Source organism: Aeromonas mytilicola subsp. aquatica (assembly GCF_044336385.1).
In the GTDB taxonomy this organism is placed as follows: Bacteria; Pseudomonadota; Gammaproteobacteria; order Enterobacterales; family Aeromonadaceae; genus Aeromonas; species Aeromonas rivipollensis.
Window position 1 is genome coordinate 378,318 of sequence record NZ_CP172298.1, and the last position, 411,683, is coordinate 790,000.

The window sequence follows — 411,683 nt, forward strand, 5'->3', positions numbered from 1 at the left end:
ACGGATTGCTGAAGGGGGAGAGGTGAATGGTCATCACGGCCAGGATGGCCAGGACTCGCCCGCACTCGATGCTGGAGATGCGCATTATGGTTTCCGACGGCTGAAACCCGGCACCCTAGCAGCCGGGCACATGCCTCTTCCAGCCAGGGGGTCGTCAACTGTGACCCCCATCGGTGGCCGGTTACCCTTTGTTACCCTGGGGGAGGGCAGGGTTACCCCGGGTGGGAGGCGGATCCCGTTTTAGTGTCGGTAAAAGCCCTAGAGCAGGGCGACCAGCGCCGTCGCGATGGCGCCCGTCAGCAGCAGGGCTATGCCACGGCCGGCCGGGCCGTGCAGCTTGTTCCACATCAGCAAACTGGTGAGGGCCAGCAGCAACATGGAGAGCGCCGCCAGATCGCCAAACAGCTGCCAGGCCAGGCCGGTACCCATGCCGCGATGCAGCCGGTTGAGGCTGGCGGCGACGTTGGCCCGTTGCAGCTCGGTCTGCACCAGCAGGGTGCCTTCCACATAGCTGGCGGCCAGGCTCTGGCTGAGGGTGACGCCGCGCAGCTCCCAGCGAGCCGGCAGGGTGAGGGGGCCTGTGGGGGTGGGCAGGGTCCGGGCCGGGGTGATGCTGAGCCGCCCCTCCTCCAAGCCCTCAGGGTAGTGCTGTTGCAGCAGGGCTTTCAGGGCGTCCGGGCTCGCCAGCGGCGCGGCCAGCGTTATCTCCTCGCTCGACTTCTCGGTGTGGGGGCCGGGCAGGGGCAACACGGCCCTGTGCTGGAGCCAGAGGCCGGTCAGGCCGTAGAGCAGCATCAGGGTGAGGGTGGCAAAGCCCGCCCAGGCGTGGATGCGGCGCACCCACTTGTTGTTGTGAAGGGGGAGTCTCTTGGGTTTCTTCATGGTGGCGCGTCATAAAAAAACTGGCCAGCAGAGGCTGGCCAGTGGGGCTGTGGGCAAGGGGGATCAGAAGCGGTAGGCGGCGGTGAGATTCAGCTGACGGGGGCTGCCCGGCATGATCTGGGCCGCGCTGGTGGCGCTGACGAAGTAGTCGTGGTCGGTCAGATTCTCCACGCTGAGCTGGGCATCCCACCGGGACCAGCGGTAGCCGGCGCGGGCGTCATAGCGGGCGTAGCCGGGCAGCGTGGTGGTGTTGGCGTTGTCGGCGAAGCGATCCCCCACCGCCGTCACCCCGGTTTCCCCATACCAGCCCTGCTGGCCGTTCTGGTAGCCGGCGAACAGCTGGCCGTTCTCGCGGGAGACGTTGCTCGGGCGCTTGCCCTGCAGATCCGCGTCCGCCTTGACCTGCTCCGCATCCTGGATGGCGATGCCGCCGTGCAGGTAGAAGGCGTCGGTCAGCTGAGCGCGGGCGCTCAGCTCTATGCCGTCGGTGCGTTGCAGGCCGGTGAGGATCACGCGGGTAGGATCCAGCGGATCCTTGCTGCGCTTGTTGTACATCTCCAGCCTGTAGAGGGAGAGGGTGGTGGCCAGGCGACCGTTCAGCCAGTCGCTCTTCACGCCCCCCTCGTAGAGCCGGGTGTGCTGGGGATCCAGGTTGTTGTTCTTGTCTCCCGGGGTGATGCCGATCAGCTCCCCGCCCACAGGGGTGAAGGTCTTGCTGTAGGAGGTATAGAAGGCATGTTCCTCTATGGGGTTCCACACCAGGCCCAGGCGCGGGCTCAGGCTGGTGACCGAGAGGGTCTCCTCCTTGTCGAGATCGTTGCGGCGGCTGGTGACGGTGAACGCGTCCCGGCGCAGGCCGCCGAGCAGGTGCCAGTCACCCAGGCTGAGCTGATCCTGCACATAGAGACCGACCCCGCGCACCCTGTGCCTGGCGTCGCTGGAGAGCTTCATGGTGCCGTTGTAGCTCGGCAGTGAGCCGGGATCGTACAGATCCCCCGGGGGAATAGGGGTGGCGTTCTGGTAGAGCTTGGGGGTGCGCTCCTGCCAGCCCTGCTCCAAGCCCACCAGCAGGCGATGGGCGACGGGGCCTGTCTGCAGCTGGCCCTCGGCTTCCGTGTTGCTGGTGAGGTTGTTGGCCTTGAGATCCTGCTGCCAGCGGGCACGGGTCACCTTGTCACCCTTGACGGCGGTGACATAGGTGTTGTCGAACTGGCTGTCGAGGCTGGTGTAACCGAGCTGCTGGCGCAACTGCCACTGATCGTTGATGTCCCAGCTGAAGCGGGATCGGGTGGACTGGGCCAGATCGTCGATGAAGTCCCGACTGGTGTCGCTGTAGACGCTCTCTATGGGGACGTCGGCGGGACGGCCATCGACCCCGGGGATGCCGCGATCCGGGGTGCGGTCGTGCTCGTTGCGCTCGTACTGCACCAGCCAGTTCAGGCTGTCGCTTATCTCCCAGTTCACGGCGGGGGCCAGCAGGGTGCGCTTGCTGGTCACGTCGTCACGAAAACTCTCCTTGTCCTCCTGGGCCAGGTTGAGGCGCAGTTGCACCCGCTCCCCCGCCTCGGCGTTGAGGTCGGCGGCGAAGCGTCGGCTGTCGAAGCTGCCGACTCTGGCGCTGACGCTGGACGCCTGCCCGCGCTGGGGCGTCTTGCTGACCCTGTTGATGATGCCCCCGGTGCTGCCACGGCCGTAGAGCACGGCGGCCGGCCCCTTGAGCACCTCGACCCGCTCTATGTTGCCAAGGTCGCGGGTGTACTGCATGTCGTCCCGCAGGCCGTCGAGGTAGAAGTCGTTGCTGGCGTTGAAGCCACGGATATTGACGCTGTCGAAGCGGGTATCACCGCTGGCGTTGACCCCGGGGATGCCGGTCAGGGCCTCGCTCAGGCTGGGCTGGCCGTAGGCGGTCAGCTCGCTGGCCTTGACGCTGTCTATGGTCTGGGGCACCAGCTTGGCCGGGGTGGCGGTGCGGGTTGCGGTGGCCACTTCTTCGTGCTGGCTGCGTTTGCCGACCACGGTCAGGGTCTCGTCTTCGGCGCGGGGGCTGGCACAGAAGGCCAGCAAGGCGACGCCCAGCAGGGCGCGCGGGGAGTTGGGGTTATGCATCTGGGTGTGACTCTTATCGGCCTGTTGGCCTGAACTTATTGATTTATTTGTAGTTATTGGTGTCTCTCGTTTCGAGAGGGCGATAATGATATTGATTTTCATTTGCCTTGCAAGGGAAAGATGTAAGAAAACTACATCGATGGAAATGGGCGCAGTCAGACGGCACCAGCCGGGTTCATGCCCCGGTTTGGAGATGGGTGAGCGGCGGGGTTACCATGGCCAGAACGCGCCATGGCGCATCACGGATTGAACAGGAAGGGAGAGGGACATGGCAGAGATCATCAGGGCGGATCTTCATAACCGGCACCATGGCGAGGCGCTGGTGGCGCTGCTCGACGCATACGCCAGGGACGAGATGGGCGGTGGCAGCCCCCTCGCCGACGAGGTGAAGGCCAATCTGGCGCAGGCCCTGGCGGCGAGAAGTGGTGCCCATGTGCTGCTGGCCTGGGTGGATGACCAGCCGGTCGGGGTGGCCACCTGCTTCGAGGGGTTCTCGACCTTCGCCTGCCGGCCCCTGCTCAATATCCACGATCTGGCGGTGCACCCGGCCCATCGTGGCCGCGGCATCGGCAAGGCGTTGCTGGCCGGGGTGGAGCGGCTCGCCCGGGAGCTCGACTGCTGCAAGCTGACCCTGGAGGTGCTGGAGGGCAACAAGGTGGCGCAGGCCGCCTACAAGGCCAGCGGTTTCGAGGGCTATGAGCTGAGCCCGCAAGTGGGCCGGGCCCTGTTCTGGCAGAAGAAGCTCTAGCCTCTGTGGCTCAGCCGCCAAGGCGGGAGGGGAGAATGAAAAACGGCGCGCAGAGGGATCTGCGCGCCGCTTTGTCTGGGGCCTGAGTTAGAAGTCGTAACGGGCCGCCAGCTGGAAGTCATCCTTGGTGTTCAGCTTGCCGCTGTCATTGCTGTCGAGGTTGTTGATGCGGTACTCGCCGATGACCCGCAGGTTCTTGTTGAACTTGTACTGGGCACCCAGGGTGTAGTAGTCGATGGAGTCGTAATCGCTCTTGCCGCTCTGCTCCACCTTCTGCTTGTTCCACAGGGCCATCAGGCCGAAGCCGCTCTCGAAGTTGTAACCCAGGGCCCCTTCCCAGCCGGTGTGATCCTTGCCGGTGGCCAGGAAGTCGCTGCCGTCGGCGTAGCTCAGGGCGGCATAGACGGCCTTGTTGTCGTACTTGGCGGAGATCAGCCACAGCTTGGCATCCTCTTCACCGCTCTTGTCGCGGATACCCACGTTGTAGGCGGTACCCAGGGCCAGGTTGAACGGGAAGGTGTAGGCCAGGGCGGCGCCGTAGGCGGCATCGCTGTCCTTGCTGGTGGTCTCTTCGGTGTCACCGCCGTCGAACTTGTAGCTGGTATCGACCTGGAAGCCGTTGAACAGGCCTGAGTATTTCAGCACAGAGCCGGCACGGTTGGTGGCGAAGGTATCTGTCTTGGCGCCGAGGGCGTCGTTGCCGTAGCCGTCGGAGAGGGAGACGTCGGTCCAGTCGGCCAACAGGCCGGGGGCGCCCTTCTGGCGACCGAAGGTGACATTGCCCCAGTCGGCGCCCACACCGGCGAATGCCAGGCGGGTGCGCATGTTGTCGGAGTTCTCGCTGACGGTCTTCTCGCTGTCATTGACGTAGATCTGCAATTCATACTGGGCCAGGGCCTTGAGACCCGGGTTGATCTCGCTCTCTACCTTGGCGCCCAGGCGGACAAACTGGTTGGCGCCCTGCTTGTCGCTGTATTCGTTCTTGATGTCACCATTGGCATCCAGCTCCTTCTTCTCACCGAAGAACTGGCCGGCGTAGATGCGGCCATAGAGATCGAGCAGAGTGGAGTCATTTTTATAGACTTCGACGGCTTGAGCCTGGAAGGCGGCGGTGAGAGCCAATGCTACTACTGTCAGCTTTTTCATCATGATCCCTTGTGTTGCAAGCTTCTGTTTTAAAAGACGGGGCCATGCTAGGAGGGGCAGATGACAGCGGGGTGACCGTGCGGTGAACAAACCGTGGCGGTTTCATGTCAGCGGGATGAAAACCGCGATTTATGTGGCGAGCCGCCACTTTTGCGCGCAAAGGTTTGCCCTTGTGGTAGAATGCCGCCCGTTTTCGAGCTCCTAAGGTTGGATATGCGATGAGACGTGAACTGGCAATCGAATTTTCCCGAGTGACGGAAGCGGCTGCACTGGCTGGCTACAAGTGGCTCGGACGTGGTGACAAGAATATCGCCGATGGCGCGGCCGTTGCGGCCATGCGTCACATCCTCAATCAGATCCAGATCGATGGCGAGATTGTGATAGGCGAGGGCGAGATCGACGAAGCCCCCATGCTCTACATCGGCGAGAAGGTGGGCACGGGTCAGGGCGACGCCGTGGACATCGCGGTCGACCCCATAGAGGGCACCCGCATGACCGCCATGGGGCAGTCCAATGCCCTGGCCGTGCTGGCCGTGGGCGACAAGGGCTCCTTCCTCAAGGCCCCCGACATGTATATGGAGAAGCTGATCGTGGGTCCGGGTGCCAAGGGTGCCATCGATCTCGATCAGGCCCTGGAGCTGAACCTCAAGGCCGTGGCCAAGGCGCTTGGCAAGCCGCTCTCCCGCCTGACCGTCATCACCCTGGCCAAGCCGCGTCATGACAAGGCGATCAAGGAGATGCAGGGGCTGGGCGTGCGGGTGTTCGCCATCCCCGACGGGGACGTGGCGGCCTCCATCCTCACCTGCCTGCCGGACAGCGAAGTGGACATGCTCTATGGCATCGGCGGCGCCCCGGAAGGGGTCATCTCGGCGGCGGTGATCCGTGCCCTGGACGGCGACATGCAGGCGCGCCTGGTGCCCCGTCATCAGGTCAAGGGTGACAGCCCCGAGGTGCGTGCCCTGGGCGAGCAGGAGATTGCCCGCTGCCAGGAGCTCGGCATCGACGTGACCAAGGTGCTCAAGCTGGAAGATCTGGCCAAGAATGACAATGTCATCTTCTCGGCCACCGGCATCACCAAGGGTGATCTGCTGGAAGGCATCACCAGCAATGGCGTCATGGCGACCACGGAGACCCTGCTGATCCGCGGCAAGTCCAGAACCATTCGCCGCATCAAGTCGATCCACTTCCTGGATCGCAAGGACAGCGTGGTACGCGACATCATCCTGTGATGAGGGTGTGCTGAGTGGCGGCAAGTCCCGTCCTCTCATGCCGCCGCATCAAGTCGATCCACTTCCTGGATCGCAAGGACAGCGTGGTACGCGACATCATTCTCTGATGCGCGAAAGCCCTGTCACTGAAAAGCCCGACCGCTGCTGCCGTCGGGCTTTTTGTTGCCCGCGCGCCGGGGCCTGGACTATTTCGAGGGACAGGGCGGATAAGGCTAAGGGGAATCGGGGCCCTTTGATAGACTGCTTCGCCATGCACAGGAATGCATCATATGGAATGTCGTCAAGGTTGCGGTGCCTGCTGCACAGCCCCCAGTATCAGCAGTGCCATCCCCGGCATGCCGGAGGGCAAGCTGGCCGGCGTTCCCTGTGTTCAGCTCGACCAGTGGCTGGGCTGCAAGATCTTCGGCCAGCCCGAGCGTCCTGCGGTGTGCAGCAGCTTCAGGCCCATGCAGGATGTGTGCGGTTCGCACCGCCAGGAGGCCGTCTGGCTTATCGGCGAGATGGAGCGGCTGACGGCCTGAGGCTAGTCAAGACCCCTCATCCCCGCCCCTTCTCCCGCGAGGGGAGAAGGGGGAAAAAGCGTGACCCCTTCATCTCCGCTCCTGCTCCCGCTTATTTGAAAAGAAGGGGAGAAGGGGGCGGAGAGACATCCCGAACCAACGCGGGGCAACCCGGTGTCTAGTCCTGAAATAGGTTTACACATTTTCGTCTAGCTTCACGTGACTCAGAACCCCCGATGCACCGCGTCGGGGGTTCTGTATTTCAACGCATGATGCGGTCGCTCCAGGTTGTAAATATCCACTGCCTCACGCACCATCTCCCGCGCTTGCGCCAGGTCCTGCGGGCTTTGCAACAACAGCTCTCCTTTCAATATCCCGTTCACCCGCTCCGCCAACGCATTCTGGTAACAGTCATACCCATCCGTCATTGAGCATCGTACCCCGTGCCGTTCATGCAATGACTGATACAGGCCCGAGCAATACTGCACGCCGCGGTCCGAGTGATGGATAAGCTCCCCGCTGCCACGCCGTTGCTTCAGCGCTTTCTTAAACGCCATGGCCACCGATTCGGCGTGCATCCCCTCATGCACGTGATGGCCCACTATCTTGCGTGAGTAAGCATCCGTGGTAATTCACCCATATTCAGGGGCATTCAAAAGTAGAGGTCAGGCGGCCCGCGCCAGGTGCTGTTTTGGCGTGTAGCCACCCAACGCCATATTAGGCCGCTCATGGTTATAAACCCATTGCCATTGCGTGGCAAATTCCTGCAATTCATCCAGCGACTCAAACAAGTAATGCCCCAGCCAGTCATATCTCACGGTGCGGTTAAACCGCTCGATATAGGCATTCTGCTGCGGATTACCTGGCTGGATGTAGTTCAGCGTGATGTCATGCTGTTTCGCCCAGCGTTTGAGCTCCTCGCTGATGTATTCCGGACCGTTATCACAGCGGATGGCCGCTGGTTTGCCACGCCACGCTATCACCTGCTCCTACACCCGTTTGACCCGCAAGGCGGGGAGCGAAAAATCTACCTCGATACATAACGCTTCCCGGTTGAAATCATCTATCACATTGAACAACCGCACCGAGCGGCCATCGCTGAGCTGGTCGTGCATAAAGTCCATCGACCAGCAGGTATTGGGTTTTTCAGGCACTGCCAACGCTGCCGGTTTTGCACGCTCCAGCCGTTTCCTGGGCTTTATCCGCAAGTAGAGTTCAAGTTCCCGATAAATCCGGTACACCCGCTTGTGGTTCCAGCCAAACCCTTTGACGTTGCGCAGATAGAGAAAGCAGAGCCCGAAGCCCCAGTTGCGCTGGCTGGTCGTGATACGCAACAGCCAGTCGGCGATGAGCTGGTTCTCTTCGGCCAGCACCGATTGGTAGCGATAGCAGCCTTCGCTGACCCCGAACACCCGGCAGGCGAGCCGGATGGAGATGGCGCAGTGAGCGACCGCCTGGGTGGCCATCTCGCGTCGGGCAGATGGCGTCACCACTTTTTTGCCATGGCCTCCTGGAGGATGTCGGACTTGAGGCGCTCCTCGGCATACATCTTCTTGAGGCCGCGATTTTCCTCTTCCAAGTCCTTGAGACGGGCCATAAGGGAGGCGTCCATGCCGCCGAACTTGGCGCGCCATTTGTAGAAGGTGGCGCTGCTGATGCTATGCTCGCGGTGTAGTGGTCTAATCATCCCGGACACCATTTTAGGTGGTACAGTCGCCACCATGACTTGAGGTGTTCAATGACCAGATTACGTCGCTCATTTACTGCTGAATTCAAACTCGAAGCCGCATCCCTGGTACTCGACCAGGGATACTCTGTCCCCGAAGCCAGCCGTTCACTGGATGTCGGTGAAACCATACTTCGCCGATGGGTTCAGCAGCTCCAATCCGAACGAACCGGCACCACCCCAATCGGCAAAGCGCTGACCCCGGAGCAGCAGAAAATCCAGGAGCTGGAAGCCCGCATCAACCAGCTCGAGCGCGAAAAGGACATTCTAAAAAAGGCTACTGCTCTCTTGATGGCGGACGAGTTCAAACGTACGCGCTGATAGACCGATTAAGGGAGCAAGCCCCCATCACTCTGGTCTGCTGCGCTTTCGATGTGCCAACATCCTGTTTTTACGACTATCTGGCCCGCAAGCGGACGATTAACCGTGAGCGGATGCAGCAACGCAGCGAGTTGCGCCGTTTGTTCAAAGAGAGCCGGAACTCAGCGGGCAGCCGCGCCTTGATGTCGATGATGCGAGCGCTGGGGCATCAGATTGGCCGATTCAAAGTGCGCAGTCTGATGAAGGAGGTCGGTCTGGTATCCAAGCAACCGGGCGCTCATCGCTATCAGGTCGCCCGGTCTGAACGACCGGATATTCCCAATCTGCTGGCCCGTGAATTTGATGTCCAACAACCCAATCAGGTGTGGTGTGGCGATATCACCTACGTCTGGGCAGGTGGTCGTTGGAATTACCTGGCGGTGGTGCTCGACCTTTATGCCCGCCGAGTCGTGGGCTGGGCGATGTCTGACAAGCCTGATGCAGAGCTGGCAATAAAAGCGCTCGAGATGGCCTATCAGCAGCGGGGTTGCCCATCAGGTGTGCTGTTTCACTCAGACCAAGGCAGCCAATATGGCAGCCGGGCATTTCGGCAGCGGCTGTGGCGCCATCGCATGACCCAGAGCATGAGTCGGCGTGGCAACTGTTGGGATAATGCACCGATGGAGCGGTTGTTCAGGAGTCTGAAGACAGAGTGGCTCCCGACAACGGGATATATGAACCTGCGGGAGGCGAAGCGGGATATCAGCTATTACCTGATGGATTACTACAACTGGCGGCGTCCACATCAACACAATGACGGGAGCGCGCCAGCAAAAGCCGAGGATCGGCCTAACCAAGTGTCCGGATTTAGTTGACCACTATACGGCATAGCTCGGGGACGGGTGAACCGGCTTCGGCCTGGTTGAGGATGGCGATGATTTGGGCATCGCTAAAGCGTGATGTTTTCATGTAGAGCCTCCTGCGTGCAAGATACGAGAAAATTCTACTTATGAGCACTTCGGATTTTCGGGGGGATTACCCTGCTCCGACCCAGCCTTGAGCAAGTTGGGATGACGGTAGAAGCGGTGAAAACTGTGGGTGGTCTTGTGATACGCCCGCCTGTGCTGCACCAGCAGGCGGTGCTCGGCCAATATCTGAAACAGCCTGTCCCGTCCGACCTTGAGCCCGCCATCATCCTGACCCTGAAGCAGATAATGCAGCTTGCGGGTGCCCACCCGTGGCTGGTGTAACCGGACCTGACGCACGAAGCGCACTACCTGTAACCCCTGTGCATGGTGCAGGTCGGCAACTCGATTGCGCTTGTAGTAAGCCTGACGGCTTATCCCCAGAAACCGGCAAGCCCTGACGATGGTCAGCCTCTCGACTTGCCGCTGCGAGAGGACTTGCCGGGTCGCTTTTTTACGATGGAGACGCCGTAGTCGTTCTTCAGGACATCGACGACGGCCTCAAAGAACTGGGCCTTCTGGCTCATCAGCGCCAGCTGCTGCTCGAGTTCCTTGATGCGCTGTTCGGGCGTCTGGTTGTCGGGGTCAGGCATGGTGATACTCCTGCCGGCGCGCACAGAAGCCCCCTGGCTCCAATCTTGCCGACCATGTTTACGCAACCATACCAGAACGGTGGAGCGGCCCTGAATGCCATAACGGGCCTGAGCCTGTTTGTAGGTGAGCTCGCCTTTTTCAATCTGCTCGACCAGGGCCAGCTTAAAAGTCAGCGAGTAATCGCGCTGTGTCCGTTTCACACCTTGTCCCATCGGGGTCTCCATTTATTGGGGGGAAGGTGTAAACCATATTCAGGACGGGACACGGAAATGAAAAAGGCCCCCTCGCCTGGCGAGGGGGCCTTGTTAGTGCTCATCGGCAAGGGGTGATGATCACTCCTTGATGCGCTCTATGCAGCCGCCCAGGCCTTGCAGCTTGTGCTCTATGTCTTCATAGCCACGGTCGATGTGATAGATGCGCTCGACCATGGTGGTGCCCTCGGCCACGAAGCCGGCGAGGACCAGGCTGGCGGAGGCGCGCAGATCGGTTGCCATCACCTGGGCACCCTTGAGTTGTTCGGTGTCGCGGCAGATTGCCACGTTACCCTGCAGTTCGATGTCAGCACCCATACGTACCAGCTCGGGCACGTGCATGAAGCGGTTCTCGAAGATGGTCTCGGTGACCATGCCGGTGCCCTTGGCCACGGCGTTCAGCACGGTGAACTGCGCCTGCATGTCGGTCGGGAAGGCCGGGTAGGGGGCCGTCTTGATGGTGACCGGCTTGAGGGTACGGCCCGTCATGTCGAGGGAGATCCAGTCTTCCCCCTTCTCGATGAGCGCACCGGCCTCTTCCAGCTTGACGAGGACGGCTTCCAGCAGGGAAGGGTCTGTCTTGCGGCAGGTGATCTTGCCCCCGGTGACGGCGGCGCCCACCAGGAAGGTACCGGTCTCGATGCGATCCGGCTGGACGCTGTAGCTGCCGCCGTGCAGACGCTCGACCCCGTCGATGGTCAGGGTGTCGGTACCCGCACCCTGGATCTTGGCGCCCAGGGCGTTGAGGAAGTTGGCGAGATCGACCACTTCCGGTTCGCGGGCGGCGTTTTCGATCACGGTGCGACCGTCGGCCAGGGTGGCGGCCATCATCAGGTTCTCGGTGCCGGTGACGGAGATCATGTCCATCAGGATGTGGGCACCCTTGAGGCGACCGTCGACACGGGCCTTGATGTAGCCATCTTCGATGGCGATCTTGGCGCCCATCAGCTCCAGGCCGTGAACGTGAAGGTTGACCGGGCGGGCACCGATGGCGCAGCCGCCGGGCAGGGAGACGTCAGCCGCGCCGAAACGGGCGGCCAGCGGGCCCAGTGCCAGTATGGAGGCGCGCATGGTCTTCACCAGCTCGTAGGGGGCGACGTGGTTGTTCACGGCGCCGGTCAGCACTGTCACGTTGCCGTTGACCTTGGTGCTGGCACCCAGCATCTCCAGCAGCTTGAGGGTAGTGCCTACGTCTTTGAGGCGCGGCACGTTCGAGAGCTGGATCTCCTCGTCGCACAACAGGGTGGCGAACAGGATCGGCAGGGCGGCGTTTTTGGCGCCGGAGATGGTCACTTCACCGGAGAGGGTGCAGGGGCCGGTGATCTTGAATTTGTCCATTTACTTAGATACCAAATCAGGAGGGCAGTAGAAATTTACGTTCGCGCTTCCATTCGGCATCGGTAAAGGCCTTGATGGAGAGGGCGTGGATGGCGTTGCTGGCGATCTTGTCCATCAGCGGGGCATAGATGGCCTGCTGCTTCTTGACCCGGCTCATGCCGTCAAACATGTCGCCGACCGCAATCACCTGATAGTGACTGCCGTCGCCTTTGACATGGACTTCGGACAATGGCAAGGCCTCAAGGAGTATCGCTTCAATTTCAGAGACTTGCATTATGCGTCCTCGGTGTTGGGCGGGGTGGGTTGAAACAGACTGGCCACACCGTACAGCTTGGCCAGGGTATAAAAATCAGTGGAGGCGCCCACCAGTTGCGGCGTGGCCCCCCGTGTCAGGGTGGCTTTGGCCCACTTGACCAGCAGGGCCAGGCCGGCGGAATCCAGGGTGGTGACCCCGCTCATATCGAGCGCATCGTCTTGCCACCACTCGGATCGCCGTTGCCACAGGGCGTTGACCTGCGGTGCCTGCAGCTCCCCCTGGAGTGTCATGACTTGAGCACCAGCGGCTTGGCATTGTGCTCGCGCAACTGGGCGATCACCGCATCTATGCCGTTCTGGCGAATGAGGCCACCGAGCTCGCTCTGCTTGGCGGAGAGCAGGCTGATCCCTTCGGCAACCATGTCGAAGGCCTTCCATTCCCCTGTCTTGTTGTTCTTGCGCAGCTTGAACTCGAGGAAGATGTCCGGTTTGCCAGCCTCTTTCACGCTGACGTTGACGGCGGTGATGTTGCTGTCACCGGGCGCCTTGCCAGGCTGGACCTTGACGGTCTGCTTGTCGAAATGGGCCAGGGCATCGGCGTAGGAGCTCACCATGTACTCGGTGAACACCTGGACGAAGGCATCGCGCTGGGCCGGGGTGGTTTCCTTGATCTGGTTGCCAAGTACCTTGTAGGCGGCGAAGCGGTTGTCCACATAGGGCAGCAGCTCTTCGCGGATGATCACCCGCAGGTGATCCGGGTTGCTCTTGACCTGGGACTTGTCCGCCTTCAGGCGGGCGAAGGTCTGCTGGGCAGCCTGATCCACCAGGGCATAGGGATCGGCGGCATTGACCGCCGCCAGGGCGGAGACGGAAAACAGCATGCTGGTCATCAGACCCAGCAGCAGGGCGATCTTCTTGAACATGGTTACTCCTTGGTTGCTGGCGTATCGGTGGCCGGGGAAGACTGGCTGTAGAGGAACTTGCCAATCAGGTCTTCCAGCACTATGGCGGACTTGGTGTCTTCGATCATATCGCCATCCTTGAGCATGCTGGTGCCCATCTCTTCATCGGTGAAGCCCGGTGCCAGGCCGACATACTGCTCGCCCAGCAGACCCGAGGTCAGGATGGAGAGGGTGCTGGTTTCTGAGAACTCGCCGGCACTCTTTTGCATCTGCAGGGAAACGATGGGCACCTGGCTCTTGGCATCCAGCGTGATGTCGCTGACTCGACCGACGACGACGCCGCCGACCTTGACCGGCGAGCGCACTTTCAGGCCGCCGATATTATCGAAATGGGCGCGCAGGGTATAGGTTTCTCCTTCCGGTTTGAAACTCAATCCCGCCACTTGCAGTGCCAACGCCAGAATGGCTGCGATGCCAGCCAGCATGAAGGCACCGACCAGGAATTCTACTTTGCTGAACTTCATCTTTCCCTTATCCAAACATGACTGCGGTGAGTATAAAATCCAGACCGAGCACGGCCAGGGATGAGTGGACCACGGTACGGGTCGTCGCCTGACTGATCCCGGCCGAGGTCGGCTTGGCATCATAGCCATTGAAGAGCGCGATCCAGGTCACCACCAGGGCGAAGATCACACTCTTGATGGCCCCTTGCATGATGTCGTCCTGCCAGTCGACGGAGGCCTGCATGGCAGACCAGAAACTGCCCTCATCCACCCCCAGCCAGTCGACCCCGACCAGTTTGCCGCCGAAGATGCCGATCAGGCTGAACATGAAGGCCAGCAGCGGCATGCTGATGACCCCAGCCCAGAAGCGAGGCGCCACTACCCGGCGCAACGGGTCTACCGCCATCATCTCCAGGCTGGAGAGCTGCTCGGTGGCCTTCATCAGGCCGATCTCGGCGGTGAGGGCCGAACCTGCACGACCGGCAAACAGCAGGGCGGTGACCACAGGGCCCAGCTCCCGCAGCAGGGAGAGGGAGACCAGGGGCCCCAGACTCTGCTCGGCGCCGAAGTCCTTCAGTACGTTGTAACCCTGCAAGGAGAGCACCATGCCGATGAAGAGACCCGATACCAGTATGATGGCGACCGATTGCACCCCCACCACATAGAGCTGCTGTACCAGCAGGGGGAAGTGCTTGCGGGGCTCGGGTTTGCCCGCCAACGCGTGAAACAGCATGATGGTGGCGCGGCCGACGGCGCTGATGAAGCGCACCCCGCTCCGCCCCAGCTTGCTTATCTGACTTATGAACATCACAGATCCTGTAGCAGGTCGCCTGCCGGAAAATGAAACGGAACAGGACCGTCGGGCAATCCCTTGAGGAACTGCTCGACCTCGGGATTGTGCTCCTCGCGAAGTTGCTCCGGCGTGCCCTGTGCCACCACCCTGCGGTTGGCGATGATGTAGGCGTAGTCGGCGATGCTGAGCACCTCCTTCACATCGTGGGTGACGATGACGGAGGTGATGCCGAGGGCATCGTTGAGCTCCTTGATGAGCTTGACCAGCACCGCCATGGTGATGGGATCCTGGCCGACGAAGGGCTCGTCATACATGATGAGATCCGGATCCAGCGCTATGGATCTGGCCAGGGCTGCGCGACGGGCCATGCCGCCGGAGAGCTCGGAGGGCATCAGGCGGGCGGCACCACGCAGACCCACAGCCTGCAACTTCATCATGACGATGGTGTGGATCAGCTCTTCCGGCAGACCCGAGTGTTCCCGCAGCGGGAAGGCCACGTTGTCGAACACAGTCATGCCGGTGAACAGGGCGCCGCTCTGGAACAGCATGCTCATCCGCTTGCGCACTTCATACAGACGGCTGCGGGAGAGGGTGGGGATGTCTTCCCCGTCAAACAGAATATGACCGGACTCAGGCTTCAGCTGGCCACCGATCAGGCGCAGCAAGGTGGTCTTGCCGATGCCGCTGGGGCCCATGACGGCGGTGACCTTGCCACGGGGAATGGTCAGGTTGATCCTGTCGTACAGCAACCTATCTCCGTGACTGAAGGTCAGGTCGGAGATGGTGATCAGGTCATCGTTCAAACAATTGTCCATCCGGTATAAATGAAGAGCGAATTTTATGGGCTAGTCTAGGTCTAAGCAACAGCAAGGAACAACTATTGAGCGGCTTTGCCCCCCAAATACGCGACAGTTTTATGTAACAACTTGCATCAGCGGCAGAGCGTCCCGCATCCGATTCGCTTATCTCGGCAGACTTTTTTATAATCCCGCAGCAAATTTCGGCCCGGAGCTGTGCCTTTATGTCTGTAAAGCCTGAAAAAGTGTCTGAATTGTTCGATTTCCGTCGCAGTGCCCGTGCGGTGCTGGACATAGAAAAACAAGCCATCGATGGGCTCTACCAGTACCTCGACGAGACCTTCGAGCGCGCCTGCGAGATGGTGCTGCGCTGCGCCGGCAAGATAGTGGTCACCGGCATGGGCAAGTCGGGTCATGTCGGCAACAAGATTGCCGCGACCCTGGCCAGCACAGGCACGCCTGCCTTCTTCCTCCACCCTGGCGAAGCCAGCCACGGGGATCTGGGGATGATCTCCGCCGGGGACCTCATCATCGCCATCTCCAACTCAGGCGAGAGTGACGAGATCCTCGCCCTGCTGCCGGTGCTCAAGCGTCGCGGCATTCCGCTCATCTGCATGACCGGCAACCCGGCCTCCACCATGGCCAAGGAGGCCAACGTGCACCTGTGCATCAAGGTGGAGAAGGAGGCCTGCCCGCTGGGTCTGGCCCCGACCTCCAGCACCACGGCGACCCTGGTGATGGGGGACGCCCTGGCCGTGGCCCTGCTGGAGGCTCGCGGTTTCACCGCCGATGACTTCGCGCTCTCCCACCCGGGCGGGTCGCTGGGCAAGCGGCTCTTGCTGCGGGTCGGCGATCTGATGCACAGCGGCGAGCTGTTGCCCCGGGTGGGGATAGATGCCACCATCAGCCGGGCGCTGCTGGAAGTGAGCCGCAAGGGCCTTGGCATGACGGCTGTGGTGGATGAGCAGGGGCTGCTTGCCGGTCTGTTCACCGACGGTGACTTGCGCCGGATCCTGGATCTGCAGGTGGACATTCACCACACCCCGATCAGCCGCGTAATGACGGCCAACTGTGTTACCGTAGGGCCTGAGATGATGGCGGCTGAGGCCGTCAAACTGATGGAAACCAGAAAGATTAACGGATTGCTGGTGGTGGATGAAGAGCGGCGGCCACTTGGCGCCTTCAACATGCACGACCTGCTGAGAGCCGGGGTGATTTGATGCAAGACGTACCGACCCTCTATGGTCCGGTGACGCGCAGCCAGTACGAGAAGGCGGCGCAGATCCGCCTGCTGGTGTGCGATGTGGATGGGGTGCTCTCCAATGGCTTCATCTATATGGGCAATAACGGCGAAGAGCTGAAGACCTTCTGCACCCGCGACGGTGCTGGCATGCGTGCCCTGCTCAACGCCGGCATCGAGATTGCCATCATCACAGGGCGTAACTCCCGCATCGTCAGCGATCGGATGAGGGGCCTGGGGGTGCAGCACCTGGTGCAGGGGGCGGATCAGAAGCTGCCCCACTTCGAGGCACTGCTGGCCAAGCTGGGCCTGACGCCGGAACAGGCCGCCTACATGGGGGACGACACCATAGATCTGCCGGTGATGCAGGCCTGCGGCCTCGGCATCGCAGTGGCGGATGCCCATCCGCTGGTGCTGGCTCGTGCCGATCTGGTGACCCGTCTGGGGGGCGGAGTGGGCGCGGTGCGTGAGGTGTGCGATCTCATCCTGCAAGCGCAGGGCTTGGGCGACTACCAACCCGAGGCCTCGGTATGAACAAGCAGACGTTTCTGTTTGCCCTGCTGTTTCTGGCGGCACTCGCCGCCTGGCAGCTTGGCGAGATCGAGCTGGCGCCCGAACCGGCTGCCAAGGTAGAGAACTATCAACCGGACTTCACTGCCAAGAATCTGGTCACGACCCGCTTCAACGAGCAGGGCAAACGAACCGAGCGGTTGGAGTCCGAATATGCGGAGTATTACCAGATCCTCGAGCAGGCCACCTTCGACAAGCCGGTGGTCTACATGTTCGATGAACAGGGGGAGGCCGAATGGAAAGTCACGGCCGAAACCGGGGTGCTCAACACAGATGACAACGTGATACTGCGTGACAAGGTACATCTGGACGGCCTGCTGCCGGCGTCTTTCATCTCCACGCTGGATACCCCTTATCTGGAGCTGGATCTGGTGACTCAGGACGTGAGAAGCAACCAGCACATCAGCATAGTGGGTCAGGAATTCCAGACCGAGGGCGTTGGCCTGAAGGGCCATCTGGAACGTAAATATTTCGAATTACTGGATAAAGGCCATGCCACTTATTTCAATGAAAAACGTTAATCTGGCCCTCGCGGCCCTGCTGCTGTGCAGTACAGTGAGCGCCAAAGAGTCCGACTTTGCCGAGAAGGTCTATGTGGATGCGGTCAAGCAAGTGGCCGAGATGCAGGATAACCGCATCACCTTCAGCGAAGACGTGATCATCACCCAGGGCACCATCAAGATTAAGGCCGACAAGGTGGTGGTGATCCGCTCCGGCGACAAGGGCGCCGAGGTGATGACCGCCTATGGCAATCCCGCCACCTTCTTCCAGATCCTGGACAACGGCAAGCCGGTCAATGCCCACGGCAACAGCATTCGCTACGAGCTGAAGAACCGCCTGGTCACCATCACGGGCAACGGTCAGCTCAAGCAGGAAGACAGCCAGGTTACCGGCGACCTCATCCGCTACGACATCGTCAAACAGAAGATGATCGCCGAGAGCAAGGGACCCACCCAGCGGGTCAAGACGGTGTTCCTGCCGGATCAGGTAGAAAACTTCGACAAACCCGCCGATCAGAAGAAGTAGGAAACAGAAGCCATGGCAGTGTTAAAAGCAACGGGTTTGCAGAAGAGCTACAAGCGCCGCATGGTGGTCAGCGACGTGAGCCTGGAAGTGGGCACCGGCCAGATAGTGGGGCTGCTCGGCCCGAATGGTGCCGGCAAGACCACCTCCTTCTACATGATCGTGGGCCTGGTACAGCGGGATGCAGGTCTCATCACTATCGACGAGCAGGACATCAGCCTGCAGCCCATGCATATCCGTGCCCGCAATGGCATCGGCTATCTGCCCCAGGAGGCCTCCATCTTCCGCCGTCTGTCGGTGTTCGACAACCTGATGGGGGTCATGCAGACCCGCAAGAGGTTGAGCCGCGAGGAGCGTGAGGATAAGGTCGAGCAGTTGCTGGAAGAGTTCAACATCACCCATATTCGCGACAGCCTGGGTCAGAGCCTGTCTGGCGGGGAGCGACGCCGGGTCGAGATTGCCCGGGCGCTGGCGGCAGAGCCGCGATTCATCCTGCTGGATGAACCCTTTGCAGGTGTTGATCCTATTTCGGTCATAGACATCAAGAAGATCATCCAGCATCTGAAGGAAAGAGGGCTGGGTGTGCTGATCACGGATCACAACGTCAGAGAGACGCTGGATGTGTGCGAGAAGGCCTACATCGTCAGCCACGGCAAGATGATTGCCGAGGGTGCTCCGGCCGATATCCTCGCCGATGAGCAGGTCAAGCGCGTCTATTTGGGCGATCAATTCAGTCTATAGTAAGGGGGCACCCCTCATTTTTGTTAGGTGACTGCCTCGCTGAACATAAGGATATCCCGACGTAGATGAAGCCGACATTACAGTTGCGCCTCGGTCAGTCACTGACCATGACGCCACAATTACAACAAGCGATTCGTCTGCTCCAGCTCTCCACCCTGGAACTCCAGCAGGAAATTCAGCAAGCGCTCGATAATAACCCCTTGCTGGAGCAGGAGGAGAATGAGGCGCAGGAAACCAGCCCGATAGAGCCCCAGGACGCCAGTCAACTCGACTCCAGCGACGCCATGGCGCAGGATAAGATGCCGGATGAACTGCCGGTGGACACCACCTGGGATGAGGTCTACTCCGCCGGTACGGCCCAGAGCGCCGGCCCCATCCATGATGGGGAAGACAGCGTCTATCAGGGGGAAACCACCGAGAACCTGCAGGACTATCTGCTGTGGCAGATGCGCTTGACGCCGTTCAGCGATCTGGATGCCGCCATCGCCCTCGCCATCATCGATGCCATCGATGAGTCCGGTTACCTGACCGTCTCTCTCGAAGATATTCAGGCTGCAGTCAGCAGCGAAGAGGTAGAAGTTGAACTGGATGAAGTGGAAGCCGTGCTCAAGCGGGTGCAGCATTTCGATCCGGTTGGCATAGCCGCGCGCTCGGTGCAGGAGTGTCTGCTGATCCAGCTTGGCCAGTACTCGCCGGATCTGCCCTGGCTCAATGAGGCAAGGGAGGTGATCCGCGAGCACATGGATCTGCTCGGCAACCGCGACTACCGCACCCTGGCACGCAAGACCCGGCTCAAGGAGAGCGACCTCAAGGAGGTGCTGGATCTTATCCAGCAGCTGGAACCCAGACCCGGCAATGGCATCATCCAGAGTGAATCTCAATACGTGATCCCGGACGTCTCCGTGGTCAAGAAGGGGGCTAAGTGGGTGGTTGAGCTCAACCCGGATTCGGCGCCGCGCATCCGTGTCAACGAGGCCTATGCGGCCATGGCACGCAATGCCCGCAGCAGTACGGATACCCAGTTCATCCGCTCCCATCTGCAGGAAGCCAAATGGTTCATCAAGAGCCTGGAGAGTCGCAACGACACCCTGCTCAAGGTGGCCAGCTGCATAGTCGAGCAGCAGCAGGGCTTCTTCGAATACGGTGAAGAGGCCATGAAACCCATGGTACTCAACGACATCGCCGAGGCGGTGGAGATGCACGAGTCGACGATTTCACGGGTGACGACCCAGAAGTACATGCATACGCCCCGTGGCATCTTTGAACTGAAGTTTTTTTTCTCCAGTCATGTCAACACGGAGGGAGGAGGAGAGTGCTCATCGACCGCAATTCGCGCCCTGATCAAGAAGCTGGTGACGGCCGAAAACCCGGCCAAACCGCTTAGTGATAGCAAGATCGCGGATTTGCTGGCCGAACAGGGTATTATGGTGGCGAGACGCACGATCGCAAAGTACCGTGAATCCTTGTTGATCCCGCCATCCAATCAGCGCAAACGCCTGGTTTAGGCAAACAAAAGGAAGACGTTATGCAAATTAACCTGACCGGACACCATGTCGAGATTACCGAAGCTCTGCGTGATTATGTGAATAACAAATTTGCCAAACTCGAGCGTCACTTTGACCATATCAACAACGTACATGTGGTGTTGAGCGTCGAAAAACTGAACCAGATCGCCGAAGCCAAGCTGCATGTCAGCGGTGGTGAGGTGTTCGCCAATTCGCAGCATGCCGACATGTATGCGGCGATTGATACCCTGCTGGATAAACTGGATCGGCAGATCATCAAGCACAAAGATAAGTTAAATCAAAAATAACTATGCAACTTGAACACATACTGAGTCGGGACTGCACCAAGAGTGCGGTCCCTTGTACCAGCAAGAAACGCGCCCTCGAGATCATCAGTGAGCTGGCCGCAGAGCGCCTCGGCGCCTCCCGCCAGGTACTGTTTGAAAGCCTGCTGGCGCGGGAAAAGATGGGCAGTACCGGGATCGGTGCCGGTATCGCCATTCCCCATGGCCGGATCGACGACGCCTTTGCGCCGACGGCCGTGCTGATGACCTTCTCCGAACCCATCCCTTTCGATTCTATCGACAATCAACCGGTTGACCTGCTCTTTGCATTGCTGGTGCCGGAAAGCGAGTGCAAGCAGCATCTCAAGACCCTTTCCCTGATGGCATCCAAGCTGGGTGACAAGGCCGTCTGCCGCCAGTTGCGCCAGGCGACCAGCGACGAAGAACTCTATCAGATCATGACCTCGGCCTGATGCCGGGTCTGACGCAGCCACGTTGGCGTGAGGGGACAAGATGCAGTTAATAGTGGTAAGCGGTCGTTCGGGCTCCGGTAAGACGGTGGCCCTGAGGGTGCTGGAGGATCTGGGTTACTACTGCGTGGATAACCTGCCGGTCAACCTGCTGCCCCAGCTGATCGTCTCGGTGGAGAGTCAGTATGACAAGCTGGCGGTCAGCATAGATGTGCGCAATCTGCCGACCCAGCCAGACAAGCTGGACAACCTGCTGACCCAGGTGCGCAACGAAGGGCGGGTGGAGTTCTCCAGCTTCTTCTTCGATGCAGACAACGGGACCCTGCTCAAGCGCTATGGCGAGAGCCGCCGGCTGCACCCCCTGTCTCGCAAGCAGCTGTCGCTGGATGAGGCGATTCGGGAAGAGACCCACCTGCTGGCGCCCCTCTCCTCGACCGCCGATCTGCGCATCGATACCACCAACCTCAGCATTCACGACCTCAGCGAGCTCATCAAGACCCGGGTGCTCGGCAAGAAAGAGAACGAGCTGGTGCTGGTGTTCGAGTCGTTCGGCTTCAAATACGGCATCCCCAAGGATGCGGACTTCGTGTTCGATGCCCGTTTCCTGCCCAACCCCCACTGGATCCCGGAGCTCAAGCCGTTTACCGGTCAGGATGAGCCCGTGGCCAACTACCTCTCGGCCCAGGCGGACGTGATGCTGTTCATCCAGCAGATAGAGAACATGCTGGTGACCTGGCTGCCCCACCTGGAGCGCAACAATCGCAGCTATGTGACCGTCGGCATAGGTTGTACCGGCGGACAACATCGTTCGGTGTTCATCGCCGAGCGGCTGGCCAGCACCTTCCGACTGCTTGGCAAGAACGTGCAGATCCGTCACCGCACGCTGGACAAGCGCTCCACCCAAGCCTGACAGACCCACAGGATGTTCAGATGACAGTTTCCGCCTCGGTAGAAGTCAAAAACAAGCTGGGAATCCATGCCAGACCGGCCATGATGCTGTTCGAGCTGGTGCAGGGGTTCGATGCCCATGTGCTGCTGCGCAACGAGGACGGCATCGAGGCCGATGCGGACAGCGTGATCGGCCTGCTGATGCTGGACTCTGCCCAGGGCAAGCAGGTGGAGGTGCAGGTCGAGGGCCCCGAAGAGGTGGAGGCCCTGGCCGCCGTGGTGGCGCTGTTCACCTCGGGCTTCAACGAGGAGTGAGCGGCGTCTCCCTTGCCGTCATGATCCGGCGCGCGCCAGCGCCTTGAAGTCGCAAAAATCCCGACAAGCCAGCAGAGCCCTGCTGGCTTTTTCGTTCATCAGCGCCAGAAACAGATCGTAGAGCCCCATGGCCTCCTCGTAGTCCGCCTTGCTGATGGCGAGCACGAAGATGAGGGTGGCGGTCTCGCCATTGCCCCAGTCGATTCCCTGAGGGGCCAGCACTGTATAGACCAGGGTGCGGCGGGCCAGCAGACCGAGGGAGTGGGGCAGGGCTATGCCCTCTCCCAGCAGGGTGGAGACGATGCGCTCCCGCTCTTGCAAGGATCCCCGGAATCCGCTTTCAACCAGATCCTCCGCCTCAAGCTGGCTACAGATGCGATCAAACAGCGCCGCCTGGCTGAGGGGTTCATCAAGCACCATGAAGTGGTCGGCATCGAAATACTTGTCCAGCAGGTAGGGGCGGGTGCGATCGATCAGCACCAGCTTGCCGAGCTGCTCCAGCTGGTACTGGGTCGGGAAGGGGGCGACCTGTACCACGGGGGCGTTCTTCTCGCTCACCTTGAGGGTGCTGATGACAAAGTCCTGCTCGATCTGTGCCAGTCCCTCGTAATCCCGTACCGACTCCAGAGTGGTCAGCTGCAGCTGGGGGTACTCCCGCCTGATGCGCGCCTCCAGTACCCGGAAGGTGGCGTTGCCCGCATCGCACAGGAGCATGGCCTGGGGGCGACGGGTGTAGCCGATATCATAGTGGCGCTCCAGGCCGACCCCGATATGGATCACCAGATAGCCTATCTCGTGATGGGTCAGCCGGTAGGGGGTCTGCCTTATCCACTCCGAGATGGCGGCCAGGGTGATGTCGTAGGCGAGGGGATAGTACTGCTTGATGTGGTCCGCCAGCGGGTTGTGGCTGCCTATCTGGTATTTGACCCGCAGCAGCATGGCACCTATGTGGGTCTGCAGGTCGGCCCGCAACTGCGGGTCGGCACGCAGATCATAGGGGTAGTGCTGGTGGATGTAGGTCAGCAGATGCTCCACCAGTTGCTCGCTCTCGGCGGCCATGGCCGGGCTGAGCTGGGGGGTATCGGCAGTGAGCCGGGCCTGGATCTGGATGGCGAGGCAGGCGATCTCCTCCTCCCCCGGCGGGGTCAGGGTCGGTAGCTCGGCATAGATGTCGCGGGCCACCGCGGCCAGGGTCTGGGTGATGTCGTCGCGGGCAAACTGGCGCAGCTCGTGGCCTGCCGCTTGACGCAACAGGGCGACGGCGCAGTAGATGGCGAGTTGTTGCAGGCTCTCGTCGGCGAGGCGCAACTGATGGCGGCCGAGCTGGGCATGGATGTGATTGCCCACGACCTCCAGGGTCTTGCTGGGACAGAGGGTGGGCAACAGGCTCTGCAACGGGTGGTTGTGCAGCAGCTCCTGGCAGAGCAGCTGGGTCAGACAGGCGCGGATCGCCGTCTCGCTCCCCTGAATGCGCATGCCCAGCCGTGGCTTGCTCTCTATGGTGAGCCCGAAGTGGGCGAGCCGCTCCCTCACCTGTGCCATGTCTCCCTGCAGGGCCGCCCGGCTCAGATACCAGGTATCCGCCAGCTCGTCGAGCTTGATCCCCTGCTCCGCCGTCAGCAGCAGGATCTGCAGATGCAGCACCCGCTCGCGACTGGTGCGCGGCAGGCTGCTCTCCTGTTCCTGTGCCGCCAGCAGCGCATCAAACAGCCCCTGATTGTAAATCTTGAGCTGATAGCCGGTGCCGCGCTGGTGGATCAGGTGGGCGCCCTGGGTGGCGATCAGCTCGTTGAGGGTCGCCACGTCGGTGCGCACCGTGCGGGTGGAGACATTGAGGCGACGGGCCAGCTCCTCCTGCGGCAGTGGTTCGGCATGGAGCTGGGTCAGCAGTTGATGGAGCCTGGGGTGGGGCAGCTTGATCATGGGGTGAGGCAAGACTCCTGTTGCGAAATAAAGGGTCGATGTTAACAAGGGGATCATCAACAAGCCAGACACCGGCCTGTGATCGGACCGGTGCCTGCGGGGGTCGTTATGCCAGCAGCGTTTTCACCGTGGCGAGCAGGGTGCGCACATCCTCGGGGCGGGTCTGGCCGCTCTCGCTGTCGATGATGGAACTGTAGACGTGGGGGATCACCTTCTCGACCCCGGCCTCCAGCGCGATGCGGACTATCTCCTCGAAGTTGTCGAGATCGATGCCGCCGGTGGGTTCCAGCCAGAAGCCGTGACGGGCACAAGCCTCGGCCACCGCCTGATACTCGTCGCGGCAGGCCAGGCCTCCCATGGGGAAGAACTTGACCGAGCTGCCGCCCATGTCCTTGAGCAGGGCGATGGCGGTATCGATGGGCACAATCCCGTCCGGCTGCTGGGCACTGAGGGGGCCGGTGGAGATCTTCACCATGCCGGGGGTGCCGGTGGGGGAGACAAGGCCGTTGACCAGGCTGTGAGGCTGACCCAGCAGCGCCCGGCTGGGGCCTACTCCGGTGAACACCTGGTTGACGTGCTGGGGTTGCAGCTGGCGAGCCAGCTCGGCCACCATGGCGGACTGGCGGGGATCCCCCGCCCCCAGACCGATGGAGAGGGCGTTGTCGATAAGCCTGGCGTACTCCCGCATGTCGGCAACGGCGGAGGGCACATCCGGGTAGTTCTTGGAGAGCACGCCGACCAGTACATGGCCCTCGGCCGCCTCATAGATGTCGACGGCATTCTGTCTGGACCCGGCCAGCACATTGAGACAGACACGATCACGGTAGTAGTTGGGAACAAGGGACATCAGCGGTTCTCCTGAACGAGGTGGGCAATGGCGGAATGGATCTGGTCTAGTTGGGCCGTGCTGACGCTGCGCACGTCAATCTCGATGTGCCCCTCGTTGGCCTTGTAGCCGCGGCAGTAGATGGCCGGATTGCCCTGCTGCAGGCGAGCCACCAGTTGCACCGTCGTCATGCCGATCTGAGCGTGGTCGAAGGCGATGTCGGTGCGGGCTATGTCGCGCCCCGCACTGTCCCACACCACCCGGGCGGTAACGCCGGGCAGCAGGTTCAGGCGCTCGATGAAGGATGCCATCTTGGCGGCCATGGCGGCGCCGCTCTCCTGCTCTTTCTCCAGGTAGCGCTCTATGGCGTGGGTCAGGCCGAGGATCCCCTCCTTGCCCACCTTCATGGCGCGCCCTATGCCGTTGGCCTGCTGCTTGACCCACTCCACATACTGACGCTTGCCGAGCACCAGGCCGCTGGTGGGCCCTTCGATGGCCTTGGCGCCGCTGTAGATGACGAGATCCGCCCCTTGCTGGTAATAGAGGCGCAGATCCTCTTCCGCCGCCGCATCGACGATGAGCGGCAGTCCGTGGGCCCTGGCCACCTCGGCTGCCTCAGAGACTGACAGAATGCTCTTCTGCACGCAGTGGTGGGACTTGATGTAGAGAATGGCGGCGGTACCGGGGTTGATGGCGGCAGCCAGCTGGGCGGGGGAGCATTCGTTGGCATAGCCAGCTTCTACCACCTTGCCGCCCCCCAGGTTGACCATGGTGCCGACCGGCGCGCCGAAGTTCACGTTGTGACCCTTGGGCAGCACTATCTCGCTCGGTACCCCGTGGGCATGGGCATGCAACTGCTCGAGGCGGTAGGGATCGCCGCGTACTATGACGGCGGCCACCGACTGGGCTATGCCGGCACTGGCGCAGGAGACCACCACGGCGTCTTCCACGCCGAGCAGATTGGCCAGGTAGGCACCTGTCTTGTTGACCAGGTCTTTGACCTCGAAGTAGTGGCCCAGGCCGAAGTTGACCGCGTCGACCACCTCCTGCTCCGGGGTGGAGACGCCGAGGATGGTCATGCGCCCGGAGGCGTTGATCACGGGTTTGAGCTGATATTTCTCATACACGGAAGGCATGGTGGGATTGTCCATATTGAGTGAGAACCAGGTCACCGCCGACCAGGGCGGCGAGGGGGCGCAGTTGCCGGTCGCCGTGGCGGGACTCGGCTTCGGTATCGGTAAAGAGCGTCGGGCCGCTCATGACCTCGAACAGGGTCAGATCGGCATCGGCGCCCACCTCGAGTCGTCCCTTGCCGGGCAGACGCAGGGCATCGGCGGCCTGGCTGGTGACGCAGGCGATCACCTGCTCCAGGGTCATGCCGATGGCGAGAAACTTCGACATCACGTGGGCCAGGCTGTAGACGGGGCCCTTGATGCGGTTCTTGCAGTAGATATCCGAGCTGATGGTGTGAGGAAGTATCCCTTGCCGGATGGCGGTCTCTGCCACCTCGAAGCTGAAGCTGGCGCCGCCGTGGCCGATGTCGAGGCGCAGGCCCCGTTGCATAGCCTCGCGTACAGCCTGGCGCAGTTCGCCAGCCGGGGTCAGGATGCGGTTGGGCTTGCCGTTGAAGCAGTGGGTCAGCAGATCCCCCTCTCCCAGCAGGGCGACTATCTCGTCGAGATCCGGCGGCGTATTGCCCACGTGCACCATGAGCGGCAGCTGGCCGTTGTCCCGCTGGATTTGTTTAGCCATGCGCAGGGGCTGCAGGCCGTTCTCGCCCACCACGCTGCCGCTCATCCGCGCCTTGATGCCGACGATGAAGGAGGGGTGACGCCGAATGGCCGCCTTGGCCAGCTCAGGGTCTATGTCGGCGGGGTTGGCCAGTTCGTTCTGGCGCAGCAGGCCGATGCGGGAGATGTTGAGCAGGGCATGGACCCGGGTCTTGCAGCCAGCGGCGAGGCGCTGGAAGTCGTCCACGTCGTCGGCCCCCGTGCTGCCCGCGTCTATGACTGTGGTGACACCGGACTCGACACCCACCTTGTCCGGCTCATCCTGATAGATGGGGGAGGCGGGGTAGCAGTGGGTGTGGCCATCAATCCAGCCGGCGCTCATATGAACCTGCCCGGCTAGTGTGAGGGTTCGCTTCGCCTCGACGGACTCTGGTAGTGCACCCAGCGCCGCTATCTTGCCGTCCTGGATGGCGATGTCGATGAGCTGGCCATTTCCCTGGCGTCCCGCTCTGATGATCATGTCATACATGGTGATGACCTCTGAAATGCCGCCCCGAAGGGCGGCGGGGGCTTAGGCCAGGGCGACGGGGAAGAAGGTACCGAGCAGCATGGCACCCAGGATGGCGCCGCCTGTGATGGGCTTCTCCCAGATGTAGAACAGCAGCGCTCCCGCCAGTGAACCCAGCCCAATGGGGATGGAGGCCCCCATGGCGGAGAGGATGATCAGGGGGCCGAGGAAGCGGCCCGAGCTGTTGCCAGCCCCCATCATCACATCCGCCCCGTAGGTGGAGTTGCTCTGGTTGATGGTGAACTTGCGCGCCAGGATGATCACGTAGCCGATGGCCAGGCCTATGGCCATGCCGGTGACCAGGGAGGCGCCGAAGTTCTCCACCGGGTAGACGATGCCGGCCCCTAGCAGAAGGGCGGGAACCCCCAGGCCGACGCCGGTCTGGATGGCGCCGCCTATGTCCAGGATCCCCACCAGGGAGCCCTCTATGATGCGGGCAAACAGGAAGCTGGCACCGAAGGCTGCGACCGCGCCGTAGGCACCTGTGTCCATCCCGGCTTTCAGCATGGCGACGAAGGCCACCTCGTTGAAGGCGCCGACCCCGTACAGGTAGAACATATGGGTCCCGGCAAAGACCCCGGCCGACAGCAGACCGACGAAGATGGGGAAGGACCAGTCGGCGTACCAGAAGTTGTTTCTCAGTTTCTCATCCATGTGGTGGTCCCTTATTTACTGCCAAGCAGGTGATGGACGTTTTCCAACCACAGGGGAATGCCCAGGTGGAAGGACTCAATCAGTTTCATATCGAAGCCGCGGAAGAAACCGCTCAGCACGAACAGCAGCACTATGGCGCTCATCATCACCTTGGTGACGTGGTTCCAGCCGCTCTCTTCCACTCCCTTGCCGATCAGGATGCCAAGTACCAGGCCCGGCACGGCGTTGCCCATGATGAGCTGCGCCAGACCGCCGAAGATGGTGGCCCAGAAGCCGGACTTCTTGCCCGCCTCTATGGCGGCCAGCCAGAAGATCACCGGCATGACGGTGTTGACCAGCAGGTTGGCGGCCGGCACCAGCACCTTGACCGCAGTGACCTGCAGGGCCTCGGGCACGGCCGCAGCCGTGCTGTTGAGGAAGGCGACGACTATGGCACCTATGATGCCGCCGGCGATGGCCATCTTCTTCGGGTCGTGCAGGGTAGTGGCGAGATCCCGGTTCTTGAACAGCAGCGCGGCCGTGGCCCAGTGCGGGATGATGCGGTGATCCACATCCTGGGTGAAGGCACCGGCCGCGACCGTTGAGGCCCAGGCATTGAAGAAGAAGCCAAGCCCGAACGAGAAGTGGGAGGCGGGATCCCCTTCGCAGGAGTTGAGCTCACCCAGGGTGCGGAAGGCACCCATGCCCTGTACTGTCGGGGCGTGGAACATCCGCGCCGCACCGGCTCCCACGCCGACGCCCACCAGGCCGCCGATGATGAGTGACTTCATCAAAATGATTAGAAACATCCAACATGTCCTTTTGGTTGTGGGGTTACGCCCTGGTGAAATCCACCTTGTCGACATCCAGGCTGCTGACCTTGACCGAGATCTCCAGCTGGACGCGGAACTCGCGGCGCTGGCGCGGCAGGAAGAAGAACAGGAACTTCTCCACCCGCACCGACTCCTCGGCCTTGAGCACCCGTACCTCGAGCGGCTCGATGCGCAGCATCACTCTGGGGTTGTCCTTGAGCAGGCTGGATTGCACCTGACCGAGGGCGGCGGCAAACGCCTGCTGGCGGGTCGCCCCCTTGCCGTTGACCATGACCTGGGTGGTGAAGTCCTCTTTCATCAGGCGCGCCCGTGTTTCTTGGCGAAGGCCTCGACCAGCTTCTGGCCCAGCTCTTCCTTGTCCATGAAGCCGAAGCCCAGCACCACGCAGCCTTCGTTGATGGCGGTCACACCCTCCTCTACGGAGCGCATGCCGTAGCGGCACTTGTAGCCGTACTTGGTCTGGGCCGTGATGGCGCCGGCGCCACCGCTGCCGCAGAAGGAGATGCCGAGATCCGCCTGCTCCTTGTTCATCACATCACCGAGCTTCATGTCGGCGGCCATGCCGGGGATGACGGTCACTGTGGCGCCGGCGGCCTCTGCCCCTGCTCCTACCTTCTGACCTTTGCCGAGACGATCTCCAATCACGAGTTTGATGGCTGACATTTAGATTTCTCCTTTGACTGAGCTGAGTTCATTTTCTTTGGCAACTTCGAAATGGACGGACAAGAGATGGGCCTCTTCATAGGCCAGCCTGTCCAGCCAGCCGACCACCTGTTCGGCGAGGCGCAGAGAGAGGGGGGAGATCTCCTCGAACAGACTGAGGTCGACCTCGGGCAGGGCTTCACCGCTGTGGGAGCGCCACACCATGGCCTTGACGTGGGAGGCGAGCATCTGTTTCTGCACCTCGTTGGGGATGATGCCCTGATCCGCCAGCAGGCTGTGGATGCGCGCCAGAGTGAGATCTGTCTTGCGCAGCAACGCCGGGCTGTTCGGGGTCAGGGCTGTGTCATGAGTGTCGGTAGTCAAGGTCTGCTCTCCAAGGCTGGCAGAAAGGATGGGATTACCTTAAGACGGGGAAGAGAGCAGGAGGAGGCACTGTTTTTCCGATTCGAAATGGAAATTCCGGGCAAAAAGCCCCGAAAGAGGCCGGATTTGTGGCGGCAAGGGGGAAAGGGAGGGGATTGACCCCGGTGTCGTGTGAGCGGGACCACAGTTTCACCCCGCAGCCGCCCGGTCGTGTGCCGGTGGAAACTGTGAGTCATCTCACGCCAGGAAAGGGGGGCCTGAGAAGGAGGCACGAAAAAGGGGCCTTGATGGCCCCTCTGTTGGCTCCCTTGCCGTCAGCTGGCGGGTGATGCGCTGCTGGTGGGCAGATTCTGGTAGCGCACGTCTTCCTCTATGATGACGTCGACGTCCAGAGGCTTGCCATTGCGGATCACCGAGATGGTCAGCTTGGTGCCGGGGCGGCTCTCGACGATCTTGTCCATCACGGGGCGCACGCCGCTGATGGCCTCGCCGTTGATCTTGAGCAGCACATCCCCGCGCCTGAGGCCGGCCTTGGTGGCCGGGCCGTCGGGATCCAGACTCTCCACCACCAGACCCTGCAGATCCCCGAGATTCATCATGCGCGCGACTATGGGGTTGATCTCGACGCTGGAGATGCCGAGGTAGCCGCGAATGACACGGCCATTGGCGATCAGCTCGTCCATGATCCGCTTGGCCAGCTTGTAGGGGATGGCGAAGCTGATGCCGTAGCTCTCCTGATTGCCATTGAGGTGGTAGGCGGCGGTGTTGATGCCCACCAGGTCGCCACGGCCATTCACCAGGGCGCCACCCGAGTTGCCCTCGTTGATGGCGGCATCTGTCTGCAGCAGATCCTGCCGGCCGTTGCTGTCCGGTCCCATGCTGGAGAGACCTATGCGGCCGGTGGCACTGATGATGCCCTGGGTGATGGTCTGGCCGACGTTGTAGGGGTTGCCGATGGCGAGCACCACATCGCCCACGTCCGGCAGCCGCTCCGGATCCTGCGGTATCACCGGCAGGTTGTCCGACTCTATGTAGAGCACGGCGAGATCGGTCAGCTTGTCGGTGCCGACCAGCTCGGCGCTGAATACCCGGCCATCCTGCAGCGCGACTATGATCTGGTCCGCATCGGCGATGACGTGGTAGTTGGTCAGCACATGGCCGCGCTGGTTCATGATGACCCCTGAGCCCAGTCCCTGTGGCCTCAGCTCCGCCTTCTCGCCGCGATTGCCGGCGAAACTGCGGGTGTAGATGTTGACGACGGCAGGGCCGGCGCGGTGGGCGGCATAGGAGAAACTCAGCTCGCGGGCATTGGTGATGAGACCCGGCAGGGGGGCGCCGCCCCGAAAACTGGGGAACAGCAGCAGCAGGAGCGCAGCCACGGTGAGGCCAAAGCCGACAGACTTGCCCAAGTAACTGATCAAAGGTGGGATTTTCATGTCATTCTCGTCCGTACATGCTGCGCGCAGAGAATAACATTATCGGTGGATAAAAATCACCCGCGGCGGTCGCCGCGGGTGTGAGGGACTTAACGGATCACCAAATAGAGCGAGGAGTCGCCGCGCTGTATGTTCAGCGCCAGGACTTCCGGCTTGTTCTTCAAGGCCTTGGTCAGCTCATCCATGGAGTTGATGCGCAGACGGTTGACCCCGATGATGATGTCGCCCTTCTGCAGGCCGGCTGCGGCGGCAGGGGAGCGCGGATCTATGTCGGCCACAGCTACGCCGGTCACCGGATCCGAGGTGGTGCTGAGCTTGGCCCCTTCCAGTGCCGGGTGCAGGGCGCTGGCGAGGATCTCGCTGTCATCTGCCTTCTTCAGGGTGACCTTGACGGTCTGCTCCTTGCCATCACGGATGAGGCCGAGAGCAACCTGCTTGTCGGCGCCCATGGTGGCGATCTTGGCACGCAGTTCACCGAACGAGCGGATGGGCTTGCCATCTATGCTGATGATGATGTCGCCGGCCTTGATGCCCGCCTTGGCGGCGGCGGAGTCAGGCATGACCTGGTTGACGAAGGCACCATCCTTCTTGTTGTAACCGAAGGACTTGGCGATATCCGTGGTCAGCTCTGTGCCGGTGATCCCCAACTGGCCACGGCGCACTTCACCGTATTTCACGATCTGTTCGGACAGATCGCGCACCATGTTGGAGGGGATGGCAAAGCCGATACCTATGTTGCCGCCGTTCGGGCCCAGGATGGCGGTGTTGATGCCGATAAGCTCCCCACGCAGGTTGAGCAGGGCGCCACCCGAGTTGCCCGAGTTGATGGCCGCATCGGTCTGGATGAAGTTCTCCAGGTTCTCGATGTTGAGGCCGCTGCGACCCAGGGCGCTGACGATGCCCGAGGTGACGGTCTGACCCAGGCCGAAGGGGTTGCCGATGGCCAGGGCATAGTCACCGACCCGCAGCTCGTCCGAGTCGGCGAACTTGATCTGCACCAGGTCCTCCGCCTTGATTTGCAGCAGGGCGATATCGGACTGCTTGTCTTCACCTATCTTCTTGGCCGCGTATTCGCGACCGTCTTTCAGGTTGACCTTGATCTCGTCCGCCTCGTGGACCACGTGGGCGTTGGTGATCACGTAGCCCTTCTTGGCATCGATGATGACGCCGGAGCCAAGGGCCTGGAAGGGCTGCTCGCTCACCTGCTCATCGGGCATGTTGGGGCCGAAGAAGAAGCGGAATTGTTCCGGCAGGCGCTGGCGGGTGATCTTCTTGCCAGAGACGGAGATGTTGACCACGGCAGGGGTTACCTGCTCGAGGACGGGGGCCAGGCTCGGCATCTCCTGGCTGTTGCCCATCAGGGGCAGGGCGGCTTGTGCCGGCGCGGCTGACAGGGCGATACCGACACTGAGGGCTAACACACTGAATACAGAAAGAGATTTACGCATATGAGAAACAGCTCCCAGAAAAAGTTGCAATGCAATCGTCAAGGTCTGACCACGATAAGGCGTAATTAGTTCCACCAGAGGCTAACCGGGCTGCTTGAGCAGGCCGGAGGCTCCGGCGTAGTCACGGGGCGGCTGGCCCGGCTCCTCGCTGGCGGAGTCAGCGTTGCCTTCTTCCACCTGAGGTTCGCGGAACAAGGGTTCCTGCGCCTTGGCGAGGAACTTGCTCTGTTCGGCCATGTGGCGATAGAGGGTCTGGTATTGATCGGCCAACTGCTCCATCAGGGCGGCGCTGTCGGCGAAGTGGGTGGTGATCTGGCCCTGGTAGCTTTCCAGCTCCTTGTGAGCCTTTTTCAGCTCCTGTTCCAGGCGCCCGGCATCCCGGCTGCGGACAGTGAAACGGCCGATCAACACGCCGATGATCAGGGCGGCTACCGCCAGCAGGATCCCGTTTAACAGAGTCATAGAAGCTCCTTGTTACAGCTAAATCGATGAGTTTGAGGCGGCCGGATTGACCGCGATGCCTCGTTGGCACTATACCGTGCACCCCGAGAGCGTGATACCATTTTGTCCCTCATTCAGGGACTTGGAGGCGGTTTACAGGATGACCCCGCAGCAAAAATACCAGCAGGATTTGCAGCGTCCCGGCTTTTTGGCCGACCCGGCCCAGGCGATGGCCGTGACCCGCCTGGAGCGACTCTATCAGGATTTGTGCGCCAGCCCGACTCCGACCAGATCCCGTGGCCTGCTCGGCTGGCTGCAAAAGCCGAAAGCCCGCGAGCCCATCCTGGGTCTCTATATGTGGGGCGGAGTGGGCAGAGGCAAGACCTGGCTGATGGATACTTTTTTCGACAGCCTGCCGGGGGAGCGCAAACTGCGCGTCCACTTCCACCGTTTCATGCATCGGGTGCACGATGAACTCAAGGGGCTGACCGGTCAGGCCGATCCGCTCAAGCTCATCGCCAGCAAGCTGGCCGGCGAGACAGACATCATCTGCTTTGACGAGTTTTTCGTCTCCGACATCACGGATGCCATGCTGCTGGGCACCCTGTTCCAGGAGCTATTTGGTCATGGCGTTGTGCTGGTGGCCACCTCCAACATCCCGCCTCGGGATCTTTATCGCAATGGACTGCAGCGGGCCCGCTTTCTGCCTGCCATCGCCCTCATAGAGCACCACTGCGAGGTACTCAATGTGGATGGTGGCGTCGACTACCGGCTGCGCACCCTGGAGCAGGCGGAAATCTATCACTTCCCGCTGGATCAGCAGGCCAAGTCCAATCTGGACCGCTATTTTCGGCAACTGACCGGGCTGGGGCAGATCGCGGCCGCCACGCTTGAGATCAACCATCGTCAGCTGAGCGCGCTGGGCGTGGGGGAAGGAGTGCTTTATATGGAGTTCGAACAGCTCTGCTGTACTCCGCGATCCCAGGGGGACTACATAGAGCTGGCCCGGGAGTTTCACACCGTCCTGCTGGCCAACGTGCAGCCCATGGGCACAGGCACGGACGATGCGGCGCGCCGTTTCATCGCCATGGTGGACGAGTTCTATGAGCGACACGTCAAACTCATTCTGTCGGCGGCGGTGCCTATGGCCGCGCTCTACGGAGATGGCCTGCTGAATTTCGAATTCAAGCGCTGTCTTTCACGGCTTCAGGAAATGCAATCGCACGAATACCTTGCAAGAGTGCACCTTCCTTAGTCACAATACCGCGCCTGCCAGTCGGATGGGCATCTGCGGCAGGTAGGGCCGGGCGACATTTGCTAGCTTCATGGCAGTGAAATTAGCAGGTGATATTTAAGGCAACTTCACTTATAATCGCCCGGCCCACGTTACAGCTGTCGATAAGACAGCAACACTTTAAGCTTTACTTGTATTCGAAGGGGTACAGGTAGGCCATCGTTTGTTGTTTGTGGGAGAGCCCCCATAAGCAATTGGGTCTGTAACAGGTAATTGGGTTTAACTTAATGAAAACTTTCGTTGCCAAGCCAGAAACCGTAAAACGTGACTGGTACATTGTGGACGCAGAAGGTAAAACTCTGGGTCGTATCGCAACCGAGATCGCTGCTCGTCTGCGTGGTAAGCACAAAGCTGAATACACTCCGCACGTTGACACCGGTGATTACATCATCGTTGTAAACGCTGAGAAGGTACACGTAACCGGTAAGAAATTTACCGACAAAATGTACCATTCTCACTCCGGTTTCCCGGGTGGTATCAAGTCCATCAGCTTTGACAAGCTGATTCAGCGCAAGCCGGAAATGGTAATCGAAGCTGCCGTCAAGGGCATGCTGCCGAAGGGTCCGCTGGGCCGTGCCATGTTCCGTAAGCTGAAAGTTTACGCAGGCGCAGAGCACGCTCATGCTGCTCAGCAACCTCAAGTACTGGATATCTAACGGGAACTGGCAACATGGCAGAAAATCAATACTACGGTACCGGCCGTCGCAAAAGCTCCACTGCTCGCGTCTTTATCAAAGCGGGTAGCGGTAAAATCGTAATCAACCAGCGCTCCCTGGAGCAATACTTCGGCCGTCCGACTGCCCGCATGGTAGTTCGTCAGCCGCTGGAACTGGTTGAGATGACCGAGAAACTGGATCTGTACATCACCGTTAACGGTGGTGGCATCTCCGGTCAAGCTGGTGCGATCCGCCACGGTATCACTCGTGCTCTGATGCAGTACGACGAGACCCTGCGTGGCGAACTGCGTAAAGCTGGCTTTGTTACTCGCGATGCCCGTAAGGTTGAGCGTAAGAAAGTCGGTCTGCACAAAGCGCGTAAGCGTCCGCAGTACTCCAAGCGTTAATTCGCTTTTGGTACGCACTCTCACGAGTGTCAAAAAAGCCTGGCCATGTGCCAGGCTTTTTTTATTGGTAATATTACATACGCCAATGCTAACCATACGTCACAAAAGACAAAAATTTGTGTATTTATTGTTTTTGCCCATCGCTTCTCTTTCTTGTCAAATTGTTATCTTTTCTTTAAAATTTCCATGGTCTTTCTGTGTCAATTGCCACTCCGCTTCCGCCGCAGTTGTCAGAGGGAGAGGAGATAGGAAACGGGGACACTATAAGAATGAGCGGAGTCCACATGGGAGAGTTTTTGGATGAGCAATGCGCCAGTTGATACCGGTCGCCGCAGATTTCTTACCTGGTCAACGGTTGCCGTTGGCGGTGTAGGAGCTGCTTTTACCGCAGTGCCGTTTATAAAGTCATGGAATCCGAGTGCCAAAGCCAAAGCGGCCGGGGCACCGGTAGAGGTGGATATCAGCAAGTTGGAACCGGGTCAGCTGATCCGCGTCGAGTGGCGCGGCAAGCCGGTCTGGGTGGTGAAGCGCACCAAGCAGACCCTGGATGCCCTGGCCACGCACGATGACAAACTGCGCGATCCCGCCTCCGATGAGCCACAGCAGCCGGACTATGCCCACAACGGCTACAGATCCATCAAGCCGGAGATCTTCGTGGCGGTCGGTATCTGTACCCATCTGGGTTGCTCCCCCTCCTACCTGCCGGACAGCTTCGGCGAGCAGGTGCAAGGGGTGACCTCCGGCTTCTTCTGCCCATGCCATGGTTCCAAGTTCGACATGGCCGGTCGAGTGTTCCAGGGCGTGCCCGCACCGCTGAACCTGGTCATTCCGCCATACCAATTTCTTAGCGACACCACCATTCTGGTCGGTGCCGATGGCAAGGAGGCCTGACCATGTTTGCCAAACTCATGGGCTGGATTGACGATCGTTTCCCGCTCACGGCCATGTACAACGACCACATGGCCAAGTATCCGGCTCCCAAGAACCTGAACTTCTGGTACTTCTTCGGTTCCCTTGCCATGTTGGTGCTGGTCAACCAGATCATCACCGGCATCTGGCTCACCATGAACTACAACCCGTCGGCGGAGGGGGCTTTTGCCTCCGTGGAATACATAATGCGGGACGTGGACTACGGCTGGCTGCTGCGCTACATGCACTCCACCGGCGCCTCCGCCTTCTTCGTTGTGGTCTATCTGCACATGTTTCGCGGTATGATCTACGGCTCCTATCAGAAGCCGCGCGAGCTGCTGTGGATCTTCGGCATGCTGATCTTCCTGGTGCTGATGGCCGAAGCCTTCATGGGTTACCTGCTGCCCTGGGGACAGATGTCGTTTTGGGGGGCCCAGGTCATCATCTCGCTGTTTGGCGCCATTCCGGTCATAGGTGACGATCTGACCCTGTGGATCCGGGGTGACTACGTCATCTCGGGGGCTACCCTGAACCGCTTCTTCGCGCTGCACGTCATCGCCCTGCCGCTGGTGCTGGTGATGCTGGTTGCCATGCACATACTGGCGTTGCACGAGGTGGGCTCCAACAACCCGGACGGCATCGATATCAAGAAGCACAAGGATGAGAAAGGCTGGCCGCTGGATGCGGTGGCATTCCATCCCTACTTCACTGTGAAGGACATGATAGGGGTGGCGGGCTTCCTGTTCCTGTTCTGCGCCATCATCTTCTTCAAGCCGGATATGTGGGGCTATTTCCTCGAGAAACCGAACTTTGAAGTGGCGAACGGGCTGAAGACGCCGGCGCACATAGCCCCTGTCTGGTACTTCACCCCCTTCTACGCCATCTTGCGCGCTGTGCCGGACAAGCTGCTGGGGGTCATCATGATGGGGCTCTCCATCGTCGTACTCTTCCTGTTGCCCTGGCTGGATCGCTGCAAGGTGCGTTCGGTGCGCTACCGCAGCACTCTGCACAAGCTGAACATCGCCCAGTTCGTGGTCTGCTTCGTCATCCTGGGTGTGCTGGGCGTTCTGCCATCGACGCCTATGCTGACGCTGATTGCGCAGCTCTGCACTCTGGGTTATTTCGGGTTCTTCATCCTGTTGTTCTTCTACAGCAAGAATGAGAACACCAAGCCGCTGCCGGAGAGGGTGACATTCAAATGAAAAGAATAATTTTTGCAGTGCTGGCCCTGCTGCCCGGTCTGGTATTGGCCGCTGGCGGTGGCTTCCCCCTCGACAAGGCAGAGTACGATCTGAGTGACAAGGCATCCCTGCAACGGGGGGCTGCGACCTTCATGAACTACTGTGCCGGTTGTCACTCCACCCAATATCAGCGGTATAACCGGGTTGCCGCCGACATCGGCATTCCGGAAGAGCTGATGAGGGAAAACCTGGTCTTCACCGGTGCCAAGATTGGCGATCTGATGAAGAGCGCCATGTCCGAGAAGGATGCGGCGCGCTGGTTCGGGGCACCGCCACCGGATCTGACCCTGGTGGCCAGGGTGCGGGGCGCCGACTGGATTTACACCTATCTGCGTTCTTTCTATGTGGATGAAACCCGGCCGTTTGGTGTGAACAATGCGGTCTTCCCGTCCGTAGGCATGCCCCACGTATTGGAGCCGTTGCAGGGGACTCCCCGTGCCGAGTTCGAGACGCACACCCTGGATGGAGTGGAGATGCAGCAAGTCGTCAGCATCAAATCTGACGGCAATGGTGAAATGAACAACGAAGAATATGATCAGACGGTACTGGATCTGGTAAACTTCTTGGTCTACTCGGCTGAGCCGGTGCAGCAGGAGCGCGAACGCATGGGCTTCTGGGTGCTCGGTTTCATCGCAATCTTCTTCATCTTCACTGTGCTGTTGAAGAAGGAATTCTGGCGCGACGTTCACTAAGCGACCAGATCGGAGTAATATGACGCACGGCAATGGAGATCAAGATGCTTCATTGCCGTTTCTGCTTTTTAATGACGGGAGGGTTCAATGGCTGTAGCTGCCAATAAGCGTTCGGTAATGACGCTGTTTTCCGGTGCCAACGATATGTTCAGCCATCAGGTGCGTATTGTCCTGGCGGAGAAGGGTGTTAGCGTGGATATCTGCCAGGTTGACCCGAGCAACCTGCCGGACGAGCTGGCCGAGCTGAACCCGTACAACACTGTACCGACTCTGGTGGATCGCGAGCTGGCGTTGTACACCTCGCGCATCATCATGGAGTATCTGGACGAGCGCTTCCCGCACCCGCCCCTGATGCCTGTCTATCCGGTGGCTCGCGGCAACAGCCGTCTGATGATGCATCGCATCGAGCTGGACTGGTACTCGCTGGCCGACAAGATCATGGCGGGCACCGATACCGAAGCCGCCCGTGCCGAGCTGCGTGACAACCTGCTGGCCATAGCGCCGATCTTCGGTGAAATGCCCTACTTCATGAGCGAAGAGTTCGGTCTGGTTGACTGTTACATGGCTCCGCTGCTGTGGCGTCTGCCGAGCCTGGGCATCGACTTCACCGGTCGTGGTGCCAAAGAGCTGAAGGCTTACATGGTCCGCCTGTTCGAACGTGAATCCTTCCAGGCCTCCCTGACCGAGGCTGAACGCGAGATCCGTGCCAGCGTATGAGTAGTATGGAACCGACCATGACACCCAGTCGCCCCTATCTGTTGCGGGCATTTTTTGACTGGTTGCTGGATAACGACTTGACCCCGCATCTGGTGGTCAATGCCAATATCCCCCATGTGATGGTGCCGATGCAGTTCGTGCAGGATGGGCAGATCGTCCTGAACATAGCGCCTCGGGCCGTGGGCCAGTTCCACATGGATAATGATGCCGTCAGCTTCAGCGCTCGCTTCGGTGGCGTGTCACAGCAGGTCTACATTCCCATGGCGGCCATATTGGCCATTCATGCCAGGGAAAACGGCGTGGGAACCCTGTTCCCGCCCGAGCCTGGCTACGATCTCTGGCTGGAGCAGGCCGAGGCGCCGGTAGAACCCGAGCCGGAGCCACCGCGCCCGACGGGTCGTCCGACCCTGAAAGTCATCAAATAAAAAACGCAGCCAACTGGCTGCGTTTTTTTATCCCATCATTGCCCGCTTAGTTCTGGGCAAATTCGAAGGCCTTGATCACCTGCTTGACCCCGCTGACGTGGCGGGCGATCTCCACTGCCTGATCCCCTTCCTGACGGGTCACCAGGCCGATGAGAAACACCTCGCTGTTCTCGGTGACCACCTTGACCTTGGTGCTGTCGAAGTTCTTGGTGCCCAGCATGTCGGCCCGTACCTTGGAGGTGATCCAGGTATCGTTGCTGCGTACTCCTATGCTCACCGGCTTGCCGAGGCGCAGCTCATTGTAGACATGACGAACCCCTTCGATCCGGCCCACAATCTTGCCCGCTTCCTGCTTGTAAGCGTCAGACGGTGTCTGACCGACCAGCAAGACACGGCCGTTGTTGCTGTAGACGCTGATCTTGCTGGAGGCGCTCAGCGACTTGTTGTCGGCCAGCAGATTGGCCGCTTTCAGCTCTATGGTCTGATCGTCCCACTGGGCACCCAGGGTGCGACGATCCCCGGTCGCCTTGGCGGTACCGGCTGCGCCACCCACTACCACGGCGGCACAGCCTTGCAGCAGCAGGGCGCCGGTCAGCAGGGCGAGTGCGAGAATAGGCTTCTTCATGGTTTCAATCTTCCTGTTGCGGGAAAAGTGTCTGGTCGATGAGATCACAGAGGCAGTGCAGGGTCAACAGATTCACTTCCAGAATGCGAGGACGGCGGGCGGATGGCACGCGGATCTCCACGTCATTGGGCCCGAGCAGGCCGGCTATCTCACCACCGTCGCCCCCCCCGAGCACTATGATGGTCATGTCGCGGGAGAGTGCCGCCTCAGCGGCCTTGATCAGGCTGCGGCTGTTGCCCGTGGTGGTGAGCACCACCAGGATGTCGCCGGGTTGACCCAGAGCCCTGATCTGCTTGGCATAGACCTCTTCGAAGCCGTGATCGGTGGCGATGGCGCTGATGGTGGCCATGTCGGGGGTCAGGGCCAGGCCGGGCAGAGAGGGGCGTGGTGTCTCGTAGCAGTTGACCAGCTCGGAGATGAACAGCTGTGCCAGGGCCGAGGAGGGGCCATTGCCGCATGCCATGACCTTGTGGCCATTGAGCAGGCAGATGGTCAGCATCTGGGCCGCGGTGTGGATGGCGTCCGGCAGCGCCTCGGCGGCGGCTATCTTGGTCTGGATGCTTTCGGTGTAATTCTCTTTGATGGGATCAGTCATGGGGTCCTCTTAAAAAGCGTTCTGGATCCAGTCTGGCTGGTCGCCCTCGAACGCGATCACATCGAATCGGCAGGCCTGGCTGGCCTCGTTGATGGCATGTTGCTTGAAATAGTGGCGCGCGGCCAGCACGATCTTGTGCTGCTTGCGCCGGGTGACCGAGCTGGCGGCTCCGCCATGGCTGGCCCGAGCGCGATATCTGACCTCGACAAACACCAGGGTATCCCCCTGGCGCATGACGAGATCTATTTCACCACCACGGCAGCGGTAGTTGCGGGTCACGGGTTGCAGGCCGCGGGCCTGCAACCAGCATTCCGCTACTTGCTCAAAGTGCTGTCCCTTGTTCGTCGCTGCCGACGGCAACAGGTTCAACCACTGCTGGTGCAGTTGTGCCAGTAGCCTCTTCATGGGTAGCGTCCTCCAGCTGGGGCACGGCGCTGTCGCTGACCAGCTTGCCGTTCTGGTAGGTGGCCCAGTCCAGCATGCGCACTATGTTGCCCTGGGGATCCACGCTCAGCTGCCCGCTCATGCCCGGTTGCTGCATGGCATTGAGCTTGCGCATCTGCGGCAGGTTGCCGGCCAGGCTGACCGCATCGTAGCCGAGGGCAAACAGGCGCAGCAGGTCACCTTGGGTCTGTGGCCAGAGCAGGGCTATCTGTTCCCGTTGCTGCTCATAGCCTCCCAGCAGCAGCGGCATGTCGGAGATGTGCATGCCGTTGAGTTCGGAAGCCACCTCGGTCGCCCCGCTGTCATAGCCTCGCGAGCTGCTGTAGATGGGCAGGCTGCCCATGGGATTGACCGAGATGTCCACATAGGGCTTGATCATCCGGGTCTCCAGGCTGTTGGCCACCACATAGACGGCATCTATGCTGCGCGGCGCGGCATCAGAGAGCTGCACTATCTCCCCGGCCCGGGCGGTGGAACGACCGCTCAGGGCATTCTTGACCATGCCCTGCACCTCGTTGCGCGCCCCGAAGGTGGCGACCACGGGTTTCTCCTGGCTGACGCCGGCCCAGGCCTGCTCGAATGCCTTGATGCTGCTGTAGCCAATCCGGCCTTGCGCCGCGATCAGCAGCGGCTTGCGGTAACCCTGACCATAGAGGTACTGGGCGGCCTGGCTCGCATCGGCGGCGGCGGAGAGGGAGAAGTAGAAGGTGTTGTCGTTGATGACTGGCTTGTCCAGCTCGTTGAGCGCCAGCACCGGCACGGCCGGATTGGCCTTGAGCAGCTCCTCGACCTGGTCTTTGAGCAGTGGGCCAATGATCATGTTGGCCCCCTCCTGGATCGCCTGCTTGTAGAGATCCCCCATCGCCTTGCCCTGAGTGTCATAGAAGTTCAGGGTGAATTGCCCCTGATTATCCTTGTAGGACATCAGCATGCCGTTGCGGATGGCGGCGCCCTGCGCCTCCAGGTTGCCGGAGAGCGGCAGGAAGACGGCGACCTGCTGCAGTGCTCCTGTATCCGTGGTGGCGAGATCCCCGAGGCCGGCCGGCATGTCAGTCTGGGCCGGGTGGTTCGGGAAGCTCTGTTTCCAGCCTGCGAGCTGGCGCGCGAGTTGACTTGGCTGGGCGCCAAACTCGTTCACCAGTGCCGCCAGTCGCAGCCAGCCGGTGGTCACGTCGGGGGCCGGCGCCTCTTCCAGCGCCTGCAGGGTGGAGGGGGTCATGCTTTTCAGCAGTGACCAGATCTGCTGGTGGTTGGTGGCCAGCTCATTCTTGGCCAGGTAAGGCTCCAGCAGGATCAGCGACTTGGCCGCACCAAACTTGTTGTTGATGTCCAGTTGCAGCACCACCCGTTGGCGATACCAATCCTTCTGGGTATCGGCATCGAGGGCCACTTCCGGCTTGCCCTCCAGCAGGATCAGCGCCTGGTTGGCATTGCCCTGAGCCAGCAAGAGGTGCGCCTGCAGCAGTTGCAGTTGTGCCTGCTGCACCGGGTTGCCGGCCTGCTTCTGCAACTGTTGATACAGGGCGGCGGCCGGTTTGGCCTGGCCGAGCGCCAGATAACTGCGCGCCGCCATCACCTGCCAGGTGAAGGCCTCGGTCGGTTTGGCGGGATCCACCTGCTCCAGATACCACTGGGCATTCTTGGTCAGATCCGAGAACGCCGACGGCATGCCGGGCTCCGCGGAAGATGGGTTGGGCTCCGACGCACAGGCGGCGAGCAGTACTGCCGCGAGTATGATGCCGAAGAGTCGTGATACACTTAGCTGCTTTGTAACCCGGTTCAAGTTCATTCCCCGACCAGTGTTGAAGTTCTCCATAGTGTAAACGGGCCAATATGGCGACACAATTGTCGGGACACTCGGAGATCCCATGAGTGACACCCCAACCCTGTATATAGTCCCCACTCCCATCGGTAATCTGGCGGATATCACCCAGCGTGCATTGGACATTTTACGCAGCGTCGATCTGGTGGCCGCCGAAGATACCCGGCACTCCGGCATCCTGCTTAGCCACTACCAGATCTCGGTGCCGACCTTCGCCCTGCACGATCACAACGAGCAGCAGAAGGCGGATGTGCTGATCGGCCGGATCAAGGAAGGCAAGAGCGTTGCCCTGGTCTCGGATGCGGGTACGCCGCTCATCAGCGACCCCGGCTATCACCTGGTCACCCGCTGTCGCGAGGCCGGGGTCAAGGTGGTGCCGCTGCCGGGCCCTTGCGCCGCCATCACTGCACTCTCTGCCGCCGGTCTGCCCACAGATCGCTTCGCCTTCGAAGGGTTTCTGCCGGCAAAAGCCAAGGGGCGCGACGACAGGCTGCAGGCCGTCATCGAGGATACCCGCTCCCTGGTGTTCTACGAGTCGCCGCGCCGGGTGCAGGATACGGTGGAAGCCATCGCTCGCATTCTCGGTGAACGCCAGGTGGTGGTGTGCCGCGAACTGACCAAGACTTTCGAATCCATCCACGGCCTGCCTGCCTCCGAGATGCTGACCTGGCTTGGGGAAGACGATAATCGCTGCCGTGGCGAAATCGTGCTGGTGGTCGCCGGTGCCAGCAAGGTGGATGAAGAGCTGCCCGCCGAGGCTATCCGCACCCTGGGGCTGCTGGTGGCGGAGCTGCCGCTGAAAAAAGCGGCGGCTCTCACCGCCGAGATCCACGGTGTGAAAAAGAATGCCCTCTACAAATACGGTCTCGAGCACCACTGAGCCGTGCAAGCAGGTCAAATGAGCACCGCCAAGGCGTAAAAATAGGCAAAATGAGAGCGTACTGACTGGTGCAAGCCAGGGGGCCCGCAAGAGTGGGCCCGGCCGGCGGGGGTTGGCGCACTATTAATTGCTGCAAACGGGAATTGCCGGTTTACCCCACTGTGTCACGAGGCTATAATCCGCGCCTCGGAGTCGGCTGGGCAATCGCTGCTTCGTCGTTGTGTCCCTCGGGACAGACGGGCGGAGGGGAGGAAAGTCCGGGCTTCATAGGGCAGGGTGCCAGGTAACGCCTGGGAGGCGCGAGCCTACGACCAGTGCAACAGAGAGCAAACCGCCGATGGCCCGCAAGGGATCAGGTAAGGGTGAAAGGGTGCGGTAAGAGCGCACCGCGCGACTGGCAACAGTTCGTGGCACGGTAAACTCCACCCGAAGCAAGACCAAATAGGCCCCTATTGGCGCGGCCCGCGTTGGGGGCGGGTAGGTTGCTTGAGCCAGTGGGCGATTGCTGGCCTAGAGGAATGATTGCTACCCGGGGCAACCCGGTACAGAACCCGGCTTACAGGCCGACTCCGACCTATTTCTGGTAAGTGATTACCTTAAAATCCCGGCACCTCTGGTGCCGGGATTTTTATTTTCGGCGGGCCATGCGGTCGCGTGGCGCCTTTTGGGGTTTTGTAATAAAGTTCTCGCCCGTTTCGGTCGCTCTATGTCGGCTGGACTATTGGTATCGATCACGCGGCTGGCCTGATGAGAGTCTCTATATGGCAGTAGGGCGAGATGAAAATGGCAAAGGTGGATTTGTAATGTCATCAAGCGGCGTAATGCTCACACCTTCCCGGTTGCTCTGTGCGCAGCGGGGCAAAACCCTTCCCCATTATGATCTGCTGGGCGTCGAGCGAGCCAATCAGGGGCGGCTCAAGCAGCTCAACGCCCAGTTAGGCTCTTTTTCGCAGCAGGCATCGGGCTGCATGGCCCAGCTGTTCAATGCGGCGGATTGCGAACTGGGCTATCAGGATTTCTCCTCCGCGCTGCCCCAGGATCGCGACGATACCCTGATCTGGGTCGAGGCGCGCACCCCGCTGGATGCCCAGCGTGTCGCCTATTTCTCCATCTCTCCCACCGTCATCTATCAACTTGCCGTGCTGTTCTTTGGTGGCTCCCTGCAACACAAGGGCGCCACGACCGCCCATGGCAGGGGATTGACCGATACCGAGCAGCGATTGCTGCTGCGGTTATGCCAGTACCAGATCGATATCTGGTCTGCCTGCCTCGGTCAGGGAGACCTCGCCTGGCAGCTGACCCTGATCACCCGGGATGCGGTGCCGGCAACCCGGCTCTGGGTGACAGAGGCCAGCATGCTGGCCGGTGGCAGCACCCATGACTGGCAGTTCTGGCTGGCGCCTCCCGAGGAGACCCTCAGCATAGGAGCCGGTCATCCCGTACAGAAGGCGCAGCTTGAGCAGGCCCTGATCCAGGTGCCGGTGCAACTGCGGGTGGTCATGGGGCAGATGTCCATGACACTGGCGGATCTGGAATGCCTCAAGGTGGGGGATGTGCTCTCGCTGGATTTGCCCGAGGTGGTGCCGGCCCTGATCGGCAACCGCCCCTGTTTTAATGGACGCATTGCTGAACATAAAGGCAGCCTGGTGTATCAGGTTGCGACTGTGGTAGAGGAGTAGTCGAATCGTGAACGAGCACAACATGAATGACCCGCTGGATCTGGATGGCCTGGATCAGCTGTTTGGTGATGATATCAGCATGCCGAGTGCGGCCGACTACATGGCGCCCACCAGTAGCAGCAAGCAGCGGGATCTCTCCTTTTTCCATCAGATCCCGGTCAAGGTGACGCTGGAAGTGGCCAGCACCGAAGTCGCGCTGGGTGAACTGATGAAGGTGGAAGAGGGGGCCGTCATCGAGCTGGACAAGCTGGCGGGCGAACCGCTGGATGTGCGGGTCAACGGTCGCCTGCTGGCCAAGGGCGAGGTGGTGGTAGTGAATGGCAAATACGGGCTGCGGCTGGTGGACGTCGTGGACACTAAATTGCTGGGCGGCATGAACGACTGATGCGTTACCTGCCGGTTGCCCTGCTGCTGTTCGCGCTGCCGAGCTGGGGCGCAGACATGACGCTGTTCTCTGTCTCCCCCAGCGATACCGGGGGCGAGGATTACAGTATCAAGCTGCAGATCCTCTTCTTCATGACCCTGCTGGGTCTGTTGCCGACCCTGTTGCTGATGATGACCAGCTTCACCCGGATCATCATAGTGCTGGCCATCCTGCGTCAGGCCATGGGGTTGCAGCAGAGCCCCCCCAACCGGGTGCTGATCGGCATCAGCCTGATCCTGACCCTGGTGATCATGAGACCGGTCTGGACAGAGATGTATCAGCACGCCTTCGTGCCCTATGACCAGAACGAGATTACCCTGTCCGAGGGGCTGGCCCGGGCGGAGAAACCCCTGCGGCAATTCATGCTGGCCCAGACCCGGGAGCCGGATCTGGAGCAGATGTTGCGCATCTCCGGCGAGCCCACCACCCTCGCCAAGAGCGAGGTGCCCTTCGGCGTGCTGTTGCCCGCCTTCGTATTGAGCGAGTTGAACACCGCCTTCCAGATTGGCTTCATGCTGTTCATTCCCTTCCTGGTCATCGATCTGGTGGTCGCCAGCGTGCTGATGGCGATGGGGATGATGATGCTCTCGCCCCTCATCATCTCGTTGCCATTCAAGCTGATGGTCTTCGTGCTGGTGGATGGCTGGTCCATGACGGTCGGTACCCTGGCGGCCAGTTTCGGCGGCGGAGGCTGAGGTGACACCTGAACAGAGCGTTGCCCTGGTCGGGGGCGCCGTGAACCTGGTGGTCATCATGGTCTCGGTGCTGATCGTGCCCGGGCTCATCGTCGGTCTGGTGGTCAGCATCTTCCAGGCCGCGACCCAGATCCAGGAGCAGACCCTCAGCTTCCTGCCCCGTTTCATCGTGACCCTGTTGACGCTGATCTTCACGGGGAACTGGCTGCTGTCGCAGATCACCACCCTGTTTTCCGACCTGTTTCAGAAGATCCCCGGGCTCATCGGATGAACTCCCTGCTGTCGCTCAGTGCGGCCGAGCTGACCGCCTGGCTGGGACAGTGGTGGTGGCCCTTCATTCGTATCGCGGCAGCCTTCTGGGTGATGCCGGTGTTTGGTGATGGCCGCATCCCGGCCCAGGTCCGCATCTTTCTGGCCTTCGTCATCAGCCTGCTGATCGCCCCCATGCTCAAGAGCATGCCGGCACTGGATCCCTTCAGCGTCGGCATGATGGTGCTGACCCTGGAGCAACTGCTGTTCGGTCTGCTGTTCGGGCTCTGCATCCAGATGCTGTTCATGGTGATGACCATGGCGGGTCAGATCCTCTCCATGCAGATGGGTCTGGCGATGGCGGTGATGAATGATCCGTCCAACGGGGACACGGCGCCCATCGTCAGCCAGATCATGCTGATCTTCTGCTCGCTGCTGTTCCTCGGCCTGAACGGTCATCTGGTGACCCTGGAGGTGCTGGTGCAGAGCCTGCGCAGCTGGCCACCGGGGGCCTCCCTCTACGCGCTGGACCTGAAGGGTGTCATAGGCCTGTTCGGCTGGAGCATAGGGGCGGCCCTGATCCTGACCCTGCCGGCCGTGGTGGCCATGCTGATGGTCAACCTCACCTTCGGGGTGCTGAACCGTACCGCCCCCTCGCTGAACATTTTCTCTCTGGGCTTCCCCATGACGCTGTTGCTGGGGCTGCTCACCATGGCCATCTCCATCAGCGGTGTGCCGGCCCGGTATCTGGATCTGGTCGCCAATGTGCTGGCCCAGCTCAGGGCGTTGACCCCGACATGAGTCAGAGCAGCGCCCAGGACAAAACCGAAGAGGCCTCCACCCAGAAACGGCGCAAGGCGCGGGAAGAGGGGCAGATAGCGCGCTCCAAGGAGCTGAGCTCCGCCGGTCTGCTGCTGATAGGTGGGCTGGCCATGCAGTGGATGGTGCCGAGCTTCGGTCTTTTCTTTGCCGAGCTGATGAAGCAGCCCCAACGCTTCAACTGGCAGGGGGCGCGGGATCCGCAGATGATGATCCAGTGGACCGCCGATGCGCTGATCGGCATGTTGTGGGTCCTGCTGCCGCTGTTCGGCCTGCTCGCCCTGTTGCTGATCCTGCTCAGCATAGTGCCGGGGGGCATGGTGCTGGTTTGGAAGAAGCTGATGCCAAGCGGGGAGAAGCTCAATCCGCTCAAGGGCCTCAAGCGGATGTTCTCGACCCACAGCCTGATGGAACTGCTGAAATCCCTTCTCAAGGTGCTGCTGATCGGCGGCACCCTGGCCCTGATGCTCCAGCACCAGTGGCCCCTGCTGATGATGATGAACCGCATGCCGCCCCAGGCAGCCATGGAACAGGCGCTGCGCATCCTCTCTCAGGCATTTATCTTGCTAGGCAGTGTGCAGATGCTGATCGCCGTGCTGGATGTCCCCTATCAGCGCTGGTCTTTGAACAAGCAGTTGAAGATGACCAAGCAGGAGGTCAAGGACGAGCACAAGAACAGCGAGGGGCGCCCCGAGATCAAGGCCAGGATCCGCCAGGTGCAGGGCATGCTGGCGCGGGCGCGCATCGAACAACGGGTGCCGCAGGCAGACGTGATCATAGTGAACCCGACCCATTACGCGGTCGCCATCAAGTATGATCCCGCGCGGGCCAACGCCCCCTATGTAATTGCCAAGGGCATAGACGGCATGGCGGAGCGGATCCGCGAGGTCGCCAGGCAGCACGACAAGATGGTGATGAGCCTGCCGGATCTGACCCGGGCCATCTATTACTCCACCCGGGTGGATCAGGAAGTGCCGGCGGGCCTCTACACAGCGGTCGCCTATGTATTGAACCACGTATTGCAGTTACGGGCCTATGAGGCAGGCAAGGGCAGAAAACCCAATCCCCTTGCACCTCTGCATGTGCCGCCCGAGTTACGTCAACCTGAGAGGTAAGTTGTGAACTGGCGTGTATTGACCCAATCCTATACAGCTATCCCCATGATGCTGCTGGCCATCCTGGCGATGATGATACTGCCTCTGCCCGGTTGGCTGCTGGACGCCCTGTTCACCTTCAACATAGTGCTGGCGGTGCTGGTGCTGCTGGTCTCTGTCTCCGCTCGCCGCCCCCTCGATTTCTCCGTATTCCCGACCGTGCTGCTGGTGGCCACCCTGATGAGGCTGTCGCTCAACGTCGCCTCCACCCGGGTGGTGCTGCTCCATGGTCATGAGGGCAACGATGCCGCCGGCAAGGTCATCCAGGCCTTCGGGGAAGTGGTGATAGGCGGCAACTACGTGGTGGGTATGGTGGTGTTCGTGATCCTGATGATCATCAACTTCGTGGTGATCACCAAGGGGGGGGAGCGGATCTCCGAAGTCTCCGCCCGCTTCACCCTGGATGCCATGCCGGGCAAGCAGATGGCCATAGATGCCGATCTCAACGCCGGCACCCTGGATCAGCACCAGGCCCGCGCCAGGCGGGAAGAGATCGCCAGAGAAGCCGACTTCTACGGCGCCATGGACGGGGCCTCCAAGTTTGTCCGTGGCGATGCCATCGCCGGCTTGCTGGTGCTCATCATCAACCTGGTGGGTGGTCTCGCCATCGGTATCTTCCAGCACTCGCTGCCGGTTTCCGATGCCTTCCGCATCTATGCCCTGCTCACCATAGGTGATGGTCTGGTCGCCCAGATCCCCTCCCTGCTGATGTCCACCGCGGCAGCCATCATAGTCACTCGGGTGAGCGACGAGGGAGAGATGTCGGATCAGGTCGGCCAGCAGATCCTAGCCTCTCCCCGGGTCATCTATACGGCGGCGGCCATCATGCTGATCCTGGGCCTGGTGCCCGGCATGCCCATGCTGGCCTTCCTCAGCTTTGCCGCCGTGCTGGCCTGGACCGGCTGGAGCGTCAGTCAGCGCCGGGCAAAGGATCCGGCTCTGGATGCGGCAGAGGAGCTGACGAGGCAGATGGTGCAGCCGGAGCCGCAAGGGCTGGACTGGCAGGATCTGCCGCCGGTGGATGCGGTCGCCATCGAACTGGGTTATCGGCTGGTGCCGCTGGCCGAGGCGAACAAGGGGGCCGAGCTGCTCGCCCGGGTGCGCGGCATTCGCAAGACACTCTCGGAGCAGTATGGTTTCCTGCTGCCCGAGATCCGGGTGCGTGACAACCTGCAACTGCAACCGGAGCAGTATCGCATCAAGCTGTCTGGCATCGCTCTGGCCACGGGCAATGTGGATTGCCAGCGGCTGATGGCCATCAGCAGCGGCGAGACTTATGGCGCCCTGGACGGCGAGCTGACCCAGGATCCGGCCTATGGCATGAACGCGGTCTGGATCTCGCCGGACAACAAGGCCAAGGCGCTCAACCTGGGTTACTCCGTGGTCGACTCCGCCACCGTTATCGCCACCCATGCCAGCAAGCTGCTCAGGGAGCAGCTCGACGGGCTCTTCGGCCATGACGAGGTGGGCAAGCTGGGGCAGTATCTGGCCACCCAGTCCCCCCGCCTGGCGGAAGAGCTCAATCTGGCCCTGACCCAGATGCAGCAACTGCGGGTCTTCCGTCAATTGCTCAAGGAGCAGATCAGCCTCACCGACATCCGCACCATAGCCACCACCTTGCTGGATGCGAGCGAGCTGACCAAGGATCCTGTGCTGCTGGCCTCGGACGTGCGCTGCGCCCTCAAGCGCCAGATCGTCAGGCAGGCGATCGGATCCCGCGACATACTGGCGGCCTTCACCCTGGACGACCGGCTGGAGCAGACCCTGCTGACGGCCATGAACCAGTCCCAGCAGCAGGGAAAAATCCAGCTGGACAGCTTCCCGGTCGACCCGCAATTGCTGGCGCAGTTGCAGCAGAACATGCCGCTGGTGAAGGAGCAGTTGCAGCAGCAGGGGTATGCGCCCGTGCTGGTGGTCATGCCCCAGCTCAGGCCCCTGATCGCCCGCTATGCCCGATCCTTCTCGAAAGGTCTCAAAGTGCTCTCTTATAACGAGATCCCGGAAGATTTGCGGGTCGAAGTAATTGGCACCCTGGGCTGAAGTGGAATTGCCACGCCCATATGCCGGCAGGAAGAGACTATTCCGCACATCTGCTTGAATTGTCATATAAAGCCGTTATGATGTGACGGCTTTTGACGCGACATAGACTGACAGTGAAAAAATAAAATAGAAACAGTCAGATGTGTCACATGGCTTGAAGGACAACCAAGCCATGCCATCCTAATACGGGTCGTCGCATGATAAAGGCAAACTGAACTGAAAAGTCAGGACGCAAAGCCTCCGGTCTAACGGCATTGATGCTAATGATAGCGGGGTTACCAAGGTCATGATTCCAGCCTTGTTTTCATACCGATATAGGGTAAGTGCTCAATAAGAGGTGCTACCCCGTCCTGGTGCGTTTTTATTTTTTGAGCGTCAGTTCTGTTGATTGATTCATGTGCAATCACAGGTTCGGGTTAATATGTTTTCTGATTTATCTATCAAGGAAAATTCAATACCCGTCGGTATTGAATCTCATGCACATTTATTATTAGTTTCCTCTTCGTTATCAAATGGAGACGATATTGAGGGAATATTGTTGAATGCAGGCTATCGCGTTTCTTGCCTGAATTCTGTCCCGCTGGCCAAGCAATTTCTCTCTAATCATTCCGCTGATCTCGTGCTGCTCGACATGGCGGTCATGACAGAGGCCGGACCCTCAATGGTGCAGGAGCTGGCGGGTACCGACTGCGTCATCCTGGTCAATGAGCACCAGGCCTATCTGGCGGCGGAGGCCATGCGGGCCGGCGCCATCGATTACATCATCAAGCCTTTCAGTCAGCGCCAGATCCTCGATGTGGTGAGGGGAGCCCTGCGCCTGCGTCAGGCCATTCCCAACCTGATCGCGACCTCGCCCCTGAGCCTGCAGGTATTGCAGCTCGCCAGGCGGGCAGCCAAAACCTCGGCCACCATCCTCATCGGCGGCGAGTCGGGGACGGGCAAGGAGCGGCTGGCCCGCTATATCCACGAGATGTCCAGCCGGGCGAACAAGCCCTTCGTAGCCATCAACTGCGCAGCCATCCCCGAGTCCATGCTCGAATCCATCCTGTTCGGACACAGCAAGGGAGCCTTTACCGGCGCGACCGCCAGCCAGCAGGGCAAGTTCGAGCTGGCCCAGGGGGGCACCCTGCTGCTCGACGAGATCTCCGAACTGCCGTTGGCATTGCAGGCCAAGTTGCTGCGGGTACTGCAGGAGAAAGAGGTCGAGCGGCTGGGCAGCCATCAGGTGATTGCGCTGGATGTGCGGATCATCGCCGCCAGCAACAGAGACCTGAGGGAGCTGGTGCTGCAGGGGGAGTTTCGCGAGGACCTTTTCTATCGGCTCGATGTACTGCCCATGAGCTGGCCCGCCCTGCGGGAGCGGCCGGACGACATACTGCCGCTGGCGGAGTATTTCATCGAGCGCTACGCCGCCCAGCAGGGATACCGCCTCAGCGAGAGCGCCTGCAAGCAGCTGCTCTCCTATGACTGGCCGGGCAATGTGCGCGAACTGGACAACGTGATCCAGCGGGCGCTAATTATGGCTCGCGGATTGCATATTCAGGCGGTCGATTTGATGCTGCCCCATTATGCCGTCGAAGCCGACAACCTGTTACCGCATACGCTTGCGGCCCCGGAGGGGCTCAGCGAGACCAAACGGCATGCCGAATTTCAATTCGTCCTGGAGACGTTGCGCCGTTTTCGTGGTCACCGGACTCGTACGGCCGAAGCCCTTGGGATGACGACCCGGGCACTTAGATACAAGCTGGCTGCCATGCGCGAGCAGGGCATCGATGTCGAGCAGCAGATTCAAAACTAAGGGATAACCGAGTGAAGATTGAGATCATGTCATCACAGGTGACGCTACTGCAGCAGATGCAGGAAATGCAGCGCGTCGCCAGTCACACCCCTTCCATCGAGCCTAACGACGCCTCGGCTGTCTCGTTCAGCGACGCCATGCGTGACGTCGTCGGCCGGGTCAACGAACAGCAGAATGTCGCGTCCAGCTTGATGACCGCCGTCGACGCGGGTCAGAGCGACGATCTGGTGGGGGCCATGGTGGCCAGCCAGAAGGCAGGTCTCAGTTTTTCCGCCCTGATGCAGGTGCGCAACAAACTGATGACAGGCTTCGATGACATCATGCGCATGCCGCTCTGAGGGTAGGTCATGACTGAATTGGTATCATCCTCGCCGGGGGCGTCGGGCTCCCTGATCGCCCGGGTACAGGAAGGGATGCGCAACTGGCGCACCCTGTCCCGGGACAACAAATCCATCCTGACCATAGCGCTGCTTGCCGCCATAGTGGCGGGCACCATAGTGGTGATTCTCTGGACCTCCAGCAAGAACTATGTGCCGCTCTACGGCAAGCAGGAGCTCTACGACACCGCCAACATCATGGAGATGCTGGAGAAGGAGCAGGTGCCCTTCCGGCTGGAGAAAAGCTCGGGCCAGATCCTGGTGCCGGAGAGCCAGCTCGCCCACGTGCGCATGGCACTGGCGGCGCGCGGGGTCAGGGCGGCCATGCCGGCCGGCCTCGAGGGGCTGGACACAGTGACAGGTCTTGGCACCAGCGAGTTCATGGAAGGGGCGCGTTATCGCCATGCCCTGGAAGGGGAGCTGGCCAGAACCATCATCTCGCTGGATGCGGTGCGCAGTGCCCGGGTGCATCTGGCCATCCCCAAGCGAACCCTGTTTGTCGGCCGTGACGAAGAGAAACCCAGCGCCTCCGTGATGCTGGATCTACAACCCGGCCAGTCCATGGAGCCGGGTCAGGTCGAGGCCATCGCCAACCTGGTGGCGGGCAGCATCTCGGGCATGAAGCCCGGTGCCGTGACCATAGTGGATCAGGCGGGCCAATTGCTGAGTGCCGAACTTGGCGACAAGGCGGGATTCGGCAAGCAGAGCGTCCAGCAGATGGAGTACGTGCGCAAGCTGGAGCAGTACATCCGCCAGCGTGCCAGCGACATGCTCTACCCCATGCTGGGCACCGGCAACTTCCGGGTCCAGATCGCCGCTGACGTCAACTTCAACGCGGTGGAAGAGACCCAGCAGCAGCTGGATCCCAACGGTGTGGTGACCAAGGAATCCAACAAGTCCGACAAGACCATAGATGCCCTGGCGCTCGGCATTCCGGGGGCCCTGTCCAACCGTCCTCCCGAGACGGCGCCCCAGACCGAACCGGCTGCCGAGGGGAATGCGGCGGCGCCGGAGCCTGCCAAGAATGACACCCGCACCGAACGGCAGGAGGTCAGCAAGCAGTACGAGAACAGCCGCACCATAGTGCATACCCGCTATCAGCAGGGACGACTGGAGCGGATGAACGTCTCCATACTGCTCAATCAGCAGAGCGGCCCCAAGGGGGGCTGGAGTGCGGAGCAGCTGGAGCAGATCCGCCAGATGGTGGAACGCTCCGTCGGCTTTGACGGCGTGCGTGGCGATCAGATCAGCCTGCAGGTGTTCGACTTCACCGGCGCCGTGCCTGTGACGCCACCTGAGTCGAGCTGGCTGGAGACCCCTTACTGGCAAGACTCCCTGCGCTACCTGGTGGGTGGCCTGCTGGGACTGACCCTGGTGTTCTTCGGCATTCGCCCCCTGGTGAAGCACCTGGTGCGTACCCAACAATATCCTGATGCCGAGTCGGAAAAGGAGCAGGATGAAGAGCAGGAACCGACCATAGGCCTCTCCATGCGCCGTGAAGGGGATGACGAGGCTGACGGTACCGCGATTGGCAAGAGCCTGCAGCAGGCGGAATACAAGCTGGAACCCCAGTTCTCCTCACTGGATCTGGAGGCGCTGCCGGAGCCTGGCTCCGAGCTCGAGGTGCAGCTCAAGCACCTGCAACTGCTGGTGGATAAAGACACTGCCCGGGTGGCGGAAGTGGTCAGACAATGGGTGAGTGGCAATGAACAACGGTAATCTGAACCAGAGCGCGGTCGACATCGACATCGACAACCTCGAGAAGGCCGCCATCCTGCTGCTGAGCATGGGCACAGAGGCGGCCGCCAAGGTGATGCAGAAGCTGTCGCGGGACGAGGTGCAACGGCTCATCTCCAAGATGGCGGGCCTCTCCGGCGTCAGTTCGATAGAGGCAAAGTGGACCCTGCAGCAGTTCTTCAACCAGTATCGCGAGCAGAGCGGCATCGGCAGCGCGTCTCGGGAGTACCTGGAGCAGACCCTGGATCTGGCGCTGGGTCAGCGCCTCTCCCGCAGCCTGCTCGACAGCCTCTATGGCGATGCGATGAGCCAGGACATCCAGCGCCTGCAATGGGTGCCCGCGGATGTCCTGGCCCGCTTCTTTCGCAACGAACACCCCCAGATGCAGGCGGTGCTGCTCGCCTTCCTGCCGCCCCAGACCGCCTCGGCCGTGCTCGATGCCCTGCCGGGGTCGCTCCACGACGATCTGCTGGTCCGGGTCGCCAGCCTCAGCTCGGTCAGCGAGCATGTGCTGGCGGAGCTGAGGCTGACCCTGGATCGCTGCCTCGCCTACGTGGCTGACCAGTCCGGGGCCAAGGTGAACGGGGTGCGCCAGGTGGCCGACATCCTCAACCGCTATCAGGGTGACAAGGAGCAGATGCTCTCCCTGCTGCGGGAACACGACGGCGACATGGCCCTCGAGATCGAGAAGAACATGTTCGACTTCATGGCCCTGCGTCGCCAGAGCGACGACACCCTGCAGCGTCTGGTGCAGGAGCTGCCGGCGGATCTGCTGGCGCTGGCGCTGAAGAATACCGACGCCGGTTTTCGCAAGGTGGTGCTGGGTGCCATGCCCAAGCGGATGGCGCAGGCACTGGAAGCCCAGATCCAGGATCAGGGCAGCGTCTCCCTGCGCAAGGTGGAGCAGGCCAGGGAAGAGGTGATGCAACTGGTGCGGGAACTGGTGGAGCAGGGCGAGATCGAGTTCCAGCTGTTCGAAGAAGCCACCGTCAGCTAACAGGAGACAGGCATGAGTCAGCATGTTCGCAAACTGGCGGCCGGTGCCACCCGTCTCTACCGTTTCCCGGCACTGGGACAGAGCGGGGAAGAGGCCAGAAGCCAGCAGGAAGAGTTCGAATACGGCTATCAGCAAGGGCTGGAGCAGGGACAGACAGAGGGGTATCAGGCCGGCTACCAGCAGGGGCTGACCAGCGGCCTGATTGAAGGGGAGGCCAAGGGTCTGCAACAGGGACAGGTGCGTGGCCTGGCCCAGGGGCTGGCCGAGGGCAGGGCCTCGTTCGATCAGGCCATGGTCCCCTTTGCCAAGCTGCAGTTGCAGTGGGAGTCTCTGACCCGGGCCCGGATGCTGGAGCAGAAGGCGTTGATCGCCCAGCTGGTCGCCCAGGTGGCCAAGCGGGTGATCCAGGCCGAATTTACCCTCAACCCGCAGCAGGTGCTCCAGCAGGTCGAACAGGCCATGGCGACCCTGCCGAGCGAGTCGGAAGATCTGGTGATCTACCTCAATGAGGGGGACAGGCAGCGGCTGGCCGAGCAGGGGGTGACCCGCTGCGAGAAGTGGCCGCTGCAGGTGGATGGGGCCCTGGGGGTCGGTGACGCCCGGATCGAGACCCGGGCCGCGGTGATCGAGATCAACACGGGGGAGCGCCTCGGTCGTTGCATCGAGCAGCTCAACCAGACCCTGGAACTGCCTCGGGATGCATGAGGCGTTGCAGCAGGCGCTGACCTCGGCGCTGGACAGCCTGGACGAGATCCCGGGCTTTCGTCGTTATGGCCGCCTGGTGCGCGTCACCGGGCTGACCCTGGAAGTGGTGGGCTGCCAGCTGGTGATGGGGCAGCGCTGCCGGGTGGAAACGGCAACGGGTGACTCCCTGCTGGCCGAGGTGGTCGGCTTCAACCGGGATATTTCCTATCTGATGCCCCTGCAGCCCATGAGCGGCCTCTATGCCGGTGCCCGGGTGCTGCCCATCGACGGGGAGGAGACCATAGTGGTCGGCGAGCACCTGCTCGGCCGGGTGCTCGACGGCCTGCTGCACCCCCTGGACGGGCGTCCGCTGTCAGAGGAAGGGGAGCGGGTTCCCCTGTTCTCTTCCCCCCCCAACCCCCTGCTGCGCACCCCGGTGCGCGAGCCTCTGGATGTGGGCATTCGCGCCATCAACGGCCTGCTGACGGTCGGCAAGGGCCAGCGACTGGGGCTGTTTGCCGGCTCGGGGGTGGGCAAGAGCATGCTGCTCGGCATGATGACGCGCAATACCAGCGCCCAGATAGTGGTGGTGGGGCTCATCGGCGAGCGAGGACGGGAGGTGCGGGAGTTCATCGAGCACAGCCTGGGAACAGAGGGGCTGGCCCGCGCCGTGGTGATCGCGGCCCCCGCAGACCAATCCCCCCTGATGCGCCTGCGGGCCGCCCAGCTGTGCCACCGCATCGCCGAGTATTTCCGTGAGCAGGGTCAGGACGTGCTGCTGCTGATGGACTCCCTGACCCGCTATGCCCAGGCCCAGCGGGAAATCGCCCTGGCGATCGGAGAGCCGCCCGCCACCCGTGGCTATCCGCCCTCGGTGTTCAGCATGCTGACCCAGCTGGTGGAGCGGGCGGGCAACGGCATCCGCACCGACGGCAGCCTGAGCGCCTTCTATACGGTGCTGGCGGAGGGGGATGATCAGCAGGATCCCGTGGTGGATGCCGCCAGGGCCATTCTCGATGGACACATAGTGCTGACGCGGCGGCTGGCGGAGGAGGGGCACTACCCCGCCATCGACATCGGCGCCTCGGTGAGCCGGGTGATGCCGCAGGTGGTGCCTCCAGAATGGCAGGGACTGGCGGTGAACCTGCGCCAGCTGTGGGGTCGCTACCAGCAGGTGCGCGAACTGCTGCCCCTCGGCGGCTATCAGCCCGGCGCCGATCCCCAGATGGACGAAGCCGTGCAGCGCTATCCCGCCATCGCCAGCTTCCTGCAGCAGGGCATCCATGAAGAGACCCCCATCACCCAGGTGGTGAGCGGCCTCAAGCAAGTGCTTGGCAGAGCCTAAGGACGCCCCATGCTGAAATCCTACCTCGGGCTGCAACAGGATGCCCTGGATACCATGGGCAAGGAGCGGCAGCGGCTGCGGGAGGTGGCGCTGCGTGAGGAGCGGCGGGCCCTCAAATTGCAGGAGGTGATAGCGACGCTGCAACCGGGCTCGGCCAGCTTCCATCCCCTGCTGTGGCAGAACAAGCAGCAGATGCAGGGGCAACTGCGCCACCTGCTGGATCACCAGGTGCAGCAGTCAGCGCTGGCCAGCCTGGATCTGGCGCGCCACGAGGGACAACTGCTCAAGCAGTTTGGCCGGGTCAAGGGGCTGGAGCTGTTGCTGGACAAGCGGGCTCTGGCGGCGCGCCAGCGGCAGGAGTCAGGGGAGCAGCGGCAACTGGATGAGCTCGCCAGCCTGCGTCATCGCACCCTGCAGGGGCGCTAAAGATTCAATCGGGGAAGTGTTCCTGCCTGCCATAGGATGACTCCTGGCCCAGCAGGGTGTTGATCGTTTCGATCTGGCCGGCCAGCAGGCGTCCGTTGAGTTCGTTCTGGCGCCGGCACTGCCGCAACAGCCACTCGAGGCGTTGCCATTGCTCGCCGACGCGCTGTTGCAGCGGGTCGGGCAGTCTGGTGATGAGCGTCGCCATGCCCTGCTCGTCGGGCTTGAGCCCGAGCGCCAGCAGGTGCTGACAGCGTTGCTGGGCCTGTTGCTGGATGTCGGCCATCAGCCGGGTCTGCTGCCGGTTGTGCCCGGTCAGCCCGTCGACATCGTGGCTGGCCAGCAGAGAGTGCTGGTTGAGCAGCAACTGCTGCAGGTCGGCGTAGCGGCCGCAGTCCTGCTGGATGCCGATGATCAGCTCCTTGACCCTCAGCTTGGGGGCCATGCTCATCGGCGGTGCATGTCCAGGATGGCCTGGCTCAGGGCATCCATGTCGAGCTCGAGCCGGCCTTCGCTGATGGCCTGGCGGATCTGGTTCACCTTCTCCATGTCCACGTCGGAAGTGGATGCCAGCTGGGACCTTGCCTGATTGATGCTCTGGGCCGTGCTGCTGATCAGGGCATCCCCCTGGCCGGCCCGTGGCTGGGCTGCGGGCGCGGCATCGGCCTTGCGCTGCTGCTGGGGTTGAACATAGATAGGGTCGGTGCGTGTGATTTTCATAACGTCAATTCCTGATGGTCTATCTCTGACAGGCGACCCGAAGGCGGCCGAACTTGAATCAAACTCGCCTTTTGTGGGCTAAAAACGGGTTTCGACCTCCCCCTTGTCGATCACCCAGGCCTGGATCTCCTTGCCCGAACTGAGGTTTCTGACCCTGACCCCCTCGCCAATGGCGGCATTGGTCAGCGCAGTGCCACGGGTGGTAGCGGAAAAGCCCTGCTGGCCCGCCCTGATCAATACCCCTTCCCCCGCCCGGACGGCCCAGGCCAGTTGCAAGTCAAGTTCCCCTACCAGCTGGCCCATCCTGAGATGGCGGGTGCTCTTGCTGCCCACCAGAGACTCATTGCTTGGGACGAAACCCCGCTGCAACCGGCTGACGTCGAGGGACTTCTCGAGCAGATCCCCCGGCCCTATGGTCTGCCCTTTCTGGATCTCCTGCGCCGTCACCCAGACCGGCAGCATCAGGGTGACCTCCACCCGCGCCCTGAGCTGCCAGGCCGGCTCGGTACACTCCACCAGATAGGGTCGCCGCCCCCAGGGCTGGCGATACTGCCCGCCCGCCTGGTAGCGCACCGCCTGCTGGCAGGGGGGAAGATGGACCACTGCGGGGGAGAGCCAGACCTGGTAGTCGGCCTGGGTATCCGGCCAGCCCTGTTGCTGCAGATAGTCGCGCAGGGCCAGCGTCGCATCTTCCTTGAGTCCGTCGCTCAGCCGTTGCGCCAGCGGTTCGGGTTCGGCCCGCAGGGGCAGCGCCAGGATCAGCAGGGCGAGCAGGCCACCCCGCTTCCATGTGGGAAACAACGCTTCCCCTTTTGCCTGCAGTCTCGGCCGCTGTCTATGCCCCGACCAGCGGAAATAACGGGTTTTCACGATTGGCATGAGTCTTGATAAAGGATGCACTGGTCTGACTGGTTCACAAGAAGGATGAAGCATGAGTATCTCATTTGACAGCGCGCTTGGCGTGCACCCCTATGCCCTCGATGTGCGGGCGGACAGAGCCCGTATTCTGGCAGGGAACTTGGCCAATGTGGATACCCCTGGCTATCTGGCGCGAGATGTCGACTACAAGTCGATCCTCGGGCGCGTCGCCCGGCAGGTCGCGGCGGGCGAGCAGGGCAGCGCCATCAGCCAGGGCGAGACCGACATGCAGCATCCCCTCTATCGCATTCCCTACCAGGTCTCCATGGACGGCAACACAGCCGAGCTCAGCGTGGAGCAGAGCAAGTTTGCCAGCAATGCCACCGACTTTCAGACCAGCCTCACCTTCTTGAATATGAAAATCACCGGGATCGCCAAGGCGATCGAGGGCCGTTAATCATGTCGTTCAATCGCATCTATGACATCGCCGGCAGTGCAATGCGGGCGCAAACCGTCCGCCTCGACACCGTCGCCTCCAACCTCGCCAACGTCGACAGCGCCGCCGGCAGCGAAGATGCCGCGTTCCGGGCCATCAAGCCGGTCTTCTCCACCCTCTACCAACGGGTCCAGGATGCCGAGGGGCTCGGCGCCGCCCAGGTGCAGATCGCCGGCATAGTGCAGTCGGACCGCCAGGTGGAGAAGCGCCTCGAGCCGACCAACCCCCTGGCCGATGGCGACGGCTTCGTTTACTACTCCAACGTCAATGCAGTGGAGGAGATGGCGGACATGATGAGCGCCTCCCGGGGATTCGAGACCTCGGTCGAGGTGATCAACCGCATCAACAGCATGCAGCAAGGGCTGCTGCGTCTCGGCCAGGGGGCATAAATGAGCCTGCCACAGGTCAGCGGTCTGGATACCGCCCGCAGTGCCAGCCAGTACTCGGCGACGCCCGATATCGCCAGCAACAACACGACTGCCGGTCAGGGCGTGCAGCTGCGCAACGAATTCCTGCAGATGATGGTGGCCCAGATCCAGAACCAGGATCCGACCAACCCGCTGGACGGGGCCCAGTACGTCACCCAGCTGGCGCAGTTCAGCATGGTGGAGGGGGTGGAAGGGCTCAAGGTGCTGCAACAGAAGTCCATCAACATGATGGATACCCAGCAGGTGCTGCAGAGCACTAACTTGATCGGCCAGGAAGTGATGGTGCCGAGCCAGACCCTGAACCAGCAGAAAGAGGGGGCCATCCGCGGTCAGGTGGAGCTGGCCGGTGCGGCAGATACGGTCGAGCTGAAGGTGTATGACAAACACGGCACCCTGGTCGCGACCAAGGGCTGGGGCGAGAGCAAGGCGGGGGCGCTGGATTATGCGCTGCCGACCCTGCCCGCCGGTGAATACAGCTTCGAGGTGAAGGCCTCCCTCGCCGGGGTTGCCACCACCACCAAGAATTATGTGGCCAGCGAGGTTGAACGGGTCAACCTGCCGGGCACGGGCGAGATCATGTTGCAAGTGGCAGGCGTGGGGGATGTTCCCCTGTTCAGTGCCGTCCAGTTCGGCAAGTCGGCGTAATCAGATAGGAGCGAAACTGTGTCTTTTAGTATCGGACTGAGCGGCCTGCGCGCCGTCAACCAGGAATTGAGTGTCATCAGCAACAACGTGGCCAACGCCAGCACCGCGGGCTTCAAGTCCAGCCGTGCCGAGTTTGCCGCCATCTACGGCGGCGGCCAGGCCGGTGGCGTGGAGATGAACAACGTCTCCCAGAACTTCGATCGCAACGGCGACGTGACCCGGACCGGGCGCGGGCTGGACTTGGCGATCTCCGGCAACGGCTTCTTCGTGCTCAAGGATGGCAACGGCCAGACCTCCTACACCCGGGCTGGCATGTTCCAGCGGGATGCCAGCAATTATCTGACCACCGCCAGCGGCACCCGTCTGCAGGGCTACACCACCAACGAGGCCGGTGAGTTGCAATCTGGCGTGGTAGGGGACATCCAGGTCAAGACCGGCAGCCTGCCCGCCAAACCGTCCGACAGCCTTGAGTTCGTGGCCAACCTCAAGGCGGACGCCAGCGTCATCGATCAGGCCGTGCATCCCTTCGATCCCGCCAAGTCCGACAGCTTCAGCTACTCCCAGTCCAGCAAGGTCTATGACTCCCTCGGGGTCGAGCACACTGTCACCCAGTACTTCGTGAAGACGGGTGACAACAGCTGGCAGGTCAATTACGCCTTCAACGGCACCCAGACCGGCACCCCGGTGGCCATGGAGTTCAATACCAACGGCACCCTGAAGACGCCGACCACGGCCCCGGTGCTGAACCTGGCCCCCGCCGGCGCCGAGCCGATCAGCCTCACGGCGGATCTGGCCAAGGTCAGCCAGTATGCCTCCGACTTCAACGCCACCCGCAACCAGTCCAACGGCTATACCTCCGGGGATCTGACCGGGGTACGGGTGGATGCGGATGGCGGTGTCTACGCTACCTTCACCAACGGCCAGAGCCTGCTCCAGGGCCAGGTGGTGATGGCGAACTTCACCAACCCCAACGGCCTGCTGCAGACCAACAACACCACCTGGCAGCAGTCGTTCAGCTCGGGCCAGCCGGTGCTGGGCGCGCCGGGCACCGGGACTCTGGGCGGTCTGACGGCAGGGGCCTATGAGGCATCTAACGTCGATCTGACGGGTGAACTGGTGAGCCTGATGACCTCCCAGCGCAACTATCAGGCCAACGCCAAGACCATCAGCTCGGCTGACAAGATGACTCAGGTACTCTTCAACTCCTTCTAAGGCGTGATGCGTGGAAAAGCTTATCTATACCGCCATGTCGGGGGCGCAACACACCCTGATGGCCCAGCAAATCCGGGCCAACAACCTGGCCAACGTCAATACCGCCGGTTTTCGGGCCGACTTCGAGCGGGCCTCCGCCTATGCCCTGGCCGGCGACGGCTATCAGAGCCGGGTCATGGCCCGGGAAGAGCAGGCGGGGACCGACTTTCGGGCGGGCGCCCTGATGCAGACCGGCCGCAAGCTGGATGTGGCGGTACGAGGTGAAGGCTTCATCACTGTGCAGACGGCTGATGGCAAGGAGGCCTACACCCGTGCCGGCAATCTGGAGGTGGACGGGGAGGGGCTCTTGACCCTCAATGGTCGCCCCGTGCTCGGGGACGGCGGCGAGATGGTGCTGCCGGCTTACCGTGACCTGAGCTTTGGCAAGGATGGCTCCCTCAGCATCACCCCGCCCGGCGGTGGCGCCCGGCTGGATGTGGGTCGCCTTAAGCTGGTCAATCCGGACCCGGCCGATCTGGTCAAGGGCGCGGATGGCCTGTTCCGTCAGCGTCAGGGCGGGGATGCGGAGATCAGCGAACAGGTGGTGCTGGCCTCGGGCTTCCTCGAGGGAGCGAACGTGAACGCGGTGGATGAGCTTATCAGCAGCATGTCCCTGACCCGCAACTTCGAGTTGCAGGTCAAGCTGATGAAGACGGCGGACGATCAGGCCAGGCAGGGCGCCCGGTTGATCTCGGGCCAGGGCTGACGGCATTGAAGGCGGTGGCCCCGGCCGACCGTGAACAAGAGTTGATGGGGCGCGTGAGCGCTCCCGAATGAATCGGTGGAGAGACGAAAATGCATGCAGCGCTTTGGGTGAGTAAAACGGGTCTGTCGGCACAAGATGCCAAGATGGCCAGCATTTCCAACAACCTGGCCAACGTCAACACGGTCGGTTTCAAGCGCGATCGGGTGGCGTTCGAAGATCTGTTCTATCAGGTGCAGCGTCAGCCCGGGGCCCAGCAGGATCAGCAGAACCTGTCCCCCATCGGCATCCAGATGGGTAACGGTGTGCGGGTGGTCGGTACCCAGAAGGTGTTCACCCCGGGCCAGTTCCAGAACACCAATCAGGAGCTGGACATGGCGGTGGTCGGTGCCGGCTTCTTCGGGGTCGAGCGCCCGGATGGCGAGACGGCCTACACCCGCAATGGTCAGTGGCACCGCAACGCGGAAGGCTTGCTGGTCAACGCCGATGGCCTGCCCATGCTGCCGCAGATCCAGATCCCGGACAACGCCACCAAGATCGCCATCGGCACCGACGGCACAGTGAGCGCCACCCTGCCGGGCCAGCAGGAGAACGTCGAGCTGGGGCGCATCACCCTGACCAACTTCTCCAACCCGGCCGGTCTGGAAGCCCTGGGGGGCAACCTCTATCGGGCGACCGGCGCCTCCGGTGAGGCCATCGAAGGGGTGCCGGGGGAAGAGGCCATGGGGGCCATCAAGCAGTTCACCCTGGAGAGCTCCAACGTCAACGTGGTGGAGGAGATGGTGGACATGATCACCACCCAGCGCGCCTACGAGATGAATGCCAAGGTGGTCTCTTCCGCGGATCAGATGCTCAAGTTCGTGACCCAGGCGCTGTGATGATGAAGCAGGTGTGGTATTGCATCGTGCTCGCCCTGCTGCTGGGGGGCTGCTCCACCTATGAACTGCAGGCTCCCGAGCCCGGTGACGAGAAGTGGGCACCTTCCCGCTCCCAGATGACGAAGTCAGGGGTGGGGGAGGATGGCAGCCTCTACCGTGGTGACTACATGATGACCCTGTTTCAGGATCGTCGCGCCTATCGCATCGGCGACATCCTGACCGTGATGCTGGAAGAGCGGACCCAGTCCAGCAAGAAAGCCAACACCAGCATGAACAAGAACAGCAGCCTCAATGTGCCAGCTCCCTCCATCGGCGGCGTGTCGCGGCCCGACTGGGGCGCCTCTGTCTCGGCGGATCGGGACTTCGATGGCGGTGCCACCTCCAGCCAGCAGAACACACTGGCGGGGGCCATCACTGTCACCGTGGCCGAGGTGATGCCCAACGGCGTGCTGGGGATCCGGGGGGAGAAGTGGATCCGCCTCAATCAGGGGGATGAGTACATACGTCTGGGGGGCATGGTGCGGGTCGAGGACATCGATCAGAGCAACCGCATCTCTTCCCAGCGCATCGCCGATGCCCGCATCACCTATGCGGGACGCGGTGCCCTCGCCGACAGCAACCAGATGGGCTGGCTGTCGCGCTTCTTCAGCTCCGCCTTCGCCCCCTTGTGAGGATTTCGATGAACAGATGGTATATCGCCTTGCTCTACCTCTCCCTGTCTGGGGTGGCCGGGGCGGCCGCGCCCGCCAAGCGGGCGCTGCTGGACATAGCCGACGTGCAGGGGATGAGAACCAACCAGCTGGTGGGCTATGGCCTGGTGGTCGGCCTCTCCGGCACCGGGGATCGCAGCCAGGTCAAGTTCACCGGTCAGTCCATGGCCAACATGCTCAAGCAGTTTGGCGTGCAACTGCCCGATGACATAGATCCCAAGCTCAAGAACGTGGCCGCGGTCTCGGTGCAGGCGACCCTGCCTGCCCTGGCGGGCAAGGGGCAGCTGGTGGACGTGACTGTGACCTCCATCGGCGATGCCAAGAGTCTGCGGGGCGGCTCCTTGCTGCTGACCCCCATGCGCGGCATCGACGGCGAGGTCTATGCGGTTGCCCAGGGCAACCTGGTGGTGGCCGGGGTCAAGGCGGAGGGCCAGTCCGGCTCCTCCGTCACCATCAATGTGCCGACGGCGGGCATCATCCCCAACGGGGCCATCATAGAGCGGGAGGCGGTCAGCAACTTCTCGGACAAGCCCGAGGTCACCCTCAACCTGCATCAGCCGAATTTCAAGACGGCCCGCAACGTAGAGCGGGAGATCAACCGTCAGCTCGGCCCCGTGGCCAAGGCGGTCAGCGCCGGGCGCATCCAGATTGCGGCGCCCCGCGACGAGAGCCAGCGCATCTCCTTCATGGCCCTGCTGCAGGACATCCAGGTGGACATGGGCAAGGAGCGACCCAGGGTGGTCTTCAACAGCCGCACCGGCACTGTGGTGATGGGGCAGGGCGTCAAGGTGCGCAAGGCTGCGGTCAGCCACGGCAGCCTGACGGTGACCATAGGCGAGAGCCAGACGGTCAGTCAGCCCAATGCCTTCTCCAACGGCCGGACCACCACCACGCCCAACTCTCAGGTTCAGGTTGACCGGGAGCGCAACAACATGTTTGTCTGGCCGGATGGCACCTCCCTGGAGGTGATCGTCAAGGCAGTGAATTCCCTGGGGGCGACCCCGGACGATGTCATGGCCATTCTGCAAGCCCTCGACGAGGCGGGAGCCCTCGAAGGCGAGCTGGTGGTCATCTAAGGATCTCTATGACCAGAATTACCTCTGAGCCTGGTTTCTATCAGGATCTCAATGAACTGCAGCAGATAAAGAGCAACCCGGATCAGCGCGCGGCCCTGGAGGCGGCGGCCGGCCAGTTCGAGGTGAGCTTCCTGCAGACGGTGCTCAAGCACATGCGATCGGCCTCCGACGCCATGCAGGATGACGATGACAAGCTCATCAAGGGAGAGGCGCTCTACCGCGACATGTATGACAGCCAGTTGGCGATGAGCATGGTCAAGCGTGGCGGCATGGGGCTCAAGGAGCAGATGGTCAATCAACTGGCCCCCACATTAAAGAATGCCGAGCCAGTGGTCGCTTCAGAACCCCAGACCCTGGCTGCCTTCAGTCAGCCTCTGAATTCGGCAAAAATGAGGAAAGTTGACTGATGTCGCTGCTCAATATCGGTTTTAGCGGACTCAACGCGGCGCAGATCGCGTTAAACGTCACCGCCCAGAATATCGCCAACGTCAACACCGTCGGTTACAGCCGCCAGGAAGCCATGATGGGCAGCCTGTCCGGCTTTGGCCGACTGGATAACGGCATGGGGGTCGAGGTGACCGGGGTCCGCAGGATCACCGATGACTATCTGGTGTCCCAGCACTGGCGCAGCCGCTCCTCTACCGGCTCCTCCTATGCGTTTCATCAGTACATCAACACCACAGAGCAGTTGCTTGGCAGCGAATCGATGAACATCACCAAGGGGCTGGACAGCTTCTTCGCCTCCCTCAGCGCCGCCCTCGACAGCCCGGAGACGCCGGCGCAGCGCAGCCAGATCGTCAGCTCTGCCGGGGCGCTGGCCAACCGCTTCGGCCAGTTGAACGAGAGCCTGCTGACCCAGGAGAAGCAGATCGACGATCAGCTCGGCAGCACCATCACCCAGGTCAACAGCTATCTGAAACAGGTGGCCGAGCTCAACACCCAGATCGGCGAGCAGGCCTCCAAGGGGGTCAACACCTCGGCCCTGGAAGACAGCCGCGAGCAGATAGTGCGTGAGCTGTCGACCTTCATGGAGGTGCGGGTCAACCGCCAGAGCGACGGCTCCTTCTCACTGAGCCTGCCCCAGGGCCAGCCCCTGGTGCTGGCGGGCAGCAGCAGTACCCTCTCCCTCACCGGCGATACCCTGAGTCTGAGCTTCGGGCCGCAATCCTTCGAGGTGCCCAAGCTGCAGGGAGGCACCCTGGCCGGGGTGCTGGAGTATCGCACCACGGTGCTGCGCCCCCTGCGCGACGAACTGAACCAGATAGCGAAGAAGCTGGCTGACGACTTCAACGCCAAGCAGGCGGGGGGCATCGACCTGAACGGTGACCCGGGCAAACCCCTGTTCAGCTACGACCCCCTCAACCCTTCCGGCACCCTCAAGGTGGCCGACGGTTTTACCGGTGACCACCTGGCCTTCGCCAAGGCGGGCGGCGGCACGGGTGACAACCGCAACTTGCAGGAGCTGCTGACCATCAAGGACAGCCAGTATGAGGCCTACAGCGCCCTGCTCGGCAAGATGGCGGTGCAGAGCGGCCAGGCCAAGGCGACCATGGAGGCCGATGCCAACATGGAGAAGCAGCTGGCGACCAAGCTCAGCAGCGTCAGCGGGGTCAACACCGACGAGGAGGGGGTCAAGATCATGGCCTATACCAAGGCCTATCAGGCCAATGCCAAGGTGATCAGCACCTCGGATCAACTCTTCAACTCCATCCTGAACATGTTCTGATGAGGCCGGCATGAGTATCAGCACCAATCAAAACCAGCTCTTCAATTCCATCCTCAACAAGTTCTGACGGAGTCCGCATGCGCATCAGCACCAACCAGATCCAGCTCAGCATGCTCGACAACCTGCAGCAGGGTTTCGGCGAATATGCCCGCCTCGATCGCCAGATCTCCTCCAACAAGCGGATCCTGCAGCCCTCGGACGATCCCGTGGGCAGCGTGCAACTGCTCGGGCTGAAGAAGGAGCAGGCGGCGATGGCGCAGTACCAGAAGAACATCGCCAACGCCAAGAGCCAGCTCTCCCAGGGGGAGATCCAGCTCGAGACCATGACCAACATGCTGAGCCGTCTGCGGGATCTGACCCAGACTGCCGCCACCGGTTCCCTCTCCGAGGACGATCGCCGGGCCGTCTCCAGCGAGCTGGCGATCATCAAGGACGGCTTGCTGGATCTGGCCAATGCCCGCAACGAGAGTGGATCCAGCCTGTTCAGCGGCAGCCAGGTGGACAAGGCTCCCATCGTCAAGGGAGCGGGCGGCGACTATCTCTATCAGGGGGATGCCCTGGTGCGCGAGGTCGGCATCGCCAGAGGGGTCACGGTGGAACTCAATCACACCGCGGACAAGTTGTTCATCCAGAACGGGGACTTCTTCAAGCAGCTCGACGACATGGTGGCAGCCTTCGACAGCGGTGCTGCGGATGCGACCGATCAGGCCAGAGCCATGCTGGATCGCAGTCTGATCCTGCAAGATGACATCAGCCAGATGGTCAGCACCATAGGGGCACGCATCAATCTGCTGGATCAGGTGGACGAGGGGCACGCCGAGAAGAGCACCTATAGCAAGGAAGTGAGCAATCAGATAGAGTCCCTCGATTACGCAGGGGCCGTGACCCAGCAGGCTCATGTGCTGATGGCGCTGCAGGTGCAGCAGCAGGCCTTCGCCAAGGTGAACGGGCTGAGCCTGTTCAACTACATGCCCTAAGTCTGTCTAAGGAGCCAGGATGCAGATTCAACAAACCCGTCCGGGCGGTGTGGCCGAGACGCCGGCCCAGCCCAGACTGCATGGACGTTCGACTGCCCAGGCCACTTCCCAGCAGACTCCCCGCAACGAGCGCCAGCCCAATGTCATCCGGCTGGATCGCTGGGCCCTGATCGGTACGGCGCAGCAGCGCATCGCCCATGCCCAGGGGGGCGAGCAGGCCCTGAGCCAGGTATGGGGCGAGCTGAAGCGCCTCGAACAACAGCTGGGCCAGCATAAGGCGGCGAGCGGGGATCTGGTTTCCCGACTCAAGCTGCTGGAAGAGAAGCTCACCCAGCCGAAGGCCCCCCTGACCTCGGAGCTCAAGCCCCGCCTGCTGGCGTCGGCGACGGATAGCCGGGTGCACTACGGTGCCGAGCGGCTCGATCTGCTGAGCCCCAGGGCGAGCGCCGAGCGGCTGGTCTTCTCCTTCCCGCAGACCAGCAGCGCCGTCGAGGTGCTGCTGCCCGCCGATGCCAGCGAGTCGGAGGCAGCCTCCCGTCTGGACAGGGCGCTGCGCAAGGAGCACATCCAGGCTCGCTTGAACGAGCTGGGCAAGCTGGAGCTGAGCGTGCCGGATCAGCACAGGCGCAAGCTGGATGAACCCGTGCTGCTGAGCGGGGAAGGCATCCGCATTCCTGCAGGCAACCCGGTTCCGGTGCAGTTCAAGCAAAGGGCCGGGCAGCTGACCCAGCTCGGCGAGGGGCTCGACAAGGGGGAGCTCAAGCAGGAGCAGCAGCGCCTGAAGCGGCTGCTCGGCGAGATAGAGCAGTCGGTGCGCGAGTTGAAGCAGTTCCGCCAGAAGATGGTCAAGCAGCTCGATCGGGTGAAGTCACGCAGCCAGAGCATGCCGCAGGAGGAGCTGGCGCAGTTGCAAGGCAAGCTCAGCCTGCAACTCAAGGAGGGGGGCTTCATGGGGACCATGTCCGGCCTCTTGGCCCAGGCCAATGTGTCGCGCCAGAACGTGGTGGCACTGTTGACCTAGGGTCGGCACGCCCGGCCCGAAAAAGAAACCGCCAGGGGATTCCCCTGGCGGTTTCTTGTTTTCAGGGTTTCAGCAGGGCGTAGAGGCTGAGATCCGAGGCAAAGCCTGACTCACTCAGTCCCTGTTCTATGGTCTTGAGAAAACTCGCGTTGTGCTGACGTATGGTGTGATAGCTGTAGAAGAGGTTGATCACGTCCTGCTCTTCCAGCTCCTTGTCCATGGCCAGCAGACACAGATAGTTGCGCAGCAGGAAATAATCTATCACCAGCAACTGATAGGCCTGGAAGCGGCCGCTCTGCAGCAGCGGGAAGTTGTGGTGATAGACGTAGTAGAGCAGGTAGTTGTCCATGATATGGGGGCGCTCGGCCAGGAAGGGGGCGACCCTGTCATGCCAGATCTGCTGCAGCCGCGCCAGCTTGCCCTCATCATATACCCCCTCCAGCACCAGATTGATCTTGTCGAGGCAGTGCTGCATCGTCTGCCGTCCCCGGCGCCCTTGTGAATACGCCAGCAACTGGTGGGTGATGGTCCTCAGTCCCCACCACTGCAACTGCGGCAGGGTGGGTAACTGCTCGAACATGGTATTGAGCTCCCCCCGCTCTGCCAGCGCCGCCACCTGATCGAGGAAGGCCTCGTGGGACAGGGCCAAGGGATCCCGGTGGATCAGCATGCCGATCAGCCACAGCCGTATCTCGACGGGGACATCGGTGGCTGCCAGCACATGGATGCTCAGGCTGTGCAGGGTCGCCATGGCGGTGGAGGGGGGCGTGGCGAAGGGCAGGAGCTGGGCGAGTTCGCTCACCTCTGTCTGCATCGCCAGGGGATCCAGCAGCAACTGACGGCACGCCTCGGGGCAGGAGAGCATCAGGGATTTCTTGAGCTGGTTGCCGATGCGGGTCTGGGTCCTGGGGTAGGTCTTGCAGGTGTGGCTCAGCGCCTCCGGCCCCACCTTGCTGTGGATCTGGCACAGGCGATTCTCATCGAGGAAGGGGCAGGCGCCCTGCTCATCGAGCTTGATCTCCCCCCAGCGTGCATTACTCTCCTTCACCTTGCGAATGTGCAGCTTGCTCAGGGACTTGACCGCGGGATCCGGGTGCCGCTCGTAGTTGCGGAAGGTCTGCTTGTCGATGGAGATGGTCCAGCTATGACAGCAGTTGTCTTCACAGCGATCGCCGATGCATTGGAAATGTTGAACGAAATGAGGAGTGTAGAGCGAGGTTGCCATGTCGCGGTCCGGTAATGAGAGAGGACATTTTAAAAGCAATAAGCATGCCGGATGGGTCAGTGTCAGGACTGTGGTGCCTGACAAAAAATATGCGGGGGCAGGACTACATTTTCCCGGGAAAGGGGTCGCCTATCTCTGATGTCAACCTAACAGGCTGCAACGCAGCGCTTAACTCGAGGAATACATCATGGGCTTGTCCATTCATACCAACTTCGCCTCCCTGACCACCCAGAACCAGCTGAACTCCACCAACAAGATGCTGGGCACCGCCATGCAGCGTCTGGGCACTGGCCTTCGCATCAACTCCGCCGCCGATGACGCCGCCGGTCTGCAGATGGCCACCCGCCTGCAGTCCCAGTCAAGCGGTCAGAAGGTTGGCATGCGCAACGCCCAGGATGCCGTCTCCATGATGCAAACCGCCGAAGGGGCCATGGACGAGATGACCAATATCGTTCAGCGCATGAAGGATCTGGCTACTCAGGGCGCCAACGGCACCAACAATGCTGACGATCTCAGTGCCATGAATAAAGAGTTTGGTGAACTGCAAAAAGAACTGAAGAACATCACTGACAACACCACATTTGGTGGCACTAACCTGCTCAAGACCAAGTTTGCTGCGGCAGTGGACTTCCAGGTTGGTGGTAAGTCAGCAGAGAAAGTGAGTGTAGATGTTAAAGATGACCTGAAAGCTGTGACTGACGTAACGGTGCTGGCTGCACCGGCAACGGCTTTGGATACCCAAGCCAATGCGGTTACTGCAATGGGTAACATGGATACCCTGTTGGATAACATTGGCAAAGTGCGTTCTGCCTTCGGTGCCAACATCAACCGTCTGGAGCATACCGTCAACAACCTCTCCAACATGAAAGAGAACACCGACATGGCGAACGGCCGCATCATGGATGCCGACTTCGCCCAGGAGAGCACCAACATGACCAAGAACCAGATGCTGATGCAGGCTGGCATGTCCGTGCTGTCCAACTCCAACCAGATGACCGGCATGGTGACTTCCCTGCTGCGTTGATATCTGTGGCACCCATCCTCCCGGTGGGTGCCTTTTTCCTATTTCCCCTCTTTGCTCCTCTTGTCATTTTTTTCACCCGTAGCTCAAGTCTTCCATCGCTCCTGTCGCTTCTCTTCTTCGTACGGTTATCCGCTGCGGTAGCAGCCTTCTTCGAGGAATAGATCATGGGTTTGTCCATTCACACCAACTTCGCCTCTCTGACCACTCAGAGCCAGCTCAACAACACCAACAAGATGCTGGGCACCGCCATGCAGCGCCTGGGCACCGGTCTGCGTATCAACTCCGCCGCCGATGACGCCGCCGGTCTGCAGATGGCTACTCGCCTGCAGTCCCAGTCCAGCGGTCAGAAGGTCGGCATGCGCAACGCCCAGGATGCCGTCTCCATGATGCAGACCGCCGAAGGGGCCATGGACGAGATGACCAATATCGTTCAGCGCATGAAAGATCTGGCCACCCAGGGCGCCAACGGCACCAACAATGCTGACGATCTCAGTGCCATGAATAAAGAGTTTGGTGAACTGCAAAAAGAACTGAAGAACATCACTGACAATACCACTTTTGGTGGCACTAACCTGCTCACGACCAAGTTTGCTGCAGCAGTGGACTTCCAGGTCGGTGGTAAGTCGGCAGAAAAGGTGAGTGTAGATGTTAAAGATGACCTGAAACTTGTGACCGACGTAACGAAGGTGGCTACACCTGCAACGGCTTTGGCTGACCAAGCTGATGCGGTTACTGCCATGGGGGAAATGGATACTCTGCTGGATAATATTGGCAAAGTGCGTTCTGCCTTCGGTGCCAACATCAACCGTCTTGAGCACACCGTTAACAACCTCTCCAACATGAAAGAGAACACCGACATGGCGAACGGCCGCATCATGGATGCCGACTTTGCCCAGGAGAGCACCAACATGACCAAGAACCAGATGCTGATGCAGGCTGGCATGTCGGTGCTGTCCAACTCCAACCAGATGACCGGCATGGTAACTTCCCTGCTGCGTTGATGGGTTGCATGGCCGCTCCGAAAGGGGCGGCCCTTGTCTGACAATCGCTTGTCGGTTGGAAAGGGCCGAGCCGGTGTTTTCCAACAGGCATGCCACTGAATAAGGGGATAAAGATGCAAATAGATCCGGCCAGCACGGCGATGCAACTGGTGGCCATAGAGCGCCAGAACATGGACAAGCTGCTGAAGAAGCAGCTGGACAGCGTCAAGGGACAGCAGAGCGCCATCAGCAGCCTCACCACCAAGCTGTCGAGCTTCCAGACCCTGCTCAAGGACCTGAACAAGGCGACCAGCTTGCAGGCGCAGAAGGCCACCATGTCCCAGGAGGGGATCATGACGGTGACGAGCAATGGCAAGGCCAGCTCGGGCCAGTACAACTTCTTCGTGGAGCAGCTTGCCCAGTCCCATCAGGTCGGCCTGCAGCTCGGCAGCGACACTGCGCCGCTGCCCGCCGACGGCGTCTTCTCCCTGACCGTCAAGGGCAAGACCATCGATATCGATCTGGCGACCCTGCCGGCCGGTGCCACCGCCAAGGATCTGGTCTCCCAGATCAACAACGCCAAGGACAACCCGGGCGTGAAGGCGACCCTGGTGCGCACCGACGGCAAGGTCAGCATGGTGCTGACCAGCAAGGATAGCGGGGTGGAGAACGCCATCACCCTGGGCTACAGCGGCGATGCCGCCAATGCCCTCGGGGTGGCCGTCACCGGCAAGACGGACATTACCCAGGCGCAGGACGCCAAGTTGCGGATGGGGGGCGACAACCCGCTCACCATCACCTCCGCCAGCAACAAGATAGAGAATGTGGTGGACGGCCTGACCTTTCAGCTGACCAAGGCGCAGAAGGTAGATGACGCGCCCCTGCTGGTGACGGTGGATCAGGACAAGGAGGCGGTCACCGGCTCCCTCAAGAAATTCGTCGACAGCTACAACGAGCTGGTGGATGAGCTGGCCAAGATGACCTCCAGCGATCCCAAGGCGCCGGGGGCACTCTCCTCCGACAGTGGGGTGCGCAGTCTCAAGAGCATGCTGGCCCGCAGCGTGCGGGACCTGCCCGGTGATCTGACCCTGGGGAGCCTCGGGATCAAGACCGACAAGGCGGGCAAGCTCTCCTTCAACGAGACCGACTTCAACAAGGCGCTGGAGAAGGATCCCGAGCTGCTCGGCAAGGCCTTGATGGGGGATGACGGCCTGCTCAAGCGGATGAGCAACGCACTCGATCCCTACACCAAGCGGGACGGTGCGCTCAAGGGGCGCAAGACGGGTCTGGAGGCGAACGAGAAGCGGGTCAACGAGCGCATGGAGGCACTGGATCGTCGTATGGATTCCGCGTATAAGCGCTACCTCAATCAGTTCACCACCATGAACCAGATGCTGCAAACCATGGGCGCGTTGTGAGTCGGTGATCCCGTATTTCCTGAATAAGTGAGTCTTTCATGTTTGAACCCCAAGAAGGCTACGACGCCTATCAGTTCGCCGCCACCCAGGCCAAGGCGGCGAGCGCCGACCCGCACCAGCTGGTGCTGATGCTGATGGATGGCCTGCTCGACGAGATCGCCAGGGCCGAGGGCCACATCCTGGCCAGGCAGTATGAGCGCAAGGGGCAGTCCATCAACAAGTGTCTGCAGATCCTGGGGGGGCTCGACAGTGCTCTCGACATGGACAAAGGGGGTGAGTTGGCCGCCAACCTGCACCGCCTGTACGACTATTGCGGGCAGCGGTTGTTCGAGATCAGCGTGGGCAACGACGTCGCAGGTTTTGCCGAGGTGCGTCGCATCCTGCAGGAGCTGAAAGAGGGTTGGGAAGCCATGGCTCGCCATCCTCGCTGATGCGGAAGCCCCCCTTCCTCATCCACCAGGTGCCGCGGCTAACGCATTGAAATACCACGACTACATATCTGGCCTGCTCCTTGCTTACTGGCAAGGTCGTCTTATTTTGGGGCCATCATCATGTCCATGACCGGGGCCGTGCCGCCCAGCACGGAACGCGAGACTCGCCAGCGCCAGCTCTTGGGGCTGGGACGTCTGATATTACAGCAGGCCCGTGCCGGGCAGTGGGATGCGGTGCGTCTGGCGGATCATCGCCTGGCCCAGCTCATCGACCATCTGCGCCAGCAACCGGCATTGTGGCAATCCCTGGTACCGGCCCGGGATCAGGTGCGTCACTGGCATCAGGAAGCCTTCGCGCTTTGCCAGCAGGAGACCGCCCAGCGCAAGCAGGAGTGGGACGCCCTCTCCCTCAAGCGGGAAGGGCTGCAAGCCTATGATGAGGCGCAAGCATGGGCATGATCCCCTTCGTCGGCTCAGACCCGGCCCCCAATCTCGATACCACTGGCTTCACGCGCCTCGCTCGTCAACCCGAGGGGCAGGGGGGCCAGTATCAACCTCTGGAGTTCCAGCAGGAAGCCCCTGTCATCTTGCCGCTCGATGAAGCTCCGACCCCGGAATCCGAGGTCGAGGAGACGGACTTGTCCGAGCAGGATGCGACCGAGCAACTGCACGCCTTTACCCATATGCAGCCTGTGTTTGTCCGCCCTGACGAGGGGGGCCGTCTGCCGCCACTGCGTCAGAACCCGGAGATGTCTGCCTCCTTGGCGCAGGATGCCGGAGGCGTTCAGGATGACGCCCCCACCGTCTCGCCCGCCTTGCGTGCCCTGGTGCGCCACGAGCGGCTGGAAACGGATCGAAGCCTGCCGATGGATCTGGTGTCGGGACGCCGGGAGATGAGCGCCTCGCTCACCGGGGAGTTTGCCCGTCAGCTGATGCAACCGGCCGCCCAGGTCGACTCGTCACTGCTGCACGGCAAATCGATGGTGGGCTTGCCCGGTGTGGATGGCTCGTCAGAGCGGGAGTCCCTTGTCCCGGATCTCAGAGGCATGTCGGCTCTGGCGCCCTCGCCGCTGACCAGGACGGCCGACTATCAATGGGCCCCGGCCCGTCTGAGTGACAACCAGACCCAATGGGGGCAGCAGCTGGTGGACGTCTTGAAAGACAAGCTCGAGCTGCAGGTGAATCAGGGCATCAAGCAGGCGCACATTCGCCTCGATCCCCCTGAGCTGGGGCGCCTCGAATTGACGGTCAGGGTCGAGGGGGATCGGCTCAGTGTGCAGCTCAACGTGACCAACCCTGCGGTGCGTGAGGCCATGATCCAGTCGATGGAGCGGCTGCGGATGAGCCTGGCCCCTCACCATGCCGGCGGCGTCGAAGTGAACGTCGGCCAGGGGGGTGAGCAGGAGCGGGGCGATCGCTGGCAGCAGGAGAAGATCCTGGCGGGCCGAAGACAGTGGCAGGAAGAACAGGAGACATCGGGCGGTGCTGGCCAGGATTGGCTCAATACCCTGGTGTGACATTTTTACAATCTGGCAATAGCGAGAGTGATTTCAAATTATGCGGCGTGTCATGAAGTGGATGATGTTGATGGTGATGGCACTGTGCCTGCTGGCGGCGCTGGCCTATGGCGCCTATCTCAAGCGAGATACGGTTGCCGTCTGGCTGGGTCTGGCAGAGGCCAAGCCCGAGCTGAGCAAGACGCCGCTGTTCAAGCCGATGGAGCGCTTCGTCATCAGCCTGGAGGGGGACTCTGAGCCTCATTATCTGGTGCTGGAGCTGGCGCTGGTGACCCACAATCCCCAGCAGCTGGAGACGCTCAACGAGCTGACCCCCCTGATCCGCAATGCCATGGTGCAATATTTCAGCCATCGCTCCCACGATGCGGTGAAGCTGGAGCTGCAAAACATCTCCGCCCTGCAGACCTCTCTGCTCGGCAAGCTGGTAGCGACACTGCAAGGGTATGGCTACAAGCCCTATCTGGATGAAGTGCTGGTCACCAAGGTACTGGTGCAGTAACGGACATGATGGACGCTGGCTGGGATACTCCCTGCGACCTGACCCCCTCGCCCCCCCGTACCGGCGAGCAGGCGATTCTGACCCGTTATCTGCCGCTGGTGAAGCGGGCGGCCACTCACCTGCGTAGTCAGGTCAGCGCCTGTTTCGATCAGGAGGACATGGAGCAGGTGGGCATGATGGGCTTGCTGGAGGCCTGGCGCCGTTATGGCAGCGAGCCGGATGCCCAGTTCGAGAGCTATGCGTTCAAGCGGGTCCGTGGCGCCATGCTGGACGAGTTGCGCCGGCTGGACTGGCGCCCCCGTCAGCTGCGCCAGCAGGTACATGGACACAACCAGGTGCAGCGGGAGCTGTTCAACCGGCTGGGTCGCAACCCGACCGAACAGGAGATGGCGCAGGCGCTGGGCTGCTCAGTGGAAGAGGTGCGCCAGCTGGCCTATGCCGGCCAGGCCGAAGCCTTGCAGAGTCTGGAAGAGTGGCTGGAGAACGGTGGCAGGGCGCCGGCCTCGGAGTCCGACGACGTGGACCTGGCCATGACCCTCAGCAAGGTGCTCGGCTCCCTGGACAAGCGGGAGCAGCTGCTGCTCTCCCTCTATTACCAGCAGGAGCTGAACATGAAGGAGATAGCGCTGGTACTAGGTTTGACCGAATCGCGGGTGTGCCAGCTGCACAAGCAGTGCGTCCTTCAGCTCAAGCAGCGTTTGGTCGACTCCATATATTAATGCCTCTCCCTGTGGGGGGAGTCTTCTTGAATTCTGCGGGAGCATCCATGCAAAAACAGATCGGTCTTGGTGTCATTTTCATTTGTGTGCTTGGCGGCTTCATGATGGCCGGAGGACGGCCCATCGCCCTGTGGCAGCCCGCCGAGCTCATCATCATCATAGGTGCCGCCGCCGGCTCCATGTTCCTTGGCAACTCCAAGGAGGTGATGCATGAGATGTGGCGTCAGGTGAAGCAGTGCTTCAAGTCCAACAAGGATGAGAAAGAGATCTACCGCGAGCTGCTGACCCTGATGCACCAACTGCTGGAAGAGACCCGCAACAAGGGGATGAAAGCGCTGGACGAGCACATCGAGAACCCGCAGCAGAGCTCCGTCTTCCTCATGTATCCCCAGGTGTCGGAAGATCCGCAACTGCTCGGCTTCATCATCGACAACCTGCGCCTGCTGGGCATGGGCAAGATTACCCCCCATGAGCTCGACACCATACTGGAGCAGGAGATCATGGCCATCGAAGAGGACATGCTCAAGCCGTCCCACGCCCTGCACAAGACGGGGGAGGCCTGCCCCGGTTTCGGGATCCTCGCGGCCGTGATGGGGATCATCATCACCATGCAGCAGCTCGACGGCCCCCTCAGCAACATCGGTGTCCATGTGGCCGCTGCCCTGGTGGGCACCTTCATCGGCATCTTCCTCTGCTACTGCCTGCTGGAGCCCATCAGCAATGCCATGGAGGAGATGGTCAAGCGCCGCATCGGCATGCTGATGTGCATCAAGTCGATCCTGATCGCCCAGCTGCGGGGCAAGACGCCGCTGCTCTCGGTCGATTCCGGCCGCAAGATGCTGGAGCCCGATGTGAAACCCAGCTTCCTTGAACTGGAAGACTGGGTGACCAACAGGGCCATGTAATGCGCAATCACGAGCAGATCATCATCAAGCGCCAGCAGCGGCGCAGCAGTGGCCCAAAGGGTGGCGGGGCATGGAAGGTCGCCTTTGCCGATTTCACCTTGGCGATGATGGCTTTCTTCATGGTGCTCTGGATCCTGGCCGTCTCCAGCCAGGAGGAGCGCGAGGCGGTGGCCAGCCGTCTGCGTGACTACAGCATCATGGACAGCGAGGCAAATCCCTTCGATATCCGCAACAGCCCCTATCCGGTGGATCTCGGCGGCAATCCCTCGGTGCTGGAAGAGTTGAGTCCGCAGTTTGTGGAAGAGGGGCAGCGGATGCCCAGACACATGGAGCGCAATCGCAGCATCTTCACCGACGGCGCACAGGGGGGCTACGAGAACCTGCTGGTGGGCAAGATCGAGGGGGAGATGCAGATGAAGCAGCTGGCCGGTTTCATCGGTTCCATGGCGGATCAGATGCAGGCCAGGAACAACCTGGAGCTGCAACTGGTGCCCCAGGGACTTCGCATCCTGATCCGCGATGATGACGAACGGGAGATGTACAGCCGTGGCAGCGCCCGCATCAGCCCCTACTTCCGCCATCTGCTGATGGCGCTTGCCCCTATATTCCAGCGCGTGGAGAACAGGGTCATGATCTCCGGTCACACCGACAGCACGCCCTTTGCCGGTGACAACTACAGCAACTGGGAGCTCTCCTCCGATCGCGCCATGATGGCGAGACGGGTCCTGCTCGCCGGCGGCATGCCCCCCGAGCGGGTGGGGCAGGTGGTTGCCATGTCGGACACCATGCTGGACAACACCGCCGACCCCAGAGGCAGCCAGAACCGTCGCATCGAACTGCTGGTGATGACGACTCAGGCGGAGAAGAGCCTGGAGCAGCTGTTCAGTGCTCAAACCCAAGCCGCCACCCAGCAAGCCAAGGATGCCATTGCCCATGGGAACCCCTGATCTCGAATTGCCGGAAGTGACCCCGTTCAACGATCCCAGGCGCAAGGTACCCCGCTGGTATCTGCACGATGGCAGCACGCCGCTGGAGTCCCAGAGCTGCGGCATCGCGGCCCGGCTCATGGTGTCTGGCCTGCTGTTTGACAAGCGCATAGGTCGGGCGGTGATCAAGGACATAGGGCCGGGTGGTGTCGGCTTTCTGGCCCCGGCCCGCTTCGTGCTACCCGACACCGTCAGCCTGTCATTGTCACCGCAGATAGTGCTGGAGTGCCGGATCACCCACCGCCGGGTGATAGGCCAGTACCTCAGTTTCTACGGTGCGCGCTGGGCCGATCCCGAGTCCGTCGATCTCGCCCCCGTGCTCAGCCACTGGCGCCACTGCTTCATGGCGCCAGCAGAGGGCGTGTCTGCTCCAATCCCAGTGGATCCGGCAACCGCTCAAGACTGATCCCCCCTCGTCCCATGTCCAGTCCCCTTGCCGGCTGCAACAGCAGCGGGTCGTGCAGGCTCTCCAGCGACACGGCGCGCGCCATCAGTGGTCGCTCACTCGGCCGGTTGTCCGTGGGGGCCTTGCCCAGCCCATAGACGATGGGGCAGTCGCTCACCCCCTGGGCCTCGGGCAATCGCCAGGCCGGATTCCACCGGCTGGCCTCGTTCATGGACACTCCGCGAGCCATGGCCCAGCTCAGCAAGGAGCAGTCACCCGGCTGCCGCCACACCCTGATACTCTCTCCCTCCTGCCAGGATGGCAGGAGAAACTGATGGTACGCCGCCCTGTCCAGCAACTGGGAGAGGGCGATGAAACGTGCTACATAGAGGCGCGTCTCGGTCGGTAGCTGAAGCTCCCACAGATTGCGCGTCCCGGCCTTGAGCACCGCCTTGAGCACCCGCCCTTCTCCCGCGTTATAGGCCGCCAGTGCCAACAGCCAGTCCTGCCCGAAGAACTGATACAACCATCCGAGATAGGAGAGCGCGGCCTCCGTTGCCAGGGGCAGGGAATAACGGCCATCGAAGCTGGCCGTTATGGGGACGGAGAAGCGGGCTGCGGTGTCGGGCATCAGTTGCCAGGGGCCGGCGGCACCGGCAGAGGAAACCACATCCAGCCGATAGCTGCTCTCGATCAGGGGAAGGAAGGCCAGCATGGCAGGGAGCTTGCGTGCGCTGACCTGTTGCTCCACCCAGCGGATCATGGGTTGTGACTGGGTGATCCTGGTCTGCAGGTGGCTGCGTTGCTGCAGCAGAAACCGGGTCTGCTGAGTGACCAGTTCGGCACCCGCGCCGCCGATGGGGGTAGGAAAGCCCGCCTGCCAATGATACTTATCGTAGGCATGGCCATTGGCACTGCTCAGCAGAGACAAGCCGGTGAGAAGGCGAAGTGACAATTTGACAAAAAAGGACATTGCCTGGCGGGTAAATGATAAAAACACGATGTATCTCAACAGTTTTTGACAATATCTGTCGACTGTTCATGTGGTATCCAGGACGTGATAAGCATGATAACACGAGTAAAAAAGACCCCAAAGGCGGGCAGGGCGATTCAGAAATTTCTGCTTTATCTGATCCTCGTTAATTTTGGTTTGATGTGGCTCTATGTCATGTATGCCGATGAGCTGACATTTGGTTCCAACCTCCTGCTGACTTTTCTTCTGATCCTCTATAACCTGCTGCTCTGCCAGCTGGTGGTGCTGCGTGCCCGGCGGGCAGGAGATGGCTATATCATCTACCCCGTGGTGGGGGTGAGCATTATTCTGTGTGCCGTCGTGCTGTTTCGTTTCATCATTTCACCCTGAAACCGATTATTTATGGCCCCCAGATGATTGGATAAATTTAATTCGATCATGAATAACTTGTGGAAAATCAACTCAGTTAATCTGTAGCCTCCCCGCGCTGCGTCAATATGTTCCCCATGCCCGAGATCCTTGCTTGAAAAGCCCCCTGCTCGTCCTTAAACTTCATGGTGGAGAAAAGTGGATCAAAGTGGTTTTATTGGGCAATTTGCCTCCATAACTCACCTTCGGGGACTGCAATTTGTTGCGTGGCGCTCACGCCATCAGCCTGGACAGCAAAGGGCGACTGGCGATTCCGACCAAATATCGAGATTGGCTGCGCTCCGAGCGCGACGGCCAGCTGGTCTGCACCATCGACATAGCCCATCCCTGTCTGCTGCTTTACCCCCTGAGTGAATGGGAAGAGATAGAGCGCAAGCTCAAGACCCTTTCCAGTACCAATCCGGCGGAACGCCGCCTGCAGCGCATGCTGCTCGGACATGCAACCGAGTGCGAACTGGACGGCAATGGCCGTCTGCTGCTGAGCCAGCCACTGCGTAGCCACGCCGGGCTGGACAAGAAGATCATGCTGGTGGGCCAGCTCAACAAGTTTGAGTTGTGGGATGAAGCCCGCTGGCAACAACAGATCAATGACGACATCCTGGGCCTGCCCGAGGACGACTGGGCAAGTTCACCACGACTACAGGATTTTTCTTTATAAATGACCCAAGCCGCTGAACACATCACAGTGCTGTTGCACGAAGCCGTCGAAGGGCTGGCCATCAAGCCGGACGGTATCTACGTCGACGGTACCTTTGGCCGGGGTGGTCACTCTCGTCTCATTCTCCAGCATCTCGGTCCGCAGGGGCGACTGATCGCCATAGACCGGGATCCCCAGGCCATTGCCGAGGCGGCCAAGATCCAGGATCCCCGCTTCGAGATAGTGCACGGTCCCTTCTCCGGCATCACCACTTACCTGAGCGATCGCGGTCTGCTCGGCAAAGTCGACGGCTTCCTGCTGGATCTGGGGGTCTCTTCTCCCCAGCTTGACGACGCCGAGCGCGGTTTCAGCTTCATGAAAGACGGCCCCCTCGACATGCGGATGGACCCGACCACGGGCCAGAGCGCGGCGCAATGGCTGGCCAAGGCCGATGTGGATGACATCGCCTGGGTGCTGAAAACCTTCGGCGAGGAGCGTTTCGCCAAGAAGATTGCCCGCGCCATCGTCCATGACCGCGTCACCGAACCCTATGTGCGCACTCGCCAGCTGGCGGAGATGATTGCCCGGGTCAACCCGAGCAAGGAGAAGGGCAAGCATGCGGCGACCCGCAGCTTCCAGGCCATCCGCATCTATATCAACAGCGAATTGGACGAGATCGAAACAGCGCTGAACGGTGCCCTGCAGGCGCTGGCGCCCGAGGGTCGCCTCTCCGTCATCAGCTTCCACTCCCTGGAAGACCGTCTGGTCAAGCACTTCATTCGCAAGCACGAGAAGGGGCCGGAAGTGCCCCATGGCATCCCGTTGACCGAGGCGCAACTGGCCGGTGGCCGCAAGTTGAAGTCGGTCGGCAAGGCGCTCAAACCTTCCGAACATGAAGTCACCGAAAACAGCCGATCCCGCAGCTCAGTGCTGCGAGTCGCCCAGCGTCTGGCGGATTGAGTCATGAGCGAGGTACGCATTCATCTGTCCAGGGAGATCATCGGTGATCTCTGGCGCCACAAGCTGCAGGTCGTGCTGACCCTGGCCGTGCTGATCACCGCCTTTGCGGTGATCCTGGTGACCAACATGACCCGGGGGCTGACGGCCAAGCAGAATGACCTGATGGCGGAAGAGGACAGGCTCAACATCGAGTGGCGGCACCTGCTGCTGGAGCAGGGCACCCTGGCCGAACACTCCCGTGTCGCGAGTCTGGCCATGGATAAATTGCAGATGGCTCGCCCGCTGGTGACCACCGAGAAGGTAATTACACAACCATGACACGCAAGGCCGCCACCAAGGCTCCTGCAAAGGACAAAGCCAAGGCTAAAGCTCCGTCACTCTACCCGTGGCGCTTTCGCACCCTGGTGTTTTTCATCGGGATTGCGTTTGCCGGCCTGATCCTGCGGCTGGCCTGGATCCAGGTGATTGATCCGGACAGGCTGCGCCAGGAGGGGGACATGCGCTCCCTGCGAACCACCTCCACCCAGGCGGTGCGCGGCATGATCACCGACCGCAACGGCGAACAGCTGGCGGTCTCTGTGCCGGTCGAGGCGGTCTGGGCCGATCCCAAGACGGTGCACGAGTCCGGCGCCATCCACAACGAGCGCGCCTGGCTGGCGCTCTCCGCCGTGCTCAAGCTCGACATCAACACCCTCAAGCACCGCATCTCCAACCCCAGCAAGCGCTTCGTCTATCTCCAGCGCCAGGTAACCCCTGCCGTGGCGGAATACATCAAGGGTTTGAAGCTGGGGGGCATCTACCTGCGCCCCGAGGCGCGCCGTTTCTACCCGACCGGCGAGATCAGCGCCCACCTGGTGGGGGTGACCAACATAGACGGCAGCGGCATCGAGGGGATAGAGCGCAGCTACAACGAATGGCTGACCGCGACCCCTGGCGAGATGCGGGTGCGCAAGGACAGGCAGGGCAGGGTCATCGAGCGGCTCGGACTGGTCAAGGAGGGCAAGCACGCCAACGATCTGCAGCTGAGCATAGATCAACGGGTGCAGGCGCTGGCCTATCGCGCCCTCAAGCGCGCCACCGACGAGAACAAGGCGACCTCCGGCTCCATGGTGATGCTGGACGTGAAGACCGGCGAAGTGCTCGCCATGGTCAATACCCCCTCCTACAACCCGAACAACCGTGGCCAGTACCAGAGCTTCCGGGTGCGCAACCGGGTGGTGACGGACACCTACGAGCCGGGTTCGACCGTCAAGCCGCTGATCCTGTTGAGCGCCCTGCAGGCGGGCGTCACCAGCTGGAAGGACACCATACCCGGTGGTCCCCTGTTCATCGGGGCCAAGCAGATCCGCGATGTGAGCATTCACAAGGCGACCAACCTTTACGACATACTGCGCTACTCCTCCAACATCGGCATGTCGCGCATCGCGCTGCGGATGCCGGCCCAGGAGATGATCAATACCCTCAGCATGGTCGGCTTCGGCATGGATACCGGCAGTGGTCTGATGGGGGAGAGCGGCGGCATGCTGCCCCAGCGCCGCCGCTGGTCCGACATCGAGCGGGCGACCCTCTCGTTCGGCTATGGCCTGCGGGTCACCCCGCTGCAGCTGGCTTCCGCCTACGCGACCCTGGCCAACAAGGGCAAGCGGGTGCCGCTCTCCATCATCAAGGTGACCACGCCGCCCAAGGGTGAGCAGGTCATCGACCACAACAACGCCACCGCCATGCTGCAGGCGCTGGAGTACGTGGTGAGCAATGCGATTCCCAAGGCGCAGATCCCGGGTTATCGGGTCGGCGGCAAGAGTGGGACCGCCAAGGTCGCCGTCGCCGGTGGCTACGGCAAGGATTACATGGCCTGGTTTGCCGGTTTCGCCCCGGCCAGCAACCCCCGCTTCGTCATGGTGGTGGTGATTAACGAGCCCAAGGGCGATGCCTATTACGGCGGTGCCGTGGCGACCCCGCCCTTCGCCGAGGCCATGGGGGGCGTGCTGCAGCTCTTCAACATTCGTCCCGACGCCATCCCCCCCGAGGTGCCGGCGAAGCTTGCCCGTACGGAGGCCGCCCATGGCGCACCTCGTACCTGATTGGCATCCGTTTCTCTCTGTCGACCCCGCGACTGTCGGGGTGTTTTCCATGGCGCCCCATTCCCTGAGCGCCTGCATTCCTGCCCATTCGGAGGCTTCCCATGTTGCCGCCCCGCGCACTTGATCAACTCATGAGCCATTTTGGCATCCATGCTCCGGCGCTCGCGCTCACCGACATCCAGCTCGACAGCCGGCGAGTCGGGCCCGGTTCTCTCTTCGTGGCAATCCGGGGCCACCAGATGGATGGCAGGCGTTTCATCGAACAGGCGGTGGCTCAGGGAGCGACCGCCGTCCTGTTTGAGGAGGATGGGGAATTCGTGGTACCCGCAACCTCGATCCCCTGTTTCGGGCTCAAGGATCTGCCCGCTCGCCTCTCCGAACTGGCCGGCCATTTCTATGACTATCCGGCGCAGAAGTTGCAACTGGTGGGCATCACTGGCACCAACGGCAAGAGCACCACTGCCCTGCTGGTCGCCAACTGGCGCACCCTGCTGGGAGGCAAGGCCGGGGTGATGGGCACCATAGGCAACGGCCTGTTCGGTGAACTGGTGGAAGCGGAAAACACCACAGGCAGCGCCGTCCAGGTGCAGGCCAATCTTGCCGCCCTGCAACAGCAGGGGGCCGATCTGGTGGCGATGGAGGTCTCCAGCCACGGCCTGGTGCAGCACAGGGTGGCGGCCCTGCCGTTTTCCGCGGCTGTGTTCACCAACCTGAGCCGGGATCACCTGGATTATCACGGCACCATGGAGGCCTATGGCGCCGCCAAGGAAGAGTTGCTGAAACTGGTGGACGAGCCCTGCGCCGTCATCAATGCCGACGACCGTCTGGGGCGCCAGTGGCTGGCAGCCTACCCCGGCGCGGTGGCCTTCGGCGTGCATGGCCCGATTGAAAACCATACCGGGCGACAGTTGACGGCGCAGGATCCCCATTTCCACCAACAAGGATTTGACACGCGCATTAACTCCAGCTGGGGGAATGGTGTATTATCCGCCCCCTTGCTCGGCCGCTTCAACGTCAGCAATGTGCTGGCCGCCATGGGCGCCATGCTGGTACTGGGTTATGACTTCGATGCACTGCTGGCCAGTGCCCCGAAACTGCAGCCCGTGACCGGTCGCATGGAGTGCTTCGGCGGTGGCAAGGCGCCGCTGGCGGTGGTCGATTATGCCCATACCCCGGATGCGCTGGAGAAGGCATTGCAGGCCCTGCGGGTGCACTGCGAAGGTCGGCTCTGGTGCCTGGTGGGCTGTGGCGGCGACCGGGATCGCGGCAAGCGGCCTATGATGGCCGCCATGGCGGAGCAACATGCGGATCGCGTGATCCTGACCGACGACAATCCCCGTACCGAGGCGCCGGAACAGATCATGGCGGACATGGTGGCGGGCCTTCGCGATCCTGCTGCCGTGCAGATCGAGCACGACAGGGTCAAGGCGATCCGGCTGGCCCTCAGTCAGGCGAGCAAGCAGGACATCATCCTGGTGGCCGGAAAGGGTCACGAGGATTATCAGATCATTGGAACCGACAAGCGGCACTACAGCGACCGGGAAACCGTCGCGGCCGCCTTGCACACATTAATGGAGTCATTCAGATGATGACCCTCAGGCTTGCCGACCTGGCGCAGGTGCTCGATGCCCGTCTGATCGGCGGCGATCACGAGATCACGGCAGTCAGTACCGACACCCGCACCCTGGGCAAGGGGGCGCTGTTCGTCGCCCTGCGTGGCGAGCGTTTCGACGCCCACGATTTCTGCGACCAGGCCCTGGCCGCCGGGGCCTCTGCCCTGCTGGTGGAGCGCGAGCTGCCGCTCGCCATACCGCAACTGGTGGTGGCCGATACCCTCAAGGGACTGGGTCGCCTCGGCAAGCTGGTGCGCGAGCGCATCAACCCGAAAGTGCTGGCCATCACCGGCAGCTGTGGCAAGACCACGGTGAAGGAGATGGCGACCGCCATCCTGCGCGGTGAGGGGGAGGTGCTGGCCACCGCCGGCAACTTCAACAATGAAGTGGGGGTGCCGCTCACCCTGCTGCGCCTCGAGGCGCAGCACCAGTTTGCGGTGATGGAGCTGGGTGCCAACCACCCGGGGGAGATCGCCTGGACCACCTCCCTGGCCCGGCCCGATGCCGCCCTCATCAACAACGTGGCCGCCGCCCATCTGGAAGGCTTCGGCTCCCTGGAAGGGGTGTTCCACGCCAAGAGCGAAATTTTTGAGGGCCTGGGCGAGGGTGGCACCGCCATCGTCAATGCCGACAACGAGTTCTGGCCCAAGTGGCAGGCGAAGGGCATTCGGTGCGCCTTCTCCCTCGAAGATCAGAGCCAGCCCTTCCATGCCCGTGACATAGCGCTCAACGGGCAGGGCTGCGCCGAATTCGTGATGGTGACTCCGCAGGGAGAGTTGACCCTGACCCTGGCCATTCCGGGCCGCCACAACGTGGCCAATGCCCTGGCTGCCGCCGCCGGCTGCCTGGCGCTGGGCGCCTCCCTCGCTTCCGTCAAGGCGGGGCTGGAGCAGATGTCGCCGGTCAAGGGCCGCTTTTGCGTGCAACGCTGGGGTGGTCTCACCCTGGTGGATGACACCTACAACGCCAGCGTGGAGTCCGTGCTGGCGGGCATCGATGCCCTGACCGCCATGGGCGGCTACAAGGTGCTGGTGTTCGGTGACATGAAGGAGTTGGGTGAGGAGTCCGCGGCCCAGCACGCCCGGGTCGGACACCACGCCCGCGAGCAGGGCCTCGACGCCGTGCTGACGGTAGGGGAACAGAGTCGTCACACCGCAGATGCCGCGGCGGGTCGACATTTCGATAACAAGGCGTCGTTGTTTGAAGTGCTTGCGCAAATGATAAATACACATCAAGAAATCTCGATCCTGGTCAAGGGTGCCCGCGGTTCCCGCATGGAAGATATCGTCAAGATGGTCGTTGACCGTCAGGAGTCAGCCACATGCTAGTCTGGCTGGCGGAACTGCTCACCCCGCACTTCACCTTCTTCAACGTCTTCTCCTACCTGACGTTCCGCGCCATCCTGTCGATCATCACGGGTCTGGTGGTGGCGCTCTGGATGGGGCCGCGCCTCATCCGCCGCCTGCAGATCCTGAAATTCGGTCAGGTGATCCGCAACGACGGCCCAGAGTCACACCTCAGCAAGAAGGGCACCCCGACCATGGGGGGCCTGATGATCATTGCGGCCATCTTCATCTCTGTGCTGCTCTGGAGCCGCCTCGACAACCCCTATGTCTGGCTGGTGCTGTTCGTGCTCGGTGCCTACGGCGCCATCGGCTTTGCCGACGACTACCTCAAGGTGGTGCGCAAGAATACCGACGGCCTGATCGCCCGCTGGAAGTACTTCTGGCAGTCGGCAGTCGCCCTGGCCGTGGCGGTATTCCTCTATGCCACCGCGACCCATGACGGCCAGACCCAGCTGGTGGTACCCTTCCTCAAGGATGTGATGCCGCAGCTCGGCCTGATGTTCATAGTGCTGACCTACTTCGTCATCGTCGGTACCTCCAACGCGGTCAACCTGACCGACGGTCTGGATGGCCTTGCCATAATGCCGACCGTGATGGTGGCGGGGGGGTTCGCCTTTGTCGCCTGGGCCACCGGCAACGTGAACTTCGCGAACTACCTGCACATTCCCTACGTGCCCTATACCTCCGAGCTGGTGATCGTCTGTACCGCAATAGTGGGTGCGGGGCTTGGCTTCCTCTGGTTCAACACCTATCCGGCCCAGGTCTTCATGGGGGACGTCGGTTCCCTGGCCCTCGGCGGGGCGCTCGGCACCATAGCCGTGCTGGTGCGTCAGGAGTTCCTGCTGGTGATCATGGGGGGCGTCTTCGTGATGGAGACAGTCTCGGTGATCCTGCAGGTGGGGTCCTACAAGCTGCGCGGCGTGCGCATCTTCCGCATGGCACCCATCCATCACCACTATGAGAAGAAGGGCTGGCCGGAGCCGCGCGTCATAGTGCGCTTCTGGATCATCACCCTCATGCTGGTGCTGCTCGGCCTCGCCACCCTGAAGGTGAGGTAAGCCATGGTCATCATCATAGGACTCGGCAAAACCGGACTCTCCTGCGTCGACTACTTCCTCGGTCGTGGTGTCACGCCCCTGGTGATGGATACCCGCGCCAACCCGCCTGGCAAGGATGAACTGCCCCCCGAGGTGGAACTGATCCACGGGCTGGACGCGGAGCGCCTCAAGCAGGCGCACATGATAGTGGCGAGCCCGGGCATCGCCCTGGCGACCCCCGAGCTGAAGGCCGCTGCCGAGTTCGGGGTACGCATCGTCGGCGACATAGAGCTGTTCGTGCGCGAGACCCAGACCCCCGTCATTGCCATCACAGGCTCCAACGGCAAGAGCACAGTCACCACCCTGGTCGGCGAGATGATCGCCGAGGCGGGGCTCAAGGTGGGGGTGGGTGGCAACATCGGCACCCCGGCGCTGGAGCTGCTCAAGCAGCCCATGGATCTCTGCGTGCTGGAGCTCTCCAGCTTCCAGCTGGAGACCACTTACAGCCTGCGTGCCGCGGCATCCGTGGTGTTAAACCTCAGTGAAGATCATATGGATCGCTATCAGGGCATGGCGGATTACCGCGCCGCCAAGCAGGAGATCCATCAGCACTCCCAGCACATCCTGGTCAACCGGGACGATCCCCAGACCCTGCCCGATGTGGGTCAGGTGTGGCAGAGCTTCGGGCTGGATTGCAACGGCTACGGCCGCTGCGAGCTGGCGGGTCGCCACTGGCTGACCCTGCACGGGGAGCCGCTGCTGGCGGTGGACGAGATGAAGATAGTCGGCGCCCACAATCAGGCCAACGCCCTGGCGGCCATGGCCCTGTGCGATGCGGTCGGCATTCCCCGCGAGCCGCAACTCGCCGTGCTGCGCCGCTTCGAAGGCCTACCCCACCGTGCCCGCTTCGTGCGGGAGGTGAACGGGGTGCGCTGGATCAACGACTCCAAGGCCACCAACGTGGGGGCCACTCTGGCCGCCGTGGCCGGGGTGCGTGAATCGGTTAAGGGGCGCCTGCTGCTGCTGGCCGGTGGTCAGGGCAAGGGACAGGATTTCGGCCCTGTGCAGGCACTGCTCGGCAGCCAGATCGATCACATGTACTGCTTCGGTCAGGACGCGGACATACTGCTCGCGCTGGGTGAGCAGACCGAGAAGGTCGCCTCCCTCGACGACGCCGTCGCCAAGGCCGCCGCCGATGCCAGACCCGGTGACTGGGTGCTGCTGGCACCGGCCTGCGCCAGCCTGGATCAATTCAAGTCCTTCGAGGCTCGCGGCGATCGCTTCACCGAACTGGTACTGATGCTATGAACGCGCCCCTTGCCAGCCTGGACGGGCTTAACCTCTTCACATCCTTCGACGTTCGCGGTGATCGCCTTACCGCTGAACTGGTGATGGCCCTATGAACGCCCTTCGCGCCGTTGCAGGCTTCTTGCAGCGCTGGTTGTTGCCGGCGCGTCCCGCCGGTCTCTACGACAGGCAACTGGTGGTGCTGGCGCTGGCGCTGATGTCGGTGGGCCTGGTGATAGTGGCCTCTGCCTCCATTCCCGAAGGGATTGCCCTGGGCGATGACCCCTTCATGTTCGTGAAGCGGCACGGTCTCTTCCTGGTGATGGCGCTCGGTATCTCCTGGTTCGTGCTGCAGGTGCCCATGGCGCGCTGGCAGCAGTACAACGGCCCCATGCTGCTGCTCGCCATAGTGATGCTGGTGCTGGTGCTGCTGGTGGGGCGCAGCGTCAACGGCTCGGTGCGCTGGTTGCCGCTCGGCCCCTTCAACCTGCAGCCGGCGGAATTCGGCAAGCTGGCGCTGTTCGTCTATCTGGCGGGCTACCTGGTACGCCGCCAGAGCGAGGTGCGCGAGCGCTTTATCGGCTTCATGAAACCCATGGCGGTGCTGTTCGTGGTGGCCACCTTGCTGCTGGCCCAGCCCGACCTGGGATCCGTGGTGGTGATGTTCGTCACCTCCCTCGGGATGCTGTTCCTGGCGGGGGCCCGCATGGTGCAGTTCATCGGTCTCATCCTGGTGGGGGTGAGCGCCGTGGTGACCCTGATCATCGCAGAGCCCTACCGGATGCGGCGGGTCACCTCCTTCCTGGATCCCTGGGCCGATCCCTTCGGCAGCGGCTATCAGCTGACCCAGTCCCTGATGGCGTTCGGCCGTGGCAGCTGGTTTGGCGAGGGGCTAGGCAACTCCATCCAGAAGATGGAGTACCTGCCGGAGGCCCACACCGACTTCGTGTTCGCCATCCTGGGCGAGGAGCTGGGCTACGTGGGGGTGCTGGGTGCGCTCTTCCTCATCTTTGCGCTGGCGGTGAAGGCGCTCAAGCTCGGTCATCAGGCGCTGGTGTCCGAACGGCTGTATGAAGGCTATCTGGCCATCGGCATCGGCATCTGGTTCAGTTTCCAGACCTTCGTCAACGTTGGTGCCGCCAGCGGCATGATGCCGACCAAGGGCCTGACCCTGCCGCTGGTCAGCTACGGCGGCTCCAGTCTCATCATCATGATGGTGGCGGTGAGCATGTTGATTCGTATCGATTTCGAGTTGCGCCAGGCCAGTGCCCAGGCGCGTGTGCGGGAGGTTTCGTGAGCAAGACGTTACTGGTGATGGCGGGTGGTACCGGGGGCCATGTGTTCCCCGGGCTGGCCGTGGCCGATCGCCTCAAGGCCCAGGGCTGGACCATTCACTGGCTCGGTACTGCCGACCGGATGGAGGCCGAGCTGGTGCCCGCCCACGGTTATCCCATCTCCTTCATCGACATTCAGGGGGTGCGTGGCAACGGCATCAAGCGACTGCTGGTCGCCCCCTATCGCATCGTCAAATCCGTGTTGCAGGCGCGCCGCGTGCTGAAAAGCATTCGCCCTGATGTAGTGCTCGGTATGGGGGGCTTCGCCTCAGGCCCGGGCGGGGTGGCGGCCTGGCTGTCCGGTATTCCCTTGCTGCTGCACGAGCAGAACGCGGCGGCCGGCCTCACCAACAAGCTGCTGGCCCGCCTCGCCAAGCGGGTGCTGATGGCCTTCCCCGGCGCCTTTGCGCCGAGTGCCCGCACCGCAGTGGTCGGCAATCCGGTGCGCCCCGAAGTGGTGGCCTTGCCGGATCCCCAGCTGCGCAGCAGCAGCGAGCCGCTGCGCCTGCTGATCGTCGGTGGCAGCCTGGGGGCCCGGGTGCTCAACGAACAGGTGCCGCCTGCGGTGGCGGCGGCTGGCGTGCCCATCGAGGTGCGTCACCAGTGTGGCAAGGGCAACCGGGAGACTGTCGCGCAGGCCTATGCAGAGCAGGGCGTCGAGGCCGAGGTGAGCGAGTTTATCAAGGACATGGCCGATGCCTATGCCTGGGCCGATCTGGTGGTGTGCCGCGCCGGGGCCCTGACGGTCTCCGAGGTGGCTGCCGCCGGTGTGGCCGCCATCTTCGTGCCGCTGCCCCATGCGGTGGATGATCACCAGACCCGCAACGCCCTGACCCTGGTCGACGGCGGGGCGGCCGAGTTCCTGCCCCAGTCCGAGCTGACCCCGGCCTCATTGGCCGCGCGTCTCTCCTGGCTCGCCGGGCGCAGGGAGACACTGTTGAACATGGCCCAGGCCGCCCGTCGCGTGGCCATCATAGATGCCGCCGAGCGGGTTGCCGATGAGTGCAAGCGGCTCGCCAGCGGGCAGAGCGAGAAAGCATGTTGAGCAAGATTGCACAGGCCAGGCCGTGCAGTCTTGTCCCCGTATTTATTGATGCCGCCGAGCGCAAACCGCTGACGGCAGACTTGAAGAGAGAGCTATGACCAAGGTTGAACTGGCAAAACTGCGTACCGTGATCCCCGAAATGCGCCGCGTGCGTCGCATCCACTTCATCGGCATAGGTGGTGCCGGTATGGGCGGGATCGCCGAGGTGCTTGCCAACGAGGGCTACCAGATTTCCGGCTCCGATCTGTCCCGCAATGCGGTGACAGAGCGGCTCGCGTCCCTGGGGGCCCATATTTTCGTGGGGCACAGTGCCGAGCACGTGAACGAGGCGAGCGTGGTGGTGGTCTCCACCGCCATCAAGCAGGACAACCCCGAGTTGCTGGCTGCCCGTGAGCTGCGCATTCCCGTGGTGCGCCGTGCCGAGATGCTGGCCGAGCTGATGCGCTTCCGCCACGGGGTTGCCGTCGCCGGCACCCACGGCAAGACCACCACCACCAGCCTGGTGGCGAGCATCTATGCCGAAGCCGACCGTGACCCGACCTTCGTCATCGGCGGTCTGCTCAACAGCGCCGGCACCAACGCCCGCCTGGGCAGCAGCCGCTACCTGATCGCCGAGGCGGACGAGAGCGACGCCTCCTTCCTGCATCTGCAACCCATGGTCTCCATTGTGACCAACATCGAAGCGGATCACATGGACACCTATGGCGGCGACTTCTCCAAGCTCAAGGCCACCTTCATCGACTTCCTGCACAACCTGCCGTTCTACGGTCTGGCCGTGGTGTGCGTGGATGATCCCGTGATCCGTGGCATGCTGCCGGAAATCGCCCGTCCGACCCTGACCTACGGCCTTGCCGAGGATGCCGATGTGCAGGTGCTGGACTTCGTGCAGACCAGCAACCGCAGCCGCTTCCGGGTGCGCCGCAAGGATGCCGGCGAGCTGACCGTCACCCTGAATCTGCCTGGCATCCACAACGCCCTCAACGCTGCCGCCGCCATCGCGGTGGCGACCGAAGACGGCATTGGCGACGAGGCCATCATCCAGGCGCTCGCCAAGTTTGAAGGTGTGGGTCGCCGCTTCCAGCAATATGGCGAGTTCGAGACGGGCCGTGGCAAGGCCATGCTGGTGGACGACTACGGCCACCACCCGAGCGAAGTCAAGGTGACCATCAATGCCGCCCGCGCCGGCTGGCCCGAGAAGCGACTGGTCATGGTGTTCCAGCCGCACCGTTACAGCCGGACCCGGGATCTCTATGAAGATTTCTCCGACGTGCTCTCCAAGGTGGATGTGCTGGTGATGCTGGAGGTGTATGCCGCCGGTGAAGAGCCGATCCCGGGGGCCGATGGCCGTGCCCTGTGCCGCTCCATCCGCTCTCGCGGCACCCTGGAACCCATCTTTGTCGCAACCCCTGACGATGTGCCGGCCGTGCTGGCCGACCTGATCGGCGAGGGGGATCTGGTGCTGACTCAGGGCGCCGGTAACGTTGGGGCACTGGCCCGCCGTCTCGGTGAGATGAAATTGAGCGTGGATAGCATGAAATCCGGTGCCTGAGGGCCCAATGAGTATTTTGACCGCCAAGCCGAGGCCTATATAATGGCGAACCGGTCTGCAAGTGGCCGGCATGGCGCGTTATACGGGGATAGATCGGGTGGAGGCAAGGGCACAAGGGCGCACCAAGGGGGGCTTCATCGCCGGGGTGGCATTTTTCATCCTGGTCATGTGGGGGCTCTACCAGACTGCGCTGGATGTTAAAGACTGGCTGACAGATGCCAGTCGGTTGCCCATGAGCGAGCTGTTGCTGCAGGGGCAACACGAATATTTGAAAGCCGATGAGTTGCGCGCCGCCGTGCTGGATGGCGCCGAGTTGCGCAATTTCTTCGAGTTGGACGTGAACGAATTGCAGGGGCGGTTGAACGCCCTGCCCTGGGTGGCCCAGGTCTCTGTACGCAAGAAGTGGCCGAACAAGATCAAGGTCTACCTCACCGAACAGGCGGTGGCGGCACGCTGGAACGGCAACCGCTTCGTCAACACCAAGGGTGAGGTGTTCAGTGCACCGGACAGGGTGAAGAAACCCCTGATGCAGTTGTCCGGGCCCGATGATCAGGCCGCCAAGGTGCTGGAAGCCAGCCATCAGTACGAGACGCTGCTGGCGGCCAAGGGATACAAGTTGTTGGGGGTGAATCTGACTCCCCGCCATGCCTGGGAACTGACCCTGGATGGCAACATTCAGCTGTTCGTGGGGCGCTCGGATATCGCGCTTCGCCTGCAGCGGTTTATCGATGCCTTTCCGGTCATCGAACCCCGTGAGCGGGTTGCTTACGTGGATCTTCGATACGACACCGGAATGGCAGTTGGCTGGAAGAAAAGCGAAGAGAAAGTGAATGACCAACACCGCAGATAGAAATTTGATTGTCGGACTGGATATCGGCACGACCAAGGTGGCGGTACTGGTTGGCGAAGTATTGCCCGATGGCGAACTCAATGTCATCGGCATGGGCAGCCACGCTTCTCGCGGGATGGAGAAGGGCGGGGTCAATGACCTCGACTCCGTGGTCAAGTCCCTGCGCCGCGCGGTGGAAGAGGCCGAGATGATGGCCGACTGCCAGATAAGTTCCGTCTATCTGGGGCTGTCCGGCAAGCACATCGATTGCCGCAACGAAACCGGCATGGTGCCCATCTCCGATGAAGAGGTGACCCAGGAGGACGTGGACAACGTCATCCATACCGCCAAGTCGGTGCGACTGTCGGACGAACTGCGGGTGCTGCACGTGCTGCCCCAGGAGTTCGCCATCGACTATCAGGAAGGCATCAAGAATCCGGTCGGTCTCTCCGGTGTGCGGATGGCGGCCAAGGTGCACCTGATCACCTGCCACAACGACATGGCTCGCAACATCGAGAAGTGTGTGGAGAAGGTGGGTCTGCGAGTGGATCAGCTGATCTTTTCGGCCCTGGCTTCCAGCTATGCCGTGCTGACCGAAGACGAGAAGGAGCTGGGTGTCTGCGTGGTGGACATAGGTGGCGGTACCATGGACATGTCGCTGTTTACCGGCGGTGCCCTGCGTCACACCAAGGTGATACCGTACGCCGGCAGCACTGTGACCAGCGACATCGCCTACGCCTTCGGCACACCGCCGCTGGACGCCGAAGCGATCAAGGTGCGCTACGGTTGCGCCCTCGGCCGCCTGGTCAGCAAAGAAGACAATATTGAAGTCCCCAGTGTCGGCGGTCGCCCGGCGCGTAGCCTGCAACGGCAGACACTGGCTGAAGTGATTGAACCCCGTTACACGGAATTGCTCTCCATGGTGAATGACGAGCTGGTACGGGTGCAGAGCGAATTGAAGGCACAGGGGGTCAAGCATCAGCTGGCGGCCGGTGTGGTATTGACCGGTGGCGCGGCCCAGATCGAAGGCATTGTGGAGTGCGCAGAGCAGATCTTCCAGAGCCAGGTCCGGGTGGGCGAACCCATGAACATTCGGGGATTGAGCGATTACGTGCAGGCACCTGTGTACTCGACCGCGGTCGGGCTGCTGCAGTACGGCCGTACCAATCAATCCACCGGCAGTAGCAAGGAATATGCCGCCAAGGCAAGCGTAGGTGGGCTGGTCAAACGGGTCAGCAACTGGTTGCGTGGCGAGTTCTAAAGATTTTGCGTCAGTCAGCAAATAAAGCGGAGAGACAACATGTTTGAATTTATGGATAGCCACACTGACGAAGCCGTCATCAAGGTGATAGGTGTGGGTGGCGGCGGCGGCAACGCAGTCGAACACATGGTTCGTCAAAACATCGAGGGTGTTGAGTTCATTACCGTCAACACCGACGCCCAGGCACTGCGCAACTCCAGTGCCAACACGACTCTGCAGATCGGCGGTGGTATCACCAAGGGTCTGGGAGCCGGAGCCAATCCGGAAGTGGGCCGTGATGCTGCCATGGAAGACAGGGAAGCGCTGCGTGAGCTGCTGACCGGTTCAGACATGGTCTTCATCGCCGCCGGCATGGGTGGTGGTACAGGTACGGGTGCCGCACCTATCGTGGCCGAAGTGGCCCGCGAGATGGGTATCCTGACCGTTGCCGTCGTGACCAAGCCGTTCTCCTTCGAAGGGAAGAAGCGGATGGGCTTCGCCGCTCACGGCATCGAAGAGCTGTCCAAGAACGTCGACTCCCTGATCACCATCCCCAACGACAAGTTGCTGAAGGTGCTGGGTCGTGGCATCTCCCTGCTGGACGCCTTCAAGGCGGCCAACGATGTACTGCTGGGTGCGGTACAGGGCATTGCCGAGCTGATCACCCGTCCGGGCTTGATCAACGTCGACTTCGCGGACGTGCGTACCGTGATGCGCGAGATGGGGACCGCCATGATGGGTACCGGCTCCGCCTCCGGTGATGACCGTGCCGAAGAAGCCGCCGAGAAGGCCATCTCCAGCCCGCTGCTGGAAGACGTGGATCTGGCCGGTGCCCGTGGCATCCTGGTCAACATCACCGCCGGCATGGACATGACCATCGAAGAGTTCGAAACCGTGGGTAACGCGGTCAAGGCCTTCGCCTCCGAGAACGCCACCGTGGTGGTGGGTACCGTAATCGACCCGGAAATGCACGACGAACTGCGGGTGACCGTGGTGGCCACCGGTATCGGTGCCGAGCGCAAGCCCGACATCACCCTGGTCAAGAACAACATGGTACAAGAGCGTCCGGCCCGTCAGCCCCTGATCAGCGAAGCCCTGCAGTCTCGCGTGATGGAAGAGGCCCCGGCCAAGGTGGTGAACGCCGAGCCGCAAGCTCGTCGCGAACCGGATTATCTCGATATTCCTGCGTTCCTGCGCAAGCAAGCTGACTAAGTCTCGCATGGACCTGGTTTGTTTGTTGCTTAAGGATTGTGCTAAGATGGCCCGGCAACGACCATCTGGTCAGGAATTTGAGCTGTTAAGCGGATACGCCCATGATTAGACAAAGAACCTTGAAAACGAGTGTCCAGGCCACCGGTGTGGGCCTGCATTCGGGCCGGAAAGTCACAATGACGTTCCGTCCGGCGCCTGTTAACACAGGGATCGTTTACTTGCGTACCGATCTGAATCCTGTGGTCGCGCTGCCAGCCAACGCCGATCAGGTGCGTGATACCGTGCTTTGTACCGCTCTGGTCAACGAAGCCGGTGTCCGCGTGTCAACCATCGAACACCTCTCTGCCGCCCTGGCCGGGATGGGGATCGACAACCTCTATGTCGAGGTTGATGCCCCCGAGATCCCGGTGATGGATGGCAGTGCGCACCCGTTCATCTACCTGCTGCAAGAAGTGGGTATACGTGAGCAGAATGCGCCCAAGCAGTTCGTGCGGATCAAGCAGAGCGTGCGGGTTGAAGACGGCGACAAGTGGGCGGAATTCCACCCCTATCGCAACGGCTTCAAGATGGATCTCGAGATCGATTTCCAGCATCCGGTATTTGAAGGCCGCAACCAGCGTTGCGTGCTGGATTTCTCCGGTGCCTCTTTCGTGAAAGAGATCAGCCGTGCCCGTACCTTCGGCTTCATGCGTGACATCGAGTACCTGCGTTCCCAGAACCTGGCCCTGGGCGGAAGCCTGGAAAACGCCGTGGTACTGGATGACTACCGGGTGCTGAACGAAGATGGTCTGCGTTACGAGGACGAGTTCGTCAAGCACAAGATGCTGGATGCCATCGGTGACCTCTATATGTGCAACCGCAGCATCATCGGCGAATTCCGTGCCTACAAGACGGGCCATGCCCTGAACAACAAACTGCTGCGTGCCTTGCTGGCCAAGCAGGAGGCCTGGGAACTGGTGACCTTCGAAGGTGAGGGCGACAAAGCGCCTATCGCTTACTACGATAACGGTCTGGTTCTGGCCTGATAGCTGTGCAACAGGACGTCGGTCATCTCTCCGCACCGACGTCCTGTCATTTGTTTATTCCATCCTTTAATACCGATTATCTCCCGGTTTTATTGCCCGTGCAGGCTCCTGGCCTCACCTGACCGAGAAGACAGATTTCTATGAGCATTACCCTGATCCTCAACGGTAAGCAGCGCCGCAAGTTGCACTTACCCAAACAACGTCTGGCCTGGGTCGGCGGTATCCTCTTCACTGTATTGGCACTGAGTGGTGGTTGGCTCTGGCAGAGCTGGCACCAGAAAATGGAGGCGCTGGAAGTCGCGCTGGCCATGGCCGAACAGCAAAAATCCACGCAAGGGGCCGATGAAGCCCGTGAACAGCTTGCCATGCTGGCCGCCCAGGTGGGCACCATGCAGGGGCAGCTAGGTCGCCTCAACGCGCTCGGCGAACGTCTGACCGAGAAGGCAGACCTCGATCCCGACGAGTTCAATTTCAAGGAGCTGCCCCCCATGGGTGGCCCTTCCTATGACGAAGAGCTGGAAGTGAACCTGGGCGAGCTGCAAGCCTCCATGAAACACCTCAGCCAGCAGCTCAGCAGCCGTGAAGAACAGCTGTCGGTACTTGAATCTTTCATCATGAATCACCATATCACCGATGCCGGTTTCATCTCGGGTTCACCGGTGAAGCAGGAGCGAGTCTGGATCTCCTCCGGGTTCGGTGGACGGGTTGACCCGTTCAACGGTCGCGCCAAGATGCACAAGGGGGTGGATTTTCGTGGCAAGCCCGGCACTCCCATCCTGGCGACCGGCAAGGGGATCATCAGCTGGGCAGGCCGCCACCCGCAATTTGGCAACATGGTGGAGATAGACCATGGCAATGGTCTGGTGACCCGTTATGCCCACAACTCCAAGTTGTTGGTGGATGTGGGCACCCTGGTCGATGAGGGCCAGAAGATTGCCCTGATGGGGCGTACCGGTCGTGCGACCGGGGTCCATCTGCATTACGAAGTGTTGAAAGATGGTCGTCAGGTCAACCCCGCACGCTTTCTGAATGCCAGACGGGGTTAGGTTTTTTCTTCAGGTTCCAGTGACGGAACGCTTATATAACCAAAACAGTTGGTACACATGATTAGCACACTGCTCACCAAGATTATCGGCAGCCGGAACGACAGAACGCTCAAGGCTTTGCGCAAAATTGTAAAACAGATCAATGCGATGGAGCCTCAGTTCGAGGCCTTGTCCGATGGCGAGCTGCAGGCGAAGACCGCCGAGTACCGTCAGCGCCTGGAGCAGGGTGAGACCCTGGAGCAGCTGTTGCCGGAAGCGTTCGCCACAGTGCGCGAGGCGTCCCGCCGGGTGTTCGGCATGCGTCACTTCGACGTGCAGCTGATCGGCGGCATGGTGCTGAACTCCAACCGCATCGCCGAGATGAAGACGGGTGAAGGCAAGACCCTCACCGCGACGCTGCCTGCCTATCTGAACGCGTTGACCGGTCGCGGTGTGCACGTGGTGACGGTGAACGACTATCTGGCCAAGCGTGATGCGGAGGCGAACCGCCCGCTGTTCACCTTCCTCGGCATGACGGTCGACTGCAACGTGCCCGGCATGGATGCGTCCCAGAAGCGCGACGCCTACGCCGCCGACATCACTTACGGTACCAACAACGAATTCGGTTTCGACTACCTGCGCGACAACATGGCGTTCTCGCCGGAGCAGCGCGTGCAGCGTCCGCTCAACTACGCGCTGGTGGATGAGGTGGATTCGGTGCTCATCGATGAAGCCCGTACCCCGCTGATCATCTCGGGTCCGGCGGAAGACAGCTCCGCCATGTATACCCAGATCAACAAGCTGATCCCGCTGTTGGTCAAGCAGGACAAGGAAGACTCGGAAGAGTATACCGGCGACGGCCACTACACTGTGGACGAGAAGAACCGCCAGGCTCTGCTGACCGAAAACGGCCAGATCTTCGTGGAAGAGCTGCTCAAGAAAGAGGGGCTGCTGGCGGAAGAGGACTCCCTGTTCTCCGCCACCAACATCAGCCTGCTGCACCACGTCAACGCCGGCCTGCGTGCCCATACCCTGTTTGAACGCAACGTCGACTACATAGTCCAGAAGGACGAGATCGTCATCGTCGATGAGCACACCGGCCGTACCATGCCGGGTCGTCGCTGGTCCGACGGCCTGCACCAGGCGGTCGAGGCGAAGGAAGGGGTCAAGATCCAGAACGAGAACCAGACCCTGGCCTCCATCACCTTCCAGAACTATTTCCGTCTCTATGACAAGCTGGCGGGGATGACAGGGACTGCGGATACCGAAGCCTTTGAATTCCAGCAGATTTATGGTCTGGATACCGTGGTCATTCCGACCAACAAGCCGATGGTGCGCAAGGACATGGGCGATCTGGTCTACCTGACCGCCCAAGAAAAATACGCCGCCATCGTCGAAGACATCCGTGGTTGTGTCGAGCGTGGTCAGCCGGTGCTGGTCGGTACCGTCTCCATCGAGAACTCCGAACTGCTGTCCAGCATCCTGACCAAGGAAAACATCCCGCACAAGGTGCTGAACGCCAAGTTCCACGCCATGGAAGCGGAAATCGTCGCCCAGGCCGGTCAGACCGGCGCCGTCACCATAGCCACCAACATGGCCGGTCGTGGTACCGACATAGTGCTGGGGGGCAACTGGCAGGCCGAGATCGCCGCGCTGGAGAACCCGACCAGCGAGCAGATTGCCGAGCTGAAAGCGGCCTGGCAGGTGCGTCACGACGCCGTGCTGGCCTCTGGCGGCCTGCACATTATCGGTACCGAGCGTCACGAATCCCGCCGTATCGACAACCAGCTGCGCGGCCGTTCCGGCCGTCAGGGTGACCCGGGCTCCTCCCGCTTCTATCTCTCCATGGAAGATACCCTGATGCGGATCTTCGCCTCAGATCGCGTGACCGGCATGATGAAGAAGCTGGGCATGGAAGAGGGCGAGGCCATAGAACATCCCTGGGTAACCAAGGCCATCGAGAATGCTCAGCGCAAGGTGGAGGGTCGCAACTTCGACATCCGTAAAAACCTGCTCGAATTCGATGACGTGGCAAACGACCAGCGCAAGGTGGTCTACGAGCAGCGCAACGAGCTGCTGGACACCAACGACATCTCCGATACCATCCACGTCATCCGCGATGACGTCTATGGCAGCGTGATCGACGAGTACATTCCGCCCCAGTCCCTGGAAGAGATGTGGGACGTGCCGGGTCTGGAAGCGCGCCTGAAGTCTGATTTCGCGCTGGATCTGCCGCTGCAGCAGTGGCTGGCGGAAGACGACAAGCTCTATGAAGAGAAGCTGCGCGAGCGGATCCTGGAAGAGGCCACCAAGCTCTATGCCCACAAGCAGGAGCTGGTCGGCGTCGATGTGCTGCGCAACTTCGAGAAGGCGGTGATGCTGCAGACCCTGGATGGCCTCTGGAAGGAGCATCTGGCGGCCATGGATCACCTGCGCCAGGGCATTCATCTGCGCGGCTACGCCCAGAAGAACCCCAAGCAGGAGTACAAGCGCGAGTCCTTCGATCTGTTCACCCAGATGCTGGAAACCCTCAAGCGCGACGTGGTCAGCATCCTGAGCCGGGTTCAGGTGCAAGAGCGCGACGTAGAGGCGATGGAAGAGCAGCAGCGCCAGCAGGCGGAAGCGGCTCCCCGCACCTATACCCATGCCGCCGCCGAGAATCAGCTGGCCGACGAAGAGACCCAGGCCGATGCGGCACCGGTGACCTTCGTGCGCGACGAGCAGAAGGTCGGTCGCAACGATCCCTGCCCTTGCGGATCCGGCAAGAAGTACAAGCATTGTCACGGTCAGTTGACCTGATTGACGTGATGCCATGACAAGGCGGGCCCGGTGCCCGCCTTGTTTTTGTCAGATGGCGACGCGAAATCGGCTGTTAGGCATCATCGGCAGCTCACCCAGCCGGGTGTTGGGGTCATAGAGCAGCCCGATCAGGCAGAGAGTGCAAAGGTAACAAGATGGAACAGAAAAAGCGGATCTGGGTGGCGGTCGGCGTCATCGAGAATGAACGGGGCGATATCTTCATCGCCAAGCGCTCCTCCGATCGTCATCAGGGTGATCGCTGGGAGTTTCCCGGGGGCAAGGTGGAGTCGGGGGAAGACCTGCTCACCGCGCTGGATCGGGAGCTGTGGGAGGAGATAGGCATCCGGGTGCAGGATTGCGCTCCCTTCATGGAGCTGCACCACGACTACCCGGACAAGCAGGTGCTGCTGGATATCTGGAGGGTGACCCGCTTCCTGGGCGAGCCCTTTGGCAAGGAAGGGCAGGAGTGCCGCTGGGTGCCGCTGGCAGAGCTGCAAAACTACCAGTTCCCCGATGCCAATGGCCCCATAGTGGCGCGGCTGCAGGCCGCGCTGGCGTGAACCGGTAGCAAGAGACAATGAAAAAGGGCCAATCGGCCCTTTTTCATTTTGCAGAGGCGAAACCGCCAGGGCTTATAGCCACTGGTCGCCCTCTTCCGGATCCGGCAGCAGATCCGGATTGATCTCCCCCGGGATCCGCTTCTCTTCATCGGCCCACTCGCCGAGATCGATCAGCTGGCAGCGCTTGCTGCAGAAGGGACGAAACGGGCTCTGGGGACCCCACTCCAGCTCAGTCTGGCAGGTCGGACATTTTACCTTGGTTACCATGGGCGCTCCTTAGCAGCAGGCGAGCTGGAAAGGCACATCGCCGATCGGCTGTTCTGCGGTGGGCAGAAAACGCAGGGCGAAGCGGTTCTTGTGGCCGCTCAGGGTCGGGTAGCAGGACTGGGAGCCGATCAGACGGATGCGGATCAACTCGGCCCCCTCGGCGGTATCCTGGAAGAAGCCGTTGGTAGCAACCTGATCGCTGAAGTGGCCCGATTCACGCCACAGCCGCAGCAGCAGGGAGATGGCGTTCATCAGCAGGTTGATGTCGCTGAGCCATTGCTGCATCTGTTGATGGCGAGCCACGGCCGGCGTCACCAGCCAGTGGTGCAGTTGTGGCACGTCGAAGGCGCAGAGGCCACCGGGAATGGAGAAGCGCTGGCGGATGGAGCCGAGCAGACGATCCTCTTTCAGGCGGGCGCCGGGGCGAGGGGAGTTGAGCAGGCTGCGGGAAAGCTGGGTGCTCTCCTGTTGCATCCGCTGGATCTGCTCGAGGTCAACGTCCGGCAGGCTGGCCCAATGGCTCAGACGCTGGCCGAGACGCTCCAGATCCTTGATCAGATCGGCGCGCAGATCACCGCGCTCCAGCAACTCCTGCAAATCGAACAACCCCTTGAAGAAGGCGATGTGTGCCCAGGACTGGTCACTCTCCAGATTGTCGCGGATCTGGGAAAACAGGGACTCCAGACGAAGATAGGTCCGGCTTTTTTCGTTGAGGGGAAAATCGTAAATCATGCCTAATCCTGGCCAGCCATAAACCGGCCTAGTGTACTCACACTTGGGGGGCTTGTTGAGAGGCAAATGCCAGATATGTCTCGTGCAGCACTAAAATTCGCTCCCGTATGGTCTCAGTCGTGCCACTCTGGTTGTCCAGCACGTCATCGGCCATCGCCAGACGCTCGCTGCGGCTCGCCTGGGATGCCAGTATGGCCTGGGCCTGCTCTAGACTGACCCCGTCCCGGCGACAGGTTCGCTCGATCTGGGTCGTCTCATCCACGTCGATGACCAACACTCTATCGGCCAGCTCGGTGAGCCGGTTCTCTACCAGCAAGGGCACCACCAGCAGGCAGTAGGGGGAGTTGGCTGCCGCGCATTGGCGCAGCATTTCACTGCGGATGATCGGGTGGAGCAGGGCATTGAGCCAGGACTTGGCCGCCGGATCGCTGAAGATCCGCTCGCGCAGGGCCCGCCTGTCCAGTCGCCCCTGTTCATCCAGGATGCCGGGACCAAAATGGCTGGCAATGGCGGCCAGGGCCGGAGTGCCGGGCTCCACCACTTCGCGGGCAATCAGGTCGGCATCGACCACCTCTATCCCCAGGGCCGCAAACTGGTTGGCGACGCTCGTCTTGCCGCTGCCGATACCGCCAGTGATGGCTACCACATACATAGATTTGTGATCCCCTTGCTAGAGAACGATGTCCAGATACCAGCGGGTGATGTTATCCCCCCACAGCAGCGCTATCCAGCCCGCGATGGCGAGATAGGGGCCAAAGGGGATGGGTTTGCCCTGATGATGGTTGCGCAGCAGTATGAGCCCTATGCCGATGATGGCGCCGACCAGTGACGAGAGCAGCAGCACTATGGGCAGCGCCTGCCAGCCCAGCCAGGCTCCGAGCGCCGCCAGCAGCTTGAAGTCTCCATAGCCCATCCCCTCCTTGCCGGTCAGCAGCTTGAACGCCCAGTAGAGGCCCCAGAGCACCAGATAGCCGGCCATGGCACCGATCACCGCATCGGCCAGCGGCACTAAGCCCCCCGCCAGATTGAACAGCAGACCGCCCCACAGCAGCGGCAGGGTGAGTTGGTCCGGCAGCAACATCTTGTCCAGATCGATGAAGGTGAGGGCCACCAGTACCCAGGTCAGCAAGAGTGCGGCCAGGGTACCCCATCCCGGAGCCAGGGTCGCGGCGACGGCGACCGACAACAGGGCGGTCAGCAGCTCGACCAGGGGATAGCGGGCCGAGATAGGCGCCTTGCATTGCCGGCAGCGCCCCTTGAGCCAGAGCCAGCTCAACAGGGGGATGTTCTCCAGCGCGCCTATGGGGTGATCGCAGTGCGGGCAGCGGGAGCGCGGCACCATCAGGTTGTAGGGCTCGGCGGGGGAGGTGGCCACTTCGCTGCCGAAGTAGTCACTGTATTCGGCCTGCCACTCCCGCTCCAGCATGATGGGCAGGCGATGGATCACCACGTTGAGGAAGCTGCCAACCATCAGGGAGAAGAGAAAAACCAGGGAGAGATAGAGCCAGGGCAGGCCCTGGGCCAGTTCGATCAGAGGCACCATAAATCAACCGCTTGCGTTGAGAATCAGGATGGCAGAGGACCAGAACGAGCCATGCCCGCTGGTCGCTCTGCCGAAGGGGCTCAGTGTATCACAGAGCCCAGCTTGAAGATGGGGAGGTACATGGCGACGACCATGCCGCCGACCAGCACCCCCAGCACCACCATTATGATGGGCTCGAGCAGGCTGGTGAGACCATCGACCATGTCGTCCACCTCCTGCTCGAAGATGGCGGCGACCTTGGAGAGCATGTCGTCGATGGCGCCGGACTCTTCACCTATCATCACCATCTGGATCACCATGTCGGGGAAAAGATCCACGGTGCGCATGGCGACGTTGATCTGCATGCCAGCCACGACTTCGTTGCGAATGGCCAGGGTAGCCGTGCGATAGACATAGTTGCCCGAGGCCCCGGCAGCGGAGACCAGGGCATCCACCAGGGGAATACCGGCGGAGAAGGTGGTGGAGAGGGTGCGGGCGAAACGGGCCATGGCCGCCTTGTGCAGTATGTTGCCAACGACTGGAATGGAGAGGATGAACTTGTCGGTGTTGTCACGTACCTTCTGGGAGCTGCGCCAGGCGCGCACATAGAGGAATACTGTCAGGGCTATGCCGCCGAAGATGGCGTACCACCAATCCTGCATGAAGCGGGAGATGGCAATGATGAATCGGGTGAAGGCGGGCAGCTCGGCCCCGAAGCTCTTGAAGATCTCTTCGAACTGGGGGATGACGAACAGCAACAGTATGGAGGTCACTATGATGGCGACCAGGATGACCATGGCGGGATAGAACATGGCCTTCTTGATCTTGGATTTGAGCGCCTCGCTCTTCTCGCGATAGATGGCAATCCGGTCGTAGATGGTTTCCAGCGCGCCTGACTGCTCCCCCGCCTCCACCAGGTCACAGTAGAGGGCATCGAAGTGGCGGGGGTGGCGGCGCAGCGCATCTGACAGGGGGGTGCCTGTCTCCACATCGGCGGCGATCTGGCCGATCAGCTCGCGCACCGCCGCCTTTTCATGGCCACGGGCAATGATCTGCAGGCTCTGCACCAGCGGCACGCCGGCAGAGAGCATGGTGGTGATCTGGCGGGAGATGACGGCGATGTCCATCGGCTTGATCCTGGCGCCGCCCTTGGAAAACATTCCCTGGCCCTGCTTGCTGACCCTGGTGACATTGACGCCCTGCTTGCGCAGCTCCGCCTTGACTGTCGTGATGCTGTCGGCTTGCAACTCACCGGAAACCTTTTGTCCCTTGCGATTGACGCCGTGCCAGCGGAAGGAGAAGACCTTTTTTGGTGCGTTTTGTTTTTGAGCTAATGTAGCCATCACTGCATCCTGCAATTGGGCGACGTTGGCCGGATCAGGATGTTGCCTGTCCGGCTCATCTTGGCTTGAAGAACATCATCAGGGTGACTGCATGGGCCTCACCCGGCTTGATGACTCTAACACTGCGTATTCAGTTGGTCGTGATCCTGTTGATCTCGGCCAGGCTGGTGACTCCCAAACGGGCTTTCTCCAGGCCGGAGATGCGTAGCGTGCGCATGCCCTCCTTCTGGGCGATGGCCGCGATTTGCAGCGAGTTCGCTCCCTGCATGATCAGCTTGGCGATGTTGTCCGACATCAGCATGATTTCATAGATGCCGACCCGCCCTCTGTATCCTCCCGAGCACTCCTTGCAGCCGACCGGCTTGAACAGCCGCAGTCCGGCAGCCAGCTGCTGTTGGGTAAAGCCCAGCTCTTGCAGTTCGGCGTCGGGCACCACCTCGGGGGCCTTGCAGTGATCGCACAGCTTGCGGGCGAGACGTTGGGCCATGATCAGGGTCACCGAGGAGGCGATGTTGAAGGCCGGCACCCCCATGTTCATCATCCGGGTCAGGGTCTCGGCTGCCGAGTTGGTGTGCAGGGTTGATAGTACCAAGTGACCTGTCTGGGCGGCCTTGATGGCAATCTCGGCGGTTTCCAGATCCCGTATTTCCCCCACCATGACGATGTCGGGATCCTGGCGTAGGAAGGAGCGCAGGGCGCTGGCGAAGGTGAGCCCCGCCTTGGGATTGATCTGCACCTGGTTGACGCCGGGCAGATTGATCTCCACCGGGTCCTCGGCGGTGGAGATGTTGACCTCGCTGGTATTGAGAATGTTGAGACCTGTATAGAGCGACACCGTCTTGCCCGAGCCAGTGGGGCCCGTGACCAGTATCATGCCCTGTGGCTTGGAGAGCGCATGCAGGTATTGCGCCTTCTGGCGGTCGTCGAAGCCGAGCTGATCGAGGTTGAGGCGGGCAGCTGACGAGTCCAGCAAGCGGATGACTATCTTCTCACCCCACATGGTGGGCAGGGTGTTGACCCGCATGTCCATGGATCTGCTGCGTGAGATCTTCAGCTTGATCCGTCCATCCTGGGGCAGGCGTCGCTCGGCTATATCGAGTCTCGCCATCACCTTGAGACGGGCCGCGAAACGGTTCGCCAGATTGACCGGCGGGGTGGCGATTTCGTGCAGTATGCCGTCGATCCGGAAGCGGATCCTGTACTTGGTCTCATAGGGTTCGAAATGCAGGTCGGATGCGCCACGCTTGATGGCATCCATCATGATTTTATGGATGTATTTGACTATGGGGGCATCGTCGTCGGCGGTATTGACGCTCTCGTCGAGGCGCGAACCCTCATCGGAAACCTCGAGCTCCGAGATCTCGGCCTCGTCGATGTGATCCATGCCCAGGGTGTCCTGCTCGGTGTCCATCAGCTTGCCGAGGGCGGCGGTGAGCTTGCTCTCCTCAACCAGCAAGGCTTCCGTGTGCAGGCCGAAGCTGAAGCCGAAATCCTCCAGGGCCGACACATTGGTCGGGTCCGACATGGCGATATAGAGGGTGTGGCCCTGGGTATAGATGGGCAACACATGATGCTTCTCGATAAGCTTCTGATTGAGGTACTTCTGCGGGATCTCGGAGAGATCGAAGGCGGCAAGATCCAGCAGAGGTACCCCATATTCCAGCTCGCAGAAATCCGCGAGGGCCTTGCTGTCGAGGATGTCATTCTCGATCAGGAAGGTGACAAAGGGCTTGCGCTGCGCCCTGGCCTGGCTCAGATAGCGCTGTGAGTCCGGCTCACTGAGGAGGGAAGAAGCGGCCAGGCTGGTCGCCAGGCCGCTATTGAGGCTAGAGGTCATGCGTTAGCATTTGCCGTCGGTGACGCAAGAGCCAGAAATTGTCCACAAAACTTGCCGTCCGGCTTGGACTGCTCCAGAAGTGACGAGTGCATAAGTCGAGCCATCCAAGGCTGCGGCGGCAGTACCTGTAATTGTGATAACTCCGGCAGCATTAGTAACTGCAGCGCTGGCAAAATTCTGTGTGACAGCACTAGCGCCTGAAAGAGCATTCTGGCCAGCGGTTGCACAGTTGCTACCAACTGCGGTAGAGACACCAGCCCACCCCTGCACACAAACCTCGACGGCGGTTTTGGCCGGCCCAACGGCGGCAATAACCTCCGAAAACTTGGCGCGTTTGGTGTAGCTCTGATACGCCGGCAAGGCGATGGCGGCCAGAATGGCGACGATCGCAACGACTATCATCAATTCGATTAGCGTAAACCCTGACTGTCTTTTCATGTCAAATATCCTTTTGTCCATGGTTCCTGAAAAGTGCTGGTGGAAATCTATCCACACTCCAGCATCTTATCCGAGCGCTTCGGGTTGGCAACAGAGGCAGGGCCCTTGTTAACCACTTTTCTGTCATTTAGTGAAAATGATAGCAAAATCAAGGATTAAATGGTCTCTAATGACGCTTCTCAAGATTGGGGAGGGCCCATCTTCACACTCCTTATGTCGTGGGATCCTGCATATAGAAAAGGCGCCGATGGCGCCTTTTGCAAGTTTCGAGCCCTGTAATATTTTTGGGCCAGGTGGACTCGTTTTACTCGCTCAGCTTTCGATGAAGCGCATCGAGAGGTCCAGCGCCCGCATGTGCTTGGTCAGTGCTCCCACCGAGATAAAGTCGACGCCGGTGGCGGCATAGTCGGCCAGCGTCTCCAGAGTGACGTTGCCGGAGACCTCCAGCTTGGCGCGGCCCTGGTTCAGACGGACGGCCTCTTTCATCATGGGCACGTCAAAGTTGTCCAGCATCACGATGTCAGCCTGGGCGGTCAGCGCCTGCTCCAATTCGGCCAGGGACTCCACCTCCACTTCCACCGGTTTGCCCGGGTTGAGGCGGCGTGCCTCGGCAATGGTTTCCCGGATGCCACCGCAGGCGAGGATGTGGTTCTCCTTGATGAGGTAGGCATCAAACAGGCCGATACGGTGGTTTTTGCCGCCGCCGCAGGTGACGGCATATTTCTGGGCGCTACGCAGGCCGGGCAGGGTCTTGCGGGTGTCAAGCAGGCGACACTCGGTCCCTTCCAGTTCGGCCACGTAGCGGGCGGTCAGGGTGGCGACCCCGGACAGGGTCTGCACGAAGTTCAGGGCATTGCGCTCGCCGGTCAGCAGCACCCGGGCCGGGCCGTGGAGGCGGAACAGCTCCTGATTGGGGGAGAGGCGCTCACCATCCTGAACCTTCCATTCCACCTTGACCTCGCCGCCAAGCTGGGCAAACACCTCGTCGACCCAGGGCTGACCGCAGAATACGCCGGCCTCGCGGGTGATGACGCGCGCCGTCGAGATGCGATCGGCCGGGATCAACTGGGCCGTGATGTCGGCGCTGGCATCGGGTTGATCCAGTGCGGTGAGGGCATCGCCCAAGTCTTCGAGTAGTGCGGCGCGCACGGCGCGGCTGATGTCCTGTTGTAACATGCCTTATTCCTGCAAGGGTCTGAGAAGCAACTGCCTGTCTTTCTGACGTAATTCCAGCCGGCCCAGGGCATTCATGCCCACCAGGATCTCCTCCCCGTCGGCAGCCGGATTGATAAAGACGGACAAATCGTACAGGGTCAGTGGGCCCATCGCCAGGCTTTCGATCCGGCCTGTCTCGACCTGGATCTGGCCCGCCGCCGTATTGACCAGGCTGCGACCAGTGGCGACGAGGCCGAGGCGCGACGCCACCTGGCTCGGTATGGTCACCCGGGTGGCCCCCGTGTCCAGCAGCAGTTGCACCGGCTGGTCGTTGATGGCACCCTCCAGACGATAGTGACCACTGGCGTCGGCCTTGAGCAGCAGCTCCCCGCTGGCGGTCACGCTAGGTTTGGCGCTGGAGTAGAAGTAAAGGGTCAGCAGACCCAGCAGTGAGAGCCAGGCCAGCAGCCAGAGACGGCGTGCCATCGGGTGCATATGGGGTCCAGTGCCTTGCAAGTGATGGCTCAGCCTAACACAGCTTTACCCATGGATTCAGAGGCTTGTTTCCGGTTTCTTGCGGCGGCGGGCACAGTCCATGGCGTCCCTCTCCCCATTGTGAGTCGAGTAGACGATGACTGAACCCACAACCATTTTTTCCATCGATCCAGCTGGGTGGTGTGAACAGGCCCGCAGGGTGCCTTCGCCCCATCACAATGAACGGATCGGCCCCAACGATATCTCCCTGTTGGTGATACACGGCATCAGCCTGCCACCGGGAGAATTTGGCGGCCCCTGGATCGACGAGCTGTTTCTCGGTCGCCTCGATCCCGATGCTCACCCTTACTTTGCCGGCATTCATCAGCTAAGGGTCTCGGCCCACTGCCTGATCCGTCGCGATGGCGAATTGGTGCAGTATGTGCCGTTCACTGCGCGAGCCTGGCATGCGGGAGTATCGAGCTGGGAGGGGCGGGAGGCGTGCAACGACTTCTCCATCGGCATCGAGCTGGAAGGTACCGACGAGCTGCCGTACAGCGATGCACAGTATGAGGTGCTGGCAGGCCTCAGTCGGGCCATCTCTGTTCAGTATCCCGAGGTGACGGCATCACGCATCGTCGGCCATTGTGACATAGCGCCGGGTCGCAAGACGGATCCTGGCACCAGTTTCGAATGGCAGCGCTATCGTGGGATGCTCAACTTTGAGTAAAAAATCCAAACATTAGTTTGTGTTTTTAAAATCAATGGCTTGCCTTTTGGGTGAGCCATTTTTCATGCTGTTGGCCAAATGTTATCTGTGAGCAAGCTCATAAATATTGGTCAGACCATTTTCTATGAGCTATATCATGATTTCGCTTTTTTACCCCTAAAGTGGCAAGCATCGTTCTTGATGCAGATCATATTTTGGGTGGACTTTTTCCAAGCCCTCTGCTAATTTTCGCCCCAATCATAGAATTGGTAATACCAATTTAACAAAGTAGCCTCATGCCCTATATCAAGATAACTCAGCCCAAGCTGGCCGACGCCATAGTCGCCGAGCTGGAAAGCATGATTCTGGAAGGCAGCTTGCAGCCGGGGCAGAAGCTGCCCCCCGAGCGGGAACTCGCCATCCAGTTTCAGGTGTCGCGGCCTTCCCTGCGCGAAGCCATCCAGCGTCTGGAAGCGAGGGGACTCTTGTATCGCCGTCAGGGCGGTGGCACCTATGTACAGAATGCCTTGAGCAAGGGGATCGCCGATCCCCTGTTCGAACTGCTCAGTACCCACCCGGAAGCCCAGTATGACCTGCTGGAGTTTCGTCACGCGCTGGAAGGCATCTGTGCCTACTATGCCGCGCTGCGGGGGACTGAGGCCGACTTCGAGCGGATCCGTCTGGCGCAGTCCGCCATCGAAGAGGCGGGTCAGCAGGGGTCGCTGGTGGTCGAGTCGACCGCCGTCACCCAGTTCTATCTGGCGGTGGCGGAGGCGTCCCACAACGTGGTGCTGCTGCACCTGCTGCGGGCCATGGGCCCCATGCTCGAACAGAACATTTTACGAAATAACGAGATTTTGAATCGCCGTCCGGGAGTGGTAGCCAAGATCCGTCGCCATCGTGCGAGCCTGATCGAGGCTATCCTGTCGGGGGCTCCGGAGCGGGCCAGGGCTGCTTGTCATGAGCATCTGGCCTTTATCGAGGACACCTTGTTGGATATGCAGAGGGAAGACAGCCGGATCCAGCGATCCATGCGTCGGATCCGTCAGCAGGATAACTAATCCCACAAGGCTCTATTGTCGAATGCTTGCGCCCTTCGCCGTGCAATGCCGTGCAATCACAACAAAATAGGAACCAGCCATGTCTGATATCCTGAAGAACGATGTGGACCCGATAGAAACGCTGGAGTGGCTTGCCTCTCTGGAATCCCTGCTGCGTGAAGAGGGTCCGCAACGCGCTCAGTTCATCCTTGAACAACTGGCCGAGAAAGCCCGCATCAGCGGTGTTGACGTGGCTGAGAAGGCGAATCGCGACTACATCAACACCATTCCTGCCAGCGACGAACCGGCTTACCCGGGCGACCTGGAGATGGAACGTCGCATCCGCGCCATCATCCGCTGGAATGCCATGATGATAGTGCTGCGCGCCTCCAAGAAAGACCTGGACCTCGGTGGTCACATGTCTTCCTTCGCCTCTTCCGCGACCATCTACGAAGTCTGCTACAACCACTTCTTCCGCGCTCGCAGCGAGAAGGACGGTGGCGATCTGGTCTACTTCCAGGGTCACATCTCCCCGGGCATCTACGCCCGTGCATTCGCCGAAGGTCGTCTGACCGAAGAGCAGCTGGACAACTTCCGTCAGGAAGTGGACGGCAAGGGCATTCCTTCCTACCCGCACCCGAAACTGATGCCGGACTTCTGGCAGTTCCCGACCGTTTCCATGGGTCTGGGCCCCATCGCCGCCATCTATCAGGCTCGCTTCCTGAAGTACCTGACCGACCGTGGTATCAAGGATTGCTCCGAGCAGACCGTGTACGCCTTCCTGGGTGACGGCGAGATGGACGAGCCGGAAGCCAAGGGCGCCCTGACCGTTGCCGTGCGTGAAAAGCTCGACAACCTGGTCTTCGTGGTCAACTGCAACCTGCAGCGTCTGGACGGTCCTGTTGTCGGCAACGGCAAGGTCATCAACGAGCTGGAAGGTCTGTTCGCAGGCGCCGGCTGGGATGTCACCAAGGTCATCTGGGGTCGCAAGTGGGATGAGCTGCTGAAGAAAGACACTTCCGGCAAGCTGATCCAGCTGATGAACGAAACCGTGGATGGCGACTATCAGACCATGAAGTCCCGCGACGGCGCTTACGTCCGTGAGCAGTTCTTCAACCGTTATCCGGAAACTGCCGCCCTGGTCAAAGACATGACCGACGAGGAGATCTTCGCCCTGAACCGCGGTGGTCACGACCCCCGTAAATTGTTCGCCGCCTTCTCCAAGGCCGCAGCGACCAAGGGCAAGCCGACCGTCATCCTGGCCAAGACCATCAAGGGTTATGGCATGGGCGAAGCGGCCGAAGGCAAGAACATCGCTCACCAGGTCAAGAAGATGGATCTGGGCTCAGTTCGTCACCTGCGCGATCGTTTCAGCCTGCCGGTCACCGACGAGCAGCTGGAAGAGTTGCCGTACCTGAAGATCGAAGAAGGTACCGAAGAGCACAAGTACCTGCACGCTCGCCGTGCCGCGCTGAAGGGCTATGTACCGACCCGTCTGCGCGAGAGCACCACCAAGCTGGAAATCCCGGCTCTGGATGCCTTCGGCCCGCTGCTGGGTGAGCAGGCGCGCGAGATCTCCACCACAATGGCGTTCGTGCGTTCCCTGAACGTGCTGCTGAAAGACAAGTCTATCGGCAAGCGCATAGTTCCGATCCTGGCCGACGAAGCCCGTACCTTCGGTATGGAAGGTCTGTTCCGTCAGATCGGCATCTACAGCCCGCACGGTCAGCAATACACCCCGCAAGACCGCGACATCGTCTCCTACTACAAGGAAGACAAGCAGGGTCAGGTTCTGCAAGACGGTATCAACGAGCTGGGCGCCATGTCCTCCTGGCTGGCTGCTGCGACCTCTTACAGCACCAACGACTGCCCGATGATCCCGTTCTACATCTACTACTCCATGTTCGGCTTCCAGCGGATCGGCGACATGGCGTGGGCAGCCGGTGACCAGCAAGCCCGTGGCTTCCTGCTGGGCGCGACCTCCGGTCGTACCACCCTCAACGGCGAAGGCCTGCAGCACGAAGATGGTCACAGCCACATCCTGGCCGGCACCATCCCGAACTGCATCTCCTATGACCCGTCCTACGCCTATGAAGTGGCGGTGATCGTGCAGGACGGCCTGCGCCGCATGTACGGTGATAAGCCGGAGAACGTCTTCTACTACATCACCACTCTGAACGAGAACTATGCCATGCCGGCCATGCCGGAAGGCGCCGAGGAAGGTATCCGCAAAGGTATCTACAAGCTGGAGTCCGTGGCCGGCAACAAGGCCAAGGTACAGCTGCTGGGTTGTGGCTCCATCCTGGGTCACGTCCGTACCGCCGCCCAGATCCTGGCGAGCGAGTACGGCGTGGGTTCCGACGTGTTCAGCGTGACCTCCTTCAACGAGCTGGCTCGTGATGGTCAGGACGCCGATCGCTGGAACATGCTGCACCCGACCGCGGCCGCCCGTGTGCCCTACATCACCTCGGTACTGGGTTCCGAAGCCACCATAGCCGCGACCGACTACATGAAGTCCTTCGCCGAGCAGGTGCGTGCCTTCGTGCCGACCGAGAACTACCGTGTACTGGGTACCGATGGTTATGGCCGTTCCGACAGCCGTGCCAACCTGCGTCGTCACTTCGAAGTGAACGAGTTCTACGTCGTCGTCGCTGCCCTGACCGAACTGGCCAAGCGCGGCGAGATTGACAAGCAGGTTGTGGCCGACGCCATCGCCAAGTACGGCATCGATGCCGACAAGGTTAACCCGCTGTACGCGTAAGAGGATTGAGCGCCCTGTCCGGACCTGCGTGCCGGACAGGGCCTTGCCCAGGTTAATGCGACATAAGGGTAAGAGGACATACAGGGTCCGGACGGCAACAACGAGTCGGAACCTGCTCTTGCCAAGGTTAACGCGATAAACGTACGCGTAAGAGGATAAAGCACAATGTCCAAACAGATTATGGTGCCGGATATCGGTGCCGATGAAGTTGAAGTGACCGAGATCATGGTCGCCGTGGGTGACAAGGTCGAGCTCGACCAGTCCCTGATTGCCGTGGAAGGTGACAAGGCCTCCATGGAAGTCCCGGCTCCGGCCGCGGGTATCGTCAAAGAGATCCTGATCAAGGTGGGCGACAAGGTTGCCACCGGTTCCCAGATCATGATCTTCGAAGCGGAAGGCGCTGCCGCCGCCGCTCCGGCTCAGGTTGCCGCTCCGGTTGCCGCCGCACCGGCTGCCCCTGTTGCTGCCGCTGCCAAAGACGTGCACGTACCTGACATAGGTGACGACGAAGTCGAAGTGACCGAGATCATGGTTGCCGTGGGCGATATGGTTGAAGCCGACCAGTCCATCATCGCCGTGGAAGGTGACAAGGCCTCCATGGAAGTGCCGGCGCCGTTCGCGGGCCGCGTGGTCGAGATCAAGGTCGCCGCCGGCGCCAAGGTCTCTACCGGTTCTCTGGTGATGGTATTCGAAGTGGCTGGCGCCGCTCCTGCCGCCGTTGCCGCGCCGGTTCAAGCCGCCGCTCCCGTGACTGCTGCCCCGGTTGCTGCCGCTGCCAAAGAGGTCAACGTACCTGACATCGGCGGTGACGAAGTGGAAGTCACCGAGATCATGGTGGCCGTGGGTGACAAGGTCGAAGCCGACCAGTCCCTGATCGCCGTGGAAGGTGACAAGGCCTCCATGGAAGTCCCTGCACCGTTCGCCGGTGTGGTCAAGGAGATCAAGGTGAAGGCGGGTGACAAGGTCTCCACCGGTTCCCTGATCATGGTGTTTGAAGTCGCTGGTGCTGCCCCTGCCGCCGCCCCGGTTGCCCAGGCTGCTGCCCCCGTTGCCGCACCTGTTGCTGCCGCTGCGCCGGTTGCTCAGGCTGCTGCCCCGGCTGCCGCTGCCTCCGACTTCGTCGCCAACGATGCCTATGTTCACGCCTCCCCGGCGGTTCGCCGTCTGGCTCGCGAGTTCGGCGTCAACCTGGCCAAGGTGAAGGCCTCCGGTCGCAAGGGTCGCATCGTCAAAGAAGACGTGCAGGCTTATGTGAAGGATGCGGTCAAGCGCGCCGAGTCCGCCCCAGCTGCAGGTCAAGGCAATGGCAACGGCATGAACGTGCTGCCATGGCCGAAGGTAGACTTCAGCAAGTTCGGTCCGGTCGAAGAGCTGGAACTGACCCGGATCCAGAAGATCTCCGGTCCTGCTCTGCACCGCAACTGGGCCATGATTCCTCATGTCACCCAGTTCGACGAAGCCGATACCACGGATCTGGAAGCCTTCCGCAAAGAGCAGAACATGCTGGCCGAGAAGCAGAAGCTGGATGTGAAGATCACCCCGCTGGTGTTCATCCTGAAAGCCGCCGCCAAGGCCCTGGAAGCGCACCCGCGCTTCTGCAGCGCCCTGTCCGAAGACGGCAGCAAGCTGATCATGAAGAAGTACATCCACATCGGTGTGGCGGTTGACACTCCGGGGGGCCTGGTCGTACCGGTCGTTCGCGACGTCAACAAGAAGGGCATCTATGAGCTGTCCCGCGATCTGGCCGAGATCTCCAAGAAGGCCCGTGCCGGCAAGCTGACCGCTGCCGACATGCAGGGCGGTTGCTTCACCATCTCCAGCCTGGGTGGCATCGGCGGTACCAGCTTTACCCCGATCGTCAACGCGCCGGAAGTGGCCATCCTGGGCGTTTCCAAGTCCGAGATGAAGCCGAAGTGGAACGGCAAGGAGTTCGTGCCGCGTCTGATGCTGCCGCTGGCACTGAGCTATGACCACCGCGTCATCGACGGCGCCGACGGTGCTCGCTTCGTCACCACCCTGAGTGGTGTGCTGTCCGACATTCGTCGACTGGTTCTGTAAATGTAAATGAGAGGGCGAGCACAGAGCTCGCCCTTTTCACTTCTCATTTCATTAACAAAATTATAAACTTGCCCCGTTTTTTTCACGGCTGCAGCCGCCTTCTTTGGCATAAGACTGTGCTGTCCGGGGATATAGAACGACAAAGAGGTCATGATGAGTAAAGAAATCAAAACTCAGGTCGTAGTACTGGGTGCTGGCCCTGCCGGTTATTCCGCTGCTTTCCGTGCCGCCGATCTGGGTCTGGATACCGTTATCGTCGAGCGCTACTCCACCCTGGGTGGCGTCTGCCTGAACGTGGGCTGCATCCCCTCCAAGGCGCTGCTGCACGTTGCCAAAGTGATCGAAGAAGCCAAGGCGCTGGCCGAGCACGGCATCGTCTTCGGTGCCCCGCAGACCGACATCGACAAGGTGCGTCTGTGGAAAGAGAAGGTCATCAACCAGCTGACTGGCGGTCTGGCCGGCATGGCCAAGATGCGTAAAGTCCAGGTTGTGAACGGCTTCGGCAAGTTCACCGGCCCGAACACCCTCGAAGTGGAAGGCGCCGACGGCAAGACCACAGTGACCTTCGACAACGCCATCATCGCGGCCGGTTCCCGTCCGGTGAAGCTGCCCTTCATCCCCCACGATGACCCCCGCGTCTGGGATTCAACCGATGCGCTGGAACTGACCACAGTACCGGGCAAGCTGCTGGTTATCGGCGGCGGCATCATCGGCCTGGAGATGGGTACCGTTTACTCCTCCCTGGGTTCCGAGATCGACGTAGTGGAATTTGCCGATCAGCTGGTACCGGCTGCGGACAAAGACATCGTCAAGATCTACACCAAGCGCGTTGCCAAGAAATTCAACATCATGCTGGAGACCAAGGTCACCGCAGTTGAAGCCCGTGAAGACGGCCTGTACGTCTCCTACGAAGGCAAGCACGCCCCGGCCGAGCCGGTTCGCTACGACAACGTGCTGGTCGCTGTCGGTCGTGTGCCGAACGGCAAGCTGATGGACGCCGAGAAAGCCGGTGTTGCCGTCAACGAGCGCGGTTTCATCGAAGTGGACAAGCAGCTGCGTACCAACGTGGCTCACATCCACGCCATCGGTGACATCGTCGGTCAGCCGATGCTGGCTCACAAGGGTGTGCACGAAGGCCACGTGGCGGCCGAAGTCATCGCCGGCAAGAAGCACTACTTCGACCCGAAAGTGATCCCGTCCATCGCCTACACAGAGCCAGAGATGGCCTGGGTCGGTCTGACCGAGAAGGAAGCCAAGCAACAGGGCCTGAACTTCGAAGTCGCCACCTTCCCCTGGGCTGCTTCCGGCCGCGCCATCGCCTCCGATTGCGCCGACGGCATGACCAAGCTGATCTTCGACAAGGACAGCAACCGCGTCATCGGTGGTGCCATTGTGGGTACCAACGGTGGTGAGCTGCTGGGCGAGATCGGTCTGGCCATCGAGATGGGGGCCGACGCCGAAGATCTGGCGCTGACCATCCACGCTCACCCGACTCTGCACGAGTCCGTGGGCCTGGCAGCCGAAGTATTCGAAGGCTCCATCACCGACCTGCCGAACGCCAAGGCCAAGAAGAAGAAGTAAGTCTCTTCTCTCCGCCAAGATGAAAAAGCCGCTCGAATGAGCGGCTTTTTGTTTTTCCAGGATCAGGTGGCCGGTCAGCAGCGCCCCTTCTTGGCCTGTCCCGGTGGACAGAAGGTGCCGTAGCCCCCGCGATCCCCTTCGCTGACCCGGATCCGGGTATCGTCCACGCTCACATCGGCGCCGTGCACCCGCACCGGCCCGCTGCTGCAGGCAGCAAGCAGCCCACCCAGCATGATCATCACCACAAGCTTGCCCATAACACCTCCTCTCGTTTTCCTGATTATGAGGTGTGTGGCAGGGCGGTTGGATACGGCGCAAAGACCGTGCGTCACGGCTTGCCGTGGTTATGACGAAGGGCGCCGCAGCGCCCTTGTATGGGTCAGAAAGAGGCGCTGGAAGATTACAGGCGGAAGTTGCCGACCAGCTTGTCGAGCTCGCCGGAGAGCTGCTGCAGACTGCGGCTGGACGCGGTCAGTTGGTGGGCTATGTCGGCTGTCTCTGTGGTGAGCTGGTTGATGTCCTCCACGTTGCGGTTGATCTCACCCACCACGCTGGATTGCTCCTCGGTGGCGGTGGCGACCTGGATGTTCATGTCGCTGATCTGGGTGATGTGGGCGGTGATCTGGCCGAGCGCCCCGTTGGCGGCGTCCGCCTGGGTGACCACCTCCAGACTCTGGTTGCGGCCCTGGGTCATGGCGCTGACGGCGCGGGCGCTCTGCTCCTGGAGGCGGTTGATCATGCCCTGGATCTCGGCGGTGGAGGCGGCGGAGCGGCTGGCGAGGTTGCGCACCTCGTCGGCCACCACCGCGAAGCCGCGACCCTGCTCACCGGCGCGGGCTGCCTCGATGGCGGCGTTCAGCGCCAGCAGGTTGGTCTGCTCCGAGATGCTGCGAATGGTGTCGAGTATGCTGCCGATGGAGTCGGTCTGGCTCGCCAGGGATTCGATGACTCCGGCCACCTGCTCGATTTCACCGGAGAGGCCGACGATGCCGTGGCGGGCCTGCGCCACCACGACCGCTCCCGCATCGGCCTGATCGTTGGCCTGCTTGGCCACATCGGCGGCCAGGGACGCATTGCCGGCGATCTCGCTGACTGTGGCGCCCATCTCGTGGATGGCGGTGGCGACCTGGACGGTGCGATCCCGCTGGGCGGTACAGTTGTGCTGGGTCAGCTGGGCCTTGGCAGCCACCTCGTTGGCGGTGGCGGCGAGTTGGCGGGAGTTGCTCGCCACTTGCTCTATGGCACCGTGGATGCGGGCCACGAACTGGTTGAAGCTGCTGGCTATCTCGGCCAGCTCGTCCTTGCCGGTGAGGCTGGCACTGCTGTCGAGGGCGAGATGGCGGGCGGCATCCCCGATGTGCAGTTGCAGGAAGGAGACCCGGCGGCGTAACCCGATCAGGATGAGGGTCGAGACCAGCAGCGAGATGGCAATGGCGATGACTATGATGGCGATCATCTGGTTGCGGCCGCTGTCATAGCTGCTCTGGCTCAGCTCGTTGCGGTGCTGGGCCTGGCCGATGAGGCCGTCGAGCAGGGCGTTGGCCCCCTTTCGCATCTCCCCATAGGTCTGGCTGTAGCTGTCCCGATAAATGGTACGGGCCACCTCCATCTCATCCTTCTCCAGTGCCTGCAGCATGGGGATCAGCTCCTCACGCTCCATCTTCTCGAACTGGCCGAGCAGCCGTTCGGCCTCGGCCCGGGCGGCGGGATCGACCTGGGCCGTCACCGCCTGCTGCATGGCCTGACGCATCTCGGGAATATCTTCCTCGCGGGTCTCCTTGACCCGGGTCAGCACCCCCTTCTCGTCGCGCAGGGAGGTGTCTTGCAGCAGCATCATGTCGATGCCGACGCGCATGCGCGGGATGCGGGAGGCCACTTCCGCCATGGCCCGCATGGGGGTGGCGGTATTCTGGAACAACTCATCGGCCTGCTGCTTGATGTTGCCCATGCTGCGCAGGCTGGCGGCGCCGACCAGCAACAGGGCGAGACAGGGCACGGTAACGGCCAGGATGAGTTGGGTTTTGATCGTGATCTTGCCTGCCAGCATGATGGCTCCTTGGTGTGTTGCTATGTCGCTAATGTAGCGGCTTGTCATGACGGTTTGCCGTCATGCCCGGGCCGACACTCCCTGCCGACCCGGACGAAAAAGAGCGCCGAAGCGCTCTTTCATCTCATAGCCGGAAGTTGCCGACCAGCTTGTCGAGCTCGCCGGAGAGCTGCTGCAGACTGCGGCTGGACTCCGTCAGCTGGTGGGCGATGTCGGCTGTCTCCATGGTGAGCTGGTTGATGTCCTCCACGTTGCGGTTGATCTCCCCCACCACGCTGGACTGCTCCTCGGTGGCGGTGGCGACCTGGATGTTCATGTCGCTGATCTGGGTGATGTGGGCGGTGATCTGGCCGAGCGCCCCGTTGGCGGCATCTGCCTGGGTGACCACCTCCAGACTCTGGTTGCGGCCTTGGGCCATGGCGCTGACGGCGCGGGCGCTCTGTTCCTGGAGGCGGTTGATCATGCCCTGGATCTCGGCGGTGGAGGCGGCGGAGCGGCTAGCGAGGTTGCGCACCTCGTCGGCCACCACGGCGAAGCCGCGGCCCTGTTCACCGGCGCGGGCGGCCTCGATGGCGGCGTTCAGCGCCAGCAGGTTGGTCTGCTCCGAGATGCTGCGGATGGTGTCGAGTATGCTGCCGATGGAGTCGGTCTGGCTCGCCAGGGATTCGATGACTCCGGCCACCTGCTCGATTTCCCCCGAGAGGCCGACTATGCCGTGGCGGGCCTGCGCCACCACGACCGCTCCCGCATCGGCCTGATCGTTGGCCTGCCTGGCCACGTCGGCGGCGAGCGACGCATTGCCGGCGATCTCGCTGACGGTGGCGCCCATCTCGTGGATGGCGGTGGCGACCTGGACGGTGCGATCCCGCTGGGCGGTACAGTTGTGCTGGGTCAGCTGGGCCTTGGCGGCCACCTCGTTGGCGGTGGCGGCGAGCTGGCGGGAGTTGCTCGCCACCTGCTCGATGGAGCCGTGGATCTTGGCGACGAAGTTGTTGAAGCCGGTGGCGACCTGGCTCAGTTCGTCCCGTCCTTCCACCTTGAGGCGCTGGGTCAGATCCCCGTCACCACTGCCCAGTTCCCGGAACAGGCGAGCCAGTTCGTTGAGGGGGCGACTGACGGAGCCGGCCAGCAGGACGCCAAGCAGCCCCATGCCGACGGCGATGAGCAGGCTCACCAGCACTATGTGCAGCCGCGCCTTGTCCAGCTCGGCATAGATCTCGGCTTCCGGCACCTGGGCTACCAGATACCAGTCGAGCAGGGGGATATAGCTGGTGGCGAGCACCACGGGCTGGCCATCTATTTCGGCGTGGGTGGCGGCAAAGGGCTGCCTGGTCATCAGCGCGCCGGCGCCCGGGCCTGCCAGCTGACTCAGGCTGTCTCTGTCGATGCGGGCGGCGTCCGGGTGCAGCTTCACCTTGCCGCTGCCATCTGTCATGAAGACGAAGCCGCTGTCGCCGATGCGGAAGTTGGCGAGCATGCTGACCATGCTGTCGAGAGACTTGGCAAGCCCGGCCAGGCCGCGCCCGTCGAGCTGCTGGAAGTTGACGAACAGCTTCACCTCGCCATTGCTCTCGCGAAAGATGCTGAGCATCAGGTCCTGGCCGCTCTTGGTGTAGTCGTAGAACCAGTTGTCCTGCTCATGGTTCAGGATGCGCAGGAAGCCCTCTTGGTTGTAGTAGGCGGCGCTCTGGCGATCGGCGAAGGAGGCGGTGACCAGGCCATACTGGCTCGTCATGTCCTTGAGCTGGTCGATGAGGATGGACTCCTGCTCCTTGGGCATGCCGCGGGCCACCCAGTCAAGCACGAAGCGGTCATTGGCCAGCTGTCTGGCGGCGCTCGCGACCGAGGTGAGATCCTTCTCGATCTCCTTGCCGATGCGCTGGGTCAGGTTGGGAAGCTCCTGCTCGAACATGCGGGTCTCGATCAGCTGCTGGGCCGAGCGCTGGCTGAAGTAGCCCACCAGCAGGCAGGAGAGAGCCACGGCGAGGATGACGGTGGCCAGAATTTTCTGTTTGAGTGTCAGGCTTGCGAACATAAGGGTGACTCGGGGTGTGGGCCTAAGGTTGAGTACATATTAACGGCTGATTTGGCGCGCTCTTGAGGTGGTGGCGGCGATTATTGCCGATTAACGTTTGCGCTCACATCAGGCCGGGACTGGATTGGCGCCGGTTATCCCTGGCTCTGGGGCCCCGGGGGGTGATGACATCTCGCCAGCAGGGTCGCTTGCAGTTAAAGTTCTGGAACTTATAGTTGGCAGCACTCATGTCGGCGGGCTGCTCGCTCGACTCGCACGGATCAATGGACACTCATATGCGCATCTTTCATCGGGGATGGACCCATCTGCTAATGCTTCTGCTGGCAACTCTGCCATTGGCGGGGATAGCCCAGGCCAGTGACACCGGGCCCAAGGCCAGGGTGCACGGCGGCGAAGGCAAGGCGGAGAGACCCAGGATAGCCTTGGTGCTGAGCGGCGGCGGCGCCAAGGGGGCGGCCCACATAGGGGTGCTCAAGGTGCTGGAAGAGAAGCGGATCCCGGTCGACATCGTCGTCGGCACCAGCATGGGATCCTATGTGGCGGGCATGTACGCCATGGGGCTCAGTGCCGAGGAGGTGGAGCGCATGACCCTCGCCATCGACTGGAACAAGGGTTATCAGGACAAGGTCGGTCGTGACGAGCTCTCCCTGCGCAAGAAGCAGCAGAGCGAGAAGTACCAGCTGCGCACCGACATCGGAGTCAACGGGGACTCCACCCAGTTGCCTGACGGCTTCTTCCAGGGCCAATCCATGGCCAGTTTGCTGCGCCATGCCACCTCCAACCTGCCGGCGCAGAAGAGCTTCGACGATCTGCCCATTCCCTACCGCGCCGTGGCCACCGACATGGAGACGGTGACCCCCTTCGTGCTGGACAGTGGCAGCCTGGCCAAGGCGATGCAGGCCTCCATGTCCATCCCCGGTGCCCTCAAGCCGGTGGAGTGGGAAGGGCACATCCTGGCCGACGGTGGCACAGTCAACAACATGCCGGTGGACGTGGCCAAGGCCATGGGGGCCGACGTGGTGATAGCGGTGGACATAGGCGCCAAGCTGCGCACCCGGGAGTCGCTCAAATCCGGGCTGGCCATGATAGACCAGCTCACCACCTACATGACCCAGGTCGGCAGCGAGAAGCAGAAGGCGCTGCTGGGGCCAAAGGACGTGCTGCTCAGCCCGGAATTCGGTGACATGGGGATCGCCGACTTTGCCCGCATGCCGGAGGGGATCAAGCAGGGGGAGGCGGTGGCTGACCGCGCCTCCGCTCAGCTCGATGCCCTGTCGCTCTCCCCCGACGCTTACGCGGATTACCGCAACAAGAAGCTGAGCCGCCGCGCCGAGCGCAGCGGGCAGCCGGCCTACTACATCGACAAGGTGGAGATCCTCAACAAGTCGCGCCTCTCCGACGAGACGGTGCGGGCCATGCTCAAGGTGCGCCCGGACAAGGTGCAGACCTATGAGAGCCTGGAGGCCGGGATCCGCCGCCTCTACGCCCTGGAGTCGTTCGACCGCATCACCTACGAGGTGGAGGAGCGGGATGGCGAGAACGTGCTGGTGGTGGATGCCAGCGAGAAGAACTGGGGCCCGGGCTATCTCAACTTCCAGCTCGGCTTCTCCGATGACTTCGAGAGCAGCTCCAACTACAACGTCGGCATGTCCTATACCCTGACCAACGTCAACGACTGGGGCGCCGAGTGGCTGACCGAGGCGTCGCTCGGCACGGCCAAGCACCTCAAGACCGACTTCTACACGCCGCTCGAGCCTTCCCAGACCTTCTATGGCGAGGCGAGCCTGGCCTATGACAAGACCCAGCGCCGGGTCTTCTTCCCGGAGGAGGATGTCAAATCGTCCGGGGTCCGTTATCTGGACTCTGAGTACAGCTTCACCAGCATGGATCTCGCCGTCGGCTGGAACCGCCAGCCCTGGAGCAGATTGTCCCTGGGGCTGGAAGGCCAGGTGGGCGGCGTCGATGTCCAGAACCTGTCCGACGCGAATGCGGATGCCACCGCCTGGGGGCCCTACATTCGCTTCGAACACGACACCCTCGACAGTCGCTACTTCCCCTACGCGGGGGTCTACTGGGACATCAAGGGGGGTTACTCCCACATCAAGATAGAGCCGACCGGCGAGCCGACAGAGAACACCGAGGGGCTCAACTACCACATGGCGATGATCAAGCCCTGGTCATGGGGGCGGCACAGCCTCAACCTGATGCTGGAAGGGGGCGGTTCCTCCTCGGAGGAAGAGGTGCCGCTGTTCGTGCAGGATCTCGGCGGCCTGTTCCGGCTCTCCGGCTTCCAGCACTACCAGTTGAGCGGCCGCTACAGCCTGTTCAGCGGTCTGCGATACATCTATCGGGTGGCGGACAACGACTTCGGGGCCATCAAGGCACCCCTGTTCCTCGGGGGCTCCCTCGAGCAGGGCGGGGTCTGGAACAAGGGGGCCGACATCAGCCTGGAATCTTCCTATACCTCGGGCTCCGTCTATGTGGGGGTGGAGAGCTTCCTTGGCCCCATCTTCCTCGGCTATGGCATGGCGGAGGGGGGACACGACATGTTCTATCTGCAATTGGGCACTACGTTCCAATAAGGGTGAAATGCTGACTTTTTGTTAACTTGTTTGTGCTGTGTCTCTTGTCAGTTTAAAAAAACCTAAGCGGCTTATATGGTTATGCTGGTTTGGCGAATAACTGCACAGGGTTTGGATTTTAATTACTCGTTAAAACTTATATAGTGGGGGGCACCCTACGGGTGTCCCGCAAGGACGATCGCCGCGAGCTTGGGCGAACCCCAAAAAAAAGACCAAAGAGGAATTAGTCGTGCTTGAAACATACCGTAAACACGTCGCAGAACGTGCCGCCGAGGGCGTGGTTGCCAAACCTCTGGATGCAGAGCAGGTCGCCGCCCTGGTTGAACTGCTCAAGAACCCGCCCGCCGGTGAACATGATTTTCTGAAAGAACTGTTGTCCTCCCGCGTTCCCCCGGGTGTTGATGAAGCGGCCTATGTCAAAGCCGGCTTCCTCACCGCCGTCGCCAAGGGCGAGGCCCACTCCCCGATACTGACCGCCGCCGAAGCGGTCGAGCTGCTCGGCACCATGCAGGGTGGCTACAACATCCAGCCGCTGATCGATCTGCTGGACGACGCCTCCCTGGCTCCTCTTGCCGCCAAGGGGCTGTCCCACACCCTGCTGATGTTCGACTCCTTCCACGACGTGGAAGAGAAGGCGAAGGCGGGCAATGCCCACGCCCAGCGGGTGCTGCAATCCTGGGCCGATGCCGAGTGGTTCCTGAACCGCCCCGCCCTGGCCGAGAAGATCACCGTCACCGTGTTCAAGGTGACCGGCGAAACCAACACCGACGACCTGTCCCCGGCACCGGATGCCTGGTCCCGTCCCGACATCCCGCTCCATGCCCTGGCCATGCTGAAGAACGCCCGCCCCGGCATCACCCCGGACAAGGACGGCGTCATAGGCCCGGTCAAGGCCATCGAAGAGCTCAAGCAGACCGGCTTCCCGCTGGCCTACGTCGGTGACGTGGTCGGTACCGGCTCCTCCCGCAAGTCCGCCACCAACTCGGTGCTCTGGTTCATGGGCGACGACATTCCGTTCGTGCCGAACAAGCGCGCCGGTGGCGTTTGCCTCGGCGGCAAGATTGCCCCGATCTTCTTCAACACCATGGAAGATGCCGGTGCCCTGCCCATCGAAGTGGATGTCTCCAAGCTGGAAATGGGCGACGTGATCGACATCTTCCCCTATGAGGGCAAGATCACCCGTCACGGCACCGATGAGGTGCTGGCCCGCTTTGAACTGAAAACCGAGGTGCTGATCGACGAAGTGCGCGCCGGTGGCCGCATTCCGCTGATCATAGGCCGCGGCCTGACCGACAAGGCCCGCGAGGCCTTAGGGTTGCCGTTCTCCACCGTGTTCCGTCGCCCGCAGCCTGTGGCCGACACCGGCAAGGGTTACACCCTGGCCCAGAAGATGGTGGGCAAGGCGTGCGGCGTGCAGGGCATACGCCCGGGCACCTACTGCGAGCCGCGCATGACCACGGTCGGCTCCCAGGACACCACTGGCCCCATGACCCGTGACGAGCTGAAAGATCTGGCCTGCCTCGGCTTCTCCGCCGATCTGACCATGCAGTCCTTCTGCCACACAGCGGCCTATCCCAAGCCCATAGACGTGCAGACCCACCACACCCTGCCGGACTTCATCATGAACCGTGGCGGTGTCTCCCTGCGTCCCGGTGACGGCGTCATCCACTCCTGGCTGAACCGCATGCTGCTGCCGGACACCGTGGGTACCGGCGGTGACTCCCACACCCGTTTCCCCATCGGCATCTCCTTCCCGGCGGGCTCCGGCCTGGTGGCCTTCGCCGCCGCCACCGGCGTCATGCCGCTGGACATGCCGGAATCCGTGCTGGTGCGCTTCAAGGGCGAGCTGCAACCTGGCATCACCTTGCGTGATCTGGTCCATGCCATCCCCTACGCCGCCATCCAGAAGGGGCTGCTGACCGTCGAGAAAGCGGGCAAGAAGAACATCTTCTCCGGCCGTATCCTCGAGATCGAAGGTCTGCCGACTCTGAAAGTGGAGCAGGCGTTCGAGCTGGCGGACGCCAGTGCCGAGCGCTCCGCCGCCGGTTGCACCATCAAGCTGGATCAGGCCCCGATCATCGAGTACCTGAAGTCCAACATCGTGATGCTGAAATGGATGCTGTCCGAAGGCTACGGCGACGTGCGCACCATCACCCGCCGCATCAAGGGGATGGAAGAGTGGCTGGCCAATCCGGTGCTGATGGAAGCGGACAAGGACGCCGAGTACGCCGAAATCATCGAGATCGATCTGGCCACCATCAAGGAGCCCATCCTCTGTGCGCCGAACGATCCGGACGACGCCCGTCTGCTGAGCGACGTGGCTGGCAGCCAGATCGACGAGGTGTTCATCGGTTCCTGCATGACCAACATCGGCCACTTCCGCGCCGCCGGCAAACTGCTCGAGAAGTACCAGGGCGAGCTGCCGACCCGCATGTGGATTGCCCCGCCCACCAAGATGGACAAGGATCAGCTGACCGAAGAGGGCTACTACGGCATCTTTGGTCGCGTCGGTGCCCGCATCGAAATCCCGGGCTGTTCCCTGTGCATGGGCAACCAGGCGCGCGTGGCGGAAGGGGCCTCGGTGGTCTCCACCTCTACCCGCAACTTCCCGAACCGTCTGGGCAAGGGGGCCAACGTCTACCTGGCCTCTGCCGAACTGGCCGCGGTTGCCGCCATCATCGGCAAGATCCCGACAGTGGCGGAGTACCTGCAATACGCCAAGACCCTGGATGCCACGGCGGCCGACACTTACCGCTACCTCAACTTCAACGAAATCGCCTCCTACACCAAGAAGGCCGATGCGGTGATTTTGCAACAGGCGGTCTAAGCCTGGTCGGTCTGACCACTGGAAATAACAATGCCGCGTCCTGACGCGGCATTTTCCATTTGTGGGGGTTGCGCGATAATGGGCCGCCAATCTGCCGCCACTGCGTCGTCGATTTCTTTTACCAGCGCGCTGCGTTAGGTTGTCTGGCCTGAATGGTCCCATTGTCTTCTGTGCGAGATGGGCGTTATTTCACTGCGGTGCTTGCCAGGGCAAGCCTGCGAATTGCGGCGTGGTTGCTATGTTCCTGTTCCGGATTGATCTTGCCCGTACGAGATGGCGCCTTGGCTGTGCCCTGCTGGTCTTGACCTTGCCACTGCTGGCGGGGGGCTGGATGGTGCACCGCAGCTATGAGCAGGAGTTGAGGAGCGACGCCAGCGCCTCCGCCTACAAGGCGAGAACCTTGCTTGAGCGCATGCTGGATCAGGCCGAGCAGGCTAACCTGGAGGCATTGCCGCTGGTGAACCGGCCCTGTACCGGCAACCTGCTGCAACTGCGCAAGAGAGTAGCCCTCGAGCCTTTCCTGCGCTCGGTCAATCTGGTGAGAGACGGGGTGATCAACTGCACCTCGCTGTTTGGACCTGTCCATGAGCTGGATGACAGGTCGGTCTACACGCAGGACAAGTTGCTGCTGATGCGCGGCAACAAGGTGCGTCAGAATCATCCGCTGCTGGTGGTGCGCCATGATCGCGGGCGCGATGCGGTGCTGAGCGCCATCGACAGCACCCAGCTCGGCTTCATGCTCGCCATGAGCAGCGACGCCAGCGAGCTCTATCTGCAGGTCGGGTCGGCCTGGATCGACGAGTCCGGCCATCATCAGAGCCAGCCCCCCAGGCTGCACAGCAAGACTCGTCTTGAACTCTCCTCCCACCGCTACCCCTTCGCCATCCATGCGGGCTATGCCATGCCGCTCTACTGGCACTCACTCTGGGAGGCCCGCCATCTGGCCCTGCTGTGGCTGGCCGGCACCTCTGTGCTGCTCGCGCTGCTGGTGTGGTGGGTGCTCGGTCGCCCGGGCTCCCCGACAGACGAGCTGAGGCGCGGGTTGCTGGCGGGGGAATTCGTTCCCTACCTGCAACCCCTGATGGCCAGCAAGGACGACCGCATGGTGGGGGCCGAGGTGCTGATGCGCTGGCAGCACCCGAGCTCAGGCCTGATCCGCCCGGATCTCTTCATCCCCCAGGCGGAAGAGTCCGGGCTGATAGTGCCCATGACCACCCATCTCATGAAGGTGGTGGCCCATCGCCTTAAGCAGGTGCAGAGCCAGCTGCCCGAGGGGTTTCACATCAGCTTCAACATCAGCGCCGCCCACTGCCGGGATCTCTCCCTGCTGGCGGAGTGCCGCGCCTTCCTCGCCCACTTCCAGCCGGGGCGGGTGGCGCTGGTGCTGGAGCTGACCGAGCGGGAGCTGCTGGTGGCCAACCCCCATACCCTCTCCCTGTTCGCACAGCTGGACGAGATGGGGGTCAAGCTCGCCATCGATGACTTTGGCACCGGCCACTCCAGCCTGATCTACCTGCAGCAGTTCCATGTGGACTATCTCAAGATCGACCGCTCCTTCATCGGGCGGATCGGCACCGAGTCCCTCTCCGAACACATAGTCGACAACGTGATCGATCTCGGTCGCAGGCTGGGCCTGGCCCTGGTCGCCGAAGGGGTCGAGACCGAGCATCAGGCCGCCTACCTCAGGGGCAAGGGGGTGCATTATCTGCAGGGATTCCTGTTCGCGCGCCCCCAGCCGCTGCGTCAGTTCTGTCAGGGGTTGACGGCAGGGGAGGCGGATAGCCAGCCAGTTGCCGGTCGCGCCTCCTCCGCCTGAGTCCCGCAGTGTGGCTGCTCGTTATTTGACCGGTTAGGCCTGGGTTCAGCTTGGGTTGCTAAGATGGCGACCCTTTACGAACGGGATCCGCCATGCGTTATTGCTCCGCGGCCGACACGGCCAGACCCAGGCCAAGACTGCTGATCACCTTGCTGATGTTCGCGCTGCCCATGCTGCTCGGCAACTGGGCCATGCTCGTTCGCTATCGGGTCGATCTGCAGTGGGAGTCCCATCAGGCGGCGAGCCATACCCTGGCGCTGATGGAGACCATGCTGTCTCATGCCCAGGCGGCCAATCGCCAGGCCTTGCCATTTCTGGGCAAGCCCTGCGCCACTGCGCTGCCGACCCTCAGATCCCTGGTCGCCATGGTGCCCTTCGTGCGTTCGGTCAACCTGAGCCAGGGGGACAGCGTCTACTGTACCTCCCAGTTTGGCCGGCGCCGGATCCCCTATACCGCCGAGCAGTACAGCCAGGGCCAGCTGCGCCTGATGGAGGGGAACGAGGTGCGGCGGCATCATCCCGTCCTCTCGGTGCGCACCGGCACTGTGCAAGGGGCCGTGATGACCCTGATCGATGGGGATTACCTCAACTTCATGCTGAGCCTCAACCAGGGAGCCATGCCCCTGATGCTCAGGGTGGGCGATGGCTGGCTCGACGAGGAGGGCCACTTCTTCGCCGCCACGCCTTCCCTGGCGAGTCAGGAGCATGTCGAGCTCCAGGCTGCTGGCTATCCGCTCTCCATCTATGCGGGCTACTCCTCTGCTCCCACCCTGATGGGGCTGTGGCGGCATCATGGCTTCGGGATCTGGCTGCTGTTTGCCTTCAGTGCCGGTGTTGCCGTGCTCATGTGGTGGCTGCTGGGTCGCCCCCGCTCCCCGACCAGCGAGCTGGCCCGGGCCCTGCGGGCCAAAGAGTTCGTCCCCTACCTGCAACCCCTGGTGGAGAGCGGCAGCGAGAGCATCATGGGGGTCGAGGTGCTGATGCGCTGGCAGCATCCTGACGTGGGGCTGATCCGTCCGGATCTCTTCATTCCCCAGGCGGAGGCCTGTGGCCTGATAGTGCCCATGACCAGCCTCATCATGGGGAGGGTGGGGCAGCAGCTGGTCGCAAGCCAGGCGCAGTTGCCCGATGGCTTCCACATCAGCTTCAACATCAGCGCGGCCCATTGCCGGGACGACAGCCTGCTGGAGGAGTGCCGCAGCTTCCTCGCCCGCTTCGCACTTGGCAAGGTGACGCTGGTGCTGGAGCTGACCGAGCGGGAGCTGCTGGTGGCGGATCCCCATACCCTCTCGCTGTTCCAGGCGTTGAACGAGATGGGGGTCAAGCTGGCCATGGATGATTTTGGCACCGGCCACTCCAGCCTGGTCTATCTGCAGCAGTTCCATGTGGACTACCTCAAGATCGATCAGTCCTTCATTCGTCGTATCGGTACCGAGTCCCTCTCCGAGCACATAGTCGACAACGTGATCGATCTGGGCCACCGCCTCGGCCTGGCGCTGGTGGCCGAAGGGGTCGAGACCCGCGAGCAGGCGGAGTATCTCAAGGGCAAGGTGACCTATCTGCAGGGCTACCTGTTCGGCCGTCCCGTGCCCGTCCGGCAATTCTGTGACGAGCAGCTGGCGCAGGCGGCCTCGCCAGCGATTGAGGCCAAAGAGGAACAGCCTGAACCAGCCTGAAGCGGAGCTGCCACGCAAACCGCATCACGAGTGTGCGGCAGTGATGCCCCCTGATGACCAAGCCCCGGCGAGTGCCGGGGCTTTTGTATCTGAGGTCAGAGGGAAAGTCAGGCGGAGAAGCCGCCATCTATGGTCAGGCTGGCGCCTGTGACATAGCCTGCTTCAGATCCCGCCAGGTAGGCGACGAAGCTGGCGATTTCGTCATCCTTGCCGTAGCGGGCCAGCGCCATCATCCCCTTGAGCTGCTCCGCCGATTCCCCGTCAGCCGGGTTCATGTCGGTATCGACCGGGCCTGGCTGCACGTTGTTGACCGTGATGCCCCGGGGGCCCAGATCCCGTGCCATGCCTTTGGTCAGGCCGACCAGGGCCGATTTGCTCATGGCGTAGACGGATCCGCCCGCCATGGGGATGCGATCGGCATTGGTGCTGCCGATGTTGATGATGCGCCCCCCCTTGCCCATGTGATGAGCCGCCTCCTGACAGGCCACGAAGACGCTGCGGATGTTGACCGCCAGGGTGCGATCCAGGTCATCCAGAGTCAGCTCCTCAAGGTGGCCCCATACCAGTACCCCGGCATTGTTGACGAGAATGTCCAGCCGTCCGAAGCGGGTGACGCTCTGGCGTATGGCGTGCTGTACGGCCACGGCATCCGCGCTGTCGGCACGGATGGCCAGGGCCTTGCCGCCCGCCGCCGTGATGGTCGCGACAAGCTCTTCTGCCTTGCTGGCGGAAGAGACATAGGTAAAGGCCACGGCGGCACCGTCGCGAGCGAGGCGCTTCACAATGGCGGCACCTATGCCGCGGGAACCACCTTGTACGAAGGCAACTTGTCCACTGAGGGGTTTGACGGTCAACATCTGATCTCTCCTGTCTGGTGATGAAGCAAGGTCTGAGCGAGTTGGGAACTCAAGGCTATCCAGGCCACCCCAAGCAAGGAGTGGTGTTGAATGAACCTGTTTACAGTGTGATTGATTCCTTGAGGTTGATTAAGTAGCTATCATTCCAATCTCTAATTCCTTCAAGGACCGAGTAGATGACAGTACAGGACCCCTTTCTGAGCGTCAGACACTTTGTCGCCGTGGCTCGGACAGGCAGTTTTACCGCAGCGGCGCTGGGGCTGGGGCTGACCGGCTCGGCGCTGAGCAAGAGCATAGTGCGCCTGGAGGCGCGACTGGGGGTCAAGCTGCTGCACAGAACAACCCGTCGGGTGAGCCTGACCCCGGAGGGAGAGGCGTATCTGGCCAGCTGTCTTCAGGCTATCCGGGTGCTGGAGGAGGCGGAACAGAGCCTTGCATCGGGAAAGCAGAGCCCGTCGGGTCGCGTGCGCATCGATCTTCCCGCTGCGTTTGGCCGCAGGCACGTGCTGCCTATCCTGCTGGAACTGGCTGGCCAGCATCCACAGCTGGATCTGTCGGTGACCTTCAACGAGCGCAAGGTCGATCTCATCGAGGCCAACATCGATCTGGTGGTACGCATAGGGGCGTTGGAAGACCAGGCGGATCTCGTTGCGCGCCGTCTGGGGGAGCAGAGGCTCGTCATCTGCGGGGCGCCCTCCTATCTGGCCAGGCGCGGGGTGCCCTTGACCCCGGATGAGCTGTCACGGCACGACTGCATCATCGACTGGCGAGCCGGCCATCGTCATGGCTGGCTGCTCAGCAATGGGGCGGGCAACACGGAAGCCTATGACATCCCGGTACGCTACGAGATGGGGGATGGGGAAGCCGTGCGGGCAGCGGCACTGGCTGGCCTTGGGCTGGTGCAGGTGCCGACCTGGCTGGTAAACGAGCAGTTGGGTTCGGGCTCCCTCGTCTCGGTGCTCGATGATCACTCCGGCGGCGAGATGCCGATCAATCTCCTCTGGGCCAGGAGCCAGCACATGCCGCTCAAGGTGCGCGTCCTGGTGGATGCCTTGCTGCTGGCGGCGCAACAGAGTGGCAGTGCCTTTCGGGCCAACTGAGCCAGGTCACGGCTGGCTGCCGTGAGTCCCCGAGGTCAACACTGCCGTGCGGGGAGGAACAGTGAGCGCTCAGCTCAGGCTGTGCAACCAGTTCGCCAGTTTCTCGTGGGCGCTGCCGGGCTCGGGTCTGGCGGGGGCGAGCAGGTGGTAGCCGGTGCCATCCGGAACGAAGCCGAGCGGAGCAGCCAAGAGCCCAGCCTCCAGATCGTCACACACCAGCCGGCAGGGGCCTATGGCGACGCCAAGGCCCGCCACGGCGGCCTGCAGGCTGAAGTAGAAGTGTTCGAAGGTCTGGGTCGGTGCCTCGTCATTCTGGGGTTGCCCTGCATTCTCCTGCCAGCGTGACCAGGCATCCGGGCGCGTCTTGGTGTGCAGGCGGGGGGCCGAGGGACGCAGGGCGGATTCTTCCCCTCGCGGCTCGAAAAACTGCGCTACCTTGCCCGGCTGGCAGACAGGCCCGGTCAGCTCCTCGAACAGCAGCTGGCTGTGCAGATCCTTGGGCCAGTCGAAGTCATTGCGCCGGATGGCGAGATCGATGCCGCTGCCAAAGCTGAGGGCGCCGCCCCCTGCCATCAGGTGGACGTCCAGCTCGGGGTGCAGGGCCTGGAAGGCGGGCCAGCGCGGGATCAGCCAGCGCATCAGCAGGGTGGGCTCGCAGGAGAGCACCAGCGACTGGGGGCGGCTCTGCTGGCGCAGCGCCTGGGCCGTCTCCCGGATCTGGCCCAGCCCCTCCCTGACCGCCTGATAGAGCCGGTCGCCCGCCTCGGTCAGGAAGACCCGACGCTGGCGCCGCTCGAACAGCCTGACGCCCAGGTCTTCCTCCAGCAGGCGCACCGCCCGGCTGATGGCGCCATGGGTGAGGTGCAGCTCGTCGGCGGCGCGACCGAAGTGCTCGGTGCGGGCCGCCACCTCGAAGCAGCGCAGGGCTGTCAGGGAGGGCAGCGACAGGCTTTTCTGTGAATTTTTCTCACCGTTCATGTCAGAAGTTATCGTTCGTCATTGGGTTTATTGCCAAATAAAATAGCCGATATCCCATGTGATCAGGACTATTTTCATGACCGAACTGTTAGCCGTAGTCGCCATTACCTTCTTTGCCGTCATCAGCCCGGGCCCCGATTTCGCCATGGTGTCGCGCAACAGCCTGCTGCTCTCCCGTCGCACCGGCGTGCTGACGGCGCTCGGCATAGCGGCCGGGGTCTGTGTCCACGTGAGCTACACCCTGCTGGGGGTGGGCCTGCTGATCCAGCAGTCCCTCTGGCTGTTCAACCTCATCAAGCTGGCGGGGGCGGCCTACCTCATCTTCCTCGGCATCAAGATGCTGCGGGCCCAACCCGCGACCGGTGAAGAGATGGCCAGTCAACCAGCCCTCTCCAGCCTGGGGGCGCTGCGCACCGGGTTTCTGACCAATGTGCTCAACCCCAAGACCACCATCTTCATCGTCAGCCTCTTCATGCAGGTGGTGCAGCCGCAGACGCCGCTGGCGGTCCAGCTCGGCTATGGCGCCTTCATAGTGCTGGCCCATGCCCTCTGGTTTAGCGCGGTGGCGCTCTTCTTCTCCAGCGCGTCGGTGCGGGCTCGTCTGCTGGCGGTGCGCCACTGGATCGACCGGGTGTTTGGCGGTCTGCTGGTGGGATTCGGCATGCTGCTGGCATTGACCCAGCAATCACGCTGAGGAGAAGGGGGCTGGCCCCCCCTTATCCACCCTCGACTGTAGGGGCTTGTTTTTCATGCCTTGGCGCTCGCTTTTCGGTAGAATTGCCGCTCATTTTGAAGTCAGATGAGGCGCGGTATGACGGTCAGGTTCCAGGCATTTCACAGCATCAAGGCGATTGGCAATCGGGAGGTGCTGTTCAACTGGTCCAGGACCAACCCCCTCGGCGCCCTGGATCAGGTGTGGCGCCCGAAGAATCGCGACGAGCTGCAGGCGCTGCTGCGTGAATACCCGACGCGCAAGCTGCGGCTGATCGGCTCCGGCCTCTCCTTCGAACCCATTCACAGCGTCTATGCCGAGGGCAGTCAGGCGCTGCTGGTGGATTTGCACCATCTGCGTGGCCAGCTGGCGAAAACCGCCGATACCGTCACCTACCAGGCGGGCACGCCCCTCGATACCGTCTATGGGGATCTCATCGCCATGGATAGGATGCTGCCTGCATCCCCCGGTGTCATCGGCATCCAGACCCTGGGGGGCGCGCTCAGCACAGGCACCCACGGCCAGGGGCTGCACCAGTCCTCCCTGTGCGATGCGGTGGAGGCCCTGACCGTTATGCTGGCCAATGGGGATATTATCCAGGTGGATCGCACCGATCCGCGCTTCGGCGCCTTCGTGATGGGCATGGGCATGCTAGGTGTGCTGCTCGACGTGCGCCTTCGCACTGTGCCGAACCGCATCATGCGCTGCACCAAGTTCACCACCGACTACCCCTTCCTGCTGGAACACAATGAGCGGCTCAACCGTGAACACGGTTTCGTGAAGAGCTGGTGGTTCGCCTGGACCGGCGAGAGCCACATCTGGCTGGTGGATCCCGCCTCCGAGGAGGAGGTGGTCCGCTACCGCGCCGGGGGCAGCAAGCCACTGCTGCTGGAGGAGGGCGTTGACGGCGCCATGAACACCGCACTCAATGACACCATAGATGCCACCCTGCAGAAGATGGCGCGGGACACCAAGGACGAGGCGCGGGCCGGGGAGCATTTCGAGACGGTGCGCCGCTTCAAGGACGCTTCCGATTTGGTGGGCAACGTCTACCAGATCCTCTGCAAGGGGATACCGGCGCCCCAGATCAACTGCGAGGTGGCGGTACCCCTCGAGCGCATGCAGGAGGCGCTCGAAATTCTGCAGCACTGGCAGGAGCGCAACCCGGGGGCGCTGCATTACCCCTTCATATTGCGCTGCACCGGCCCCTCCGAGGCCTGGCTCAGTGCCGCCTATGGCAAGTCGGTGTGCTGGATAGGGTTCCTGGTCTATCTGGCGGCAGACGGCACCTTCGTGGGCGGCTCCATGGAGCAGATGCGCGAGCTGCAGCAACTGCTGGTGCCGCTCGGCGGTACGCCGCATTTTGGCAAGCACCTGGCGATGGATCTCTACGACTTCCCGGCCCTGCTGCCGCGCTGGCACGACTTCCTGGCCCTGAAGCGCGAGCTCGACCCCAACGGCCGCTTCGAGAACCGCTGGCTCGGCGAACTGTTCGCCAACCGGTGAGGATGGCCTCTTGGAAAAGGGCGATATTTTTTGCTCCCTTCTCCCCTGGTGGGAGAAGGGTTGGGGAGGAGGGGAAGAGATAGCCTCTTCAAGCCCCATGACAACAGGCGCTAAGGATGTGACATGACAGACCCACAAGACACCCGTATCCCCGTGACCCTGCTGACCGGCTTCCTCGGCAGCGGCAAGACCACCTTGCTCAACCATTGGGTCAAGCAGCCGGAGCTCGGCGAGTGCGCCGTGCTCATCAACGAGTTCGGCTCTGTGGGGCTGGATCATCATCTGGTGCAGCAGGTGGACGAGCAGGTGGTGCTGCTCGATTCCGGCTGCATCTGCTGCTCGGTGCAGGGCTCTCTGGTGGAAGCGCTGCAGGGACTCTTTATGAAGGCCATTCAACGGAAAATTAAGCCGTTCAAGCGACTGATTATCGAGACCACTGGCCTGGCGGATCCCGCGCCCGTGCTCTTTACCCTGAAGGAAGAGGGCTTCATCGCCCAGCGCTACCGCTTCGATGGCACAGTGACAGTGGTGGATGCCGGTCATATAGAGCAGCAGCTCGGCCAGCAATACGAGGCGGTCAAGCAGGTGGCGCTGGCGGATCTGCTGGTGGTGAGCAAGGGGGATCTGGTGGAGGAAGAGACCCTGATGCGGGTCGAAAGCCAGTTGGCATCCCTCAACCCGGCGGCCCCCATCCAGCGGGTCAGCAACGGCGTGCTCTCACCCGTTGTGCTGGAGAAGCTTGGCGCCTACAACGAGGCGGCGGGGCGCGACCTGCGCCAACTGCTGGCCTGGCTGCGCACCGAGTCACCCCGACAGGGGCTGGCATCTCCCATGCAACCCAAGATGCAGCCCTTTGCCGCCAAGGTGGGCACGGCCGCACCGACTCATTTCGAGCATGGCAACATAGAGAGCTTCTCCCTGCGCATCGGCGAGCCGCTCAAGCCGTCCCGCCTGCTGGCCGCCATCGATGCGGTGCAGGCCCAGTATGGCGACGCCCTGCTGCGCCTCAAAGGGATCTTGCAGCTGGAGGGCGAGAGCCAGCCCGTGGTGATCCACGGAGTGCACGGCCAGCTCTATCCGTTGCAGGCCCTGGGGGAGTGGCCCGAGGGCAAGGCCCAGTCCCGGCTGGTGTTCATCGTGAAGAGCCAGGACAAGGCGGGGATAGAGCGGTTGTTCCTTGATACGCTCAAGGCCCCGGAGCCCAGTCTGGAAGAGCAGCTCAGAGCCATGCTCGGCCAGCCGGATGCCTGATATGCTGATATGACCCGCGCCCGTGCGGGTCTTTTCTTATCTGTTGAGGAGACAAAGACTCATGCCTGACAGCACTCACCTGGTGACCCCCGCCCAACGCAAGTGGCTACCCTGGCTGACCGCGGTCGGCTTCTTCATGCAGACGCTGGATGGCACCATACTCAACACCGCCCTGCCCAGCATGGCCGAGGCCCTGGGGGAGAGCCCGCTGCAGATGCAGTCGGTGATCATCGCCTACATGCTGACGGTGGCCCTGCTCATTCCCGCCTCCGGCTGGCTGGCGGACAGGTTCGGCACCCGCCGCGTCTACCTGGCCGCCATACTGCTGTTTACCCTGGGCTCCCTGGCCTGTGCGGCCGCCAATACCCTGCCCATGCTGGTCGCCGCCCGGGTGCTGCAAGGGGTGGGCGGCGCCCTGCTGATGCCCATAGGGCGCCTTGCGGTGCTGCGGGTCTACAGCAAGCATGAGCTGCTGCGGGTGATGTCCTTCGTCACCATCCCCGGCCTGCTGGGGCCCCTCATGGGCCCGGCACTCGGGGGCTGGCTGGTGGAAGTGGCGAGCTGGCACTGGGTCTTCCTCATCAACCTGCCGGTGGGCGTGCTCGGGTTCATCGCTAGCTGGTACTTCATGCCCGATCTGCGCCAGCACACCGCCAGGTTTGACTGGCAGGGATTCGTGCTGTTCAGCGTCGGCATGGTGCTGGTGTCGGTGGGCCTGCAGGGGCTGGGGGAGCACAGCATCTCCACCGGCTGGGCGCTGTTTGCGTTGCTGTTCGGTCTGGCCGCCATGGCGAGCTACTGGCTCTATGCCGCCACAGTGGCGCAGCCGCTGTTCAGCCTGGCGCTGTTCAAGACCACCACCTTCGCCATCGGCATCTGGGGCAACCTGTTCGCCCGCCTCGGCAGCGGCGCCATGCCCTTCCTCACGCCGCTCTTCCTGCAACTGGGGCTGGGCTTCTCGCCGAGCAAGGCGGGCATGACCATGATCCCCACTGTGATCGGCGCCATGCTGACCAAGACGCTGGTGAACAAGCTGATCCCGCGCATCGGCTATCGCCGCATCCTGATCGGCAATACCCTGGCGCTGGGGGTGATGATCGCCAGCTTCTACTTCATCGACAACCAGGTGCCGCACTGGGTACTGCTGGTCTGGCTGGCGGTCTTCGGTGCCATCAACTCCCTGCAGTTCTCCGCCATGAATACCCTGACCCTGCAAGACCTGAGTGCCGAGCATGCCAGCAGCGGCAACGGCCTGCTGTCGGTGGTGATGCAGCTCTCCATGAGCCTGGGGGTGGCCATCGCCGCCAGCCTGCTCGGGCTCTTCTCCGCCGGGCAGCCGGCACAGGTGAGCGAACGCTGGCTCGGCGGCTTCCACCTCACCTATCTGTGCATAGGTTTGATGTCCATGCTGGCGGCGCTGATCTTCGCCCAGCTTGCCAGAGATAATGTGAAGGAGGGACGTCGCCAAGGTCCTGTCTGATGTCCATGCTGGCGGCGCTGATCTTCGCCCAGCTTGCCAGAGATGATGTGAAGGAGGGACGGCGCCAAGGTCCGGTCTGATGGCCGCGCGGGTGGAGCAGGCCTTCGCCCAGCTTGCCAGAGATAATGTGAAGGAGGGTCGTCGCCAAGATCCGGTCTGATGGCCACGCGGGTGGCACGGCAAAAAAAGAGGGCGGCCCTGGCCGCCCTCTCTCATTGGGGGATCAGACCCTGAACTGATCGACCGCCCGGTGGAGCAGGCTCGCCTGCTCGGCCACGTTCTGGCTGGCGCGGCTGTTCTGTTCGGCCTGGGTCAGTGCGTCGTTGGCGATGTCGCGGATCACCACGGCATTGCGATTGATCTCGCTTGCCACCGAGCTCTGCTCTTCGACTGCCGTGGCTATCTGGGTGCTCATGTCCATCATCTGGTCCATCTGACGGGTGATGTTGGCGAGCTGGGTGCTTGCCTCTCCGGCGGCTTCGACGCTGCGCTCCCCCTGGGTGCGACACTCGCCGATCAGGGTGACCACGCTCTGGGTACGGGCCTGCAAGCCGGAGACTATGGCGGCAATCTCGCTGGTGCTCTGCTGGGTGCGCATGGCCAGGTTGCGCACCTCGTCGGCGACCACGGCGAAACCTCGCCCCTGCTCGCCGGCTCTGGCGGCCTCGATGGCCGCGTTGAGGGCCAGCAGGTTGGTCTGCTCGGCGATGGCCTGGATCACCTCCAGCACATTGCCCACCTGACGGCTCTCCTCGGCCAGGGCGATCACCTCCTTGCCCGAGGCCTCCAGCTTGGCGGAGAGGGAATGGATCACCGCCATCGTGGTCTCCACGCTCTCCCGGCCCTGCTGGGCGCTCAGGTTGGTGGTACGGGCGCTCTCGGCGGCGCTCTCCGTGTTGCTGGCGATCTCCTGCACAGTGCTCTCCATCTCTGTGGCGGCGGTGGCAACCAGATCGCTCTCCTGCAACTGCTGCTGGGTACCCTCCTGAGCGGCGTTGGCGTTGCGCTGCAATTGGGCTGTGAGGCGTTCCAGATCCGTGACCGAGGAGACGACCTGGCCTATGACCTGGTTGAAGTGCTCCAGCATGGTGTCGAAGTCGCGGCCCATGGCGCCAAATTCGTCCCTGGAGCCGATGCGGGTGCGCAGGGTCAGATCGCTGCTGGCTGTGACCCGACGCATGGTGTCCGCCAGCCGTTGCAGGCCGGTCATGACGTCGCGCCCGATCAGCAGGTTGAGGCCGAGGGCGGCCAGTATGCCGAGGAGGCAGAGCAGTACCATGACCCTGAGGGTGCGTTCATGGGTGGCGTCGGCTTCCTGGGTCAGGGCCTGGGTCAGGGTCATGCCCGCCTGGCGCATCTGCTCGGCGCTGCGATTGAGCTCGCCCCTCAGCCCCTCGCCGGCACTCAGACCCAGGCGTTGATCCTCAGTGACCAGGGCGAGGAAGTTCTGGCGGTAGCGTTCCAGCAGGGCGGCGAGGGCCGGTTCACCGACGAGCGCCTCGGCCAGGGGGGCCAGGTTCTGTTCGAACTTGGCACGATAGCTGATGTCGCGGCGCAGCATGAAGTCCTTCTCGTCCCGGCGCAGTTGCAGCATCAGCAGGCTCTCCTGCTGCTGGCCCCGGGCCTTGAGCTCCTGCTCCAGTGCGTGGATGGCCTGACGCAGGGCGCCGTAATGGCCGCTGGTGGGGGTGAGCCCTATCTTCTCCTGTTGGGCGCGCAGGGTCTCGAACTGGCGGCTGTACTCCTTGAGCTGGGTGGCAAAGCCCAGTATGTCGGCCTGCTGCGAGCCCCCATGGTCTCTTGCCATCTCGGCGAGCAGGCGGCTGGCCTGGTCACTCTGGGTGGTGAAGGCGGTGGCGGCGGCGGGGTCCCGGCTCAACAGAAACTCTCTCTCCTGCAGGGTGAGGGCGACGAGGTCGGCCTCCACCTGCTTGGCCTGCAGCATTTCGGCGTTGCTGCGCGACTCCTGCCCGGAGAAGTAAAACATGACCCCCATGACGACGGCCTGGATCCCGGCCACCAGGATGGCGGATAACACAAGTTTCTGTTTGACGTTCACGACGACCTCAAGGGGCAAAGGAGTTGGCTAGCGTATCGGCGCTGAAGATATATTCTGAAGGCGGCTTTAGCATTTTATTCCGCCGGTTTCGCGTTTGGGATTCGATGGGTTCTGTCATCCCACTGTCATGTAGCGAAATAGTCTGGCGTCGCCCCTGACCTGAGGCGGAGCTAGTGAGGGAGGGCGAGGGCGCCCGGGCGGAGGAAACCGCCCGGGCGCCCATGCTGGCGTGGATCAGGCCTGGATATCGGCCAGGATGCCGCTCGGCGTCCAGTGGAAGGGGATTGGGTCGAGGCGCTGGGAGGCCTTGTCATAGCCTTGCCACAGCTCGCCCAGGGTGCGGCCATCGGTGGGATGGCGCAGGCCGGGGGCCAGCTCCGCCAGCGGCCAGAGCACAAAGGCGTTGGTGAGGATCTCGCCACGGGGCAGTACCAGAGGCTCGTCGCAGACCAGGTCGCCATAGAGCAGCAGATCGAGATCCAGGGTGCGGGGGGCAAACTTCTTGGCATCCGGCTCGCGGCCGTGGGCGAACTCCATGGCCCGCAGCCGCTGGCACAGGGTTGCGAGGGGCAAGTCGGTGTCGGCGCCGACTACCAGGTTATAGAAGGGGCGGCCGTTGAAGCCTACCGCCTCGCTCTCGAATACCCGGGAAACCTGCAACTCGCCAAACTCGGCATGCAGGGCATCTAGGCCGGCACGGATGTGGTGCTCCCGCTCGATATTGGAACCCAGGCTGATATAGATGCGGGTCATCAGCAGGCGCTCGCGGCCGGGGTCCGGTGGCGCAGGATCTCGACCCCGACGCCGGCGGCATTGGGCACGGCACCCGGCTTGGTCAGGGTGACCTTGACCCACTGCACCCGCTCGTCGGCCAGCACCAGGGCGGCCACCTGCTCGGCCATGGTTTCGACCAGCTCGACGACCTTGCTCTGGGCGTGATCACAGATCTTGCGGGAGAGGGTGGCGTAGTCCAGTGCCAGATTGATATCGTCAGTTGCGGCGGCGGGTCGGTTGTCGAATCCCATCTCGAGATCGAAACAGAGCTTCTGGCGAATGCCTTTCTCCCACTCATATACCCCTATGGTGGTCAAAACCTCGAGTCCGCGAATAAACACCTTGTCCATGACAGTACTTCTTCTTTACTCTTGATGGGCTGTGAAAACAGCGCAGGGATGCAGGCCTGGCAAGCCGATTGCCGCTGGCGGCCGGTTTGGGCGACAGGCTTTCGGGCAAGCCCAGACCAGAGAATGTGGCCCGCATCATACCCCATTCATATCGTGGTAAAAACGACCAAGATGACGGCCCTGACGATTTTGATGATTATTCTGGCCTATCTGGGCGGCTCGCTGTCCAGCGCCGTGCTGGTTTCCCGCCTCACGGGTCTGCCGGATCCCCGCGACCATGGTTCCCACAACCCGGGGGCGACCAATGTGCTGCGCCTCGGTGGCCGGATGGCCGCGCTCATCGTCCTGTTGCTCGACGTGCTCAAGGGCATGGCTCCCGTCTACCTCGCCTGGTATCTGCAGATTAAGCCCGTCTACCTGGGGTTCATCGGCGTCGCCGCCTGTCTGGGCCACATGTACCCCATCTTCTTCCACTTCCGGGGGGGCAAGGGAGTCGCCACTGCGCTCGGCACCATGCTGCCCATCGGCTTTGCCATGGGGGGGGCGGCGATCGCCACCTGGCTGCTGGTGCTGCTGGTGAGCGGCTACTCGTCGCTGGCTTCCATCATTACAGTGCTGCTGACCCCGCTCTTTACCTACCTACTCAAACCGGAATATACCCTGCCGGTCTCCCTGCTCTCCTGTCTCATCCTGGTGCGCCATCACGAGAACATCACCCGCCTGCTCAGGGGTGAGGAATCTCGACTCTGGGGCCGCCGAGGCGCGGCTTCTCCCACAGAAGTGATTAAAACGAGTGATGCTGCGCAAAAAAGAGACGAACGAGACGAAAAGTGAAATTTCCCGTTGACCACCCGCCTTAAAATCCGTTTAATAGCGCCCACGCCCAGATAGCTCAGTCGGTAGAGCAGGGGATTGAAAATCCCCGTGTCGGCGGTTCGATTCCGTCTCTGGGCACCAATTTTGGTGCCATGAAAGAAAAATTTGTTCATGCACAATAGTTTAAGTGTGCCGGCTTAGCTCAGTAGGTAGAGCAACTGACTTGTAATCAGTAGGTCACCAGTTCGATTCCGGTAGCCGGCACCATTTGCCCAGATAGCTCAGTCGGTAGAGCAGGGGATTGAAAATCCCCGTGTCGGCGGTTCGATTCCGTCTCTGGGCACCACTTACAATTCCTCCTTAGTTCAGTCGGTAGAACGGCGGACTGTTAATCCGTATGTCACTGGTTCAAGTCCAGTAGGAGGAGCCATTTCAAAAAGACCCTTGTCGCAAGACAAGGGTCTTTTTTTATGTGCTCGATAATCCCATGGCTCCTCAGGCTCCCGTATTTCAGGGCATGGAAAACCCGCTATCGAGTGAAAACGTTTTTCTGCTGAAAGCCGAGAAGTGCATGAAAAACAAGCAGTAAAATGGGCGGTAAATAGCCTGCGCTTAAGGTCCTGTACATGATTTCACCTATAAAATGGAGACCACATATAACAAGGGCCCAACGCCCGCCATTTAGTATTGATGAGGCTATAAATGAACTTAAGACTGACCCCTGTCTGGATTGCACTGGCATTGGCAACCACAGCAGCTCACGCTACCGACGACATCTACTTTGGTGCCGGTGTCGGTGCCGCTCACTTCAACGGCCTGAACAACGCTGCCGTCGAAACCGGCACTGAAGATGCCGCCGCGACCAACCTCTTCATGGGTTACAACTTCAACGAGACCTTCGGTGCCGAACTGGGTTACCAGTACGCTGGCCGTGGTAGTGCCGATGGTGAGCGTTACGAGAACCAGGGCGCGACCCTGTCCGGTATCGCCCGTCTGCCCCTTGGCGAAGATTTCTCCCTGTTCGGTGAAGCGGGTGCCTACTGGGCCCATACCGACGGCCTGGACAACAGCGACACCCGCGTCTCTCCGCTGGCCGGCGTCGGTCTGACCTACAAGCTGAACGATGCTCTGGATCTGCAGGCGCGCTACCGCTACATGTGGGACGTGGCCGATCTGACCACCTCCACCGGTGAGCAGTACAAATCCAACCAGAGCGTAGCGACGCTGGAAGCCGTATATCACCCGTTCCGTACCTCCTACGTTGAGCCTGTAGCTGCTCCTGTAGTGGCAGAAGCGGCCCCTGTGGTTGTCGAGAAGAACTTTTCCCTGAACTCCGACGTGCTGTTTGCCTTTGGCAAGGCAGATCTGAAGCCGGAAGGTGTGGAAGCCCTGAGCGGTCTGTACCAGCAGATCGTTGAATTCCAGCCGAAGGATGGCAGCGCCATCGTCGTTGGTTACACCGACCGCATAGGTTCCGATGCCCAGAACCAGCAGCTCTCCGAAGCCCGTGCCCGTACCGTGGCCGACTTCCTGGTGAGCCAGGGCCTGGCCACCAGCAAGATCGCCATCGAGGGCCGCGGTGAAGCCGACCCTGTCACCGGCACCCAGTGTGACGGCGTCAAGGGCAAGAACGAGCTGATCTCCTGCCTGGCACCGGATCGCCGCGTCGAAGTCCGCGTCTCCGGCGTGCAGGAAGTACAGCAATAAGCTGACGCAGTTCAGCTGATGTGAAGAGGGGATGCCATGGCATCCCCTTTTGCTTGTCCGGGCTCCCGCTTCCCGGACGGGCGAAACCGCCTGGCATGGCGATCCTGCTGCCGGCTCCCTCTTCAGTCCCGCGACAATTTGTCGCTCCCCGCTCCTTATACCTTCCCTGTCAGTGAGTTACAGCCATCCTCTCGGCTAGTATGATGGCGTGACCGGCCTGTGCCCCCCGTTTTCCTGCGAACTGGCATCTCTCTTTGGGCGTGCAGGCTCCTGATCCGCTCCCTCGGCACTCTGGGAGGGACAAATCCATGATCGAGGTAATCTATGAATGCGACTGAGCTGTGGCAGCTTTCTCCCGAACAATTCAACGAGTGGCGACGGGAGAATGACTATCCATTGATCTGGGAGTTGCTGGTGGCCTCGCTGCCCCATTTCGACGACTGGATGACAGAGCAGAAAATAGAGAAAAGCGTCATCTTCCAGATCGGCATAGCCCGCTTCATCAGCTCGCGATCCGTGCTCAGCCTCTGCGTCTACATGAGCGACGACAAGATAAGGCTCTATGAGACCGCCTCGAGCGCGCTGGAGTCCCTGCGCAAGAGCGGCCTTATCCGCTCCGAGACGCGCTTCGAGCCCTATGCCATGTGGCTGGCCGCCAGGCACGGCAAAGCAGAGGTGAAGCGGGTGCAGAGCCTGCTCTCCGTCTCCGAGAACAACAAGGGGGAGGCCCAGGTGCTGGGCAAGCATCGGCTGCTCAACATTGGCGGCGTCGAGCTCAAGAGCCCCATCATCTCAGGCCGTCTGCTGGACTTCACCTGCCTCGACGAGCTCTCGCTGGATGGCGCCGTCAACAACTCCAAGGTCTATCTGTGGCACTGCTCGGCCAAGGGGGTGAGGGTCAATGGCGGGGTGATCGGCCTCGATCTGTTCGACTCCCTGCTGTGGGATCACAGGGCCTGGGCCAAGAAGCGGGAGCTGGCGCTGGAGGACGGGGTGTTTCAGGACTTCACCATAGAGTGCGAGGAGATCCGTTTTCACTCCTCCCGGGCCGTGCTGAAAAACTTCAACGTCAGTGCCAAGAACTTCGATGCCACCATGGAGCACACCAATCTGGACAAGGTGCAGGTGGTCTACAACGAGAATGGCCGGATCGATCACAACGAGGCCAGCAAGCTGTACCGCAATGCCAAGCGCATCTTCTCCAGCGTGGGGGACACCGTCGATGCCGGTGAATGCTATTACAAGGAGAAGCTGCACGAGATGAAATCCCTGGCAAGCCCGAGGGAGCTGTTCAGGGAGCGCTGGCTACGCAGCGGCCTGATGACGAAGGGGTGGCTCTCCCTGTTGTGCTACCTCAAGTGCGCCAGCAAGTTTGTCAGCTTCATCACCTGGGGATTTGGCGAGCGGCCGATAAGAAGTCTGCTGATGTCGATGGGGGTCATATTGCTGGCGACCCTGACCTACTTCCTGGCGCCTGAGTCCGTGACCCATGGCCACCTGGGGCGTTCCCTCTACTTCAGCATAGTGACCTTCGTGACCCTGGGTTACGGCGATATATCCCAGACTTCCTCTCCCCTCCAGTTGTTGTCGGCCATAGAGGCGTTCTGCGGCATGTTTCTGACCGGCCTCTTCCTCGCCGGCTTTGCTTCAAAGACCAAGCAGTATTGACGATAGCGCTGGCGGCGGTGCACCACTTGCTCCGCCGCCAGGGACTGGCCAACCGCCAGAACCCGCCAGCACGGCGGGGATGGCGCTCTTCCTTGACGCACCGGCAGTGGAGCGACTTTATTTAGAGTCATGGGTCGCGCTTGCGATGGATGGCGCACCGAATGTTGCACGAGAAAAAACAAGGGAGCGAGAGCGGTATCGACCAGTCCACAATCGAAGCAGAGAAGGAATAACGCTATGATATTGAATCACTTATGGGGATTGTATGCGCATCCTCACACCGAATGGCATACCATAGACGAGAGACATGACAGTTTCCGAAACAGTCTGACTCATATCCTGATCGTGGCCCTTATCCCGCCCATCTGTGCCTATTATTCCGCCGTGCACATAGGTTGGAGCATTGGCGTCGGTGAGCCCATCACCCTGACCGCGAACAGCGCCCTCATGCTGTCGATCGCCATGTACGTGACGCTCATCATCGGCGTTCTCGCGCTCTCCTATCTGGTGCACTGGATGGGCCATACCTTCGGTTCGGATCCCAGCTACACGACGTCGCTAGAGCTCGCGGCCTACACCTCCACGCCGCTGTTCATGGTCGGTTTCTCCGCCTTCTTCCCGCACCTCTGGTTCATGATGATCATCGGTCTCATCGGGCTCAGCTACTCGGTGTACCTGCTCTATGTGGGGGTGCCTATTCTGATGCACATCCCCAAGGAGCAGGGGTTCATCTACGCCAGCTCTGTGGTCACCGTCGGTCTGGTGCTACTGGTCTGCGTGCTGGCAGCCACGGCCATTCTGTGGGGATCCGGCTTTGGCCCCGTGTTTACCCATTAGCCGCTGACGAGTCGGCAGAAACGACAAGGGTGCCTCTATGGCGCCTTTGTCATGGGGCTCACTCACGCTTTCTGGCCGGGTTGTGGCAACCGGACGGAGTGAAAGCGTTGGTCGCGAGGCCGGGATCAGCGCGGGTTGCCGCTGCCGATGCCAAAGGGGATGCGGTAGTCGCTGCTCTGGTCCCCCAGGCTCACTGTCAGGTTGCCCTGGGTGCGGCTCGGGATCTGCACCTGCTGGGTGCCCATCAGGTTGGCGTGGACTGAGGCCACCAGATCACCAGACTCGTCGCGTACCTCCAGCATGGGGTTGGCCTTGCCAGCCATGGTCGCGCTGGCGTGCCAGTTCACGAACAATACGCCAGGGGCGGCATTGAAATCGGCAGGAACGGAAGCCTGAGCAACACCGGCAGTCATCAGGCCTGCGACGGCCAGCATCTTGATTAGGTTTTTCATGTTCATTCACTCTCTTGATCTTTATGTCATTGGCAAGGCCGGAGAGGCCCGCATCAATGCATCCTTGCAAGAGGTTATTCAAATACTATGTAGTTCTTTTACTGACATCAGACACCCTGTTTTGGGTATCCCAGCCTGGAACAACCTGTTATTTGGCCACTTGGCGATCCTGCCTAAGCGATGAATGAATGGTAAACAGGTCATCGCTTGGTTGTTATCGAGATAAACTGGTCTAGATGTTCAAAAAACATGAACAAGATATGAGGGGGCCGCCGTCTCAGTTGAGGGGATCACGCTGGGTCGGCGCGCCGTCGTCCCCCATGCCAGGTGGTGCCCATCGAAGCGGTTATGATGGCGGCTATTCCCAGCCACTGGGACGGGGGCAGTTGCTCTCCCAGCAACAGCAACCCCATCAGGGCGCCCATGGCGGGTTCGCCGCTGGTCAGTATGCCGTAGCTCTTGAGCGGCAACCGGCGCAGGGCAAACATCTCGAGGGAGTAGGGGATGGCACTCGAGAGCAGCCCCACCCCCGCTATGGTCAGCACCAGGGGGAGGGTGAAGCTGGCCTCGCTCGCCCCGCCGAGACCGAAGGGAAGCACCAGCAGGGTTCCCACCCACATGCCAAGGGCCGGGGCCTGGGCCCCCAGCAAGGCACCGGCCCGCTTGCCGGTCAGCATATAGAGCCCCCAGAACACGCCGGCGCCGAGGGCCAATGCGGCCCCCAGGGGATCTATGGCCTGCTCGGCGGCCCGCAGCAGCAGCAGCAACAGCAGACCGACGATGGCCAGCGCCAGCCAGATGAAGTCTTCCCGGTGGCGGGAACTGAGCAGCGCCACCGTCAGCGGGCCTATGAACTCGATGGCCAGCGCCACGCCGAGGGGAATACGCTCTATGGCCAGATAGAAGAGCAGGTTCATGGCTCCCAGCGAGAGTCCATAAGGGATGGCCCCCAGCAGGGTGCGTCTATCGAGTGGCGCTCGCCAGACTCTGAATACCAGGGAGAGGAGCAGGGCGGCACACCCCAGCCGGAACAAGGTGGTGCCGGCGGCCCCGATCAAGGGAAACAGCGACTTGGCCAGGGAGGCGCCCAGGGTGATCGACAGCATGGCGAGCATGACCGCCAGCAGGGAGGAGAGGGCTGTGGTGGTCGGCGGCATCTTGTTCAAACCTGAGCAGGGAAGGGGAAGTAAAATATATCTGGCGATAGCCGTAATTTCGGTCTAAAACTGGCCCCACTCGATAATTTTTATCTCTTTATCCCCCATGACCGACAAGTTCGATCTGCTCATCCTGGCCGAGCTGCAGCAGGATGCCCGTCTACCCATTCCAGAGCTGGCCCACAGGGTCGGCCTCTCCACTCCCGCCTGTTACCGCCGTGTCCGGGCGCTGCGGGAGGCGGGACTTATAGAGCGGGAGGTGGCGCTGGTGGCACCGGCGACCATGGGCTGGCCCATCACCATGCTGGTGCTCGTCACCCTGGAGCGGGATCATGGCCGTATCGTCGATGAGATGATTGTCTGCCTGAAGGGGGAGCCTGAGGTCATGGACCTCTGGTATGTGACGGGTGAGCAGGACTTCGTGCTGCAGGTGGCTGCGCGGGACATGCAGAGCTACGAGCAGTTCACCCGGCGGGTGCTGCATGCCAGGGAGCAGGTGCGCAGCTTCAAGACCCTGGTGGTCATGGGGCAGCACAAGCGCTGCGGGGCCTTGCTGCCAGCCTGACGCGGAGAATTCGCTGCGGGGTCGTGCCTGCACGCCATTGGCAGGCTGTCGTGAACAAGAGTGGTTTGCAGGTCTTGGCCACAGGGCCGAGTACAAGCCGGGGCAGTATTAGCTGCCCCGGTCGTGTCAGATCTCCGCCAGCTCCTGCGCCGTCATGGGGCGCAACACCCGACAAGGGTTGCCGACCGCGACCACCCCCGCCGGAATATCCCTGGTGACCACGGATCCCGCCCCTATGACGCTGTTGTCCCCTATGGTGACACCCGGGCAGATGACGGTGCTGCCCCCTATCCAGACGTTGTTGCCGATGCGCACCGGCTTGCCGAACTCGACCCCCGCCACCCGAGGCGCCACCGCCACCGGATGGGCGGCGGTGTAGATCTGCACCCCGGGGGCCAGCAGCACGTTGTCACCAATGTGCACCTCGCACACGTCGAGGATGGTGCAGTTGACGTTGGCGTAGAAGTTCTCCCCCACGAAGATGTTGGCGCCATAGTCGCAGAAGAAGGGCGGGTTGATGGCGCACAGATCGCCTCGGCCGCCGAGCAGATCATGGAGCAGGGCATCCCGCTCCGGTTTCTCCTGCCAGTTGGTGTTGAAGCTGTGATAGAGGCTGCGGCAGCGCTCGCGGGCCGCCTTCAGCTCGGGGTGGCCCGCATCATAGGGCTCTCCCGCCACCATCTTCTGCCATTCGGGGCAGCGCTCGGCTGCCCGTGGCGCTGTGATTGTCTCAGTCATCATTGTTCCATCAGCCAGATCAGGGATTCATAAGGACGCAGCTCGCAGGATTGCGGCCGGGCCGGGCTGTCGGGGTAGTTGCCAAGCAGCAGGCGACCCTCGCCACCGGCCAGCTCGGCGGGCAGGGCAAACTCCACCGGCTCACCGTAGAAGTTGCTCACCACCAGCAGGGTCTGGCCGTTGGCGCGGCGGGCATAGGCCCAGATCCGGGCATGCCCCGCCAGCAGCTCCTGATAATCCCCCTGCGTGAAGATGGGATGGCTCTTGCGCAGCCGGATCAGATCCCGGTAGTGCCAAAACACGGAGTCGCGGTCGGCCAGCGCCGCCTCGGCGTTGATCTCGGGGTAGTTGGCGGCGGGCTTGAGCCAGGGTGTGCCATTCGTGAAGCCGGCGTTGGGGGCGGCGCTCCACTGCATGGGGGTGCGGGAGTTGTCCCTGGACTTGGCGCCGAGAATGGCGAGGATCTCGGCATCCTCCATCCCTTCGGCTTGCTTGATGGCGAAGATGTTGCGGCTCTCCACATCCTGATAGTCATCGATGCTCTGATAACCCGGGTTGGTCATGCCGATCTCCTCCCCCTGATAGATGTAGGGCGTCCCCTGCAGGCCGTGCAGGGTGCTGGCCAGCATCTTGGCGGCGACAACCCTATGTTCGCCCTCGTCGCCGAAGCGGGAGACGATGCGCGGCTGGTCGTGGTTGCACCAGAACAGCGCCGACCACCCCTTGCCGTGCATGCCGCTCTGCCAGTGGTTGAAGATGCGCTTGAGTTCGAGGAAATCGAACGGCGCCTTGGTCCACTTGTCGCCATTGGGGTAATCCACCTTGAGGTGGTGGAAGTTGAACACCATGGAGAGTTCCGACCCGTCCAGTGCGCCATAGCGCTGGCAATGTTCCAGGCTGGTGGAGGACATCTCCCCCACCGTCATGGCGCCCACGGGAGCGAAGACGTCGCGGCTCACATCCTGCAGGAATTCGTGGATGCGCGGCCCGTCGGTGTAGAAACGGCGGCCATCGCCTATCTCGTCGTTCGGGAACGCCTGATCCTTGGAGATAAGGTTGATGACGTCGAGACGGAAACCGTCTACCCCCTTCTTCGCCCAGAAGTGGATGATCTTTTTGACCTCGGCGCGAACCGCCGGGTTTTCCCAGTTGAGATCCGCCTGCTCGCGGGCGAACAGGTGCAGATAGTACTGGCCGGTGGCCGGGTCCAGCTCCCAGGCGCTGCCGCCAAATTTGGACTGCCAGTTGTTGGGCACGCCGCCTTCCACCGGATCCTTCCAGATGTAGTAGTCGCGGTAGGGGCTGTTCTTGTTCCCCAGCGCCGACTTGAACCAGGCGTGCTCGGTGGAGGTGTGGTTGACCACTATGTCCATCACTATGCGGATGTCGCGCCCGTGGGCGGCCGCCAGCAGCGCCTCGAAATCGCTCATGGTGCCGTAGGCCGGGTCTATGGCCAGGTAGTCGGCGATGTCGTAGCCGTTGTCCACCTGGGGAGAGACGTAGACCGGGGTCAGCCAGAGGGCATCGACACCTAGGGTCTTGAGATAGTCGAGGCGGGCCATGATCCCCTTGAGATCGCCGGTGCCGCGAGCGGCGGAATCCTGAAAGCTCTTGGGGTAGATCTGGTAAATCACGGCGCTTTGCCACCAGGGTGTCTGTGTCATGGTTGGATCGCTCATTGGTTGAAACTGGGTTGAACAGGCCAATAAAAAGGGCGGAGCCTGGGCTCCGCCGATGTCTTGGGGATCAGGCGGTGGCCAGATCCAGCTTGCCGGCCGCCTGCTGGCGCTTGTAGACCAGCAGGGTCAGCACCACGGGCACCACTATGGCCACCAGCATGGCGACGGCGTAGATGGCCCAGTACTGGGGCTGGATGGAGAGGATGCCCGGCAGGCCGCCCACCCCGATGCCGTTGGCCATCACGCCGCTGAAACCGCAGATGAGGGCCGCGAGGCTGGATCCCACCATGGCGCACAGCATGGGGAACTTGTACTTGAGGTTGATGCCGTACATGGCCGGCTCGGTCACGCCCAGGTAGGCGGAGATGGCGGCCGGGACCGAGATCTCCCGTTCGTTCTCCTTGCGGCTGATGAGGATGATCCCCACCACGGCAGACGCCTGGGCGATATTGGAGAGCGCGATCAGCGGCCAGATGGGGGTGCCACCCATGCTCTGCATCAGCTGCAGATCTACAGCGTTGGTGGTGTGGTGGATGCCGGTGATGACCAGGGGCGCATAGAGGAAGCCGAACAGGGCGGCGCCTATGGGGGCGAAGGACCCTGTCATGGCGGCCTTGGCGGCAAATCCGACCCCCTCACCAATCCAGCGACCGAAGGGGCCGATGAAGGCGTGGGCCACTATCACCGCCAGCAGCAGGGAGATGAAGGGCACTATCACCAGATAGAGGTAGGCCGGAATGATGCGCTTGAGACTGGTTTCCACCCAGGCCAGGAAGACACCCGCCAGCAGGGCCGGAATGACCTGGGCCTGATAGCCCACCTTCTGGATGACGAAGAGGCCGAAGTCCCACACTTCCGGGGTCTGCTGACCTATGCCGTAGGCGTTCATCAGCTGCGGCGAGACGAGGGTGATACCCAGCACTATGCCGAGGATCTCGGATCCCCCCATCTTCTTCACCGCAGACCAGCAGACGCCCACCGGCAGGAAGTGGAAGATGGCCTCACCCAGCAGCCAGAGGAAGGCGTGGACCTGGGCCCAGAACTGGCTGATCTCCACCAGGGTATGGGTCCCGTCGTCGAACATCTTGATGTCGCCGATGACGTTGCGAAAACCCAGGATCAGGCCGCCGGTGATGATGGCGGGCAGCAGGGGCACGAAGATCTCCGCCAGGTGGGAGATGCCGCGCTCCAGCGGATTCATGTTGTGGCGGGCCGCCTGCTTGGCGGCATCCTTGCTGGCGCCGCTCACCCCGATCTCCTCGGTGAGCGCCTTGTACCACTGATCCACCTCGTTGCCGATCACCACCTGGAACTGGCCGCCCTGGGTGAAGCTGCCCTTCACCGCCGGTATGGTCTCGATGGCCTTGGGGTCGGCCTTGGCCGGATCGGCCAGCACGAACCTGAGTCGGGTCAGGCAGTGGCTGACTGTGGTGATGTTGTCCTTGCCGCCGATCCGTTCGATCAGCTGTGCCAGATGCTGTGTGTTGACTTTTGACATGAGCCTTCCCTCTGTGACTCGATGAATAATGGTCGTTTCTTTGCCGGCTGGCCAATGACCGCCCGCTTATTGGTATCGTTCCCAATCAGCATGAAGCCAGTGGCCGACATCAGCAATGGGAACGTTCCCAATTCGTGGCGGTGGTCACAAAAAGTGCAAAACGCCGGTAATGAGAGGAAAAGATAGACTACAGGGGCTGACAGGGGGCTATGGTGGCTCTGGGGGCCTGGCCCTCTTCAATCTGGTCGAGCAGCTGTCTGGCGGCCAGAATGCCGGCATCCTTGTAGCCGAAATCCAGGTTGAGGGCGTTGGCAAACAGGAAGGTAAGCATGGGGTTGCTGCCGAGGCCGCTCACCAGGATGTCGGTACGCCCCTGCTCCTGCAGGTATTTGGCGGCGCCTATGGCCAGGGTGTCGCTGGCGCAGACCAGCGCCTGGGTGCTGGGGGTGACCAGCTCGGCAGCCAGCCGGTAGCCGCTGTGCAGGCTGAGATCCCCGAGGGCGCTGTGGGGCGTGCGACCCAGCGCCTCGCAGTAGTCGAGATAAGCCTGGTGACGGCGCAGGCCAGTGGTGAGATCGCTGCGCTCGACCCCCAGATAGGCCACCCGGTCTATACCCAGCCCCCTGAGGTGCTCGAGCACCGCCCGCACCGCCCCCTCGTCATCGTAACAAACGGAGGAGAATCCGGGGTGCTCGCGCACCATCAGCACCAGCTTCTCCTTGAGCGGCGCCATGGCGGCGTAGTCCAGATCGTTGAAGGCAAACAGTATTATGCCGTCCACCCCGCGCCGCTCCAGCACGGCCAGGTGTTCGCTCACCTTGGCGGGGGAGAACTTGCTCTCCATCAGCACGGCGTCGTAGCCGCGGGCATAGAGGGTCTCCAGCATGCCGCGCACCGCCTGGTTCTCCGAGCTGGAGTCGAGGCGTGACACCACTATGCCGATCACCTGCTGGCTCTGGCTGCGCATGGCCCGGGCCGACTTGCTCGGCACGAAGTCGTGCTGGGCGATCACCGCCTCGACCCTGGCTCGGGTCTGGGCGTTGACCTTGGGATCCTGATTGAGCACCCGGGAGACGGTCGACTTGCCGACCCCGCTCAGGCGGGCGATATCGAGGATGGTCAGTTTCTTTTCCATGGGGGATCCGTGACAGGGGAGGGCGACAACCGGGATGCAGACATTGTTGTGATTAAGTCCTGTGAATACAAGCCCATGGCGTTAGAATGCCAATTTGCCCAGGCGACTCCCCCGCCATTGCACAGGACGCGCATCATGGATCTGTTGGCAAGTCTGCACTTCTCCCTCTCCATCACTGGCCCCATCTGCCTGGTACTGGTGCTCGGGATCTGGCTCAAGCGGCTCGGTCTCTTGCCCGACAGTTTCGTCGAGTCCGCCTCCCGACTGGTGTTTCAGGTCACCTTGCCGGCCTTGCTGTTCCTCAGCATGGTGCGCACCGACTTTTCCACCATGCCGAGCCCCTGGCTCATCCTCTACGGCCTGCTCGGCACTTTGGCCGGTTTCCTGGTGCTCGAGCTGCTGGCGGCTCGCTTCATCCCCGAGCGGCGTCTGCGCGGCATCTTCGTGCAGGGCAGCTTTCGCGGCAACATGGGGATCATGGGGCTGGCCTATGTGCAGAACGCCTACGGCCCAGAGGGCATAGGGGCCGCCGCCCTGCTGGTGGGCTCCATCACAGTGCTCTACAACATCCTCGCGGTGATCACCCTGACCCGCAGCCTGGGGGGCGGAAAAGGGATCAAACCCATCCTCAAGGGGATCGTCAGAAACCCCCTCATCATCGCCATACTGGCGGCCCTGCCGTTCGGCCTGCTCGGCATAGAGCTGCCCCAGCTGGTGATCACCACGGGCAACTACTTTGCCAGCATGACACTGCCGCTGGCGCTGCTCTGTACCGGCGCCAGCCTCAACCTCAAGGCCCTGCGCGGCGGCGCCATGCTGACCGGCTGGGCCACCGCCAACCGCCTGTTCTGCATTCCCGTGCTGCTGGTGCTGGGGGCCTGGGCGCTCGGTTTCAGTCCCCAGGCCCTCGGCATCCTCTTCCTCATCAGCTCCACCCCCACCGCCGCCGCCAGCTATGTGATGACCCGCGCCATGGGGGGCGACAGCGCCCTGGCGGCGAACATCATAGCCACCACCACGCTGGGTTCGCTTGTGACTACCAGCCTGGGGGCGGCCCTGATGAACTACCTGGGGTTGATGGGGTAAGGCACTGTCGCCATGTGACTGCCCCGGCCATGGGGCGCGCATTGGCGGCGAACATCATGGCCGCCATCCCCCTGAGTTCGCTCGCTACCACTGGCCAGGGGGTTGAACAGCCTATCGTTCGAGCCCAGGGTCTCAGCTGCGTTCACGCTCCTGCTCCAGCACCATTTTTTCATGGGCCAGGAAGAAGGGGCGGTAGAGCACATAGCTGTTGAGGATGCAGACCAGGCTCATCAGGCCATTGCTCCAACTGCCGTTGGCCGCCCAGGCGGCACCGAGAGGAGAGGGCATTGACCAGGGCAGCAGGGCGATGAACTTGTCGAGAAACCCCCACTGGGTCAGCTGCCAGGCGAGCACTGCGTTGATCAGGGGGACGCCGATGAAGGGCAGGAAGAACAGCGGATTCATGATGATGGGAAAACCGAACAACAGCGGCTCATTGATGTTGAACATCGAGGGGATGAAACCCAGCTTGCCCACCGACTGAATCGAGTGAGAGCGACTGCGCATGGCCATAAACACCAGTGGCAAGGTAGTCCCAATCCCCCCGATCAGCAGGTAGTAGTCCCAGAACCCTTGCAGGAAAATATGGGGCAGGGGCTCTCCCGCCATCAGCGCGGCCTGGTTGGCGCTCACCCCGGCCATCCAGAAGGGTGACAGCAATCCGGTCACTATCAGGGCGCCGTGGATCCCCATGAACCAGAGCAGATGGGCGATCAGCAGGGTGATCAGCAGGGCGGGCAGGGTGTCGGCCCCCACGATCAGGGGCCGGAACAGGGCGGCCATGAAGTCCGGCAGACTGATCCCGAACTGCTGCTTCAACCAGAGCCGCAACAGGCTCAGCGACAGCATGATGAACAGCAGCGGCACTATCAGCTGAAAGCCCCGCCTCGTCATCACCGGCACCTCGTCCGGCATCTGGATGTACCAGCCCCGGCGATAGAAGAACCGGGTCACCTCCACCGAGTAGAACGCCATCAGCAGGGCGGTGAAAATCCCGGCTCCCCCCAGATAGCCAAATACCCCGGGTTGCAGCGAGCGAAAGTCGATCAGCATCAGGAAGGCCATGCAGCCCCCCAGGCCGCACAGGCGCTCCGGCATTTCGTATGCCTTGGCGAGGCTGGACGCCGCACCGAAGGCGATGATCAGCGCCACCAACCCCAGGGTGTGGGAGTAGACGGGAAACAGGAAAGGATGCAGCGCCCGCGCCAGCCAGTGCAGCCACTGTCCGAAGGCGTGCGGCGTGTCGGGGGCGATGGGAGGATAGAGGATGGGGACCAGCAGGCTGCCGACGATGACGAAGGGCATGGCCAGCTGAAAACCATCGCGCAACGAGAGCACATGGCGACTGCGGGTCAGCCAGTTGGCAAACGGTACCATGCGCTGCTCTATCATGCCGACCAGCATTGCCATCCATTGCAGATTCATCACGTTATTCGGTTCCTTGTCATCCTGATACCCCTTGTCATCACGAGGCTTGGACGCCATTTTGACGGCTTTGTGGTTTTGTTTCCGTAATATCCTCGACCATTTTGCCATTTCATTACCTCGCTCACACTTCCCGACCTCTTGAACCGGAAAAAGTCGATCCTTCTCACACATCAATGGATTTACTTTGGAAACCGGTTTCCAAAGTAAATCCATTCGGTCCAGAATGCGCCATCCGTTATGAACGTCTGGAGAATCGGGAAATGAAAAAAATCATGTTGTGCTGCTCTTCCGGCATGTCCACCAGCCTGCTGGTCAAGAAGATGAAAGAGGAGGCGGACAAGCGGGGATTGGACGCCGAGATACAGGCCTTCGGTGCGGCAGAGTTCGATCTGCAGATGCCCCACTACCAGGTGGTGCTGCTGGGGCCCCAGGTCAAATACATGCAGGCCGAACTGCAGCAGCGAGCGGCGGCTCATGGCGTGCCTGTCGACACCATCAACATGATGGATTACGGCATGCAACGGGGTGACAAGGTCCTCGACCACGCCCTCACCCTGATCGGCTGATGCGCAGACCCCAACCAGTGAATGTCACAAGGAAACCTTCATGAACACCCTTTACGAGCGCTTTGTCAGTACCATAGAGAACCGGGTCAGCCCGCTGGCCGGCCGGATCGGCCAGCAGAAATACGTGCAGGCGATCCGTGACGGCTTCATCGCCGCCTTGCCCTTCATGATCGTCGGCAGCTTCATGCTGGTGTTCATCTTTCCCCCCTTCTCACCCCAGACCCAATGGGGATTTGCCCGTGCCTGGCTCGACTTCTCGTCGACCTATCAGTCCCAGTTGCTGCTCCCGTTCCAGTTGAGCATGGGGCTGATGACCCTGTTCATCTCGGTGGGAATAGGCGCCAGCCTGGCGCGGCAGAACGGTCTTGACCCCGTCACCACAGGCCTGCTCTGCCTGATGTCCTTCATGCTGGTGGCCGCCCCCGTCAAGGATGGTGCCATCTCCATGCAGTATTTCTCCGGTCAGGGGATCTTCACGGCCCTGATCACCGCCATCTATGCGGCCGAGGTCTATGCCTTCCTCAAGCGCAACAACATCACCATCAAGTTGCCGCCCCAGGTCCCGACGGGGGTCGCCCGCTCCTTCGAGGTGCTGGTCCCGGTGCTGGTGATCATCCTGACCCTGCACCCGCTCAACCTGATCCTGGAGAGCACCACCGGCATGATTTTGCCGGAGGCCATCATGTCTCTGGTCAAGCCGCTGGTGGCGGCCTCCGATTCCCTGCCTGCCATGCTGCTGGCGGTGCTGGTGTGCCAGGTGCTCTGGTTCGCGGGGATCCACGGTGCCCTGATTGTCACCGGCATCATGAACCCGTTCTGGATGGCCAATCTGGCCAACAACCAGGCCGCCATGGCGGCCGGTGAGGCGCTGCCCCACATCTTCCTGCAGGGCTTCTGGGATCACTACCTGTTGATCGGTGGCGTCGGCTCCACCCTGCCGCTGGCCTTCCTGCTGCTGCGCAGCAAGGCCGCCCACCTGAGATCCATCGGCAAGATGGGCGTGGTGCCTGGCCTGTTCAACATCAACGAACCCATCCTGTTCGGTGCGCCCATAGTGATGAACCCGGTTTTCTTCCTGCCTTTCATCCTGGTGCCCATGATCAACGCCACTCTGGCCTGGTTTGCCCTGGATATAGGTCTGGTGGAGCGGGTTGTCTCTCTCACTCCCTGGACCACCCCTGGCCCCATCGGCGCCTCCTGGGCTGCCAACTGGGCCATCAGCCCCATGGTGCTGAGCCTGCTCTGCATGTGCTCCGCCGCTGCCATGTATTACCCCTTCCTGAAAGCCTATGAGCGCACCCTGCTCAAACAGGAAGAGCAGGAAGAGAGTCCGAAAACGCCGGAGCTGGCCGCCGCCACCCGTTGATTGCCTGCCGGGGCCGCCTGGCGGCCTCTTTTTTCAAGCTTGGAGTAACACGAGATGCAATACCGTTTTCCTGAACAGTTCTGGTGGGGCAGCGCTTCCTCCGCCGCCCAGGCCGAAGGCGCCAGCCTCCAGGGCGGCAAGGCGCCCACCATCTGGGATCACTGGTTCGAGCAGTCCCCCAACCGTTTCCATCAGCAGATAGGGCCGGCGCAGACCTCCGGTTTTTATGAGCATTTTCGCGATGACATCCGTCTGCTGAAGCAGCTTGGTCACAACAGCTTCCGCACCTCCATCGCCTGGTCCAGGCTGATCCCGGCTGGCCGGGGAGAGCCCAACCCACAGGCCGTCGCCTTCTACGACGCCATGCTCGACGAGCTCAAGGCCGAGGGGATAGAGCCCTTCATCTGCCTGTTCCACTTCGACATGCCCATGAGCATGCAGGCGCTGGGGGGCTGGGAAAGCCGGGAAGTGATCGAGGCTTACGCCGAGTTTGCCGAGACCTGTTTCAGGTTGTTCGGCCACAAGGTCAGACACTGGTTCACCTTCAACGAGCCGATCGTGCCGGTGGAGGGGGGTTACCTCTACGACTTCCACTATCCGAACGTGGTGGACTTTCGCCGCGCCGCCACCGTGGCCTATCACATCATGCTGGCCCACGCCATGGCGGTGCAGCGTTACCGGGAGCTCGGTCAGGATGGTCAGATCGGCATCATCCTGAATCTGACCCCCTCCTATCCGCGCTCGCAACACCCGGCGGATCTGAAGGCGGCCAACATTGCGGATCTGATGTTCAACCGCAGCTTCCTGGATCCGGCGGTCAAGGGGGAATACCCCGCCGAGCTGGTCGAGCTGCTGCGGGAATACGATCAGCTGCCGGCCTGCGATCCGGGCGATGCCGCCCTGCTGGCGGCCGGCAAGATAGACCTGCTGGGGGTCAACTACTACCAGCCGCGCCGGGTCAAGGCGCGCAGCCACGCGGTCAATCCTGCCAGCCCCTTCATGCCGGAGTGGTTCTTCGACTACTACGAGATGCCGGGCCGCAAGATGAACCCGCACCGGGGCTGGGAGATCTACGAGCAGGGGATCTACGACATCCTGGTCAACCTGCGCGACCACTACGGCAACATCCCGAGCTACATCTCCGAGAACGGCATGGGGGTGGAGGGGGAGGCCAGGTTCAAGGGAGAGGGCGGCCAGATCCAGGATGACTACCGCATCGGCTTCATCCGGGATCACCTCATCTGGCTGCACAAGGGGCTGTCGGAGGGCTGTCAGTGCCGGGGCTATCACCTCTGGACCTTCATCGACAACTGGTCCTGGAGCAATGCCTACAAGAACCGTTACGGCTTCATCGAGCTGGAGCTGGAGAGCCAGACCCGGCGCATCAAGAAGAGCGGCCAGTGGTTTGCCACCGCCGCCCGTGAGAATGGCTTTGACTGATTATTCTGTCACTTGCCCCCTATAAAGAGCGCCAGCCCCAGGGCCGGCGCCCATCACCAAGGAGTGTGTATGTTCGATCTGGAAGAGACCGTCATGGGTCTTATCATCAATGCCGGCATGAGTCGCAGCCTCTGCTTCGAGGCGCTGCGTCAGGCCAGGGCCGGTCAGTTTGCGGAGGCCGATGACCTGCTGCGCCAGGCCGCCGAGGCAGCCAATGCCGCCCATGCAGTACAGACCAGGCTGATCGAGGCGGATGAAGGGGAGGGCAAGATCCCGGTCACGCTGATCCTGGTCCATGCCCAGGACCACCTGATGACCGCCATGCTGGCCCGAGAGCTGGTCACCGAGCTCATCGAGCTGCACCGCAAGCTGGCTGCCTGAGGAAGACGATCATGTTGCGACTCGGACTCGACATCGGCGGCACCAAGATCGAGGCTCAACTGCTCGATGGCCAGGGCGTCAGCCTGCTGCGCAAGCGGATCGCGACCCCGACCACGGGGTACGGCGATTTCCTGGCGGCCATCACCGATCTGGTGAGGGAGATACGGCAGGCGATGGACAGCGCCTTCACCATCGGCATCGGGCTGCCCGGGGCGATCGACCCGCAGACGGGTCGCATCAAGAATGCCAACTGTCTGTTTCTCAACGGACAAGACCTTAAAGGAGACTTGACCCAGGCGCTGGGCCAGCCGGTGTGGCTCGCCAATGACGCCGACTGTTTCGCCCTCTCGGAGGCCGTCGACGGGGCGGGAGAGACGGGCAGGGTGGTGTTTGGCATCATCCTCGGCACCGGCTGTGGTGGCGGCTTGGTGGTCAATCGCCAGCTCATCGTCGGCCCCAACGCCATCACCGGGGAGTGGGGACACAATCCGCTGCCCGGTTATGACCCGGCGCTTGATGGCCCAACCCAGCCCTGTTACTGCGGGCGCAGCAACTGCATCGAGCGGTTCGTCTCCGGGACAGGGTTTGCCGGTCGTTTCGTGGAGCGTCATGGCCGCGGGTTGTCGCCTCTCGGGATCATCACGGCCGCCGCCGAGGGGGATCTGGAGGCCGAGGTCCACTATGACCACTTCATCCAGGCCCTGGCCCGCAGCGTCGCCAGCCTGATCAATGTGCTGGACCCGGATGTCATCGTACTGGGGGGCGGCCTCTCCAACATCGCCTCCCTCTATCGTGATCTGCCCGCGGCAGTGATTCCCTACCTGTTCTCGGCGCAGTGCCTCACCCCCATAGTGCCTGCCCGCTACGGGGACAGCAGCGGGGTACGCGGCGCCGCCTGGCTGCCGAGCTGCGTCGAAGGAGCCACCACATGGGCCATCTGAGCCTTGGCCGAGGAGAGCGCGCCGACTCGCCTGCCCCGGTGGGCTATGCCTGTCAGAGGCTGAGACACTGCCTCGGGCCCTAGTCCCCACCCGATTTGATCCATGCCCTTTGCCCCACATTGCGTCGCGATGGGGGAAAGGCATGCCCGAATTTGTCCTCCCTTCGGGGAGACAGATAAATAAGTGCTTGTATATCAAAAACATAAAACTCAAGGAATGATAATAATGAAACTGACAAACCTGTCCGCCCAGCTCCTTGCGATCCTGGCCCTGAGCACCCCTTTCATGGCCCGCGCCGTGGTGGAAACCAACACTGACTTCGGGCGCCTGAGCCTGGGGGGCGATGCGGAGATCAACCTGAACGCGTCCAATACCACCCGTGGCAACGTGCTGGGTCAAACCAGCGAGACCCGCACCGATCGCTGGGACGAGGATGGTCGCCTGCTGCTGAACTTCCTCGGGGTACGGGAGCTGGAAGATGGTCGCTATGGCCAGATCCAGATCCAGCCCACCATAGGCACCAATGGTGGTGCCGGTGCCGACGATGCGTATCTGGGGTTCGGCCAGCGCAGCAACTGGGGGATGAAGGTCGGTCGTTTCGAGGCCTACGACATGTTCCCGCTGGGTCAGGACATCTTTGTCGAGCATTCCGGTGACAGCGCCAACGACCTCTACTCCGATGGCAATGGCTATGTCTACATGCTCAAGGAGGGTCGTGGCCGGGCAGGCAAGGGGGGTCAGCTGCTGCTCAACAAGGAGGCGGGCAACTGGTATCTGGAGCTCTCCACCCTGATCGGAGATCGCACCAATCTGTTTGCAGGCCAGCAATACCACGGCTATGCGCTGACCAAGGCCAAAGACTCCATCATCGTGCGTCCCGTCATCGCCTGGAAAGGTGAAAACCTGAAAGTCGCCCTGGGGGCCGAGGGCAATGTGATCAGCGACGCCATCGTCACCAGCGACGACGTCTCGGTGTCCGATCGCATGGGTTATGGCCTCACCACCAGCTGGACCCAGGATGCCCTGGTCATCAATGCCAACCTGGCCCGCATGGATGCCGAGGCTGAAACCGATACCACCCTGGGCGCCAACCTGCTCTGGCACAATGCCGGTCTGGGTTATGTCTACGCCATCAACGACATCAGCAGTGCCAATCTGAACAACACCAGCGCCGACTTCAGCAAGATGATCGGCAAGCACAGCATCAACACCGTCTACGCCTCCTACAAGATCCCGAGCGTGCTGGATCTCAGCAACTTCGATATCTATCTGGGAGCCTACTGGTCCCAGCTGAATGTCGACAGCGGCGAGGTGGACAACATGGATCGCTACGGTGGCCGGGTGCGTTTCAAATATTTCTTCTGATGGAAGCCAGGTTGGCAGAGGGGGGGCAAGGGCCCCCCTTTTCCATTGGTCAGGCTGCCGGCCCTTACCGGAGGTCGCTGGCCTGTGCTAGGATGGAGGCCTGTTAACCGGTTACCGTTGATGAAGCCATGGCCAATATTACCGATGTGTCGCGCCTCGCGAATGTGTCTAAAGCCACCGTTTCCCGCGTCCTGAGCGGCTCGCGCGGCGTGCGTGAAGAGAGTCGGTTGGCCGTGCTGCAAGCCGCCGAACAGCTGAATTTCCGACCCAATGCCACGGCCCGCTCCCTGGCGACCCAGGCGACGGATTGTGTGGGCATCATCCTCTCCCCCCAGCTTGGCAATCGTCTGGCCAGCATGCTGCCGCTGCTGGAAGGAGCGCTGGCCAAGACGGGCAAGAGCATGCTGGTGCGCTTTGCCGACGAGGCACAGCAACAGCAGCTGGCGGTCGATGAACTGCTTGGTGGGCGTTGTGATGGCGTCCTGGTCCTCGGTACCAAACAGCCTCTGAATCCGGACCCGCGCCTCATTCAGCTCGATGGGGTGAGCGACACCGGCAACCTCAATCTCAGCTATGACCTGACCTTTGCCACCGAGAGCGCCTGTCGCTTCCTGCTCGGCAAGGGTCATCGCCAGCTGGTGCTGATGCTGGATGACAAACTGTCCCCAGCCGGAAAGAGCGCCATCCAGGGTTATCAGCAGGCACTTCAGCAGCAATCCCTGCCCTATAACAGCCAGCTGGTGATCGACGGTACCGACAACCAGCAGGCGCTGCTCGGCTTGCTCAATCGCTACCTGCCCTTCACCGCGCTGGTGGTGCAGCAAGATGCCCAGGCTGCCGATGCCATGAGGCTGTTGCGCGAGTTCAACCTCCATATCCCTCAGGATGTCTCCGTCATCAGCCTGGAAGGCTCCTCCCTGGCGAGCCAGCTGACCCCGCCGTTGACCTGCATCGAATACCCGAGTGAGCGGCTGGCCCAGGAGAGCGTGCGGGTGTTGCAAGCACAGCTGGCGCAGAGTCTGCGACCGGCCGATGAGCAGCAGAAATTCCAGGGGCGCCTGGTGGTGCGTGAATCCGTGGTGGCCCGCTAGGGCTTGACCTTGCCGCGGGCGTCAGCTTTAGGCTGGGAACACATCCACAGAGGAGATATCCCATGACCATAGAACTCACCGTCTCCGGCATGTCCTGCGGTGGCTGCGCCGCCAGCCTGCAGAAGGCGCTGCTGGCCCAGAGCGCCGTCAGCCAGGCCCGGGTCGATTTTGGCAGCCGTAAAGCCGTTATCGAGAGCGAGCTGAGCAAGGGCGAGTTGATCGCGCTGATCGAAGTCCAGGGATTCAATGCGGAGTGATTTATCCCTATATGGGTAAAAATCAGACCAATATTCTGTTTACTTGTTTTTATTGTTGAGAGTGATCACTTAAAAACGATTTAAAGTGGATGAAAATGCTGCAGTCAACTAACCCAAAAGGATTGCAGCATGACTCACCCTATCCGCAAGACCCTGCTCGCCGTCGTCCTCGGCATGACACTCTCCCCCCTGGCCATGGCCCTGCCGCAGGTTCATATTCTGGCGACCGGTGGCACCATAGCCGGTGCGGGGCAGTCCGCCACCCAATCCAACTATGAGGCAGGCAAGGTGGCCATCGAGACCCTGATCGCCGCCGTGCCCGAGATGAAGAACGTGGCCGAGGTGCAGGGGGAGCAGGTGGTCAAGATCGGCTCCCAGGACATGAACGACGAGGTGTGGCTCAAGCTGGCCAAGCGGGTCAACGAGCTGCTGGCCAAGGATGACGTGGACGGCATCGTCATCACCCACGGCACCGACACCATGGAAGAGACCGCCTACTTCCTCAACCTCACCGTCAAGAGCGACAAGCCCGTGGTGCTGGTCGGCGCCATGCGTCCCTCCACCGCCATGAGCGCCGATGGCCCGCTGAATCTGTATAACGCAGTGGTCACCGCCTCCGACCCCAGCTCCAAGGGACGCGGCGTCATGGTCGCCATGAACGACACAGTGCTGGACGCCCGGGACGTCACCAAGACCAACACCACAGGGGTGCAGACCTTTGCCGCCCCCAACTTCGGCCCGCTCGGTTACATCCACAACGGCAAGATCGACTACCAGCGCAGCCCGGCCCGCCTGCACACCAGCAAGACGCCGTTCGACGTGAGCAAGCTCGACAAGCTGCCGCAGGTGGGCATCGTCTACAACTATGCCAACGCCACCGATCTGCCGGCCAAGGCCATGGTGGATGCCAAGTTTGACGGCATCGTCAGCGCCGGGGTGGGCAACGGCAACCTCTACCACACCCTGTTCGATACTCTGGCCAAGGCGAGCGAGGACGGCATCCGGGTGGTGCGCTCCGCCCGCGTGCCGACCGGTGCCACCACCCTGGATGCCGAGATCGATGACGCCAAGTACGGCTTCGTGGCCGCCGGCACCCTGAACCCGCAGAAGGCGCGCATCCTCTTGATGCTCTCCCTGACCCAGAGCAAGGATCCGGCCCAGATCCAGCGCTGGTTCCAGCAGTTCTGATCCCGGGGTTCAACCCGCGAACCTAACCCCATGAACAAAGGGCAGGATCCGATCCTGCCCTTTCCTATGGCGCCATCTTCACATAGAGCGCGCCCTCAGCTCACCATCAGCCAGCCGCAGAAGCCCAGGTACACCAGCCCTATGCCGGCCAGCCTGCCCGCCGTCATCCGCTCCCGGCTGAAGCCCCACCACAGCAGTGCCACCGCCAGCAGGGTCACCAGGGAGGAGGCCATCATGGTGCTGTCGAGCAACCAGGGGGTGAACAGCAGACAAAACGCCTTGGGAATGGTGCCCTGGATCATCATGGCGCCTGAGATGTTGGCCAGCGCCAGCCGGTATTTGCCCTGACGCACCCAGATCAGCACGTTCATCAGTTCCGGCATCTCGGTCGCCACCGGGCTCAGCAGCAGGGCCGCCAGCACGGGGGAGAGGCCAAACAGCTCGCCCATGCTCTCCAGCTGATGGACGAACAGCTGGGCCGCCAGCGCCACTACCACCAATGCCACCAGGGTCTGCAGCAGCACCTTGCGTAGCGCCGGGATCTCGGCCTCGGGGTCCAGCTTGAGGGGCTCTGGCAACGGGGTCTCGTGGCTGTCGGTCTGTTTCAGCTCGCGCCGCACATAGACCAGATACACCAGCACGAACAGCGGAGCCAGCCAGGTTTTGCCGGTGAAGGCCACCATGCCGAGGGCCACCGCCACCAGGAAGATAGCGACAAACCAGGCCTGATCCCGACCAGTCTCTCGCTGCACCTCGCCATCTATGACTCTGTGTTCAGGGCCCATGCACAGCAGCAGGGTCAGGCCGACGGCGGCATAGCCTATGGTGGAGAGCACCAGGGGACCGCCGAGGGCGGCCCCTATTCCTATCTGCTGCTGGGCGGGAGCATCCCCCATCAGCAGGGCCGTCAGGGTGACTATGCATTCGGGCAGGGCAGTGCCGAGGGCCGCCAGTAGGGAACCGGTGGCACTCTGGGAGAACTTGAAGTGATGGCCGGCCCATTCGATACCGTTGACGAAATATTCGCAGGCCAGGTAGATGGTGACGGCAGAGAGCAGAAATAACAGCAGGGTGATCAACATAATAGGCAACCGCCAGGCGAGCAGAACAACCGATGGACCCGATACGGCTCGCCCGGCTGGCTTGCGTATCGAGGCCAAAGGTCTTGCAGAGCGATAGATGCTATCGCCGCTCATGCCATGGATCTGATGATCCAAGAATGTTGACATGAGCCCTGCCCGGATCTCGGGCGGGTTGCTACTCCCCAATGACAGTGCGGGCTTTTTATCAAGAGATGGGTCGCCCCACAAGGAAAATGACGGCTCGTCCCCCCGGCAACTTGTAAGGGGATGTAACCTGGCCACAGGCCCATCCCATCAGATCTACCCGCCAGGATCCAGATCCCGCCCACAGGATCCTCGCCTTGGCACAGGGATTGCTATGAGTTGACTACTGTCCACATTGACTTGGGAAGGGTGAACGATGAAACGGTGGATCCAACATTTTTACCAGCTGAATCGCCTCAACTGGCTGATGGTCTGGCTGCTGCTCTGCTGCAGCATCATATTGCTGTTCCCGGCCGGGCTGATGAAAGGCGCCGTCAGCCAGTGGGCCACGGCTCACGCCGCCTGGCTGGGGGTCGGCATGCTGATCGCCATCTCCTACTTCTGCAGCCAGGGTTTCCTGATCGCCTGGGAATGGGCCTGCGACGAGTGGCAATCCCGCCGTCAACAGGATCAGCTGGCCCAGATGATAGGCTTCCTCGACTTCAACGAGAAGGCGGTGCTGCGCGAGTTTGTGCTGCAACGGAAAAGCGTCATAAACCTGCCGATCACCGAACCTGCCGTCAAAAACCTGATGGATGCCGGGGTGCTGACCTATGCCTATGGCAAGCCGGTGCGAGAGAAGGAGGACGAAAACCAGATCCGCGCCCTGATGATTGCACTGCCGGCACGGCCGCTGCTGACCTACAAGGTGCTGGGGCTGTCGCGTGGCAAGATGAGCGACGAGCAGGTGGAGCAGATCATGAACGCCAGACCCAAGTTCGCCCAGAAGAGTTTCCAGCGCTGAGCCGCCACCATCCTTCAGACAAAAGAGCCGGACACTGTCCGGCTTTTTGCTATCTGGTTGGGGTTACTCGGTTCTTGCCTTGAGATAACCGGCGTAGTCGGGCACCTGTACGCTGAATGCCTGCTGCATGTGCGGGCTGTCCATGATGAAGTCCGCCGTCGCTTCGTTGGTGGCGACCGGGATGTTCCAGACCGCCGCGAGGCGCAGCAGCGCCTTTACGTCCGGATCGTGCGCCGCGGCATTGAGGGGATCCCAGAAGAAGATCATCACGTCGATCCTGCCCTCGGCAATCAGGGCGCCGAGCTGCTGATCGCCGCCCATGGGGCCGGAGAAGAGGCAGGTGATGGGCAGCTGTGCCTTCTTGCCGAGCAGGGTACCCGTGGTGCCGGTCGCATAGAGGTGGTGGAGCTTGAGCTCCTCCTTGCGGCGCAGCACCCAGTTCAGCAATGGGGTCTTCATGTTGTCGTGAGCCACCAGGGCCACCCGCTTGTGGGGGGCCATCTCACGTGCAATCAGTTCCATGGAAATCATCCGTAGCAAAGTGATGGGAATAGGGCCGTATCCTAATCGAAAGCGGCGTGCGCTGCTCTGCCCTGCATCGTAACTGTGATCACTGCAATGGTTCAATCCGGCTTGGGCTGTGCCTCGTTCGCCGGATCCGGCGGTGCGCCCAGTATCGTGAAGGGGGTTGGCGGACTTAGGGAAACACCCCGGTTGGCCAGCTATCTGGCAGACATTAACGTCCATATATTTCAAATTCATGCCTGGGCTTCAAGATGGTGGCCCAGAAAAAACCCGCCTTGGCGGGTTGGGGACAGATCTTAATGACATCCGCACTCAGGATGATGCGGTATGAAGCTGGGATTGCTGATAGTTTTCCAGGCCGATGCGAGCGATGAGGTCCAGTTGGGTTTCCAGCCAGTCTACGTGCTCCTCCTCGTCTTCCAGGATCTCCTGGAACAGGTCACGGCTGACATAATCATGGACGGACTCGGCATAGGTGATGGCCACTTTCAGGTCGGGAATGGCATCCATTTCCAGTGACAGATCGCAGCGCAGCATCTCTTCGACTGTCTCACCGATACGCAGCTTGCCCAGATCCTGCAAGTTGGGCAGTCCTTCCAGAAACAGCACCCGCTTGACCAGCTCGTCGGCATGTTTCATCTCATCGATGGACTCATGATATTCCTTGTGCCCAAGCCCCTTGAGGCCCCAGTCATCGTAGATGCGGGCATGCAGGAAATATTGGTTGATGGCAACCAGCTCATTGGCCAGCACCTTGTTGAGGTGGGCAATGATTTTGGGATCTCCTTTCATCGACATTACTCCTCGTGTTCGAGCCTAGGGCACCGATCACTAGAGCGTAGTCGAGAAAAATGACCATAAGAGGATGGCGAATCGCCTACCCCGAAAGGAAGAGCATCCGCTCGATGAGGTGAGGGGAGAGGTATTTCATGCCACTTCGTAATAAAGGGGCGCCTGCTCCGACTCCATCTTGTCGATCTCGGTGGCGATGATCTCCATCGCCATGCGCACGCACTTGCCACATTGTGCACCGACTTCCAGCGATTGTTTCAGCTGTCTGAACTCGGTCTTGCCTGCCTGTACCGCCTTGCGGATCTGGTTATCTGTGATGCCGCGGCACAAACACACGTACATAATAATGGACCTCATGCTGGAATGAGATGAAATCTAAATGAGAATGGTTCGTAGTGCAAAGAACGAATGGTAATAAGATCCCCTGCTTGCCAGTGATTCCCCCCTTGAGGAGAATGCAACCATCAGAGAGGAGACGAACATGCTCAAGAAACTATTCAGTGCCCTGTTCAAGGGGCAACCCGCCCAGACCGCCGACGTCACGCCCACCGAATACACCGGCTATCTCATTTATCCCGAACCCATGGCGGAAGGGGGGCAGTTCCGGCTTGCCGGGCGCATCACCAAGGATGTGGATGGTGTGCTGCAGACTCACCGCTTCATCCGCTCCGATCTGTTCTCCAACCCGGCCGACGCCGAGCGTTTCATGGTGCAAAAAGCCCATACCTTCATCGATCAGATGGGGGAGCGCATGTTTGAGCCACGGGTGAAGCCGGACGACAGTTCAGCCTCATGAGCCCAGCCGAGGTGGATCTCCTGCGCCAGGCCCTCGCTCGCACCGGTGAGCGTCGCCTGATCTGGCTGGAAGGGCTCGAAGCCGATTGCATCACCCGCGCCGAACCCTTGCTGGGGGAGGCGGTCTTCTGGCTGGGGGACGGCCCCGCATGCCATGGCCCGCTGCCCGCCGCCAAGGCGCTGCAACGGCTGGGTCAGGAGTGCGATACCCTGGTGTTCAACGCCTTCAGCGGCTTTCATCCCGATGCTTTCGGCGCCTTGGCGGGCACGTTGCGCGCCGGTGGTCTGCTGCTGCTGCTGACGCCCCCCAGAGAGACGTGGCCAGCCTACCCGGATCCGGACAGGCTGCGACTGGTCGCCCAGCCTGAGGATGCCAAGCTGGCGGGTCATGGTTTTATCGCCCGCTTGGTGCGGTTGCTGGCAGGGGATCCAGCCCTCTCCTTGAACCCTCCCGTCGGCGGCGAACCCTGGTGTCCTCTTGACGCAAGCCGGCCACTCAGCACCGATCAAGCCCGTGCGCTGCCAGCCATTCACAAGGTGTTGCATGGTCATCGTCGTCGTCCGCTGGTGCTGAGTGCGGATCGTGGCCGTGGCAAGAGTGCGCTGCTGGGTCTGGCCAGCGCCGATCTGCTGCGCCAGGATCCCGGCCTGCAGATAGTGGTGACGGCTCCTTCCCAGGCGACTGTGGCCACGCTCTTTGCCCATGCCTCGGCCGCGCTTGCAGACACGCCAGAGCGGCTGGCGGGCCTGACCTATGTGTCGCCAGACCGAGCGGCTCAAGGGGATGTGCAAGCGGATCTGCTGTTGGTGGATGAGGCCGCCGCCATTCCGACCCCGCTGCTGGAAGCCATCCTGGCCCATCACAGCCGCATCGTATTCGCCACCACTGAGCACGGCTATGAGGGGACGGGGCGTGGTTTTCATCTGCGCTTCAAGCGGGTGCTCGATAGGCAGACCCCGGATTGGCAGGAGCTGCATCTGGCGGAACCCATCCGCTGGAGCCGGCATGATCCGCTGGAGCCGCTGATCTTCCGGCTGCTCGGCCTCAATGCCGACATAGTGGCACCGGCTCCCCCGAAAGCATCAAGCTGGCGACGGCTGGAACAGGAGGCGCTGGCCGGTGATGAGGCTCTGCTCAATCGGGTGTTCGGTCTGCTCGTCCTGGCCCATTATCAGACCAGTCCGAGTGACTTGCGGTATTTGCTGGAGAGCCCGGATCTCGACATCCACCTGCTGGAGCAGGATAAAGAGTTGCTCGGTGTTGCCCTGGTGGCCCGGGAAGGAAACATAGCGCCGGCGCTGGCTCACGACATCTGGGCTGGGCGAAGACGCCCCCGTGGTCATCTCTTGCCCCAGTCGCTGCTGGCACACGCGGGCTTCATCACGGCAGGGGAGCGCACCTATGCCAGGGTGATGCGCATCGCCATTCATCCCGCTTTGCATCGGCTGGGACTGGGTTCTCTGTTGCTGGCGCAGCTGGAAACACACTACCGCACGCAGGGATACGACTATCTGGGGTCAGCCTTTTCTGCGAGTCCCGATCTGCTGCCATTCTGGCTCAAGGGGGGCTTGACGGTATTGCGCATCGGTCTGCAGCGGGATGCGGCCAGCGGCAGCCATGCGGCCTTGTTGCTCAAACCGCTGAAAGCGGAGCTCGATTCGGAGCTGGCGCAATGGCGACGGCGCTTCGTGAGCCAGCTGCCGACCCTGCTGGCAGGAGAGCTCAAGGGGCTGGATCCCGAACTGGTCTGGCTATGCCTGAGAGGAAACGCGGCCGCAGAAGCGCCCGATCTGGATGAGTTCCAGTATCAGGAGCTGATGTGCTTTGCCCATCATCACAAACCGTTCGAGCTGTGCCAAGCCTGCCTGCAACGCTGGCTGGCCAGTCGGTTGACTGTGCTGGATGAACTGCTTCCCGACGAGCGTCGGCTGCTGATCGCCTCCATCTGGCAGTATGTGCCCTGGGCCGAGTTGGCAAAGACGTTGGGTGTTGCTGGCAAGCCTGCGCTGATCAAGCAGCTGCGCAGCCTGCTGGCCCGGCTGTTTGACAAACCGGCGCCCATGGCCTGACGACGAACGACATGGCCGCGGCGGCGCGAGAAGGCACCGCTGGTCACCACAGATGAACAAGGGGCCCGGGTGGCCCCTTCTCTTTTGTCGAACGCTTTGGCTGCTCGCTACCGGAGGGATCCTGTGATTGAGCCGTTCTGGGTTATGCCATGGGGCAATGGCTGCCGCCAGCACACCCCTCGTTTACCCCGGATAGGATGCCAACTGCTCTGACGAGTCCCTCGTCGGCTGGCATCACTTTGGTTTTTTCAGAATATGGACTAATACTTGAGTGTGACTGAACGTTTAATAAATGCATTATTTTCAGATGGTTAGCGTTTGAACTGTCAATGCTTGCCATCTTTTCTAACGTGCACAGGGAGTGCAATGTGGGAAAAAATGCAATCAACCATGGCGCATGGATGGTGTGGCTCGCCAGCAGCAGTGTTTCCGCCAACGACATCACATTCAACATGACGCGCGGGGCGACCGCCATCAGCCAGCAGGTGTATGACCTGCATATGACGATCTTCTATATTTGCTGCGCCATTGGCCTGATCGTCTTCGGGGCCATGCTCTGGTCCATAGTCCACCACAGAAAGTCTCGCGGCGCCAAGGCCGCTCAATTCCACGAGAGCACCCGCATCGAGCTGTTATGGACGGCCATACCTGTGCTGATCCTGGTCGCCATGGCGGCCCCGGCGACCTCGACGCTGCTGAAGATGGAGGACACCTCCAAAGCCGACCTGACCGTGCTCATCACTGGCTCGCAATGGAAATGGCATTACAAATACCTCGAGCATCCTGTGGAGTTTTACTCCTTGCTGGCGACCAGCAAGAAGCAGATCTCGGGGGACGAACCCAAGAGCGGCACCTATTTACTGGAGGTGGATCAGCCTCTGGTGTTGCCCATCGGCAAGAAGATCCGATTCCTGATGACCTCGGATGACGTCATCCACTCCTGGTGGGTTCCAGCCTTCGCGGTGAAGAAAGATGCCAATCCCGGTTACATCAACGAATCCTGGACCCGGATCGACAAGGCTGGCACCTACCGGGGGCAGTGTGCCGAGCTGTGCGGCAAAGACCACGGCTTCATGCCCATAGTGGTGGTGGCCAAGCCGGCCGGGGAGTTTGATGGCTGGATCGCCAAGACAGCGGCAGATCAGGCGGCAGCCAAGGCCCAGCAGCAAGACCTGGCCAGTCAGACCATGACGCTGCCGCAGGCCATGGAGCTGGGGGAGAAGGTCTATCTGGGCTATTGCGCCGCCTGCCATCAACCCGCGGGTACGGGCTTGCCCGGCATCTTCCCGGCCCTCAAGGGCAGCAAGGTGGCGACGCTGCCAGAGCATAGGGCCCAGCACCTGGACATAGTCCTGCATGGCAAGAGCGGAACGGCGATGCAGCCCTTCGGCAAGCAGCTGACGGCCCAGGAACTCGCCGCCGTCGTGACATACGAGCGCAATGCCTGGGACAACAAGACCGGTGATGTCATTCAGGCTGCAGAGGTGCAGTCCCTTCTGAACCCAGTCGATCCAAACAAGGACAAGTGAGGCGCCAGCATGAGTGATGGAATCACGGATACCCTGCACAGCGAGCACGCCCACCAACCTGCATCGGGCATGAGGCGCTGGCTATACACCACGAATCACAAAGATATCGGCACCCTCTATCTGCTGTTCGCCCTGACCATGTTCTTCACCGGTGGCGCCATGGCCATGGTCATTCGGGCCGAGCTGTTCCAGCCCGGGCTGCAACTGGTCGAGCCCCTGTTCTTCAACCAGATGACCACGGTGCATGGTCTCATCATGGTCTTTGGCGCCGTGATGCCCGCCTTCACTGGCCTCGCCAACTGGCTGATCCCCATCATGATAGGTGCCCCGGACATGGCGTTGCCCCGGATGAATAACTGGAGCTTCTGGATCCTGCCGTTTGCGTTTCTGATCCTGCTGTCGAGCCTGTTTATGGAGGGCGGTGGCCCCAGCTCGGGCTGGACCTTCTATGCCCCCCTGTCCACCAAATACAGCGGCAACAGCACGGCGCTGTTCGTCTTTGCCATCCACATCATGGGTATCTCCTCCATCATGGGGGCCATCAACGTCATCGTCACCATCTTCAACCTGCGGGCGCCGGGCATGGGCTGGATGAAGATGCCGTTGTTTGTCTGGACCTGGCTTATCACTGCCTTCCTGCTCATCGCTGTCATGCCGGTCCTGGCGGCGGCGGTGACCATGGTACTGACGGACAAGTATTTCGGGACCAGCTTCTTCGATGCGGCCGGGGGCGGGGATCCTGTGCTGTTCCAGCACATCTTCTGGTTCTTTGGCCATCCGGAGGTGTACATCATGATACTGCCGGCCTTTGGTATCGTCTCCAGCATCATTCCCACCTTCTCTCGCAAGCAGCTATTTGGCTATCGCTCCATGGTCTATGCCACCAGCAGCATCGCCTTGCTGTCATTCATGGTCTGGGCTCACCACATGTTTACCACTGGGCTGCCCGTTGTCGCCGAGCTGTTCTTCATGTACGCCACCATGCTGATAGCTGTGCCGACCGGGGTAAAGGTATTCAACTGGGTCGCCACCATGTGGCGGGGATCACTGACGTTCGAGACCCCCATGTTGTTTGCCATCGCCTTCATCACCCTGTTCACCATAGGCGGCTTCTCGGGGTTGATGCTGGCCATGATCCCGGCCGATTTCCAATATCACGATACCTATTTTGTCGTGGCCCATTTCCATTATGTGCTGGTTACCGGCGCCGTCTTCTCGATCCTGGCCGCCGCTTATTACTGGTTGCCCAAATGGACGGGGCACATGTATGACGAGCGACTCGGGCAGTGGCATTTCTGGTGCTCGCTCATTTCGGTCAATGTGCTCTTCTTCCCCATGCATTTCGTCGGTCTGGCGGGCATGCCCCGTCGCATTCTGGATTACGCGCTGCAGTTTGCCGACTTCAACATGCTGATCAGTCTCGGCGGTTTCGCCTTCGGGCTGTCGCAGTTGCTGTTCGTCTGGGGGGTGATCAAGTGCATCAGGGGAGGGCGGCAGGCGAGCAATCAGGTGTGGGAAGGGGCGGAGGGGCTGGAGTGGACGCTCTCATCCCCCCCTCCCTACCACAGCTTCAAGACTCCGCCAGAGGTGCGGTAAGGAGAGCATATGGCTCAGGTCAATCACGGTCCCCTGCTCAGAAAGCTGGCCCTGGTGGTGCTTGTCATGTTCGGGTTCGCCTTTGCACTGGTGCCGCTGTATGACGTCTTCTGCAGGATCACCGGCCTCAACGGTAAGACTGCAGTACAGCCTGCCACGGCTGAGCGGGCGGTGATCGACAGCAAACGGACCATCCAGATCGAGTTTCTTGCCCATGCGGACACCCAGATGCCGTGGCAGTTCAGCGGCGAAACGGCGCGGTTGTCGGTGCGGCCGGGTGAGATGAAGCTGGTCAATTATCGGGTGTTCAATCCCACCGATCGCACCATGATTGGTCAGGCGGTGCCGTCGGTCTCCCCCGGTCCCGCCGCCGCCTACTTGAAGAAAGTGGAGTGCTTTTGCTTCAACCGTCAGGAGTTGCAGGCGGGGGAGAGCAAGCTGATGCCGCTCAAGTTTTATGTCGACCCCGATTTGCCCGACAACATAAACACCATCACGCTCTCCTATTCACTCTATGACATCACTCAGTCCACCCCAGCCCCGACGTTGGCGCAGAGGAAATAATCATGGCCAAAGTGAACCAGACGTATTATGTCCCGGACCAGAGCCGCTGGCCCATCATAGGGGCGGTGGCCTTGTTTTTCCTGGCCTTCGGGGCGGGGCATCTGGTCAATGAGGTGGCGAGCGAGCAGGCCGGGGTCGGCCGGTATTTGATGATGGCTGGCGTTGCCTTGCTGGTCTTCATGCTGTTTGGCTGGTTTCGCCACATCATCCAGGAGTCCATGACCGGGCTCTACAGCGCCCAGATGGATCGCTCCTTCCGGCAAGGCATGGTCTGGTTCATCTTCTCCGAAGTGATGTTCTTCCTGGCCTTCTTCGGGGTGCTGTTCTATGCCCGCCAGCTTGCCATGCCCTGGCTGGATGGCGCGGGCAACAAGGCGATGACGGCCCAGTTGCTGTGGCCGGATTTCTCCGCGCACTGGCCCATGGTCAAGACCCCGGGAGGCACCACGACCCAGGCCATGCCCTGGCACGGTATCCCCCTCATCAATACCCTGATCCTGCTCGCATCCTCCGTCACCCTGCTGTTTGCACATACCGGCCTGGAGAATGGAAAACGCCGTCGTCTCAAGGGAATGCTGCTTGTGACCGTGGTGCTCGGGTTGGCATTCCTCTGGCTGCAAGGCTATGAATACCTGCATGCGTACCGGGATCTGGGGCTGCGACTGGACTCCGGCATCTACGGCAATACCTTCTTCATCCTGACCGGATTCCATGGCTTGCATGTCACCCTGGGGACTGTATTCCTGCTGATCATCTGGCTGCGGATAGTGCTGAAGGATCACTTCACCGCCGAGCGCCACTTCGCCTTCCAGGCCGCGGCCTGGTACTGGCACTTCGTCGACGTGGTCTGGCTCTGCCTCTTCGTGTTCGTCTACCTGCTCTGAGGTCGGGATCAGTAAGGGCGCGGGTTGGGCTCCAGCCAGCCCATCATCAGGGAGAGCAGCAGGATGACGACCACCAGCAGGGAAAAGAACACCCGGCGCCCCAGCGGGGCCGACATCTTCTGGGGGTGACCCGTGGTCATCATCAACCAGAGGGCATGAAACAGCTGTCCTATGATGAGCAGCAGCATCAGTACCAGCACTATCTTGATCAACATGTTGGAGCCCTCCGTTATATGCGTGACATGGCAACATGGGATAAGCAGCGACCATGGCATCACAGGCGCTGGATCGTACTGATGTTCACTCTGGTTGTGACGGCCGGTTTGTGCAAGCTGTCGCTCTGGCAGTGGCAGCGCGGGATGGAGAAAGAGGCCTGGCTGGGGCGGATGGCGGTGGCACAGCAGGTGGCGCCAATGACGCTTGCCCGGATCGACTGGCGCAATCTTGAGTCACTTGATGGCATGTCACTGGGAGGGGAGGTCGAATGGGTGTCCCCTCATGTCTGGTTGCTGGACAACCAGGCGGTGGCGGGCGAGATCGGCTATGACGTCATCATACCGGTACGGGCCGGTGATGCCCGTCCCCTGCTGCTGGTCAATCTGGGCTGGGTGCCTGCACCCGCCAGCCGGCAGCAGCTGCCAAGGCCCGTCATTCCGGCAACTCTGGAGCTCGACGGTCTGCTGCGCACGGCCCCCGGTGGCGTCTTGCTGGGTCAGAACATCGAGTCCGGCCCCTATCCTAACCGGCTGCAGTCCATCAGGGTGGATGCCCTGAGCGAGATCCTCGGTTCACCCCTCGCCGATGCCGTGTTTTATCAAAGGCAGACTCCCTTCCTTTATCACTACCAGCCGAATGTCATGCCGCCCGAGAAGCACAGGGCATATGCAGTGCAATGGCTTGGGCTGGCGCTGGTGATGCTGGTGGGGGGCCTGGTGCTGACAAGGAGGTTGTCCCCATGAACTCATGGTCAAGATGGAAGGTACCTGTTCTCTTTGCGCTGGTGATACTGCTGCCTGTGGTTCTGGCTGCACTGACCCTGAGGCAGGGCTGGTATGAACCCGGCACCCGCAACAAGGGGGCCTGGTTGGATCAGGAGGTCTATCTGTTGCAACCGCTCCCGCCCCATCAGAGTAAATGGCGGCTGGTCTATCTGGCCGCCCGGCGCTGTGAGACGCAATGTCAGCAGGTGCCCGAGTTGATGTCGCGGATCCAAAGCGCCCTAGGCCGCAACCTGGACAAGCTGGATCTGGTGCAACTGACCGATACGCCGCCGCGCGGGGTGAACGGAGCGGTGCGGGCGGGCGATATGATGCTGGTGGACTCGCAAGGGCTTGCCATCCTGCGCTACGAGGTACCGGCCAGCACGGCGGCGTGGCCACTGCTTGGCAAGGCAGTGCTGTCGGATCTGCAGCAACTGCTCAAGTATCAGCGAGGTGTGAAATGAACGCGCACCTGAGGACTGTGTCGTGTGTCCTGTCGCCATCATCCGGAGACAAGCGTCAGCGAGGTGCCGTATGAAGATACAGAAGCGGCTGGCATCGATCGCTATCGCACTGGCGGTACTGGTCATCGTGCTTGGGGCCTATACCCGACTGACGGATGCCGGGCTGGCCTGCCCCGATTGGCCCGGCTGTTACGGCTCCCTGGCCGTCCCCCAGTCCGCGCATATGGAGCGGGCGGCCCAGCTCTACCCGGACACGCCGCTGGAGCCCCACAAGGCGCGCAGCGAGATGGTGCACCGCTACTCTGCCGGTGTGCTGGGCGGTGTGATTGCGCTGCTGTTCGTGCTGAGCTGGCATGCTGGCGGTCGTCTGCGTCGGCTCTCTGGGGCCTTGCTGGTGCTGGTGGTTGGGCAGGCGGCGCTGGGCATGTGGACGGTGACGCTGGCGCTGCACCCTCTGGTGGTGACCAGCCACCTGCTGGGTGGGTTCGCCATCCTGACTCTGCTCTGGCTCTACCGGGCCGAGCTTGAGCGCTTCCCCGCGAACGCGCCCGTCTGCTGCGGTCAGGGCTTGCCCTGGCTCGGCAATGCGGCCTGCGGCGTGCTGCTGCTGCAGATAGCGCTGGGTGGCTGGACGTCGGCGAACTATGCGGCCATGGCCTGTGTCGAGTTGCCTCTCTGCCAGGGGAGCTGGCAGGCGCAATTGAACTGGGAGGAGGCCTTTCATCTGCCACTCGGCCACGCCAGCTATGAGTTCGGGGTGCTGAGCAAGGAGGCGCGCCAGACCATCCATATCGCCCATCGTCTGGGGGCCCTTGTCACCGCCCTGCTGGTGGGGGGCTTTGCCCTCGCCCTGATCCGTCAGGGGGCCCCGTTGCGCTTACTGGGGGGGCTCTTGCTGGTCCTGCTGCTCGTGCAAATTGCCTTGGGGCTGGCGAACGTCCACCTGGCCCTGCCGCTGGCAAACGCCCTCGCGCACAACCTGGTGGCGGCACACCTGCTGGTGTGTTGTGTGCTGGCCCGTGGGCGGCTCTCCCGCCCCCGGATTTCCCCTTCGTTGTCGCCTGAGGCGATCAGGAGTCAGACATGAACAGCAAGTCCTTGGCCCGCTTCATCGACACCCGGCTGCTGCGGGACTACTACCAACTGACCAAGCCCAAGGTGGTGGCCTTGCTGCTGCTGACCGCCTGGGTCGGCATGCTGCTGGCCGAGCCGACCCAGGCCTCCCTGGACGAGATGGTGCTGGGGCTGGCGGGGATAGGGCTGCTGGCGGCCGGGGCCGCGGCCATGAATCATTCTCTGGATCACGGCATCGATGCCCAGATGCGCAGAACGCGCTGGCGACCGGTAGCCATGGGGCGGATCGGGCCCAAGTCTGCGATGGCGTTTGCACTCTGGCTGGCGTTGATGGGCTTCGTCCTGCTCTATTGGGGCGTGAATCCCCTGACCGCCTGGTTGACCCTGGCCAGCCTGTTTGGCTATGCGGTCGTTTATACCCTGCTGCTTAAACGGGCCACGCCACAGAATATCGTGATCGGCGGGCTGGCGGGCGCCATGCCACCGTTGCTGGGCTGGACCAGCATCACAGGAGGACTCTCGGCCGAACCCTGGCTGCTGGTGATGATCATCTTTACCTGGACACCACCCCACTTCTGGTCCCTGGCCATCCACCGGCGTGATGAGTATGCCGGTGCGAACATTCCCATGCTGCCCGTCACCCACGGCATAGCATTCACCAAGACGGCCATACTGCTCTATCTGCTGATCCTGACCCTGGTCTGCCTGCTGCCCTACCTGATCGGCATGTCCGGGCTGCTTTATCTGATCGGCAGTCTGGCGCTGAACCTCGGGTTCTGCTGGCATGGCTGGTTGCTGAAGTATTCGGATCGACCCGGTCAGGCGATGCGCACCTTCCGCTTCTCCATCTATCACCTGATGTTGCTGTTCGGTCTGCTTATTCTGGATCACCACTGGCTGTGGCGGCTGTCGTAGGGGGAGGTATCTGGCAGGGGATTTGGGTCGTTGTTTACGCATTCAGGCTGGCCCCGGGGCCAGCCTGAATCATGTTCAGAGCTTGACCATGATGTGGCGCGGTACCGTGTAATCCTCCAGCGCGTAGAGGGAGAGATCCTTGCCATAGCCGGACATCTTCATGCCGCCGTGGGGCATCTCCGAGGTGAGCATGAAGTGGGTGTTGATCCAGGTGCAGCCATATTGCAGGTGGCTGGCCACCTTGCTGGCCAGACTCAGATCCCGGGTCCACACCGAGCTGGCGAGGCCGTAGTCCGAGTCGTTGGCCCACTGCACCACCTGTTCGGCATCGTTGAAGCGGGTTACCGACACAACTGGGCCGAACACCTCCCGGCGCACGATTTCATCCTCCTGGCGGGCGTGGGCTATCAGGGTCGGCTCGAAGAAGAAGCCGTTGCCGGGGCGGATCTTGCCGCCAGTCGTCACCTCCACGTGGCCGCTGCTCTGGGCCCGCTCCACGAAGCTGGCGACCCGGTTGCGCTGGCGGTCAGAGATGAGCGGCCCCATCTCCACCCCCTCTTCACGCTGGCCCCCCACCTTGATGGAGGCCACGGCCTCCGTCATGGCCGCGACGAACTTGTCGTAGATCTTGCCCTGGGCATAGATGCGGCAGGCGGCGGTGCAGTCTTGCCCGGCGTTGTAGAAGCCGAAGGTGCGAATGCCTGCCACCACGGCCTCCAGATCCGCATCGTCGAAGATGATGACGGGCGCCTTGCCACCCAGCTCAAGGTGGGTGCGCTTCATGGTGCGGGCGGCGCTCTGCAGTATCTTCTGGCCGGTGGCGATGTCACCGGTGAGCGATACCATTCGCACCAGCGGGTGCTCCACCAGCGGCGCCCCCACGCTCTCGCCCCGGCCGCAGACGATGTTGATGACGCCGCGCGGGAAGATCTCGCTGGCGAGCTCGGCGAGGCGCAGGGCGGTGAGCGGGGTCTGCTCCGAGGGTTTGAGCACCACAGTATTGCCTGCCGCCAGCACTGGTGCCATCTTCCAGGCCGCCATCATCAGGGGGTAGTTCCAGGGGGCTATGCTGCCCACCACCCCTATGGGGTCGCGACGGATCATGCTGGTGTGCCCCTCTATGTACTCCCCCGCCAGTGGCCCTTGCAGGCAGCGGGCCGCCCCGGCGAAGAAGCGGAAGCAGTCCACCACGGCGGGCAGCTCGTCATTGAGCACCGCCAGATAGGGCTTGCCGCAGTTGAGGGATTCGAGCGCCGCGAACTCTTCGGCGTGGCGTTCGATGGCATCCGCCAGGCGCAGCAGCAGGATGCTGCGGCTTGCCGGGGTGGTGCGGCTCCACTGGGCGAAGGCGCGCTGGGCGCCGTTCACCGCCCGGTTCACCTGCTCGAACGACGCCTCGGGCACCGAGGCGATCAGCTCCCCGGTGGCGGGATTGAGGATGGGCTCGGCCTGGCCATCACCGGTCACGAACTGGCCGTCGATCAAGAGTTGGGTAGAGAATTTCATGGTTGCATCCTTGCGCAGGCGTTGAGTCATTATTTGCCACTGCCGGCGACGTCCTGGCCGTCGCGGGTGAGGTAGTAGGCAAGCAGAATGGGAATGGTGGTCACGGCCACTATGATGAGGGCCACCACGTTGGTGACGGGTCTGTCACGGGGGCGGATCAGCTCCTGATACATCCAGATGGGCAGCGTGGTCTGCTGGCCCGCGGTGAAGGTGGTGACTATCACCTCGTCGAAGCTGAGCGCAAAGGCCAGCATGCCTCCCGCCAGCAGCGCGGTGGCGAGGTTGGGCAGGATGACGTAGCGCAGGGTCTGGAAGCCGTCGGCCCCGAGATCCATGGACGCCTCGATCAGCGACTTGTTGGTGCGGCGAAAACGGGCCAGGGCATTGTTGTAGACCACCACCACGCAGAAGGTGGCGTGACCGATGACGATGGTCCAGAAGCTGAACGGGATCTCCATCAGGCCGTAGGCGGAGCGCAGTGCGATGCCTGTGACTATGCCGGGCAGGGCGATGGGCAGCACCAGCAAGAGCGAGACCACCTCCTGGCCGAAGAAACGGCTGCGGGCTATGGCTCCCGCCGCCAGGGTGCCGAGCACCATGGCCGCCAGGGTCGCGAGCCCGGCCACCTCCAGCGACAGCTGGATGGCGCGCCACACGTCGGGGCGGTTCAGGGTCACCTCGAACCACTTGAGGGTGAGTCCGGGGGGCGGGAACTGGTAGCTCTTGCTCTCGCTGGTGAAGGCGTAGAGGAAGATGAAGAGGATCGGGAAGTGCAGGAACAGCAGACCGCCGATGGCGGCGTACTTGAGCAGGCCGGAGGCCTGGTTCATGGGTGGATTAGAGCGCATCGAAGGCCCCCAGACGTTTGGCAATGGTCAGGTAGATGGCGATGATGAGGATGGGCACCAGTGAGAAGGCGGCGGCGAAGGGCAGGTTGCCCGCCGTGCCCTGCTGCATGTAGACCACCTGGCCTATATACATGGTCGAGTTGCCTATGATGCCGGGAATGATGTAGTCACCAAGGGTCAGGGAAAAAGTGAAGATGGAGCCCGCCACCACGCCGGGCAGGGCCAGCGGCAGGATCAGGGTGCGGAAGGTCTGGGCCGGAGTCGCCCCCAGATCGCAGCTCGCCTCCAGCAGGGAGCACGGGATCCGCTCCACCGCCGCCTGAATGGGCAGGATCATGAAGGGCAGCCAGACGTAGACGAAGACGATGAAGGTGCCGAGCCGCGAAAACGACAGGGAGGGGCCGCCAATCATCGGCAGGGAGAGGATGCTGTCCAGCAGCCACTCCAGCCCCAGGCTGTCCGCCAGCCAGCTGATCACCCCCTCCTTGGCCAGGATCAGCTTCCAGGCATAGACCCGCACCAGATAGCTGGACCAGAGCGGCAGCATGATGCCCACGTAGAACAGCGCCCGGGTCTTGCCGCTGGTGTAGCGCGCCATGTAGTAGGCGATGGGGAAGCCGAGCAGGGCGCAGGCCAGGGTCACCAGCAGCGACATGCCGACGGTACGCCCGATGACGTCGAGGTTCTCCGGCCGCAGCAGGGCGATGAAATTTTGCAGCCCCAGCTCGTGACGCACCTGACCGCTGAACTCGTCCAGCCCGAAGAAGGCGTTGGAGAGCAGCATCAGCAGGGAGCCGACATAGATGATGCCGAGCCAGAGCAGGGGCGGCCCGAGCAGGATGGCCAGCAGCAGACCTGGCCGCCCGTAGAGCAGGGTGGAGAGGCGCCGCAGCGGCCGCAAGCGTGCAGGTTCGGTGGCGTGGCTCATGGCTAGACTCGCACTGTGGGGGAGGCTCATGGCTGAGCCCCCGATCCTGAGGCACTCAGGCGGTGGATGGCCTGCTCAGGCCAGCTAAGGCTGACCCGGGCGCCACGGGCCAGACGGGCCTGCCCCTCGTTGGGGTGGTTGACGATGATCTCGAGCTGCTCTCCCAGGCTGACCCGGTAGCGCACGAAGGGGCCCAGATACTCCACCTCGCAGATCTCGCCGGACCAGCCGGGCATGCCGGCCTCGCCGAGCCGGATCCGCTCCGGGCGCACCATCATCTGGTGCTCGTCACCGCACAGCCGCCGGGCCTGCTCCCCCTCGAACAGATTGACGGTGCCAACAAAGCGGGCCACAAACGGCGTCGCCGGGGCATCGTAGATGGTATCGGGCGCGGCTATCTGCTCTATCTTGCCCTGATTGAAGATGCAGATGCGGTCGCTCATGGAGAGCGCCTCCTGCTGATCGTGGGTGACGAAGATGAAGGTGATGCCGAGCTGGCGCTGCAAGGCTTTCAGCTCGAGCTGCATCTGCTCGCGCAGCTTGAGGTCCAGCGCCCCCAGGGGTTCGTCCAGCAGCAGGATGCGCGGCTGGTTAATGAGGGCCCGGGCGATGGCGATGCGCTGGCGCTGGCCGCCGGAGAGCTGCCCCGGCTTGCGGCTGCCGACGCCGGGCAGGCGCACCAGCTCCAGCATCTCCTCCACCTTGCGGTGGCGATCCGCCTTGGGTACTCCCCTGATCATCAGGCCGTAGCCGATGTTGTCTCGCACATCCATGTTGGGGAAGAGGGCGTAGTCCTGAAATACGGTATTGAGGTTGCGATCATAGGGCGGCACCCGGGAGCAGGGCTCGCCAAACAGGCGGATCTCCCCCTCGCTCGGGTACTCGAAGCCCGCGATCATCCGCAGGCAGGTGGTCTTGCCGGAACCGCTCGGGCCCAGCAGGGTAAAGAATTCACCGGAGGGGATCTGGAAGGAGATGTCGTCGACCGCCTTCACCTCGCCATAGTGGCGGCTGACCCGGTCAAATTGTACGGCTGTCATGGTACGTCCTTGTCATCGAACAGGGCCGGGTCTCCCCCCGGCCCGTGGTGGGGCGATTTGCTGGTGTGGGCTGCCTGGACTCAGCGGCCACCCAGGATGGCGATATAGTCGGACACCCAGCGGTAATAGGGCACGCAGGTCCCCTGGCTCTTGCACTGGGAGACTGGGGTACGCCAGAAGTGCACCCTGTCGAAGTTGTCTATGCCATTGGTCTTGCAGCCCTCTTTGCCCAGCAGGGCATTGCCCTCGCAGGCGGCGGGCACCACGGGCACAGAGCCGAACCAGGAGGCGAGATCCCCCTGCAGCTTGTTGTTCAGGGAGTGCTCCAGCCATTGGTAGGCGCAGGTGAGGTGCTTGGCTTCGCTGTGCACCATGCTGGTGTCGGCCCAGCCGGTGACGCCCTCCTTGGGTACAGTGGTGGCGATGGGCTGCTTGTCGGCGATCAGGGCATTGGCCTGGAAGGGCCAGGAGCCGGAGGCCACCACCCCCTCGTTCTTGAAGTCATCTATCTGGACGAAGGCGTCGTGCCAGTAGCGCCCCACCAGCTGGCGCTGCTTGCGCAGCAGATCGAGGGAGGCTTTGTACTGCTCCTCGTTCAGCTCGTAAGGATCCTTGATGCCGAGTGCCGGCTGGTGGGTCATCAGGTAGAGGGCGGCATCGGCGATGTGGATGGGGCCGTCGAACGCCTGCACCCGCCCCTTGTTGGACTTGCCGTCCGGCAGGGTCTGCTCCTCGAACACCACGGACCAGGAGTCGGGCGCCTTGGGGAACACCTTGGTGTTGTACATCAGTATGTTGCCGCCCCACTGGTAGGGGACGCCGTAGTGCTTGCCCTCCACTGTGTGCCAGGGGGCATTCTGCAGGCGGGGATCTATCTTGCCGTAACTCGGGATGAGGGCCAGGTTGAGCGGCTGCACCTTGCCCCCCGCGATGAGGCGCAAGCTGGCGTCGCCGGAGGCGGTCACCAGATCGAAGCCCCCCTCGTTCATCAGGGCCACCATCTCGTCCGAGGTCGCGGCCGTCTTGACGCTGACCTTGCAGCCGGTCTCCTTCTCGAAGCCGGTCACCCAGTCGTAGTTCTTGTCGGTCTCGCCACGCTCTACGTAGCCTGCCCAGGCCACGATATTGAGCTGGCCTTCACCCTTGCCGAGCTCGGTCGGGGCGGCCTGGGTCTGGCCTGCCAGCAGGGCGGGGATCAGGGCCAGGGTCAGGGGGGTCAGTTTCATCTTGCTCTCCTTGCATGATCTGGAGCCATGCGATACTGCAATGGCAATTAACATCCTGTTAACCAGTCATGAGCGTAGGAGAAGGCAGTGGTAATGAGAATTTCAATTTTTAACGCCAGAGGTATCTGCCAAATCGATATCGAGTGCAGATGAATCTTGTTTTTGATGACGGCACGGCGATCACCCTGAGGGTGCCGGCTAGCGGGAGACCGGCTGGCGGGCCCGCAGCCGGCTCTGATCCCGCGCTATGTCGATGAACTCGCGGGCGGTCCAGTCGAGCCGCGAGCCGCGGCGCCACACCAGACCGATGTCGATGGCGGGGATGGGCTCCTTGATGGGGCGGGCCTCCACCCGCTCCTGCTCCAGAGACCAGGGGCGATAGGCAAAGTCCGGCAGCAGGGCGACCCCGAGCTGGCTCGCCACCAGGCTGCGCACCGCTTCCACCGAGGCGGTGCGTAGCACAGTGCGAGGGGAGATGCCGTAGCGGCGCAGGCCGGCCCCTATGATCTGATCCAGCTGATCGGCGGTGAGCGAGATCATGGGCTCGTCCCCCAACGCCTTGAGGGAGAGGGTCGATTCCGCGCAGAGGGGGTGGTTGGCGGCGAGCCAGAGCCGCAGGGGGGAGCGGGTCAGCAGCTCGGTATCGAACGCCTCCTGGCGTATGGTGCGGTTGGTCATCAGTATCCCCACGTCCACCTCGCCGTTGACGATCTGATGCTCCAGAAACGGCTGCTCATCCTCCTTCACCTCGATGCGCACCGCCGGAAAGGCACGGCGAAAGCGGCCGATCGCCTCCGACAGGTAGTAGCCGGCCACCAGCGTGGTCACCCCTATGGTGAGCTGCCCCTGATCCTGCTGGGCAACCGCCTTGAGGGACTGGCCGGCTTCGGTCATGGCGCCGAGAATGCGCCTGGCATGGAGCAGGAACTGGTGGCCCTGGGCCGTCAGGGTGACGCCGCGCGGGTTGCGCTCGAACAGGGCGGCGCCGAGCTCGGTCTCCAGCTCGCGGATGGCGCTGGTGACCGCCGACTGGGAGATGTGCAGTTCGGCGGCGGCGCGGCTCACGGAGAAGCTGTCGGCCACCGCCACGAAGTAACGGATCTGGCGAAAGGTAAAATTCATCTGGGCATCCTGCCACGGGCGACGAGGTTGACTGCCAGCTTAACCCCGAACTTCCCCCAAGCAAAAGGCGCCGTGATGGCGCCTTTATCATTATTTTTCCTGCTGTTAGCGGGAGCTGGCCGCCTCGATCACCGGCACCCGGTTCACCGCCTTGCCCAGATAGGCGAGGGTGATGGTCACTATGATGCAGGTGAAGCTGAGCCACATGTAGGGCAGATAGTCGAGGGTCGCCACCCCCAGCACCCCGGCCATGAAGATGCCGTTGTCGCTCCAGGGCACCATGCCGCAGGTGAGGGTGCCGCCGAACTCGGCATTGCGGGAGAGGTTCTTGCGCGCCAGTCCCAGCCGGTCGTAGTTCTTGGCCATGATCTTGGGGGTCAGGATCAGAGACACATACATGGCGGAGCCGAACACGTTGGCCAGGAAGGCGGTGCCTATGGTGTGGCTGGTCAGGCTGCCGACGCTGTTGATGCGCTTCTCGAAGGCGCTGGCGATCACCGCCAGTATGCCGACCTTCTCCAGCAGACCGCCAAAGCCCAAACCGAAGATGATGACGGCCACCGAGCCCAGCATGGACTCCATGCCGCCGCGACCCAGGATGTTGTCGATGAAGTCGACCCCTGAGGTGATGGGGAAGGGGCTGTAGGCGGAGTGCATCGCCTTGATCGGATCCATGCCCTGGAAGGCGATGGCCCAGACAAGGCCGAGGAGGGCGCCGAAGCTGATCACCGGGAAGGCGGGTTTGCGGTTTGCCAGCAGGCCCAGCACCAGGATCACCGGCACTATGGCCAGCGGGGTGATGTTGAACTGCTTGTCGAGGGCCTCCATCACCAGATTGACCTGCTCCAGGCTGACGTTGCCGGAGTATTGCATGCCGACCACGGTGAACAGGGCCGCCGTGATGACGTAGGAGAAGAGGCTGATGGGCAGCATCCCCTTGATGTGCTCCACCACGTCGACGTTGGACATGGTCGACGCCAGCACCACTGAGTCGGAGAGGGGGGAGAGCTTGTCACCGAAGTAGACGCCGGAGAGCACGGCACCGGCCACCAGGGGCGCAGGCACCCCCAGGCTGTGGCCTATGCCCATCATGGCGATACCGGCAGTGGCGGCCGAGCCCCAGGAGGTGCCGGTGGCCAGGGAGGTGAGGGAGCAGATGATCAGGGTCGCCAGCAGGAAGATGGAGGGGTGTATCACCTTGAGGCCGAAGTAGATGATGCTGGGGACTATGCCGCCGGCGATCCAGGTGCCGACCAGGGCACCGACGGAGACCAGTATCAATATGGCGCCCATCCCCTTGGCGACGCCGTCGACGGCGGCCTGCTCCAGGGACTTGTAGTCATGGCCGAGCCGGATGCCGAGCCCCATGATGACGAACCAGGCGATGAACAGCGCCAGCTGGATCGGCAGATCGAGCACGCTGGTGAACGAAAAGGCCAGGGCCAGGAAAATGGCCAGGCAGGCAAACACCTGCGTCATGCCAGGCAATCGGATGTGGTTGTGTTGGTTTTGCATAGATACTTCCTAAACTCTTGCTCGCCAAGGTCGGTCCCTCTCGTCCTGTGGATACACGTATCCCGAGGGGCCGGCCCAAAAAGAGGCCGCAATCTACCACAAACCCGGGGCGCAAAATCCCAACTTATTTAGCAAAAATGCATTAATGTTTGATAAATCTACTCATTAGTTGATCTCATCGGCGCTTTTTTTGAATATCAGGCCGATGCAGGGCAAATAGCCAAAACCCATAGAGAAGTCCGATTGCACTCCCCATAATCACAAACGATAATCGTTATCGTTTGATTCTGTGGGTAGCATCATCATGATCTGGATAGTGCGGTGTCTCTTGCTGGCAGCCTTGCTGGCGGTGTTGGGCTGGGGTCAGGACAAGGCGTACGGCCTGTGGAGTCTGGGCTTCTTGCTGGCAGCCTGGGTCATGCTGGAACCCAGGCTGAGGCCGGCGCTGATCCTGCTGCCGGTCGCGGGCATGACGGGGGTCGTCACCCTGCTCTGGCAGCAAAGCTGGCTATAGGAAAGCGCTCAGCGGGAAGGAACGGCCTGGATCTTGTCATAGGCCAGGCGCAGTGAGGTCATGACCTTCTGCTCCATCTCGGTGCGTTCGGCATCCGTGGTGAAGTAGATCATGTCGACGTTGTGACGTATGTAGTGAGAGGGGAGCTGATTGAGGGTAAGGCAGCAGAGATCGGCCAGCTGGTAGGGGGTCAGTCTCTGGTTAAGTCCCTGTTTTTCTATCTCTTTGAGCACCAGATGTTCATAGAAGTTGTGAATGTCGGTATCCAGGATCATGGGAAAACCCCTGTGGTGGCATGGCATCCTCAACAGCATAGCCATGGCAGGGGCAAAAACAAAAGGCCCGTCACTTTCGTGATGGGCCTTTTGCAGAATGAATGGTGCGAAGAGAGGGACTCGAACCCTCACATCCGTGGGACACTAACACCTGAAGCTAGCGCGTCTACCAATTCCGCCACCTTCGCACACTGATTTTCTCCAGCTGGTTTTAAATGCGGTTGGAGCGCATTGCTCTGTGTTTACATGTCAGAATCATGGTGCGAAGAGAGGGACTCGAACCCTCACACCCGGGGGGCACTAACACCTGAAGCTAGCGCGTCTACCAATTCCGCCACCTTCGCACATTCGGGTTATCAGTCTGGATTTACATGCTGTCTGATAAAAGCATGGTGCGAAGAGAGGGACTCGAACCCTCACACCCGGGGGGCACTAACACCTGAAGCTAGCGCGTCTACCAATTCCGCCACCTTCGCACATTCGGGTTATCAGTCTGGATTTACATGCTGTCTGATAAAAGCATGGTGCGAAGAGAGGGACTCGAACCCTCACATCCGTGGGACACTAACACCTGAAGCTAGCGCGTCTACCAATTCCGCCACCTTCGCACATTGTCATCAATCTTGTTTTACATGCCATCGATGGAGCATGTTGCAGTATGGTGCGAAGAGAGGGACTCGAACCCTCACATCCGTGGGACACTAACACCTGAAGCTAGCGCGTCTACCAATTCCGCCACCTTCGCATCACTGCGGTGGGGGATTTTATAGAGTTTTGGGGGGCCGTCAACAGCCAAAGGGGACTTTTTTCGCTGTTGACGGATAAAGCCGTATCAAGGGCACAAAACTTCAGCAATCTGGGTCACACCGGGGCCAGTGCGTCCTGATACATCTGCTCGTACAGGGGAACAGAGTCGGCCCAGTCGAAGCGGGTGTGCATGGCATTTTGCTGCACGCGGGCAAACCGCTCCGGTTCCTGCAGGTAGTGGAGCAGGCTGCGGCGCATGGCATCGAGCAAGGTGCTGGCGGTGGGATCGTTGAAGCAGAACCCGGTCGCGTGCTCCGGATCGGCGTCCCAGTCCACCACTGTATCCTTGAGCCCGCCGACGGCTCTCACCAGCGGCAGGGTGCCATAGGCCAGGCTGTACATCTGGTTGAGGCCGCAGGGCTCGAACAGGGAGGGCATCAGGAAGAAATCGGAGCCCGCTTCCACCAGGTGGGCCAGACGGTCGTCATAGGCATTGATGAAGGCGAACCTGCCGGGATGTTGCTGGGCTATGGTCTGCAACTGGGCGGCGAGGGAGGGATCGCCTGAACCCACGATCACCACCTGCACCTGATGCTGCAAAAACTTGTCCAAGGCCGGGATCAGCAGGTGCACCCCTTTCTGCTCGGTCAGTCGGCACACCATGCCATAGATAGGCAGGTTGCCGACGGGCAGCCCCGTCTCCTGCTGCAGGGCCCGTTTGCAGGCGTGTTTGCCGGCCAGGTGGTCGGCGTCATAGGTGGCGGGCAGCAGGGGATCGAAGGCGGGATCCCAATCCTGATAGTCACAGCCGTTGAGGATGCCGCGCAAGTCGCTCGCCCGTTGCTGGAACACGCTGGCCATGCCGTGAGCACCCAGGTGCGTCAGCAGCTCGCTGGCGTAGTTGGGGCTGACCGCATTGATCTTGTCGGCATAGAGCACACCGCACTTGAGCAGGTTGATGTGGCCGTAGTCGTAGTTGATACGCTGCTCGTAGTCCTGGATCTCCGGCACGGCCCAGAACTGCTGGCGATCGAACACCCCCTGGAAGGCTGCATTGTGGATGCTGATGACCGACCGGGTGCGTTGGAAGAAGGGATTGTGAGCGTGGCGCGTCTTGAGCAGCAGCGGCAGCAGGCCGGTGTGCCAGTCGTTGCAGTGAACTATGTCAGGGGCGAAGTTCAGCTGCTCGCAGGCGTGCAGGGCCGCCGCCGCCAGGAAGGCGAAACGCTCGCCGTTGTCGGGGTAGGCCTGATTGTTCTCGGCATAGAGCTGGGGCCGTTCGAAATAGGGCGGGCAATCGAGCAGATAGACGCAGATCCCGTCCAGTTCCAGCTGATAGATGCGATAGCTGATGTCGTCCCGCCCCTGAGGGGTGGGCAACCAGCGCGAGGCGAGAAGAACGGCCTCGTCCCGGCGCTTGAGCGTCTTGTAGAAGGGCAGGATGATGCGAACGTCGTGACCCCCCCGGGCGAGATGCTGCGGCAGGGCCTTGGCCACATCTGCCAGGCCCCCGGTCTTCACCAGCCCCTCAACCTCAGAGGCTACAAACAGGACTTTCAGTGGGTTAATAGCCAACTCTTGCTCCCTTAGGTACCACGACGATTCCGCCTTCGGATACGGTAAATCGCTCTCTGTCATGGTCCAGATTCTCACCGATCACGGTGCCGGGTGCAATTTCAACGTTTTTGTCGATGATGGCGCGTCGAATTGAGCAGCCTTCACCTATCTTCACATCCCCGAGCAGCACGGATTCGCTGATGTGGCTGCATGGGCCTATGTTGCAGCGAAAACCCAGGATGGATCGCTGGATCTGGCTGCCCTGGATGAAGCAACCGCCGGAGATCAAGGAGTTGGCAATCTTGACCTTGCACTCATCGGTGTCGATGAAGGTGGCGGGGGGCAGGGGCGGGTAGTGGGTGTGCAGCGGCCATTTGCGATTGTAGAGGGAGAAGGGGGCATCGTCGGCCACCAGGTCCATGTGCGCCTGCCAATACGAATCCAGGGTCCCCACATCGCGCCAGTAGACGTTGGGCTTCTCACCGGGGATGACGTTGGTGCTGTAGTCGTAGACATAGACGGGGGCGCGGGGGAACAGGCTGGGGATGATGTCCTTGCCGAAATCGTGGCTGGAGTTTTCCTCGGCGGCATCGCGCTTGAGCTCGCGGTAGAGCGCCTCGGTCTCGAAGATGTAGTTGCCCATGGAGACCAGGGCCTGGGTGGGATCCCCGGGGATGGGCTTCGGATGCCTGGGTTTCTCTTCAAAACCTATCATGCGACCCTCCTGATCCACCTCGATCACCCCGAAGGCGCTCGCCTCCTCGATGGGCATGCGCAGGGCCGCCACAGTGAGGGCGGCGGCCTTCTGCTTGTGGAAGCTCACCATCTGGCTCACGTCCATCTTGTAGATATGGTCGGAGCCGAAGATGCAGACGTGCTCGGGGTCGGAGATCTCGATGAAGCGCAGGTTCTGATAGATGGCGTCGGCGGTGCCGTCATACCAGCGTTTGCCCATCCGCATCTGGGCCGGAATGGGATCGATGAAGCGATCCGTGATGCCGACTATGTTCCAGCCCTTCTTCATATGCAGGTAGAGGGACTGGGACTTGAACTGGGTGAGCACATAGATGCGCAGGAAGTCGGCGTTGACGAAGTTGTTGAGCACGAAGTCGATCAAACGGTAGCTGCCGCCAAAGGGGACAGAGGGCTTGCTGCGGGTGGTGGTCAGTGGCTGGAGTCGGGTTCCTTCGCCGCCAGCCAATATCATGGTGAGTATGCCTGCCATCGTATTTCTCTCCCTGAATTCATACTTTGAAAAGGTTTTCATGTTGCCGCGAAAAAACACCCCTAAAGGGGTGGCAAACGTTTTCTTGGTACCTTAGCAGATCCCGTCTGGCACTCTCTACTTGTTTTATTACAACCGTTGCACTTATTTAGGCTTTGCTCAGATACACCTTGAATTTGCCATCGCTGGCTATCACTTCGGTCCGTTTGAAGTGCGTATCCAGTATAGGTTGGTAACGCAGGAAGGCATTGGCGACTATGGTCAGGGCGCCATCGGCGGTCAAAAACTCGGGTGCCCTTGCCAGGAAGGTTTCGGTGGCGGCATAGAAGGTCTTGAGCCCGGCATGGAAGGGGGGATTCGAGACGATATGTTGGAATCTTTCGGCAATATCGGAATAGACATCAGAGGCATAGACTCGTCCCTGCAAGCCGTTGACCGCCAGGGTGCGGCGGCTGGACTCGAGCGCCAGGGCGCTGATGTCTACCATGTTCACCGCTAATGCCGGGTTGCGTTTGGCCAAGATGGAGCCGATGACCCCGGCGCCACAACCAAAGTCGAGCAGCTTGCCCTGCATGGGAGGGAGGCTCGCCAGCAGCATCTGACTGCCGAGATCCAGGCCATCGGCGCTGAACACCCCCGGCAGTGCCATGACGGTCAGCTCGGTATCCCCGGCGCTGCACTCATAGCGGCTGAACCAGGCATCCAGCTCGAAGGGGGCGACCGGCTTGCCGAGCTCGCCGTGATAGAGGGAGCAGCGGCGGGCGGAGTCGCGTTTTATCGGCTTCCCGCCATAGGGGGCCAGCAGCTTGTCTGCCCCGTTGATGCCGCCCCGGTTCTCGCCAGCGAGGAACAGGTCTGCACCGCTTTCCAGCAGCGGCGCCATCATGGCCAGCAGGTATTGCGCCTCGGCCTTGGCCTTGGGCATCAGCAGCAGCAGGGCATCGAAACGAGGGGCACCGCCGAGCTGGTGATCGAACAGGATGCGCTCACCCAGGGGCGCCTGCTGGCTGAGGAAATAGCAGTAGTCTGTGGTGAAGACCGTCAGGGAGTCGGCCAGCTCGGCCAGCTGACGAGGGTAATCATCTTCCAGGGCGCCACACACCAACAGCCGTTTGCCGACAAAGAGGGCTTGATTACGTTCCAGCATCTGGCTGACGGCACTGACAGGACGGCTCATTGGGACTCTCCACGCTTTTTTGGGCGGCCATTATACATGGCCGCTTTCGCCTTGACATTTATGCTGTGTTCCCGAAATATGCCCAGACACCTTATTTATCCAGAGATGATGCAATGCGGTCATGCGTATCGAAACGAAAGCATAAATACAGCCTGACATTCGGGCCTGCTGGCGTGCGCGCGTAACCTCTCATCCCTGAGACGATTCAAGCCCCGGTAGCGACCCCCGTACCGGGGCTTTTTATTGACCAGTCCATCTGTTTAGGAGAAGGAAATCCCATGTTTCAAGGTTCGATAGTTGCCCTGATCACCCCATTTCGACAGGGCCAGCTGGACGAGGCCGCACTGGCTCGCCTGGTGGAGTGGCACATAGAGCAGGGGACCCATGGCATAGTGCCGGTCGGTACCACGGGGGAGAGCCCGACCCTGACCCACGACGAGCATTGCCGGGTGGTGGAGCTGGTGGTCAAGCAGGTGGCGGGACGGATCCCTGTCATCGCCGGTGCGGGCTCCAACAACCCGGTCGAAGCCATTGAATACACCCGTTTCGCCGAGCAGATGGGGGCGGATGCCACCCTGCATGTGGCCGGTTACTACAACCGCCCGAATCAGGAAGGCTTGTTCCACCACTTCAAGGCGGTCCACGACGCCACCACCAAGCCCATCATCGTCTACAACATTCCGCCCCGCGCCATCGTCGATGTGCAGCCGGCGACCCTGGCCCGCCTGGCCGAGCTGCCGCGCATCGCCGGCGTGAAGGACGCCACCGGCGATCTGGCCCGCCCCTGGACCGAACGCCAGCTCATCAAGAAACCCTTTGCCTGGCTCTCCGGTGAAGACGCCACCGCCGTCGCCTACAACATCGGTGGTGGCCAGGGTTGTATCTCGGTGACGGCCAACGTGGCCCCCAAGCTGGTGGCCGAGGTCCAGAACCTGACCCTGGCCGGCGAGTGGCAAGCCGCCCGCGAGCTGCAGGACAAGCTGATCCCGCTGCATCAGGCCATGTTCGCCGAGCCCAGCCCGGCGGGCGCCAAGTACGCCGTCTCCCTGCTGGGCCTGTGCAGCGAGGAGTGCCGTCTGCCGGTGATGCCGCTGTCTGACGCCACCCGCGAGCGGATCCGCGCCGCCATGCAGGCGTTGAATCTGTTGTAAAAACTGGGCTCTGGATCTCGCTTTTGACTGCCAGGTCAATTAATGGCCAGGCTTTGCCGATATACTCGCTTGGATACAACCAAGGATGAATTGGCATGCAAGAATGGGATCCGGAGCACTTCACCAGTTTTGAACATCTCTGTGAAGTGACCTTGGCCGCGGTCAGAGAAAAGACCGAGGCCGAGCAGATCTATCTGTGGCTGCGGGCGCCGACGCCCCAGCTCTATCACTACAGGCCCGAGCAGGGCTTGCTCTGCCTGAGCGCCGATCTGCTCAGCTCCCTCGACCTGCCCCTCCTCTTCATAGAGCGCTCCCTCGATCTCGGCCAGTTGCTGGTAGAGCCCATTGCGCCGTCCAGCGCCATCTGGGAGAGCGTCGAGCCTGAGGCCCCGCGCCTGCGTGCCTGCTTCCCGCTCAAACGCCACAAGGGGCTGGAGGCCGTGGTCTATCTGGAAACCCGGCGCCGCCTCGATCGCCTGCCAAGGCGCCAGCAGCAGAGCATACAACTGCTGATGCACTACCTCGCCGCCGAGCTGGAGAGCCGGCGGCTCGCCGGTCAGGTCGATTTGGAGCGGGATCAGCGGATCCATACCCAGGCCGACCTAGTCCGCAGCCAGGCCCTGCAGGACTCCTTCCTCAGCATGCTGCAGGCGCTGCACCAGGTGGGGGTCAAGCTGTCGCGCTGTGACAGCGAGGATCGCCTGCTGCACGATGCCGTGGTGCTGGCGCGCCAGGAGTTGCAGTTCGATCGCATCGCCATCTTCCTGACGGACAGCGAATTCAAGACCATGCACGGGACCTGGGGCACCAACGAGGCGGGCGAGCTCATCGACGAGCGCCATTTCATCAGCCCCATTCCGGAGCATCCCACGGTGCAGGAGGCGCTGCGCCGCAAGGACTATGTGCTGGTGCTGGAAGACACCCCGCTCTATTACGAGAAGCAGGAGGTGGGGCGTGGCTGGAATGCCATGGTGTCGCTCTGGGACGGGGGTACCCCCATCGGCTGGATCGCCGCCGACAACCTGCTCTGGCGCCGCCCGCTCAAGGCGTATCAGAGCGAGATCTTCAAGCAGTATGCCGCCGTGCTCTCCCAGTTGCTGATCCGCCAGCGCACCCAGGCGGCGCTCGAGCGTTTCAACCGTGACCTGGAGCTGCGGGTGCAGGAGCGGACCCGGCAGCTTGCCGACACCAACCGGGCGCTGGAGGAGGCCAACCGGCGTCTTTCCTTATTGTCGCTGGAGGATCCCCTGACCGGGATCGCCAACCGCCGTCAATGGGACATCACCATGGAGCGGGAGTGGGAGCGGGCGCGTCGCCACCAGGGGGTATTGGCGGTGCTGATGATAGACGTGGATGAGTTCAAGTCCTACAACGATCACTTCGGCCACGGCAAGGGGGATCAGTGCCTGCAACGGGTCGCGGCCCTGCTGCAGGAGACGGAGCGGCGGCGCACCAATCTGGTGGCCCGCTATGGCGGCGAGGAGTTCGTGATCCTGCTGTGCGCCCCGCAACCCGGGGAGGCGGAGCGACTGGCGGAGCAGATCCACCAGGGACTGGAAGCCCTGCAGATCCCCCATCCGGCCTCCCGGGTGGCGGCGACGCTCACCGTCAGCATCGGCTTCAGCTATCTGATCCCCTCCTCGGACAAGGGGTGGCAGACCCTGACCGAGCAGGCGGATCAGGCGCTCTATCACGCCAAGTCCCAGGGGCGGGCCTGTACCCTGGCCTATCGCTGACGCCGGCCCTCTCTCCTTTGTCGCGGCATCAGGGCGGCGGCCCTCTTCCTCGGCATAAATGTGGTCGCAAGCGTTTCTCGCCCCTTGATGCGTGGCGATGATCCACGGGTCTGGCTAGAATGGGGGCCCATTTTCCACAGACAGATCCTGCACCATGACCCTCTCCGGATTTCAAGGCCTGGTCTTCGACCTCGACGGCACCCTGGTGGACTCCATGCCCCTGCACCTGGCCGCCTGGGAGCATACCGCCCGCGAGTTTGGCTTTCAGTTCGATGCCGACTGGTTTTATGAGCTGGGTGGCATGCCCAGTCGCAAGATAGCCTTGCTGGTGGCCGAGGTGCAGCAGATCGCGCTGGATCCGCTGGTGGTGACGCGTTGCAAGACGGAGCACTACGTTGCCAACCTGCACAAGGCGACCCCCTTCCCGGCCATGCTGGATCTGGTCAGGCGCTATCACGGTCTCATCCCCATGGGCATAGGCACGGGTTCACCCCGCATCAATGCCGAGGCCGTGCTGCGCAATACCGGGCTGGATCGCTACTTCCCCGTGGTGGTGACCGCCGACGATGTGGAGCTGCACAAACCCCACCCGGATACCTTCCTGCTGGTGGCACAGCGACTCGGAGTCGAGCCTGAGGGCTGTCTGGTGTTCGAGGACACTGGCATAGGGGCGCAGGCCGGTGAGGCCGCGGGCATGCAGGTGTGCATGGTCAAGGAAGGGAAGCCGGTCGGATTGACCTACTGAGCAAACGGGTTGGCCATCGAGGCCGCCTGGGGGAGAAGACCCACTCTCATACGGGACAGGCATGACATGAGAGTGGGGATGCGCGTCGTCACCGATTGACGCAGCGGCAAGCTCAGAGCGAGGAGGAGGCGAGCATCACTGCTCGCTGCTACCGCCCTGATTGTCGTCATAACGGCTCGGGCCGCCGTGGGGGCGCGGGGCCATGGAGACCCGTGGCTTGCGGGCGCGCTGGATGCTGACCGCCGGGCGACCTGAGTGCATGGCGATGGTGGAGATCTTGGCCTTGTAGACCAGTTGCTGATTGCCATGGGCATCGGTCAACAGCACGCTGTACTGGTCGAAGCCGCTGATGGTCCCCTCCAGCTTGATGCCGCTCACCAGGAAGATGGCGACCTGACTGCGGTTCTTGCGCAACCAGTTGAGGGCAGAATCTTGCCCGTTCCCAAGAGAGAAGGCCTGCTCGATGGTGGAGTAGCTTGGGGATTCAGTTGTCATAAATTATTGTCCCGCGGAAAAAAAGTGGCGTTTGATTGTGCTAAATGGTCACAGGCTTGTCAAAGTCATTCTCACCCCGCCGCCAAAGCATCGGTGAACAGGGGCTGATGTGCATGGGCTTGAGCAAATCTGCAGATAAATATGCCCCTCTTCCCTGGATGCAGAGTCGATCGATGCAACAAGACCCCCATTCCAGGCCGCGCCTATGCCTATGTATCTCGCGTCCCTTAAGGCCCTGTACATGAACAGGGCTGGTGGTTAGCGGCGGTGGCTGCAATAATTGGCGCCTCTGGCCGTTCGCGGCCTCATGCTGGGGTCTTATCTTGCATCCGGTTTCACACCAACACCCAATTACCTATACCCATGACGCGACCGCGTGCGAAGAGTGTGACCTGCTGGTGCCGGCCACCGCGCTGGCCGTGGGGGAGACGAGCAGCTGTCCCCGTTGCGGTCACACCCTGAGTGCACACCTGCCGCAGCAGGAGCGCAGGCCCATCGCCTACGGCTTTGCGGCGCTGATCATGTTCGTGCTCTCCAATGCCTTCACCTTCATGTCCTTCTCGGCCAAGGGAGTGGGGCAGGAGATGACCTTCCTGCAGTGCATCACCACCCTGGTGGATCAGGGCTATCTGTTTCTGGGGGCCGTGCTGAGCCTGACCCTGATCGGCCTGCCACTGGTCTATATCGGCTCCATCATGCTGGTGCTCTGGCGGCTCGACAAGGATCTGCACAGCAATGCCCTGCGCTCCCTCGGCCGACTGCTGTGCCGGATCAAGCCCTGGCTGATGGTGGATGTCTTCCTCATCGGGGTGCTCATCTCCCTGGTCAAGCTGATGGGCATGGCGGACGTCAAGATGGGGCTCTCGTTCTGGGCCTTCGTAGGCTACACCGTGCTGCTGATCAAGATGATCTCGTCCCTGGACCGGATGTGGCTGTGGCAGCGGCTGTTCGGCCCGACCGAGGTGAGGGAACTGGATCCCGAAGCCAGTGCCCTGGCGTGCGGGCTGGTGGGTTGCCACATCTGCGGCGCGCTCAATGACGGCGCTGCCCATAGCTGTTCCCGTTGCGGCGATCATCTCCATCACCGCAAGCCGGGCGGTCTGAACCGCACCTGGGCACTGCTCATCACCTCAGTGATCCTCTATATCCCTGCCAACCTTTATCCCATCATGGACACCGTCTTTCTGGGGGACGACACTCCCTCCACCATCATGGGTGGTGTGGTGTTGCTCTGGGCCATGGGCTCCTACCCCATAGCCGCGGTGATCTTCTTCGCCAGCGTGGTGGTGCCCCTGGTGAAGATACTGGCACTGCTGTGGCTCTGCTACATGGTGCAGCGTGGCCGGGTCGGTTCTCCCCTTGGCAAGCTCAAGCTCTATCGTATGACCGAATTTGTGGGACGTTGGTCGATGATCGACGTCTTCGTGGTGGCCATATTGGCTGGCCTCATCCGGCTCGATAATCTGATGACCATCTACCCGGGCCCCGCGGCCATTGCTTTTGCCGGGGTCGTTTTGATCACCATGGTGGCCGCCATGAGTTTCGATTCCCGCCTGATCTGGGATTTACAACAAGGAGAGCGCGAACGTGAGTGAGCGTAAGACGAGGTGGAAACCGGGCTCTGACTTTATGAGCTCGGCCGCCGCTATCTGGATGGTGCCACTGCTGGCGCTGTTCATCGGAGCCTGGATGCTGTTCCAGCACTGGTATTCACAGGGCCCCAGTTTCACCCTGACGGTCGCCACCGCCGAGGGCATAGTGGCGGGCAAGACGGTGATCCGCTCCCGCGAGGTGGAAGTGGGTCGCATCGAGGCGGTGGAGCTTAGCGATGACTACAGCCATGCGGTGCTCAAGGCTCGTCTGACCAATGCCGCCGCCGGCATGCTCAAGAAGGACAGCCAGTTCTGGGTGGTCAAACCCAGGGTCGGGCGGGAAGGGGTGTCGGGTCTTGGCACCCTGCTCTCCGGGGCCTACATCGAACTCGCCCCGGGCAAGAAGGGCAAGGCGCGCGGTGAATACGCCATGCTGGACAAGCCCCCGCTCGCCTCAGTGGACGCCAAGGGGCTGAGGCTCTCCCTCAGCAGCCGCGATGCGCGTGCCCTGGGGATTGGCTCCCCCATCAGCTATCAGGGCTTTACCATAGGCCAGATAGAGGAGGCCAAGTTCCTGCCCGAGAAGAGCGAGATGCAGTATCAGCTCTTCATCAATGCCCCCTACGACATCCTGGTGAGCAGCAACTCTCGCTTCTGGCTGACGCCGGGCTTCGAGGTCTCCATGAGCAGTGAGGGGATGAAGGTGAAGATGGACTCGCTGGAGAGCCTGCTGGACGGCGGCATCACCATGGGGCTGCCGCCAGGCTGGACACCCGGTGAGCCGGTCAAGCAGATGGACAGCTTCACCCTGTTCCAGGACGAGGCGAGCGTGCTGGCCGGTAGCCTGGATCAGTTCATCGACTACGTCTTCCTGTTCGAGGACAACGTGGGTGGCCTGCACCCCGGGGCGGCGGTGCAGTACCGCGGCATCCGGGTCGGCACCGTCATCTCTGCCCCCTACCTCATCGACGACAAGGGAGTGCAGATCTTCAAGAGCCGGCAGATCCCCGTGCTGGCCCGCATCGAGGTACAACGCCTCTCCCATCGCTACGCCAACGCGGAGCGGGAGCAGTGGCGGGCCCTGTTCAGCAAGCAGTTCAAGGAGGGATTGCGGGCCAGCCTCAAGACGTCCAGTCTGTTGACCGGCGGCAAGGTGGTGGATCTCAACTTCTATCCGGATGCCCCTGCCTATGAGCCCATCAAGCTGGCAGGCTATCAGGTGTTCCCGACGGTGCAGGCCGGGCTGGATCAGATAGAGCGCAAGGTGAACCTCATCCTCGACAAGTTCGTCGACATGGACATGGCCACCACCCTGACGCAGGTGAATACCACCCTGGCGACCCTGGACAAGACCCTCAAGCACATCAAGGCCGTGAGTGCCAATCTGGAGCAGTTCACCGGTCAGCGTTCGACCCAGCAGTTGCCCGAGTCGCTCAACCAGAGTCTCAAGCAGTTGCAGGAGACCCTGCAGACCTATGATGCCGGTTCCCAGACCAACCAGGAGCTGCGTCAGTCGGTGCAGTCTCTCAATCAGCTGATGGGGGAGTTGCAACCCCTGGTCCATTCACTGAACGAGCAGCCCAGTTCGCTGATCTTCGACCGCTCCCGTCCCCAGGACCCTGAGCCCAAGCGAGGAAAATGATGATGTCCCTGATTTTGCCAACCCCTAATCGAGAGGCCAAATTCGTAGATCTTCGACCGCATCCATTCCCCCAGGATCCTGAGCCCAAGCGAGGAAAATGATGAAAAAACGGATGATGACCCTGGCCTTGCTGGGCCTGCTGGCGGGATGCAGCGCAGCCCCGACGGCACTGCACTACTACTCGCTGGACGCGGAGATCCCGCAGTCGAACGGCGTCATGGCGCAGCCCCAGCACCAGCTGGTGCTGCGTCCCGTCGCCCTCTCTGGCCAGCTGGATCGGATGAGTCTGGTCTATCAGCTGGAGGGCAAGGAGCTGCACTTTGCCGAGTACCATCGCTGGGCGGGTTCGCTGGATGCCCAGCTGAACCAGCTTACCCTCAATGGCCTCTCCAGCAGGCTGCCGGGCTGGGTGATACGGCAGGATGGGGCCCGCAAGGGACCCGTGCTGACCATCTCGGTTGAACGCTTCCAGGGACGGCACGATGGCCGCGCCCTGCTGAGCGGTCGCTGGCGCTTGCTGACGGAGGAGGGAGTGGTGCTGCGGGATGTACCCTTCCAGCAGGAGCGGGTCTTGCCGGCCGATGGGTATGGTGCCCTCGTCGACGAGCTGGGGCAGGGCTGGCAGCAACTGCTCGATCAGATAGCGGCGGATGTACGCACCCGCAGCTGAACGGGACAATGAAAAACGGGAGGCCTGGGCCTCCCGTTTTGTTATCTGACGCTGGGGTTATTGCTGAACTTCCGATACCCCTTGTACCTTGACCTCTACCCGGCGATCCGGGGCCAGGCAGACGATCAGGTCACGCCTGGACTGGCTGGTGCAGCTCTCGCCGGTGACAGGAGAGCTCTCGCCGTGCCCTTCCACGTTGACCTTGCCGGCAGGCAGCCCCTTGCCAACCAGATAGTCGGCGACTGTCTGTGCGCGCTGCTCGGACAGCTTCTGGTTATAGGCATCGGAGCCGAGACGGTCGGTATAGCCGATGACGGTGGCAGAGCCATCCTTGGGTCTGGCTTCCTCAATCTGGGTGTAGAGGGTATCCAGTGCCTGGCCGGCTTCCGGCTTGAGGGTGGCCTTGTTGAAGTCAAACAGCACATCCGAACTCAGGGTGAACTGCTTGTCGACCACCACGGGCTCGGGGGCCGGGGCCGGGGCTGCAACCGGCATGGCCGGCGGGACCTGGCCGAAGCGATAGACGGCGGCCAGGGAGAGCAGGCCGTTGTCCATGCGCAGGCCGGTGTCTTCACGACTGCCGTAAGGGGTGCTGTATTGGTACTCGAGGCGAGCAGCCCAGTCCAGGTTGAAGGCGTACTCGGCGCCAAGCGCACCGACGAAGGTGAAGTCGTTGTCGTTGTCCAGCTTGTCGCTGCTGGTCCAGCCGTAACCACCGCCGACGCGACCATAGAGATCCAGGTTTTCAGCTACCGGGAAGCCGAGCTTCAGGGTCAGCTGCGCCAGCTGCGCCTCGACATCGTCGTTGAAGACGGCTGCATTTCGGGTGCCGTTGTATTTGAGTTTGCCAAGGTAGTCGTAACCGAGCTCGATCCCCAGGTTCTGGTTGATCTGGTAACCGGCGAAGACACCGGCGCCCACTTCGTCGTCATCCTTGTCTTCGGTGGAGATGCTGTTGCTCTCGTCGACGCCGTAGAAGTTGGACCAACCCAGTTTGGCACCGCCATACCAGGTATTGTCTTGTCCGGCTGCCTGAGCGTTGGCCGCAAGCAAGCCTGAAACCAGCAAGGTAATCAGTGTTTTGTTCATATGAAGCCTCTGCAATTTGTCTGTGGGAGAGATCGAATTTGTGTCGCCTCGCCTCATGGGTTGGGCCTTTTTCGAGCCGCAACTCGCTTAAAAATAGCTCGCTTTTTTAAAATCACAAGCAACTGATATAAAACATATTGTGATAACAATGTGCATCATAGAGGAGTCGGCTGATGACTGTGGGGGTATGACCCGATTCTGTGATGAGTGTCATACGAGTTTTATTGGTTCGTTGTGGGTGCCAGTCAGGTCCAATAAAGAAGCCGACGTGAAGTCGGCCTCTTGCATCTGCTTACCCATCACTGGGGGATGAACTCGTACTCCCGTTCGATGAAGGTGGCGGCGCGCTCGCTCAGGGCGGCGTGCACGGCCGTGGTCGGGTGGACCTGATCCCAGAACATCTTGCCTTCACAGTTGAGCTCGCTGGCGCTGCGGCGAGCCATCGGACTGGCAACGGCCTGGGCCAGCAAGGGGTTGCCGGCGATGGCGAGGCGCTCCTGCGCATTGAAGGGGGCAAGCTGGCTGTCGGTGGCGGCGCTGCGGGACGAGAACGGCTTCCACACATAGCCCCCGCCGTAGCAGGCGTTCTCTGTGTCGCTCAGGCCGAAATTCTGCGGATCCCGCAGCATCTCGGCGAACTGCTTGTCGATCTCGAACAGCTTCACCATGCCGGTGGGGGCAAGCTGGCGTGCCAGGTTCAGCAACAGCTCGTTGTGATAGCGGGAGACATGGCTGGCCGCCTCCACCACCTTCTGGCTGCGGGCCGAGGGGTTCTGGCCCAGATCCGGCAGGTTGAACAGCAGGATCTGTTTTGCCCCATGAAGCACCATGCGGTTGGCCGAGTCGCTGATGACGTCGCGCACCCGCTTGGCGTCCAGCTCGGTATTCCAGCCATAGGCCAGATAGTCGTTGGCGCCGACCCAGAGGATCACCAGATCGTCCTCCTTGAAGCTGTCCTTCTCCAGGAACTGGGTGATCTCATAGTCCAGATTGTTGATGACCTGATACTTGGGGTTCCAGGAGATCTTGTTGTAGGCCACGGCGGTGGCGCCCCCCTCCGCTTCATTGACTATTTTCAGCCCCGGGAACGGCTGGGTCAGCCGCTCCAGCCAGACGGGGCCGTTGGAGAAGCGGCCCTGGTAGTAGGGCGGGCTGGAGGGAAGATAGCCGCGCATCTTGCCGTACATCTTGCCGGTGTCGGAGAGGCTGTCGCCGAACATCACTATGCGGGAGAAGGGGGGACGCGTCTCGGCGGCATGGGCCGTCAGGGCGAAGAGCCCCAGTAAACACAGAAGCCATTTGTTCATCTTGCTGTTCTCATGGAGTGGATGCAGGCGCTGCCTGCGGGCTGTTCCTCGAAGGCAAGGGGCTGGGGACCCCTGTTGCCAGGCTGCACGGTATCCACTCGAATACAATCTTGCAGCAAGCCATGGCCATTAAATCGATTGCGGTCACATTGGTCTCCCCTGGATGGGGGAGGCTTCACGTTTGTTTCACGCCAGCCCGGGCAAGATGCCTGCATACCCCAATGACAGGAGCGTGAAAATGAACAAAGCAAAGGTAATCGGCCTGGTGGCCCTGATGTCCGTCTCTTCTTTCGCCATGGCGGCCTACACTGGCCCCCAGGAGCAGAACAAGGTCTCGGTCGCGCAGTTGAAAGACGTGGCAGATGATCAGTGGGTGACCCTGGAAGGCAAGCTGGTCAAGCACCTTGGCGGCGAGAACTACACTTTCCGCGATGAGAGCGGCGAAGTGGAAGTGGAAGTGGACGGGGACGTGTGGCGCGGTGTCGAAGTGGGCCCGAACGATCTGATCCGCATCCGCGGCGAGGTTGACCACAGCTGGAACAAGACAGAGGTAGAGGTCGAGCACCTGGAGAAGGTAGGTGCCGCTCCCCAGAGCAAGGGCGGCTTCATCGCCAAGTAAGTTCGCAGACCATGCTGACAGCAAGGGCGCTACATAAGCGCCCTTGCTGTTTTTGTGTCTGCCGTCAGCCCGCCCGGACGGCGACGGTACGCTTGAACCCCTTCTCGGCCTGATTGACCTTGTAGAGGTAGCGACGGGCCTCCGCCTTGGGGTGCTGCTCGGTCAGCACCTGATAGACAGCCTCGGGAGAGAGGCGGTTAATCATGTCAGGGGCCGCCTTGCGGTTGCTGGAGAAGGTGTTGAGCACCCCGCCCGCCCCGCCGTTGTAGGCGGAGATCACCGCATAGCGACGGGATTGGGGATCCTGGATATCCGCCAGATAGACGGTCTGCAGCAGGTGCAGATAGGCAGTCCCCACGTCTATGTTGTAGGCCGGATTGAACAGATCCTCCCGGGTCGGCTGGCCGTTCTTGCCCTTGACCCGCACATAGACGTCCCGTCCGGCGGTGGCCGGGATCACCTGCATCAGGCCATAGGCATTGGCATGGCTGACCGCATAGGGGTTGAAGCTGCTCTCTGTCTTGATCACCGCATAGATCAGGCTCTCGGCGACGCCGTATTTGCGGGAGGCCTCGCGGATGATGCTGGCGTACTTGTAGCCGCGCTTGTCCTCATGGTTGGCCACCATGGGGATATCGACGAAGAAGATGGTGCGGATGCCGAGGGTGCGCTTCTTCATCGCGCTGGCCAGCAGGTAGTCGGCATAGCGCTCCGCGCGCCAGCCGGAACGGATGGCCTGACCCTGGGTGTCCAGCACCTGGCCATAGAGGAAGGGTTCGCCACCCGGCATGATCTCTCTGTCCGAATAGAGATCCACTTCCGCCGGATCGTCCGGGGTCAGCAGCGTCTCTATGATGGCACGGCGCAGGTGGGCGCGGGGATCTATGCCCGAGACAGTCTCCACCATGATGTGACCGCTGGAGAAGTCGACGTGGGCCCGGCTCTTGTATTGATCCGTGTATTTGACGTAGTCAAACTTGCCCGCAAACAGTGCCTCGCGTCCCCATATCTCGTTCACGTTATGGGAGAGCGCACTGATCATGTGTTCGAAGCCGCGGATGTCCTTGCCGTTGACCAGATCCTCGTCTTCTGCCCCGGGTTTGGGAGAAGAGGAGCAGGCAGAGAGAAACAGCAGGGCGCACAGCAGCCAAAAAATTCGACCCATAAGATCCTCAAACTGGGCGGTGGGGCCGCCCGTCACTCATTTGCCTTGAACCAGAAGAGGGCAAGCCGTCGATGGGCACTCACCTGGATCACGGGGACAACGCATTGGCACAGTGCCGGGAGCCCCATGGCCGCAGATGCCGGGCTTCGGCACTCTGCGCCCTGCTCGACGACTCGGTTTACTGGCTGGGAGGGGTGTAACCGTCGATGGCCACTTCACCCGCTTCAAACAGGTAGTTCACCATCTCTTTTTCCAGCAGTTGGCGATGCTCGAGATTCATCATGTTCAGCTTCTTCTCGTTGATCAGCATCACCTGTTTCTTCTGCCATTCGGTCCAGGCTTCCTTGCTGATGTTGTCAAAGATCCGCTTGCCGAGTTCGCCGGGATAGAGTTGGAAATCCAGGCCAGGACCCTCTTTTTTCAGACGCTGGCAAAATACGGTACGGCTCATGTTGACCTCTGTGGTTGTAAGTCTGGGTAGGCGAGCAGGCGGGCCGTGGCGGCCGCCAATCCCACCTCGGCAGGATGGCGTAAGTTATACCAGAGTCGGGAATCCGCTTCCATGAGCAAGGGGGGCGGCGGGGCAGCCATTTCGATCAGCAAGGGCCGAATATCGAGGTGGAAGTGACTGAAAGTGTGGCGAAATCCAGCGAGCTCCTGGTAGCCGGTCTCATCGAGACCCAGCCCCTGCAGGCGCCCTTCGATCTCGGCCAGGGACTCCACCTGGGGGAAGCAGTAGAGGCCGCCCCAGATCCCCTGGGGGGGCCGCTTCTCCAGCAACAGCTGGTCGCCGTGGCGAATGATCAGCATGATGCCGTTGCGGGCCGGAATGCTCTTCTTCGGTTTGCTGTTGGGGTAGGCGGTGGGGTTGCCCTGCGACAGCCCCTGGCAATCGGCCTGCACCGGGCAGCGATCACAGGCGGGCTTGCTGCGGGTGCAGACGGTGGCGCCCATGTCCATCATGGCCTGGTTGTAGTGGGCCACCCCTAGCCTCGGGGTGAGGCGGGTCGCCAGCTCCCAGAGATCGTTTTCCACCTGCTTCTGGCCTGGCCAGCCCGGCAGCGCCAGCCAGCGGGTGAGCACCCGCTTGACGTTGCCGTCCAGAATGGCGTGGGGCTGACCGAGGGAGAGGGAGAGCACGGCCCCGGCGGTGGAGCGACCTATCCCGGGCAGGGCCATCACCTCGTCCAGCCGCTCCGGAAACAGGCCGCCGTGCAGATCGCGGATCTGCTGGGCCGCCTTGTGCAGGTTGCGGGCGCGGGCGTAGTAACCGAGCCCGGTCCAGTGGTGCAGCACCTCGTCGATGGGGGCGTCGGCCAGCGCCAGCACATCGGGGAAGCGGGCCATGAAGCGCTGATAGTAGGGGATGACGGTGGCTACCTGGGTCTGCTGCAGCATGATCTCGGAGACCCAGACCCGGTAGGGGGTCTTGTCCTCCTGCCAGGGCAGGGTCTTGCGGCCGTGGATCTGGTACCAGTCCAGGATCCGGGTGGCGAAAGTCGCGTTATCTGAGTTGCTCACATTGTTCTCATGCAATTGATTTAAAACAAAATTAATCCACGTGCAGCAGTCTTTGTGCTGATACCAGTACAACGCCCGGGTGGCGAAAGTGCTGTTATCTGAATGGCTCACGGGGTTCTCATGTTTTGATTAAAAAGGGGAGCTCTCGGGCTCCCTCTTGAAATGCCGGCCAGGCCCGCAGGCCCGGCTTGCCATTGTGGCTCGCTCAGCCGCGCCAGTCCTGCAGCGCCTTGAGGCTGACATGCTGACCGCCGACCTGCAGGATGATGTAATCCTGGGCGATGGCGACCAGCAGCACCCCGGGGGCGACCTCGCTGCCCTCGTGCAACTCCCGCCCGTTGAGCACCACGGCGCGTTTGGCCGGGTCGGAGGAGAAGTTGTGGGCGCCATAGGTCAGGGGAGGCACCTGCTGCTTCAGCGCAGGATCCAGGGCGCTGATCGGCATGGCGCCGGACTGGGGCTGGGCCTGGGGCGCCGTCTCTTCCACCAGCGGGGTGTTGTTGAGGGCCATCATGATGCGCTCTGCCAGGCTCTGGGTGCCGTTGCCGTTGCCGGCGGTCGACGTCGCGGTGGCAACGGCTTTGGGCTGCACCACGGGTTCTGGCAGGGGCGGAGGCAGCGGGCGGGTGATCATGGGTCTGGGTTCGACCCGCACGAAGGGGGGCGTCACCACCTCCTTCACCTCGATCTGCTGTTCGATGGGCTTGAGGTGGTAGAGGTGCCAGCCATAGTTGGCGGCCGCCCCCATGATCAGGGCAAGGGGCGCCAGCAGCCACCAGATCCAGCGGCGGTCAGGCTCCTCCTCCTGGCTCACGGGCAGGCCCATGAGGGGCATGTGGGGGGTAAACTGGGGTTGATCGGCGCGGCGCAAGGCCTTGAGCAGGGTAGACATCAGGAGGCCTCCTCCACCAGGGGATCCATGGCGTCATCCACCACGGCATCCAGATCGACAGGGGTGCTGGCACGCAGGGATTCATCCTCCAGCCTCGGCATGGGTTCACCGGCCACGGCATTCAGGCGCAGCAGGGTATTGCTGCCAGCGATGCCGTCCGGGGTCAGTCCCTGCTCGCGCTGGAACTGCTGCAGCTTGTTCTTGAGGGTGGCATCGAAGCGGCTCACCTTGCGATCCGGTTGCTGCATGGCGCGGCTCAGCGCATTGTCCAGCCACTGCACCTGGGTTGCACCGGCATTGCTGCCGATCAGGGTCACCCCGCCCTTGGGCATGCGCCACAGCAGGGTATAACTGCCCCCCCAGGCGTCGGAGAGCCACTGCCTGTCCACCTGCCAGCTCTGATTGCCGATGAGCAAGGAGGCCTTGTCCGGCCCGAGACTCACCAGGGTGGCATAGTAGAGGCCGCCGGTCTCGTCGGTCAGGCTGATGAGGGCCGGGTGTTGCAGGGCCTGCAGTTGTGCCAGGCTGGCTTCCCCCTCCTGGCAGCGCAGCCCGGCGCGGGGGGCGTCGTCACAGGTCGACTCCTCCAGCTCGGTCTGGTAGCCCCACACCCTGTAGAGATTCTGCATGGCCACACCGGGGTCCAGTGCCTGATTGATGGCGCGGGTCAGCTGCTCCTGCTGCTCAGGGGTGTCATCCACCTTGACCGGCACTTCCACCTTGACCAGGGGGCGGGTCGGGAAGACCCCGAACCACTGCCAGCCCCACCAGCCGGTGGCGACCAGCAGGGCGCCGGCCAGCGCGACCAGCAGGCCGGACTGCCAGGTGCCCTCGTCGCGAATGCCGCTCACTTCATAGGCCGACTGGCTGATGTCGCCGTGCACTATTTTGTGGCTGCCGCGGGCGAAGGCGGCGATCAGGGCGCGATCGCAGATGAGGTTGATGAGGCGCGGGATGCCGCCGGAGAGGCGATGCAGGGTCTGGATCGCCTTGGGAGTGAAGATGGGCTGGACGCAGCCTGCCACCTGCAGCCGGAAGCGCACATAGGCATCCACGTCCTGGCGGGAGAGCGGCAGCAGGTGATAGCGGGCCGTGATGCGCTGGGCCAGCTGGCGCAGCAGGGGCTGGCGCAACATCTGTTGCAGCTCCGGCTGGCCGATGAGCACCACCTGCAGCAGCTTCTTCTCGTCTGTCTCCAGATTGGTGAGCAGTCGCAACTGCTCCAGCACGCCGGGGAGCAGATGCTGGGCTTCATCCACCAGCACCACGCTGCGCTTGCCCGCCGCCAGATTGGCCAGCAGGTGATCGCGAATGAGATCGAACAGCTGCTTGAGGCTGGCCTCCTGGGCATAGGGCAACTGGAACTCGTCACAGATGGCCGCCAGCAGATCCCGCTCGGTCAGGGAAGGATTGAGGATGTAGGCGATCTCGGTCTCGGCGGGCAACTGCTGGAGCAGGCAGCGGGAGACTGTGGTCTTGCCCGTACCCACTTCCCCCGTCAGCAGCACGAAGCCGCCACCGTCCTGCAACCCGTAGTTGAGGTGGGCGAGGGCCTCCCCGTGACGTTCGCTCATATAGAGGTATTTGGGGTTGGGCGAGATGGAGAACGGGGGCTCCGACAGACCGAAGAACTGTGTGTACATAAGGATCCATTCCATTGTTATGGGCGGCAGGTTAAAGCCTCCCCAGAGGGATGTCAAAGACCCGGACGCCATAAGAGGGGCATCATAGCCGGTGCCCCAAATGCCTGGGGTGATCGCGCCCGGATTATGGCAATAAGCGGCCATCTTCCGGTGCTTTCTCCCGGGGTGGCGGGCGGGCCTCTTGCGGGCGCATCGTCTATGACGGCCAAAAGCGGTATCATCGAGGCAGGTTTATCGAGGGAGAGTGCGCGTGCAGATTTATCTGGTTGGGGGGGCGGTCCGTGACCGCCTGTTGGGATTGCCCCAGGGGGACAGGGACCATCTGGTGGTCGGTGCCACTGTGGAACAGATGCTGAACCTGGGGTTCACCCAGGTCGGCCGCGACTTTCCGGTGTTTCTCCACCCCAGCACCCAGCAGGAGTACGCCCTGGCGCGCACCGAGCGCAAGCAGGGGCAGGGCTATACCGGCTTCGTCTGTCACGCCGCCCCCGAGGTGACGCTCGAACAAGATCTGCTGCGCCGGGATCTCACCATCAACGCCATCGCCGAAGATGAGAGCGGGCAACTGCACGATCCCTATGGCGGCCTCCGGGATCTGGAGGCGCGGCTGCTGCGCCACGTCTCCCCGGCCTTCGCCGAGGATCCCCTGCGCATCCTGCGGGTGGCGCGCTTCGCCGCCCGTTTCCATGAGCAGGGTTTCGTGGTGGCCCCCGAGACCCTGGCCCTGATGCGGGAGATGACCGACGCCGGCGAGCTGGCCCACCTGACCCCGGAGCGGGTCTGGAAGGAGCTGGAGAAGGTGCTGCTGGGGCAGACTCCCAGGGTCTTCTTCGAGGTATTGCGCGACTGTGGCGCCCTCAAGGCGCTCTTTCCCGAGCTGGATGCCCTGTTCGGGGTGCCGGCCCCCGCCAAGTGGCACCCTGAGATAGACACCGGCATTCACACCCTGATGGTGCTGGATCAGGCCTGCCAGCTCTCCCCGGATCTGCCGGTCCGCTTCGCCGCCCTCTGCCACGACTTTGGCAAGGGCCTGACCCCGCCCGCGTTCTGGCCGAGCCATCACGGCCACGGCCAGAAAGGGTTGCCGCTCATCCGGGATTTCTGCGAGCGGTTCAGGGTGCCGAACGACTGCCGCGATCTGGCCCTGCTGGTGAGCGATCTGCACACCCACATCCACATCGCCTTCGATCTCAAGCCGCCGACCCTGCTGAAGGTGTTCGACAAGGCGGATGCCTGGCGCAGGCCGGATCGCTTCGCCCAGCTGCTCGATGCCTGCCGCGCCGACTTCCACGGTCGTACCGGTTTCGAAGAGAAGGTCTACAGCCAGCCGGACTATGTGGCCCAGGCCCTGGCTGCGGCCCAGGCTGTGCCGGTCAAGGAGATAGTGGCGGCGGGCTTCAAGGGGGAGGGGATCCGCGAGCAACTCGCCAAGCGCCGGCTCGATGCCATCAGCCGGGTGCGCGACGAGTGGACCTTTATCGAGGAATAAGCGCCTCTGCAGGGTCGATGAACTAAGCGTCGGCGACCGTTTGAGGCAACGCAGAGGCATAAAAAAGCCCGGGTCAGTGACCCGGGCTTTTTGCTGTGAGGTTGCTTAAGAGAAGCAGGCCTGCAGCACGTAGAAGATGGCGATGGCCAGGATGGCACCTGCGGGCAGGGTGATGACCCAGGAGACCACTATGTTGCGCAGCACCCCCAGGTTCAGGGCGGCTATGCCACGGGCCAGACCCACCCCCATCACGGCACCGACCAGGGTCTGGGTGGTGGAGATGGGCAGACCTGTACCCGAGGCGATCACCACTGTGGCGGCGGTCGCCAGCTGGGCGGCGAAGCCACGGCTCGGGGTCAGGTGGGTGATGCCGGTGCCAACGGTGGCCATCACCTTCTCACCCATGGTGGCCAGACCGATGACGATACCTATGCCGCCAAGGGGCAGTATCCACCAGGCGATGTGGGAATTGCCGGTGATCTGGCCGGCACTCTCGACTGTGGATACCACGGCGGAGAGCGGGCCTATGGCGTTGGCCACGTCGTTGGAGCCGTGAGCGAAGGCCATGGCACAGGCGGTGATCACCATCAGGATGCCGAACACCTTCTCCACGTTGGCGAAGTGCATCTTGTTGTCATCCTGCGGGTTGTACTGCTGACCGCGAATGTAGAACCAGCCGCCGATGGAGAGGGTCACCGAGATGGCGATGGAGAGCAGTATCCCCTCGCCGTCGCTCAGGTGCAGACCAACGTGGGTCAGCCCCTTCTTGATGGTCACCAGACAGATGACCAGCGCGGTCAGGAACATGTAGAAGGGGACATAGCGCTTGGCGTTGGCCAGCGGGTTGTCGGTGTTGAAGATGAGCTTCTGCACGCTGATGAACATGAAGTAGGCGATGATGCCCGAGATGGCCGGTGTGACCACCCAGGAGCCGACTATGCCGCCAAACTTGCTCCACTGCACCGCTTCCGGGCCGACGCTCACCACGGCGAAGCCGACGATGGCTCCTATGATGGAGTGTGTGGTGGAGACGGGCCAGCCGAAGTAGGAGGCCAGGATCAGCCAGAGGCCGGCCGCCAGCAGGGAGGCTATCATGCCGAGCACCAGCAGATCCGGGGTATCGGTGAAGGCATTGGTATCTATGATGCCGTTGCGGATGGTCGCCGTGACTTCGCCGCCAGCCAGATAGGCACCGGCGAACTCGAAGATCATGGCGATGATGATCGCCTGACGTATGGTCAGAGACTTGGTGCCGACCGATGTGCCCATGGCGTTGGCGACGTCGTTCGCACCTATGCCCCAGGCCATCAAAAAGCCGAACAAGGCCGCCACGAGCACCAGGGTGGTGCCGTAATTTGCGATAATGTCCATTAGTAGTGTTTACCCAGTCAGTCGATTACGAACGAGCCAGCATCAGTTCCAGACGGGCGCCAACGCGCTCGGCCTGATCAGCCAGGTCACCTACCCATTCGAGGATCTTGTAGAGGAACATAACGTCGATCGGATTGTACTTGTGCTCAACGGCTTGCAGCTGTTGGCGCAGCCCGATCTGCATGGTGTCAGTATCGTCCTCGATAAGATCCAGCTGGTGGATCATCTCGGCAACCATTTCAACTTCACGTCCTTTAAAGCCGGTTTCGAGCAGCTCATCGAGTTCTCCGATGGCTTTTTCGGCTTGGGCGGTCGCATCGATACAACGTTTGAGATAGGCCATGAAATCGGCACGCATCTCGGTGGGGAATTCCATTTTGCGGCCAAGCATGCGGCCGGAAATATCCTTGGCACGGTTGGCAATCTTGTCCTGTTGCGTCAGCAGTTCCAGCAGATCGGTACGGGCGACCGGCAGAAACAGACCGCGAGGCAGTTTGAGGCGAATTTCGCGTTTGAGAATGTCCGCTTCTTTTTCCAGCTGGGCTATCTGTTGCCGGATTTTCTCGGCATCTTCCCAACGGTCTTCGGCAACGGCATCAAAGAAGGGAACCAATTGCTGGGAGCACTGGTGAACCTTGACGATATGCTTCTGCAGCGGCTTGATGGGGGACTTGGCAAAAAGACCCAAAATAGTATTTACTGGCATGGCCAAACCTGTGTCGGTGAAAAAACACTCGATACGATTTTATGAGGGGCGCAGGATAACCGAACTGTGCCATCAATAAAACCGTGAATTAATCCTTATCTATCGCTGGCATTATATCCTCGCGACCCGGATCATGCCCCCCAAAGTTGCCTGCCTGCCCGGAATGACTATGCAAACTGAGATCGAGATAAAGTTTTTCGTCACCAGCAATATTCAAGAATCTCTCTCCAACTTTCTGAATTCACTTGAAATTATCTCCTCTGAGCAAGTCAGGCTCGGCAATGTCTATTTCGATACGCCCAAGCTGGATTTACGCCGGCTCGACATGGGATTGCGGATCCGCCGCAGCGACCATTTTTCCGAGCAGACGATTAAATGCCGTGGCCAGGTGGTCGGCGGGCTGCACGCCAGACCCGAATACAATGCCCCGGTGAGCGGGGATCTGCCGACCCTGTCCGCCTTCCCTGATGGCATCTGGCCGAGTCTGGCCGTGCGCGACGAGATCCAGTCCAGTCTGGTGGCCCAGTTCAGCACCGACTTCCTGCGCCGTCACTGGCTCATCGCCTTCGAGGGGGCCCAGATAGAGCTGGCCTGGGATCGGGGGGAGATTGTTGGCACCCTGGGGCGCACCGAGATCGACGAGCTTGAGCTGGAGCTCAAGTCAGGCGACGCCCGCGCCCTGTTCGGGCTGGCCGCGCGGTTGGCGGAGCTGGGGGGCGTCCGGTTGGGGGCCCAATCCAAGGCGCAGCGCGGCTATCGGCTGGCGGGGCTCGGCAAGCCCCTGGCGGCGCAACCCTTGCCGGATGTCGGCGGGCTAGATGGCAAGGCCTGCATCACGCTCGGCCTGCAGCTCTGGCAGCATCACGAGCAGCTCTGGCTGGAGTGCGAGGATGAGGAACGGCCGCTGGCACTGCAAGGGATGCTGCAGGGTTGTGACCTGGTGGCCGAGGCCGCCGAGAACCTGGCGCAGTCCCCTGCCTGGTTGCCCGCACTCAGGGTGCAGCAGCGCTTGCTGGCAGAGGCGGGGGAAGAACGGCTTTCGGCCCTGCTGCACGGCGCCGATCTCGTGGGCCTGCAACTGGCCATAGCGGCCTGGTTGCACCTGGATTCTTGAGGGTTCAGGTTTGCACTGAATGCAAAAAAGGTGAGCCCAGGCTCACCTTTTTGTTGGCTGATGGAAAGCGCCCGCCGGGCTCAGTTCACCACGGCCACGTTGATGCTGCCATTGCCCTGGGTCATGCGGACTCGGGCGCCGGGCACGAAGGTGGGGCTGGCCTTCTGCACCACGACGATGGACTCGCCGCTCTCTTTCTTGATCTCGAGCTCGACGCCATCGACCTGGTTGAGCTTGTCACCGGCAGCCTTGCCCGCGGCGGCACCTGCTATGGCACCCCCGGCGGCGGCGATGTCGCTGCCGCGACCGCCCCCTATGGTGCTGCCGAGCAGGCCACCGACCACGGCGCCGCCTATGGTGCCGATCAGGGAGTTCTCATCGGCCTGGATCTTCACCGGACGGGTGGAGATGATGGTGCCGTAGCTGACGGTCTGAACCTGCTTGGCGCGATCCTTGGTGTAGACATCGCCGGAGTAGACGTCGCTGTTGGCACAGCCGGTGATGGCGGTAGTGGCGGCCAGCAGGGTAACGAGAGCGATACGTTTCAACATGATGGGCCTCCTGGGCGGGCATCGGGTTAATCGGTTTGATGCAATCCACTCTACGCCAACCGGATTGTGCATTAAACCCGCAAAGTGTAACCAATTATGTGACCTGAACGGCGGTCAGCCCCGAAACGGGTCAGGTCAGGGCTTTTTCCAGCAGCAGGCGATCCTCCCCGGGGCCGAAATAGCCGGACTCCTCGGCCAGCAGGGCGTAGCCCAGGCGCAAGTAGAGGCGCTGGGCCGGATTGGCCGGATCCACGGTCAGCCTGACTCGCGCCACCTGCAGCTCTGCCAGTGCCTGCTCCACTCGCAGCATCATGCGCTCGGCCAGGCCAAAGCCGCGGGCCTCGGGCCGCACCGCCAGAGAGAGCAGCCAGCCCTGCGACCGATCCTGACCCAGGCCCCCCAGGGCATAACCCAGCAGCCTGCCCTCCAGTTCCGCCACGACCAGCAGGGCGGGCCACAGATCCATGGCCTGACGGAAGAAGAAGGCGGGGTAGACATCCTCCCCGAAGACGTCGGCGTCTATCTGCCAGATGGCGTGCATGTCGGCGTGGGTGGCAATGCGCAAAACGGGGGACGGCTGCATCTGGGCTCCTGTGATGGCGGCTGCCGGGGGGCAGTCAAAAAGAGGGCACAGGGTAGTGGGCCCGTCAGGCCGATGCAAGCGGGTCTGGTTCGGAGGGCGGACAGGGGAGATGAACAGATCGCGGCGCCCGGTAAGGGATATCGGCTGCTCTTAGGGCAAAAAAACAGGGCCCGCAGGCCCTGTTTCACCGGACAAACTCGGTTGTCTGCGATCAGATGAGGCGGGTCGCCTGCTCCAGCCAGGCGAGATCCTCGCCGTCCAGCAGCGGGCTCAGGCGGCGGTAGACCTCGGCATGGTAGTCGTTGATCCAGCGGAACTCGGCCTGGCTCAGCAGGCTGCGATCGATGAGGCGGGTATCGAACGGCACATAGGTCAGCCGTTCGAAGCCCAGCATCGCCAGCTCGCCCACCTGCTCCAGCTCGGTCACCACCACCAGGTTCTCGCAGCGGATGCCGAAGGCATCTTCGCGGTAGTAACCCGGCTCGTTGGAGAGCACCATGCCCGGTTGCAGGGCCACCAGACTGCCCTTGGGGGCGATGCGCTGCGGGCCTTCGTGCACGCTCAGGAAGTGGCCGACCCCGTGGCCTGTGCCATGGTCGTAGTTGTAACCGGCCTGCCACAGGGGCATGCGGGCCAGCACGTCGAGCTGGATGCCGGCGGTGCCGCGGGGGAAGCGGGCCTGATCCAGGGCGATATGACCCTGCAGCACCCGGGTGAACATGGCCTTGTGCTCGTCGGTGACTTCACCGACCTTGACGGTACGGGTGATGTCTGTGGTGCCGTCAAGATACTGGGCGCCGGAGTCCACCAGGTAGATGCTGTCCTGACCGAAGGGGCGCGGGGTGCCGTTGGTGTGACGGTAGTGACACATGGCGGCGTTGGGGCCCAGCGCCGATATGGTGTCAAAGCTCGGCTCGACGTAGTGATCCTGCTCGCGGCGGAAGGCTTCCAGGCGATCGGCCAGGGTGCCCTCATCCATATCCTGATAGTCGCCGGAGGCGATAAGGCGATCCAGCCAGGCGAGGAAGCGGGTGACGGCGACGCCATCGCGCAGATGGGCGCGCTGCATGCCCGCCAGCTCCACGGCGTTCTTGCACGCCTTGGGCAGCATGGTCGGATCCTGCCCTGCCACCAGGATGGCGCCCGCCTCTTCCATGGTGAGCTGGGTCCAGGCGTTGGCAGTGTTGGGGTCGGCCAGCACCTTCTGCTGATCCTCGCCGATGCGCTGCAGCACGTCACCCAGCTTGTCGATGGGGTAGACGGAGACATCCTGCCCCACGTGGCGGGTGAAGGCGATGCAGTCGATCTTGTCGGTGTCGACGAAGAAATCCATGCTGGTGTTGGCGTAGAGCACCGCAAAGCCCAGCACCACCGGCAGCCGCTCCACGTCGCGGCCACGCAGGTTGAGCAGCCAGTTGATGGGCTCGGCCTGGGTCAGCAGCACGGCATCCAGCCCGCGCTTGCGCAGATCTGCCGCCAGCAGCTCGCGCTTGGCCTGGCTGGACTGGCCCGCCAGCTCCTCGCTGTAGAGGATGACAGGGGTCTTGGTCGGGGCGGGGCGATCGTTCCAGTGCAGATCGATGGGGTTCTCATCGACCCGAACCAGCGCTATGCCGCGCTCGGCCAGGATCGGCTTGGCGCTCTGGTACCAGGCGAGGCTGTGCAGGCGGGGATCGAAGCCGACCCGGGCGCCGGACGGCAGTTGTTCTGCCAGCCACTGGACGTGGGGATCTTCGTTCAGGTGAAGAAACTCAAACAGCTCGGCCGGTGCCTGCATGCGGGCCTGCACCGTATAACGACCGTCGACGAACAGGGCCGCCCGCTGCGCCAGTATGATGGCGAGGCCGGCGGAGCCGTTGAAACCCGTGATCCAGTCCAGACGTTCGGCATAGGCGGGAATGTACTCCCCCAGGTGCTCGTCGTCGTGGGGAACGATGAAGGCGTCCAGTTCCAACGTGGCCAGAGTGGCCCTGACCTGGGCGACGCGGGTTTCAATAATCTCGAAATGATTCATGTCGTTATTGCCAGATTGTGATGATGTGAGTGTTCACTGATTGTGGCCGCTTGCCAGGATCTGTCGGATCGACTGGCCTGCCGCCTCGATATGTTGCTTGAGCAGGACCACGGCCTCGTGCTTGCGGCGGGCGCGGCACAGATCCAGCAGGTGGGCGTGTTCGCGCTCGGCCTTGTCCACGCCGCCCTGGGCGAACAGCAGTTCGAAGCGCACGTAGCGATCGCAGCTCAGATTGATCTGGGCGATGAGATCCAGTGCCTGGGGACGATTGGCGGCCTGATAGAGGGTGGCGTGAAAACTGTGGTTCAACTCGGCCCAGTGCTCGATCTGGGTGCCGGACTCCAGCGCCAGATCAAACTGGGCCAGGATGGCTTGCGCCTTGGCGAAGGTCTCCTCCGTCATCAGGTCGACGGCGTGGAACAGGGTATCGGCTTCCAGCAGCGCCCGCAAATAAAAGAGCTCCTCGATGGCCGAGGCGTCCAGCATGGTGACCACGGCGCCGCGATGGGCCTCGAACTTCACCAGCCCCTGGGCCTCCAGCTGCATCAGCGCCTCCCGCACCGGAATGCGGCTCACCGCCAGCTCCTTGGCGATGGCATCCTGGCGCAAGGGGGCGCCGGCGGGAAACTCCCCACGCAATATCCGGCCGCGGAGGTTCTCCATCACCATCTGGGTTCGGGTCTTGTAGGGTAGGGTCATGCTTGAGTCACGGGCAGGTTGCAAAATTGTATATTGTATAAAGTTTGGCTGAATCTAACGCGCAACCGCCTGCAAGGCAAGGTTTGGCGGGAGCCATATGCCGCGCATAGGCCAAAAAAATACCGGCCAGCTGGGCTGACCGGTATGGGGTTGTCACCTGGGCGGGGCGCAGCTTACAGCTGCGGGCCCGCAGCGACCAGGCGTTTGCCTTCGTCGTTGTCGGTGAAGCGCTCGAAGTTCTTGATGAAGCGCTGGGCCAGATCCTGGGCCTTGGCGTCCCACTCGGCCTGGTCGGCATAAGTGTCGCGCGGGTCGAGGATGGCCGGGTTCACATCGTGCAGCTCGGTCGGCACTTCCAGGTTGAAGATAGGCAGCACCTTGGTCGGCGCCTGCTCGATGGAACCATCCAGGATGGCATCTATGATGGCCCGGGTGTCCTTGATGGAGATGCGCTTGCCGGTGCCGTTCCAGCCGGTGTTCACCAGGTAGGCTTCGGCTCCTGAGGCTTCCATCCGCTTCACCAGCTCCTGACCGTACTTGGTCGGGTGCAGGCTGAGGAAGGCGGCGCCAAAGCAGGAGGAGAAGGTCGGCGTCGGCTCTGTGATGCCGCGCTCGGTACCGGCCAGCTTGGCGGTGAAGCCTGACAGGAAGTGGTACTTGGTCTGCTCCTTGGTCAGCTTGGCGACCGGAGGCAGCACCCCGAAGGCGTCGGCGGTCAGGAAGATCACCTTGTTGGCGTGACCCGCCTTGGAGACCGGCTTGACGATGTTTTCGATGTGATAGATGGGGTAGGAGACGCGGGTGTTCTCGGTCTTGGAGCCATCATCGAAGTCTATGGTGCCGTCGGCTGCGACCGTCACGTTCTCCAGCAGGGCGTCGCGACGGATGGCGTTGTAGATATCCGGCTCGGCTTCCTTGGAGAGCTTGATGGTCTTGGCGTAGCAGCCCCCTTCGAAGTTGAACACGCCGTGGTCGTCCCATCCGTGCTCGTCGTCACCGATGAGCTGGCGCTTGGGATCGGTGGAGAGGGTGGTCTTGCCGGTACCGGAGAGGCCGAAGAAGATGGCCACGTCCCCATCCTTGCCCACGTTGGCGGAGCAGTGCATGGAGGCGATGCCGCGCAGGGGCAGGAAGTAGTTCATCATGGAGAACATGCCCTTCTTCATCTCGCCACCGTACCAGGTGCCACCGATGAGCTGCATCTTCTCTGTCATGTTGAAGGCGACGAAGTTCTCGGAGTTGAGACCCTGCTCCTTCCAGTTCGGGTTGGTGCACTTGGCACCGTTCATCACCACGAAGTCCGGCTTGAAGGTCTTAAGCTCTTCCTCGCTCGGGCGGATGAACATGTTCTTCACGAAGTGCGCCTGCCAGGCCACCTCTGTGATGATGCGCACCGCCAGGCGGGTGTCAGGGTTGGCGCCGCAGTAGCCATCCACCACGAACAGGCGTTTGCCGGAGAGCTGTTTGGTCACCAGGGATTTCAGATCTGACCACACTTCCGGGGTGATTGCCTTGTTATCGTTCTTGCCCTGGTCAGACCACCACACAGTATCCTGGGTGGTGCCGTCCTTGACGATATATTTATCTTTCGGGGAACGACCGGTGAAGATGCCGGTGTTGACATTGACGGCGCCGAGTTCGGTAACGACGCCACGTTCGAATCCTTCCAAGTCTGGGCGGGTCTCTTCTGCGAAAAGCTGCTCATAGGAGGGGTTGCGAACGATTTCCTGGCTGTTTTTGATACCGTACTGGTCCAGTTTCAGTTGTTGTGCCAGGGCGGGTTCTACCACGATAGTCATTATGTTCTCCTGGGTTCAGAGGTGTGTAGGGTTCTATCTGGCGTCCATACTACTACCTAGGTGGTAGTTTTTAGCGATCGCCATCAAACTTTATAAAATAGGGTATTTTTTTGTTATTTAAGTTAAAGGCGGGTTTTGCCCGCCTTTATTTAGTGTAACTTGTTTGCATCATTACCGGGAGCCCCGCTGAACAGGGTTTCGATGTCTATTCCATCAAATTGGTAGTGAGCGCCGCAGTAATCGCAGTGCATGTCGATCTTGCCGAGCTCCTGCACCATGGCCACAGCTTCCTCCTTCTCTATCTGCAGCAGAGCCCCTTCGCAGCGCTCGCGGGAGCAGGTGCAACGGAACTCGATCGCCTGGGGATCGAACACCCGTACCTTGTCCTGATGGTAGAGGCGGTAGAGGATCTCTTCGGCCTCCAGACCGAACAGCTCTTCATCCTTGATGGTGCTGGTGAGCTGGATCAGGTGGTCGAAGTCGGCGCCGTGATCCTCGCTCCGGGCGGGCAGCTCCTGCAGCAGTATGCCTGCAGCGCGGGGCTGGCCCTGGTGGTGGCCGGTGCGGATCCAGAGCCGGGTGGCGAGTTGCTCGGACTGGGCGAAGTACTGCTCGAGGCAGGTCGCCAGGGTGTCGGCCTCGAGGGCTATGATGCCCTGATAGCGCTCGCCCTCTTCAGGGGTGATGGTGATCACCAGCTGGCCGTTGCCTACCAGGCTCTGCAGCTTGTCGTCGGTCGGCAGCTCCCCTTCATAGCGGGCCACGCCGCGCAGTTGCTGGTTGTGATCGCCGTTGATCACCGCCAGACGCACCGGGCCATCCCCTTGCAGCTGCACTGTGATGGAGCCTTCGAACTTGAGGGTGGCGGTCAGCAGGCTGGTGGCGACCAGCAGTTCACCCAGCAGCTTCTGTACCTGGACCGGGTAGTTCTGGGCATCGACGATGTGACGATAGGTACTATCCAGCTGGACCAGCTCCCCCCGGACTTCGTACTCTTCGAACAGATAGCGATACAGGAGATCTTGGTTACTCATCATGCTTTCCTAGGGTTTTCTGGGGGAAAAGATAAATACATTGTTAAACAGGTGGTTAGGAACTAATTCCCGCTCCTGTCGTCATAAAGGGGCCACAAGGGCGAGTCAGTATTGCTTGACCTTGATCAGCTGGCGTCGCTCCTGCTTGTCGGGGCGGCGCTCCGGGCTTGGGGCGAACTGGCTGTTGAAGCGCCTCGCCTCGCTGTTCTGGGCCCGTTTCTTCAGACTTTCCTCGGTCTCTTCATAGAGCAGCTGGGCCAGGGGGGCGGCCTTGCGCTGCTCGCTCACCTCGAGCACCCGCACCTCCCGTTCGTCCTGGCCCTGCCAGAAACGGACGAGGGCACCGACCTCGACGGCCTTGCCCGGTTTGCTGCGCTGGCCGTTGTAGTGCACCTTGCCGCCGTCGATCTGATCCCGCGCCAGGCTGCGGGTCTTGTAGAAGCGTGCCGCCCACAGCCACTTGTCGAGGCGGACCTGAGTGCTGCTTTGTGCTGGATTCGACATGGATCGGCTCCGGGATGGCTGAAAAGGGAGCCTGATTATACCAGAGGCAGGGCCCGGGATAGAAACAGGGGGAAGCGGGGTGTGACGGAATCTGAATTTTCACAGCTTGATCCCATCCGGTCGGTTGTCTCTGGGTCCATTGCCGTACACAATAGCCAACCGATTTGGATGCCAGAATATTTTGATAAAGATGACGCTACCGTTCAGGGATGACTTGTTGAGCTCCCTTCTGGCTCGCTGCAAGTCAGTGCCACTCTCCCGTTTCAGCCAGCCTCTGTTCTGGCTGCTGCTGCTGTTGCTGGCCCAGCAGTGCGCCGTGCTCACCTGGCGTCTGTTCGATCTCACCCAATCCCCCCGGCCGCTGCCCTGGCAGCCAGCGGTCACTCCGGGCCAGGGCGCCGGACCTGCCCGCCTCGATCTTGGCAACCTCAGCCGTCTCTCCCTGTTTGGCAAGGCGCCGCAGCCCAAGGGCGACAAGGTGGCAGATGCCGTCGCAGCCGATGCCCCCAAGACCCAGCTCAATGCCCAGCTCAACGGGGTGCTGGCCAGTACAGAACCCAGCAAGTCCATCGCCATCATCGCCCACAACGGCCTGCAGAACTCCTATGGCATAGGGGATTACATCGACGGCACCCAGGCCAGGATCCGTCAGGTGTTTGCCGACAGGGTCATCATAGCCCGGGACGGCCGTGACGAGACCCTGATGCTGGATGGGGAAGAGTACGGCAAGCCGCTGCCCAAGGTGACGCGACAGGGGGCCGAGCTCTCTTCCGTGCGCAGCGAATTGATGAGCAATCCTGGCAAGATCACCGATTATCTCAATATTTCTCCGGTCCGGGTGGATGGTCGCATGGTCGGCTATCGCCTCAATCCGGGCAGCAATCCTGAAGTGTTCAATCAACTCGGACTGGTCGCCAACGATCTGGCGGTCAGCATCAATGGTCTGGATCTGCGGGACAACGCACAGGCCATGCAGGCGATGCAGCAAGTGGCGGGCGCCACGGAAATGACCGTCACCGTCGAGCGGCAAGGACAGCTCTACGACGTCTATGTCGGCTTGTCAGAATAATGAATTGGAGTAGCACCAAGAATGATAAATAAAGGGAAGGGCTGGCGTCTGGCCACTGTGGCGGCAGCCTTGATGATGGCTGGTTCTGCCTGGGCCACCGAGTATTCCGCCAGTTTCAAGAATGCCGACATCGAAGAGTTCATCAACACGGTCGGCAAGAACCTGAACAAGACCATCATCATAGAGCCCTCGGTGCGCGGCAAGATCAACGTCCGCAGTTACGATCTGCTCAATGAGGATCAGTACTACCAGTTCTTCCTGAGCGTGCTCGACGTCTATGGCTTCGCCGTGGTGCCCATGAACAACGGCGTGCTCAAGGTGGTGCGCTCCAAGGATGCCAAGACCTCGGCCATCCCTGTGGTGGATGACAGCAACCCCGGCGTGGGTGACGAGATGGTGACCCGGGTGGTGCCGGTGCGCAACGTCTCGGTACGGGAACTCGCGCCTCTGCTGCGCCAGCTCAATGACAACGCCGGTGGCGGCAACGTGGTGCATTATGAGCCTTCCAACGTGCTGCTCATCACAGGCCGCGCGGCCGTGGTGAATCGTCTGGTCGAGGTGGTGCGCCGAGTCGACAAGGCGGGTGATCAGGATATGGACGTCATCAAGCTGAAATTCGCCTCCGCCGGCGAGATGGTGCGACTGGTGACCAACCTCAACAAGGATGGCAGCAATCAGGGGGCCAACGCCTCCCTGCTGCTCTCTCCCAAGGTGGTGGCCGACGAGCGTACCAACTCAGTGGTGATCAGCGGTGAACCCAAGGCCCGTGCCCGCATCATCCAGATGGTGCGCCAGCTCGACCGTGATCTGCAGAGCCAGGGCAACACCCGGGTCTTCTACCTCAAATATGGCAAGGCCAAGGATCTGGTGGACGTGCTCAAGGGGGTCAGCTCCAGCATCGCCGCCGACAAGAAGGGCGGCGCGGCCACCACAGCCACCGGTGGTGGCGCCAGCATAGGGGGCGGCCAGCTCGCCATCTCCGCCGACGAGACCACCAATGCCCTGGTGATCACCGCCCAGCCTGACGTCATGGCCGAGCTGGAGCAGGTCATCGCCAAACTCGACATCCGCCGCGCCCAGGTGCTGGTGGAGGCGATCATCGTCGAGATCCAGGATGGCGACGGCCTCAACCTCGGAGTGCAGTGGGGCAACGCCAACGGCGGCGGCACCCAGTTCACCAATACCGGTCTGCCGATCGGGCCGGCCATCATCGCTGGCAAGGATTACAAGGACAACGGCAACACCGACGGGCTCGAAAACCTGCTCGGTGATTTCAGCGGCATGGCGGCGGGCTTCTACAAGGGGGATTGGGCCATGCTGGTGACGGCGCTCTCCACCAACACCAAGAACGACATCCTCTCGACCCCGAGCATAGTCACCATGGACAACAAGGAAGCCTCCTTCAACGTCGGCCAGGAAGTGCCGGTGCAGAGCGGCTCCCAGAGCTCCACCACCAGCGACCAGGTGTTCAACACCATAGAGCGCAAGACGGTGGGCACCAAGCTGGTGGTGACGCCCCAGATCAACGAAGGGGATTCGGTGCTGCTCAACATAGAGCAGGAGGTCTCCAGCGTGGCCCAGACCCAGGCGACGGGTACCGCCAACCTGGGCCCCACCTTCGATACCCGTACCGTCAAGAACGCCGTCCTGGTCAAGAGCGGCGAAACCGTGGTGCTGGGCGGCCTGATGGACGAGCAGACCAAGGAGCAGGTCTCCAAGGTGCCAATATTGGGGGATATCCCGGTGCTGGGCTACCTGTTCCGCTCCACCTCCAACACCACGGCCAAGCGCAACCTGATGGTCTTCATCCGGCCGACCATATTGCGCGATGCCAACGTCTACTCCGGGGTCTCCAGCAACAAGTACACCCTGTTCAGGGCCGAACAGTTGAACCTGGCGGCCGAGGAGGGCTATGCCACCTCGCCCCCCCGCCAGGTGCTGCCGGCCTATGGTCAGGATGTGATGCTCTCCCCCGAGGTGCAAAAGCAGATTGACCTGATGAGGGCCCAGCAGCAGTCCACCGCCACCGGGGCCAAAACCCAGGCGCAGGGACAACCCTTCGTGCAGGGTCAACCCTGATGGCGAGCTACTCACTGGACGGGGTCGCGCAACCGGCGGCACTGCCCGAGCTGCCGTTTGCCTTCGCCCGCAACTTCGGGGTGATCCTGACCGAACGCCAGGGCGCCCCCGTGCTGCTCTGTCGTCAGGGGGTGACACCGCAGACCTTGCTGGAGGTGCGCCGGGTGGCGGGCTGCGCCTTCGCGGTGGAGCAGTTGGGTCATGACGAGTTTGAGACGCTCTTGATGGCCCACTATCAGCGCGACTCCTCCGAGGCGCGCCAGCTGATGGAGGATCTCGGCAACGAGATGGATTTCTTCGCCCTGGCCGAAGAGCTGCCCCAGAGCGAGGATCTGCTGGACGCCGACGACGACGCCCCTATCATCCGCCTCATCAACGCCATGCTGAGCGAGGCGATCAAGGAAGAGGCGTCCGACATCCATATCGAGACCTTCGAGCGGGCCCTGGTCATTCGCTTCCGTATCGATGGGGTGCTGCGGGAAATCCTGCGCCCCCATCGCAAGCTCGCCTCTTTGCTGGTGTCGCGCATCAAGGTCATGTCCCGCATGGACATAGCCGAGAAACGGGTGCCCCAGGATGGCCGCATCTCATTGCGCATCGGCGGTCGCGCCGTCGACGTGCGGGTCTCCACCATGCCGTCCAGCTACGGCGAGCGGGTGGTGCTGCGACTGCTGGACAAGAACAACGTGCGCCTCGAGCTCAAGCAGCTCGGCATGACGCTGGCCAATCGCAACATCATCAGCGAGCTCATCCGCAAGCCCCACGGCATCATACTGGTGACGGGCCCGACCGGCTCGGGCAAGTCCACCACCCTCTATGCGGCACTCTCCGAGATCAACTCCCGGGATCGCAACATTCTCACGGTAGAAGACCCCATCGAATATGACCTGGAAGGGGTCGGCCAGACCCAGGTCAACACCAAGGTTGACATGACCTTCGCCCGGGGCCTGCGCGCCATACTGCGCCAGGATCCGGACGTGGTGATGGTGGGGGAAATCCGTGACCTCGAAACCGCCCAGATCGCGGTGCAGGCGTCCCTCACCGGCCACCTGGTGATGTCGACCCTGCACACCAACACCGCCATCGGCGCCATCACCCGGATGCGGGACATGGGGATAGAGCCCTTCCTGCTCTCCTCATCCTTGCTGGCGGTGCTGGCCCAACGGCTGGTGCGCACCCTCTGCCCGGATTGCCGTGCCCCGCATCCCATCTCGGAGCAGGAGCGGATCGCCATGGGCATAGAGCTGGCGCCGGATCAACAGATGTGGCGCCCGATGGGCTGCGAGCAGTGCAACCACACCGGCTATCGCGGCCGGACCGGCATCCACGAGCTGGTGGTGATCGACGAGGCGGTGCGCGAGGCGATTCACAGTGCCAGCGGCGAGCTGGCCATAGAGCGCCTGATCCGGGGCCATACCCCCAGCATACGCCGCGACGGCATCGACAAGGTGCTCCAGGGGCAGACCAGCCTCGAAGAGGTGCTGCGCGTGACCCGGGAAGACTAAGATGGCTGCCTTCGAATACAAGGCCCTCGACCCCAGAGGCAGACAGAAGTCCGGGGTGATGGAGGGGGACTCCGCCCGTCAGGTGCGCCAGCTGCTGCGCGAGCAGGGGCTGACTCCCCTCGAGGTGAACGAGACCACCGAGAAGGCGAAGCGGGAGGCCAACCGCTTCGTGCTATTTCGCCGTGGCGCCTCCACCTCCGAGCTGGCCCTCATCACCCGTCAGCTGGCGACCCTGGTGGGCGCCGGACTGACCATAGAAGAGGCGCTGCGGGCAGTGGCCGAGCAGTGCGAGAAGGCCCACCTGCGCAGCCTGGTGGCCACGGTGCGCAGCAAGGTGGTAGAAGGTTACTCGCTGGCCGATTCGCTGGGAGCCTTCCCCCATGTGTTCGATCAGCTGTTTCGCTCCATGGTGGCGGCCGGTGAGAAGTCCGGTCACCTGGAGAAGGTGCTCAACCGCCTCGCCGACTACACCGAGCAGCGCCAGCACATGCGCACCAAGCTGCTGCAGGCGATGATCTACCCCATAGTCCTCACCCTGGTGGCCGTGGGCGTCATCTCCATACTGCTCACCGCAGTGGTGCCCAAGGTGGTGGCCCAGTTCGAACACATGGGCCAGCAACTGCCCGCCACCACTCGCTTCCTCATCGGCACCAGCGAGCTGATGCAGCACTACGGCCTCTGGTTCCTGGTGCTGCTCGGCATCGGTGGCCTGGTCTGGCGCTGGTGGCTCACGGACGCCGGACGGCGCCGCCACTGGCATCAGGTGGTGCTGCGCCTGCCGGTCATCGGCCGGGTCAGCCGCGGCCTCAACACCGCCCGCTTCGCCCGCACCTTAAGCATCCTCAACGCCAGCGCAGTGCCGCTGCTGGAGGGGATGAAGATCTCGGGGGAGGTGCTCTCCAACGACTTTGCCCGCCACCGCATTGGCGAGGCGACCGAGCGGGTGCGGGAGGGGACCAGCCTGCGCAAGGCGCTGGATGAAACCAAGATTTTCCCGCCCATGATGCTGCACATGATCGCCTCCGGCGAGCAGAGCGGCGAGCTCGACAGCATGCTGGAGCGGGCGGCGGACAACCAGGACAGGGAGTTCGAAACCCAGGTGAATATCGCCCTCGGGGTGTTCGAGCCCATGCTGGTGGTCTCCATGGCCGGGGTGGTGCTCTTTATCGTGATGTCGATCCTGCAGCCGATCCTCGAACTCAACAATATGGTCAATCTCTGATGGCCTGCGCCATCTCATTTCGTTAGGGAGTAAGTCATGCAAAAGCGTCGTCAATCCGGTTTCACCCTGCTGGAAGTCATGGTGGTCATCGTGATCCTGGGGATCCTGGCCAGCCTGGTGGTGCCCAATCTGATGGGCAACAAGGAGAAGGCGGATCAGCAGAAAGCCGTCTCCGACATAGTGGCGCTGGAAAACGCCCTCGACATGTACAAGCTGGACAACAACCGCTACCCGACCACAGAGCAGGGGCTGGATGCCCTGGTCAACAAGCCGACAGCATCGCCCGAGCCGCGCAGCTACCGGGAAGGGGGCTACATCAAGCGCCTGCCGCAGGATCCCTGGGGCAACCAGTACCAGCTGCTGAGCCCGGGCCAGTTCGGCAAGCTCGACATCTTCAGCATGGGGCTGGACGGCGAAGCCGGGACGGATGACGACATAGGCAACTGGAACCTGAAGGATTTCCAATAAGTGTCTGAGCGCCCGCTGAAGCGGATCCTGTGCCCATGAGGCGCCATCGTCAGGCGGGCTTCACCCTGCTGGAGGTCTTGCTGGTCGCCATGTTGATGGGACTGGTGGCCACCGCTGTCGTCCTCAGCATGGGGGGCGCCCGGGGGGACAGGGAGCTCGACAAGCAGGCGCGTCGTCTCATGGCGACCCTGCAACAGGCGCAGGAGTATTCGGTGATGGATGGCCGGCTGCTGGGATTGAGAGTCGAGGAGAGCGGCTGGCAGTTTATGTCCCGCAACCCCAAGGATCGCAAGTGGCAGGCACTGACAGGCGACAAGCTGCTGGGGCCTGTGCAGCTGCCGGAGGGGATCACTCTGGCCGTCGAGCTGGAGGGGTTCAGCTGGCGCACCGATTCGGACGAGAAGAGCGAGCAGGGCCGTGACGAGAAGGAGCGCACGCCCCAGATCTTCATCTTTCCGGGGGGCGAGCTCACCCCCTTCGTGCTGACCCTGAGCCAGCAGGATGAGGATCTGAGCTACCTGCGCACCCTCAAGGGGGACGAGTTCGGTCGCCTCTCTCTGTTGCAAGACGAAGAGGAAGAAGAGTGACGGGCACCAGCGCAGGCGGCGAGGGAGTTCGCAGCATCACCCCGGCGGGCGGGCCCGCCAGGGCGCGCGGCATGACGCTGCTGGAGGTCATGGTGGCGCTGGCGGTGTTCGCCATCGCCGGCCTTGCTGTGATGAAGACCGCCAGCGAGCACCTCTCCGGCCTCAACTACCTGGAGCAGAAGACCCTGGCGACCTGGGTGGTGGAAAACCAGCTGGTGCAGCAGAAGCTCGAGGGCAAGTGGCCGGGAGACAGCTGGGTGGAAGGGGACGAGGAGATGGCCGGGCAGACCTGGTACTGGCGCTATCGTGGCGTCGCCACCAGCGACAACAACTTCAAGGCCCTGGACGTGGAGGTGCGCACCGCGCCCAAGGCAGAGAGCCCTGTGGCCATGATGCGGACCTATATCAGCCGATGATCCAAAGCAACACCCGCCTTTCCCGCCACAGTGGCTTTACCCTGCTTGAGATGTTGCTGCGGCCATCGCCCATGTCGGTGACCTCAGGCCGACGCTCTGTCCGCCAGGCCGGCTTTACCCTGCTTGAGATGCTGGTGGCCATCGCCATCTTCGCCAGCCTCAGCATGGGTGCCTATCAGGTGCTGCAGGGGGTGCTCACCAGCGACGAGGTGGCCAAGCGCAAGGAGGTTCGCCTCTCCGAGCTGCAGCTCGCCTTCAGCCTGCTGGAGCGGGACATCACCCAGATGGTGCCGCGCAGCGGCCGTATCGACGGCGAGAACAACAAGGTGCTGCTGGCGGCCTCCCGCTTCGGCCAGCAGAGCGATGACTGGGGCATGGCCTTCATCCGTGGCGGCTGGCTCAATCCGGACGGCATGCTGCCGCGATCCGGCTTGCAGCGGGTGGGCTGGCGACTCAAGGAGCAGACCCTGGAGCGGCTCAGCTACCTCTACCCGGATCCCGCGATCGGCACAGAGCCGCGTATTCAGCCCGTGCTGACCGGGGTGACGGCCCTGCGGCTCTATTTCTACGACAAGGGCATGTGGAAGGAGGAGTGGACCCAGCGCGACCTGCTGCCCTATGGGCTGGCGGTGGAGCTGGATCTGGCGGATTACGGCACCATTCGTCGTCAGTTCCTGATCGGGGCCGGCGGCCAGAGGGCTGAAAATGGTAATTGATCTTCATTTTTCCCCGGCCGTCATGGCGGATGACGGTACCCTTAGTCGTCGCCAGTTCCTGATCGGAGCCAGTGGCCAGAGGGCCGACAATGGCAGCTAGGCGTCGCTCCCGCCCTGGCCGGCAAGGGGGCATGGCCCTGCTGGTGGTGCTGCTGATTCTGTCGGTGATGGTGATCATCGCCAGCAACATGAGCGGCCGGTTGCAGCTGGAGCTGCGCCGGACCAGCAACCTCACGGCTGGCAAGCAGGCCTGGTGGTATGCCATGTCGGCGGAGGCACTGGTGATCAAGGTGCTCAACCAGGACTTCAAGGATGCCCCCGATGTGGTCAACCTGGGTCAGAACTGGGCACGGCAGGATGCGGTCTTCCCGGTGGATGACGGCACCCTGTCCGGGCGGGTGCGGGATCTGCAATCCTGTTTCAACCTCAACAGCCTGAGCCTGGCCCTGAAAGAGGGGGAGAGCGGCGATGACCTCGATGCGCAGCCCTATCAATTCAAGGCGTTCCGGGCGCTGCTCGAGGCGCTGGAGGTGGATGAGTACGAGGCGGTGCAGCTCACCGACGCCATCCGCGACTGGACCGACAAGAATACCCAGCTGGTCTCGAGTAACGGGGCCGAGGATGCCTATTACGAGGGGCTCAATCCCCCCTATCTGGTGGCGAACCAGTGGCTGCTGGGAACGGACGAATTGCGGGCCGTGCGCGGGGTGAGCCGCGAGCTCTACGCCCGTCTCGCCCCCTATGTGTGCACCCTGCCAAACGACAAGCTGGTGGTGAACATCAACACCATCAAGCCGGAGCAGGCGGCCCTGCTGGTGGGGCTCTACCAGGGCAAGATAGGGCTGGACGACGCCAAGCGGGTGCTGACCAACCGCCCCAAGAAGGGGTGGAAGGAGAAGAAGGAGATGACGGATGAGCTGTCGATACAACCGGGCAGCATCACTGGGCTGGACGGCGCGCTGGACATCAAGAGCAGCTTCTTCGAGGCCCGTCTGCTGGCCGAGGTGGGCGATGTGCGGGCCCGGCTGGAGACTGTCTTCCAGCGCGGCAAGGACAACAAGCTGGTGATGCTGCGCCGTCTGAACGACGGTGCCGAATAACAGGGAGATGGCAGGCCTCTGGCCCCCTCTGTCCCGCCCCTTATATCTGGACTGCAGCCGACGGCTGCGGCCCCGCCCATCGACGAGGATGCTGGCGGGCATGGCAGGAGAATTATTTGTGAGCGAGAGTCTGGTCATCCGTCTGGGGACCAATGCGCAGCAGCCGGTGCACTGGCTGGTGTGGTCGACGCAGGAGCAGGAGATCATCGCCTCCGGCACCCTGGCCTCGGCCCATGCCCTGGGTGAGCTGCAGGAGCGTGCCGGTGGTCGCCCCGTGGTGACCCTGGTGCCCGGCAGCGATCTCATCTTCCGGCGGGTCAGCCTGCCGGGCAAGTACAGCCGTCAGGCCGCGGCGGCGTTGCCCTATCTGCTCGAGGAGCAGATCGCCTCCGACGTGGATGAGCTGCATCTGGTGGTGCTGGGTCATCAGGGGCAGGACGTGGATCTGATGGCGGTGGACAAGGCGAAGATGCAGGAGTGGCTGGCGTGGCTGCAGCAGGCGGGGCTCAAGACCCTGCAACTGCTGCCGGACGTGCTGGCCCTGCCGCCCGCCGCCGAGGGGTGGTCTGCATTGCAACTCGGCGCCGAGTGGCTGATCCGCCAGGACCCCGTCCAGGGGATAGTCGCCGACGAGCCGCTGCTGGCCATGCTGCTGGCGGCCCAGCCCGAACCCGTCACCATCCATAGCCATACCCCGGCTCCCGCCATCGCGGCCGCCAACTGGCAGGCGGCGGATCCCGAACTGCCCATGCTGCTGCTGGCGAAAGGGGCGATCGCTTGCCAGGCGAACCTGCTGCAGGGGCCCTATCGACCCCAGACCGAATACGGCCGTTACTGGCTGCAGTGGCGCAAGGTGGCGGTGCTGGCGGGGATACTGCTGCTGGTCGCCCTGGCCCAGCGCGGGGTGCAGCTCTATCAACTGGCGGAGCAGGACAAGGCCCTCAAGGCCGAAATCCGGCAGGTCTATACCCGGATCTTCCCGGGGGAAACCCGGATCGTCAACGTTCGCAGCCAGATGAACCAGCACCTCAAGTCCCTGGGGCAGGCCCCGCAGGGTGGGGTCCTGCTGCTGCTGACCGAGCTGGCGCCGGTGTTTGCCGAGGTGCCCGGTCTCAAGCCCGAAGTGATGCGTTTCGACGCGGCCAGGGGCGAGCTCAGGTTGCAGGTCACGGCCCCGGGTTTTACCGAGATCGAGCGTTTTCGCGAGCTGGCGGGCAAGCGCTTCGAGGTGCAGCAGGGTGAGGTGCGAAGCCATGAGGGCAAGGTGGAAGGGGCGCTGGTGCTGAAGGGGAAATCATCATGATGGACAAACTGCAAGGCTGGTGGCGTGGCATCAGCCCCCGCGAACAGCGGCTGGTGGCGGTGGGGGGTTGCGCCCTGCTGATCGGGCTCTGCTACTGGGTCATCTGGCAGCCCGTCGCCAATCGCATCGACGAGCGGCAGCGGCAGGTGGCCAACCAGCAGCAGACGCTCGCCTGGTTGAAAGAGAAGGGGCAGGAGGTGCTGGCGATGCAGGGGGGCCAAGGCCGCCAGATCGACACCAGCGGCACCCTGGACGGGGTGGTGAACCGCACTGCCTTCAACCAGAAGATCAAGATAGCCCGGCTGCAACCCCAGGGGCAGGAGCTGCAGGTGTGGATAGACACAGTCCCGTTCGAGGATCTGCTGCTTTGGCTCGCGACCCTCTCCGATCAGTACGGAGTCCAGGTGCAGATCATCGAGGTGGCCCGGGAGGGGCTGGCGCCCGGCCTGGTCAAGGTCAGGCGTTTGCAGCTGAGCCGTCCCCAATGACACCAAACGTACCGAGCGCCGTCCGGTTTTTGGCATGGCGTTCCGTGTTGGCTCCAGGCTTGGCCCGGGCCGGATCCTTGCAGTCGAGTCCTGTTCTATGAAACAAAAAGTCCTGATCGCCGCCCTGTTTCTGGTGGCCTATCTCGGTTTCCTGCTGGTGAAGTTGCCAGCCACCCTGGTGGTGCGCCATCTGCCGCTGCCCCCCAACCTGGTGCAGCTGGAAGGAGTGAGCGGTACCCTCTGGAGCGGCCAGATTGCCCGGCTGCAATATGCCAGCGAGTCCCTGACCCAGCTGCGCTGGGAGCTCGACGGCTGGTCGCTGCTGCGTCTGGCTCCCGAGGTGTCGGTGCGTTTCGGCGATCGCGCCGGCCTCAACGGTCAGGGGGTGATCGGCTGGAATGGCGCCGCCTTCGGTCGTGACATCACCCTCAACGCCCCCGCTCCCTGGCTGCTGGCGCGGGTTCCCACGCGCCTGCCCTTCCCCCTGACGGCGGCGGGTCAGCTGCAACTCAAGGTCGATCAGTTCGCCCAGGGCAAGCCCTGGTGTGAGGAGCTCTACGGCAACCTCAACTGGTACGGCGCCGAGGCCGACACCCCGGCGGGCAAGCTGCTGCTGGGGGATCCCGAGCTCAAGCTGACCTGTCTCGATTCCCGTCTGGTGGCCGAGCTCAAGCAGGGCTCCGAGGCGGTGCAGGTGCAGGGCAAGCTGGAGTTGCAGGCCAATCGCCAGTACCTGTTCCAGGGCACCCTAAAGCCTGGGCCCGAGCTGCCGGATCAGATGAAGCAGGGGCTGCCCTTCCTCGGTCAACCCGACGGCCAGGGCCGCTTCCCGCTGCGCTATCAGGGCCGGATCTAATCCGGCCTTCGCCGACACCGGTTTATCCCGGGGTCGGCTCTATCTTCCCCGCTCATTCGTCGCACCGCGTCGATGACCGCCACATCGTAGTGGCATCTAGAATCGCCTCCCTCTTTTCCCGAACAGTCAAATGCGCTGCCGCAGCGGGATCCAATTAATCTCCATCCACCACACATGGTCAATTAAACCCTATCGAGGTAGGCAGCGGAATCCTGTTCCCATGGAAGGTGAATATCAATAATGTTTCATTACTACTTTATAGTGTGAGCTGGAGCTGATTATTGATATTTTTAATATGGAACGAGGGGTTATATCGACCAATTTGTTTAACTCATTGAAATTAATATTAAAAAAATAAAAGAATCTTGTTTCTCATAACATGTCACGACATTTTTTCGGCTCATCTCATTAAAAAATGTGAGCATTGGCGAAATGAATGGTCAATTTAAGACGATCTTATTACTTGCCGAAATACCGAGTTAACCTCAGGGTCGCTAGAATGATGTCAATCAGAGATGTTTTATTTGTCTTGAGAGCACGACAAGCAGTCATCTCGGCCGATCTATTCATCTTGTTTCAAGTGTTGAGGGAAATGGTTATGGGAAAGAAGCGTATTTACCTGTTTTGCTCTGCCGGGATGTCGACGTCACTGCTGGTCTCGAAGATGAAGGCACAGGCAGAAAAATATGATGTGCCCGTGGAGATCGATGCCTATCCGGAAACGCTGGCGGGAGAGAAAGGTCAGGATGCCGACCTGATCCTGTTGGGTCCTCAAATTGCCTACATGTTGCCGGAAATCCAGACACTGTTACCGGGCAAGCCGGTCGAAGTCATCGACTCCCTGCTCTATGGCAAGGTCGATGGGTTAGGTGTCCTCAAGGCCGCCGTCGCATCCATCAAGAAGAGCCTCGCTCAGTAAGGAGAACACCGTGAGCACCATGATCGCATCGCTGGAAAAGGCCATATTGCCCATTGCCGTCAAGCTGGGTAAGCAGCCTCATGTCAACGCCATCAAGAATGGCTTCATCAAACTGATGCCCCTGACCCTGGCCGGGGCCATGTTCGTCCTGATCAACAACGTCTTCCTGAGTTTTGGGGAGGGATCCTTCTTCTACTCCATGGGGGTGCGACTCGATCCCGCCACCATAGCCACCCTGGACGGCTTCAAGAGCATTGGCGGCAGCGTCTATAACGGTACCCTGGGGATCATGTCCCTGATGGCGCCCTTCTTCATCGGCCATGCCATGGCAGAAGAGCGCAAGGTTGATCCCCTCTCGGCCGGTCTGCTCTCGGTCGCCGCCTTCATGACGGTCACCCCCTTCAGCGTCGGCGAGGCCTATGCGGTCGGTGCCAACTGGCTGGGTGGCGCCAACATCATCTCCGGCATGATCATTGGTCTCGTCTCGGCCGAGATGTTTGCTTTCGTCATTCGCCGCAACTGGGTGATCCGCCTGCCTGACAGCGTACCGACCTCGGTAGCGCGCTCCTTCTCGGCGCTGATCCCCGGCTTCATCATCCTCTCCATCATGGGGATAGTCGCCTACTTGCTCCAGACAGAGGGCACCAACTTCCACCAGATCATCATGGACACCATCTCCACCCCCCTGTCCAACATGGGTGGCCTGGTCGGCTGGGTCTATGTGCTCTTCTCCCCGCTGCTCTGGTTCTTCGGGGTCCATGGTTCTTTGGCGCTGTCGGCACTGGAGAACGGCATTCTAGTGCCCTTCACCCTGGAAAACGTCGCCCTCTATACCCAATACGGCTCCGTTGAAGCCGCCATCGCCGCCGGCAAGACCTTCCACGTCTGGACCAAGCCGATGCTCGACTCCTACATCTTCCTAGGTGGTACAGGTGCAACGTTAGGCCTCATCCTTGCCGTGTTTATGGTGTCGCGTCGCGATGACTACCGTCAGGTGGCCAAACTGGGCATGCCCGCCGGCATCTTCCAGATCAACGAGCCCATCCTGTTTGGCCTGCCGGTCATCATGAACCCTGTGTTGCTTATCCCCTTCGTGATGGTGCAGCCGGTACTGGCGACCATCACCCTGTTCGCCTACAACACCGGCTTTATCCCGCCCATCACCAACATGGCACCCTGGACCATGCCAGCCGGATTGGGGGCCTTCTTCAACACCAACGGCAGCATAGCCGCAGCCCTGCTGGCGATATTCAACTTAGGGATAGCCACCCTGATGTATGTCCCCTTCGTGCTGATTGCCAACAAGGCCCAGGCCGTTATCGAGGAAGAACAGGAGAGCGAAGAGGATATCGCGCTGGCCCTGAAATTCTGATGACACTCCCGGGAGGAGCCTGGCTCCTCCCTCTTCAAGCCGAAGGAGAAGAAGATGATGTATCGCTTTGCGGACGATTTTTGGTGGGGCAGCGCCAGCTCGGCGCCCCAGACGGAGGGAGCCTCCAGCCGAGATGGCAAGTCCGACAACATCTTTGACTACTGGCACGCCATTGAGCCGACGCGCTTCCATCAGGGCATAGGCCCGGCGCAAGCCTCGACTTTCTATGATCGTTTCGAGAGCGACATCGCACTGCTCAAGCAGCTCAATCACAACAGTTTTCGTACCTCCATCTCCTGGTCCCGACTGATCCCGGACGGGACGGGCGAGGTCAATCAGCAGGCCGTCGCTTTCTACCATGCAGTCTTTGACCGCCTGCTGGCCGAGGGGATCACCCCCTTCATCAATCTCTACCACTTCGACATGCCCCTGTGCATGCAGGAGCAGGGTGGCTGGGAGAGCCGGGATGTGGTGGCCGCCTATGTGCGCTACGCCAGCATCTGTTTCGAGCTGTTTGGTTCGCGCATCCAGCACTGGTTTACCTTCAACGAGCCCATAGTGCCAGTCGAGTGCGGATATCTCGGCCACTTCCACTATCCCTGTGTGGTGGATTTTCGCCGCGCCGTCACTGTCGCCTATCACACCGCCCTGGCCCATGCCGGTGCGGTCAAGGCCTTTCGCGATGCTCATGCCAGTGGCGAGATTGGCATCATCCTCAACCTGAGCCCCACCTACCCCAGATCCGATTCGGCGGCAGACAGCCAGGCGGCGCGCTGGGCCGACTTGCTGCTCAACAAGAGTTTCCTCGATCCGGCCCTGAAGGGGAGCTATGACCCCGAACTGGTCGCTCTGCTGCGCCAGCATGATTTACTGCCAGAGGTGGAAGCCGGTGACAAGGCGCTACTCAGTGCCGGGCGAGTGGATTGGCTGGGCATCAACTACTACCAGCCAAGGCGAGTCAAGGCCAAGGAGCAGCCCTGCGCAGGGGCGCCGCACACCCCCGAAGATCTCTTCGATTTCTACCAGATGCCGGGTCGCAAGATGAACCCGCACCGGGGCTGGGAGATCTATGAGAAAGGGGTCTACGACATCCTCACCGAGCTGCGCCTTGGCTATGGCAACCCCCGCTGCTACATCTCGGAAAATGGCATGGGGGTCGAGGGGGAAGAGCGCTTCATCGGCCCGGAGGGACGGGTAGAGGATGACTATCGCATCGACTTTATTCGTGGTCACCTCGAGTGGCTGCATCGTGGCCTGCAAGAGGGCAGCGCCTGCTGCGGGTATCACCTCTGGACCTTCATCGATAACTGGTCCTGGCTCAATGCCTACAAGAATCGCTATGGCCTGGTCCGGCTGGATCTTGAAAGCCAGACCCGCACCATCAAGAAGAGTGGCTATTGGTTCGCCGAGGTGGCACGCAATCATGGTTTCAATTAAGTGAGATTCAATTAAACCGCTTTCAATCAACTAGCTGTAATCAAGGGGATAAAGAGATGTTCGATATGGACCACATTGAGGCAGAGACCACGACGTGCGATGACATGGAAGAGGTGGTGATGGGGCTCATCATCAACTCGGGGCAGGCTCGCAGCCTGGCCTACAGCGCCCTTAAGAAGGCCAAGGAGGGCGACATGGCCGCCGCCCGTCAGCTGATGACCCAATCCCGCGAGGCCCTCAACGCCGCCCACCAGGTGCAGACCCAGCTGATTGAGAGCGACCAGGGCGAGGGCAAGATCCCGGTCACGCTGGTGCTGGTGCATGCCCAGGATCACCTGATGACCTCCATGCTGGCGCGGGAGCTCATCAACGAACTCATCGACGTGCACGAAAAACTGCTCGGCAAGTAACAGCGGCATCGGCCAGTCAAAAGGGGCGAATAATGAGCGTCAAGACCATCCGGGAAAACGAGCTGTTTAACAACAGACCCTTCCACATGTTCATCTACAACAAGCAGGTGAGCGGAACCGGTTTGCATCAGCACGACTATTACGAGTTCACCCTGGTGTTGACCGGTCGTTACTACCAGGAGGTCAACGGCAAGCGGGTACTGCTCGAGCGCGGCGATCTGGTGTTCATTCCGCTGGGCTCATCCCATCAGAGCTTCTACGAGTTCGGCACCACCCGGATTTTCAACGTCGGGATCAGCCGCAGCTACTTTGACGAGCACTTCAAGTACCTGCTGCCGGAACACTTCGTGGCGTCCCAGGCCTATCCGCTCAAGCATGAATTTCTGAGTTATATCGAGTCGGTGCTGGTCTCCCCTGGCTTTCGGGAAGAGGCGCTGACCGAATTTCTCGAAGTGGTGACCTATTCGGTGATGAACCGGCTGCGTCACCATAAGGACGCTTCGGCCAGCGAGGATCTTCCGCTCTGGCTCCATGAGGCGGTTGAGCGCATGCACGATCGCCCGTTGTTTGCCGAAGATGCCCTGGCCAATCTGATCCATCTCTCCGGCAAGAGTCAGGAGTACCTGACCCGTGCCACCCGGCGTTACTACAACAAGACGCCGATGCAGATCATCAACGAGATCCGGGTCAACTACGCCAAGATGCAGCTGGAAGTCACCAACGACTCTGTGGCCGACATTGCCTTCGAGACCGGCTACAACGATGTCAGCCTCTTTATCAAAAACTTCAAGAAGCTGACCTCCTTTACCCCGGGCAGTTACCGAAAATATCTCTATCCGAAATTTGAAACCCCGGCCTGATGAAGGCTAAAGATATTTTCATTTAAAACAGAAGGTTGCCAATAAACTGACGCCATTTAACGGCCCCTGCCACAGGTGGCTGCGGCTAACTGCACCCCAGATGCAGGGCGGCCCCTTATTCAACCCAATTTGAGAATGATGAAAGAGGTGTTTATGAACAAGACGCTTAAAGTGGTCACCATAGGTGGCGGAAGCAGCTACACCCCGGAGCTGGTCGATGGCTTCATCAAACGCTACGCCGAATTGCCCATCGACGAGCTGTGGCTGGTCGATGTCCCCGAAGGTCAGGGGAAACTGGACATCATTTTCGACCTCTGTCAGCGCATGATCCAGAAAGCCGGCATCCCCATGACGCTGCACAAGACCCTGGATCGCCGCGCCGCGCTGCAAGGCGCCAGCTTCGTCACCACCCAGCTGCGGGTCGGCCAGCTGCAGGCCCGGGAAAAAGACGAGCGCATTCCCCTCAGCCACGGCCTGCTGGGTCAGGAGACCAATGGTGCTGGCGGCCTGTTCAAGGGGCTGCGCACCATCCCCGTCATCTTCGACATCATCCGCGATGTGGAGGAGATCTGCCCGGATGCCTGGCTCATCAACTTCACCAATCCGGCCGGCATGGTGACCGAGGCCGTGCATCGCCACACCCATTTCCGCCGCTTCATCGGGGTGTGCAACATTCCGGTCGGCATGCAGATGTTTGTGCGCGATGCCCTCAAGGTCAGCGCAGAGGACTCCCTCTCCATCGACATCTTCGGCCTCAATCACCTGGTGTTCATCGGCGATGTGCTGGTCAATGGGGTATCGCGTTTCGATGAACTGCTCGAGGGGGTGATAGACGGCAGCCTCACCAGCGCCAGCTCGGTCAAGAACATCTTCGATTTGCCCTTCGATGCGAGCCTGATGCGCGGGCTGCGCCTGTTGCCCTGCTCCTACCTGCGTTACTACTTCAAAGAGAAAGAGATGCTGGGGATCGAGATGGGCGAGTTCTACAAGGGTGGCGCCCGGGCTCAGGTGGTGCAACAAGTCGAGAAAACGCTGTTTGAACTCTACCAGAACCCTGAACTCAACGAGAAGCCCAAGGAGCTGGAGCTGCGCGGCGGCGCCTACTACTCGGATGCGGCCTGCGAGGTGATCAGCGCCATCCATAACGACAAGCGCAGCGAACAGTATGTGATAATCCCCCACCATGGCCATGTCACCAACATTCCGGCCGACTGGACCGTCGAGATGACCTGCCTGGTGGGCCGTGATGGCGCCATTCCTCACCCGCGCCTCACCCGCTTCGACGACAAGGTCAACGGGCTCATTCACCTCATCAAGAGCTTCGAGATTGCCGCCTCCCAGGCTGCCTTGAGCGGCTCCTTCGATGACTTGCTGCTGGCCATGAACCTCAATCCGTTGATCCACTCGGACAACGAAGCAAAAATCGTTGCCCAGGAGCTGCTGCTGGCACACCGCGAACACCTGCCCAAGTTTGCCGCCGTCATTGCGGATCTCGCCTGAGAACACTGGGCCCCGTTGATCATCGGCGGGGCAATACAGGAGATAGAGATGCATAAAAGATTGATTATCAACGCCGACGACTTTGGTCTCTGCCCTGCCCAGAGCTACGGCATAGTGGAAGCCTTCGAGCATGGGGTGGTCAGCTCGACCACCGCCATGGTCAACTCCCCGGCCATAGAACACGCGGCCTGGCTGGCCAAACGCTTCCCTGACTTGCCCATCGGGCTGCACTTCGTGCTCAGTTGGGGCAAGCCGCTCTCTCCTCTCTCCTGCCTGGTCAATGCCCAGGGCGAGCTGGACAAGAGCATCTGGCAAAAAAACGAGCAGGGTCTGCTGGTCGCAAGGGAAATCATGGAAGAGCTAAGGCAGCAGTTCGACCGTTTCGTCACCCTGTTTGGCCGCTCGCCCAGCCACATCGACAGCCATCACCATGTGCATATGCTGCCGAGCCTCTATCCCCTGGTGGAAGCCTTCGCCCGCCAGCAGGGCATTGCGATGCGCATCGATCGGGAGGAAGTGCGCCGTCACGGCCTGACCGTCAACCATGAACTCAGTTGCCAGCGTTTTGACAGCCGCTTCTATGGTGAATCACTCACCCGGGAGCTGTTGCTGCAACTGCTGGATGATGCCAATGAACAGGGGGTCCGCTCCCTGGAGATCATGTGCCACCCCGCTTTTATCGATCTCGAGGTGCAGCGCAGCGCTTATCACCAACCCAGGCTCACCGAGCTTGCCATCCTCACCGATCCGGCCTTGCCTGAGTTGATCGCGGCGAGAGGCTATTGCCTCACCAGTTACCAGGGGTGGCAGTCATCTTGAATCACCAAGGTGTCAGGGCTGTACTGTGATGGGGTCAGGCCGATGGTGGGGCGCTAGCTCGTCGATCTGGTGATGAGGTGGTTGAGAAAGAGGCTGAACAGCTCGGCCCGGGAGCCGAGGCGCAGCTTGCCGTAGAGGTGCTTGCGGTGATTCTTCACTGTGCCGCTGCCGATGCCGAGTTCGGCCGCAATGGCCTCGGTATCCAGCCCCTGCAGCAGCAGGCTCGCCACCTGCCGCTCCCTGCGGGTGAGCCTGTCACCACCCACGCTGGTCATCGCCTGCTCCACGGCAGCCTTGAGGCTGGCACCGTCCAGGCTTGCCGGTGCGCCCTGCACCCTATCCTTTGCCGTTCTCTTCGCCGTACTATCCGTGGCCCTCATCGCCGCGCTCTGGGCCAGCAGCGGTACCGCCTCCCGCCACTGCTGGCGGCACAGGGAATGCACCAGGGGGAACAAGGCTTCCAGCTTGGCGCGCTCCTCCTGGCGAAGGCTCTGGCGCTTGTCGAGGCGGCCCAGAAACAGCATCAGGGTGAGACCGCCGCGCACCGGCAGGATCAGTCCCACCTCCTCCTGCCAGCCGGTGGCCTGATAGAAGTGGTGGCGGTATTCGGGATCGAGTCGCCCCTTAGACACCTGCGCCAGGGTCCAGACTCCGGCGGGGAGACCGTCCTTGAGCGCCTGCATAAAGGGATCCTGGCTGAAGTGGCTGGTGAGGTAGCTGTCAAACAGCAGGGCTCGCTGATGGTTGAGGTTGTCGTAGAGGTAGACGGGCCGCTGCCCCACCCCGAGCAGCAGGGCGCAGTCGAACGCTACCTGTTGCTGGATGAGGCGCACCAGGGCCGCCGCAAAGGCCGGGCTGTGCAGGGCATCGACGACGTCGGTCAGGCTCTGGGTCAGCGAGTCTGTGGCGAGGGGCTGGCTCATGGCGACGGGCTCCGGGTGGCGGGGACAGGCTCCCCGATATGGGCGGGATGCTAGCATGAGAGTGGTAAAACTGTCCCCTGGGGGACATATCTGCCACGGGCCAGAACGGCGAGTATGGCGACTTTCCCCTGCTGTTGGAGACCCCATGATCGACCCCCATTTGCTCACCGACCTGACCGAGCGCGGCCTGGTGGCCCAGATGTCCGACCCGGCGGCCCTGGCCTCCCACCTCGCCACGGCGCGCACCCTCTACTGCGGCTTCGATCCCACCGCCGGCAGCCTGCACATAGGCCACCTGGTGCCGCTCCTGATGTTGCGCCGCTTCCAGCTGGCGGGCCACACCCCTGTGGCCCTGGTGGGCGGGGCCACCGGCCTCATCGGCGATCCCAGCTTCAAGGCGACCGAGCGCAGCCTCAACAGCGCCGAAACCGTGCAGGGCTGGGTGGCCAGCCTGTCGGCCCAGATCCGGGCGCTGTTGCCCGCGAGCGAGGGGCTGGCGGCCCCTGTGCTGGTCAACAACGCCGACTGGATGGGGCAGATGTCCGCCCTCGATTTTCTGCGTGACATCGGCAAGCACTTCTCGGTCAACGCCATGCTGGCGCGGGAGTCGGTGCGCCAGCGGCTGGCCCGCCCGGATCAGGGGATCTCCTTTACCGAGTTCGCCTACGCCCTGCTGCAATCCCAGGATTTCGCCGTGCTCAACCAGCGCCTCGGCTGCACCCTGCAGATCGGCGGCAACGATCAGTGGGGCAATATCACCAGCGGCATGGATCTCACCCGCCGGCTGCATCAGGCCCAGGTTCACGGCATGACACTGCCCCTCATCACCAAGGCGGACGGCACCAAGTTCGGCAAGACCGAGGGGGGCGCCATCTGGCTGGATCCGGCGCTCACCTCGCCCTACGGCTTCCATCAGTTCTGGCTCGGTACCGCAGACGAGGATGTCTACCGCTTCCTGCGCTACTACAGCTTTATGTCGCTGGCCGAGATTGCGGCGCTGGAGGCGGAAGACGCCGGTCGGCAGGGACGCAAGCATGCCCAGCAGGTGCTGGCGGACGAGCTGACCGAACTGGTGCACGGCAAGGGGGCGCTGGCGGCGGCGCGGCGCATCGGCGAGCTGCTGTTTTGCGGCGACGTGGCCCGGCTCGGGGAGGGGGATCTCGCCCAGTTGGCCCAGGATGGCATGCCGAGCTGCCGTATCGAGGAGCAAAGGGATCTGGTGACCCTGCTGGTGGAGAGCGGCCTGGCGAGCTCGAAGCGGGTGGCCCGCGAGCTGCTGGCGGCGGGCGCCATCAGCCTCAACGGCGAGACAAGACAGGATGAGCAGCTGAGTGCAGAGGATCTGTTGTTTGAGCGCTACCTGCTGCTGCGCCGGGGCAAGAAGCAGTACCGGCTGGTGGAGTGGGTGGACTAGTACACCCGATCTCAAGGAGCAAGGGCTGCCCAGGCAGCCCTTTTCATTGTGCGTCTCGGCCCCTCAGCTGCCCGGCATGCAGGGGGGGGAGGCCCTGCCTAAGGATCAAAGGGTCAGCGGCAGCAGTTCGGCATAGTCGCGGAATACATCGGGGAGGGCGGTGAATCCTGTCCCCGTATCTGTATCAAATAGCCAGCGGCAATAACTCGGCGTAGTCGCGGAACATGCTGGGGAAGGCGGCCAGTGATTTCCCCATAGATGCGCCAAATGCCTAGTCAAAGGGTCAGCGGCAGCAGTTCGGCGTAGTCACGGATCGCCGGGAAGGCGGTAATCTGCTGTTCCGGCTGGCGACTGTCCGGGTTCTGGATGGCGAGCTGATAACCGATGCCGTAGTCGGCGGCGGCGCGCAGGATACGCTCGCTGTCATCGACAAACAGGGTGCGGGCCGGATCGAACGCCAGTCGCTCGGCCAGCGCCTGCCAGCAGTGCTGGCTCTCCTTCGACCAGCCGAGCTCATGGGTGCTCACCATAAGATCCAGATGCTCGGCGAGGCCGAGCCGCGCATCCTTCACCGACAGGCTGGCGGGGTGGGCATTGGTGAAGAGCACCAACTGCTTGCCCGCCGCGCGCAGGGCGGCCAGGAAGGGGATGACATGGGGCCGCCACTGGATCTTGTCCAGGATCTCCTGCTTGAGGGCGCGGATGTCGAGCCCGAGGGTCTGGCTCCAGTAATCGACGCAGTACCAGTCGAGGGTGCCGCTGACGGTCTGATAATGGGCCTCGATCTGCGCCTTGGCGTCGGCCAACGGCAGGCCAAGGCGTGCGGCGTAGCGTTCGGGCACCAGCTGCTGCCAGAGGTGGCTGTCAAAATGAAGGTCGATCAGGGTGCCATCCATGTCGAGCAAAACTGTGTCTATCTGGTGCCAGGGCAGTGGGGTGGGCATGGGGCCTCTTTGTGTCGGACTGAGTGGGGAAAACGGGGCGCATTATAACGGATTTTTCAGGCACCTTTCCGGCCCTTGCCCCGTGGTGTTCCCTCGGGGAGTCGTTTACTCTTGAAGCACTCTTTTTTAACGAGCAGTCAGCCCCGATGAGTGACCCCCACAAGTGCAAACCCGAACACGTCCGCGTCGAGGCCATGGCCCACGACAAGCGCAAGCCGGAGATCATCAAGGCCGAGCTGGTGGCCGAGAGTCGGCTGTTCAAGGTGGAATCCCTGCATCTGAAATTCAGCAATGGGGAGGAGCGGGTCTACGAGCGGATGCGCGGCGGCAACAGAGGCGCCGTCATGGTGGTGCCCCTGTTCGATGCCCACACCCTGCTGCTGGTGCGCGAATACGCGGCGGGCACTCACTCCTACGAGCTGGGCTTTCCCAAGGGGCTGATCGATCCCGGCGAAGATGCCTTCGAGGCGGGCAACCGGGAGCTGATGGAGGAGGCGGGCTTCGGGGCCCGTGACCTTATTCCCCTCAAGCAGGTCTCCCTGGCTCCCGGCTATTTTTCCAGCAGGATGGACATACTGCTGGCGCGGGATCTCTACCCCGAGCAGCGGATCGGCGATGAGCCCGAGCCCCTCGAGGTGATCCCCTGGCCCCTCAATCGCATCGACGAATTGCTGGCGCGACCCGACTTCACCGAGTCGCGCAGCATCAGTGCCCTGCTGCTGGCCAGCAAATGGCTGGCGGAACAGGAAAGCTAGCCCAAGCCTGGGCAAAGGTAATAAAAACAGAGGATAACAAGATGCAGGAGTTGTTGGCCTGGATACCTGGGGTCAAGGAGATAGCCCGCGAAGCGGGACGTATCCTTCACGAAATCTATCACGGCGGTCAGTTCGAGCGTCAGCTGAAGGAGGATGCGACCCCGGTCACCAGTGCCGATCTTGCTGCCGATGCCTACCTCAAGCAGGCGCTGTCGGCGCTCACCCCCCATGTGCCCGTGCTGACCGAAGAGGCGGCCGATGTGCCCTTCAGCCAGCGTGCCAACTGGCGGCAATACTGGCTGGTGGATCCCCTGGACGGCACCGGCGAGTTCATCGCCGGCAGCGGTGACTTCGCCACCCTGATCGCCCTGGTGCGGGACAATGTCCCCGTGCTTGGTGTCATCTATGCCCCCGAGGCCGACGTGCTCTACTGGGCGGTGCGCGGCCACGGCGCCTTCAAGGAGGTGAACGGCGAGGTGCATCCCATCAGCGCCATGCACCACGAGCACGACCAGCCCGACTCCCTGGTGGTGGCCATCAGCCGTCGCCAGAAGCTGGAGAACCTGACCCGCCGCCTCAACCCGGCCATCAACTACGAGCTGATCCCGCTTGGCTCCAGCTCCCTCAAGTCCTGCCTGGTGGCGGAAGGGGCGGCAGACTGCTATGTGCGCCTCGGCCCCACCGGCGAGTGGGACACCGCCGCCGCCCAGTGCATCGTCGAGGCGGCGGGGGGGCGCATCCTCAGCCTGGCGTTGCAGCCGCTCAGCTACAACGAAACCGAGTCGTTGGAGAACCCTGACTTCATCGTAATGGGGGACCCGGATCTCGCCTGGGGCAAGATCCTGACTCACTGAGCCGGTTGAAATGTAGCCGAATCATCCAATCAGGCGGCCTCGTGGCCGCCTGATTGCTTGGTGTTATCCGCTGGCTTGCAACGGCATATTCAGGGGTATTCGCTACTTTCATGGATTGCTGTAGTGGATCATCACAGCCAAACCCAAAGTGCTGGCATCTATTTTCAGGTAATTCTAAAAACCCCGCATCGGTCGAAATAAAAAATCGACCAATAGTGATATTTTGGTTTTATATTTCGATAAATTGCCTGTTTAAAGGTTTAACTGAACAAGGTGGACTGGAAATTCCGCCCAATCTCACTGGCTGAGCCGAGCTTTGCCAGTGAGATCTGCCAACCTCCATTTTTGAGAATTAAATGCTAAAGGAGCACAATATTCTTAGATTTTAATACTATATATAAGTGGTTTATCAATGAGTTCATCTGCTGAGATCTCCCGGGAGTTATCCGGTTCCCACTCCACCACTGCCAGCACCGGCTGGCGTCGTCACGATACCCACTGGGTCATCAGCCTGTTTGGCACCGCCGTTGGTGCCGGCATCCTCTTCCTGCCCATCAACCTGGGTCTGGGGGGCATCTGGCCCCTGGTTATCGTCGCCGTGCTGGCCGGCCCCATGACCTTCCTGGCTCACCGCGGGCTGGCGCGCTTCGTGCTCTCTTCCTCCCGTCCCCACGCCGACTTCACCGAGGTGGCGGAGGAGCACTTCGGCAAGATGGCCGGTCGCCTCATCTCGGCGCTCTACTTCCTCTCCATCTTCCCTATCCTGCTCATCTACGGCGTCGGGCTGACCAACACGGTGGAGAGCTTCATGATCAACCAGCTCGGCATGGATGCCCCGAACCGGGTGATGCTCTCCGGCCTGCTGGTGTTCGCCATGATTGCGGTGATGATGGCGGGGGAGAAGGCGATGCTGCGGGCCTTTGCCTTCATGGTCTACCCGTTGGCGGCCATTCTGGCGGCGCTCTCCTGCTATTTGATCCCCCAGTGGCAGTGGCCACAAGTGACCGCCTTTGAGGGTGGCAGCTTCCTCAACACCGTCTGGCTGGCGCTGCCGGTCACAGTGTTCGCCTTCAGCCACGCCGCCGCCATCTCCGGCTTTGCCAACGTGCAGCGCCGTGAATATGGCGAGCAGGCAGAAGCCAAGAGCGGCCTGATCTTGCGCAACACCACAGTGATGCTGGTGGGCTTCGTGCTCTTCTTCGTCTTCTCCTGCGTGCTGAGCCTCTCCCCGGCCCAGCTGGCCGAGGCCAAGGCGCAGAACGTCTCCGTGCTCTCCTATCTCGCCAACATCACAGACAACCCTGTGATAGTGACCCTGGGGCCGCTCATCGCCTTCATCGCCATCAGCTCCTCCTTCCTCGGCCACTTCCTCGGGGCCCGGGAGAGCCTGAAAAGCCTGATCGCCAAGCCCACAGGGCTGTCGCTGGCCAAGGCGGACAAGCTCGGCATCGCCCTGATGTTCTTCGCCATCTGGGGGGCTGCTGTCATCAACCCTGGCATCTTGGGTCTGATGGAGACCCTCTCCGGCCCCGTCATCGCCATGATCCTCTTCATCATGCCGGTGGTGGCCATCTACAAGGTGGAGGCGCTGGCCCGCTTCCGCCAGGGCTGGGTGAACGGCTTTATCCTGCTGACCGGCTCGCTGGCTGTCTCGGCCCTGGTCTTCAGCCTGCTGAAGTAACAGCGGCGCTGCGGCCAGAAAAAGAAGAGGCGACCCCGGGGTCGCCTCTTCTCATTTCATGGAGCCAGGGCATCAGCCCAGCTTGGCGCCGTTCTCCACCGCCTGCTCCGGGATGGCCATCACCACGGCGCCATCGGCCCGGTAGAAGCCGGTCAGCAGAAACTCCGACTGTATGGGGCCTATCTGCTTGGCAGGGAAGTTCACCACGGCGACGATTTGGCGCCCCACCAGATCTTCCGGCTGATAGAGATCCGTTATCTGGGCGCTGCTCTTGCGCACCCCGAGCTCGGGGCCGAAATCCGCCCACACCTTGTAGGCAGGCTTGCGCGCCTCGGGGAAGGGCTCGACCCGCACCAGGGTGCCCACCCTCAGCTCCACCATCTCGAACTCTTGCCAGCTTATGGTCTGCATCTTGGCTCCTCCTTTCACACACCTCGCATTGGCCCCAGCATGCCTCGAAACGGCAGCCCCTGTCTTCGGCAAGGGGCCGGACTGTTATGGCTGCCGGCCGTTTTGCTGGCGCCAGCGCGACGGTGTCAGCCCCGTCTCGGCCAGGAAGCGCTCGGCGAAGGCTCCCTGATCCTGATAGCCGCAGCGGCTGGCTACTTCCCCTATGGGCAGGGTGCCGTGGGCCAGCAGGGTGCGTGCCAGCGCCATGCGCCGCCCGCGGATGTAGTGGGAGGCGCTCATGCCGAACTGCTGGCGAAAGGCGTGCTTGAACTGGCTCTGGCCGAGGCAGGCAACAGCGGCGAGCAGTTCGTTGCCAAGGGGCTCGGCGAGGTGGGCCTCGATGTGGCGCTGCACTCTTGTCATGCGGGGAGCCAGGGCGGGGCCCATACCCTGACCCTGGGCCAGGAGGCTCAGCCAGATCTGCTCCATGCCGGCCACATGGCGACCCTGGCGCACCATCTGATGCAGGAAGGCGAGGTAGTGGCGCTGGGGCTCGTCCAGGGGGATGAAGGGGCGCTCGCCCAGCGCCTCGGGCAGCCAGTGGCTCTCCTGCACCAGGAAGGAGAGCGCCGGATCGGCGGCGTAGTCGTGACGTTCACCTGGGGCTATGACGCAGGCAAAGCCAGGGGCGAGGCGGCGCCCCTGGCCCTGCACCTCGATCTCGAGGGGGCCGTCCAGGGGGATCACCAGCTGGGCGAAGTCGTGGCTGTGGCTGCTGATGTCGCTCTGGTAGCGGCGCAGGCTGAACGGACAGGGGGCGGATAGGGATGACGCGGCACCGGGCCGCGTCATCGAAGAGGGGGGATTATGTGCCATGGGCCGCCGTATTACTCGGCGTCGAAATCTTCGATCTCTTTGCCCAGCGCCTCCATGATGGCGCGCGCCTCGGCGGGGACGCTGTCCGGATGATCCTTGCGCAGATCGTCGTCACAGGGCAGCGGTTGACCGGTGAATGCGTGCAGGAAGGCCTCACAGAGCAGCTCGCTGTTGGTCGCATGACGCAGGTTGTTCACCTGGCGACGGGTGCGCTCATCGGTCAACACTTTCAGCACCTTGAGCGGGATCGAGACGGTAATCTTCTTGACCTGTTCGCTCTTCTTGCCGTGCTCCGCATAGGGGCTGACGTAGTCGCCGTTCCACTCTGTACCCATGTTCCACCTGTTCTCGTTTGGCCGTGAGCGCGGATTTTAACCCTTAAGGAATTCAATGGCAATCCAACAGCAAAGCCATTTAGACGTCTAGAAGTGTTGACGGCTTTTTTGAGGTGGCGTAAGGTGGTTCACCATAGGCCAGCAATGGCAGGATAGCCGTGGCAGAGGCACAGCGGCCATCGTCCAGAGACACTTCAAGGAGAGCGGAAATGACCCACAAGGCCACCCTGGCGGTACGTTGTATCGGACATAGAGACAGATCAACTGCACAGTCACAGCGCCAAGGAGAGCATCATGAGTCATAAGGCCACCCTGGCGGTACGCACCGGGATTGAGACAGACACACAGCACGGTGCCGTTGTGCCCCCCATCTACCTCTCCAGCAACTACACCTTTGCCGACTTTGGCGAGCCCCGTCAATACGATTATGCCCGCTCAGGCAACCCGACCCGCACCAATCTGGCGGACGCGCTGGCGGCCCTGGAAGGGGGCGCCGGCGCCGTGGTGACCGGCACCGGCATGGGCGCCGTCCATCTGGTGACCACGGCCCTGCTCAAGGCGGGGGATCTGCTGATCGCCCCCCACGACTGCTACGGCGGTACCTGGCGGCTGTTCGAGTATCTGGCGGCCAAGGGCCACTACAGGGTGCAGTTCGTCGATCAGGGGGACGAAGCCGCGCTCGCCGAGGCCCTGGCGCAGCAACCGGCCCTGGTGTGGGTAGAGACCCCCTCCAACCCGCTGCTGCGGGTGGTGGACGTGGCCGCCATCGCCGCCGCCTCCCATGAGGTGGGTGCCAAGGTGGTGGTGGACAACACCTTCCTCTCCCCGCTGCTGCAACAGCCGCTCTCGCTGGGTGCCGATGTGGTGGTGCACTCCACCACCAAGTACATCAACGGCCACTCCGACGTGGTGGGCGGGGTAGCGATCGCCAAGGAGCAGGCACTGGCCGAGTCCCTGGTGTGGTGGGCCAACTGTCTGGGGCTCACCTCCGGCGCCTTCGACTCCTACCTCACCCTGCGTGGCCTGCGCACCCTGGCGCCGCGCCTGCGTGCCCATCAGGAGAACACGGATCGCATTCTCGCTTTCCTGCAGCAGCAGCCGCTGGTCAAAAAAATCTATCACCCCAGCCTGCCGAGCCACCCGGGCCACGAGATTGCGCGCCGTCAACAGTCCGGCTTCGGCGCCATGCTAAGTTTTGAACTCGATTGCAACGAGACGGGGCTGCGTGCCTTCCTGGCGGCGCTGCGGCTGTTCTCGGTGGCGGAGTCCCTCGGCGGGGTGGAGAGCCTGGTGGCCCATCCGGCCAGCATGACCCACAGGGCCATGACTCCGGCGGCGCAGCAGGCGGCGGGCATCAGCGCCCAGTTGCTGCGCCTCTCTGTGGGCATAGAACACGGTGAAGACCTGGTGGCCGATCTGGCTCAAGGCTTTGAACAGGCGCAGTTGGCACAACAGGCAGAACAGGTGAAGTAATGGAACAGCAACAACAAGGAGAGAGTGCGGTGGCGGCAGAGAGAGCCTTGAAGCGGCGTCATGTGCACAAGTTTGGCGGCAGCAGTCTGGCGGATCCTGTCTGCTATCGCCGGGTCGCCAGCATTCTCGAACAGCAGGCCGAGCAGCAGGGCGGGGGCAGAGAGCTGGTGGTGGTCTCCGCCGCTGGCAAGACCACAAACCGGCTGATCCAGCTGGTGGAGCTGGCCGAGGCGGGTGACGAGGCCGCGGGCGAAGCCATCACTGCCCTGCACGCCTACCAGCAGAGCCTGATCGACGGCCTGCTGGAGGGGGAGTTGCTGCTCGACTTGAGCAAGCAGCTGACCGACGACATGCAGCAGATCGCCAAGACCCTGGAAGGGCAGTTTGATCGCTTCGAGCGCAACGGCTTGCTGGCCTTCGGTGAGGTGTGGTCGGCGCGCCTGCTGGCCGCCCTGCTCACCAGCCGTGGCGACAAGGCCATCTGGCTCGACGCCCGCAGCTTCCTGCGCGCCGAGGATGGCGCCCTGGTCAAGGTGGATGCCGCCATCTCCGGCGAGCTGCTCAAGGCGCGTCTGGCGGAGCACCCCGGCCGCATAGTGGTGACCGGCTTCATCGCCGCCGACATGGAAGGAAGATCTTTGCTGCTCGGCCGCAACGGCTCCGACTACAGCGCCAGCCTCTTGGCCGCCCTGGCGGACGGGGAGTCCACCACCATCTGGAGCGACGTGGCCGGTGTCTACAGCGCCGATCCTCGCCGGGTGAAGGAGGCGCGCCTGCTGGAGCGCCTGAGTCTGGCGGAGGCCAACGAGCTGGCCCGTCTCGGCTCCTCCGTGCTCCATTCCCGTACCCTGCAACCCGTGGCCGACAGCCGCCAGCGCCTCACCCTGCGCTGCAGCTACAACCCGGACGAGGGCTGCACCCACATACTGCGCCGGGCACCGCGCTCCGGCGGGGCGCGCATCGTCTCCTCGGTGGATCAGATAGCCCTCATCGAACTCAAGGTGCTGCCCCAGACAGGTTATGAGCAGACGGTGGCCGCCATCGAGGCCCATCTGGCCCGTCATCGCCTCAACCCGCTCACCCTGCAGCGTCAGCCGGATCGGCGGGTGCTGCGCCTGGCCTACACCCTGGAAGTGGCGGAAGGGGCCTTCGAGATACTGCGCGACTTCCAGCTGCAGGGCAGCTTCACCGGTCTCATCCAGAAAGAGGGATTCAGTCTGGTGGCCCTGGTGGGGGCCGGCGTGACCGACAACGCCGAGCAGTGTCACCGCTTCTATCAGCTGTTGGCGGATCAGCCCCTGGAGTTCGTCCAGGTGGCCAGAGACGGCCTGAGTCTGGTGGCCGTGGTGCGCCAGGTGGTGCTGGAGCCCCTGCTCATCGCCCTGCACAGCGCCCTGTTCAGCCGCCCGACCCGGGTCGGTCTGGTGGTGTTCGGCAAGGGCAATATCGGCGGTCACTGGCTGGCGCTCTACGCCCGCGAGAAGGCGCGGCTCGAGCACGAGCTCAATATGGCGCTCACCCTCTACGGGGTGTTCAGCTCGGAAGGGGGCCTGCTGGACGAGGAGGGGCTGGATCCCCTCAAGGTGCGCGACAACTTCAATCCCAAGCCGCTGATCTGGCCGGAGCTGCTGGGTCAGCTGGAGCAGCACGGCTTCGATGCCCTGATTGCGCTGGACATGACCGCCAGTGAGACGGTGAGCCGTTACTACCCGGATTTTGCCCAGCTCGGTATCCACATCATAGCGGCCAACAAGTTTGCCGGTGCCGCCGACAGCGAGTTCTACCAGCGCATCAAGCAGACTTGTCGCGATCACCAGGTGCAGTGGCGCTACAACGCCACCGTCGGTGCCGGGCTGCCCATCCAGTCCAGCATCCAGATGCTGCGCCAGAGTGGCGATCGCATCCAGGGGGTCTCCGGCATCTTCTCCGGAACCCTCTCCTGGCTGTTCCAGCAGTATGACGGCACGCGCCCCTTCTCCGAGCTGGTGGACGAGGCCTGGCAGCACGGTCTGACCGAGCCGGATCCTCGCGAGGATCTCTCCGGCCAGGACGTGCGCAGGAAGCTGCTCATTCTGGCGCGGGAGGCGGGCTTCGAGCTCGACTCCGCCGACATCGAGCTGGAGAACCTGGTGCCCGTCTCCCTGCGCAAGGTGAGCACGGATCAGTTCATGGACAGGCTGAAAGATCTGGATGATCCCATCCAGACCGCGTTCGAGGGGGCACGTCGGGTCGGCAAGGTGCTGCGCTACGTCGCCCGCTTCGAGCACGATGGCAAGGCGCGGGTCGGACTGGAGACCCTGGAGCCTCACCACCCGTTCGCCAACTTGCTGCCCTGTGACAACGTGTTCGCCATCGAGAGCGACAGCTATCGCACCAACCCCCTGGTCATTCAGGGGCCGGGGGCTGGCCGGGAAGTGACCGCAGCCGCCATTCAGTACGATCTCTGGCAGATCTGCGCCAGCCTCTAAGAGCCTGGTGGATGACACAAAGAAGAGGCGCCCCTGGGCGCCTCTTCTCGTTGGTGGTCACAATGCCTTACCAGAACAGCTTGCCCAGCAGGGGGGCGAGCAGCACTGTGGCCATGCCGGCTATCATCATCACCATGCTGGAGACCACCCCCTCCTCGTTGCCCATCTGATAGGCCCGGGCCGTGCCCGCCCCATGGGCCGAGGCGCCAAAACCCGCCCCCTTGCCGAGGCGGCTGCGGATGGCGAGTACCGTCAGCACGCTCTCCCCGACCGCCATGCCGATCACCCCGGTCAGCACCACGAACAGGGCGGTGAGATCGGCGTTGCCACCCACAGAGCGAGTCGCCTCCACCGCGAAGGGTGTGGTGATGGATCTCATGGCCATGCTGCGCTGCAGCAGCTCGGAGAGGTTCAGCCAGCGCGCCAGCAGCACAGTGCTGCCCACCGCCATGAGCACGGAGGCAAATACCCCCACCGACAGGGAGAGCCAGTGGCGGCGCATCAGCGCGCGGTTCTCGTAGACGGGCACAGCGAAGGCGACGGTGGCCGGGCCCAGCAGCCAGAGCAGCCAGTGGGATTCGGCCATGTAGTCCTGATAGGGGATGTGGAACAGCATCACCACCGCCACCAGCAGGGCGGGGGCCAGCAGCAGCGGCATCAGCGGCAGTATGCGCTTCTTGCCATAGAGCCACTTGCTGGCGTAGTAGAACAGCAGGGTGAGGGCGAAGCAGAGCAGGCCGAGCAGGGTGTCAGACATGGCGGCGACTCCGGCGGGCCAGCTTCAGTTCCAGGCGATAGACCCTGTCCACCACCAGGGCCGTGGTGCCGAGCACCAGCACAGTGCTTGTCACCAGCACCACCATGATGCGCCACCCCTCCTGCAACAGCAGCTCCTGATAGTTGACCACGGCCACCACGGCGGGCACGAAGAACAGCAGCATCTCCGCCAGCAGCCAGCGGGCACCTGCGCTGAACCACTGGGCCTTGACCACCCCGAGAAGGATGCAGATGAGCAGCAGCAACATGCCGGTAAGGTTGGCGGGCAGGGGCAGGTGGAAGGTGCGTACCGCTGTGTCGGCCAGCAGCCAGATGGCGGCCAGCAGGGCGATTTGGAAGGGGGTTTGCAACCAGCGAAGGCAGAAGGCTTTCATGATGGGCGTCTTTCTGTGAACCTGGTCACAGTATAAGCGGGGGCCAAACCTGCAAAAAATGAATTTAAATTATGAAAAATATGCCAAATTGGCATTATTTGGCGATCACCCCAGACGAGCGTCCCATGGATATCCGAGCCCTGCGTTACTTTGTCGAACTGGTGCGGGAGAAGAGCTTCACCCGCGCCTCCGAGAAGCTGTTCGTCACCCAGCCCACCATCAGCAAGATGATCCGCAGCATGGAGGAGGAGTTGGGCCAGCCCCTGCTCAATCGGGAGGGGCACAGCTTCACCCTGACCGACAGCGGCCAGGTGCTGTTTGCCCGTGGCCAGCTGATCCTGGCCCAGATGCAGCAGCTGGAGGCTGAGCTCGCGGATCTGCAGAGCCTGCAGCACGGGCGCCTGGCGCTGGGCATCCCCCCCATGGTGGGTCACGTCTATGCGGATCTCATCCGCGCCTACCGCAGCCGCTACCCCAAGGTGGAGCTCTCCATAGTGGAGTACGGCGGGCGCCGCATCGAGCAGGCGGTGCTGGAGGGGGAGCTGGATCTCGCCATCACCATGCTGCCGACCAAGGAAGAGGGGGTACTGAGCGCCCTGGAGCTGGACTGCTATCCCATTCAGGTGGTGCTGCCGGACCTGCCGCGCTGGCGCGGGGGCAGCGAGATCCGGTTGGGGGACTTGAAAGAGGAGCCCTTCCTGCTCTACACCCAGGCCTTCACCCTGAGCGAGCGGCTGGAGCAGGCCTGCCAGCAGGCGGGTTTCGTGCCCCAGGTGGCGGCGCGCAGCAGCCAGTGGGATTTTCTCACCGCCATGGTGCGCAGCGGCATGGGGGTCGCCTTCCTGCCCGAGCCCATCTGCCGGCGGCTGACCCCGGACGGCCTGGTGCTGCGCCCCTTGTTGCCGGAGCTGAGCTGGCGTCTCGGAGTGATCTGGCCGAGTCGGCGCTACCTCTCCCGCACCGCCGAGGCCTGGCTCGCCCTGTGTCGCGAGCAGGGGGCGCGGGGCTAGGCGCTACTTGCCGACCCTGTCCGCCTTGTCGTGGGGAGGCATGCCGAAGGCATCCCGGGCCGGATCATAGAGATAGGAGCTGTAGTCGCTCCCCTCGCCGGGCAGCTGGGGGTTGCTCAGCCTGAACAGCTGGCGCGAGGCCAGTTGGGTGAACGCCAGGGAGGGTTGGAAGTGCTGGCGCCAGAGCCGCTTGAGGGAGCCGTCCTGCCAGGCCAGCCGCAGGCCGAGCTGGATGCGTTCGCGCTCCTTGTGGTAGGTGGCATGGCTGTAGAAGGCGTGGATCAGCGGGTAGAAGAGGGCCACATGGGGATCGACGGTGAGGGTCGGCAGCCTGGGGTGGTGGGTCTCCCACTCCGCCAGTATCTCGTTGGCGCCGCGACAGAAAAGATCGACCCTGCCACGGGCCACCATGCGAAACAGCGACTCGTAGTTGTCCACCTCCTGCACCTGGAAGCCGTTGTGGCGCAGGATGTCGGCATCCTGCCACCCCTTGCCACTCCCCTGACTGAACGCCTGAAGCTGGGCCAGGGTACGGACCCCGGCCAGGGCATCCGCACGGTCGGCACCGACGAAGCAGACCCGGTAACCGAGAATGCCGAGATCGATGGGGAAGGGGATCAGGCTGACCTCGGAGTGAGGAGTCTTCTGGGGCCAGCTGTCGACGATGAAGAGGGCACTCTTGCCCGGTTTTTGCACCTCGAGCCGCATCCGCGCCTTGTTCATCTTGAGGGAGTCGCGCAGCTCGTAGTCGCCATATTGCTGGCGGGTCTTCTCCAGCGCCAGCCGCATCGCCTCCCGGTAGTAGTCCATGCGGGCATCCTGTTCGTTTTCCGGGCTGAGCAGGGTAAATCGGGTGGCCGCCATCGGGGAGGAGGAGAGGGAGAGCGTGAGGAGCAGGAGCAGGAGTCGATACATCTTGGCCGGGTTCTACAACGGGATTGTGCCCATTATAGTTCGGTGCCCCAGCGGCGACACAGCACTAATGGCCCCCGGCTCCTCTGACCTCTGGGCCTGGTCTCAGACGGTTTCCATCAGCGCGCCCAGCTGGCGACACAGCTGGCGCAGGGTCTGGTTGTCGAGGCAGCCGAAGCCGAGCAGCCAGCCCTCCCGGGTAGGAGGGGCGAGGTGATACTGGTGCAGGGGGCGCAGCCCCAACCCCCGGGCGTTGGCCGCCTCGGTCCAGCGGGCCTCGCCCCCGGCGGGAAGCCGCACGGCGCACTGCAGCCCGGCGCCGCTGTGGATGGGGGTGAGCTGGGGGCAGTGCTCGGCCAGCTCGGCCAGCAGCAGATCCCGCCGGCTCTGGTAGACGAGGCGGCTCTGGCGCAGGTGGGTGGCGAAGTGCCCGGCGCGGATGAAGTCCGCGGTGACCGCCTGCTGCAACTGGTTGCTGTGGCCATCGACGGCGGCGCGGGCTCGGCTGAAGGCCTCCATCAGGGGGCGTGGCAAGACCAGGTAGGCGAGACGCAAGGAACCAAACAGCACCTTGCTGAAGGTCCCCACATAGAGGACGCGCCCCTGGCCATCCAGCCCCTGCAGGGCGGGGAGCGGCCGCTGATCGTACTGGTACTCCCCGTCGTAGTCGTCCTCCAGGATCCAGGCCCCGCGCCGCTCGGCCTCCGCCAGCAGTGCCATGCGGCGCGGCAGGCTCATGGGTACGCCCAGGGGGTACTGGTGGGCCGGGGTGCAGTAGATGAGCCTGGGACTGGGGTGTTCACCGGCAGGATTGAGCCCCTCCTCGTCCACCGGCACCGGGTGGATACGGGCGCCGGCGCTCTCCATGGCGGTACGGGCGCCGGGATAACCCGGATCCTCCACCCAGACGGTGTCACCGGCATCGATGAGCAGCTGGGTCGCCAGCAATATGCCCTGCTGGGAGCTGGTGAGGATCAGGATCTGCTCCGGTTCGCACACCACGCCCCGCGACTGCACCAGGTAGCTGCTGATGGCGGCGCGAAGCTCCCCCAACCCCTGGGGATCCCCGTAATTCATCCAGTCGCTGGCACCCTGGCGCCACTGCTGCTGCATCAGGCGACCCCAGAGCGCTTGGGGAAAGAGGCGGGGATCCGGCTGGCTGGATGCAAAGGAGCTGCCCACCTCGGGCACCTCGTGGCAGGCCCCCCCTTGCGCCATCTCCTGACCACGGCGAGAGAGCCCCGCCGCCGACTGGGGCGGGCGCGGCGCGGGGCGCACCGCCGCCAGGGCGACGAAGCTGCCGGCCCCCACCTTGCGCACCAGATACCCCTCCGCCTCCAGCCGGCCATAGGCTAGCTCCACCGTGCTGCGGGAGACGCCGAGATCCCGGGCCAGCATGCGGCTGGCCGGCAGCCTGCCGTGCAGCGGCAAATGGCCCGCCAGTATGGCTTCCCGCAGGGTGCGCACCAGCTGTTCGTGCAGGGGAAGATCGTTTTGCTGCTGGTCGGCAAAGAGGGTCGGCAGGACTGTCATGACTGGCCTCCGCGGGGCCGGGGCAGGTGGCCCCCCCATCCGGACATGGCCTCCCGCAGGGTGCGCACCAGCTGTTCGTGCAGGGGAAGATCGTTTTGTTGCTGGTCGGCAAAGAGGGTCGGCAGGACAGTCATGACTGGCCTCCGCTGGGCTGGGGCAGATGGCCCCCCCATCCGGACATGGCCTCCCGCAGGGTGCGCACCAGCTGTTCGTGTAGGGGAAGATCGTTTTGCTGCTGGTCGGCAAAGAGGGTCGGCAGGACTGTCATGACTGGCCTCCGCGGGGCCGGGGCAGGTGGCCCCCCCATCCGGACATGGCCTCCCGCAGGGTGCGCACCAGCTGTTCGTGCAGGGGAAGATCGTTTTGTTGCTGATTGGCAAAGAGGGTCGGCAGGACTGTCATGACACTTCCCGTTGCGGATAAATTGGTCTGCCCATATTGGCAAAATTGGTCGGCGTGGCAAGGCCATTTTGTCGCTACATTGGTGGACAAGGCAGTGAAGCAATCCCATTGGCAACACACATTGGTCACAGAAGGAGTCTGCATGTCGGAATACAGCGCCACCATCAGTTGGCAGCGAGGGGCCAGCGAGCCCTTTGTCGATCAGCGCTACAGCCGGGCCCATGAGTGGGCGTTTGACGGCGGAGTCAGGGTGCCCGCCTCCTCTTCCCCCCATGTGGTGCCTCTGCCCTGGTCGGTGGCCGAGCACGTGGATCCCGAGGAGGCCTTCGTCGCATCCCTCTCCAGCTGTCACATGCTGACCTTCCTCTGGCTGGTCGCCAGGGCGGGTTATCTGGTGGAGAGCTACCGGGATGAGGCGGTCGGCTTCATGGAGAGAAACGAGCGGGGTCGCCAATCCATCACCCGGGTCACCCTGCGCCCCAGGGTGCGGTTTGGCGGCGAGCGCCAGCCCGACCTCGCCGCGCTGGAGCGGCTGCACCATCAGGCTCACGAGGAGTGCTTTATCGCCAACTCGGTCAACACAGTCGTCACCACAGAGATAGCGCTCTAATCACAAGGAGGTTCAGGATGAGTCATGTATTGAGTACCGGTGTCGCGAGCCCGCTGGAGGCCAGCGCCTTCTTCGAGGCCCAGTTGAAGTTTCGTACCGATCCGGCGGATCTCGCCGCCGATCTGCTGGCCGGGGAGGCGGCTGAGGGGGGCAGCATAGTGGTCATCGACACCCGCTCCCCCGCGCACTACGCCGAGGCTCATATTCCCGGTGCCATCTCCTTCCCCCATAGCACCATGAGCCCGACGACCACGCAGGGGCTGTCGCGGGACAAGGTCTATGTCTGCTACTGCGATGGCATTGGCTGCAACGGCTCGACCCAGGGGGCCTACAAGCTGGCGGCCCTGGGCTTCAGGGTCAAGGAGCTGATCGGCGGTCTGCACTGGTGGCGCCAGGACGGCTTCGCCGTCGCTACCGGCAGCGAGGCCGGCGTGCTGCTGGAAGGGGGGATCGCCTGTGCCTGCTGACCCCGTCTTCAACGGCCATGGCCAGCCCCTGGGCGAGTCTCTGCCCGACTGGCGTGGCGCCGAGTTCCCCCCTCACCGGGTGCTGAGGGGCTGGGGCTGTCGTCTCGAACCGCTCGATCCCGAGCGCCACGGCGGCAGCCTGTGGCAGGCCTTCAGTGCCGACAGTGGGGCCATGTGGACCTATCTCACCAGCGGCCCCTTCGAGGACGAGGCGGCCATGCTGGCCTGGCTGCGAGGAGTCGCCGCCAGGGTCGATCCCCAGTTCTATGCCATTGTCGATGAGGGGAGTGGCCGGGCGCTGGGGCTTGCCAGCTACCTGCGCATCGACCCCGCCGCAGGCAGCGTGGAGGTGGGCTGGCTGCACTTTTCGCCAGCCCTGCAGCAGTCGCGGCTGGCGACGGCGGCCATGGCGCTGATGATGGCCAATGCCTTCGCCCTGGGCTATCGCCGCTACGAGTGGAAGTGCAATGCCCTGAATCGGCCCTCCTGGCAGGCGGCGCTGCGCCTTGGTTTCAGCTACGAGGGGACCTTCCGCCAGGCCAGGGTGGACAAGGGGCACAGCCGGGATACCGCCTGGTTCTCTGTGATAAACGGCGAGTGGCCCGCCCTGAAGGGCTGTTTCGAGCGCTGGCTGGCGGATGCCAACTTCGACGAACAGGGGTGCCAGCGGCTGCGGCTCTCAGAGCTGACCGCCGCCTGCCGGATGACGCCATAAGCCTGTGGTCCCGGGCCCCACTGGCAAAACGAGAGAGGCCCCGATTGCGGGGCCTCTCTCATGCTGGATCTTGCTTAACGAGTGGCCTTACTCATGGTGCTCGTCCCTTAGTGTTCACCGATGGGGGCGGCGATCCACTTCAGCAGGGTCAGCATGTCCTGCGGCGCCACCCCGACCGAGAGGCCACGTTTGCCGCCGCTCACCAGTATCTCGTCAAACGCCATGGCGGAGTCGTCCAGCACGGTCGGCAGCAGCTTCTTCTGGGCCAGCGGGCTTATGCCCCCCACCTTGTAGCCGGTCAGCTTCTCGGCCTCGGCCGGTTTCATCATCTCCACCTTCTTGAGCCCGGTGGCCTTGGCGAGCTGCTTGAGGCTGCACATGCCGGAGGAGGGGACTATGGCGACCACCGCCTGCTTGTCGTGGTGGGCCAGCAGGGTCTTGAACACCTGAGCCTGGGGCAGGCCGAGCTGGGTCGCGGCATGCTTGCCGAAATCGTCGTGGGCCTCGCACTCGTAGGGGTAGAGCTTGTGGGGGATCTTGAGCTTCTTCAGCAGGTTGATGGCAGGTGTCATGGGGTCTCCTCGGGCCTAAACAAGGCCAGACAGTCTGCGCCCGGTCGGCGGGCATGGCAAGTGGCCGTCCTCGATGGTGCTCATCTTGGGGGTGGCCCATATTCGCGAAACGGCCGCCTCACACCTATGATCTGGGGCTGTCTCTCCCCCTGCCTATACTGGCTGTGAGCAGGTGTTGGCGATCGAAAGGAATCCTGGCCATGAATACCCCGGTAAACAGCTTCATCGACATGGGCACCCTGGGGCGTTATGACGCCCTTGCCCGGCTGACCGCCCTGGACCGAGCCTATGGCATAGCCGAGTTCGATCTCGATGGCCGCATGGTGTCGGTCAATGGGTTGTTCTGCGACCTCATCGGCTATGCCTCCGAGGAGCTGATAGGTCAGTCCCACCTGTTGCTGCTTCCCCCCGAGCAGCAGGAGGAGCACGATAGCTTCTGGCAGGGGGTGCTCAGCGGCGAGATCCGCTCGGGGTCGTTTCGCCGCATCATGCGCGGGGGCGGCAGTGTCTGGATCCACGCCACCTACATGCCCATCACCAACGAGGCGGGGACCCTGCTCGGGGTGATCAAGCTGGCCCATGACATCACCCCCGAAGTGCTGGCGGAGCAGCGCGTCGAGCAGCAGAGCCAGTTGTTCGACATAGTGGTGGCCGCCCACCAGAGCTTTCTGCTCGATCGCAATCTCGGCTCCGCCTGCGACACCGTCTTCGAGCGGCTGCTGAGCGTGAGTCAGAGCGCCTATGGCTTCATCGGCATCATCCAGTACGAAGAGGAGCGTCCCAGCCTCTACATCCCCTCCATCTCCAACATCTCCTGGGATCAGGCGACCCACGCCTGGTACGAGCAGCAACGCCAGAGCAGAGGGGGGCTCATCTTCAACAAGCTCGACAACCTGTTCGGCCACGTGGTCACTCACAACACCCTGGTGTGCTGCAACGATCTGCCGAGTCATCCGGCGAGTCGCGGCGTCTCTCCCCGGGGTCACCCCCATCTGGACAGCTTTCTCGGCATTCCCATACGCCACAAGGGGGAAGCCATCGGCATGATAGCCCTGGCCAACCGCCCGGGCGGCTTCGACGAAACCCTGGTGAGCTTGCTGGAGCCGCTCACCACTGCCCTGGGCACCCTGATCCACGCCCGCAATCTGGAGGACGAACGCAGCCACATGGAGCGGGTGCTGCGCTTCAACGCCGAACACGACTTTCTCACCAAACTGCCCAACCGCAGCAGCTTCTTCAGTCAGGCCAATGTGCTGCTCGAGCACATCCAGCGCCATCCGGCCGAGGGGGAAGCCTGTTGCCTGGCCCTGATCGACATCGATTTCTTCAAGCAGATCAACGATGAGCATGGCCACCTTGCCGGTGATGCCGTGCTCGAGGAGCTGGCCCGTCTGCTGATGCAGGCGGTGCGCAGCCAGGATCTGGTGGCGAGGTTCGGCGGGGAGGAGTTCATCATGCTGCTGCGCGGCACCACCCAGGAGGAGGCCCGCGCCATCATGGATCGCACCCGCCAGCAGATAGAGCAGCACCCCTTCTTGCATCAGCACCAGCCAATAGCCGTCACCATCAGCGTGGGCCTCACCCCCTATCAGATGGGCTACCGCTGCATGGATGACTGGCTGCTGTGCGTGGATCAGCGCCTCTACGAGGCCAAGCGCCAGGGACGCAACCGTATTGCCTAGGGGCTGGATAGCCAAAATAGAAAGGGCGCCATATAGGCGCCCTTTTATGTCAGGAAGTGAAGCTGGATAGCCCGGCCATCAACCCGTGTTGCGCATACCTGCCGCTATGCCGGCTATGGTGACCATCAGCGCCTGATCCAGCTCGGGGTGCAGGGTCTCAGGGTTCTTGCGCGAGCGACCCAGCAGCTCGACCTGCAGCACGTTGAGCGGGTCTGTGTAGGGGTTGCGCAGCTTGATGGACTCCTTGATCCAGGGCTGGTCGTCCAGCAGGTCACCCTGCGGGCGCAGCTCCAGCACCACCTGGATGGAGTCGGCAAGCTCCTGACGCAGCTGCTTGCCGAGGGCCCACAGCTCTTGCGGCACCAGGCGGGTGTCGTAGTACTCCGCCAGCCAGAGGTCGGCCTTGAGGAACACCATCTCCAGCATCTCGAGGCGGGTGCGGAAGAAGGGCCACTGGCGGCTCATCTCGTCCAGCACGCTCTTCTGGCCGTCATCTATGGCCTGCTGCAGGCCCTTGTGGGCACCGAGCCAGGCCGGCAGCATCAGCCGGTTCTGGGTCCAGGCGAAGATCCAGGGGATGGCGCGCAGGCTCTCGACGCCGCCGTTGGGCTTGCGCTTGGCGGGACGGGAACCTAGCGGCAGCTTGCCGAGTTCCATCTCAGGGGTGGCGGCGCGGAAATAGGGCACGAAGTCCGGGTGTCCGCGCACTATGCTGCGGTAGTGATCGCAGGAGACGGTAGCCAGCTGCTCCATCACGGCGCGCCAGCACTCCTTGGGCTTGGGCGGCGGCAGCAGGTTCCCCTCCAGCACGGCGCTGGTGTAGAGGTTCAGGCTGTGGATGGCGACCTTGGGCAGACCGAACTTGAAGCGGATCATCTCCCCCTGTTCGGTGACCCGCAGACCACCGCGCAGGGATCCCGGCGGTTGGGACAGGATCGCCTGATGGGCGGGGGCGCCGCCGCGACCGACGGTGCCGCCACGGCCATGGAACAGGGTGAGGCGGATGTTGTTGGCTTCAGCCAGCCCCACCAGGGATTCCATGGCGGCGTACTGGGCCCAGCCTGCGGCCATCATGCCCGCATCCTTGGCGGAATCCGAGTAGCCGATCATCACGTACTGGCGACCCTGGATGTAACCGCGATACCAGTCCACCGACAGCAGGCGATCCATCACGGCGGTGCCCGCCATCAGGTCTTCCTGGGTCTCGAACAGCGGTGCGACCGGCATGCGGAACTTGCAGCCGGCTTCCTTCAGCAACAGCTGCACCGCCAGTACGTCCGAGGGGGCGCCCGCCATGGAGATGATGTAGATGCCGAACGCATCCGGGTCGTGACCGGCGATCACCCGGCAGGTATCTATGGTCTCGCGGGTCTCGTCGCTCGGCGCCCAGTCGGTCGGGATCAGCGGGCGGCGGGAGTTCAGTTCGTTGAGCAGGAAGGCCTGCTTGTCGTCCTCGCTCCACTCGGCGTAGTCCCCCATGCCGAGGTAGCGGGTCAGCTCGGAGAAGACCTGACCGTGACGCTCGCCATCCTGGCGGATGTCCAGCTTGACCAGATGGATGCCGAAGCAGGCCAGCTTGCGCAGCACATCCAGCAGCATGCCGTCGGCTATGTTGCCCATGCCGCAGGCGTGCAGGGAGTGGTAGCAGAGCTCCAGGGGCTCGCGCAGCTGGGCCGTGGTCTTGATGAGATCGCGGCTCTCGCTCGCCTGACCCTGCACCTTGGCGGTGAGGAACTCCTGGGTCTCGCGCAGCGCTTCGCGCAGCTCGCGCACCAGGGCGCGGTAGGGCTCGGGGTTGTCACCGACCTGGGCGCGCAGGGCCTCGGTACAGTCGGCCATGGAGAGCTCAGAGGTGAGCTCCTTGATGTCCTTGTAGAAGAGGTTGACCGCCATCCAGCGGCCCAGCTCCAGCACCTCGGCGGTCACCTTGGCGGTGACGAAGGGGTTGCCATCGCGGTCACCGCCCATCCAGGAGGTGAACTTGACCGGCGCGGCATCCAGCGGCAGGCGCACACCCAGGTGGTGTTGCAGACGCTCGTCCAGGTTGCGCATGAATTCGGGAATGGCCGGCCACAGGCTGTTCTCCACCACGGCGAAGCCCCACTTGGCTTCGTCTACCGGGGTCGGGCGCTGTTCGCGGATCTCGTTGGTGTGCCAGGCCTGATTGACCAGCTGTTCGATGCGATTGAGGATCTTGTCCCGCTCGCGGGGCAGCAGATCGGAGAGCTCCAGCGCTTCCAGGCAGTCGTTGAGCTGGACGTGCTTGTGGATCAGGGTGCGACGGGTCACCTCTGTGGGGTGGGCGGTCAGCACCAGATCGATGTCCAGCTCGCGCACCGCCTGGATGATGGCCTCCTGGGAGAGGTTGGATGCTTTCAGCTTGGCGAACATCTGCTCAAGCGGGTCCGGCGTGCACTCCTGCTCTTCGCAGCGGCGGGAGATGGTGTGGAACTGCTCCGCCACGTTGGCCAGATTGAGGAACTGGCTGAAGGCGCGGGCCACCGGCAGCAGCTCGTCATCGGAGAGGGTACGCAGGGTCTCGAGCAGGCGTTCCCGGTCTGTCTCGTTGCCCTTGCGGGAGGACTTGGCCAGTTGACGAATGGTCTCAATCTTGTCGAGGAAGGCTTGACCCTGATGATCCTTGATGGATTTACCCAGCAGTTGGCCCAACATGCCTACGTTGGCCCGTAGTGCGGCGTACTTTTCGTTCATTCCACATCCTTATTTTTGTTGGTGCCCCTTGACCTTCCGGGGGGAGAGGCAGCCTCACTTATTGTTGTGCGATTACAACATATGCTCCGTCATCTTAGGGGGACAATCTACCCAGATTGTCTGCGCAAGGTCAAATAACAAGCCGATTCAGAACATGTATTTCCCTCACCTGTCCCTGGGCGGCTTGTCATGTAACTTACTTACATTCCCGTCGAGCTAGACGCAGAAACGCCGGATCAGGTGCTGCAGCACAGCCGTGGTCGGTTTGACGAACGACAGATCCAGATACTCGTCCGGCTGATGGGCCTGGGTGATATGGCCCGGGCCCATCACTATTGTCTGGCATCCCAACTGCTGGATAAAGGGGGCCTCGGTGCAATAGTTCACGGATTCGGCGGCGCGGCCACTCGCCTTCTCGGCTTCCCGTACCAGATCTGAGCCCTCCTCGCAGGCATAGGCCGGGATGGGTTCGTGCAGGTGCTGCAGGTGCAGGCAACCCGGCTGGTGGATTTCGATGGGGGAGAGCGCCTCTTTCAGCATGCCCATCAGCTCATCCGGCCCAACTTGCGGGGTTGGCCTCATGTCGATGTGCAGCTCGCAGCAGCCGCAGATGCGGTTCGGGCTGTCGCCCCCCTGGATGTAGCCGAGGTTCAGGGTGGGTTGCGGCACCGCGAACCTGTGGTCGGCGTAGCGCTCCTTGAGATCCCGCTGCAGCTTGAGCACCTGGCCCATGGCTTTGTGCATGATCTCCATGGCGTTGACCCCGTTGGCGGGATCCGAGCTGTGGCCGCTCTTGCCCGTGATGCGAATGGCCTCGGACATGTGGCCCTTGTGGGCCACCACGGGCACCAGCCCGGTGGGCTCACCTATCACCGCATAGTCGGGTTTGATCTCGGCGGCCGCGGCAATGGCACGGGCCCCCGCCATTGTGGTCTCCTCGTCGGCGGTGGCCAGGATGCGCAGCGGCTTGCGGAGCGTCTTGAGATCGACCTCCTTGAGCGCCTCCACGATGAAGGCGAAGAAGCCCTTCATGTCGATGGTGCCGAGCCCGTACAGGCGGTTGCCCTCCTCGGTCACCTTGAAGGGATCCTTGCTCCAGCCCCCCTCGTCGAAGGGCACAGTATCGGTGTGGCCCGCCAGCAGCAGGCCGCCTTCCCCCTGGCCATAGGTCGCCACCAGGTTGAACTTGCCCGGCAGGTCGGGCAGCGCCGTCACCTCGCACTGGAAACCCAGCTGGCCGAACCAGTCGGCCAGCAGCCGGATCACCGCCTCATTGCTCTGATCCCAGCGGGGATCCGTGCTGCTGATAGAGGGAATCGCAATAATATTCTTATAAAGTGAAAAAAAATCCAGATTGGCCATCAGCTGCTCCTTGCGTCCCCGGAGTGTTTCTGTTAGAAAATACAAATGCAAAGTGAGTGCATGAATATTCTGTTCGAGCGCTCATCAACAAGGCTTCTAGTTGTAAGGGAAAGTTAATGTTCTGTCACCTGATCTGTAACCGACGACGCATATCCGCCTGAATTGCCCCTCCGCACTCGTTGCATCTAAGGGGCGATAGCCGACCCCTTGCACCGCAGCACCACGCTGTGAATTTCGAACCCAGACTTGGAATACTCAAACATGCTCAATACCGTTATCGTCGGTGCCAGTGGCTACGCGGGGGCCGAACTGGCCGCACTGGTCCAGAACCATCCAGAGCTCAAGCTGTTCGGCCTCTATGTCTCCGCCGGCAGCCAGGACGCACACAAGCGCTTCTCTTCTCTGCATCCCCAGTGGGTCGGTGAGCTGGATCAGCCGCTGCTGCCGCTGGACGAGGACGGCATGACCCGGATCCTGACCCAGGCCGATCTGGTGCTGCTGGCCACCGCCCACGAGGTGAGCGCCGAGCTTGCCCCCAAGTTCCTGGCCAAGGGACTGCCGGTGTTCGATCTCTCCGGTGCCTTCCGGGTCAAGGATCAGGGGTTCTACTCCTCCTTCTACGGCTTCACCCACGAGAGCGAGCAGTGGCTGGAACAGGCCGTCTACGGTCTGGCGGAGTGGAATGCCGATGCCATTGCCGCCGCCCAGCTGATTGCGGTGCCCGGCTGCTACCCGACCGCGTCCCTCTGCGCCCTCAAGCCGCTGCAGCAGGCCGGTCTGATTGCCGAGGGATGGCAGCCCATCATCAACGCTGTGTCCGGCGTCTCCGGGGCCGGCCGCAAGGCCGCCATCAATACCAGCTTCTGCGAAGTGAGCCTGAGCCCCTACGGCACCTTCAATCACAGACACCAGCCGGAGATCAGCCACCACCTGGGCAAGGGGGTGCTGTTCCAGCCCCACCTCGGCAACTATGTGCGGGGCATACTGGCCACCATCTATGTGCAACTGGCGGATGGCGTGACGCAGACCCAGGTGGATCAAGCCTATCTCAAGGCCTATGAAGGCAAGCCCCTGGTACGCCTCACCGGCCAGATGCCTTCCATCCGTGGCGTGGCCAATACCCCTTACTGCGACCTCGCCTGGCAGCAGCAGGGCAACATGCTGGTGGTGGTGTCCGCCATCGACAACCTGCTCAAGGGGGCCGCCTCCCAGGCGATGCAGTGCATAAATATCAAGTTTGGTTTTGAACCGGCCACCGGCCTGATTTAACGCTTTAAGGAAGGATCGAGAAGATGGACAAGCAGACGCTGGTAATCAAGTTGGGTGGTGCCCTGATCGAGAACGACGAGGCCCTGACCGCCCTGTTCGCTACCCTGAAAACCTTCCTGGACGATCAGCACCGTCCCCTGGTGCTGGTGCACGGTGGTGGCTGCCTGGTGGATGACCTGCTCAAGGGGCTGGGGATGACCTCCACCAAGAAGAACGGCCTGCGGGTCACCCCGTTCGAGCAGATCCCTTTCATCGCCGGGGCCCTGGCGGGCACGGCGAACAAGATGATGATGGCCAAGGCCATCGCCACCGGCATCCCGGCTGTGGGGCTCTGCCTCGCCGACGGCGGCCTCTGCCAGGTGACCCAGCTCGACCCGGATCTCGGCGCCGTAGGTGACTGCCAGCCGGGCAACCCGGCGCTGGTGGCCGGCATCCTGGGGCAGGGCTTCCTGCCGGTGGTGAGCTCCATCGGCATCACCGCTGACGGTCAGCTGATGAACGTCAACGCGGATCAGGCGGCCACCGCCATTGCCGAGGCGCTGGGTGCCGATCTGGTGATGCTGTCGGACGTGAGCGGCATTCTGGATGGCAAGGGCAAGCTGGTGCCGCAACTGGACAAGCAGAGCGCGCTGGACCTGATGGAGAAGGGCGTTATTCGTGATGGCATGGCGGTCAAGGTGAAAGCCGCGCTGCACGCCGCAGAGACCCTGGGCAAACCTGTCTGTGTTGCCAGCTGGCGCTACCCGGATCAGCTGCTCAAGCTGCTGGCGGGCGGCGCCGTCGGCACCCAAGTCACCCTCTAACCCTTGCCGGAAAAAGGAACATCCGATGCAACATCTTCTGAAAGACAGCGACTTGAGCAAGGCACAGATCGAGGCGCTGATAGCCCTGGGCAAATCGGTCAAGGCCGATCCGAAGAAATACAGCCAGGCCCTGGCGGGCAAGAGCGTGGTCACCCTGTTCGAGAAGCCTTCCCTGCGCACCCGGGTCACCTTCGACATCGGCATCGCCCGGCTCGGTGGCCACAGCGTCTATCTGGATCAGCAGAACGGCGCGCTCGGCAAGCGGGAATCGGTGAAGGATTTCGCCGCCAACCTGTCCCGCTGGTGTGACGCCATCGTTGCCCGGGTGTTCGATCACCAGACCCTGGTCGAGCTGGCGGAGCATGGCTCTGTGCCGGTGGTGAACAGCCTGTGCAACCTCTACCACCCCTGTCAGGGGCTGGCGGACTTCATGACCATCAGCGAGCACTACAGCGATCTCTCCAAGGTGAAGCTGGCCTACCTCGGCGATGGCAACAACGTCAGCCACTCCCTGCTGCTGCTGGGGGCGACACTCGGCACCGATGTGACTCTGGTCTGCCCCAAGGGCCATGGCCCGGATACCCAGCTCTTCCTGCAGGCCCAGGCGCTGGCGGCGCAATCTGGCGCGCAGATCCACATCAGCGATGACGTGGGCGCCATCGAAGGCTTTGACGTGGTTTATACCGACACCTGGGTCTCCATGGGTGACAACACACCAATGGAGCAGGTAAAAGATATCTTCATGCCTTATCAGATCAACCAGGCCCTGCTCGATCGCACCGGCATCCAGCATGTGCTGCATTGTCAGCCGGCGCACCGGGAGCTGGAGATCACCTCGGAGGTCATGGACGGACCAGCCTCCCTCATCATGGATGAGGCAGAAAACCGGATGCATATCCAGAATGCCGTGCTGCTGACCCTGTTCGGGCACAAGTAACGCGGCAACCGACCCTGAATCACAACCTTATCGAATCATCACGGAGAGAAGTAAATGAGCGGAATCAACAAGATCGTACTGGCTTACTCGGGCGGACTGGATACCTCGGCCATCATTCCCTGGCTGAAGGAGAACTACGATGCGGAGATCATCGCCTTCGTCGCCGACGTCGGTCAGGAGCGTGACGATCTGGAAGGGATCGAGCAAAAAGCCATCGCCTCCGGCGCCACCAAGTGCATCGTCAAGGATCTGCGGGAAGAGTTCGTCAAGGAGTACGTCTATCCGACCCTGAAGACAGGCGCCGTCTACGAAGGCACCTACTTGCTGGGTACCTCCATGGCCCGTCCCATCATCGCCAAGGCGATGGTGGAAGCGGCCCTGGCGGAAGGCGCAGACGCCATCTCCCACGGCTGTACCGGCAAGGGCAACGATCAGGTGCGTTTCGAAGGCGCCGTGGCGGCCTTGGCGCCCCAGCTGAAAGTGATCGCCCCCTGGCGTCTGTGGGACATGCGCTCCCGGGAAGATCTGCTGGCCTATCTGGAAGCCCGCGACATCCCCTGCAAGGCAACCCTGAAGAAGATCTACAGCCGCGACGCCAACGCCTGGCACATCTCCACCGAGGGTGGTGAGCTGGAGAGCACCTGGAACGAGCCGTCCGAAGCGGTCTGGCAGTGGACTGTTTCCGCCGAGCAGGCACCGAACGAGCCGGAATACGTCAAGCTGACCGTGGCCCAGGGCGAAGTGGTGGCCGTTGACGACCAGCCGCTGACTCCGCACCAGATCCTGATGACCCTGAACGAGCGTGCCGGCAAGCACGGTGTGGGCCGCATCGACATCACCGAGAACCGCATGGTGGGCATGAAGTCCCGTGGCTGCTACGAGACCCCGGGTGGTACCGTCATGGTCGCCGCGCTGCGCGCCGTGGAAGAGCTGGTACTGGACAGACCGACCCGCGCCTGGCGCGAGAAGCTGGGTGCCGAGTTCTCCCACCTGGTCTATGACGGTCGCTGGTTCACCCCGCTGTGCAAGGCCATTGTCGCTTCCGCCAACGCCATCGCCGAAGATCTCGACGGTGAAGTGGTGCTGAAGATGTACAAGGGTCAGGTCACTGCAGTGCAGAAGAAGTCGCCGAACAGCCTCTACTCCGAAGACTTCGCCACCTTCGGCGCCGACGAAGTGTACGACCAGAGCCACGCAGAAGGCTTCATCCGTCTCTACACCCTGGCCAGCCGGATCCGCGCCATGAAGGAGCAGCATCAGGCCATCGGCGGTGACCACACCCACGGTTGATCTGAAGACATGACCCGTTGATACCGGTGAGGGGGCTTTGCCCCCTCCTTTATAAACGGCGCGTTGTACCTTCGCTCAGCACGGGGGAGGGCGATGAGAGCGGCTGCGCCTTGGCCGCTTCTGTGAGATAACAGGCTCGCAGAAAAACAGGGCACGATTTCAGGCTCGGGGGCCAAAGCGCCGCCGACAACGCATTCAAGGAGAGCAGTATGGCACTTTGGGGTGGACGCTTCAGTCAGGGAGCCGATAGCCGGTTCAAGCAGTTCAACGATTCGCTGCGGTTCGATTACCGGCTGGCGGAGCAGGATATTCAGGGCTCCATGGCCTGGGCCAAGGCGCTGGTGAAGGTGGGCGTATTGACCAGCGATGAGCAAGGCAAACTGCAGCAGGCGATGGAGGTGCTGCTGGCCTCGGTGCAGCAGGATCCCCAGCAAATCCTGAGTTCGGATGCCGAAGACATCCACTCCTGGGTCGAGGGCAAGCTCATCGATGCCGTCGGCACCCTGGGCAAGAAGCTGCACACCGGCCGCTCACGCAACGATCAGGTCGCCACCGACCTGAAGCTCTGGTGCAAGGCCCAGGGTGAGCTGCTGCTCGGCTCCATCACGGCGCTGCAACAGGGGCTGGTCGCTTCCGCCCGTGCCAACCAGGCCGCGGTGCTGCCGGGTTACACCCACCTGCAGCGCGCCCAACCGGTCACCTTCGCCCACTGGGCGCTGGCCTATGTGGAGATGCTGGAGCGGGATCACTCCCGTCTGCAGGATGCCCTGAAGCGCCTCGACACCAGCCCGCTCGGCTGTGGCGCCCTGGCGGGTACGGCGTATGCCATCGATCGGGAAGCGCTGGCGCTCGACATGGGCTTCAGTGGCGCCACCCGCAACAGCCTGGATTCGGTCTCCGATCGGGATCACGTGGTGGAGCTGATGCACGTGGCGTCCCTCTCCATGACCCACCTTTCTCGTTTTGCGGAAGATCTTATCTTCTACAACACCGGCGAGGCGGGCTTCGTGGAACTCTCCGATGCGGTCACTTCCGGCTCGTCGCTGATGCCCCAGAAGAAGAACCCGGACGCCCTCGAACTGATCCGTGGCAAGACAGGCCGGGTGGTCGGCGCCCAGATGGGTATGCTGATGAGCCTGAAGGCGCTGCCGCTGGCTTACAACAAGGACATGCAGGAAGACAAGGAAGGGCTGTTTGATGCCCTCGACACCTGGCACGACTGCCTCGACATGGCGGCCCTGGTGCTGATCGATCTGAAAGTGAACGGCGAGCGCACCAAGGCGGCGGCCCAGGGCGGCTATGCCAACGCCACCGAGCTGGCGGACTATCTGGTGGCCAAGGGGATCCCCTTCCGCGAGGCGCACCATATCGTCGGTGAGACTGTGGTCTACGCGATCCAGGTGAAGAAGCCGCTGGAGGAGCTCTCTTTGCCTGAGTTCCAGCGTTTCAGCCCTGTGGTGGGGGAGGATGTCTATCCGAACCTGGAGCTGGAAGCCACCCTGGCCAAGCGGGTCGCCAAGGGCGGCGTCGCCCGCGAGCTGGTGGATGCGGCCCTCGGTGCCGCCGAACAGTGGCTGGCCAAGCGGGCTGGCTGATCCGCGAGGAGTGCCATCGCAATGGAAAGTAAAGCGGCAACCTCGGGGTTGCCGTTTTTTTATGTGCCCTATTGTGCGGGCAAGTCTGCGGCTATGTCAGCGAGGGTCCTCAGCCCTTGCTGGCACTGGCCTGATGCACGGCATCGGTGAGCAGGGTCTGCAACTGGTGCTCGGCCTCATTGGGTTCATTGCCGGCCCTCAGCAGGGCGATCCCCAGGGTGCCCGGTGACGGCAGCACATCGGTCAAGGGGGATAGGGTGGCCGGCATGCCTAGGGTGGAGCGCACCGTGAGCCCGAGCCCTGCCTGCAAGGCCGCCCAGATACCCGCCAGACTCTGGCTGGTGAAGGCGATGCGCCAGGGGATCCCGGCCTCGTCGAGGGCCCGGGTGGCCCGTGATCGCATCAGGCAGGGGGCATCGAAGACCACCAGGGGCAGAGGCTCCCCCCGAGCCAGCCGAGGGGTGAGCTCCCAGTCCGGGTGCGCAATCCATTGCAGTGGCACCAGGTCGATGAGCCGGGCATCCATCCCCTCATCTTGTGGCTGCCAGGTCAGGGCAATGTCGAGGCTGCCCTCCCTGATCCCTTTCGTCAGCGGCCCATTGCGATCGATGCGGGTCGTCATGCGCAGCCCAGGGTGCAGGCGACAGAAGGGCCCCAGCACAGCCGGCAGCAAAGACTCGCCAAAGTCCTCCTGTACTCCCAACCTGATCTCTCCTTGCAGCAACTCCCCCTTGAGGGCGCGCATGGCCTCGTCATTGAGATCCAGCAGCCGTTTCCCATACCCCAGCAGCAGTTCGCCCTGGGGGGTCGGGACCAGGTGGCGCCCGCTGCGAGCGACCAGCGCCGTGCCGCATTGCTGCTCGAGTTTTTTCAACTGGGCGCTGACTGCCGAGGTGGAACGACACAGCCGCTGCGCCGCCAGCGCAAAGTTGCCGCACTCCATGCCGACGACATAGCTGCGCAGGGCATCGAGATCCAGGTTCAGGGGAAGGGGCGTCATAATTGTCCTGATAATCGGGATTATTGGTCTTTGATATTTCGATTTTCTAAATTGTAGCAGTGGGAGAGAGTGGCTTCACCATCCAAGGAGATTGCCATGACCCACCCTGTTCTTGATCGTGACGACCTGGCGCTGGTGGCACCGAGACTGTCCCAGTTGGCACAAGAGACGCTGTTTGGCGATATCTGGCAGCGGCCCGCCCTGTCAGCCCGCGAGCGCAGTCTGATCACCCTGGCCATACTGGCGTCGCTGGGCCGGGTGCAACAGCTGCCCTGGCACATAGCGTTCGCCCAGCAAAATGGCCTGACACGGGATCAGCTGGAGGAGTTGTTCACCCATCTCGCCTTCTACGCCGGCTTGCCCGCCGCTGTCACCGCCGTGAGCCTGCTGCCTGCCCGCGAGGAGGCCAACCCATGCCGCTGACCCGTATCACGGTGCGCGAGGGGATGAGTGACGCGCGCCTGCAACAGCTCTCCGATCTCTATCACCAGACCCTGGTGGAGGTGTTTGATGTGCCGCAGGAGGACAAGTTCCAGATCCTGGAGGCCTTGCCGGCCAGGGCCCTCGTCTATCACCCCCACTACCAGACCGGCCGCCGGGACGGCGACTTCATCCTGTTCCAGATCCTGGCGGGAAAGCCCCGCAGCACTGTGGTCAAGCAGCGGCTCTATGAGCGGCTCGCCGAGCGCCTGCATGCGGACTTGGGCATCCATCCCGACAACCTCATGGTGGTGATCCAGCTGAACGGCTGCGAGGAGTGGAGCTTCGGACGGGGTCTGATGTTTCGGCAGGAGGTGGCCATATGATCGCCATGCACTACAGATTCACCCTGCCGGCGGACTACGACATGGGGCTCATCGAGGCACGGATTGCCAGCAATGGCGCCAGACTCGACGGCTTCCCCGGCTTGCTGTTCAAGGCCTATCTCTATGGCCGCCATGACGAGGCCGCGCTGCCATACCGGGAGAATCGCTATGCCCCCTTCTATGTGTGGCAAAGCGCCGAGGCGATGCGCAGCTTCATTGTCAGCGATGGCTTTGCGGCGCTCACCAGGCAGTTTGGCTGGCCCCATATCGAGACCTGGCAGCTGCTGTCAGCCCCGCAGATGGAGGATCTCGAGCAGGCCAGGGTGGCCATCTTGCGGCGTACTCCCATTGCCCCCTATTCCAGCCTGGCCGAGCTGCGCACCGGGGCCATGCTGAGCGGATGGGACCTCTCCCGCTGGCAGTGGCTGGAGGTGGATCTCCTGGCGTCGCTCCCACAGGCGATACCGGCAGGGGCCGATGCCTATCGCATCGGTTATCTGGCCAAAGGGAGCCCTTTGCCCTGAACGGGTGACAGCGGATATCCGGTGGCGGCCAAGGCTTTCTTCGGTGGCGCTCGGCAGGCAAACTCGAGATGATGCTTTCCCGCCATGGGATCATCTCGACGGGTTTAGTACGGACATACCACCACGGATATAAGGAGCCTGCATGTATCTGCCACCCCATTTCGCCGCCACAGATCCCGCCTCTTTGCATCGGCTGATGCGCGCTCATCCCCTGGGGGCCCTGGTCACCCAGGGCGAGCAGGGGCTGGATGCCAATCACCTGCCGTTCGAGTTCGATGCCGATGAGGGGGAGCATGGGATCTTGCGGGCCCATGTGGCGCGCAACAATCCGCTCTGGCAGGAGGTGAAGGAAGGGCAGGAGGTGCTGGTGATCTTCAGGGCCGTCGAGGGCTATATCTCCCCCAGCTGGTATCCGAGCAAGCAGGCGCACCACAAACAGGTGCCCACCTGGAACTATGCCGTGGTGCATGCCCACGGCCGCATCCGGGTGCGGGACGATGCCCGCTTCGTGCGCCGGTTGCTGGCGGGCCTGACGCGGGTACATGAGGCCGCCGAGCCCGCTCCCTGGAAGATGGCGGATGCACCGAGAGACTATATCGAGGCCATGGTGCAGGCTGTGGTGGGCATAGAGATCGAGATCCATCAGTTGGTCGGCAAGTTCAAGCTGAGTCAGAACAAGGAGAAAGAAGACAGGGAGGGCGCCATCCAGGGGGCCCGTGAGCGGGGCGGGGAGGCGTTGGCCAATGCCATGCAAGGAAGCATGCAAGAGGCCATGCCGCCTGCAGCAGACTAGCCGCCCCGGAGTCCGGGGTTCGAGTGAATAAAAGAAACGGCAACCTTGGTTGCCGTTTCTTTTATTCCTGCTCCCGCCCCTGCTGCATTGGCTTTTCGTCAGGGGGCTGTGCGGGGCGCCGGTCTCCTGCTAGTTGCCCGGCGGCATCCCTATAGCTCGTCGAAAGGACGGCGCTTCTCCTGCTCCAGCACTATGGCCTCCAGGTTGGCGACCCGCTCCTGCAAGTCCCTGATGATGAGATCCTGCTTGCCGAGACGGTCGGTGATGCGGGCATCCCCCAGCTGGTAGCGGGCGCGTTTGCCAAGATAGCCGAACAGCACGCTGATAAAGACGATCAGGACTATGCCTGTCCACAGACTCATATTGCCTCCCTGTCATCTGCTCCCCGTCGGGGTGAGTAGAGCCATTTTGTCACCCTGGGGGAACCTTGCCCAGTGACCGGTCGGGGTGACGGCGATTTGTAAGCATCTGGTTACAAAAAGCCCGCCAATTGCCTCGACCCTGGCGCGCCTGTGCTGGTAACTTAGGGCCGATCTTCGTAGCCAGATTGATAATGCCATGGACAGTAAAGTCATTCTCATCGTCGATGACAGCCAGGCGCTGACCGATACCCTCACCGAGTATCTGGGCCGTGCGGGCTTCGAGGTGCGCACCGCCTGCGATGGCGAGGCCATGTGGCAGCAGGTGCGCCAGGGCATGCCGGATCTGGTGATCCTGGACGTGATGCTGCCGGGGGATGACGGCTTCACCCTCTGTTCCCAGCTGCGCCGCCTCTCCAACGTGCCCATCATGATGCTGACCGCCGTGACCGAGGATGCCGATCGCATCGCCGGGCTCGAGATAGGGGCGGATGATTACCTCACCAAGAGTTTCAATCCCCGCGAGCTGCTGGCCCGGATCAAGGCACTGCTGCGGCGCAGTCGCCTCACCCAGCAGGCGGCGACCGCCAGGCGCATCAGCTTCGGCCCCTGGACCCTGGACAGCGTGACCCGCCAGCTCTCCCGGGCGGGGGAGGCGCCGCGCCAGCTGTCGGGGGCCGACTACACCCTGCTCGGCCTCTTCATTCGCCACCCCAACGAGTTGCTCAGCCGGGATCTCATCTCCCAGGAGATCTGGGGGAGGGAGAGCGATCCCTTCGAGCGGGGCATAGACGTGCAAGTCTCCCGGCTGCGTCAGGCCCTGGATGACAAGGATCGCACCCTGATCATGACGGTGCGCAACAAGGGTTACATGCTGGCGACCGAGACCGTCTATGAGGCCTAACCGGGGCTGGGGGCCCCGCTCCCTGGCCAGTCGTACCAGTCTGTTTCTGCTGTGCGTCATACTGGCGGCCGAACTGTGCGCCGGTTTTTTCTGGTATCGCCACAGCAACCAGGCACAGGAGCAGGGCTTGATCAGCACTGTGCGCAGCATGGCCCTGAGCGCCTCCTCCACCATCGCCTTCTTTCGCAAGCTGCCCCAGGATTATCGTCATCTGGTGCTGGAGCAGTTACGCAACATGGGGGGCACCCGCTTCTTCGTCTCCCTCAACAACCACCCGCTGCCGGTGACCCCCATCTCGGGATCGCAGCGCCGGGCGCAGATGGTGGGTGAAGTGGAGCGGGTGCTGCAACAGGAGCTGGGGAGGGAGGTGACCACCCGGGTCGATTTCACCAGTCGCGCCGAGCTGCGGGTATTCAACACAGAAATCCCCATCGACGATCTGCCCCTGAACTGGGCTCACTACAGCCTGGCCCTGGGTGAGCTCAATCCGCCGATCCTGGTGATCCAGATTGCCGTCGCGCCCGGCGCCTGGTTCTATCTTGCGGCGGCTCTACCCGCCCCTTACGAGAGCCTGGATCCCCGTTTCTTCACCCCGAGCCAGCTGGGTTTCATGCTGGGGTCGGCGCTGATCATCCTGATCGCCACCTGGTGGGTGGTGCGCAAGGAGATAAGGCCCATCCGCAACCTGGCGCGGGCTGCCACCCTGCTCGACAGCAAGCGCGAGGTGCCCGAGGTGCAGGAGGAGGGGAGCAGCGAGACCCGGGCTGCCATCCATGCCTTCAACAAGATGCAGCGACGCATCCGCAGCCATCTGCACGAGCGGGACCTGCTGTTCAGCGCCATGTCCCATGATCTCAAGACCCCGCTGGCCTGTCTCAAGCTGCGCACCGAGATGCTGGCAGACCCAGTGGAGCAGAGCAAGTTTGCCGCCCACCTGGACGAGATGGAACTGATGGTGAAGGGGGCCCTGCAGTGCATGAAAGAGACCCACATTCACGAGGAGATAGAGGCGCTGGATCTGATGCAGATCTTGCGCCGCTGCGGCGAGCTCCATAACCACGATGAGCTGAGGATGACGCTGCAAGGGCCCCCCAGCCTGATGCTGGTCGGCAAGCCGCTGGCCATCAAGCGCTGTCTGCAAAACATCATAGATAACGGCATCAAGTACGGAGAGCGCCTGCGGGTGCAAGTGACGCACCAGGGGGACAAGGTGAGGATCGCGTTCAGCGACCAGGGGCCGGGCATCAGTCCGGCGCTGATGGAGCGGGTATTTGATCCCTACTTTCGAGTCGCGTCGACCAAGGCCCTGCCCGGCAGCGGACTCGGCCTCACCATAGCCCGCCACATCGCCCGTATCCACGGCGGCGACATTCATCTTCATAATCATCAACCCCATGGTCTGACCCTGGTACTGGAGCTCAACCTTGACTAATTCCCTGCGTGCCCTGGCCTGGTTGCTGGCCTTGCCGCTCCATGACGCCCTGGCCGGCGAGGTGGAGATGTTGCACTGGTGGACTTCCCCAGGGGAGCAGGCCGCCTTCGCCGTGGTGACGACCCAGTTGCAAGGGGCTGGAGTGGATCTCAAGGATGCCGCCATCCTCGGCGGCGGGGGCAACAGCGCCATGGAGGTGCTGCAGGCCAGAGCCATCGCGGGCAATCCCCCGGCCCTGGCTCAGCTGGAGGGGCAGGCCATCGCCTCCTGGACTCTGCTCGGCTTCATCCAGCCCCAGGACGAGGTGGCGGGTGAGCAGGAGTGGGATCGGCAACTGTTGGGGGTGGCCCCCAGGGTCAACAAGATAGGGGGGCACTACATGGGGATCCCGGTCAACGTGCATCGTCTCAACTGGATGTGGGTCAACCGCGCCCTGCTGGCCCGCCTCGACATGGATCCCCCCACCGACTGGCCCGGCTTTCTCGATGCGGTGCGAGCCCTCAGGGCCAAGGGCATCAAACCGCTGGCGCTCGGCAACGACCCCTGGCAGGTGGCCCTGCTGTTCGAGAGCCTGGCGCTGGGGATGGGGGGCAAGGAGTATTACCAGAAGGCCTTCGTCGAGCTGGATCCGGTGGCGCTCGGCAGCGACACCAGTCGTCAGATCCTGGACCGCTTTCGCGAGCTGAGCGAGCTGGTGCTGCCCACCCTGAGCGGCCAGAGCTGGGATCAGGCCACCGCCGATCTCGCCGAGGGCAGGGCGGCCTTCCAGTTGATGGGGGACTGGGTGCTGGGGGATCTGCTGGCCCGTGGCGTGGCCGTGCCCGAGCAGGTGCAATGCCTGCCAGCCCCTGGCACCCAGGGGCTCTATGTCTACAACATGGACAGCTTCGTGATGTTCAACGCCAACCTGCCCAAAGATCATCTGACCATTGCCCGGGCCCTGGCGAGCCCGGATTTTCAGCTCGCCTTCAACCGGGCCAAGGGGTCTATCCCGGTGCGCAGGGAGCTATCCTTGGCTGACTTCAACCCCTGCGCCCAGCTGTCGCGCATCGACTATGACAGGGCGGAGGCCGCGGGCAACCTGATGCCGAGCGTGGCGGACTCCATGGCCCTGCATCCCCTCTATCAGAAGGCGGTGGAGAGCGAGCTCTATCGCTTCTTCAATCAGCCCGATCTCGACAGGGAGGGAGTGATCCGCCGCCTCGGCGCCGTGGCGCGCAGCGCCTCCTCCAAGGGATGAGGCATCCCCTTTGTAAGCGTTTGATTACAATCCCATAGCCTATTGATACTCATGGCTGGCGCCGACCCTATACCCTGTTCTGGACAACCATCAAAGAGGAATTGAGACATGTCCGGATCATTTTTTTCCCAGGCGCAGCGGGTCGGGCGCAGCCTGATGCTCCCCGTGGCGACCCTGCCTGCCGCCGGTTTGATGCTGGGGATAGGCAACTTCGGTGCCCAGGGGCACCTCTTCCTGCCCCCCTCCTTCTGGAGCGTGCTCATGGTGTCGGGGGACTGGATCTTCGGCAACATGCCGCTGCTGTTTCTGATCGGCATCGCCATCGGCCTTGCCCGCAACAACGACGGCACCGCCGCCCTGGCCGCCGTGGTGGGCTTCATCACCATGAATGCGGCCCTCGGCAAGACGGTGGTGTTGCGCGGCCTGGAGACCAACACAGAGGTGCTGAGCATTCCGACCCTCAACATGGGGATCCTCGGCAGCATCTTGATGGGATCCCTGGCGGCCTACTTCTTCAATCGCTTCCACACCCTGAAGTTGCCCGAATACCTGGGCTTCTTCGCCGGCAAGCGTTTCGTGCCCATCATCACCGGCTTTAGCGGCATCTTCCTCGGGGTCATGCTCGGCTTCATCTGGCCCGTGGTGGGCAGCGCCATCTTCGAGTTCACCGCCTACCTGGGCACCTTGAACAAGTCGGTCACCTTCGGCCTCTATGGCCTGGTGGAACGCGCCCTGATCCCGACCGGCCTGCACCATATCTGGAATGCCTTCTTCTTCAACGAGCTGGGCAGCTGGACCAATCCCCAGACCGGGGAGGTGGTGACCGGGGAGCTGGTGCGCTTCTTCAAGGGAGACCCCAGTGCCGGTGGTCTGGCCGGTGGTTACATGTACTCCATGTGGGCTCTGCCTGCCGCAGCTTTGGCGATCTATCGCTGCGCCAGCCCGGAGAAACGCAAGCTGGTGGGGGGGCTGATGCTGTCTGCGGCCTTCACCTCCTGGTTGACCGGGATCACCGAACCGGTGGAGTTCGCCTTCCTGTTCGTGGCTCCCATGCTCTATGTGATCCACACCCTGCTGACCGGGGTGGCCTTCGCGCTGACCAACTATTTGGGGATAGTGCACAGCACCGACTTCGCCCATGGCACCTTGCAGTTCTTCCTCTACCTGAACCTGCCCCAGACCCACAACACCTGGTGGTTCCTGATCATTGGGCCGCTCTGGGCGCTGCTCTATTTCAGCCTGTTCAGCTTCCTCATCCGCAAATTCGACCTCAAGACCCCGGGGCGGGAGAGCCAGCCGCTGCAGGCGGTGGACATCAAGGAGCAAGACGAGTTGGCGCTGGATCTGGTCGAGGCCATGGGCGGGGCGGCGAACATAGTTCATCTGGATGCCTGCATCACCCGGCTGCGGGTCAGCCTGCATGACATCAAGCTGGCGGATATTCCGCGCATCAAGGCCCTTGGCGCCATCGACGTACTGGTGGTGGGCAACAACCTGCAGGCCATCTTCGGCACTCGATCCGACAACATCAAGACCGAGATGTCGGCGGCGCTGGCGGTGTGAACGCGGAAACCGCGCCGACCCTGTCAGGGCCGAGAGGCTCGGGCGGTCGGCGGGTGTTGATGCATTCGCAATGACGAGAGGGCCCAACCCTATGGTTGGGCCCTATCTGTGTTTACCGTGCGAGGAAAAGGGGGTCAGGCCTGCCAGAGCGGCCGGCTGACCCAGAGCCCCCACAGGCTGAGGTGCAGCAGCACGATAAACCAGAACACCAGGCGGTAGCTCCCCTTCTGGGTCTTGTGGCGCAGCCAGTGGCGGGCCACCAGGGCGCCGGGCCAGCCGCCGAGCAGCTCCAGCAGATGAAGGCGGGATTCCGGGACGCGCCAGCCGCCGCGAATGGCCTGGCGCTTGTCGTGGGCGTAGGCCAGCACTGTAAGCAGGCTCATGGTGGTGACCAGGGCCAGCGGCCACCAGTTGGCCCCCTCAATGCCGAGCCAGGCGGTACCGATCAGGGGCAGCAGGGCCAGGGCCATCATGACAGCAGTGCCGGATCCCGGGGCTCGTCCGGGCTGAGGGTGCGGATCACCCGGGCCGGGTTGCCCACCGCCAGTGAGTCCGCCGGTATGTCCCGGGTCACCACGGCGCCTGCGCCTATGATGGAGCGCGGCCCTATGGTGACGCCGGGACAGATGATGGCGCCGCCGCCAATCCAGCAGTCATCGCCGATGCGCACCGGCTTGTTGTAGGCGGTCCAGTTGCGGCGCTCCAGATGGTCCATGGTGTGGGTGGCGGTGTAGATCTGCACGTTGGGGGCCAGCAGCACATGGCTGCCGATGTGCACCTCGCCCACGTCCAGTATGGTGACGTTGAAGTTGAAGAAGGTCTTCTCCCCCAGATGGATGTTGCGGCCAAATTCGCAGATGAAGGGGGAGCTTATCCAGCAGGAGTCGGGGCAGTGGCCGAACAGCTCGGCGCACAGGCTCTGGCGCCCCTGGTGATCCCCCGCCGGTGTGGCGTTGAGTCTCGCCAGCAGTGCCTGGCCGCGAATGCGGTCGTTCGCTATCTCCTCGCTCTGGCTGTTCAGGGCGCCTCCCGCCAGTACCTTGTCCCAGTCGCTTGCCATGCTCACCTCCTCTCATGTGCCAAGAGGCGCCAGTATACGTGACGGGCAGGGCGGCGTCAGGGGATCCCTGATGACCAGGTCAGCCCAGCCAGAGGAGGGGCAGGATCAGCAGCACTGAGAGGAGGTAGGGCAGCATGACCCTCAGCCCCAGGCGGCGGCCGCCGATCACCAGCGCCAGCAGCCCCTTCACCAGGGAGTTGACCAGCCCGGCCAGCAGAATGGCCCGGGCCGCCACCTCCAGGGCCAGCTCCTTGTGGGAGAGCTGGGAGAGAGACAAGGTGATGGCGTCCACGTCCGTGATGCCGGAGACCAGTGCCAGCAGATAGACCCCGGAGTTGCCCACCTTGCTCTGCAGCAGTGTGGCCATGAAGCCGATCAGCGCCAGCAGCAGGCCGAACTTGATGGCGGTGGCGAGATCCAGCGGATTGCGGGTTTCGGGCTGCACCGGGTTGTCGGTCATTTCCTCGCGCTGGCGCCAGAACCAGAAGGCGAAGCCATAGACGATGGCCGCCAGCAGCAGCAGGGGGAGGGCCAGGCGCATGGCCAGCTCGTTGTGAATGAGCAGCACCAGCACCAGCAGTCGCAACCACATGGTGGCGCCCGCCAGCAGTATGCCGGTGGCCAGCAGCCGCTCCAGCCCGGGCTGCTCCTTGTTGAGGCGGGCAAACTGCAAGGTGAGGGCGGTGGAGGAGGCGAGCCCCGCCAGCATGCTGGTGAGCACCAGGCCGGCGCGGGTGCCGAGCAGGCGCACCGCGAAGTGGCCCGAGAAGGAGATGCCGGCGATCACCACCACCATCAGCCAGATCTTGAAGGGGTTGAAGGCGTTGAGGGGGCCCATCTCGACGTCGGGCAGCACCGGCAGCAGCACCAGAGAGATGAGCAGGAAGCGCAGGGTGGCGTGAAATTCCGTCTCGCTCAAAAACAGCATGCCCTGCTGGATCTGGCCCTTGAGCCCCATCAAGAGCGCCGCCAGCACGGCGCAGGCCACCGCCTCGCTCGGGCTCTGCAGCACAGACATCAGCCCCAGCAGGTAGGTGAGCACCATGGCCACCGAACTGGTGAGGCCAAACTCCCCCTGCCAGCGCTGGGCCAGCCAGACCGAGAGGCCGCAGCCAGCCACCACAGCCAGCAGGCCGAGCAGGGCCAACCAGGATCCCAGGGTTGGCAGCAGCAGGGCGCAGACGCCGCCGAGCAGGCCGATGAGACCATAGGTCCGCATCCCGGCGATGCGCTGGTTGTCCCCCAGCTGGCGCACCTGCCAGCCCCGCTCCAGTCCTATGATGAGCCCTATGGCCAGTGATACCAGGGCGCCGTAGACGGGCTCCGCCTCGATCCACATGGGGTTCTCCTCTCATTGCTCTCCCTGTCAGGATGGCACAGACGGTGCGCCAGCAGGGGGAGCTGGCTCACAGAGCGGGCGCAGGCTTTGGCTACACAGGCGAGGGGCCCCCCTAGGGGGTTGGGCCACCTGGCACTCTTTGCTAACCTGCCCGTTTCACCCAAACCGCAGGGAGCCGCCTCGATGCGAGCCATTGTCAGCCTGCTGGCCCTGTCACTGCTGAGTGGCTGCAGCGGCCAGCCAACCAAAGAGGATGCCATGTCAGGGAAAGCGCGCCTTCACTACCCCGCCACCCGCCAGAGCGAGCAGGTGGATCACTACTTCGGCCAGGCCGTGGCCGATCCCTATCGCTGGCTGGAGGACGATCGCAGCCCCGAGACCGAGGCCTGGGTCAGGGCCCAGAACGCTGTGACCCAGGAATACCTCGCCCGCATTCCGTATCGCGCCGCCATCAAGGAGAAGCTGGCCTCTTCCTGGAACTACGCCAAGGAGGGGGCGCCGTTTCGCGAGGGGCGCTACCACTACTTCTTCAAGAACGACGGCCTGCAGAACCAGAATGTGCTGTGGCGCCAGCTGCCGGGCAAGCAGGCGGAGGTGTTCCTCGATCCCAACCGCTTGAGCCCCGATGGCACCACGGCGCTTGATCAGCTGAGCTTCTCCCGGGATGGCAAGCTGCTGGCCTACTCCTTGTCCCTGGCCGGCAGCGACTGGCGCGAGATCCACCTGATGGACGTGGAGAGCAAAGAGCCGCTGGAGGCCCCCCTCAAGGACGTGAAATTCAGCGGCATCAGCTGGCTCGGCAACGAGGGCTTCTTCTACTCGAGCTACGACAAGCCAGATGGCAGCGAGCTGTCGGCCAAGACAGATCAGCACAAGCTCTATTTCCACCGGCTCGGCACGGCGCAGCAGGAGGACCGCCTGGTGTTCGGCGCCATCCCGGCCCAGCAGCACCGCTACGTGGGGGCCAGCGTTACCGAGGATGACCGCTTCCTGCTCATCTCGGCGGCGAACTCCACCTCGGGCAACCGCCTCTATGTGAAGGATCTGGGCCAGGAGAACGCGCCGCTGCTGACGGTGCAGGGAGATCTGGAGGCGGACGTGAGCCTGGTGGACAACAAGGGCGGCACGCTTTACCTGCTGACCAACCGTGATGCCCCCAACCGCCGTCTGGTGAGGGTGGAGGCCGACAACCCGGGCCCCGAGCACTGGCGCGACCTTATCCCCGAGCGCCAGCAGGTGCTGAGGGTGCACAGCGGCAGCGGCTACCTGTTCGCCGAGTACATGGTGGACGCCACCGCCCGGGTCGAGCAGTTCGACTACGAAGGCAAGCTTGTGCGCGAGGTGGCGCTGCCGGGGCTCGGCAGCGTCAGCGGTTTTGGCGGCAAGCAGGATGATCCCGCCCTCTACTTCGGCTTCGAGAACTATGCCCAGCCGCCCACCCTCTACCGGTTCGAGCCAAAGAGCGGGGCCATCAGCCTCTATCGTGCCTCGGCGGCGCCGTTCAAACCTGCGGATTACGTCTGTGAGCAGCGCTTCTACCGGAGCAAGGACGGCACTCGGGTGCCGCTCATCATCAGCTACCGCAAGGGGCTCAAACTCGATGGCAGCAACCCTACCATCCTCTACGGCTATGGCGGCTTCGACGTGAGCCTGACCCCGAGCTTCAGCGTCTCGGTGGCCAACTGGCTGGATCTGGGGGGTGTCTATGCGGTGGCCAACCTGCGGGGGGGCGGCGAGTACGGCCAGGCCTGGCACCTGGCGGGCACCAGGATGAACAAGCAGAACGTGTTCGACGACTTCATCGCGGCGGCCGAGTACATTAAGGCCGAGGGCTACACCCGCACCGACCGGCTGGCGATCCGCGGTGGCTCCAACGGCGGCCTGCTGGTGGGGGCCGTCATGACCCAGCGTCCGGATCTGGTGCGGGTCGCCCTGCCGGCTGTGGGGGTGCTCGACATGCTGCGCTACCACAGCTTCACCGCCGGGGCGGGCTGGGCCTACGACTATGGCACCAGCACCGACAACGAGGCCATGTTCGACTACCTGAAGGGCTACTCGCCCCTGCACAATGTGCGGCCTGGGGTCCGCTATCCCTCGACCCTGGTGACCACGGCGGATCACGACGATCGGGTGGTACCGGCCCACTCCTTCAAGTTCGCCGCCACCCTGCAGGCCGACGACGCAGGCCCGCATCCCCAGCTCATCCGCATCGAGACCAATGCCGGGCACGGGGCGGGCACGCCTGTGGCCAAGCTGATCGAGCAGAGCGCGGATATCTATGCCTTCACCTTGTACGAGATGGGCTACCGGCAACTGCCGACCATCCAGTGAGACCAGGGCCCTGCGGGGCCCTTTTTTGTGGTGGGGCAGGCGGGCGCGACCATCCCTGTCTCGCCATTTGCCCGTTTTGGGGCCTGTACAGCCTGCGCCGCGCCCCCGGTGGTATAGTCAGCCACAGGATCTGCATTGAGGAGTTCATCGTGAAAAAGATCATCTACATACTGCTGGGGTTGGCGCTGGCGGCCGTGGTGGCCATCGCCGCCCTGGGGTCGCTGATTGACCCCAATCAATTCAAGCCACAGCTGGCGGAGCAGGTGCGCAAGAGCACGGGCCGCGAGCTGGTGATGGAAGGGGATATCGGCTGGCGCTTCTGGCCGAGCCTCGGCCTCTCTCTCGAGAAGGTGCAACTTCGCAACCCCGCCGGCTTTGCCGAGCCTGACCTGCTCCGCTTCACGCAGGGTGACGCCTCTGTGGCCCTGCTGCCGCTGCTCTCCCACCGGCTGGAGATTGGCAAGGTGACCCTCAGTGGCGCCCATCTCTTCATCCAGACCAAGGCCGACGGCAGCTCCAACCTGAACGGTCTGGTCAAGACAGCCACCGCCGACAAGGGCGATGGCGCTCAATCCCCTGCCGGTGATAGCCAGCCCGCCGTCACCGAAGAAAAACCCTGGCAGATCAGCCTGCAAGGGGTGGCACTTGTCGAGGCCAGCGCCCTGGTGCGGGACGATCGCAGCGGCGCCGTCTCCCGTCTCGACAGGCTGGATCTGGATCTGGGTCAGCTGATCCCGGGTGAGTGGGTGCCGGTGACCCTGGCCGCCAAGGGGGCGCAGGGGGAGAGGGCCTTTGATCTCAAGGGACAGGCCCAGCTCAAGCTGGCTCGAGAGGTCAAGGCCAGCGAGCTCAAGGATCTGACCCTGGGCGGCAGCCTGAGCGAGCCGGCACAGCGGCTCGATGCCTTCTCCCTCAAGGCTGACCGGCTGGCGCTGGGGCAGTGGAGCAGCCTCGCTCTGAGCCTGAGCGGCGCACAGGGGGCGGCGGACCAGCCGACCCTGGCGGGCACCCTGGAGGGAACCCTCAAGGCGCGGCTCGACAAGGATCTGCAACTGCTGGAGGTCTCGGATGCGGTGCTGAGCGCCAACCTGAAGGGGGAGGCCCTGCCGCGCCCGCAGATGAACCTCAAGCTCGCGGGCTTTGCCCGTGCCGAGCTGGACAAGCAGACCGTCACCCTCAGCAACCTGGTGATGGGGGCCGATGACGCCCTGCTGAGCGGCAGCGGTGCCGTCCACCTGGGGGCCGTGCCCAAAGTGGAGTTCGACCTCAAGGGGGAGAAACTCGATCTCGACGCCTGGCTCGGTCAGGCTGCACCGGTCAAGACGGCTGCTGCGCCCGCCGCACCGGCGAAAGGGGGAGACAAGGGGGCCGCCCCCGCCGCCAAGGCGCTCTCCACCATAGAGCCCGATCTCGCCGCCCTCAAACGAATGGACCTGGCCGGCCGGCTGCAACTGGGCAGCCTGCGGCTGAAGGGGTTGGATCTCGGCACCGTGGATCTGCAGCTCGCCCTGGCGGGGGGCCAGCTCAGCCTCAAGCAGTTCAGCGCCGCAGTGGCAGGCGGTCAGGTGACGGCGAGCGGCGTGCTCGACGCCCGCCAGCAACCCGCCCGCTATCAGGTGCACAAGCGGATACAAGGGGTGGATGTGCGGCCCCTGTTGCAGACCCTGGCCCAGAACGATCGACTGGAAGGCAAGGGGGATCTCGAGGTGCAGGTGCAGGGCACAGGCTTGTCCGAGCAGGCCCTGCGCAGCCAGATGCAGGGCAAGCTGAGCCTCAGGCTGAGCGACGGCGCCCTGCACGGCATCAACCTGGCTGAGATGATCCGCGAGGCGCGGGCCGCCCTGACCGGCAAGGGGGCGGATCAGGTCAAGGAGGCGCGCAAGACCGACTTCAGCGCCCTGACCGCCAACTTCCAGGTCGCCAATGGCGTGGCTCGCAGCGACGACATCCAGCTGCTCGCGCCCGCCCTGCGGGTGAAGGGCCAGGGCCAGAGTGCCCTGGTGCCCGAGACCCTCGACTTCCTGTTCCTCACCTCTGTGGTGGAGAGCAGCAAGGGCCAGGGGGGCAAGAGCGTGGACGAGCTCAAGGACGTCACCATACCGGTGCGCATCGGCGGCCACTGGCAGGCCCCGAGCTACCGGCTCGACGTGAAGGAGCTGCTCGGCAACAACAAGGTGCTGGAGGAGAAGGCCCGCAAGGAGGCCGAGCGCGGCCTCAAGAAATTGCTGGGAGACAAGGCCGACGACGAGCAGATCAAGGGGGTGGCGGATCAGCTGCTCAAGGGGTTGTTCAAATAACCCTGGCCCCGCGTCTTATCGCCACAAAGAGCCCGCCCAGTGCGGGCTCTTTGTTGCCGAACATAGCGCTATGGGGCCAGGCGTTGGCCCCGAGGATGGGGTAATATCCGGGTCGAGACGAGAGACAAGGAACAGGGAGCGTCCATGAACAAGCAGGTGCTGATCACAGGTGGCAGCAGGGGGATAGGGGCGGCGACGGCCCGCTATCTGGCGGGGCAGGGGTATCACCTCTGCCTCAACTATCGTCATGACAGGGCCAGTGCCGAGGCGCTGGTGGCCGAGATCCGGGCCCGCCATCCGGTCTCCTGCATAGCGGTGCAGGCGGATGTCAGCGTGGAGACCGAGGTGGTGCGCCTGTTCGAGGAGATGGACGCGCGGCTCGGGGTGATCACCCATCTGGTGAACAACGCAGGCATACTCCAGCCCCAGATGAAGGTGCTGGAGATGAGCGCCGAGCGCATCAACAAGACCCTGACCACCAATGTGACCGGCTACTTCCTCTGCTGCCGGGAGGCGGTACGCCGCATGGTGCCGGGTTGCGCCATCGTCAACGTCTCCTCCGCCGCCGCCCGGCTCGGTTCGGCGGGGGAGTACGTGGACTACGCCGCCTCCAAGGGGGCCATCGACGTGCTGACCAGGGGCCTGTCCCTGGAGGTGGCGGCCCAGGGGATCCGGGTCAACGGGGTGCGCCCGGGCTTTATCTATACCGAGATGCACGCCGATGGCGGCGAGCCCGGTCGGGTGGACAGGATCAAGGGCAATATTCCGCTGCAACGGGGCGGCCAGCCGGTGGAGGTGGCCGCCGCCATCGCCTGGCTGCTGTCGGACCAAGCCTCCTATGCCACAGGCACCTTTATCGATCTGGCCGGGGGACGCTAGGGGTTTTTCTGGAGGGAAAAGGGGGAGGCGTCGCTCCCCCTGGATCAGGGTTATTCGTAGACAGCTGTTGCAGTCAGCAACTGATCGGCAAAGGTAAATATCTCATCAACGGAGCCAATAGGATGTCGGGTTTCTTTCTTGTCGGCATCAAATAAACCAAGATATTTCTGCTTCGAATTGAAATGTAATCGGCACAGAGGCTTGCGGTTATTGTCGTCGAGCAAGATACCAAAATAACTCTGGGTATCCCTTGCCGCTATCCTGGTTACATCAAACCGCTGCCTCAGGATGGCTTTGACGACGTTGAAGCCTTCAACCTCTTCAATGCTGGTGTCTATCTTCGATTTTTCTTCATTATTACTCTCAACCTCATTGCTATCGTTTGAGCCACTACTGTCAAAGGCGGGCTGAATTGTTGAGGCATTGACAGTGCTACCTATCGCCGATTTCAATCTGGCATTGATGCTGTCATTGAGGAACTGGCTGAGGGCTTTCTTGGTTATGTCGGTAAAAGACTGTTTCACTCGTGCAGTAAGGACGCCGTCATAAATACGGGATGCAAAGAATTTCACAAAGTCTTCTTCTGGCGAGCCAAATTGCTCGGCAAGCAATTTCTTGATCTGACTGAGATATTTCAGTTCTCCCGCCGCGTCGACCACGGATTCTACATCAAAGGCAGTCTTGGTCAGCTTCAGTACCTCGGGTACTACATGCTCATCGATATCCTCCAGATCCAGCGTCAGAAATGGCTTTTCATCCATCTTGTTCGGGGCATCAAGGTCGGTATAGAACTCGTATTGAGCACCATTGGTCAGTATGCCGATACGGGCATTGGTGACGGAAAAATACCTGAACAGTTGTCCTGAATGTTTGGCAGAGAGTTTCTCACTGTATTTCTTACACTCCACCAATATTTGCACCTGACCATCCTTGAGAATGGCGTAGTCAACCTTTTCGCCTTTCTTGATGCCCGTGTCTGCGGTGAACTCGGGGATGACTTCAGTGGGGTCGAACACATCATAACCGAGTACGCGGTTGAGAAATGGCATGACAAAGGCGTTCTTTGTTGCCTCTTCGGTTGCGATCATGGATGACTGCTGAGTGATCTTTTTGGCTAGGCTCTGTAGCTGTTCTGAAAAATCCATTATTTCCTCTCTGCATCGACGCATTGTGTTGGTACTGTTCAGTAGGGGTTGGATGCTTCTCTCTGGATTAACGGTATGCCTGTGACCCAGATACCCATATCTCTGACCATATTCAGCAAAGCGCCATACGATGCCAAGATGTGAATGCCTGAAACAGGATCCAGCTCACCGCTATTGAGCTGTATATGAAATAAATCGAGGGGTTCTGTTCGAGCGGGCCTTAATACAACAAGGGGCGCCGTGGCGCCCCTTGTTGCTGATGCGGCGAGAGTCTTACTCCCCCAGCAGTTGTTGCCAGACCGCCAGCACATGGCCCCGCTCGGTCAGCAGCTGATCGTCCCCCACCTTGCGGGAGATCTCCGAGAGGTTGAGACGATGGCCCTGGTTGCGGATCTCCAGATAGGCGTGTTTCAGCCCCTCCGCCTGCTCCAGGGTCAATACCCCCGCCATCACGCACTCGTCGAAGATGCGCACGTTGTCCGACCAGCGGGTCAGGGCCTCAGGCTCGCCACAGGCGTGGGCCAGCACCAGGTACTGGGCGATGAACTCTATGTCCACCATGCCGCCCGGGGACTGCTTGAGATCGAACTCCCCCTCGCCCGCCTTGAGCAGGTGATCCCGCATCTTGTGGCGCATCTCGCGCACCTCGCGGGCCAGGGTAGGGAGGTCGCGCTCCTTGGCCAGCACGGCGCGGCGGATGCGGGCAAAGTCGGCGATGACACCCTCGTCCCCATAGATGGGGCGGGCCCGCACCAGGGCCTGATGCTCCCAGGTCCAGGCCTCGTGCTGCTGATACTGCTCATAGGCGGCGAGAGAGGAGACCAGCAGGCCGGCGTCGCCGGAGGGGCGCAGCCGCATGTCGATCTCGTAGAGGATCCCGGACGGAGTGCGGGTGCTGAACAGGTGCAGGATCCGCTGGGCCAGGCGCAGGTAGAACTGGCGGCTGTCGATGGGCTTGCGCCCGTCGGTGTAGCCGTTGGGGTCACCGCCGTGCAGGAAGACGAGATCGAGATCCGAGCCGTAGCCCAGCTCTATGCCGCCCAGCTTGCCATAGGCCACCACGGCGAAGCCGCGCTGGCCGCTCAGTGCTACCTCGGGGGGCACCCCGTAGCGCTCGCTCATCTGGGCCCAGGCCTGATTGACCACCTCTTCGGTGATGGCTTCCGCCAGCCAGGTGAGGTGGTCGCTCACCTTCATCAGCGGCAGGGCGCCGGCGATGTCGGCGGCGACTATGCGCAGCAGCTGTACCTGCTTGAACTGGCGCAGCGCCTCCATCTGCTGCTCCACGTCCTCTTCGGGGATGCGCAACAGGAACTGGCGCAGCTGGGGCTTGTACTGATCCAGCGGGGTGGGGTGGTAGAGGTGCTGGGGATCCAGCAGCTCGTCCAGCAAGATGGGGTAGCGGGCGAGCTGCTCGCTCACCAGGTTGCTCTCGTCGCACAGGCGCACCAGCTGGCGCAGGGCGGCGGGGTTCTCCGCCAGCAGCTGCAGGTAGGCGCTGCGGGTGAAGATGCGGGTCAGCAGGGTGCAGACCCGCTCGAACAGGCGGGCGGGCTCACGGCTCGCCACCACCAGTCGCAGCAGCTCAGGCATCAGCCAGTCCAGGGCGATGCGCCCCTGGGGCCCCACCTGACGGCGTTTGTACTCCTCCTTGAAGCGCAGCAGGGCGGCGCAGAGGGGAGCCGGATCGCTAACTCCCTGTGTAGTGAGCAGTTTCTCCAGCTCGGCGGCATCGAGCTCGGTGCGCCAGAGATCGAGCCAGAGCTGCTCCAGGTGGGCGGGGGCCTCCTTCTCTTCCCCCACCACGGCGACGAACTCCTGATGGACTACGGCCATCTCCTCGTCGAGGTGCGTCATGAAGCGCTCCCAGTCGGCGAAGCCGGTGGCGGCGATCAGTCGCTGGCGATCCCGCTCCTCGGTGGGCAGGGTCTGGGTCTGCTGATCCCCTATCTCCTGCAATATGTTCTCGACCCGGCGCAGGAAGCGATAAGCCTGGAGCAAGCGCGCGCAGCGCTCCTCATCGAGGGCGCCGCTTTGGGCTATGGCTGCCAGCGCTTCGGGCAGGTGGCGCACCCGCAGGGCGGGCTCGCGGCCGCCACGGATGAGCTGTAGCGCCTGGGCGATGAACTCCACCTCGCGGATGCCGCCGGCCCCCAGCTTGATGTTGCCCTCCAGCCCCTTGCGGCGTACCTCGGCGGCTATCATCGCCTTCATCTGGCGCAGGCCGTCGATGACGCCAAAGTCGATGTAGCGGCGGAACACGAAGGGGCGCAGCAACTCGGTGAGGGCCTGGGCGTGCTCGCACTGGGGCCCCAGCACCCGCGCCTTGACCATGGCGTAGCGCTCCCAGTTGCGGCCATGGTGCTGGTAGTAATCCTCCATGGCGGCGAAGGAGATGGCGAGCGGCCCCGCCTCGCCGAAGGGGCGCAGCCGCATGTCGACTCTGAACACCTGACCATCCTGAGTGGGCTGGTGCAGGGCGTTGATCAGGCGCTGGCCCAGCTTGATGAAGAACTGCTGGTTGGCGAGTTCGCGCCGCCCGCCGACCGTGTAGCCGTTGTCGGGGAAGGTGAAGATAAGGTCGATGTCCGAGGAGAAGTTCAGCTCGCCGCCCCCCAGCTTGCCCATGCCGAGGATGAGCAGAGGCTGAGGGTCGCCGTTGCCGTCCATGGGGGTGCCAAGCTCGGCGCACTGTCTGGCGTAGAGCCAGTCCCGGGCACCGCAGATCAGCGCGTCCGCGAGCCTGGTGAGATGGATGAAACTCTCTTCCACCTGGGCCTGACCCAGCAGCTCGCGCCAGGCGATCACCAGCATGCGGCTGCGTCTGAACTGGCGCAGCACCCGCTTGAGCGCTTCCTCGTCATTGACCTCGACCAGTAGCGCAGCCAGATCGCCCTGGTAGGCGGGCCAGCGCTCGGACAGCGCCAGATCCCCGGAGGACAGGGTCTGCGCCAGCAGCTCGGGCTGCTTGATGAGGGAGTCGGCGACGAAATCCGAGAGGCCAAACAGGGTCAGCAGGGTCTGCTGCTCCAGCGCGGGCAAATCACCATAGTCGGGGGTCAGCGCCAGCAGCCGTTGCCACTGGCGCCCGGCCTGATCCTGCAGCAGGGGTGACAGAGTGGAGAGGGATGCCGGAGATGGGGGAAGAGAAGAGGAATGCTGGGCCACGGTTGCCGTCCTTGTGATTAACGGGTCTGCAGAGGGAATGAAAACACCGGCAGCCAATCTAGCATTGTCCCGCGCCTGCGTCACAGCCCGGGAGAGAGAAGCATGAGCCGGCGGGGAAAATGGGCCGCCGGCGCAGGCTCAGGGGCGCTGATAGATCTCGGGGTCGTATTTTTCCATCAGGCTGCCAGGGGCGCGGGGCGGCGCGAAGCCAAAACCGGCATAGAGTCCCTGAGCATCCGAGGTGGCCAGCATGAGGCGGCGCAGCCCCTGCAAGGCGGGATGGGCCAGGATGGCGGCCATCAGGGCCTTGCTGTGGCCCTGGCCGCGATGGGCGGGCAGCACGAATACATCGGAGAGATAGCCGAAGGTGGCTTTGTCTGTGATGACCCGGGCGAAGGCCACCTGCTGGCCGTCGACATAGCCGCCGAAGCACAGCGAATGATTGATGGCCCGCTGCACTGTGGAGAGGGGAATGCCGAGGCTCCAGTAGGCCTCCTCGGACAGGAAATGGTGAATGAGGGGGACATCGAGCCGTCCCTTGTCGTCGCTGATCTCCAGTGGGGATTGGGTGTGCTGCATCCTGGCTCCTTGCCGTGACATGAGATGAAAAAAGGCCCCTCGCGGGGCCTTCCAGTTTACTCAATTCACGACCTCAGGCCAGCTTGAAGGCCTGGATATGGGTATCCAGGGTCTGGCTGTGGTGCTCCACCAGTTCGGAGGCATCTTTCAGCTCCCGCAGCACCACCACGGATCCTTCCACCACCTGCTTGACCTGCTCCAGGTTGGCGTTCATCTCTTCGGCCACCGAGCTCTGCTGCTCGGAGGCGGCGGCGATCTGGCGATTCATGTCGGCCACCCCCTGTACCCGCTGCACTATGGTGGCGAGCTGGGTGCCGGCCTGGGTCACCTGCTCGACCCCCTTGTCCGCCTGCTGCACGCTCTCGGCCATCAGGCCGACGGCCTGGCGGGCATTGCCCTGCAGCAGCTCGATCATCTTCTGGATCTCGACGGTGGCGGCCTGAGCCCGGTTCGCCAGTTCGCGCACCTCTGAGGCGACCACGGCGAAGCCGCGTCCCGCCTCGCCCGCGCGGGCGGCCTCGATGGCGGCGTTCAGGGCCAGCAGGTTGGTCTGCTCCGAGATGCTGCGGATGGTGTCTACCACGGAGCCGATGCGATCGACCCCGTGCTCCACCTCGTTGACCACGGCGGAGGAGCGCTGGATGTTGCCGGAGAGGGTGTCTATGGTGCTGACGGTGGCGGCCACGCAGCGACTCCCCTCCTCGGCCAGGGCGCTGGCGTCGGCGGTGGCGTGGGAGGCTTGCTCCGCATGGTTGGCCACCTCGCGAATGGCACCCACCATCTGGCTCATGGCGCTGGCGAGCTGTTCTATCTGGGTGAACTCTTCGTTGATCGCCTCGTTGGCTTCATCCATGCACAGAGTCACCTGGGAGGCTATGTCGTTGAGCTCCTTGCAGGCGGCGCGCTGGGTGCCGAACACCTCCTTGAGGTTCTCCTGGGAGTGGGCGACCGCCTTGGCGATGTCACCGAACTCGTCCCGGGACTTGAGCAGCACGCTGTGGCTGAGATCCTTGCGGGCGAAGCGCTCCAGCAGACCCACCAGGTAATGCACCTGCTTGACCATGAGGCGGGAGCCGGTCAGCAGCAGCACCACGAAGACGATCCCCATCAGCGCCGTCTCCATCAGACCGGTCCAGAGCAGGCGATCGGCAATGGCATTGGCCTTGGCGGCGTCTATGCCCTCGCCGAGCAGGGTGGCTTCCAGGTTGCTGGCATCGAACCAGAGCTTGGCCAGCAAGAGCAGCGTGCTGAACACCATGAGCAGCACCACCTTGGGCACCAGTCGGATGTTGCTCATTCGCCTCTCCAGCGAGTTTAACTGCATAACCTTTCTCCTTCTTAATGGCCATTTTTCCTTTGTCCTCAGGACTATCGGCATTATCTTCCGTTTTATTAATTCGCACTGTGCCTAAAGTAGGAAAATGTATGCGACATCACTCTTCTGGCCTGAGATCCATGGATCTGCTGATGGCGTTTCTGTCGGTGATCTCCGTTTGTCTGGTCTGCGCCCGCTGGTGGGGTCACCGCGAGTGGAGCCCGCAGACCCTGCAACTCTTCTATGACGTCGACAGCCTGATCTGCTATTTCTTCCTCGCCCACTTCGCCTACGGCTGGGTGAGGGCCCCCGATCGCATGGCCTTCTTCAAGGCCAACTGGTTCTATCTGCCGGGCAGCCTGCCCATGGTGGAGCAACTGCGCTGGGCGCGGCTGATCCAGCTGTGGCGGGTCTATCAGCTGCTGCGAGACAGGCCGGACCTGCTGGTCATGTTTCGCCGGGAGCGCAACGAGACCACCTTGTCCGGCATCCTCTTCCTCTTCTTCCTGCTGCTGGGGGTGGGCTCGGGCGTCATGTACTGGCTGGAGACGGGCCAGCCAGGGAGCCTGATCCAGACGCCCTACGATGCCTTCTGGTGGACGCTTGTGACGCTGTCTACCGTGGGCTACGGGGATCTGGTGCCCAGGACGGAGGAGGGGCGCTTCGTCGCCAGCCTGCTCATCCTGTTTGGTGTGGGTCTGTTCGGTGCCCTCAGCGGTTTCATGGCCAGCCTGTTCGTGCATCCCGGCAAGACCAACGACGACACCACCCTATGGCGGCGTCAGCAGAGCGAGCAGCAGGCGCAACTGCTGCAGGAGCTGAAGGCCCTGCGCGCCGAGGTGAAGGCATTGCAACAGAAGTAGCCTGCGGCGTCTGGAATGGTCGCGTGGCAAACCGGAGAAGCCGTGAGACGCCTCTCAGTCAGGGGGGCGCCGTTTTTCTTTGCTTGTCCTTTGACCCGCTGGCGGCTTAACATTCGGCCTGCAACCTAATTCAACGAAGAGAATCGATCGACCATGCGCGCCCTTCTCGGGATCTTGATCTGCTTGTGTGCCCAACAGGTACTGGCCGATACCCGTTATGTCTCAGACAACATCTTTACCTATATCCACAACGGTCCTGGCACCCAGTACCGGATCCTCGGCAGCGTCAAGGCCGGTGAACCGCTGGAGGTCAAGGCGGTGAACAACGACGCCGGTTTCACCCAGGTGGTGGACGGCCGTGGTCGTGAAGGCTGGATCAAGAACAGCGAACTGCAGGCGGAGATCAGCCTGCGCGAGCGTCTGCCCCAGGTTCAGAAAGAGCTGGATGAGGCCAAGGCCCGCCTGCTGAACCTCAATGGCGACAACGAGCGACGCTTCGCCGAGAAGGATGGCCAGATCACCGAGCAGAGCAAGGAGATCGCCAGCCTGAAGGCCCAGCTCGCCAGCCAGAGCACAGAGATGAGCAGCCTCAAGGAACAGAACGACGCCCTGACCCAGAGCTATGACAACCAGGAGCACGACATGCAGATGGACTGGTTCATCCGCGGTGGTGCCATGGTGCTGGGGGGCATACTGCTCGGCATTCTGCTCCCCATGCTGCCTCGTCGTCGCAAGAGCAGCGAGCGCTGGATGAATTGATCGCCCGGACGGTCGCAACGAGAAAGGTCGCCACGGCGGCCTTTTTTCATGGTCGCGCATCGGGGCGGGATCTTGACCATGTCGGGGGTCGCCAGGGGGCCTCTGCGGCCGTAAGATGAGCCGAACTATCCCGTGCCCCGGGCACCCTTCTCAACAAGAGCCTTCACATATGTCATCAACCGAACAGGCCCGCTGGTTCGTGCTGGGGGGCGATCACCTCGTCCTGCTGGATGAACGGGGGCAGATCCCCCAGGGCCCCAAGGCCTGCCTGCCCGCCCATCTGCACTCCGCCCATTTCGAGCCTTTCGACGAGTGGGACGGACTGCCCTGCCAGCTGCTGGATCTGGGACCGGATGCCGGGAGCTGCCCCCTGGTGGGGCTGCGCCAGCTGATGGTGGCCGGCGATGAAGAGGGCTTTCGCCTCGCCGGACGCGCCTGGCAGCTGGCCACCTTCCGCCGCAGCCATCGCTTCTGCGGCGAGTGTGGCGCCCCCATGGCACCCAAGAGCGGGGAGTGGGCACAGGTGTGCCATCATGGTCATGTCGTCTATCCGCGCATCTCCCCCTGCATCATAGTGGCGGTGCGCAAGGGCCCGGCGATCCTGCTGGCGGCCCATCGCCGTCACTATCAGGCCGACGATCCCATGTATACGGTGCTGGCGGGCTTCGTGGAGGCGGGGGAGAACCTGGAGCAGTGCGTGGCGCGGGAGGTGTTCGAGGAGAGCGGCATCCGGGTATGCAACGTGCGCTACGTGGCGAGTCAGCCCTGGCCCTTCCCCCACAGCCTGATGATGGGCTTCACCGCCGACTACCAGAGCGGCGAGATCAAGGTGCAGGACGACGAGCTGGTGGCTGCCGACTTCTTCGAGGCGGACCAACTGCCACGGCTGCCCCCCCACGGCACCATAGCGCGGCGGCTGATCGAGCAGAGCCTCGCAGAGAAGCGGTGAGGGCGAGGCCCTGAAAAGCGGGGTCCTGGTTTGCGCCCCCTCACATCTTTGCACTCCGGCGACCCTGCGGCGCGTTTGTGCCGCCCTCAGCCTCGCACAAAGTGGTATCATATCCGCCATTTTATGCTGGATATGAACTCAGGAACTGGGATGAAAGAGCTGAAGAACGATCGATACCTGCGTGCCCTGCTGCGCCAGGATGTGGACATGACCCCGGTGTGGATGATGCGTCAGGCTGGCCGCTACCTGCCGGAATACAAGGCGACCCGCGCCGTCGCGGGGGACTTCATGTCCCTGTGCCGCAACGCCGAGCTGGCCTGTGAAGTCACCCTGCAGCCCCTGCGCCGCTATCCCCTCGATGCCGCCATCCTCTTCTCCGACATCCTGACCGTGCCCGACGCCATGGGGCTGGGCCTCTACTTCGAGCACGGGGAAGGCCCGCGCTTCGAGCGCCCCATCAAGTCCATGGCCGACGTGCAGGCGCTGCCCATCCCGGATCCGGAAGACGAGCTGGGTTACGTGATGAACGCGGTGCGCACCATTCGCCGCGAGCTCAAGGGTGAAGTGCCGCTGATCGGCTTCTCCGGCAGCCCCTGGACCCTGGCCACCTACATGGTGGAGGGGGGCAGCTCCAAGGCCTTCACCAAGATCAAGCAGATGATGTACGCCGAGCCGCAGACCCTGCACCTGCTGCTGGACAAGCTGGCGGACAGCGTGATTGCCTATCTCAACGCCCAGATCAAGGCCGGTGCCCAGTCCGTCATGGTGTTCGACACCTGGGGCGGCGTGCTGACCCCGCGGGATTACCGCGACTTCTCCCTGCAGTACATGCACAAGATCGTCGATGGCCTGATCCGTGAGAATGAGGGGCGCCGTGTGCCTGTCACCCTGTTCACCAAGAACGGCGGTCAGTGGCTGGAGCAAATCGCCGCCACCGGCTGCGACGCCCTGGGTCTGGACTGGACCACAGACATAGCGGACGCCAAGCGCCGGGTCGGCGACAAGGTGGCGCTGCAGGGCAACATGGATCCCTCCATGCTCTACGCCGCGCCAGCGCGCATTCGCGAGGAGGTCGCCACCATTTTGGCGGGCTTTGGCAGCGGCAACGGCCACGTCTTCAACCTGGGTCACGGTATCCATCAGGATGTGGATCCTGAGCACGCCGGGGTGTTTGTGAACGCGGTGCACGAGCTGTCGGCTCAGTACCACGGTCGCTGAGCGCGGCAGACAGCACAATGAGAACGGGGCCTGCGGGCCCCGTTTTGCTGCCCGGCCTCGCGGGGGCTGCATCCTGGTCACCGCTCGGGTTACACTGCACCACCACTGAACAGGGTCGAGGACAGGATGGGCGAGTACGCCTCCTGACGACTGGGTGAGGGCGTCGTTGAACATGGCAGGAGGCAGGATGAGCAAGGGTTCTTGGGACTGGGGTATCGATCTTGGCGGGACCAAGTGCGAGTGCGTGGTGCTCGAGGGTGACGAGGTGCTGCTGCGCCATCGCATTCCCACCGAGCGCCGTGGCGGTTACGAGCACATGATAGGCCAGATCGCCAAGCTGGTGGACGAGTGCGCCGAGCGGCTCGGCCAGCGTCCCGCCATCCTCGGCATGGGCACCCCGGGGGCGCGGGATCCCCAGACCGGGCTGATGAAGAACTGCAACACCACAGAGCTCAACGGCAAGCCGTTCAAGGAAGATCTGGAACGCAGGCTCGGCGTTCCTGTGCTCATCGCCAACGACGCCAACTGCTTCGCCCTGGCGGAAACCCATCTGGGGGCGGTGCGCCAGCACCATCCCGAAGCGAAAGTGGTGTTCGGCATCATCATGGGCACAGGGGTTGGCTCCGGCATCGTCATCAATGGCCAGATCCTCAACGGCCATCACGGCATCGCCGGGGAGTGGGGCCACAACGTGCTCTCCCCCGACGGTCCCGAGTGCTACTGCGGCAAGCGCGGCTGTGTCGAGACCTTCATCAGCGGCCCGGCGCTGGAGGCCTGGTATGAAGCCAAGGCCAGGCGTCACCTCTCCCTGGCCCAGATAGCGGCGGCGACGGCTCACGACCACGTGGCCAAACTCACCATCGACCGACTGCATTTGCTATTTGGCCAGGCCCTGGCCAACGTGGTCAACATCCTGGATCCGGACGTCATTGTCATCGGCGGTGGGGTGGGCAACGTGCAGAGTCTCTACAGCGTCGGTCGGCAGACTGTGCTGCCATTTCTCTTCAATCCCCGCTTCGCCACCCCCATCATTGCCCCGGCCCTGGGTGACAGTGCCGGTGTGTTCGGGGCCGCGCTGCTGGCCAGGGGCGTCTTCCGGGAGGCCCTGCTGTCTTGAAGCAGTCAGGGGCCCGTCACTTTGTCGCAGGTAAGGACACAGATTTTTCATGATCAAGATTGCCATCAACGGATACGGGCGCATCGGTCGCAACGTGTTGCGGGCCCTCTACGAGAGCGGCCGCGATAACCAGCTTAAGATAGTCGCCATCAACGAACTGGCGGCCCCCGAAGCCATGGTGCACCTCACCCGCTTCGACACCAGCCACGGCCGCTTCGGCTACCCGGTGCAGCTTGCGGGCAACAGCATGCTGGTGGGGGAGGATCTCATCTCCCTGTTTGCCGAACGGGATCCGTCGCGCTTGCCCTGGCGGGCGCTGGGGGTGGATGTGGTGCTGGACTGCACCGGGGTATTCGGCTCCCGGGCCGATGCCGAACTGCATCTTGGGGCGGGGGCGGGCAAGGTGCTCTTCTCCCATCCGGCGGATGCGGACGTGGATGCCACCATAGTCTACGGGGTGAACCATCAGGTGCTGACGGGACGGGAGCGGATCGTCTCCAACGCCTCCTGTACCACCAACTGCGTGGTGCCCGTCATCGAAACATTGCATCGAGAATTCGAGATAAATTGTGGTACTATTACGACAATTCATTCGGCCATGCACGATCAGCAAGTCATCGATGCCTACCACAGTGACTTGCGTCGAACCCGGGCCGCCAGCCAGTCCATCATCCCGGTGGATACCAAGCTGGCAAAGGGGTTGGAGCGAATCCTCCCCCACTTCGCCGGCAAGTTCGAGGCGATCGCGGTGCGGGTGCCGACCATCAACGTCACCGCCATGGATCTGAGCATTACTGTTCGTAAAAAAGTGACAGTTAGTGACGTAAATCAAGCCCTGCAACGGGCATCCAGAGGTACATTACAGGGTATCCTGGACTACACGGAAGAGCCGCTGGTCTCCGTAGACTTTAATCATGATGCACACTCCTGCATCATTGATGGTACCCAGACCCGGGTGAGCGATGCCAACCTCGTCAAGATGTTGATGTGGTGTGATAACGAATGGGGCTTCGCCAACCGCATGCTGGATACCACCCGGGCCATGATGGCCGCAGGCTGAGAGCCTGCACCGGGCGCAAGGTTACTGTTTTTTTAACATTACCTGAAAATATATAGAGGACTGAATATGTCTGTTATCAAGATGACCGACCTGGATCTGGCGGGTAAACGCGTTCTGATCCGTGCTGACCTGAACGTGCCGGTAAAAGACGGCAAGGTCACCTCCGACGCACGTATCGTGGCTACCCTGCCGACCATCAAGCTGGCTCTGGAAAAGGGCGCGAAGCTGATGATCACTTCCCACCTGGGTCGTCCGACCGAGGGTGAATACAACGAAGAATTCTCCCTGGCCCCGGTAGTCAACTATCTGAAAGACGCTCTGTCCTGCCCGGTGCGCCTGGCCAAGGATTACCTGGATGGCGTAGATGTCGCCGCCGGTGAGCTGGTTGTGCTGGAAAACTGCCGTTTCAACAAAGGCGAGAAGAAGAACACCGAAGAGCTGGCCAAAAAATACGCCGCCCTGTGTGACGTCTTTGTAATGGATGCATTCGGTACTGCTCACCGCGCCGAAGGTTCCACCTACGGTGTGGCCCAGTTCGCCCCGGTTGCCTGTGCAGGCCCCCTGCTGGCCGGTGAACTGGATGCCCTGGGCAAGGCCATGCTGAAGCCCGAGCGCCCCATGGTTGCCATCGTTGGCGGCTCTAAGGTCTCCACCAAGCTGACCGTGCTGGAATCTCTCTCCAAGATCGCTGACCAGCTGGTGGTCGGTGGTGGCATCGCCAACACCTTCATCGCCGCTGCCGGTCACAACGTTGGCAAGTCCCTGTGCGAGCACGACCTGATCGACACCGCCAAGAAGCTGGCTGCCGAGACCAACATTCCGGTGACCACAGACGTGGTTGTAGGTACCGAGTTCTCCGAGTCCACTCCGGCCACCATCAAGTCCGTCGCTGACGTGACCGACGGTGACATGATCTTCGACATCGGCCCTGACTCTGCCAAGGCCCTGGCCGACATCATCATGAACGCCAAGACCATACTGTGGAACGGCCCGGTCGGTGTGTTCGAGTTCGACCAGTTCGCCGAAGGCACCAAGGTGATCGCCGAAGCCATCGCCGCTTCCCCGGCCTTCTCCATCGCTGGCGGTGGTGACACTCTGGCTGCCATCGACAAGTTCGGCATCGCCGACAAGGTCTCCTACATCTCCACCGGCGGCGGCGCCTTCCTGGAGTTCGTAGAAGGCAAGGTACTGCCGGCTGTCGCGATTCTTGAAGAACGCGCCAAAGCCTAATTGACCCGGGACGGGGGGCAAAAGCCTCCCGTTTCGTTTATCATGTGGCCGCTGTGCCGGTTCATGATGAACCCCCCATTTTTTATTAACGGCATACGAGAACAGGACGATTAAACATGTCTAAGAAAATTTTCGACTTCGTAAAACCCGGCGTGATCACTGGTGATGACGTTCAGAAAGTGTTCGCCATCGCTAAAGAGAACGGCTTCGCTCTGCCTGCCGTGAACTGCGTGGGTACCGACTCCGTCAACGCCGTGCTGGAAGCTGCCGCCAAGGTCAAAGCCCCGGTCATCGTTCAGTTCTCCAACGGTGGTGCCGTGTTCACCGCCGGCAAGGGTCTGAAGCTGGAAGGCCAGCAGGCTGCCATCATCGGTGCCATCTCCGGTGCCAAGCACGTGCACGCCGTTGCCGAAGCTTACGGTGTACCTGTCATCCTGCACACCGACCACGCCGCCAAGAAGCTGCTGCCGTGGATCGACGGTCTGCTGGAAGCGGGCGAGAAGCACTTCGCTGAAACCGGCAAGCCGCTGTTCTCCTCCCACATGCTGGATCTGTCCGAAGAGTCTCTGGAAGAGAACATCGACATCTGCTGCGAGTATCTGACCCGCATGGCCAAGATGAACATGACTCTGGAGCTGGAACTGGGTTGCACCGGTGGCGAAGAAGACGGTGTGGACAACAGCCACATGGATCAATCCGCCCTGTACACCCAGCCGGAAGACGTGGCTTACGCCTACGAGCGTCTGTCCAAGATCAGCCCGCGTTTCACCATCGCTGCCTCCTTCGGCAACGTGCACGGTGTCTACAAGCCGGGTAACGTCAAGCTGACCCCGTCCATCCTGGACGCTTCCCAGAAATACGTTTCCGAGAAGTTCGGTCTGCCTGCCAAGTCCCTGGACTTCGTGTTCCACGGTGGTTCAGGTTCCACCCTGGAAGAGATCCGCGAATCCATCTCCTACGGCGTCGTGAAGATGAACATCGACACCGACACCCAGTGGGCTACCTGGGAAGGTCTGTTGAACTTCTACAAGACCAACGAAGCCTACCTGCAAGGCCAGCTGGGCAACCCGGAAGGCGCCGACAAGCCGAACAAGAAGTTCTACGATCCGCGCGTATGGCTGCGTGCCGGTCAGACTTCCATGATCGCCCGTCTGGAGAAAGCCTTCTCCGACCTGAACGCCATCAACGTACTGTAATTCGTTACCGTATCTTGATTGCTGAAGAGGCGCCCTGCGGGGCGCCTCTTTCATTGCGGCCAGCCTCGGCTGGCCTCTAAAAAGGTGTCCTTCGGGACACCTTTTGCATTTCTGTGATCCTGACAGGCTGGATTGGTGACCCTGGGCTGGGTATTATCGATGACACTCCGTTTAATTTAGTAAACAAGTGCAACCAAGGCAGGATGCTGAGCATGCAGACAGGAAGACACAACGGATACCAGGAGCACGTGGCCTCCTATTACGCGGCCACCCGCAACGACCATCAGCAGTGGCCCGAGCTCAGCGGTGAGCTGGATGCCGACGTCTGCATCATAGGCGGCGGCTTCACCGGCCTCAACACTGCCATCAATCTGGCCGAGGCGGGTTACAAGGTGGTCTTGCTTGAGGCCAACCGCATCGGCTGGGGGGCCTCGGGACGCAACGGCGGCCAGCTCATTCGCGGCATAGGTCACGACACCAGCCAGTTTGCCCGCTGGATAGGCGAGCAAGGGGTACGTGAGCTGGACCTGATGGGGCTGGAGGCGGTGCAGCTGGTGCGCGAGCGGGTCGCGCGGTTCAACATCGACTGCGACCTGACCTGGGGCTACTGCGATCTCGCCACCAAGCCGCGCCACCTCAAGGGATTTGAGGAGGATGCCGAGCACTTGGCCAGCCTGGGATACAGGCACGAACTCAAGCTGGTCCCCAAGGGGGAGATAAGGTCGGTGGTGGGGTCGGATCGCTATATCGGCGGCATGATCGACATGGGCTCAGGCCACCTGCATCCCCTCAATCTGGCTCTGGGTGAGGCGCGCGCGGCGGCCAGCCTGGGCGTCGCCCTGTTCGAGCAGTCCAGGGTGACTCACATCGAGTATGGCGATCGGGTCGAGGTGACCACGGCCCACGGCCGTTGCCGCGCCAGCTACCTGGTGATCGGCTGCAACGCCTACCTCAATGAGCTCAATCCCGAACTCGGGGGCAAGGTGCTGCCGGCGGGCTCCTACATACTCGCCACCCAGGTGCTGGAGAAACGGCTGCGCCAGCGGCTGCTGCCGCAAAACATGGCGGTGTGCGATCAGAACGTGGCGCTCGACTACTACCGGCTATCGGCGGATGGTCGCCTGCTGTTTGGCGGTGCCTGCAACTATTCCGGCCGTGACCCTCACGATATAAAGGCCTTTATGCTGCCGAAGCTGCTGCGGGTGTTTCCGGAGCTGGCGGGCACCGCCATCGAGTTTCAGTGGGGGGGCATGATAGGCATAGGCGCTAACCGGCTGCCGCAGATAGGGCGCCTCAAAGAGTACCCCAACGTGTTCTATGCCCAGGCTTACTCGGGACACGGCCTCAATGCCACTCACATGGCGGGCAAGCTGGTGGCCGAGGCGATCAGGGGGGAGAGCCGGGGCTTCGATCTCTTCAGCCGCGTGCCCCACATGACCTTCCCAGGCGGGCCTGCCCTGCGCTCCCCCTTGCTGGCGCTCGGGATGCTGTGGCACAGAATGAAGGATCTGCTCTAGGGGAGGGCTGGCGGCAGGGAGGAGGGCGCCTCTCCCTGCTGCGCCGGTTCTGCCAGTTGCCAGCCCTGCTCCGTCTTCATCATCCAGACCTGGCTCTCCTGCGCCAGTGCCTGGCCTGCCTCGAATTCGCCGTATTTGCGCTCCAGCTCCATCAGGGCCATCTCCTGCTGGAAGGGGCCGACCCTGTCATAGACCAGATCCTCGTCGTGCAGCACCTGCAGTTGATCCAGCCCCTGCTTGAAGTGGAGCCGGTAACTCACCTTGACCAGATAGACCCCCTCCATCCGCTCCTCCTTGCCGAGAATGGCGAAGTCGCTGATCTCGAACAGGGCGGGATCCGTGTCGGCCTGCAATTTGGCGGTGACCTGGCTCTGGATCGCCTCTTCACCTGGACCTGAGTTGCAGCCATAGAGCCAGCAGGCCAGCAGGGGGATGAACCACTTTTTCATCAAAACTCCGGACGATGCGAGACGGGAAAGGGCAAATTCTGCCATGGCGCCTGTCATATACAAGGGATGGCCAGAAAAATCAGCGCGCAGAGGAGAGGGCGGCCCGCGCGGCAAGGCGGGCCGCCATGGTTCAGCGCAGCTTGTCCAGCTGGCCGAGGAACTCGGCGGGCCCCATGAAGCCGGTCACCCGCTGCCCGCTCACCTCGTTGCCCGCGGCATCGAAGAAGATCAGGGTCGGCAGCCCCAGCACGTTCAGGCCGTTGAGCAGATCCACGTCGGCATCGTCGTTGGCGGTGACGTCAGCCTGCAGCAGCACCATGTCAGCAAAGCGCGCCCGCACGGCGGGATCGCTGAAGGTCTTGTGTTCGAACTCCTTGCAGGCCACGCACCAGTCGGCGTAGAGGTCCAGCAGCACCGGCTTGCCGCGAGCGGCCTCGAGCCGGGTCTTGAGGTCATCCAGGGTCTTGATGCGGATAAACCGGGGAGCCTCGGCCCCGGTGCTGGCCTTGACGCCAGGCTCGGGCAGCAGCAGGTCCTTGCCCACCACCACCAGGCTCATCATCGCCAGCAGCAGCACGAAGCCGCCGAGGCTCTTGCCCACCGAGTGGGGGCGATGCTGGTTGTGGTGATAGAGATAGCCGCACAACAGCAGCGCCCAGCCGAGCCAGAGCAGGGTGGCGACCTGGTCGCTCAATAGCCGTGACAGCAGCAGGATCGGCACCGCCAGCAGCGCAAAGCCAAAGAGTTGCTTGATCACATCCATCCAGGCACCCGCCTTGGGCAGCAGCTTGCCCCCCGAGGTGCCGAGCAGCAGCAGCGGCAGCCCCATGCCCAGCGACAGGGCATAGAGGGCCGCCCCGCCGAGCCAGAGATCGCCGCTCTGGGCCACGTAGATGAGGGCGCCCGAGAGCGGGGCCGTGGTGCAGGGGGAGCAGACCAGGCCGGAGATCATCCCCATGATGGCGACCCCGACCACGGAGCCGCCCTGCTGGCGGTTGGAGAGGCCGGACAGCCGGGTTTGCAGGCTGCTCGGCAGTTGCAGGGTATAGAGCCCGAACATGGAGAGTGCCAGCAGCACGAACATCACCGAGAGGCCGATCAGCACATAGGGGTGCTGCAGCGCCGCCTGGAACTTCAGGCCCGCCGAGGCGACCACCAGCCCGAGCAGGGTGTAGGTGAATGCCATCCCCTGCACATAGACGAAGGAGAGCAGGAAGGCGCGGCGGGTGGAGAGATGCTGGCCGGCACCGGCGATGATGCCGGTCAAAATGGGGTACATGGGGAAGACGCAGGGGGTGAAGGCGAGCCCCAGTCCCAGCGCAAAGAAGGCGGCGATGCTGAGCCAGAAGCCCTGGCTGCCGAGGGCGGCCGCCAGCCTATCCTGCTGACTGCCGGTCGGCGCCTCTGTGGCATCTGCGGGGTCTATTTGCCCGGCGTCGCCAGTGGCCGCGAGGAGCTGCACCGGGATCCGCTTGTCGGTGGGGGGATAGCAGAGGCCCTCGGTGCACCCCTGATAGCTTATCTGCAGGCTGGCGGAGTCCCCCACCTGGGTCAAGGTGACGGGGATCTGCAGCTCCTGATAGAAGACCCGGGTCTTGCCGAAGAAGTCATCCTCATGCTCGGTGCCCGCAGGCAGCGCGAGGGGCTCGAAGACGAGGTTCTCCCCCTTGACGCTGATGCTGTGGCGATAGAGGTAGTAACCGTCGGCGAGGCGCAGGGTCAGCAGCAGCTTGTTTCCCTGCTGCTCGCTCTCGAGGACGAAGGCCTCGTCCACTTTCAGAAACTTGGGCTGGGCACTGGCCTCGATGCCGAGGCTGCTTAGCAGATCCTGGCTGCTGGCCTGGGCGGGGGCCGCGAGCAGGCTCAGCAGGAGTAACAGGGGGGAAAGCAGGGATCGCAGAGTCATGAGGTCTCCTGTGTCAACCAGTCGAGGTAGGCTTGATGACCCTGGCTGGCGGGGATCGCCAGGATCTCCGGCACCTGGTAGGGGTGGTGAGCCAGGATGCACCGCTCTAGCTCGGCAAAGAGCGGCTGGCGGGATTTGATGATGAGCTGGATCTCCCGTGCCCGCTCTATCTTCCCCTGCCAGCGATAGACGGAGGTGAGCCCTGGCAGCTGATTGATGCAGGCGGCGAGGCGCTGGTTGAGCAGTTGCTCGCAGAGGTGGTCGGCACTGGCTTCATCAGGGCAGGTGCAGAGCACCAGAATGGCGTCGGTCATGGGGTTGGCAGTCTCGTCAGCGGGGGCGCAAGGGCCCTCTGGAACAGCGGTTACTATACCGGGCAAAGGGGCAAATAGCACCCGGCCCGCGCCCGGCTGGCGGGACGCTCAATTAGTGATGCGCCCGAGATAGACGCTGTGAAAAGGACAGGGCAGAATGAGCGGGCTTGTTCCCACTCTACGTAAGGAAATGTATGACCCAACAGAATGAGCAGCAGAGAAACCGCATGTTGAGCCTGTTGCGTGAAGGCGAGCGCCGCATGTTGGTGCAACTGGCCGGTCTGCTGCGTACCAGTGTCGATGAAATCAATGCGGAGCTGGAAAAAGAAGAGTTGCTGTCTGCCCTGGAGCAACCCATCACTGTGGAGTACCTCAACGGCGTGGTGCAACACCATTTGTTCGAGCGTCTGCACAAGGGAGACATGGTCGCGGCCCAGCGCATGCTGAACCAGTATCAGAGCGACCTCGAGGCCATGCTGAACCAGGAAGCGGCCCAGACCGAGGCCCCTGCCGACGAGGTGAAGGCGCAAGCCTGAATACCTGCCCCTCGAGGATCCAGATCAGCACCATCATGCCAGTCGCATGATGGTGCCTCGTTTTATCCCTTCTCTTGTCACCCCGTGACCCGCTGTGCCCCCTGGCCCGGGATGGGGAACACCTTGTCATAGCTCCAGTTGTAGACGAAGGCATAGACCAGGTAGAACAGCACGAAGCCCAGATCCAGCACCAGCGCCTCCAGCAGGCCGATATCGAGCCACCAGGACATCACCGGCAGGGCGACGATCAGCAAGCCCCCCTCGAAACCGAAAGTATGCAGCACCCGTTGCCAGAGCGTCTTGTGGGTGTGGCCCTGCAGGCGCAGCAGCAGCCTGTCCACCCCTATGTTGTAGACATAGTTCCAGACGGTGGCGACCACCGAGAAGAACAGGGCCAGGGGCCCCATGTGGTTGAGACCGACGCCGGTGACCCAGCTTGCCAGGGGGGCGGCGATCAGCAGGCCAATCAATTCGAAGCCGATGGCGTGGCGCAGGCGATCACGGGTATTACGCATTGTCTGTCTCTCTATTTCTCTTTTCGGGTGTGTATGGCGGCCAATTTATCGCTATTTTTCGATAGGTTCACGTTGGTATCTATCGCTAAAATAGATGGATCTGGGTGCAATAACAGGGCTGGAGCAGACGGATGACCCCTTCACTGGAACAATTCAAGGCGTTACTGGCGGCGGCCGAGACGGGATCCTTCTCGGCGGCGGCGCGCCGCCTGGGCAAGGCGCAGTCGGTGGTGAGCACCGCCATCGCCAACCTGGAGATAGATCTCGGCCTCGAGCTGTTTGATCGCAGCGGCCGCTACCCTGTGCTGACCGAGGCGGGGGCCCGCATCAGTCAGGAGGCGGGGGTGCTGCTGGCCCAGAGCGAGCGGCTGCAAGCCATCGCCGGGGAGCTGGCCAGCGGCATAGAGTCGCGCCTGACGCTCGCCATCGACGATGACTCCCATCTGCCCTGGCTCGGTGCCTTGCTGGAGGAGTTTGCCGGCCGCTATCCGACTGTGGAGCTGGAGCTGCTGTTCCCGCTGATGGAGGATGTGACCGAGCTGCTCAAGAGCGGGCGGGCCCAGCTCGGCATCAGCTACCAGAAGGCGCACCCGGAGCGGGAGCTGGTCTCCCGCTCCCTGGGGAGCGTCGCCATGCCCCTGGTGGTCTCCCCGGATCACCCCCTGGCCCACAAGACGCCGCTGCACGAGAGCGATCTGCAAGGGGCCCGCCAGCTGATGGTGACGGGACGGCGGGAGGGGACGGAGCGCCATCGCTTCCGCCTCTCGTCACAGGTGTGGTGGGTCGAGGGGGATCTCGGGATCCTGGAGCTGGTCAAGCTGGGGCTGGGGTGGTCTGCGGTACCCGAGTTTCTGCTGCACCGGCCGCTGGCGCGGGGGGAGCTGGTGGTGCTCAAGCCGGATTTCATTCCCCAGGCCGAGCTGGAGCTGGAGTTGCAGTGGTATCGCGCCCGCCCGCTGGGGCAGGCGGGGCGCTGGCTGAAGGAGGCCCTGCTGGCGCGGGTGCCTCGTTAGCCGACCTTACTCGGTCAGGGAGTAGGGCAGGGGCTGCAGGGCGAGGCGGGAGCCTTCCTCCTGCTTGAGGCGGAAGCTGGCGTCGGCCTCGGTGTCTTTTGGCAGCACGGCGGTGAGCCACAGCTGGCCCTGCTGCTGCCAGACGTTCAGCACCATGCCGCTGCGCCGCCAGTTGTCACCGAGCTGGATCTCCAGGGTATCGCCGCTGGCAACGGGGCCACTGGCCTGCCCGGCCAGCACGAAGAGGGCGCGGTTGTTGGCGCCGCGGTACTTGGCGCGGGCCACTATCTCCTGCCCCATGTAGCAGCCCTTGGTGAAGCTGATGCCCTCCAGGGCCTGCAGGTTCAGCATCTGGGGAATGTACTCACCCTGATGGACCGCCTCTAGGTGCGGGATCCCCGCCTTGATGTCCAGACCCCACCAGAGCGCTTCGTCGCCAGCAGGCAGGCCCAGCGCCAGTGGCGATTCGCTTGCCAGCAGCCAGCGATCGGCTTCCACCCTGACCGCCATGCCGCCCTCGACAAGGCCGGTTTCCTGAAGGCCGTATTGCGCCGCGATCCAGGCATCCGTGCCCTGACCGGCCAGGCCGACCACCTGGCCCTGGAATTCGCCGATCTCCACCTTGGCGAACACCGCAAACTTCTTGAGTTCGGGCAACTGGCGCGCCAGCACCGACGGCTTGGTCAGCAGCAGCAGGCTCTCATCGAGGCAGAGCAGGCGAAAATCGCTCCACAGCTTGCCCTTGGGATCGCAATGGCCGCCGAGGGTGCTCTGACCAGGTTGCAGGGCGTTGACGTCGCAGGTGACCTGGCCTTGCAGATATTTCACGCGATCATTGCCGGTGAGGCGGGTGATGGCCAGATCGGTCAGGGGAAACAGGGTTGGCTCGGCAGGAAGAACAGGGGTCGGCAGGCTCACGATGGTATTCCAGAGACAGAAAGTATGTGACCTGCATGGTAAAGACGTAAGGAATGTTTGTCAGCCGGAAAATCCAGCTGCTACCATCCTCGGGTCTTTGTAAGGAGAGTTCCATGTTGAGCCCAATTGAAAAGTCCCGCCTGAAGTGGGCCTGCCGTCGCGGCATGCTCGAGCTGGATGTGATCTTTATGCCCTTTTTCGAGCACGAGTTCGACTCCCTGAGCGAGGCCGAGCAGCAGACATTCATCCGTCTGCTGGCGTGCGAGGATCCCGAGCTGTTCCGCTGGAGCATGGGCCACGGTGTGCCGAACGACCCCGATTTCGCCGCCATGATCCCCCTGATCCTGGAGCGCAATCAGGCCCGTCACGATCGTCTGAGCTGATCCCCGATGCGGGTCCTGATGCCCGTCATCCCCTCCCGGCGGCAGCGCCTGCTGCTGCTTGCCCTGTTTCTGCTGTTGCTCTGGCCGGTTGCCGCCTTGATCCATGGCTGGCAATGGGGGCTGTTTCTCCCTTGCTGGTCGCTGGGGCTCTGGCTGGCCTGGCGCCCCGTCACCCAGGGGCGCCAGGCGCTGCTCTGGGACGGGGAGTGGCTGGAGTGGCAAGGCCGGCGCCATCGACTGGATGACCACAGCCGCATCCTGCCCGGGGTGCTCTGGCTGAGGCTGGTGACAGAAGAGGGCGCCGAGCGCCACCTCTGGCTCTTCTCCGACGCCCTGGCACCCGAGCACTACCGCGCCCTGGCCCGCGCCATTCATCTGGCCCCGTCCAACCCCCCGGCTTAACCCCATAACAGATGACCCCGCCGGGGCGGGGTCATCTGAGGGACGGCGGTGGGCGTCGTTTACTCCCGATCCGGCGTCAGCACTGTCTGCCTGAGGTTCGGCTGCCTGTCCGGGTAGTCCGGGTGCAGGCAGTGGAGTCCGCAGCACGCCTCTGGCTTGCGCCGGATCACTCCCGATCCGGTGTCAGCACTGTCGGCTTGGGGTTCGGCTGCATGTCCGGGTAGTCGAGGTTATAGTGCAGTCCGCGGGACTCCTTGCGCTCCAGGGCACAGTTGACGATGAGCTCGGCCACCTGCAACAGGTTGCGCAGCTCCAGCAGGTTGTTGGAGACGCGGAAGTTCGCATAGTACTCCTGCACCTCCTGCTTGAGCAGGTCGATGCGGCGCTTGGCGCGGGCCAGGCGTTTGTTGGTGCGCACTATCCCCACGTAATCCCACATCATCAGCCGCAGCTCGTGCCAGTTGTGCTGGATCACCACCTGCTCGTCCGAGTCATCCACCTGGCTCTCGTCCCAGGCGGGCAGGCTCGGCGGCTCCACGCTCATGGGCAGCTTGGCCAGGATGTCGGCCCCCGCCTGATGGGCGTAGACTACGCATTCGAGCAGGGAGTTGGACGCCATGCGGTTGGCGCCGTGCAGCCCTGTGTAGGTCACTTCGCCGATGGCGTAGAGGCCGGGGATATCGGTCTGGCCGTTGTTGTCGATCATCACGCCGCCACAGGTGTAGTGCGCCGCCGGCACTATGGGCATGGCCTCCTTGGTGATGTCGATGCCGACCGCGAGGCAGCGCTCATAAATGGTCGGGAAGTGCTTGATGATGAAATCCGCCGGTTTGTGGCTGATGTCCAGATACATGCAGTCGGCGCCGAGGCGTTTCATCTCGTGGTCGATGGCACGGGCGACTATATCCCGCGGCGCCAGTTCGGCCCGCTCGTCGAAGTCCGGCATAAAGCGGCTGCCGTCGGGACGGCGCAGATAGGCCCCTTCCCCGCGCAGGGCTTCGGTCAGCAGGAAGTTGGGGTCATCGGGGTGGAACAGGCTGGTGGGGTGGAACTGGTTGAACTCCAGGTTTGCCACCCTGCAGCCGGCGCGCCACGCCATGGCGATGCCATCCCCCGAGCTCACGTCCGGGTTGGAGGTGTACTGATACACCTTGGAGGCGCCGCCGGTGGCCAGCGCCACGAAACGGGCGCGGATCACCTCGACCTGCTCGACGTTGCGGTTCCAGACATAGGCGCCAAGCACCCTGTTGCCCGGCAGATCCAGCTTGCGGGTGGTGATGAGGTCGACCGCGTTGAAGCGCTCCATCAGCTGGATATTGGGGTGGGAGCGGACCTGATCGATCAGGGTGAGCTGCACCGCCTTGCCGGTGGCGTCCGCCGCGTGGAAGATGCGGCGATGGCTGTGACCCCCTTCCCGGGTCAGGTGATAGTGGGATTCCCCCTCGGCATCCTCTTCCTGATCGAAGGGAACGCCCTGCTGGATCAGCCACTGGATGGAGTCGCGGGCGTTGCGAGCGGTGAACTCCACCACCGCCGGGTCACACAACCCGGCGCCGGCGTTGAGCGTGTCGCTCACATGGGATTCGATGCTGTCGGTCTCGTCGAACACGGCAGCGATGCCTCCTTGCGCATAGAGAGTGGCCCCCTCACTGATGGGCCCCTTGCTCAGAACCAGGACTTTGGCCTGGTCTGCCAATCGCAACGCGAGGGACAGACCGGCGGCACCGCTGCCAATGATCAGTACGTCGCAAAGGTATTCAACACTTGCTTTCATAAGTATCATTGGCCTGGATTAAGAACTGGCCCCATGGTAGCCCAAGGGGGGTTGTGATGCAGCCCGCATCACATTTTTTTCAATGCAAGCGAACTTTCTCTGATTCTCCCTGTCTGAACTTGTGCGCTTAGAAGGGGCCGGAAAAGAAGAACGATAACCTGATGGGGGTTTTACGGCTCTGATGAGCGACCAGAATCTACTGGACGAACAGCTGGTTGAACGGGTCCAGCGTGGCGATAAAAATGCATTCAACCTGTTGGTAAAAAAATACCAGCATAAGGTGGTCAACCTGGTGGCCAGGTATGTCAACAATCCGGGCGATGTACCGGATGTGGCGCAGGAGGCCTTTATCAAGGCTTACCGTGCGTTGCCGACATTCCGTGGCGAGAGCGCGTTTTACACCTGGTTGTATCGGATCGCCGTGAACACGGCCAAAAATTACCTGACCTCACAGGGGCGCAGACCGCCCAGTAGTGATGTCGAAGCGGACGAGGCTGAATATTATGGTGGTGGTGAAGCCCTGCAAGAAGTGGCCACCCCCGAAAACCTGGCGCTGACCGACGAGATCAAGCGCACTGTGTTTGCCGCCATAGAAGCCTTGCCAGAAGACTTGAGAACAGCGATCACCCTTCGTGAAATGGAAGGGCTGAGCTACGAAGAGATTGCGGAGATCATGGATTGCCCTGTGGGTACGGTGAGATCCCGTATCTTTCGGGCGAGGGAAGCAATCGACAAAAAGCTGCAACCTCTGATCGAGAATTAAACTGGGGAAAGACAGGCAAACTTATGGCAAATAAAGAGCAACTTTCAGCCCTGATGGATGGTGACCTCAGCGACATGGAGGTTCTGAACGAGCTGGGAACGGATCCCGCTCTGAAAGATACCTGGGCTCGTTACCATCTGATCGGTGATGCCATGCGGGGAGACCTTCCGGTCAATCTGCAACTGGATCTCAGTGACAGCATCATGCTGGCACTGGAAGACGAACCCGTCATACTGGCGCCCAAGCCGGTGCAACCTGTTGCGCCTCAGGTGAAGCCAGCTGGCAAGGTGGTGCCTCTGATCCGTCGCTTTGGCCAGCAAATGGGTCAGTATGCCATTGCCGCCTCCGTGGCTGCCGCCGTCATCTTCGGGGTGCAGCAGTATCAGGGCAACGACGGCATGCCGGCCAACCCTGTGCTCAACACCATACCGGTCGGTGGCAGTGCGACGCCAGTGAGCGTGCACTATCCCCAGGAGGGCAACCGTGCCACTCCTCGCCAGCAAGGCTTGAACGAGCAACAGATGCAGGAGCAGCGCGAGCGTATCAACGCCTTCCTGCGAGACCATCAATTGCAACAGCGTCTGCTGCAAGACAAGCAGATTCAGGAATAACGCATCTTTAGGGATCAGACCGTGCGCCAGTCCAGCCTCATTCTGCTGGCCTCTCTCCTGCTGATTTGTGCCAAGGCCTCGGCCGACGATCTGTCGGCCGAGGCCTTGTTGCAGCAGATGCAGAGTGCCGTTTCGCAACAAAATTTTGAGTTGTCCATGGTCAAGGCCCGTCAGGGACGCCTCGAGCCCATTCGCTTCAGCCACGGAGTGATCGATGGCAAGGAGGTCGCTCATCTGAGTTATCTCGACGGCAAGGCGGTGGAGTACCTGCAACGCCAGAACGAATACACCTTCTTCGAAAACACCCACGAACCTTACACCCTCAAGGGGGCGCGTTTCCCGGGCGTCTGGTCGAGCCTGGTGAAGATGCCACTGCCCCGGGTGCTGGAGAGCTATGATCCCGTGCTGGCCGGTCGCAGCCGGGTAGCCGGCCTGGTGGCCCAGGTCGTGAGACTGGTGCCCAAGGAGGCGGACAAGTACGGCTTTGTGCTATGGGTCGACGAGCAGAGTCACCTGCTGCTGCGGGTAGACATGGTGGACAAGGAGGGCAACCTGGTCGAGCAGGTGCTGGGGGTTGATCTTGACAGGCAGCCCGCGCCGGCGCCCTGGCTTGTCACCCTGGCCCGCAGCAAGCTGCCCGATGCGCTGGCATTGGAAGACGCCTATCCCGCCCCCCAGCAGACCCTGAGCTGGCACCTGACCTGGCTGCCGGGTGGATTCAAGGTACTCTCTCAGGACAGGCATCAGCTGGTCAGCACCAGTCTGCCGGTGGACTACATGATGTTGTCGGACGGTGTGGTGGATCTCTCCGTCTATGTCTCCCGGGTCGATCCCAAGCAGGCGGTGCGCCAGCAGTTGATCCGCCAGGGAGCCACCTCGCTGGTGAGTTTCGTCAACGAGGTCGGGGTGGAGATCACCGTGGTTGGGGAAGTTCCCACCGAGACGGCCAAGCGCATTGCCGAGTCGGTGCAGCCGCTGGCCCGCAACGAGGCGGTACAGTGAGGCGGCATGCTGCCACTTGCCGAACCGGGACGACCGTGCTGAGATCGGGTAAATACATAGCCGTTCGTCTGGAGTCATCCTGTGAGTAACATGAGCGAAGAGCTGGCAACAGTGGTGGCCGTCGAGGGGGCCTATGCCTGGGTGGAGTGCGAACGGCGCTCCGCCTGCAGCGGCTGCCATCAGCAGTCCAACTGCGGTACCGGCACAGTCGCCAAGGCCTTTTCCCTGAAGTCGCAGCGACTGCGGGTGGCGCTGACCGCCGAGGTCCTGGTTGGCCAGCAAATCCGCCTTGGTATTCCCCAGGCGAGCATCTTGCGGGGGGCCGCCCTGGTCTATGTGCTGCCGTTGTTCTGCCTGCTGCTCGGAGCCCTGCTCGGTCAGCTCTGGCTGGCGCCGCTGCTGTCGGCGGGGGAGGGCGTCACCATCCTCAGCTGTCTGCTGGGGGGCACAGTCGGATTTTTACTGGTTCGTTACTTTTCTGCCCGGCTCGAGCAAGGGGAATATGGTCCCCGCATGCTCGGTGTGGTACTCAATACCCGCCACCTCTCCTGAGCGGCGCTCCCCTTTTCTGGCCCCGTCGCCGCCGTTTTGGTGCAGAGGGCCCGCCAGACAAGGCGCTATTTCTGGTGCCCGCCGACTAAAGATTGGCCGTCGACCTGGTTATCCAGTAAAATCCTGCCCTCATATCCGACCCTAACTTAATTTTGAGTGATTCTTGCTCGATGAAACACATTCGTAACTTTTCGATTATTGCGCACATCGACCACGGTAAATCGACCCTGTCGGACCGTCTGATCCAGACTTGTGGCGGCCTGTCCGACCGCGAGATGCAGGCTCAGGTGCTTGACTCCATGGATCTGGAGCGCGAGCGCGGCATTACCATCAAAGCACAGAGTGTGACCCTGAACTACCAGGCACAAGACGGTAACACCTATCAGCTGAACTTTATCGACACCCCGGGCCACGTGGATTTCTCCTACGAGGTTTCTCGCTCCCTGGCGGCCTGTGAAGGGGCTCTGCTGGTGGTGGATGCCGGTCAGGGGGTTGAGGCACAGACTCTGGCCAACTGCTACACCGCCATGGAGATGGAGCTGGAAGTGGTGCCCATCCTGAACAAGATCGATCTGCCTGCCGCAGAACCCGAGCGGGTTGCGGAAGAGATCGAGGACATAGTGGGCATAGACGCCATCGATGCGGTGCGTTGCTCCGCCAAGACCGGCCTGGGTGTCGATCTGGTGCTGGAAGAGATAGTGGCCCGTATCCCGTCACCGGAAGGTGATCCGGATGCCCCGCTGCAGGCACTGATCATCGACTCCTGGTTCGACTCCTACCTTGGCGTCGTCTCCCTGGTGCGCATCAAGAACGGTTCGCTTAAGAAGAACGACAAGATCAAGGTGATGAGCACCGGTCAGGTGTGGGGCGTGGATCGCATCGGTATCTTCACCCCCAAGCAAGTGGACACCATGGGCCTGGGTTGTGGCGAGGTAGGTTGGGTCGTCTGCGGCATCAAGGACATCCACGGCGCCCCTGTAGGCGATACCCTGACGCAAGCCAAGAACGGTGCCGACAAGGCGCTGGCTGGCTTCAAGAAGGTGAAGCCGCAGGTCTATGCGGGCCTGTTCCCCATCTCCAGCGATGACTACGAGTCATTCCGTGATGCGCTCGACAAGCTCTCCCTGAACGATGCCTCCCTGTTCTTCGAGCCGGAAAGCTCCACCGCACTGGGCTTCGGCTTCCGCTGTGGCTTCCTCGGCATGCTGCACATGGAGATCATCCAGGAGCGTCTGGAGCGGGAATACGATCTGGATCTCATCACCACGGCACCGACCGTAGTGTATGAAATCGAGCTGAACAACGGCGAGACCATCCACATCGACAGCCCGGCGGCTATGCCTCCGGTCAACAATATCAAGGAGATGCGCGAGCCCATCGCCGAGTGCAACATACTGTTGCCGCAGGAGTACATGGGCAACGTCATCACCCTCTGTATCGAGAAGCGTGGCGTGCAGACCAACATGGTCTATCACGGCAAGCAGGTGGCGCTGACCTACGAGATCCCGATGGCGGAAGTGGTGCTCGATTTCTTCGACCGCCTGAAATCCACCAGTCGCGGCTATGCCTCCCTGGATTACGGCTTCAAGCGCTTCGAAACCTCCGAGATGGTGCGCCTCGACATCATGATCAACGGTGAGCGCGTCGATGCCCTGGCCATCATCACCCACAAGGAGAACGCCCAGTATCGCGGTCGCCAGGTGGTTGAGAAGATGCGCGAGCTGATCCCGCGCCAGATGTTCGACATCGCCATTCAGGCGTCCATCGGCAACCAGATCATCGCCCGCAGCACGGTCAAGGCCCTGCGCAAGGACGTAACCGCCAAGTGCTACGGCGGTGACGTGAGCCGTAAGAAAAAGCTGCTGAACAAGCAGAAAGAAGGCAAGAAGCGGATGAAGTCCCTGGGCCGTGTCGACGTGCCGCAAGAGGCCTTCCTCGCCATTCTCCACGTCGGAAAGGATTAATAGATGGCAAGCACCTTTTCCCTGATCCTGGCCATAGTCACTCTGCTGACCGGCATCATCTGGACAGTCGACAAGCTGGTCTGGTCCAAGCAACGGGCGGCCAAGATTGCGGCTGCCCGTGCCAACGCCGGCCCGAACATCGATGAGAAGACGCTGGCCAAGGTGGCTCCCATGCCGGTCTGGATCGAGCAGACCGGCGGTGTCTTCCCGGTCATAGCGCTGGTGCTGATCCTGCGTTCCTTCATCTTCGAGCCGTTCCAGATCCCGTCTGGTTCCATGATGCCCACCCTGCTGGTGGGCGACTTCATCCTGGTGGAGAAGTTCGCCTACGGCCTGCGTGATCCCGTGACCAACACCAAGTTCCTCGAGACAGGTTCTCCCGAGCGTGGCGATGTGGTGGTGTTCAAGTATCCGCTGGATACCCGGGTGGACTACATCAAGCGGGTGGTCGGCATGCCCGGCGATCGGGTGATCTATCGCAACAAGGAGCTGATGATCCGGCCCAAGTGCGAGGAGCAGGAAGGGAAAACGTGCCCGGGCTTCAAGAAGCTCGACGTCAAGTTCGAGCAACGGGGGGAGTTCAGCCAGATGGGGATCCCGCTGGATCGCTACACCGAGCAGCTGGGCACAGTTTCTCACGAGACCCTGCGTAACCCCCTGATGCCGGACCTGGTGGACCGTTACTATCGCCAGCCCGGTACCTACCCGGATGAGTGGGTGGTGCCGGAAGGCCACTATTTCGTGATGGGTGACAACCGCGACAACAGTACCGACAGTCGTTTCTGGGGCTTCGTGCCCGAGCAGAACCTGGTGGGCAAGGCGGTTGCCATCTGGATCAGTTTCGAATTTGAGCGCGAGGAAGGTTCCAGCTTGCCAAGCTGGGTGCCGACTGGCGTGCGCTTCAACCGCATCGGCGGAATACAGTAAATGAATATCAAGATGAACAGACTGCAGTCCCGTCTCGGGCATGTCTTTCAGGATCAAGAGCTGCTGACCCGGGCGCTGACCCACCGCAGCGCCGGTTCCCGTCACAACGAGCGACTGGAATTTCTGGGGGACTCCATTCTGAGTCTGGTGATTGCCGATGACCTCTTCCACCGCTTCCCGCAAGCGGCGGAAGGGGATCTCAGCCGGATGCGCGCCACCCTGGTGCGGGAGAAGACCCTGGCCGAACTCGGCCGGGAGTTCGACCTCGGTGATCACCTGATCCTGGGGCCCGGCGAGCTGAAAAGCGGTGGGTTCCGTCGCGAATCTATCCTGGCCGACACTGTCGAGGCGGTGATCGGCGCCGTCTATCTGGATACCGATCTGGAGCGGGTGCGGACTTTGTTGCTCGGCTGGTACGCCAGCCGCCTGGACGAGATAAAACCAGGCATAGAGCAGAAGGATCCCAAGACCCGGCTGCAGGAAATTTTGCAGGGAAGCCGCAAATCCCTGCCGACCTACACAGTGACCAACGTCAAGGGCGAAGCCCACAACCAGGAGTTCACCGTCCAGTGTGACGTGGATGGCCTGGATGGTCCGCTGGTCGGGGTCGGCACCAGCCGCCGCAAGGCCGAACAGGCTGCGGCGCAGCAAGCACTGGAAAAACTGTCATGACAGATACGACTTACTGCGGCTTTGTCGCCATCGTGGGCCGCCCCAATGTGGGCAAGTCCACCCTGCTCAACAAGCTGCTTGGCCAGAAGGTCAGCATCACCTCGAAGAAACCCCAGACCACCCGTCACCGGATTCTGGGGATAGACACCGAGGAGAACCATCAGACCATCTATGTGGATACCCCGGGTCTGCACATCGAAGAGAAGCGGGCCATCAACCGCCTGATGAACCGTGCCGCCACCAGTTCCCTGGGTGATGTGGCCATGGTGGTCTTCATGGTCGACGGTACCCACTGGACCAAGGACGACGAGATGGTGCTCGGCAAGTTGCGCCATCTGCCTTGCCCCGTGGTGCTGGCGGTCAACAAGGTAGACAACGTCAAAGAGAAAGAAGATCTGTTGCCCCACCTGGAGTGGCTGGGTCAGCAGATGAACTTTGCCCACATCCTGCCCATCAGTGCCGAGAAGGGCACCAACGTGGAGAAGATCCGCGAGTGGGCCAAGGATCTGCTGCCGGAGAACAACTTCTTCTTCCCGGAAGATTACGTGACCGACCGCTCGTCCCGCTTCATGGCCTCAGAGATCATCCGTGAGAAGCTGATGCGTTTCACCGGCGAGGAATTGCCCTACTCGGTGACGGTGGAGATCGAGCGCTTCAAGGTGGAAGAGAACGGTCTCTACCACATCCACGGCCTCATCCTGGTGGAGCGCGATGGCCAGAAGAAGATGGTCATCGGCAACAAGGGCGAAAAGATCAAGACGATCGGTACCGAAGCTCGCCTCGACATGGAGCGGCTGTTCCAGAACAAGGTGCACCTGGAGCTGTGGGTCAAGGTCAAGTCCGGCTGGGCCGATGACGAGCGCGCCCTGCGCAGTCTTGGCTACGGTGATGACTAAGTGGCGCTGACTGATTGCTGAACCCGGCTTTCGTCATCCACAGTCGGCCCTATCGGGAGACCAGTCAGCTGGTCGAGGTCTTCACCCAGGATAGCGGCCGATTTACCCTGGTGGCTCGCGGTTCTCGCGGGCCACGCTCCCCTCTGAAGGGGCTGCTGCAACCCTTCACCCTGCTCACCATGAGCTGGCGTGGCAAGGGGGATCTCAAGAACCTCGCCCAGGTCGAATGCCCGGATCACTCCCTGCGACTCGGTGGCGATCGCCTCTTCTACGGTCTCTATCTCAACGAGCTGGTCTACTACCTGCTCGAAGCCCATACCCCCTTTCCCGAGGTGTTTGATGCCTATGCCCGTGCCCTGATGGCGCTGGCGGACGGCGAGACGCCAGAGCTGCCCCTGCGCCGCTTCGAGTTTCTGCTGTTGCAGGCGCTCGGCTATGCGGTGGACTTCGAATATGCCGCCGACGACGACTCCCCGATCCAGCCCGAGCTGCTCTACGGCTTCGAGCGGGAGCTAGGCTTTGTCGCTTGCGAGCGGGCGCCGGATCCCCGTACCCTGTTCCTCGGCGCCCACCTGCTGGCCTTCGCCGAGGGGCGCTTCGATACCCCTCCCTTGCTGCAGGCGGCCAAGCGTTTCAGCCGGCTGGCGCTGCAGCCCTATCTGGGTAAACGCCAGTTAAAGAGCCGGGAGTTGTTTTTGAAGCGACGAAGCAGTCTGGGCTAACACTTTTGCGGCGTAACCCGACAGGGTAAGAATGTTACCGACGTCCGATTACGCTGCGCTAATCGAACCTACGAACGGATATCGGCGCGGGCGTGTTTTCGCTGACCGCGCAGTCAACAGATGAAGAGTTTCAAGGAGTCCTCAATGAGTGAAATCTATCTGGGTGTGAACATCGACCATATCGCCACTCTGCGCAACGCCCGCGGCACCCAGTATCCGGATCCTGTCCAGGCCGCCTTCGTGGCCGAGCAGGCCGGTGCCGATGGCATCACGGTTCACCTGCGCGAAGATCGCCGCCACATCACCGACCGTGACGTCGAGATCCTGCGTCAGACCATCCAGACCAGGATGAACCTGGAGATGGCGGTGACCGAGGAGATGATCGGCATCGCCTGCCGTATCCAGCCCCAGTTCGTCTGCCTGGTGCCGGAGAAGCGCACCGAGGTGACCACAGAGGGCGGCCTGGATGTGGCCGGTCAGCTGGACAAGATCACCGATGCGGTGACCCGCCTCGCCGCCGTCGGCGCCCAGGTGTCTCTCTTCATTGACGCCGACCCCATCCAGATAGATGCGGCCGCCGAGAGTGGTGCCCCCTTCATCGAGATCCACACCGGTCGCTATGCCGATGCCACCACGGATGCGGAGCGCAACGCCGAGTTCAAGCGCATCGCCGCCGGCGCCTCCTATGCCGCTGGCAAGGGGCTCAAGGTCAATGCCGGCCACGGCCTGCACTACCACAACGTCAAGGCCATCGCCGCCATTCCCGAGCTCTATGAGCTCAATATCGGCCACGCCATCATAGGCCGTGCCGCCTTCGACGGTCTGGCCAAGGCGGTCAGCGACATGCGCCTGCTGATGCAGGAAGCCCGTCAGGGGATCTGATGCCGGTCTGCCAGCATCGCATAAACAAGGGACGCCTCGGCGTCCCTTGTTGTTTTCGGGGAAGGGGGCTCAGCCCGGCTCGGGGAAATAGCGCTCCAGCAGGGCCATAAGGATGGCCTGGCTCTCGGCATCCGGCTCCCCGGTGATCAATGCGGGGCGGAAATGGAGCTGGAATGCGCGCAGGACGGCGCGGCTCTGCTCATCCCAGGCGCCGCTTGGCGCTACCCCATAGCCGTAGCGGGCGAGCTGTTGCTGCCATTGTTGCGCATCCCAGACGGGGAGTGGCGCTTGGCGCAGTTCGGCCACTCTGGCCTCGTCTGGCCAGGCGCCGACGCCATGGTGAAGGGCCAGCTCGCGCCAGGGGAAGTGGGGGCCGGGATCCTGCTTGCGTTCGGGGGCTATGTCGCTGTGAGCCAGCACCTGGGTGGGGGGGATCCGGTAGCGATCGACCAGATCCCGGGCCAGAGCGCCGAGAGCGGCGATCTGGGCCCGGGTATAGGGTTGCCAGCGCCTCAGGTGGGCGGGCAGGGATTCGTCTTCCGTGGGATAACCCAGATTGACTATCTCAATGCCCAGCGAGCTGGCGTTGAGCCCGGCATACTGATGCCAGCGGCTGCGACCGGCGTGCCAGGCGCGTTGGCTGTCGGGAACCAGCTGGTAAACGGGGAGCGGGCGTTGCTCGGTGTCGCGGGGGATCAGGTAGTGGGCACTCACCTTGTGTTCGGGTTTGGTCAGCAGGCGCAGGGAGCGGGCGTCGTCCTCGTCTGTGTAGTGGAGGATCAGAAAAGCGATGCGCTCATTCTGGTTGGCACTGACATGACGGGTGGAGAGCTGATAAGGCGCCGGTTGGCAGGCGCCGAGCCCCAGCAGCAGGCAGAGTGACAGCAGTATGGTGCGGCATCTGTTTGGCAAGGGGGAAACAAGGGATGGCCAGCGCGGCCTGCCGCCCAGGCGGAATGACGGGGGGCAGGTGCGCTGGCCCATGGCTCAGGCGCGCTGTCTGAGGGTGACGTGCGCGCGCGGGCTCATGGCTCTGACCTGTACTTGGCGGTGAGGCCGATGAGGAAGTTGCGCAGGATCTGATCCCCGCAATCTTGGTAGTGCTTGTGATCCTTGGCGCGGAACAGGGCGCTCAGCTCGGACTTGGAGAGGTTGAAGTTGGCGAGCTTGAGGGTGCCCAGCATGTCTTCTTCCTTGTAGTCGAGGCCGATGCGCAGCTTGCGCAGGATCAGGTTGTTGTTGATCCGGTTCGGGATCACCTGGGGCGGGGCATTTTCCCGCACACCGCGACGCACGGCGATGAAGCCGTCAAGGAACTGGCTCAGGGCCGAGTCCGGGCAGGCGGCATAGCCTGCTTCCTGCTCTTCCCCTTCCGCTGCCTCTTTAAGCAACCAGCTGTGGAGCTGGGCGTGATCGACGGTCAGGTTGCCCTTGGCAAACATCTCGACCATCTGATCGTTGCTGATGGTGAGGGCGTAGCGCAGGCGGCGCAGAATATCGTTGTTGGTCATGTTGACTCCTGTGGAAACGGCGCGATTTTACCATCTGCGGGCCCCGCAGTCAGAAAAAGCGCCTCACTCGGCCAGGGAGAGATAGCGGGGGGCCTCCCGCCGCACCTGCTCCAGGGCATCTTGCAGCTCCAGCAGCTCGGGTTCGAGCTCGCTGACGGGCACGCCGTCGCGCAGCTGCTGCTCGAGCTGGGAGAGCAGGCGTTGCAGGCCGGGCACCCCAGAGTAGGCGCAGCCGCCGTTGAGGCGATGGAGCTGGGCCAGCACCTCGGCATCCTCCACCCCGCCCGCCAGCGCCTCGTCCAGCATGGGTTCCACCTCGTCGAAGCTGGCCAGCAGCATGGTCAGCATCTCCTTGGCGAGTTCCGGCTTGCCCGCCGCCTGGCGCACCGCCAGGGTCCAGTCTATCTGCTGATCCCCCTGGTTCTGGTGGCGCCTGTGGGCGAAGTCGGTGATGAGCTGCGCCAGCATGCCCTCGTCGATGGGCTTGGCCAGGTAGTCGTCCATGCCCTGGCGGATCAGGCGCTCCCGCTCGCCCGGGATGGCATGGGCGGTGACCGCGACTATGGGGGTCTCGGTGTTGAGGGAGTGATGGCGGATCGCCTGGGTGGCGCTGATGCCATCCATGACGGGCATCTGTATATCCATGAAGATGATGTCGAACGGCTGGCTCTGGGCCAGGTTGACCGCCTCCTTGCCGTTCTTGCACACCACCACCTCGGTCACCATCTCCTTGAGCATGGCAGCGATGAGCTTGAGGTTGGCGGCGTTGTCATCCACCGCCAACACCTTGACGGCCTGTACCCGGTGGGGAGTCGGCGCGGGCAGCGGCGTGCGCCTGGCCGCCTCGGGGGAGAGCAGGGCGTGCAGCAGCTTGCGGTGGTTGATGGGCTTGGAGAGGCAGTGGGCGGCGCCATGGGCCAGCATGGCGTCATAGAGCGCTGGCTCGTGGCTGCTGAGCAGCACTATGGTGTTCTGTTGCCCGCTGAGGCCATCGAGGCGGGTGATCACCTGCTGCGGGGTGTGCAGTGTGCTGCTGCCGATGATCACCATGTCCTGGCTGCCCATCTCCGGCCAGTCGTCGGTCATGGTCAGGGACTGCACGTCCAGCTGCCATTCGGCCAGCAGGGCGAGCAGGGAGGCGTGGGTGAAGGGATCAGGCTCCAGCAGCCAGACCCGCTTGCCCAGGATGCGATCCAGCGGCAGCCGCTCGGTCTGGGGCAGGGGGGAGACATCCAGCTCCAGGTTGAAGGAGAAGACGGAGCCCTTGCCAAGTTCGGATTCGAAGCGGATCTGGCCTCCCATCTGCTGCACCAGTTTCTGGGTGATGACGAGGCCGAGCCCGGTGCCGCCATAGCGGCGGGAGATGGAGGAGTCGGCCTGATTGAAGGCCTGGAACAGCTGGCGTTGCTGCTCTTCCGAGATGCCGATGCCGGTATCCCGGATGAGGACCCGCAGGCGTACTTTGCTGCCGTTGGGGGCCCCGGTCTGCTCGACGCGCACATCGACGTTGCCGCGCTCGGTGAACTTGATGGCGTTGCCGGCGAGGTTGGTCAGCACCTGTTGCAGGCGCATGGGGTCGCCGGTGAGGTAGTCCGGCACGGCGGCGTCCACCTGCAAGGAGAGCTCGAGTTGCTTGTCGTGGGCACTCGGCCCCAGCAGGTGCATGGTCTCGTTGAGGGTGTCCCGCAGGCTGAACGGTATATGTTCGAGCTGCAGCTTGCCCGCCTCCAGCTTGGAGAAGTCGAGGATGTCGTTGATGATGCCGAGCAGGTTGCGCGCCGACTTCTCTATGGTCTGCATGTAGTCGGTCTGGCTCGGGGTCAGGCTGGTCTTGAGCAGCTGGCGGGTGAAGCCGATGACGCCGTTGAGCGGGGTGCGCAGCTCGTGGGACATGTTGGCCAGAAACTCGGATTTGACCCGTGCCGCCTCTTGCGCCCGTTTCTTCGCCATGTCGAGCTCGACGTTCTGAATCTCTATTTGTTCAAGCGTCTCTCGCAGATCCGAGGTCGCCTGATCGATGTTCTGCTGCATCTCCTCATGGTATTCGGAGAGCGCCTTGGCCATGGCGTTGATGCCGTTCTTCAGCATGTCCAGCTCGCCGGTGAGCTGGCCGCTGACCCGGGTATCGAGGCGCCCCTCCCGGATTCGGTGCACCGCCTGCACCATATCGGTGATGGGCTGGGTCACGCTCTTGACCAGGCGGAAGCCGAACAGGGTACTGATGGCGAGGCCGATGAGCACTATGATGACCGCGAAGAAGGCGTCGCGATACTGCAGGACTATGGCCCTGTCGGTGGCGAGCTGCATGGAGATGTAGCCGATGACCGGCGGCTCCAGATCGCTCGGCAGGGGGAAGCCGTCCAAGCTGGTCTCGGCCTGAATGGGGGTGCGCAATATGATGTCATCGCCGTTGAAGGTGACGCTGGTCAGGGCCGGGATGGCGCTGCCGTCCGGCAGGCGCAGCTGGCTGAAGTCCCTGTGATAGTTGGAGGTGACGAACAGCTGGTTGTCCTGGGTGAAGACGGCGATGGACTTGATGAAGGGGGAGTTCTTGCGATGGGTCAGCCCTATCAGCCGCTTGAGGGATTCGCGACTGTGCTGGGTCATGCCGTATTCACTGGCGATGGCCAGGGGCTCTATGATGTTGATGCCCTGATCGATCAGGTTGTTTTCCAGCTGATGGTAGCGGTGGAAGGTAAAGTAACCGGCGATCAGGCCGCCGATGATCAGGGTTGGCAATATGGTAAATGCCAGTACACGGGCTCTGAGGCCGTACTTGGTCATGCTGATAAACCGCCGGCAAACATGATGAAGACCATAGCCCCGGGGGCCTGTGGGCGCAGGGGGAGGGCTGGCAATACAGTCGATGTCACCGTAAGGGCGCTCAGGCCGTATCCTGTCATATCAATGGGCCACTTATGGTCAGATTGGGCAATGGGGCAGAGGCCGCAGCTCGGGCCCTCAGGCCGCATTTGGTCATACTATTATTCTTGTGGGACAATGGCCTGCTGCAGATTCCACAATCATGACATAGCCACCTATAGGCACCAAGTTTTATGGCCCAGTTTTTCAAGCCCCAAAAGAAATCCACCCAGCCCCAACGTATTGAATTTACGATAGACAGTCTGGACCACCACTGTGTCGGTGTCGGCCGTCATCAGGGCAAGGCCATCTTCGTCGAAGGGGCACTCCCCGGTGAGCTGATCAAGGCTCGCATCCTCGATGACAAGAAGCACTATGCCCACGCCGCCCTGCAACAGATAGTGACCCCGGCGGCCAATCGCATCGATCCCTTCTGCCCCCATTATCGCGAGTGCGGCGGTTGCAGTGCCCAGCACCTCGGCGAAGCGGATCAGCAGGCGGTCAAGGAGGCCGGGCTGGTCAGCCTGTTCGAGCGCCTTGGCAACATCAAGGCGCCGGCGCTCGAGCCCGTGCTCAAGGGGGAGTCCCGCGCCTACCGCCGGGTCTGCCGTCTCGCCATCAAGTTTGACAAGAACGGTCGCTGCACCCGGGTGGGCTTCCGTCGCCGTCAATCCAATGATCTGGTGGAGGTGGCGGGCTGCCCCGTGCTGGCCGATCCCCTCTCTGCCCTCATCACCCCCCTGCGCGAGTGCCTCAATCGCTTGAAGAGCCAGCGCGAGCTGGGCCATGCGGAGCTCATCCAGGCCGAACAGGGCATCATGATGCTGCTGCGCCACACAGGTCGCCCCAACGAGGCGGATCGCGCCCTGCTGGTGGCGTTTGCCGAAGCCCAGGGGATAGACCTCTACCTTCAGGCGGCGGATGAGCGCATCGAACCCCTGCGCCAACAATTTCAGCCGAGCTACACCCTCGATGGCCTGTCTCTTGCATTCGCCCCTGGCGACTTCATTCAGGTCAACGGCCCCATCAACCAGAGCATGGTGACCCAGGCGCTGGCGTGGCTGGGGGCGACCAAGGACGACAAGGTGCTGGATCTCTTCTGCGGCATCGGCAACTTCACCCTGCCGCTGGCCCGTCAGGCCCGTGAAGTGGTGGGGGTCGAGGGGGAACTCGCCATGGTGGCCCGTGCCGAGGAGAATGCCCGGCGCAACGGCATCGACAACGCCCGTTTCTACAAGGCGGATTTGAGCGGCGACATAGTCGGCATGTCCTGGGCGCGGGAAGGCTTCGATCTGGTGCTGCTGGATCCGGCCCGGCCAGGGGCGCTGGAAGTCATGAGCCACGTGGCGGCACTTTCGCCCAAGCGGGTGGTCTATGTTTCCTGTAACCCTGTCACCCTGGCCCGGGACAGCCAGGTGCTGGTGAAGGGGGGTTATCGACTGGCCCGTCTGGGGATGCTGGACATGTTCCCCCACACCGGCCACCTGGAGTCCATGGCGCTGTTTGAACGGGATTGAGCAGGCTGTTTTCAGATTGCCGGGGCTGCGTTTTGTCGGCCTTCCGATGCCGGTAGCGCTGTTTGAGCAGGGGTGATTAGGGTAATCTAGATCTGCAAAAATGGACCTGATGTGCGAGAGAAACCTGTTGCCGGGATCGGCAACATGCCTTGAAAACTCTTTCGTGCATCCCCATTTGAGGCAGTCATCAGCTGATGAGGGGATGGCAGAAAGCATCGGCTTTCCGGCCCCACAATTTTAAGGATTGATACCATGGTTGCGGTGCGCGAAATTCATTTGAAAGACAATTTCACCCTGGATGAGTGGGTCAGCTCCCTCTCCTTAAGTGAAAGTGACAAGAATCAACTGCGAACCGTCTACCAGTATTGTCTGACGCTTGGCGACGAGGCGCTCACCAGTCGCCTGCTGGTGCGTGGGGTCGAGATGGTGGGCATACTGCTGATGCTCAGCATGGATCTCGCCACCCTCAAGTCGGCCATTCTCTATCCCTTCGTCGAAGCCGGTCTCATCAAGCAGGAGAAGGTGAACGAGGACTTCGGCCCCAAGATCGCCAAGCTGGTGGAAGGGGTGCTGGAGATGGAGGCCATCCGCTCCCTGCAGACCCTGCACCGCAGCGAGACCTCGCCGGAGCAGGTGGACAACGTGCGCCGCATGTTGCTCGCCATGGTGGAGGATGTGCGCGCCGTCGTCATCAAGCTGGCGGAGCGGATCGCCTGCCTGCGGGAGGCCAAGCTGGCGGATGAGGAGACCCGGGTGCTGATGGCCCAGGAGATCACCAACATCTATGCGCCCCTTGCCAACCGCCTCGGCATAGGTCAGCTCAAGTGGGAGCTCGAAGATCTCGCCTTCCGTTACCTGCACCCGGATACCTACAAGCAGATCGCCAAGCAGCTCGACGAGAAACGACTCGATCGGGAGCGCTACATCCGCGAGTTCGTGCAGTCCCTGCGCGATGCGCTGGCGGAGGCCGGGGTCGAGGCCGAAGTCTACGGCCGCCCGAAACACATCTACAGCATCTGGCGCAAGATGCAGAAGAAGCACCTCGAATTCAACGAGTTGTTCGACGTGCGTGCGGTGCGGGTGATCACCAAGCGGCTGCAGGATTGCTATGCGGCGCTTGGCATAGTTCACACCCATTTCCACCACATTCCCCGCGAGTTTGACGACTATGTCGCCAACCCCAAGCCCAACGGCTACCAGTCCATCCACACAGTGGTGGTGGGGGAGGAGGGGAAGACGGTGGAGATCCAGATCCGCACCGAGCAGATGCATCAGGATGCCGAACTCGGCGTCGCGGCTCACTGGCGCTACAAGGAAGGGGCTCAGGCCGCCGCCAAGACCAGTACCTTCGAAGACAAGATCGAGTGGCTGCGCAAGCTCCTCGCCTGGCAGGAGGATCTCTCCGAGAGCGGCTCTTTGCTGGACGATCTGCGCAGTCAGGTGTTCGAGGACAGAGTCTATGTGTTCACCCCCAAGGGGGACGTCATCGACCTGCCGGCGGGGGCTACCCCGCTCGATTTCGCCTATCACGTTCACAGCATGATCGGCCACCGCTGCATCGGGACCAAGGTGGATGGCCGCATAGTGCCCTTTACCTACACGCTGCAGACCGGCGATCAGGTGGAGGTGATCACCCAGAAGGAACCGAACCCGAGCAGGGACTGGATGAACCCCAATGCGGGTTTCCTGCGCTCCAGCCGGGCGCGGGCCAAGGTGGCGACCTGGTTCAGAAAGCTGGATCGGGACAAGAACATTGCCGCTGGCAAGGAGCTGCTGGAGAAGGAGCTGGACAGGCACAACCTGACGCTCTCCAAAGTGGACAAGGTGGTGTTGGAACGCTTCCATGCGGAGGAGCTGGAGGATCTGCTGGCCGGGATCGGCAGCGGCGACATCCGCATCAACCAGCTGCTCAACTACCTCGACACTCGTTACAACAAGCCGACGGCGGAGGAAGAAGACCGCCGCCTGCTGGAGAAGCTGGAGCAGAAGGCCAATGCGCCCTTCCGTCCCAAGGCCAAGGATCACATCGTCGTGGAAGGGGTCGGCAATCTGATGACCCACATTGCCCGCTGCTGTCAGCCCATCCCGGGGGACTCCATCCAGGGCTTCATCACCATGGGTCGTGGTGTCTCCATTCACCGGGAAGATTGCGAACAGCTGAAAGAGCTCTCTCGCCGCAATCCGGAGCGACTGATCGATGCGGTCTGGGGGGAGAACTACTCCGGCGGCTATGGTCTCACCATCCGCATCCTCTCCAACGACAGATCCGGCCTGCTGCGGGACATCACTACAGTGCTGGCCAACGAGAAGATCAACGTCATGGGGGTGCGCTCGCGCTCCAACGTGCGCGAGCAGACCGCCGAGATCGACATGGAGCTGGAGATCTACAACATCAACGCCTTCAACCGGGCCTTGGCCAAGCTCAGCCAGCTCAACGACGTGATCAGCGCCAAGCGCCTATGATACCCCATAAAAAGTGACCGGCCTCCGTGGCCGGTCCTGTTTTAACCCTTTCAACGAAGTGAAGCGACCCTCTCATGTCCCAACGTTACGACCTCCCTCAATTGCTCGACATCATGGCTCAGTTGCGCTCCCCGGACGGGGGCTGCCCCTGGGATCTCAAGCAGAGCTTCCAGACCATAGTGCCCCACACCCTGGAGGAGGCCTATGAGGTCGCCGATGCCATCGAGACCCAGGATTGGGACGGATTGAAGGGAGAGCTTGGGGATCTGCTGTTCCAGGTGGTCTTCTACGCCCAGCTTGGCAAGGAGCAGGGACTGTTCGATTTTGCCGACGTCGTCGATGCGGTGAGCGAGAAGCTCATTCGCCGCCATCCTCATGTGTTCTCCGATGCGGACCTCGGTGACGAGCAGGCGGTCAAGGTGAACTGGGAGGCGGAGAAGGCCAAGGAGCGTGCCGCTCTCGACAAGGAGAGCGTGCTGGACGACATCCCCCTCTCGCTGCCGGCCCTGACCCGCGCCGCCAAGATCCAGAAGCGCTGCGCCACAGTCGGCTTCGACTGGAAGACCCTCGGCCCTGTGGTGGACAAGATCCACGAGGAGATCGAGGAGGTGATGGAAGAAGCGCTGATGGTCGACGTGGACGAGGCGCGGGTGAGCGACGAGCTCGGGGATCTGCTGTTTGCCACCGTCAATCTGGTGCGCCATCTGGGCAAGGATCCGGAGCAGGTGCTGCGGGGCGCCAACGCCAAGTTCGAACGCCGTTTTCGTCAAGTTGAGCAGTTTATTGCCGCGGAAGGGCTGAAAATGACCGATTGCACCCTGGAGAAGCTGGATGCAGCCTGGGGTCGGGCCAAGGAAACCGAGCAAAGTTGATTTGGCGCAAGACGAGGGGGCGGCGAGCCTGATAGATTTTTGTTCATTGTTTGGGAGAGGGGGTTTTGGTATACTGTTTCCCCGTCCTGCTTCATCCCCGAAGCACCCCTTAAAATTCCCTAAACTTCTTTCAGGTTCAGCATGACGACAAAATATATTTTTGTAACTGGTGGCGTTGTTTCATCCCTCGGCAAAGGCATTGCCGCAGCTTCTCTGGCAGCCATTCTGGAAGCCCGTGGTCTGGATGTGACCATCATGAAACTGGACCCCTATATCAACGTGGATCCGGGCACCATGAGCCCGACCCAGCACGGTGAAGTGTTCGTAACCGAGGACGGGGCCGAGACCGATCTGGATCTGGGCCATTACGAGCGTTTCATCCGCACCAAGATGACCCGTCGCAACAACTTCACCACCGGCCGCATCTATGCCGACGTGCTGCGCAAAGAGCGTCGTGGTGACTATCTGGGCGCCACCATCCAGGTCATCCCGCACATCACCAACGCCATCAAGGAGCGGGTGATTGCCGGCGCCGAAGGCCACCAGGTGGCCATAGTCGAAGTGGGCGGTACCGTGGGCGACATCGAGTCCCTGCCGTTCCTCGAAGCCATTCGTCAGCTGGCTGCCGAAGTGAGCCGCGACAATGCCATGTTCATGCACCTGACCCTGGTTCCTTATCTGGCCGCTGCCGGTGAAGTGAAGACCAAGCCGACCCAGCACTCCGTCAAAGAGCTGCTCTCCATCGGGATCCAGCCAGATGTGCTGATCTGCCGCTCCGATCGCGCCATCCCGGCCAACGAGCGTGCCAAGATCGCCCTGTTCTGCAACGTGCCGGAGCGCGCCGTCATCTCCATGAAGGACGTCGACTCCATCTACAAGATCCCGGCGCTGCTGAAGTCCCAAAATCTGGATGACTACTTCATCGCCCGTTTCGGCCTGGAGTGCAAAGAAGCTGACTTGTCCGAGTGGGAACAGGTGGTCTATGAAGAGGCCAACCCGACCGCAGAAGTGACCATCGGCATGGTCGGCAAGTATGTTTCCCTGCCGGATGCATACAAATCCGTCAATGAGGCGCTCAAGCACGGTGGCCTGAAGACGCGCCTCTCCGTCAACATCAAGTTCATCGACTCCCAGGACATCGAGACCCGTGGCTCCGAGCTGCTGGAAGGTCTGGACGCCATCTTGGTACCGGGTGGCTTCGGTGAGCGTGGCGTGGAAGGCAAGATCCTGGCCGCCCAGTATGCCCGTGAGAACAAGATCCCTTACCTGGGTATCTGCCTGGGGATGCAGGTTGCCATGATCGAGTTCGCTCGCAACGTGGCTGGCATGACAGGGGCTCACTCCTCCGAATTCAAGAAAGATTGCGCCTACCCGGTTGTCGGCCTCATCACCGAATGGGTGGATGAAGAAGGCAACGTCGAGACCCGTACCGAGAAATCCGATCTGGGTGGCACCATGCGTCTGGGCTCTCAGCTCTGCCATCTGGTAGAAGGCTCCAAGGTGCGTCAGATGTACGGCACCCCGACCATCTACGAGCGTCACCGTCACCGTTATGAGGTGAACAACAAGCTGCTGCCGCAGATCGAAGCGGCCGGCTTGAAGGTGACCGGTCTCTCCGCCGACAAGAAGCTGGTGGAAATTATCGAGATTCCGGATCACCCTTGGTTCGTGGCGGCGCAGTTCCACCCGGAGTTCACCTCGACTCCCCGTGATGGCCACGCCCTGTTCGCCGGTTTTGTGAAGGCGGCAGGCGAGTATCAGAAGCGTAATTTGAAGTAATTGAAAATAAATGCGGTTGGGGCTCTGTGCCGCAGCCGCTTTTTTTGGCATATTTTTGTTGTTTTTTTACGAAACCTGAGGAAATACACATGTCCAAGATCGTTAAAGTGATCGGTCGTGAAATCATCGACTCCCGTGGTAACCCGACCGTTGAGGCCGAAGTTCACCTGGAAGGTGGTTTTGTTGGTATGGCAGCCGCTCCGTCTGGCGCGTCCACCGGTTCCCGCGAAGCGCTGGAACTGCGTGACGGCGACAAGAGCCGTTTCCTGGGTAAAGGCGTGCTGAAAGCCATCGAAGCTGTTAACGGCCCGATCGCTCAGGCTCTGCTGGGTAAAGATGCCAAGGACCAGGCCGCTATCGACCAGATCATGATCGACCTCGACGGTACCGAGAACAAATCCAAGTTCGGCGCCAACGCCATCCTGGCCGTTTCCCTGGCTAACGCCAAGGCCGCTGCTGCTGCCAAGGGCCTGCCGCTGTACGCCCACATCGCCGAGCTGAACGGCACCCCGGGTGTCTACTCCATGCCGCTGCCGATGATGAACATCATCAACGGTGGTGAGCACGCCGACAACAACGTCGACATCCAGGAGTTCATGATCCAGCCGGTTGGCGCCAAGACCCTGAAAGAAGCCATCCGCATGGGTGCCGAGGTCTTCCACAACCTGGCCAAGGTACTGAAGTCCAAGGGCTACGCCACTGCAGTGGGCGACGAAGGCGGTTTCGCACCTAACCTGAAGTCCAACGCCGAAGCGCTGGAAGTGATCGCCGAAGCCGTTGCCGCTGCCGGTTACAAGCTGGGCACCGACATCACCCTGGCCATGGACTGCGCTGCTTCCGAGTTCTACGACGCAGAGAAGAAAGAGTACAACCTGAAGGGCGAAGGTCGTATCTTCACCTCCAACGAGTTCTCCGACTACCTGGCCGACCTGACCACCAAGTTCCCGATCGTCTCCATCGAAGATGGCCTGGACGAATCTGACTGGGAAGGCTTCGCCTACCAGACTGCTGAACTGGGCAAGAAAATCCAGATCGTGGGTGACGACCTGTTCGTAACCAACACCAAGATCCTGAAGCGCGGCATCGACAACGGTATCGCCAACTCCATCCTGATCAAGTTCAACCAGATCGGTTCCCTGACCGAAACTCTGGCTGCCATCAAGATGGCCAAGGACGCTGGCTACACCGCCGTCATCTCCCACCGCTCCGGTGAGACCGAAGACGCGACCATCGCCGACCTGGCCGTGGGTACCGCTGCTGGCCAGATCAAGACCGGTTCCATGAGCCGTTCTGACCGTGTTGCCAAGTACAACCAGCTGATCCGTATCGAAGAAGCCCTGGGTGCCAAGGCTCCGTTCCGCGGCCTGAAAGAAGTAAAAGGCCAGTAATTACTGCCTGCAATTCTTAAGCTGTTGAAAAGCCCCGCCACGCTGGCGGGGCTTTTTTATATCCGTCGCCCCCCAATTGTCAGGCCAGCCCCTGATCGGCGGCGGTTTTCGTGTGGTTGCCGCCAACCTGGCGCCAAGGCCGTCCCTCCTGGGGATAGCGCGGGTTTTTGACTCTCGTCTGCGGGACCCCGCCATCTTTTTTATTCCCCCGGCCCGTCTGGCACACCGGCTTTCTTTTGTCTTGCCTGCGAATATGGGAAACTAGGCCGCTTGAAGGAGACTCAGTGCATGCGGCTACTCACTCTTATCCTGCTCCTCCTCTTGGGAGGGCTGCAATATGACTTCTGGCTGGGGAAAAACGGTCTATCCGATTATCGGGAGCTCTCCAATGCCATCGAGCGGCAACAGCAGGACAATCTGGTTCTCAAGGACCGCAACAACCTGATTTACCGGGAGATCGACGATCTGACCTCGGGCCTTGAGGCCATCGAGGAGCTGTCGCGCAACGATCTTGGCTACATCAAACAGGGCGAGACCTTCTACCGGATCATTCCCAAAGACAAAGACCAAGTAACGGAGCCGGACGGCGTCCCCTACGATGACTGATTGCCACAGCGGGCTGACCGCCATAGTTCCGGCCGCCGGTATCGGCAGCCGCATGGGGGCAGACTGCCCCAAGCAGTACCTGACACTGGCAGGGAAGACCATCCTGGAGCATACGCTCGGCTGTTTATTGTCCCACCCGGCCATAGCCCGGGTGATAGTGGCGCTGGCGCCGCACGATGAGTGGTTCGAACAACTGGCCGTGGCGGCCGACCCGCACATTCTGCGGGTCGAGGGAGGAATCGAGCGCGCCTATTCGGTGCTCAACGCCCTGCATGTGGCGGAAGGGAAGTGGGTGCTGGTGCACGATGCCGCTCGTCCCTGCCTCTGTCACGGCGATCTCGACAAGCTGATCGCGACAGCCATGGCGTGCGATGGAGCCATCCTCGGCAGCCGGGTGCGGGACACCATGAAACGCACCGACGGGGCAGGCAACATAGTGGCCACCGTCGAGCGCGAACAGCTCTGGCATGCCCTGACGCCGCAGATGTTCCCCACCGGCACCCTGAAACGGGCGCTGGAGGAGGGGCTGGCACTGGGGGCCCTCATCACAGACGAAGCCTCCGCCATGGAGCGCGCCGGTTTTACCGTGAAGATGGTGGAGGGGCGTGCCGACAACATCAAGGTGACCCGACCGGAAGATCTCTCCCTGGCCGAGCTCTTTTTACAACAACAGAGTGCGCGCCAGCAGGCGCGACCCGATTGACCCGCAGAGGGGCCCGCATGATCCGCATTGGACATGGTTTTGACGAGACAGATTTCTGTGTATTGAGGGGGGATCAGGCATGATGCGAATTGGACATGGTTTTGACGTGCACAAGTTTGGCGGGGTTGGCCCCTGCATGCTGGGTGGCGTCCCGGTACCCTATGAGCAGGGCCTGCTGGCCCATTCCGATGGTGACGTCGTGCTGCATGCGGTGAGCGATGCCCTGCTGGGGGCCATAGGCGCCGGCGACATAGGTCGCCACTTCCCCGATACCGCAGCCGAGTTCAAGGGGATCGACAGCCGCATCCTGCTGCGGGACGTCTTTGCCCGGGTACAGCAGGCGGGCTACGCCATCGGCAACCTGGATGTGACCATCATAGCCCAGGCCCCCAAAATGGCCCCCCATATCGCGGCCATGTGCGCCGTGCTGGCGGCCGATCTGCAATGTGATTTGAACCGGGTGAATGTCAAGGCGACCACCACAGAACAACTTGGGTTTACGGGGCGCAAGGAAGGGATCGCCACCGAAGCCGTCGTCTTACTGGTGAAACAATGATGCTGGAACAGCTGAGCTATCTGCACGGGGCGCCTGTCGCCCGCGGCATCCTCAAGGCCGAGGCCGCCGACTTCGTGGTGAATGAAGATCTCGGCTTCGAACCTTGCGGGGAAGGGGAGCACATCTTCGTGCGGGTGCGCAAAACCGGCGAGAACACCGCCTGGGTGGCGGGCCTGCTGGCCGATGCGGCCGGCGTCAATCGCAATGCGGTGACCTGGGCGGGTCTCAAGGATCGCCACGCGGTGACCGAGCAGTGGTTCGGCATTCACCTGCCGGGCAAGGGCGAACCGGATCTCTCTGTCATCCAGAGCGACAGCATCCAGATCCTGCAGGCCAAGCGCCACAACAAGAAGCTGCGGGTTGGCTACCTCAAGGGCAACCACTTCACCCTGCGCCTCACCGGTCTGGAACAGGCAGACGATCTGGAAGCCCGGCTGCAGGCCATCGCCAGTCAGGGGGTGCCCAACTACTACGGCGAGCAGCGCTTTGGCCGGGATGGCAACAACCTGGACGCGGCCAAGGCCATGTTTGCTGGCAAGCGGATCAAGGATCGCAACAAGCGCTCCCTCTATCTCTCCGCCGCCCGCAGCATGCTGTTCAACGCCATCGTCAGCGCCCGCATCGAGCAGGGGCTGGCACACCAGCTGCTGGCCGGTGACTGCGTGATGCTGAGGGGCAGCCACTCCATCTTCAGTGAAGAGGTGCTGACCCCGGAGCTGGAGGCGCGCCTCGCCTCCGGCGACGTGCAGCTCACCGCCCCCCAGTGGGGCCGTGGCCGGCTGGCGAGCCAGGGTGCCGCCGCCGAGTTTGAACTGGCGGTGCTGGCTCCTTACGCCGAATGGTGTGACGGGCTGGAGAAGGCCGGACTGGATCAGGACAGGCGTCCGCTGCTGCTCAAGCCGGAGCAGATGAGCTGGCAGCAGGATGGCGAGGTGCTGACCCTCTCCTTCTTCCTGCCGGCCGGTGCCTTTGCCACCAGCGTGGTGCGCGAGTTAATGCAGGCCGAAGAGGCCGATCACGGTTTCAGGAACCCAACCGATGCGAATTCTGGTCAGTAATGACGATGGAGTACATGCCGAGGGCATTCGTGCCCTCAGCGAGGCGCTGACTGCCTGCGGCGAAGTCATTGTGGTAGCGCCGGATCGCAACCGCAGCGGCGCGAGTCACTCCCTGACGCTGGAAGTGCCGCTGCGGGTTACGCGCCTTGGCGAAACCGGCTTTAATGGCAGCGAGAGCTATGCGGTGAAGGGCACCCCGACCGACTGCGTGCACCTGGCGGTCAACGAGCTGGTGCGCCCGGAACCGGACATGGTGGTGGCCGGGATCAACCACGGTGCCAACCTGGGGGATGATGTCATCTACTCGGGCACGGTCGCTGCGGCCACCGAGGGGCGCCACCTCGGCTTCCCCTCCATCGCCATCTCCCTGGTAGGCAAGACCCACTTCGCCACGGCGGCCCACCATGCGGTCCTGCTGGTGAAGGGGCTGATGAAACACCCCCTGCCAGCCGATCAGATCCTCAACGTCAATGTGCCGGACCTCCCCCTCGAGCAGATCAAGGGGATCAGGGTGACCCGCCTTGGCAACCGCCATCCCGCCGAGTCGGTGATCCGCAGCGAGGATCCCCGTGGTCAACCCATCTACTGGATAGGCCCCCCCGGCAGCCAGCAGGATGCGGGAGACGGCACGGATTTCGCCGCCATCGAGCAGGGTTATGTCTCCATCACCCCGTTGACCATCGACATGACTGCCTATGACAGTCTGGCGAGTCTGGGTGCCTGGCTGGATCTGCAGGGATGACGTTGTGATAGTACAGCGCCTGTTGAATCAACTGATTGCCCAGGACATTCGTGATTTCCGCGTGCTCGCGGCGATTGCGAAAGTGCCGCGCCAGCTGTTTGTGGATGAAGCCATGGCCCACAAGGCCTGGGACAATACGGCCCTGCCCATCGGCCACGGTCAGACCATCTCCCAGCCCTATATAGTGGCGCGGATGACAGAGCTGCTGATCCAGAACGATCCGGCCCATGTGCTGGAGATCGGCACTGGATCCGGTTATCAGACCGCAGTGCTGGCCCATCTGGTGGAGCATGTCTACACGGTGGAGCGGATCAAGTCGCTGCAGTTCCAGGCACGGCGCCGACTGCGCCAGCTCGACCTGCACAATGTCTCGGCCAAGCACGGCAACGGCTGGCTGGGCTGGCCCAACAAGGGACCGTTCGATGCCATTCTGGTGACGGCGGCGGCGAGCGAGGTACCCAAGGCCCTGACCGATCAGCTGGCCGAAGGCGGGCGTCTGGTGCTGCCGGTGGGGGATAGTCAGCAGACTTTGCAGCTGATCGAGCGATCCGGCTCCCAGCTGACCAGCCGGATCCTGGAGCCGGTGCGTTTTGTCCCCCTGATTGACGGAGATGTGGAGTGAAGCTGTTTTCCCGTTTGTACGTACTGGTGATGCAGTGGGCCCGCCACAAGCACGCCCCCTGGTATCTCTCCATCACCGCCTTTATCGAGTCGGTGTTCTGGCCGATCCCGGTGGACGTGATGCTGGCCCCCATGGCGCTCGCCAAGCCGCACAAGGCGTGGCACTACGCCGGGTTGGCAACCTTCTTCTCTGTGCTGGGGGCGCTGTTTGGTTATGCCCTGGGCTATGCCCTGTGGGAGCCCGTGGTCCAGCCGCTGGTGGTATCTGTCGGCTATGAAGACAAGATTGCGCTGGCCGAGCAGTGGTTCACGCAGTGGGGGATCTGGGTGATTTTTATTGCCAGTTTCACGCCGATCCCCTACAAGGTGTTTACCGTCACGGCGGGCTTGCTTCATATGGCGCTACTGCCATTTATCGTGACCTCCCTCATCGGTCGTGGCATGCGCTTTTTCCTGGTCGCGGGCCTGATGCGGTGGGGGGGTGAGAAGATGGAGCGCAAGCTGATGCACTATGTGGATGTGCTCGGCTGGCTCTGTATTGGTTTGGCCATTGCGGCCTATTTCTGGTTTAGTCGTTAAGGATCCACTATGCGTTCGCGTGTTTGGCAAGGAAGCAGTGTCGTCGTGTTGTCATGGCTACTGCTTGCCTGCTCTTCCAGCAAGACTGCTGCCCCGGTACAGAGTCTGGGCAATGACCCCATTGCCTCGACCATCCCGACTCGTCAAAACATGGCCAATTCGGGCATGCAGGGTGGCAGTTACACAGTGGTGAAGGGGGATACCCTGTACTCCATCGCATTCCGTTCGGGCATGGATGTCGCATCCCTGGTCAGCCTCAACGGGATCAGCCCTCCCTACAACATCTATCCGGGCCAGCAGCTCAGGCTGGATGGCTCTTCCGGCGTCGTGGTCAGCACCGGCATGGCGATGAGCCGCCCTGCCACAAGCGGCAACGGCACCTATGAGGTGCGTCGTGGGGATACCCTGAGCAGCATAGGTCGCCAGTTCAATGTCTCCAATCAGACTCTGGCACAGCGCAACAACCTGCAGGCCCCCTATTCACTCCATGTTGGCCAGGTGCTCAACGTGGGGGCGAGTGCGGCGGCAGGCGGCCAGATGGTGGCGGCGACCACTCCGCCGGTGACCAGCTCCGGGCCCAAACCCATGGCGACGGCACCGGCAGGTACGACCACCCCGTTTATTGCTCAGAAAACGATTGCTCCTGCACCGTCAACAGCATACGCTCAGGCGAAAGAACAAAAAAACGTCAGTTCCCAGTCAACTCTCTCCTGGCATTGGCCAGCTAAGGGACGGATAGTCGAAGGCTTCTCCGTTGCGGAACAGGGCAACAAGGGCATCGACATCTCCGGCCAGAAGGGCCAACCAGTTTACGCCGCCAGCGGCGGCAAAGTGGTCTACGCGGGCAGTGCACTCAGGGGTTACGGCAAGCTGATTATTCTCAAGCACAACGATGACTACCTCTCTGCTTACGCCCACAACGACGAGTTGAGGGTCAGGGAGGGAGACTCCGTCAAAGGCGGAGCCGTCATCGCCAACATGGGTAGCACGGATGCGCCGGATGTGCGCCTGCACTTTGAAATCCGGTACAAAGGCAAGTCAATCAACCCGATGGGCTATTTGCCAAAGCGTTAACCCAGAGAGCTAGGTCTTACTCTGGTTCAGGTCAGGGAGACATATCATGAGCCAAGAACAACTGGTAATGCAGGATGCAGAGTTAGAGTTCGACGAAGAGCTGGAGGCCCAGGAGGAAGAAGAGGTTCAGGAGGTTGCCGCCGAGGCTGAGGAGACTATCTCCGATGAGCTCATGGTGCCGGAACTGAACAAGGTGATGGACGCCACCCAGCTCTATCTGGGGGAGATCGGCTTCTCCCCCCTGCTCACGGCCGAAGAGGAAGTCTACTACGCCCGTCGTGCCCTGCGCGGTGACAAAGCCGCGCGCAAGCGCATGATCGAATCAAACCTGCGCCTGGTGGTCAAGATTGCCCGGCGCTACAACAACCGCGGCCTGGTGCTGCTGGATCTCATCGAAGAGGGGAACCTCGGTCTCATCCGGGCGGTCGAGAAGTTCGACCCCGAACGGGGTTTCCGTTTCTCTACCTATGCCACCTGGTGGATCCGCCAGACCATAGAGCGGGCCATCATGAACCAGACCCGCACCATACGGCTGCCGATCCATGTGGTGAAGGAGCTGAATGTCTACCTGCGCACCGCGCGTGAACTCTCCCACCGCCTCGACCATGAACCCACCGCCGAAGACATCGCCTTCGCGCTGGATCGCTCGGTCGACGATGTGAACCGCATGCTCAAGCTCAACGAAAAGATCACCTCGGTGGATACCCCCATCGGCGGCGATCGCGACAAGGCCCTGCTCGATGTTCTGTCCGATGAGCGCGGCATGGGGCCAGAGCTGGAGTCTCAGGAAGATGACATGCGCAGCAGCATAGTCCACTGGCTGGAAGAGCTGAATCCCAAGCAGCGTGAGGTGCTGGCGCGCCGCTTCGGCCTGCTCGGTTACGAGCCGGCCACCCTGGAAGATGTAGGGGCCGAGATTGGTTTGACCCGGGAGCGGGTGCGCCAGATCCAGGTCGAGGGGCTGCGCCGCCTGCGGGAGATACTGCTGGGGCAGGGGCTCTCCATCGAGGCCCTGTTTAGAACCAATTAATCGTTAACCAACGGACGGCTATTATGCCGACGATAGACACAACAAAGGGGCCAGAGGCCCCTTTTTCATTGCGAGAGGATCCTTGGGATCACACGGGATCCAGGGTGTCCAGCGGCCAGCGCGGCACCGCCTTGACGACCAGCGGCTCGAACACGCCCGCTTTCAGGCGCTGCATGCCAGCATAGGCGATCATGGCGCCGTTGTCGGTGCAATACTCGGTGCGCGGATAGAACACCTCGCCCTTGAGGCTCTCCATCAGCTCGGCCAGCTGGGCGCGCAGATGACGGTTGGCGCTGACGCCACCGGCCACCACCAGACGCTTGAGGCCTGTCTCCTTCAAGGCGCGGCGGCACTTGATGGCCAGGGTATCGACCACAGCATCCTCAAACGCCCGCGCGATATCGGCACGGGTCTGCTCATCATCGCCGTTGGCGGCTATGGTGTTGGCGGCAAAGGTCTTGAGGCCGGAGAAGCTCATGTCGAGACCGGGTCTGTCCGTCATGGGACGGGGGAAGGTGAAGCGTCCCGTGGTGCCTTTCTCGGCCAGACGGGAGAGCAGGGGGCCGCCCGGGTAGTCCAGTCCCATCAGCTTGGCGGTCTTGTCGAAGGCCTCGCCGGCGGCATCGTCGATGGATTCCCCCAGCAGTTGATAGCTGCCGATGCCGTCGACCCGCACCAGCATGGAGTGACCGCCGGAGACCAGCAGCGCCACGAAGGGGAATTCGGGGGCCCGCTCCTCCAGCATGGGAGCCAGCAGGTGGCCCTCCATATGGTGTACCGCCACGGCGGGTTTACCCCAGGCCATGGCGAGGGAACGGCCTATGGTCGCCCCCACCAGGATGGCGCCAACCAGACCCGGCCCCGCAGTGTAGGCGATGCCGTCGATGTCATCTTTACCCAGTCCCGCCTCTTGCAATGCGGCCTGGATCAAGGGGATCGTCTTGCGGACGTGATCCCGGCTGGCGAGCTCGGGGACGACGCCACCGTAGTCCGCATGCAGCTTGACCTGGCTGTATAACTGATGGGAAAGGATCCCTTTTTGATCGTCGAAGATCGCGATCCCGGTTTCGTCACAGGATGTCTCTATGCCCAATACACGCATTGCTAAAAAATTTCACTGCTAAAATGAGACGGCTATGGTAACCTTCGCGGGTTTTTTAAACCAGAGCGATCTCTGCGGGTTTACTTTCATTCCCTGTCCAGAGTATAATTTCGCACCATTTTAAGACATGCTGATCGACTGATGGTCAGCTAACAATATATCACTGAGGTGAAAGGCACATGCCAGTAATCAAAGTCCGTGAAAATGAGCCGTTTGACGTTGCTCTGCGTCGCTTCAAGCGTTCTTGCGAAAAGGCCGGTATCCTGTCTGAAGTTCGTAGCCGTGAGTTCTACGAGAAGCCGACTACCATCCGTAAGCGCGCCAAAGCGTCTGCCGTTAAGCGTCACGCCAAGAAGCTGTCCCGCGAAAACGCACGTCGTATCCGCCTGTACTAATCGGGGGATAATGTCGTGTCTCTGAAGGATCAACTCAAGGATCAACAAAAACTCGCCATGCTTGCCAGAGATAAGGCTCGCCTGGGGACGATCCGTTTGTTGATGGCAGAAATCAAGCAGCGTGAAGTTGATTCCCGTATCGAGCTCAATGATGAGGATATCCTCGCTGTCGTGACCAAGATGGTCAAACAGCGCCGCGATTCCATCAGCCAATTTGAAGCTGCCGGTCGTCAGGATCTTGCCGACAAAGAGTCCGCAGAGATCCTTGTGCTGCAGGAATTCCTGCCGCAACAGCTGACCGCAGACGAAATTGCCGCACTGATCGAGCAAGCCATCACTGAAAGTGGTGCTGCCGTCATGGCTGATATGGGCAAGGTCATGGCTGTCTTGAAGCCGAAGATTCAGGGGCGTGCCGATGTCGGCGCCGTCAGTGCTCAGGTGAAAACCCGCTTGGCGTAACAGGCATTTCTCTTGTTAGTCGAAAGAAGCCGTGCTTCCCTGTGAATGCGCGGCTTTTTTATTTTTCCGAGTAATGAAACAGGACGGTTATGGCAGGCAGGATCCCACAATCCTTTATCGATGATCTGCTCGTACGCACCGATATCGTCGAGTTGATCGACTCGCGGGTGCGGCTGAAGAAGGCCGGCAAGAACTATCAGGCTTGCTGTCCTTTTCATAACGAAAAAAGCCCCTCTTTCACCGTCAGTCAGGAGAAGCAGTTCTACCACTGCTTCGGCTGTGGCGCCCACGGCAACGCCATCGGCTTTGTCATGGAGTACGACGGACTCGAATTCCCCGACGCCATCGAAGAGCTCGCCAGCATGCAAGGCATGCAGGTGCCTCGCGAGCAGAGCCTGGGCGGTTCTGGCAGTGCCCAACCCGCCGTCAGCAAGGATCTCTTTGAGCTGATGAACCAGATCGCCCGCTTCTACGAAAGCAACCTGAAGAGCGCTTCCCATGCGGTGGAGTACCTGAAGGGACGCGGCCTGACCGGGGAAGTGGTCAAGCGCTTCAACATCGGCTATGCCCCGGGAGACTGGGATCAGGTGAGGCGCCGTTTCGGGACCAGCCGGGATCACGAACAGCTGCTCATCTCCGGCGGCATGCTGATCCCCCGCGACAGCGGTCCTGGCAGCTATGATCGCTTCCGTGATCGCATCATGTTCCCCATCCGTGACAAGCGGGGTCGGGTCATCGGCTTCGGTGGCCGGGTGCTGGGGGATGGCACGCCCAAGTACCTCAACTCGCCGGAGACCCCCATCTTTCACAAGGGGCGTGAACTGTTCGGCCTCTACGAGGTGAAGCAGGCACACAAGGATCCTCGTCGGATCCTTGTGGTGGAAGGCTATATGGACGTGGTGGCGCTCGGTCAGTATGACATCGACTATGCGGTGGCCGCGCTGGGGACGGCCACCACCAGTGACCATATCCACACCCTGTTTCGTACCACGGCGGAGGTGGTCTGCTGCTACGATGGCGACAACGCCGGCCGTGAAGCTGCATGGCGGGCGCTGGACAACGCCCTCTCCCATCTGCAGGACGGGCGCGAACTCAAATTCGTGTTTCTGCCGGATGGGGAGGATCCCGATTCTCTGGTCCGCCAGATCGGCAAGGAGGGGTTTGAGGCCTTGCTGGACGAGGCTCAGCCCTTCGCCGATTTCATGTTCGAACGTCTTGGGCGTGATGCCGCCCTTTCTGGTGAGGCGGGCAAGTTTGAAGTGGCCAACAAGGCTGCCGAACTGATCCGTCGCGTGCCGGAGGGCTTTACTCGCGAGGGATTGATCACCCGGCTCTCCAGCATGATGCGCTGGGGGGAGAATAAGCAGCGGATCGCCGAGCTGTTTGCCCGCAATAGCCAGCCCAAGGGCGAAGTCAGCAAGCCCAAGGCCGCCAAACTGACTCCCATTCGCCGGGCACTGGCTCTGATGGTGCAATATCCGGCGGTGACGGCTGAACTGCCGGCCATGCCGGAGCTGGCTGGGCTGCGGGTGCAGGGCATCAAATTCCTGTTGCAGCTGCATCAGCAGATCCTGACTCAGCCAGGGATCACCACCGGCATCTTGCTGGAGCACTGGCGCGGCACCAAGGAGGGGGAGATCCTGGCTCAGCTGGCCATGCACGACCTGTTTGAAGAGATCAAACTCGACCAGGAGCCGGATATTCTGGGAGAATTGCAGGATACCTTCGTCGGTTTCATCAACCAGTTTCTGAAGCAACGAATCGAAGAATTGCAGGCCAAGGTGGCCCAGGAAGGGCTAAGCTCTGAGGAAACACAGGAGCTGATGATGCTGATCAGAGAGGTACAGATTGAGAAAAGAAATGAGAGCGGGGCTTGATATTTGAGTGATTAGTCCCAATATGAATACCGTTGCCCGAATCGACGGGATTAAAAGCAAACATTTTATAACCGCCTGGCCCCGACAATACTGCGGGCAGGGGTTTCTCATGACCGACGCCGCAACCAGACATAGCATGTCTGGCGGTTTTCTATTAGAATTGGCTATTTGCGCAGCAGCGCACTGTACGCGCAACCTAGCAACACCAACCGGATGAGTTCTATGGAGCAAACCCCGCAGTCTCAGCTTAAACTCCTCGTTGCCAAAGGTAAAGAACAGGGCTACCTGACCTATGCCGAGGTGAACGATCACCTCCCGCAAGACATTGTCGACTCTGACCAGATCGAAGACATCATCCAGATGATCAACGATATGGGTATCCAGGTAGTGGAAAACGCCCCGGACGCCGATGATCTGATCATGGCCGAAGGTGGTACCGCCGATGAGGACGCTGCCGAAGCAGCGGCCCAGGCTCTGGCATCTGTTGAATCTGAGATTGGTCGCACGACCGATCCTGTCCGCATGTACATGCGGGAAATGGGTACCGTCGAACTGCTGACCCGTGAAGGCGAAATCGACATCGCCAAACGGATCGAGGACGGTATCAATCAGGTACAAAGCTCCGTTGCCGAGTACCCTGAAGCCATCACTTACCTGCTCGAACAGTACGACAAGTACGAAGCCGAGCAACTGCGTCTGTCCGACATCATCTCCGGCTTTATCGATCCGAACGAAGCGGACGACGTGGCGCCGACCGCCACTCACATCGGTTCTGAACTCAGTGAAGACGATCTCGCTGACGAAGACGAAGATGAAGACGAGGATGAAGACGAAGACGGCGACAGCTCCGACGACGATGGGGACGGTGGTCCGGATCCGGAAGTCGCCCGCGAGAAGTTCGGTGAACTGCGTGCCCAGTACGAAGTCACCCGTCTCTCCATCCAGAAGAATGGTCGCGCCCACGACGACACCCAGGCTGCCATCGCCCAGCTGGCCGATGTGTTCCGTCAATTCCGCCTGATGCCCAAGCAGTTCGATCGCCTGGTCAACAACATGCGGGAGATGATGGAGCGGGTTCGCGTGCAGGAACGCATCATCATGAAGCTCTGCGTTGAGCAGGCCAAGATGCCGAAGAAGACCTTCGTCGCGGCCTTCACCAACAACGAGTGCGAGACTGCCTGGTTTGAATACCAGAAGCAGGCTGGCAAGGCCTGGTCTCCCCGTCTGCTCGAGATGGACGAAGAAGTGCTGCGTTCCATCGGCAAGCTGCAGCAGATCGAAGAAGAGACCGGTCTGTCGATCGCCCAGATCAAGGACATCAACCGTCGCATGAGCATTGGTGAGGCCAAGGCCCGCCGTGCGAAGAAAGAGATGGTCGAGGCCAACTTGCGTCTGGTGATCTCCATCGCCAAGAAGTACACCAACCGTGGTCTGCAGTTCCTGGATCTGATCCAGGAGGGCAACATAGGTCTGATGAAGGCGGTGGACAAGTTTGAATACCGTCGTGGTTACAAGTTCTCGACCTATGCCACCTGGTGGATCCGTCAGGCCATTACCCGCTCCATCGCGGATCAGGCCCGTACCATCCGTATCCCGGTGCACATGATCGAGACCATCAACAAGCTCAACCGTATCTCCCGTCAGATGCTGCAGGAGATGGGTCGCGAACCGAACCCGGAAGAGCTGGCCATGCGCATGGGCATGCCGGAAGACAAGATCCGCAAGGTACTGAAAATCGCCAAGGAGCCTATCTCCATGGAGACGCCCATAGGTGATGATGAAGATTCCCACTTGGGCGACTTCATCGAAGATACCACCCTGGCCCTGCCGGCGGATGCGGCGACCAGCGAGAGCCTGCGCAACGCCACCCGCGAAGTGCTGGCCGGTCTGACTGCCCGCGAAGCCAAGGTGCTGCGGATGCGTTTCGGTATCGACATGAACACTGACCACACCCTCGAGGAAGTGGGCAAGCAGTTCGACGTCACCCGTGAGCGTATTCGTCAGATCGAAGCCAAGGCACTGCGTAAACTGCGCCACCCGAGCCGCTCGGAAGTGCTGCGCAGCTTCCTGGACGAATAGTCCTGAGGCACTGCCTGAGCCCTGTCTCAAAAGCCCCGCCATGCGGGGCTTTGTTTTATCCGGAAGCCTGGGTGCAAAAGATTAGCGGAATAGTGGACAAAAACTCGCCAAGTGGTTGATCTGCCTATGGACGGCTTATCTCACATCCCCTATAATCCACGCCGCAAAACCAAGATTCTGGCCCCTTAGCTCAGTTGGTTAGAGCAGTCGACTCATAATCGATTGGTCGCCCGTTCAAGTCGGGCAGGGGCCACCACATTCAGACAAAGCCGCTCATCATGAGCGGCTTTGTCGTTTCTGGCGTTCACCAGCGCCTGTCGAGATCCTCGGCGTAGAGTGCCATGGCGCGCCTGTAGGGGACGAGGGCAGGATCTGCAGTCGTCTCGGCCAGCACCGCCAGCAGCGTCTCCATCCCCTCCTTGTGGTGCCCCAGGTTGTAGCAGGCCATGGCACGGAACACCCTGAACTCGGTGGCGTCCGGAAAGCGAGCCAACCCCTGGTCGAAGGCGGCAAGGGCCTCGGCATATTGCCCGGTGCAGCGATAGGAGCTGCCAAGGCCGAGCCAGGCGCCGCGCAAGGAGGCCTCGCCCAGCCCCAGCCTGATGGCCTTCTGGTAGAGGGGGATGGCCTGTGCCTCGCGACCCTGCATGTCGTGCAGGCTGGCCACTTCATAATGCAGTTCGGCGTGTTGCGGGTGCTCGATGAGTTGCAGCAGGCCGTGCTGGCGGGCTTCTTCGATCCGTCCCTCGGCCTTGAGGGTTTCCAATAGTTTCATATGCGCTCCTGCATGGGGATGTGGAGGCAGTATGCCTGCCCGTCGGCGAACTGGGAACGGGGGGGCTGGCAGAGGGGCAGCGTGATGGCGCCATCGGGCCCATGAAAAGGCCTCCTGCCCTGTGGGAAGGAGGCCATGGGATGCCCGAAGGTCACAAGGGCGTCACGCCCCTGGGGCTTACTGGGCGCTCAGGCTGTAGGCCAGGGTCTGGTCGTTGAAGCGCACCACATAGGCACCGACCACTGCGGTGGTGATGTCGGCTCCGGCCAGCTCGGCCACGCCGTCCTTGTTGGTGTCGCCGTAGTTCTGGGTCCAGTCACCCTTGACGTCGAACTTGAAGCGCTGGCCGCCGCTGCCATCACCGGCCCCGGTGAAGGTGACGCCGGCCTGCCACTGGTGATCCCCCACCAGCATCATGGGGGTGGTGCCCCAGCCATTGGTGGTGCCACGGATGTTCAGGCTGGCGAGGTTCTTGGCATAGCCGACGCTGACCGGGGTCAGGCTGTATTGCAGGGTCTGGTCGTTGAAGCGCACCCGGTACTGGCCGCTGATCGGGGTCAGTATGTCGGCCCCCCCCTGTTCGGCCACGCCATCCTTGTTGGTGTCGCCATAGTTCTGGGTCCAGTCATCCTTGACGTCGAACTTGAAGCGCTGGTTGGCCTGGCCGTTGAAGGTGGCCAAGGCCTCCCACTGGTTGTCGGCAACCAGCGTCATGGCGAGCGAGCCCCAGGCATTGGGGGTGCCACGGAAGTTCAGGGTCGGCAGCACGCTGTTGTAGGCGCCGTTGCTGTCGGTGACAGTCACAGTTGCGCTGGCACTGGCGGTCAGCCCCTCGGCATCGGTGACTGTCAGGGTGACGGTATGGGTGCCCGGGGTATCGAACTGGACTGTCTCAGTGGGGGCGCTGCCGCCGGTAGACCAGCTGTAGCTCGTCACCCCCTCATCGTCGGTGGAGGCGGAGCCATCGAACACCACGCTCTCCCCCGTCTTGACGCTGAGGACCTTGGGTGAGAGGGCGGCGACCGGTGCCTGGTTGCTGGTGAGAGGGGTGACCGTATAGCGCAGATCGCCTTCGCTCAGGGTGATGCGGTAGCTGCCCGCCCCGCTGACCAGGATATCCTTGCTGCTGCCCTTGTCGGCGATGCCGTCCCCTTCGTTGTCGCCGTAGTTCTCGGTCCAGTTGCCGAAGACGTCGAACTTGAAGCGCTGGGCGCCGGTGGCGTCACCGCTGCCGGTCAGGGTCAGGGTGGCGGACCAGACGCGGTTGGCATCGACTGTCATGGGGGTGTTGCCCCAGGCGTTGTGGGTGCCGCGCAGGTTCATGCTGCTGAACTTGTTGCCAGGCAGGGCGGTGCCGCCGCAGGGGCTGGCCTTGGTGCAGCCGGCGATGATGGCGGCGGCCTTCATGGCCGGCACGTTCAGGCTGGCCTTGCCGCTGCCGTCGACGGTGACATAGCCCCCGCTGCAGTAGTCATTGCCACCCAGGAGGTTGCAGTACTCGCCCGCCGGCAGGCCGGTCTGCACCGAGGCCACCAGGCTGCCGCTCTCGTTGTTGATGGCGACGAAACCCTTGTCTCCCCGACCGAAGGCTATCTGGTTGTTGCCATTATCCCACCAGTGACTGACAGCTTGCCCTTCGGTTCTGTTGTGGAACAGGGCCATGTTCATGATGGTCGGGCGACGCTGCTCGCAGTTCCACTGGCCATCGGTGCAGGGCGTGCTGCCCGGCGCCCCCTTGTCGGTTTCATAGGTGCCCATGTTCTCGAAGCGGTAGCCCGACATCACCTGCTTCCAGCCATAGGGCCAGGCCATCATGAAGGTGTTGGCCAGCTCGTAGCGGGCACCGCTCATGAAGGTGAGCATGCCGCCGCCTCCGTGGCCGCGCTCGCGGTCGTGGTTGACCACGAAGACGAAGGCCTTGTTGGAGGGGAGCAGGCCCCAGCTCTCGCCGAGGGTCTTGAGGTTCTTGATCTGGCCGTTGAAGTTGGCGGCCAGATCCGTGCCGTATTTGAAGTCGGTGACAGTGTCGATATAGGTGTAGCGACCCGGCTGGATGTCGGGAGATTCCCCGCCTGCACCTATCACCTCCAGATAGGCTTTGGGGCTGCCCGCCTTGTCGAGTATGGCCTTCACCTCGCCGGGGGCCATGTGCTTGGCCGCATCGATGCGAAAGCCCGCCACGCCCCAACCCAGCAGGGTCTTCATGTAGCTGGCTATCTGATCCTGCACGTAGGGAGAGCCGGTATTGAGATCCGGCATGCCGTAGAGGGCGCCGTTCCAGACGTTGTTGCTGTCGCCGTAGTTGGTGATGTCACCGCTGTGGTGGAAGTCGTTGTAGCCGAACTGGGGATACTGATATTGCCCCGAGTTGTAGCTGCCGCCGCCGGTGGCTGTCCCGGTGCCCGAGGCCAGCTGGTTGAAGACGGCGTCCGCATAGACCTTGACCCCGGCCGCATTGCAGCGGGTGATCATGCTCCTGAGTTCCGCCTCGCTGCCGCCGAAGCTGTTGAAGTTCTTGAAGCTGACGGGCTGGTAGACGGTCCACCAGACCTGGCTCCCCTGCTTGTGCTCGGCGGGCGGAGTGATCTGGACGCCCCCGAACCCCTTGGGACCGAGCACTGTCTCGCACTCGTTGGCGATGTCGTTGAACTTCCATTGGAACAGATGGACCATGACCCCTTCGGCGGCGGCTGTGTGGGTGAATGAGCCCAGCACCGCGGCGAGCATGGCGGTTCGAAACACTGTGTTGTGCATGACGATTTTCCCTTCGATCTTGTTATTGACGTGTCACTGTCATCATGTCGAACGGACCACAGACAACCTCGTTCGGCTCTGTAGCATTCATGAAATCGAGGAGATTGAAAATCGTACAGCCGGGATTAGTTAAGAAGTGTGAATGAAAATGCTTTCATGGCGGCCGGGCAAAAGAGGGGGGGGCGTCGCGCCGTTGAGGGGGTAAAGCCGGTGCGGCCGCCTGGAAGAGGTGGCCTTGCGGTTGGACAAGCGGGGAAAGGAAGACGGGCACCCTGGTGCCCGTCTGCTTCAGGAGTGGGGTTCCTGCTGGCGCTCTGGTACCCGGCGCCGGCGGCGGGGCAGCATCCGGGTCACCAGGTTGCTGCGCTGACGCCAGGAGGTGTAGACGATGGCGCACAGGTGCAGAGCTATCATGGCCTGCAGTGCCCAGGTACACCAGAGATGCCAGTCGTCGGCCCCCAGCTCGAAGCCGGTCTCGGTGTTCTGGAACCAGCCGCTGCCGGCGGTCGCCAGCACCAGCAGCCAGAGTGCCCAGACCGCCAGCTTGCCGCTGCCGTGATGGCCGGGCGCCGCCGGTGCGCGCTCGCGCAGCGCCACCGCCTGCTGGCGGAAATCGTCCCGGCTCGGGATGAGGGCCCCAAGGCGGGCATGGCCCCGTGCCAGGGTGAGCCCCCACAGCAGGCGCAACCCGATCAGGGCCATGGCGCCATAGCCCAGCCATTCATGCCACTCTTCGCCCGCCTCGTTGAGCCAGAGGTTGCCGATGCAGACCGCTGCCACACCCCAGTGGGTGAGGCGGACCAGGCCATCCCAGTGGAAGGGATCAGCCTTTCTGCTTGGCATATTGGTGGTACTCCTTCTTCAGGTCATTGACCTTGGCCAGATGGGCCTGGGCCTTCTCCTGATCACCGGCCTGCAGGGCCGCCAGGCTGGCATCCAGCTCGCTCTGCACCTTGTTCATGCCCTCGAGGAACTTCTCCTTCTTGGCAGCCGGCATGTTTCTCTCCTTGGCCACATCGAGCTGGGCCTTCATCTCCTTGATGTGTTTCTCCATGGTGGCCGCATCATCTGCCTTGACGGCCTGCTTGTAGTTGAAGCCGATCTTCTTCATCGGCTGCTCCAGATCGCCGGCCATGGCGGGCAGGGTCATCAGGCCAAACATCAGGGGCAGCAGCAGGGGGCGCACAGTTTTCAACATGGGATTTCCTTATGAGACGACGATATTGCAGGTTCTTATGGCACTCATTTGAGTGCGGTATCATACAGCATGATGCCATGAAAGCGGGGCAATTGTATGGGGAAAGTGCGACCAATTGTGACGAAATGTGTGCATTGTGCTGTACATATGTAGTCAGAAGGGGGTGGGCTGGGGGCGGAAAATGGGCGACAACCCAGGGCCGCAGACCCGAGGCGGAGAGAGGTGCCAAGGGGATGAATGCCTCCTTGCCACCACCATGTCGGGCTTAGGGGGAAGTCTGGGGTTGGCTGGGCGGTTATCCGCGCCCCAGGTGGCCCGGGCAGCAAAAAGGGCCCGCAGGCCCTTGTGTTCGATGGGGGGAGACGGCCTTTACTTGGCCTGCTCGCGCTCGATGGCGCGCCAGCCGATGTCCTTGCGATAGAAGACACCGTCCCACTGGATGCGACCCGCCAGCTGGTAGGCGCGTTGCTGCGCCTCGGCGACGGTGTGGCCCAGCGCGGTGGCGCAGAGTACGCGGCCACCGGCGGTGACTATGGTGTCTCCCGCCAGCTGGGAGCCGGCATGGAATACCTTCTCGCCGCTCGCCTCTTCCACCGGCAGGCCGCTGATGGGCTTGCCCTGCTGGTAGTCACCGGGGTAACCGCCCGCCGCCAGCACCACGCCGATGGCGACGCGGGGATCATAGATGGCTTCGACTTGATCCAGCTTGCCGGCACAGGCGGCCAGACAGAGCTCCACCAGATCGGAGCGCATCCGCAGCATGATGGGCTGGGTCTCGGGGTCGCCGAAGCGGCAGTTGAACTCGATCACCTTGGGGTTGCCCTGGGGGTCTATCATCAGGCCGGCGTAGAGGAAGCCGGTGTAGACGTTGCCCTCGGCCGCCATGCCGCGCACCGTCGGCATGATCACCTGCTCCATCACGCGTTGATGCACCGCATCTGTCACCACTGGCGCCGGGGAGTAGGCCCCCATGCCGCCGGTGTTGAGGCCGGTGTCGCCGTCGCCGACCCGCTTGTGATCCTGGCTGGTGGCCATGGGCAGCACGTGCTCGCCGTCCACCATGACGATGAAGCTCGCCTCTTCCCCGTCCAGGAACTCCTCGATCACCACACGGGCGCCGGCGTCGCCGAAGGCATTGCCGGAGAGCATGTCGCGTACCGCCGCTTCCGCCTCTTCGAGGGTCATGGCGACGATGACGCCCTTGCCGGCGGCCAGACCGTCAGCCTTGATGACGATGGGGGCACCCTTCTCGCGCAGGTAGGCCAGAGCAGGCTCCACCTCGGTGAAGTTCTGGTAGTCGGCAGTGGGGATGGCGTGGCGCGCCAGGAAGTCCTTGGCGAAGGCCTTGGAGCCCTCCAGCTGGGCGGCGGCGGCGGTCGGGCCGAAGATGGCGAGCCCTTCGGCACGGAAGGCATCCACCACCCCTTTCACCAGGGGCGCTTCCGGCCCGACTATGGTGAGACCGATCTGCTGGGCCTTGGCGAAAGCCAGCAGGGCCTGGATGTCGGTCGCCTCTATGGCGACGTTCTCTATGCTGCCCTCGTGGGCGGTGCCCGCATTGCCGGGGGCGACGAACACCCGGGTCACCATGGGGGATTGCTTGGCCTTCCAGGCCAGGGCGTGTTCACGGCCGCCGTTGCCAATGATCAGTACTTTCATCGTATCGCTCGCTTCTATTTGTGATAACCGCCTGGGGCAGCGGTTGAAAATAGTCAGTTGAAAAGAGACAACAAAAGGGCCGCCAGTGGCGGCCCTGACTCATCAGTGACGGAAATGGCGCATGTTGGTGAACACCATGCACATGCCGTGCTCGTTGGCGGCCTTGATCACCTCGTTGTCGCGCATGGAACCACCTGGCTGGATGACGCAGGAGATGCCCGCGGCGGCGGCGGCATCTATGCCGTCGCGGAACGGGAAGAAGGCGTCGGAGGCCATGACGGAGCCCGCCACAGTCAGCCCTTCATCCTCGGCCTTGATGCCGGCGATCTTGGCGGAGTAGACCCGGCTCATCTGGCCGGCGCCCACGCCTATGGTCTGGCCGTCTTTGGCGTAGACGATGGCGTTGGATTTGACGAACTTGGCGACCTTCCAGCAGAACAGCAGGTCCTTGAGTTCGGCCTCGGTCGGCTGACGCTGGCTGACTACGGTCAGATCCCCCAGGGTGACCATGCCGTGATCCCGCTCCTGCACCAGCAGACCGCCGTTGACACGCTTGAGGTCAAAGCCTTGGGCCGGGGCAGTCCACTGGCCGCACTCGAGCAGGCGCACATTCTGCTTGGCGGCCACCGCCTCGCGGGCCGCCTGGCTGATGCTGGGGGCTATGATCACCTCGACGAACTGACGAGCGACTATGGCCGCCGCAGTGGCGCCATCCAGCTCGCGGTTGAAGGCGATGATGCCGCCAAAGGCGGAGGTGGGGTCGGTCTGGTAGGCGCGATCATAGGCACTCAGCAGATCCTCACCTATGGCGACGCCACAGGGGTTGGCGTGCTTGACGATGACGCAGGCCGGCTCGGCGAACTCCTTCACGCACTCCAGCGCCGCGTCTGTGTCGGCGATGTTGTTGTAGGAGAGCGCCTTGCCCTGCAGCTGGATGGCGCTTGCCACCGAGCCAGGTGCGGCCTGCTCTTCGGCGTAGAAGGCGGCAGCCTGGTGGCTGTTCTCGCCGTAGCGCATGTCCTGCTTCTTGATGAACTGGGCGTTGAAGGTGCGCGGGAAGCGGGACTCGGCGTCGCCTTCCTTGTTGTCACCGTAGGAGGGCACCAGGGTGCCGAAGTAGTTGGCTATCATGCCGTCGTAGGCGGCGGTGTGTTCGAAGGCCGCGATGGCCAGATCGAAGCGGGTAGCCAGGGTCAGGCTGTTGCCGTTGCCATCCATCTCGGCGATCACGCGGCCGTAATCGGCAGCCTTGACGACTATGGTGACGTCCTTGTGGTTCTTGGCGGCGGAGCGGACCATGGTCGGGCCGCCGATGTCGATGTTCTCGACGGCGTCTTCCAGGGTGCAACCGGGCTTGGCCACGGTGGCGGCGAAGGGGTAGAGGTTGACGACAACCATGTCGATGGGGGAGATAGCGTGCTGGGCCATGATGGCGTCATCCCGATCGCGGCGGCCGAGGATGCCACCGTGCACCTTGGGATGCAGGGTCTTGACCCGGCCATCCATCATCTCGGGGAAGCCGGTGTAGTCGGAGACCTCGGTCACCGGCAGGCCCACATCGGCCAGCAGCTTGGCGGTACCGCCGGTGGAGAGCAGGGCCACGCCACGCTCGTTGAGTGCCTTGGCAAATTCCAGGATGCCAGTCTTGTCAGACACACTCAGCAGCGCACGGCGAATGGGTCGAGCTTGTTCCATCACACTATCGTCCTCAGCATAACGGGGACCGTTCCATGGGAGGCGAGGCTCAACACAGAGAGTCCCCAAATAAATGGAAGTGGGGGATTTCGCAAACCACTCTCGCCAAAAAGACCTGCTGTTGGCAAACGCGTTTTAGGAAATGCCCGCTTGACGCGACGCTCTCTTGTGGGCGCGTATTCTACACAAAAAATGTGAGCCGTGGTGGATTTTTTAAAGAGACAAAGCCTTGTGTGGTGCGGTGTTAAACGTTTTCTGATGATTTTTTGTGAAACGTTTGTCTTTTCAGTGTTTTGAGGGTAAAGAGCCGGGAAGGCCGGGGTTGGCTGCCGCTTTCCTGCCTTTGGCTGGCAATCGCCGGGCAAAGGGGCGATAGTGGAATCCGGTTTATATTGAGTACCATATTTGGCGGGAGAGGAAGGATGTATCGGATCGGGGAACTGGCCAAGGCGTGCGGGGTGAAGGCGGACACCCTGCGCTTTTACGAGAAGAACGGACTCATCTCGCCGGGGATCCGCAACGAGTCGGGTTACCGCCTCTATGGGGAGCAGGACAGGCGGCGGCTGGAGTTCATCATCCGCGCCAAGTCGGTGGGCTTCTCCCTGGCGGACATAGGCGAGCTGCTCGCCCTCGACACCAACAAGGCCAGAGTCACCTGTCAGGAGGTGAAGGCGGTGGCCGACACCAAGCTGGCCCAGGTGGAGCAGAAGATTATCGAGCTGACCCGCTTTCGGGAGAACCTGAAGGCGCTCTCCGACATCTGCTGCGGCGGCCCTCGCTCGGCGGAGCACTGCGCCATCCTGGAGACCCTGGAGTCCGGCACCCCTTCCCGTCACGAGCATCACGACCATGAGCACTGAGCGCCATCGCCCCCGGGTCTCTGCCTTCCTCGCCCTCTCCCTCGACGGTTTTATCGCGGGGGAGGGGAACGATCTCGCCTGGCTGGAACCCTATAGCGGCGACTCCCAGGAGGAGACCGGCTACGGCGCCCTGATGGCCAGCGCAGATCTGCTGCTGATGGGGCGCAACAGCTACGAAACCGTGCTCGGCTTCCCCGAGTGGCCCTACGGCGACAAACCTGTGACCGTGCTGACCCACAGGCCCGCCACGCCCCGTGCCCATGTCACTTTCCGGCAGGGGGCGCTGGCGCAGGTGCTGAGCGAGCTGTGGCAGGAGGGGGCGCGCCACCTCTATCTGGACGGTGGCGAGGTCGTGAGGCAGGGTCTGCAAGCCGGGCTGGTGGACGAGCTGACCCTGTTCTGGGTGCCGGTGGTGCTGGGCAAGGGCGTCTCGCTGTTTGGCGGCGAGCCGCTGCCAGAGCGGCTTGTCCCACTCTCCACTGCAGTGCTGGCGAGCGGCCTGGTGCGGGTGATCTACCGGCCCGCTCCCTGAGCCAGGGCAATCCGCCCCGGCCTCTTGCACTCGGGGGCCGGGAGGCGCACAATCGGCGCGTTTTTATTTCCACTGGCGTATTTTTAGCCAGTTTCAACCACACAGACAGGAGCCAATATGGCCAAGAAGAAGCGGGTCGATATCATCGATCAGGCCCACGATCATGGGCGGGGCGTCATCCAGGACAATCACCTCAAGGCATTGGTGACCTCAACCCTCTTCCAGGCCAGGGTCGAACCAAGCAAGAAGGGCAAGGGCAGCTACCAGCGCAAGGCCAAGCACGGCCAGCGGTGGGTGCCCGGTCAACAGCGGATGGTACGCGTCTGCTGCTGAGCGGGTTTCTGCCGCTAGGCATGACTGAAACAGAGAGGGTGCCATGGGCACCCTCTCTGTTTTGGCGGTGAAGCCAGACCTTGATGCCCCGTCGGCTTATTCGTCCATAAAGAGCTCGAGCAGCACGTTGAGATAGCGATGGCCGAGAGACGTCAGCTGCCAGCACTCTCCCAAGTCTTCGATAAGCTCCTTGGTCTGGGCAACCGCCAGCATGGTTTCCACCCGCTCCAGCGGCAGCCCTGTATAGGCCTCGAACTCCGCCTTGGGGGCGGGCTCGAACAGTCTGAACCTGTTCATGAAGTACTCCAGCGGCAGATCGTCCGCGCTCACCTGCCACTGGCTGTCCAGATAGGAGCGGGCAGGGTCCAGATAACCCTTGGGGTGCTTCACCTTGGCGGTGCGCAGGATCTGATGGTTCGCGAGATCCGTCACCTTGCCGTGGGCACCGCAGCCTATGCCCAGATAGTCGCCAAAGCGCCAGTAGTTGAGGTTGTGGCGGCACTGATAGCCCGCCTTGGCGTAGGCCGAGATCTCGTACTGCTGATAACCCTGGGCGGTGAGCATGGCGTGGCCCTGCTCATAGATGTCCCACAGGGTGTCATCCTCTGGCAGCTTGGGCGGCTTGGAGGCGAACGCCGTGTTCGGCTCTATGGTGAGCTGATACCAGGAGAGATGGGGCGGCGCGCAGTCCATGGCCTGCTGCAGATCATAGAGGGCGTCTTCCAGGCTCTGATCCGGCAGGCCGTGCATCAGATCCAGGTTGAAGGTGGGCAGCTTGATGGCATGGGCCAGCTCGGCGGCCTTGCGTGCCTCCTCCGGCCCGTGGATACGGCCGAGCCGGGTCAACTTTTCTTGCTGGAAGCTCTGCACCCCGATGGAGATGCGGTTGATGCCGGCGCGCTGGAAGCCGGCGAACTTGTCCGCCTCAACCGTGCCTGGGTTGGCCTCCATGGTGATCTCGCAATCCGGGGTCAGTGCGATGCGCCCACGCACCCCGTCCAGCAGCGCCTGCATGGCTTCCACGGAGAGCAGACTCGGCGTACCACCGCCGATAAAGATGGAGGAGAGCGGGCGCCCCTGGGCCCAGTGCAGATCCTGGCTCAGATCCTCCAGCAGGGCGGCCACGTACTCCAGGTGGGGCAGCTCCCCCTTCTGGGCGTGGGAGTTGAAGTCGCAGTAGGGGCACTTCTGGACGCACCAGGGCACATGGATATAGAGGGAGAGGGGCGGCAGTTGCAGCATGGGGTTTCCAATAATCAAAAATCAAAACGGGGGCCTGGCTGGCTCCCCATGGTCAATGAGGGCCTGCGCTCGTTGAACCGGGAGGCCATAAGCAACACGGGGGCCGACGGCCCCCATTGTAGATGAAATGCGTGCCGGCGTATCCCGGAGCCCGGTCGGGTCTCAGTGCGCCGCGGCCAGCGCCGCCTTGAGCTTGGCCAGGGCCTGGCCACGGTGACTTAGCTGGTTTTTGAGCTCAGCCGGCATCTGGGCCGAGGTGCAGTCGTGATCCGGCACGAAGAAGACGGGATCATAGCCAAAGCCGTGCTGACCACGGGGCTCGTCGATGATCATCCCCTCCCAGCTCGCCTGGCAGATGATGGGGGTGGGATCGTCGGCGTGGCGCATATAGACCAGCACGCACCAGAAGCGGGCGCTCTTGAGGTAGTCGGGGGCACCTTGCAGCTCGGCCAGCAGCTTGTCGATGTTCTCCTTGTCGCTGGCACCGGCACCGGCAAAGCGGGCGGAGTAGACGCCGGGGCGACCGTGCAGCAGATCCACTTCGAGGCCGGAGTCGTCAGCGACGGCGGGCAGGCCCGTGATGCGGGCGGCGTGGCGTGCCTTGATGATGGCATTCTCGACGAAGGTGGTGCCGGTCTCGTCGGCATCGGAGACCGCAAACTCGCTCTGTGGGATCACCTGGATCTTCATATCGGCCAGCATGGCGGCCAATTCCTTCACCTTTTTCTGGTTCCCTGTTGCCAGGACAAGCTTGTTCATCGCACACCTCCGCAAAAATAATCTGCGCATTCTATGCGGGGCAGGGGTTTAGTAAAAGCGCCAATTGCCTGCAATCCGGCACCGGATGAGGGCTGCCCTGGTCGTGCTGAGAGGCAGATAAAATACATGTTTCCTCATAGGAATAACCAAAGTGATTAAATACCATTTCAATTCATTACTCTGAGTCAGTAGACTCGCGCACCAATCGATTTTCCCCCTAGGGCTTGAGGTGACTGATGCCATTGATTCTTCTGCTTGTACTCCTGGTGCTGTTCAGCCCGCTGGCCATCGACATCTATCTGCCCGCCATCCCGCAGATGGCCGAGCAGCTGGGGGCCGAGGTGACCCTGATGCAGGGCACCATCACCTGGTTTCTGTTCAGCATGGGGCTGGGTCAGCTGCTGGTGGGGCCGCTCGCCGACCGCTACGGCCGCAAGCCCATCGCCCTTGGCGGCGTGCTGCTCTACGGGCTGAGCGCCCTGGCCGCCGGCTTTGCCGCCAGCCTGGGCGAGCTGATGCTGGCGCGGGTGTTGCAAGGCTTCGGTGCCTGTGCCACCTCGGTCGCCGCCTTCTCCGTGGTGCGTGACAGCTATGGCCCCAAGAAGAGCGGTCAGATGATCTCCTACCTGAACGGCGCCATCTGCTTCATCCCCGCCCTGGCGCCCCTGCTCGGTGGCTGGCTCACCGCCAAGGCGGGCTGGTCGGCCAACTTCTGGTTTATGGCCGGGTACGCCGTTGTGGTCGGCAGCTGGCTGCTGTGGCGCATGCCGGAGACTCGCCCGGAGGAGACCAGCAGCAGCGGCCCGCTCATCAGCTGGTCCCGCTACAGCCCTGTGCTGCGCTCCCCGAGCTTCCTGTTCAACGCGGCGCTCTGCATGCTGGCGATGGCGGTGATCCTGGCCTATGTCACGGCGGCGCCGGTACAGCTGATGGTGAAGCTGGGTCTGGACATGAACGGCTTCAGCTACTGGTTCACCGCCAACGCGGCGCTCAACATCCTGGCCTGCTTCCTGGCGCCGCGCTTCATCGCCAGGGTAGGACCGAGACGCACCCTGCGCATCGGCCTGCTGGTGTTGCTGCTGTCAGCCATCCTGCTGACGCTGACCATGCACCTGGCTCATCCGCTGGCGATGATGGGGCCCGTGTTCCTCTCCAGCATCGGCTTCGCCATGATACTGGGTGCAGCAGCCGGCATGGCGCTGGCCCCCTTCGGCCACTGCGCCGGCACCGCCGCCGCCCTGCTCGGCCTGTTCCAGATGAGCGGCTCCGGCGCCCTGGTGGGGATCACCGGATGGCTGATGCCGGATCCCCTGAGCCAGTTGGCACTGCACATGTGGCTGCTGCTGCCACCCTTGCTGATGCTGATGACGCGACAGGGTCGTCGCCTCTGCCTGCAGCCTTGATGCGCGGGGGCACAACCCCCGGCGTTGATGGATAACGTCGCTTGCACAGGCAATAAATCCTGTGCTCTGATGAACGAAACGGGGGCTTTAGGCCCCCTTCTTTTTTGGGCGCAACCTCGCCAGGTGCCTATCATATTGGACAGTTCAGCGGAGAATCCCATGAGTCAGACAATCAACGCCGCCCTGGTGGGCTATGGCTTTGCAGGACAGACCTTCCACGCCCCCTTCCTGACCAGCACCCCGGGGCTTGCCCTGCGCTGGGTGGTGAGTCGGGATGCCGCCAAGGTGCAGGCCGAGCTGCCCGGCTGCCGCGTCGGCTCGCTGGACGAGGTGCTGGCCGACAGCACTGTCGATCTGGTGGTGATAGCGACCCCCAACGATACCCACGCCCCCATCGCCCGTCAGGCACTGCTGGCGGGCAAGCACGTGGTGATCGACAAGCCGTTCGCGCTGGATCTGGCCGAAGCCGAGGCGCTCGTCGAGCTGGCCGAGAAGCAGCAGCGGCTGCTCAGCATCTTCCACAACAGGCGCTGGGACGGGGATTTCCTCACGGTACGCCGCCTGCTGGCGGAAGGGGCGCTGGGCAAGATCGCCCAATTTGAATCCCATTTCGATCGCTACCGCCCCGAAGTCCGTCAGCGCTGGCGGGAGGCGGGCGGCCCGGGTTCCGGGCTCTGGTTCGATCTCGGTCCCCACATCCTGGACCAGGCGTTGCAGCTTTTCGGCCAGCCTGACTGGATCCAGGCGGATTTGGCCGCCCAGCGCCCGGGGGCACTGAGCGATGACTACTTCCACGTGGTGCTGGGCTACGGCGCGCTTCGGGTGATACTGCACGGCAGCTGTCTGGTCTCTGCCACCATGCCGCGCTTCGTCATCCACGGCAGCGAAGGATCCTTTATCAAGTTCGGCATGGATGTGCAGGAGGAGCAGCTCAAGCTCGGCCTGCGCCCGCCCGCGGTGAACTGGGGCCAGGATCCCGAACCCGGCCAGCTCAGCCGCATGGTGGAGGGGCAGCCCCTGGTGCAGGCGGTGAGCGGGGAGGCCGGGGATTACGGCGCTTACTACAGCGGTGTCTGCGCCGCCATCAGGGGTGAGGCGAGCAACCCAGTGCCCGCTGTGGAGGCCCTGGCGGTGATGGCGCTGCTGGATCTGGCCAGAGAGAGCGACAGCCAGGGGCGGCGGCTGATTTGTCAGAAGCTGTCTGATTGAGGTCACTTTCACTATCTGGGTGATGGCTGCCGAAATGGCAACGATTGACTGACAATCGTTCTCTTGTTGGTGTTTAATTGTGCTGTTGCGCGTCAACAAAGGCGTATTGTATTAATATTGGTCGTTGCAGTAGTTCTTTTTATCTAGCCAACGAGAAAATATCATTGTGATACGCGTTTTCATTGGCCGCATATGGGGATATATTTCGCGCGCCTCCTGACTCCCGGTGGCTCGCTGTTTTACCGGGGGCGAAGACGCACAGTGATGGTTATTGACACCATCTCTCCATCTTTTTTTGAGGGTATGCACATGAACAAAGTACTGGTAGCCGGTATCCTGGGTCTGATGTTGACCGCCTGTGGTCAGAAAGAAGAAGCCGCCGCTCCGGCTGCTACTCCGGCCGCCGACGTTGCTGCAACTGTTAGCGAAGCTGCCTCTACCGTAGAGAAGGCTGCTTCCGAAGCGTCTGCTACCGTCGAGAAGGCTGCTGCTGACGTGGCCACCAAGGCAGAAGCTGCTGTGAGCGATGCCAAGGCCAACTAAGCCTGCACCTCATAAAAAAAACGGGCCCGGCGGTAACGCCGGGCCCGTTTTTTTATGGCCACTGTGGGGCTGATGCTGCCCAGTCAGGGCAGCGGCTCCACCAGCAGAATGTGGGAGTCGGCCCCCACCACCTTGACCCGGCTGCCTGCCGGCAGCGGCACAGGGCAGCGCACAGTCCAGACGGTGTCATCCAGATGCACCCGGCTTGTGCCCTGGCTCACCTCATCCAGCAGGGTCAGCTCCCGCCCCAGATAGCTCTGCATCCGCTCGTTGATGGGGGCGGCCGCATCGCGGCTCGAGCGGTCGCGCTTGTGCTGCCAGCGCCACCAGGCCCAGGTGGTCACCAGGGACTGCGCCGCAAACAGCAGCAGCTGGGCCTGCCAGCCGAAGGGCCAGAGCAGCAGGATCAGGCCGACTTCCAGCGCGGCTATGCCGGTCCAGAGCAGAAAGCCCACCGACCCCAGCACCTCTATGGCCAGCAGCACGAAGCCGAGCCCCAGCCAGTGCCAGTGGGTCAGCCCCTCGAACAGGGCTGTCATGACTTGCCGACCTTGCCATCTTTGTTGAACAGCTCGGCCATGCCCGCCACCGAGCCAATCAGGCTGCCCGCCTCCAGCGGCATCATGATGATCTTGCTGTTGGGCCCTTCACCTATGCGGGCCAGCGCCTCTGTGTATTTCTGGGCCACGAAGTAGTTGATGGCCTGCATATCCCCCTCGGCGATGGCCTTGGAGACCATATGGGTCGCCTTGGCTTCCGCCTCGGCGGCACGCTCCCGCGCCTCGGCGGCGAGGAAGGCGGCCTGGCGTTCCCCCTCGGCTTTGAGGATCTGGGACTGCTTCTCTCCTTCCGCTTTCAGGATCTTGGACTGGCGCACCCCCTCGGCCTCCAGCACCTCGGCCCGTTTCTGCCGCTCGGCCTTCATCTGGGCGTTCATGGCTTCCACCAGGGCCAGCGGCGGGCGCACATCCTTGATCTCGATCCGGGTCACCTTGATGCCCCAGGGGGCGGTGGCCGCATCCATGGTGCGCAGCAGCTTCTCGTTGATGGTGTCGCGCTGGGAGAGCATCTCGTCCAGCTCCATGGCGCCCAGCACTGTCCGCATGTTGGTCATGGTCAGATTGCGGATGGCGCTGGTGAGATCGTTGACCTCATAGGCCCCTTTGCGGGCATCCACCACCTGCACGAAGCTGATGGCGTCTATGGTGACGTTGGCGTTGTCCCGGGAGATCACCTCCTGGGCCGGGATGTCCAGCACCTGCTCCATCATGATGATCTTGTGGCCGACTCTGTCCACATAGGGGATCAGCAGGTTGAGACCGGGGGAGAGGGTACGGGTGTAGCGGCCGAAGCGCTCCACAGTCCAGTTGAAACCCTGGGGCACTATCTTGATGCCCGCGCTCAGGGTGGCCAGCACCAGGAACACGAAGATCCCCAGCACAATCAATGACTCATTCATGGTAAAGCTCCTTATGAAACACTTTCACTAGCCTAGGGTCTGGTGCGAACCACCACAAGGACATTCGCTCCCCTTTGCCACAACATGGTTTTGCTAATTACTAAAACGTATTAAAGAGCATTTTTTATTATTTTGAGGGATAAGGGCTCCTGCCTATAGTCGCCCCAGATGTCGTCGTATGCCGAGGAGTGGGCCCTGATGGATTATTTACCTATGTTTGCCAGGTTGGAAGGCCGCCCGGTATTGCTGGTGGGCGGGGGCGAGGTTGCCCTGCGCAAGGCGCGCCTGTTGCTGGCGGCAGGTGCCCGGCTGACCCTGGTCTCCCCCGAGCTCGAGCCCGACTTCCATGAATTTGCCGGTCGCTTCACCCATGTGGCTGCGCGCTTCGACCCGGCCCATCTGGCCGGCCAGATCCTGGTGGTGGCTGCCACCGACAGCCTTGAGGTCAACGCCCTCGTCTATCAGAGCGCCAATCAGCTCGGGCTCTTTGTGAATGTGGTGGACGACCCCGAGCGCTCCAGCTTTATCTTCCCCTCCATCATCGACCGCTCGCCCCTGATGGTGGCCGTCTCCAGCGGCGGCAAGGCCCCTGTGCTGGTGCGCCTGCTGCGCGAGCGACTCGAGAGCCTGTTGCCCCGCCATCTGGGCGGACTGGCCGAGCTCTCGGGCCGGGTGCGGGTCAAGGCCAAGCGGGTGCTAGCTTCTCTCTCCGATCGCCGCCGCTTCTGGGAGCGGGCCTTTGCTTCCAACACCCTCGCCGGTCTGATTGAGAAAGAGGATTGGCAGGGGGCAGAGGGCTGGCTCAATGAGGGGCTCGACAAAGCCCAAAGCGAAGTGGGCGAGGTGGTATTGGTGGGGGCAGGCCCCGGGGATCCTGGCCTGCTGACCCTCAAGGCGCTGCAACAGATTCAACAGGCCGAAGTGGTGCTCTATGACCAGCTGGTCTCCCCGGAGATCCTGGATCTGGTGCGCCGTGACGCCACCCTGGTGTCGGTCGGCAAGAAGGCCGGTGCCCACAGCGTGCCCCAGGAGGAGACCAATCGTCTGCTGGTGCAATACGCCAGGGCGGGCAACCGTGTGGTGCGGCTCAAGGGAGGAGATCCCTTCATGTTCGGCCGCGGCGGCGAGGAGCTGGAAGTGCTGGCAGAAGAGGGCATCCCCTTCTCGGTGGTGCCCGGCATCACGGCCGCCGCCGGCGCCACCGCCTATGCGGGCATACCGCTAACCCACCGCGACCATGCCCAGAGCGCCGTCTTTATTACCGGCCACTGCCAGAAAGAGGGCAAGGAGCCCGACTGGCAGCAGCTAGCCATGACCCAGCAGACGCTGGTCATCTACATGGGGTTGATGCGCTCCGAGCATATCCAGCAGCAGTTGGTGAGCCATGGCCGAGGCCAGGGCACCCCCATCGCCATCATAGAGCGGGGCACCACCGCCCGTCAGCGCGTGCTGACCGGCACCCTGGCTGACCTGGCCGTACTGGCCGAGCAGGCGGTAAGCCCGTCGCTCATCGTCATCGGCGAGGTGGTGGCCTTGCGCAAGCAACTCGCCTGGTTTGGCGAACAGGGTGGCGAACAGGCCGAAACAGAGGCGAGCCGCCACGACCTGAAGCTGGTGAGCCTGGCCTGAGGGCAGGCCGCGACAGCAACCGATTTGACGGTGCGGCCAAGGCGGCACCGAACTGAACCAGAACTGCGCCCCGAGCAGGCGCGATAGCAATGAACCGAGGACCCAGACATGGACCGTGAAAGACTGACACACCTGCAACAGCTGGAAGCCGAGAGCATCCACATCATCCGCGAGGTGGCTGCCGAATTTGAAAACCCGGTGATGATGTACTCCATCGGCAAGGACTCCTCCGTCATGCTGCACCTGGCCCGCAAGGCCTTCTACCCGGGCAAGATCCCCTTCCCCCTGCTGCACGTGGACACCAACTGGAAGTTCAAGGAGATGATCAAGTTCCGGGACGAGACCGCCAAGAAGTACGGGCTGGATCTTATCGTCCACAAGAACCCGGATGGCCTGGCCATGGACATCAACCCCTTCGTGCACGGCAGTGGCAAGCACACCGATATCATGAAGACGGAGGGGCTCAAGCAGGCGCTCAACAAGTACGGCTTCGATGCCGCCTTCGGCGGTGCGCGCCGGGACGAGGAGAAGTCCCGGGCCAAGGAGCGGGTCTACTCCTTCCGTGACAAGTCCCACCGCTGGGATCCGAAGAACCAGCGCCCTGAGCTGTGGCGTGTCTACAACAGCCAGGTCAACAAGGGGGAGAGCATCCGTGTCTTCCCGCTCTCCAACTGGACCGAGCTGGACATCTGGCAATACATCTATCTCGAGAACATCGACATAGTGCCGCTCTATTTCGCGGCCATGCGTCCCGTGGTGGAGCGCAGCGGCATCAAGATCATGGTGGATGACGAGCGCATGCCCATAGGCCCGGAAGACGAGGTGAAGCAGGAGCTGGTGCGCTTCCGCACCCTGGGCTGCTACCCGCTGACCGGGGCCATCGAATCCAATGCCACCACCTTGCCCGAGATCATCGAAGAGATGTTGCTCACCACCTCGAGCGAACGGCAAGGGCGGCTCATCGACCACGATCAGGCCGGCTCCATGGAGCAGAAGAAGCGTCAGGGATATTTCTAAGGAATCGCATCATGAACAACCATATTCAGACCGCCATCAGCGAACAGGGCATTGAAGCCTACCTGCACGCCCAGCAACACAAGAGCCTGCTGCGCTTTCTCACCTGCGGCAGCGTGGACGACGGCAAGAGCACCCTGATCGGTCGCCTGCTGCACGACTCCCAGCAGATCTATGAAGATCAGTTGAAAGCGCTGGAGTCCGACAGCCAGAAGCTCGGCACCACGGGGGAAAAACTCGATCTGGCACTGCTGGTGGACGGCCTGCAGGCCGAGCGCGAGCAGGGCATCACCATAGACGTGGCCTACCGCTATTTCTCTACGGCGAAGCGCAAATTTATCATCTCGGATACCCCGGGCCACGAGCAGTACACCCGCAACATGGCCACCGGCGCCTCCACCTGCGATCTCGCCATCATATTGATCGATGCCCGCAAGGGGGTGCTGGATCAGACCCGTCGCCACAGCTTTATCGCGAGCCTGCTCGGCATCAAGCAGTTCGTGGTGGCGGTCAACAAGATGGATCTGGTGGAGTTCAGCCAGGAGGTGTTCGATCGCATCAGTGCCGAATACCGCGAATTCGCCAAGAAGCTCAGCGTCGACACCATCCACATAGTGCCGGTCTCGGCCCTGGACGGTGACAACGTGGTCAACCAGAGCGACAAGCTGGCCTGGTATCAGGGCGAAACCCTGCTCGCCCTGCTGGAGAGCGCCGATGTGATACAAAATGCGGAGCGCGAGCTGGAATGCCACCCGGTGCGCCTGCCGGTGCAGTACGTGAACCGCCCGAACCTGGATTTTCGCGGCTTCGCGGGCACCCTGGCCTCCGGCATCCTGAGGGTCGGCGACCGGCTTGCGGTGCTGCCGTCCGGCAAGGAGAGCACTGTGACCCGCATCGTCACCTTCGACGGGGATCTGGACTACGCCCTGCCGGGTCAGGCCATCACCGTCACCTTCGCGGACGAGATCGACATCAGCCGGGGCGACCTGCTGGTGGATGCGGCGAAGAAGCCCCAGGTGACCCAGAACGTGCTGGCTCACATCGTCTGGATGGGGGAGGAGTCCCTGCAACCGGGCCGGGTCTATGACGTCAAGCTGGCCACCAAGAAGAGCCGTGGCCAGGTGGAGGCCATCCGCCATCGCATCGAGATCAACAAGCTGGACGAGCTGCCGGCCTCCGAGCTCAAGCTCAACGAGATCGGCCTGTGCGAAGTGAGCCTGACCGACCCGGTGGCGTTCGACCCCTATGCGGATATCCGCGACACCGGCAGCTTCATCCTGATCGACCGGCTGACCAACGTCACCGTGGGCGCGGGCATGATAGTGGAAGGGCTGACCGCAAAAGCGGTGGCAGGGCAGTACAGCGAGTTCGAGATCGAGCTCAACGCCCTGGTGCGCAAGCATTTCCCCCACTGGCAGGCGCTGACCATCAGCAACGATTCCGGCAAGGAGTAAGCCCATGACCTGGCAACAATCCCTGGTGCTGGGTCTGCTGGCTGCCCTCGTCGCCCTGCTGATCCAGGGCAAACTCCGGCCGGCGCTGCTCTTTTCGGGCGCCGTGCTCATCACCTATCTGAGTGGACTGGCGGACATCAACGCCGTGGTGGCGGGCTACACCAACAGCGCCCTGCTGACCCTGGTGTTGCTGCTGCTGGTCTCCTTGGCGGTGGAGAAGACCCGGATCATGAGCTGGTTCGCCAACCTGGTGGGCACCGGCTCCTTCAACAAGGTGCTGGTCAAGGTGTGGTTCTCCACCGCCTTCCTGTCGGCCTTCGTCAACAACACCGCCGTGGTGGCCTCCATGCTGGGGGCAGTCAAACGCAACCCCAACCATGCCCCCTCCCGGCTGTTGCTGCCCATGTGCTTCGCGGCCACCTTTGGCGGCGTGCTGACCCTGATCGGCACCTCCACCAACCTCATCGTCAACAGCTTCCTCATCAAGATGGGGGCGCCGCCGCTGGGCATGTTCGACTTCTTTATGGTGGGTGCTGGCACATTATTGACAGGGCTGGTGGCCGTGCTGCTGTTTGCCCGTCACCTGCCGGAGCAGGACACAGAAATGAGCCGGGAATCCGGCTATTTTCTCGAGGCCAAGGTGGGGGCCGGTTCCCCCATGGCCGGGCGCAGCGTCAAGGAGAACGGCCTGCGCAGCCTCAAAAGCCTCTATCTGGCGGAGATCATTCGCGGCGATCAGGTGATCTGCCCGGTGCAGCCGGAACACGAGCTGCATGAGGGGGACATGCTGCTGTTTTGCGGTGACGTGGAGAGCGTCGGCGTGCTGCAGGAGCTCAAGGGGCTGGATCTCTACGGCCAGCACCGCCTCAACGGCCAGCACCTGGTGGAGGTGATCGTCAGCCACAGCTCGCGACTGGTGGGGCAATCCATCAAGGATGCGGAGTTTCGCACCCACTTTGATGCGGTGGTGCTGGCGGTGCGCCGTGGCGAGACCCAGCTCACCGGCGGCCTCGGCCAGATTGAGCTGCACGCCGGCGACACCCTGCTGCTGGCCCCCGGCCCCAAGTTTGCGGGCAACAAGTCCCTCTCCCGGGAATTCGTGGTGGTGAGCGGGCTCGAAGCCTCCACCCGGCTCGATGGCAAGCGTAGCGCCGCCGTGGTGCTGGGCTTTCTCGGGGTGCTGGCGCTGTCGGTGTTCGAGCTGGTGCCGCTGTTCAAGGGGCTGCTGGTGATGCTGGTAGTGCTGCTCTTCTCCCGCATCCTGACCCTGGACGAGATCCGCCGCCGCTTTCCGCTGGACATCTGGCTGGTGGTGGGCGGGGCCCTCGCCATCGCCGATCAGCTGGAGAAGAGCGGCCTGGCCAGGTTGATTGCCGACTGGCTGATGGGGGAGTTCAACGGTTCCAGCCCACTCATCGCCTTTATCGGCATCTACCTGTTCACCCTGGTGCTGACCGAGCTGATGAGCAACAACGCCGCCGCGGCCCTGGCCTTCCCCATGGGCTACCAGCTGGCGCTCAGCATGGATGTCTCCACCATGCCGTTCATCCTGGCGGTGCTGTTCGGGGCCAGCTCCAGCTTCATACTGCCCTATGGCTACCAGACCAACCTCATGGTCTATGCGGCGGGCAACTACAAGATGCCGGACTACCTCAAGCTGGCAGTGCCTGTCTCCCTGGCCTACAGCCTCGGGGTGATTGTCATGGTGCCCCTGCTGTTTCCGTTTTAAGGCGTAACCCTCTTCGTTTTGGGGCCCTGATGCCTCGCAAGGAGTTTGAATGAGCAATACCATGGCATCAGCAAGTTATCGGCTGACAGTCCGAATCGGCTCCCCGTGGTTGTGGACAGTTTCAGTGTTGAGGCGTGAGCGCCAATCAAGGAGTGTTGGATGAGCAATATCGTGTGGCATGCCCATGCCGTCGACAAACAGAGCCGGGCCGAGCTGAAGGGACAAAAGCCGCTGGTGATCTGGTTCACCGGGCTGTCGGGGGCGGGTAAATCCACCCTGGCGGGGGCACTGGAGCAGGCGCTGGCCGCCTCGGGCAAGCACACCTATCTGCTGGACGGGGACAACGTGCGCCACGGCCTGTGCGGGGATCTGGGCTTTGATGACGCCGCCCGCCAGGAGAATATCCGCCGGGTCGGCGAGGTGGCGAAACTGATGGTGGATGCGGGCCTTATCGTGCTCACCGCCTTTATCTCGCCGTTCCGTGCCGAGCGGGATCTGGTGCGAAACCTGTTGGGAGCGGACGAGTTTGTCGAGGTGTTTGTGGATGCGCCGCTCGCCGTCTGTGAAGAGCGCGACCCCAAGGGGCTCTACAAGAAGGCGCGGGCAGGGGAGATCCGCAACTTTACCGGAATTGACTCCGCCTACGAGGCACCGGAGCAGCCGGAAATCCATCTGCTTAATGCCGATAAATCGGTGGCGGTGTTGGTGGATGAGTTGATGACCGCCCTGCGGCAGGGGAACTACCTGTAGTTTTTGGGTTTCGTTACCTGATAAAGGGAGTCGGATTGTTATCCCGGCAACCGGGTAATGACCCGGGCAGCAAGCGTAAGCAGCAAATAAAGTGCAGGCGCGGGTCGCAAGGGCAAAGCGACCCTCTTTGCCTGAGCGAGTCATGGAATCGGCGCACATCTGGCAAGCGACCTGTGGCCGATAAGTGGGCCACAACAAGCATTTGTGTGCTGGCGGCAGCCACTATAGGCAAAAATGTTGTCATCAGCGAAAACACCATAAATCCAGCTTATAGTGGCACCGGCGAGCCTTGAGCCACCTCAAGGCGGCTAATATCAACCCCACAAAGGGATTTTCCGATCCTTGCTGATGCCGTGGTGGGGTTATTCGCGATTGTTCGAATACGCTGCGCTATTCGAACCTACGGGCTGCGCCATATTGGAACGCATATAAACAGCAATATTGCGTGATTTATCTGATAAGTTGCCGAATGCCAAGTTTAGTGGCGGTTTGTAAGTTGACGGTTTTGCGCGAACAATTAGCGTAGCCAATGCGTAAAAACGGCGACTTAGAAATTGTCCAGCACGCACAGCGTGCGAACTAGAACGCCTTGTTAGGCGATGTACATTGATCAGATTTTCTCTGCAAGGCTCTTTAGCTTTTTACTCATTTTTGAAATGTTTACTTGTGCTTTTTCGTCGTTATTAATTTTCATTGCAGTTGCGTAATGTACTACTGCCTCATAGGATGCTTTGTCCGTTACTTCATACCAGCCAGATTTATATTTAAATTTTCCGTCTGCAACCATTTGAGCTCGGTCTGGATAGTTCTCTACGCGTTTTTTATGAGGTACTTGAGTTCGTTGATTTCTTCGCTATTTAGTGGCATTCAGGTTCTCCTTTTTGCCTAACGCCGCCAACACGGGCCGAGCGTAGCGAGGTCCAGCCCAATGAGCTTTTTGCGTTGGGCGACTGTGCTTGGCATGGTTAGCTTTTTTTAAGCTTTCCATTATCCCAGAATCGAAAGCTTGTAGTATCTACTACTGCTTTTTTTGCATGATTAAAAGCCACCTTTGAAGTTCTCCCCCCGAGATACATGGAAAGAAAGTAGGTTTGTGCAAATTGCGACGCTATTGCTCCATGAACAGAGTGAAATGGTGCAGCGATGTCCTCGCACATGGCGGTTTTTGAGAACGGTTTTGAAAACCTTGCTTGCCCGGTCTTGCAACACAAAAATAGAAAATGTTTTTTAGGAGCCCCCCTTACCTTAAGCGCTTCGCCTAGCTTTTCTGCATTAACCCATTCATCAACACCAAAATAAACTGCATCATCTCGACCATGGCCGATAAATACGACATATAGTGGTCAACTAAATCCGGACACTTGGTTAGGCCGATCCTCGGCTTTTGCTGGCGCGCTCCCGTCATTGTGTTGATGTGGACGCCGCCAGTTGTAGTAATCCATCAGGTAATAGCTGATATCCCGCTTCGCCTCCCGCAGGTTCATATATCCCGTTGTCGGGAGCCACTCTGTCTTCAGACTCCTGAACAACCGCTCCATCGGTGCATTATCCCAACAGTTGCCACGCCGACTCATGCTCTGGGTCATGCGATGGCGCCACAGCCGCTGCCGAAATGCCCGGCTGCCATATTGGCTGCCTTGGTCTGAGTGAAACAGCACACCTGATGGGCAACCCCGCTGCTGATAGGCCATCTCGAGCGCTTTTATTGCCAGCTCTGCATCAGGCTTGTCAGACATCGCCCAGCCCACGACTCGGCGGGCATAAAGGTCGAGCACCACCGCCAGGTAATTCCAACGACCACCTGCCCAGACGTAGGTGATATCGCCACACCACACCTGATTGGGTTGTTGGACATCAAATTCACGGGCCAGCAGATTGGGAATATCCGGTCGTTCAGACCGGGCGACCTGATAGCGATGAGCGCCCGGTTGCTTGGATACCAGACCGACCTCCTTCATCAGACTGCGCACTTTGAATCGGCCAATCTGATGCCCCAGCGCTCGCATCATCGACATCAAGGCGCGGCTGCCCGCTGAGTTCCGGCTCTCTTTGAACAAACGGCGCAACTCGCTGCGTTGCTGCATCCGCTCACGGTTAATCGTCCGCTTGCGGGCCAGATAGTCGTAAAAACAGGATGTTGGCACATCGAAAGCGCAGCAGACCAGAGTGATGGGGGCTTGCTCCCTTAATCGGTCTATCAGCGCGTACGTTTGAACTCGTCCGCCATCAAGAGAGCAGTAGCCTTTTTTAGAATGTCCTTTTCGCGCTCGAGCTGGTTGATGCGGGCTTCCAGCTCCTGGATTTTCTGCTGCTCCGGGGTCAGCGCTTTGCCGATTGGGGTGGTGCCGGTTCGTTCGGATTGGAGCTGCTGAACCCATCGGCGAAGTATGGTTTCACCGACATCCAGTGAACGGCTGGCTTCGGGGACAGAGTATCCCTGGTCGAGTACCAGGGATGCGGCTTCGAGTTTGAATTCAGCAGTAAATGAGCGACGTAATCTGGTCATTGAACACCTCAAGTCATGGTGGCGACTGTACCACCTAAAATGGTGTCCGGGATGATTAGACCACTACAACATGACTTATTTCAGATTGCTCTTCTTTCCAAAACTTTACTAGCTCCGGCAATGATCTAACTTTTATACCAAGAGCTTCCTCTTCCGATAACAATAGTCTTAGATGATGTAGCGTTGTTTTGTAAAGAGGGTCAATCAGAAGCAGTTCGCTTTTATAGTCGCCCATAGCTACAACTAATGCCTTAATCTTCTTCTTTGCGAACGATACAGATATCCATTCAGAAGTAGCTCCCCCCGGGAGATCAACCTTTATTTTACTATGACCTCGGTCTACCACACTCGTGCAGTAAAAAGATGAGAAACCGTCTTGCTCTAAGCCGATATTGGAGCGCGGTATATATACGCTGTCTCCAATATTTATTCCATTGGCCAAAATTTACTCCTTACAGAAGCTCACGCCGCCAGCAGCGGCAAAAATTTGATGGCGCTTTTATTGCGCCACTTGCAAGAAAAGTGACAGAAAGTTTTTGTCCGATTTGACTGGCCTTGTTATACGACGCCACAAGTCTCCTTTAAACCTTCACTCAATTTTTTTAGAGTTACTAGCAGGGCTTCAACGTCCTTCTTTGAGATGACGATTCGTTGACCTACCTTATAAAAAGAATCACCAGACTTAGTAATATACCTATCATCCACGATTCCTTCGCTATGAGCCAGCAAGTGTCGTTTTTGGAAGAGTATATTTAGTTCAGTCATTTCAGCAGAGGCTAGCCAATCGCTATACGTTTTACCAAGAGCGCTTGCCCATAAATTACCACCTTGTTCAAGCCTTTGAAATGCATTAAATGGAGCTTTTCCAAATGGTTCATATAAGCCTTCACATAGTTTCTGAAATGCCACAACACCATCAGAAATACTGGTTTCCAATAAAGAGCGACAAGTTAATTCGGCTTCATCCTTATTTGACGCTTCGATTGGCGCCTTCCTCACTACATCGATGTTATCCGATTTAGCCTTAATTTTCCTTAGTGAGTCGCTAAATGTTTTTGTTACAGAATTATGTCCACATGCAGGGCAGAAATAAGCACTCCCTAAAACTGAGAAACGTGAATCACACTTCTCGCACTTAATGTCCAACTCCATTGCTTCAGCAGCCTTCACTGGAATAGTAAATGTCCTACTGCTTGAACCCTTGTATTTCATGCTAATTGAGACAAAACTATTTTTAGATTGGCTGCGGTTAAACTTTTTAGCCATATCAGAAAGCGATTTACCTATTAAGCCTTTTACTACATTAAAAGCTTCTTCTTTAGCATGTTCGATCTGAGAAATTGTAAACCAGTGATCTGCTGGGGCTTCATGCCCACACATTGGACACCAAACAGCTTCATCTCTAAAAATATTAATCCAGTCGTCACTATTCACTTTAAAAAGAAATTCACACTTTTCCGATGGGCATTGTTTATCTATATAGCCCTTCTCATCAGTATCTATTCCTACAGATACAGATACAGATACAGATTTCAGGTTTTCAAGGTCTTTAAAGGAATCTGACATTCACTCCACTCCGTTGAAAGTCGTATAACGCCTGAATTAAGCCGAACCGAGAAGCGGCTTTGGTTTGAATGAATTGTTAGCGCTCATGCGACGCTCAGGCCTTTTTGGCAGACGCGGCTGCGACTAATGCGCCCATTCTTGCTTTTCTTTCCTCTCGGCCTACGTACCACTCCTTAAATAGAGTTTCTATCAATCCGATCAAAAGCTCCGCCTCTTGCGGGTCAACATCAACGATTAAGTTGATGTCCTTCTCCATGTGAGCGCCAATGTTCCCTAGCTTTCTGAGTGCATCAATTGCACCCCAAGTGAGCGGATCGACTCGATCCTTGATTTGGTCGATTTCATCGACGAGTCGACCTGGTTTTACTTGCCAGAAATCTCGCACAACTCCTTGAAGGCACCGTCTGGACAACGTGGCCGACGCTTTGGGGCTGAGATCTCTGATGTAGCAGGCTTCTTGGTAGTCGCCGAGGATCGTTCTGGGAATGTATGACGGGAAACTTCTTGCGCTGGATGACGGGACTAGATTCCACGACTGGAGCGTCTGGCCAAGAATCTCGGTGCCTTGAGCGCTCTGGCTCTCACGCAAGTCTGCGGTCAACGTAAACTTTCGACAGTCAGGGTTTGGGCAAATGATGAATGTCGAAATCAAGCTGCGACGCCCGTCTGCGTTCTCTTGCCATAGCGTATGTCGGTTCGTGGTGGTCCGGTTTTCAGTGATGGTCACTGCCCTGTCGCAGTGTGGGCATATCCAGTTGAAGTCGCGCATAACTCTCCTCTGAGCGCTAACAGTGATTAGATGGAAGGCGGTACTAACACGTTAATACCGCCTTCCATCTAACTCCGCTCCACCCTGATGCAGGGCATGAGAAATGATACTTTAAATCAATGGCTTATATGTATATCTCTGAAGCTGAACGCGTTAACTTGACTTCCTCTTTTTACGCAACCATTACCACTGTTTAGAAAGACAGCGAAGGTATTGGTCATGGCGATCGCCAGCAAGGCTACCGCCCCTGAATTTCAGCCTCCAGCCTGCTGCGCTTTCCCTGCGGTGTGGCTCCGGTCTGGTTCATGGCTGCTCCGACAAGAGGGGATTTGATGGTCATGTTACCGAACGGAGCTAGTTAGGGAAGAGGGATCGGGCGATTTCTCGGGCAAGATCAATAAATTGAGGGGCCAGCGGGTTATGTTCGAGGGGGGATGGGGTGGTGATGGGGTATCTTAACTCTCCCAAGGTTCAACGGTATCGGGGCGGGATAGTGAAATCGGGACAGCCACCCTGTTGAGTGCCATGTCGCACTGCGGCCATTCAAAAAGCGGCAAGGGTAAGCCGGTGGCAGCACGAGTGGATAAGCGGCTGGCCGCCTTGTAACAGCGGAGCTGGATCTAGGGTGCTTCCCCAGCCCCATAATGTCGATGGGCCCGTCTCTCACGAGGCGGGCCCATGCTTTTTTGTATTAGCGCACGGTCTTTAGGTCTGGTTTGCTCCGTTGAGGCTTAGCGTGCCAGCAGGGGTTGGCCGTCAGGCAAGGACGTACCGACGGTATGGGCTGCGGGATGCTGCTGGAACTGGCGTACCAGCCTCTCCAGCTCGCCGAGTTGGCGCACCAGCTGGACTATGCCCTGCACGGCGTGGCGGCTGCCCAGGCTGGAGTCGTCGGCCAGGGTCTTGATGCTGAGCACGCTGCGGTCTATGTCGGCGGTGACCTGGGATTGCTCCTGCACCGCCTGGGCTATCTGGTTGCTGCCGGCGGCCACCTGCAGCAGGCGATCGCTGATCTGTTGCAGTACGTCGCCGGTGGCGGCGGCCTTGAGGCGGCAACTGGCGGAGCGCTGCTCTCCCTTCTCCATCGCCTGCTCCGCATCCCCGGCACTGGCCTGCAGCAGGCTGATCATCTTCTGGATCTCGCCGGTGGAGGATTGGGTCTTGATGGCCAGGGTGCGGATCTCGTCCGCCACCACCGAGAAGCCGCGACCCGCCTCGCCAGCCCGTGCCGCCTCGATGGCGGCGTTGAGGGCCAGCAGGTTGGTCTGGTTCGCGATGTTGTTGATGACGTCCAGTATGCCGTCGATGGCCCGGCACTGGGTGGCGAGGGTGTTGATCACCCCCTTGGAGGTCATCAGCTCGCCGTGCATCCCTTCCACCTCTTCGATGGTCTCCTGCACGCGGAGGTTGCCCTCCCTGAACAGGCCGGCGGTCTCATCGAGCCGATCGGAGGCGGCGGTCGAGCTGTGGGAGACCTCGCGGATGGATTCCGCCATCTGGGTGATGGCAGTCGCCACCTGGTTGGTCTGGGCCTGTTGCTGCTGCAGGTTGTCGGTGATGGTCTCGGCGTTGTGCAGATCCGTCTGGGCGGATGTCAGGATCTGCTGGCAGGTCTGCTGGGTGCGGGCCAGCACCGCATTGAACTCCGCCTGGTTCATCTGCATGGCGAGCTCGACGGCGGCGAGGCGATCGACCCGGCCTGTGTAGAGCAGCTGCATCAGCGGGTTGTCGAAGCGGCTGCGGGCCAGGGTTTCCAGCCGCGCGAGACGGCGGGAGAGGGCTTGGTTGATGACGAGCGCCAGCATCAGGGACAGGGCGCCGAGCAGAAGGGGCCAGCCAGGGCCCTGCTGATAGCCGAGGGCAACCAGGGCTGCCAGGCAAGGCAGCAGGCAGAGGAGGATCCCCAGGGAGTGGGAGCAGGGGGGCAGGCGCAGGGCCAGCGGTGTCTTGCCGCTGCGCATCTCTTCATAGACCCGCTCCGCCCGCTGCTTGACAGTGTCGTCCGGCGCAGTGCGCACCGACTGGTACTCCACCACCTTGCCGCTCGCATCCTGGATAGGGGTGACAAAGGCGTTGACCCAGTAGTGATCCCCGTTCTTGCAGCGGTTCTTGACCGGGCCCATCCAGCTCTTCTTCTGGCGCAGGTGGGCCCACATGTCGGCGAAAGCCTGGGGTGGCATGTCGGGGTGGCGGACCAGGTTGTGCGGCGATCCCTGCAGCTCCTTCAGGGTGAAGCCGGCGATCTGGCAGAACTCGTCGTTGGCATAGGTGATGCGACTCTCCAGATCCGTGGTGGAGATCAGGTTCTGATGCTCCGGGTAGAGGCGCTCACGCTGGGTAACGGGTTGATTGACTCTCATGGCGGCTTCCGACTGTGGCGGGATGATGAGTCCCGACAATTTGGGACTAGTAGTCCCAGTGCAAGCCGTGCACCAGAGTGCCAGGAAACGCTTAAATTGCGTGCAAAATGCATCTTATTCGCCCAAACCCCGGAGATTGACGAAAACGGCCCGGCCCGGCGTCTCCGCCTGCTGAATCGATTCGCTTTTTGGGAGCCGTTTTGGCAACGGCGTGACGGGTTTCGCAATTTGGCAAGGCGGGGCCGGGGCGCCCGCCGGGATCAGCTGGGGAGATCAGGCTCGCCGGCCGGGGCCAGCATCAGGGTCTCTATCTGCAGGTTGGTCGAGAGCAGTGTCTTCAAGTCCTGCAGGTACTCCTCCAGGGGGGGCTCTTCCAGCAGCAGGGCAAGCTCGTTGCCTATGGGGGTGAGGCGGTAATAGAGCAGGGTGAGGTTGCTCTGGCGCTGGCGCAGGCGCCAGCGCTGGTTGCCGAAGGCCAGCTCGACCCCATCTGCAGGCAGGGGGCCGGATTCCAATTCGCCGCGGTGCATCAGGCCGAGATCGCACAGCAGCAGCAGGGCGCTGTAGGGGACCCGGTATTTGCCAAGCCCCATGCGGGTGACCTTGGCGCGGCTGAGCAGGCCAGCCCCCTTGTGCATGCCCAGCAGCAGGCGCTGTTCGTCGCTGCCCTCGTAGTGACAGGAGAGGGCGCAGATCCGCTGGAACAGCTGGGCTTCGCGCTGGGTCATCTCCTTGAGGGTGTTGAGGGCCCGGATGGAGAAGCGGCCCGGGGTCGCCACCTCCAGGGCGAAGATCCGCCCCCACAGCTGCTGCATGGGCACCATGCTGATGTCTTCGGCCAGTTGCAGGAAGCGGGTCAGCCAGTCGCTGTCCATCTCGCCGCCGGCCGCCGTCTCTTCGCAGTGGCGGGCGGCCATCACCATGATGGCCTCCAGATTACGCTGGCGGGCGGCCTGATCCGCCAGATGGCGGAAGGTGGCGCGCTGTTCGAAGGTGCTGTCGCTGTTGCGGGTCAGCATGCCGTCTATGCCGCGACTGCGGGCCAGGCGCAGGGTCTGCTCCTGGCTGCTCAGGATGGCACTCTCTTTCTTGGGGGGCAGGTCAGCCATGCTGGCTCCGTGATCGCAGGGTCTGGTGATGAATGTTACTCCAACCTGGCCCATGAACAATCCCTCAGGCGGGGGCGGCATCACCGGGCGGTCACAGGATAAAAAAATGGCCTCCCGCAGGAGGCCATCGGCGTGGCTTACTCTTCGTAGACGCTGACCTCGACCGCCTCCATGGAGTAGGAGGCGGTCGCCATCTCGTGGCTGGAGCTGACGGTGTGCATCTTGCCCTTGACCCAGATGGCGTCCCAGAGATCGTCCACCGGCGCCCCCTTGGGGTAGCTCACGTAGATCACCTGGTTGGTGGGGGGCGGCGGCACATGGATGCAGGCGCCGAAGTAGGGCACCAGCAGGAAGGCGGTGATGGTCTTGGCATCCCCCTCCAGCGGCACCACGAAGCCGGGGATCCGCACCTCCTGATTGTCCAGATTCTTGTTGACGCCCCCCACCGGCTGCGGCACCGACATGGGGTCTTCGTGATTGACCTGGGGCGGTGGCAGCAGCTTCTCCCCCTCCGGGATCAGCACGTCCCAGTCGATGGTCTTGTAATCGGCGGCCATGGCAGGCAGCACCAGCAGGCTGGCCAGCAGCGCCACTATCTTCCACTTCATCATCTGTCCTTCTCTCATTTTTATGCGGGCATGTCGCTAGATACGAATGCTCATGCCATCGCTCAGGCTGTAGCGGTAAGCGCGGGCGGCAGGGAGCAGGCCTATCACCATGCCCGCCAGCCACACCAGCCCCAGCAGTTGCCACTCGTAGGCGCTCGGCAGCCCCAGGCTCAGTTGCAGGCCATAGTGGCTGAGCAGCCAGGGGGTGGCAAGCCCCTGGCCGAGATAGAGCACGGCCACCCCGAGAGCGATGCCGAGGGTGGTCAGCGCCACCGCTTCCAGCGCCAGCAACAGGAAGAGGTGGGAGGGGCCCGCCCCCAGGGATCTCAATATGGCGAGCTCGCGGCGCCGCTCGTTGAGCCCCGCCAGCAATGTGGTCAGCATGCCGATGAGGCCAGCCACCACCACGAAACCGGCGATCACCGAGAGCGCCGTCTCCGCCACGCTCATCAGACTCCAGAGCTCCTGCAAGGCGGCCCCGGGCAGTATGGCCATCAGCGGCTCCCTGGGGTAGGTGTTGATGCTGCGCTGCAACTGGAACGCCAGAATGCGGTTGCTCAGGCCCACCATAAAGGCGGTGATGGTTTTCGGGGTGAGATCCAGTGCCAGCGCCTGCTCCGGGGTCACATTCTTGCTGTGACGGCCGGTGTCCCAGCCGAGGTGGATGGCCTCTATCCCCGCCAGCGGCACATGTATGGTGCGATCTATGGGAGTGCCGGTCGGTGCCAGTATTCCCACCACCTTGAACGGCAGGTTGTCGTGTTGGCTGAAGGAGGTGTTGCCGGCGCCGTGGGCGATGACGATGGCTTGATCCAGCTTGTAGCCGAGCTTCTGTGCCACCTGGGCGCCGAGCACCGCCTCGAACGGCGTGTCGAATGGCCGTCCTTCGCGCAGTTGCAACGACTGCTGCTGGCCGTACTTCAGATGGGTGAAGTAGTCGCCGTTGGTGCCGAGTACCCTGAACCCCTTGTGGGAGTCACCCAGGGAGAGGGGAATGGTCCAGGCGACGCCAGGCTTTGTCTTGATGGCCTGATAGGAGTCCCAGCCCACGTTGTTGGTGGGGTTGCCGATGCGAAACACCGAGTAGAGCAGCAGGTTCACCTGACCGGAGCGGGCGCCGACGATGAGATCGGTACCCGAGACAGTGTTGGAGAAACTCTCCCGGGCTTGCATTCGCACCCGTTCCACCCCGAGCAGCAGGGTGACGCTGATGGCAACGGCCAGCAGGGTAAGCCCGGCGGTGAGGCGGCGGGCCCAGAGACTTTGCAGGGCGAGTTTTAGCATGATGCCCTCCGTTTTTGAGCTTGTGATCTACCCAACCTTGCGGGGCTGGCCGGGCAGAGGCGCTGGTTTGCGGCTGTCATCATGCGGCCCTCCGGTTGAGCAGTTGCAGGTTCTCCACCCGGGGGAAGAGGGGCTCCAGATAGGGATCGTGGCTGACGAAGACGAGGGTCGAGCCCTGCTTGTCGCACTCTTCGAACAACAGCTTGATAAAGGCGGCCCTGTTGTCGGTATCCAGGGCCGAGGTGGGCTCGTCGGCGATCACCAGGGGCGGTGAGCCGATCAGCGCCCGGGCGGCGGCGACCCGCTGTTGCTGGCCGATGCTGAGGGCGTGAACGGGTCTGTGTAGCGCCTCGTCCGGCAGTTGTAGCTCCCCTAGCAGGCGGCGCGCCTCCTGTTCCGGGCTCCCCTGCAAGCGGGCGCGCTTCTCGGGGGAGAAGGTGAGGGCGGCGGTGACGTTGTCCAGCACCGAGAGAAATGGCAGCAGATTGAACTGCTGGAAGATGTACCCCAGATTAGCCGCCCGGAAGTGGTCACGGGCACGGCCGGAGAGCCGGGCCAATGGTTGGCCCAGCACCTCCAGGGTGCCGTGGTTGGCGGTCTGGATCCCGGCCAGCAAGCCGAGCAGGGTGGATTTGCCAGAGCCCGACGGCCCCTTGATAAACACCCGTTCCCCCTCGCTGATGCGCAGGGCGGGCAGATCGAGTACAGCCTCGCCACCTGGCCAGGCAAAGGCCAGATCGCGGATCTCAACCACGGCGTTTTTCATGGCGTTACCAGCTCAGCTTGTTGGCGGACGGGGTCAACTCGGCTGCGGTCTGACCGGTGGGCAGTATCCCCTGCACGCTCAGCTTCTCAAGGCTCGGATAGAGGCTGAACAGGGTCGCCTCAAGGCCATTGAGCTTGGCCGGGGTGGTGCAGGTGTAGGTATACATGGCTCCGAGATCGGCGTGACCCGCTTCGTCATGATGGTGTTCATGTTCGTCGTTGGCAGCCTTGTCATGGTCATGGTCATGGTCGTGATCCTCTTTGGCGGCCTGCAGCTCCTGCTGGGTCAGCTTGCAGCCGGCGGCCGGGTCCAGGCGAAACAGGGCGTCAGGCTGCTGGAGGCGGGTGACTGCCTTGGCGTATTGCGCCTTCTCTTCATCGCTCTTGGCGGCGTGCTCGAAACCCACCAGGTCGGCGGCGGGGGCCTGCAACTCGATCATCAGCTGGTTGCCGTCGACCACCAGATTGAGGTGGCCGTGGCCGTGCTCGTGGGCGCCATGGCTGTGGCTTTCGTGTTCGTCGTGATTTGCCTGGGCGCCGAAGGCGGCTGCGGCCAGCAACAGGGTGACTGCTTTCATCGTTAATCCTTTCGAAAAATTGATAAGAAACTGATTCAACGGAAGAAACAATGAAGGTATGGCGGGGCTCTGATGCGGCTATGGCCTGCTGTGGTGGGGGTGACATTCGGCAGGGGGGCGCCGACAAACAGCGCTATGGCAGAGGACGGAGTGGGGACAAAGGGGGTCGGGGTCAGTGCCAGCTTGCCATCCAGATGCAGGGCGCAGAGGGTGCAGGCATGGCTATGGTCGGGCAGGTCGGCTTCAAGCGGGTGCTGTGCCAGCGCCGGTTGCATCCACAACCAGCCCAGCAGCAACACCCAGATTGTCAACGTGGAACGACCCATAGACCCTTATGGAAAGGGCGCCATCAGCGCCCTTCTCTCTGATTCAGAGATGGGACTGGATGAGCCCCATCACCTTGGTTATCTCGGTGGCATCGAGCTGGCCATCTTTGGCAAACAGCACCTTGCCCTCTTTATCCAGCACTATGATGGCCGAACTCTCCGGCGCCAGATCCCAGGCGTTGCGGGCCATGCCCTTGGCATCCAGCACCATGGCGGACCAGGGGAACTCTTTCTTGCTGTCTTCGGCGCTGCTCTTCACAAAACCGGAGGTGCCCCAGATGGCGTCATTGCTGTTGATGATGGTGACCGTCTGGTACTTGTCATGGGGCAGCTTGGCCGCCTTGATCGCCTCTATCATGGGGGCGTTGAGCTCCTTGGCGCTGGAGCGACCCGCGATATGCTGGATCAGAAAGACCTTGCCGGTCAGTACCTTGCTTTGCCAGGGCTGATAGCTGATCTCTTTCTCCTTCAGCACAAGTTCGCCCTTGTCGCCGATGTTGACCAGCGGCACCTGGGCCGACTCCTTGATGTTGTGGGCCAGAACCAGGGTTGGCAGCAGCGCCAGGGTAAGTACGAGATGTTTCATCCGTATGACACTCCTTTGTTATGTTATAACGATTTTGGAATCGAGGGAATGGGACAACCCACATCCTAAACTGATCGGATCTGTTTAAAAAGTGTTAAATAAAAACGAGAGTTAACCCGGTCGCAGAAGCAATCTGCCCCTTAACGTGCGAATGGCGGCGGCAAGGATGGCATGGAGTCGATAAAAATCAACCGCTTGCCCATACACTCTGGCAGTGGACTCAATAGAGTGGCTCACTGATCAGGGGGATCTGGGCCATGGTCATCTGCTGGGCCAGCAGGGGGGAGCCGGTCAGCAGCACGTGGCGTTGGTTGTCTATTACCAGGGTATCCCCTTCCAGCCCGCTGTCGGCTGTGATGGCGAGCCAGGCCGGCGAGACGCTGCCGATACTGATGCCCGGATAGATGATGCTGAGGTTGTATTGCGGTGCCAGCTCGGCCAGCAGGCTGGCCATCAGCAGCGCCTTCTCGTCGCTGTCGGCCTTGTTGTCCTGCAGGGCCTGCAGGGGAGGGGCGAAGTGATCCATCTGTTCGGGTGGGGTGGGGATGGCGCTTAACCACTCCTGCAACAGGTTGACGCTGGTGGCCAGATCCTTGGCCGAGAACTGCCTGGCCAGGGGCTTGAGATCCCCCTTGAACTGGTAGAACAGCTGGGAGTAGTTGGGCCTCACGCAGGGGAGCTGGCGATTGGCCGGGTGCACGCAGGGCAGCACCCGCATCTCGTAGAAGGCATCTTCCTGATACTGCTCATAGGCCTGCCAGAACTGGGTGGATTCGAGGCTGTCGTCATGCAGGGTGAAGGCCTGCTCCAGATTGCGAAACTTGGTCGCCGTCTCCGGGCTGTTCTGGTTGATCTGGTTGATGCTGTTGTAGAGCCTGGGGCTGATGTAGGAGTAGAGGGTCTCCAGCGGATAGTTGAGGGAGGCATCGAGCAGCGTCATCTCGTGGCGGCTGGCCGAGAGGACCCGCTCGTCCGTGCTCAGTTGCAGGTGCTTGCGTTGACCGTCGGCTGATTGCCACTGCCAGCTCAGGTTGACCTCGTTGGCCATAGCCGCGGAGCCGAAGAGTAGACTCCACATCAGGCCTTGTGCCAGTTTCATGGTGTGCATCCTGCTTGGGTGATACTAAACAACTAGGTGAGCCGACGGAATTTGGATTGGTCTAGTGATGACGATATTGGTAATTATCTGATCCAGCTTTAAATTTAATCAGGGAAATAAGTCATGCGGGAAATAACCATGAAGCCTGTTTCAATGTGTTTGCTGATATTGCTCTCGTTGCCGGCACTGGCGGGTCAGGTGATCGTCAATCAGGGCATGTCCACGGCAGATACCTTCGCCCTGCGGGATCAGCTGGCACGGGAACATGAATGGCAGGAGTGGTTGCGGTTCCAGCAGGCCGTCAAGTGGCTGGAGGTGCTGCCGGTCAACTGCGATCTGGTGGGGGGCGCCGGGCAGGAATATCGCTGTGGTGACAACTATTACCGCCCCTATCGACAGAACGGGCGCGACCTCTATATCCAGGGGGATCCTCCCGGTCAGTCCCCGCAACGGCCAATAAAAAAGGCGCCATAGGCGCCTTTTTTATTGCGAGGGAGACGCTTACTTGGCAGCGTAACGCTCGGCAGAAGTCAGGATTTCGGCTTCGGCGGCGGCCTTGTCGCCCCAACCTTCCACCTTGACCCACTTGCCCGCTTCCAGCTCTTTGTAGCGCTCGAAGAAGTGCTGGATCTGGGCTTTCAGCAGCTCGGGCAGGTCGTTCACATCCTGGATGTGATCGTACTGCTTGGTCAGCTTGGAGTGCGGCACGGCCACGATCTTGGCATCTTCGCCAGATTCGTCGGTCATCTTCAGCACGCCAACCGGACGGCAGCGAATGACGGAGCCGGCCAGCAGCGGGTAGGGAGTCGGCACCAGCACGTCGACGGGATCCCCGTCCAGGGACAGGGTGGCGTTCACGTAACCGTAGTTGCACGGGTAGAACATAGGGGTGGACATGAAGCGATCAACGAAGATGGCACCGCTGTCCTTGTCGACTTCGTATTTGATCGGGTCGGCATTCTGCGGGATTTCGATGATGACGTAGATGTCGTCAGGCAGGCTCTTGCCAGCCGGTACCAGGTTCAGGCTCATGACGTTTCCTTTGAGTGTTGGAGTCAAGTTTGCAGGCCGACATTATAGCGATGTCCCGTCAAATGACCATATTTCGCAGGCAGGGGAGCGTGCTGGTGGATGCCGCGTCGCCTGAGGCCGTCCGATTTCTGTCGCCTTGCCGGGCCTGGCTGCGCTCTGGTCATGGTCGCGGCTTGTGCCACCGGGTCAAGAGACCCTAGAATGCGCACTCCCTTACTGGAAAAGGCAGCGGTATGCACATTCACATTCTCGGGATCTGCGGCACCTTCATGGGTGGTCTGGCGGTGTTGGCGAAACAGCTGGGCTATCGAGTCACCGGCTCGGATGCCAACGTCTATCCCCCCATGAGCACCCAGCTCGAGCAGCAAGGTATCGAGTTGACCGAGGGCTATGACCCCTCCCAGCTCGATCCGGCGCCGGATCTGGTGGTGATAGGCAACGCCATGAGCCGTGGCAACCCTTGCGTGGAGTATGTGCTGGATCGCAATCTGCCCTACATCTCCGGCCCCCAGTGGCTGCTGGAGCACGTGCTGCAGGATCGCTGGGTGCTGGCCGTGGCGGGCACCCATGGCAAGACCACCACCGCCAGCATGCTGGCCTGGGTACTCGAATACGCCAAGCTCAAACCCGGCTTTCTCATCGGTGGCGTGCCGGGCAATTTCCCGGTCTCCGCCCGCCTGGGGGACGCCCCCTTCTTCGTCATCGAGGCGGACGAGTATGACTGCGCCTTCTTCGACAAGCGCTCCAAGTTCGTCCACTACCATCCGCGTACCCTGGTGATGAACAACCTGGAGTTCGACCACGCGGACATATTCCCGGATCTCGCCGCCATCCAGCGCCAGTTCCATCACCTGATGCGCACAGTACCGAGCAACGGCCGGGTGCTCTTCCCCCAGGCCGATGACAACCTCACCGCCGTGCGCAAGATGGGCTGCTGGAGCGAGGTGGAGCTGGTGGGTCAGGACGACGCCAAGTGGAAGGCTGTCAAGCTGGCCGATGACGGCTCCGTCTTCGAGGTGTGGCTGGATGGGGTCAAGCAGGGCGAGGTGCACTGGGAGTGCATAGGCGAGCACAACGTCAACAACGGCCTGATGGCCATCGCCGCTGCCCGCCATGCCGGTGTCATGGTGGAGCACGGCATCGCCGCCCTCTGCCAGTTCAAATCCCCCAAGCGGCGGATGGAGCTCAAGGGCGAGGTGGCGGGCATCAGCGTCTATGACGACTTCGCCCACCACCCCACCGCCATCGAGACCACCCTCGGCGGCCTGCGTGCCAAGGTGGGTGAGGCCCGCATTCTGGCGGTGCTGGAGCCCCGCTCCAACACCATGAAACTGGGGGTGCACAAGGAGGAGCTGGCAGGTTGCTTCGACGGCGCCGACGAGGTGTTCTTCTTCCAGCCGGCGAGCATCGGCTGGGACCTTGGCGAGGTAACCGCCCACATGAGCCGTCCGGCTCAGGTGTTTGACGATCTGGAGGCCCTGATCAACCGGCTGGTGGCCGAGAGCCGCGCGGGGGATCATATTCTGATCATGAGCAACGGCGGCTTCGGCGGCATTCACGACAAGCTGATCGCCCGCCTCAAGCAAGGCACATCATGAACAAGCAGATCACCCTGGCGCTGACCGGCGCCTCCGGCGCTCCTTATGCCCTGCGCCTGCTCCAGTGTCTGGTGCAGGCGGACTATCAGGTCTATCTGCTCGCCTCTTCGGCCGCCCGGGTGGTGCTCAAGACCGAGCAGCAGCAGGAGTGGCCAGGCTCGCCGAAAGAGCTGTCGGCCTATCTCTGTCGCCAATATGGCGCCAGAGAGGGGCAGATAGTCGCCTGCGGCAAGGAGGAGTGGTTCTCGCCTGTGGCCTCCGGCTCGGCGGCGCCGAAACAGATGGTGGTCTGTCCCTGCTCCATGGGCACCGTCTCGGCCATCGCCAACGGCACCTCCGACAACCTGCTGGAGCGGGCGGCGGATGTGGTGATCAAGGAGCGCGGTCAGCTCATTCTGGTGCCCCGCGAGAGCCCCTTCTCGGCGATCCATCTGGAAAACATGCTGAAACTGGCGCGGCTCGGGGTGACCATAATGCCCGCCGCACCCGGTTTCTATCATGAGCCGAAAAGCATCGAGGATCTGGTGGACTTCATGGTCGCCCGCATCCTGGATCATCTGGGCGTCGAGCATGCGCTGACCGAGCGCTGGGGCTATGCCAAGTCCTGAGTCTGTGAGACGAAAGAGAGACAAACAAAAGCGGCGCCGACCTGAACAGTCCGGCGCCGCTTTTCATTGGCAGGGAGGATCAGACCACCTGGAGGGGCGCCGTCACGTACTTGAACAGAAAATCGGTCACTTCTTCCCGGCTCGGGCGCTGTGGCTGATTGATCATCTGCATCATGACATAGCCGAACCCGGTCAGGGAGCGGGCCAGATCCTGCGCCGACAGCACGCTCTGGATCTCGCCGCTGTCCATGGCCGCTTGCAGGTGGGGGGCGATGCGCTCCAGCGCCTTGTCCAGCAGGCGGGTGTAACGGGGCCAGACCTCTTCCCGTACCGACGAGCTCCATTCCAGCCAGATGCTGGCGTGGTCCGGTTTGTCATAGGCGGCGTCAACGAACAGCTTCACGTGGCGGTGGATGCTGTCCCTGACCGAGCCCTGGCCGTTGTACGCCTGCTCGAGGATCTGCTGCACAAAGCCTTCAATCTCGGCCAGCACTTCATCGACCAGATCTTCACGGGTGTTGAAATAGTTGAACACGGTGGCAACCGAGACTTTGGCCTGCTCGGCAATTTCGGCATGTCCCGCACGGCCAATGCCGCGACGGGAAAATACCTCGATGGCACATTCCATCAATTGATCACGACGAGCCTCCGGCGACAGCCGGGTCCGACGTCTTATTTCTGCGCGTGGTTCCATAGTTTTTTCATCTAATAGTTATTGATTATGGTGTTTATAGTATTGTCACCGATAATGCCCGAAGGCTTGCTAACTCTATCAATTAAAATAAGCCGATAAAAGCATCACGTATGCCTGACGCCTTCCGGTTGGAGTGGTAGAATCATCGGTTTTGATGTTAATGAACGGCCAATAACCCTTTGGCCATTATTGGAGTAAGTGATGAAACACAACGTCGAGGTGATGATCTCCGAGGCTGACGTCGCCGCCCGGATCGCCAAACTGGGTGAAGAGATCACCGCCCGTTACCAGGGCTCCGATGAAGTCGTGATGATTGGCCTCTTGCGCGGCTCCTGCGTCTTCCTGGCCGATCTCTGCCGTCAGTGCCAGCTGCCCATCACCCTGGATTTTATGACTGCCTCCAGCTATGGCTCCGGCATGCACAGCACCCGTGACGTGCGCATCCTCAAGGATCTGGATGACGACATCAAAGGCAAGGACGTGGTGATCGTCGAGGACATCATCGACACCGGTTACACCCTCAACAAGGTGCGCGAGATCCTCTCCCTGCGCGAACCTAAATCCCTCGCCATCTGCACCCTGCTGGACAAGCCGTCCCGTCGTGAGGTCCAGGTGCCGGTGGACTGGATTGGCTTCGCCATCCCGGACGAGTTCGTGGTGGGCTGTGGCATCGACTACGCCCAGAAGTACCGTAATCTGCCCTTCATCGGCAAGGTAGTGCCGCAAGAGTAAGCAAGGCTCGGACGTGGCAGGGCAGCTTGGCCGCCCGCCATCGACTGTCTTCAGGCGGCGCTAAAGCCGCCTTTTCTGTCTCGAGATGGGCTCATCCATCACAGGGGTTGCAATGAACGCATTGGAAATCAGCGGTCTGAAGAAGACCTATCAGGGGGGCGTCGAAGCCCTCAAGGGCATAGATCTCACCGTCAAGCAGGGAGATTTCTTCGCCCTGCTCGGCCCGAACGGGGCGGGCAAGTCCACCACCATCGGCGTGATCAGTTCGCTGGTGAACAAGAGTGCCGGCAAGGTCAAGGTGTTCGGTTACGACATCGACACCGATCTGGAGCTGGCCAAGGCCCAGCTCGGGCTGGTGCCCCAGGAGTTCAACTTCAGCCAGTTCGAGAAGGTGAGCCAGATTGTCACCCACCAGGCCGGTTTCTACGGCGTGCCAAGTGCCGAGGCCAAGGTGCGCGCCGAGAAGTACCTGCGTCAGCTCGATCTGTGGGACAAGCGCGACATGGCGGCCCGTACCCTCTCCGGCGGCATGAAGCGCCGGCTGATGATAGCCCGCGCCCTGATGCACGAGCCCAGGCTGCTGATCCTGGATGAGCCGACCGCCGGGGTGGACATCGAGATCCGTCGTTCCATGTGGAGTTTCCTCAAGGATCTGAACGAGCAGGGTGTCACCATCATACTCACCACCCATTACCTGGAAGAGGCCGAGATGCTGTGCCGCAACATCGGCATCATCGACAAGGGGCGCCTCATCGAGAACACCAGCATGAAGAACCTGCTCGGCAAGCTGGGGCGGGAGACCTTCCTGCTGGATCTGGTGCCCGGCAGTCAGGTGCCGACCCTGCCCGAATTCAACGGCCGCATGCAGGATGAGCACACCCTGGAGGTGGAGCTGGACAAGAGCCAGTCCCTCAACAGCCTGTTCGAGCAGCTCTCCGCCCAGGGGGTGCAGGTGCTGAGCATGCGCAACAAGGCAAACCGGCTGGAAGAGCTGTTCGTCAACCTGGTAGAGGAGGGTCGCAAAGCATGAATCCCATGACCTATTACATTGCCTTCAAGAGCATACTGGCCAAGGAAGTGAGCCGCTTTACCCGGATCTGGATCCAGACCCTGGTGCCGCCGGCCATCACCATGAGCCTCTACTTCGTCATCTTCGGCAACCTCATAGGGTCGCGCATCGGTGACATGGGGGGCTTCAGCTACATGGAGTTCATCGTGCCCGGCCTCATCATGATGTCGGTCATCACCAACTCCTACTCCAACGTCGCCTCCTCCTTCTACAGCGCCAAGTTCCAGCGCAACGTGGAGGAGCTGCTGGTGGCGCCTGTGCCCAACTACATCATCATCGCTGGCTATGTGGGCGGCGGCGTGGCCCGGGGCCTCTGTGTCGGTCTCATCGTCACCCTGGTCTCGCTGTTCTTCGTGCCGCTGCAGGTCCACCATCTGTTCAGTGTCTGCTTCACCGTGCTGCTGACCTCGATCCTGTTCTCCCTGGGGGGGCTGATCAACGCCGTGTTCGCGAAGTCGTTCGATGACATCAGCATCATCCCGACCTTCATCCTGACGCCGCTCACCTATCTGGGGGGAGTCTTCTACTCCATCAGCCTGCTGCCGCCGTTCTGGCAGGGGGTCTCCCAGGTGAACCCCATCATCTACATGGTGAACGCGTTCCGCTACGGCTTCCTCGGCATCTCCGACGTGCCGCTCGGCACCGCCTACCTCATCATCATCGGCTTCATCGTCGCCCTCTACGGGTTGGCCTGGTGGCTGATTTCCCGGGGTACCGGGCTGCGGCACTGAGTTGCAACCATGAAAAAGGCGCCGAAAGGCGCCTTTTTATGTGCTGAGGATCTGCCTCAGAGGGCAGGGGCATCATAGTCCGCCGGCTCGTCGCTGTAGACGCAGACGTTCCACTTGGCCGCCAGACCCTCTTCGGCCAGACAGTAACGCTCGAAGAAGGCCTTGATCTCGGCGCGCTGGCAGTGGGCCTCGAAGCAGGCCATGTCTTGCCAGATCTCGTTGAAGACGATGGGGAAGCTCTCCCCCTCGGCGAAGGGGCTGGCAATGTGGCGGGTGACTCTGTACTGCAGGCAGCCGTCCTCCCTCAGGGTGTTGGGCTCCAGCCCCTGCAAGACCTGGAACAGGGCCTGCTCCTTGCCCGGCTTGGGCAGGAACTGGGCGATGCAATAAACCTTCTTGGACATCTTTGTCTCCTTGCCGTGTCTCAACCCTGAAGGGTGACGACACTATTGTCGATAAGGCGGGCCTTGCCGGGGTAAGGGTCGGCCATCGGGACTGTCAGTCGTTGCTTGCGCTGATGAGGGTGACAACGCGGTTGTCGATGAGGCGTGCCTTGCCGAGATAGGCAGCCATCAGGATCACCAGCCGCTTGCTGGCGGCGCTGGCCGATTCGAGGGTGTCGGCGTCGACGATGTCGATGGCGTCCGTCTTGAATCCTGCGTTGTCGAGACGCTGGCTGGCCTGGGCCACCAGGGAGGGGAGGTGGTGGTTCCCCGCTTCAATCTGCTCGGCAATCCAGTTCATGGTGCGCGCGAGCTCGGGGGCCAGGGCTCGCTCGGCGGTGGTCAGGTAGCCGTTGCGCGAGGAGAGCGCCAGCCCGTCCTCGGCCCGCACAGTGGGCACGCCGACTATCTCGACCGGCATGGCCATGTCGGTCACCATCTTGCGAATGAGCGCCAGCTGCTGGTAATCCTTCTGGCCGAAGCAGGCCACGTCGGGCTGCACCAGGTTGAACAGCTTGGTGACGACAGTGCTGACACCACGGAAGTGGCCAGGGCGCAGCGCCCCTTCCAGCAGGCTGGAGAGACCCGGCACCTCGACGAAGGTCTGGCTGGCGAGCCCCTGGGGATACATCAGCTCCGGGGTCGGGGTGAACACCAGATCCACGCCGGCGGCCTGCAGGGCGGCGCAGTCCTGCTCCAGGGTGCGGGGATAGTTGGCGAGATCCTCGGCCTTGTCGAACTGCAAGGGGTTGACGAAGATGCTGACCACCACCTTGTCGCCGCGGCTGCGGGCCTCATCGACCAGGGTCAGATGGCCCTGGTGCAGATTGCCCATGGTGGGCACGAATGCGATGGCGTGGCCTTCGCGGCGCCATTGGCCGATCTGTTCACGCAGAGCGGCAGGATTGTTCACAACCAACATCAACAGTTCACCTTCGGATAGGTCAAAGAAACAGGGATTGAAAGGGCCAGTGTGGATGGCACGGGATAGTTCACGAGCAACATCACCAACAGTTCACCTTCGGATAGAACAAAGAAACAGGAATTGAAAGGGCCAGAGAGGGATGCGAAACGGGGGCTTAGCCCCCGTTGCGGTTCATGAGGCCTGGATCAGTTGAAGCAGTGCTCGGGACCGGGGAAGGTGCCCTCGCTGACCTGCTGCACATAGAGGCGGATGGCGGCGCGCATGTCACCCGTCTCGGCCAGGAAGTTCTTGGTGAACTTGGGCACATAGCCGGAGGTGATGCCAAAGGCGTCGTGCATCACCAGGATCTGGCCATCGGTGGCCGGGCCCGCGCCTATGCCGATCACCGGGATGCGCAGCGCCTTGCTGATGCGCTCGGCCAGAGCGACCGGCACGCATTCGAGCACCAGCAGCTGGATACCGGCCGCTTGCAGCTCCAGGGCTTGACGGTAGATCTCCTGGGCGTGGAACTCGTCGCGCCCCTGCACCTTGAAGCCGCCAAACACGTGGACGGATTGCGGGGTCAGCCCCAGGTGACCGCAGACAGGCACGCCGTTGCGGGTCAGGTGGCGAATGCTCTCGCACAGCCAGTCGCCCCCTTCCATCTTCACCATGCGGGCGCCGGCGGCCATCAGCCGGGCGGCGTTCTGGTAGGTCTGCTCGGGAGTGGCGTAGCTCATAAACGGCATATCCGTGATGACCAATGCCTTGCTGGTGCCACGCACCACGCAGCGGGTGTGATAGACCATCTCATCCATGCTGACGGCCAGGGTGTCGTCCCCGCCCTGCAGCACCATGCCGAGGGAATCACCGATGAGCAGCACCTGGGCGCCTTCGTCGTCGAACAGCTTGGCGAAGGTGGCATCATAGGCGGTGATGGCGGTGATTTTTTGTCCGTCCTGCTTCATCTTCTGCAGGTCGGTGATGGTGATCTTGCTCATTACGTTGCTCCTACTCGTCTACTCGCCCGTGGCGGCGGCAAGGATCTCGAGACCATTGCGCGGGCAGCGGGCAACCAGTTCGGTAAGCGGGGTGCCGCAGGGCAGCACCAGGGCGGGGGCGATTTCGGCAAGGGGCAGCAGGACGAACTCCCGCTCCTTCATGCCGTAGTGGGGAACGATCAGGCGTTCATGCTGGATGACTTGCTCGCCGTACAGCAGCAGATCCAGATCCAGGGTTCTTGGACCCCAACGCTCGTCCTTGCGCACACGTCCCTGTTCCCGCTCGATTTTCTGCAGTTGATCCAGCAAAGCCAGGGGGCCTAGCCGGGTATGAAGCCGCACCACGGCATTGACGTAGTCCGGCTGATCCGCAGGGCCCATGGGGCGGCTGCCGTAAAGCTGCGAGGCCTGTTGCAATTCGGATTCCGGCAGCCTGCCCAGGGCGGCGACTGCCTGTCTGGCCTGGGCGACGGGATTGCCCAGGTTGGATCCGATGGCAACGAAGACCTCGATCATCGGGTGGCCTTTATTCTGCCGCTTTCGGCTTGCGACGACGGGGGCGACGGCGGTTGCGGCTGTTGCTGCTGCGTTTCTCACCGTCTCCGCGTGGCTCGGCCGCCGGGGCGCGCTCACCGCTCGCCGGGCGACGGGTCGCTTCCCGTTGCAGTTGCGGACGCACATCCGGGTTGGAGGCCACATAGCGCTCCCACCAGCTGGCCAGCTCGCCGAGGCCGCGCTCGACCCGGTTGCGCAGCAGCAGGAAGTCAAAGGCTGCACGGAACTTCGGATGCTCCATGGCGCGCTCGGGGTGACGACCCTGACGACGGGTCAGGCGCTGTTGCAGGGCCCAGATGTCGCGTACGTCCGTGGTGAAGCGGCGCGGCACGGCGATGATCCGCACCTGGGCATCCAGCACCTCGTTGATGGCCAGCATGAAGGCGTCGTGCCAGGGCAGGCCGCTCTCGTTTTCCAGCACCCGGGCACGGGCCTCGACGGCGCCCCACAGCAGGGTGGCATAGAGGAAGGCCGGGGTGACACGCTTGTCTTCACGGACCCGGGTATCGGTGTCCATCAACGCCAGCTCGATGAACTGCTCGTAAGGCGAGTTGCCGTTGGGCGTAAACAGGGCGGCGACCTGGGGGAAAAGGGGCTGGAACAGCCCGTATTCGCGCAGCAGCTTGTAGGTGGCGAGACCGTCACCGGCCAGGAACAGCTTGAGGGTCTCCTCGAACAGACGGGCGGCCGGAATGTCCTGCAGCAGCGGTGCCAGTTCCCGGATGGGGGCGGCGGTGCGCGGGCTTATGGTCATCTCCAGCTTGGCGGCGAAGCGCACGGCGCGCAGCATGCGCACCGGATCTTCCCGGTAGCGGGTCTCGGGGTCACCGATCAGCTCCAGCTTGCGCTCGGCAAGATCCTCGATGCCACCCTCGAAGTCGTGCAGGGTGAAATCCTTGGCGCTGTAGTAGAGGGCGTTGACGGTAAAGTCACGGCGCTCGGCATCCTCTTCGATGGTGCCGTAGACGTTGTCGCGCAGCAGCATGCCTTCATCAGACTGGGCCGACACGTGCTTGCTGGTATTGACCTGATGGTGGTGACCACGGAAGGTAGCCACTTCGATCACGTCACGACCAAAGACGATGTGAGCCAGGCGGAAACGACGGCCGATCAGGCGGCAGTTGCTGAACAACGCCTTGATCTGCTCCGGCGTGGCATCGGTGGCGATGTCGAAATCCTTTGGTGTTCTCCCGAGCAGAATATCCCGGACGCCACCACCCACCAGGTAGGCTTCGTAGCCACCCTTGTTCAGGCGGTAGAGCACCTTGAGCGCATTCTCGCTGATCTCTTTGCGCGAGATGGGGTGCTGGTCACGGCTCAAGGTTCGGCGTTGACCGGCGACACGGGCTGGAATGGGAGACTCCATCGACTGCTCGCCGTCTTCCTTGCCGAGCACCTTGCGGCAAAAGTTTGCGATCTGGGAAAAAATGGTACACCTCTTCATGACTTCAAATTGACGGGAGGCCAAAAAATAGCGGCCTATCATAGCTCAGGCCCGACCAAATGAGAAACGCTGCGGTCTGCTTCCCCGATTCGGGCCAGGTCGTACAAGGAAAGACGCTTTCAGTTCCCCTGGTTCTGGCCTGCTCAAATGAGAAACGCGGCGGCCTGCTTTTGCTCCGGGGGCCTGCTTATCTGGCCCCCAGCACTATCTTCTGCTGGCGGGGGACCCGGGCCAGCTGCCAGTGGGCAATGCCCCAGGCGATGATCTCGTCGACGGTATTCTCTCTCAGGCAAGGCGGCGGGCACTGGCCGAGGAACGCGAGGGCCTGCCACAGGGCGGGCCTGACGTCATCCTGTGCCAGTGCCGGCGCATGGTTCTGCTTCGACAGCTTGTTGCCATCCGCCAGCACCGCCAGCGGCAGGTGCACCCAGGTGGGGACGTCAGCCCCCAGGGTCTGGTAGAGGGCAATCTGGCGCACAGTGGGCTCCAGCAGATCGGCGCCGCGCACTATCTCTGTGATGCCGCTGTCCATGTCATCCACCACCACCGCCAGGTTGTAGGCATAGAGGCCGTCCCGGCGGCGCACGATGAAGTCCTCCTCGGCGAGCGCCGCAGGCACAGCGATATGGCCCTGCAACTCATCCTCGAAGTGGTAGACGGGATTATGCTGGCGCAGGCGGGCGGCGCAGCCCTCTGCCGTCAGCCCAAGGGCGCGGCAGTGGCCGTTGTAGAAGCCGCCCGCCGCCATGATCTCGCGCCGGGTGCAGCGGCACCAGTAGAGATCCCCGGCCCGATAGAGCTGATCGATGATCTCGTCATAACGGCCGTGGCGCGCGCTCTGGAACATCACCTCCCCATCCCAGCCGAGGCCATGGGCCTCCAGGGTCTGGAGGATGAGCCCGCTGGCCCCGGCCATCTCCCGCGGCGGATCTATGTCCTCGATGCGCACCAGCCAGCGCCCCTGTTGCGATCTCGCCTGCAAGAAGCTGCCAAGGGCGGCGACCAGGGAGCCGAAGTGGAGCGGACCTGACGGGGAGGGGGCGAAGCGACCGACATGGGGTCGAACAGGGGAGGAGGGAGTCATGGCCATGGGAATTCGGGTAGACGATGCATTGAGGCTGCATTCTGGGATGGTCGCGGGAAAAGCTCAATAAAAAAGGGAGCCTGCGAGCTCCCTTTTTTTGTCCATGTCGATGGGCGGCATCAGCCAGCCATCTGTTTTTCCTTGATTTCAGCCAGCGTCTTGCAGTCGACACAGAGGTCGGCAGTCGGACGGGCTTCCAGACGACGAATACCGATTTCGATACCGCAATGTTCGCAGTAACCAAAGTCGTCTTCTTCGAGCAGCAGCAAGGTCTTTTCGATCTTTTTGATCAGCTTGCGTTCACGGTCGCGGGTGCGCAGTTCGAGTGCGAACTCTTCTTCCTGCGCGGCGCGATCGACCGGATCCGGGAAGTTTGCAGCCTCATCCTTCATGTGGTCGACGGTGCGGTCAACTTCCTGCATCAGTTGGTTGCGCCAGGCTCCCAGGATCTTGCGAAAATGTACCTTTTGTTGGTCATTCATGTACTCCTCACCTGCTTTTACCTGGTAAGGCTCTACACCCGCAATGGCCAGGGGGCCCAGAGATTTCCTGTTTTCGCCTGTTGGCATGCCCTGTCTCCTAATTCAGCACGCTACCCGTGCCATCCATAAATTGAGGGCGGTATCTATAGCAGAAGGGTCAACGGGAGGCAAACAAGCCTTGTCAATAATGTTACCCACTTCAGCATTTATTCTCAGCCCTCGGGTAGCAGATGGTCAGATTCAAATGGAATAAAATCTTGAGCCACCATGCCCTGCACCCCAACATGGGGGCGATAGCATAAAATTTCAACCCCTGCCGCCATCGCCTGCTCAACAAGCTGACTATAGTGCGGATCTATATGGGCTGCAGGGCGCATTCTCGCGATGCCGGAGTGCAAAACCATGAACAACAGCACGGCTCTGTGCCCGGCCGCCTTCATGGCCATCAATTCACGCAAGTGCTTGGCGCCACGGGCGGTGACCGCATCGGGAAAGTAGCCCATGCCCGCTTGTTCCCGCTCGTCGAGCAGGGTGACGGATTTCACCTCTATGTAACAACTCGGCCTGTGATCGTCTTCCAGCAACAGGTCGATGCGGCTGTTCTCCTCCCCGTATTTCACCTCGGTACGCAGCCTGGCATAACCCGCCAGCGGCGCCAGCGCCCCTTGCTCGATGAGCTCACGGGCGATCTGGTTGGCCCGCGCCGTGTTGACGCAGATGAAGTGGCCCGCCGGGCTCTCGGCTATCTCCCAACTGTGGGCCAGCTTGCGCTTGGGGTTGTTCGAGGTGGAGTACCAGACCCGGGTGCCCGGATCGGCACAACCCGTCATGGCGCCGGTATTGGCGCAGTGGATGGTGATGGTCTCACCATCGGCCAGCTGCACATCGGTGAGGAAGCGCTTGTAGCGGGCGATGAGCAGACCGGATTGCAAAGGGGGATCGAAGATCATGGGGTCAGCTCCTCGCTGTTGGTCTCTTTGATGCGGGCACGCAGGGGCCAGCAGGCGATGGGTTCATAGCTGACCCCCTGCGGGGTGCTGACGGACTGGTAGAGGCAGAAGCTGTCCGCCTGCAGCACAAGATCGGGGGCGGGCAGCGCCTCCGGGGCCTCGCCGGCCTTGCGCGACAGGGTGACATGGGGGCGGTAGCCCTGTTCCCCGTTACCAAGCCCCAGCTTCTCGCCGTGGCGACGCAGGGCCCTGGCGAGGACGTTCAGCTCGTTTGGCCACTCGCTGGGCCCCACCCAGGCAGCCCTGGCACGCTGAAACCAGCCGGTCTGATCCAGATGGACGCTGAAAGGGGGGCAGCGCTGCTGTGCGGCGGCGGCGATCAGCCTGTCCCGAGTGGCCTCGTCGGCCTCACCGAGAAAGGCCAGGGTCAAATGCAGATTGCGCTCGGGCACCGGCAGGCCGGGCCAGGGGCGCCGTTCGCGCCAGTCGATCAGGGCAGGGGCAAGCTGGTGCAGGGGCAGGGCAAAGAAGAGTCTGGGCATGCGCAGCGTCGGTCCTCGTGGTACTCACATGAAAGGGCCATTCTATGGCAGCTCGTCTGCGGATGTCTCCTGGTCGCGTCTCGCGCTTGTCCGGGCGGGCTGAGTGCTCCCCGGGTCTGCCCCAACCGGTTGGCGCGCATCCGGCACGGCTGCTGACGGTGGGCGGCTGGCTGTGGCAGAATGGGCGCCGTTTTCCTGGTCATCACAGAAGGTCTTCGCCGTTTTGTCCCAACTCCCCATAGTCTCTGTGCTGCCCGAGCTGTTTGATGCCATCGACAGCCACGCCAGCGTGATACTGCAGGCCCCGCCAGGGGCAGGCAAGTCGACCCTGCTGCCCCTGGAGCTGGTGCGCCTAAACCGGCTGCCCGGTCGCATCATCATGCTGGAGCCCAGGCGCCTCGCGGCGCGCAACATAGCGGGCTTCTTGGCGCGTCAGCTCGGGGAGAAGGTGGGGGAGCGCATCGGGCTGCGAGTGCGGGGCGAGAGTCGCACCAGTGCCGCGACCCGGCTCGAGATAGTGACCGAGGGGGTGCTGACCCGGATGTTGCAGCAAGACCCCGAGCTGACCGGCGTCTCCCTGGTGATCTTCGACGAATTCCACGAGCGCAGCCTGCATGCCGATACCGCACTGGCCTTCGCCATCGAGAGCCAGCAGGGGCTGCGTGACGATCTCAAGCTGCTCATTATGTCCGCCACCCTGGAGGGCATGGCGCTCGAGAGCCTGTTGCCGGACGCCCCTGTGATCCGCTCCGAGGGGCGCGGCTTTCCCATCGACTACCACTACCGCCCCGCCAATCGCCAGCAGTGGCTGGAGCCCCAGGTGGGCGCCGTGGTGCTGGAGGCGCTGGCGGCCCACGGGGGCAGTGCCCTGGTGTTCCTGCCTGGACAGGGGGAGATAGAGCGACTCGCCCAGTGGCTGGAGGGGCGCCTGCCGGATGACGTGCGCCTTGCCCCCCTCTACGGTCGCCTCGACATGGCGGCCCAGCAGGCGGCCATAGAGCCTGCCCCGGCGGGGAGTCGCAAGCTGGTGCTCACCACCAATGTGGCGGAGACCTCCCTCACCATAGAGGGGGTATCCGTGGTCATCGACAGCGGGCTGGAGCGGCGCGCCACCTTCGATCTGAGAAGCGGCGTCACCCGGCTGGAGACCCGTCAGATTGCCAGGGCCTCCGCCACCCAGCGGGCAGGCCGTGCCGGCCGTCTCGGCCCCGGGGTCTGCTACCGGCTCTGGAGCAGCGAAGTGCAGGAGCGCCTCGCCGAGCAGAGTCCGCCGGACATCCTCACCCAGGAGCTGACCGGTCTGCTGCTGGACGCCGCCCAGTGGGGCGCCAGGGTGGAGAGCCTGCCGCTGCTCGACATGCCCCCTGCGGCTGCGGTGGCGAGCGCCCGGCGCCTGCTGGTGGCCCTGGGTGCCATGAAGGCGGAGGCTGAGCAACAACTCACCCCGGCCGGCCGTACTATGGCCGCCTTCGGCACTCATCCCCGTCTGGCGCGCATGTTGTTGCGGGCCCGGGAGCTGGAGGCCGAGGGTCTGACAGGGATTGTCGCCGATGGGGCTTTCCTGGTGGCGCTGCTGGAAGAAGATCTGCGAGGATCCGAGCGCCTTTCCGTGCTCTTCCATCGTCGTCTGGGGGCCCTGCGTCAGGGGGCAGCCCGCTGGTTCGAGCGCCTTGGCGCAAGGCCTGCGACCGCCCAGGGTCAGTGGCTGGGGCTGCTGTGCGCCCTCGCCTGGCCGGATCGGATCGGCAAGCTGCGCAGTGGCAGCCGCTATCAACTCAGTGGTGGGATCGGCTGCGATCTGGTAGAAGGTCACCCATGTCAGGGACAAGGGGCCCTGATCGCCATAGAGATGGGGCAGAACGATCGCGGCAGCCGCATCTTCATCGCCGAGCCGGTGGCGCTGGACGAGCTGGTGCGCCAGCTGCCGGAGCTGGTGAGCGAACGCCAGTGGTTCGACTGGGACGAGCGGGAAGAGCGGGTCCGGGCCGAGCGCCAGCAGGTGATCGGCGAACTGGTGCTCGGCCAGCGACCGTTGACGGATCTCTCTGACGAGCAGAAGGGGCGCTGCCTGTTGCAGGGCATTCGTCGCAAAGGGCTGCACGTGCTGCCCTGGGACGAGGGCAGCGAAGGCTTGCTGGCCCGATTGCGCTGCGCCCGCGACTGGTTGCCCGACGAGGGCTGGCCCGCCATGGACGACGAGAGTCTGCTGGCCCGGCTGGAGGAGTGGCTCTTGCCTGCCCTGAGCGGCATGACCCGGCTGGAGCAGCTCAAGAGGCTCAACCTCTCCGATCTGCTGCGCCAGTCCCTGCCCTGGCCCTTGCCAAAACGGCTGGACGAGGCGCTGCCGAGCCACTTCAGCGCGCCGACCGGCAGCCGGGTGCGGATCCGCTATCAGCCGGGGCAGGCCCCGGTGATCCCGGTGCGCATTCAGGAGATGTTCGGGCAGGGCACGACCCCCTGCGTGGCCGATGGCCGGGTGCCCCTGGTGGTGGAGCTGCTCTCTCCGGCTCAGCGACCGCTGCAGATCACCGCCGATCTCGCCGCCTTCTGGGCGGGATCCTACGAGCAGGTGAAGAAAGAGATGAAGGGGCGTTACCCCCGCCACTACTGGCCGGACAACCCCCTGGAGGCCATGCCGACCAAGGTCACCAAGAAGAAGATGGGGATCTAGGTTGGTGCTGAGCCTAGCTAAGCCCAACTCCAGCAGACGGCCCTGGCCCTCTCCCAGAGGGAGAGGGAACCGATCGAGCCTGGTGTTTGCTCCCTTCTCCTCTCCCTTTTTCAAAGGCATGGGAGAAGGGTTGGGGATGAGGGGTTGGCATCCATTTGTCTGGCGAATGTCTGGCGAAATGAAACCCAGGATCCAGGTTCGATTGGTTAAGCCAGATCGGACGTTCGCGAATGCGGCATAACAAGTAGAAAGGAAAGCAAAGAGGATTTATGGCAACCCAACGACGCAAGAGCCCTCCCAAGAAGGCAGCTCCCAAACGCACCATCTGGCGCAAGCTGTTCTGGCTTGGCTTCAAGCTCTCCCTGGTGGTGGCGGCCTTTATGGTGGTGTTCGGCATCTACCTCGATACCAAGGTGCGCGAGCGCTTCGATGGCGAGAAGTGGCAGTTGCCCGTGATGGTCTACAGCCGCCCGCTGGAGCTCTACCCCAGCCAGCGCCTCTCCCAGACCCAGATGCTGCGCGAGCTCAACATGCTGAGCTACAAGCAGGTGCGTCAGCCCCACACCCCGGGGGAGTACGCGGTCAACGGCAATCGCATCGAGCTGGTACGCCGTCCGTTCGAGTTCCATGACGGCGCCGACGGCGCCCGTGGCCTTCGTCTCACCTTCAACGGTGCGCGGCTGGAGGGGATCCAGTCTCTGGAGAACCAGCGTCAGCTAGGTTATGCCCAGATGGACCCTGTGCTGCTTGACCGCCTCAACACCGAGGACAGGGAGGATCGCCTGCTGGTACGCATCGCCGAGGTGCCGGACAGCCTGCTGGTGACCCTGCTGACCACCGAAGATCGCGATTTCTATCAGCACGGCGGCGTCTCGCCTGTGGCCATCATGCGTGCCATGGTGGCCAATGTGCTGGCGGGTCGTACAGTGCAGGGGGGGAGCACCCTCACCCAGCAGCTCGCCAAGAACTTCTTCCTGACCCGGGAGCGCAGCCTGTGGCGCAAGGCACAGGAAGCCTATATGGCGGTGCTCATCGACTACCGCTACAGCAAGGACGAGATCCTGGAGGCCTACCTCAACGAGGTCTACCTGGGGCAGAACTTCTCGCAAGGGGTCTATGGCTTCGGGCTCGCCTCCTACTTCTACTTCGGCATCCCGGTCAACGAGCTGGACATCGATCAGGTGGCCCTGCTGGTGGGCATGGTGAAGGGGCCTTCCTATTACGATCCCTGGCGCTTCCCCGAGCGGGCCAAGGCGCGCCGGGATCTGGTGCTGAAACTGCTGATGGAGCACGGCAGCCTGACTCAGGCCGAGTATGAGCTGGCCAGCAAGCAGCCCCTTGGCATCATCACCCGGGGCCAGATGAGCTATGGCCGTACCCCGGCCTTCATGGGGCTGCTCAAGCGGGAGATCCAGAACCGCTTCGGCCCGGATCTGCTCAAGCAGTCCGGCCTCAAGATCTTCACCAGCCTGGATCCCATCGCCCAGCACGCCGCCGAGCAGGCGGTCGAGACCGGCCTCGCCACCATCGAGAAGCAGCGCGGCAAGAAGAAGCTGGAGGCGGCCATGGTGGTCTCCGACTGGCACAAGGGCGAGGTGGTCGCCATGGTGGGGGGACGGGATCCCCGTTACGCCGGCTTCAACCGTGCGCTGGATGCCCGTCGTCAGATAGGCTCCCTGGTGAAACCGGCTGTCTATCTCACCGGTCTCTCCAATGGCCTGACCCTGGGCACACCGCTCAAGGATCAGCCGATCCGCATCCGCGGCCAGGATGGCCAGATCTGGACGCCGCAGAACTACGATCGCAAGTTCCGCCAGAGCGTGCCGCTGATGGAGGCGCTCGCCAGCTCCCTCAACGTGCCGACCGTCAACCTGGGTCTGCAGGTGGGGCTCGACAAGGTGGTGGACACCCTGCACAAGCTGGGGGTCCAGCAGGAGATCCAGCCTTATCCTTCCCTGGTGCTGGGGGCGGTGGCGCTCTCGCCCATGGAGGTGAACCAGATGTACCTGCCCATCGCCAACCAGGGGCTGACCCAGCCGCTGTCGGCCATTCGCGCCGTGGTAAACAGCGATGGCAGCCAGCTCTATCAGCATGACGAGACCGCCAAGCGGGTGACGGATCCCCAGGCCAGCTGGCTGACCCTGTTCGCCATGACCAAGACGGTGAGCCAGGGCACGGCCCGGGCGCTCGGCGCCAAGTTCCCCGGCGCCACCATGGCCGCCAAGACAGGGACCACCAACGAGCTGCGGGACTCCTGGTTCGCCGGTATGGACAACAACGAGCTGGTGAGCGTCTGGGTCGGCCGGGATGACAACCAGCCCGCCGGGCTGACCGGGGCCAGCGGTGCCTTGCAGCTGTTCAGTGGCTACATGAGCCAGCGCGGCGTCAACAGCCTGGGGCTGAAGATGCCGGAAGGGGTGAGCTGGGCCAGCTTCTCCCGCAGCAGCGGCGCCCGAGTTGCCAGCGACTGTCCTGGCAGCCTGCAGGTACCGGCCAAGCTGGCGGGGCTGGGGGAGCCCATGAGCTGCGCCAGCCCTGTCTCCAACCCGGTCAACGCGCTGGATCAGTGGTTCGGCGGCTTCTTCAACTAACGAGAACGGGCAGCCTGGCTGCCCGTTTTACAAGGATTGCCATGACACTTCCCCTGCTCGGCGGCATTCACCACGTGGCCATCATCGCCAGCGACTATGAGCGCTCGCGCCACTTCTACCACCAGGTGCTGGGGCTGCCCATCATCAACGAGACCCTGCGGGAGGCCCGCCACTCCTGGAAGCTGGATCTGGCGCTGCCGGATGGCAGCCAGCTGGAGCTGTTCAGCTTTCCAGCCCCGCCACCGCGCCCCTCCAGGCCGGAGGCGTGCGGCCTGCGGCACCTGGCGTTTCGGGTGCAGGCGCTCGATCCCGTCATCGCCCATCTGGAGCGCCACGGAGTGGCCGTGGAGCCGGTGCGGGTGGACGAGCTGACCGGCAGTCGCTTCACCTTCTTCGCCGACCCCGACGGCCTGCCGCTGGAGCTCTACGAGGTCGATGCCGGGCCGGCATGAGCGGGTTTTGCCGCAACATGAGTGCGTAAAAAAGCCGCCCGGCGAACACCGGGCGGCTTTTTCATGGGGCCAGAATGCCCATCACGCCGTGGTCAGCAGGGCCACGGCGACGGCCATGATCAGGATGCCAACCCAGCCGACGGGCTTGAGACGCTCGCCAAACAGCAGCAGGCCGCCGAGGGCGGTGCCCAGGATGCCGATGGCACCCCAGGTGGCATAGGCCACGGCGAGATCTATCCTGCCTGTGCTCACCGCTTCCGAGAGCAGGGTAAAGGCACAGAGCACCAGCAGTATGCCGAGCAGGCCCCAGCCCTTGTGACGAAAACCGAGGGAGCGGTTGATGGCCATGTTGGCCCCCACATCCAGCAGGGCGGCGCCCAGGACGATGATCAACGGGTGCATGGGAGCTCCTTGGCAGGGGTGGCGTCAACCGGCTCGGCATGGGTTTCCCCCAGGGTCACCATAACAATGCCCACTATTGCCAGCGCCAGCCCGACCCACTCCTGCACACTCAGCTCGTAACCAAGGAACAGCACTGAGACGGCGGTGATCAGGGCGATTCCCAGCCCTTCCCACAACGCGAACGCAATACCAATGGAGATTGTTTTGGCGGCCTTGGCCAGCAGCAGGTAGGAGAGGGCGATGAGGAGCCACATCGGCAGATAGTTGAGCCAGCCGGCCTCACTCTCCGGGATCAGGGCCATGGTGGAGGTGCCTGCCACCTCGGTCAGGATGGCGCCCGTCAGGAAGAGGCGGGCCAAAAGCAGGGGACTGAATAACATGGGGTTTCCTTCTGTTGCTACGACGAGGGAGAGGATAGCCGCAGCTGGGCAAGACCCGGGTATCGCTGAGCGTCGATAATTATGGCGCTGACGGTTTGCCTTGGGGGAGGGGCGCGGCGTAAGGTGAGGATGGAACAAGCTGCCACCAGAGCGCGATCATGAAGCTTTATCAGATACAACTCTTTGTAGAATCAGCAGACAGTGGTTCGATTGCCAATGCCGCCAGACGCCTTGGCAAGAGCCGAAGCGCCGTCAGTACGGCGATCGCCGCCCTGGAAGTGGAGCTTGGCGTCGATCTTTTTGAACGAAGGGCCAACCAGAGCCGATTGACCGAGATAGGGGAGCAGGTGCTGGACGACTGCCGGCGGCTGCTGCAGGCGGCCAACAGCCTCAAGCTCAAGTGCGAGCACCACGCCTCGGGCGCCGAGGTGGCGCTCAGGGTGGCGCGGGATGACGCCATCCCCGAGCCGGTCTGGCGCGAGATGCTGGGGGCGCTGCGCCACCAGTTTCCCGGCACCAGCATCTCCCTGGTGCTGGCCTCGCCCCCCGAGCTGCCTTCCCTGGTGGAGGAGGGGTTCGTGGATGCCGCCTTCGGCCTCATCACAGAGGATCAGGAGCGCAGCGGCCTCAACATAGAGGTGCTCAACCCGATCCGCACCCTGATGGTGGTGGCGCCCAGCCACCCGCTGGCGGGGTTGAAGCGGGTGCTGCAGCAGGATCTGACCGATCAGACCCAGGTCACCCTCTCCTATGTGGACGAGTTCTCGGTCAAGAGCCTGCTCCCCATCGGCGGCCAGCACATAGGGTTGTCGAGCTTCGAGCTGATGCGGGATGCTGTGCTGGACGGCCTCGGCTGGGCTGTGCTGCCCTCACCGCTGATCCAGAGCCAGCTGCGCCAGGGGGAGCTGCTGACCCTGAAGCACAAGTTCAGCCTGCAGTGGCGCGATTACGGGGTCTATCTGTCGGAGAATGCCCATCACGGCAAGGTGCTGGCCTGGCTGAAGAAGGCCATCGAGGCCTATCTCGAACCCTTCGAGTAGCCCCTTTCAGGGAGGAGAACGACAACAGGGGCCGCTGGCCCCTGTTGCTTGAGACGGCTGGAGATCAGCGCAGGGCGTGACGGGGGGCGGGCTGGCGCTGGCGAAAGGGCAGCAGGAGCAGGCTGAGCAGCAGATCCCCCAGCAGGGAGGCGAGCAGTCCCACCGCCACACCGCAGAAGATGGCTGCCTGCTTGAGGGGCACCACATAGCCGTAGTTGCGCAGGGTGTCCTGCCAGAGCAGGGAGTCCGCCTGCGACAGCAGGTGGGAGAGCTGCAGGTACCAGGGCTGACCCTGGAAGGCGCGCTCCTGCTGCAGGTGGCGCTGCTGGCTCACCAGCTGCTGCAGGCTGGTGGCATCCTGGGTGAAGACGGGATCCTGGCTGGCGCCGTAATGGGCGATCAGGGCGTCGAGATCGCCGCCAAAGTGCTGATCCGCGGTGCGCTGGAAGGGTGCCAAGCTGAGGCTGGCCTGCTGCAGGCGCGCATCCAGCCGCTGGTAGTAGAGATCGACGATCCCCGGTATCTGCACGCCCGCCAGCAAACCGAGGGCAAACAACATCATGCGAAGGTAGCTGCGCATAGCCATCATCCTGAGTAAAAAGAGCCTCATACTAGCCGCAAGCCCCTGGCGCGCCAAGGTGGTGCTGGCTGCTCCCGGATCCGGGGGGTGGCAGGGCGGGTACAAACAAGATTCAATAGGGTATTTTTTTGTTACATGAATTCTTACATTTTTGTGATTCAAGTCACCGGGAGGCTGACCTAGAATCACCGCTTTTTGAAGGAAGACTCGGCATGAGCAAGTTCATACCTCTCTATCTGATCGGGGGCCTGATTGCCCTCAGTTGGGCTGCCCTGCCGGGTCATGGCCCCTGGGATCACTGGGATCTCGCCACCTTCCAGCTGGTCAATGGCTGGCTGGGCCAATCCGTCCGCTGGGTCGATCTGGTGGCCATCACCAACAATCGCCTGTTCGATCTGGTCGCCCTGGGCTGCATGGGACTGATCCTGGCCACCTGCTTCTTCCGGGCCCAGGGTGAGGCGCGCCGTCGCCTGGTGGCCATAGGGATCGTCATGTTGCTGGGGGCCCTGGTGATCAACCAGCTCGGCCATCTGCTGCCGGTCAGCCGTCCCAGCCCTACCCTGACGGTGGACGGGGCGCTGCGGCTGAGCGAGCTCAGCGCCATCCCGACCAAGGACTCTGCCGGCGACAGCTTCCCCGGGGATCATGCGCTGTTCCTGATGATCTTCGCCGGTTTTGCCCTGCGTTACCTGCCGCGCCGGGTCGCCGTGATCGCCGTGCTGATGGTGCCCCTGTTCTCGGCCCCCCGCATCCTCGCCGGTGCCCACTGGCTGACGGACGTCTATGTCGGTGCCCTCTGCCTCGCCCTCATCTGCCTGCCGCCCTTGCTGCTGACCCCATTGTCGGATCGGTTGATCGACCGCCTGGCTCCCAGGCTGCCCCGCTGGATCGCCGGAAACCCTTGTTGCTTGGGTAACGGAAGGCAATAAAAAGAAGGCGGGTGACCGCCTTCTTTTGCTTATGCCCATCGGTGCTGTGGTCGTCGCGAAATGACCAGGACTACGCCCGATGAGTGCGGGCTTGCGCCCTCAACGACAAGTATTGGCAGAGTCATTCGAGCTTTACCATCAGAAACTGACGGGGCCAAACGTTTGCATCCGATGAAAGCGTGATCCAGACCAGGATTTTTTCTGTGGGCTGCCTTAGAATCGCCGCCCGTTGCTGGAGGTCCCCCTATGCTTGTCACTTTTCTGCGCCTGTTGTTTATCGGTTGCGCCCTGGTCTTTATCTTCATGCTGGTCCACGCCTGGTGGCACAAGCGGCGCCGGGGCGAGCTGGAGTCCACCCCCTTCTGGCCGGTGGCGGCCATCGGCTTCGTCGCCAACTTTCTCGACACCCTTGGGGTCGGCAGCTTCGCCGTCAAGACCGCCTGCTACAAGCAGTTCAAGCTGATCGACGATCGCCTGCTGCCGGGCACCCTCAACGGTCAGTGCGTACTGCCTACCGTGACCCAGTCCCTCATTTTCATCGGCGTGGTCAAGGTGGATCCGCTCACCCTGATCAGCATGATGGCCGCCGCTGCCGCGGGCGCCGCCTGGGGTGCCCGTCATGTGGCCTCGTTCGATCGCCAGACCATCAGGCTGGTGATGGCGGTCTCCCTGCTGGTGGTGGCCGGGCTCATCTTTGCCGGGCTGCTGGGGCTCTTCCCCCTGGGCGGCGAGGCCATGGGGCTCAGTGGCTACAAGCTGGGGATAGCCCTGCTCGGCAACTTCCTGTTCGGGGTGCTGATGAATGTGGGCATAGGGCTGTTTGCCCCCTGCATGACGCTGGTCTATCTGCTGGGGATGAACCCGCTGGCGGCCTTCCCCATCATGATGGGGTCCACCGCCGTGCTCAGCGTCTTCTCGGCGGGCACCTTCATCCGCAAGGGGGCCTTCGATGCCAGGGCCGTGCTGGCGGTGGCTCTCTTCGGCCCCATCGGTGTGGTGCTGGCGGCCATGCTGGTACAGTCCATGGACATGGAGATGCTCAAATGGCTGGTTGCCTTCATCGTCATCTACACCTCCTGGACCATGTACGCCTCCTGGCAGGCTGCGCGCCGTCAGCCCGAGTCTCAGCTGGCCGGTGCCGCCAGCTCGTGATGCCATAAATGAGGAGATTCGGAGTCTGGCGAAGGCTTATCCGGTCCGCCTGATCCGGCCATGCCGCCTGGTGAGCGGCGCTTGCTGCGGGGCCGCCGCTGGCCGCTGGCTGGAGGCGACCAGGGCGGCCTCGGCCTTGGCCCCGAGGAAGACATAGAGTCCCAGCGCCAGCAACAATCCCACGGCGCAGCCCATCACCCCCACCGCGGGCCAGAGCAGTTCGTTCTGGCCGAGGGATCCCTTGAACAGCAGCAAGAGCCCCTCGATGGAGACAGCGATCAGGATGGCGGCGATGAAGCGGGTGATGGTGCGGCGAATGGCACTGTGGCGGAAGATGTCCTTATGCAGCAGCACCTCCTCCTCCAGTATGGTCTTGCCCAGATCGAACACCGCCAGCGCCAGGGTCAGGAAGATGATGGCGCTGAAGGCGCCGAGCCGGTTCTGCTGGGTGCCGCACAGCAGCAGATAGAGCTGCTCTAGGCCATGCCAGATCAGGGTTCCCACGATGAGAAACAGCGCCAGGCTCAGGATCACGTAGACGGCCCTGAACCAGGGGATGGCGCGGCGCCGCTCCCTGTCCCCCATCAGCCAGGCGATCAGCTGGTGCAGATTGATCTCGAGCTCGCGGCCATGGCCCTGCACCTTCAGTCGCAGCTGCCCCTGCGGGGCCGGAATGGGGGGCAGGATCCCCGCTCTTGCCTGGCTCTCGCCCAGGCTCTGCACGCTCAGCACGAAGGGATAGGCCTTGAGGGCCTCCTGGGGGAGGGTGAGCAGCCCCAGCAATAGGGGGGTCAACTCGGTTTCGTACTCCTGATAGCGCCGCAGCACGTCGATGGGGCTCATCTCTGCCATATGGACCTCGGTCAAGTGGGCTCCTGAATAAAGCAGTGCAAATAGTGGGCCCGCTTTATGACAGCCAATGTGGTGGTGGATGCACCAGCAAGTGGCAAACAGCGGCGAGAAGAGAGAAGGGCCTGCACCAGAAGGGGGCTCTGGCAGGGCGAGACGACAGAGGCAACAAAAAAGGGCCCTTCATGGGCCCTTGGTTCATTCCGGCAGGGCTCAGCCTGCCAGCTTGGCGAAGCTGCGCTCGGCGGCGGCCAGGGTGTGTTCGATCTCCTTGTCGCCGTGGGCCAGTGACAGGAAGCCCGCCTCGTAGGCGCTCGGCGCCAGATAGACACCCTCTTCCAGCATCAGATGGTAGAAGCGCTTGAAGCGTTCCATGTCGCAGCGGGTCACCTGCTCATAGCGGGTGATCTCGGTCTCTTCGGTGAAGAAGAAGCCGAACATGCCGCCCACATAGGTGATGGCGAGCGGGATGCCGTGTTTGGCAGCGGCGGCTTTCAGCCCTTCCGCCACCCGGGCCGTCTTGGCGCTCAGCTGCTCATAGAGACCCGGCTCCAGCAGCAAGTCCAGCATGGTCAGACCCGCAGCCATGGCCACAGGGTTGCCGGAGAGGGTACCCGCCTGATAGACGGGGCCGGTCGGGGCTATGTATTGCATCACCTTCTTCTTGCCGCCGAAGGCGCCCACCGGCATGCCGGCCCCGATGATCTTGCCGAGGGTGGTGAGGTCGGGATCTATGTTGTAGTGGCCCTGGGCGCCGCGCAGGGAGACCCGGAAGCCGGTCATCACTTCGTCCAGGATCAGCAGGGCGCCAAACTCGTCACAGATGGTGCGCAGCCCTTCCAGGAAGCCGGGCACCGGCGGGATGCAGTTCATGTTGCCCGCCACCGGCTCGACTATGATGCAGGCGATCTCGCTGCCGTACTGGGTGAAGGCTTCGCGCACCGAGTCCAGTTCGTTGAACACACAGGTGAGAGTGTGTTTGGCAAAGTCGGCCGGTACGCCCGGGCTGTTGGGCTGGCCCAGGGTCAGTGCGCCGGAACCTGCCTTCACCAGCAGGGAGTCGGCGTGGCCGTGGTAGCAACCCTCGAATTTGACGATCTTGTCGCGGCCGGTGTAGCCACGGGCGAGGCGGATGGCGCTCATGGTGGCTTCGGTGCCGGAGTTGACCATACGCACCTGCTCCATGGAAGGCACTATCTGGCGTACCTTCTCGGCCATCAGCACTTCGATCTCGGTGGGGGCGCCATAGCTCAGCCCCTTATCCACCGCCTTGATGACGGCGGCCTTGATGGCCGGGTGGTTGTGACCCAGCAGCATGGGGCCCCAGGAGCCGATGTAGTCTACATAGGCCTGACCATCCACGTCATAGAGGTAGGCGCCATCGGCGTGATCGATGAAGCGGGGTGTGCCGCCGACCCCATTGAAGGCGCGGACCGGTGAGTTGACGCCGCCCGGAATGGTCTGGCGGGCCTGTTCAAACAGCTGATCTGATTTTGACATGGATCATCCTTAATGGGATTTTGGTCGTCACCCGGGCGCAGGCGGTCGATTGCGGCTCGGCAGGCTGCGGTGGGAGGAGTATGCTTTGCGCTCTCGCCACCCGGACTCCCGGTCTGCACCCGTGATAAATGAAACGGGCCGACTATAGCAGAAAGGCCCTGTGCTGGGCAGCCGAGCCGAGGCCGGGTGTTTCCGACCCTCGTTAGATGAGCGTGAATACCCATGGTGCAACAAGCTATCCCCCCTCGCGAGGCGACCACACAAGGTCGCCCACCTGCCCTGCAGCGCCTGATCCAGCGGGACAAGATGCCGCTGCTGGTGCTCTTGCTGGCCGCCCTGGTCGGTGTTTTGGCCGGACTGGTCTGCGGGTTGTTTGAATCCGGTGTGCACTGGCTGGCCCAGCAGCGAGTCCTGCTGCTGGCCGACCGCCCCTGGTGGCAACTCGGTCTGCTGGGCTTTGGTTTCAGCGCCCTGCTGGGGTTTGTCGGCTACTTCCTCACTCATACCTTCGCCCCGGAAGCGGGCGGCTCCGGCATTCCCGAGATAGAAGGGGCCATGGACGAGCTGCGCCCGGTGCGTTGGTGGCGGGTCTTGCCGGTCAAGTTCTTCGGCGGCATCTGTACCCTGAGCTCCGGCATGGTATTGGGGCGGGAGGGCCCCTCGGTGCAGATTGGCGGCAACCTCGGCAAGATGGTGGCGGATATCTTCCGGCTTCCCAAGGAGCATGGTCATGCCTTGCTGGCGGCGGGGGCAGCTGGGGGCCTGGCCGCCGCCTTCAATGCGCCGCTGGCGGGGATACTCTTCGTGATGGAGGAGATGCGGCCGCAGTTTCGTTACTCCTTCCTCGCCATCAAGGCGGTGGGGATCTCGGCCGTCATGGCGACCCTGATGCTGCAGAACATGAAGGGGCAGGCGCCAGTCATCAGCCTGCCCCACTACGATGCCCCGGCCCTGAAGGCGCTCTGGCTCTTCCTCTTCATGGGGGGCTGTTTCGGCGTGCTGGGCTTCGTGTTCAACAAGCTGGTGCTCGCCTGTCAGGACGGCTATCTGGCCCTGCACCAGAACAAACGCCACCGCTTCGTCGCCATCGGCATGCTGGTGGCAGGCACCTTCGGCGTGCTCTCGCTGTTTGCTCCCTCGGTGACCGGTGGGGGAACCGAGCTGATCCCTCATCTGGTGGGGGGCGACTATGCGATGGCGACCCTCTTCCTCATCTTCTCGGTGCGACTGATCGCTACCCTCATCTGTTTTTGTTCCGGCGCCCCCGGCGGCGTCTTTGCCCCGACCCTGGCACTCGGCACCCTGTTCGGGGTGATCT

Annotated in this window: 403 protein-coding genes, 10 tRNA genes, 1 other RNA gene, 4 pseudogenes and 2 riboswitches (2 of these 420 cut by a window edge); of the genes and pseudogenes, 246 read left to right on the forward strand and 172 right to left on the reverse strand. The window is 62.0% G+C overall.

Annotated elements, in window-relative coordinates:
- The 3 genes from ACFWHB_RS01850 to ACFWHB_RS01860 all read right to left on the reverse strand — a co-directional run.
- A protein-coding gene (locus tag ACFWHB_RS01850; protein WP_395949359.1) for an acyltransferase crosses the window boundary here: on the reverse strand, positions 1-85 show its start. 950 nt of this gene lie to the left of the window's left edge; the window shows 85 of its 1,035 coding nt (coding positions 1-85); its start codon is at positions 83-85; its stop codon lies off the left edge, out of view.
- A gap of 173 nt (positions 86-258) precedes the next feature.
- On the reverse strand, positions 259-882 hold the full coding sequence (locus ACFWHB_RS01855; RefSeq protein ID WP_395949360.1) for a PepSY-associated TM helix domain-containing protein: 624 nt from the start codon (positions 880-882) through the stop codon (positions 259-261).
- Positions 883-945: 63 nt separating this feature from the next.
- The gene (locus ACFWHB_RS01860) at positions 946-2,988 is read right to left on the reverse strand and encodes a TonB-dependent receptor (protein WP_395949361.1); all 2,043 of its coding nucleotides are present in this window, start codon (positions 2,986-2,988) and stop codon (positions 946-948) included.
- 268 nt (positions 2,989-3,256) lie between these two features.
- Here ACFWHB_RS01860 and ACFWHB_RS01865 point away from each other — a divergent pair, with 268 nt between their 5' ends.
- A complete protein-coding gene (locus ACFWHB_RS01865; protein ID WP_395949362.1) occupies positions 3,257-3,736 on the forward strand; it encodes a GNAT family N-acetyltransferase in 480 nt (159 codons plus the stop codon).
- 87 nt (positions 3,737-3,823) lie between these two features.
- On the opposite strand, the gene ACFWHB_RS01870 is transcribed toward ACFWHB_RS01865, so the two are convergent.
- On the reverse strand, positions 3,824-4,882 hold the full coding sequence (locus ACFWHB_RS01870) for a porin (protein ID WP_163155402.1): 1,059 nt from the start codon (positions 4,880-4,882) through the stop codon (positions 3,824-3,826).
- A gap of 218 nt (positions 4,883-5,100) precedes the next feature.
- On the opposite strand from ACFWHB_RS01870, the gene glpX reads away from it, so the two are divergent.
- Together glpX and ACFWHB_RS01880 are read left to right on the forward strand one after the other, a co-directional pair.
- Positions 5,101-6,111: a class II fructose-bisphosphatase gene (gene glpX, locus ACFWHB_RS01875; protein ID WP_106885152.1), complete on the forward strand. Its 1,011-nt coding sequence runs from the start codon at positions 5,101-5,103 to the stop codon at positions 6,109-6,111.
- Positions 6,112-6,380: 269 nt separating this feature from the next.
- Entirely contained in the window at positions 6,381-6,632 is a 252-nt protein-coding gene (locus ACFWHB_RS01880; RefSeq protein ID WP_395949363.1) for a YkgJ family cysteine cluster protein, read from the forward strand.
- A 203-nt stretch (positions 6,633-6,835) separates the two neighbouring features.
- On the opposite strand, the pseudogene ACFWHB_RS01885 reads toward ACFWHB_RS01880, so the two are convergent.
- Together ACFWHB_RS01885 and ACFWHB_RS01890 are read right to left on the reverse strand one after the other, a co-directional pair.
- Positions 6,836-7,243, reverse strand: a pseudogene (locus ACFWHB_RS01885) (transposase); the annotation flags it as partial.
- A 33-nt stretch (positions 7,244-7,276) separates the two neighbouring features.
- Positions 7,277-8,334, reverse strand: a pseudogene (locus ACFWHB_RS01890) (IS3 family transposase).
- Between the two features lie 15 nt (positions 8,335-8,349).
- On the opposite strand from ACFWHB_RS01890, the gene ACFWHB_RS01895 reads away from it, so the two are divergent.
- Positions 8,350-9,512, forward strand: a protein-coding gene (locus ACFWHB_RS01895) for an IS3 family transposase (RefSeq protein ID WP_395948442.1) whose coding sequence is annotated in 2 segments (ribosomal slippage) — positions 8,350-8,605 and positions 8,605-9,512 — 1,164 coding nt in all. Because the reading frame shifts where the segments join, the coding sequence is not laid out codon by codon here.
- Between the two features lie 7 nt (positions 9,513-9,519).
- On the opposite strand, the pseudogene ACFWHB_RS01900 reads toward ACFWHB_RS01895, so the two are convergent.
- From ACFWHB_RS01900 to mlaF, 9 genes and pseudogenes are all read right to left on the reverse strand, one after another.
- Positions 9,520-9,606 (reverse strand): annotated as a pseudogene (locus ACFWHB_RS01900) (transposase); the annotation flags it as partial.
- Positions 9,607-9,668: 62 nt separating this feature from the next.
- Positions 9,669-10,408, reverse strand: a pseudogene (locus ACFWHB_RS01905) (IS3 family transposase); the annotation flags it as partial.
- A gap of 120 nt (positions 10,409-10,528) precedes the next feature.
- Positions 10,529-11,785, reverse strand: a complete 1,257-nt coding sequence (murA, locus tag ACFWHB_RS01910) for a UDP-N-acetylglucosamine 1-carboxyvinyltransferase (RefSeq protein WP_106885623.1) — start codon at positions 11,783-11,785, stop codon at positions 10,529-10,531.
- A gap of 16 nt (positions 11,786-11,801) precedes the next feature.
- Positions 11,802-12,059 (reverse strand): BolA family iron metabolism protein IbaG, encoded by a 258-nt coding sequence (gene ibaG / locus ACFWHB_RS01915; protein WP_005306001.1) that lies wholly within the window; start codon positions 12,057-12,059, stop codon positions 11,802-11,804.
- Positions 12,059-12,331 carry an STAS domain-containing protein gene (locus ACFWHB_RS01920; RefSeq protein ID WP_042649054.1) on the reverse strand — a complete coding sequence of 91 codons (273 nt, stop codon included), beginning with the start codon at positions 12,329-12,331 and terminating at the stop codon, positions 12,059-12,061. Before ACFWHB_RS01920 ends, ibaG begins: the two co-directional genes overlap by 1 nt.
- A complete protein-coding gene (gene mlaC, locus ACFWHB_RS01925) occupies positions 12,328-12,963 on the reverse strand; it encodes a phospholipid-binding protein MlaC (protein WP_042649053.1) in 636 nt (211 codons plus the stop codon). Before mlaC ends, ACFWHB_RS01920 begins: the two co-directional genes overlap by 4 nt.
- 2 nt (positions 12,964-12,965) lie before the next feature.
- A complete protein-coding gene (gene mlaD, locus ACFWHB_RS01930; protein ID WP_106885624.1) occupies positions 12,966-13,466 on the reverse strand; it encodes an outer membrane lipid asymmetry maintenance protein MlaD in 501 nt (166 codons plus the stop codon).
- Between the two features lie 7 nt (positions 13,467-13,473).
- A complete protein-coding gene (gene mlaE / locus ACFWHB_RS01935) occupies positions 13,474-14,253 on the reverse strand; it encodes a lipid asymmetry maintenance ABC transporter permease subunit MlaE (protein WP_025328536.1) in 780 nt (259 codons plus the stop codon).
- Positions 14,253-15,053, reverse strand: a complete 801-nt coding sequence (gene mlaF / locus ACFWHB_RS01940) for a phospholipid ABC transporter ATP-binding protein MlaF (protein ID WP_025328535.1) — start codon at positions 15,051-15,053, stop codon at positions 14,253-14,255. The genes mlaE and mlaF overlap by 1 nt, the downstream gene beginning before the upstream one ends.
- Before the next feature lie 206 nt (positions 15,054-15,259).
- Between mlaF and ACFWHB_RS01945 the strand changes: the two genes are divergently transcribed.
- The 10 genes from ACFWHB_RS01945 to npr all read left to right on the forward strand — a co-directional run bounded on the left by ACFWHB_RS01945 (position 15,260) and on the right by npr (position 22,071).
- Entirely contained in the window at positions 15,260-16,255 is a 996-nt protein-coding gene (locus ACFWHB_RS01945; protein WP_163148895.1) for a KpsF/GutQ family sugar-phosphate isomerase, read from the forward strand.
- Positions 16,255-16,809, forward strand: coding sequence for a 3-deoxy-manno-octulosonate-8-phosphatase KdsC (gene kdsC, locus ACFWHB_RS01950; RefSeq protein ID WP_042649051.1), 555 nt, complete (start codon positions 16,255-16,257; stop codon positions 16,807-16,809). The genes ACFWHB_RS01945 and kdsC overlap by 1 nt, the downstream gene beginning before the upstream one ends.
- On the forward strand, positions 16,806-17,366 hold the full coding sequence (gene lptC, locus ACFWHB_RS01955) for an LPS export ABC transporter periplasmic protein LptC (protein ID WP_042649050.1): 561 nt from the start codon (positions 16,806-16,808) through the stop codon (positions 17,364-17,366). The genes kdsC and lptC overlap by 4 nt, the downstream gene beginning before the upstream one ends.
- Positions 17,353-17,871 (forward strand): lipopolysaccharide transport periplasmic protein LptA, encoded by a 519-nt coding sequence (gene lptA, locus ACFWHB_RS01960; protein ID WP_025328531.1) that lies wholly within the window; start codon positions 17,353-17,355, stop codon positions 17,869-17,871. Before lptC ends, lptA begins: the two co-directional genes overlap by 14 nt.
- 12 nt (positions 17,872-17,883) lie before the next feature.
- Positions 17,884-18,609, forward strand: coding sequence for an LPS export ABC transporter ATP-binding protein (gene lptB / locus ACFWHB_RS01965; protein ID WP_395949364.1), 726 nt, complete (start codon positions 17,884-17,886; stop codon positions 18,607-18,609).
- 65 nt (positions 18,610-18,674) lie between these two features.
- On the forward strand, positions 18,675-20,114 hold the full coding sequence (locus ACFWHB_RS01970; protein ID WP_163137981.1) for an RNA polymerase factor sigma-54: 1,440 nt from the start codon (positions 18,675-18,677) through the stop codon (positions 20,112-20,114).
- A 20-nt stretch (positions 20,115-20,134) separates the two neighbouring features.
- Positions 20,135-20,422, forward strand: a complete 288-nt coding sequence (gene hpf, locus ACFWHB_RS01975; RefSeq protein ID WP_005305957.1) for a ribosome hibernation promoting factor — start codon at positions 20,135-20,137, stop codon at positions 20,420-20,422.
- A gap of 2 nt (positions 20,423-20,424) precedes the next feature.
- Positions 20,425-20,871 (forward strand): PTS IIA-like nitrogen regulatory protein PtsN, encoded by a 447-nt coding sequence (gene ptsN, locus ACFWHB_RS01980; RefSeq protein WP_010675870.1) that lies wholly within the window; start codon positions 20,425-20,427, stop codon positions 20,869-20,871.
- A 40-nt stretch (positions 20,872-20,911) separates the two neighbouring features.
- Positions 20,912-21,778: an RNase adapter RapZ gene (gene rapZ, locus ACFWHB_RS01985; protein WP_139438909.1), complete on the forward strand. Its 867-nt coding sequence runs from the start codon at positions 20,912-20,914 to the stop codon at positions 21,776-21,778.
- 20 nt (positions 21,779-21,798) lie between these two features.
- Positions 21,799-22,071: a PTS phosphocarrier protein NPr gene (gene npr, locus ACFWHB_RS01990; RefSeq protein WP_005331359.1), complete on the forward strand. Its 273-nt coding sequence runs from the start codon at positions 21,799-21,801 to the stop codon at positions 22,069-22,071.
- A gap of 18 nt (positions 22,072-22,089) precedes the next feature.
- Here npr and ACFWHB_RS01995 read toward each other — a convergent pair whose 3' ends face one another.
- From ACFWHB_RS01995 to ACFWHB_RS02050, 12 genes are all read right to left on the reverse strand, one after another.
- Positions 22,090-23,994, reverse strand: coding sequence for a BglG family transcription antiterminator (locus ACFWHB_RS01995; protein ID WP_395949365.1), 1,905 nt, complete (start codon positions 23,992-23,994; stop codon positions 22,090-22,092).
- A 106-nt stretch (positions 23,995-24,100) separates the two neighbouring features.
- Positions 24,101-24,841: a 2-dehydro-3-deoxy-phosphogluconate aldolase gene (locus tag ACFWHB_RS02000; RefSeq protein WP_168235946.1), complete on the reverse strand. Its 741-nt coding sequence runs from the start codon at positions 24,839-24,841 to the stop codon at positions 24,101-24,103.
- Complete coding sequence (locus ACFWHB_RS02005) at positions 24,841-25,956, reverse strand: DgaE family pyridoxal phosphate-dependent ammonia lyase (protein ID WP_111911154.1); 1,116 nt, start codon at positions 25,954-25,956, stop codon at positions 24,841-24,843. The genes ACFWHB_RS02000 and ACFWHB_RS02005 overlap by 1 nt, the downstream gene beginning before the upstream one ends.
- Positions 25,940-27,079: an amidohydrolase/deacetylase family metallohydrolase gene (locus ACFWHB_RS02010; RefSeq protein ID WP_394293790.1), complete on the reverse strand. Its 1,140-nt coding sequence runs from the start codon at positions 27,077-27,079 to the stop codon at positions 25,940-25,942. Before ACFWHB_RS02010 ends, ACFWHB_RS02005 begins: the two co-directional genes overlap by 17 nt.
- Positions 27,080-27,121: 42 nt before the next feature.
- Positions 27,122-27,772, reverse strand: coding sequence for a DUF4310 family protein (locus tag ACFWHB_RS02015; RefSeq protein ID WP_025328524.1), 651 nt, complete (start codon positions 27,770-27,772; stop codon positions 27,122-27,124).
- Positions 27,773-27,783: 11 nt separating this feature from the next.
- Positions 27,784-28,560 carry a DUF4311 domain-containing protein gene (locus tag ACFWHB_RS02020; RefSeq protein ID WP_106885632.1) on the reverse strand — a complete coding sequence of 259 codons (777 nt, stop codon included), beginning with the start codon at positions 28,558-28,560 and terminating at the stop codon, positions 27,784-27,786.
- A 25-nt stretch (positions 28,561-28,585) separates the two neighbouring features.
- Positions 28,586-28,882 (reverse strand): DUF4312 family protein, encoded by a 297-nt coding sequence (locus ACFWHB_RS02025; RefSeq protein ID WP_025328522.1) that lies wholly within the window; start codon positions 28,880-28,882, stop codon positions 28,586-28,588.
- Positions 28,882-29,247, reverse strand: a complete 366-nt coding sequence (locus ACFWHB_RS02030) for an SFCGS family glycine-rich protein (protein WP_106885634.1) — start codon at positions 29,245-29,247, stop codon at positions 28,882-28,884. Before ACFWHB_RS02030 ends, ACFWHB_RS02025 begins: the two co-directional genes overlap by 1 nt.
- Positions 29,248-29,610: a transcriptional regulator gene (locus ACFWHB_RS02035; protein ID WP_106885635.1), complete on the reverse strand. Its 363-nt coding sequence runs from the start codon at positions 29,608-29,610 to the stop codon at positions 29,248-29,250.
- A 314-nt stretch (positions 29,611-29,924) separates the two neighbouring features.
- Positions 29,925-31,046, reverse strand: coding sequence for an outer membrane-stress sensor serine endopeptidase DegS (gene degS / locus ACFWHB_RS02040; protein ID WP_106885636.1), 1,122 nt, complete (start codon positions 31,044-31,046; stop codon positions 29,925-29,927).
- 89 nt (positions 31,047-31,135) lie between these two features.
- Entirely contained in the window at positions 31,136-32,494 is a 1,359-nt protein-coding gene (locus tag ACFWHB_RS02045; RefSeq protein WP_106885637.1) for a Do family serine endopeptidase, read from the reverse strand.
- Positions 32,495-32,575: 81 nt separating this feature from the next.
- Positions 32,576-32,956 (reverse strand): YhcB family protein, encoded by a 381-nt coding sequence (locus ACFWHB_RS02050; protein WP_163148904.1) that lies wholly within the window; start codon positions 32,954-32,956, stop codon positions 32,576-32,578.
- Between the two features lie 139 nt (positions 32,957-33,095).
- Between ACFWHB_RS02050 and zapE the strand changes: the two genes are divergently transcribed.
- From zapE to ACFWHB_RS02090, 8 genes are all read left to right on the forward strand, one after another.
- Positions 33,096-34,190: a cell division protein ZapE gene (zapE, locus tag ACFWHB_RS02055; protein ID WP_289980673.1), complete on the forward strand. Its 1,095-nt coding sequence runs from the start codon at positions 33,096-33,098 to the stop codon at positions 34,188-34,190.
- A 266-nt stretch (positions 34,191-34,456) separates the two neighbouring features.
- Entirely contained in the window at positions 34,457-34,885 is a 429-nt protein-coding gene (rplM, locus tag ACFWHB_RS02060; protein ID WP_033132308.1) for a 50S ribosomal protein L13, read from the forward strand.
- Between the two features lie 14 nt (positions 34,886-34,899).
- Positions 34,900-35,292, forward strand: coding sequence for a 30S ribosomal protein S9 (gene rpsI / locus ACFWHB_RS02065; RefSeq protein ID WP_005891084.1), 393 nt, complete (start codon positions 34,900-34,902; stop codon positions 35,290-35,292).
- 300 nt (positions 35,293-35,592) lie between these two features.
- Positions 35,593-36,183 carry a ubiquinol-cytochrome c reductase iron-sulfur subunit gene (gene petA / locus ACFWHB_RS02070; protein WP_025328515.1) on the forward strand — a complete coding sequence of 197 codons (591 nt, stop codon included), beginning with the start codon at positions 35,593-35,595 and terminating at the stop codon, positions 36,181-36,183.
- A gap of 2 nt (positions 36,184-36,185) precedes the next feature.
- Positions 36,186-37,403 (forward strand): cytochrome b, encoded by a 1,218-nt coding sequence (locus tag ACFWHB_RS02075; RefSeq protein ID WP_106885639.1) that lies wholly within the window; start codon positions 36,186-36,188, stop codon positions 37,401-37,403.
- Complete coding sequence (locus ACFWHB_RS02080) at positions 37,400-38,134, forward strand: cytochrome c1 (protein ID WP_025328514.1); 735 nt, start codon at positions 37,400-37,402, stop codon at positions 38,132-38,134. Before ACFWHB_RS02075 ends, ACFWHB_RS02080 begins: the two co-directional genes overlap by 4 nt.
- An 87-nt stretch (positions 38,135-38,221) precedes the next feature.
- On the forward strand, positions 38,222-38,851 hold the full coding sequence (sspA, locus tag ACFWHB_RS02085; protein WP_025328513.1) for a stringent starvation protein SspA: 630 nt from the start codon (positions 38,222-38,224) through the stop codon (positions 38,849-38,851).
- Between the two features lie 17 nt (positions 38,852-38,868).
- Positions 38,869-39,276, forward strand: coding sequence for a ClpXP protease specificity-enhancing factor (locus ACFWHB_RS02090; RefSeq protein ID WP_025328512.1), 408 nt, complete (start codon positions 38,869-38,871; stop codon positions 39,274-39,276).
- 46 nt (positions 39,277-39,322) lie between these two features.
- Here ACFWHB_RS02090 and dolP read toward each other — a convergent pair whose 3' ends face one another.
- From dolP to ACFWHB_RS02110, 4 genes are read right to left on the reverse strand one after another with little or no spacing between them, the layout of a single operon-like run.
- Entirely contained in the window at positions 39,323-39,901 is a 579-nt protein-coding gene (gene dolP, locus ACFWHB_RS02095) for a division/outer membrane stress-associated lipid-binding lipoprotein (protein ID WP_106885641.1), read from the reverse strand.
- A 4-nt stretch (positions 39,902-39,905) separates the two neighbouring features.
- A complete protein-coding gene (locus tag ACFWHB_RS02100) occupies positions 39,906-40,496 on the reverse strand; it encodes a D-sedoheptulose-7-phosphate isomerase (RefSeq protein WP_005331389.1) in 591 nt (196 codons plus the stop codon).
- A 9-nt stretch (positions 40,497-40,505) separates the two neighbouring features.
- The gene (locus ACFWHB_RS02105) at positions 40,506-40,901 is read right to left on the reverse strand and encodes a YraN family protein (RefSeq protein WP_262112132.1); all 396 of its coding nucleotides are present in this window, start codon (positions 40,899-40,901) and stop codon (positions 40,506-40,508) included.
- The gene (locus tag ACFWHB_RS02110) at positions 40,819-42,609 is read right to left on the reverse strand and encodes a penicillin-binding protein activator (RefSeq protein WP_395949366.1); all 1,791 of its coding nucleotides are present in this window, start codon (positions 42,607-42,609) and stop codon (positions 40,819-40,821) included. Before ACFWHB_RS02110 ends, ACFWHB_RS02105 begins: the two co-directional genes overlap by 83 nt.
- Positions 42,610-42,808: 199 nt before the next feature.
- On the opposite strand from ACFWHB_RS02110, the gene rsmI reads away from it, so the two are divergent.
- The 16 genes from rsmI (at position 42,809) to lfiJ (ending at position 58,066) form a co-directional block, all read left to right on the forward strand.
- Positions 42,809-43,642 carry a 16S rRNA (cytidine(1402)-2'-O)-methyltransferase gene (rsmI, locus tag ACFWHB_RS02115; RefSeq protein WP_139745541.1) on the forward strand — a complete coding sequence of 278 codons (834 nt, stop codon included), beginning with the start codon at positions 42,809-42,811 and terminating at the stop codon, positions 43,640-43,642.
- 188 nt (positions 43,643-43,830) lie between these two features.
- Positions 43,831-44,217, forward strand: an RNA gene (rnpB, locus tag ACFWHB_RS02120) — RNase P RNA component class A.
- Between the two features lie 246 nt (positions 44,218-44,463).
- Entirely contained in the window at positions 44,464-45,321 is an 858-nt protein-coding gene (gene lfiM / locus ACFWHB_RS02125) for a lateral flagellar motor switch protein LfiM (protein ID WP_276208830.1), read from the forward strand.
- A 7-nt stretch (positions 45,322-45,328) separates the two neighbouring features.
- Positions 45,329-45,706, forward strand: coding sequence for a lateral flagellar motor switch protein LfiN (gene lfiN / locus ACFWHB_RS02130; RefSeq protein WP_139745540.1), 378 nt, complete (start codon positions 45,329-45,331; stop codon positions 45,704-45,706).
- Positions 45,706-46,440: a flagellar type III secretion system pore protein FliP gene (fliP, locus tag ACFWHB_RS02135; RefSeq protein WP_025328505.1), complete on the forward strand. Its 735-nt coding sequence runs from the start codon at positions 45,706-45,708 to the stop codon at positions 46,438-46,440. Before lfiN ends, fliP begins: the two co-directional genes overlap by 1 nt.
- A 1-nt stretch (position 46,441) precedes the next feature.
- Positions 46,442-46,711 carry a flagellar biosynthesis protein FliQ gene (gene fliQ, locus ACFWHB_RS02140; RefSeq protein WP_025328504.1) on the forward strand — a complete coding sequence of 90 codons (270 nt, stop codon included), beginning with the start codon at positions 46,442-46,444 and terminating at the stop codon, positions 46,709-46,711.
- A complete protein-coding gene (gene lfiR, locus ACFWHB_RS02145) occupies positions 46,708-47,490 on the forward strand; it encodes a lateral flagellar biosynthetic protein LfiR (protein ID WP_395949367.1) in 783 nt (260 codons plus the stop codon). The genes fliQ and lfiR overlap by 4 nt, the downstream gene beginning before the upstream one ends.
- Positions 47,487-48,623 (forward strand): flagellar biosynthesis protein FlhB, encoded by a 1,137-nt coding sequence (gene flhB, locus ACFWHB_RS02150; RefSeq protein WP_394293785.1) that lies wholly within the window; start codon positions 47,487-47,489, stop codon positions 48,621-48,623. The genes lfiR and flhB overlap by 4 nt, the downstream gene beginning before the upstream one ends.
- A 3-nt stretch (positions 48,624-48,626) precedes the next feature.
- Positions 48,627-50,702 carry a lateral flagellar biosynthesis protein LfhA gene (lfhA, locus tag ACFWHB_RS02155; RefSeq protein ID WP_139745537.1) on the forward strand — a complete coding sequence of 692 codons (2,076 nt, stop codon included), beginning with the start codon at positions 48,627-48,629 and terminating at the stop codon, positions 50,700-50,702.
- A 195-nt stretch (positions 50,703-50,897) separates the two neighbouring features.
- Positions 50,898-50,985, forward strand: a riboswitch (cyclic di-GMP riboswitch).
- Between the two features lie 252 nt (positions 50,986-51,237).
- Complete coding sequence (lafK, locus tag ACFWHB_RS02160; protein WP_394293784.1) at positions 51,238-52,500, forward strand: lateral flagellar response regulator transcription factor LafK; 1,263 nt, start codon at positions 51,238-51,240, stop codon at positions 52,498-52,500.
- Positions 52,501-52,511: 11 nt separating this feature from the next.
- A complete protein-coding gene (lfiE, locus tag ACFWHB_RS02165; RefSeq protein ID WP_139745535.1) occupies positions 52,512-52,838 on the forward strand; it encodes a lateral flagellar hook-basal body complex protein LfiE in 327 nt (108 codons plus the stop codon).
- An 18-nt stretch (positions 52,839-52,856) separates the two neighbouring features.
- Positions 52,857-54,596 (forward strand): lateral flagellar M-ring protein FliFL, encoded by a 1,740-nt coding sequence (gene fliFL, locus ACFWHB_RS02170; protein ID WP_395950164.1) that lies wholly within the window; start codon positions 52,857-52,859, stop codon positions 54,594-54,596.
- The gene (gene fliGL / locus ACFWHB_RS02175) at positions 54,583-55,611 is read left to right on the forward strand and encodes a lateral flagellar motor switch protein FliGL (protein ID WP_025328497.1); all 1,029 of its coding nucleotides are present in this window, start codon (positions 54,583-54,585) and stop codon (positions 55,609-55,611) included. Before fliFL ends, fliGL begins: the two co-directional genes overlap by 14 nt.
- A 12-nt stretch (positions 55,612-55,623) precedes the next feature.
- Positions 55,624-56,316 carry a lateral flagellar assembly protein FliH gene (lfiH, locus tag ACFWHB_RS02180; RefSeq protein WP_234566775.1) on the forward strand — a complete coding sequence of 231 codons (693 nt, stop codon included), beginning with the start codon at positions 55,624-55,626 and terminating at the stop codon, positions 56,314-56,316.
- Positions 56,309-57,640: a lateral flagellar FliI-like assembly ATPase LfiI gene (gene lfiI / locus ACFWHB_RS02185; RefSeq protein WP_289980693.1), complete on the forward strand. Its 1,332-nt coding sequence runs from the start codon at positions 56,309-56,311 to the stop codon at positions 57,638-57,640. The genes lfiH and lfiI overlap by 8 nt, the downstream gene beginning before the upstream one ends.
- A 9-nt stretch (positions 57,641-57,649) precedes the next feature.
- Positions 57,650-58,066 carry a lateral flagellar protein LfiJ gene (lfiJ, locus tag ACFWHB_RS02190; RefSeq protein WP_163155598.1) on the forward strand — a complete coding sequence of 139 codons (417 nt, stop codon included), beginning with the start codon at positions 57,650-57,652 and terminating at the stop codon, positions 58,064-58,066.
- Between the two features lie 4 nt (positions 58,067-58,070).
- Here the strand turns inward: lfiJ and lfgN are convergent, their stop codons facing one another.
- The 3 genes from lfgN to lfgA form a co-directional block, all read right to left on the reverse strand.
- Positions 58,071-58,514: a lateral flagellar protein LfgN gene (gene lfgN / locus ACFWHB_RS02195; RefSeq protein WP_290029263.1), complete on the reverse strand. Its 444-nt coding sequence runs from the start codon at positions 58,512-58,514 to the stop codon at positions 58,071-58,073.
- Positions 58,511-58,783, reverse strand: a complete 273-nt coding sequence (flgM, locus tag ACFWHB_RS02200) for a flagellar biosynthesis anti-sigma factor FlgM (protein ID WP_139745578.1) — start codon at positions 58,781-58,783, stop codon at positions 58,511-58,513. Before flgM ends, lfgN begins: the two co-directional genes overlap by 4 nt.
- Before the next feature lie 78 nt (positions 58,784-58,861).
- The gene (lfgA, locus tag ACFWHB_RS02205) at positions 58,862-59,584 is read right to left on the reverse strand and encodes a lateral flagellar basal body P-ring formation protein LfgA (RefSeq protein ID WP_395949369.1); all 723 of its coding nucleotides are present in this window, start codon (positions 59,582-59,584) and stop codon (positions 58,862-58,864) included.
- Positions 59,585-59,714: 130 nt separating this feature from the next.
- On the opposite strand from lfgA, the gene lfgB reads away from it, so the two are divergent.
- From lfgB to ACFWHB_RS02265, 12 genes are all read left to right on the forward strand, one after another.
- Positions 59,715-60,098: a lateral flagellar basal body rod protein LfgB gene (gene lfgB, locus ACFWHB_RS02210; protein WP_025328490.1), complete on the forward strand. Its 384-nt coding sequence runs from the start codon at positions 59,715-59,717 to the stop codon at positions 60,096-60,098.
- A 2-nt stretch (positions 60,099-60,100) separates the two neighbouring features.
- Positions 60,101-60,526, forward strand: coding sequence for a lateral flagellar basal body rod protein FlgCL (gene flgCL, locus ACFWHB_RS02215; RefSeq protein ID WP_025328489.1), 426 nt, complete (start codon positions 60,101-60,103; stop codon positions 60,524-60,526).
- Positions 60,527-61,210 (forward strand): flagellar hook assembly protein FlgD, encoded by a 684-nt coding sequence (locus ACFWHB_RS02220; RefSeq protein WP_139745580.1) that lies wholly within the window; start codon positions 60,527-60,529, stop codon positions 61,208-61,210.
- An 18-nt stretch (positions 61,211-61,228) separates the two neighbouring features.
- Positions 61,229-62,422 carry a lateral flagellar hook protein FlgEL gene (flgEL, locus tag ACFWHB_RS02225; protein ID WP_139745581.1) on the forward strand — a complete coding sequence of 398 codons (1,194 nt, stop codon included), beginning with the start codon at positions 61,229-61,231 and terminating at the stop codon, positions 62,420-62,422.
- Between the two features lie 10 nt (positions 62,423-62,432).
- Positions 62,433-63,167 (forward strand): lateral flagellar basal-body rod protein LfgF, encoded by a 735-nt coding sequence (gene lfgF, locus ACFWHB_RS02230; protein WP_394293779.1) that lies wholly within the window; start codon positions 62,433-62,435, stop codon positions 63,165-63,167.
- An 89-nt stretch (positions 63,168-63,256) separates the two neighbouring features.
- The gene (gene lfgG / locus ACFWHB_RS02235) at positions 63,257-64,042 is read left to right on the forward strand and encodes a lateral flagellar basal-body rod protein LfgG (protein WP_139745583.1); all 786 of its coding nucleotides are present in this window, start codon (positions 63,257-63,259) and stop codon (positions 64,040-64,042) included.
- Positions 64,042-64,713, forward strand: a complete 672-nt coding sequence (flgH, locus tag ACFWHB_RS02240) for a flagellar basal body L-ring protein FlgH (protein WP_395949370.1) — start codon at positions 64,042-64,044, stop codon at positions 64,711-64,713. Before lfgG ends, flgH begins: the two co-directional genes overlap by 1 nt.
- Positions 64,714-64,721: 8 nt before the next feature.
- Positions 64,722-65,828 carry a lateral flagellar basal body P-ring FlgIL gene (gene fgIL / locus ACFWHB_RS02245; RefSeq protein ID WP_395949371.1) on the forward strand — a complete coding sequence of 369 codons (1,107 nt, stop codon included), beginning with the start codon at positions 64,722-64,724 and terminating at the stop codon, positions 65,826-65,828.
- An 8-nt stretch (positions 65,829-65,836) separates the two neighbouring features.
- Complete coding sequence (locus ACFWHB_RS02250) at positions 65,837-66,235, forward strand: rod-binding protein (protein ID WP_025328482.1); 399 nt, start codon at positions 65,837-65,839, stop codon at positions 66,233-66,235.
- Positions 66,235-67,554 carry a lateral flagellar hook-associated protein LfgK gene (lfgK, locus tag ACFWHB_RS02255; protein WP_290029255.1) on the forward strand — a complete coding sequence of 440 codons (1,320 nt, stop codon included), beginning with the start codon at positions 66,235-66,237 and terminating at the stop codon, positions 67,552-67,554. The genes ACFWHB_RS02250 and lfgK overlap by 1 nt, the downstream gene beginning before the upstream one ends.
- A 77-nt stretch (positions 67,555-67,631) precedes the next feature.
- A complete protein-coding gene (lfgL, locus tag ACFWHB_RS02260; protein ID WP_234566792.1) occupies positions 67,632-68,531 on the forward strand; it encodes a lateral flagellar hook-associated protein LfgL in 900 nt (299 codons plus the stop codon).
- Positions 68,532-68,550: 19 nt separating this feature from the next.
- Complete coding sequence (locus ACFWHB_RS02265) at positions 68,551-69,552, forward strand: hypothetical protein (protein ID WP_139745588.1); 1,002 nt, start codon at positions 68,551-68,553, stop codon at positions 69,550-69,552.
- Between the two features lie 61 nt (positions 69,553-69,613).
- Here the strand turns inward: ACFWHB_RS02265 and fliB are convergent, their stop codons facing one another.
- Entirely contained in the window at positions 69,614-70,777 is a 1,164-nt protein-coding gene (gene fliB / locus ACFWHB_RS02270) for a flagellin lysine-N-methylase (protein ID WP_395949372.1), read from the reverse strand.
- Positions 70,778-70,964: 187 nt separating this feature from the next.
- Here fliB and lafA (ACFWHB_RS02275) point away from each other — a divergent pair, with 187 nt between their 5' ends.
- From lafA (ACFWHB_RS02275) to ACFWHB_RS02325, 11 genes are all read left to right on the forward strand, one after another.
- Complete coding sequence (lafA, locus tag ACFWHB_RS02275) at positions 70,965-71,801, forward strand: lateral flagellin LafA (RefSeq protein ID WP_265435645.1); 837 nt, start codon at positions 70,965-70,967, stop codon at positions 71,799-71,801.
- A gap of 164 nt (positions 71,802-71,965) precedes the next feature.
- Positions 71,966-72,802, forward strand: coding sequence for a lateral flagellin LafA (lafA, locus tag ACFWHB_RS02280; protein ID WP_395949373.1), 837 nt, complete (start codon positions 71,966-71,968; stop codon positions 72,800-72,802).
- A 113-nt stretch (positions 72,803-72,915) separates the two neighbouring features.
- Positions 72,916-74,199: a lateral flagellar capping protein LafB gene (lafB, locus tag ACFWHB_RS02285; protein ID WP_395949374.1), complete on the forward strand. Its 1,284-nt coding sequence runs from the start codon at positions 72,916-72,918 to the stop codon at positions 74,197-74,199.
- A gap of 38 nt (positions 74,200-74,237) precedes the next feature.
- Positions 74,238-74,630, forward strand: coding sequence for a lateral flagellar export chaperone LafC (gene lafC / locus ACFWHB_RS02290; protein WP_163155614.1), 393 nt, complete (start codon positions 74,238-74,240; stop codon positions 74,628-74,630).
- 120 nt (positions 74,631-74,750) lie between these two features.
- A complete protein-coding gene (locus tag ACFWHB_RS02295; RefSeq protein ID WP_392414857.1) occupies positions 74,751-75,089 on the forward strand; it encodes a LafX in 339 nt (112 codons plus the stop codon).
- Positions 75,080-76,147, forward strand: coding sequence for a flagellar hook-length control protein FliK (locus tag ACFWHB_RS02300; RefSeq protein WP_395949375.1), 1,068 nt, complete (start codon positions 75,080-75,082; stop codon positions 76,145-76,147). The genes ACFWHB_RS02295 and ACFWHB_RS02300 overlap by 10 nt, the downstream gene beginning before the upstream one ends.
- 40 nt (positions 76,148-76,187) lie before the next feature.
- Complete coding sequence (lafF, locus tag ACFWHB_RS02305; RefSeq protein ID WP_139745595.1) at positions 76,188-76,646, forward strand: lateral flagellar basal body-associated protein LafF; 459 nt, start codon at positions 76,188-76,190, stop codon at positions 76,644-76,646.
- A gap of 5 nt (positions 76,647-76,651) precedes the next feature.
- Positions 76,652-77,365, forward strand: coding sequence for a lateral flagellar system RNA polymerase sigma factor LafS (gene lafS, locus ACFWHB_RS02310; protein ID WP_025328470.1), 714 nt, complete (start codon positions 76,652-76,654; stop codon positions 77,363-77,365).
- A 47-nt stretch (positions 77,366-77,412) separates the two neighbouring features.
- The gene (lafT, locus tag ACFWHB_RS02315; protein ID WP_139745597.1) at positions 77,413-78,270 is read left to right on the forward strand and encodes a lateral flagellar motor stator protein LafT; all 858 of its coding nucleotides are present in this window, start codon (positions 77,413-77,415) and stop codon (positions 78,268-78,270) included.
- Positions 78,270-79,217, forward strand: a complete 948-nt coding sequence (gene lafU / locus ACFWHB_RS02320; RefSeq protein ID WP_163155620.1) for a lateral flagellar motor protein LafU — start codon at positions 78,270-78,272, stop codon at positions 79,215-79,217. The genes lafT and lafU overlap by 1 nt, the downstream gene beginning before the upstream one ends.
- The gene (locus ACFWHB_RS02325) at positions 79,204-79,662 is read left to right on the forward strand and encodes a hypothetical protein (RefSeq protein ID WP_395949376.1); all 459 of its coding nucleotides are present in this window, start codon (positions 79,204-79,206) and stop codon (positions 79,660-79,662) included. Before lafU ends, ACFWHB_RS02325 begins: the two co-directional genes overlap by 14 nt.
- Here ACFWHB_RS02325 and ACFWHB_RS02330 read toward each other — a convergent pair.
- Positions 79,598-80,452: a lytic transglycosylase domain-containing protein gene (locus tag ACFWHB_RS02330; RefSeq protein ID WP_395950165.1), complete on the reverse strand. Its 855-nt coding sequence runs from the start codon at positions 80,450-80,452 to the stop codon at positions 79,598-79,600. The genes ACFWHB_RS02325 and ACFWHB_RS02330 overlap by 65 nt on opposite strands.
- A 255-nt stretch (positions 80,453-80,707) precedes the next feature.
- Between ACFWHB_RS02330 and ACFWHB_RS02335 the strand changes: the two genes are divergently transcribed.
- The 19 genes from ACFWHB_RS02335 to mutT all read left to right on the forward strand — a co-directional run bounded on the left by ACFWHB_RS02335 (position 80,708) and on the right by mutT (position 102,622).
- Entirely contained in the window at positions 80,708-81,004 is a 297-nt protein-coding gene (locus ACFWHB_RS02335) for a hypothetical protein (protein WP_025328465.1), read from the forward strand.
- Positions 81,005-81,242: 238 nt separating this feature from the next.
- Entirely contained in the window at positions 81,243-81,701 is a 459-nt protein-coding gene (gene mraZ, locus ACFWHB_RS02340; protein WP_005332092.1) for a division/cell wall cluster transcriptional repressor MraZ, read from the forward strand.
- Positions 81,702-82,640: a 16S rRNA (cytosine(1402)-N(4))-methyltransferase RsmH gene (rsmH, locus tag ACFWHB_RS02345; RefSeq protein ID WP_163148909.1), complete on the forward strand. Its 939-nt coding sequence runs from the start codon at positions 81,702-81,704 to the stop codon at positions 82,638-82,640.
- A gap of 3 nt (positions 82,641-82,643) precedes the next feature.
- The gene (gene ftsL, locus ACFWHB_RS02350) at positions 82,644-82,958 is read left to right on the forward strand and encodes a cell division protein FtsL (protein WP_025328463.1); all 315 of its coding nucleotides are present in this window, start codon (positions 82,644-82,646) and stop codon (positions 82,956-82,958) included.
- Positions 82,955-84,721 (forward strand): penicillin-binding transpeptidase domain-containing protein, encoded by a 1,767-nt coding sequence (locus ACFWHB_RS02355; RefSeq protein ID WP_106885645.1) that lies wholly within the window; start codon positions 82,955-82,957, stop codon positions 84,719-84,721. The genes ftsL and ACFWHB_RS02355 overlap by 4 nt, the downstream gene beginning before the upstream one ends.
- 101 nt (positions 84,722-84,822) lie before the next feature.
- Positions 84,823-86,310 (forward strand): UDP-N-acetylmuramoyl-L-alanyl-D-glutamate--2,6-diaminopimelate ligase, encoded by a 1,488-nt coding sequence (murE, locus tag ACFWHB_RS02360; protein ID WP_395949377.1) that lies wholly within the window; start codon positions 84,823-84,825, stop codon positions 86,308-86,310.
- On the forward strand, positions 86,307-87,662 hold the full coding sequence (gene murF, locus ACFWHB_RS02365; protein ID WP_163148910.1) for a UDP-N-acetylmuramoyl-tripeptide--D-alanyl-D-alanine ligase: 1,356 nt from the start codon (positions 86,307-86,309) through the stop codon (positions 87,660-87,662). The genes murE and murF overlap by 4 nt, the downstream gene beginning before the upstream one ends.
- Positions 87,656-88,738: a phospho-N-acetylmuramoyl-pentapeptide-transferase gene (mraY, locus tag ACFWHB_RS02370; RefSeq protein ID WP_005332102.1), complete on the forward strand. Its 1,083-nt coding sequence runs from the start codon at positions 87,656-87,658 to the stop codon at positions 88,736-88,738. The genes murF and mraY overlap by 7 nt, the downstream gene beginning before the upstream one ends.
- A gap of 3 nt (positions 88,739-88,741) precedes the next feature.
- Positions 88,742-90,025 (forward strand): UDP-N-acetylmuramoyl-L-alanine--D-glutamate ligase, encoded by a 1,284-nt coding sequence (gene murD, locus ACFWHB_RS02375; protein WP_395949378.1) that lies wholly within the window; start codon positions 88,742-88,744, stop codon positions 90,023-90,025.
- Between the two features lie 91 nt (positions 90,026-90,116).
- The gene (gene ftsW / locus ACFWHB_RS02380; protein ID WP_162627267.1) at positions 90,117-91,301 is read left to right on the forward strand and encodes a cell division protein FtsW; all 1,185 of its coding nucleotides are present in this window, start codon (positions 90,117-90,119) and stop codon (positions 91,299-91,301) included.
- The gene (gene murG, locus ACFWHB_RS02385) at positions 91,298-92,383 is read left to right on the forward strand and encodes an undecaprenyldiphospho-muramoylpentapeptide beta-N-acetylglucosaminyltransferase (protein WP_395949379.1); all 1,086 of its coding nucleotides are present in this window, start codon (positions 91,298-91,300) and stop codon (positions 92,381-92,383) included. Before ftsW ends, murG begins: the two co-directional genes overlap by 4 nt.
- A gap of 94 nt (positions 92,384-92,477) precedes the next feature.
- Positions 92,478-93,932 carry a UDP-N-acetylmuramate--L-alanine ligase gene (gene murC / locus ACFWHB_RS02390; RefSeq protein WP_395949380.1) on the forward strand — a complete coding sequence of 485 codons (1,455 nt, stop codon included), beginning with the start codon at positions 92,478-92,480 and terminating at the stop codon, positions 93,930-93,932.
- A 97-nt stretch (positions 93,933-94,029) separates the two neighbouring features.
- On the forward strand, positions 94,030-94,782 hold the full coding sequence (locus ACFWHB_RS02395; protein WP_025328455.1) for a cell division protein FtsQ/DivIB: 753 nt from the start codon (positions 94,030-94,032) through the stop codon (positions 94,780-94,782).
- Positions 94,763-96,022 (forward strand): cell division protein FtsA, encoded by a 1,260-nt coding sequence (gene ftsA, locus ACFWHB_RS02400; RefSeq protein WP_025328454.1) that lies wholly within the window; start codon positions 94,763-94,765, stop codon positions 96,020-96,022. Before ACFWHB_RS02395 ends, ftsA begins: the two co-directional genes overlap by 20 nt.
- A 39-nt stretch (positions 96,023-96,061) precedes the next feature.
- Complete coding sequence (gene ftsZ / locus ACFWHB_RS02405) at positions 96,062-97,213, forward strand: cell division protein FtsZ (RefSeq protein WP_005305686.1); 1,152 nt, start codon at positions 96,062-96,064, stop codon at positions 97,211-97,213.
- Positions 97,214-97,314: 101 nt separating this feature from the next.
- Entirely contained in the window at positions 97,315-98,238 is a 924-nt protein-coding gene (gene lpxC / locus ACFWHB_RS02410; protein ID WP_041204903.1) for a UDP-3-O-acyl-N-acetylglucosamine deacetylase, read from the forward strand.
- Positions 98,239-98,378: 140 nt separating this feature from the next.
- Positions 98,379-99,284, forward strand: coding sequence for a M23 family metallopeptidase (locus ACFWHB_RS02415; RefSeq protein ID WP_025328452.1), 906 nt, complete (start codon positions 98,379-98,381; stop codon positions 99,282-99,284).
- A 57-nt stretch (positions 99,285-99,341) separates the two neighbouring features.
- Positions 99,342-102,062, forward strand: coding sequence for a preprotein translocase subunit SecA (gene secA, locus ACFWHB_RS02420; protein ID WP_106885651.1), 2,721 nt, complete (start codon positions 99,342-99,344; stop codon positions 102,060-102,062).
- Positions 102,063-102,217: 155 nt separating this feature from the next.
- Entirely contained in the window at positions 102,218-102,622 is a 405-nt protein-coding gene (gene mutT, locus ACFWHB_RS02425) for an 8-oxo-dGTP diphosphatase MutT (RefSeq protein ID WP_395949381.1), read from the forward strand.
- A gap of 72 nt (positions 102,623-102,694) precedes the next feature.
- Here the strand turns inward: mutT and yacG are convergent, their stop codons facing one another.
- The 9 genes from yacG to ACFWHB_RS02470 all read right to left on the reverse strand — a co-directional run bounded on the left by yacG (position 102,695) and on the right by ACFWHB_RS02470 (position 110,411).
- On the reverse strand, positions 102,695-102,889 hold the full coding sequence (gene yacG / locus ACFWHB_RS02430; RefSeq protein WP_025328449.1) for a DNA gyrase inhibitor YacG: 195 nt from the start codon (positions 102,887-102,889) through the stop codon (positions 102,695-102,697).
- Between the two features lie 9 nt (positions 102,890-102,898).
- Entirely contained in the window at positions 102,899-103,621 is a 723-nt protein-coding gene (gene zapD, locus ACFWHB_RS02435; protein WP_162520171.1) for a cell division protein ZapD, read from the reverse strand.
- A 37-nt stretch (positions 103,622-103,658) separates the two neighbouring features.
- Entirely contained in the window at positions 103,659-104,273 is a 615-nt protein-coding gene (coaE, locus tag ACFWHB_RS02440; RefSeq protein WP_395949382.1) for a dephospho-CoA kinase, read from the reverse strand.
- An 18-nt stretch (positions 104,274-104,291) separates the two neighbouring features.
- Complete coding sequence (locus ACFWHB_RS02445) at positions 104,292-105,164, reverse strand: prepilin peptidase (protein ID WP_395949383.1); 873 nt, start codon at positions 105,162-105,164, stop codon at positions 104,292-104,294.
- 80 nt (positions 105,165-105,244) lie between these two features.
- Positions 105,245-106,486 carry a type II secretion system F family protein gene (locus ACFWHB_RS02450; protein WP_106885656.1) on the reverse strand — a complete coding sequence of 414 codons (1,242 nt, stop codon included), beginning with the start codon at positions 106,484-106,486 and terminating at the stop codon, positions 105,245-105,247.
- Between the two features lie 130 nt (positions 106,487-106,616).
- A complete protein-coding gene (gene tapB, locus ACFWHB_RS02455) occupies positions 106,617-108,323 on the reverse strand; it encodes a PilB family type IVa pilus assembly ATPase TapB (protein ID WP_395949384.1) in 1,707 nt (568 codons plus the stop codon).
- Between the two features lie 3 nt (positions 108,324-108,326).
- A complete protein-coding gene (locus tag ACFWHB_RS02460; RefSeq protein WP_395949385.1) occupies positions 108,327-108,761 on the reverse strand; it encodes a pilin in 435 nt (144 codons plus the stop codon).
- Between the two features lie 312 nt (positions 108,762-109,073).
- Positions 109,074-109,937 carry a carboxylating nicotinate-nucleotide diphosphorylase gene (nadC, locus tag ACFWHB_RS02465; RefSeq protein WP_395949386.1) on the reverse strand — a complete coding sequence of 288 codons (864 nt, stop codon included), beginning with the start codon at positions 109,935-109,937 and terminating at the stop codon, positions 109,074-109,076.
- Between the two features lie 3 nt (positions 109,938-109,940).
- On the reverse strand, positions 109,941-110,411 hold the full coding sequence (locus ACFWHB_RS02470; RefSeq protein WP_111911112.1) for a retropepsin-like aspartic protease family protein: 471 nt from the start codon (positions 110,409-110,411) through the stop codon (positions 109,941-109,943).
- A gap of 136 nt (positions 110,412-110,547) precedes the next feature.
- Here ACFWHB_RS02470 and ampD point away from each other — a divergent pair, with 136 nt between their 5' ends.
- The 5 genes from ampD (at position 110,548) to lpdA (ending at position 118,539) form a co-directional block, all read left to right on the forward strand.
- Positions 110,548-111,120, forward strand: a complete 573-nt coding sequence (gene ampD / locus ACFWHB_RS02475; protein ID WP_111911110.1) for a 1,6-anhydro-N-acetylmuramyl-L-alanine amidase AmpD — start codon at positions 110,548-110,550, stop codon at positions 111,118-111,120.
- Positions 111,121-111,395: 275 nt separating this feature from the next.
- Positions 111,396-112,160: a pyruvate dehydrogenase complex transcriptional repressor PdhR gene (gene pdhR, locus ACFWHB_RS02480; RefSeq protein ID WP_106885661.1), complete on the forward strand. Its 765-nt coding sequence runs from the start codon at positions 111,396-111,398 to the stop codon at positions 112,158-112,160.
- Between the two features lie 79 nt (positions 112,161-112,239).
- Positions 112,240-114,900 carry a pyruvate dehydrogenase (acetyl-transferring), homodimeric type gene (gene aceE, locus ACFWHB_RS02485; protein WP_395949387.1) on the forward strand — a complete coding sequence of 887 codons (2,661 nt, stop codon included), beginning with the start codon at positions 112,240-112,242 and terminating at the stop codon, positions 114,898-114,900.
- A 165-nt stretch (positions 114,901-115,065) separates the two neighbouring features.
- The gene (gene aceF, locus ACFWHB_RS02490) at positions 115,066-116,958 is read left to right on the forward strand and encodes a pyruvate dehydrogenase complex dihydrolipoyllysine-residue acetyltransferase (protein WP_395949388.1); all 1,893 of its coding nucleotides are present in this window, start codon (positions 115,066-115,068) and stop codon (positions 116,956-116,958) included.
- Between the two features lie 153 nt (positions 116,959-117,111).
- Positions 117,112-118,539 (forward strand): dihydrolipoyl dehydrogenase, encoded by a 1,428-nt coding sequence (gene lpdA, locus ACFWHB_RS02495; RefSeq protein ID WP_106885664.1) that lies wholly within the window; start codon positions 117,112-117,114, stop codon positions 118,537-118,539.
- Between the two features lie 74 nt (positions 118,540-118,613).
- On the opposite strand, the gene ACFWHB_RS02500 is transcribed toward lpdA, so the two are convergent.
- From ACFWHB_RS02500 to ACFWHB_RS02510, 3 genes are all read right to left on the reverse strand, one after another.
- Positions 118,614-118,796, reverse strand: coding sequence for a hypothetical protein (locus ACFWHB_RS02500; protein ID WP_163148424.1), 183 nt, complete (start codon positions 118,794-118,796; stop codon positions 118,614-118,616).
- Positions 118,797-118,939: 143 nt separating this feature from the next.
- Positions 118,940-120,586 (reverse strand): methyl-accepting chemotaxis protein, encoded by a 1,647-nt coding sequence (locus ACFWHB_RS02505; protein WP_395949389.1) that lies wholly within the window; start codon positions 120,584-120,586, stop codon positions 118,940-118,942.
- A gap of 124 nt (positions 120,587-120,710) precedes the next feature.
- Positions 120,711-122,621 (reverse strand): methyl-accepting chemotaxis protein, encoded by a 1,911-nt coding sequence (locus tag ACFWHB_RS02510; RefSeq protein ID WP_111911100.1) that lies wholly within the window; start codon positions 122,619-122,621, stop codon positions 120,711-120,713.
- 275 nt (positions 122,622-122,896) lie between these two features.
- Between ACFWHB_RS02510 and ACFWHB_RS02515 the strand changes: the two genes are divergently transcribed.
- The 4 genes from ACFWHB_RS02515 (at position 122,897) to ACFWHB_RS02530 (ending at position 131,522) form a co-directional block, all read left to right on the forward strand.
- On the forward strand, positions 122,897-125,203 hold the full coding sequence (locus ACFWHB_RS02515; RefSeq protein WP_395949390.1) for a patatin-like phospholipase family protein: 2,307 nt from the start codon (positions 122,897-122,899) through the stop codon (positions 125,201-125,203).
- 229 nt (positions 125,204-125,432) lie between these two features.
- Positions 125,433-128,030 carry a bifunctional aconitate hydratase 2/2-methylisocitrate dehydratase gene (gene acnB / locus ACFWHB_RS02520; protein WP_163148428.1) on the forward strand — a complete coding sequence of 866 codons (2,598 nt, stop codon included), beginning with the start codon at positions 125,433-125,435 and terminating at the stop codon, positions 128,028-128,030.
- A gap of 238 nt (positions 128,031-128,268) precedes the next feature.
- Entirely contained in the window at positions 128,269-129,846 is a 1,578-nt protein-coding gene (locus ACFWHB_RS02525) for an EAL domain-containing protein (protein WP_395950166.1), read from the forward strand.
- A 92-nt stretch (positions 129,847-129,938) separates the two neighbouring features.
- Positions 129,939-131,522: an EAL domain-containing protein gene (locus ACFWHB_RS02530; RefSeq protein ID WP_395949391.1), complete on the forward strand. Its 1,584-nt coding sequence runs from the start codon at positions 129,939-129,941 to the stop codon at positions 131,520-131,522.
- A gap of 107 nt (positions 131,523-131,629) precedes the next feature.
- Here the strand turns inward: ACFWHB_RS02530 and ACFWHB_RS02535 are convergent, their stop codons facing one another.
- Positions 131,630-132,379, reverse strand: coding sequence for a 3-oxoacyl-ACP reductase family protein (locus ACFWHB_RS02535; RefSeq protein ID WP_395949392.1), 750 nt, complete (start codon positions 132,377-132,379; stop codon positions 131,630-131,632).
- A 176-nt stretch (positions 132,380-132,555) separates the two neighbouring features.
- On the opposite strand from ACFWHB_RS02535, the gene ACFWHB_RS02540 reads away from it, so the two are divergent.
- Complete coding sequence (locus tag ACFWHB_RS02540; protein WP_395949393.1) at positions 132,556-133,479, forward strand: LysR family transcriptional regulator; 924 nt, start codon at positions 132,556-132,558, stop codon at positions 133,477-133,479.
- Positions 133,480-133,548: 69 nt separating this feature from the next.
- Here the strand turns inward: ACFWHB_RS02540 and ACFWHB_RS02545 are convergent, their stop codons facing one another.
- Positions 133,549-134,457, reverse strand: coding sequence for a LysR family transcriptional regulator (locus tag ACFWHB_RS02545; RefSeq protein WP_395949394.1), 909 nt, complete (start codon positions 134,455-134,457; stop codon positions 133,549-133,551).
- Between the two features lie 76 nt (positions 134,458-134,533).
- Here ACFWHB_RS02545 and ACFWHB_RS02550 point away from each other — a divergent pair, with 76 nt between their 5' ends.
- The 4 genes from ACFWHB_RS02550 (at position 134,534) to mdtD (ending at position 139,406) form a co-directional block, all read left to right on the forward strand.
- A complete protein-coding gene (locus tag ACFWHB_RS02550; RefSeq protein WP_338890180.1) occupies positions 134,534-135,151 on the forward strand; it encodes a LysE family transporter in 618 nt (205 codons plus the stop codon).
- A 117-nt stretch (positions 135,152-135,268) separates the two neighbouring features.
- Entirely contained in the window at positions 135,269-136,675 is a 1,407-nt protein-coding gene (locus tag ACFWHB_RS02555) for a D-arabinono-1,4-lactone oxidase (RefSeq protein WP_395949395.1), read from the forward strand.
- A 123-nt stretch (positions 136,676-136,798) separates the two neighbouring features.
- Positions 136,799-137,926: a CobW family GTP-binding protein gene (locus tag ACFWHB_RS02560; RefSeq protein ID WP_395949396.1), complete on the forward strand. Its 1,128-nt coding sequence runs from the start codon at positions 136,799-136,801 to the stop codon at positions 137,924-137,926.
- Between the two features lie 61 nt (positions 137,927-137,987).
- On the forward strand, positions 137,988-139,406 hold the full coding sequence (gene mdtD / locus ACFWHB_RS02565) for a multidrug transporter subunit MdtD (RefSeq protein WP_395949397.1): 1,419 nt from the start codon (positions 137,988-137,990) through the stop codon (positions 139,404-139,406).
- A 223-nt stretch (positions 139,407-139,629) separates the two neighbouring features.
- On the opposite strand, the gene ACFWHB_RS02570 is transcribed toward mdtD, so the two are convergent.
- The 3 genes from ACFWHB_RS02570 to folB form a co-directional block, all read right to left on the reverse strand.
- Positions 139,630-141,465: a methyl-accepting chemotaxis protein gene (locus ACFWHB_RS02570; protein ID WP_395949398.1), complete on the reverse strand. Its 1,836-nt coding sequence runs from the start codon at positions 141,463-141,465 to the stop codon at positions 139,630-139,632.
- Positions 141,466-141,699: 234 nt separating this feature from the next.
- Positions 141,700-142,218, reverse strand: a complete 519-nt coding sequence (folK, locus tag ACFWHB_RS02575) for a 2-amino-4-hydroxy-6-hydroxymethyldihydropteridine diphosphokinase (protein ID WP_163154556.1) — start codon at positions 142,216-142,218, stop codon at positions 141,700-141,702.
- A complete protein-coding gene (folB, locus tag ACFWHB_RS02580; protein ID WP_106885677.1) occupies positions 142,218-142,589 on the reverse strand; it encodes a dihydroneopterin aldolase in 372 nt (123 codons plus the stop codon). Before folB ends, folK (ACFWHB_RS02575) begins: the two co-directional genes overlap by 1 nt.
- A 171-nt stretch (positions 142,590-142,760) precedes the next feature.
- Here folB and plsY point away from each other — a divergent pair, with 171 nt between their 5' ends.
- The 8 genes from plsY to ACFWHB_RS02620 all read left to right on the forward strand — a co-directional run bounded on the left by plsY (position 142,761) and on the right by ACFWHB_RS02620 (position 147,617).
- Complete coding sequence (gene plsY, locus ACFWHB_RS02585; RefSeq protein WP_159392282.1) at positions 142,761-143,423, forward strand: glycerol-3-phosphate 1-O-acyltransferase PlsY; 663 nt, start codon at positions 142,761-142,763, stop codon at positions 143,421-143,423.
- 47 nt (positions 143,424-143,470) lie between these two features.
- Positions 143,471-143,546 (forward strand) — tRNA-Phe (locus tag ACFWHB_RS02590).
- A gap of 50 nt (positions 143,547-143,596) precedes the next feature.
- Positions 143,597-143,672, forward strand: a tRNA-Thr gene (locus tag ACFWHB_RS02595).
- A 3-nt stretch (positions 143,673-143,675) separates the two neighbouring features.
- A tRNA-Phe gene (locus tag ACFWHB_RS02600) sits at positions 143,676-143,751 on the forward strand.
- Between the two features lie 8 nt (positions 143,752-143,759).
- Positions 143,760-143,835 (forward strand) — tRNA-Asn (locus tag ACFWHB_RS02605).
- 272 nt (positions 143,836-144,107) lie between these two features.
- Positions 144,108-145,112: an OmpA family protein gene (locus tag ACFWHB_RS02610; protein WP_111911078.1), complete on the forward strand. Its 1,005-nt coding sequence runs from the start codon at positions 144,108-144,110 to the stop codon at positions 145,110-145,112.
- 324 nt (positions 145,113-145,436) lie between these two features.
- A complete protein-coding gene (locus tag ACFWHB_RS02615; RefSeq protein WP_106885680.1) occupies positions 145,437-146,780 on the forward strand; it encodes a potassium channel family protein in 1,344 nt (447 codons plus the stop codon).
- Positions 146,781-147,017: 237 nt separating this feature from the next.
- Positions 147,018-147,617, forward strand: coding sequence for a Yip1 family protein (locus ACFWHB_RS02620; RefSeq protein WP_106885681.1), 600 nt, complete (start codon positions 147,018-147,020; stop codon positions 147,615-147,617).
- A gap of 125 nt (positions 147,618-147,742) precedes the next feature.
- Here the strand turns inward: ACFWHB_RS02620 and ACFWHB_RS02625 are convergent, their stop codons facing one another.
- Both ACFWHB_RS02625 and ACFWHB_RS02630 read right to left on the reverse strand, forming a co-directional pair.
- Positions 147,743-148,075 (reverse strand): hypothetical protein, encoded by a 333-nt coding sequence (locus ACFWHB_RS02625; RefSeq protein ID WP_289976344.1) that lies wholly within the window; start codon positions 148,073-148,075, stop codon positions 147,743-147,745.
- A 284-nt stretch (positions 148,076-148,359) separates the two neighbouring features.
- Positions 148,360-149,226, reverse strand: a complete 867-nt coding sequence (locus tag ACFWHB_RS02630) for an EamA family transporter (protein ID WP_395949399.1) — start codon at positions 149,224-149,226, stop codon at positions 148,360-148,362.
- A gap of 106 nt (positions 149,227-149,332) precedes the next feature.
- Between ACFWHB_RS02630 and ACFWHB_RS02635 the strand changes: the two genes are divergently transcribed.
- Complete coding sequence (locus ACFWHB_RS02635; RefSeq protein WP_163154562.1) at positions 149,333-149,791, forward strand: Lrp/AsnC family transcriptional regulator; 459 nt, start codon at positions 149,333-149,335, stop codon at positions 149,789-149,791.
- A gap of 126 nt (positions 149,792-149,917) precedes the next feature.
- Here ACFWHB_RS02635 and ACFWHB_RS02640 read toward each other — a convergent pair whose 3' ends face one another.
- The 4 genes from ACFWHB_RS02640 to treR all read right to left on the reverse strand — a co-directional run bounded on the left by ACFWHB_RS02640 (position 149,918) and on the right by treR (position 154,841).
- Complete coding sequence (locus ACFWHB_RS02640) at positions 149,918-150,529, reverse strand: sugar O-acetyltransferase (RefSeq protein WP_395949400.1); 612 nt, start codon at positions 150,527-150,529, stop codon at positions 149,918-149,920.
- Complete coding sequence (treC, locus tag ACFWHB_RS02645; protein ID WP_395949401.1) at positions 150,529-152,193, reverse strand: alpha,alpha-phosphotrehalase; 1,665 nt, start codon at positions 152,191-152,193, stop codon at positions 150,529-150,531. Before treC ends, ACFWHB_RS02640 begins: the two co-directional genes overlap by 1 nt.
- A gap of 82 nt (positions 152,194-152,275) precedes the next feature.
- Positions 152,276-153,706, reverse strand: a complete 1,431-nt coding sequence (treB, locus tag ACFWHB_RS02650; protein WP_005323487.1) for a PTS trehalose transporter subunit IIBC — start codon at positions 153,704-153,706, stop codon at positions 152,276-152,278.
- Between the two features lie 187 nt (positions 153,707-153,893).
- Positions 153,894-154,841, reverse strand: a complete 948-nt coding sequence (gene treR, locus ACFWHB_RS02655) for a trehalose operon repressor TreR (RefSeq protein ID WP_395949402.1) — start codon at positions 154,839-154,841, stop codon at positions 153,894-153,896.
- A gap of 135 nt (positions 154,842-154,976) precedes the next feature.
- Here treR and ACFWHB_RS02660 point away from each other — a divergent pair, with 135 nt between their 5' ends.
- Complete coding sequence (locus ACFWHB_RS02660) at positions 154,977-155,927, forward strand: AEC family transporter (RefSeq protein WP_106885688.1); 951 nt, start codon at positions 154,977-154,979, stop codon at positions 155,925-155,927.
- Positions 155,928-156,059: 132 nt separating this feature from the next.
- Here the strand turns inward: ACFWHB_RS02660 and ACFWHB_RS02665 are convergent, their stop codons facing one another.
- On the reverse strand, positions 156,060-157,352 hold the full coding sequence (locus tag ACFWHB_RS02665; RefSeq protein WP_106885689.1) for a PTS sugar transporter subunit IIC: 1,293 nt from the start codon (positions 157,350-157,352) through the stop codon (positions 156,060-156,062).
- Positions 157,353-157,615: 263 nt separating this feature from the next.
- On the opposite strand from ACFWHB_RS02665, the gene ACFWHB_RS02670 reads away from it, so the two are divergent.
- The 9 genes from ACFWHB_RS02670 to ansB all read left to right on the forward strand — a co-directional run bounded on the left by ACFWHB_RS02670 (position 157,616) and on the right by ansB (position 165,950).
- A complete protein-coding gene (locus ACFWHB_RS02670) occupies positions 157,616-157,921 on the forward strand; it encodes a PTS sugar transporter subunit IIB (RefSeq protein ID WP_041204936.1) in 306 nt (101 codons plus the stop codon).
- Between the two features lie 40 nt (positions 157,922-157,961).
- A complete protein-coding gene (locus ACFWHB_RS02675) occupies positions 157,962-159,287 on the forward strand; it encodes a PTS sugar transporter subunit IIC (RefSeq protein WP_163137568.1) in 1,326 nt (441 codons plus the stop codon).
- Positions 159,288-159,341: 54 nt separating this feature from the next.
- Positions 159,342-160,727, forward strand: a complete 1,386-nt coding sequence (locus tag ACFWHB_RS02680; RefSeq protein ID WP_395949403.1) for a glycoside hydrolase family 1 protein — start codon at positions 159,342-159,344, stop codon at positions 160,725-160,727.
- A 69-nt stretch (positions 160,728-160,796) separates the two neighbouring features.
- A complete protein-coding gene (chbA, locus tag ACFWHB_RS02685) occupies positions 160,797-161,108 on the forward strand; it encodes a PTS N,N'-diacetylchitobiose transporter subunit IIA (RefSeq protein ID WP_025328403.1) in 312 nt (103 codons plus the stop codon).
- Positions 161,109-161,119: 11 nt separating this feature from the next.
- Positions 161,120-162,049, forward strand: coding sequence for an ROK family protein (locus ACFWHB_RS02690; RefSeq protein ID WP_395949404.1), 930 nt, complete (start codon positions 161,120-161,122; stop codon positions 162,047-162,049).
- Positions 162,050-162,274: 225 nt separating this feature from the next.
- Positions 162,275-163,414: a carbohydrate porin gene (locus tag ACFWHB_RS02695; RefSeq protein WP_395949405.1), complete on the forward strand. Its 1,140-nt coding sequence runs from the start codon at positions 162,275-162,277 to the stop codon at positions 163,412-163,414.
- 128 nt (positions 163,415-163,542) lie between these two features.
- On the forward strand, positions 163,543-164,505 hold the full coding sequence (locus ACFWHB_RS02700) for a LacI family DNA-binding transcriptional regulator (protein ID WP_106885695.1): 963 nt from the start codon (positions 163,543-163,545) through the stop codon (positions 164,503-164,505).
- 62 nt (positions 164,506-164,567) lie between these two features.
- Entirely contained in the window at positions 164,568-164,762 is a 195-nt protein-coding gene (locus tag ACFWHB_RS02705) for a heavy-metal-associated domain-containing protein (protein ID WP_395949406.1), read from the forward strand.
- 129 nt (positions 164,763-164,891) lie between these two features.
- Complete coding sequence (ansB, locus tag ACFWHB_RS02710) at positions 164,892-165,950, forward strand: L-asparaginase 2 (RefSeq protein WP_106885697.1); 1,059 nt, start codon at positions 164,892-164,894, stop codon at positions 165,948-165,950.
- A 95-nt stretch (positions 165,951-166,045) separates the two neighbouring features.
- Here the strand turns inward: ansB and ACFWHB_RS02715 are convergent, their stop codons facing one another.
- On the reverse strand, positions 166,046-167,032 hold the full coding sequence (locus tag ACFWHB_RS02715) for a sodium:calcium antiporter (RefSeq protein ID WP_395949407.1): 987 nt from the start codon (positions 167,030-167,032) through the stop codon (positions 166,046-166,048).
- An 89-nt stretch (positions 167,033-167,121) separates the two neighbouring features.
- A riboswitch (yybP-ykoY riboswitch) is annotated at positions 167,122-167,228 on the reverse strand.
- Between the two features lie 204 nt (positions 167,229-167,432).
- On the opposite strand from ACFWHB_RS02715, the gene ACFWHB_RS02720 reads away from it, so the two are divergent.
- Positions 167,433-168,020: a superinfection exclusion B family protein gene (locus ACFWHB_RS02720; RefSeq protein WP_025328396.1), complete on the forward strand. Its 588-nt coding sequence runs from the start codon at positions 167,433-167,435 to the stop codon at positions 168,018-168,020.
- 63 nt (positions 168,021-168,083) lie between these two features.
- Here the strand turns inward: ACFWHB_RS02720 and ACFWHB_RS02725 are convergent, their stop codons facing one another.
- The 3 genes from ACFWHB_RS02725 to ACFWHB_RS02735 all read right to left on the reverse strand — a co-directional run bounded on the left by ACFWHB_RS02725 (position 168,084) and on the right by ACFWHB_RS02735 (position 169,679).
- Positions 168,084-168,542: a methylglyoxal synthase gene (locus ACFWHB_RS02725; RefSeq protein WP_162520173.1), complete on the reverse strand. Its 459-nt coding sequence runs from the start codon at positions 168,540-168,542 to the stop codon at positions 168,084-168,086.
- Between the two features lie 315 nt (positions 168,543-168,857).
- Positions 168,858-169,337 carry a bacterioferritin gene (bfr, locus tag ACFWHB_RS02730; protein ID WP_139433902.1) on the reverse strand — a complete coding sequence of 160 codons (480 nt, stop codon included), beginning with the start codon at positions 169,335-169,337 and terminating at the stop codon, positions 168,858-168,860.
- A gap of 135 nt (positions 169,338-169,472) precedes the next feature.
- Positions 169,473-169,679 carry a bacterioferritin-associated ferredoxin gene (locus ACFWHB_RS02735; RefSeq protein WP_010675777.1) on the reverse strand — a complete coding sequence of 69 codons (207 nt, stop codon included), beginning with the start codon at positions 169,677-169,679 and terminating at the stop codon, positions 169,473-169,475.
- Positions 169,680-169,818: 139 nt separating this feature from the next.
- Between ACFWHB_RS02735 and ACFWHB_RS02740 the strand changes: the two genes are divergently transcribed.
- The 6 genes from ACFWHB_RS02740 (at position 169,819) to ACFWHB_RS02765 (ending at position 176,775) form a co-directional block, all read left to right on the forward strand.
- The gene (locus ACFWHB_RS02740; protein WP_111911054.1) at positions 169,819-170,133 is read left to right on the forward strand and encodes an HlyU family transcriptional regulator; all 315 of its coding nucleotides are present in this window, start codon (positions 169,819-169,821) and stop codon (positions 170,131-170,133) included.
- Positions 170,130-172,202 carry a tRNA(Met) cytidine acetyltransferase TmcA gene (locus tag ACFWHB_RS02745; protein ID WP_395949408.1) on the forward strand — a complete coding sequence of 691 codons (2,073 nt, stop codon included), beginning with the start codon at positions 170,130-170,132 and terminating at the stop codon, positions 172,200-172,202. Before ACFWHB_RS02740 ends, ACFWHB_RS02745 begins: the two co-directional genes overlap by 4 nt.
- 401 nt (positions 172,203-172,603) lie before the next feature.
- The gene (coxB, locus tag ACFWHB_RS02750) at positions 172,604-173,731 is read left to right on the forward strand and encodes a cytochrome c oxidase subunit II (protein WP_395950167.1); all 1,128 of its coding nucleotides are present in this window, start codon (positions 172,604-172,606) and stop codon (positions 173,729-173,731) included.
- Between the two features lie 9 nt (positions 173,732-173,740).
- Positions 173,741-175,327 carry a cytochrome c oxidase subunit I gene (gene ctaD / locus ACFWHB_RS02755; RefSeq protein WP_395949409.1) on the forward strand — a complete coding sequence of 529 codons (1,587 nt, stop codon included), beginning with the start codon at positions 173,741-173,743 and terminating at the stop codon, positions 175,325-175,327.
- Between the two features lie 9 nt (positions 175,328-175,336).
- A complete protein-coding gene (locus tag ACFWHB_RS02760; protein ID WP_025328389.1) occupies positions 175,337-175,891 on the forward strand; it encodes a cytochrome c oxidase assembly protein in 555 nt (184 codons plus the stop codon).
- Between the two features lie 2 nt (positions 175,892-175,893).
- On the forward strand, positions 175,894-176,775 hold the full coding sequence (locus ACFWHB_RS02765; protein ID WP_395949410.1) for a cytochrome c oxidase subunit 3: 882 nt from the start codon (positions 175,894-175,896) through the stop codon (positions 176,773-176,775).
- A gap of 8 nt (positions 176,776-176,783) precedes the next feature.
- Here the strand turns inward: ACFWHB_RS02765 and ACFWHB_RS02770 are convergent, their stop codons facing one another.
- A complete protein-coding gene (locus tag ACFWHB_RS02770; protein WP_005330432.1) occupies positions 176,784-176,990 on the reverse strand; it encodes a DUF2909 family protein in 207 nt (68 codons plus the stop codon).
- An 81-nt stretch (positions 176,991-177,071) separates the two neighbouring features.
- Here ACFWHB_RS02770 and ACFWHB_RS02775 point away from each other — a divergent pair, with 81 nt between their 5' ends.
- From ACFWHB_RS02775 to cyoE, 4 genes are all read left to right on the forward strand, one after another.
- The gene (locus ACFWHB_RS02775; protein WP_395949411.1) at positions 177,072-177,734 is read left to right on the forward strand and encodes an SURF1 family protein; all 663 of its coding nucleotides are present in this window, start codon (positions 177,072-177,074) and stop codon (positions 177,732-177,734) included.
- Positions 177,731-178,219 (forward strand): hypothetical protein, encoded by a 489-nt coding sequence (locus tag ACFWHB_RS02780; protein ID WP_395949412.1) that lies wholly within the window; start codon positions 177,731-177,733, stop codon positions 178,217-178,219. The genes ACFWHB_RS02775 and ACFWHB_RS02780 overlap by 4 nt, the downstream gene beginning before the upstream one ends.
- Positions 178,220-178,289: 70 nt before the next feature.
- Complete coding sequence (locus tag ACFWHB_RS02785; protein WP_395949413.1) at positions 178,290-179,306, forward strand: COX15/CtaA family protein; 1,017 nt, start codon at positions 178,290-178,292, stop codon at positions 179,304-179,306.
- On the forward strand, positions 179,303-180,208 hold the full coding sequence (gene cyoE, locus ACFWHB_RS02790; RefSeq protein WP_025328384.1) for a heme o synthase: 906 nt from the start codon (positions 179,303-179,305) through the stop codon (positions 180,206-180,208). Before ACFWHB_RS02785 ends, cyoE begins: the two co-directional genes overlap by 4 nt.
- Before the next feature lie 75 nt (positions 180,209-180,283).
- Here cyoE and ACFWHB_RS02795 read toward each other — a convergent pair whose 3' ends face one another.
- The 7 genes from ACFWHB_RS02795 to nhaC all read right to left on the reverse strand — a co-directional run bounded on the left by ACFWHB_RS02795 (position 180,284) and on the right by nhaC (position 188,393).
- A complete protein-coding gene (locus ACFWHB_RS02795; protein ID WP_395949414.1) occupies positions 180,284-181,714 on the reverse strand; it encodes a gamma-aminobutyraldehyde dehydrogenase in 1,431 nt (476 codons plus the stop codon).
- 29 nt (positions 181,715-181,743) lie between these two features.
- Positions 181,744-182,562: an ABC transporter permease gene (locus ACFWHB_RS02800; protein WP_289985507.1), complete on the reverse strand. Its 819-nt coding sequence runs from the start codon at positions 182,560-182,562 to the stop codon at positions 181,744-181,746.
- On the reverse strand, positions 182,552-183,520 hold the full coding sequence (locus ACFWHB_RS02805; protein WP_395949415.1) for an ABC transporter permease: 969 nt from the start codon (positions 183,518-183,520) through the stop codon (positions 182,552-182,554). The genes ACFWHB_RS02800 and ACFWHB_RS02805 overlap by 11 nt, the downstream gene beginning before the upstream one ends.
- Positions 183,517-184,530 (reverse strand): ABC transporter ATP-binding protein, encoded by a 1,014-nt coding sequence (locus ACFWHB_RS02810; RefSeq protein ID WP_395949416.1) that lies wholly within the window; start codon positions 184,528-184,530, stop codon positions 183,517-183,519. Before ACFWHB_RS02810 ends, ACFWHB_RS02805 begins: the two co-directional genes overlap by 4 nt.
- A gap of 80 nt (positions 184,531-184,610) precedes the next feature.
- Positions 184,611-185,756, reverse strand: a complete 1,146-nt coding sequence (locus ACFWHB_RS02815) for an ABC transporter substrate-binding protein (protein ID WP_395949417.1) — start codon at positions 185,754-185,756, stop codon at positions 184,611-184,613.
- Between the two features lie 198 nt (positions 185,757-185,954).
- A complete protein-coding gene (locus ACFWHB_RS02820) occupies positions 185,955-186,878 on the reverse strand; it encodes a LysR family transcriptional regulator (protein WP_106885714.1) in 924 nt (307 codons plus the stop codon).
- Between the two features lie 105 nt (positions 186,879-186,983).
- Complete coding sequence (gene nhaC / locus ACFWHB_RS02825) at positions 186,984-188,393, reverse strand: Na+/H+ antiporter NhaC (RefSeq protein WP_395949418.1); 1,410 nt, start codon at positions 188,391-188,393, stop codon at positions 186,984-186,986.
- A 304-nt stretch (positions 188,394-188,697) separates the two neighbouring features.
- Between nhaC and ACFWHB_RS02830 the strand changes: the two genes are divergently transcribed.
- Positions 188,698-188,907 (forward strand): hypothetical protein, encoded by a 210-nt coding sequence (locus tag ACFWHB_RS02830; protein ID WP_041206801.1) that lies wholly within the window; start codon positions 188,698-188,700, stop codon positions 188,905-188,907.
- 8 nt (positions 188,908-188,915) lie between these two features.
- Here the strand turns inward: ACFWHB_RS02830 and ACFWHB_RS02835 are convergent, their stop codons facing one another.
- The 9 genes from ACFWHB_RS02835 to rsmC form a co-directional block, all read right to left on the reverse strand.
- The gene (locus tag ACFWHB_RS02835; RefSeq protein WP_106885716.1) at positions 188,916-189,182 is read right to left on the reverse strand and encodes a late competence development ComFB family protein; all 267 of its coding nucleotides are present in this window, start codon (positions 189,180-189,182) and stop codon (positions 188,916-188,918) included.
- Positions 189,183-189,284: 102 nt separating this feature from the next.
- Positions 189,285-189,370, reverse strand: a tRNA-Leu gene (locus ACFWHB_RS02840).
- Between the two features lie 70 nt (positions 189,371-189,440).
- Positions 189,441-189,526, reverse strand: a tRNA-Leu gene (locus ACFWHB_RS02845).
- A 46-nt stretch (positions 189,527-189,572) separates the two neighbouring features.
- Positions 189,573-189,658: transfer RNA gene (locus tag ACFWHB_RS02850), tRNA-Leu, on the reverse strand.
- Between the two features lie 46 nt (positions 189,659-189,704).
- Positions 189,705-189,790, reverse strand: a tRNA-Leu gene (locus tag ACFWHB_RS02855).
- A 51-nt stretch (positions 189,791-189,841) separates the two neighbouring features.
- A tRNA-Leu gene (locus ACFWHB_RS02860) sits at positions 189,842-189,927 on the reverse strand.
- Between the two features lie 116 nt (positions 189,928-190,043).
- Positions 190,044-191,504, reverse strand: a complete 1,461-nt coding sequence (gene glgA / locus ACFWHB_RS02865) for a glycogen synthase GlgA (RefSeq protein ID WP_395949419.1) — start codon at positions 191,502-191,504, stop codon at positions 190,044-190,046.
- Positions 191,494-192,753 (reverse strand): glucose-1-phosphate adenylyltransferase, encoded by a 1,260-nt coding sequence (glgC, locus tag ACFWHB_RS02870; RefSeq protein WP_289985492.1) that lies wholly within the window; start codon positions 192,751-192,753, stop codon positions 191,494-191,496. Before glgC ends, glgA begins: the two co-directional genes overlap by 11 nt.
- 106 nt (positions 192,754-192,859) lie before the next feature.
- The gene (gene rsmC / locus ACFWHB_RS02875; protein ID WP_395949420.1) at positions 192,860-193,888 is read right to left on the reverse strand and encodes a 16S rRNA (guanine(1207)-N(2))-methyltransferase RsmC; all 1,029 of its coding nucleotides are present in this window, start codon (positions 193,886-193,888) and stop codon (positions 192,860-192,862) included.
- Positions 193,889-194,166: 278 nt separating this feature from the next.
- Between rsmC and dapA the strand changes: the two genes are divergently transcribed.
- The 3 genes from dapA (at position 194,167) to ACFWHB_RS02890 (ending at position 197,520) form a co-directional block, all read left to right on the forward strand.
- Positions 194,167-195,039, forward strand: coding sequence for a 4-hydroxy-tetrahydrodipicolinate synthase (dapA, locus tag ACFWHB_RS02880; RefSeq protein WP_042648184.1), 873 nt, complete (start codon positions 194,167-194,169; stop codon positions 195,037-195,039).
- A 95-nt stretch (positions 195,040-195,134) separates the two neighbouring features.
- On the forward strand, positions 195,135-196,775 hold the full coding sequence (locus ACFWHB_RS02885) for a GGDEF domain-containing protein (RefSeq protein ID WP_106885721.1): 1,641 nt from the start codon (positions 195,135-195,137) through the stop codon (positions 196,773-196,775).
- A 154-nt stretch (positions 196,776-196,929) separates the two neighbouring features.
- Positions 196,930-197,520, forward strand: coding sequence for an HAD family hydrolase (locus ACFWHB_RS02890; protein ID WP_106885722.1), 591 nt, complete (start codon positions 196,930-196,932; stop codon positions 197,518-197,520).
- Positions 197,521-197,655: 135 nt separating this feature from the next.
- Here the strand turns inward: ACFWHB_RS02890 and hfq are convergent, their stop codons facing one another.
- Positions 197,656-198,015 carry an RNA chaperone Hfq gene (hfq, locus tag ACFWHB_RS02895; RefSeq protein ID WP_106885723.1) on the reverse strand — a complete coding sequence of 120 codons (360 nt, stop codon included), beginning with the start codon at positions 198,013-198,015 and terminating at the stop codon, positions 197,656-197,658.
- A 323-nt stretch (positions 198,016-198,338) separates the two neighbouring features.
- On the opposite strand from hfq, the gene ACFWHB_RS02900 reads away from it, so the two are divergent.
- The 3 genes from ACFWHB_RS02900 to ACFWHB_RS02910 all read left to right on the forward strand — a co-directional run bounded on the left by ACFWHB_RS02900 (position 198,339) and on the right by ACFWHB_RS02910 (position 201,919).
- Positions 198,339-199,610 carry a PqiA/YebS family transporter subunit gene (locus tag ACFWHB_RS02900; protein ID WP_395949421.1) on the forward strand — a complete coding sequence of 424 codons (1,272 nt, stop codon included), beginning with the start codon at positions 198,339-198,341 and terminating at the stop codon, positions 199,608-199,610.
- Positions 199,603-201,249 carry an intermembrane transport protein PqiB gene (gene pqiB, locus ACFWHB_RS02905; protein WP_106885725.1) on the forward strand — a complete coding sequence of 549 codons (1,647 nt, stop codon included), beginning with the start codon at positions 199,603-199,605 and terminating at the stop codon, positions 201,247-201,249. Before ACFWHB_RS02900 ends, pqiB begins: the two co-directional genes overlap by 8 nt.
- Positions 201,250-201,349: 100 nt before the next feature.
- Positions 201,350-201,919, forward strand: a complete 570-nt coding sequence (locus tag ACFWHB_RS02910) for a PqiC family protein (protein WP_395949422.1) — start codon at positions 201,350-201,352, stop codon at positions 201,917-201,919.
- Between the two features lie 57 nt (positions 201,920-201,976).
- Here the strand turns inward: ACFWHB_RS02910 and ompA are convergent, their stop codons facing one another.
- Both ompA and ACFWHB_RS02920 read right to left on the reverse strand, forming a co-directional pair.
- Positions 201,977-203,008: a porin OmpA gene (gene ompA, locus ACFWHB_RS02915; protein WP_395949423.1), complete on the reverse strand. Its 1,032-nt coding sequence runs from the start codon at positions 203,006-203,008 to the stop codon at positions 201,977-201,979.
- A gap of 299 nt (positions 203,009-203,307) precedes the next feature.
- Complete coding sequence (locus ACFWHB_RS02920; RefSeq protein ID WP_171276895.1) at positions 203,308-204,315, reverse strand: SGNH/GDSL hydrolase family protein; 1,008 nt, start codon at positions 204,313-204,315, stop codon at positions 203,308-203,310.
- A gap of 238 nt (positions 204,316-204,553) precedes the next feature.
- Here ACFWHB_RS02920 and ACFWHB_RS02925 point away from each other — a divergent pair, with 238 nt between their 5' ends.
- Positions 204,554-204,934: a YgiW/YdeI family stress tolerance OB fold protein gene (locus ACFWHB_RS02925; RefSeq protein ID WP_106885729.1), complete on the forward strand. Its 381-nt coding sequence runs from the start codon at positions 204,554-204,556 to the stop codon at positions 204,932-204,934.
- Between the two features lie 64 nt (positions 204,935-204,998).
- Here ACFWHB_RS02925 and mltC read toward each other — a convergent pair whose 3' ends face one another.
- The 5 genes from mltC to ACFWHB_RS02950 form a co-directional block, all read right to left on the reverse strand.
- Positions 204,999-206,099 (reverse strand): membrane-bound lytic murein transglycosylase MltC, encoded by a 1,101-nt coding sequence (mltC, locus tag ACFWHB_RS02930; RefSeq protein WP_106885730.1) that lies wholly within the window; start codon positions 206,097-206,099, stop codon positions 204,999-205,001.
- A gap of 178 nt (positions 206,100-206,277) precedes the next feature.
- On the reverse strand, positions 206,278-206,550 hold the full coding sequence (locus tag ACFWHB_RS02935) for an oxidative damage protection protein (RefSeq protein WP_025328361.1): 273 nt from the start codon (positions 206,548-206,550) through the stop codon (positions 206,278-206,280).
- On the reverse strand, positions 206,547-207,620 hold the full coding sequence (gene mutY / locus ACFWHB_RS02940; protein WP_395949424.1) for an A/G-specific adenine glycosylase: 1,074 nt from the start codon (positions 207,618-207,620) through the stop codon (positions 206,547-206,549). The genes ACFWHB_RS02935 and mutY overlap by 4 nt, the downstream gene beginning before the upstream one ends.
- A 205-nt stretch (positions 207,621-207,825) precedes the next feature.
- Positions 207,826-208,512, reverse strand: coding sequence for a GspB family T2SS assembly factor variant ExeB (exeB, locus tag ACFWHB_RS02945; RefSeq protein WP_395949425.1), 687 nt, complete (start codon positions 208,510-208,512; stop codon positions 207,826-207,828).
- A complete protein-coding gene (locus tag ACFWHB_RS02950) occupies positions 208,512-210,155 on the reverse strand; it encodes an ExeA family protein (protein WP_162627217.1) in 1,644 nt (547 codons plus the stop codon). The genes exeB and ACFWHB_RS02950 overlap by 1 nt, the downstream gene beginning before the upstream one ends.
- A 250-nt stretch (positions 210,156-210,405) precedes the next feature.
- Here ACFWHB_RS02950 and ACFWHB_RS02955 point away from each other — a divergent pair, with 250 nt between their 5' ends.
- The gene (locus ACFWHB_RS02955; protein ID WP_111910543.1) at positions 210,406-211,644 is read left to right on the forward strand and encodes a multifunctional CCA addition/repair protein; all 1,239 of its coding nucleotides are present in this window, start codon (positions 210,406-210,408) and stop codon (positions 211,642-211,644) included.
- 105 nt (positions 211,645-211,749) lie between these two features.
- Here ACFWHB_RS02955 and ACFWHB_RS02960 read toward each other — a convergent pair whose 3' ends face one another.
- Positions 211,750-213,015, reverse strand: coding sequence for an inorganic phosphate transporter (locus tag ACFWHB_RS02960; protein WP_106885734.1), 1,266 nt, complete (start codon positions 213,013-213,015; stop codon positions 211,750-211,752).
- Positions 213,016-213,040: 25 nt separating this feature from the next.
- Positions 213,041-213,721 (reverse strand): TIGR00153 family protein, encoded by a 681-nt coding sequence (locus tag ACFWHB_RS02965; RefSeq protein ID WP_025328355.1) that lies wholly within the window; start codon positions 213,719-213,721, stop codon positions 213,041-213,043.
- Positions 213,722-213,890: 169 nt separating this feature from the next.
- Here ACFWHB_RS02965 and ACFWHB_RS02970 point away from each other — a divergent pair, with 169 nt between their 5' ends.
- Positions 213,891-214,835, forward strand: coding sequence for a CYTH domain-containing protein (locus tag ACFWHB_RS02970; RefSeq protein WP_290029145.1), 945 nt, complete (start codon positions 213,891-213,893; stop codon positions 214,833-214,835).
- Positions 214,836-214,915: 80 nt separating this feature from the next.
- Here ACFWHB_RS02970 and ACFWHB_RS02975 read toward each other — a convergent pair whose 3' ends face one another.
- From ACFWHB_RS02975 to hslR, 7 genes are all read right to left on the reverse strand, one after another.
- Entirely contained in the window at positions 214,916-215,386 is a 471-nt protein-coding gene (locus ACFWHB_RS02975; RefSeq protein ID WP_106885736.1) for a glycine zipper 2TM domain-containing protein, read from the reverse strand.
- Positions 215,387-215,516: 130 nt separating this feature from the next.
- The gene (locus tag ACFWHB_RS02980) at positions 215,517-215,969 is read right to left on the reverse strand and encodes a GNAT family N-acetyltransferase (protein WP_289985470.1); all 453 of its coding nucleotides are present in this window, start codon (positions 215,967-215,969) and stop codon (positions 215,517-215,519) included.
- A gap of 211 nt (positions 215,970-216,180) precedes the next feature.
- A complete protein-coding gene (locus ACFWHB_RS02985; protein WP_395949426.1) occupies positions 216,181-217,983 on the reverse strand; it encodes an aminopeptidase P family protein in 1,803 nt (600 codons plus the stop codon).
- Between the two features lie 33 nt (positions 217,984-218,016).
- Positions 218,017-218,682, reverse strand: coding sequence for a GntR family transcriptional regulator (locus ACFWHB_RS02990; protein ID WP_395949427.1), 666 nt, complete (start codon positions 218,680-218,682; stop codon positions 218,017-218,019).
- Positions 218,683-218,855: 173 nt separating this feature from the next.
- A complete protein-coding gene (gene pckA, locus ACFWHB_RS02995) occupies positions 218,856-220,481 on the reverse strand; it encodes a phosphoenolpyruvate carboxykinase (ATP) (RefSeq protein ID WP_106885740.1) in 1,626 nt (541 codons plus the stop codon).
- Between the two features lie 149 nt (positions 220,482-220,630).
- Positions 220,631-221,515 carry an Hsp33 family molecular chaperone HslO gene (hslO, locus tag ACFWHB_RS03000; RefSeq protein WP_162627216.1) on the reverse strand — a complete coding sequence of 295 codons (885 nt, stop codon included), beginning with the start codon at positions 221,513-221,515 and terminating at the stop codon, positions 220,631-220,633.
- Positions 221,516-221,620: 105 nt separating this feature from the next.
- Positions 221,621-222,019: a ribosome-associated heat shock protein Hsp15 gene (gene hslR / locus ACFWHB_RS03005; RefSeq protein ID WP_139745297.1), complete on the reverse strand. Its 399-nt coding sequence runs from the start codon at positions 222,017-222,019 to the stop codon at positions 221,621-221,623.
- Positions 222,020-222,236: 217 nt separating this feature from the next.
- Between hslR and exeC the strand changes: the two genes are divergently transcribed.
- From exeC to chbG, 19 genes are all read left to right on the forward strand, one after another.
- A complete protein-coding gene (gene exeC, locus ACFWHB_RS03010; protein ID WP_395949428.1) occupies positions 222,237-223,088 on the forward strand; it encodes a GspC family type II secretion system variant ExeC in 852 nt (283 codons plus the stop codon).
- Positions 223,089-223,109: 21 nt separating this feature from the next.
- Positions 223,110-225,167, forward strand: coding sequence for a GspD family T2SS secretin variant ExeD (gene exeD / locus ACFWHB_RS03015; protein ID WP_395949429.1), 2,058 nt, complete (start codon positions 223,110-223,112; stop codon positions 225,165-225,167).
- Positions 225,167-226,672, forward strand: a complete 1,506-nt coding sequence (exeE, locus tag ACFWHB_RS03020) for a GspE family T2SS ATPase variant ExeE (RefSeq protein ID WP_395949430.1) — start codon at positions 225,167-225,169, stop codon at positions 226,670-226,672. The genes exeD and exeE overlap by 1 nt, the downstream gene beginning before the upstream one ends.
- A gap of 1 nt (position 226,673) precedes the next feature.
- Complete coding sequence (gene exeF, locus ACFWHB_RS03025) at positions 226,674-227,894, forward strand: GspF family T2SS innner membrane protein variant ExeF (protein ID WP_106885746.1); 1,221 nt, start codon at positions 226,674-226,676, stop codon at positions 227,892-227,894.
- 36 nt (positions 227,895-227,930) lie between these two features.
- Complete coding sequence (gene exeG / locus ACFWHB_RS03030; RefSeq protein ID WP_106885747.1) at positions 227,931-228,362, forward strand: GspG family T2SS major pseudopilin variant ExeG; 432 nt, start codon at positions 227,931-227,933, stop codon at positions 228,360-228,362.
- Positions 228,363-228,397: 35 nt separating this feature from the next.
- On the forward strand, positions 228,398-228,949 hold the full coding sequence (gene exeH / locus ACFWHB_RS03035; protein ID WP_139745292.1) for a GspH family T2SS minor pseudopilin variant ExeH: 552 nt from the start codon (positions 228,398-228,400) through the stop codon (positions 228,947-228,949).
- Between the two features lie 35 nt (positions 228,950-228,984).
- Complete coding sequence (gene exeI, locus ACFWHB_RS03040) at positions 228,985-229,365, forward strand: GspI family T2SS minor pseudopilin variant ExeI (RefSeq protein ID WP_393938093.1); 381 nt, start codon at positions 228,985-228,987, stop codon at positions 229,363-229,365.
- A 71-nt stretch (positions 229,366-229,436) separates the two neighbouring features.
- Entirely contained in the window at positions 229,437-230,081 is a 645-nt protein-coding gene (gene exeJ / locus ACFWHB_RS03045; protein WP_290029305.1) for a GspJ family T2SS minor pseudopilin variant ExeJ, read from the forward strand.
- Between the two features lie 89 nt (positions 230,082-230,170).
- Complete coding sequence (gene exeK / locus ACFWHB_RS03050) at positions 230,171-231,181, forward strand: GspK family T2SS minor pseudopilin variant ExeK (protein ID WP_395949431.1); 1,011 nt, start codon at positions 230,171-230,173, stop codon at positions 231,179-231,181.
- Positions 231,182-231,299: 118 nt separating this feature from the next.
- Positions 231,300-232,484 carry a GspL family type II secretion system protein ExeL gene (gene exeL, locus ACFWHB_RS03055; RefSeq protein ID WP_395949432.1) on the forward strand — a complete coding sequence of 395 codons (1,185 nt, stop codon included), beginning with the start codon at positions 231,300-231,302 and terminating at the stop codon, positions 232,482-232,484.
- Entirely contained in the window at positions 232,481-232,972 is a 492-nt protein-coding gene (gene exeM / locus ACFWHB_RS03060; protein ID WP_106885752.1) for a GspM family type II secretion system protein ExeM, read from the forward strand. Before exeL ends, exeM begins: the two co-directional genes overlap by 4 nt.
- Before the next feature lie 97 nt (positions 232,973-233,069).
- Entirely contained in the window at positions 233,070-233,828 is a 759-nt protein-coding gene (gene exeN / locus ACFWHB_RS03065; RefSeq protein ID WP_395949433.1) for a GspN family type II secretion system protein ExeN, read from the forward strand.
- Between the two features lie 598 nt (positions 233,829-234,426).
- Positions 234,427-234,747 carry a PTS sugar transporter subunit IIB gene (locus ACFWHB_RS03070; RefSeq protein WP_106887853.1) on the forward strand — a complete coding sequence of 107 codons (321 nt, stop codon included), beginning with the start codon at positions 234,427-234,429 and terminating at the stop codon, positions 234,745-234,747.
- Positions 234,748-234,766: 19 nt separating this feature from the next.
- Positions 234,767-236,119 (forward strand): PTS N,N'-diacetylchitobiose transporter subunit IIC, encoded by a 1,353-nt coding sequence (gene chbC / locus ACFWHB_RS03075; RefSeq protein WP_205599302.1) that lies wholly within the window; start codon positions 234,767-234,769, stop codon positions 236,117-236,119.
- 54 nt (positions 236,120-236,173) lie between these two features.
- Positions 236,174-237,556, forward strand: a complete 1,383-nt coding sequence (locus tag ACFWHB_RS03080) for a glycoside hydrolase family 1 protein (RefSeq protein WP_395949434.1) — start codon at positions 236,174-236,176, stop codon at positions 237,554-237,556.
- 56 nt (positions 237,557-237,612) lie between these two features.
- The gene (chbA, locus tag ACFWHB_RS03085) at positions 237,613-237,966 is read left to right on the forward strand and encodes a PTS N,N'-diacetylchitobiose transporter subunit IIA (RefSeq protein ID WP_106885756.1); all 354 of its coding nucleotides are present in this window, start codon (positions 237,613-237,615) and stop codon (positions 237,964-237,966) included.
- 32 nt (positions 237,967-237,998) lie between these two features.
- Positions 237,999-238,826 carry a transcriptional regulator ChbR gene (gene chbR, locus ACFWHB_RS03090; RefSeq protein WP_042041464.1) on the forward strand — a complete coding sequence of 276 codons (828 nt, stop codon included), beginning with the start codon at positions 237,999-238,001 and terminating at the stop codon, positions 238,824-238,826.
- 153 nt (positions 238,827-238,979) lie between these two features.
- Positions 238,980-240,326 (forward strand): 6-phospho-beta-glucosidase, encoded by a 1,347-nt coding sequence (locus ACFWHB_RS03095; protein WP_395949435.1) that lies wholly within the window; start codon positions 238,980-238,982, stop codon positions 240,324-240,326.
- Positions 240,327-240,374: 48 nt separating this feature from the next.
- Positions 240,375-241,145: a chitin disaccharide deacetylase gene (gene chbG / locus ACFWHB_RS03100; RefSeq protein ID WP_395949436.1), complete on the forward strand. Its 771-nt coding sequence runs from the start codon at positions 240,375-240,377 to the stop codon at positions 241,143-241,145.
- Positions 241,146-241,198: 53 nt separating this feature from the next.
- Here chbG and ACFWHB_RS03105 read toward each other — a convergent pair whose 3' ends face one another.
- Positions 241,199-242,068, reverse strand: coding sequence for a helix-turn-helix transcriptional regulator (locus tag ACFWHB_RS03105; RefSeq protein ID WP_395949437.1), 870 nt, complete (start codon positions 242,066-242,068; stop codon positions 241,199-241,201).
- A 145-nt stretch (positions 242,069-242,213) separates the two neighbouring features.
- Here ACFWHB_RS03105 and tyrS point away from each other — a divergent pair, with 145 nt between their 5' ends.
- Positions 242,214-243,482: a tyrosine--tRNA ligase gene (tyrS, locus tag ACFWHB_RS03110; RefSeq protein WP_395949438.1), complete on the forward strand. Its 1,269-nt coding sequence runs from the start codon at positions 242,214-242,216 to the stop codon at positions 243,480-243,482.
- 275 nt (positions 243,483-243,757) lie between these two features.
- Here tyrS and yrfG read toward each other — a convergent pair whose 3' ends face one another.
- Positions 243,758-244,426, reverse strand: coding sequence for a GMP/IMP nucleotidase (gene yrfG, locus ACFWHB_RS03115; RefSeq protein WP_395949439.1), 669 nt, complete (start codon positions 244,424-244,426; stop codon positions 243,758-243,760).
- Positions 244,427-244,572: 146 nt separating this feature from the next.
- Here yrfG and nudE point away from each other — a divergent pair, with 146 nt between their 5' ends.
- From nudE to ACFWHB_RS03130, 3 genes are all read left to right on the forward strand, one after another.
- The gene (gene nudE, locus ACFWHB_RS03120; RefSeq protein WP_162520147.1) at positions 244,573-245,181 is read left to right on the forward strand and encodes an ADP compounds hydrolase NudE; all 609 of its coding nucleotides are present in this window, start codon (positions 244,573-244,575) and stop codon (positions 245,179-245,181) included.
- Positions 245,182-245,222: 41 nt separating this feature from the next.
- A complete protein-coding gene (gene cysQ, locus ACFWHB_RS03125; protein ID WP_106885762.1) occupies positions 245,223-246,035 on the forward strand; it encodes a 3'(2'),5'-bisphosphate nucleotidase CysQ in 813 nt (270 codons plus the stop codon).
- Between the two features lie 412 nt (positions 246,036-246,447).
- Positions 246,448-247,716, forward strand: coding sequence for an aromatic amino acid transport family protein (locus ACFWHB_RS03130; RefSeq protein WP_395949440.1), 1,269 nt, complete (start codon positions 246,448-246,450; stop codon positions 247,714-247,716).
- A 72-nt stretch (positions 247,717-247,788) separates the two neighbouring features.
- Here the strand turns inward: ACFWHB_RS03130 and ACFWHB_RS03135 are convergent, their stop codons facing one another.
- From ACFWHB_RS03135 to metJ, 3 genes are all read right to left on the reverse strand, one after another.
- Complete coding sequence (locus tag ACFWHB_RS03135; protein WP_106885764.1) at positions 247,789-248,127, reverse strand: tRNA-binding protein; 339 nt, start codon at positions 248,125-248,127, stop codon at positions 247,789-247,791.
- Between the two features lie 84 nt (positions 248,128-248,211).
- Complete coding sequence (locus ACFWHB_RS03140; RefSeq protein WP_392415178.1) at positions 248,212-248,958, reverse strand: AraC family transcriptional regulator; 747 nt, start codon at positions 248,956-248,958, stop codon at positions 248,212-248,214.
- Between the two features lie 35 nt (positions 248,959-248,993).
- Complete coding sequence (gene metJ, locus ACFWHB_RS03145; RefSeq protein WP_005327165.1) at positions 248,994-249,317, reverse strand: met regulon transcriptional regulator MetJ; 324 nt, start codon at positions 249,315-249,317, stop codon at positions 248,994-248,996.
- Positions 249,318-249,611: 294 nt separating this feature from the next.
- Here metJ and metB point away from each other — a divergent pair, with 294 nt between their 5' ends.
- Entirely contained in the window at positions 249,612-250,790 is a 1,179-nt protein-coding gene (metB, locus tag ACFWHB_RS03150; protein WP_395949441.1) for a cystathionine gamma-synthase, read from the forward strand.
- Positions 250,790-253,258, forward strand: a complete 2,469-nt coding sequence (locus tag ACFWHB_RS03155; protein ID WP_139745281.1) for a bifunctional aspartate kinase/homoserine dehydrogenase II — start codon at positions 250,790-250,792, stop codon at positions 253,256-253,258. Before metB ends, ACFWHB_RS03155 begins: the two co-directional genes overlap by 1 nt.
- Before the next feature lie 67 nt (positions 253,259-253,325).
- Here ACFWHB_RS03155 and ACFWHB_RS03160 read toward each other — a convergent pair whose 3' ends face one another.
- Positions 253,326-254,015, reverse strand: a complete 690-nt coding sequence (locus tag ACFWHB_RS03160) for an LrgB family protein (RefSeq protein WP_111910520.1) — start codon at positions 254,013-254,015, stop codon at positions 253,326-253,328.
- Complete coding sequence (locus tag ACFWHB_RS03165) at positions 254,008-254,409, reverse strand: CidA/LrgA family protein (protein WP_262111920.1); 402 nt, start codon at positions 254,407-254,409, stop codon at positions 254,008-254,010. The genes ACFWHB_RS03160 and ACFWHB_RS03165 overlap by 8 nt, the downstream gene beginning before the upstream one ends.
- A 125-nt stretch (positions 254,410-254,534) precedes the next feature.
- On the opposite strand from ACFWHB_RS03165, the gene ACFWHB_RS03170 reads away from it, so the two are divergent.
- A complete protein-coding gene (locus tag ACFWHB_RS03170) occupies positions 254,535-255,419 on the forward strand; it encodes a LysR family transcriptional regulator (protein ID WP_262111918.1) in 885 nt (294 codons plus the stop codon).
- Between the two features lie 3 nt (positions 255,420-255,422).
- Here the strand turns inward: ACFWHB_RS03170 and ACFWHB_RS03175 are convergent, their stop codons facing one another.
- The 5 genes from ACFWHB_RS03175 to ACFWHB_RS03195 all read right to left on the reverse strand — a co-directional run bounded on the left by ACFWHB_RS03175 (position 255,423) and on the right by ACFWHB_RS03195 (position 258,266).
- Positions 255,423-256,334 carry a hypothetical protein gene (locus ACFWHB_RS03175; RefSeq protein ID WP_262111916.1) on the reverse strand — a complete coding sequence of 304 codons (912 nt, stop codon included), beginning with the start codon at positions 256,332-256,334 and terminating at the stop codon, positions 255,423-255,425.
- A gap of 102 nt (positions 256,335-256,436) precedes the next feature.
- Positions 256,437-257,864 carry a MocR-like pyridoxine biosynthesis transcription factor PdxR gene (locus ACFWHB_RS03180; protein WP_395949442.1) on the reverse strand — a complete coding sequence of 476 codons (1,428 nt, stop codon included), beginning with the start codon at positions 257,862-257,864 and terminating at the stop codon, positions 256,437-256,439.
- A complete protein-coding gene (locus ACFWHB_RS03185) occupies positions 257,861-257,998 on the reverse strand; it encodes a hypothetical protein (protein WP_395949443.1) in 138 nt (45 codons plus the stop codon). The genes ACFWHB_RS03180 and ACFWHB_RS03185 overlap by 4 nt, the downstream gene beginning before the upstream one ends.
- A complete protein-coding gene (locus ACFWHB_RS03190) occupies positions 257,995-258,132 on the reverse strand; it encodes a hypothetical protein (RefSeq protein ID WP_163137619.1) in 138 nt (45 codons plus the stop codon). The genes ACFWHB_RS03185 and ACFWHB_RS03190 overlap by 4 nt, the downstream gene beginning before the upstream one ends.
- Positions 258,129-258,266, reverse strand: coding sequence for a hypothetical protein (locus ACFWHB_RS03195; RefSeq protein ID WP_234566975.1), 138 nt, complete (start codon positions 258,264-258,266; stop codon positions 258,129-258,131). Before ACFWHB_RS03195 ends, ACFWHB_RS03190 begins: the two co-directional genes overlap by 4 nt.
- A 142-nt stretch (positions 258,267-258,408) precedes the next feature.
- Here ACFWHB_RS03195 and ACFWHB_RS03200 point away from each other — a divergent pair, with 142 nt between their 5' ends.
- The 3 genes from ACFWHB_RS03200 to ACFWHB_RS03210 are packed head-to-tail and all read left to right on the forward strand — an operon-like array spanning position 258,409 to position 260,058.
- On the forward strand, positions 258,409-258,876 hold the full coding sequence (locus ACFWHB_RS03200) for an OsmC family protein (RefSeq protein WP_395949444.1): 468 nt from the start codon (positions 258,409-258,411) through the stop codon (positions 258,874-258,876).
- Between the two features lie 17 nt (positions 258,877-258,893).
- The gene (locus ACFWHB_RS03205; RefSeq protein ID WP_163154679.1) at positions 258,894-259,343 is read left to right on the forward strand and encodes a rhodanese-like domain-containing protein; all 450 of its coding nucleotides are present in this window, start codon (positions 258,894-258,896) and stop codon (positions 259,341-259,343) included.
- Complete coding sequence (locus ACFWHB_RS03210; RefSeq protein WP_395949445.1) at positions 259,333-260,058, forward strand: GNAT family N-acetyltransferase; 726 nt, start codon at positions 259,333-259,335, stop codon at positions 260,056-260,058. Before ACFWHB_RS03205 ends, ACFWHB_RS03210 begins: the two co-directional genes overlap by 11 nt.
- A gap of 107 nt (positions 260,059-260,165) precedes the next feature.
- On the opposite strand, the gene ybaK is transcribed toward ACFWHB_RS03210, so the two are convergent.
- A complete protein-coding gene (gene ybaK, locus ACFWHB_RS03215; RefSeq protein WP_106885775.1) occupies positions 260,166-260,630 on the reverse strand; it encodes a Cys-tRNA(Pro) deacylase in 465 nt (154 codons plus the stop codon).
- 200 nt (positions 260,631-260,830) lie between these two features.
- Between ybaK and ACFWHB_RS03220 the strand changes: the two genes are divergently transcribed.
- Entirely contained in the window at positions 260,831-262,312 is a 1,482-nt protein-coding gene (locus ACFWHB_RS03220) for a GGDEF domain-containing protein (protein ID WP_395949446.1), read from the forward strand.
- Positions 262,313-262,390: 78 nt separating this feature from the next.
- Here ACFWHB_RS03220 and ppc read toward each other — a convergent pair whose 3' ends face one another.
- Both ppc and argE read right to left on the reverse strand, forming a co-directional pair.
- Complete coding sequence (gene ppc / locus ACFWHB_RS03225) at positions 262,391-265,024, reverse strand: phosphoenolpyruvate carboxylase (RefSeq protein ID WP_234676746.1); 2,634 nt, start codon at positions 265,022-265,024, stop codon at positions 262,391-262,393.
- A gap of 216 nt (positions 265,025-265,240) precedes the next feature.
- Positions 265,241-266,386 (reverse strand): acetylornithine deacetylase, encoded by a 1,146-nt coding sequence (argE, locus tag ACFWHB_RS03230; RefSeq protein WP_262111901.1) that lies wholly within the window; start codon positions 266,384-266,386, stop codon positions 265,241-265,243.
- Positions 266,387-266,647: 261 nt separating this feature from the next.
- On the opposite strand from argE, the gene argC reads away from it, so the two are divergent.
- The 5 genes from argC (at position 266,648) to argH (ending at position 272,280) form a co-directional block, all read left to right on the forward strand.
- A complete protein-coding gene (gene argC / locus ACFWHB_RS03235; protein ID WP_025328309.1) occupies positions 266,648-267,655 on the forward strand; it encodes an N-acetyl-gamma-glutamyl-phosphate reductase in 1,008 nt (335 codons plus the stop codon).
- 23 nt (positions 267,656-267,678) lie between these two features.
- On the forward strand, positions 267,679-268,458 hold the full coding sequence (argB, locus tag ACFWHB_RS03240) for an acetylglutamate kinase (protein WP_005324857.1): 780 nt from the start codon (positions 267,679-267,681) through the stop codon (positions 268,456-268,458).
- A 25-nt stretch (positions 268,459-268,483) separates the two neighbouring features.
- Positions 268,484-269,395, forward strand: coding sequence for an ornithine carbamoyltransferase (locus ACFWHB_RS03245; protein ID WP_395949447.1), 912 nt, complete (start codon positions 268,484-268,486; stop codon positions 269,393-269,395).
- A gap of 54 nt (positions 269,396-269,449) precedes the next feature.
- Positions 269,450-270,685, forward strand: a complete 1,236-nt coding sequence (locus tag ACFWHB_RS03250) for an argininosuccinate synthase (RefSeq protein WP_005324853.1) — start codon at positions 269,450-269,452, stop codon at positions 270,683-270,685.
- Between the two features lie 209 nt (positions 270,686-270,894).
- Entirely contained in the window at positions 270,895-272,280 is a 1,386-nt protein-coding gene (argH, locus tag ACFWHB_RS03255) for an argininosuccinate lyase (protein ID WP_395949449.1), read from the forward strand.
- A 109-nt stretch (positions 272,281-272,389) separates the two neighbouring features.
- Here the strand turns inward: argH and ACFWHB_RS03260 are convergent, their stop codons facing one another.
- Entirely contained in the window at positions 272,390-273,280 is an 891-nt protein-coding gene (locus ACFWHB_RS03260; protein WP_395949450.1) for a LysR substrate-binding domain-containing protein, read from the reverse strand.
- A gap of 96 nt (positions 273,281-273,376) precedes the next feature.
- Between ACFWHB_RS03260 and ACFWHB_RS03265 the strand changes: the two genes are divergently transcribed.
- The 4 genes from ACFWHB_RS03265 (at position 273,377) to ACFWHB_RS03280 (ending at position 275,403) form a co-directional block, all read left to right on the forward strand.
- On the forward strand, positions 273,377-273,703 hold the full coding sequence (locus ACFWHB_RS03265; protein ID WP_234676740.1) for a carboxymuconolactone decarboxylase family protein: 327 nt from the start codon (positions 273,377-273,379) through the stop codon (positions 273,701-273,703).
- Positions 273,694-274,086 (forward strand): tautomerase family protein, encoded by a 393-nt coding sequence (locus ACFWHB_RS03270; protein ID WP_395949452.1) that lies wholly within the window; start codon positions 273,694-273,696, stop codon positions 274,084-274,086. The genes ACFWHB_RS03265 and ACFWHB_RS03270 overlap by 10 nt, the downstream gene beginning before the upstream one ends.
- The gene (locus tag ACFWHB_RS03275; RefSeq protein WP_395949453.1) at positions 274,083-274,610 is read left to right on the forward strand and encodes a DUF4865 family protein; all 528 of its coding nucleotides are present in this window, start codon (positions 274,083-274,085) and stop codon (positions 274,608-274,610) included. Before ACFWHB_RS03270 ends, ACFWHB_RS03275 begins: the two co-directional genes overlap by 4 nt.
- 142 nt (positions 274,611-274,752) lie before the next feature.
- Positions 274,753-275,403, forward strand: coding sequence for an FMN-binding negative transcriptional regulator (locus ACFWHB_RS03280; protein ID WP_368170549.1), 651 nt, complete (start codon positions 274,753-274,755; stop codon positions 275,401-275,403).
- Between the two features lie 149 nt (positions 275,404-275,552).
- On the opposite strand, the gene ACFWHB_RS03285 is transcribed toward ACFWHB_RS03280, so the two are convergent.
- Positions 275,553-275,765 (reverse strand): hypothetical protein, encoded by a 213-nt coding sequence (locus tag ACFWHB_RS03285; RefSeq protein ID WP_395949454.1) that lies wholly within the window; start codon positions 275,763-275,765, stop codon positions 275,553-275,555.
- Between the two features lie 196 nt (positions 275,766-275,961).
- Here ACFWHB_RS03285 and ACFWHB_RS03290 point away from each other — a divergent pair, with 196 nt between their 5' ends.
- From ACFWHB_RS03290 to ptsG, 4 genes are all read left to right on the forward strand, one after another.
- On the forward strand, positions 275,962-276,666 hold the full coding sequence (locus ACFWHB_RS03290) for a response regulator (protein WP_005891778.1): 705 nt from the start codon (positions 275,962-275,964) through the stop codon (positions 276,664-276,666).
- On the forward strand, positions 276,656-278,098 hold the full coding sequence (locus ACFWHB_RS03295; RefSeq protein WP_139745264.1) for a sensor histidine kinase: 1,443 nt from the start codon (positions 276,656-276,658) through the stop codon (positions 278,096-278,098). Before ACFWHB_RS03290 ends, ACFWHB_RS03295 begins: the two co-directional genes overlap by 11 nt.
- Positions 278,091-279,338, forward strand: coding sequence for an ABC transporter substrate-binding protein (locus ACFWHB_RS03300; protein ID WP_171276863.1), 1,248 nt, complete (start codon positions 278,091-278,093; stop codon positions 279,336-279,338). Before ACFWHB_RS03295 ends, ACFWHB_RS03300 begins: the two co-directional genes overlap by 8 nt.
- 108 nt (positions 279,339-279,446) lie before the next feature.
- Entirely contained in the window at positions 279,447-280,901 is a 1,455-nt protein-coding gene (gene ptsG, locus ACFWHB_RS03305; protein ID WP_395949455.1) for a glucose-specific PTS transporter subunit IIBC, read from the forward strand.
- A 134-nt stretch (positions 280,902-281,035) separates the two neighbouring features.
- Here the strand turns inward: ptsG and ACFWHB_RS03310 are convergent, their stop codons facing one another.
- From ACFWHB_RS03310 to ACFWHB_RS03320, 3 genes are all read right to left on the reverse strand, one after another.
- On the reverse strand, positions 281,036-281,374 hold the full coding sequence (locus tag ACFWHB_RS03310) for a DUF1294 domain-containing protein (protein WP_106885790.1): 339 nt from the start codon (positions 281,372-281,374) through the stop codon (positions 281,036-281,038).
- Positions 281,371-281,961: a sugar O-acetyltransferase gene (locus ACFWHB_RS03315; RefSeq protein ID WP_289985962.1), complete on the reverse strand. Its 591-nt coding sequence runs from the start codon at positions 281,959-281,961 to the stop codon at positions 281,371-281,373. Before ACFWHB_RS03315 ends, ACFWHB_RS03310 begins: the two co-directional genes overlap by 4 nt.
- Positions 281,962-282,040: 79 nt before the next feature.
- Positions 282,041-283,300 (reverse strand): MgtC/SapB family protein, encoded by a 1,260-nt coding sequence (locus tag ACFWHB_RS03320; RefSeq protein WP_163137637.1) that lies wholly within the window; start codon positions 283,298-283,300, stop codon positions 282,041-282,043.
- Positions 283,301-283,483: 183 nt separating this feature from the next.
- Between ACFWHB_RS03320 and ACFWHB_RS03325 the strand changes: the two genes are divergently transcribed.
- The 3 genes from ACFWHB_RS03325 to ACFWHB_RS03335 all read left to right on the forward strand — a co-directional run bounded on the left by ACFWHB_RS03325 (position 283,484) and on the right by ACFWHB_RS03335 (position 288,807).
- Entirely contained in the window at positions 283,484-285,631 is a 2,148-nt protein-coding gene (locus tag ACFWHB_RS03325; protein ID WP_395949456.1) for a prolyl oligopeptidase family serine peptidase, read from the forward strand.
- 149 nt (positions 285,632-285,780) lie between these two features.
- On the forward strand, positions 285,781-287,928 hold the full coding sequence (locus ACFWHB_RS03330) for an AsmA family protein (protein ID WP_395949457.1): 2,148 nt from the start codon (positions 285,781-285,783) through the stop codon (positions 287,926-287,928).
- A 144-nt stretch (positions 287,929-288,072) separates the two neighbouring features.
- Positions 288,073-288,807 carry an SDR family oxidoreductase gene (locus ACFWHB_RS03335; protein WP_395949458.1) on the forward strand — a complete coding sequence of 245 codons (735 nt, stop codon included), beginning with the start codon at positions 288,073-288,075 and terminating at the stop codon, positions 288,805-288,807.
- A 50-nt stretch (positions 288,808-288,857) separates the two neighbouring features.
- On the opposite strand, the gene ACFWHB_RS03340 is transcribed toward ACFWHB_RS03335, so the two are convergent.
- From ACFWHB_RS03340 to ACFWHB_RS03355, 4 genes are all read right to left on the reverse strand, one after another.
- On the reverse strand, positions 288,858-289,952 hold the full coding sequence (locus tag ACFWHB_RS03340; RefSeq protein ID WP_168235816.1) for a type I restriction endonuclease: 1,095 nt from the start codon (positions 289,950-289,952) through the stop codon (positions 288,858-288,860).
- A 273-nt stretch (positions 289,953-290,225) separates the two neighbouring features.
- Entirely contained in the window at positions 290,226-293,120 is a 2,895-nt protein-coding gene (glnE, locus tag ACFWHB_RS03345; protein ID WP_289976500.1) for a bifunctional [glutamate--ammonia ligase]-adenylyl-L-tyrosine phosphorylase/[glutamate--ammonia-ligase] adenylyltransferase, read from the reverse strand.
- A 138-nt stretch (positions 293,121-293,258) separates the two neighbouring features.
- On the reverse strand, positions 293,259-293,699 hold the full coding sequence (locus tag ACFWHB_RS03350; RefSeq protein WP_111910494.1) for a GNAT family N-acetyltransferase: 441 nt from the start codon (positions 293,697-293,699) through the stop codon (positions 293,259-293,261).
- Between the two features lie 73 nt (positions 293,700-293,772).
- Positions 293,773-295,023, reverse strand: coding sequence for a methyl-accepting chemotaxis protein (locus ACFWHB_RS03355; RefSeq protein WP_139746196.1), 1,251 nt, complete (start codon positions 295,021-295,023; stop codon positions 293,773-293,775).
- 32 nt (positions 295,024-295,055) lie between these two features.
- Between ACFWHB_RS03355 and ACFWHB_RS03360 the strand changes: the two genes are divergently transcribed.
- The 9 genes from ACFWHB_RS03360 to ACFWHB_RS03400 all read left to right on the forward strand — a co-directional run bounded on the left by ACFWHB_RS03360 (position 295,056) and on the right by ACFWHB_RS03400 (position 304,923).
- Positions 295,056-295,877: a potassium channel family protein gene (locus ACFWHB_RS03360; protein ID WP_106885805.1), complete on the forward strand. Its 822-nt coding sequence runs from the start codon at positions 295,056-295,058 to the stop codon at positions 295,875-295,877.
- Between the two features lie 153 nt (positions 295,878-296,030).
- Positions 296,031-296,636, forward strand: a complete 606-nt coding sequence (locus ACFWHB_RS03365) for a TIGR04211 family SH3 domain-containing protein (protein ID WP_025328281.1) — start codon at positions 296,031-296,033, stop codon at positions 296,634-296,636.
- A 169-nt stretch (positions 296,637-296,805) separates the two neighbouring features.
- On the forward strand, positions 296,806-297,585 hold the full coding sequence (gene nudC, locus ACFWHB_RS03370; protein WP_289976501.1) for an NAD(+) diphosphatase: 780 nt from the start codon (positions 296,806-296,808) through the stop codon (positions 297,583-297,585).
- 150 nt (positions 297,586-297,735) lie between these two features.
- Positions 297,736-298,803 carry a uroporphyrinogen decarboxylase gene (hemE, locus tag ACFWHB_RS03375; protein WP_139746199.1) on the forward strand — a complete coding sequence of 356 codons (1,068 nt, stop codon included), beginning with the start codon at positions 297,736-297,738 and terminating at the stop codon, positions 298,801-298,803.
- Between the two features lie 187 nt (positions 298,804-298,990).
- The gene (locus ACFWHB_RS03380; protein ID WP_289976502.1) at positions 298,991-299,920 is read left to right on the forward strand and encodes an ROK family protein; all 930 of its coding nucleotides are present in this window, start codon (positions 298,991-298,993) and stop codon (positions 299,918-299,920) included.
- A 49-nt stretch (positions 299,921-299,969) separates the two neighbouring features.
- Positions 299,970-300,980, forward strand: coding sequence for an erythrose-4-phosphate dehydrogenase (epd, locus tag ACFWHB_RS03385; RefSeq protein ID WP_111910490.1), 1,011 nt, complete (start codon positions 299,970-299,972; stop codon positions 300,978-300,980).
- Positions 300,981-301,046: 66 nt separating this feature from the next.
- The gene (locus ACFWHB_RS03390) at positions 301,047-302,210 is read left to right on the forward strand and encodes a phosphoglycerate kinase (protein WP_106885810.1); all 1,164 of its coding nucleotides are present in this window, start codon (positions 301,047-301,049) and stop codon (positions 302,208-302,210) included.
- 116 nt (positions 302,211-302,326) lie between these two features.
- Positions 302,327-303,406, forward strand: coding sequence for a class II fructose-bisphosphate aldolase (gene fbaA, locus ACFWHB_RS03395; protein ID WP_005332814.1), 1,080 nt, complete (start codon positions 302,327-302,329; stop codon positions 303,404-303,406).
- Between the two features lie 212 nt (positions 303,407-303,618).
- On the forward strand, positions 303,619-304,923 hold the full coding sequence (locus tag ACFWHB_RS03400; protein WP_395949459.1) for an NAD(P)/FAD-dependent oxidoreductase: 1,305 nt from the start codon (positions 303,619-303,621) through the stop codon (positions 304,921-304,923).
- On the opposite strand, the gene ACFWHB_RS03405 is transcribed toward ACFWHB_RS03400, so the two are convergent.
- The 3 genes from ACFWHB_RS03405 to cutA all read right to left on the reverse strand — a co-directional run bounded on the left by ACFWHB_RS03405 (position 304,920) and on the right by cutA (position 307,592).
- The gene (locus ACFWHB_RS03405) at positions 304,920-305,372 is read right to left on the reverse strand and encodes a hypothetical protein (protein ID WP_395949460.1); all 453 of its coding nucleotides are present in this window, start codon (positions 305,370-305,372) and stop codon (positions 304,920-304,922) included. The genes ACFWHB_RS03400 and ACFWHB_RS03405 overlap by 4 nt on opposite strands.
- 130 nt (positions 305,373-305,502) lie before the next feature.
- The gene (locus ACFWHB_RS03410) at positions 305,503-307,278 is read right to left on the reverse strand and encodes a protein-disulfide reductase DsbD (RefSeq protein ID WP_395949461.1); all 1,776 of its coding nucleotides are present in this window, start codon (positions 307,276-307,278) and stop codon (positions 305,503-305,505) included.
- The gene (gene cutA, locus ACFWHB_RS03415; protein WP_111910485.1) at positions 307,275-307,592 is read right to left on the reverse strand and encodes a divalent-cation tolerance protein CutA; all 318 of its coding nucleotides are present in this window, start codon (positions 307,590-307,592) and stop codon (positions 307,275-307,277) included. Before cutA ends, ACFWHB_RS03410 begins: the two co-directional genes overlap by 4 nt.
- 194 nt (positions 307,593-307,786) lie before the next feature.
- On the opposite strand from cutA, the gene ACFWHB_RS03420 reads away from it, so the two are divergent.
- Complete coding sequence (locus tag ACFWHB_RS03420; protein ID WP_025328270.1) at positions 307,787-308,128, forward strand: hypothetical protein; 342 nt, start codon at positions 307,787-307,789, stop codon at positions 308,126-308,128.
- Between the two features lie 77 nt (positions 308,129-308,205).
- Here ACFWHB_RS03420 and ACFWHB_RS03425 read toward each other — a convergent pair whose 3' ends face one another.
- Positions 308,206-308,643 carry a PACE efflux transporter gene (locus ACFWHB_RS03425; protein ID WP_106885816.1) on the reverse strand — a complete coding sequence of 146 codons (438 nt, stop codon included), beginning with the start codon at positions 308,641-308,643 and terminating at the stop codon, positions 308,206-308,208.
- Between the two features lie 131 nt (positions 308,644-308,774).
- On the opposite strand from ACFWHB_RS03425, the gene ACFWHB_RS03430 reads away from it, so the two are divergent.
- Positions 308,775-309,656, forward strand: coding sequence for a LysR family transcriptional regulator (locus ACFWHB_RS03430; RefSeq protein WP_111910484.1), 882 nt, complete (start codon positions 308,775-308,777; stop codon positions 309,654-309,656).
- Between the two features lie 6 nt (positions 309,657-309,662).
- Here the strand turns inward: ACFWHB_RS03430 and ygfZ are convergent, their stop codons facing one another.
- Complete coding sequence (gene ygfZ / locus ACFWHB_RS03435) at positions 309,663-310,568, reverse strand: tRNA-modifying protein YgfZ (protein ID WP_395950168.1); 906 nt, start codon at positions 310,566-310,568, stop codon at positions 309,663-309,665.
- Between the two features lie 119 nt (positions 310,569-310,687).
- On the opposite strand from ygfZ, the gene ACFWHB_RS03440 reads away from it, so the two are divergent.
- Together ACFWHB_RS03440 and ACFWHB_RS03445 are read left to right on the forward strand one after the other, a co-directional pair.
- Positions 310,688-310,957, forward strand: a complete 270-nt coding sequence (locus ACFWHB_RS03440) for an FAD assembly factor SdhE (RefSeq protein WP_234690488.1) — start codon at positions 310,688-310,690, stop codon at positions 310,955-310,957.
- A gap of 18 nt (positions 310,958-310,975) precedes the next feature.
- Positions 310,976-311,359 (forward strand): protein YgfX, encoded by a 384-nt coding sequence (locus ACFWHB_RS03445; protein WP_234690487.1) that lies wholly within the window; start codon positions 310,976-310,978, stop codon positions 311,357-311,359.
- A gap of 166 nt (positions 311,360-311,525) precedes the next feature.
- Here ACFWHB_RS03445 and nadB read toward each other — a convergent pair whose 3' ends face one another.
- Entirely contained in the window at positions 311,526-313,133 is a 1,608-nt protein-coding gene (gene nadB, locus ACFWHB_RS03450; protein WP_234690486.1) for an L-aspartate oxidase, read from the reverse strand.
- Between the two features lie 181 nt (positions 313,134-313,314).
- Between nadB and rpoE the strand changes: the two genes are divergently transcribed.
- From rpoE to pdxJ, 10 genes are all read left to right on the forward strand, one after another.
- The gene (rpoE, locus tag ACFWHB_RS03455) at positions 313,315-313,896 is read left to right on the forward strand and encodes an RNA polymerase sigma factor RpoE (RefSeq protein ID WP_106885820.1); all 582 of its coding nucleotides are present in this window, start codon (positions 313,315-313,317) and stop codon (positions 313,894-313,896) included.
- 23 nt (positions 313,897-313,919) lie between these two features.
- Complete coding sequence (locus tag ACFWHB_RS03460; RefSeq protein WP_139745763.1) at positions 313,920-314,507, forward strand: sigma-E factor negative regulatory protein; 588 nt, start codon at positions 313,920-313,922, stop codon at positions 314,505-314,507.
- A 21-nt stretch (positions 314,508-314,528) separates the two neighbouring features.
- A complete protein-coding gene (locus ACFWHB_RS03465; protein WP_106885822.1) occupies positions 314,529-315,509 on the forward strand; it encodes a MucB/RseB C-terminal domain-containing protein in 981 nt (326 codons plus the stop codon).
- Between the two features lie 90 nt (positions 315,510-315,599).
- A complete protein-coding gene (locus tag ACFWHB_RS03470) occupies positions 315,600-316,061 on the forward strand; it encodes a SoxR reducing system RseC family protein (protein ID WP_395950169.1) in 462 nt (153 codons plus the stop codon).
- 170 nt (positions 316,062-316,231) lie between these two features.
- Positions 316,232-318,025 carry a translation elongation factor 4 gene (lepA, locus tag ACFWHB_RS03475; protein WP_042648728.1) on the forward strand — a complete coding sequence of 598 codons (1,794 nt, stop codon included), beginning with the start codon at positions 316,232-316,234 and terminating at the stop codon, positions 318,023-318,025.
- 3 nt (positions 318,026-318,028) lie between these two features.
- Positions 318,029-318,952: a signal peptidase I gene (gene lepB, locus ACFWHB_RS03480; protein WP_111910480.1), complete on the forward strand. Its 924-nt coding sequence runs from the start codon at positions 318,029-318,031 to the stop codon at positions 318,950-318,952.
- On the forward strand, positions 318,953-319,624 hold the full coding sequence (gene rnc / locus ACFWHB_RS03485) for a ribonuclease III (protein WP_111910479.1): 672 nt from the start codon (positions 318,953-318,955) through the stop codon (positions 319,622-319,624). It begins immediately after the preceding gene.
- Positions 319,621-320,520, forward strand: a complete 900-nt coding sequence (gene era / locus ACFWHB_RS03490; protein WP_395949462.1) for a GTPase Era — start codon at positions 319,621-319,623, stop codon at positions 320,518-320,520. Before rnc ends, era begins: the two co-directional genes overlap by 4 nt.
- A gap of 14 nt (positions 320,521-320,534) precedes the next feature.
- Positions 320,535-321,242, forward strand: coding sequence for a DNA repair protein RecO (recO, locus tag ACFWHB_RS03495; protein ID WP_139745765.1), 708 nt, complete (start codon positions 320,535-320,537; stop codon positions 321,240-321,242).
- A 144-nt stretch (positions 321,243-321,386) separates the two neighbouring features.
- Positions 321,387-322,124 carry a pyridoxine 5'-phosphate synthase gene (gene pdxJ / locus ACFWHB_RS03500; protein WP_111910478.1) on the forward strand — a complete coding sequence of 246 codons (738 nt, stop codon included), beginning with the start codon at positions 321,387-321,389 and terminating at the stop codon, positions 322,122-322,124.
- A 69-nt stretch (positions 322,125-322,193) separates the two neighbouring features.
- Here pdxJ and ACFWHB_RS03505 read toward each other — a convergent pair whose 3' ends face one another.
- From ACFWHB_RS03505 to barA, 3 genes are all read right to left on the reverse strand, one after another.
- The gene (locus ACFWHB_RS03505) at positions 322,194-323,108 is read right to left on the reverse strand and encodes an N-acetylmuramoyl-L-alanine amidase (RefSeq protein ID WP_395949463.1); all 915 of its coding nucleotides are present in this window, start codon (positions 323,106-323,108) and stop codon (positions 322,194-322,196) included.
- A gap of 41 nt (positions 323,109-323,149) precedes the next feature.
- On the reverse strand, positions 323,150-323,635 hold the full coding sequence (locus tag ACFWHB_RS03510; protein ID WP_025328253.1) for a DUF1456 family protein: 486 nt from the start codon (positions 323,633-323,635) through the stop codon (positions 323,150-323,152).
- 63 nt (positions 323,636-323,698) lie between these two features.
- Positions 323,699-326,419, reverse strand: coding sequence for a two-component sensor histidine kinase BarA (gene barA / locus ACFWHB_RS03515; protein ID WP_234567013.1), 2,721 nt, complete (start codon positions 326,417-326,419; stop codon positions 323,699-323,701).
- A gap of 272 nt (positions 326,420-326,691) precedes the next feature.
- On the opposite strand from barA, the gene rlmD reads away from it, so the two are divergent.
- From rlmD to rpoS, 14 genes are all read left to right on the forward strand, one after another.
- Complete coding sequence (gene rlmD, locus ACFWHB_RS03520; protein ID WP_395949464.1) at positions 326,692-328,014, forward strand: 23S rRNA (uracil(1939)-C(5))-methyltransferase RlmD; 1,323 nt, start codon at positions 326,692-326,694, stop codon at positions 328,012-328,014.
- 252 nt (positions 328,015-328,266) lie between these two features.
- Positions 328,267-330,477, forward strand: coding sequence for a GTP diphosphokinase (gene relA, locus ACFWHB_RS03525; RefSeq protein ID WP_163155815.1), 2,211 nt, complete (start codon positions 328,267-328,269; stop codon positions 330,475-330,477).
- 74 nt (positions 330,478-330,551) lie between these two features.
- On the forward strand, positions 330,552-331,349 hold the full coding sequence (mazG, locus tag ACFWHB_RS03530; protein ID WP_395949465.1) for a nucleoside triphosphate pyrophosphohydrolase: 798 nt from the start codon (positions 330,552-330,554) through the stop codon (positions 331,347-331,349).
- Positions 331,350-331,490: 141 nt separating this feature from the next.
- Positions 331,491-333,128 carry a glutamine hydrolyzing CTP synthase gene (gene pyrG, locus ACFWHB_RS03535; protein WP_106885832.1) on the forward strand — a complete coding sequence of 546 codons (1,638 nt, stop codon included), beginning with the start codon at positions 331,491-331,493 and terminating at the stop codon, positions 333,126-333,128.
- 89 nt (positions 333,129-333,217) lie between these two features.
- Positions 333,218-334,516, forward strand: a complete 1,299-nt coding sequence (gene eno, locus ACFWHB_RS03540) for a phosphopyruvate hydratase (protein WP_025328247.1) — start codon at positions 333,218-333,220, stop codon at positions 334,514-334,516.
- Between the two features lie 288 nt (positions 334,517-334,804).
- Positions 334,805-335,122 (forward strand): cell division protein FtsB, encoded by a 318-nt coding sequence (gene ftsB / locus ACFWHB_RS03545; protein WP_106885834.1) that lies wholly within the window; start codon positions 334,805-334,807, stop codon positions 335,120-335,122.
- Positions 335,115-335,825, forward strand: a complete 711-nt coding sequence (ispD, locus tag ACFWHB_RS03550) for a 2-C-methyl-D-erythritol 4-phosphate cytidylyltransferase (protein WP_395949467.1) — start codon at positions 335,115-335,117, stop codon at positions 335,823-335,825. Before ftsB ends, ispD begins: the two co-directional genes overlap by 8 nt.
- A gap of 79 nt (positions 335,826-335,904) precedes the next feature.
- Complete coding sequence (gene ispF, locus ACFWHB_RS03555) at positions 335,905-336,381, forward strand: 2-C-methyl-D-erythritol 2,4-cyclodiphosphate synthase (protein WP_043132002.1); 477 nt, start codon at positions 335,905-335,907, stop codon at positions 336,379-336,381.
- Positions 336,381-337,439, forward strand: a complete 1,059-nt coding sequence (truD, locus tag ACFWHB_RS03560) for a tRNA pseudouridine(13) synthase TruD (protein WP_395950170.1) — start codon at positions 336,381-336,383, stop codon at positions 337,437-337,439. The genes ispF and truD overlap by 1 nt, the downstream gene beginning before the upstream one ends.
- On the forward strand, positions 337,420-338,181 hold the full coding sequence (surE, locus tag ACFWHB_RS03565) for a 5'/3'-nucleotidase SurE (protein ID WP_139745771.1): 762 nt from the start codon (positions 337,420-337,422) through the stop codon (positions 338,179-338,181). The genes truD and surE overlap by 20 nt, the downstream gene beginning before the upstream one ends.
- Complete coding sequence (locus ACFWHB_RS03570; protein ID WP_205598792.1) at positions 338,135-338,803, forward strand: protein-L-isoaspartate(D-aspartate) O-methyltransferase; 669 nt, start codon at positions 338,135-338,137, stop codon at positions 338,801-338,803. Before surE ends, ACFWHB_RS03570 begins: the two co-directional genes overlap by 47 nt.
- Positions 338,800-339,381, forward strand: a complete 582-nt coding sequence (locus ACFWHB_RS03575) for a YqaA family protein (protein ID WP_025328241.1) — start codon at positions 338,800-338,802, stop codon at positions 339,379-339,381. The genes ACFWHB_RS03570 and ACFWHB_RS03575 overlap by 4 nt, the downstream gene beginning before the upstream one ends.
- A gap of 9 nt (positions 339,382-339,390) precedes the next feature.
- A complete protein-coding gene (locus ACFWHB_RS03580) occupies positions 339,391-340,455 on the forward strand; it encodes a LysM peptidoglycan-binding domain-containing protein (RefSeq protein WP_395949468.1) in 1,065 nt (354 codons plus the stop codon).
- A gap of 46 nt (positions 340,456-340,501) precedes the next feature.
- Positions 340,502-341,485, forward strand: a complete 984-nt coding sequence (rpoS, locus tag ACFWHB_RS03585; RefSeq protein WP_043131996.1) for an RNA polymerase sigma factor RpoS — start codon at positions 340,502-340,504, stop codon at positions 341,483-341,485.
- 88 nt (positions 341,486-341,573) lie between these two features.
- Here rpoS and tsaD read toward each other — a convergent pair whose 3' ends face one another.
- The gene (gene tsaD, locus ACFWHB_RS03590) at positions 341,574-342,587 is read right to left on the reverse strand and encodes a tRNA (adenosine(37)-N6)-threonylcarbamoyltransferase complex transferase subunit TsaD (protein WP_043131995.1); all 1,014 of its coding nucleotides are present in this window, start codon (positions 342,585-342,587) and stop codon (positions 341,574-341,576) included.
- 179 nt (positions 342,588-342,766) lie between these two features.
- On the opposite strand from tsaD, the gene rpsU reads away from it, so the two are divergent.
- The 5 genes from rpsU (at position 342,767) to ACFWHB_RS03615 (ending at position 347,653) form a co-directional block, all read left to right on the forward strand.
- A complete protein-coding gene (rpsU, locus tag ACFWHB_RS03595) occupies positions 342,767-342,982 on the forward strand; it encodes a 30S ribosomal protein S21 (protein WP_005309452.1) in 216 nt (71 codons plus the stop codon).
- Positions 342,983-342,997: 15 nt separating this feature from the next.
- Positions 342,998-343,441 carry a GatB/YqeY domain-containing protein gene (locus tag ACFWHB_RS03600; RefSeq protein WP_050719053.1) on the forward strand — a complete coding sequence of 148 codons (444 nt, stop codon included), beginning with the start codon at positions 342,998-343,000 and terminating at the stop codon, positions 343,439-343,441.
- An 89-nt stretch (positions 343,442-343,530) separates the two neighbouring features.
- Complete coding sequence (dnaG, locus tag ACFWHB_RS03605; RefSeq protein WP_395949469.1) at positions 343,531-345,318, forward strand: DNA primase; 1,788 nt, start codon at positions 343,531-343,533, stop codon at positions 345,316-345,318.
- Between the two features lie 183 nt (positions 345,319-345,501).
- Entirely contained in the window at positions 345,502-347,397 is a 1,896-nt protein-coding gene (gene rpoD / locus ACFWHB_RS03610) for an RNA polymerase sigma factor RpoD (protein WP_289976629.1), read from the forward strand.
- Positions 347,398-347,576: 179 nt separating this feature from the next.
- Positions 347,577-347,653: transfer RNA gene (locus tag ACFWHB_RS03615), tRNA-Ile, on the forward strand.
- A gap of 48 nt (positions 347,654-347,701) precedes the next feature.
- On the opposite strand, the gene ACFWHB_RS03620 is transcribed toward ACFWHB_RS03615, so the two are convergent.
- The 6 genes from ACFWHB_RS03620 to purH all read right to left on the reverse strand — a co-directional run bounded on the left by ACFWHB_RS03620 (position 347,702) and on the right by purH (position 355,478).
- Positions 347,702-348,172, reverse strand: a complete 471-nt coding sequence (locus ACFWHB_RS03620) for a tetratricopeptide repeat protein (RefSeq protein ID WP_395949470.1) — start codon at positions 348,170-348,172, stop codon at positions 347,702-347,704.
- Positions 348,173-348,349: 177 nt separating this feature from the next.
- Positions 348,350-350,926 (reverse strand): alpha amylase C-terminal domain-containing protein, encoded by a 2,577-nt coding sequence (locus tag ACFWHB_RS03625; RefSeq protein WP_395949471.1) that lies wholly within the window; start codon positions 350,924-350,926, stop codon positions 348,350-348,352.
- Between the two features lie 288 nt (positions 350,927-351,214).
- Complete coding sequence (locus tag ACFWHB_RS03630) at positions 351,215-351,769, reverse strand: cytochrome b/b6 domain-containing protein (RefSeq protein ID WP_106885844.1); 555 nt, start codon at positions 351,767-351,769, stop codon at positions 351,215-351,217.
- The gene (locus ACFWHB_RS03635) at positions 351,750-352,124 is read right to left on the reverse strand and encodes a cytochrome b562 (RefSeq protein WP_025328232.1); all 375 of its coding nucleotides are present in this window, start codon (positions 352,122-352,124) and stop codon (positions 351,750-351,752) included. Before ACFWHB_RS03635 ends, ACFWHB_RS03630 begins: the two co-directional genes overlap by 20 nt.
- 369 nt (positions 352,125-352,493) lie before the next feature.
- Positions 352,494-353,783, reverse strand: a complete 1,290-nt coding sequence (purD, locus tag ACFWHB_RS03640; RefSeq protein WP_106885845.1) for a phosphoribosylamine--glycine ligase — start codon at positions 353,781-353,783, stop codon at positions 352,494-352,496.
- Between the two features lie 102 nt (positions 353,784-353,885).
- Positions 353,886-355,478, reverse strand: a complete 1,593-nt coding sequence (gene purH / locus ACFWHB_RS03645; protein WP_395949473.1) for a bifunctional phosphoribosylaminoimidazolecarboxamide formyltransferase/IMP cyclohydrolase — start codon at positions 355,476-355,478, stop codon at positions 353,886-353,888.
- Positions 355,479-355,900: 422 nt separating this feature from the next.
- Here purH and zntR point away from each other — a divergent pair, with 422 nt between their 5' ends.
- From zntR to ACFWHB_RS03660, 3 genes are all read left to right on the forward strand, one after another.
- Positions 355,901-356,338, forward strand: coding sequence for a Zn(2+)-responsive transcriptional regulator (gene zntR, locus ACFWHB_RS03650; protein ID WP_395949474.1), 438 nt, complete (start codon positions 355,901-355,903; stop codon positions 356,336-356,338).
- Complete coding sequence (locus ACFWHB_RS03655; protein ID WP_395949475.1) at positions 356,328-356,870, forward strand: dihydrofolate reductase family protein; 543 nt, start codon at positions 356,328-356,330, stop codon at positions 356,868-356,870. Before zntR ends, ACFWHB_RS03655 begins: the two co-directional genes overlap by 11 nt.
- 117 nt (positions 356,871-356,987) lie before the next feature.
- The gene (locus tag ACFWHB_RS03660) at positions 356,988-357,203 is read left to right on the forward strand and encodes a ribosome alternative rescue factor ArfA (protein WP_395949476.1); all 216 of its coding nucleotides are present in this window, start codon (positions 356,988-356,990) and stop codon (positions 357,201-357,203) included.
- Between the two features lie 96 nt (positions 357,204-357,299).
- Here ACFWHB_RS03660 and hemW read toward each other — a convergent pair whose 3' ends face one another.
- Both hemW and rdgB read right to left on the reverse strand, forming a co-directional pair.
- A complete protein-coding gene (gene hemW / locus ACFWHB_RS03665; protein ID WP_395949477.1) occupies positions 357,300-358,445 on the reverse strand; it encodes a radical SAM family heme chaperone HemW in 1,146 nt (381 codons plus the stop codon).
- 162 nt (positions 358,446-358,607) lie between these two features.
- Positions 358,608-359,204 carry an RdgB/HAM1 family non-canonical purine NTP pyrophosphatase gene (rdgB, locus tag ACFWHB_RS03670; protein ID WP_025328225.1) on the reverse strand — a complete coding sequence of 199 codons (597 nt, stop codon included), beginning with the start codon at positions 359,202-359,204 and terminating at the stop codon, positions 358,608-358,610.
- 236 nt (positions 359,205-359,440) lie between these two features.
- Here rdgB and ACFWHB_RS03675 point away from each other — a divergent pair, with 236 nt between their 5' ends.
- The 3 genes from ACFWHB_RS03675 to ACFWHB_RS03685 all read left to right on the forward strand — a co-directional run bounded on the left by ACFWHB_RS03675 (position 359,441) and on the right by ACFWHB_RS03685 (position 362,359).
- Positions 359,441-360,607, forward strand: a complete 1,167-nt coding sequence (locus tag ACFWHB_RS03675; RefSeq protein ID WP_162519103.1) for a multidrug effflux MFS transporter — start codon at positions 359,441-359,443, stop codon at positions 360,605-360,607.
- Positions 360,608-360,766: 159 nt separating this feature from the next.
- Positions 360,767-361,816: an oxidoreductase gene (locus tag ACFWHB_RS03680; protein WP_395949478.1), complete on the forward strand. Its 1,050-nt coding sequence runs from the start codon at positions 360,767-360,769 to the stop codon at positions 361,814-361,816.
- 309 nt (positions 361,817-362,125) lie between these two features.
- A complete protein-coding gene (locus ACFWHB_RS03685) occupies positions 362,126-362,359 on the forward strand; it encodes a hypothetical protein (RefSeq protein WP_025328222.1) in 234 nt (77 codons plus the stop codon).
- Positions 362,360-362,442: 83 nt separating this feature from the next.
- Here the strand turns inward: ACFWHB_RS03685 and ACFWHB_RS03690 are convergent, their stop codons facing one another.
- Both ACFWHB_RS03690 and ACFWHB_RS03695 read right to left on the reverse strand, forming a co-directional pair.
- Positions 362,443-362,898 (reverse strand): NfeD family protein, encoded by a 456-nt coding sequence (locus tag ACFWHB_RS03690; protein WP_106885852.1) that lies wholly within the window; start codon positions 362,896-362,898, stop codon positions 362,443-362,445.
- Complete coding sequence (locus ACFWHB_RS03695) at positions 362,895-363,818, reverse strand: SPFH domain-containing protein (RefSeq protein WP_025328220.1); 924 nt, start codon at positions 363,816-363,818, stop codon at positions 362,895-362,897. The genes ACFWHB_RS03690 and ACFWHB_RS03695 overlap by 4 nt, the downstream gene beginning before the upstream one ends.
- Before the next feature lie 198 nt (positions 363,819-364,016).
- Between ACFWHB_RS03695 and cysG the strand changes: the two genes are divergently transcribed.
- From cysG to cysC, 5 genes are all read left to right on the forward strand, one after another.
- Entirely contained in the window at positions 364,017-365,447 is a 1,431-nt protein-coding gene (gene cysG, locus ACFWHB_RS03700; protein ID WP_395949479.1) for a siroheme synthase CysG, read from the forward strand.
- A 108-nt stretch (positions 365,448-365,555) separates the two neighbouring features.
- Positions 365,556-366,464 carry a sulfate adenylyltransferase subunit CysD gene (cysD, locus tag ACFWHB_RS03705; RefSeq protein WP_139745786.1) on the forward strand — a complete coding sequence of 303 codons (909 nt, stop codon included), beginning with the start codon at positions 365,556-365,558 and terminating at the stop codon, positions 366,462-366,464.
- A gap of 11 nt (positions 366,465-366,475) precedes the next feature.
- Positions 366,476-367,915, forward strand: coding sequence for a sulfate adenylyltransferase subunit CysN (gene cysN / locus ACFWHB_RS03710; protein WP_395949480.1), 1,440 nt, complete (start codon positions 366,476-366,478; stop codon positions 367,913-367,915).
- A gap of 4 nt (positions 367,916-367,919) precedes the next feature.
- Positions 367,920-369,644 carry an SLC13 family permease gene (locus ACFWHB_RS03715; RefSeq protein ID WP_395949481.1) on the forward strand — a complete coding sequence of 575 codons (1,725 nt, stop codon included), beginning with the start codon at positions 367,920-367,922 and terminating at the stop codon, positions 369,642-369,644.
- Between the two features lie 159 nt (positions 369,645-369,803).
- A complete protein-coding gene (gene cysC / locus ACFWHB_RS03720) occupies positions 369,804-370,394 on the forward strand; it encodes an adenylyl-sulfate kinase (protein ID WP_395949482.1) in 591 nt (196 codons plus the stop codon).
- 610 nt (positions 370,395-371,004) lie between these two features.
- Here the strand turns inward: cysC and ACFWHB_RS03725 are convergent.
- The 14 genes from ACFWHB_RS03725 to ACFWHB_RS03790 all read right to left on the reverse strand — a co-directional run bounded on the left by ACFWHB_RS03725 (position 371,005) and on the right by ACFWHB_RS03790 (position 383,950).
- On the reverse strand, positions 371,005-371,181 hold the full coding sequence (locus ACFWHB_RS03725) for a hypothetical protein (protein WP_395949483.1): 177 nt from the start codon (positions 371,179-371,181) through the stop codon (positions 371,005-371,007).
- 556 nt (positions 371,182-371,737) lie between these two features.
- Positions 371,738-372,900, reverse strand: a protein-coding gene (locus tag ACFWHB_RS03730) for an IS3 family transposase (RefSeq protein ID WP_395948442.1) whose coding sequence is annotated in 2 segments (ribosomal slippage) — positions 371,738-372,645 and positions 372,645-372,900 — 1,164 coding nt in all. Because the reading frame shifts where the segments join, the coding sequence is not laid out codon by codon here.
- Positions 372,901-372,955: 55 nt separating this feature from the next.
- Positions 372,956-373,342 (reverse strand): hypothetical protein, encoded by a 387-nt coding sequence (locus tag ACFWHB_RS03735; RefSeq protein ID WP_395949484.1) that lies wholly within the window; start codon positions 373,340-373,342, stop codon positions 372,956-372,958.
- Between the two features lie 116 nt (positions 373,343-373,458).
- The gene (locus ACFWHB_RS03740) at positions 373,459-374,466 is read right to left on the reverse strand and encodes a hypothetical protein (protein ID WP_395949485.1); all 1,008 of its coding nucleotides are present in this window, start codon (positions 374,464-374,466) and stop codon (positions 373,459-373,461) included.
- A gap of 94 nt (positions 374,467-374,560) precedes the next feature.
- Positions 374,561-375,235: a DUF4145 domain-containing protein gene (locus ACFWHB_RS03745; RefSeq protein WP_395949486.1), complete on the reverse strand. Its 675-nt coding sequence runs from the start codon at positions 375,233-375,235 to the stop codon at positions 374,561-374,563.
- A 731-nt stretch (positions 375,236-375,966) separates the two neighbouring features.
- Positions 375,967-377,595, reverse strand: coding sequence for a methyl-accepting chemotaxis protein (locus ACFWHB_RS03750; protein ID WP_395949487.1), 1,629 nt, complete (start codon positions 377,593-377,595; stop codon positions 375,967-375,969).
- 260 nt (positions 377,596-377,855) lie between these two features.
- On the reverse strand, positions 377,856-378,704 hold the full coding sequence (locus tag ACFWHB_RS03755; protein ID WP_106885858.1) for a TIGR03899 family protein: 849 nt from the start codon (positions 378,702-378,704) through the stop codon (positions 377,856-377,858).
- A 137-nt stretch (positions 378,705-378,841) separates the two neighbouring features.
- A complete protein-coding gene (locus ACFWHB_RS03760; RefSeq protein ID WP_395949488.1) occupies positions 378,842-379,315 on the reverse strand; it encodes a DUF3299 domain-containing protein in 474 nt (157 codons plus the stop codon).
- Between the two features lie 33 nt (positions 379,316-379,348).
- Positions 379,349-380,596, reverse strand: a complete 1,248-nt coding sequence (locus ACFWHB_RS03765; protein WP_395949489.1) for an ABC transporter permease — start codon at positions 380,594-380,596, stop codon at positions 379,349-379,351.
- A 79-nt stretch (positions 380,597-380,675) separates the two neighbouring features.
- Positions 380,676-381,362 (reverse strand): ABC transporter ATP-binding protein, encoded by a 687-nt coding sequence (locus tag ACFWHB_RS03770; protein WP_163155865.1) that lies wholly within the window; start codon positions 381,360-381,362, stop codon positions 380,676-380,678.
- A 4-nt stretch (positions 381,363-381,366) separates the two neighbouring features.
- Positions 381,367-381,939 carry a DUF2796 domain-containing protein gene (locus ACFWHB_RS03775; protein WP_395949490.1) on the reverse strand — a complete coding sequence of 191 codons (573 nt, stop codon included), beginning with the start codon at positions 381,937-381,939 and terminating at the stop codon, positions 381,367-381,369.
- Positions 381,940-381,974: 35 nt separating this feature from the next.
- The gene (locus tag ACFWHB_RS03780; protein WP_395949491.1) at positions 381,975-382,265 is read right to left on the reverse strand and encodes a hypothetical protein; all 291 of its coding nucleotides are present in this window, start codon (positions 382,263-382,265) and stop codon (positions 381,975-381,977) included.
- A 43-nt stretch (positions 382,266-382,308) separates the two neighbouring features.
- Positions 382,309-382,851, reverse strand: a complete 543-nt coding sequence (locus ACFWHB_RS03785) for a YtfJ family protein (RefSeq protein ID WP_025328206.1) — start codon at positions 382,849-382,851, stop codon at positions 382,309-382,311.
- A 220-nt stretch (positions 382,852-383,071) separates the two neighbouring features.
- Complete coding sequence (locus tag ACFWHB_RS03790; RefSeq protein WP_111910454.1) at positions 383,072-383,950, reverse strand: hypothetical protein; 879 nt, start codon at positions 383,948-383,950, stop codon at positions 383,072-383,074.
- 123 nt (positions 383,951-384,073) lie between these two features.
- Between ACFWHB_RS03790 and ACFWHB_RS03795 the strand changes: the two genes are divergently transcribed.
- The gene (locus ACFWHB_RS03795; protein ID WP_174218658.1) at positions 384,074-384,424 is read left to right on the forward strand and encodes a hypothetical protein; all 351 of its coding nucleotides are present in this window, start codon (positions 384,074-384,076) and stop codon (positions 384,422-384,424) included.
- A gap of 27 nt (positions 384,425-384,451) precedes the next feature.
- Here the strand turns inward: ACFWHB_RS03795 and ppa are convergent, their stop codons facing one another.
- On the reverse strand, positions 384,452-384,982 hold the full coding sequence (gene ppa / locus ACFWHB_RS03800) for an inorganic diphosphatase (RefSeq protein ID WP_005329022.1): 531 nt from the start codon (positions 384,980-384,982) through the stop codon (positions 384,452-384,454).
- A 233-nt stretch (positions 384,983-385,215) separates the two neighbouring features.
- Between ppa and mpl the strand changes: the two genes are divergently transcribed.
- Positions 385,216-386,580 (forward strand): UDP-N-acetylmuramate:L-alanyl-gamma-D-glutamyl-meso-diaminopimelate ligase, encoded by a 1,365-nt coding sequence (mpl, locus tag ACFWHB_RS03805; RefSeq protein WP_395949492.1) that lies wholly within the window; start codon positions 385,216-385,218, stop codon positions 386,578-386,580.
- Entirely contained in the window at positions 386,577-387,188 is a 612-nt protein-coding gene (locus ACFWHB_RS03810; RefSeq protein ID WP_392415141.1) for a flavin prenyltransferase UbiX, read from the forward strand. Before mpl ends, ACFWHB_RS03810 begins: the two co-directional genes overlap by 4 nt.
- A 79-nt stretch (positions 387,189-387,267) precedes the next feature.
- Here ACFWHB_RS03810 and ACFWHB_RS03815 read toward each other — a convergent pair whose 3' ends face one another.
- The gene (locus ACFWHB_RS03815; RefSeq protein WP_025328201.1) at positions 387,268-387,882 is read right to left on the reverse strand and encodes a TetR/AcrR family transcriptional regulator; all 615 of its coding nucleotides are present in this window, start codon (positions 387,880-387,882) and stop codon (positions 387,268-387,270) included.
- A gap of 201 nt (positions 387,883-388,083) precedes the next feature.
- On the opposite strand from ACFWHB_RS03815, the gene hpt reads away from it, so the two are divergent.
- The 3 genes from hpt (at position 388,084) to ACFWHB_RS03830 (ending at position 390,414) form a co-directional block, all read left to right on the forward strand.
- Positions 388,084-388,614, forward strand: a complete 531-nt coding sequence (gene hpt, locus ACFWHB_RS03820) for a hypoxanthine phosphoribosyltransferase (RefSeq protein ID WP_025328200.1) — start codon at positions 388,084-388,086, stop codon at positions 388,612-388,614.
- 112 nt (positions 388,615-388,726) lie between these two features.
- Positions 388,727-389,644, forward strand: a complete 918-nt coding sequence (locus ACFWHB_RS03825; protein ID WP_106885867.1) for an ABC transporter ATP-binding protein — start codon at positions 388,727-388,729, stop codon at positions 389,642-389,644.
- Positions 389,641-390,414, forward strand: coding sequence for an ABC transporter permease (locus ACFWHB_RS03830; protein WP_025328198.1), 774 nt, complete (start codon positions 389,641-389,643; stop codon positions 390,412-390,414). The genes ACFWHB_RS03825 and ACFWHB_RS03830 overlap by 4 nt, the downstream gene beginning before the upstream one ends.
- A 56-nt stretch (positions 390,415-390,470) precedes the next feature.
- On the opposite strand, the gene ACFWHB_RS03835 is transcribed toward ACFWHB_RS03830, so the two are convergent.
- From ACFWHB_RS03835 to thpR, 9 genes are all read right to left on the reverse strand, one after another.
- On the reverse strand, positions 390,471-390,818 hold the full coding sequence (locus ACFWHB_RS03835; protein WP_163155876.1) for a putative quinol monooxygenase: 348 nt from the start codon (positions 390,816-390,818) through the stop codon (positions 390,471-390,473).
- Between the two features lie 94 nt (positions 390,819-390,912).
- Positions 390,913-391,779 (reverse strand): pantoate--beta-alanine ligase, encoded by an 867-nt coding sequence (panC, locus tag ACFWHB_RS03840; protein ID WP_395949493.1) that lies wholly within the window; start codon positions 391,777-391,779, stop codon positions 390,913-390,915.
- A 188-nt stretch (positions 391,780-391,967) separates the two neighbouring features.
- Positions 391,968-392,762 carry a 3-methyl-2-oxobutanoate hydroxymethyltransferase gene (panB, locus tag ACFWHB_RS03845; protein ID WP_106885869.1) on the reverse strand — a complete coding sequence of 265 codons (795 nt, stop codon included), beginning with the start codon at positions 392,760-392,762 and terminating at the stop codon, positions 391,968-391,970.
- 18 nt (positions 392,763-392,780) lie between these two features.
- Positions 392,781-393,278, reverse strand: coding sequence for a 2-amino-4-hydroxy-6-hydroxymethyldihydropteridine diphosphokinase (folK, locus tag ACFWHB_RS03850; RefSeq protein WP_106885870.1), 498 nt, complete (start codon positions 393,276-393,278; stop codon positions 392,781-392,783).
- A 10-nt stretch (positions 393,279-393,288) separates the two neighbouring features.
- Positions 393,289-394,761 (reverse strand): polynucleotide adenylyltransferase PcnB, encoded by a 1,473-nt coding sequence (gene pcnB / locus ACFWHB_RS03855; RefSeq protein ID WP_162520155.1) that lies wholly within the window; start codon positions 394,759-394,761, stop codon positions 393,289-393,291.
- Positions 394,762-394,948: 187 nt separating this feature from the next.
- On the reverse strand, positions 394,949-395,851 hold the full coding sequence (gene gluQRS, locus ACFWHB_RS03860; RefSeq protein ID WP_395949494.1) for a tRNA glutamyl-Q(34) synthetase GluQRS: 903 nt from the start codon (positions 395,849-395,851) through the stop codon (positions 394,949-394,951).
- A 113-nt stretch (positions 395,852-395,964) separates the two neighbouring features.
- A complete protein-coding gene (gene dksA, locus ACFWHB_RS03865) occupies positions 395,965-396,414 on the reverse strand; it encodes an RNA polymerase-binding protein DksA (RefSeq protein ID WP_005329052.1) in 450 nt (149 codons plus the stop codon).
- A gap of 125 nt (positions 396,415-396,539) precedes the next feature.
- The gene (gene sfsA, locus ACFWHB_RS03870; protein ID WP_368170598.1) at positions 396,540-397,277 is read right to left on the reverse strand and encodes a DNA/RNA nuclease SfsA; all 738 of its coding nucleotides are present in this window, start codon (positions 397,275-397,277) and stop codon (positions 396,540-396,542) included.
- The gene (gene thpR, locus ACFWHB_RS03875; protein ID WP_395949495.1) at positions 397,274-397,819 is read right to left on the reverse strand and encodes an RNA 2',3'-cyclic phosphodiesterase; all 546 of its coding nucleotides are present in this window, start codon (positions 397,817-397,819) and stop codon (positions 397,274-397,276) included. Before thpR ends, sfsA begins: the two co-directional genes overlap by 4 nt.
- Before the next feature lie 223 nt (positions 397,820-398,042).
- Here thpR and hrpB point away from each other — a divergent pair, with 223 nt between their 5' ends.
- The 3 genes from hrpB to ACFWHB_RS03890 all read left to right on the forward strand — a co-directional run bounded on the left by hrpB (position 398,043) and on the right by ACFWHB_RS03890 (position 403,533).
- On the forward strand, positions 398,043-400,490 hold the full coding sequence (gene hrpB, locus ACFWHB_RS03880) for an ATP-dependent helicase HrpB (RefSeq protein ID WP_395949496.1): 2,448 nt from the start codon (positions 398,043-398,045) through the stop codon (positions 400,488-400,490).
- 269 nt (positions 400,491-400,759) lie between these two features.
- Positions 400,760-403,081: a penicillin-binding protein 1B gene (gene mrcB, locus ACFWHB_RS03885; RefSeq protein WP_395949497.1), complete on the forward strand. Its 2,322-nt coding sequence runs from the start codon at positions 400,760-400,762 to the stop codon at positions 403,079-403,081.
- A 41-nt stretch (positions 403,082-403,122) separates the two neighbouring features.
- On the forward strand, positions 403,123-403,533 hold the full coding sequence (locus tag ACFWHB_RS03890; RefSeq protein ID WP_106885876.1) for an SMU1112c/YaeR family gloxylase I-like metalloprotein: 411 nt from the start codon (positions 403,123-403,125) through the stop codon (positions 403,531-403,533).
- A gap of 81 nt (positions 403,534-403,614) precedes the next feature.
- On the opposite strand, the gene ACFWHB_RS03895 is transcribed toward ACFWHB_RS03890, so the two are convergent.
- Both ACFWHB_RS03895 and ACFWHB_RS03900 read right to left on the reverse strand, forming a co-directional pair.
- A complete protein-coding gene (locus ACFWHB_RS03895; RefSeq protein WP_043129665.1) occupies positions 403,615-403,935 on the reverse strand; it encodes an SMR family transporter in 321 nt (106 codons plus the stop codon).
- Positions 403,923-404,315 carry a DMT family transporter gene (locus tag ACFWHB_RS03900; RefSeq protein WP_262111704.1) on the reverse strand — a complete coding sequence of 131 codons (393 nt, stop codon included), beginning with the start codon at positions 404,313-404,315 and terminating at the stop codon, positions 403,923-403,925. The genes ACFWHB_RS03895 and ACFWHB_RS03900 overlap by 13 nt, the downstream gene beginning before the upstream one ends.
- Positions 404,316-404,473: 158 nt before the next feature.
- Between ACFWHB_RS03900 and ACFWHB_RS03905 the strand changes: the two genes are divergently transcribed.
- Entirely contained in the window at positions 404,474-405,355 is an 882-nt protein-coding gene (locus ACFWHB_RS03905) for a LysR family transcriptional regulator (protein ID WP_395949498.1), read from the forward strand.
- Between the two features lie 64 nt (positions 405,356-405,419).
- Here the strand turns inward: ACFWHB_RS03905 and ACFWHB_RS03910 are convergent, their stop codons facing one another.
- Positions 405,420-405,935, reverse strand: a complete 516-nt coding sequence (locus ACFWHB_RS03910; protein ID WP_139745424.1) for a DUF2937 family protein — start codon at positions 405,933-405,935, stop codon at positions 405,420-405,422.
- Between the two features lie 212 nt (positions 405,936-406,147).
- Here ACFWHB_RS03910 and ACFWHB_RS03915 point away from each other — a divergent pair, with 212 nt between their 5' ends.
- Both ACFWHB_RS03915 and ACFWHB_RS03920 read left to right on the forward strand, forming a co-directional pair.
- Positions 406,148-406,864 (forward strand): phosphatase PAP2 family protein, encoded by a 717-nt coding sequence (locus ACFWHB_RS03915; protein ID WP_395949499.1) that lies wholly within the window; start codon positions 406,148-406,150, stop codon positions 406,862-406,864.
- A gap of 246 nt (positions 406,865-407,110) precedes the next feature.
- Positions 407,111-408,016 carry a TSUP family transporter gene (locus ACFWHB_RS03920; RefSeq protein WP_395949500.1) on the forward strand — a complete coding sequence of 302 codons (906 nt, stop codon included), beginning with the start codon at positions 407,111-407,113 and terminating at the stop codon, positions 408,014-408,016.
- Between the two features lie 36 nt (positions 408,017-408,052).
- Here the strand turns inward: ACFWHB_RS03920 and ACFWHB_RS03925 are convergent, their stop codons facing one another.
- Both ACFWHB_RS03925 and hemL read right to left on the reverse strand, forming a co-directional pair.
- A complete protein-coding gene (locus tag ACFWHB_RS03925) occupies positions 408,053-408,868 on the reverse strand; it encodes a hypothetical protein (RefSeq protein WP_234689809.1) in 816 nt (271 codons plus the stop codon).
- A 210-nt stretch (positions 408,869-409,078) separates the two neighbouring features.
- Positions 409,079-410,365 carry a glutamate-1-semialdehyde 2,1-aminomutase gene (gene hemL, locus ACFWHB_RS03930; RefSeq protein ID WP_395949501.1) on the reverse strand — a complete coding sequence of 429 codons (1,287 nt, stop codon included), beginning with the start codon at positions 410,363-410,365 and terminating at the stop codon, positions 409,079-409,081.
- A gap of 222 nt (positions 410,366-410,587) precedes the next feature.
- Here hemL and clcA point away from each other — a divergent pair, with 222 nt between their 5' ends.
- Positions 410,588-411,683 carry the 5' portion of a H(+)/Cl(-) exchange transporter ClcA gene (gene clcA / locus ACFWHB_RS03935; protein ID WP_234675949.1) on the forward strand. The gene runs 299 nt beyond the window's last position, so the window shows 1,096 of its 1,395 coding nt (coding positions 1-1,096); its start codon is at positions 410,588-410,590; its stop codon lies off the right edge, out of view.

Coding starts and splice junctions, on each gene's coding strand:
- ACFWHB_RS01855 (WP_395949360.1), bottom strand. CDS start 882: ATGAAGAAACCCAAGAGACTCCCCCTTCACAACAACAAGTGGGTGCGC.
- ACFWHB_RS01860 (WP_395949361.1), bottom strand. CDS start 2,988: ATGCATAACCCCAACTCCCCGCGCGCCCTGCTGGGCGTCGCCTTGCTG.
- ACFWHB_RS01865 (WP_395949362.1), top strand. CDS start 3,257: ATGGCAGAGATCATCAGGGCGGATCTTCATAACCGGCACCATGGCGAG.
- ACFWHB_RS01870 (WP_163155402.1), bottom strand. CDS start 4,882: ATGAAAAAGCTGACAGTAGTAGCATTGGCTCTCACCGCCGCCTTCCAG.
- glpX (WP_106885152.1), top strand. CDS start 5,101: ATGAGACGTGAACTGGCAATCGAATTTTCCCGAGTGACGGAAGCGGCT.
- ACFWHB_RS01880 (WP_395949363.1), top strand. CDS start 6,381: ATGGAATGTCGTCAAGGTTGCGGTGCCTGCTGCACAGCCCCCAGTATC.
- murA (WP_106885623.1), bottom strand. CDS start 11,785: ATGGACAAATTCAAGATCACCGGCCCCTGCACCCTCTCCGGTGAAGTG.
- ibaG (WP_005306001.1), bottom strand. CDS start 12,059: ATGCAAGTCTCTGAAATTGAAGCGATACTCCTTGAGGCCTTGCCATTG.
- ACFWHB_RS01920 (WP_042649054.1), bottom strand. CDS start 12,331: ATGACACTCCAGGGGGAGCTGCAGGCACCGCAGGTCAACGCCCTGTGG.
- mlaC (WP_042649053.1), bottom strand. CDS start 12,963: ATGTTCAAGAAGATCGCCCTGCTGCTGGGTCTGATGACCAGCATGCTG.
- mlaD (WP_106885624.1), bottom strand. CDS start 13,466: ATGAAGTTCAGCAAAGTAGAATTCCTGGTCGGTGCCTTCATGCTGGCT.
- mlaE (WP_025328536.1), bottom strand. CDS start 14,253: ATGTTCATAAGTCAGATAAGCAAGCTGGGGCGGAGCGGGGTGCGCTTC.
- mlaF (WP_025328535.1), bottom strand. CDS start 15,053: ATGGACAATTGTTTGAACGATGACCTGATCACCATCTCCGACCTGACC.
- ACFWHB_RS01945 (WP_163148895.1), top strand. CDS start 15,260: ATGTCTGTAAAGCCTGAAAAAGTGTCTGAATTGTTCGATTTCCGTCGC.
- kdsC (WP_042649051.1), top strand. CDS start 16,255: ATGCAAGACGTACCGACCCTCTATGGTCCGGTGACGCGCAGCCAGTAC.
- lptC (WP_042649050.1), top strand. CDS start 16,806: ATGAACAAGCAGACGTTTCTGTTTGCCCTGCTGTTTCTGGCGGCACTC.
- lptA (WP_025328531.1), top strand. CDS start 17,353: ATGAAAAACGTTAATCTGGCCCTCGCGGCCCTGCTGCTGTGCAGTACA.
- lptB (WP_395949364.1), top strand. CDS start 17,884: ATGGCAGTGTTAAAAGCAACGGGTTTGCAGAAGAGCTACAAGCGCCGC.
- ACFWHB_RS01970 (WP_163137981.1), top strand. CDS start 18,675: ATGAAGCCGACATTACAGTTGCGCCTCGGTCAGTCACTGACCATGACG.
- hpf (WP_005305957.1), top strand. CDS start 20,135: ATGCAAATTAACCTGACCGGACACCATGTCGAGATTACCGAAGCTCTG.
- ptsN (WP_010675870.1), top strand. CDS start 20,425: ATGCAACTTGAACACATACTGAGTCGGGACTGCACCAAGAGTGCGGTC.
- rapZ (WP_139438909.1), top strand. CDS start 20,912: ATGCAGTTAATAGTGGTAAGCGGTCGTTCGGGCTCCGGTAAGACGGTG.
- npr (WP_005331359.1), top strand. CDS start 21,799: ATGACAGTTTCCGCCTCGGTAGAAGTCAAAAACAAGCTGGGAATCCAT.
- ACFWHB_RS01995 (WP_395949365.1), bottom strand. CDS start 23,994: ATGATCAAGCTGCCCCACCCCAGGCTCCATCAACTGCTGACCCAGCTC.
- ACFWHB_RS02000 (WP_168235946.1), bottom strand. CDS start 24,841: ATGTCCCTTGTTCCCAACTACTACCGTGATCGTGTCTGTCTCAATGTG.
- ACFWHB_RS02005 (WP_111911154.1), bottom strand. CDS start 25,956: ATGCCTTCCGTGTATGAGAAATATCAGCTCAAACCCGTGATCAACGCC.
- ACFWHB_RS02010 (WP_394293790.1), bottom strand. CDS start 27,079: ATGTATGACATGATCATCAGAGCGGGACGCCAGGGAAATGGCCAGCTC.
- ACFWHB_RS02015 (WP_025328524.1), bottom strand. CDS start 27,772: ATGGATGAGAAACTGAGAAACAACTTCTGGTACGCCGACTGGTCCTTC.
- ACFWHB_RS02020 (WP_106885632.1), bottom strand. CDS start 28,560: ATGTTTCTAATCATTTTGATGAAGTCACTCATCATCGGCGGCCTGGTG.
- ACFWHB_RS02025 (WP_025328522.1), bottom strand. CDS start 28,882: ATGAAAGAGGACTTCACCACCCAGGTCATGGTCAACGGCAAGGGGGCG.
- ACFWHB_RS02030 (WP_106885634.1), bottom strand. CDS start 29,247: ATGTCAGCCATCAAACTCGTGATTGGAGATCGTCTCGGCAAAGGTCAG.
- degS (WP_106885636.1), bottom strand. CDS start 31,046: ATGAAAATCCCACCTTTGATCAGTTACTTGGGCAAGTCTGTCGGCTTT.
- ACFWHB_RS02045 (WP_106885637.1), bottom strand. CDS start 32,494: ATGCGTAAATCTCTTTCTGTATTCAGTGTGTTAGCCCTCAGTGTCGGT.
- ACFWHB_RS02050 (WP_163148904.1), bottom strand. CDS start 32,956: ATGACTCTGTTAAACGGGATCCTGCTGGCGGTAGCCGCCCTGATCATC.
- zapE (WP_289980673.1), top strand. CDS start 33,096: ATGACCCCGCAGCAAAAATACCAGCAGGATTTGCAGCGTCCCGGCTTT.
- rplM (WP_033132308.1), top strand. CDS start 34,457: ATGAAAACTTTCGTTGCCAAGCCAGAAACCGTAAAACGTGACTGGTAC.
- rpsI (WP_005891084.1), top strand. CDS start 34,900: ATGGCAGAAAATCAATACTACGGTACCGGCCGTCGCAAAAGCTCCACT.
- petA (WP_025328515.1), top strand. CDS start 35,593: ATGAGCAATGCGCCAGTTGATACCGGTCGCCGCAGATTTCTTACCTGG.
- ACFWHB_RS02075 (WP_106885639.1), top strand. CDS start 36,186: ATGTTTGCCAAACTCATGGGCTGGATTGACGATCGTTTCCCGCTCACG.
- ACFWHB_RS02080 (WP_025328514.1), top strand. CDS start 37,400: ATGAAAAGAATAATTTTTGCAGTGCTGGCCCTGCTGCCCGGTCTGGTA.
- sspA (WP_025328513.1), top strand. CDS start 38,222: ATGGCTGTAGCTGCCAATAAGCGTTCGGTAATGACGCTGTTTTCCGGT.
- ACFWHB_RS02090 (WP_025328512.1), top strand. CDS start 38,869: ATGACACCCAGTCGCCCCTATCTGTTGCGGGCATTTTTTGACTGGTTG.
- dolP (WP_106885641.1), bottom strand. CDS start 39,901: ATGAAGAAGCCTATTCTCGCACTCGCCCTGCTGACCGGCGCCCTGCTG.
- ACFWHB_RS02100 (WP_005331389.1), bottom strand. CDS start 40,496: ATGACTGATCCCATCAAAGAGAATTACACCGAAAGCATCCAGACCAAG.
- ACFWHB_RS02105 (WP_262112132.1), bottom strand. CDS start 40,901: ATGAAGAGGCTACTGGCACAACTGCACCAGCAGTGGTTGAACCTGTTG.
- ACFWHB_RS02110 (WP_395949366.1), bottom strand. CDS start 42,609: ATGCCGTCGGCGTTCTCGGATCTGACCAAGAATGCCCAGTGGTATCTG.
- rsmI (WP_139745541.1), top strand. CDS start 42,809: ATGAGTGACACCCCAACCCTGTATATAGTCCCCACTCCCATCGGTAAT.
- lfiM (WP_276208830.1), top strand. CDS start 44,464: ATGCTCACACCTTCCCGGTTGCTCTGTGCGCAGCGGGGCAAAACCCTT.
- fliP (WP_025328505.1), top strand. CDS start 45,706: ATGCGTTACCTGCCGGTTGCCCTGCTGCTGTTCGCGCTGCCGAGCTGG.
- lfiR (WP_395949367.1), top strand. CDS start 46,708: ATGAACTCCCTGCTGTCGCTCAGTGCGGCCGAGCTGACCGCCTGGCTG.
- flhB (WP_394293785.1), top strand. CDS start 47,487: ATGAGTCAGAGCAGCGCCCAGGACAAAACCGAAGAGGCCTCCACCCAG.
- fliGL (WP_025328497.1), top strand. CDS start 54,583: ATGAACAACGGTAATCTGAACCAGAGCGCGGTCGACATCGACATCGAC.
- lfiH (WP_234566775.1), top strand. CDS start 55,624: ATGAGTCAGCATGTTCGCAAACTGGCGGCCGGTGCCACCCGTCTCTAC.
- lfiI (WP_289980693.1), top strand. CDS start 56,309: ATGCATGAGGCGTTGCAGCAGGCGCTGACCTCGGCGCTGGACAGCCTG.
- lfiJ (WP_163155598.1), top strand. CDS start 57,650: ATGCTGAAATCCTACCTCGGGCTGCAACAGGATGCCCTGGATACCATG.
- lfgN (WP_290029263.1), bottom strand. CDS start 58,514: ATGAGCATGGCCCCCAAGCTGAGGGTCAAGGAGCTGATCATCGGCATC.
- flgM (WP_139745578.1), bottom strand. CDS start 58,783: ATGAAAATCACACGCACCGACCCTATCTATGTTCAACCCCAGCAGCAG.
- lfgB (WP_025328490.1), top strand. CDS start 59,715: ATGAGTATCTCATTTGACAGCGCGCTTGGCGTGCACCCCTATGCCCTC.
- flgCL (WP_025328489.1), top strand. CDS start 60,101: ATGTCGTTCAATCGCATCTATGACATCGCCGGCAGTGCAATGCGGGCG.
- ACFWHB_RS02220 (WP_139745580.1), top strand. CDS start 60,527: ATGAGCCTGCCACAGGTCAGCGGTCTGGATACCGCCCGCAGTGCCAGC.
- lfgG (WP_139745583.1), top strand. CDS start 63,257: ATGCATGCAGCGCTTTGGGTGAGTAAAACGGGTCTGTCGGCACAAGAT.
- flgH (WP_395949370.1), top strand. CDS start 64,042: ATGATGAAGCAGGTGTGGTATTGCATCGTGCTCGCCCTGCTGCTGGGG.
- fgIL (WP_395949371.1), top strand. CDS start 64,722: ATGAACAGATGGTATATCGCCTTGCTCTACCTCTCCCTGTCTGGGGTG.
- ACFWHB_RS02250 (WP_025328482.1), top strand. CDS start 65,837: ATGACCAGAATTACCTCTGAGCCTGGTTTCTATCAGGATCTCAATGAA.
- lfgK (WP_290029255.1), top strand. CDS start 66,235: ATGTCGCTGCTCAATATCGGTTTTAGCGGACTCAACGCGGCGCAGATC.
- lfgL (WP_234566792.1), top strand. CDS start 67,632: ATGCGCATCAGCACCAACCAGATCCAGCTCAGCATGCTCGACAACCTG.
- ACFWHB_RS02265 (WP_139745588.1), top strand. CDS start 68,551: ATGCAGATTCAACAAACCCGTCCGGGCGGTGTGGCCGAGACGCCGGCC.
- fliB (WP_395949372.1), bottom strand. CDS start 70,777: ATGGCAACCTCGCTCTACACTCCTCATTTCGTTCAACATTTCCAATGC.
- lafA (WP_265435645.1), top strand. CDS start 70,965: ATGGGCTTGTCCATTCATACCAACTTCGCCTCCCTGACCACCCAGAAC.
- lafA (WP_395949373.1), top strand. CDS start 71,966: ATGGGTTTGTCCATTCACACCAACTTCGCCTCTCTGACCACTCAGAGC.
- lafB (WP_395949374.1), top strand. CDS start 72,916: ATGCAAATAGATCCGGCCAGCACGGCGATGCAACTGGTGGCCATAGAG.
- lafC (WP_163155614.1), top strand. CDS start 74,238: ATGTTTGAACCCCAAGAAGGCTACGACGCCTATCAGTTCGCCGCCACC.
- ACFWHB_RS02295 (WP_392414857.1), top strand. CDS start 74,751: ATGTCCATGACCGGGGCCGTGCCGCCCAGCACGGAACGCGAGACTCGC.
- ACFWHB_RS02300 (WP_395949375.1), top strand. CDS start 75,080: ATGGGCATGATCCCCTTCGTCGGCTCAGACCCGGCCCCCAATCTCGAT.
- lafF (WP_139745595.1), top strand. CDS start 76,188: ATGCGGCGTGTCATGAAGTGGATGATGTTGATGGTGATGGCACTGTGC.
- lafS (WP_025328470.1), top strand. CDS start 76,652: ATGATGGACGCTGGCTGGGATACTCCCTGCGACCTGACCCCCTCGCCC.
- lafT (WP_139745597.1), top strand. CDS start 77,413: ATGCAAAAACAGATCGGTCTTGGTGTCATTTTCATTTGTGTGCTTGGC.
- lafU (WP_163155620.1), top strand. CDS start 78,270: ATGCGCAATCACGAGCAGATCATCATCAAGCGCCAGCAGCGGCGCAGC.
- ACFWHB_RS02325 (WP_395949376.1), top strand. CDS start 79,204: ATGGGAACCCCTGATCTCGAATTGCCGGAAGTGACCCCGTTCAACGAT.
- ACFWHB_RS02335 (WP_025328465.1), top strand. CDS start 80,708: ATGATAACACGAGTAAAAAAGACCCCAAAGGCGGGCAGGGCGATTCAG.
- rsmH (WP_163148909.1), top strand. CDS start 81,702: ATGACCCAAGCCGCTGAACACATCACAGTGCTGTTGCACGAAGCCGTC.
- ftsL (WP_025328463.1), top strand. CDS start 82,644: ATGAGCGAGGTACGCATTCATCTGTCCAGGGAGATCATCGGTGATCTC.
- ACFWHB_RS02355 (WP_106885645.1), top strand. CDS start 82,955: ATGACACGCAAGGCCGCCACCAAGGCTCCTGCAAAGGACAAAGCCAAG.
- murE (WP_395949377.1), top strand. CDS start 84,823: ATGTTGCCGCCCCGCGCACTTGATCAACTCATGAGCCATTTTGGCATC.
- murF (WP_163148910.1), top strand. CDS start 86,307: ATGATGACCCTCAGGCTTGCCGACCTGGCGCAGGTGCTCGATGCCCGT.
- mraY (WP_005332102.1), top strand. CDS start 87,656: ATGCTAGTCTGGCTGGCGGAACTGCTCACCCCGCACTTCACCTTCTTC.
- murD (WP_395949378.1), top strand. CDS start 88,742: ATGGTCATCATCATAGGACTCGGCAAAACCGGACTCTCCTGCGTCGAC.
- ftsW (WP_162627267.1), top strand. CDS start 90,117: ATGAACGCCCTTCGCGCCGTTGCAGGCTTCTTGCAGCGCTGGTTGTTG.
- murC (WP_395949380.1), top strand. CDS start 92,478: ATGACCAAGGTTGAACTGGCAAAACTGCGTACCGTGATCCCCGAAATG.
- ftsA (WP_025328454.1), top strand. CDS start 94,763: ATGACCAACACCGCAGATAGAAATTTGATTGTCGGACTGGATATCGGC.
- ftsZ (WP_005305686.1), top strand. CDS start 96,062: ATGTTTGAATTTATGGATAGCCACACTGACGAAGCCGTCATCAAGGTG.
- lpxC (WP_041204903.1), top strand. CDS start 97,315: ATGATTAGACAAAGAACCTTGAAAACGAGTGTCCAGGCCACCGGTGTG.
- ACFWHB_RS02415 (WP_025328452.1), top strand. CDS start 98,379: ATGAGCATTACCCTGATCCTCAACGGTAAGCAGCGCCGCAAGTTGCAC.
- secA (WP_106885651.1), top strand. CDS start 99,342: ATGATTAGCACACTGCTCACCAAGATTATCGGCAGCCGGAACGACAGA.
- mutT (WP_395949381.1), top strand. CDS start 102,218: ATGGAACAGAAAAAGCGGATCTGGGTGGCGGTCGGCGTCATCGAGAAT.
- yacG (WP_025328449.1), bottom strand. CDS start 102,889: ATGGTAACCAAGGTAAAATGTCCGACCTGCCAGACTGAGCTGGAGTGG.
- zapD (WP_162520171.1), bottom strand. CDS start 103,621: ATGATTTACGATTTTCCCCTCAACGAAAAAAGCCGGACCTATCTTCGT.
- coaE (WP_395949382.1), bottom strand. CDS start 104,273: ATGTATGTGGTAGCCATCACTGGCGGTATCGGCAGCGGCAAGACGAGC.
- ACFWHB_RS02445 (WP_395949383.1), bottom strand. CDS start 105,164: ATGGTGCCTCTGATCGAACTGGCCCAGGGCCTGCCCTGGCTCTATCTC.
- ACFWHB_RS02450 (WP_106885656.1), bottom strand. CDS start 106,486: ATGGCTACATTAGCTCAAAAACAAAACGCACCAAAAAAGGTCTTCTCC.
- tapB (WP_395949384.1), bottom strand. CDS start 108,323: ATGACCTCTAGCCTCAATAGCGGCCTGGCGACCAGCCTGGCCGCTTCT.
- ACFWHB_RS02460 (WP_395949385.1), bottom strand. CDS start 108,761: ATGAAAAGACAGTCAGGGTTTACGCTAATCGAATTGATGATAGTCGTT.
- nadC (WP_395949386.1), bottom strand. CDS start 109,937: ATGTTACAACAGGACATCAGCCGCGCCGTGCGCGCCGCACTACTCGAA.
- ACFWHB_RS02470 (WP_111911112.1), bottom strand. CDS start 110,411: ATGCACCCGATGGCACGCCGTCTCTGGCTGCTGGCCTGGCTCTCACTG.
- ampD (WP_111911110.1), top strand. CDS start 110,548: ATGACTGAACCCACAACCATTTTTTCCATCGATCCAGCTGGGTGGTGT.
- pdhR (WP_106885661.1), top strand. CDS start 111,396: ATGCCCTATATCAAGATAACTCAGCCCAAGCTGGCCGACGCCATAGTC.
- aceE (WP_395949387.1), top strand. CDS start 112,240: ATGTCTGATATCCTGAAGAACGATGTGGACCCGATAGAAACGCTGGAG.
- aceF (WP_395949388.1), top strand. CDS start 115,066: ATGTCCAAACAGATTATGGTGCCGGATATCGGTGCCGATGAAGTTGAA.
- lpdA (WP_106885664.1), top strand. CDS start 117,112: ATGAGTAAAGAAATCAAAACTCAGGTCGTAGTACTGGGTGCTGGCCCT.
- ACFWHB_RS02500 (WP_163148424.1), bottom strand. CDS start 118,796: ATGGGCAAGCTTGTGGTGATGATCATGCTGGGTGGGCTGCTTGCTGCC.
- ACFWHB_RS02505 (WP_395949389.1), bottom strand. CDS start 120,586: ATGCTGGCAGGCAAGATCACGATCAAAACCCAACTCATCCTGGCCGTT.
- ACFWHB_RS02510 (WP_111911100.1), bottom strand. CDS start 122,621: ATGTTCGCAAGCCTGACACTCAAACAGAAAATTCTGGCCACCGTCATC.
- ACFWHB_RS02515 (WP_395949390.1), top strand. CDS start 122,897: ATGCGCATCTTTCATCGGGGATGGACCCATCTGCTAATGCTTCTGCTG.
- ACFWHB_RS02525 (WP_395950166.1), top strand. CDS start 128,269: ATGTTCCTGTTCCGGATTGATCTTGCCCGTACGAGATGGCGCCTTGGC.
- ACFWHB_RS02530 (WP_395949391.1), top strand. CDS start 129,939: ATGCGTTATTGCTCCGCGGCCGACACGGCCAGACCCAGGCCAAGACTG.
- ACFWHB_RS02535 (WP_395949392.1), bottom strand. CDS start 132,379: ATGTTGACCGTCAAACCCCTCAGTGGACAAGTTGCCTTCGTACAAGGT.
- ACFWHB_RS02540 (WP_395949393.1), top strand. CDS start 132,556: ATGACAGTACAGGACCCCTTTCTGAGCGTCAGACACTTTGTCGCCGTG.
- ACFWHB_RS02545 (WP_395949394.1), bottom strand. CDS start 134,457: ATGAACGGTGAGAAAAATTCACAGAAAAGCCTGTCGCTGCCCTCCCTG.
- ACFWHB_RS02550 (WP_338890180.1), top strand. CDS start 134,534: ATGACCGAACTGTTAGCCGTAGTCGCCATTACCTTCTTTGCCGTCATC.
- ACFWHB_RS02555 (WP_395949395.1), top strand. CDS start 135,269: ATGACGGTCAGGTTCCAGGCATTTCACAGCATCAAGGCGATTGGCAAT.
- ACFWHB_RS02560 (WP_395949396.1), top strand. CDS start 136,799: ATGACAGACCCACAAGACACCCGTATCCCCGTGACCCTGCTGACCGGC.
- mdtD (WP_395949397.1), top strand. CDS start 137,988: ATGCCTGACAGCACTCACCTGGTGACCCCCGCCCAACGCAAGTGGCTA.
- folK (WP_163154556.1), bottom strand. CDS start 142,218: ATGACCCGCATCTATATCAGCCTGGGTTCCAATATCGAGCGGGAGCAC.
- folB (WP_106885677.1), bottom strand. CDS start 142,589: ATGGACAAGGTGTTTATTCGCGGACTCGAGGTTTTGACCACCATAGGG.
- plsY (WP_159392282.1), top strand. CDS start 142,761: ATGACGGCCCTGACGATTTTGATGATTATTCTGGCCTATCTGGGCGGC.
- ACFWHB_RS02610 (WP_111911078.1), top strand. CDS start 144,108: ATGAACTTAAGACTGACCCCTGTCTGGATTGCACTGGCATTGGCAACC.
- ACFWHB_RS02615 (WP_106885680.1), top strand. CDS start 145,437: ATGAATGCGACTGAGCTGTGGCAGCTTTCTCCCGAACAATTCAACGAG.
- ACFWHB_RS02620 (WP_106885681.1), top strand. CDS start 147,018: ATGATATTGAATCACTTATGGGGATTGTATGCGCATCCTCACACCGAA.
- ACFWHB_RS02625 (WP_289976344.1), bottom strand. CDS start 148,075: ATGAACATGAAAAACCTAATCAAGATGCTGGCCGTCGCAGGCCTGATG.
- ACFWHB_RS02630 (WP_395949399.1), bottom strand. CDS start 149,226: ATGCCGCCGACCACCACAGCCCTCTCCTCCCTGCTGGCGGTCATGCTC.
- ACFWHB_RS02635 (WP_163154562.1), top strand. CDS start 149,333: ATGACCGACAAGTTCGATCTGCTCATCCTGGCCGAGCTGCAGCAGGAT.
- ACFWHB_RS02640 (WP_395949400.1), bottom strand. CDS start 150,529: ATGACTGAGACAATCACAGCGCCACGGGCAGCCGAGCGCTGCCCCGAA.
- treC (WP_395949401.1), bottom strand. CDS start 152,193: ATGACACAGACACCCTGGTGGCAAAGCGCCGTGATTTACCAGATCTAC.
- treB (WP_005323487.1), bottom strand. CDS start 153,706: ATGTCAAAAGTCAACACACAGCATCTGGCACAGCTGATCGAACGGATC.
- treR (WP_395949402.1), bottom strand. CDS start 154,841: ATGGAAAAGAAACTGACCATCCTCGATATCGCCCGCCTGAGCGGGGTC.
- ACFWHB_RS02660 (WP_106885688.1), top strand. CDS start 154,977: ATGGATCTGTTGGCAAGTCTGCACTTCTCCCTCTCCATCACTGGCCCC.
- ACFWHB_RS02665 (WP_106885689.1), bottom strand. CDS start 157,352: ATGAATCTGCAATGGATGGCAATGCTGGTCGGCATGATAGAGCAGCGC.
- ACFWHB_RS02670 (WP_041204936.1), top strand. CDS start 157,616: ATGAAAAAAATCATGTTGTGCTGCTCTTCCGGCATGTCCACCAGCCTG.
- ACFWHB_RS02675 (WP_163137568.1), top strand. CDS start 157,962: ATGAACACCCTTTACGAGCGCTTTGTCAGTACCATAGAGAACCGGGTC.
- ACFWHB_RS02680 (WP_395949403.1), top strand. CDS start 159,342: ATGCAATACCGTTTTCCTGAACAGTTCTGGTGGGGCAGCGCTTCCTCC.
- chbA (WP_025328403.1), top strand. CDS start 160,797: ATGTTCGATCTGGAAGAGACCGTCATGGGTCTTATCATCAATGCCGGC.
- ACFWHB_RS02690 (WP_395949404.1), top strand. CDS start 161,120: ATGTTGCGACTCGGACTCGACATCGGCGGCACCAAGATCGAGGCTCAA.
- ACFWHB_RS02695 (WP_395949405.1), top strand. CDS start 162,275: ATGAAACTGACAAACCTGTCCGCCCAGCTCCTTGCGATCCTGGCCCTG.
- ACFWHB_RS02700 (WP_106885695.1), top strand. CDS start 163,543: ATGGCCAATATTACCGATGTGTCGCGCCTCGCGAATGTGTCTAAAGCC.
- ACFWHB_RS02705 (WP_395949406.1), top strand. CDS start 164,568: ATGACCATAGAACTCACCGTCTCCGGCATGTCCTGCGGTGGCTGCGCC.
- ansB (WP_106885697.1), top strand. CDS start 164,892: ATGACTCACCCTATCCGCAAGACCCTGCTCGCCGTCGTCCTCGGCATG.
- ACFWHB_RS02715 (WP_395949407.1), bottom strand. CDS start 167,032: ATGTTGATCACCCTGCTGTTATTTCTGCTCTCTGCCGTCACCATCTAC.
- ACFWHB_RS02720 (WP_025328396.1), top strand. CDS start 167,433: ATGAAACGGTGGATCCAACATTTTTACCAGCTGAATCGCCTCAACTGG.
- ACFWHB_RS02725 (WP_162520173.1), bottom strand. CDS start 168,542: ATGGAACTGATTGCACGTGAGATGGCCCCCCACAAGCGGGTGGCCCTG.
- bfr (WP_139433902.1), bottom strand. CDS start 169,337: ATGAAAGGAGATCCCAAAATCATTGCCCACCTCAACAAGGTGCTGGCC.
- ACFWHB_RS02735 (WP_010675777.1), bottom strand. CDS start 169,679: ATGTACGTGTGTTTGTGCCGCGGCATCACAGATAACCAGATCCGCAAG.
- ACFWHB_RS02740 (WP_111911054.1), top strand. CDS start 169,819: ATGCTCAAGAAACTATTCAGTGCCCTGTTCAAGGGGCAACCCGCCCAG.
- ACFWHB_RS02745 (WP_395949408.1), top strand. CDS start 170,130: ATGAGCCCAGCCGAGGTGGATCTCCTGCGCCAGGCCCTCGCTCGCACC.
- coxB (WP_395950167.1), top strand. CDS start 172,604: ATGGTGTGGCTCGCCAGCAGCAGTGTTTCCGCCAACGACATCACATTC.
- ctaD (WP_395949409.1), top strand. CDS start 173,741: ATGAGTGATGGAATCACGGATACCCTGCACAGCGAGCACGCCCACCAA.
- ACFWHB_RS02760 (WP_025328389.1), top strand. CDS start 175,337: ATGGCTCAGGTCAATCACGGTCCCCTGCTCAGAAAGCTGGCCCTGGTG.
- ACFWHB_RS02765 (WP_395949410.1), top strand. CDS start 175,894: ATGGCCAAAGTGAACCAGACGTATTATGTCCCGGACCAGAGCCGCTGG.
- ACFWHB_RS02770 (WP_005330432.1), bottom strand. CDS start 176,990: ATGTTGATCAAGATAGTGCTGGTACTGATGCTGCTGCTCATCATAGGA.
- ACFWHB_RS02775 (WP_395949411.1), top strand. CDS start 177,072: ATGTTCACTCTGGTTGTGACGGCCGGTTTGTGCAAGCTGTCGCTCTGG.
- ACFWHB_RS02780 (WP_395949412.1), top strand. CDS start 177,731: ATGAACTCATGGTCAAGATGGAAGGTACCTGTTCTCTTTGCGCTGGTG.
- ACFWHB_RS02785 (WP_395949413.1), top strand. CDS start 178,290: ATGAAGATACAGAAGCGGCTGGCATCGATCGCTATCGCACTGGCGGTA.
- cyoE (WP_025328384.1), top strand. CDS start 179,303: ATGAACAGCAAGTCCTTGGCCCGCTTCATCGACACCCGGCTGCTGCGG.
- ACFWHB_RS02795 (WP_395949414.1), bottom strand. CDS start 181,714: ATGAAATTCTCTACCCAACTCTTGATCGACGGCCAGTTCGTGACCGGT.
- ACFWHB_RS02800 (WP_289985507.1), bottom strand. CDS start 182,562: ATGCGCTCTAATCCACCCATGAACCAGGCCTCCGGCCTGCTCAAGTAC.
- ACFWHB_RS02805 (WP_395949415.1), bottom strand. CDS start 183,520: ATGAGCCTCCCCCACAGTGCGAGTCTAGCCATGAGCCACGCCACCGAA.
- ACFWHB_RS02810 (WP_395949416.1), bottom strand. CDS start 184,530: ATGACAGCCGTACAATTTGACCGGGTCAGCCGCCACTATGGCGAGGTG.
- ACFWHB_RS02815 (WP_395949417.1), bottom strand. CDS start 185,756: ATGAAACTGACCCCCCTGACCCTGGCCCTGATCCCCGCCCTGCTGGCA.
- ACFWHB_RS02820 (WP_106885714.1), bottom strand. CDS start 186,878: ATGAATTTTACCTTTCGCCAGATCCGTTACTTCGTGGCGGTGGCCGAC.
- nhaC (WP_395949418.1), bottom strand. CDS start 188,393: ATGCAAAACCAACACAACCACATCCGATTGCCTGGCATGACGCAGGTG.
- ACFWHB_RS02830 (WP_041206801.1), top strand. CDS start 188,698: ATGATCTGGATAGTGCGGTGTCTCTTGCTGGCAGCCTTGCTGGCGGTG.
- ACFWHB_RS02835 (WP_106885716.1), bottom strand. CDS start 189,182: ATGATCCTGGATACCGACATTCACAACTTCTATGAACATCTGGTGCTC.
- glgC (WP_289985492.1), bottom strand. CDS start 192,753: ATGAAAACCTTTTCAAAGTATGAATTCAGGGAGAGAAATACGATGGCA.
- rsmC (WP_395949420.1), bottom strand. CDS start 193,888: ATGAGCCGTCCTGTCAGTGCCGTCAGCCAGATGCTGGAACGTAATCAA.
- dapA (WP_042648184.1), top strand. CDS start 194,167: ATGTTTCAAGGTTCGATAGTTGCCCTGATCACCCCATTTCGACAGGGC.
- ACFWHB_RS02885 (WP_106885721.1), top strand. CDS start 195,135: ATGCAAGAATGGGATCCGGAGCACTTCACCAGTTTTGAACATCTCTGT.
- ACFWHB_RS02890 (WP_106885722.1), top strand. CDS start 196,930: ATGACCCTCTCCGGATTTCAAGGCCTGGTCTTCGACCTCGACGGCACC.
- hfq (WP_106885723.1), bottom strand. CDS start 198,015: ATGACAACTGAATCCCCAAGCTACTCCACCATCGAGCAGGCCTTCTCT.
- ACFWHB_RS02910 (WP_395949422.1), top strand. CDS start 201,350: ATGAAAAAACGGATGATGACCCTGGCCTTGCTGGGCCTGCTGGCGGGA.
- ompA (WP_395949423.1), bottom strand. CDS start 203,008: ATGAACAAAACACTGATTACCTTGCTGGTTTCAGGCTTGCTTGCGGCC.
- ACFWHB_RS02920 (WP_171276895.1), bottom strand. CDS start 204,315: ATGAACAAATGGCTTCTGTGTTTACTGGGGCTCTTCGCCCTGACGGCC.
- ACFWHB_RS02925 (WP_106885729.1), top strand. CDS start 204,554: ATGAACAAAGCAAAGGTAATCGGCCTGGTGGCCCTGATGTCCGTCTCT.
- mltC (WP_106885730.1), bottom strand. CDS start 206,099: ATGGGTCGAATTTTTTGGCTGCTGTGCGCCCTGCTGTTTCTCTCTGCC.
- ACFWHB_RS02935 (WP_025328361.1), bottom strand. CDS start 206,550: ATGAGCCGTACCGTATTTTGCCAGCGTCTGAAAAAAGAGGGTCCTGGC.
- exeB (WP_395949425.1), bottom strand. CDS start 208,512: ATGTCTACCCTGCTCAAGGCCTTGCGCCGCGCCGATCAACCCCAGTTT.
- ACFWHB_RS02950 (WP_162627217.1), bottom strand. CDS start 210,155: ATGTACACACAGTTCTTCGGTCTGTCGGAGCCCCCGTTCTCCATCTCG.
- ACFWHB_RS02960 (WP_106885734.1), bottom strand. CDS start 213,015: ATGGACATTATCGCAAATTACGGCACCACCCTGGTGCTCGTGGCGGCC.
- ACFWHB_RS02965 (WP_025328355.1), bottom strand. CDS start 213,721: ATGCCAGTAAATACTATTTTGGGTCTTTTTGCCAAGTCCCCCATCAAG.
- ACFWHB_RS02970 (WP_290029145.1), top strand. CDS start 213,891: ATGCAAACTGAGATCGAGATAAAGTTTTTCGTCACCAGCAATATTCAA.
- ACFWHB_RS02975 (WP_106885736.1), bottom strand. CDS start 215,386: ATGTTGAAACGTATCGCTCTCGTTACCCTGCTGGCCGCCACTACCGCC.
- ACFWHB_RS02980 (WP_289985470.1), bottom strand. CDS start 215,969: ATGCAGCCGTCCCCCGTTTTGCGCATTGCCACCCACGCCGACATGCAC.
- ACFWHB_RS02985 (WP_395949426.1), bottom strand. CDS start 217,983: ATGAATCATTTCGAGATTATTGAAACCCGCGTCGCCCAGGTCAGGGCC.
- ACFWHB_RS02990 (WP_395949427.1), bottom strand. CDS start 218,682: ATGACCCTACCCTACAAGACCCGAACCCAGATGGTGATGGAGAACCTC.
- pckA (WP_106885740.1), bottom strand. CDS start 220,481: ATGACTATCGTGGTAGAACCCGCCCTGGCACAACAACTGAAACTGGAC.
- hslO (WP_162627216.1), bottom strand. CDS start 221,515: ATGAGTAACCAAGATCTCCTGTATCGCTATCTGTTCGAAGAGTACGAA.
- hslR (WP_139745297.1), bottom strand. CDS start 222,019: ATGTCGAATCCAGCACAAAGCAGCACTCAGGTCCGCCTCGACAAGTGG.
- exeD (WP_395949429.1), top strand. CDS start 223,110: ATGATAAATAAAGGGAAGGGCTGGCGTCTGGCCACTGTGGCGGCAGCC.
- exeE (WP_395949430.1), top strand. CDS start 225,167: ATGGCGAGCTACTCACTGGACGGGGTCGCGCAACCGGCGGCACTGCCC.
- exeF (WP_106885746.1), top strand. CDS start 226,674: ATGGCTGCCTTCGAATACAAGGCCCTCGACCCCAGAGGCAGACAGAAG.
- exeG (WP_106885747.1), top strand. CDS start 227,931: ATGCAAAAGCGTCGTCAATCCGGTTTCACCCTGCTGGAAGTCATGGTG.
- exeH (WP_139745292.1), top strand. CDS start 228,398: ATGAGGCGCCATCGTCAGGCGGGCTTCACCCTGCTGGAGGTCTTGCTG.
- exeJ (WP_290029305.1), top strand. CDS start 229,437: ATGTCGGTGACCTCAGGCCGACGCTCTGTCCGCCAGGCCGGCTTTACC.
- exeK (WP_395949431.1), top strand. CDS start 230,171: ATGGCAGCTAGGCGTCGCTCCCGCCCTGGCCGGCAAGGGGGCATGGCC.
- exeM (WP_106885752.1), top strand. CDS start 232,481: ATGATGGACAAACTGCAAGGCTGGTGGCGTGGCATCAGCCCCCGCGAA.
- exeN (WP_395949433.1), top strand. CDS start 233,070: ATGAAACAAAAAGTCCTGATCGCCGCCCTGTTTCTGGTGGCCTATCTC.
- ACFWHB_RS03070 (WP_106887853.1), top strand. CDS start 234,427: ATGGGAAAGAAGCGTATTTACCTGTTTTGCTCTGCCGGGATGTCGACG.
- chbC (WP_205599302.1), top strand. CDS start 234,767: ATGATCGCATCGCTGGAAAAGGCCATATTGCCCATTGCCGTCAAGCTG.
- ACFWHB_RS03080 (WP_395949434.1), top strand. CDS start 236,174: ATGATGTATCGCTTTGCGGACGATTTTTGGTGGGGCAGCGCCAGCTCG.
- chbA (WP_106885756.1), top strand. CDS start 237,613: ATGTTCGATATGGACCACATTGAGGCAGAGACCACGACGTGCGATGAC.
- chbR (WP_042041464.1), top strand. CDS start 237,999: ATGAGCGTCAAGACCATCCGGGAAAACGAGCTGTTTAACAACAGACCC.
- ACFWHB_RS03095 (WP_395949435.1), top strand. CDS start 238,980: ATGAACAAGACGCTTAAAGTGGTCACCATAGGTGGCGGAAGCAGCTAC.
- chbG (WP_395949436.1), top strand. CDS start 240,375: ATGCATAAAAGATTGATTATCAACGCCGACGACTTTGGTCTCTGCCCT.
- ACFWHB_RS03105 (WP_395949437.1), bottom strand. CDS start 242,068: ATGAGCCAGCCCCTCGCCACAGACTCGCTGACCCAGAGCCTGACCGAC.
- tyrS (WP_395949438.1), top strand. CDS start 242,214: ATGATCGACCCCCATTTGCTCACCGACCTGACCGAGCGCGGCCTGGTG.
- yrfG (WP_395949439.1), bottom strand. CDS start 244,426: ATGCCCACCCCACTGCCCTGGCACCAGATAGACACAGTTTTGCTCGAC.
- nudE (WP_162520147.1), top strand. CDS start 244,573: ATGAGTGACCCCCACAAGTGCAAACCCGAACACGTCCGCGTCGAGGCC.
- cysQ (WP_106885762.1), top strand. CDS start 245,223: ATGCAGGAGTTGTTGGCCTGGATACCTGGGGTCAAGGAGATAGCCCGC.
- ACFWHB_RS03130 (WP_395949440.1), top strand. CDS start 246,448: ATGAGTTCATCTGCTGAGATCTCCCGGGAGTTATCCGGTTCCCACTCC.
- ACFWHB_RS03135 (WP_106885764.1), bottom strand. CDS start 248,127: ATGCAGACCATAAGCTGGCAAGAGTTCGAGATGGTGGAGCTGAGGGTG.
- ACFWHB_RS03140 (WP_392415178.1), bottom strand. CDS start 248,958: ATGACGCGGCCCGGTGCCGCGTCATCCCTATCCGCCCCCTGTCCGTTC.
- metJ (WP_005327165.1), bottom strand. CDS start 249,317: ATGGGTACAGAGTGGAACGGCGACTACGTCAGCCCCTATGCGGAGCAC.
- metB (WP_395949441.1), top strand. CDS start 249,612: ATGAGTCATAAGGCCACCCTGGCGGTACGCACCGGGATTGAGACAGAC.
- ACFWHB_RS03155 (WP_139745281.1), top strand. CDS start 250,790: ATGGAACAGCAACAACAAGGAGAGAGTGCGGTGGCGGCAGAGAGAGCC.
- ACFWHB_RS03160 (WP_111910520.1), bottom strand. CDS start 254,015: ATGTCTGACACCCTGCTCGGCCTGCTCTGCTTCGCCCTCACCCTGCTG.
- ACFWHB_RS03165 (WP_262111920.1), bottom strand. CDS start 254,409: ATGAAAGCCTTCTGCCTTCGCTGGTTGCAAACCCCCTTCCAAATCGCC.
- ACFWHB_RS03170 (WP_262111918.1), top strand. CDS start 254,535: ATGGATATCCGAGCCCTGCGTTACTTTGTCGAACTGGTGCGGGAGAAG.
- ACFWHB_RS03175 (WP_262111916.1), bottom strand. CDS start 256,334: ATGTATCGACTCCTGCTCCTGCTCCTCACGCTCTCCCTCTCCTCCTCC.
- ACFWHB_RS03180 (WP_395949442.1), bottom strand. CDS start 257,864: ATGACAGTCCTGCCGACCCTCTTTGCCGACCAGCAGCAAAACGATCTT.
- ACFWHB_RS03185 (WP_395949443.1), bottom strand. CDS start 257,998: ATGACTGTCCTGCCGACCCTCTTTGCCGACCAGCAACAAAACGATCTT.
- ACFWHB_RS03190 (WP_163137619.1), bottom strand. CDS start 258,132: ATGACAGTCCTGCCGACCCTCTTTGCCGACCAGCAGCAAAACGATCTT.
- ACFWHB_RS03195 (WP_234566975.1), bottom strand. CDS start 258,266: ATGACAGTCCTGCCGACCCTCTTTGCCAATCAGCAACAAAACGATCTT.
- ACFWHB_RS03200 (WP_395949444.1), top strand. CDS start 258,409: ATGTCGGAATACAGCGCCACCATCAGTTGGCAGCGAGGGGCCAGCGAG.
- ACFWHB_RS03205 (WP_163154679.1), top strand. CDS start 258,894: ATGAGTCATGTATTGAGTACCGGTGTCGCGAGCCCGCTGGAGGCCAGC.
- ybaK (WP_106885775.1), bottom strand. CDS start 260,630: ATGACACCTGCCATCAACCTGCTGAAGAAGCTCAAGATCCCCCACAAG.
- ACFWHB_RS03220 (WP_395949446.1), top strand. CDS start 260,831: ATGAATACCCCGGTAAACAGCTTCATCGACATGGGCACCCTGGGGCGT.
- ppc (WP_234676746.1), bottom strand. CDS start 265,024: ATGAACGAAAAGTACGCCGCACTACGGGCCAACGTAGGCATGTTGGGC.
- argE (WP_262111901.1), bottom strand. CDS start 266,386: ATGGCCAATCTGGATTTTTTTTCACTTTATAAGAATATTATTGCGATT.
- argC (WP_025328309.1), top strand. CDS start 266,648: ATGCTCAATACCGTTATCGTCGGTGCCAGTGGCTACGCGGGGGCCGAA.
- argB (WP_005324857.1), top strand. CDS start 267,679: ATGGACAAGCAGACGCTGGTAATCAAGTTGGGTGGTGCCCTGATCGAG.
- ACFWHB_RS03245 (WP_395949447.1), top strand. CDS start 268,484: ATGCAACATCTTCTGAAAGACAGCGACTTGAGCAAGGCACAGATCGAG.
- ACFWHB_RS03250 (WP_005324853.1), top strand. CDS start 269,450: ATGAGCGGAATCAACAAGATCGTACTGGCTTACTCGGGCGGACTGGAT.
- argH (WP_395949449.1), top strand. CDS start 270,895: ATGGCACTTTGGGGTGGACGCTTCAGTCAGGGAGCCGATAGCCGGTTC.
- ACFWHB_RS03260 (WP_395949450.1), bottom strand. CDS start 273,280: ATGACGCCCCTTCCCCTGAACCTGGATCTCGATGCCCTGCGCAGCTAT.
- ACFWHB_RS03265 (WP_234676740.1), top strand. CDS start 273,377: ATGACCCACCCTGTTCTTGATCGTGACGACCTGGCGCTGGTGGCACCG.
- ACFWHB_RS03270 (WP_395949452.1), top strand. CDS start 273,694: ATGCCGCTGACCCGTATCACGGTGCGCGAGGGGATGAGTGACGCGCGC.
- ACFWHB_RS03275 (WP_395949453.1), top strand. CDS start 274,083: ATGATCGCCATGCACTACAGATTCACCCTGCCGGCGGACTACGACATG.
- ACFWHB_RS03280 (WP_368170549.1), top strand. CDS start 274,753: ATGTATCTGCCACCCCATTTCGCCGCCACAGATCCCGCCTCTTTGCAT.
- ACFWHB_RS03285 (WP_395949454.1), bottom strand. CDS start 275,765: ATGAGTCTGTGGACAGGCATAGTCCTGATCGTCTTTATCAGCGTGCTG.
- ACFWHB_RS03290 (WP_005891778.1), top strand. CDS start 275,962: ATGGACAGTAAAGTCATTCTCATCGTCGATGACAGCCAGGCGCTGACC.
- ACFWHB_RS03295 (WP_139745264.1), top strand. CDS start 276,656: ATGAGGCCTAACCGGGGCTGGGGGCCCCGCTCCCTGGCCAGTCGTACC.
- ptsG (WP_395949455.1), top strand. CDS start 279,447: ATGTCCGGATCATTTTTTTCCCAGGCGCAGCGGGTCGGGCGCAGCCTG.
- ACFWHB_RS03310 (WP_106885790.1), bottom strand. CDS start 281,374: ATGATGGCCCTGGCCCTGCTGCCCCTGATCGGTACCGCCTGGCTCGGC.
- ACFWHB_RS03315 (WP_289985962.1), bottom strand. CDS start 281,961: ATGGCAAGCGACTGGGACAAGGTACTGGCGGGAGGCGCCCTGAACAGC.
- ACFWHB_RS03320 (WP_163137637.1), bottom strand. CDS start 283,300: ATGTGGATCGAGGCGGAGCCCGTCTACGGCGCCCTGGTATCACTGGCC.
- ACFWHB_RS03325 (WP_395949456.1), top strand. CDS start 283,484: ATGCGAGCCATTGTCAGCCTGCTGGCCCTGTCACTGCTGAGTGGCTGC.
- ACFWHB_RS03335 (WP_395949458.1), top strand. CDS start 288,073: ATGAACAAGCAGGTGCTGATCACAGGTGGCAGCAGGGGGATAGGGGCG.
- ACFWHB_RS03340 (WP_168235816.1), bottom strand. CDS start 289,952: ATGGATTTTTCAGAACAGCTACAGAGCCTAGCCAAAAAGATCACTCAG.
- ACFWHB_RS03350 (WP_111910494.1), bottom strand. CDS start 293,699: ATGCAGCACACCCAATCCCCACTGGAGATCAGCGACGACAAGGGACGG.
- ACFWHB_RS03355 (WP_139746196.1), bottom strand. CDS start 295,023: ATGCAGTTAAACTCGCTGGAGAGGCGAATGAGCAACATCCGACTGGTG.
- ACFWHB_RS03365 (WP_025328281.1), top strand. CDS start 296,031: ATGCGCGCCCTTCTCGGGATCTTGATCTGCTTGTGTGCCCAACAGGTA.
- nudC (WP_289976501.1), top strand. CDS start 296,806: ATGTCATCAACCGAACAGGCCCGCTGGTTCGTGCTGGGGGGCGATCAC.
- hemE (WP_139746199.1), top strand. CDS start 297,736: ATGAAAGAGCTGAAGAACGATCGATACCTGCGTGCCCTGCTGCGCCAG.
- ACFWHB_RS03380 (WP_289976502.1), top strand. CDS start 298,991: ATGAGCAAGGGTTCTTGGGACTGGGGTATCGATCTTGGCGGGACCAAG.
- epd (WP_111910490.1), top strand. CDS start 299,970: ATGATCAAGATTGCCATCAACGGATACGGGCGCATCGGTCGCAACGTG.
- ACFWHB_RS03390 (WP_106885810.1), top strand. CDS start 301,047: ATGTCTGTTATCAAGATGACCGACCTGGATCTGGCGGGTAAACGCGTT.
- fbaA (WP_005332814.1), top strand. CDS start 302,327: ATGTCTAAGAAAATTTTCGACTTCGTAAAACCCGGCGTGATCACTGGT.
- ACFWHB_RS03400 (WP_395949459.1), top strand. CDS start 303,619: ATGCAGACAGGAAGACACAACGGATACCAGGAGCACGTGGCCTCCTAT.
- ACFWHB_RS03405 (WP_395949460.1), bottom strand. CDS start 305,372: ATGAAAAAGTGGTTCATCCCCCTGCTGGCCTGCTGGCTCTATGGCTGC.
- ACFWHB_RS03410 (WP_395949461.1), bottom strand. CDS start 307,278: ATGACTCTGCGATCCCTGCTTTCCCCCCTGTTACTCCTGCTGAGCCTG.
- cutA (WP_111910485.1), bottom strand. CDS start 307,592: ATGACCGACGCCATTCTGGTGCTCTGCACCTGCCCTGATGAAGCCAGT.
- ACFWHB_RS03420 (WP_025328270.1), top strand. CDS start 307,787: ATGACCCAACAGAATGAGCAGCAGAGAAACCGCATGTTGAGCCTGTTG.
- ACFWHB_RS03425 (WP_106885816.1), bottom strand. CDS start 308,643: ATGCGTAATACCCGTGATCGCCTGCGCCACGCCATCGGCTTCGAATTG.
- ACFWHB_RS03430 (WP_111910484.1), top strand. CDS start 308,775: ATGACCCCTTCACTGGAACAATTCAAGGCGTTACTGGCGGCGGCCGAG.
- ACFWHB_RS03440 (WP_234690488.1), top strand. CDS start 310,688: ATGTTGAGCCCAATTGAAAAGTCCCGCCTGAAGTGGGCCTGCCGTCGC.
- ACFWHB_RS03445 (WP_234690487.1), top strand. CDS start 310,976: ATGCCCGTCATCCCCTCCCGGCGGCAGCGCCTGCTGCTGCTTGCCCTG.
- nadB (WP_234690486.1), bottom strand. CDS start 313,133: ATGAAAGCAAGTGTTGAATACCTTTGCGACGTACTGATCATTGGCAGC.
- rpoE (WP_106885820.1), top strand. CDS start 313,315: ATGAGCGACCAGAATCTACTGGACGAACAGCTGGTTGAACGGGTCCAG.
- ACFWHB_RS03460 (WP_139745763.1), top strand. CDS start 313,920: ATGGCAAATAAAGAGCAACTTTCAGCCCTGATGGATGGTGACCTCAGC.
- ACFWHB_RS03470 (WP_395950169.1), top strand. CDS start 315,600: ATGAGCGAAGAGCTGGCAACAGTGGTGGCCGTCGAGGGGGCCTATGCC.
- lepA (WP_042648728.1), top strand. CDS start 316,232: ATGAAACACATTCGTAACTTTTCGATTATTGCGCACATCGACCACGGT.
- lepB (WP_111910480.1), top strand. CDS start 318,029: ATGGCAAGCACCTTTTCCCTGATCCTGGCCATAGTCACTCTGCTGACC.
- rnc (WP_111910479.1), top strand. CDS start 318,953: ATGAATATCAAGATGAACAGACTGCAGTCCCGTCTCGGGCATGTCTTT.
- era (WP_395949462.1), top strand. CDS start 319,621: ATGACAGATACGACTTACTGCGGCTTTGTCGCCATCGTGGGCCGCCCC.
- pdxJ (WP_111910478.1), top strand. CDS start 321,387: ATGAGTGAAATCTATCTGGGTGTGAACATCGACCATATCGCCACTCTG.
- ACFWHB_RS03505 (WP_395949463.1), bottom strand. CDS start 323,108: ATGGGCCAGCGCACCTGCCCCCCGTCATTCCGCCTGGGCGGCAGGCCG.
- ACFWHB_RS03510 (WP_025328253.1), bottom strand. CDS start 323,635: ATGACCAACAACGATATTCTGCGCCGCCTGCGCTACGCCCTCACCATC.
- barA (WP_234567013.1), bottom strand. CDS start 326,419: ATGACCAAGTACGGCCTCAGAGCCCGTGTACTGGCATTTACCATATTG.
- rlmD (WP_395949464.1), top strand. CDS start 326,692: ATGGCCCAGTTTTTCAAGCCCCAAAAGAAATCCACCCAGCCCCAACGT.
- relA (WP_163155815.1), top strand. CDS start 328,267: ATGGTTGCGGTGCGCGAAATTCATTTGAAAGACAATTTCACCCTGGAT.
- mazG (WP_395949465.1), top strand. CDS start 330,552: ATGTCCCAACGTTACGACCTCCCTCAATTGCTCGACATCATGGCTCAG.
- pyrG (WP_106885832.1), top strand. CDS start 331,491: ATGACGACAAAATATATTTTTGTAACTGGTGGCGTTGTTTCATCCCTC.
- eno (WP_025328247.1), top strand. CDS start 333,218: ATGTCCAAGATCGTTAAAGTGATCGGTCGTGAAATCATCGACTCCCGT.
- ftsB (WP_106885834.1), top strand. CDS start 334,805: ATGCGGCTACTCACTCTTATCCTGCTCCTCCTCTTGGGAGGGCTGCAA.
- ispD (WP_395949467.1), top strand. CDS start 335,115: ATGACTGATTGCCACAGCGGGCTGACCGCCATAGTTCCGGCCGCCGGT.
- ispF (WP_043132002.1), top strand. CDS start 335,905: ATGATGCGAATTGGACATGGTTTTGACGTGCACAAGTTTGGCGGGGTT.
- truD (WP_395950170.1), top strand. CDS start 336,381: ATGCTGGAACAGCTGAGCTATCTGCACGGGGCGCCTGTCGCCCGCGGC.
- surE (WP_139745771.1), top strand. CDS start 337,420: ATGCGAATTCTGGTCAGTAATGACGATGGAGTACATGCCGAGGGCATT.
- ACFWHB_RS03570 (WP_205598792.1), top strand. CDS start 338,135: ATGACAGTCTGGCGAGTCTGGGTGCCTGGCTGGATCTGCAGGGATGAC.
- ACFWHB_RS03580 (WP_395949468.1), top strand. CDS start 339,391: ATGCGTTCGCGTGTTTGGCAAGGAAGCAGTGTCGTCGTGTTGTCATGG.
- rpoS (WP_043131996.1), top strand. CDS start 340,502: ATGAGCCAAGAACAACTGGTAATGCAGGATGCAGAGTTAGAGTTCGAC.
- tsaD (WP_043131995.1), bottom strand. CDS start 342,587: ATGCGTGTATTGGGCATAGAGACATCCTGTGACGAAACCGGGATCGCG.
- rpsU (WP_005309452.1), top strand. CDS start 342,767: ATGCCAGTAATCAAAGTCCGTGAAAATGAGCCGTTTGACGTTGCTCTG.
- dnaG (WP_395949469.1), top strand. CDS start 343,531: ATGGCAGGCAGGATCCCACAATCCTTTATCGATGATCTGCTCGTACGC.
- ACFWHB_RS03620 (WP_395949470.1), bottom strand. CDS start 348,172: ATGAAACTATTGGAAACCCTCAAGGCCGAGGGACGGATCGAAGAAGCC.
- ACFWHB_RS03625 (WP_395949471.1), bottom strand. CDS start 350,926: ATGCACAACACAGTGTTTCGAACCGCCATGCTCGCCGCGGTGCTGGGC.
- ACFWHB_RS03630 (WP_106885844.1), bottom strand. CDS start 351,769: ATGCCAAGCAGAAAGGCTGATCCCTTCCACTGGGATGGCCTGGTCCGC.
- ACFWHB_RS03635 (WP_025328232.1), bottom strand. CDS start 352,124: ATGTTGAAAACTGTGCGCCCCCTGCTGCTGCCCCTGATGTTTGGCCTG.
- purD (WP_106885845.1), bottom strand. CDS start 353,783: ATGAAAGTACTGATCATTGGCAACGGCGGCCGTGAACACGCCCTGGCC.
- purH (WP_395949473.1), bottom strand. CDS start 355,478: ATGGAACAAGCTCGACCCATTCGCCGTGCGCTGCTGAGTGTGTCTGAC.
- zntR (WP_395949474.1), top strand. CDS start 355,901: ATGTATCGGATCGGGGAACTGGCCAAGGCGTGCGGGGTGAAGGCGGAC.
- ACFWHB_RS03655 (WP_395949475.1), top strand. CDS start 356,328: ATGAGCACTGAGCGCCATCGCCCCCGGGTCTCTGCCTTCCTCGCCCTC.
- ACFWHB_RS03660 (WP_395949476.1), top strand. CDS start 356,988: ATGGCCAAGAAGAAGCGGGTCGATATCATCGATCAGGCCCACGATCAT.
- hemW (WP_395949477.1), bottom strand. CDS start 358,445: ATGCTGCAACTGCCGCCCCTCTCCCTCTATATCCATGTGCCCTGGTGC.
- rdgB (WP_025328225.1), bottom strand. CDS start 359,204: ATGAACAAGCTTGTCCTGGCAACAGGGAACCAGAAAAAGGTGAAGGAA.
- ACFWHB_RS03675 (WP_162519103.1), top strand. CDS start 359,441: ATGCCATTGATTCTTCTGCTTGTACTCCTGGTGCTGTTCAGCCCGCTG.
- ACFWHB_RS03680 (WP_395949478.1), top strand. CDS start 360,767: ATGAGTCAGACAATCAACGCCGCCCTGGTGGGCTATGGCTTTGCAGGA.
- ACFWHB_RS03685 (WP_025328222.1), top strand. CDS start 362,126: ATGAACAAAGTACTGGTAGCCGGTATCCTGGGTCTGATGTTGACCGCC.
- ACFWHB_RS03690 (WP_106885852.1), bottom strand. CDS start 362,898: ATGACAGCCCTGTTCGAGGGGCTGACCCACTGGCACTGGCTGGGGCTC.
- ACFWHB_RS03695 (WP_025328220.1), bottom strand. CDS start 363,818: ATGAATGAGTCATTGATTGTGCTGGGGATCTTCGTGTTCCTGGTGCTG.
- cysG (WP_395949479.1), top strand. CDS start 364,017: ATGGATTATTTACCTATGTTTGCCAGGTTGGAAGGCCGCCCGGTATTG.
- cysD (WP_139745786.1), top strand. CDS start 365,556: ATGGACCGTGAAAGACTGACACACCTGCAACAGCTGGAAGCCGAGAGC.
- cysN (WP_395949480.1), top strand. CDS start 366,476: ATGAACAACCATATTCAGACCGCCATCAGCGAACAGGGCATTGAAGCC.
- ACFWHB_RS03715 (WP_395949481.1), top strand. CDS start 367,920: ATGACCTGGCAACAATCCCTGGTGCTGGGTCTGCTGGCTGCCCTCGTC.
- cysC (WP_395949482.1), top strand. CDS start 369,804: ATGAGCAATATCGTGTGGCATGCCCATGCCGTCGACAAACAGAGCCGG.
- ACFWHB_RS03725 (WP_395949483.1), bottom strand. CDS start 371,181: ATGGTTGCAGACGGAAAATTTAAATATAAATCTGGCTGGTATGAAGTA.
- ACFWHB_RS03740 (WP_395949485.1), bottom strand. CDS start 374,466: ATGTCAGATTCCTTTAAAGACCTTGAAAACCTGAAATCTGTATCTGTA.
- ACFWHB_RS03745 (WP_395949486.1), bottom strand. CDS start 375,235: ATGCGCGACTTCAACTGGATATGCCCACACTGCGACAGGGCAGTGACC.
- ACFWHB_RS03750 (WP_395949487.1), bottom strand. CDS start 377,595: ATGAGAGTCAATCAACCCGTTACCCAGCGTGAGCGCCTCTACCCGGAG.
- ACFWHB_RS03755 (WP_106885858.1), bottom strand. CDS start 378,704: ATGGCTGACCTGCCCCCCAAGAAAGAGAGTGCCATCCTGAGCAGCCAG.
- ACFWHB_RS03760 (WP_395949488.1), bottom strand. CDS start 379,315: ATGATGAAGTGGAAGATAGTGGCGCTGCTGGCCAGCCTGCTGGTGCTG.
- ACFWHB_RS03765 (WP_395949489.1), bottom strand. CDS start 380,596: ATGCTAAAACTCGCCCTGCAAAGTCTCTGGGCCCGCCGCCTCACCGCC.
- ACFWHB_RS03770 (WP_163155865.1), bottom strand. CDS start 381,362: ATGAAAAACGCCGTGGTTGAGATCCGCGATCTGGCCTTTGCCTGGCCA.
- ACFWHB_RS03775 (WP_395949490.1), bottom strand. CDS start 381,939: ATGAAAGCAGTCACCCTGTTGCTGGCCGCAGCCGCCTTCGGCGCCCAG.
- ACFWHB_RS03780 (WP_395949491.1), bottom strand. CDS start 382,265: ATGGGTCGTTCCACGTTGACAATCTGGGTGTTGCTGCTGGGCTGGTTG.
- ACFWHB_RS03785 (WP_025328206.1), bottom strand. CDS start 382,851: ATGAAACATCTCGTACTTACCCTGGCGCTGCTGCCAACCCTGGTTCTG.
- ACFWHB_RS03790 (WP_111910454.1), bottom strand. CDS start 383,950: ATGAAACTGGCACAAGGCCTGATGTGGAGTCTACTCTTCGGCTCCGCG.
- ACFWHB_RS03795 (WP_174218658.1), top strand. CDS start 384,074: ATGCGGGAAATAACCATGAAGCCTGTTTCAATGTGTTTGCTGATATTG.
- ppa (WP_005329022.1), bottom strand. CDS start 384,982: ATGAGCCTGAACCTGGTACCGGCTGGCAAGAGCCTGCCTGACGACATC.
- mpl (WP_395949492.1), top strand. CDS start 385,216: ATGCACATTCACATTCTCGGGATCTGCGGCACCTTCATGGGTGGTCTG.
- ACFWHB_RS03810 (WP_392415141.1), top strand. CDS start 386,577: ATGAACAAGCAGATCACCCTGGCGCTGACCGGCGCCTCCGGCGCTCCT.
- ACFWHB_RS03815 (WP_025328201.1), bottom strand. CDS start 387,882: ATGGAACCACGCGCAGAAATAAGACGTCGGACCCGGCTGTCGCCGGAG.
- hpt (WP_025328200.1), top strand. CDS start 388,084: ATGAAACACAACGTCGAGGTGATGATCTCCGAGGCTGACGTCGCCGCC.
- ACFWHB_RS03825 (WP_106885867.1), top strand. CDS start 388,727: ATGAACGCATTGGAAATCAGCGGTCTGAAGAAGACCTATCAGGGGGGC.
- ACFWHB_RS03830 (WP_025328198.1), top strand. CDS start 389,641: ATGAATCCCATGACCTATTACATTGCCTTCAAGAGCATACTGGCCAAG.
- ACFWHB_RS03835 (WP_163155876.1), bottom strand. CDS start 390,818: ATGTCCAAGAAGGTTTATTGCATCGCCCAGTTCCTGCCCAAGCCGGGC.
- panC (WP_395949493.1), bottom strand. CDS start 391,779: ATGTTGGTTGTGAACAATCCTGCCGCTCTGCGTGAACAGATCGGCCAA.
- panB (WP_106885869.1), bottom strand. CDS start 392,762: ATGAGCAAGATCACCATCACCGACCTGCAGAAGATGAAGCAGGACGGA.
- folK (WP_106885870.1), bottom strand. CDS start 393,278: ATGATCGAGGTCTTCGTTGCCATCGGATCCAACCTGGGCAATCCCGTC.
- pcnB (WP_162520155.1), bottom strand. CDS start 394,761: ATGAAGAGGTGTACCATTTTTTCCCAGATCGCAAACTTTTGCCGCAAG.
- gluQRS (WP_395949494.1), bottom strand. CDS start 395,851: ATGGCCATGACTCCCTCCTCCCCTGTTCGACCCCATGTCGGTCGCTTC.
- dksA (WP_005329052.1), bottom strand. CDS start 396,414: ATGCCAACAGGCGAAAACAGGAAATCTCTGGGCCCCCTGGCCATTGCG.
- sfsA (WP_368170598.1), bottom strand. CDS start 397,277: ATGATCTTCGATCCCCCTTTGCAATCCGGTCTGCTCATCGCCCGCTAC.
- thpR (WP_395949495.1), bottom strand. CDS start 397,819: ATGCCCAGACTCTTCTTTGCCCTGCCCCTGCACCAGCTTGCCCCTGCC.
- mrcB (WP_395949497.1), top strand. CDS start 400,760: ATGGCAACCCAACGACGCAAGAGCCCTCCCAAGAAGGCAGCTCCCAAA.
- ACFWHB_RS03890 (WP_106885876.1), top strand. CDS start 403,123: ATGACACTTCCCCTGCTCGGCGGCATTCACCACGTGGCCATCATCGCC.
- ACFWHB_RS03895 (WP_043129665.1), bottom strand. CDS start 403,935: ATGCACCCGTTGATCATCGTCCTGGGCGCCGCCCTGCTGGATGTGGGG.
- ACFWHB_RS03900 (WP_262111704.1), bottom strand. CDS start 404,315: ATGTTATTCAGTCCCCTGCTTTTGGCCCGCCTCTTCCTGACGGGCGCC.
- ACFWHB_RS03905 (WP_395949498.1), top strand. CDS start 404,474: ATGAAGCTTTATCAGATACAACTCTTTGTAGAATCAGCAGACAGTGGT.
- ACFWHB_RS03910 (WP_139745424.1), bottom strand. CDS start 405,935: ATGCGCAGCTACCTTCGCATGATGTTGTTTGCCCTCGGTTTGCTGGCG.
- ACFWHB_RS03915 (WP_395949499.1), top strand. CDS start 406,148: ATGAGCAAGTTCATACCTCTCTATCTGATCGGGGGCCTGATTGCCCTC.
- ACFWHB_RS03920 (WP_395949500.1), top strand. CDS start 407,111: ATGCTTGTCACTTTTCTGCGCCTGTTGTTTATCGGTTGCGCCCTGGTC.
- ACFWHB_RS03925 (WP_234689809.1), bottom strand. CDS start 408,868: ATGGCAGAGATGAGCCCCATCGACGTGCTGCGGCGCTATCAGGAGTAC.
- hemL (WP_395949501.1), bottom strand. CDS start 410,365: ATGTCAAAATCAGATCAGCTGTTTGAACAGGCCCGCCAGACCATTCCG.